428 protein-coding genes, 5 tRNA genes and 3 pseudogenes (1 of these 436 running past the window's edge) are annotated in these 461373 nt (G+C 61.4%); 259 read left to right on the top strand and 177 right to left on the bottom strand.

Annotated elements, in window-relative coordinates; translation table 11 throughout:
• The 5 genes from M9924_02470 to glyS form a co-directional block, all read left to right on the top strand.
• Nucleotides 1-758: the 3' portion of a glycosyltransferase family 2 protein gene (locus M9924_02470; protein ID MCO5063259.1), read on the top strand. It extends 172 nt beyond the left edge of the window; 758 of the gene's 930 nt are visible here — the last part of the coding sequence; its start codon lies off the left edge, out of view; the stop codon is at nucleotides 756-758.
• A 170-nt stretch (nucleotides 759-928) separates the two neighbouring features.
• Nucleotides 929-2917: a tetratricopeptide repeat protein gene (locus M9924_02465; protein MCO5063258.1), complete on the top strand. Its 1989-nt coding sequence runs from the start codon at nucleotides 929-931 to the stop codon at nucleotides 2915-2917.
• A 63-nt stretch (nucleotides 2918-2980) separates the two neighbouring features.
• Nucleotides 2981-3793, top strand: coding sequence for a hypothetical protein (locus tag M9924_02460; protein ID MCO5063257.1), 813 nt, complete (start codon nucleotides 2981-2983; stop codon nucleotides 3791-3793).
• Between the two features lie 71 nt (nucleotides 3794-3864).
• The gene (locus M9924_02455; protein MCO5063256.1) at nucleotides 3865-4788 is read left to right on the top strand and encodes a glycine--tRNA ligase subunit alpha; all 924 of its coding nucleotides are present in this window, start codon (nucleotides 3865-3867) and stop codon (nucleotides 4786-4788) included.
• Nucleotides 4789-4815: 27 nt separating this feature from the next.
• Nucleotides 4816-7044 (top strand): glycine--tRNA ligase subunit beta, encoded by a 2229-nt coding sequence (gene glyS, locus M9924_02450; GenBank protein ID MCO5063255.1) that lies wholly within the window; start codon nucleotides 4816-4818, stop codon nucleotides 7042-7044.
• Here glyS and M9924_02445 read toward each other — a convergent pair.
• Nucleotides 7041-7505: a hypothetical protein gene (locus M9924_02445; GenBank protein MCO5063254.1), complete on the bottom strand. Its 465-nt coding sequence runs from the start codon at nucleotides 7503-7505 to the stop codon at nucleotides 7041-7043. The genes glyS and M9924_02445 overlap by 4 nt on opposite strands.
• Before the next feature lie 119 nt (nucleotides 7506-7624).
• Between M9924_02445 and M9924_02440 the strand changes: the two genes are divergently transcribed.
• From M9924_02440 to M9924_02430, 3 genes are all read left to right on the top strand, one after another.
• Nucleotides 7625-8590, top strand: coding sequence for an L-threonylcarbamoyladenylate synthase (locus M9924_02440; GenBank protein MCO5063253.1), 966 nt, complete (start codon nucleotides 7625-7627; stop codon nucleotides 8588-8590).
• A gap of 3 nt (nucleotides 8591-8593) precedes the next feature.
• Nucleotides 8594-10003, top strand: a complete 1410-nt coding sequence (locus M9924_02435) for an FAD-binding oxidoreductase (protein ID MCO5063252.1) — start codon at nucleotides 8594-8596, stop codon at nucleotides 10001-10003.
• A gap of 198 nt (nucleotides 10004-10201) precedes the next feature.
• Complete coding sequence (locus M9924_02430; GenBank protein MCO5063251.1) at nucleotides 10202-10771, top strand: DUF6101 family protein; 570 nt, start codon at nucleotides 10202-10204, stop codon at nucleotides 10769-10771.
• 46 nt (nucleotides 10772-10817) lie between these two features.
• Here the strand turns inward: M9924_02430 and ubiA are convergent, their stop codons facing one another.
• Nucleotides 10818-11801 (bottom strand): 4-hydroxybenzoate octaprenyltransferase, encoded by a 984-nt coding sequence (gene ubiA / locus M9924_02425; GenBank protein ID MCO5063250.1) that lies wholly within the window; start codon nucleotides 11799-11801, stop codon nucleotides 10818-10820.
• Between the two features lie 98 nt (nucleotides 11802-11899).
• Between ubiA and purD the strand changes: the two genes are divergently transcribed.
• Nucleotides 11900-13174: a phosphoribosylamine--glycine ligase gene (gene purD, locus M9924_02420; GenBank protein ID MCO5063249.1), complete on the top strand. Its 1275-nt coding sequence runs from the start codon at nucleotides 11900-11902 to the stop codon at nucleotides 13172-13174.
• Here the strand turns inward: purD and M9924_02415 are convergent.
• On the bottom strand, nucleotides 13171-14379 hold the full coding sequence (locus M9924_02415) for a muramidase (GenBank protein MCO5063248.1): 1209 nt from the start codon (nucleotides 14377-14379) through the stop codon (nucleotides 13171-13173). The two genes, purD and M9924_02415, sit on opposite strands and share 4 nt — an antisense overlap.
• Before the next feature lie 169 nt (nucleotides 14380-14548).
• Here M9924_02415 and M9924_02410 point away from each other — a divergent pair, with 169 nt between their 5' ends.
• Both M9924_02410 and M9924_02405 read left to right on the top strand, forming a co-directional pair.
• Complete coding sequence (locus M9924_02410; GenBank protein ID MCO5063247.1) at nucleotides 14549-16327, top strand: acyl-CoA dehydrogenase; 1779 nt, start codon at nucleotides 14549-14551, stop codon at nucleotides 16325-16327.
• Between the two features lie 8 nt (nucleotides 16328-16335).
• Entirely contained in the window at nucleotides 16336-17085 is a 750-nt protein-coding gene (locus M9924_02405) for a crotonase/enoyl-CoA hydratase family protein (GenBank protein MCO5063246.1), read from the top strand.
• 45 nt (nucleotides 17086-17130) lie between these two features.
• Here the strand turns inward: M9924_02405 and M9924_02400 are convergent, their stop codons facing one another.
• Complete coding sequence (locus tag M9924_02400; GenBank protein ID MCO5063245.1) at nucleotides 17131-17631, bottom strand: BA14K family protein; 501 nt, start codon at nucleotides 17629-17631, stop codon at nucleotides 17131-17133.
• Between the two features lie 258 nt (nucleotides 17632-17889).
• On the bottom strand, nucleotides 17890-18507 hold the full coding sequence (pdxH, locus tag M9924_02395) for a pyridoxamine 5'-phosphate oxidase (GenBank protein MCO5063244.1): 618 nt from the start codon (nucleotides 18505-18507) through the stop codon (nucleotides 17890-17892).
• Between the two features lie 80 nt (nucleotides 18508-18587).
• Between pdxH and M9924_02390 the strand changes: the two genes are divergently transcribed.
• The 4 genes from M9924_02390 (at nucleotide 18588) to M9924_02375 (ending at nucleotide 21554) form a co-directional block, all read left to right on the top strand.
• Nucleotides 18588-19013, top strand: a complete 426-nt coding sequence (locus M9924_02390; protein MCO5063243.1) for an RT0821/Lpp0805 family surface protein — start codon at nucleotides 18588-18590, stop codon at nucleotides 19011-19013.
• Nucleotides 19014-19100: 87 nt separating this feature from the next.
• Nucleotides 19101-20045: a DnaJ domain-containing protein gene (locus tag M9924_02385; protein ID MCO5063242.1), complete on the top strand. Its 945-nt coding sequence runs from the start codon at nucleotides 19101-19103 to the stop codon at nucleotides 20043-20045.
• Nucleotides 20046-20117: 72 nt separating this feature from the next.
• Nucleotides 20118-20936, top strand: coding sequence for an enoyl-ACP reductase FabI (gene fabI / locus M9924_02380; GenBank protein MCO5063241.1), 819 nt, complete (start codon nucleotides 20118-20120; stop codon nucleotides 20934-20936).
• Between the two features lie 18 nt (nucleotides 20937-20954).
• A complete protein-coding gene (locus M9924_02375) occupies nucleotides 20955-21554 on the top strand; it encodes a histidine phosphatase family protein (GenBank protein ID MCO5063240.1) in 600 nt (199 codons plus the stop codon).
• A 3-nt stretch (nucleotides 21555-21557) separates the two neighbouring features.
• On the opposite strand, the gene M9924_02370 is transcribed toward M9924_02375, so the two are convergent.
• On the bottom strand, nucleotides 21558-21803 hold the full coding sequence (locus M9924_02370; GenBank protein MCO5063239.1) for a DUF1344 domain-containing protein: 246 nt from the start codon (nucleotides 21801-21803) through the stop codon (nucleotides 21558-21560).
• Nucleotides 21804-21974: 171 nt separating this feature from the next.
• Between M9924_02370 and aroC the strand changes: the two genes are divergently transcribed.
• The 8 genes from aroC to M9924_02330 all read left to right on the top strand — a co-directional run bounded on the left by aroC (nucleotide 21975) and on the right by M9924_02330 (nucleotide 30417).
• A complete protein-coding gene (gene aroC, locus M9924_02365; protein ID MCO5063238.1) occupies nucleotides 21975-23075 on the top strand; it encodes a chorismate synthase in 1101 nt (366 codons plus the stop codon).
• Nucleotides 23076-23104: 29 nt separating this feature from the next.
• Nucleotides 23105-24202, top strand: a complete 1098-nt coding sequence (gene ribB / locus M9924_02360) for a 3,4-dihydroxy-2-butanone-4-phosphate synthase (GenBank protein ID MCO5063237.1) — start codon at nucleotides 23105-23107, stop codon at nucleotides 24200-24202.
• A 48-nt stretch (nucleotides 24203-24250) separates the two neighbouring features.
• Nucleotides 24251-25180: a histone deacetylase family protein gene (locus M9924_02355; GenBank protein MCO5063236.1), complete on the top strand. Its 930-nt coding sequence runs from the start codon at nucleotides 24251-24253 to the stop codon at nucleotides 25178-25180.
• Nucleotides 25181-25183: 3 nt separating this feature from the next.
• Entirely contained in the window at nucleotides 25184-25435 is a 252-nt protein-coding gene (locus M9924_02350; protein MCO5063235.1) for an exodeoxyribonuclease VII small subunit, read from the top strand.
• Between the two features lie 21 nt (nucleotides 25436-25456).
• Entirely contained in the window at nucleotides 25457-26377 is a 921-nt protein-coding gene (locus M9924_02345) for a pirin family protein (GenBank protein ID MCO5063234.1), read from the top strand.
• 79 nt (nucleotides 26378-26456) lie between these two features.
• Complete coding sequence (gene dxs, locus M9924_02340) at nucleotides 26457-28370, top strand: 1-deoxy-D-xylulose-5-phosphate synthase (protein ID MCO5063233.1); 1914 nt, start codon at nucleotides 26457-26459, stop codon at nucleotides 28368-28370.
• Between the two features lie 50 nt (nucleotides 28371-28420).
• Complete coding sequence (locus M9924_02335; protein ID MCO5063232.1) at nucleotides 28421-29179, top strand: TlyA family RNA methyltransferase; 759 nt, start codon at nucleotides 28421-28423, stop codon at nucleotides 29177-29179.
• Nucleotides 29176-30417, top strand: a complete 1242-nt coding sequence (locus M9924_02330) for a class I SAM-dependent RNA methyltransferase (GenBank protein MCO5063231.1) — start codon at nucleotides 29176-29178, stop codon at nucleotides 30415-30417. The genes M9924_02335 and M9924_02330 overlap by 4 nt, the downstream gene beginning before the upstream one ends.
• Here M9924_02330 and M9924_02325 read toward each other — a convergent pair.
• The 3 genes from M9924_02325 to M9924_02315 all read right to left on the bottom strand — a co-directional run bounded on the left by M9924_02325 (nucleotide 30414) and on the right by M9924_02315 (nucleotide 33190).
• Nucleotides 30414-31121 carry an NAD-dependent deacylase gene (locus tag M9924_02325; GenBank protein ID MCO5063230.1) on the bottom strand — a complete coding sequence of 236 codons (708 nt, stop codon included), beginning with the start codon at nucleotides 31119-31121 and terminating at the stop codon, nucleotides 30414-30416. The genes M9924_02330 and M9924_02325 overlap by 4 nt on opposite strands.
• On the bottom strand, nucleotides 31121-32536 hold the full coding sequence (tldD, locus tag M9924_02320; protein ID MCO5063229.1) for a metalloprotease TldD: 1416 nt from the start codon (nucleotides 32534-32536) through the stop codon (nucleotides 31121-31123). The genes M9924_02325 and tldD overlap by 1 nt, the downstream gene beginning before the upstream one ends.
• Before the next feature lie 123 nt (nucleotides 32537-32659).
• Nucleotides 32660-33190, bottom strand: coding sequence for an invasion associated locus B family protein (locus tag M9924_02315; protein ID MCO5063228.1), 531 nt, complete (start codon nucleotides 33188-33190; stop codon nucleotides 32660-32662).
• A 339-nt stretch (nucleotides 33191-33529) separates the two neighbouring features.
• Here M9924_02315 and coxB point away from each other — a divergent pair, with 339 nt between their 5' ends.
• The 11 genes from coxB to rnhA all read left to right on the top strand — a co-directional run bounded on the left by coxB (nucleotide 33530) and on the right by rnhA (nucleotide 42486).
• Nucleotides 33530-34393 carry a cytochrome c oxidase subunit II gene (gene coxB / locus M9924_02310; GenBank protein MCO5063227.1) on the top strand — a complete coding sequence of 288 codons (864 nt, stop codon included), beginning with the start codon at nucleotides 33530-33532 and terminating at the stop codon, nucleotides 34391-34393.
• A 35-nt stretch (nucleotides 34394-34428) separates the two neighbouring features.
• The gene (gene ctaD, locus M9924_02305; protein MCO5063226.1) at nucleotides 34429-36078 is read left to right on the top strand and encodes a cytochrome c oxidase subunit I; all 1650 of its coding nucleotides are present in this window, start codon (nucleotides 34429-34431) and stop codon (nucleotides 36076-36078) included.
• 67 nt (nucleotides 36079-36145) lie between these two features.
• Entirely contained in the window at nucleotides 36146-37090 is a 945-nt protein-coding gene (locus M9924_02300; protein ID MCO5063225.1) for a heme o synthase, read from the top strand.
• Nucleotides 37091-37092: 2 nt separating this feature from the next.
• Entirely contained in the window at nucleotides 37093-37254 is a 162-nt protein-coding gene (locus M9924_02295) for a hypothetical protein (GenBank protein ID MCO5063224.1), read from the top strand.
• A gap of 8 nt (nucleotides 37255-37262) precedes the next feature.
• On the top strand, nucleotides 37263-37874 hold the full coding sequence (locus M9924_02290; GenBank protein MCO5063223.1) for a cytochrome c oxidase assembly protein: 612 nt from the start codon (nucleotides 37263-37265) through the stop codon (nucleotides 37872-37874).
• Nucleotide 37875: 1 nt separating this feature from the next.
• Nucleotides 37876-38757, top strand: coding sequence for a cytochrome c oxidase subunit 3 (locus M9924_02285; GenBank protein ID MCO5063222.1), 882 nt, complete (start codon nucleotides 37876-37878; stop codon nucleotides 38755-38757).
• Nucleotides 38758-38847: 90 nt separating this feature from the next.
• The gene (locus M9924_02280; GenBank protein MCO5063221.1) at nucleotides 38848-39234 is read left to right on the top strand and encodes a DUF983 domain-containing protein; all 387 of its coding nucleotides are present in this window, start codon (nucleotides 38848-38850) and stop codon (nucleotides 39232-39234) included.
• Complete coding sequence (locus M9924_02275) at nucleotides 39231-39974, top strand: SURF1 family protein (protein MCO5063220.1); 744 nt, start codon at nucleotides 39231-39233, stop codon at nucleotides 39972-39974. Before M9924_02280 ends, M9924_02275 begins: the two co-directional genes overlap by 4 nt.
• 45 nt (nucleotides 39975-40019) lie before the next feature.
• On the top strand, nucleotides 40020-41042 hold the full coding sequence (gene ispH / locus M9924_02270) for a 4-hydroxy-3-methylbut-2-enyl diphosphate reductase (protein MCO5063219.1): 1023 nt from the start codon (nucleotides 40020-40022) through the stop codon (nucleotides 41040-41042).
• A 29-nt stretch (nucleotides 41043-41071) separates the two neighbouring features.
• The gene (locus M9924_02265) at nucleotides 41072-42037 is read left to right on the top strand and encodes a homoserine kinase (GenBank protein ID MCO5063218.1); all 966 of its coding nucleotides are present in this window, start codon (nucleotides 41072-41074) and stop codon (nucleotides 42035-42037) included.
• On the top strand, nucleotides 42034-42486 hold the full coding sequence (rnhA, locus tag M9924_02260; protein ID MCO5063217.1) for a ribonuclease HI: 453 nt from the start codon (nucleotides 42034-42036) through the stop codon (nucleotides 42484-42486). Before M9924_02265 ends, rnhA begins: the two co-directional genes overlap by 4 nt.
• Before the next feature lie 181 nt (nucleotides 42487-42667).
• On the opposite strand, the gene M9924_02255 is transcribed toward rnhA, so the two are convergent.
• On the bottom strand, nucleotides 42668-43159 hold the full coding sequence (locus M9924_02255; protein ID MCO5063216.1) for a peroxiredoxin: 492 nt from the start codon (nucleotides 43157-43159) through the stop codon (nucleotides 42668-42670).
• Between the two features lie 64 nt (nucleotides 43160-43223).
• Nucleotides 43224-44015, bottom strand: a complete 792-nt coding sequence (locus M9924_02250; GenBank protein MCO5063215.1) for a hypothetical protein — start codon at nucleotides 44013-44015, stop codon at nucleotides 43224-43226.
• Between the two features lie 122 nt (nucleotides 44016-44137).
• Here M9924_02250 and M9924_02245 point away from each other — a divergent pair, with 122 nt between their 5' ends.
• Complete coding sequence (locus M9924_02245) at nucleotides 44138-44740, top strand: YqgE/AlgH family protein (protein MCO5063214.1); 603 nt, start codon at nucleotides 44138-44140, stop codon at nucleotides 44738-44740.
• Here the strand turns inward: M9924_02245 and M9924_02240 are convergent.
• Genes M9924_02240 through thrC form a run of 4 tightly spaced genes read right to left on the bottom strand, consistent with a single transcriptional unit; the run spans nucleotide 44731 to nucleotide 50929 of the window.
• On the bottom strand, nucleotides 44731-47628 hold the full coding sequence (locus M9924_02240; GenBank protein MCO5063213.1) for an EAL domain-containing protein: 2898 nt from the start codon (nucleotides 47626-47628) through the stop codon (nucleotides 44731-44733). The genes M9924_02245 and M9924_02240 overlap by 10 nt on opposite strands.
• The gene (locus M9924_02235) at nucleotides 47625-48221 is read right to left on the bottom strand and encodes a GNAT family N-acetyltransferase (GenBank protein MCO5063212.1); all 597 of its coding nucleotides are present in this window, start codon (nucleotides 48219-48221) and stop codon (nucleotides 47625-47627) included. The genes M9924_02240 and M9924_02235 overlap by 4 nt, the downstream gene beginning before the upstream one ends.
• A gap of 3 nt (nucleotides 48222-48224) precedes the next feature.
• On the bottom strand, nucleotides 48225-49517 hold the full coding sequence (locus tag M9924_02230; GenBank protein ID MCO5063211.1) for an insulinase family protein: 1293 nt from the start codon (nucleotides 49515-49517) through the stop codon (nucleotides 48225-48227).
• 14 nt (nucleotides 49518-49531) lie between these two features.
• A complete protein-coding gene (thrC, locus tag M9924_02225; GenBank protein ID MCO5063210.1) occupies nucleotides 49532-50929 on the bottom strand; it encodes a threonine synthase in 1398 nt (465 codons plus the stop codon).
• 152 nt (nucleotides 50930-51081) lie between these two features.
• Between thrC and M9924_02220 the strand changes: the two genes are divergently transcribed.
• Nucleotides 51082-51618 (top strand): hypothetical protein, encoded by a 537-nt coding sequence (locus M9924_02220; GenBank protein ID MCO5063209.1) that lies wholly within the window; start codon nucleotides 51082-51084, stop codon nucleotides 51616-51618.
• A gap of 4 nt (nucleotides 51619-51622) precedes the next feature.
• Here M9924_02220 and M9924_02215 read toward each other — a convergent pair whose 3' ends face one another.
• Nucleotides 51623-52306: an HAD family hydrolase gene (locus M9924_02215; protein ID MCO5063208.1), complete on the bottom strand. Its 684-nt coding sequence runs from the start codon at nucleotides 52304-52306 to the stop codon at nucleotides 51623-51625.
• A 143-nt stretch (nucleotides 52307-52449) separates the two neighbouring features.
• On the opposite strand from M9924_02215, the gene M9924_02210 reads away from it, so the two are divergent.
• A complete protein-coding gene (locus tag M9924_02210) occupies nucleotides 52450-53580 on the top strand; it encodes a site-specific DNA-methyltransferase (protein ID MCO5063207.1) in 1131 nt (376 codons plus the stop codon).
• 4 nt (nucleotides 53581-53584) lie between these two features.
• On the opposite strand, the gene mutY is transcribed toward M9924_02210, so the two are convergent.
• The gene (mutY, locus tag M9924_02205; protein MCO5063206.1) at nucleotides 53585-54679 is read right to left on the bottom strand and encodes an A/G-specific adenine glycosylase; all 1095 of its coding nucleotides are present in this window, start codon (nucleotides 54677-54679) and stop codon (nucleotides 53585-53587) included.
• A 32-nt stretch (nucleotides 54680-54711) separates the two neighbouring features.
• Here mutY and M9924_02200 point away from each other — a divergent pair, with 32 nt between their 5' ends.
• On the top strand, nucleotides 54712-55209 hold the full coding sequence (locus M9924_02200) for a DciA family protein (GenBank protein MCO5063205.1): 498 nt from the start codon (nucleotides 54712-54714) through the stop codon (nucleotides 55207-55209).
• A gap of 18 nt (nucleotides 55210-55227) precedes the next feature.
• Here M9924_02200 and M9924_02195 read toward each other — a convergent pair whose 3' ends face one another.
• Complete coding sequence (locus tag M9924_02195) at nucleotides 55228-55515, bottom strand: type II toxin-antitoxin system RelE/ParE family toxin (GenBank protein MCO5063204.1); 288 nt, start codon at nucleotides 55513-55515, stop codon at nucleotides 55228-55230.
• Complete coding sequence (locus tag M9924_02190) at nucleotides 55515-55757, bottom strand: type II toxin-antitoxin system ParD family antitoxin (GenBank protein ID MCO5063203.1); 243 nt, start codon at nucleotides 55755-55757, stop codon at nucleotides 55515-55517. The genes M9924_02195 and M9924_02190 overlap by 1 nt, the downstream gene beginning before the upstream one ends.
• Nucleotides 55758-55966: 209 nt before the next feature.
• On the opposite strand from M9924_02190, the gene M9924_02185 reads away from it, so the two are divergent.
• Both M9924_02185 and M9924_02180 read left to right on the top strand, forming a co-directional pair.
• A complete protein-coding gene (locus M9924_02185; protein ID MCO5063202.1) occupies nucleotides 55967-56743 on the top strand; it encodes a DsbA family protein in 777 nt (258 codons plus the stop codon).
• A gap of 303 nt (nucleotides 56744-57046) precedes the next feature.
• Nucleotides 57047-60505, top strand: coding sequence for a chromosome segregation protein SMC (locus tag M9924_02180; GenBank protein ID MCO5063201.1), 3459 nt, complete (start codon nucleotides 57047-57049; stop codon nucleotides 60503-60505).
• 4 nt (nucleotides 60506-60509) lie between these two features.
• Here M9924_02180 and M9924_02175 read toward each other — a convergent pair whose 3' ends face one another.
• The 4 genes from M9924_02175 to M9924_02160 are packed head-to-tail and all read right to left on the bottom strand — an operon-like array spanning nucleotide 60510 to nucleotide 65285.
• Nucleotides 60510-60857, bottom strand: a complete 348-nt coding sequence (locus M9924_02175) for a carboxymuconolactone decarboxylase family protein (GenBank protein MCO5063200.1) — start codon at nucleotides 60855-60857, stop codon at nucleotides 60510-60512.
• Nucleotides 60850-64071, bottom strand: a complete 3222-nt coding sequence (locus M9924_02170; GenBank protein MCO5063199.1) for an efflux RND transporter permease subunit — start codon at nucleotides 64069-64071, stop codon at nucleotides 60850-60852. Before M9924_02170 ends, M9924_02175 begins: the two co-directional genes overlap by 8 nt.
• Complete coding sequence (locus M9924_02165) at nucleotides 64068-65066, bottom strand: efflux RND transporter periplasmic adaptor subunit (protein MCO5063198.1); 999 nt, start codon at nucleotides 65064-65066, stop codon at nucleotides 64068-64070. The genes M9924_02170 and M9924_02165 overlap by 4 nt, the downstream gene beginning before the upstream one ends.
• Before the next feature lie 30 nt (nucleotides 65067-65096).
• Nucleotides 65097-65285 (bottom strand): DUF2892 domain-containing protein, encoded by a 189-nt coding sequence (locus tag M9924_02160; GenBank protein MCO5063197.1) that lies wholly within the window; start codon nucleotides 65283-65285, stop codon nucleotides 65097-65099.
• Between the two features lie 123 nt (nucleotides 65286-65408).
• Here M9924_02160 and M9924_02155 point away from each other — a divergent pair, with 123 nt between their 5' ends.
• The gene (locus M9924_02155) at nucleotides 65409-65705 is read left to right on the top strand and encodes a metalloregulator ArsR/SmtB family transcription factor (protein ID MCO5063196.1); all 297 of its coding nucleotides are present in this window, start codon (nucleotides 65409-65411) and stop codon (nucleotides 65703-65705) included.
• Between the two features lie 7 nt (nucleotides 65706-65712).
• On the opposite strand, the gene M9924_02150 is transcribed toward M9924_02155, so the two are convergent.
• Nucleotides 65713-65787 (bottom strand) — tRNA-Gln (locus M9924_02150).
• Between the two features lie 114 nt (nucleotides 65788-65901).
• Complete coding sequence (locus tag M9924_02145; protein ID MCO5063195.1) at nucleotides 65902-66243, bottom strand: VOC family protein; 342 nt, start codon at nucleotides 66241-66243, stop codon at nucleotides 65902-65904.
• A gap of 220 nt (nucleotides 66244-66463) precedes the next feature.
• On the opposite strand from M9924_02145, the gene ppdK reads away from it, so the two are divergent.
• Both ppdK and M9924_02135 read left to right on the top strand, forming a co-directional pair.
• Nucleotides 66464-69127 (top strand): pyruvate, phosphate dikinase, encoded by a 2664-nt coding sequence (gene ppdK / locus M9924_02140; protein ID MCO5063194.1) that lies wholly within the window; start codon nucleotides 66464-66466, stop codon nucleotides 69125-69127.
• Nucleotides 69128-69266: 139 nt separating this feature from the next.
• Nucleotides 69267-70535 carry an O-antigen ligase family protein gene (locus tag M9924_02135; protein MCO5063193.1) on the top strand — a complete coding sequence of 423 codons (1269 nt, stop codon included), beginning with the start codon at nucleotides 69267-69269 and terminating at the stop codon, nucleotides 70533-70535.
• Here the strand turns inward: M9924_02135 and M9924_02130 are convergent.
• Nucleotides 70510-71907, bottom strand: coding sequence for an aminotransferase (locus tag M9924_02130; GenBank protein MCO5063192.1), 1398 nt, complete (start codon nucleotides 71905-71907; stop codon nucleotides 70510-70512). The two genes, M9924_02135 and M9924_02130, sit on opposite strands and share 26 nt — an antisense overlap.
• Before the next feature lie 197 nt (nucleotides 71908-72104).
• Between M9924_02130 and M9924_02125 the strand changes: the two genes are divergently transcribed.
• Together M9924_02125 and M9924_02120 are read left to right on the top strand one after the other, a co-directional pair.
• On the top strand, nucleotides 72105-73736 hold the full coding sequence (locus tag M9924_02125; GenBank protein MCO5063191.1) for a long-chain-fatty-acid--CoA ligase: 1632 nt from the start codon (nucleotides 72105-72107) through the stop codon (nucleotides 73734-73736).
• A 77-nt stretch (nucleotides 73737-73813) separates the two neighbouring features.
• Nucleotides 73814-74062, top strand: coding sequence for a type II toxin-antitoxin system ParD family antitoxin (locus M9924_02120; GenBank protein ID MCO5063190.1), 249 nt, complete (start codon nucleotides 73814-73816; stop codon nucleotides 74060-74062).
• A 59-nt stretch (nucleotides 74063-74121) separates the two neighbouring features.
• Here M9924_02120 and M9924_02115 read toward each other — a convergent pair whose 3' ends face one another.
• Nucleotides 74122-74349, bottom strand: coding sequence for a hypothetical protein (locus tag M9924_02115; protein ID MCO5063189.1), 228 nt, complete (start codon nucleotides 74347-74349; stop codon nucleotides 74122-74124).
• A 21-nt stretch (nucleotides 74350-74370) separates the two neighbouring features.
• Here M9924_02115 and M9924_02110 point away from each other — a divergent pair, with 21 nt between their 5' ends.
• Nucleotides 74371-75159 (top strand): DUF1499 domain-containing protein, encoded by a 789-nt coding sequence (locus tag M9924_02110; GenBank protein ID MCO5063188.1) that lies wholly within the window; start codon nucleotides 74371-74373, stop codon nucleotides 75157-75159.
• A 14-nt stretch (nucleotides 75160-75173) separates the two neighbouring features.
• Here M9924_02110 and M9924_02105 read toward each other — a convergent pair whose 3' ends face one another.
• Nucleotides 75174-76070, bottom strand: coding sequence for an MBL fold metallo-hydrolase (locus M9924_02105; GenBank protein ID MCO5063187.1), 897 nt, complete (start codon nucleotides 76068-76070; stop codon nucleotides 75174-75176).
• A gap of 96 nt (nucleotides 76071-76166) precedes the next feature.
• Here M9924_02105 and M9924_02100 point away from each other — a divergent pair, with 96 nt between their 5' ends.
• The 4 genes from M9924_02100 (at nucleotide 76167) to cysQ (ending at nucleotide 80686) form a co-directional block, all read left to right on the top strand.
• Entirely contained in the window at nucleotides 76167-76772 is a 606-nt protein-coding gene (locus tag M9924_02100; GenBank protein MCO5063186.1) for a biotin transporter BioY, read from the top strand.
• A gap of 285 nt (nucleotides 76773-77057) precedes the next feature.
• Complete coding sequence (cysD, locus tag M9924_02095) at nucleotides 77058-77963, top strand: sulfate adenylyltransferase subunit CysD (protein MCO5063185.1); 906 nt, start codon at nucleotides 77058-77060, stop codon at nucleotides 77961-77963.
• 1 nt (nucleotide 77964) lies between these two features.
• Entirely contained in the window at nucleotides 77965-79902 is a 1938-nt protein-coding gene (cysN, locus tag M9924_02090) for a sulfate adenylyltransferase subunit CysN (protein ID MCO5063184.1), read from the top strand.
• Entirely contained in the window at nucleotides 79880-80686 is an 807-nt protein-coding gene (gene cysQ / locus M9924_02085) for a 3'(2'),5'-bisphosphate nucleotidase CysQ (protein MCO5063183.1), read from the top strand. Before cysN ends, cysQ begins: the two co-directional genes overlap by 23 nt.
• A gap of 27 nt (nucleotides 80687-80713) precedes the next feature.
• Here the strand turns inward: cysQ and M9924_02080 are convergent, their stop codons facing one another.
• From M9924_02080 to M9924_02070, 3 genes are read right to left on the bottom strand one after another with little or no spacing between them, the layout of a single operon-like run.
• A complete protein-coding gene (locus tag M9924_02080; GenBank protein MCO5063182.1) occupies nucleotides 80714-81637 on the bottom strand; it encodes a carbohydrate kinase in 924 nt (307 codons plus the stop codon).
• Nucleotides 81638-81649: 12 nt separating this feature from the next.
• Nucleotides 81650-82078, bottom strand: coding sequence for a transporter (locus M9924_02075; GenBank protein ID MCO5063181.1), 429 nt, complete (start codon nucleotides 82076-82078; stop codon nucleotides 81650-81652).
• Nucleotides 82078-83262, bottom strand: a complete 1185-nt coding sequence (locus tag M9924_02070) for an ROK family transcriptional regulator (GenBank protein MCO5063180.1) — start codon at nucleotides 83260-83262, stop codon at nucleotides 82078-82080. Before M9924_02070 ends, M9924_02075 begins: the two co-directional genes overlap by 1 nt.
• A 235-nt stretch (nucleotides 83263-83497) precedes the next feature.
• Here M9924_02070 and M9924_02065 point away from each other — a divergent pair, with 235 nt between their 5' ends.
• The 14 genes and pseudogenes from M9924_02065 (at nucleotide 83498) to M9924_02000 (ending at nucleotide 106451) form a co-directional block, all read left to right on the top strand.
• Nucleotides 83498-84529 (top strand): sugar ABC transporter substrate-binding protein, encoded by a 1032-nt coding sequence (locus M9924_02065; GenBank protein ID MCO5063179.1) that lies wholly within the window; start codon nucleotides 83498-83500, stop codon nucleotides 84527-84529.
• 447 nt (nucleotides 84530-84976) lie between these two features.
• On the top strand, nucleotides 84977-86041 hold the full coding sequence (locus M9924_02060) for an ABC transporter permease (GenBank protein MCO5063178.1): 1065 nt from the start codon (nucleotides 84977-84979) through the stop codon (nucleotides 86039-86041).
• Nucleotides 86038-86826: an ATP-binding cassette domain-containing protein gene (locus tag M9924_02055; protein ID MCO5063177.1), complete on the top strand. Its 789-nt coding sequence runs from the start codon at nucleotides 86038-86040 to the stop codon at nucleotides 86824-86826. The genes M9924_02060 and M9924_02055 overlap by 4 nt, the downstream gene beginning before the upstream one ends.
• Before the next feature lie 169 nt (nucleotides 86827-86995).
• On the top strand, nucleotides 86996-89458 hold the full coding sequence (locus tag M9924_02050) for a glycogen/starch/alpha-glucan phosphorylase (GenBank protein ID MCO5063176.1): 2463 nt from the start codon (nucleotides 86996-86998) through the stop codon (nucleotides 89456-89458).
• Between the two features lie 275 nt (nucleotides 89459-89733).
• Nucleotides 89734-92025: a 1,4-alpha-glucan branching protein GlgB gene (gene glgB, locus M9924_02045; protein MCO5063175.1), complete on the top strand. Its 2292-nt coding sequence runs from the start codon at nucleotides 89734-89736 to the stop codon at nucleotides 92023-92025.
• A gap of 15 nt (nucleotides 92026-92040) precedes the next feature.
• Nucleotides 92041-93303 carry a glucose-1-phosphate adenylyltransferase gene (gene glgC / locus M9924_02040; protein MCO5063174.1) on the top strand — a complete coding sequence of 421 codons (1263 nt, stop codon included), beginning with the start codon at nucleotides 92041-92043 and terminating at the stop codon, nucleotides 93301-93303.
• A 207-nt stretch (nucleotides 93304-93510) separates the two neighbouring features.
• A pseudogene (glgA, locus tag M9924_02035) lies at nucleotides 93511-94947 on the top strand (glycogen synthase GlgA).
• A gap of 12 nt (nucleotides 94948-94959) precedes the next feature.
• Nucleotides 94960-96603 (top strand): alpha-D-glucose phosphate-specific phosphoglucomutase, encoded by a 1644-nt coding sequence (locus M9924_02030; protein MCO5063173.1) that lies wholly within the window; start codon nucleotides 94960-94962, stop codon nucleotides 96601-96603.
• A gap of 464 nt (nucleotides 96604-97067) precedes the next feature.
• The gene (gene glgX / locus M9924_02025) at nucleotides 97068-99002 is read left to right on the top strand and encodes a glycogen debranching protein GlgX (protein ID MCO5063172.1); all 1935 of its coding nucleotides are present in this window, start codon (nucleotides 97068-97070) and stop codon (nucleotides 99000-99002) included.
• A complete protein-coding gene (locus M9924_02020; GenBank protein ID MCO5063171.1) occupies nucleotides 98992-100608 on the top strand; it encodes an alpha-glucosidase family protein in 1617 nt (538 codons plus the stop codon). The genes glgX and M9924_02020 overlap by 11 nt, the downstream gene beginning before the upstream one ends.
• A 370-nt stretch (nucleotides 100609-100978) precedes the next feature.
• Complete coding sequence (locus tag M9924_02015) at nucleotides 100979-102574, top strand: peptide ABC transporter substrate-binding protein (protein MCO5063170.1); 1596 nt, start codon at nucleotides 100979-100981, stop codon at nucleotides 102572-102574.
• 203 nt (nucleotides 102575-102777) lie between these two features.
• On the top strand, nucleotides 102778-103701 hold the full coding sequence (locus M9924_02010; GenBank protein MCO5063169.1) for an ABC transporter permease subunit: 924 nt from the start codon (nucleotides 102778-102780) through the stop codon (nucleotides 103699-103701).
• Nucleotides 103694-104824: an ABC transporter permease subunit gene (locus tag M9924_02005; GenBank protein MCO5063168.1), complete on the top strand. Its 1131-nt coding sequence runs from the start codon at nucleotides 103694-103696 to the stop codon at nucleotides 104822-104824. The genes M9924_02010 and M9924_02005 overlap by 8 nt, the downstream gene beginning before the upstream one ends.
• A 1-nt stretch (nucleotide 104825) precedes the next feature.
• The gene (locus M9924_02000) at nucleotides 104826-106451 is read left to right on the top strand and encodes an ABC transporter ATP-binding protein (protein MCO5063167.1); all 1626 of its coding nucleotides are present in this window, start codon (nucleotides 104826-104828) and stop codon (nucleotides 106449-106451) included.
• Nucleotides 106452-106469: 18 nt separating this feature from the next.
• On the opposite strand, the gene M9924_01995 is transcribed toward M9924_02000, so the two are convergent.
• Together M9924_01995 and M9924_01990 are read right to left on the bottom strand one after the other, a co-directional pair.
• A complete protein-coding gene (locus M9924_01995) occupies nucleotides 106470-106961 on the bottom strand; it encodes a hypothetical protein (protein ID MCO5063166.1) in 492 nt (163 codons plus the stop codon).
• 167 nt (nucleotides 106962-107128) lie between these two features.
• Nucleotides 107129-107205: transfer RNA gene (locus M9924_01990), tRNA-Pro, on the bottom strand.
• A gap of 165 nt (nucleotides 107206-107370) precedes the next feature.
• Here M9924_01990 and M9924_01985 point away from each other — a divergent pair.
• Complete coding sequence (locus M9924_01985; protein ID MCO5063165.1) at nucleotides 107371-107673, top strand: alkylphosphonate utilization protein; 303 nt, start codon at nucleotides 107371-107373, stop codon at nucleotides 107671-107673.
• A 30-nt stretch (nucleotides 107674-107703) separates the two neighbouring features.
• Here the strand turns inward: M9924_01985 and betB are convergent, their stop codons facing one another.
• From betB to betI, 3 genes are read right to left on the bottom strand one after another with little or no spacing between them, the layout of a single operon-like run.
• Nucleotides 107704-109167, bottom strand: coding sequence for a betaine-aldehyde dehydrogenase (gene betB, locus M9924_01980; GenBank protein ID MCO5063164.1), 1464 nt, complete (start codon nucleotides 109165-109167; stop codon nucleotides 107704-107706).
• Between the two features lie 9 nt (nucleotides 109168-109176).
• Nucleotides 109177-110826: a choline dehydrogenase gene (gene betA / locus M9924_01975; protein MCO5063163.1), complete on the bottom strand. Its 1650-nt coding sequence runs from the start codon at nucleotides 110824-110826 to the stop codon at nucleotides 109177-109179.
• 11 nt (nucleotides 110827-110837) lie between these two features.
• Nucleotides 110838-111428, bottom strand: a complete 591-nt coding sequence (gene betI, locus M9924_01970) for a transcriptional regulator BetI (protein ID MCO5063162.1) — start codon at nucleotides 111426-111428, stop codon at nucleotides 110838-110840.
• Nucleotides 111429-111575: 147 nt separating this feature from the next.
• Between betI and M9924_01965 the strand changes: the two genes are divergently transcribed.
• Genes M9924_01965 through M9924_01955 form a run of 3 tightly spaced genes read left to right on the top strand, consistent with a single transcriptional unit; the run spans nucleotide 111576 to nucleotide 113852 of the window.
• Nucleotides 111576-112301, top strand: a complete 726-nt coding sequence (locus M9924_01965) for an SDR family oxidoreductase (GenBank protein MCO5063161.1) — start codon at nucleotides 111576-111578, stop codon at nucleotides 112299-112301.
• Nucleotides 112302-112325: 24 nt separating this feature from the next.
• Entirely contained in the window at nucleotides 112326-113342 is a 1017-nt protein-coding gene (locus M9924_01960) for an asparaginase (protein MCO5063160.1), read from the top strand.
• Between the two features lie 39 nt (nucleotides 113343-113381).
• Entirely contained in the window at nucleotides 113382-113852 is a 471-nt protein-coding gene (locus M9924_01955; GenBank protein MCO5063159.1) for a GreA/GreB family elongation factor, read from the top strand.
• A 172-nt stretch (nucleotides 113853-114024) separates the two neighbouring features.
• On the opposite strand, the gene M9924_01950 is transcribed toward M9924_01955, so the two are convergent.
• From M9924_01950 to M9924_01935, 4 genes are all read right to left on the bottom strand, one after another.
• Complete coding sequence (locus tag M9924_01950) at nucleotides 114025-114405, bottom strand: type II toxin-antitoxin system death-on-curing family toxin (protein MCO5063158.1); 381 nt, start codon at nucleotides 114403-114405, stop codon at nucleotides 114025-114027.
• On the bottom strand, nucleotides 114402-114632 hold the full coding sequence (locus M9924_01945; protein ID MCO5063157.1) for an AbrB/MazE/SpoVT family DNA-binding domain-containing protein: 231 nt from the start codon (nucleotides 114630-114632) through the stop codon (nucleotides 114402-114404). Before M9924_01945 ends, M9924_01950 begins: the two co-directional genes overlap by 4 nt.
• A gap of 69 nt (nucleotides 114633-114701) precedes the next feature.
• Nucleotides 114702-116819 carry a methylmalonyl-CoA mutase gene (scpA, locus tag M9924_01940; GenBank protein MCO5063156.1) on the bottom strand — a complete coding sequence of 706 codons (2118 nt, stop codon included), beginning with the start codon at nucleotides 116817-116819 and terminating at the stop codon, nucleotides 114702-114704.
• Nucleotides 116816-118267: a methylmalonyl-CoA mutase subunit beta gene (locus M9924_01935; protein ID MCO5063155.1), complete on the bottom strand. Its 1452-nt coding sequence runs from the start codon at nucleotides 118265-118267 to the stop codon at nucleotides 116816-116818. Before M9924_01935 ends, scpA begins: the two co-directional genes overlap by 4 nt.
• A gap of 147 nt (nucleotides 118268-118414) precedes the next feature.
• On the opposite strand from M9924_01935, the gene M9924_01930 reads away from it, so the two are divergent.
• Entirely contained in the window at nucleotides 118415-119947 is a 1533-nt protein-coding gene (locus M9924_01930) for a DUF853 domain-containing protein (protein ID MCO5063154.1), read from the top strand.
• Between the two features lie 20 nt (nucleotides 119948-119967).
• On the opposite strand, the gene M9924_01925 is transcribed toward M9924_01930, so the two are convergent.
• Nucleotides 119968-120771 (bottom strand): L,D-transpeptidase, encoded by an 804-nt coding sequence (locus M9924_01925; GenBank protein ID MCO5063153.1) that lies wholly within the window; start codon nucleotides 120769-120771, stop codon nucleotides 119968-119970.
• Nucleotides 120772-121014: 243 nt separating this feature from the next.
• Between M9924_01925 and M9924_01920 the strand changes: the two genes are divergently transcribed.
• The 4 genes from M9924_01920 to M9924_01905 all read left to right on the top strand — a co-directional run bounded on the left by M9924_01920 (nucleotide 121015) and on the right by M9924_01905 (nucleotide 124114).
• A complete protein-coding gene (locus M9924_01920; protein MCO5063152.1) occupies nucleotides 121015-121884 on the top strand; it encodes a branched-chain amino acid aminotransferase in 870 nt (289 codons plus the stop codon).
• Nucleotides 121885-121975: 91 nt separating this feature from the next.
• A complete protein-coding gene (locus M9924_01915) occupies nucleotides 121976-122572 on the top strand; it encodes a superoxide dismutase (GenBank protein ID MCO5063151.1) in 597 nt (198 codons plus the stop codon).
• Nucleotides 122573-122740: 168 nt separating this feature from the next.
• Complete coding sequence (locus tag M9924_01910) at nucleotides 122741-123175, top strand: cytochrome c (protein ID MCO5063150.1); 435 nt, start codon at nucleotides 122741-122743, stop codon at nucleotides 123173-123175.
• A gap of 12 nt (nucleotides 123176-123187) precedes the next feature.
• Nucleotides 123188-124114 (top strand): cytochrome c, encoded by a 927-nt coding sequence (locus tag M9924_01905; protein MCO5063149.1) that lies wholly within the window; start codon nucleotides 123188-123190, stop codon nucleotides 124112-124114.
• Between the two features lie 13 nt (nucleotides 124115-124127).
• Here M9924_01905 and M9924_01900 read toward each other — a convergent pair whose 3' ends face one another.
• The 4 genes from M9924_01900 to M9924_01885 are packed head-to-tail and all read right to left on the bottom strand — an operon-like array spanning nucleotide 124128 to nucleotide 131302.
• On the bottom strand, nucleotides 124128-126230 hold the full coding sequence (locus tag M9924_01900) for a S9 family peptidase (protein ID MCO5063148.1): 2103 nt from the start codon (nucleotides 126228-126230) through the stop codon (nucleotides 124128-124130).
• A 38-nt stretch (nucleotides 126231-126268) separates the two neighbouring features.
• Nucleotides 126269-127585 carry a virulence factor family protein gene (locus tag M9924_01895; protein MCO5063147.1) on the bottom strand — a complete coding sequence of 439 codons (1317 nt, stop codon included), beginning with the start codon at nucleotides 127583-127585 and terminating at the stop codon, nucleotides 126269-126271.
• Nucleotides 127582-130200: a bifunctional lysylphosphatidylglycerol flippase/synthetase MprF gene (gene mprF / locus M9924_01890; protein MCO5063146.1), complete on the bottom strand. Its 2619-nt coding sequence runs from the start codon at nucleotides 130198-130200 to the stop codon at nucleotides 127582-127584. Before mprF ends, M9924_01895 begins: the two co-directional genes overlap by 4 nt.
• Before the next feature lie 10 nt (nucleotides 130201-130210).
• A complete protein-coding gene (locus M9924_01885; protein ID MCO5063145.1) occupies nucleotides 130211-131302 on the bottom strand; it encodes a metallophosphoesterase in 1092 nt (363 codons plus the stop codon).
• A 103-nt stretch (nucleotides 131303-131405) separates the two neighbouring features.
• Here M9924_01885 and M9924_01880 point away from each other — a divergent pair, with 103 nt between their 5' ends.
• The 3 genes from M9924_01880 (at nucleotide 131406) to M9924_01870 (ending at nucleotide 133177) form a co-directional block, all read left to right on the top strand.
• A complete protein-coding gene (locus M9924_01880) occupies nucleotides 131406-131795 on the top strand; it encodes a hypothetical protein (protein MCO5063144.1) in 390 nt (129 codons plus the stop codon).
• A gap of 66 nt (nucleotides 131796-131861) precedes the next feature.
• Complete coding sequence (locus M9924_01875; GenBank protein ID MCO5063143.1) at nucleotides 131862-132380, top strand: copper chaperone PCu(A)C; 519 nt, start codon at nucleotides 131862-131864, stop codon at nucleotides 132378-132380.
• A 365-nt stretch (nucleotides 132381-132745) separates the two neighbouring features.
• Entirely contained in the window at nucleotides 132746-133177 is a 432-nt protein-coding gene (locus tag M9924_01870; protein ID MCO5063142.1) for a MucR family transcriptional regulator, read from the top strand.
• Nucleotides 133178-133271: 94 nt separating this feature from the next.
• Here M9924_01870 and M9924_01865 read toward each other — a convergent pair whose 3' ends face one another.
• A complete protein-coding gene (locus tag M9924_01865) occupies nucleotides 133272-133556 on the bottom strand; it encodes a cytoplasmic protein (GenBank protein ID MCO5063141.1) in 285 nt (94 codons plus the stop codon).
• Between the two features lie 199 nt (nucleotides 133557-133755).
• Here M9924_01865 and M9924_01860 point away from each other — a divergent pair, with 199 nt between their 5' ends.
• The gene (locus M9924_01860) at nucleotides 133756-134178 is read left to right on the top strand and encodes a chromosomal replication initiator DnaA (GenBank protein ID MCO5063140.1); all 423 of its coding nucleotides are present in this window, start codon (nucleotides 133756-133758) and stop codon (nucleotides 134176-134178) included.
• 2 nt (nucleotides 134179-134180) lie between these two features.
• Complete coding sequence (locus tag M9924_01855) at nucleotides 134181-134966, top strand: DUF6456 domain-containing protein (GenBank protein ID MCO5063139.1); 786 nt, start codon at nucleotides 134181-134183, stop codon at nucleotides 134964-134966.
• On the opposite strand, the gene M9924_01850 is transcribed toward M9924_01855, so the two are convergent.
• Entirely contained in the window at nucleotides 134942-135391 is a 450-nt protein-coding gene (locus tag M9924_01850) for a SufE family protein (GenBank protein ID MCO5063138.1), read from the bottom strand. The two genes, M9924_01855 and M9924_01850, sit on opposite strands and share 25 nt — an antisense overlap.
• A gap of 38 nt (nucleotides 135392-135429) precedes the next feature.
• Nucleotides 135430-135774, bottom strand: coding sequence for a DUF5330 domain-containing protein (locus M9924_01845; protein ID MCO5063137.1), 345 nt, complete (start codon nucleotides 135772-135774; stop codon nucleotides 135430-135432).
• Between the two features lie 285 nt (nucleotides 135775-136059).
• Between M9924_01845 and M9924_01840 the strand changes: the two genes are divergently transcribed.
• From M9924_01840 to M9924_01830, 3 genes are read left to right on the top strand one after another with little or no spacing between them, the layout of a single operon-like run.
• Nucleotides 136060-137820, top strand: a complete 1761-nt coding sequence (locus M9924_01840; GenBank protein MCO5063136.1) for a PAS domain-containing sensor histidine kinase — start codon at nucleotides 136060-136062, stop codon at nucleotides 137818-137820.
• Nucleotides 137795-138568 (top strand): peptidoglycan-binding protein, encoded by a 774-nt coding sequence (locus tag M9924_01835; GenBank protein ID MCO5063135.1) that lies wholly within the window; start codon nucleotides 137795-137797, stop codon nucleotides 138566-138568. Before M9924_01840 ends, M9924_01835 begins: the two co-directional genes overlap by 26 nt.
• A gap of 15 nt (nucleotides 138569-138583) precedes the next feature.
• Nucleotides 138584-138928 carry a DUF1491 family protein gene (locus tag M9924_01830; protein MCO5063134.1) on the top strand — a complete coding sequence of 115 codons (345 nt, stop codon included), beginning with the start codon at nucleotides 138584-138586 and terminating at the stop codon, nucleotides 138926-138928.
• Here M9924_01830 and M9924_01825 read toward each other — a convergent pair.
• Complete coding sequence (locus M9924_01825) at nucleotides 138906-139763, bottom strand: DUF2336 domain-containing protein (GenBank protein ID MCO5063133.1); 858 nt, start codon at nucleotides 139761-139763, stop codon at nucleotides 138906-138908. The genes M9924_01830 and M9924_01825 overlap by 23 nt on opposite strands.
• 211 nt (nucleotides 139764-139974) lie before the next feature.
• On the opposite strand from M9924_01825, the gene M9924_01820 reads away from it, so the two are divergent.
• Complete coding sequence (locus tag M9924_01820; GenBank protein ID MCO5063132.1) at nucleotides 139975-140148, top strand: hypothetical protein; 174 nt, start codon at nucleotides 139975-139977, stop codon at nucleotides 140146-140148.
• A gap of 4 nt (nucleotides 140149-140152) precedes the next feature.
• On the opposite strand, the gene M9924_01815 is transcribed toward M9924_01820, so the two are convergent.
• The 4 genes from M9924_01815 to M9924_01800 form a co-directional block, all read right to left on the bottom strand.
• Entirely contained in the window at nucleotides 140153-140710 is a 558-nt protein-coding gene (locus M9924_01815) for a DUF1254 domain-containing protein (protein ID MCO5063131.1), read from the bottom strand.
• Nucleotides 140703-141293: a DUF1214 domain-containing protein gene (locus M9924_01810; GenBank protein ID MCO5063130.1), complete on the bottom strand. Its 591-nt coding sequence runs from the start codon at nucleotides 141291-141293 to the stop codon at nucleotides 140703-140705. Before M9924_01810 ends, M9924_01815 begins: the two co-directional genes overlap by 8 nt.
• A 10-nt stretch (nucleotides 141294-141303) precedes the next feature.
• On the bottom strand, nucleotides 141304-143463 hold the full coding sequence (locus M9924_01805; GenBank protein MCO5063129.1) for a PBP1A family penicillin-binding protein: 2160 nt from the start codon (nucleotides 143461-143463) through the stop codon (nucleotides 141304-141306).
• Nucleotides 143464-143660: 197 nt separating this feature from the next.
• Entirely contained in the window at nucleotides 143661-143972 is a 312-nt protein-coding gene (locus M9924_01800; GenBank protein MCO5063128.1) for a HigA family addiction module antitoxin, read from the bottom strand.
• A 261-nt stretch (nucleotides 143973-144233) separates the two neighbouring features.
• Between M9924_01800 and M9924_01795 the strand changes: the two genes are divergently transcribed.
• The 32 genes from M9924_01795 (at nucleotide 144234) to M9924_01640 (ending at nucleotide 173648) form a co-directional block, all read left to right on the top strand.
• The gene (locus M9924_01795; GenBank protein MCO5063127.1) at nucleotides 144234-144686 is read left to right on the top strand and encodes a hypothetical protein; all 453 of its coding nucleotides are present in this window, start codon (nucleotides 144234-144236) and stop codon (nucleotides 144684-144686) included.
• A 31-nt stretch (nucleotides 144687-144717) separates the two neighbouring features.
• Nucleotides 144718-145935: a terminase family protein gene (locus M9924_01790; GenBank protein ID MCO5063126.1), complete on the top strand. Its 1218-nt coding sequence runs from the start codon at nucleotides 144718-144720 to the stop codon at nucleotides 145933-145935.
• Between the two features lie 25 nt (nucleotides 145936-145960).
• Nucleotides 145961-147121: a phage portal protein gene (locus M9924_01785; GenBank protein MCO5063125.1), complete on the top strand. Its 1161-nt coding sequence runs from the start codon at nucleotides 145961-145963 to the stop codon at nucleotides 147119-147121.
• A 30-nt stretch (nucleotides 147122-147151) separates the two neighbouring features.
• The gene (locus M9924_01780; protein MCO5063124.1) at nucleotides 147152-147481 is read left to right on the top strand and encodes a DUF6107 family protein; all 330 of its coding nucleotides are present in this window, start codon (nucleotides 147152-147154) and stop codon (nucleotides 147479-147481) included.
• Nucleotides 147474-148049, top strand: coding sequence for an HK97 family phage prohead protease (locus M9924_01775; GenBank protein MCO5063123.1), 576 nt, complete (start codon nucleotides 147474-147476; stop codon nucleotides 148047-148049). The genes M9924_01780 and M9924_01775 overlap by 8 nt, the downstream gene beginning before the upstream one ends.
• Nucleotides 148040-149281, top strand: a complete 1242-nt coding sequence (locus M9924_01770; protein MCO5063122.1) for a phage major capsid protein — start codon at nucleotides 148040-148042, stop codon at nucleotides 149279-149281. Before M9924_01775 ends, M9924_01770 begins: the two co-directional genes overlap by 10 nt.
• Nucleotides 149282-149363: 82 nt before the next feature.
• The gene (locus M9924_01765) at nucleotides 149364-149933 is read left to right on the top strand and encodes a head-tail connector protein (GenBank protein MCO5063121.1); all 570 of its coding nucleotides are present in this window, start codon (nucleotides 149364-149366) and stop codon (nucleotides 149931-149933) included.
• Complete coding sequence (locus M9924_01760) at nucleotides 149933-150268, top strand: phage head closure protein (protein MCO5063120.1); 336 nt, start codon at nucleotides 149933-149935, stop codon at nucleotides 150266-150268. The genes M9924_01765 and M9924_01760 overlap by 1 nt, the downstream gene beginning before the upstream one ends.
• Entirely contained in the window at nucleotides 150265-150441 is a 177-nt protein-coding gene (locus M9924_01755; GenBank protein ID MCO5063119.1) for a hypothetical protein, read from the top strand. The genes M9924_01760 and M9924_01755 overlap by 4 nt, the downstream gene beginning before the upstream one ends.
• Nucleotides 150422-150829, top strand: a complete 408-nt coding sequence (locus M9924_01750) for a DUF3168 domain-containing protein (GenBank protein ID MCO5063118.1) — start codon at nucleotides 150422-150424, stop codon at nucleotides 150827-150829. Before M9924_01755 ends, M9924_01750 begins: the two co-directional genes overlap by 20 nt.
• A gap of 79 nt (nucleotides 150830-150908) precedes the next feature.
• Nucleotides 150909-151325 (top strand): phage major tail protein, TP901-1 family, encoded by a 417-nt coding sequence (locus M9924_01745; GenBank protein MCO5063117.1) that lies wholly within the window; start codon nucleotides 150909-150911, stop codon nucleotides 151323-151325.
• The gene (locus M9924_01740; GenBank protein ID MCO5063116.1) at nucleotides 151322-151663 is read left to right on the top strand and encodes a gene transfer agent family protein; all 342 of its coding nucleotides are present in this window, start codon (nucleotides 151322-151324) and stop codon (nucleotides 151661-151663) included. Before M9924_01745 ends, M9924_01740 begins: the two co-directional genes overlap by 4 nt.
• Nucleotides 151660-151893 carry a phage tail assembly chaperone gene (locus tag M9924_01735; protein MCO5063115.1) on the top strand — a complete coding sequence of 78 codons (234 nt, stop codon included), beginning with the start codon at nucleotides 151660-151662 and terminating at the stop codon, nucleotides 151891-151893. Before M9924_01740 ends, M9924_01735 begins: the two co-directional genes overlap by 4 nt.
• Nucleotides 151875-152444, top strand: a complete 570-nt coding sequence (locus M9924_01730) for a phage tail tape measure protein (protein MCO5063114.1) — start codon at nucleotides 151875-151877, stop codon at nucleotides 152442-152444. Before M9924_01735 ends, M9924_01730 begins: the two co-directional genes overlap by 19 nt.
• Before the next feature lie 9 nt (nucleotides 152445-152453).
• Nucleotides 152454-153101: a DUF2460 domain-containing protein gene (locus tag M9924_01725; protein ID MCO5063113.1), complete on the top strand. Its 648-nt coding sequence runs from the start codon at nucleotides 152454-152456 to the stop codon at nucleotides 153099-153101.
• Nucleotides 153098-153970 (top strand): DUF2163 domain-containing protein, encoded by an 873-nt coding sequence (locus M9924_01720; GenBank protein MCO5063112.1) that lies wholly within the window; start codon nucleotides 153098-153100, stop codon nucleotides 153968-153970. Before M9924_01725 ends, M9924_01720 begins: the two co-directional genes overlap by 4 nt.
• Before the next feature lie 5 nt (nucleotides 153971-153975).
• Nucleotides 153976-154413, top strand: a complete 438-nt coding sequence (locus M9924_01715) for an NlpC/P60 family protein (GenBank protein ID MCO5063111.1) — start codon at nucleotides 153976-153978, stop codon at nucleotides 154411-154413.
• A 6-nt stretch (nucleotides 154414-154419) separates the two neighbouring features.
• A complete protein-coding gene (locus M9924_01710) occupies nucleotides 154420-158316 on the top strand; it encodes a glycoside hydrolase/phage tail family protein (GenBank protein MCO5063110.1) in 3897 nt (1298 codons plus the stop codon).
• A gap of 30 nt (nucleotides 158317-158346) precedes the next feature.
• Nucleotides 158347-158553: a hypothetical protein gene (locus M9924_01705; protein ID MCO5063109.1), complete on the top strand. Its 207-nt coding sequence runs from the start codon at nucleotides 158347-158349 to the stop codon at nucleotides 158551-158553.
• 69 nt (nucleotides 158554-158622) lie between these two features.
• The gene (locus M9924_01700; protein ID MCO5063108.1) at nucleotides 158623-158907 is read left to right on the top strand and encodes a hypothetical protein; all 285 of its coding nucleotides are present in this window, start codon (nucleotides 158623-158625) and stop codon (nucleotides 158905-158907) included.
• Between the two features lie 64 nt (nucleotides 158908-158971).
• Nucleotides 158972-159637: a response regulator transcription factor gene (locus M9924_01695; protein ID MCO5063107.1), complete on the top strand. Its 666-nt coding sequence runs from the start codon at nucleotides 158972-158974 to the stop codon at nucleotides 159635-159637.
• 8 nt (nucleotides 159638-159645) lie between these two features.
• Nucleotides 159646-161046, top strand: coding sequence for an ATP-binding protein (locus M9924_01690; protein MCO5063106.1), 1401 nt, complete (start codon nucleotides 159646-159648; stop codon nucleotides 161044-161046).
• Between the two features lie 30 nt (nucleotides 161047-161076).
• Complete coding sequence (locus tag M9924_01685) at nucleotides 161077-161490, top strand: RT0821/Lpp0805 family surface protein (GenBank protein ID MCO5063105.1); 414 nt, start codon at nucleotides 161077-161079, stop codon at nucleotides 161488-161490.
• 123 nt (nucleotides 161491-161613) lie between these two features.
• Nucleotides 161614-162729, top strand: coding sequence for a c-type cytochrome biogenesis protein CcmI (ccmI, locus tag M9924_01680; protein MCO5063104.1), 1116 nt, complete (start codon nucleotides 161614-161616; stop codon nucleotides 162727-162729).
• Nucleotides 162726-163184 (top strand): cytochrome c maturation protein CcmE, encoded by a 459-nt coding sequence (ccmE, locus tag M9924_01675; protein MCO5063103.1) that lies wholly within the window; start codon nucleotides 162726-162728, stop codon nucleotides 163182-163184. Before ccmI ends, ccmE begins: the two co-directional genes overlap by 4 nt.
• Nucleotides 163185-163186: 2 nt before the next feature.
• Nucleotides 163187-165160 (top strand): heme lyase CcmF/NrfE family subunit, encoded by a 1974-nt coding sequence (locus M9924_01670; protein MCO5063102.1) that lies wholly within the window; start codon nucleotides 163187-163189, stop codon nucleotides 165158-165160.
• The gene (locus M9924_01665; protein ID MCO5063101.1) at nucleotides 165157-165621 is read left to right on the top strand and encodes a cytochrome c-type biogenesis protein CcmH; all 465 of its coding nucleotides are present in this window, start codon (nucleotides 165157-165159) and stop codon (nucleotides 165619-165621) included. Before M9924_01670 ends, M9924_01665 begins: the two co-directional genes overlap by 4 nt.
• Nucleotides 165622-165751: 130 nt before the next feature.
• Complete coding sequence (locus M9924_01660) at nucleotides 165752-167293, top strand: DegQ family serine endoprotease (protein MCO5063100.1); 1542 nt, start codon at nucleotides 165752-165754, stop codon at nucleotides 167291-167293.
• 90 nt (nucleotides 167294-167383) lie between these two features.
• Nucleotides 167384-168058: a response regulator transcription factor gene (locus tag M9924_01655; GenBank protein MCO5063099.1), complete on the top strand. Its 675-nt coding sequence runs from the start codon at nucleotides 167384-167386 to the stop codon at nucleotides 168056-168058.
• A 3-nt stretch (nucleotides 168059-168061) separates the two neighbouring features.
• Complete coding sequence (locus tag M9924_01650) at nucleotides 168062-169516, top strand: HAMP domain-containing histidine kinase (GenBank protein ID MCO5063098.1); 1455 nt, start codon at nucleotides 168062-168064, stop codon at nucleotides 169514-169516.
• Nucleotides 169513-172479, top strand: a complete 2967-nt coding sequence (locus tag M9924_01645) for a bifunctional [glutamine synthetase] adenylyltransferase/[glutamine synthetase]-adenylyl-L-tyrosine phosphorylase (GenBank protein ID MCO5063097.1) — start codon at nucleotides 169513-169515, stop codon at nucleotides 172477-172479. The genes M9924_01650 and M9924_01645 overlap by 4 nt, the downstream gene beginning before the upstream one ends.
• Nucleotides 172480-172544: 65 nt before the next feature.
• A complete protein-coding gene (locus tag M9924_01640; protein ID MCO5063096.1) occupies nucleotides 172545-173648 on the top strand; it encodes an endonuclease/exonuclease/phosphatase family protein in 1104 nt (367 codons plus the stop codon).
• Here the strand turns inward: M9924_01640 and M9924_01635 are convergent.
• Both M9924_01635 and M9924_01630 read right to left on the bottom strand, forming a co-directional pair.
• Complete coding sequence (locus tag M9924_01635) at nucleotides 173558-174148, bottom strand: DUF922 domain-containing protein (GenBank protein MCO5063095.1); 591 nt, start codon at nucleotides 174146-174148, stop codon at nucleotides 173558-173560. The two genes, M9924_01640 and M9924_01635, sit on opposite strands and share 91 nt — an antisense overlap.
• 78 nt (nucleotides 174149-174226) lie before the next feature.
• Entirely contained in the window at nucleotides 174227-175906 is a 1680-nt protein-coding gene (locus M9924_01630) for an electron transfer flavoprotein-ubiquinone oxidoreductase (GenBank protein MCO5063094.1), read from the bottom strand.
• 221 nt (nucleotides 175907-176127) lie between these two features.
• Between M9924_01630 and M9924_01625 the strand changes: the two genes are divergently transcribed.
• Both M9924_01625 and M9924_01620 read left to right on the top strand, forming a co-directional pair.
• Entirely contained in the window at nucleotides 176128-176754 is a 627-nt protein-coding gene (locus M9924_01625) for a hypothetical protein (GenBank protein MCO5063093.1), read from the top strand.
• Between the two features lie 37 nt (nucleotides 176755-176791).
• Nucleotides 176792-177604 (top strand): uracil-DNA glycosylase, encoded by an 813-nt coding sequence (locus M9924_01620; GenBank protein ID MCO5063092.1) that lies wholly within the window; start codon nucleotides 176792-176794, stop codon nucleotides 177602-177604.
• Here M9924_01620 and M9924_01615 read toward each other — a convergent pair.
• The 3 genes from M9924_01615 to M9924_01605 all read right to left on the bottom strand — a co-directional run bounded on the left by M9924_01615 (nucleotide 177601) and on the right by M9924_01605 (nucleotide 182939).
• Nucleotides 177601-179463: an ABC transporter ATP-binding protein/permease gene (locus M9924_01615; protein ID MCO5063091.1), complete on the bottom strand. Its 1863-nt coding sequence runs from the start codon at nucleotides 179461-179463 to the stop codon at nucleotides 177601-177603. The two genes, M9924_01620 and M9924_01615, sit on opposite strands and share 4 nt — an antisense overlap.
• 213 nt (nucleotides 179464-179676) lie before the next feature.
• Nucleotides 179677-180630, bottom strand: coding sequence for a DMT family transporter (locus tag M9924_01610; GenBank protein MCO5063090.1), 954 nt, complete (start codon nucleotides 180628-180630; stop codon nucleotides 179677-179679).
• 5 nt (nucleotides 180631-180635) lie between these two features.
• Nucleotides 180636-182939, bottom strand: a complete 2304-nt coding sequence (locus M9924_01605) for a xanthine dehydrogenase family protein molybdopterin-binding subunit (protein ID MCO5063089.1) — start codon at nucleotides 182937-182939, stop codon at nucleotides 180636-180638.
• 142 nt (nucleotides 182940-183081) lie between these two features.
• Here M9924_01605 and pepN point away from each other — a divergent pair, with 142 nt between their 5' ends.
• The 3 genes from pepN to M9924_01590 all read left to right on the top strand — a co-directional run bounded on the left by pepN (nucleotide 183082) and on the right by M9924_01590 (nucleotide 188792).
• Nucleotides 183082-185718, top strand: a complete 2637-nt coding sequence (pepN, locus tag M9924_01600; GenBank protein ID MCO5063088.1) for an aminopeptidase N — start codon at nucleotides 183082-183084, stop codon at nucleotides 185716-185718.
• Between the two features lie 127 nt (nucleotides 185719-185845).
• Nucleotides 185846-188158 (top strand): ATP-binding protein, encoded by a 2313-nt coding sequence (locus M9924_01595; GenBank protein ID MCO5063087.1) that lies wholly within the window; start codon nucleotides 185846-185848, stop codon nucleotides 188156-188158.
• Between the two features lies 1 nt (nucleotide 188159).
• The gene (locus tag M9924_01590; GenBank protein ID MCO5063086.1) at nucleotides 188160-188792 is read left to right on the top strand and encodes a DUF922 domain-containing protein; all 633 of its coding nucleotides are present in this window, start codon (nucleotides 188160-188162) and stop codon (nucleotides 188790-188792) included.
• On the opposite strand, the gene M9924_01585 is transcribed toward M9924_01590, so the two are convergent.
• From M9924_01585 to M9924_01575, 3 genes are all read right to left on the bottom strand, one after another.
• Nucleotides 188770-190200 (bottom strand): AMP nucleosidase, encoded by a 1431-nt coding sequence (locus M9924_01585; protein MCO5063085.1) that lies wholly within the window; start codon nucleotides 190198-190200, stop codon nucleotides 188770-188772. The genes M9924_01590 and M9924_01585 overlap by 23 nt on opposite strands.
• A gap of 137 nt (nucleotides 190201-190337) precedes the next feature.
• Nucleotides 190338-190520, bottom strand: a complete 183-nt coding sequence (locus tag M9924_01580) for a hypothetical protein (protein MCO5063084.1) — start codon at nucleotides 190518-190520, stop codon at nucleotides 190338-190340.
• Between the two features lie 11 nt (nucleotides 190521-190531).
• On the bottom strand, nucleotides 190532-190678 hold the full coding sequence (locus M9924_01575; GenBank protein ID MCO5063083.1) for a hypothetical protein: 147 nt from the start codon (nucleotides 190676-190678) through the stop codon (nucleotides 190532-190534).
• Between the two features lie 169 nt (nucleotides 190679-190847).
• On the opposite strand from M9924_01575, the gene M9924_01570 reads away from it, so the two are divergent.
• Entirely contained in the window at nucleotides 190848-191549 is a 702-nt protein-coding gene (locus tag M9924_01570; GenBank protein MCO5063082.1) for a glutathione S-transferase N-terminal domain-containing protein, read from the top strand.
• A gap of 42 nt (nucleotides 191550-191591) precedes the next feature.
• On the opposite strand, the gene M9924_01565 is transcribed toward M9924_01570, so the two are convergent.
• A complete protein-coding gene (locus M9924_01565; protein MCO5063081.1) occupies nucleotides 191592-191933 on the bottom strand; it encodes a DUF2147 domain-containing protein in 342 nt (113 codons plus the stop codon).
• Between the two features lie 408 nt (nucleotides 191934-192341).
• Here M9924_01565 and M9924_01560 point away from each other — a divergent pair, with 408 nt between their 5' ends.
• The 3 genes from M9924_01560 to M9924_01550 all read left to right on the top strand — a co-directional run bounded on the left by M9924_01560 (nucleotide 192342) and on the right by M9924_01550 (nucleotide 195261).
• Nucleotides 192342-192608 (top strand): sel1 repeat family protein, encoded by a 267-nt coding sequence (locus M9924_01560; GenBank protein MCO5063080.1) that lies wholly within the window; start codon nucleotides 192342-192344, stop codon nucleotides 192606-192608.
• A gap of 285 nt (nucleotides 192609-192893) precedes the next feature.
• Complete coding sequence (locus M9924_01555; protein ID MCO5063079.1) at nucleotides 192894-194015, top strand: ABC transporter substrate-binding protein; 1122 nt, start codon at nucleotides 192894-192896, stop codon at nucleotides 194013-194015.
• Nucleotides 194016-194121: 106 nt separating this feature from the next.
• Nucleotides 194122-195261 carry a DUF1353 domain-containing protein gene (locus M9924_01550; GenBank protein ID MCO5063078.1) on the top strand — a complete coding sequence of 380 codons (1140 nt, stop codon included), beginning with the start codon at nucleotides 194122-194124 and terminating at the stop codon, nucleotides 195259-195261.
• A gap of 2 nt (nucleotides 195262-195263) precedes the next feature.
• Here the strand turns inward: M9924_01550 and M9924_01545 are convergent, their stop codons facing one another.
• The 4 genes from M9924_01545 to M9924_01530 all read right to left on the bottom strand — a co-directional run bounded on the left by M9924_01545 (nucleotide 195264) and on the right by M9924_01530 (nucleotide 200719).
• Complete coding sequence (locus M9924_01545) at nucleotides 195264-197237, bottom strand: acetyl/propionyl/methylcrotonyl-CoA carboxylase subunit alpha (protein ID MCO5063077.1); 1974 nt, start codon at nucleotides 197235-197237, stop codon at nucleotides 195264-195266.
• A 92-nt stretch (nucleotides 197238-197329) separates the two neighbouring features.
• Nucleotides 197330-198091, bottom strand: coding sequence for a VOC family protein (locus tag M9924_01540; protein MCO5063076.1), 762 nt, complete (start codon nucleotides 198089-198091; stop codon nucleotides 197330-197332).
• A 138-nt stretch (nucleotides 198092-198229) separates the two neighbouring features.
• On the bottom strand, nucleotides 198230-198736 hold the full coding sequence (locus tag M9924_01535; protein ID MCO5063075.1) for a DUF1993 domain-containing protein: 507 nt from the start codon (nucleotides 198734-198736) through the stop codon (nucleotides 198230-198232).
• 90 nt (nucleotides 198737-198826) lie between these two features.
• Complete coding sequence (locus M9924_01530; protein ID MCO5063074.1) at nucleotides 198827-200719, bottom strand: AI-2E family transporter; 1893 nt, start codon at nucleotides 200717-200719, stop codon at nucleotides 198827-198829.
• A 171-nt stretch (nucleotides 200720-200890) separates the two neighbouring features.
• Between M9924_01530 and M9924_01525 the strand changes: the two genes are divergently transcribed.
• Nucleotides 200891-201268 carry a hypothetical protein gene (locus M9924_01525; protein ID MCO5063073.1) on the top strand — a complete coding sequence of 126 codons (378 nt, stop codon included), beginning with the start codon at nucleotides 200891-200893 and terminating at the stop codon, nucleotides 201266-201268.
• Here the strand turns inward: M9924_01525 and M9924_01520 are convergent.
• The 6 genes from M9924_01520 to M9924_01495 form a co-directional block, all read right to left on the bottom strand.
• Nucleotides 201265-202557 carry a sorbosone dehydrogenase family protein gene (locus M9924_01520; protein ID MCO5063072.1) on the bottom strand — a complete coding sequence of 431 codons (1293 nt, stop codon included), beginning with the start codon at nucleotides 202555-202557 and terminating at the stop codon, nucleotides 201265-201267. The genes M9924_01525 and M9924_01520 overlap by 4 nt on opposite strands.
• An 82-nt stretch (nucleotides 202558-202639) precedes the next feature.
• Nucleotides 202640-202870, bottom strand: a complete 231-nt coding sequence (locus M9924_01515) for a hypothetical protein (GenBank protein MCO5063071.1) — start codon at nucleotides 202868-202870, stop codon at nucleotides 202640-202642.
• A gap of 196 nt (nucleotides 202871-203066) precedes the next feature.
• Nucleotides 203067-204674, bottom strand: a complete 1608-nt coding sequence (locus tag M9924_01510; GenBank protein MCO5063070.1) for a methylcrotonoyl-CoA carboxylase — start codon at nucleotides 204672-204674, stop codon at nucleotides 203067-203069.
• A gap of 45 nt (nucleotides 204675-204719) precedes the next feature.
• Nucleotides 204720-205880, bottom strand: a complete 1161-nt coding sequence (locus M9924_01505) for an isovaleryl-CoA dehydrogenase (GenBank protein MCO5063069.1) — start codon at nucleotides 205878-205880, stop codon at nucleotides 204720-204722.
• Nucleotides 205881-205891: 11 nt separating this feature from the next.
• A complete protein-coding gene (locus tag M9924_01500) occupies nucleotides 205892-206521 on the bottom strand; it encodes a TetR/AcrR family transcriptional regulator (protein MCO5063068.1) in 630 nt (209 codons plus the stop codon).
• A gap of 51 nt (nucleotides 206522-206572) precedes the next feature.
• Nucleotides 206573-207511: a flippase-like domain-containing protein gene (locus tag M9924_01495; protein MCO5063067.1), complete on the bottom strand. Its 939-nt coding sequence runs from the start codon at nucleotides 207509-207511 to the stop codon at nucleotides 206573-206575.
• A gap of 104 nt (nucleotides 207512-207615) precedes the next feature.
• On the opposite strand from M9924_01495, the gene M9924_01490 reads away from it, so the two are divergent.
• The 4 genes from M9924_01490 to M9924_01475 all read left to right on the top strand — a co-directional run bounded on the left by M9924_01490 (nucleotide 207616) and on the right by M9924_01475 (nucleotide 212807).
• Nucleotides 207616-208626 (top strand): glycosyltransferase family 2 protein, encoded by a 1011-nt coding sequence (locus tag M9924_01490; protein MCO5063066.1) that lies wholly within the window; start codon nucleotides 207616-207618, stop codon nucleotides 208624-208626.
• Entirely contained in the window at nucleotides 208610-210127 is a 1518-nt protein-coding gene (locus M9924_01485) for a glycosyltransferase family 39 protein (protein MCO5063065.1), read from the top strand. Before M9924_01490 ends, M9924_01485 begins: the two co-directional genes overlap by 17 nt.
• 19 nt (nucleotides 210128-210146) lie before the next feature.
• Entirely contained in the window at nucleotides 210147-211427 is a 1281-nt protein-coding gene (locus M9924_01480; GenBank protein ID MCO5063064.1) for an iron-containing alcohol dehydrogenase, read from the top strand.
• A gap of 96 nt (nucleotides 211428-211523) precedes the next feature.
• Nucleotides 211524-212807, top strand: coding sequence for an amidohydrolase family protein (locus M9924_01475; protein ID MCO5063063.1), 1284 nt, complete (start codon nucleotides 211524-211526; stop codon nucleotides 212805-212807).
• Here the strand turns inward: M9924_01475 and M9924_01470 are convergent, their stop codons facing one another.
• The 4 genes from M9924_01470 to M9924_01455 form a co-directional block, all read right to left on the bottom strand.
• Nucleotides 212808-213920: a pyridoxal phosphate-dependent aminotransferase gene (locus M9924_01470; protein MCO5063062.1), complete on the bottom strand. Its 1113-nt coding sequence runs from the start codon at nucleotides 213918-213920 to the stop codon at nucleotides 212808-212810.
• Between the two features lie 119 nt (nucleotides 213921-214039).
• Nucleotides 214040-215008: a site-specific integrase gene (locus M9924_01465; GenBank protein ID MCO5063061.1), complete on the bottom strand. Its 969-nt coding sequence runs from the start codon at nucleotides 215006-215008 to the stop codon at nucleotides 214040-214042.
• Nucleotides 215009-215213: 205 nt separating this feature from the next.
• Nucleotides 215214-216338 (bottom strand): porin, encoded by a 1125-nt coding sequence (locus M9924_01460; GenBank protein MCO5063060.1) that lies wholly within the window; start codon nucleotides 216336-216338, stop codon nucleotides 215214-215216.
• A gap of 162 nt (nucleotides 216339-216500) precedes the next feature.
• Nucleotides 216501-216591 (bottom strand) — tRNA-Ser (locus M9924_01455).
• A gap of 452 nt (nucleotides 216592-217043) precedes the next feature.
• On the opposite strand from M9924_01455, the gene M9924_01450 reads away from it, so the two are divergent.
• On the top strand, nucleotides 217044-218219 hold the full coding sequence (locus M9924_01450) for a porin (protein MCO5063059.1): 1176 nt from the start codon (nucleotides 217044-217046) through the stop codon (nucleotides 218217-218219).
• Between the two features lie 89 nt (nucleotides 218220-218308).
• Here the strand turns inward: M9924_01450 and M9924_01445 are convergent, their stop codons facing one another.
• Both M9924_01445 and M9924_01440 read right to left on the bottom strand, forming a co-directional pair.
• Complete coding sequence (locus tag M9924_01445) at nucleotides 218309-219193, bottom strand: alpha/beta hydrolase (protein ID MCO5063058.1); 885 nt, start codon at nucleotides 219191-219193, stop codon at nucleotides 218309-218311.
• A gap of 49 nt (nucleotides 219194-219242) precedes the next feature.
• Complete coding sequence (locus M9924_01440) at nucleotides 219243-221330, bottom strand: lytic transglycosylase domain-containing protein (protein MCO5063057.1); 2088 nt, start codon at nucleotides 221328-221330, stop codon at nucleotides 219243-219245.
• 143 nt (nucleotides 221331-221473) lie between these two features.
• On the opposite strand from M9924_01440, the gene dapA reads away from it, so the two are divergent.
• Both dapA and smpB read left to right on the top strand, forming a co-directional pair.
• Nucleotides 221474-222355 carry a 4-hydroxy-tetrahydrodipicolinate synthase gene (gene dapA, locus M9924_01435; GenBank protein ID MCO5063056.1) on the top strand — a complete coding sequence of 294 codons (882 nt, stop codon included), beginning with the start codon at nucleotides 221474-221476 and terminating at the stop codon, nucleotides 222353-222355.
• 22 nt (nucleotides 222356-222377) lie between these two features.
• Nucleotides 222378-222857, top strand: coding sequence for an SsrA-binding protein SmpB (smpB, locus tag M9924_01430; GenBank protein MCO5063055.1), 480 nt, complete (start codon nucleotides 222378-222380; stop codon nucleotides 222855-222857).
• A 403-nt stretch (nucleotides 222858-223260) separates the two neighbouring features.
• Here smpB and M9924_01425 read toward each other — a convergent pair whose 3' ends face one another.
• On the bottom strand, nucleotides 223261-223917 hold the full coding sequence (locus M9924_01425; protein ID MCO5063054.1) for a uracil-DNA glycosylase: 657 nt from the start codon (nucleotides 223915-223917) through the stop codon (nucleotides 223261-223263).
• 7 nt (nucleotides 223918-223924) lie between these two features.
• Entirely contained in the window at nucleotides 223925-224503 is a 579-nt protein-coding gene (locus M9924_01420) for an NYN domain-containing protein (protein MCO5063053.1), read from the bottom strand.
• Nucleotides 224504-224709: 206 nt separating this feature from the next.
• Between M9924_01420 and rpoZ the strand changes: the two genes are divergently transcribed.
• The 7 genes from rpoZ (at nucleotide 224710) to era (ending at nucleotide 230902) form a co-directional block, all read left to right on the top strand.
• Complete coding sequence (gene rpoZ / locus M9924_01415; GenBank protein MCO5063052.1) at nucleotides 224710-225105, top strand: DNA-directed RNA polymerase subunit omega; 396 nt, start codon at nucleotides 224710-224712, stop codon at nucleotides 225103-225105.
• 111 nt (nucleotides 225106-225216) lie between these two features.
• Nucleotides 225217-227439, top strand: a complete 2223-nt coding sequence (locus M9924_01410; GenBank protein ID MCO5063051.1) for a bifunctional (p)ppGpp synthetase/guanosine-3',5'-bis(diphosphate) 3'-pyrophosphohydrolase — start codon at nucleotides 225217-225219, stop codon at nucleotides 227437-227439.
• 7 nt (nucleotides 227440-227446) lie between these two features.
• The gene (pyrE, locus tag M9924_01405; protein MCO5063050.1) at nucleotides 227447-228025 is read left to right on the top strand and encodes an orotate phosphoribosyltransferase; all 579 of its coding nucleotides are present in this window, start codon (nucleotides 227447-227449) and stop codon (nucleotides 228023-228025) included.
• A gap of 9 nt (nucleotides 228026-228034) precedes the next feature.
• Nucleotides 228035-228448, top strand: coding sequence for a holo-ACP synthase (gene acpS, locus M9924_01400; protein ID MCO5063049.1), 414 nt, complete (start codon nucleotides 228035-228037; stop codon nucleotides 228446-228448).
• Between the two features lie 68 nt (nucleotides 228449-228516).
• Nucleotides 228517-229266 (top strand): signal peptidase I, encoded by a 750-nt coding sequence (lepB, locus tag M9924_01395; GenBank protein ID MCO5063048.1) that lies wholly within the window; start codon nucleotides 228517-228519, stop codon nucleotides 229264-229266.
• 5 nt (nucleotides 229267-229271) lie between these two features.
• Complete coding sequence (gene rnc / locus M9924_01390; protein MCO5063047.1) at nucleotides 229272-230003, top strand: ribonuclease III; 732 nt, start codon at nucleotides 229272-229274, stop codon at nucleotides 230001-230003.
• A complete protein-coding gene (gene era, locus M9924_01385; protein MCO5063046.1) occupies nucleotides 230000-230902 on the top strand; it encodes a GTPase Era in 903 nt (300 codons plus the stop codon). The genes rnc and era overlap by 4 nt, the downstream gene beginning before the upstream one ends.
• A 1-nt stretch (nucleotide 230903) precedes the next feature.
• On the opposite strand, the gene M9924_01380 is transcribed toward era, so the two are convergent.
• From M9924_01380 to uxaC, 9 genes are all read right to left on the bottom strand, one after another.
• Nucleotides 230904-232415 carry an altronate dehydratase family protein gene (locus tag M9924_01380; GenBank protein ID MCO5063045.1) on the bottom strand — a complete coding sequence of 504 codons (1512 nt, stop codon included), beginning with the start codon at nucleotides 232413-232415 and terminating at the stop codon, nucleotides 230904-230906.
• 24 nt (nucleotides 232416-232439) lie between these two features.
• Nucleotides 232440-232790, bottom strand: coding sequence for a cupin domain-containing protein (locus M9924_01375; GenBank protein MCO5063044.1), 351 nt, complete (start codon nucleotides 232788-232790; stop codon nucleotides 232440-232442).
• 2 nt (nucleotides 232791-232792) lie between these two features.
• The gene (gene kduD, locus M9924_01370; GenBank protein MCO5063043.1) at nucleotides 232793-233554 is read right to left on the bottom strand and encodes a 2-dehydro-3-deoxy-D-gluconate 5-dehydrogenase KduD; all 762 of its coding nucleotides are present in this window, start codon (nucleotides 233552-233554) and stop codon (nucleotides 232793-232795) included.
• The gene (gene kduI, locus M9924_01365) at nucleotides 233551-234387 is read right to left on the bottom strand and encodes a 5-dehydro-4-deoxy-D-glucuronate isomerase (protein ID MCO5063042.1); all 837 of its coding nucleotides are present in this window, start codon (nucleotides 234385-234387) and stop codon (nucleotides 233551-233553) included. Before kduI ends, kduD begins: the two co-directional genes overlap by 4 nt.
• Nucleotides 234388-234403: 16 nt before the next feature.
• On the bottom strand, nucleotides 234404-235186 hold the full coding sequence (locus M9924_01360; protein MCO5063041.1) for a FadR family transcriptional regulator: 783 nt from the start codon (nucleotides 235184-235186) through the stop codon (nucleotides 234404-234406).
• Between the two features lie 9 nt (nucleotides 235187-235195).
• Complete coding sequence (locus M9924_01355; protein ID MCO5063040.1) at nucleotides 235196-236476, bottom strand: TRAP transporter large permease; 1281 nt, start codon at nucleotides 236474-236476, stop codon at nucleotides 235196-235198.
• 5 nt (nucleotides 236477-236481) lie between these two features.
• Nucleotides 236482-237072 (bottom strand): TRAP transporter small permease, encoded by a 591-nt coding sequence (locus tag M9924_01350; GenBank protein MCO5063039.1) that lies wholly within the window; start codon nucleotides 237070-237072, stop codon nucleotides 236482-236484.
• Between the two features lie 63 nt (nucleotides 237073-237135).
• Entirely contained in the window at nucleotides 237136-238113 is a 978-nt protein-coding gene (locus tag M9924_01345; GenBank protein ID MCO5063038.1) for a TRAP transporter substrate-binding protein, read from the bottom strand.
• A 54-nt stretch (nucleotides 238114-238167) separates the two neighbouring features.
• Nucleotides 238168-239574, bottom strand: a complete 1407-nt coding sequence (gene uxaC, locus M9924_01340; protein MCO5063037.1) for a glucuronate isomerase — start codon at nucleotides 239572-239574, stop codon at nucleotides 238168-238170.
• 173 nt (nucleotides 239575-239747) lie between these two features.
• Between uxaC and M9924_01335 the strand changes: the two genes are divergently transcribed.
• Genes M9924_01335 through recO form a run of 4 tightly spaced genes read left to right on the top strand, consistent with a single transcriptional unit; the run spans nucleotide 239748 to nucleotide 244215 of the window.
• Nucleotides 239748-241214, top strand: coding sequence for a mannitol dehydrogenase family protein (locus tag M9924_01335; protein ID MCO5063036.1), 1467 nt, complete (start codon nucleotides 239748-239750; stop codon nucleotides 241212-241214).
• On the top strand, nucleotides 241211-242401 hold the full coding sequence (gene uxuA, locus M9924_01330) for a mannonate dehydratase (GenBank protein MCO5063035.1): 1191 nt from the start codon (nucleotides 241211-241213) through the stop codon (nucleotides 242399-242401). Before M9924_01335 ends, uxuA begins: the two co-directional genes overlap by 4 nt.
• A complete protein-coding gene (locus M9924_01325) occupies nucleotides 242392-243414 on the top strand; it encodes a Gfo/Idh/MocA family oxidoreductase (GenBank protein MCO5063034.1) in 1023 nt (340 codons plus the stop codon). Before uxuA ends, M9924_01325 begins: the two co-directional genes overlap by 10 nt.
• Nucleotides 243415-243450: 36 nt before the next feature.
• Entirely contained in the window at nucleotides 243451-244215 is a 765-nt protein-coding gene (gene recO, locus M9924_01320) for a DNA repair protein RecO (protein ID MCO5063033.1), read from the top strand.
• On the opposite strand, the gene M9924_01315 is transcribed toward recO, so the two are convergent.
• Nucleotides 244169-245404, bottom strand: coding sequence for an MFS transporter (locus M9924_01315; GenBank protein ID MCO5063032.1), 1236 nt, complete (start codon nucleotides 245402-245404; stop codon nucleotides 244169-244171). The two genes, recO and M9924_01315, sit on opposite strands and share 47 nt — an antisense overlap.
• 171 nt (nucleotides 245405-245575) lie before the next feature.
• Here M9924_01315 and M9924_01310 point away from each other — a divergent pair, with 171 nt between their 5' ends.
• Nucleotides 245576-246094, top strand: a complete 519-nt coding sequence (locus M9924_01310; protein MCO5063031.1) for an RNA polymerase sigma factor — start codon at nucleotides 245576-245578, stop codon at nucleotides 246092-246094.
• Nucleotides 246091-246882, top strand: a complete 792-nt coding sequence (locus M9924_01305) for an anti-sigma factor (GenBank protein MCO5063030.1) — start codon at nucleotides 246091-246093, stop codon at nucleotides 246880-246882. Before M9924_01310 ends, M9924_01305 begins: the two co-directional genes overlap by 4 nt.
• On the opposite strand, the gene M9924_01300 is transcribed toward M9924_01305, so the two are convergent.
• Both M9924_01300 and M9924_01295 read right to left on the bottom strand, forming a co-directional pair.
• Nucleotides 246874-247473, bottom strand: a complete 600-nt coding sequence (locus M9924_01300) for an HD family hydrolase (protein MCO5063029.1) — start codon at nucleotides 247471-247473, stop codon at nucleotides 246874-246876. The genes M9924_01305 and M9924_01300 overlap by 9 nt on opposite strands.
• Entirely contained in the window at nucleotides 247470-248324 is an 855-nt protein-coding gene (locus M9924_01295; GenBank protein MCO5063028.1) for a folate-binding protein YgfZ, read from the bottom strand. The genes M9924_01300 and M9924_01295 overlap by 4 nt, the downstream gene beginning before the upstream one ends.
• Nucleotides 248325-248398: 74 nt before the next feature.
• On the opposite strand from M9924_01295, the gene M9924_01290 reads away from it, so the two are divergent.
• Nucleotides 248399-249730 carry a dihydroorotase gene (locus M9924_01290; protein MCO5063027.1) on the top strand — a complete coding sequence of 444 codons (1332 nt, stop codon included), beginning with the start codon at nucleotides 248399-248401 and terminating at the stop codon, nucleotides 249728-249730.
• Nucleotide 249731: 1 nt separating this feature from the next.
• On the opposite strand, the gene M9924_01285 is transcribed toward M9924_01290, so the two are convergent.
• The 4 genes from M9924_01285 to M9924_01270 form a co-directional block, all read right to left on the bottom strand.
• Nucleotides 249732-250463: an alanine and proline-rich secreted protein Apa gene (locus tag M9924_01285; protein MCO5063026.1), complete on the bottom strand. Its 732-nt coding sequence runs from the start codon at nucleotides 250461-250463 to the stop codon at nucleotides 249732-249734.
• A 117-nt stretch (nucleotides 250464-250580) separates the two neighbouring features.
• Nucleotides 250581-250838 carry a hypothetical protein gene (locus tag M9924_01280; GenBank protein MCO5063025.1) on the bottom strand — a complete coding sequence of 86 codons (258 nt, stop codon included), beginning with the start codon at nucleotides 250836-250838 and terminating at the stop codon, nucleotides 250581-250583.
• A gap of 150 nt (nucleotides 250839-250988) precedes the next feature.
• On the bottom strand, nucleotides 250989-251360 hold the full coding sequence (locus M9924_01275; GenBank protein ID MCO5063024.1) for a TIGR02301 family protein: 372 nt from the start codon (nucleotides 251358-251360) through the stop codon (nucleotides 250989-250991).
• Nucleotides 251361-251368: 8 nt separating this feature from the next.
• Nucleotides 251369-251797 (bottom strand): NUDIX domain-containing protein, encoded by a 429-nt coding sequence (locus M9924_01270; GenBank protein MCO5063023.1) that lies wholly within the window; start codon nucleotides 251795-251797, stop codon nucleotides 251369-251371.
• 77 nt (nucleotides 251798-251874) lie between these two features.
• On the opposite strand from M9924_01270, the gene M9924_01265 reads away from it, so the two are divergent.
• From M9924_01265 to M9924_01220, 10 genes are all read left to right on the top strand, one after another.
• Nucleotides 251875-252642: an SOS response-associated peptidase gene (locus tag M9924_01265; protein ID MCO5063022.1), complete on the top strand. Its 768-nt coding sequence runs from the start codon at nucleotides 251875-251877 to the stop codon at nucleotides 252640-252642.
• Nucleotides 252643-253982: 1340 nt separating this feature from the next.
• Nucleotides 253983-254870, top strand: coding sequence for a LysR family transcriptional regulator (locus tag M9924_01260; protein MCO5063021.1), 888 nt, complete (start codon nucleotides 253983-253985; stop codon nucleotides 254868-254870).
• A gap of 195 nt (nucleotides 254871-255065) precedes the next feature.
• Nucleotides 255066-256532 (top strand): cysteine--tRNA ligase, encoded by a 1467-nt coding sequence (gene cysS, locus M9924_01255; GenBank protein MCO5063020.1) that lies wholly within the window; start codon nucleotides 255066-255068, stop codon nucleotides 256530-256532.
• A 53-nt stretch (nucleotides 256533-256585) separates the two neighbouring features.
• Nucleotides 256586-256969, top strand: a complete 384-nt coding sequence (locus M9924_01250; protein ID MCO5063019.1) for a VOC family protein — start codon at nucleotides 256586-256588, stop codon at nucleotides 256967-256969.
• Nucleotides 256970-256978: 9 nt separating this feature from the next.
• On the top strand, nucleotides 256979-257470 hold the full coding sequence (locus M9924_01245) for a GFA family protein (GenBank protein ID MCO5063018.1): 492 nt from the start codon (nucleotides 256979-256981) through the stop codon (nucleotides 257468-257470).
• The gene (locus M9924_01240) at nucleotides 257467-257943 is read left to right on the top strand and encodes a GFA family protein (GenBank protein MCO5063017.1); all 477 of its coding nucleotides are present in this window, start codon (nucleotides 257467-257469) and stop codon (nucleotides 257941-257943) included. Before M9924_01245 ends, M9924_01240 begins: the two co-directional genes overlap by 4 nt.
• Entirely contained in the window at nucleotides 257940-258899 is a 960-nt protein-coding gene (gene pip, locus M9924_01235) for a prolyl aminopeptidase (protein MCO5063016.1), read from the top strand. Before M9924_01240 ends, pip begins: the two co-directional genes overlap by 4 nt.
• On the top strand, nucleotides 258896-260512 hold the full coding sequence (cimA, locus tag M9924_01230) for a citramalate synthase (protein ID MCO5063015.1): 1617 nt from the start codon (nucleotides 258896-258898) through the stop codon (nucleotides 260510-260512). Before pip ends, cimA begins: the two co-directional genes overlap by 4 nt.
• Nucleotides 260513-260602: 90 nt before the next feature.
• Nucleotides 260603-261517, top strand: a complete 915-nt coding sequence (gene rarD / locus M9924_01225; protein MCO5063014.1) for an EamA family transporter RarD — start codon at nucleotides 260603-260605, stop codon at nucleotides 261515-261517.
• Entirely contained in the window at nucleotides 261517-262203 is a 687-nt protein-coding gene (locus M9924_01220; protein MCO5063013.1) for a glutathione S-transferase family protein, read from the top strand. The genes rarD and M9924_01220 overlap by 1 nt, the downstream gene beginning before the upstream one ends.
• On the opposite strand, the gene M9924_01215 is transcribed toward M9924_01220, so the two are convergent.
• Nucleotides 262204-262815 (bottom strand): TIGR00730 family Rossman fold protein, encoded by a 612-nt coding sequence (locus tag M9924_01215; protein ID MCO5063012.1) that lies wholly within the window; start codon nucleotides 262813-262815, stop codon nucleotides 262204-262206.
• Between the two features lie 124 nt (nucleotides 262816-262939).
• Here M9924_01215 and M9924_01210 point away from each other — a divergent pair, with 124 nt between their 5' ends.
• From M9924_01210 to M9924_01135, 16 genes are all read left to right on the top strand, one after another.
• Nucleotides 262940-264478, top strand: coding sequence for a LysM peptidoglycan-binding domain-containing protein (locus M9924_01210; GenBank protein MCO5063011.1), 1539 nt, complete (start codon nucleotides 262940-262942; stop codon nucleotides 264476-264478).
• 117 nt (nucleotides 264479-264595) lie between these two features.
• A complete protein-coding gene (locus M9924_01205; protein ID MCO5063010.1) occupies nucleotides 264596-266479 on the top strand; it encodes an ABC transporter ATP-binding protein/permease in 1884 nt (627 codons plus the stop codon).
• 79 nt (nucleotides 266480-266558) lie between these two features.
• Nucleotides 266559-267257 (top strand): phosphatidylserine decarboxylase, encoded by a 699-nt coding sequence (locus tag M9924_01200; protein ID MCO5063009.1) that lies wholly within the window; start codon nucleotides 266559-266561, stop codon nucleotides 267255-267257.
• Nucleotides 267257-268075 carry a phosphatidylcholine/phosphatidylserine synthase gene (locus M9924_01195; GenBank protein ID MCO5063008.1) on the top strand — a complete coding sequence of 273 codons (819 nt, stop codon included), beginning with the start codon at nucleotides 267257-267259 and terminating at the stop codon, nucleotides 268073-268075. Before M9924_01200 ends, M9924_01195 begins: the two co-directional genes overlap by 1 nt.
• Nucleotides 268076-268314: 239 nt before the next feature.
• A complete protein-coding gene (rpsF, locus tag M9924_01190; GenBank protein ID MCO5063007.1) occupies nucleotides 268315-268755 on the top strand; it encodes a 30S ribosomal protein S6 in 441 nt (146 codons plus the stop codon).
• Nucleotides 268755-269003, top strand: a complete 249-nt coding sequence (gene rpsR / locus M9924_01185; GenBank protein ID MCO5063006.1) for a 30S ribosomal protein S18 — start codon at nucleotides 268755-268757, stop codon at nucleotides 269001-269003. The genes rpsF and rpsR overlap by 1 nt, the downstream gene beginning before the upstream one ends.
• A gap of 191 nt (nucleotides 269004-269194) precedes the next feature.
• Nucleotides 269195-269770: a 50S ribosomal protein L9 gene (gene rplI, locus M9924_01180; protein ID MCO5063005.1), complete on the top strand. Its 576-nt coding sequence runs from the start codon at nucleotides 269195-269197 to the stop codon at nucleotides 269768-269770.
• Nucleotides 269771-269901: 131 nt separating this feature from the next.
• Nucleotides 269902-271179: a cyclopropane-fatty-acyl-phospholipid synthase family protein gene (locus M9924_01175; protein ID MCO5063004.1), complete on the top strand. Its 1278-nt coding sequence runs from the start codon at nucleotides 269902-269904 to the stop codon at nucleotides 271177-271179.
• Nucleotides 271180-271280: 101 nt separating this feature from the next.
• Nucleotides 271281-271604, top strand: a complete 324-nt coding sequence (locus M9924_01170; protein MCO5063003.1) for a YnfA family protein — start codon at nucleotides 271281-271283, stop codon at nucleotides 271602-271604.
• Nucleotide 271605: 1 nt separating this feature from the next.
• Entirely contained in the window at nucleotides 271606-272577 is a 972-nt protein-coding gene (locus tag M9924_01165; GenBank protein MCO5063002.1) for a methyltransferase type 11, read from the top strand.
• A 195-nt stretch (nucleotides 272578-272772) separates the two neighbouring features.
• The gene (locus tag M9924_01160; protein MCO5063001.1) at nucleotides 272773-274263 is read left to right on the top strand and encodes a replicative DNA helicase; all 1491 of its coding nucleotides are present in this window, start codon (nucleotides 272773-272775) and stop codon (nucleotides 274261-274263) included.
• 18 nt (nucleotides 274264-274281) lie between these two features.
• On the top strand, nucleotides 274282-275688 hold the full coding sequence (gene radA / locus M9924_01155; GenBank protein ID MCO5063000.1) for a DNA repair protein RadA: 1407 nt from the start codon (nucleotides 274282-274284) through the stop codon (nucleotides 275686-275688).
• A gap of 23 nt (nucleotides 275689-275711) precedes the next feature.
• On the top strand, nucleotides 275712-276362 hold the full coding sequence (locus M9924_01150; GenBank protein ID MCO5062999.1) for a CvpA family protein: 651 nt from the start codon (nucleotides 275712-275714) through the stop codon (nucleotides 276360-276362).
• 60 nt (nucleotides 276363-276422) lie between these two features.
• The gene (gene purF, locus M9924_01145; GenBank protein MCO5062998.1) at nucleotides 276423-277892 is read left to right on the top strand and encodes an amidophosphoribosyltransferase; all 1470 of its coding nucleotides are present in this window, start codon (nucleotides 276423-276425) and stop codon (nucleotides 277890-277892) included.
• Nucleotides 277893-277901: 9 nt separating this feature from the next.
• The gene (locus M9924_01140) at nucleotides 277902-278660 is read left to right on the top strand and encodes an SDR family NAD(P)-dependent oxidoreductase (GenBank protein ID MCO5062997.1); all 759 of its coding nucleotides are present in this window, start codon (nucleotides 277902-277904) and stop codon (nucleotides 278658-278660) included.
• Between the two features lie 73 nt (nucleotides 278661-278733).
• Nucleotides 278734-279432: a 2-acyl-glycerophospho-ethanolamine acyltransferase gene (locus tag M9924_01135; protein MCO5062996.1), complete on the top strand. Its 699-nt coding sequence runs from the start codon at nucleotides 278734-278736 to the stop codon at nucleotides 279430-279432.
• A 33-nt stretch (nucleotides 279433-279465) separates the two neighbouring features.
• On the opposite strand, the gene M9924_01130 is transcribed toward M9924_01135, so the two are convergent.
• Complete coding sequence (locus M9924_01130; protein ID MCO5062995.1) at nucleotides 279466-281301, bottom strand: LTA synthase family protein; 1836 nt, start codon at nucleotides 281299-281301, stop codon at nucleotides 279466-279468.
• Nucleotides 281302-281593: 292 nt separating this feature from the next.
• Between M9924_01130 and fabD the strand changes: the two genes are divergently transcribed.
• The 7 genes from fabD to gmk all read left to right on the top strand — a co-directional run bounded on the left by fabD (nucleotide 281594) and on the right by gmk (nucleotide 287855).
• Nucleotides 281594-282529 carry an ACP S-malonyltransferase gene (gene fabD / locus M9924_01125; protein MCO5062994.1) on the top strand — a complete coding sequence of 312 codons (936 nt, stop codon included), beginning with the start codon at nucleotides 281594-281596 and terminating at the stop codon, nucleotides 282527-282529.
• A 24-nt stretch (nucleotides 282530-282553) separates the two neighbouring features.
• On the top strand, nucleotides 282554-283291 hold the full coding sequence (gene fabG, locus M9924_01120) for a 3-oxoacyl-[acyl-carrier-protein] reductase (GenBank protein MCO5062993.1): 738 nt from the start codon (nucleotides 282554-282556) through the stop codon (nucleotides 283289-283291).
• Nucleotides 283292-283510: 219 nt separating this feature from the next.
• Nucleotides 283511-283747, top strand: coding sequence for an acyl carrier protein (locus tag M9924_01115; GenBank protein MCO5062992.1), 237 nt, complete (start codon nucleotides 283511-283513; stop codon nucleotides 283745-283747).
• 25 nt (nucleotides 283748-283772) lie between these two features.
• On the top strand, nucleotides 283773-285035 hold the full coding sequence (gene fabF / locus M9924_01110; protein ID MCO5062991.1) for a beta-ketoacyl-ACP synthase II: 1263 nt from the start codon (nucleotides 283773-283775) through the stop codon (nucleotides 285033-285035).
• A gap of 82 nt (nucleotides 285036-285117) precedes the next feature.
• Nucleotides 285118-286272, top strand: coding sequence for an endolytic transglycosylase MltG (mltG, locus tag M9924_01105; protein MCO5062990.1), 1155 nt, complete (start codon nucleotides 285118-285120; stop codon nucleotides 286270-286272).
• A gap of 44 nt (nucleotides 286273-286316) precedes the next feature.
• Complete coding sequence (locus M9924_01100) at nucleotides 286317-287195, top strand: YicC family protein (protein ID MCO5062989.1); 879 nt, start codon at nucleotides 286317-286319, stop codon at nucleotides 287193-287195.
• A 12-nt stretch (nucleotides 287196-287207) separates the two neighbouring features.
• Entirely contained in the window at nucleotides 287208-287855 is a 648-nt protein-coding gene (gene gmk, locus M9924_01095) for a guanylate kinase (GenBank protein MCO5062988.1), read from the top strand.
• A 9-nt stretch (nucleotides 287856-287864) separates the two neighbouring features.
• Here gmk and purN read toward each other — a convergent pair whose 3' ends face one another.
• A complete protein-coding gene (gene purN / locus M9924_01090) occupies nucleotides 287865-288569 on the bottom strand; it encodes a phosphoribosylglycinamide formyltransferase (GenBank protein MCO5062987.1) in 705 nt (234 codons plus the stop codon).
• On the bottom strand, nucleotides 288566-289630 hold the full coding sequence (gene purM, locus M9924_01085) for a phosphoribosylformylglycinamidine cyclo-ligase (protein ID MCO5062986.1): 1065 nt from the start codon (nucleotides 289628-289630) through the stop codon (nucleotides 288566-288568). Before purM ends, purN begins: the two co-directional genes overlap by 4 nt.
• 175 nt (nucleotides 289631-289805) lie before the next feature.
• Here purM and M9924_01080 point away from each other — a divergent pair, with 175 nt between their 5' ends.
• The 4 genes from M9924_01080 to M9924_01065 all read left to right on the top strand — a co-directional run bounded on the left by M9924_01080 (nucleotide 289806) and on the right by M9924_01065 (nucleotide 292896).
• Nucleotides 289806-290363, top strand: a complete 558-nt coding sequence (locus M9924_01080) for a CDP-alcohol phosphatidyltransferase family protein (protein ID MCO5062985.1) — start codon at nucleotides 289806-289808, stop codon at nucleotides 290361-290363.
• Complete coding sequence (locus tag M9924_01075; GenBank protein MCO5062984.1) at nucleotides 290335-291543, top strand: AI-2E family transporter; 1209 nt, start codon at nucleotides 290335-290337, stop codon at nucleotides 291541-291543. Before M9924_01080 ends, M9924_01075 begins: the two co-directional genes overlap by 29 nt.
• The gene (gene hdaA / locus M9924_01070; protein ID MCO5062983.1) at nucleotides 291540-292241 is read left to right on the top strand and encodes a DnaA regulatory inactivator HdaA; all 702 of its coding nucleotides are present in this window, start codon (nucleotides 291540-291542) and stop codon (nucleotides 292239-292241) included. Before M9924_01075 ends, hdaA begins: the two co-directional genes overlap by 4 nt.
• 67 nt (nucleotides 292242-292308) lie before the next feature.
• Nucleotides 292309-292896 carry an NAD(P)H-dependent oxidoreductase gene (locus tag M9924_01065; GenBank protein ID MCO5062982.1) on the top strand — a complete coding sequence of 196 codons (588 nt, stop codon included), beginning with the start codon at nucleotides 292309-292311 and terminating at the stop codon, nucleotides 292894-292896.
• Between the two features lie 36 nt (nucleotides 292897-292932).
• Here M9924_01065 and M9924_01060 read toward each other — a convergent pair whose 3' ends face one another.
• The 6 genes from M9924_01060 to M9924_01035 form a co-directional block, all read right to left on the bottom strand.
• The gene (locus tag M9924_01060) at nucleotides 292933-293769 is read right to left on the bottom strand and encodes a GNAT family N-acetyltransferase (GenBank protein MCO5062981.1); all 837 of its coding nucleotides are present in this window, start codon (nucleotides 293767-293769) and stop codon (nucleotides 292933-292935) included.
• 5 nt (nucleotides 293770-293774) lie between these two features.
• Entirely contained in the window at nucleotides 293775-294503 is a 729-nt protein-coding gene (locus tag M9924_01055; GenBank protein MCO5062980.1) for an aspartate/glutamate racemase family protein, read from the bottom strand.
• A 12-nt stretch (nucleotides 294504-294515) separates the two neighbouring features.
• A complete protein-coding gene (locus M9924_01050; protein ID MCO5062979.1) occupies nucleotides 294516-295334 on the bottom strand; it encodes an ABC transporter permease in 819 nt (272 codons plus the stop codon).
• Nucleotides 295335-295336: 2 nt separating this feature from the next.
• Entirely contained in the window at nucleotides 295337-296239 is a 903-nt protein-coding gene (locus tag M9924_01045) for an ABC transporter permease (protein ID MCO5062978.1), read from the bottom strand.
• Between the two features lie 79 nt (nucleotides 296240-296318).
• Nucleotides 296319-297599 carry a PotD/PotF family extracellular solute-binding protein gene (locus M9924_01040; protein MCO5062977.1) on the bottom strand — a complete coding sequence of 427 codons (1281 nt, stop codon included), beginning with the start codon at nucleotides 297597-297599 and terminating at the stop codon, nucleotides 296319-296321.
• A 30-nt stretch (nucleotides 297600-297629) separates the two neighbouring features.
• Nucleotides 297630-298718 carry an ABC transporter ATP-binding protein gene (locus M9924_01035; protein ID MCO5062976.1) on the bottom strand — a complete coding sequence of 363 codons (1089 nt, stop codon included), beginning with the start codon at nucleotides 298716-298718 and terminating at the stop codon, nucleotides 297630-297632.
• 254 nt (nucleotides 298719-298972) lie between these two features.
• On the opposite strand from M9924_01035, the gene M9924_01030 reads away from it, so the two are divergent.
• The 3 genes and pseudogenes from M9924_01030 (at nucleotide 298973) to M9924_01020 (ending at nucleotide 300807) form a co-directional block, all read left to right on the top strand.
• Entirely contained in the window at nucleotides 298973-299686 is a 714-nt protein-coding gene (locus M9924_01030; GenBank protein MCO5062975.1) for a GntR family transcriptional regulator, read from the top strand.
• A gap of 99 nt (nucleotides 299687-299785) precedes the next feature.
• Nucleotides 299786-299866: pseudogene (locus tag M9924_01025) on the top strand (tRNA (N6-threonylcarbamoyladenosine(37)-N6)-methyltransferase TrmO).
• Between the two features lie 167 nt (nucleotides 299867-300033).
• Complete coding sequence (locus M9924_01020) at nucleotides 300034-300807, top strand: SDR family oxidoreductase (GenBank protein ID MCO5062974.1); 774 nt, start codon at nucleotides 300034-300036, stop codon at nucleotides 300805-300807.
• 52 nt (nucleotides 300808-300859) lie between these two features.
• Here the strand turns inward: M9924_01020 and M9924_01015 are convergent, their stop codons facing one another.
• Both M9924_01015 and M9924_01010 read right to left on the bottom strand, forming a co-directional pair.
• Entirely contained in the window at nucleotides 300860-301303 is a 444-nt protein-coding gene (locus M9924_01015; protein ID MCO5062973.1) for an SRPBCC family protein, read from the bottom strand.
• Nucleotides 301304-301448: 145 nt separating this feature from the next.
• Nucleotides 301449-301525, bottom strand: a tRNA-Pro gene (locus tag M9924_01010).
• Between the two features lie 272 nt (nucleotides 301526-301797).
• Here M9924_01010 and M9924_01005 point away from each other — a divergent pair.
• From M9924_01005 to M9924_00995, 3 genes are all read left to right on the top strand, one after another.
• Nucleotides 301798-302103, top strand: coding sequence for an ETC complex I subunit (locus tag M9924_01005; protein MCO5062972.1), 306 nt, complete (start codon nucleotides 301798-301800; stop codon nucleotides 302101-302103).
• Between the two features lie 38 nt (nucleotides 302104-302141).
• Nucleotides 302142-302218 (top strand) — tRNA-Arg (locus M9924_01000).
• Nucleotides 302219-302406: 188 nt separating this feature from the next.
• The gene (locus M9924_00995; GenBank protein MCO5062971.1) at nucleotides 302407-302862 is read left to right on the top strand and encodes an NUDIX hydrolase; all 456 of its coding nucleotides are present in this window, start codon (nucleotides 302407-302409) and stop codon (nucleotides 302860-302862) included.
• Between the two features lie 9 nt (nucleotides 302863-302871).
• Here M9924_00995 and M9924_00990 read toward each other — a convergent pair whose 3' ends face one another.
• Nucleotides 302872-304044 (bottom strand): cystathionine beta-lyase, encoded by a 1173-nt coding sequence (locus M9924_00990; GenBank protein ID MCO5062970.1) that lies wholly within the window; start codon nucleotides 304042-304044, stop codon nucleotides 302872-302874.
• Between the two features lie 291 nt (nucleotides 304045-304335).
• On the opposite strand from M9924_00990, the gene M9924_00985 reads away from it, so the two are divergent.
• The 4 genes from M9924_00985 to M9924_00970 all read left to right on the top strand — a co-directional run bounded on the left by M9924_00985 (nucleotide 304336) and on the right by M9924_00970 (nucleotide 308646).
• Nucleotides 304336-305361 (top strand): amino acid ABC transporter substrate-binding protein, encoded by a 1026-nt coding sequence (locus M9924_00985; GenBank protein MCO5062969.1) that lies wholly within the window; start codon nucleotides 304336-304338, stop codon nucleotides 305359-305361.
• Between the two features lie 86 nt (nucleotides 305362-305447).
• The gene (locus tag M9924_00980) at nucleotides 305448-306638 is read left to right on the top strand and encodes an amino acid ABC transporter permease (protein ID MCO5062968.1); all 1191 of its coding nucleotides are present in this window, start codon (nucleotides 305448-305450) and stop codon (nucleotides 306636-306638) included.
• Nucleotides 306639-306641: 3 nt separating this feature from the next.
• A complete protein-coding gene (locus M9924_00975) occupies nucleotides 306642-307802 on the top strand; it encodes an amino acid ABC transporter permease (protein ID MCO5062967.1) in 1161 nt (386 codons plus the stop codon).
• 94 nt (nucleotides 307803-307896) lie between these two features.
• On the top strand, nucleotides 307897-308646 hold the full coding sequence (locus M9924_00970) for an amino acid ABC transporter ATP-binding protein (protein ID MCO5062966.1): 750 nt from the start codon (nucleotides 307897-307899) through the stop codon (nucleotides 308644-308646).
• Between the two features lie 85 nt (nucleotides 308647-308731).
• Here the strand turns inward: M9924_00970 and M9924_00965 are convergent, their stop codons facing one another.
• Nucleotides 308732-309934: an FAD-dependent monooxygenase gene (locus M9924_00965; protein ID MCO5062965.1), complete on the bottom strand. Its 1203-nt coding sequence runs from the start codon at nucleotides 309932-309934 to the stop codon at nucleotides 308732-308734.
• Nucleotides 309935-309957: 23 nt separating this feature from the next.
• Nucleotides 309958-310203 carry a zinc-finger domain-containing protein gene (locus M9924_00960; GenBank protein MCO5062964.1) on the bottom strand — a complete coding sequence of 82 codons (246 nt, stop codon included), beginning with the start codon at nucleotides 310201-310203 and terminating at the stop codon, nucleotides 309958-309960.
• A gap of 186 nt (nucleotides 310204-310389) precedes the next feature.
• Between M9924_00960 and M9924_00955 the strand changes: the two genes are divergently transcribed.
• Nucleotides 310390-312579: an RNA degradosome polyphosphate kinase gene (locus M9924_00955; GenBank protein ID MCO5062963.1), complete on the top strand. Its 2190-nt coding sequence runs from the start codon at nucleotides 310390-310392 to the stop codon at nucleotides 312577-312579.
• 4 nt (nucleotides 312580-312583) lie between these two features.
• Nucleotides 312584-314122 (top strand): exopolyphosphatase, encoded by a 1539-nt coding sequence (gene ppx / locus M9924_00950; protein ID MCO5062962.1) that lies wholly within the window; start codon nucleotides 312584-312586, stop codon nucleotides 314120-314122.
• Nucleotides 314123-314175: 53 nt separating this feature from the next.
• On the opposite strand, the gene M9924_00945 is transcribed toward ppx, so the two are convergent.
• Nucleotides 314176-314559 (bottom strand): DoxX family protein, encoded by a 384-nt coding sequence (locus tag M9924_00945; protein MCO5062961.1) that lies wholly within the window; start codon nucleotides 314557-314559, stop codon nucleotides 314176-314178.
• A 197-nt stretch (nucleotides 314560-314756) separates the two neighbouring features.
• Nucleotides 314757-316151 carry a class II fumarate hydratase gene (gene fumC, locus M9924_00940; protein ID MCO5062960.1) on the bottom strand — a complete coding sequence of 465 codons (1395 nt, stop codon included), beginning with the start codon at nucleotides 316149-316151 and terminating at the stop codon, nucleotides 314757-314759.
• A 206-nt stretch (nucleotides 316152-316357) separates the two neighbouring features.
• On the opposite strand from fumC, the gene M9924_00935 reads away from it, so the two are divergent.
• Entirely contained in the window at nucleotides 316358-316747 is a 390-nt protein-coding gene (locus M9924_00935; protein MCO5062959.1) for a DoxX family protein, read from the top strand.
• A 102-nt stretch (nucleotides 316748-316849) separates the two neighbouring features.
• On the opposite strand, the gene groL is transcribed toward M9924_00935, so the two are convergent.
• Nucleotides 316850-318493: a chaperonin GroEL gene (groL, locus tag M9924_00930; GenBank protein ID MCO5062958.1), complete on the bottom strand. Its 1644-nt coding sequence runs from the start codon at nucleotides 318491-318493 to the stop codon at nucleotides 316850-316852.
• A 52-nt stretch (nucleotides 318494-318545) separates the two neighbouring features.
• Entirely contained in the window at nucleotides 318546-318842 is a 297-nt protein-coding gene (gene groES, locus M9924_00925) for a co-chaperone GroES (GenBank protein MCO5062957.1), read from the bottom strand.
• Nucleotides 318843-319065: 223 nt separating this feature from the next.
• Between groES and M9924_00920 the strand changes: the two are divergent.
• From M9924_00920 to M9924_00900, 5 genes and pseudogenes are all read left to right on the top strand, one after another.
• Nucleotides 319066-320157: pseudogene (locus tag M9924_00920) on the top strand (lipase).
• Nucleotides 320158-320213: 56 nt separating this feature from the next.
• Nucleotides 320214-320798, top strand: coding sequence for a protein-S-isoprenylcysteine O-methyltransferase (locus M9924_00915; GenBank protein MCO5062956.1), 585 nt, complete (start codon nucleotides 320214-320216; stop codon nucleotides 320796-320798).
• A gap of 23 nt (nucleotides 320799-320821) precedes the next feature.
• Nucleotides 320822-321412 carry an alpha/beta hydrolase gene (locus tag M9924_00910; GenBank protein ID MCO5062955.1) on the top strand — a complete coding sequence of 197 codons (591 nt, stop codon included), beginning with the start codon at nucleotides 320822-320824 and terminating at the stop codon, nucleotides 321410-321412.
• 82 nt (nucleotides 321413-321494) lie between these two features.
• Entirely contained in the window at nucleotides 321495-322340 is an 846-nt protein-coding gene (locus M9924_00905; GenBank protein MCO5062954.1) for a TIGR01459 family HAD-type hydrolase, read from the top strand.
• A 3-nt stretch (nucleotides 322341-322343) separates the two neighbouring features.
• The gene (locus tag M9924_00900) at nucleotides 322344-323330 is read left to right on the top strand and encodes a bifunctional riboflavin kinase/FAD synthetase (protein ID MCO5062953.1); all 987 of its coding nucleotides are present in this window, start codon (nucleotides 322344-322346) and stop codon (nucleotides 323328-323330) included.
• Here the strand turns inward: M9924_00900 and M9924_00895 are convergent.
• The gene (locus M9924_00895; protein ID MCO5062952.1) at nucleotides 323327-323893 is read right to left on the bottom strand and encodes an HdeD family acid-resistance protein; all 567 of its coding nucleotides are present in this window, start codon (nucleotides 323891-323893) and stop codon (nucleotides 323327-323329) included. The two genes, M9924_00900 and M9924_00895, sit on opposite strands and share 4 nt — an antisense overlap.
• A 283-nt stretch (nucleotides 323894-324176) precedes the next feature.
• On the opposite strand from M9924_00895, the gene ileS reads away from it, so the two are divergent.
• Together ileS and M9924_00885 are read left to right on the top strand one after the other, a co-directional pair.
• Complete coding sequence (gene ileS / locus M9924_00890; GenBank protein MCO5062951.1) at nucleotides 324177-327116, top strand: isoleucine--tRNA ligase; 2940 nt, start codon at nucleotides 324177-324179, stop codon at nucleotides 327114-327116.
• A 164-nt stretch (nucleotides 327117-327280) separates the two neighbouring features.
• Entirely contained in the window at nucleotides 327281-327988 is a 708-nt protein-coding gene (locus tag M9924_00885) for a hypothetical protein (GenBank protein MCO5062950.1), read from the top strand.
• Here the strand turns inward: M9924_00885 and M9924_00880 are convergent.
• Nucleotides 327970-328443, bottom strand: a complete 474-nt coding sequence (locus tag M9924_00880) for a nucleoside deaminase (protein ID MCO5062949.1) — start codon at nucleotides 328441-328443, stop codon at nucleotides 327970-327972. The two genes, M9924_00885 and M9924_00880, sit on opposite strands and share 19 nt — an antisense overlap.
• Before the next feature lie 65 nt (nucleotides 328444-328508).
• Between M9924_00880 and M9924_00875 the strand changes: the two genes are divergently transcribed.
• The 11 genes from M9924_00875 to lpxK all read left to right on the top strand — a co-directional run bounded on the left by M9924_00875 (nucleotide 328509) and on the right by lpxK (nucleotide 340183).
• Nucleotides 328509-330296, top strand: coding sequence for an rRNA pseudouridine synthase (locus M9924_00875; GenBank protein MCO5062948.1), 1788 nt, complete (start codon nucleotides 328509-328511; stop codon nucleotides 330294-330296).
• Between the two features lie 3 nt (nucleotides 330297-330299).
• Nucleotides 330300-330854, top strand: a complete 555-nt coding sequence (gene rsmD, locus M9924_00870; protein ID MCO5062947.1) for a 16S rRNA (guanine(966)-N(2))-methyltransferase RsmD — start codon at nucleotides 330300-330302, stop codon at nucleotides 330852-330854.
• A gap of 143 nt (nucleotides 330855-330997) precedes the next feature.
• On the top strand, nucleotides 330998-332263 hold the full coding sequence (locus tag M9924_00865; protein MCO5062946.1) for an insulinase family protein: 1266 nt from the start codon (nucleotides 330998-331000) through the stop codon (nucleotides 332261-332263).
• On the top strand, nucleotides 332260-333585 hold the full coding sequence (locus M9924_00860; GenBank protein ID MCO5062945.1) for an insulinase family protein: 1326 nt from the start codon (nucleotides 332260-332262) through the stop codon (nucleotides 333583-333585). The genes M9924_00865 and M9924_00860 overlap by 4 nt, the downstream gene beginning before the upstream one ends.
• Before the next feature lie 26 nt (nucleotides 333586-333611).
• Nucleotides 333612-334448 carry a patatin-like phospholipase family protein gene (locus tag M9924_00855; GenBank protein MCO5062944.1) on the top strand — a complete coding sequence of 279 codons (837 nt, stop codon included), beginning with the start codon at nucleotides 333612-333614 and terminating at the stop codon, nucleotides 334446-334448.
• 161 nt (nucleotides 334449-334609) lie between these two features.
• Nucleotides 334610-335953 (top strand): TldD/PmbA family protein, encoded by a 1344-nt coding sequence (locus M9924_00850; protein MCO5062943.1) that lies wholly within the window; start codon nucleotides 334610-334612, stop codon nucleotides 335951-335953.
• Nucleotides 335940-336734: an inositol monophosphatase gene (locus M9924_00845; GenBank protein MCO5062942.1), complete on the top strand. Its 795-nt coding sequence runs from the start codon at nucleotides 335940-335942 to the stop codon at nucleotides 336732-336734. The genes M9924_00850 and M9924_00845 overlap by 14 nt, the downstream gene beginning before the upstream one ends.
• Before the next feature lie 76 nt (nucleotides 336735-336810).
• On the top strand, nucleotides 336811-337062 hold the full coding sequence (locus M9924_00840; GenBank protein MCO5062941.1) for a DUF4170 domain-containing protein: 252 nt from the start codon (nucleotides 336811-336813) through the stop codon (nucleotides 337060-337062).
• 15 nt (nucleotides 337063-337077) lie between these two features.
• Nucleotides 337078-337857 carry a lysophospholipid acyltransferase family protein gene (locus M9924_00835; protein ID MCO5062940.1) on the top strand — a complete coding sequence of 260 codons (780 nt, stop codon included), beginning with the start codon at nucleotides 337078-337080 and terminating at the stop codon, nucleotides 337855-337857.
• A complete protein-coding gene (waaA, locus tag M9924_00830; protein ID MCO5062939.1) occupies nucleotides 337854-339164 on the top strand; it encodes a lipid IV(A) 3-deoxy-D-manno-octulosonic acid transferase in 1311 nt (436 codons plus the stop codon). Before M9924_00835 ends, waaA begins: the two co-directional genes overlap by 4 nt.
• Nucleotides 339161-340183, top strand: coding sequence for a tetraacyldisaccharide 4'-kinase (gene lpxK / locus M9924_00825; protein ID MCO5062938.1), 1023 nt, complete (start codon nucleotides 339161-339163; stop codon nucleotides 340181-340183). The genes waaA and lpxK overlap by 4 nt, the downstream gene beginning before the upstream one ends.
• 14 nt (nucleotides 340184-340197) lie before the next feature.
• On the opposite strand, the gene M9924_00820 is transcribed toward lpxK, so the two are convergent.
• Entirely contained in the window at nucleotides 340198-340428 is a 231-nt protein-coding gene (locus M9924_00820; protein ID MCO5062937.1) for a DUF2093 domain-containing protein, read from the bottom strand.
• 68 nt (nucleotides 340429-340496) lie between these two features.
• Nucleotides 340497-342341 carry a DNA mismatch repair endonuclease MutL gene (gene mutL, locus M9924_00815; protein MCO5062936.1) on the bottom strand — a complete coding sequence of 615 codons (1845 nt, stop codon included), beginning with the start codon at nucleotides 342339-342341 and terminating at the stop codon, nucleotides 340497-340499.
• 187 nt (nucleotides 342342-342528) lie between these two features.
• On the opposite strand from mutL, the gene M9924_00810 reads away from it, so the two are divergent.
• The 5 genes from M9924_00810 (at nucleotide 342529) to M9924_00790 (ending at nucleotide 347640) form a co-directional block, all read left to right on the top strand.
• Complete coding sequence (locus M9924_00810; protein ID MCO5062935.1) at nucleotides 342529-343734, top strand: acyl-CoA dehydrogenase; 1206 nt, start codon at nucleotides 342529-342531, stop codon at nucleotides 343732-343734.
• Nucleotides 343735-343751: 17 nt separating this feature from the next.
• On the top strand, nucleotides 343752-344681 hold the full coding sequence (prmB, locus tag M9924_00805; GenBank protein ID MCO5062934.1) for a 50S ribosomal protein L3 N(5)-glutamine methyltransferase: 930 nt from the start codon (nucleotides 343752-343754) through the stop codon (nucleotides 344679-344681).
• 70 nt (nucleotides 344682-344751) lie between these two features.
• Entirely contained in the window at nucleotides 344752-345939 is a 1188-nt protein-coding gene (locus tag M9924_00800; protein MCO5062933.1) for a glycine C-acetyltransferase, read from the top strand.
• A 15-nt stretch (nucleotides 345940-345954) separates the two neighbouring features.
• Nucleotides 345955-346989 carry an L-threonine 3-dehydrogenase gene (gene tdh / locus M9924_00795; protein MCO5062932.1) on the top strand — a complete coding sequence of 345 codons (1035 nt, stop codon included), beginning with the start codon at nucleotides 345955-345957 and terminating at the stop codon, nucleotides 346987-346989.
• A 21-nt stretch (nucleotides 346990-347010) separates the two neighbouring features.
• Nucleotides 347011-347640, top strand: coding sequence for a hypothetical protein (locus M9924_00790; GenBank protein ID MCO5062931.1), 630 nt, complete (start codon nucleotides 347011-347013; stop codon nucleotides 347638-347640).
• Nucleotides 347641-347659: 19 nt separating this feature from the next.
• On the opposite strand, the gene M9924_00785 is transcribed toward M9924_00790, so the two are convergent.
• On the bottom strand, nucleotides 347660-349171 hold the full coding sequence (locus M9924_00785) for an aldehyde dehydrogenase family protein (GenBank protein MCO5062930.1): 1512 nt from the start codon (nucleotides 349169-349171) through the stop codon (nucleotides 347660-347662).
• 202 nt (nucleotides 349172-349373) lie between these two features.
• On the opposite strand from M9924_00785, the gene M9924_00780 reads away from it, so the two are divergent.
• Nucleotides 349374-349727: a DUF1428 family protein gene (locus M9924_00780; GenBank protein MCO5062929.1), complete on the top strand. Its 354-nt coding sequence runs from the start codon at nucleotides 349374-349376 to the stop codon at nucleotides 349725-349727.
• Between the two features lie 18 nt (nucleotides 349728-349745).
• On the opposite strand, the gene M9924_00775 is transcribed toward M9924_00780, so the two are convergent.
• A complete protein-coding gene (locus tag M9924_00775) occupies nucleotides 349746-350084 on the bottom strand; it encodes a TIGR01244 family sulfur transferase (GenBank protein MCO5062928.1) in 339 nt (112 codons plus the stop codon).
• A 162-nt stretch (nucleotides 350085-350246) separates the two neighbouring features.
• Between M9924_00775 and M9924_00770 the strand changes: the two genes are divergently transcribed.
• Both M9924_00770 and M9924_00765 read left to right on the top strand, forming a co-directional pair.
• On the top strand, nucleotides 350247-350456 hold the full coding sequence (locus M9924_00770) for a hypothetical protein (protein MCO5062927.1): 210 nt from the start codon (nucleotides 350247-350249) through the stop codon (nucleotides 350454-350456).
• Nucleotides 350449-351624, top strand: a complete 1176-nt coding sequence (locus M9924_00765) for a hypothetical protein (protein MCO5062926.1) — start codon at nucleotides 350449-350451, stop codon at nucleotides 351622-351624. Before M9924_00770 ends, M9924_00765 begins: the two co-directional genes overlap by 8 nt.
• A 109-nt stretch (nucleotides 351625-351733) precedes the next feature.
• Here M9924_00765 and aztC read toward each other — a convergent pair whose 3' ends face one another.
• Genes aztC through M9924_00750 form a run of 3 tightly spaced genes read right to left on the bottom strand, consistent with a single transcriptional unit; the run spans nucleotide 351734 to nucleotide 354354 of the window.
• Nucleotides 351734-352666, bottom strand: a complete 933-nt coding sequence (gene aztC, locus M9924_00760; GenBank protein MCO5062925.1) for a zinc ABC transporter substrate-binding protein AztC — start codon at nucleotides 352664-352666, stop codon at nucleotides 351734-351736.
• A gap of 9 nt (nucleotides 352667-352675) precedes the next feature.
• Nucleotides 352676-353542, bottom strand: coding sequence for a zinc ABC transporter permease AztB (gene aztB, locus M9924_00755; GenBank protein ID MCO5062924.1), 867 nt, complete (start codon nucleotides 353540-353542; stop codon nucleotides 352676-352678).
• Between the two features lie 8 nt (nucleotides 353543-353550).
• A complete protein-coding gene (locus M9924_00750; GenBank protein MCO5062923.1) occupies nucleotides 353551-354354 on the bottom strand; it encodes a metal ABC transporter ATP-binding protein in 804 nt (267 codons plus the stop codon).
• Between the two features lie 108 nt (nucleotides 354355-354462).
• Here M9924_00750 and M9924_00745 point away from each other — a divergent pair, with 108 nt between their 5' ends.
• The gene (locus tag M9924_00745; protein ID MCO5062922.1) at nucleotides 354463-354858 is read left to right on the top strand and encodes a transcriptional repressor; all 396 of its coding nucleotides are present in this window, start codon (nucleotides 354463-354465) and stop codon (nucleotides 354856-354858) included.
• Nucleotides 354859-354937: 79 nt separating this feature from the next.
• Nucleotides 354938-355282 carry a RidA family protein gene (locus M9924_00740; protein MCO5062921.1) on the top strand — a complete coding sequence of 115 codons (345 nt, stop codon included), beginning with the start codon at nucleotides 354938-354940 and terminating at the stop codon, nucleotides 355280-355282.
• Nucleotides 355283-355315: 33 nt separating this feature from the next.
• Here the strand turns inward: M9924_00740 and hutC are convergent, their stop codons facing one another.
• Together hutC and M9924_00730 are read right to left on the bottom strand one after the other, a co-directional pair.
• Nucleotides 355316-356059, bottom strand: coding sequence for a histidine utilization repressor (gene hutC, locus M9924_00735; GenBank protein ID MCO5062920.1), 744 nt, complete (start codon nucleotides 356057-356059; stop codon nucleotides 355316-355318).
• A 16-nt stretch (nucleotides 356060-356075) separates the two neighbouring features.
• Nucleotides 356076-357428 carry a formimidoylglutamate deiminase gene (locus M9924_00730; protein MCO5062919.1) on the bottom strand — a complete coding sequence of 451 codons (1353 nt, stop codon included), beginning with the start codon at nucleotides 357426-357428 and terminating at the stop codon, nucleotides 356076-356078.
• 99 nt (nucleotides 357429-357527) lie between these two features.
• Between M9924_00730 and hutI the strand changes: the two genes are divergently transcribed.
• From hutI to M9924_00705, 5 genes are read left to right on the top strand one after another with little or no spacing between them, the layout of a single operon-like run.
• Nucleotides 357528-358757 (top strand): imidazolonepropionase, encoded by a 1230-nt coding sequence (gene hutI, locus M9924_00725; GenBank protein ID MCO5062918.1) that lies wholly within the window; start codon nucleotides 357528-357530, stop codon nucleotides 358755-358757.
• Complete coding sequence (hutH, locus tag M9924_00720) at nucleotides 358754-360289, top strand: histidine ammonia-lyase (GenBank protein ID MCO5062917.1); 1536 nt, start codon at nucleotides 358754-358756, stop codon at nucleotides 360287-360289. Before hutI ends, hutH begins: the two co-directional genes overlap by 4 nt.
• Nucleotides 360286-361101, top strand: a complete 816-nt coding sequence (gene hutG / locus M9924_00715; GenBank protein MCO5062916.1) for an N-formylglutamate deformylase — start codon at nucleotides 360286-360288, stop codon at nucleotides 361099-361101. Before hutH ends, hutG begins: the two co-directional genes overlap by 4 nt.
• A gap of 28 nt (nucleotides 361102-361129) precedes the next feature.
• Complete coding sequence (locus tag M9924_00710; GenBank protein ID MCO5062915.1) at nucleotides 361130-362806, top strand: urocanate hydratase; 1677 nt, start codon at nucleotides 361130-361132, stop codon at nucleotides 362804-362806.
• A 10-nt stretch (nucleotides 362807-362816) separates the two neighbouring features.
• A complete protein-coding gene (locus M9924_00705) occupies nucleotides 362817-363401 on the top strand; it encodes a HutD family protein (protein ID MCO5062914.1) in 585 nt (194 codons plus the stop codon).
• Between the two features lie 15 nt (nucleotides 363402-363416).
• Here the strand turns inward: M9924_00705 and M9924_00700 are convergent, their stop codons facing one another.
• Complete coding sequence (locus M9924_00700) at nucleotides 363417-364304, bottom strand: UTP--glucose-1-phosphate uridylyltransferase (GenBank protein ID MCO5062913.1); 888 nt, start codon at nucleotides 364302-364304, stop codon at nucleotides 363417-363419.
• Nucleotides 364305-364488: 184 nt separating this feature from the next.
• Here M9924_00700 and M9924_00695 point away from each other — a divergent pair, with 184 nt between their 5' ends.
• Both M9924_00695 and M9924_00690 read left to right on the top strand, forming a co-directional pair.
• Nucleotides 364489-373062 (top strand): protein ndvB, encoded by an 8574-nt coding sequence (locus tag M9924_00695; protein ID MCO5062912.1) that lies wholly within the window; start codon nucleotides 364489-364491, stop codon nucleotides 373060-373062.
• Nucleotides 373063-373269: 207 nt separating this feature from the next.
• On the top strand, nucleotides 373270-375036 hold the full coding sequence (locus M9924_00690) for a glucan ABC transporter ATP-binding protein/ permease (protein ID MCO5062911.1): 1767 nt from the start codon (nucleotides 373270-373272) through the stop codon (nucleotides 375034-375036).
• Between the two features lie 7 nt (nucleotides 375037-375043).
• On the opposite strand, the gene M9924_00685 is transcribed toward M9924_00690, so the two are convergent.
• The 7 genes from M9924_00685 to M9924_00655 all read right to left on the bottom strand — a co-directional run bounded on the left by M9924_00685 (nucleotide 375044) and on the right by M9924_00655 (nucleotide 381122).
• Nucleotides 375044-375385, bottom strand: a complete 342-nt coding sequence (locus M9924_00685; protein MCO5062910.1) for a winged helix-turn-helix domain-containing protein — start codon at nucleotides 375383-375385, stop codon at nucleotides 375044-375046.
• A gap of 1 nt (nucleotide 375386) precedes the next feature.
• On the bottom strand, nucleotides 375387-376499 hold the full coding sequence (gene modC, locus M9924_00680; GenBank protein MCO5062909.1) for a molybdenum ABC transporter ATP-binding protein: 1113 nt from the start codon (nucleotides 376497-376499) through the stop codon (nucleotides 375387-375389).
• Complete coding sequence (gene modB / locus M9924_00675) at nucleotides 376496-377188, bottom strand: molybdate ABC transporter permease subunit (protein ID MCO5062908.1); 693 nt, start codon at nucleotides 377186-377188, stop codon at nucleotides 376496-376498. Before modB ends, modC begins: the two co-directional genes overlap by 4 nt.
• Nucleotides 377189-377257: 69 nt before the next feature.
• Complete coding sequence (locus M9924_00670) at nucleotides 377258-377800, bottom strand: DNA-3-methyladenine glycosylase (protein ID MCO5062907.1); 543 nt, start codon at nucleotides 377798-377800, stop codon at nucleotides 377258-377260.
• Between the two features lie 62 nt (nucleotides 377801-377862).
• Nucleotides 377863-378099 (bottom strand): hypothetical protein, encoded by a 237-nt coding sequence (locus M9924_00665; protein MCO5062906.1) that lies wholly within the window; start codon nucleotides 378097-378099, stop codon nucleotides 377863-377865.
• 82 nt (nucleotides 378100-378181) lie between these two features.
• Nucleotides 378182-380440, bottom strand: coding sequence for a PAS domain-containing protein (locus M9924_00660; protein MCO5062905.1), 2259 nt, complete (start codon nucleotides 380438-380440; stop codon nucleotides 378182-378184).
• Nucleotides 380433-381122 (bottom strand): Crp/Fnr family transcriptional regulator, encoded by a 690-nt coding sequence (locus M9924_00655; protein ID MCO5062904.1) that lies wholly within the window; start codon nucleotides 381120-381122, stop codon nucleotides 380433-380435. The genes M9924_00660 and M9924_00655 overlap by 8 nt, the downstream gene beginning before the upstream one ends.
• 174 nt (nucleotides 381123-381296) lie before the next feature.
• Here M9924_00655 and M9924_00650 point away from each other — a divergent pair, with 174 nt between their 5' ends.
• Together M9924_00650 and M9924_00645 are read left to right on the top strand one after the other, a co-directional pair.
• Nucleotides 381297-381683: a response regulator gene (locus M9924_00650; GenBank protein ID MCO5062903.1), complete on the top strand. Its 387-nt coding sequence runs from the start codon at nucleotides 381297-381299 to the stop codon at nucleotides 381681-381683.
• 572 nt (nucleotides 381684-382255) lie between these two features.
• Nucleotides 382256-382969, top strand: a complete 714-nt coding sequence (locus M9924_00645; GenBank protein ID MCO5062902.1) for a response regulator transcription factor — start codon at nucleotides 382256-382258, stop codon at nucleotides 382967-382969.
• Between the two features lie 87 nt (nucleotides 382970-383056).
• Here the strand turns inward: M9924_00645 and M9924_00640 are convergent, their stop codons facing one another.
• Nucleotides 383057-385795, bottom strand: a complete 2739-nt coding sequence (locus M9924_00640) for an amino acid adenylation domain-containing protein (protein MCO5062901.1) — start codon at nucleotides 385793-385795, stop codon at nucleotides 383057-383059.
• Between the two features lie 226 nt (nucleotides 385796-386021).
• Between M9924_00640 and M9924_00635 the strand changes: the two genes are divergently transcribed.
• Nucleotides 386022-386705, top strand: coding sequence for a 4'-phosphopantetheinyl transferase superfamily protein (locus M9924_00635; GenBank protein ID MCO5062900.1), 684 nt, complete (start codon nucleotides 386022-386024; stop codon nucleotides 386703-386705).
• Nucleotides 386706-386817: 112 nt separating this feature from the next.
• On the opposite strand, the gene M9924_00630 is transcribed toward M9924_00635, so the two are convergent.
• A complete protein-coding gene (locus tag M9924_00630; protein ID MCO5062899.1) occupies nucleotides 386818-387498 on the bottom strand; it encodes a sugar transferase in 681 nt (226 codons plus the stop codon).
• 588 nt (nucleotides 387499-388086) lie between these two features.
• On the opposite strand from M9924_00630, the gene M9924_00625 reads away from it, so the two are divergent.
• From M9924_00625 to M9924_00615, 3 genes are read left to right on the top strand one after another with little or no spacing between them, the layout of a single operon-like run.
• Nucleotides 388087-389631 (top strand): Wzz/FepE/Etk N-terminal domain-containing protein, encoded by a 1545-nt coding sequence (locus tag M9924_00625; GenBank protein ID MCO5062898.1) that lies wholly within the window; start codon nucleotides 388087-388089, stop codon nucleotides 389629-389631.
• A 9-nt stretch (nucleotides 389632-389640) separates the two neighbouring features.
• Nucleotides 389641-390504 (top strand): P-loop NTPase, encoded by an 864-nt coding sequence (locus M9924_00620; protein ID MCO5062897.1) that lies wholly within the window; start codon nucleotides 389641-389643, stop codon nucleotides 390502-390504.
• 3 nt (nucleotides 390505-390507) lie between these two features.
• Nucleotides 390508-391419 (top strand): AAA family ATPase, encoded by a 912-nt coding sequence (locus tag M9924_00615; GenBank protein MCO5062896.1) that lies wholly within the window; start codon nucleotides 390508-390510, stop codon nucleotides 391417-391419.
• Nucleotides 391420-391548: 129 nt separating this feature from the next.
• On the opposite strand, the gene M9924_00610 is transcribed toward M9924_00615, so the two are convergent.
• The 5 genes from M9924_00610 to M9924_00590 all read right to left on the bottom strand — a co-directional run bounded on the left by M9924_00610 (nucleotide 391549) and on the right by M9924_00590 (nucleotide 395947).
• A complete protein-coding gene (locus tag M9924_00610; protein ID MCO5062895.1) occupies nucleotides 391549-392409 on the bottom strand; it encodes a hypothetical protein in 861 nt (286 codons plus the stop codon).
• A 12-nt stretch (nucleotides 392410-392421) separates the two neighbouring features.
• Nucleotides 392422-393504, bottom strand: a complete 1083-nt coding sequence (locus M9924_00605; GenBank protein ID MCO5062894.1) for a Gfo/Idh/MocA family oxidoreductase — start codon at nucleotides 393502-393504, stop codon at nucleotides 392422-392424.
• Between the two features lie 17 nt (nucleotides 393505-393521).
• Entirely contained in the window at nucleotides 393522-394010 is a 489-nt protein-coding gene (locus tag M9924_00600) for a hypothetical protein (protein ID MCO5062893.1), read from the bottom strand.
• Nucleotides 394007-394444, bottom strand: coding sequence for a UDP-N-acetylglucosamine--LPS N-acetylglucosamine transferase (locus M9924_00595; protein MCO5062892.1), 438 nt, complete (start codon nucleotides 394442-394444; stop codon nucleotides 394007-394009). The genes M9924_00600 and M9924_00595 overlap by 4 nt, the downstream gene beginning before the upstream one ends.
• A gap of 90 nt (nucleotides 394445-394534) precedes the next feature.
• On the bottom strand, nucleotides 394535-395947 hold the full coding sequence (locus M9924_00590; GenBank protein ID MCO5062891.1) for an O-antigen ligase family protein: 1413 nt from the start codon (nucleotides 395945-395947) through the stop codon (nucleotides 394535-394537).
• Nucleotides 395948-396227: 280 nt separating this feature from the next.
• Here M9924_00590 and M9924_00585 point away from each other — a divergent pair, with 280 nt between their 5' ends.
• Complete coding sequence (locus tag M9924_00585; protein ID MCO5062890.1) at nucleotides 396228-397478, top strand: glycosyltransferase family 1 protein; 1251 nt, start codon at nucleotides 396228-396230, stop codon at nucleotides 397476-397478.
• Between the two features lie 71 nt (nucleotides 397479-397549).
• Here the strand turns inward: M9924_00585 and M9924_00580 are convergent, their stop codons facing one another.
• Both M9924_00580 and M9924_00575 read right to left on the bottom strand, forming a co-directional pair.
• Nucleotides 397550-399172 carry a hypothetical protein gene (locus tag M9924_00580; GenBank protein ID MCO5062889.1) on the bottom strand — a complete coding sequence of 541 codons (1623 nt, stop codon included), beginning with the start codon at nucleotides 399170-399172 and terminating at the stop codon, nucleotides 397550-397552.
• 661 nt (nucleotides 399173-399833) lie between these two features.
• Nucleotides 399834-400748: a glycosyltransferase family 2 protein gene (locus M9924_00575; protein MCO5062888.1), complete on the bottom strand. Its 915-nt coding sequence runs from the start codon at nucleotides 400746-400748 to the stop codon at nucleotides 399834-399836.
• Between the two features lie 339 nt (nucleotides 400749-401087).
• Between M9924_00575 and M9924_00570 the strand changes: the two genes are divergently transcribed.
• From M9924_00570 to M9924_00540, 7 genes are all read left to right on the top strand, one after another.
• Nucleotides 401088-401990, top strand: coding sequence for a glycosyltransferase (locus M9924_00570; protein MCO5062887.1), 903 nt, complete (start codon nucleotides 401088-401090; stop codon nucleotides 401988-401990).
• Nucleotides 401991-402382: 392 nt separating this feature from the next.
• Complete coding sequence (locus M9924_00565; protein MCO5062886.1) at nucleotides 402383-402889, top strand: N-acetyltransferase; 507 nt, start codon at nucleotides 402383-402385, stop codon at nucleotides 402887-402889.
• Entirely contained in the window at nucleotides 402886-403923 is a 1038-nt protein-coding gene (locus tag M9924_00560) for a Gfo/Idh/MocA family oxidoreductase (protein ID MCO5062885.1), read from the top strand. The genes M9924_00565 and M9924_00560 overlap by 4 nt, the downstream gene beginning before the upstream one ends.
• Complete coding sequence (locus M9924_00555; GenBank protein ID MCO5062884.1) at nucleotides 403920-405032, top strand: DegT/DnrJ/EryC1/StrS family aminotransferase; 1113 nt, start codon at nucleotides 403920-403922, stop codon at nucleotides 405030-405032. The genes M9924_00560 and M9924_00555 overlap by 4 nt, the downstream gene beginning before the upstream one ends.
• Before the next feature lie 65 nt (nucleotides 405033-405097).
• A complete protein-coding gene (locus tag M9924_00550) occupies nucleotides 405098-406072 on the top strand; it encodes an NAD-dependent epimerase/dehydratase family protein (protein MCO5062883.1) in 975 nt (324 codons plus the stop codon).
• Nucleotides 406069-407256, top strand: a complete 1188-nt coding sequence (locus tag M9924_00545) for a DegT/DnrJ/EryC1/StrS family aminotransferase (GenBank protein ID MCO5062882.1) — start codon at nucleotides 406069-406071, stop codon at nucleotides 407254-407256. The genes M9924_00550 and M9924_00545 overlap by 4 nt, the downstream gene beginning before the upstream one ends.
• Before the next feature lie 226 nt (nucleotides 407257-407482).
• Nucleotides 407483-407935: an aspartate 1-decarboxylase gene (locus M9924_00540; GenBank protein ID MCO5062881.1), complete on the top strand. Its 453-nt coding sequence runs from the start codon at nucleotides 407483-407485 to the stop codon at nucleotides 407933-407935.
• A 242-nt stretch (nucleotides 407936-408177) separates the two neighbouring features.
• Here M9924_00540 and M9924_00535 read toward each other — a convergent pair whose 3' ends face one another.
• The 5 genes from M9924_00535 to M9924_00515 all read right to left on the bottom strand — a co-directional run bounded on the left by M9924_00535 (nucleotide 408178) and on the right by M9924_00515 (nucleotide 412912).
• Complete coding sequence (locus M9924_00535) at nucleotides 408178-409503, bottom strand: polysaccharide biosynthesis/export family protein (GenBank protein ID MCO5062880.1); 1326 nt, start codon at nucleotides 409501-409503, stop codon at nucleotides 408178-408180.
• A gap of 153 nt (nucleotides 409504-409656) precedes the next feature.
• Nucleotides 409657-410550, bottom strand: coding sequence for a dTDP-4-dehydrorhamnose reductase (gene rfbD, locus M9924_00530; protein ID MCO5062879.1), 894 nt, complete (start codon nucleotides 410548-410550; stop codon nucleotides 409657-409659).
• On the bottom strand, nucleotides 410547-411587 hold the full coding sequence (rfbB, locus tag M9924_00525) for a dTDP-glucose 4,6-dehydratase (protein ID MCO5062878.1): 1041 nt from the start codon (nucleotides 411585-411587) through the stop codon (nucleotides 410547-410549). The genes rfbD and rfbB overlap by 4 nt, the downstream gene beginning before the upstream one ends.
• Nucleotides 411584-412144 carry a dTDP-4-dehydrorhamnose 3,5-epimerase gene (rfbC, locus tag M9924_00520; protein MCO5062877.1) on the bottom strand — a complete coding sequence of 187 codons (561 nt, stop codon included), beginning with the start codon at nucleotides 412142-412144 and terminating at the stop codon, nucleotides 411584-411586. The genes rfbB and rfbC overlap by 4 nt, the downstream gene beginning before the upstream one ends.
• Before the next feature lie 6 nt (nucleotides 412145-412150).
• On the bottom strand, nucleotides 412151-412912 hold the full coding sequence (locus tag M9924_00515) for a response regulator transcription factor (protein ID MCO5062876.1): 762 nt from the start codon (nucleotides 412910-412912) through the stop codon (nucleotides 412151-412153).
• Nucleotides 412913-413626: 714 nt separating this feature from the next.
• Here M9924_00515 and M9924_00510 point away from each other — a divergent pair.
• A complete protein-coding gene (locus M9924_00510; protein ID MCO5062875.1) occupies nucleotides 413627-414697 on the top strand; it encodes a glycosyltransferase in 1071 nt (356 codons plus the stop codon).
• 55 nt (nucleotides 414698-414752) lie between these two features.
• Here the strand turns inward: M9924_00510 and M9924_00505 are convergent, their stop codons facing one another.
• Nucleotides 414753-415655, bottom strand: coding sequence for a glycosyltransferase family 8 protein (locus tag M9924_00505; protein MCO5062874.1), 903 nt, complete (start codon nucleotides 415653-415655; stop codon nucleotides 414753-414755).
• A 17-nt stretch (nucleotides 415656-415672) separates the two neighbouring features.
• Nucleotides 415673-417184, bottom strand: a complete 1512-nt coding sequence (locus M9924_00500) for an O-antigen translocase (GenBank protein ID MCO5062873.1) — start codon at nucleotides 417182-417184, stop codon at nucleotides 415673-415675.
• 461 nt (nucleotides 417185-417645) lie between these two features.
• Between M9924_00500 and M9924_00495 the strand changes: the two genes are divergently transcribed.
• Entirely contained in the window at nucleotides 417646-418704 is a 1059-nt protein-coding gene (locus M9924_00495; protein MCO5062872.1) for a glycosyltransferase, read from the top strand.
• A 170-nt stretch (nucleotides 418705-418874) separates the two neighbouring features.
• Nucleotides 418875-419753 carry a glucose-1-phosphate thymidylyltransferase RfbA gene (gene rfbA, locus M9924_00490; protein MCO5062871.1) on the top strand — a complete coding sequence of 293 codons (879 nt, stop codon included), beginning with the start codon at nucleotides 418875-418877 and terminating at the stop codon, nucleotides 419751-419753.
• A gap of 7 nt (nucleotides 419754-419760) precedes the next feature.
• Here the strand turns inward: rfbA and M9924_00485 are convergent, their stop codons facing one another.
• Genes M9924_00485 through M9924_00475 form a run of 3 tightly spaced genes read right to left on the bottom strand, consistent with a single transcriptional unit; the run spans nucleotide 419761 to nucleotide 422586 of the window.
• Nucleotides 419761-420183 (bottom strand): response regulator, encoded by a 423-nt coding sequence (locus M9924_00485; GenBank protein ID MCO5062870.1) that lies wholly within the window; start codon nucleotides 420181-420183, stop codon nucleotides 419761-419763.
• 9 nt (nucleotides 420184-420192) lie between these two features.
• A complete protein-coding gene (locus tag M9924_00480) occupies nucleotides 420193-421692 on the bottom strand; it encodes a carnitine 3-dehydrogenase (protein MCO5062869.1) in 1500 nt (499 codons plus the stop codon).
• A complete protein-coding gene (locus M9924_00475; GenBank protein ID MCO5062868.1) occupies nucleotides 421693-422586 on the bottom strand; it encodes a 3-keto-5-aminohexanoate cleavage protein in 894 nt (297 codons plus the stop codon). It lies immediately after the preceding gene.
• Between the two features lie 100 nt (nucleotides 422587-422686).
• Between M9924_00475 and M9924_00470 the strand changes: the two genes are divergently transcribed.
• Together M9924_00470 and M9924_00465 are read left to right on the top strand one after the other, a co-directional pair.
• Nucleotides 422687-423652, top strand: a complete 966-nt coding sequence (locus M9924_00470) for a GlxA family transcriptional regulator (protein MCO5062867.1) — start codon at nucleotides 422687-422689, stop codon at nucleotides 423650-423652.
• 92 nt (nucleotides 423653-423744) lie between these two features.
• Nucleotides 423745-425127, top strand: coding sequence for a UDP-glucose/GDP-mannose dehydrogenase family protein (locus M9924_00465; protein ID MCO5062866.1), 1383 nt, complete (start codon nucleotides 423745-423747; stop codon nucleotides 425125-425127).
• A 189-nt stretch (nucleotides 425128-425316) separates the two neighbouring features.
• Here M9924_00465 and M9924_00460 read toward each other — a convergent pair whose 3' ends face one another.
• Nucleotides 425317-426300 (bottom strand): SDR family NAD(P)-dependent oxidoreductase, encoded by a 984-nt coding sequence (locus M9924_00460; protein MCO5062865.1) that lies wholly within the window; start codon nucleotides 426298-426300, stop codon nucleotides 425317-425319.
• Between the two features lie 101 nt (nucleotides 426301-426401).
• On the opposite strand from M9924_00460, the gene M9924_00455 reads away from it, so the two are divergent.
• Entirely contained in the window at nucleotides 426402-426899 is a 498-nt protein-coding gene (locus tag M9924_00455) for a class I SAM-dependent methyltransferase (GenBank protein ID MCO5062864.1), read from the top strand.
• On the opposite strand, the gene M9924_00450 is transcribed toward M9924_00455, so the two are convergent.
• From M9924_00450 to M9924_00420, 7 genes are all read right to left on the bottom strand, one after another.
• Nucleotides 426890-428068, bottom strand: a complete 1179-nt coding sequence (locus M9924_00450) for an ABC transporter permease (protein MCO5062863.1) — start codon at nucleotides 428066-428068, stop codon at nucleotides 426890-426892. The two genes, M9924_00455 and M9924_00450, sit on opposite strands and share 10 nt — an antisense overlap.
• Nucleotides 428065-429063, bottom strand: coding sequence for an ABC transporter permease (locus M9924_00445; GenBank protein ID MCO5062862.1), 999 nt, complete (start codon nucleotides 429061-429063; stop codon nucleotides 428065-428067). Before M9924_00445 ends, M9924_00450 begins: the two co-directional genes overlap by 4 nt.
• 8 nt (nucleotides 429064-429071) lie before the next feature.
• Nucleotides 429072-430976 carry an ABC transporter substrate-binding protein gene (locus tag M9924_00440; GenBank protein MCO5062861.1) on the bottom strand — a complete coding sequence of 635 codons (1905 nt, stop codon included), beginning with the start codon at nucleotides 430974-430976 and terminating at the stop codon, nucleotides 429072-429074.
• Nucleotides 430973-432856, bottom strand: a complete 1884-nt coding sequence (locus tag M9924_00435) for an ABC transporter ATP-binding protein (GenBank protein ID MCO5062860.1) — start codon at nucleotides 432854-432856, stop codon at nucleotides 430973-430975. The genes M9924_00440 and M9924_00435 overlap by 4 nt, the downstream gene beginning before the upstream one ends.
• Before the next feature lie 100 nt (nucleotides 432857-432956).
• Entirely contained in the window at nucleotides 432957-433913 is a 957-nt protein-coding gene (locus M9924_00430) for a polysaccharide lyase (GenBank protein MCO5062859.1), read from the bottom strand.
• A gap of 10 nt (nucleotides 433914-433923) precedes the next feature.
• Entirely contained in the window at nucleotides 433924-435240 is a 1317-nt protein-coding gene (locus M9924_00425; protein ID MCO5062858.1) for an adenylate/guanylate cyclase domain-containing protein, read from the bottom strand.
• Nucleotides 435241-435297: 57 nt separating this feature from the next.
• A complete protein-coding gene (locus M9924_00420; GenBank protein MCO5062857.1) occupies nucleotides 435298-436455 on the bottom strand; it encodes a DUF3095 domain-containing protein in 1158 nt (385 codons plus the stop codon).
• A gap of 85 nt (nucleotides 436456-436540) precedes the next feature.
• On the opposite strand from M9924_00420, the gene M9924_00415 reads away from it, so the two are divergent.
• Both M9924_00415 and M9924_00410 read left to right on the top strand, forming a co-directional pair.
• On the top strand, nucleotides 436541-437626 hold the full coding sequence (locus M9924_00415) for a glycosyltransferase family 4 protein (protein MCO5062856.1): 1086 nt from the start codon (nucleotides 436541-436543) through the stop codon (nucleotides 437624-437626).
• The gene (locus M9924_00410) at nucleotides 437619-438350 is read left to right on the top strand and encodes a polysaccharide deacetylase family protein (protein MCO5062855.1); all 732 of its coding nucleotides are present in this window, start codon (nucleotides 437619-437621) and stop codon (nucleotides 438348-438350) included. Before M9924_00415 ends, M9924_00410 begins: the two co-directional genes overlap by 8 nt.
• Here the strand turns inward: M9924_00410 and M9924_00405 are convergent.
• The 4 genes from M9924_00405 to M9924_00390 all read right to left on the bottom strand — a co-directional run bounded on the left by M9924_00405 (nucleotide 438334) and on the right by M9924_00390 (nucleotide 442999).
• The gene (locus M9924_00405; protein MCO5062854.1) at nucleotides 438334-439164 is read right to left on the bottom strand and encodes an MBL fold metallo-hydrolase; all 831 of its coding nucleotides are present in this window, start codon (nucleotides 439162-439164) and stop codon (nucleotides 438334-438336) included. The genes M9924_00410 and M9924_00405 overlap by 17 nt on opposite strands.
• An 80-nt stretch (nucleotides 439165-439244) precedes the next feature.
• Complete coding sequence (locus M9924_00400) at nucleotides 439245-439697, bottom strand: cyclic nucleotide-binding domain-containing protein (GenBank protein ID MCO5062853.1); 453 nt, start codon at nucleotides 439695-439697, stop codon at nucleotides 439245-439247.
• 8 nt (nucleotides 439698-439705) lie between these two features.
• Nucleotides 439706-442420: an ABC transporter ATP-binding protein/permease gene (locus M9924_00395; protein ID MCO5062852.1), complete on the bottom strand. Its 2715-nt coding sequence runs from the start codon at nucleotides 442418-442420 to the stop codon at nucleotides 439706-439708.
• Between the two features lie 6 nt (nucleotides 442421-442426).
• Nucleotides 442427-442999: a hypothetical protein gene (locus M9924_00390; protein ID MCO5062851.1), complete on the bottom strand. Its 573-nt coding sequence runs from the start codon at nucleotides 442997-442999 to the stop codon at nucleotides 442427-442429.
• A gap of 71 nt (nucleotides 443000-443070) precedes the next feature.
• On the opposite strand from M9924_00390, the gene M9924_00385 reads away from it, so the two are divergent.
• On the top strand, nucleotides 443071-443739 hold the full coding sequence (locus M9924_00385; protein ID MCO5062850.1) for a class I SAM-dependent methyltransferase: 669 nt from the start codon (nucleotides 443071-443073) through the stop codon (nucleotides 443737-443739).
• 53 nt (nucleotides 443740-443792) lie between these two features.
• On the opposite strand, the gene M9924_00380 is transcribed toward M9924_00385, so the two are convergent.
• The 3 genes from M9924_00380 to M9924_00370 are packed head-to-tail and all read right to left on the bottom strand — an operon-like array spanning nucleotide 443793 to nucleotide 447415.
• A complete protein-coding gene (locus M9924_00380; GenBank protein ID MCO5062849.1) occupies nucleotides 443793-444956 on the bottom strand; it encodes a glycosyl transferase in 1164 nt (387 codons plus the stop codon).
• Nucleotides 444941-446182 (bottom strand): glycosyltransferase family 4 protein, encoded by a 1242-nt coding sequence (locus tag M9924_00375; GenBank protein ID MCO5062848.1) that lies wholly within the window; start codon nucleotides 446180-446182, stop codon nucleotides 444941-444943. Before M9924_00375 ends, M9924_00380 begins: the two co-directional genes overlap by 16 nt.
• An 18-nt stretch (nucleotides 446183-446200) precedes the next feature.
• Nucleotides 446201-447415 carry a glycosyltransferase family protein gene (locus M9924_00370; protein MCO5062847.1) on the bottom strand — a complete coding sequence of 405 codons (1215 nt, stop codon included), beginning with the start codon at nucleotides 447413-447415 and terminating at the stop codon, nucleotides 446201-446203.
• A 328-nt stretch (nucleotides 447416-447743) separates the two neighbouring features.
• On the opposite strand from M9924_00370, the gene M9924_00365 reads away from it, so the two are divergent.
• A complete protein-coding gene (locus M9924_00365; GenBank protein MCO5062846.1) occupies nucleotides 447744-449522 on the top strand; it encodes a hypothetical protein in 1779 nt (592 codons plus the stop codon).
• Here M9924_00365 and M9924_00360 read toward each other — a convergent pair.
• Nucleotides 449509-450036 carry a DUF992 domain-containing protein gene (locus M9924_00360; GenBank protein ID MCO5062845.1) on the bottom strand — a complete coding sequence of 176 codons (528 nt, stop codon included), beginning with the start codon at nucleotides 450034-450036 and terminating at the stop codon, nucleotides 449509-449511. The two genes, M9924_00365 and M9924_00360, sit on opposite strands and share 14 nt — an antisense overlap.
• 300 nt (nucleotides 450037-450336) lie before the next feature.
• On the opposite strand from M9924_00360, the gene M9924_00355 reads away from it, so the two are divergent.
• The 5 genes from M9924_00355 (at nucleotide 450337) to M9924_00335 (ending at nucleotide 452797) form a co-directional block, all read left to right on the top strand.
• Entirely contained in the window at nucleotides 450337-450669 is a 333-nt protein-coding gene (locus tag M9924_00355; protein MCO5062844.1) for a helix-turn-helix domain-containing protein, read from the top strand.
• 82 nt (nucleotides 450670-450751) lie between these two features.
• A complete protein-coding gene (locus M9924_00350) occupies nucleotides 450752-451186 on the top strand; it encodes a helix-turn-helix transcriptional regulator (protein ID MCO5062843.1) in 435 nt (144 codons plus the stop codon).
• 112 nt (nucleotides 451187-451298) lie between these two features.
• The gene (locus tag M9924_00345) at nucleotides 451299-452048 is read left to right on the top strand and encodes an SDR family NAD(P)-dependent oxidoreductase (GenBank protein MCO5062842.1); all 750 of its coding nucleotides are present in this window, start codon (nucleotides 451299-451301) and stop codon (nucleotides 452046-452048) included.
• 75 nt (nucleotides 452049-452123) lie between these two features.
• Nucleotides 452124-452378 carry a plasmid stabilization protein gene (locus M9924_00340; GenBank protein MCO5062841.1) on the top strand — a complete coding sequence of 85 codons (255 nt, stop codon included), beginning with the start codon at nucleotides 452124-452126 and terminating at the stop codon, nucleotides 452376-452378.
• Nucleotides 452375-452797, top strand: a complete 423-nt coding sequence (locus M9924_00335; protein MCO5062840.1) for a type II toxin-antitoxin system VapC family toxin — start codon at nucleotides 452375-452377, stop codon at nucleotides 452795-452797. The genes M9924_00340 and M9924_00335 overlap by 4 nt, the downstream gene beginning before the upstream one ends.
• 80 nt (nucleotides 452798-452877) lie before the next feature.
• Here the strand turns inward: M9924_00335 and M9924_00330 are convergent, their stop codons facing one another.
• From M9924_00330 to M9924_00295, 8 genes are all read right to left on the bottom strand, one after another.
• A complete protein-coding gene (locus M9924_00330; GenBank protein MCO5062839.1) occupies nucleotides 452878-456678 on the bottom strand; it encodes a vitamin B12-dependent ribonucleotide reductase in 3801 nt (1266 codons plus the stop codon).
• Nucleotides 456679-457269: 591 nt separating this feature from the next.
• The gene (locus M9924_00325) at nucleotides 457270-457746 is read right to left on the bottom strand and encodes an NUDIX hydrolase (GenBank protein MCO5062838.1); all 477 of its coding nucleotides are present in this window, start codon (nucleotides 457744-457746) and stop codon (nucleotides 457270-457272) included.
• Nucleotides 457747-457954: 208 nt separating this feature from the next.
• Nucleotides 457955-458452 carry a xanthine phosphoribosyltransferase gene (gene gpt / locus M9924_00320; protein ID MCO5062837.1) on the bottom strand — a complete coding sequence of 166 codons (498 nt, stop codon included), beginning with the start codon at nucleotides 458450-458452 and terminating at the stop codon, nucleotides 457955-457957.
• A gap of 84 nt (nucleotides 458453-458536) precedes the next feature.
• Nucleotides 458537-459358 (bottom strand): universal stress protein, encoded by an 822-nt coding sequence (locus tag M9924_00315; GenBank protein ID MCO5062836.1) that lies wholly within the window; start codon nucleotides 459356-459358, stop codon nucleotides 458537-458539.
• 86 nt (nucleotides 459359-459444) lie between these two features.
• Nucleotides 459445-460191 carry a competence/damage-inducible protein A gene (locus M9924_00310; protein MCO5062835.1) on the bottom strand — a complete coding sequence of 249 codons (747 nt, stop codon included), beginning with the start codon at nucleotides 460189-460191 and terminating at the stop codon, nucleotides 459445-459447.
• 74 nt (nucleotides 460192-460265) lie between these two features.
• The gene (locus M9924_00305) at nucleotides 460266-460664 is read right to left on the bottom strand and encodes a hypothetical protein (GenBank protein ID MCO5062834.1); all 399 of its coding nucleotides are present in this window, start codon (nucleotides 460662-460664) and stop codon (nucleotides 460266-460268) included.
• An 81-nt stretch (nucleotides 460665-460745) separates the two neighbouring features.
• A complete protein-coding gene (locus M9924_00300; protein ID MCO5062833.1) occupies nucleotides 460746-460940 on the bottom strand; it encodes a hypothetical protein in 195 nt (64 codons plus the stop codon).
• A gap of 81 nt (nucleotides 460941-461021) precedes the next feature.
• Entirely contained in the window at nucleotides 461022-461165 is a 144-nt protein-coding gene (locus M9924_00295) for a hypothetical protein (protein ID MCO5062832.1), read from the bottom strand.
• Nucleotides 461166-461373: the final 208 nt, after the last annotated feature.

The raw sequence follows: 461373 nt of genomic DNA, 5'->3' as shown, positions 1-461373 counted from the left end.
ATAGCGGCACAGCGACTGCCTTCAACCTTGGCTACAGCCAGGGCAGCGGCGAATATGTCGCGAATATGGATGCCGACGATATGGCGTTTCCGGACCGGCTTGCGCGCCAGTGCGAATTCATGAACGAGCACAAGCATATCGCGGTTTTGGGCAGCGCGCTGGAATACATAGGCAATTTGAAGGCGTTCGGTCCTGCTCCTTTGCATGACGCGTACATCAAGGCCCAGTTACTGCCCGGTCGCGAAAATGTGTACAATCCCACGGTTATGTTCCGCAGGTCGTTCCTCGATGCGCGCGGGCTGGTCTGCGATCCGGAACTGAAAAGCGCATTCGACTGGGGCTTTTTTGCCGAGATCATGCGGCGGGGCGGCAATTTCGCCAATCTCGAGAACCGGTTGGTCAAATACAGGGTCCACCCGCAGCAGCAGTCGCAGCACGTTGATGGAATGCGGCTTCAACTGGCGCGGGTTCGATGCCGCATCATCGATCTATACTATCCGCAATTCTCTCCAATGGAGCAGGCGTTGCTCGAGCCCCTGTTGCAGCCAACTGTGCCCCCTGCGATCCCCGTCAGGATGCTGAAGGCGGGTTTGGAACTGCTGGAAAAGGCGCTGACCTACAACAAACAGTCCCCTGCGGGCGAGGATCGGGAACGGCTCAATGCCATCGTCTCGGAGCGTGGAAAACTGTGGCGGGATGCGCTGAACCAGTTAGACGACCCGAAATCAGGCCCGGGCGCCGCCTTGCAATCGCCATAACCGCACCGACCAAAGACATTTTCCGAAACAGCGGCTATAATGGCTTTCTCCACTCGGCAGATAATTTGAGCCGGATTGAATTCGCCTCTTAAAAAGGCCATGCTTTCCTGAAACACCCCTGCGCGAATCTGGCCGGATGGGCGTTTCCGACCTCTGTTGAAAGGACGACGATGCAGCACAGACGAGCCAGCTGGCTGATTGGCCTGGCGGCGATTGCGGCACTCGTGCCGGCAGCCTCGCCGGTCTTTGCAAAACAATCCGAGCCCCCGGTGCAGGTGCGGTCTTTCTCCGGCTCCTATCTGGCCGCACGGGTTGCGGAGTCGGATGACGATCTGGACGATGCCGTTGCCTACTACAAGAGGGCGCTGAGCTTCGACCCGGGCGATACGGAAATCCAGCAAAGCCTGCTGCTTGCGCTGATTTCGACGGGCCGCTTCGATGAATCGCTGTCCTATGCCAATGCCCTGAAGACCGTGCCGGAAGCGGAGCGATTTTCCCGGCTCGCACTCGCAATCGACGACATACGCAAGAAGGACTATGCCGGCGCGCAGAACATGATGAAGCTGTCGCTTCAGTCGGACGTGGATGCGCTGATCGCGGGTCTCGTCACCGCCTGGGCGAAATTCGGCGCGGGCGATTCGAAAGGCGCTGTCAGCTATCTGGAAAATCTCCAGGGGCCGGACTGGTATGCGATCTTCACGACCTATCACCAGGCGCTGATCGAAGAAGCGGCGGGCATGAAGGACAAGGCGGACGAGTCCTACAGCCTGACGCTCGACAATGTGGAGCAGGGGCCGATCGCGCCGGGCACCTATCTGCGGGCAGCGGAGGCCTATGCGGGCTTCCTGGCCCGCGAGGGCAAGAAGGATGAAGCACTCGCCGCACTCGACAAGGTCGAGGAATTTGCGCCCGGACGCCTGCCGATTGCCGCGCTGCGCACGCAGATCGAGGAGGGCAAGCCGATCAGGGTGATCGCGCCGGGTGCCGCCGGCGGCATTTCGGAAGCACTGCTCAATATCGGGACCGCGCTGGAGCGCGACGGCGGAGAGCCGCTGGTGCGGCTTTACCTGCACTATGCGTTGGCACTTTCCCCCGACAATGATCTGGTCCTGATGCAATTGGCCGAAGGGGCCGAGCAGAAGGAGGACAGCCAGGCGGCAATCGAGCTTTACAACCGCGTGCCTGCGAATTCGCCCTTCAAGAAGCTCGCAGAGATGCAACTTGCTCTCAACCTTGCCGACCTTGACAAGCAGGATGAGGCGGTTTCCCACCTCAAGGATCTGCTTGCCCAAGACCCGAATGACATGCGCACTTATCTTGCGCTCGGCAGCGTCTATGCGGCCAAGGAAAACTTCAGCGCAGCCGCCGAACTCTATGACGAGGCGGTCGCGCATCTGAAGAACCCCGCGCGCGACGACTGGAACGTTTTTTACCAGCGCGGCATCGCCTATGAACGGATCAAGGAGTGGCCGAAGGCCGAGCCGAACTTCCGCAAGGCGCTGGAGCTTTACCCGAACCAGCCGCAGGTGCTGAACTATCTCGGCTATTCGTGGATCGACATGGACATGAACCTCGAGGAGGGGCTGGACCTCATCCGCAAGGCGGTTGATCTGCGCCCGAGCGACGGTTACATCGTGGATTCGCTCGGCTGGGCTTACTACAAGCTGGGCCGCTTCGAGGAAGCCGTCAACGAACTTGAACGCGCCGTTTCGCTGAAACCCGAGGATCCGGTGCTGAACGACCACCTGGGCGACGCCTATTGGCGCGCTGGCCGCCAGCTCGAAGCGACGTTCCAATGGCGCCATGCCCGCGACATGAAGCCGGAGCCGGACATTCTTGCGTCCGTCGAGAAGAAACTGCGCGAGGGCCTTGCGCCGATAGAGAAGAAGGCCGCGGCCAAGGACGCGCCGCCGCCCGTCGAGCAGCCCGCACCGCCACCATCAGCCGACAAAAAGACCGAAGCGCCCGTCGAGCAGCCGACGCTGCCCGCAACCAATGCGCAATATGTGGTCAAGCCCGGCCAGTCGCTGTGGTCCATCGCCGTCGACCAACTCGGCAATGGCGAGCGCTATCGCGAGATACTCGACCTCAACCCGCAGCTTCGCAATCCGGGCCAGCTTGTGCCCGGGCAGCAGCTCATCCTGCCGGTGGCGGACTGACAAGCGACAGGCCCGCCGCCCTGTGGTAGGGTAGGGAATTGCTCGAAATCGGATAGCTGCGTCGTGACGCGCAACGAAAATCCCGGCCTGCATCCATCCTTGCGGATATTTTCCGCGGGCGTGATCGTCGTCCTGCTGGTCGGGGCGGGCCTGTTTTTCGCTCCCTCGCTGGTGCGGCCCCGCTGGCCGTGGGATGTCGCGCCGTTCAACGCGCGCTTCCTCGGAGGGTTCTACACCGCGGAAATCGCGGTCATGGCCTTCCTGCTCGTGTGGAATCGCTGGTCGCCGGGACGGCTGATCCTCGTCATGGCGCTGGTTTTCACACTTGTGGTGACCGCAACCTCGCTGGTGCATCACGGCATGTTCAACTTTGCCCGCAAGGCTCCGTGGGTCTGGTATGCGGTCTACATCGTGTCCGTGCTGGTTTCCGGCGCGGCACTCTGGGCGACCCGCACCCGGCAGCCTGCGCAGGGGCCGAACCTGCCGCCCGCATTCAAGGCATGGCTTTCTGCGGAATGGGTGCTGCTGGCGCTCTATGGGGCGGCTTTGCTCGCCGTGCCGTTGCAGGCGCCTGCCTTCTGGCCGTGGCACATCGACATCTTCCATGCCCAGACCTACAGCGCGGTTTTCCTGAGCGGCGCAGCAGGCGTGCTGCTGGCCTCGCGCAACGGCACCGGCGAGGATTTCACCGTCGTCGGCGTTGCGGAAATCATGGTTGGTACGCTGGCGATCATCGGGCTCGTTCTGACGGACGCGGCGGTGCACCGCGTGACGTGGAGCGCGCCGGGGACGATCGCTTGGCTGGCGATGTTCGCGCTGATCGCGGTGAGCGGGGTCCAGAAGCTTCTCTATGCGCGCACCGCCGCCATCGCTTGACGCGTGGGGGGAGGCTCACTAGGACAGGCGCCACGATTGCGACCTTGCACGAGGCTTCCGTGTCCGACGCCATGAACCCGGCCCGCTCCTTCCAGGGCCTTATCCTGACCCTGCATGCCTATTGGGCCGAGCGCGGCTGCGCGATCCTCCAGCCCTACGACATGGAAGTGGGCGCTGGCACCTTTCACCCGGCGACGACGCTGCGGGCGCTCGGGCCGAAGCCGTGGAACGCCGCCTATGTGCAGCCGTCGCGCCGCCCGAAGGACGGCCGGTATGGCGAAAACCCGAACCGGCTCCAGCACTATTATCAGTATCAGGTGATCCTCAAGCCGAACCCGCCGAACCTGCAGGAACTCTATCTGGGTTCGCTGGCGGCCATCGGCATCGACCCCTTGCTGCATGACATACGTTTTGTCGAGGATGATTGGGAAAGCCCGACGCTCGGCGCATGGGGGCTGGGCTGGGAGTGCTGGTGCGACGGCATGGAAGTCTCGCAATTCACCTATTTCCAGCAGGTGTGCGGCATCGAATGCGCGCCGGTTTCAGGCGAACTGACCTACGGGCTTGAACGTCTCGCAATGTATGTGCAGGGCGTCGACAATGTTTACGACCTCAATTTCAACGGCCTCGAAGGCGAGGGCAGGATCACCTATGGCGAGGTGTTCCTGCAGGCCGAACAGGAATATTCGCGGCACAATTTCGAGTTTGCCAACACCGCGACCCTGCTGCGCCATTTCGAGGACGCCGAAAAGGAATGCCGGGACCTGTTGAAGGCGGGTGCGCCGGTTTCGGACGGCGAGCGCCATCGCATGGTGTTTCCCGCCTATGACCAGTGCATCAAGGCCAGCCACATCTTCAACCTGCTCGACGCGCGCGGCGTGATCTCCGTCACCGAGCGGCAGAGCTATATTCTAAGGGTCCGCGAGCTGGCGAAAGCCTGCGGCGAAGCCTTCCTGCTTACCGAAGCAGGAGGTGCAGCGCTTCGCGCCGCCTGATCCGAGCCAACGACCCAAGAGCCAGCCATGCCTGATCTTCTTCTTGAACTCCGCTCCGAGGAAATCCCCGCCCGCATGCAGCGCAAGGCGGCGGGCGACCTGCGCAAGATGGTGACGGATGGACTCGTGGAAGCCGGGCTGACCTATGAGGCCGCGCGCGAATACTGGACGCCTCGCCGCCTCGTGCTGGACGTTCGCGGCGTGACGGCGCGCTCGCGCGACGTACATGAGGAGATCAAGGGACCCTCCACCAGCGCGCCGGAACAGGCCGTGCAGGGTTTCCTGCGCAAGGCCGGCCTGTCGGATATTTCGCAGGCGCATGTCCACAGCGATCCGAAGAAGGGCGATTTCTACGTCGCGCATCTGTCGAAGCCGGGTCGCGCCGCCGAGGACATCATAGCCGAACTCATCCCGGCGATCGTGCGCGGCTTTCCGTGGCCCAAATCCATGCGGTGGGGCAAGGCGTCCGCCAAACCCGGCGCGCTGCGCTGGGTGCGCCCGCTGCAATCCATCGTCTGCACCTTCGGCCCGGAAACCGGCGAGCCGGTCGTCGTGGATTTCGACGTGGACGGCATCCGCTCCGGCAACATCACCTACGGCCATCGATTCCATGCGCCGGAAGGTTTCGTGGTGCGCCGCTTCGAGGACTACGCCGCGAAGCTGGAAGCGGCCAAAGTCGTGCTCGACGCGGAACGCCGCAAGGAGATCATCCGCACCGACGCGGCAAATCTCGCCTTCGCCAATGGTCTCGAACTGGTCGAGGACGAGGGGCTGCTGGAAGAGGTGTCAGGGCTCGTCGAATGGCCGGTGGTGCTGATTGGCACGTTCGAGAAGGAATTTCTCACCATCCCCGCTGAAGTGATCCGACTCACCATCCGTGCCAACCAGAAATGCTTCGTCACGCGACCGAGCGGCGAGGCCGAGGGTCTGTCCAACCATTTCATCCTCACCTCGAACATCGAGGCGAAGGACGGCGGCGTCGAAATCGCGCATGGCAACGGCAAGGTGGTCCGCGCGCGGCTGTCCGATGCGCTCTATTTCTGGCAGACGGACCAGCACGACCTGCCCGACCTCGAGACGTTGAAAGACTCGGCGGCGAAGTTCGATCTCGACCTGTCGAAGCCGCTCGACCAGCGCATGGCGCGGCTGGACAGGCTGGGCGTCACCTTCCACGCGAAGATCGGCACGCAGGGCGAGCGCGTGCAGCGCATCGCGACACTGGCCGAAGAGTTGGCTCCGCTTGTCGGGGCCGATCCGAAACTGGCGCGCCGCGCTGCCGTTCTTGCCAAGGCAGATCTGCAAACGGAAGTCGTCGGCGAGTTTCCCGAATTGCAAGGCGCGATGGGTCGCAAATACGCGCTGCTGCAAGGTGAGAGCGAATCCGTCGCCGCCGCTCTTGAGGACCACTACAAGCCACAAGGCCCATCTGACCGCATTCCGTCCGACCCCGTGGCTGTCGCCGTCGCGCTGGCCGACAAGCTGGATACGCTTGTGGGCTTCTGGGCCATCGACGAAAAGCCGACCGGCTCAAAGGACCCCTATGCGCTGCGCCGCGCCGCGCTCGGCGTCATTCGCATCGCGCTTGAAAACGGCGTTCGCCTGCCGCTTATCACTTTCCTGCGTGCAACAACCTCCAACCTCGAAGACCAGATTCACGCACGTCGCCAGCCGGATAGCAGTTCAGTCAACATCTTTTTTCCGGCTCGGGTTGTAGGTGGCGCCGCGCCACGCTTTGAGCGAGACCTCCTCGCCTTCTTCCATGACCGGCTGAAAGTCTATCTGCGCGACCAGGGCGCGCGGCATGACCTCATCGACGCGGTGATCACGCGGGAGGCGGACGACCTCCTCGCAATCGTTCGTCGTGTCGAGGCGCTGGGCGCGTTCCTCGACAGCGAGGACGGCAAGAACCTGCTCGCCGGAACGAAGCGCGCGGCCAACATTCTTGCCGCCGAGGAGAAGAAGGGCACGCGCATTGCCGAGGCCGTCGATGCTTCGCTGCTGCGCGACGATGCCGAGAAAAAACTGGCCGGCGCGGTGAATCAGGCTGAGAAGGAAGCGGCGCAAGCGATTCAGAATGAAGACTATTCCGCCGCCATGCGCGCGCTTAGCGCACTACGTGAACCAGTTGATTCATTCTTTGAAGCCGTACTCGTAAACGATCCCGACGAGAATGTGCGCGCCAACCGGCTGGCGCTGTTGTCTCGCATACGCGCCGCAACGGGACAGGTTGCAGACTTTTCGAAGATCGCGGGTTAGCCGCCTGACTGTTGCTCTGCGGGAGCTTGCGTCTCTGCCTTCTGCGGCAGGGGTTCGCCAAAGCGAATGGCCTCGCGAACCGCGCGGCGCTCGTCGCGTTCCTGCTTGCGCTGCGCCGGACGGCTGAGCTTCTTCTCGGGCTCCGGCTCTGCGACCGGCGCGGGCAGGGCCTCTCCATAGACGCCGCCGCGCAGCACCACGGGTGCGGTTCCCGCGCTTATGGCGGCGACGTGCTCGTCACTCACCTCGGAAGGTTCGCCGACCGCGATGACCGACCGGCTGACCCGCGCCATGCCTTCGCCTTCCAGCACATCGATAGAGTCCGGCATCGAGGGCTGCGGGGCGACAATGATGGAGCGCGATGAAGGCGCACCGTTGCCTTCGATATGCAGGATCGACGAGGCCGTCGCCTGTCCCGTCACGAGACTGGCTGAAATCGCTAACGCAACTCGAAAACGCATGGGTCCGCTCCGCTTCTGCCGCTCTATTAACCAATGGCTCTTTCGTCCCGATTTAAGAAATAGACGGCAATTGAGCGATCGGCTTGCGACATCGCTCGCGCGGCGATAGCAAGCGAAGCATGAAGACGCGCATCCTGAAAGCCGAGGCGGCGACGGACGAGGCGCTCGACGTGCTTTCGCGCGGCGGGCTGGTCGCGCTGCCGACGGAAACGGTCTACGGGCTGGCGGCGGATGCAGGCAACGGAGCCGCCGTCGCGCGCATATTCGAGGCGAAGGGCAGGCCAAGGTTCAACCCGCTGATCGCCCATGTCGCGGACCTCGGCATGGCGCGCCGCATCGCCCGGTTCGACCCGCTCTCCGAAAGCCTGGCCGCCGCGTTCTGGCCGGGGCCGCTGACGCTCGTTCTGCCGCTGAATGAGGGCGCTCCGGTGCATGACCTCGTCACGGCGGGCCTCGACACGGTTGCTGTGCGGATGCCGAAGGGATTTGCAGCGGGCCTGATCGCAAGGCTCGGAAGGCCGCTCGCCGCGCCAAGCGCCAACAGTTCGGGTCGCATCAGCGCCACGACCGCAGAGGCGGTGGCGGACGACCTTGGCAAAAAGGTCGAGCTTATCGTGGATGGAGGCCAGACGCCGGTCGGCGTGGAATCGACCATCGTCAAAGTCGATGCAGGGCAGGTTTATCTGCTGCGGCCGGGTGGGGTTTCCGCCGAGGACATCGAGCGTGTGGCGGGCAGGCCGCTCAGCCGCGAAAATTCCGGCAAGGTGGAAGCGCCGGGCATGCTCCTGTCGCACTATGCCCCCAATGCCCGCATGCGGCTCGGCGTCGGCGTGGTGAACCGGGGCGAGGCGCTTCTGGCGTTCGGGCCGAAGCGCGCCGAGGGGGCGGAAAAGGCACGCGCCATGCTCAACCTGTCGCCTTCCGGCGACCTTCGCGAGGCGGCGGCGAACCTTTTCGAGCATGTGCGCAAGCTGGATTCATCGGGCGCGGCGGTCATTGCCGTCGAGCCAGTTCCGATGCAGGGGCTTGGCGAAGCGATCAATGACCGGTTGCGGCGGGCCGCTGCGCCCCGCCATGGAGATTGAGCAATGGATGATGCGCTGATTGCCCGGTTTGCCGCGATTGTCGGTGAGCGCTACGCGGTGCGTTCGACCGACGACATCGCGCCCTATGTGTCGGAGCCGCGCGGGCTCTTCGGGGGCGTGGCGCCGCTGGTGCTGCGTCCCGGCAGTGTCGATGAAGTCAGCCGCATCATGGCGCTGGCGACGCAGACGCGCACCCCCATCGTGCCGCAGGGCGGCAATACCGGGTTGGTGGGTGGCCAGATGCCGGACAGGACGGGCAGCCAGATCGTGCTGTCGGTCTCCCGGCTGAACCGCATCCGCGAGATCGACACCCATTCCAACACAGCGACCGTCGATGCGGGCGTGATCCTCGAAACGCTCCAGCAGGCCGCCGCCGAGGCGGACCGGCTCTATCCGCTGGCCCTTGCCTCTCAAGGCTCGTGCGAGATCGGCGGCAATCTTTCCTCGAATGCGGGCGGGGTCGGCGCGCTGGCCTATGGCGTGGCGCGCGACCTGTGCCTTGGCCTTGAGGTCGTGCTGCCGACGGGCGAGGTGCTGGACGATCTGCGCAAGCTCAAGAAGGACAATACGGGCTACGACCTGAAAGACCTCTTCGTCGGGGCGGAGGGCACGCTCGGGATCATCACCGCCGCGGTGCTGAAGCTGTTTCCCAAGCCGAAAGGCCGCGAGATGGCGTGGATCGGCCTGCCGTCGTCCGAAGCCGCGCTTACCCTGTTCGGCAGGGCAAACGATGCCGCGGGTACGGGGCTCACCATGTTCGAGCTTGCGCATCGCTTGCCGATGGAATGTGTCGCCCGGCATTTTCCCTCGCCGCCATGCCCCATCCCGCTCGAACATGAGTGGTATGTGCTGATGGAAATTTCATCCGGGCGTTCGTCACAGGACGCGCGCGATTTGATCGAAGCCATTCTCGGATCGGCGCTGGAAGAGGGCGTGATCGAGAACGCCGCGATTGCGGCGAGCCTGACCCAGGCGCGCGACTTCTGGCAATTGCGGGAAAACATGCCTGAGGCACAGAAGCCGGAAGGCGCGTCGATCAAGCATGATATTTCCGTGCCCGTCGCGGCGATACCCGAGTTCATCGCGCGCGCCGGAGAGGCGGTGCATGGCGTCAGCCCCGATGGGCGCGTCATTTGCTTCGGCCATATGGGCGACGGCAACCTGCACTACAATGTCAGCCAGCCGGTCGGCGCGGATGAGGCCGCCTTCTTTGCGCTCTACAAGCCTGTGAACCACGTGGTGCACGAGGTCGTGCGCTCCTTTGGAGGTTCCATTTCGGCGGAACATGGCATTGGCGTGCTGAAACGTGACGAACTGATCGCGACCGCGCCGCCGGTTGCTATCGACCTGATGCGGCGCATCAAGACGGCATTCGATCCTGCGGGCATCATGAACCCCGGCAAAGTCATATAAGATTATGCTAATTAAAAGATACGCAATATTTTGGTGGGGTTTCGCTAACCATCGAGCCCGATCAGACAAATTTAACCGAACTTGTTAAGCGGTCTGATAAGGCCCGCGAGATAGCCTTCCTGACATAAGAGGCCGGGAAAACACCGGCTCGGGAGAAGACCGGAAAACCGGCTCTCAGGACAAACAGGATGGCATCACATGAACTCCAGACTGAAGCCGGTCTGGGCGGGGCGAACCATGCGCCTCGACCCCTTCCGCCTCGCGCAAACCGTCAGCTTTGAAACCGACGACGGGGCGGGCGGCACGACCTATTCCATCAACCGGAAGGGCGCGGTCATTCGCCGTCTGCTGGAAAACAGCGGCCTGCCGATGACGATTGCGCTTCCGCCGCGCGCCTTCCTCGGCGTCGCTGCGCGAGCGCTGGAGGATGGTGAGGGCAACCTCACCGTCACGCTCGAACTGATGCATGATGACCCGGAGCTTTCGGTGCCGCTGCTGGTGGCGCGCGACCTCGACGATGTTGCCGCCGACTGGCGCGCCTGGGCGGTGGAATACAGGCTGCCCATGCTGCTGGTCGAAGCCGACGGCACGCCGCGTACGCTGGAGGAATCGCTCGGGGGTGGCATCGCCCTGCGCAAGCCCATCGAGCGCCGCAAGCGCCGCAGCCGCGTCGCAAACCGCCGCCCGCGCTTTCTCATGCGCCGCAAGACCGGCACGCTCGGCGTGCGGCTTGTGGTGAGCGGGCAGGAAATCATCGCCCGCGCCTGATCCGTGAAGATTGTCACAATGTGATGAGGGGCCGCGCGAGCGCCCCTCAGAACAGCGGCTTGACCACCACCCACACCCCGCCGCCGACAAGACCGAGGAAAATCAGCCAGCCGACGATGCGGTTCGACTTGAACAGCAGCAGGCACTGGTCCGCGTCATCGATGTCGAGCGTGCGGATCTGGCGGTGCATATGGGCGCCCGCCGCCAGCAGCCCGGCAAGCGCGGGCATGGGCACCACCGCGCTGGCGAATGCGCCGGCGAAGCAAGCAAGCGCACCGCCATAAAGGCCATAGAGCCAGAGCCTTGTATGCTCGCCGAACAGGCGCGCGGTGGAGCGCACGCCGACGATGGCGTCGTCCTCCTTGTCCTGATGCGCGTAGATCGTGTCGTAGCCGATCACCCACAGGACCGACCCGGCGTAGAGCAGCAACGCAGGCGTATCGAGCGCGCCGAAAGCCGCTGCCCAGCCCATGAGCGCGCCCCAGGAAAAGGCAAGCCCCAGAACGAATTGCGGCCAATCGGTGAATCGCTTCATGAAGGGATAGATTGCCACCACCGCAAGCGAGGCGACGCCGAGCAGGACGGTGAAGCTGTTGAACTGGAGCAGCACGGCGAGGCCGACCAGCGCCTGCGCGACAAGGAACGCCCACGCCTGCTTGCGTGTGACCTGCCCGGAGGGCAGCGGGCGCGAGCGTGTGCGCTCCACCTGTGCGTCGATCCCTTCATCGACGATGTCGTTGTAGGTGCAGCCCGCGCCGCGCATGGCGACGGACCCGATGAGGAACAGCAGCAGGTGCCATGGATTGGGCATCAGTTCCGAAATCGCCTCGCCGGCATGCGCATGGGCGGTCGCAGCCATTGCCGCCGACCACCAGCAGGGCCACAGCAGCAGTATCCAGCCGATGGGCCGGTCCCAGCGCGCGAGTTGCGCATATGGCCACAGCCCGCGCGGCAGGGCGCGATAGACCCAATGGCCGCTCGGCGCGTCCGCGACACGGCCCTGTCCGGCACGGGATTGAATTGTTTCCATGTGCAGGGGAGTGACAGGGCGCATTCGGCCCGTCAAGACCTTGACCGGGCGCGGCGCGCACAATACCGGACCATGACAAACCGATTCAGGGATCAGCCATGAACGTCCTTCTGCTCGGCTCCGGCGGTCGTGAACATGCGCTTGCGTGGAAGCTCGCGGCCTCGCCGCTCCTTGGCACGCTCTACGCCGCGCCTGGAAATCCGGGGATTGCCGCGGAGGCCGAACTGGTTGGCCTCGACATGGACGACCACGCCGCCATCGCGGCGTTCTGCAAGGAAAAGAACATCGGCCTCGTCGTCGTCGGTCCCGAAGCGCCGCTGGTCGCGGGGCTTGCCGATGCGCTGCGGGCAGCCGGGACCCGGGTTTTCGGACCGTCGAAGGACGCCGCGCGCCTTGAGGGTTCGAAGGGCTTCACAAAGGAACTGTGCGCCCGCTTCAACATCCCGACCGGCGCGTTCGGCAGGTTCGACAATGCCGCCGCCGCGAAAGCCTATGTCGGTCAGCACGGCGCGCCGATTGTGGTGAAGGCCGACGGGCTGGCGGCAGGCAAGGGCGTCACCGTCGCCATGACGGAGGCCGAGGCCCTGTTCGCAATCGACGCCTGCTTCGCGGGCGCTTTTGGCGGGGCAGGGGCCGAAGTCGTGGTCGAGGAATACCTCGAAGGCGAGGAGGCGAGCTTCTTCTGTCTGTGCGACGGCAAAACGGCGTTGCCCTTCGGCACTGCCCAGGACCACAAGCGCGTCGGCGACGGCGACACCGGCCCGAACACGGGCGGCATGGGCGCATATTCGCCCGCTCCCGTCATGGTTGCGTCGATGATAGAGCGTACCATGCGCGAAATCGTTGAGCCGACCATGCGCGGCATGGCCGAGATCGGCTCACCATTTTCGGGCATCCTGTTCGTCGGGCTGATGATCACCGGCGATGGCCCGAAGCTCATCGAATACAATGTCCGTTTCGGCGATCCCGAATGCCAGGTGCTGATGATGCGGCTCAAGGATGACCTTCTGGTGCTGCTCAACGCGGCGACCGACGGCCAACTCGAGCATATGAGCGTGCGCTGGCGCGATGAAACGGCGCTGACCGTTGTCATGGCCGCCAACGGCTATCCGGGCACGCCGGAAAAGGGCAGCGCCATTCATGGGCTGGAGGCCGCAGCGGATACCGGCGCGACCATTTTTCACGCGGGAACCGCGCTGAACGGCGACGGTATCGTCGCGAATGGAGGCCGCGTGCTCAATGTCACCGCGACCGGCAAGACCGTGCGCGAGGCGCAAGCCGCCGCCTACCGCGCCGTGGATGCCCTCGACTGGCCGGGCGGCTTCTGCCGCCGCGACATCGGCTGGCGGGCGGTCGAGCGGGAAAATTCCTAGAAGATAGAGGGCGCGGCGCCCGGCGCGAGCAGGGCGTCAAAACCTTCATCCTGCGTCAGCAGGAACACGGGCATCTCGTATCGCCTCGGCGCGGAAGGTTTGGTCGAGGCCGTCATCGTCGGGTCGACGGCAGGTTCCCGCCCGGCCAGCAGCCGCTGGATCGCTGCCTGCCCGGCGTCGATCGCGGAGCCGATATAGGCCGAGGCGAGACCGAGCATCGTGTCGCCGGGCGGGCTGATCGCTGCCACCGCAACGTCCTGCGGCCAGTTTTCGCTCGCCTTCGGCAGGTTTGCGACAGCCGCGAAGATGATCTCCACTTCTCCGGCGAGTGCCTTCTCGCGGGGGAAAGGAACCGGCACGCTGGCCACAAGCTCCATGCGCTGGTTCACCAGGCCGCCGAAGGGCCATGCCTTGCGCAGCGCGTCGGGCGCGAGCGTGGAGACATTCACGTCGATGTCATTGCCCGCGCCCTTCACGCGATAGGGGCAGGCGCGTTTGCTGCAATTCGTCTGGGAGGCAAACTGCCACAGCGTGTAGCTTTCCCAGTTGCCTTTCGGAAAATGCATGCCGATCTCAGGCTTGTAGCGCGCATACCAGAGCGGCAGGCGCGACAGCAGGCGGTAACGTCCGGCATTGTCGGCAATGTGCTTGGCAGTGACGCCGTTGGTGTAGAGCACGGGGAACCGGCCCGTGCGCCGGTTGATCTCGCGGACGAAGATTTCCGCATCATCGAGCGACATCCATTGCGTGGGGTCGTTTTCCTCGATGTCCAGCGCCATCACGTCGTCCGGCTCCGGCTCCGCGAAATCGAGGAAATTGCGCGCCTGCTCGAGTGGATTGCCGGGTCTTGCGAGATGATACGCGCCCCATTTCAGGCCGAGCGCCTTGGCCAGCGTGCGCCGCGTGTGGAAAAGTTCGCGCGCCACGGCATGGCGCTTCCACAGCGCCTTGCAAAGCTTGTATTCGGTTTCCTGGCCTGCGCAGAAATAGGGCGGCGGCAGACCGTCGGATGCCTTGTTGATGAAGCCGACGATGCGCTTGTCGGTGGTCAACTCGCGCCAGTCGAGTTCGTTATATTCATAGGCGTCGAGGACGAGCGCGCGGTCGGGCCTCGTCCAGGGTTTCGAAAAATCGGATGCGCCGACCGGAAACCCGCAGCAAATCGCCGCCAGTGCGCAAATAAGCCCGCTAATGATCCGCGTCATGCCCGCCATGCACCGCTTCCTTCGCCGCTTATGTTGAAACATCGTGGTTAACGAATTGACTCCGGCCCCGTCCGACGCTCTGCATGATACGCTCTCGCATCAGACGAATGTCCATTTGACGTTTACGTAAGTGCGATGTAGGCCGATCCCGACAACAGGAGGAATCCGCATGCCATACCGTGCGCCGGTCGAAGAAATCGCATTCACGCTCAAGCACGTCGCGGGACTGGACGCCGCCATCGATGCGGGGCGGCTTGGCGACCTCTCCGGCGATCTTGTTGATGCGATCCTCGAAGAGGCAGGGCGTTTCGCGACCGAGGAAGTGGCTCCGCTTGCCGTCAATGGCGACCGGCAGGGTGCGGTTTACAAGGACGCGGCGGTCACCATGCCGGACGGTTGGCGCGACCTCTACACGCGGTGGCGCGAGGGCGGCTGGAACGCGCTGTCCGGCCCCGAGGAATTTGGCGGGCAGGCATTGCCCACGATGCTCGGCGTGGCGGCGCTCGAAATGTGGAATTCGGCTTCGATGGCGTTCGGTCTCGGGCCGACTCTGACCATGGGCGCGGTCGAGGCCATCGAGAAGCATGCGTCGGAAGAGCTGAAGCGGGTCTATCTGGAAAAGCTGGTCAGCGGTGAATGGATGGGCACCATGAACCTGACCGAGCCGCAGGCAGGCTCGGATCTTGCCGCGCTGCGCACCCGCGCCGAGCGCGCCGGCGACGGCAGCTACCGCATCTTCGGCCAGAAGATTTTCATCACCTATGGCGAGCACGATTTCACCGACAACATCGTGCACCTCGTCCTGGCGCGGCTGCCAGACGCGCCGGCCGGCACGCGCGGGATCTCGCTGTTCCTCGTGCCGAAATTCCTCGTCAACCCGGACGGCACCCTCGGCGCGCGCAATGACGCGTTCTGCGCCTCCATCGAACACAAGCTTGGCATCCACGGATCGCCGACCTGCACCATGATCTTCGGCGACGGCTTTGCGAAAGACCGCGAGCCGGGAGCGGTGGGCTGGCTGATCGGAGAGGAGAACCGGGGACTGGCCTGCATGTTCACCATGATGAACAATGCTCGCCTTGCCGTGGGCATGCAGGGTGTCGCGGTTGCCGAAGCCGCGTTCCAGAAGGCGTTGGGCTATGCCAACGAGCGCAGGCAGGGCAAGGCGGCAGCCTATGCGGGGGAGGGCATGGCCCCCATCGTCTACCACCCGGACGTGCAGCGCAACCTGCTCACCATGCAGGCGCTGACCCGCGTCGCGCGGTCGATAAGCTATTGCTGCGCGCATGCGGCGGACCTGTCGCGGGCGGGCGGCGAGGACGCCGCGCACTGGCAGGAGCGCGTCAACCTGCTGACGCCCGTGGCGAAGGCATTTTCGACGGACATTGGCTGCGACGTCGCCTCGCTCGGCGTGCAGGTGCATGGCGGCATGGGGTTCATCGAGGAAACGGGCGCGGCAGCCTATTATCGCGATGCCCGCATCGCCCCGATCTACGAAGGTACGAACGGCATTCAGGCCATCGACCTCGTGACCCGCAAGCTGCCGCAGGGCGGTGGCGCACATGTGCGCGCATATATCGATGAACTGCGGGTCGAAGTTAAGCGGCTAAGGGATTCCAATCGCGAGGGTTTCGGCGGCAGCGCCGATGCGGTCGAGGCGGCGCTGGACGATCTCGCCGCATCGACGGAGTATCTGCTTTCCGCGCAGGGCAACGGGAAACTGGAGGACGCTCTTTCAGGCGCGACACCCTATCTGCGCCTGTTCGCGCTTGCGGCGGGCGGGGCCTATCTCGCGCGCGCGGCACTTGCGGGCGAGGACGCGGCGCGGACCGCGCTCTGCCGGTTCTTTGCCGAAAACCTCGTCGGCGAATCGGCGGCGCTCAGGTCGCGGGTTGTTGCGGGCGCGGCCAGCCTCAGGGCCGCTGCGCAATCATTGACCATCGGTTGAGGCGGAACATGAGCGAGCACATCGAGGTCACGCGCGAGAGCGCGATACAGGTCATCCGCATCAATCGCCCTGAAAAGAAGAACGCTTTGACCCGCGCCATGTATGCGGCAATGGTCGAAGCGCTGCGCAGCGGCGATGCCGACCCCGCTGTGCGGTGCCACGTTTTCCTTGGCGTTCCGGGTGCGTTTTCGGCGGGCAACGATCTCGCGGATTTTCTGGCCATCGCGACGGGCGGCGAGGGCGGCGGGGAAGTGTGGGACTTCCTCATGGCGCTGGCAAATTCGCAAAAGCCGATGATTTCCGGGGCAGACGGCATTGCGGTCGGCATCGGCACCACGCTGCACCTGCATTGCGACCTGACTTTCGCCACGCCCCGCACGATGTTTCACACGCCTTTCGTCGATCTTGGCCTCGTGCCGGAAGCCGGTTCGAGCCTGATCGCTCCGCTTCTTCTCGGGCGGCAGGCAGCTTTTGCATTGCTCGCGCTCGGCCAGCTGTTCCCGGCGGAGCGGGCGCGTGAGACCGGCATGATACACGCAGTGGTGGGCGAAGCCGCGCTTGAAGATTCTGTGCTCGCCGCCGCGCGAATGGTGGCGTCAAAGCCCCCGCAGGCATTGAAGATCGCCCGCGACCTGATGCGCGCGCCGCGCGCTTCGCTGATCGAGCGGATTCAGGAGGAAGGCGCCCATTTCCGCGAGAGGCTTTCGTCCGATGAGGCGAGGGCAGCCCTTATGGCGTTCATGTCCCGCAAAAAGTAAGGCCGGCTCGTCTGAGCCGGCCTGCCAGGTCCGCCAACCTTGGACTTAGCTGTAAGGCGAATAGCACTGCTGGCGCGGCCCGTTATAGGGCTGGAACGTGTTGTCATAAGCCCTGTAGGACCGATAACGATTGTAGCACCAGCGCACATGCGCGTCGGAATACATGCCGCGCGGCGGCTCACGATAGACGGGCGCAGGCGCCGCAAGCGCTCCGCCCAGCAGCGCGCCTGCCACGAAGGCACCCGCCGGGAACCAGAAGTCGTTGTACCGGCGATACCCCGGTCGATAGTAGCTGTAGCCGCGATGCCCGTTGTAATACGGGTTGCCGCGATACTGATAATAGCCGCGCCGAGGCTGAGGCGGCCGCACGGGCTGTGCACGCCACAGATCATACTGACGCCTGCGATCCTGAATCTGGATCACATCGCCACCCGGCGTTGCTTTCACGAGGGGAATGATTGGTGCAGCCGCTACCGGACCGGCGGTCGATACCGCCGTGCCGACCGTGAAAGCGGCAGCACAGAGGGAAAGAAGAAGCTTTCGCATGTCGATTCCTTTCAGGTCAAAAACCATGATGGCCTTTTGCCAAAACGCTCCTGAACGGAAGCTGAACGCGGCGGGGGCCGATTGGTTGCGGTGTTTGACTAGGTCGTAGTGACGATTTAACGATTTGCTGCGCCGCGCCGAAATCGGCCATTTCTTCGTCACGCGTCGTCGAATATGCGCTGCATATCCTTCCTCCTTCTTCCTCGAACTGACCAATTTCATCTGCGGCGCAGCAAATCGTTAAATCGTCACTACGACCTAAGGATAAAGGCGTGTTTTTGACCATGTCTGGCCGTCGGAGCGCTTGTACGTAACCCGATCGTGCAGCCTGAAAGGCCGGTCGTGCCAGAATTCGATGCTTGAGGGCAGCACCCTGAAGCCCGACCAATACGGGGGGCGCGGAATTTCGCCGACAAGGTGCTTCGCGGTGAATTCGGCCACCGCCTTTTCGAGCGCGAACCGGCTTTCCAGCGGTCTCGACTGCTTCGATGCCCAGGCACCGATGCGGCTGTTGCGGGGGCGGGACTGAAAATAGCTGTCCGCCTCCTCGTCGCTGACCACCTCGACGCTGCCGCGCACGCGGACCTGCCGCCTCAGCGATTTCCAGTGAAAGCACAGCGCCGCCTTGTGCGAGGCAAGTATTTCCCTGCCCTTGGCGCTTTCGAAATTGGTGAAAAAGACGAAGCCGCGCTCGTCCAGCCCCTTGAGCAGCACCATGCGCACATCCGGCAGACCCTCCGGATCGACCGTTGCGAGGGCCATGGCGTTGGGGTCGTTGATTTCGCTGGCCGTTGCCTCTTCCAGCCATGCCCGGAAAAGGCTAAACGGATCTGTCTCTTCGGTGAAGTCACCAGATGTTAAGGTTAGCTCACTCATAAATCACCTCGGGGGCCGTTGGTTTGGGAGATTGCCGATTGAAGCGGCTCGCGCAAGCACCACGTTTCAAGAGCAGCGTAATGCCAGGGGCGCGGCCTTTCGGTGCGGCATTGCTTCTCCTTTCAGGTCTCCTGTCAGCCGGCTGCACGACGTCGATGATCGGCCTCGGATCCGACAAGGGCGTCGACTCGTCGACCCTGACCTCGACCGTTGCGCCCGCCGACCCGAATACCGACCCTGAAACCCAGTCCGACGCGCTTACCGTGCGCAATGCCATTTCATCCGCCGACCTCACTTCGCTTGAGGGTTCGCCGCTGGCTTGGGCCAATGCGGATACGGGTTCGCGCGGCGCGATCAGCGCGGTGACAGAGGACAATGAGCAGGGCGTAGTCTGCCGAAAGTTCAAGACGACACGGGAACGCTTCGACGGAATCGCGCTCTATCAGGGGCGCGCGTGCATGATCGCGCCCGGCATGTGGCAAATGACAGCTTTTGCACCGACCTGACGCTTGTTGCCACTGGAATTTTTGTCCTTCCGACAGCATATTAGAGGGCGAGAATTCACACTTCCGTGAAAGGTTGAAAAACTGACAGTGCGCGACCCCTATGAGGTGCTGGGTGTGCCGAAAGCGGCTTCTGCGAAGGACATCAAATCGGCCTATCGCAAGCTGGCCAAGCAGTATCACCCGGACCAGAACCCGAACGACCCGAAGGCGAAGGATCAATTCGCCGCCGCCAATCAGGCCTATGAGATACTGGGCGATGAAAAGCAGCGCGCGGCATTCGACCGTGGCGAGATCGGCCCGGACGGCAAGCCTTTGTACCAGGGCTTTGAAAGCGCCGGGGGCGGCGACCCGTTTGCCGCTTTCAGGCAGCGCGGCGGCGATCCGCATTTCGAATTTCGTTCGACCGGGGGAAACCCGTTCGGCGACGCCGGGCCGCAATTCGGCGGGGGCGGCGATGCCGACGACATTTTCAGCCAGATCTTCGGAGACGCTTTCGCCGGAGGCAGCGGGCGGGCGAATGCGCGCCAACGCAAGCCGCCGCGTGGCGAGGACCTTTCGGCCACGCTCGAGATTTCGGTGGAGGAAATGGCGACCTCGGCCCGCGTCAGCGCCATTTTCCCGGATGGCCGCAAGCTTGCGGTGAAGCTGCCCGCCTTTGTGGAAGATGGCCAGACCATCCGCCTCAAGGGTCAGGGCCTGCAAGGTCCGGGCGGTTCGGGCGACGCGCTGGTGAAGATCAGGCTGCGCACCCATCCGCGATATCGCATCGAGGGGCGCGACCTGCATGTCGACCTGCCCGTGCCGCTGCGCGACGCGGTTCTGGGTGCGACCGTCCCGGTCGAAACGCCCACCGGGCGGCTCGGCGTCAAGGTGCCGGCCTGGTCCAGCTCGGACAAGATCATGCGCCTGAAAGGCAAGGGACTTCCGCTGAAAGGCGGCGGCCATGGGGATCTCTATGCCCATGTCCGCGTTATGCTGCCGTCGGGAGGCGATCCCGAAATCGAGGCGCTGATGCGCAAGAAGGCCGTGTAAGCGCAGCTTGATGGCCGCTTGTGCCTGTGCAATAGGCACGCGAACTGAAAACCTAGTCTGGAGTCTCTCGATATGGCAGCAGGACAGGGCCTGATGGCAGGCAAGCGCGGCCTGATACTCGGCGTCGCCAACAATCGGTCTATCGCCTATGGCATCGCCAAGGCCTGCGTCGGCCAGGGCGCGGAAATTGCGCTGACCTATCAGGGCGACCAGTTCAGGAAGCGCGTCGAGCCGCTGGCGGAAGAACTCGGCGCCGAGCTTGCCGGCCACTGCGACGTCACCGACGAATCAAGTCTCGACGCGGTGTTCGACGGCATCCGCGCGAAATGGGGCAAGCTGGACTTCCTCGTTCACGCCATCGCCTTTTCCAACAAGGAAGAGCTCGACGGCCGCTATGTCGACACGACGCGCGACAACTTCTTGATGACGATGGACATTTCGGTCTTTTCCTTCACCACAATCGCAAGGCGCGCCGAGGAACTCTTGACGGATGGCGGCTCGCTGCTGACGCTCACCTATTACGGCGCGGAAAAGGTCATGCCGCACTACAACGTCATGGGCGTCGCCAAGGCCGCGTTGGAAGCCAGCGTGCGTTATCTCGCCGTCGATCTTGGCTCGAAGAACATCCGGGTGAACGCTATTTCCGCCGGTCCGATCAAGACGCTCGCCGCCTCGGGCATCGGGGATTTCCGCTATATTCTCAAGTGGAACGAATACAACGCGCCGCTCAAGCGCACGGTCTCGGTGGAAGAAGTCGGCGATGCCGGCCTTTATCTTCTCTCGGACCTGTCGCGCGGCGTGACGGGAGAAGTGCATCACGTCGATTCCGGCTATCACGTCGTCGGCATGAAGGCCGTCGACGCGCCGGACATCTCGGTCGTCAAGGAGTAACGGAAGGCAGCCTGCACATTGCCGGAACACCCAACGCCGCTGGTCTATTTCATTCGCCACGGCCAGACAGACTGGAACGCGGAAGGGCGCTTTCAGGGCCAGAACGAGGTCGACCTGAACGCCGTCGGGCGCACGCAGGCGGACCGCAACGGACACCTGCTCGGCAAGTTGATTCGGGATCCCTCAGACTTCGATTTCATCGCAAGTCCGATGCGGCGCACGGTCGAGACCATGCAGCGCATTCGCGCTGCGATGGGGCTGGCGGCAGACGATTTCCGCACTGATGCCCGCCTTGTGGAGGTGCATTTCGGCGACTGGCAGGGCCAACGCCTGTCCGACCTGAAGCGGCTTGCGCCGGACCTGTTCCGGCAGCGCAGGCGCGACAAATGGAACATGGTTCCCCCGGGCGCCGGGGGCGAGAGTTACCAGATGCTGCTGGCGCGCGTGCGCCCGTGGTTCGAAGCGCTCGACCGGCCAACCGTCTGCGTTGCCCATGGCGGCACGATACGGGCCGTGTTCCGGCTTGTCGGCGATTTCGCGGACAATGCCGCGGCAGACCTCGCCATTCCGCAGGATCGCATCCTGCGGCTGCAACAGGGCAGGCTGGAGTGGCTTTAGGCTTTACTCCGGCAACTGCATGTCGGCGATGAGGTTTTCTCCGTCCACCTTGTCGTAGGAGATGACTATATCCATGCCTTCCTTGAGGGAGGCGACGTCGAATTCGCCGGGTAATTTGTAAGTCTTGCCGTCGCTCAGCGTAATCGTGCTGTTATCCGCATCGATCTTTTTGATTTCGCCCTCGGCGTCGGCCGCCATTGCTGCGGATATGGACAGGAGGAGGGCGGCAATAGTCGGCACAAAGCGCATTTGCTTCTCTTTATTTTTTATTGTCGGCATGAATGACAGGCGGGAATGAATATTATGAATGTGTCAGAAATTGCACCTCAAGCCAATGCGAAGCCGCTCCGCATCGTTTGACCACAGTGGAAAACCTCAATAGAAGGCCGGAAACGTCGCTCATTCGGCCAAGATCATTCCATGTCGCACAACACGTTCGGTCATCTGTTTCGCGTGACCACCTGGGGCGAGAGCCACGGTCCGGCGCTTGGCTGCGTGGTCGATGGCTGCCCGCCCGGCATCCGCTTCAAACTGGCTGAAATCCAGGCCGATCTCGACCGCCGCCGCCCCGGCCAGTCGCGATTCGTGACCCAGCGCCGCGAGCCGGACGAGGTGAAGGTGCTCTCCGGCTTTGTCATGGACGAGGACGGCGAGACCATGATCACCACCGGCACGCCGGTTTCCATGCTGATCGAAAATGTCGACCAGCGCTCCAAGGATTATGGCGAGATTGCCCGGCAGTACCGTCCCGGCCATGCCGATTATGCCTATGACGTCAAATACGGTCTGCGCGACTATCGGGGCGGCGGCCGATCCTCGGCCCGCGAAACGGCGGCGCGCGTGGCGGCAGGCGCACTGGCGCGCAAGGTCGTGCCGGGGCTGGTGGTTCGCGGCGCGCTCATCGCGATGGGCGAAAAGGCTATCGACCGCTCGAAATGGGACTGGGACTTCGTGCACGACGCGGAAAACCCGTTCTTCACGCCCGATCGCGATTCGGTCGATGTTTTTGCCGCCTATCTCGACGGCATCCGCAAGGAAGGGTCTTCCGTCGGCGCGGTGGTCGAGGTGGTCGCCGACGGCGTTCCCGCCGGGCTCGGCGCGCCGATCTATGCCAAGCTCGACCAGGACATCGCCTCCAACCTCATGTCGATCAATGCGGTGAAGGGCGTCGAGATCGGGGCAGGCTTCGAGGCCGCCCGCATCACCGGCGAGCAGAATGCGGATGAGATGCGCATGGGCAATGATGGTCGTCCGGTATTCCTGTCGAACAATGCGGGCGGCATTCTGGGCGGCATTTCGACCGGCCAGCCGGTGGTCGCGCGGTTTGCGGTCAAGCCCACCTCCTCGATCCTGACGCCGCGCCGGTCCGTCGACCGGGACGGAAAGGAGGTCGAAGTGGTGACAAAGGGGCGGCACGACCCCTGCGTCGGCATCCGGGCGGTGCCCATAGGCGAGGCAATGATGGCTTGCACCATAGCAGACCATTTTCTGCGCCATCGCGGCCAGACGGGCCGCGTGTAGAATTGAACATCGGAACAGCCGGAACGCCAATGCCTTACGACCAGAAGAAAATCGTTGAAGCCCTGCGCGCCTTCGAGCGCGGCGAGATCGTCGTGGTGATGGACGATGACGGGCGCGAGAACGAGGGTGACCTGATCGTCGCGGCGGTGCATTGCACGCCGGAAAAGATGGCTTTCATCGTGCGCCACACCTCCGGCATCGTGTGCACGCCGATGACGCGGGAGGACGCGCGCCGCCTGAACCTCGCGCCAATGGTCGCCGAAAACGATTCGGCTCACAGCACCGCCTTTACGGTTAGCGTCGATTTCAAGCACGGCACGACGACGGGCATCTCCGCCGACGACCGCACGCTCACGGTGCGCAACCTTGCCAACGGCAATGTGGGGGCCAGCGATTTCGTTCGGCCGGGCCACATATTCCCTTTGGTGGCGCGCGAGGGCGGCGTGTTGATGCGCTCCGGCCATACGGAAGCCGCCGTCGATCTCTGCAAGCTCGCCGGCCTGCCGCCCGTCGGCGTGATCTGCGAATTGGTCAATGATGACGGCACGGTAACGCGCGGGCCGCAGGTGGTGGATTTTGCGGAGAAGCACGGTCTGAAGCTGGTGTCGGTGGCGGACCTGATCGCCTATCGGCAGCGGCAGGAAACGCTGGTCGAGCGGGTCGAGAGCTTCGACATCGAGACGGCTGCGGGCAAGGCCAGGGCCTATGCTTATCGGTTGCCATGGGACCCGATGCAGCATCTGGCGATTGTGTTTGGCGATATACGCGACGGGGAAAACGTTCCGGTGCGCCTGCACCCGGAAAATGTCGTCGCGGACGTGTTCGGAACCGGCCAGCGTCTCGACGCGATCATGGCAGGATTTGCGCAAGCGGGCCGGGGCGTCATCGTCTATCTGCGCGAAGGTTCGGTCGGCGTCGGAAAGGGCGGACGCCCGAGGCAGTCCTCGGAAGGCGAGAGCCACGAGGAGGCACTGCGCCGGGAGAGCGAATGGCGCGAAATCGGCCTTGGCGCGCAAATCCTGAAGGATCTGGGTATCGGCTCCATCGAACTGATCGCCTCGCGGGAGCGGCACTATGTCGGCCTCGAAGGCTTCGGCATCCGAATCCTTAGGACAGAAATCCGCTGAGCCGCGTTTTGCGTGGCGACAACGACGTTTGCCGCCTATGTTAGCGGCATGACGACCCGCCTTTACACGCATCCGATCTATCTGGAACACCTCACGCCCGCCGGACACCCGGAGCGGCCCGACCGGATTCGCGCGATCGAGGCGCAACTTGAGGAATCCGGCTTCGAATATCTCGACCGCAAGCGCGCGCCGAAAGGCGACGAGGCGTCGATCCTGCTGGTGCATCCGGAATCCTACATGGAGGATCTGCGCAAAAAGATCCCGGAGGAAGGAATAGCGCGCATCGAATCAGACACATCCGTCAGCCCGAAAAGCTGGGAGGCGGCGCTCACCGCCATCGGCGCGGCGACGGCCGCGGTGGACGATGTGTTCAAGGGCAAGGCGGACAATGTGTTTGTCGCCGCGCGCCCGCCGGGACACCATGCGGAAAAAACCACCGCCATGGGCTTCTGCATGTTCAACAACGCGGCCATTGCCGCGCGCCATGCACAGAAGAAGCATGGGGCGACGCGCGTGGCAATCATGGATTGGGACGTGCACCACGGCAACGGCACGCAGGACATTTTCTGGGACGATCCCTCGGTCCTCTATGTCTCCACGCACCAGATGCCGCTCTATCCGGGCACTGGCGCGAAGGACGAAACCGGGCTCAACGGCAACATCGTCAACGCCCCGCTTTCGCCCGACAGCGGCGGCGACCTCTTTCGCGAGGCGATGCGGTCGCGCGTGCTGCCTGCCATCCGCAATTTCGCCCCGGACCTGTTGATAATCTCCGCCGGTTTCGATGCTCACCATCGCGACCCGCTTGCGCAGATCAACCTGACCGAGGACGATTTCGACTGGGCCACGGGCCAGTTGATGGACCTGGCCGAGCGCTATTGCGACAACCGGCTGGTGAGCCTGCTGGAGGGCGGCTACGACCTGCAGGGACTGGCGTTTTCCGTGGGCGCTCATGTGAAGCGACTGATGAAGGGATAGGCAATGGCGGAAGAGAGCAATCAGGACATCGCGGCCATGAGCTTCGAGCAGGCGCTCGATGCGCTGGAAAAGATCGTGGACGATCTCGAACGCGGCGAGGTTCCGCTCGACCAGTCGATCCGCATCTACGAACGCGGCGAGATGCTGAAAGCTCACTGCGCGCGCCTTCTCAAGGCCGCCGAGGACAAGGTCGAAAAGATAAGGCTGTCGCGCGACGGCAAGCCGGCAGGCACGGAACCGCTCGACGCCGAATAAAGGCAGCAAGGGAGAAATCGCATGAGTTTCTTTCCCGGAAGCGACCCGGACCCCGGCGATGCGTTCGCCTGCGACCAGATCGAGCTGATGCTCATTCCGAACTCGCGCGACATCGGCGGCTTCGAGGTGCGGCGCGCATTGCCGACCGCAAAGCGCCGTATGGTCGGCCCGTTCATCTTCTTCGACCGCATGGGTCCCGCGATCCTGCGCGGCGATCAGGCGCTGGATGTCAGGCCGCATCCGCATATCGGGCTTTCGACGGTCACCTATCTCTTTGACGGCAAGATACGGCACCGCGATTCGCTCGGCACGGAAATGGTGATCGAGCCGGGCGACGTGAACCTGATGACCGCCGGGCGCGGGATCGTACATTCGGAACGCTCGCCTGAAGAGCTGCGCGGCAATCCGATGGCGATTTCCGGCCTCCAGACATGGCTGGCGCTGCCCGACGCGAAGGAAGAAATCGCCCCCCTGTTCGAGCACACGACGCAGGACCGATTGCCGGTGTTCAGCACGGACGGCGCCCATGGCCGCCTCGTAATCGGTGAACTCGAAGGGCTGAGCGCGCCCGTCTCCACCTACCATGACACGCTCTATGCGGATGTGAGGCTGGATGCGGGCGGGTCATTCCGCATCCCGGCCATCGCGGAGGAGCGCGCCATCTACACACTCGACGGCGAAGTCTCGATTGCCGGCGATGTCTTTCCCGCAGACCGCCTGCTCGTGTTCAGGCCGGGCGACGAAATCGTCGTGTCATCGGGGCAGGGCGCGCATTTCATGCTCTTCGGCGGTGCCAAGATGGGCTCGCCGCGCTATATCTGGTGGAACTTCGTTTCCTCCTCGAAGGAGCGGATCGAGCAGGCGAAGAACGAGTGGAAAACGGGCCGTTTCGATATCGTTCCGGGCGATGAGGAAGAATTCATACCGCTGCCGGACGGCTGATATGGCAATGCGGCGCATTTACTTTGGTCGAAACCGCGACTATTTCCATAGCGTTTTGCACTGAAAAGACACCATTTACGTGAAATCACCGCCCCACACGCCGCTGCTGGACAAAGTCCGGACACCGGCTGACCTTCGCAAGCTGAACGAAAGCGAGCTGCCGCAACTCGCCGAGGAGTTGCGCGCCGAGCTGGTGGACGTCGTTTCGCACACGGGCGGCCATCTTGGCGCGGGCCTTGGCGTCGTCGAACTCACGGTGGCGATCCACCACGTCTTCAACACGCCGCAGGACCGGCTGATCTGGGATGTCGGCCATCAGGCCTATCCGCACAAGATCCTCACCGGGCGGCGCGACCGGATGCGCACCTTGCGGCAGGAGGACGGCCTATCCGGGTTCACCAAGCGCGCCGAAAGCGAATACGATCCGTTCGGCGCGGCACATTCCTCGACCTCGATTTCCGCAGGGTTGGGCATGGCCGTGGCCCGCGACCTGCATGACGGCAAGAACAATGTCATCGCCGTCATCGGCGACGGAGCGATGTCGGCGGGCATGGCCTTCGAGGCGCTTAACAACGCGGGTGCGCTCGGTTCGCGCCTGATCGTCATTCTCAACGACAACGACATGTCGATCGCACCCCCGACCGGGGCCCTGAGCGGCTATCTCGCGCGGCTGGCGGTCGGCAAGACCTATCTGAGCATCCGCGATTTCGGCAAGAAGCTGACCGCCTATCTCGGTCGCCGCGTGGACCGAGCCATCACCCGCGCTGTCGAGCATGCGCGCGGCTACGTGACTGGCGGCACGATGTTCGAGGAGCTTGGCTTCTACCATGTCGGTCCCATCGACGGGCACAATCTGGAACACCTCATTCCGGTGTTGAAGAATGTCCGCGACAATCATGATGGCCCGGTGCTGGTCCATGTCGTGACGCAGAAGGGCAAGGGCTACGGTCCCGCCGAGGCGTCCGCCGACAAATATCACGGCGTCAACAAGTTCGACGTGGTGACTGGCACGCAGGCGAAGGCGCCCGCGAACGCGCCCGCCTATACCAAGGTGTTCGCCGAAAGCCTGATCGAGGAAGCGCGCCACGACGACAGGATCGTCGCCATCACCGCCGCCATGCCGTCCGGCACAGGGCTCGACTTGTTCGGCGAGGTTTTCCCACAGCGCACATTCGATGTCGGCATTGCCGAGCAGCACGCGATCACCTTCGCGGCGGGGCTTGCAACGGAAGGCTACAAACCCTTCGCAGCGATCTATTCAACATTCCTCCAGCGCGCCTACGATCAGGTGGTGCATGATGTGGCAATCCAGAAACTGCCGGTCCGCTTCCCGATAGACCGCGCGGGGTTTGTCGGCGCGGACGGCCCAACTCATTGCGGCGCCTTCGATACGACCTACCTCGCCTCGCTGCCGGGCTTCGTCGTGATGGCTGCTGCCGACGAGGCGGAACTGCGGCATATGGTGCGCACCGCCGCCGACTATGACGAAGGCCCGATCTCCTTCCGCTATCCGCGCGGCAACGGCGTCGGGGTCGAAATGCCGGAGCGCGGCTCCTTCCTCGAAATCGGTAAAGGCCGGATCGTCAAGGAAGGCAGCAAGGTGGCACTTCTGAGCCTCGGAACGCGGCTTGCCGATTGCCTCGCCGCCGCCGAAGAACTGGACGCGGCGGGGCTTTCCACGACCGTCGCCGATGCCCGCTTCGCCAAGCCGCTCGACGTGGATCTGGTCCGCCGTCTGGCACGCGAGCACGAGGTGCTGATTACCGTGGAGGAAGGCTCCATCGGCGGTTTCGCGAGCCATGTGCTGCATTTCCTTGCGACCAACGGCATGCTCGAAAACGGCCTCAAGGTGCGCCCACTGATCCTGCCCGACGAATTTACCGACCAGGCCAAGCCCGAGAAGATGTACGCCAATGCGGGGCTGGATTCGGCGGGAATCGTGCGTGCGGTCTTTGGCGCTCTTGGCCAGTTGGACCAGGCCGCCCGCGCCTGAATCAGGATGTCAGGCACAGACCGTAACTCTCTGTTCTGCAAGGCGTGTCAGTGGCTGAACAATCGGGAAATCGCTTGCGCCTCGACGAACTTCTGGTTCGGCGCGGCCTGTTCGGCAGCCGTTCGCGTGCGGCGGATGCGATAAGGCGTGGCGCGGTGAGCGTCGAGGGCGGCGCAGCGCGCAAGGCCGGGCAGGTCGTTCTGCCCGATGCGCAGATCGACATCGCCGATCCGGCGCTGGCCTATGTGTCGCGCGCCGCGCTCAAGCTGGTCGCGGGCCTCGACGCATTCGGCTTCGATCCGTCCGGCACGACGGCCCTCGATATCGGCGCATCGACCGGCGGCTTTACGCAGGTTCTGCTTCAGCGCGACGCGCGCCGCGTGTTCGCGCTCGATGTCGGACATGGCCAACTGGCCGACAGCATCCGTAACGATGCGCGCGTGACCGTCCGGGAAGGGCTGAACGCGCGCGACCTCACATTGGGCGACCTCGACGGTATTCGGCCTGATTTTCTCGTCAGCGATGTCAGTTTCATCTCGCTGAAGCTTGCCTTGCCGCCCGCGCTGGAACTGGCGGTTCCGGGCGCGCGAGGTGTTTTTCTGGTCAAGCCGCAATTCGAGGCAGGACGCGAAGCCATCGGCAAAGGCGGGCTGCTGAAGGACGAGGCTGATGGTCCGCGTGTCGCCGAAGCGCTGCGCCAGTGGCTGGACGCCGCGCCCGGCTGGCGCGCGGTCGGGCTGGTGGCGTCGCCCATCGAGGGCGGTGACGGCAATCGCGAATTTCTGCTGGGCGGTGTGAAGGACAGATGAGCGCGCGCTTCTCAATCGAGCGGCTCGGCGCTCAGGGCGACGGTGTCGCACAGACGGAGACCGGCCCGGTGTTCATCCCGTTTTCGCTGCCCGGCGAGACCGTCACGGCAGCGCGCGAGAAGGACCGCGCGACTCTGATGGCCGTGCTCGATGCCTCGCCCCTGCGGGTCGATCCGGCATGCAGGCATTTTGGAGAATGCGGCGGCTGCGCCCTGCAACATCTCGAACCCGCCGCCTATCTCGAATGGAAGCGGCTGAAAGTCGTCGATGCGTTGCGCGCGAAGGGCATCGCCACACCGGTCGCCGATCTCGCGCCATGCCCGCCCCGCTCGCGCCGCAGGGCGGTCTTTTCGGCGCGCCGCACCATCAACGGGGCTGTGCTCGGCTACAACCGCGCGCAATCGCACCACATCATCGACATTGAGGAGTGCCCGGTCGTGTTGCCGGAGATCGAGGCGGCGCTGCCCGTGCTGCGCGATCTTGGCGCGGAGTTCGCGGAGGCAGTCGACGCGTTCCACCTCACCGTTACGGCCACCGCCAGCGGACTGGATGTCGCGGCCTCCGGCGTCGGCAAGTTGAGCGACAAGCGGAGGCAGGCGCTCAGCGGTTTTGCGCTCAGGCAGAGGCTCGCCCGCCTTTCCGTCGATGACGAGATCATCGTCGAGCCGAGCAAGCCGGTGATCCATTTCGGCGCGGCAAGCGTGACGCCGCCGCCCGGCGGGTTCCTGCAGGCGGTTGCCGAAGCCGAGATGGCGATGGCCGCGCTCGTCGTGCCGCACATGAGGCGCGCGAAAAAGGTGGCCGATCTCTTTGCCGGGGCAGGGGCCTTTTCGCTTCGGCTGGCTGAAGGGTCGGAGGTGCATGCGGTGGAAAGCGATGCCGCGGCCCTTGCCGCGCTCGACAGAGGCTTTCGCCACACGGCGGGGTTGAAGCGCGTGACTGTCGAGCGGCGCGACCTCTTCCGCCGCCCGCTGACATTCAAGGAACTCACCAGTTTCGACGGCTTGGTGTTCGACCCGCCGCGCGCGGGCGCGGAGGACCAGTCGAAGCAGATTGCCCGCAGCGATGTGCCGTTCGTGGCGGCGGTGTCGTGCAATCCGCTCAGTTTGGCGCGCGACCTCCGTATTCTGCTCGATGGCGGCTACAGGCTCGTCTCGGTCACGCCCATCGACCAGTTTCTCTGGTCGCCGCATGTTGAGGCTGTGGCGCTGCTCGAAAAGCCGAGACGAAGACGCTAGTCACCCATAAGGATGCGGTCCACATAGTCCGGGACGATCTTCGTTGCCTTGCCCTGGATGGCGTCGTGAAAGGCGCTGTGGCCTTCGGACGGCTCAAGGTTCAGTTCGACCGTATGCGCGCCATGCGCGCGTGCGAGGTCCACGAATCCAGCCGCCGGATAGACATTGCCGCTGGTGCCGATGGACAGGAAAAGATCGCATTTTGCCAACGCCTGATGGACGTGGTCCATGTGGTAGGGCATTTCCCCGAACCACACGACATCTGGCCTCAGATAGCCCACGGTCCCGCAGGCAGGGCAAGCGGAATCCTGCTTCATATCGTCTGGCCAGTAGCTGCGGCTTTCGCACACGGTGCAAAGCGCGCGCTCCAGTTCGCCATGCATGTGGATCAGGTTCTTCGTGCCCGCCCGTTCGTGCAAATCATCGATGTTCTGCGTGACGACCAGAACGTCGCCGGGAAACGCTTCTTCGAGCCGCGCCAACGCTTCATGGGCCGCATTCGGCTTGACCTTCGCCAACCCGCGCCGCCGCATATTGTAGAAATCGAACACCAGCTTCGGGTTGCGCACGAAGCCCTCGGGGGTCGCGACGTCCCGATAATCATATTTCGACCAGATGCCGTCCTTCGCGCGAAACGTGTCCACGCCCGATTCGGCGGAAATGCCCGCGCCGGTCAGGATCACGATGGACCGCACGCGGGCCATCAGGTGCGGGTGCCGCCGACCGTGACCTGGTTCATGCGCAGGTGCGGCTGGCCGACGCCCACCGGCACGCCCTGTCCGGCCTTGCCGCATGTTCCGATGCCGGTGTCGAGCTTGAGATCGTTGCCGACCATGCTGACGCGGTGCATCGCGTCGGGACCGTTGCCGATCAGCATGGCGCCCTTGATCGGCTGCGTGACCTTGCCGTCCTCGATCATGTAGGCCTCGGTGCAGCCGAACACGAACTTGCCGCTGGTGATGTCCACCTGTCCGCCGCCGAAGGAGACGGCATAGATGCCGTGTTTTACCGAGGAGATGATCTCTTCGGGTGTGTGGCTGCCGGCAGTCATATAGGTGTTGGTCATGCGCGGCATTGGCTGGTGTGCATAGGATTCGCGCCTTCCGTTGCCGGTCGGCCTCATGCCCATCAGCCGGGCGTTCTGGCGATCCTGCATATAGCCGACCAGCCTGCCGTCATCGATCAGTACATTGTAAGCGGAGGGCGTGCCCTCGTCGTCGATGGTGAGCGAGCCCCGGCGTTCGGCAATCGTACCGTCGTCGACGACCGTCACACCCTTCGCCGCGACCTGCTGGCCGAGCAGCCCCGCGAAGGCGGATGTTTTCTTGCGGTTGAAGTCGCCTTCGAGTCCGTGGCCGACCGCCTCATGCAGCATGATGCCCGGCCAGCCGCTCGAAAGCACGATGTCGAACGTTCCCGCCGGGGCAGGTACGGCGTCGAGATTGACCAGTGCCTGCCGCAGGGCTTCGTCTGCAGCCGACTTCCAGCTCTGCTCGGCAAGGAACTCGCCGAACGCCTTGCGTCCACCCATGCCGTGCGAGCCGGTTTCCTGCCGGTCGCCGTCGCCCACGACGACGCCGACATTCACCCGCACGAGGGGGCGGATGTCGCGCACGAGCTGGCCGTCCCCGCGCAGGATTTCGACATGCTGCCATGAGGCGGCAAGCGATGCCGTGACCTGCCTGACACGCGGATCGCGACCACGCACATAGGCGTCGATCTCGTGAAGAAGCTTCGCCTTATCCCCGAAACCGGGTTCGGCAATCGGGTTTTCCTCACCGTAAAGATGGGTATTGGTGCGCTGCGGCGCGTCAGCAAGCGTTCCGGCATAGCCAGCCTTGACGGCGGAAACCGCATCAGCGGCGCGCAAAAGCGCTGCCTCGGACAGTTCGCCGGAATGCGCATAGCCGCTCGCTTCTCCCGCGATCGCGCGCAGCCCGAAGCCCTCCGCCGTGCTGAAATTCGCGGTTTTCAAGCGGCCATTGTCAAAGACCAGCGCCTCCCCCTGCGACTGTTCGAGAAACAGCTCCCCGTCGTCCGCACCCTGGAGCGTATCGGCCACGACCTGCTTGAGCCGGCTTTCGGATACATCGAATTTTTGCAGGAGGGATTCGGACATGACGCGCCTCGCGGAAACAAACTCACCGCCTCATTTATGCTGGCGGGGCTCGACAATCCAGTGCGCAATGCGCCGATGGGCGAGCGCGCAATAAACCAAGGGGTGGGCGTCAAGGCGCAGTTATCAGGGAAGCTGGGCGAACCCTTCGCCGAATCCTTTCAGGTCGACCGGGATGCCGATGCCTTCCTCCGGTGTCTGAAAGACGATGAAGGTCGCCGACTTGCCGTTCCTCAGCGTGTCGAGCAGGGGCTTCTCAAGGATCACCTCCGCATAGCAGCCGTCCTGGAAGCAGCGGACGAAATAGGCCCTGCCGATGTCCTTGCCGTCCACGTTCAGGCCAAGCCCGTTCGGCAGCAGCACGCCGAGCGGGGCAAGCACGCGCAGGATTTCCGCCTTGTTGTCGGCGGTGCGCAGCACCACGACCGAAAGACCGACCTCAGGCCGGTCCTCCGCGACCACATTCTGCATCATCGCGCATTGTTCCGCCGTCGCGCCCGCAGGAGTGTCGCAGACAATCGACCACGAGCCATGCGTGGACTTCACCGTGCCCTTGGGCGACTGCTGCGCCTGCGCATCCGTGAAAGCGAGCGCCGGCAGCAGCAGGGCGAACGTCATGGCGGCCTGCGTCAGGAGTTTGGGAAGCCTGAATTTCATGACAGCTCCGTTGCCGAATCACTGCAAGCTGGTTGCTGGGAGAGCCCAATAGCGGACGGATCGCCGTCGTCAACCGCAGCATGACCGATCGCGATGTTTTATAGTGAAATTCGCCGGAATTAGGGCCCACTTTTCAAATGCTTCGCGCATCCCTCGCTCCTCCGGCGCGGATTTGCCGCCTGCCAGCGCGCAAAAATGCCGCACAGGGTGCGTGGCGTCTTTCTTGCGGATGGGATCGGAGTATGGTTTGAACCGCGAATGAGGGTCGAGGATTCCGGCCGCGGGATTTATTGCTCGCGATGCGGGAGAGAGGCCTGGAGAATGGGAGACGCGTAAACGATGAGACGGTTTCTGGCGGGCCTTGCGGCCAGCAGCGCATTGCTCTTCGCTGGCCTTGCTCATGCGGACCAGCCGCATCCATGGCAGATTCGCATGCAGGAGCCGGCCACGGGCATCATGCGGCAGATCGAATGGTTCGAGGCCTATACGCTCTGGTTCATCATCCCGATCACGCTGCTCGTCCTCCTGCTGCTCGCCTATTGCATCGTGAAGTTTCGCAGCAGCGTTAATCCCAATCCCTCGCGCACCAGCCACAACACGCTGATTGAAGTGATCTGGACCATCGGGCCGGTCATCGTGCTGCTCTTCATCGCGGTGCCTTCGTTCCAGTTGCTGACGGCGCAATACACGCCCGAGGAAGAACCAACGCTGACCGTAAAGGCGACCGGCAACCAGTGGAACTGGGACTATGAATATCAGGTGGACGACCCGCTTTCGTTCAACTCCGCGCTGCTTCAGGACGGCGACCGCGATGCGGCAGGCAAGGCCGACATGGCCCGCTATCCGCGCTTGCTGGCCGTGGACAATGAACTCGTGGTTCCGGTCAACGTCACGACGCGCGTCCTAGTGACGGCAGCCGACGTCATCCATGCATTCGCCATGCCGGCTTTCGGCGTGAAGGTGGATGCGGTGCCGGGCCGCCTCAACGAGACCTGGTTCAAGGCGGAAAGGGAAGGCCTCTACTACGGCCAGTGCTCCGAGCTGTGCGGCAAGGATCACGCCTTCATGCCCATCGCGATCCGCGTGGTTTCACAACAGCAATACGATACGTGGCTTTCAGCGGCCCGGACCGACCTCGGCGGCGCGAACAAGGCGCTCATGGCTTCGGTAGACGCCGCGAACAGGCTCGCTTCGGCCGACTGACCGGCTGCGGCAAAGAATAAGGTAAGGAGCGGAACATGGCAGGCGCTGCAGCTCACGACCACCACGCCGATCACAAGCCGCAGGGCTGGGTGCGCTGGGTCTATTCCACAAACCACAAGGATATCGGTACGCTGTACCTGATCTTCGCGATCATATCCGGCTGTATCGGCGGCTTCCTGTCGGTCATGATGCGGTGGGAGCTTGCCGAACCCGGCATCCAGATATTCACCGGCCTTGCGCAGATGGTCTACGGCCTTGAGGGTGATGCCGCCATCGACGGCGGCAAGCAGATGTTCAACGTCTTCACGACCGCACACGCGCTGGTCATGATCTTCTTCATGGTCATGCCGGCACTCATCGGTGGCTTCGCCAACTGGATGGTGCCGATCATGATCGGCGCGCCGGACATGGCGTTTCCGCGCATGAACAACATCTCGTTCTGGCTGCTGCCGCCCGCATTGTCCTTGCTGCTTCTGTCGATCTTCATGCCTGGCCCGACCGGTAGCTACGGTGTCGGCGGCGGCTGGACCATGTATCCGCCATTGTCGACGCAATCGCCCGGACCGGCGGTCGACCTTGCGATCCTTTCCCTGCACATCGCCGGTGCCTCGTCGATCCTCGGTGCGATCAATTTCATCACCACCATCTTCAACATGCGCGCGCCCGGCATGACATTGCACAAGATGCCTCTTTTTGCGTGGTCCGTACTTGTGACTGCCTTCCTGCTGCTGCTGTCTTTGCCGGTTCTCGCTGGCGGCATCACCATGCTGCTCACCGACCGCAACTTTGGCACGACCTTCTTCCAGCCTGACGGCGGCGGCGATCCGATCCTGTTCCAGCACCTGTTCTGGTTCTTCGGACATCCGGAAGTCTACATCCTGATCCTGCCGGGCTTCGGCATCGTCAGCCACATCGTGTCCACCTTCTCGCGCAAGCCGGTGTTCGGCTATCTCGGCATGGCCTATGCCATGGTGGCCATCGGTGCGGTCGGCTTCATCGTCTGGGCGCACCATATGTATACGACCGGCCTTTCGCTCGACACGCAGCGCTACTTCGTGTTCGCCACGATGGTCATCGCGGTGCCGACCGGTGTGAAGATCTTCTCGTGGATCGCCACCATGTGGGGCGGTTCGATCTCGATGCGCACGCCCATGCTCTGGGCGATCGGCTTCATCTTCCTGTTCACCGTGGGCGGCGTCACGGGTGTCCAGCTCGCCAATGCAGGTCTCGACCGTTCACTCCACGACACCTACTACGTGGTCGCGCACTTCCACTATGTGTTGTCGCTCGGTGCGGTCTTCGCCATCTTCGCTGCCTGGTACTACTGGTTCCCGAAGATGACCGGATACATGTACTCGCCGGTCATCGCGCGCACCCATTTCTGGGTGACGTTCGTGGGCGTCAACCTGATTTTCTTCCCGCAGCATTTCCTCGGCCTCGCCGGCATGCCGCGCCGCTACATCGACTATCCGGATGCGTTCGCCGGCTGGAACCTGGTGTCGTCCTACGGCTCCTACATTTCCTTCATCGGCGTGTTCATCTTCCTCTACGGCATCTTCGAGGCGTTCTCGAAGAAGCGCATTGCCGGAGCAAATCCGTGGGGCGAGGGCGCCACGACGCTGGAATGGCAGCTGCCTTCGCCGCCGCCTTATCACCAGTGGGAACAGCTTCCGCGCATTAAATAAGCGCGGGCTGAAACGAAGCCGCCGGGCAACCCGGCGGCTTTCGCCAAACGGAGCAGGTCCAGTACGCATGGCATTGATCGAGAAAGACAGTTTTGAAGTGGTCGGCTTCCAGCTTTCGGAAGCGACTGCTTCGGACTATCTGGCGCTGCTCAAGCCTCGCGTCATGTCGCTCGTCGTTTTCACGGCCTTTGTCGGCATGATCGCGGCTCCCGTTCCGCTCAACCCGATGATCGCCATCACCTCCATCATCTGCATTGCCATCGGCGCGGGTGCGTCGGGGGCGCTGAACATGTGGTACGACGCCGACATCGATGCGCTGATGACGCGCACGCGGTCGCGCCCGATACCGGCCGGCAAGGTGCTTCCCGGGGAAGCGCTTGCCTTCGGGCTGGTGCTGGCAGCGATGTCGGTGCTGACGCTCGGCGTATTCGTCAACTGGATCGCAGGCGGGCTGCTCGCATTCACGATCTTCTTCTACGCGGTCATCTACACGATGTGGCTGAAGCGCTGGACGCCGCAGAACATCGTGATCGGTGGCGCGGCGGGCTCGTTTCCGCCGATGATCGGCTGGGCGGCGGCGACCGGCACGGTGAGCCCCGAAAGCGTGATCCTGTTCCTGATCATCTTCCTGTGGACTCCGCCGCATTTCTGGGCGCTGGCGCTGTTCAAGTCCGGTGACTACGAACGCGCAGGCATTCCCATGATGCCGAACGTTGCCGGCGAGGAATCGACCCGCAAGCAGATCTTCGCCTATGCGCTGCTTGTCGCGGCGTTCGGCGTCCTGCCGTGGTATCTGGGCTTTGCCAGTGCGGCCTACGGGCTGGTGGCGGTGTTCCTTGGCGCAGGCTTCGTCTGGTACGCCTGGAAGGTATTGCGCATGGATCCGCAGGACCGCGCCATGCGCGCGGCGAAGGCGCTTTTCGGCTTCTCACTTCTCTATCTCTTCGGCGTTTTCGCAGCCTATCTCGCCGACAGCATTGTCGGGCGATTGATCGCCGTGGCGGGAGCGTGACCGTGGCGGACAAGCTCGAAACCATCAAGCCGACCGAGGCTCAGCTTAAAGCGCGCCGCAACCGCAACATCGCGATTGCCATCGCGCTGGCGCTGTTCGTGGTCCTCGTCTATGTGACGTCGATCGTCCGGCTCGGCCCGGCGCTCCTCAACAGGCCGATGTGAGCAGGCGGATGACGGCCGATCACCCCAACACCGCACAGACCAGCCGCAGGAACGGCCTGACGGCGCTTGTCTGCGGCGGCGTGTTCGTCGGCATGGTGGGCCTCGCATTCGCTTCCGTGCCGCTTTACAGGATGTTCTGCCAGGTGACCGGCTATGGCGGCACCACGCAGCGCGTCGAGCAATATTCGGATCGCGTGCTGGACCGTGAGATCACCGTGCGCTTCGATGCCAACAAGATGGGTGGCCTTCCCTGGAATTTCGGACCCGAGCAGCGGTCGATGACCATGCGCATCGGGGAAACGGTACAGGCGCAATTCAAAGCCGAAAACTGGTCGTCGCATCCCACGTCCGGTCGCGCCACCTTCAACGTGACGCCGGAACTGGCGGGCGCCTACTTCAACAAGGTCGAGTGCTTCTGCTTCACCGACACGACATTGAAGCCGGGCGAGGCCATCGACATGCCGGTTGTTTTCTACGTAGATCCGGCCATTGTCGATGTGCCGGAACTCAAGGACATCAGGACGATCACGCTTTCCTACACTTTCTTCCCCATTGACGCTGAGCCGCTTGCGGCCGCGCCTGCGGTGGAAGACGAAACGACGACGAAGCTCGGGGGTTGAAATGGCTGAAGCACACGCCAAGCATCATGACTATCACATCATAGACCCGAGCCCCTGGCCGGCGCTCGCATCGCTCGGCGCTTTGATCATGGCGCTCGGCGCGGTGATGTGGATGCAGTATATCCGCGCGGGCAATGTCCCCTTCTTCGGCGTGAACCTTGCCAATCCCTGGCTGTTCTTCATCGGCCTGCTTGTGGTCCTCTACACCATGTTCGCCTGGTGGTCGGACACCATCAAGGAAGGCAAGGAAGGGCATCACACGCGCGTGGTTTCGCTCCATCTGCGCTACGGCATGATCATGTTCATCGCCTCGGAGGTCATGTTCTTCGTGGCATGGTTCTGGGCGTTCTTCGACGTCAGCCTGTTTCCCGGCGAGGCCATTCAGGTCGCGCGCACCGAATTCACCGGCGGCGTCTGGCCGCCCAAGGGCATCGAAGTGCTCGATCCCTTTCATCTGCCGCTCTACAACACGGTGATCCTGCTTCTGTCCGGCACCACGGTGACGTGGGCGCACCACGCTCTGCTGGAAAATGATCGCAAGGGCCTCGTCTGGGGCCTCGCCATCACCGTCGCGCTCGGCGTGCTATTCAGCTTCGTTCAGGCCTACGAGTACATTCATGCCCCGTTCGCCTTCAAGGACTCGATCTACGGCGCGACGTTCTTCATGGCCACGGGGTTCCATGGTTTCCACGTCATCATCGGCACCATCTTCCTGCTCGTCTGTCTCATCCGGGCAATGAAAGGCGACTTCACGCCGAAGCAGCATTTCGGCTTCGAGGCCGCCGCCTGGTATTGGCACTTCGTTGACGTGGTCTGGCTGTTCCTGTTCGCCTGCATCTATGTGTGGGCATCCCACGGCGCGGTGATTGCCCACGGCCATTGAGTGCGGCAGCGTTTCGGAATTGGGGGCGGCTGTATCGCGCAGCCGCCCTTTTGCTTTTTTATGATCGCATGACGGGAGCAACGTATGAGCATGAATGAGGACAAAGCCCACTGGCCGCCGGTCGAGCCGATTCCCGCCGGTTTGCAAGGGCGCTGCCCGCGTTGCGGCGAAGGGCGGTTGTTTTCCGGCCTGCTCTCGGTTCGCCCCAGTTGCGGCGTGTGCGGGCTGGACTATTCCTTCGCCGATGCGGGCGACGGCCCCGCGGTGTTCGTGATCCTCATCATCGGCTTCATCGTTGTCGGCTTGGCGCTTTGGCTCGAAACCTCGTTCGGCCCGCCGCTCTGGGTGCATTTCCTGCTGTGGATTCCGCTGACGCTGATCCTGAGCCTCACCGCGCTGCGGCTCATCAAGGGCGTCCTCATCACGCTGCAATATGCGAACAAGGCTGCCGAAGGGCGCATCGACCAGAACAAATGACCGTGCACGCGCATTCATCGCCGCCGCGCCGCCTGCCGGTGCTTCTGGCCGCCGCGGTTGCTTTTGCGATCCTTGTCGGCCTCGGAACATGGCAGGTGCAGCGCCTGCATTGGAAAGAGGCGCTGATCTCGGACATCGAGAGCCGCATTGCTGCTGCGCCCAAGCCTTTGGCCGAAATCGAGCGTCAGCTTTCCGAAACGGGCAACGTGGATTACCAGCCTGTCCGGTTGAGCGGTACTTTCGTCCATGAGGGCGAGCGCCATTTCTTCACGACATGGCAAGGCGAGACCGGATTCAACGTCTACACGCCGCTGAAGCTCAGCGATGACCGCATCATCTTCGTCAATCGCGGCTTTGTCCCCTATGATTTGAAGGATGCGACCAAGAGGCAGCAGGGCGAGGTGGGCGGCACCGTCGAGATCACCGGCCTTGCGCGCAACAGGCTGGACGCAAAGCCCGGAATGTTCCTGCCGGAAAACGATCCGGCGAAGAACATCTTCTATTGGAAGGACCTCGACGCGATGGCGGCGACGTCGGGACTACCGCCGGACAGCCGGCTCCTTCCCTTCTTCGTCGATGCGGACGACGCGCCCGTACCGGGCGGCTGGCCGCATGGCGGGGCAACGATCATCGACCTGCCGAACAGCCATCTGCAATATGCCATCACTTGGTATGGGCTGGCCGCCGCGCTCGCTGCCGTCGTGGCCGCGTGGCTCTATCGCCGGCGCAGCGAACCGTGATGCACTTGACAGGGTGGGGGCATAGCCTCCATGTCGCGCCTTGACATGAGCGACACCAACCTCAGCCATGGGCGGAAAAAGCCGCTGACGATACGCCTGTGTGGGCCGCGCGGCTTTTGCGCGGGCGTGGACAGGGCGATTCAGATTGTCGTGCTGGCCCTGAAGAAATATGGCGCGCCGGTCTATGTCCGCCATGAGATCGTGCACAATCGCTATGTGGTCGAAGGGCTGCAAAATCTCGGCGCGGTGTTCATCGAGGAGCTTCACGAGATACCGCCGGAGCATCGGTCCTCCCCGGTTGTCTTTTCCGCGCATGGCGTGCCGAAATCGGTGCCAGCCGATGCGGAATCCCGCAATCTGTTCTATCTCGACGCGACCTGTCCGCTGGTGTCGAAGGTCCATAAGCAGGCGCTGCGCCACCAGCGGCTTGGCCGCCATGTGCTGCTGATCGGCCATGCGGGCCACCCCGAAGTCATCGGCACGATGGGCCAGTTGCCGGAAGGCGCGGTCACGCTCATCGAAACCGAGGAGGACGTTCGCCGGTTCCAGCCGCTGGACGCCGCCGCCCTCGGGTTTGTATCGCAGACGACGCTTTCGGTCGAGGACACGGCGCATCTGATCGAGGCGTTGCAGGAGCGCTTTCCGCAGCTTCACGCCCCTGCGGCGGAGTCGATCTGCTACGCCACGACCAACCGGCAGGAAGCGGTCAAGGCCGCCGCACCCGGCGCCGACCTGTTCCTCATCGTCGGAGCGCCGAACTCGTCCAATTCGCGCCGACTGGTCGAAGTCGCCGAGCGCGCGGGCGCGCGCATGTCGCTGCTGGTGCAGCGCGCGGCGGACATTCCGTGGGAGGAGGTGGGTGATATTTCCCTGCTGGGCCTCTCCGCCGGGGCTTCCGCTCCCGAAATCCTGGTCGACGAGATCATCGGCGGGTTCCGCGAACGTTTCGACGTGCGGCTCGAACTGGCGATAACGGTCGAGGAAACGGAGGATTTTCCCGTCATGCGCGTGTTGCGTGACGTGGAACTCACCGCGCAGGATATGGCATTCGTCAACGGCGCCGCATAGGCACTCCCTTCATCCCGGAACAGGTCCCGATGGCCGTCTACACCGACATTTCGGAAATCGAGCTTGCGGATTTCCTGAGAGATTATGAGATCGGTGAATTGCTCTCCTACAAGGGCATTGCCGAAGGGGTCGAGAACTCGAATTTCCTCGTTCACGCCAGTTCGGGGGCATACATCCTGACGCTTTATGAAAAGCGGGTGAACCGCGACGACCTGCCGTTCTTCCTCGGTCTTATGCAGCATCTGAGTGACAAGGGAATCCGCTGCCCGTTGCCGGTCAGGCAGCGCAGCGGCGAGATGATCGGCGAACTGGCGGGGCGGCCCGCTGCCCTCGTCACCTTCCTCGAAGGCATGTGGATGCGCCGCCCCACTGCCGACCATTGCAGGGAGGTGGGCGCGGCCCTAGCCGCGATGCATCTGGCGGGGGCGGATTTTCCCATGCGCCGCGTCAATGCGCTGACTGTGGATGGCTGGCGGCCTCTCTGGAACCGGGCATCGGCGCGCGCCGACGAGGTCGAGCCCGGCCTTGCCAGCGAAGTCGAGGCGGAGCTCGGCTTTCTCGAAGCGCAATGGCCGGCGGGTCTTCCTCTTGGCGTCATCCATGCCGACCTCTTTCCGGACAATGTGTTCTTCCTCGGCAAACGCCTGTCCGGCCTGATCGATTTCTATTTTGCCTGCACCGACATCCTGGCTTACGACGTTGCCACATGCCTCAACGCATGGTGCTTCGAGAAGGACAATTCCTACAATCTCACCAAGGGCATGGCCTTGCTCAATGCCTACAGCGCGGTTCGTCCGCTTTCGGAGCACGAGGCGGAGGCGCTGCCCCTGTTGGCGCGCGGGTCCGCGCTGCGCTTCATGCTCACGCGGCTCTACGACTGGCTGAACACGCCCGCCGGCAGCCTCGTGGTCAAGAAGGACCCGATGGAATATTTGCGCAAGATGCGCTTCCACCGCGCGGTCGGTTCCGCCGCCGAATACGGATTGACGCTGTGAAGCGCGTGGAGATTTTCACCGATGGCGCGTGTTCGGGCAATCCCGGCCCGGGAGGTTGGGGCGCAATCCTGCGCTTCAACGGCGCGGTGAAGGAAATGAAGGGCGGCGAGGCCGATACCACCAACAATCGCATGGAGCTTCTGGGAGCGATATCAGCGCTGAACGCGCTCCGGGAACCGTGTGTCGTCGAGCTTTACACCGACAGCGAATATGTGCGGAACGGCATTTCCGGCTGGATCGAGGGCTGGAAGCGCAATGGATGGAAAACCGCCGCAAAGAAGCCGGTCAAGAACACCGAACTTTGGCAGGCGCTGGACGAGGCGCGAAAGCGCCATCAGGTCACGTGGCACTGGGTCAAGGGGCATGCCGGGCACCCTGAAAACGAACGCGCTGACGAATTGGCGCGCGAGGGCATGGCGCCGTTCAAAGGACCCCGCCGCGCCGGATAGGGCTGAAAGGCACCCCTCATCCGCCTGCCGGCACCTTCTCCCACAAGGGGAGAAGGCGAATTACGCTGGCGGTGGCTCCAATTGTCATCGTCGCAAAATGAGCGGGGCGCCGGCGCAATCCACCTTCTCCCCTTGTGGGAGAAGGTGCCGGCAGGCGGATGAGGGGTTCTCTTACCCCGCTCTATTTGCTGAGTTGGTCCAGGATTTTGGCAGCGCCGGATTCGACAGCCTTCCCGGGCGCATCCTCGATGTTCAGCGTCGTAACCACGCCATCATCCACGATCATGGAAAAGCGCTTGAAACGCTGTCCCAGACCGCCAGCGGACAAATCGAGGTCGAGACCTGTTGCCTTGGCAAAGGCCGCGTTTCCATCCGCGAGAAAGAGCAGCTTGCCCTCGCCGCCGGTGAAATTCGCCCATGCACGCATGACGTGGTGATCATTGGCGGCAACGACGGCGATCTGGTCGACGCCGCGCGAAAGGATTGCGTCGTGATTTTCGAGATAGCCGGGCAGGTGGTTGTTGCTGCATGTCGGGGTGAAGGCTCCGGGAACGCCGAACAGCACGACCTTCCTGCCGTCAAAAATCTCGGCGGTCGTCATGTCCTTCGCGCCGTCTTCGGTCATGACCTTGAAGGTGGCCGGGGGCAGCTTATCTCCAACAGAAATCGTCATGCAAACCTCGCATTTTTGGTCGTTGCTTGATAGCTGCGCGGGGAGCCGGAGACAATCGCCAAAATCAGAAGGACAACGATCCGGCCACCGATTTCTCCGCCGACTTCAGCGTGTATTCGACCGTCGCGCGTTTGCGCCCGCCTTTCGCATAGCTGGTCATTTTCGAGGTGAATATCAGCCTGCCGTTTTCCATCGCGGGGTGAGGGCGCGAAAAGGCGAGGTTCTCGCCGCCCGCCACGAACAGTTCCGCCGCCGCATCGGTGATGCCGTTCACCTCGAAGGTCACGGTCTCGCCATCGACCCGCACATTCGCCACGCCGAAATCCGTCGAGGCTGGTTCGGGCAGCCTTGCCTCCGCCGCCGCGACGGCAAGAGAATCGCCGGGATTGTCGGGGTCGGCGGCGAGGTCGATGACGAAATCGGCCTTGAGCGGGATGCAGATGGTCTTGCAGATACCCAGAAAGGCAGTCGCGGTGATCGGCCCGGAATAGTCGGGCGCGGACAGGTTGATCCGCACGGGAAGCGCAACCGATGAAGAATAGCCCGCCCAGTCATAGGTGCCGTCGTGGTGCCATTCGGGCGCGGGAAACAGCAATTGCGCGCTCCCCGCCGCGCCGAGATCGAGCGTTGGCGGAACGCCTGCATCGCCGGGGTCCCGCCAGTAGGTTTTCCAGCCGGGCGCGAGCCGGATGTCCAGAACACCCCTGATGCGGCCATCGGCATCGGGCGCGCCGGTCGTGACAAGCCGCACGCGCCCGCCTTCCGCCTCATGCCACGCGCTCGATGAAGCGCGTGCCATGGGCGCCGTCGCCGTCAGGGCGCAAAGCAGGATGGCAAGGAATTTCAGCAGCTTCATATTGTCCCTTTGACCGAACCTTGCCTCCGCCACAACTCCCTGTTGCCGCGAGCGCGCGCATTTTTGCGTGAAGCGTGCTTTTAAGAATGCCGGAAACGCGTTACCCTTCAATTATGGACCTCTTGAGGAACAAGAAGCGGCCGATCCGCCGCAACGGATTTCTGGACGATCAGTTTCTGATTGCCATGCCCGGCATGAAGGACGACCGTTTCGCGCGTTCTGTCATCTATCTGTGCGCTCATAGCGAAGAGGGCGCGATGGGGCTGATCGTGAACCAGGTCCAGCAGATGATGTTCCCAGACCTTCTGGTGCAGCTTGGCCTGCTGAAGGACGAGGACGCCATCCGCCTGCCGCCTGCGGCGCGCGACTTCGTGATCCGCAATGGCGGTCCGGTCGATCGAAGCCGCGGTTTCGTGCTGCATTCCGACGATTTCGTCGTCGAATCCTCTCTGCCGATCTCGGACCAGATATGCCTGACGGCGACGGTGGATATATTGCGCGCAATATCGGTCGGGCGCGGCCCGCGCAGGGCGCTCATGGCGCTCGGTTATTCGAGCTGGGCGCCGGGCCAGCTCGAATCGGAAATCGCCGACAATGGCTGGCTGACATGTCCCGCCGATGCCGACATGCTGTTCGATACGGACATCGAGCGCAAATACGACCGGCTGATGGCCGCAATCGGCATCGACCCGATCCGCCTCAGCCAGGTGGCGGGTCACGCCTGAGTCGTTGCTGCGGTGTATTGCTCCTTCAGGCTCCTGAAGGCCGCATCCGGCTTCATCGGCGCGCCGGTCATGAAGCTCTGCACGAACTCGCATCCCATCTGACGTAGCTGGAGCAGGTCGCTCTCGTCCGAAACGCCTTCTGCGACCACGGACATGCCCATGTCGTGCGCCATGCTGACCATCGACTTGAGCAGCACGGAGCGCTTCGGCGCATTGTCGTCCACAAAGCTCTTGTCGATCTTGATCGTGTCGAAGGGAAAGCGCGTCAGGTAGGCCAGGGACGAATAGCCGGTCCCGAAATCGTCGAGCGAAAGGCCGATGCCGAGTTGCTTGAGCCTGTTCAGCACATGGGCGCTCTGCTCGGGATTGTCCATGACCAGCGATTCCGTCAGTTCAAGGCGGAAGCAGCGTGGCTTGATGTTCGCGCGCGCCACGACCGACCGCACGTCGCTGACCAGATCGCGCCGCAGAAGCTGGCGGCTGGACAGGTTGACCGACATGGACAACGGAATATCGCCAAGCTGCGCCTGCCACTCAGCAAGGTCTTCCGCCGCCTTCTGCATCGCGAAAAGGCCGAGCTGGACGATCAGCCCGCAGCTTTCCGCAACCGGCACGAAATCGGACGGCGGGATCATGCCGCGTCGCGGATGGTCCCAGCGCAACAGCGCCTCGAAACCGGCAATGGTGCGGTCCTCCAGCCGGACGATCGGCTGATAGGCGAGCGTGAATTCCTTGCGCTCGATGGCCCTTCGCATGTCCGACTCGATTTGCAGCTTGTCGGTGCCGACCGCGCGGAAGGCGGGGCGGAAAGGCTCGATGCGGTCGCCGCCGAAGCGCTTGGCCTGGTACATCGCCAGTTCGGCGTCCTTCACCATGTCCTCGGCATTGCCGTGATTGTTGTTCCACGTAATCAGCCCGATGGAGGCAGTCAGCACGATCTCGCGCTTGGCGAAGGAGATCGGCGCCTGTATCGCGCGCTTGATCGCCTCCGCGACGCTGGCGATGCGCGTCGGGTCTTCCTCGGAAAGCAGCATCAGCGCGAACTGGTCGCCCGCGAAGCGCGAGAGCGAATCCTTCGGCTTGAGCAGCCGGTGCAACCGCCGCGCCACCGTGAGCAGGATCGTGTCGCCCGCCGAAATGCCCAGCCCGTCATTGACCTTCTTGAAGCGGTCGATATCGATCAGGAACACGGTCGGCCTGACATTTTCGTCCGTCTTGGCGATGGAAATGATCGCTTCGAGACGGTTCATGAACAGTTCGCGGTTCGAAAGGCCGGTGAGATTGTCGTGCACGGCGTCGTGCAGCAGCCGTTCTTCCGATTTCTTCTGGTCGGTCACGTCCACCATGGTACCCACGCAGCGCAGCACCTCGCCGTCCGATCCGACGAGGGGCCGGGCGCGCAGCGAGAACCAGTGGTAATGCCCGTCCGCACCGCGCAGGCGGAAGTCGTGCGAGATGCGCCCGCGCCGGTGTTCGAGGATGACGTCCAGCAATGTGCGGAAAGTGTCGCGGTCGTCGGAATGAAGGATCGGCAGCCAGGTGCGGGCCGCGCCGCCGAGGCTGCCCGGTTCGAGCCCGAGCTGTATCGACACATCGGGCCGCGTCGTCACCTTGTCGCGCATCACGTCCCAGTCCCAGACCGTGTCGCCGGAAGCTGCCAGCGCAAGCGCCCGGCGCTCCATGTCGCTGAACAGGCCCTGATGCAGCGCGCCGCCGGAAAATGCGTGTTGCATGACCGTGAAACCTATCAGCAGCACGACAAGGATCAGGCCGCCGCAAAGTGCGGGCTGGATGATGTCGTTGTCCAGCCTGCCGTCGATCGTCATCCAGCAGGCGGCGGTCCACAGCAGCAGCATCACCCAGCTTGGCACGAGCATGATCGCGCGGTCATAGCCGCGGATGCACAGGAAGACGATCAGCACCGCGCCGGATGCCGCCGTGGTGGCGAAGGAGATGCGGGCGATGCCGGAGGCCATCGCCGGATTGTAGATCGCAAGCGCCGCAATCGCGCCGAGGCCGAGCACCCACGCAATGGCGCCGTAGCTGAAATGGCCGTGCCAGCGGTTGAGGTTGAGATAGGCGAACAGGAATACCACCAGCGTTGCGGCAAGGGCGATTTCGGTGCCAGCCCGCCACATCTGCTCATTGCCGGGCGTGATCGCGATGACCTTGTTCAGGAAGCCAAAATCGACGCAGATATAGGCCAGCACCGCCCAGGCGAGCGCTGCCGTTGCCGGAAACATGGCCGTGCCCTTGACCACGAACAGGATGGTCAGGAACAGCGCCATCAGTCCCGCAATGCCGATCACGATGCCGCGAAACAGCGTGTAGGCGTTGACCGTGTCCTTGTAGGTTTCGGGGTTCCACAGATAGACCTGCGGCAGGTTTTGCGCCGTCATTTCCGCTACGAAGGTGACCACAGCGCCGGGATCGAGCGTGATGCTGAACACGTCGGCGTCGGGGCTTTGCTCCCTGTCGAGCGCGAAGCCTTCGCTCGGCGTGATCGCCGCAATGCGTGACGAGCCGAGGTCCGGCCAGATCAGGCCGGATCGCGCCAGCCGGTAGTGCGGCACGACGATGAGGCGGTCGATCTGCTGGTCGCTCGTGTTGGCGAGCGCGAAAACCGCCCAGTTGGACGATTTGCCCGGCTCCTTCGATTCAACCTGGATCCTGCGCACCACGCCGTCCTGCGTCGGGGCGGTCGAAACCTGGAAATTTTCGCCCTGGTTGAGCGAAATCTCCACGGCCGCGGTCAGGTCTAGCGCATTGTCGTCGCGCGTGATCTTGATCGCCTCGACCGCGAATGCGGCTGAAACGGCGCCGAGCAGCACCGTCACGGTCAGCAGGATTGCCGCGAGCGCGGCGCCGATACGTCTCACAAGGCTCAGCCTTTGTCGTCCATGGGGGTCAGGTCGCTTGCGACTATCGCGTAGAGACAATGATCCTGCCAGGCCCCGTTGATCTTCAGATAGGATCGCGCCATCCCCTCGCGCCTGAATCGGGCTTTTTCAAGCACGCGCACGGAGCGCGCATTGGTTGGAATACAGGCCGCCTCGATGCGGTGCAACCGCATGGCCTCGAATGCGTGGTTGACAACGAGCCGAACCGCCTCCTGCATATAACCGCGACCGGCAAACCGTTCGCCGATCCAGTAGCCGATGCTGCCGGTCTGGGCCACGCCGCGCCGGATGTTGCTGAGCGTGATTCCTCCGTAGAGGCTGCTGCCCGCGCGGTCGAACACGAAAAACGGCATGCCGCTGCCTTGCGCGATGTCTTCGCGATAGCGGCCTATGCGAAGCCGCCAGGCGCCGTAGTCGAGTTCATCCGGCGCCCATGAAGGCTCCCACGGCTCCAGAAAGGCGCGGCTCTCACCACGCAGGTTTGCCCATTGCGCATAGTCGCCCGTCACCGGGGCGCGCAGGCGGACCCGTTCGCCAATCAGGACCGGCAGGTCCCGCCTGAAGAACGGCAGCGCAAACATGGGTTATGATGCGGCCCGCCGCAGGCCGGGCTGCGCGCCGGGCAGGGCGTCGTTGACGAGATCGTAGGCGGGCAGCGAGCCGACCGGGCCGACGGCGGCAAGCGTCGGTCGCGTCGAGAACAGCCGCCCCGACAGGTCGGTCAGCCGTTCGACGGTGAGCGCCGACAGCCGCTCCATAAGCTCCTCGCGCATTACCGGCCTGCCGAAAAGCAGGAGTTGCCGTGCGATCTGCGAGGCGCGCGAGGCGGGGCTTTCAGCCGACATGATGAGGCCGGCGCGGTATTGCGCGCGCGCCCGGTCCAACTCGTCCTGGCCGATTGTCTCGGCAGCGCGGTGGAGTTCATCGGAGATCACCGGCAGCAGCTTCCTGATATCGTCCTCGCCGGTCGCCGCATGCACGCCGAAAATGCCGGTATCTGAAAAGCCCCAGTGGAAGGCGTAGATCGAATAGCACAGGCCGCGCTTCTCGCGGACCTCCTGAAACAGGCGCGAGGACATGCCGCCGCCGAGGATCATGGAGAGTACCTGAGAGGCGTAGAAGTCGCGCACATGATAGGCGCGACCTTCGAAGCCGAGCACGATCTGCGCATCCATCAGTTCGCGGCTCTCGCGAAAATCGCCGCCGACATATTGCGCATATTGCGGAATGCTGGCGTCGGATTTCGCGCGGAAGCGCCCGAGCCGGTTTTCCACCTCGCGAAGGAATTTTTCATGGGTCACGTCGCCCGCCGCCACGACGACCATGCGGTCGGCGCCGTACTGGCGCTCCATGAAGGCGTGCAATTGCTTTGACGTAAAGGATTTCACCGTTTCGGGCGTGCCGAGGATCGAGCGGCCAAGCGCCTGATGACGAAAGGCGGTCTCGGTGAAGCGGTCGAACACCACGTCGTCCGGCGTGTCGTGGGCGGCGCCGATCTCCTGCAGGATCACGTGCTGCTCGCGCGCCAGTTCGTCGGCGTCGAAGCTCGAATCCTGGAGGATGTCGGCCAGAATGTCGACCGCCAGCGGCACATCGGCTGCCAGCACGCGCGCATAGAACGAGGTCGTCTCGACGCTGGTTGCCGCATTGATCTCGCCGCCGACATTTTCGATCTGCGAGGCGATCTCAAAAGCGTTGCGCGAGGATGTTCCCTTGAACGCCATGTGTTCGAGCAGATGGGCTATGCCGTGCTCGTCGTCGTGCTCGTTTCGGGCGCCCGACTTTACCCAAACTCCCAATGCCACAGACTCAACACCGGGCAATGTTTCCGTGGCGACAGTCAATCCGTTCGCCAGCCGGCTCACCTCAACGGCCATACAGGTACTTCTCCCTAAGAAACCGCGCGGGCGCGGCTTATCACATGATCTTCCACCATTTTCAGGTCCGATGGAAGCACCGTGAAATGTTCTTTCCTGTTCATTAGTCCACCAAGCCAGTCCGGCAGCGCCGGTGTCCTGCCGCACGCCTCGCCGACCGCATCGGGAAACTTTGCCGGATGAGCGGTGGAAAGGATCACCATGGGCGCGCTCGAAGCCGCCTGCTGATGCGCCACATGCACGGCCGACGCCGTGTGCGGATCGAGCAGATAGCCGCTCGCCTCAAGCATGTCCGCAATCGACCGTGCGGCTTCGGCGCTCGAAGCGCGGCCCGCGTCGAATTCGGCGCGGATGCGCGCCAGTGGCGCGTCATCGATTGTGAACGCGCCAGATTGCCGGAGGCTCGCCATATAGCGCCGAACCGCTGAGGCATCACGCTCCGCCGCCTCGAAAAGCAGCCGCTCGAAATTCGACGAGACCTGGATGTCCATCGAAGGGGAGGTGGTCGCAACGACGCCGGTCATGCGGTATTCGCTGGACGCCAGCGTGCGCGCCAGAATGTCGTTGTCGTTGGTCGCGATCACCAGCCGCTCGATCGGAAGGCCCATGCGCTTTGCGGCGTAACCTGCGAAAATATCTCCGAAATTTCCGGTCGGAACGGTGAACGAAACGGGCCGGTCAGGCGCACCCAACGAGAGTGCCGAGGAAAAATAATAGACGATCTGGGCCATGATGCGTGCCCAGTTGATCGAGTTCACGCCCGACAGCTTCACGCGGTCGCGGAAGGCGTGGTCGTTGAACATGTCTTTGAGCATGCCCTGGCAATCGTCGAAATTTCCTTCGATTGCGAGCGCATGGACATTGGCCGCGTCGGCGGTGGTCATCTGCCGCTGCTGGACGGGCGAGACGCGACCGTGTGGAAACAGAATGAACACATCCGTGCGCTCGCGGCCCGCAAAGGCTTCGATGGCCGCGCCTCCGGTATCGCCGGACGTCGCGCCCACGATGGTCGCCCGCTCGCCGCGCTCTGCCAGCACATGGTCCATCAGACGCGCCAGCATCTGCATCGCCACGTCCTTGAAAGCGAGCGTCGGGCCGTGAAAAAGTTCGAGGATGAACTCGTTCGGCCCCGTCTGGACGAGCGGGCAGACAGCGGGATGGCGAAAGGTAGCGTAGGCTTCGCGGACGATCCGCTCGAAGTCCGCGTTCTTCATTTCGCCGTTCAGGAAGGGCGTCAGCAATTCCACGGCGAGTTCGGCGTAGGGTTTGCCGCGCATCCTGCGGATCGCCTCGGTGGAAAAATGCGGCCACGCTTCCGGCACATACAGACCGCCATCGCGGGCCAGCCCGGCCATCATCGTATCGGCGAAGCCGAGGGCCGGGGCTTCGCCCCTTGTGCTTACATAGCGCATGTGTGGATCATTCCGCGAAGGCAGGTAACGAACTGATAATTCATGGTTTGGAAAAAGCTGTGGATCGGTCGCATTTTCGTCGGCCCATTGGTATAGACCGCCTTGGTCGAGAGAGGAAAGCAGATTCCATGCCGCCTAAAATGTCGAGTCGATTGAAACCGGCTATCGCTGTGCTGTGCCTGCTCGCGCTGGCCGGCTGCCAGTCAAACAGCGAAGGGCAGACCGGCGAAACCATGAGCCGGAACGATCTGGCAGGCAGCAAACCCAAGGTCACCCAGGGCGAGCTTGAGGCGTTCTGCCCCCCGGTTCGGGTCCGGCAGGGCACGGCGGCGCTCAATCGCTATGCGCGCGGCGGTGACGGCGATCCCTCGAAGCTGGCCTTCCAGGCGTCCATCGGCGAAAGCACGCGCGCCTGCACGCGCGCCGACGGCAATCTGACCATCGATGTTGCGGCAGCCGGGCGCGTGGTTCCCGGACCGGCAGCGCCTGCTTCCGTTACCCTGCCGATTCGCGTCGTGGTGACGCGCGGCGATGACGTGCTCTATTCGGAACTGCACAGGCAGGAAGTCACGCTGACGGACAGGTCGGCAGCCACGCAGTATCTTTTCCGCAATTCCAACGTCGTCATTCCCATACCGTCGGAGCGCAATGTGATGGTGCAACTGGGTTTCGACGACGGCGCGAAATAATCGCTCAGGCATCGGCCCATTCGGACAACGCGTCAAGCACAGGCGCGAGGTCGCGCCAGCGATGGATCACAGTTTCCGCGCCGGCTTCCGTCAATATATCGGCATGGGACGGGTAGCTGTGCGCGCCGCCCGTAAAGCCGATGACGCGCATGCCCGCGGCCTTTGCGCCGTGGATGCCGTGCACTGAATCCTCGATCACGAATGTGTTTGCCGGGTTGGCCCGCATCTGGCCCGCCGCGTAGAGGAACACGTCGGGCGCGGGCTTTGGCTTGCCGTCCGGGACGGAAACCGAGGAGAACACGCGGTCCACGAAAAAGCGGTCCAGACCGGTTGCCGCAAGCGTCATTTTCAAGCGCTCCGGCGTGGAATTTGAACAGATGCAGCGCGGGACAGTCACGCCCGCCACCGCCTGCGCGGCCCCCTCGATGATGCGCACATCCGCAAGACGTTTGTCCGTCAGCGATTCAGCCTGTTCGATCAGCGAGGCTTGAAACGGCACCTGTGCGACCTTCTCGATACGCATCAATATTTCGCTGAACGTCAGCCCCGAATAAAGCGCGGCGATCTCTTCGGGCGAGATTTCATATCCGGCATCGGTCAGCAGTTCTGACTCGACGCGGGCCGCGATGATTTCGGAGTCAATCAGGACGCCGTCGCAATCGAAAATGACAAGATCAGGCTGAGGCATGGAGCTTCCACAATCGGACAAGAACGGCGCGCGCTTTACAGTATTGGGCCTTCCGGCGCAAATCCGCAGGTTATTTCATTAAATCTTTACCCAGTCCGGTAACCATAACGTGCAGTAAACAGTTCAGCGTATCCGGGTAGATCATGTCGGCAGTGCGTCCTCTGCAACTCATCCGTTCGAGCGAACAGGCTCCCTGGCTCGACACCATCCTCAAAGGCGATTGCGTCGCGGCGCTCAACAGGCTGCCAGACAAATGCATCGACCTCATTTTCGCGGACCCTCCGTACAATCTCCAGCTCGAAGGCGAGTTGCACCGGCCCGACCAGTCGAGGGTCGATGCCGTGGACGATCACTGGGACCAGTTCGACAGCTTCGAGGCCTATGACGCCTTCACCCGTGCCTGGCTGCTGGCGGCGCGCCGGGTGCTCAAGCCGGGCGGCACCATCTGGGTCATCGGCTCCTATCACAACATTTTCCGCGTCGGCGCGAAGATGCAGGACCTCGGCTTCTGGATCCTGAACGATGTGATCTGGCGCAAGACCAACCCGATGCCGAACTTTCGCGGTCGCCGTTTCCAGAATGCGCATGAAACGCTGATCTGGGCCGTGAAAGACCAGAAGGACAAGGGATACACCTTCAATTACGAGGCCATGAAGGCGGCGAACGACGATGTTCAGATGCGCTCGGACTGGCTTTTCCCGATCTGCACGGGGGCCGAGCGCCTGAAGGACGAGAACGGCGACAAGGTGCATCCGACGCAGAAGCCGGAAGCGCTGCTTGCCCGCATCATGACGGCGACGACGAAGCCCGGCGACATCGTACTCGACCCCTTCTTCGGCTCCGGCACCACGGGAGCCGTGGCCAAGCGCCTCGGACGTCATTTCGTGGGCGTCGAACGCGAGGACAGCTATATAGAGGCCGCGACGGCGCGAATTGCGGCCGTGGAACCACTGGAGCAAAGCGAGCTTTCGACGCTGGCGGGCAAGCGCGCCGAACCGCGCGTCGCCTTCGTCAGCTTGATCGACAGCGGGCTGATCGCGCCCGGCGCCACGCTCTATGATTCGAGGCGGCGCTGGATCGCCAAGGTTCGCGCCGATGGCACCATTGCAACGGCGGAAACCGCCGGTTCGATTCACAAGGTCGGTGCGACCGTGCAGGGGCTGGACGCCTGCAACGGCTGGACCTTCTGGCACTACGAGCGGGCGGGCGGGCTGACGGCGATCGACGAGCTGCGGCGCATCGCGCGCCTTGGCATCGAGCGTGCAGGCGGCTGACGGTTCAGGATGGAAGTTGCCGTCTGGATAGGTCAGGAAGGGCGGCCTCGATGACTTTTTTCATGACCGTGGGCAAAGCCTCGGCCATGACCTCGCGTGACCAGAAATTCGGCGGCGACGGATCGAAGCCGTCGGTCTCCGCGCAGTAAACTTCGAGTTCCAGCGCAAAATGCGTGAAAACATGCGAAATGCGCCCGCAAAATCGCCAGTTTGCGGAAAAAGGCGCGGATTGCGCGCCGGTTTCGCCGTCGTTGCGCGCTGTCCAGCCGGTTGTCGGCGGCTCGACCATGCCGCCGAGCAAACCCCGGTCGGGACGCCTGCGCAGGAGCACGGCACGATCATGTTTGCGAATGGCGACGAAGGCCGCACCTCGGCGTAGAGGCTTTTCGGATTTGGGAGGGCGCAGCGGAAAACGCTCCGGGTCACCACTCGCCAGCGCCTCGCAATCCTCATTGACGGGGCACAGCATGCAGCGGGGACGTTTGGGCGAACAGATGGTCGCTCCGAGATCCATCATGGCTTGAGCGAAATCGCCGGGTCGGTCATGTGGGAGGATCGTTTCGACTCGTTGGCGGATTTCTGATTTCGCGGCGGGCAAGGGGGTTTCGATGGCGAACAGCCGGGACATGACGCGCTCGACATTTCCGTCGACCACGGCAGCGGGTTGGTCGAAGGCAATCGAAGCAATGGCGCCGGCGGTATAGGGGCCGACCCCCGGCAGGGCGAGCAACCCCGCTTCCGTCTCCGGAAAAGCGCCGCCCCCCGCCGCGACGGCATCGGCGCAGGCCTTGAGGTTGCGGGCGCGCGAATAATAGCCGAGCCCGGCCCATGCCTTCATCACCTCGTCGGCATGTGCATCGGCGAGATCGGTGACGCGGGGCCATCGCTCCCTGAACTTCAGGAAATAAGGCTTCACCGCCTCGACCGTGGTCTGCTGGAGCATGATTTCCGAGAGCCACACATGGTAAGGATCGGGACGCACTCCGGCACGTCGCTCAGCCGGGGAAACGCGCCACGGCAACTCACGGTGGTGCCGGTCGTACCAGTCCAGCAGGCGGGAGGCGAGTGAAGCCTTGCCCGCGCGACCTGCCGGTGTCATTGGTTGGGATGAAGCGTTCATCGGACAAGCACATGGCAGGGAAAAGGACCTCGGGCAATCCCGTTCCCGTCGCCGACCTGGCGGGGGAGATATTGGATCCGGTGCTGCGCAAGCGGGCCGGGCTGTCGGTGGCGCTTGTCCAGAGCTGGGACGAAATCGTCGGCCCGCGTATCGCGCAATCCTCGCGCCCGGAAAAGATCCAGTGGGGCCGCCGCCGCGACGAAAGCGACCCGTATGAACCGGCGGTCCTGGTGATCGCCTGCGAGGGTCTGGCGGCGCTGCATATCCAGCACGAGGCGGGCGAAATCGTGAACCGGGTCAATGCCTTCATGGGCTATATGGCGATCGGACGGCTACGCATTGTCCAGAAGCCGGTGCGCCAGCCGAAGCCGGAACGCCCGAGGTTGCGGGAGCTTGGTGCGGACGAGCGCGAAAGGCTGAAAGGCATTGTTTCGGGGATCGAGGACGAGGGCCTGCGCCAGTCGCTCGAACGGCTCGGCGCTTCGGTCAGGGCCAGCCGGAAGCGCTGATCCGTCGCAGTGGTATCTTCATATATGGCGATCCGCATCCATCCTTCCATGGAGGATGCGAATGACATCAAGCCGAACCTTCGTTTCCCGGTAGTAGATCACATGGGACCCCACGCCGTATCTCTTATATCCCTGCCGTATCTCAACTGCACGGCCAGCTTTTCGGTTCGCGGCCAGATCATGGCAGGCGTTCACCATCTCATCGATGTATCGATCGGCCTGATCGATACTCCATCTGTCGGCGGAAAAGTCCCAAATGCTGTCCAGATCCGCCAGCGCGGCGGGCGAAAATGCCAGTGTTTTCATCAGCTTCGTTCGGCGCGCTTCCGGGCTTTGAAAGCCTCAAGGTCGAGCGGCTGCGGCTCGCCGGATTGCTCGCCCGCGATCAGCGCCGCCTCCAGCGCCTTTCGGTTCGTCTCCCGTTCCTCAAGCAGGCGCAGACCCGCGCGAACGACGTCGCTGGCAGAACCGTAGCGCCCGGACGCGACCTGATCGTCTATGAAACCGACAAAATGATCCCCGAGCGAAATGGACGTGTTGCGCGGCATCATACCCTCCATGGTCGATTCTATCGGGATGTACCAAGAGTTGGTACACTGCGGATCGCATCCGGTCAATTTTTTGAGAACTCAGGCAAAGAGCGCACGAGACCGCGCAAAAGCGCTTTGTGTTGGGGATGGTTTTGCCTTAATTCGCGCGAACTCTCGCTTTTGTTGGGTGTTCCAACGCACAATCCCTCTCAACTCAGGTGATTCGCATGAAGAGTATCGTCCAGCGCAGGACCATCCTAGCCGCGTTTGCCGCCGTTTCCGGAGCGGCGATGCTGGCGGCGTGTTCGGATTCCGGCGACAAGGCCAAGCAGGCTGAAAGCACCCCGGCTCCCGCCGAGCCCGCCGCAACCCCTGCGGCCCCCGCCGAACAGGCCGCGCCGGCTGCTCCTGCCGAACAGGCCGCGCCTGCAAAGGCTGTGGAAGCGCCGAAGGCGTCCGGCACCGTCGACATGGCCAAGCTGCTCGAACCGGGTCCGCTGCCTGAAATGGTGCTCGGCAAGGCCGATGCTCCGGTCACCATCGTCGAATATGCATCGATGACCTGCCCGCATTGCGCGCATTTCCATGAGACGACCCTTCCGGCGCTCACCAGCAAATATATCGACACCGGCAAGGTGAGGATGATCTTCCGCGAGTTCCCGTTCGACCCGCGCGCGGAAGGTGCATTCATGCTGGCGCGCTGTTCCAAGGACAAATATTTCCAGATGGTCAGCGTGCTTTTCCAGCAGCAGAGCAATTGGGCGGCTGTGGAAAACGCGAAAGACGCGCTTCTTCAGCTTGCGAAACTGGCCGGTTTCTCGCAGCAGACATTCGAGGCCTGCCTGACCGATCAGAAGTTGCTCGACGACATCAGGGCGGTGCGTGAGCGGGCCGCCAATGATTTCAGCGTGGATTCCACGCCCACCTTTTTCATCAACGGATCGAAATATCCGGGGGCACTGTCGATTGAGGAAATGTCGGCAATCATCGACCCGCTGCTCTAGGGCGGTGATGTTTGCGGGGGCGCAAGGCTTTACAGGGCTTGCGCTCGCAGCGGTTTCGCGCGGCTCGCGTCGGCGCTACCCCTCATCCGCCTGCCGGCACCTTCTCCCACAAGGGGAGAAGGACGATCTCTTCAACCTTGCGTTCATCCCGCAACGCTGGAAATTTGAGCCGGCAAATATGACATCTCCCTTCTCCCCTTGTGGGAGAAGGTGCCGGCAGGCGGATGAGGGGCCGACCCTCGCGCATCGCAAATCACGCGCGGCAGGGAGGGGCGCGCCTGTGATGCGCGCCTTGGCCTGCGCGTGAAATTCACCAAGCTGCGCCTTCTGGGCTTCAAGTCCTTCGTCGAGCCGTCCGATTTCGTGATCGAGCGCGGACTGACCGGCGTGGTGGGGCCGAACGGCTGCGGCAAGTCCAATCTGGTCGAAGCGCTGCGCTGGGTGATGGGCGAAAGCTCCTACAAGAACATGCGCGCGTCCGGCATGGACGATGTGATCTTTTCGGGCTCCTCGACGCGCCCGTCGCGCAACACAGCCGAGGTGACGCTGTTCCTCGACAATGCAGACCGGAGCGCGCCGCCGAGCTTCAACGATGCGGATGAATTGCAGGTGTCGCGCCGCATCGAGCGTGAGGCGGGGTCGGTCTATCGCATCAACGGCAAGGAGGCGCGCGCCAAGGACGTGCAGCTTCTGTTCGCAGACCAGTCCACCGGCGCGCGCTCGCCTTCCATGGTGGGGCAGGGGCGCATCGGCGAACTGATACAGGCCAAGCCGCAAGCCCGTCGGCAGCTTCTGGAAGAGGCGGCGGGCGTTTCGGGCCTGCACACACGCCGCCACGAGGCCGAGTTGCGGCTGCGCGCGGCGGAGCAGAACCTTGAGCGCCTCGACGATGTGACCGGCGAACTCGGCGGCCAGATTGAAAGTCTGAAGCGACAGGCGCGGCAGGCGACCCGGTTCAAGAACCTGTCCGCCGACATCCGCAAGGCGGAAGCCGTCCTGCTGCACCTGCGCTGGACCGCCGCGAAGGCGCAGGAGGCGGAGGCGAAATCGGCGCTGGCGCAGGCAACCGCGCTGGTCGGCGACCGCGCCGCGCAACAGATGGAAGCCGCCAAGCAACAGGCGGTCGGCGCGCATCACCTGCCGGAACTGCGCGACGCGGCGGCAGCAGCGGCGGCGGCCTTGCAGCGCCTGACCATCGCGAAGGCGCAGATCGAGGAAGAAGAGCAGCGCATCAGAAACCGTCAGGCCGAGCTTGACCGCCGCGTGGAGCAGCTTGCCGCCGATATCGAGCGCGAAAACCAGATGGTGCTCGACAACGCTGCCATTTTGCAAAGGCTGGCCGAGGAAGAGGCGGGCCTGCGCGCCGAGGAAGCCGGATCGGCGGAGCGCGAAGTGACGACCCGCGCCGCATTCGAGCAGGCGAATGCGACCCTGACATTGAGCGAAGGCGCGCTGGCGAAGCTGACCGCCGAGCGCGCGGAAGCCGCGGCGCAGCGCAACCAGAGCGAACGCGCCTTGCGTGACGCGACCGAGCGGCGCGAACGCGTTTCGCGCCAGCTTGCCGAGGTTGACCGCGATCTTGCGGCGATCGTGGCGCAGATTTCGGCGCTGCCCGACCCGACGGAAAAGCGCGGCCTTGTGGAAGAAGCGCAGCGGCGCATGGAAGAGGCGGAGGCTGCATCGCTTTCCGCCGAAAAGGCCGTGACAGAGGCGCGGCAGGCGGAAGGCGCGGCGCGCTCGCCCGTGCAGGAAGCGCGCGCGGCCTTGCAGCGCGTCGAGACGGAAGCGCGGACGCTGGCCAAGGTGCTGAATGCGGGATCGAGCGACCTTTTTCCGGCGGTTCTGGAACAGATCGGCGTGGACCGGGGCTTCGAGACGGCGCTTGGTGCGGCGCTTGGCGAGGACCTCGACCTGCCGCTCGACAGGGCGGCTGCCGCGCATTGGGGCGAGATGGAACCACGGCCCGGCGACGCTCCCTTGCCGGAAGGCGCGCGCAGCCTTGCCGGTTTCGTGCGCGCGCCGAAGCAATTGGCGCGGCGACTGGCGCAGGTCGGCGTGGTCGATTCGGCGGACGGCCCGCGCCTGCAAAAATTGCTGTCGCCCGGCCAAAGGCTGGTGAGCCGCGACGGCGCGCTGTGGCGCTGGGACGGCGTAACGGCGAGCGCCGAGGCGCCGACGCCCGCGGCGATGCGCCTTGCGCAGAAGAACAGGCTCAAGGAACTGGATGCCGAGGCGGTCGAGGCGACGCGTGTCGTGCGCGCTGCCGAGGAAAAGCTCGCGGCGACGGAGCAGGCCGTGCGCACGCTGACCGAGGCGGAAAAGACCGCGCGGCAGAACTGGCGCGACGCGCAGCACGCCGTCAGCCAGGCGCGGGACGCGCTCGAAAAGGCCGAGAAGGCTTCTGGCGAACTGGTCAAGCGCCGCGCCGCGCTGGATGAGGCGCGCGCACGGCTGGCCGAAACGGTGCAGGAAGCCGAGACCAGTCACGGACAGGCCGAGGCGCAGCTTGCGGCAGCGCCAGATCTCGGCGAACTGCAATTGCAGTTTGAGCGGTTGTCGGCGGATGTCTCGCGCGACCGCGCAACGCTCGCGGACGCACGCGCTGTGCATGAAGGCTTGCGGCGCGAGGCGGAGGCGCGGCAGCGGCGGCTGTCGGCGATCGAGGGCGAGCGCGCAAGCTGGACCGGTCGCGCGGAAAATGCCGACAAGCAGATCGCGCTTCTGACAGAGCGGCGCGCCGAGGCAGATGCCGAACGCATGCGGCTGGCGGATGCGCCGGACGACATCGACCAGCGGCGGCGCGGCCTCCTCTCGCAACTTTCGCTGTCCGAGGCCGCGAGCAGGGAAGCCGGCGACAGGCTTCAGGAAGCGGAAAATCGGCAGGCCGAACTCGACAAGGCGGCGACCTCTTCGATCACCGCGCTGGCCGAGGCCCGCGAGGGGCGCGTGCGCGCCGAGGAAAGGCTGACCGCCGCTGACGAGCGCCGCGCCGAGGTCGAGGCGCGCATTCAGGAGGCACTCAACGTGCCGCCGCACATCGTCATCCAGCACACGGGCCTAGAAGCCGACCAGCCGCTGCCCGACATGGGCGAGACGGAGCGGACGCTTGAGCGGCTCAAGATCGAGCGCGAGCGGCTGGGTGCGGTAAACCTGCGCGCGGAGGAAGAGCAGCGCGAACTGTCCGAGCGGCTGGAAACCATCGTTTCCGAGCGTGAAGATGTGGTGGAGGCGATCCGCAAGCTGCGACAGGCGATCCAGAACCTCAACAAGGAAGGACGCGAGCGGCTGCTGGCGGCCTTCGATGTGGTGAACGGGCATTTTCAGCGGCTGTTCACGCATCTGTTCGGCGGCGGCACGGCGGAACTGCAACTGATCGAATCAGAGGATCCGCTGGATGCGGGGCTTGAAATCCTGGCCCGCCCGCCGGGCAAGAAGCCGCAGACCATGACGCTGCTTTCCGGTGGCGAGCAGGCGCTGACCGCCATGGCGCTGATCTTCGCCGTGTTCCTGACCAATCCCGCGCCGATCTGCGTGCTGGACGAGGTCGATGCGCCGCTCGACGATCACAATGTCGAGCGCTTCTGCAACCTCATGGAGGAAATGGCGCGCACCACGGAAACCCGCTTCGTCATCATCACGCATAACCCCATCACCATGGCGCGCGTGAACCGCCTGTTCGGCGTGACCATGGCGGAGCAGGGCGTCAGCCAGCTTGTCTCGGTCGATCTCGAAACCGCCGAAAAGATACGCGAAGCGGTCTGACCGTTCAGCCCGCGTTCGCGAACTGGTCGAAGGCTTCCAGCGCGTGGTTCGCATACATGGCCGACGGGCCGCCACCCATGTAGACGGCCATGCCCAGCGTTTCCAGCACTTCCTCGCGACTTGCACGCTGATCGACGGCTGCCTTTGCGTGGAAAGCGATGCAATCGTCGCAGCGCACCGCGACACTGATGGCGAGTGCAATCAGTTCCTTGGTCTTTACGTCGAGTGCATTGGCCTTGAGCGCTGCCTGCGCCATGGCGGAGAAGCCTTTCATCACATCCGGCGCGCCGCCGCGCAATTCGCGCAGCCCGCCCGAAAGCTCTCCGGCAAACGCCTTCCAGTCCTTAATCATGCGTCGTCTCCAATGAAATGTCCTGAGCGCGCTCGCCTCGCAGCGCGACATAGATTGCCGGAATGACCAGCACTGTGAGCAACGTCGAGGAGGCAAGCCCGAACAGAAGCGAGATGGCCAACCCCTGAAAGATCGGGTCCGTCAGGATGACGGCGGCGCCGATCATTGCCGCGATGGCGGTGAGCAGGATCGGCTTGAAGCGGATTTCGCCGGCCTCCAGCAGCACGTCGAGCAACGGGCGTCCCGGCCTGCGCGCATGACGGATGAAGTCCACCAGCAGGATCGAATTGCGTACGATGATGCCGGCGAGCGCGATGAAACCGATCATCGAAGTTGCCGAGAAGGGCGCGCCGAAAGCCCAATGGCCGAGCATGATGCCGATCAGCGTCAGCGGAATGGGCGTGAGGATGACCAGCGGCAGCTTGAAGGAGCCGAACTGCGCCACGACCAGAATGTAGATGCCGATGATGGCGACCATGAAGGCCGCGCCCATGTCGCGGAAGGTTACCCATGTGACTTCCCACTCGCCGTCCCACAAGAGGGTGGGCGCGGATTCGTCGTCCGGCTGGCCGTGCAGCGAGATGACCGGCTTTGGCAGGTCGCCCCAATCCGCTTTTTCAATCGCATCGTTGACGGCCAGCATGCCGTAGACCGGCGCTTCGAACTCGCCGGCAAGTTCGGCCAGCACCATCTCCGTGGCGCGGCCATTGTGCCGGAATATGGGGAAGGAAGAGGGTTCTCGGGCAAGCGTCACGACATCGCCAAGCTCGACGACGTCGCGTGCACCGGGCACGGCATTCGCCGCAACGGGCGTGGTCAGCGCGCGCTGGTCCACGACGCCGTTTTCCTTCGAGAGCGCGATGCGGATCGGGATCGGCTGGCGTCCGCCGCCGCGATGGGAATACCCGACGGTTGTGCCGCCATAGAGATAGCCCAGCGTGTCGTAGACGTCGGCCTGCTCGACCTTATGATATTCGATCTTGTCCTGATCGATGGACAGCCGCAGCCGGTCGGTCTGGTTGTGAAAGCTGTCGTCCACATCCACGATGAAGGGAATGCTGGCAAAAGTCTCGCGCACCCTGGTGGCGACCGCGCGCCGCGTCTCGGCATCCGGGCCGTAGATTTCGGCAAGCAGCGTGCCCATGACCGGCGGTCCCGGCGGCGGCTCCACCACCTTGACGATGGTGCTGGCGGGCATATCGAGTCCGGCGAGGCGCTCGCGCATGTCGAGCGCGATTGCGTGGCTCGCCCTGTCGCGCTCGCCCTTGGGAAGCAGGTTCACCGTGATGTCGCCCTGTTCGGGGCCTGAACGCAGATAATAGTGCCGCACCAGCCCGTTGAAGTTGAACGGTGAGGCCGTGCCCGCAAAGGTCTGGAACGAAACGATTTCCGGCACATCCGCCAGTCGCTCGACCATGGATTGCAGCACGCGGTTGGTCTCTTCCACGGAGGCCGATTTCGGCAGGTCGACGACCACCTGCAATTCGGTCTTGTTGTCGAACGGCAGCAGCTTCACCGTGACGTGCTTCGTGTAGATCAGGGCCATGGAGGCGAGCGTCGCAAGGCCGACAACGGCAAGGAATGTCCATGCCCGCGCACGCGATTTGAGGATCGGGCGCGCGACTGCGGAGTAAGCCCGCCCAAGCGCGCCTCCGCGAGCCGTCGAGGCGTGTGCGTGGTGTGCCGATCCGCCGAACTTCATCATCAGCCATGGTGTGAGCATCACTGCGACGAAGAAGGAAAACAGCATCGCCGCCGACGCATTGGTCGGGATCGGGCTCATATAGGGGCCCATCATGCCCGACACGAACAGCATGGGCAGAAGTGCCGCCACGACCGTCAGCGTCGCCACGATGGTGGGATTGCCCACCTCCGCGACCGCCTCGATGGCCGCCTGCTTGCGGGAGCGCCCGTCGCCCATCGCCCAGTGGCGCGCGATGTTCTCAATGACGACGATGGCGTCGTCCACCAGGATGCCGATGGAAAAGATCAGCGCGAACAGGCTGACGCGGTTCAGCGTGTAGCCCATGACGCGCGAGGCAAAGAGCGTGAGCAGGATCGTCGTCGGGATGACCACCGCCACCACCAGCGCCTCGCGCCAGCCAATGGCGAGCGCCACCAGCACGACGATGGAAACGGTCGCCAGCCCGAGATGGAACAGCAACTCGTTCGCCTTTTCGTTGGCCGTCTCGCCATAATCGCGCGTGACGGTCATCTCCACATCCTTCGGGAAGATGTCGCCGCGCACCTGCTCCAGCCGCTCGACAATATTTTCCGCGATGACGACGGCATTGGTGCCGGGGCGCTTTGCGATTGCGAGCGAGATGGCTGGCGCGCGCCCCAACCCGTTTTCGGTGCGCGAGATGTTGAACACGCGGTTTTCGGCGGGGGAGGTGGCGAGGATCGTGTCCGCCACGTCGCGCACATAGACGGGCCGTCCGTCTCGCGCGGTGAGAAGCAGGTTGCCGATGTCGGTCGCCGATTGCAGCGTCTGTCCGGCAACCAGAGCGCGCTGGCTGCCTTCGTCGCGCACCGTGCCGATCTGGAAGGACCGGTTCGCGCCGGAAACCTTCGCCGCAAGCTGCTGCAGGGTGATGCCATAAAGGGAGAGCTTTTCCGGGTCGGGTTCGACGCGGATTTCGTCCGGTTGTTCACCGACGATATAGGTCAGCCCGATGTCCGGCAGCTTGGAAACCTCGGTTTGCAACTCGCGCGCAAGCCGCGTGAGATCGGCGGGCGAATAGCGATCCGCCGCGCCGGGAGATGGCGTCAGCGTCACAACGACGATGGCGACATCGTCAATGCCGCGCCCGACGATCAGCGGTTCCGGCACGCCGACAGGAATTCGGTCCATGTTGGCGCGCACTTTGTCATGCACGCGCAACACAGCGGCGTCCGAACTGGTGCCGACCTCGAAACGCGCCGTGACCAGCGCGCCGTCGTCCGCCGTTTGTGAATAGACATGCTCGACGCCCGCAATGCTCTTGACGATCGTTTCCAGCGGCTCGGTCACCAGCTTCACGGCATCGTCGGCCTTCATTCCGTTGGCCGAGACGTGAATGTCGACCATAGGCACAGAAATCTGCGGTTCTTCCTCGCGCGGCAGCGTCACCAGGGCGACAAGCCCGAGCGCCAGCGCAGCCAGCAGGAAAAGGGGTGTGAGCGGGGACGCGATAAATGCGCGCGTCAGCCCTCCGGCAACGCCGTCCTTCATGGAACAATGGCCTCGTCGCCGGAGGAAAGCCCGGTCAGCACTTCGACCATCTGCTTGCCGTCCACCTCGACCTGCTCGCCCAGCACGACGGCGACATCCTGCTCTCCGCCAGCGGTGTTCAGCGAAACATAGTCGATGCCGTGAACGGTGCGCACGGCCTCGGGCGGCACCGCAAGGACGCTGCGCCGCGCAACCGGAATGGAAACGAGCATGCGCTCATTGATAAAAAAATCGCCGATATCGGCGACTTCCACATCGGCGATGACGCGGCCATTCTCGATTTCAGGATAGACCTTGGCAATGCGTCCCTGCTGCCCGGCGGTGAAATTGCGGCCCGACGTGCCACGCGCGCCGATGGCGACGGTTGCGCCTTCGACGATCTCGGCAGCATGCCGCTCGGGCAGCGAAAGGCGCAGGTAATATTGGCCGGAGGCGATGCGCGCGATGGTTTCGCCGGCCATGATGACCGAACCGGCAGTGACCGGCACTGTCAGCACGCGACCGGCGGCGGGCGAAAGCACCTCGCCCTCGAGCACGCTCTGGTCGATGACGGCCTTTTCGGCAATCGCCGCGGCAAGCTGGTTGGTCGTCACGTCGAGCTGGACTTTCGCCGAATCGACGCGCGACTGTGCCGCAGCGCCTCGGCCCAGCAGGTCCTGCGCGCGCTCAAGCTCGGTGCGCGCATTTTCCATCTGCGACTGGAGTGCGGCGATACGCGCCTCCGCCGCACGCAATTGAAGGGCAAGCTTTTCGTCCACCACCGTGGCGGTGACGTCGCCCTTCTTCACCTCCTGTCCCTCGGTGACGCGAACGTCGGCAATGGTGCCGGAAATGCGGGCGCGAGCCGGAACGACGGTGCGGCTCTCGACTTCCGCAAACACGGCCTTCCACTCGGTGACCGTGGCCGGCTCCACCTTGAAATTTTCCGCCCAGGCCGTGGTTGCGGTCAGCGCAAGCAAAAGCGCTGCGCCGCAGGCGAGGCTATTCCCCGTCATGGCATTTCCTCCATTCGACCGGCCGAGCGATCAGGCTTTGCAGCCCATCCGGCGGAAGATCATCGCAGCCGGGCAAAAGCCGGTGATGGACGACTGGATGAGGTTGAAGCCCACGAAGCCTGTCAGGAAAAACCAGTAGGGCGAAACATAGAGGCCAAGTGCCAGCGAAATCAGCACCATGAAACCGGCGAACATCCGCACCGCATTTTCCACTTTCATTTTTCTCTCCTGTCGTGCCGCTCTGCCAAAAAAACTGCTTGCCGTCCGGCGAAATTTCGCGACTTTCACTGTTGCCGATCGACGGGCTTGCATCTAACATTCAAGAAGCTTAAATTCAAGAGTATGAATGTAAAAGAAATGATCCCGGCATCGGGAAGGGCGGCTGAACTGTTGCGCAGCCTTTCGCATCCGCAGCGCCTGCTGGTGCTTTGCGCGCTGGTCAACGAGGAGCGGTCGGTGGCCGAGCTTCGCGACCTCCTCGGCATCGAACAGGTGCCGATGTCCCAGCAATTGATGCGGCTGAGGGCCGACGGCCTCGTTGAATCGCGCCGCGAGGGCACGACGGTCTATTATCGTATCACACGGCCCGAGGTGCAGACCGTTGTCCAGGCGCTGCACGACGCATTCTGTCCGCAGTGAAGGGCAGTGGCTGGGGCGCCAGGATTCGAACCTGGGAATGTCGGTACCAAAAACCGATGCCTTACCGCTTGGCGACGCCCCAAGAGCCGACGCGTGGTCGGTTCGAGTGTGCCGCCTTATAGGGATCGAATACCGATAAGGCAATCGCGCAAAATGCCCAAAAGCGACCGCGCGGCAAGCTAGGGAAAAAGCGTGCTCACGGGCTCCAGATCGCCATTTCGTTACCGGCGGGATCGGTGAAATGGAAGCGTCGCCCACCGGGGAAGGCGAAAACGGGAACCGTCACCACGCCGCCGCCCTCTTCCACTGCCTTCAATGTCGCCTCGATGTCGGTTGCGTAGAGAACAGGCAGGGGCGGGCGCGGCACGGACCCTTCGGCCTGAAATCCACCATCCAGCCCCTCGTCGAATGCCGCATAGGTGACGCCGTAATCGGTAAAAGACCAGCCGAAAACAGAGGCATAAAACGCCTTCACGCCGTCCAGAATCCCGCCCGTTGCCGATAATTCCAGATAGTCGAGTTTTCCGTCCTGCTTCATTAGCAATTTTCCATATTGCAATAATGTTCCGGTTATGTTCTAAGGCTTCTGCGGCGAATGTGCAAGGGATTTACCATGCAAAATAGTCTAACCGATTGTAATTGCGGGGCAGCGCCACCGGGGCGTTGCCTTTCGCAGCGCAGCATCATATCGGTCGGGCAACCATGTTGGCGAAGCGGCATGTGCCTATCCACGAGGCTGGCAACGAGGAATGCGAGACATGACCAAGTGGGTCTACACTTTCGGTGACGGGGCTGCCGAAGGCAGTGCGAAAGAGCGAAATCTGCTCGGCGGCAAGGGGGCGAACCTTGCCGAAATGTGCAATCTCGGACTGCCCGTGCCGCCCGGCTTCACCATCACCACCGAGGCCTGCAACTGGTATTATGCCAACGGGAAATCCTATCCGGCGGAACTGGAGGCCGAGGTCGACCAGGCGTTGAAGCACGTCGCGGCGCTGACCGGGCGCGCATTCGGCGATCCGAAGAAACTGCTGCTGGTGTCGGTGCGTTCGGGCGCGCGCGCCTCCATGCCGGGAATGATGGATACGGTGCTTAATCTCGGCCTCAACGACGATACGGTTGAGGCGCTTGCCGCCGACGCGGGCGATGCGCGCTTCGCCTATGACAGTTACCGGCGCTTCATCCAGATGTATTCCGACGTTGTGCTCGGGCTGGACCATGAAGTCTTCGACGAGATTCTGGAGGACGAGAAGGCAAGGCGTGGCGTCGATCTCGATACCGAGCTTTCCGCGACCGACTGGCAGGCGATCATCATTCTCTACAAGGCCAGGATCGAGGAGGAGCTCGGCAAGTCCTTTCCGCAGGACCCGCGCGAGCAGCTCTGGGGCGCCATCGGCGCGGTTTTCTCAAGCTGGATGAACCATCGCGCCATGACCTACCGGCGTTTGCACGACATTCCCGAAAGCTGGGGCACCGCCGTCAATGTACAGGCAATGGTGTTCGGCAATATGGGCGATACGTCCGCCACCGGCGTCGCTTTCACGCGCAACCCCTCAACGGGCGAGAAGAAGCTCTATGGCGAGTTTCTTGTGAATGCGCAGGGCGAGGACGTGGTGGCCGGCATCCGCACGCCGCAGAACATCACGGAAGCCGCGCGCATCGCGGCGGGATCGGACAAGCCGTCGCTGGAAAAGGTGATGCCGGATGCGTTCGCCGCGTTCGTGGATATTTCCGGGCGGCTGGAAAAGCACTATCGCGATATGCAGGATCTCGAATTCACCATCGAGCGCGGCAAATTGTGGATGCTCCAGACCCGGTCCGGCAAGCGCACCGCCAAGGCCGCGCTCAGGATCGCGGTCGAAATGGCCGGGGAAGGTCTGATCAGCGAGGAGGAGGCGGTGCTGCGCATCGATCCGGCGTCGCTCGACCAGTTGCTGCATCCGACCATCGATCCCAGGGCCGCGCGTGATGTGATCGGCGTCGGGCTTCCCGCCTCTCCGGGGGCGGCGACGGGCGAAATCGTGTTCTCCTCCGACGAGGCGGAGGAAATGAAGTCCGCCGGTCGCAAGGTCATTCTCGTACGCGTCGAGACGAGCCCGGAAGATATTCATGGCATGCACGCGGCGGAGGGCATACTGACGACGCGCGGCGGCATGACGAGCCATGCCGCAGTGGTGGCGCGGGGCATGGGCAAGCCATGCGTTTCCGGCGCCGGGTCGCTGCGTGTGGATGCCAAGACGGGTACGTTGATGGCGCTTGGCCAAAGCTTCAGGAAGGGCGACGTCATCACCATAGACGGGTCCAACGGACAGGTGCTGAAGGGCGCGGTCGCCATGCTGCAGCCGGAATTGTCCGGCGATTTCGCCGCGGTCATGAAATGGGCAGACGCCGCGCGACGCATGAAGGTGCGCACCAACGCGGAAACGCCTGCCGATGCGCGCATGGCGCGTTCCTTTGGCGCGGAAGGCATCGGCCTGTGCCGCACCGAGCACATGTTCTTCGAGGGCCAGCGCATCATCGCCATGCGCGAGATGATCCTCGCCGACTCCGAAAAGGACCGCCGCACCGCGCTTGCCAAGCTTTTGCCGATGCAGCGGTCCGATTTCCTCGAACTGTTCGAGATCATGGCGGGCCTGCCGGTCACCATCCGCCTGCTCGATCCGCCGCTGCACGAATTCCTGCCGAAGACCGAGGAGGAAATCGCGGAAGTCGCCGAGGCGATGAACGTTTCGGCAGAGAAGCTGCGGCTGCGTACCGAAGCGCTGCATGAGTTCAATCCGATGCTTGGCCATCGCGGTTGCCGCCTGGCGGTTTCCTATCCGGAGATCGCCGAAATGCAGGCGCGGGCGATCTTCGAGGCGGCGGTGCAGGCAGGCGCGAAGACCGGAAAGCCCGTGGTCCCGGAGATCATGGTGCCGCTGGTGGGCATGATGAAGGAACTCGGCTATGTGAAGCAGCGCATTGACGAGGTCGCGGCGGCGGTGATGAAGGAGAGCGGCGCAACGATCGACTACCTCACCGGCACGATGATCGAACTGCCGCGCGCGGCGATCCGCGCCAACATCATCGCGGAGGCGGCGGAGTTCTTCTCCTTCGGCACCAATGACCTCACGCAGACGACCTATGGAATCTCGCGCGATGACGCGTCCAGCTTCCTCGAAACCTACAGGCAAAAGGGCATCATCGAGCAGGACCCCTTCGTTTCGCTGGATGTCGAGGGCGTGGGCGAGCTCGTGCGCATCGCCGCCGAAAAAGGCCGCAAGGCCCGCCCGGGCATCAAGCTCGGCATTTGCGGCGAGCATGGCGGCGACCCCGCATCCATCAGCTTCTGCGAGGAGGTCGGACTTGACTATGTTTCATGTTCGCCGTTCCGGGTGCCCATTGCCCGGCTCGCGGCGGCGCAGGCCTCCATCCGCACCCGCTGACGAATAGGGGAGTCCGGCGCCGCCTTGTTGCGTCGTGCCCGGCCTTGTGCAACAAGCCGACCCCTAATCTTGAGGCGCAACCGTTGCCGGTATGTTGCCCGCATGCAATTGTTCCGGCTCAGGCAGCGAAACCACCCATATGAAGCTACCGACAGGGCTGTTGGCTGATATCCCGAAAGTCAACCGGGTATTCACCTTGCTTTGCTTTGCGTCGCCGCCGATCATCGGCAGCGCGGTCAGCTTTCTTTTCAACGGCGGCGGAGCCGTCTGCGCCTATAATGTGGCGCGGGGTCGGGTGAAGCTCTCCGATATTCGCGAAATACGCCTCATCTCTTTCCTGTTCCTGGCATTCGTGGCGGTTTCCGTGCTTGCGGCATTCGCCAATGGCAGCGCGCTGCGCAAGCCGACGGAACTGCTGGCGCTGGTGACGTTCGCGCTGTTTCCGGTCTCGTATGCGTATTGGTCCGTATCGCGCAAGGAAGAGATCATGTGGTCGGTCGTCTGGGGCGCTGCCATCGGCTGCATGGGCGGCCTGGCGATTGCTGTCGTGCAGATGATCCTCGTTCCGGACGAGCGACCGGCAGGCGGCGCGGGCAATCCGCTTGTGTTCGCCACTGTCACCGTGGTCGCGGTCTCCATCGTGGTGGTGGGGATCCTGCTGAGCGAGCAGCGCAAACGCGGCTTGCTCGCCGCCGCCGCGCTGTGCGGCGTGGTCGCGCTCATCCTGTCGCAGTCGCGCGTGCCGCTGATGATGCTTGCCGTGAACGCGCTTCTGCTGTTCGTGCTGTTTGCCCCGAGGGGATGGCTGCGCCGGTTGTGGGTGCCCGCGCTGGCGCTGGCCGCGCTCGTCGGCGCGATGATCGCGACGGGCGCGGAAGTGCCGCTTCTGTCGGCGCGTTTCGAGGAGGCCGCAAGTGACTGGGCGCTGATCCGGGAGAAGGGCGACTATCTGAGCTCCGGCGGCATCCGCCTTGCGATCTGGGAAATCGGATTCGAGATGTGGAAAGAGGCCCCCTGGCTCGGGCACGGCAGGGGATATGCCGCGGAGGAGCTGGGCAGGCGTCTTGTCGAGCAGTACGACATCAGCCGGTCCTTCACGCATTTCCACAATTTCATGCTTCAGGCGCTGGTCCAGAACGGCATTATCGGCTTCGTCAGCCTGCTGGCGCTGCTCGGCTACGGTTTCTGGCTCGCAATCAGGACGATCCGCAGCGCGGATGACAAGACACGTCTGTTCGGGGCCATGATGATGCTGATCGTGCTCGTCACCTATACAGGCTCGGGCATGACCAACATCATGTTCGGCCACGACATACTGGATGCCGTGTTCATGGTCTGCATGGTTCCCGGCGTATACCTTGCGGTGGGCCGCGAGCCGCGCCTCACGCCGCCCGCAGCTGCTCCTTAGAGACCCACGCTTCGCCCTCGGCCAGCGCCTTTTCGAAGCGGTCGAAGAGTTCGTTCAACTCTGCTTCCGTGATGATCATGGGCGGGCAGAAGGCGATGGAATCGCCGATGGCGCGCAGGATCGCGCCGTTGGCTTCGCTAAAGCGCGCAAGCTGCGGGCCGACGCCCTGCTTCGGATCGAAGGAGCGCTTGCTCGCCTTGTCGGCCACCAGTTCGACGGCGCCCATCAGGCCGCAGGCACGCGTTTCGCCAACCAGCGGATGCTCCGACAGCGCGGCCATGCGGCGGGCAAAGACGGGCGCCAGGGCGCGGACATGGCTGAGAATATCGCGCTTCTGGTAGATTTCGATGGCCTTTACGCCGAGCGCGCAGCCGAGCGGATGCCCGCCATAGGTGAAGCCGTGGCCGAACGTGCCGATCTTCGCGGAATGATCGACATAGGCCTGGTAGACGTCTTCCGGCACCATGACCGCGCCGAGCGGTGCATAGGCGGCGGTCAGCTGCTTGGCGCAGGAAATGGTGTTCGGCGTCATTCCGAGCGTCTGGCAGCCCCACCAGTTGCCGGTGCGCCCGAAGCCGTTGATGACCTCGTCGTCGATGAACAGGATGTCGTTTTCGGCGAGCAGCTTGCCGATCGCCTCGTAATATCCCTTCGGCGGCACGATGACGCCGCCCGCGCCCAGAACCGGCTCCGCGATGAAGGCGGCGATCGTGTCCGCGCCCTCGCGCTCGATCAGGTCGGCCAGCGACTGCACGATGCGCGCGACGAATTCCTGTTCGCTCTCGCCGTCCTGACCGAAGCGATAATAGTGCGGGCAGTCGGTATGCAGCACGCGGTCCACGGGCAGGTCCCAGCCGATATGGTTGTAGGGCAGGCCGGTCAGCGAAGCAGCCATTACGGTCACGCCGTGATAGGCTTTGACGCGCGAGATGATCTTTTTCTTGTTCGGGCGGCCAAGCGCATTGTTCATGTACCAGGCGAGCTTGACCTGCGTGTCGTTGGCTTCCGAGCCGGAGGAGGTGAAGAACACTTTCGAAATCGGCACCGGCGCGATTTCCTTGAGCTTTTCGGCAAGCTCGATGGCCGGTTCGGTGCCTTTCGCGCCGAACAGATGGTAGTAGGGCAGGGTCCGCAACTGCTCGGTCGCGGCGTCGATCATCTCCTCGTCGCCGAAGCCGAGCCCGGCGCACCACAGGCCCGACATGCCCTCGATATAGTCGCGTCCCTGCGTGTCGTAGACATAGACGCCCTTGCCGCTGCCGATGACGGTCGGCCCGATCTCGCGCAGCTTGTGGATCGGCGTGTAGGGATGGAGCAGCGACTCCACGTCGCGGGTTTGCAGGTTGGTAAGCGGCAGTGGGTTGACCAAGATTGCGGCCTCCTGAACGGGTTTCGTGCTTCTGGTGCTACCGCCGTTCAGGCCGAAAAACCACCCCCGCCCATTGGACGGGCTGGTGCATTGCATTGGACCACGGCTTGCCGCTGCGTCATCATGGGACTGAACTTTGGCAGTCTGGACATTCGCCTGCGGATTTCTGAAAACTGCCCCGATTCGAGGAGGAACCCGACATGCTTGGTTTGATGCAGAAATGGCCGCTCTTGTGCCACAAGGTTCTCGACCATGCAGCGTTGCAGCACGGCGGGCGCGAAATCGTGTCCCGCTCGGTCGAAGGGCCGATCCTGCGCACGACCTATGCACAATTGCGGGAGCGGGCGCTGAAGGTGGCGGAGCTGCTCGACCGCGAGGGCTATCGCGAAGGTGAGCGCATCGCCACGCTGGCGTGGAACTCGGCGCGCCATCTCGAAGTCTGGTATGGCGCAATGGGCATCGGCGCGATCTACCACACGCTCAATCCCCGGCTGTTCCCCGACCAGATCGCATGGATCATGAACGACGCGGAGGATCGCGCCCTGTTCGTTGACCTGACATTCATGCCGATTGTCGAGAAGATCGCGGCTTCGGTGAAATCGCTCCGGAAGATCGTCGTGCTGACCGGCAGGGAGCACATGCCCGAAACGAAGCTGGACGGCGTGGTGGCCTATGAGGACTGGCTGGCGCAGGCGGGAGGCGGATTCAAGTGGAATACGCTGGACGAGGATGCGGCGGCTGGCATGTGCTATACATCCGGCACCACCGGCCACCCCAAGGGCGTGGTCTACAGCCATCGCTCAAACGTGCTGCACGGAATGATTGCGGCGATGCCGGATTCCATGGGCATCGCCTCGCGCGACGTGGTGCTGCCGGTCGTGCCCATGTTCCACGCCAATGCCTGGGGCCTCGGCCAGTCCGCTCCTATGGTCGGCGCCAAGCTGGTGATGCCCGGCGGCAAGATGGATGGCGCGTCAATCTACGAATTGCTCGACACGGAGAAGGTTTCGTTCACCGCGGCGGTGCCGACGGTCTGGCTGATGCTGCTCCAGCATCTCGAAGAAACCGGCAAGCAATTGCCCTATCTCAAGAAGGTCGTGATCGGCGGCGCTGCCTGCCCGCGCGCCGTTACCAGCAAGTTCGAGAAGGTCTATGGCGTGGAGGTGATCCATGCCTGGGGCATGACGGAGATGTCGCCGCTGGGGACGCTGTGCACCATCAAGCCGGAATATGCCGCGCTGGAAGGAGACGAGCTGCTCGCCGTCAAGGAAAAGCAGGGCCACCCGCCCTTCGGCGTCGAGATGAAGGTCACCGACGATGAAAACAACGAGCGCCCGCGCGACGGAAAGACATTCGGGCGGCTGAAGGTGCGTGGACCGGCGGTCGCGGGGGCCTATTTCGGCGGGGCAGGCAAGGAACAGTTCGATGCGGATGGCTGGTTCGATACGGGCGATGTCGCCCACATCGACCAGTTCGGCTACATGCAGATCACCGACCGCGCGAAAGACGTCATCAAGTCGGGCGGCGAGTGGATTTCGACCATCGACCTCGAAAACCTGGCGGTCGGCCATCCAGATGTCGCCGAGGCGGCGGTCATCGGCATCCGCCATTCGCGCTGGGACGAGAGGCCGCTGCTGGTCGTGGTGAGCAAGCCCGGCAAGCAGCCGACGAAGGAAGAGTTGCTGTCCTTCATGGACGGCAAGGTCGCCAAATGGTGGCTGCCCGACGATGTCGCCTTTGTCGAAGAAATACCCCACACCGCCACCGGCAAGATCCAGAAGATGACGCTGCGCGAGCAGTTTCGCGACTTCCGTTTCGCGGGCGACGCATAGCGAAGGAAATTTACAAGGATTGACAATCTTTGTATAAAGGCTGGACTCATGTTGAGGCCGGTCCAAGGGGTTATGCCATGCACGTCTCGCTTACTGAAAAGCTCGACGAATATGTTCGCGAGAAGGTAGCCTCCGGGCTCTACAACAACGCATCCGAGGTGATCCGCGAGGCGCTGAGGCTCAAGATCGCTACCGAGGAGAGTGAGGACGCAAAGCTGCAAAGGCTGCGCGAGGCCGTCGACCTTGGCTGGCAGCAGGCCGAGCGGGGGGAATTTGCTGACTACTCGCTTGAAAAGTCTCTATCGAGACTCGGCCTGAACCGGTGACGCTCCGGTTTCGCCTGACGGTGCTGGCGGAAGCGGATTTTGATGCAATTGGCGAATACTCAATCGAAAATTGGGGAGAGAACAAAGCGGCGCGCTATCTGACTGAACTTGACGATATGTTTGCCACGCTCGCCCGGAGGCGTCGCCTGGGCAGCGATCGCGGCGACCTCGGCCCTGGGCTGAAATCGCATCCTTGCAATCGCCATGTCATCTTCTTTCGCCGTGATACGCAGGGAAATGTGGAAATCCTTCGCATATTGCATGAACGGATGGATTTCGGCCGTCATCTCTGAACAATCTGGAGCAGCATGCGGATCATCGAGGAAAGCCGCTGGTCGTGGAGCGCGCCCTGGGCGCGGCGATGCGCCGTGCTTTCACTGGCGGTCGCGGTGGTGGCGATTGCCGCGCACTGGCTGCTGCTTCTCGAAACGCCCGCTTTCTTCTGGAGTCTTGTAACGGCGTCCACGCTCGCGGTGCTCGCGGTCCTGCTGGCAGGGCTGGCAATGCCGCGCATCTGGTACTACGGCTATCGTGGCGGGCGCGACGTCGTGAAGGCGTTCCTCGTTTCCGCCGTGGTGCTCGTGCCCGCCTGTTTCGCTCTTTTTCTGGCGCTCACCACGCCCAGGCTGGCGGACATTTCGACCGATCTCGATGAGCCGCCGGCTTTTGTCGAGGCGTTGGCCGCGCGCGGACCGGGCACGAATGCCGTTGGCGGACCGAGCGACCGCTGGAGGGACCTGCAGGGCGCGGAATATCCGGAAGTTGCAGGGCGGCGCTACGAAATGCCGATCGAGAACGTTCGCGCGGCGGTCGAGGCGACGATGCAGGAATATGGCTGGCCCGTGCTGGGGCCGAGCATCATCGGCACCGGCAGCCGGTTTAACATCGAGACGCTGGTCTATTCGCCTGTGCTCGCGCTTCCGTCCGATGTTGTCGTGCGGCTGGTCGAGGACGGCGATTCGACCTTTGTCGACATGCGCTCGACATCGCGCTACGGCGACCGCGATTTCGGCCTCAATGCCGGGCTGGTGACGGGTTTCCTGAAGGAACTCGACGCGCAGGTGGCAACGCTGACCCCTGCCGCGCCGCAGGAATAAGGGTGAGGGGCGTGCTACGGCCGAAACACGCCGTCGATCGCGACGTCGCCGTCGGTTTGCACCTGGCTTCGGGCGACAAGGTCCTCCAGATGCGCCAGCACGGACAGGCCGGCCGCGCCATGCAGGCGCGGGTCTGTGTCGCGATAGATGGCGGCGACGATCTCGGGAATGGTGCGGTCACCTGCCGCGATTCGTTCGAGCACCGCGCGCTCCCGCATTTTGCGGTGCGCCTTGAGCCCTCGCACGAAACTCGCGGGCGACGTGACAGGCCCGCCATGCCCCGGCAGGTAGCGCGTGTCGTCGCGCGCCAGCAGCTTGTCCAGCGAGGCCATGTAATCGGTCATCGCGCCGTCCGGCGGCGCGACGATGGTGGTTGCCCAGGCCATGACATGGTCGGCGGAAAAGAGGATGCCGGTGCCGTCGAGTGCAAATGCGGCGTGGTTTGCGGCGTGGCCGGGGGTCAGAACGGTTTCCAGCGTCCAGCCATCGCCGTCGATGCGCTGGCCGTCGGCGAGCGCGATGTCCGGCGCGAAGTCATGGTCGGCGCTGGCGTCGAGCGCATTGAGCTCCCCGATCCGCAGCGGACGCGATGGCCGGTGCGGCCCTTCGGCGAGCAGCGGCGCGCCGGTCGCTGCCTTAAGCCGCGCGGCGAGCGGGGAATGGTCGCGGTGGGTGTGGCTGACGAAAATATGGCTGACGGGCCGCCCGTCTATCGCCTGCATCAATGCCGCGAAATGGGCATCGTCCTCGGGACCGGGGTCGATGACGGCGAGCGAATCCGTGCCGACGATATAGGAGTTGGTGCCGTGAAAGGTGAAGGGGCTGGGATTGCGTACTGTCAGCCGCCGCACGCCGGGGGCGATCTGCACGGCCTCGCCGTATCTTGGCTCGAAACTGGTGTCGAATTCCATTGCCGCAAAATTTCCGATGGATCAAAAGCAATTGCCGCGTAGCATGGAAACGCTCTATAGGAAAATCGAACAGCATCTGGCTCCAGGAGGGAATTGATGTCCGCAGCCGCCACCAACTCCAGCGCACTCGTGTCGCTGGTGCTTCCAAAAAACAATGTCACGCGCATTGCCTCGCAATTGCTTCTGGCGGTCGCGGGCAGCGTGCTGCTGGCAATTTCCGCGAAGGCGAAAGTCGTGCTCGGGCCGGTCGACCTGTCCCTCCAGACGCTGGTGGTGCTGCTGATCGGTGCGGCCTATGGCTGGCGGCTCGGCGTTGCCACCGTGCTGCTCTATCTCGCGCAGGGTGCGTACGGCCTGCCGGTGTTCCAGAGCACGCCTGAAAAAGGCATTGGCCTGGCCTATATGATGGGGCCGACAGGCGGCTATCTGCTCGGCTTCGTCGTGATGGCGGCAGTCGCCGGATGGGCGGCGGATCGCGGGCTCGACCGCAATCCGTTCAAGCTGTTCGGAGCCATGCTGACGGGCGAAGCGATCATGCTGGCGCTGGGCTTCGCCTGGCTCGCCTACCTGATCGGCGCGGACAAGGCGTGGACCTTCGGCGTCGCACCGTTCATCGTGCCTGACCTGATCAAGGTCGCACTTGCGGCGAGCCTCGTCCCGGCGCTCTGGCAGGTGATCGCGCGCCTTCGCGCCATCCTCTAGAAGTAGGAATTTCCTCACGAAAAGCCGGTGCGGCAACGCGCCGGCTTTTTCTTTTTTGAAGCGGTCGCGGACGCTGTGAATGCGTCGGCTTCGCCCGCTCCATGGCCCCGCGAAACGCCATTCCAACAGCATGCGCCTGCGCGCAATGTGCGCCCATCATTCGGCCTGCCTTTGGTATGGGCATTCTTGGGTGAACGGGAAGCCTGCATTAAACACGGTCAATAACAGGCTATCTGACCGACATGCCGGCATTGCCGACGGGTCATGCCCGGAAAGGCATCGGCAATGCTCGCGCGATTCTCACATCTCGACCGCCTCGAAGCGGAAGCGATTCATATTTTTCGTGAGGTTGCGGCGACCTTCGCCAAGCCGGTCATGCTTTATTCGGTCGGCAAGGATTCGTCGGTGCTGCTGCATCTGGCGATGAAGGCGTTCTATCCCGCCAAGCCGCCCTTTCCCTTCCTGCATGTCGATACGACATGGAAATTCCACGAGATGATCGAGTTTCGCGACCGCATGGCGCGCGAGCACGGGTTCGACCTGCTCGTGCACATCAACGAAGATGGCGTGCGCGACGGCATCAACCCGTTCGACCACGGCTCCAACACGCACACCCACATCATGAAGACCGTGGCGCTGAGGCAGGCGCTGGACAAATACGGCTTCGACGCGGCCTTCGGCGGCGCGCGGCGCGACGAGGAGAAATCGCGCGCCAAGGAGAGGATCTTTTCCTTCCGCGATGCACAGCACGCATGGGACCCGAAGCACCAGCGCCCGGAAATGTGGAAGATATTCAACACCCGCGTTTCGCCGGGCGAATCGATCCGCGTCTTTCCGCTGTCCAACTGGACCGAACTCGACATCTGGCAGTACATCCTGCGCGAGGACATCCCGATCGTTCCGCTCTATTTCGCGGCGCGCCGCCCTGTGGTGGAGCGCGAGGGCATGCTCATCATGCGCGACGACGAACGCATGAAGCTGCGTGACGGCGAATTGCTGGAAAACCGGCTGGTGCGCTTCCGCACGCTCGGCTGCTATCCGCTGACCGCCGCGATCGAGTCCGACGCGGAGACGCTGGAGGACATCGTCAGCGAGATGCTGGTTGCGCGCACCTCCGAACGCCAGGGCCGCCTGATCGACACGGACGAGGCCGGATCGATGGAAAAGAAGAAGCGCGAAGGGTATTTCTGAAATGCGCCACAATACGGCATTGGCCATCGAGCCGGAATATGACGTTCGCGGCTGGCTTGCGGAGCAGGAGCACAAATCCCTGCTGCGCTTCCTGACCTGCGGCTCGGTGGACGACGGCAAGTCGACGCTTATCGGGCGGCTGCTCTACGACACCAAGCTGATCTTCGAGGACCAGCTTGCCGCGCTGGAGCGCGACTCGCGCAAGCACGGCACCACCGGCGAAGACATCGACCTCGCGCTTCTGGTGGACGGGCTGGAGGCCGAGCGCGAGCAGGGCATCACCATTGACGTGGCCTACCGCTTCTTCGCCACGGCCAAACGCAAGTTCATCGTGGCGGACACGCCGGGGCACGAGCAATATACACGCAACATGGCCACGGGCGCCTCGACGGCGGACCTCGCCGTGGTGCTGGTCGATGCGCGGCAGGGCGTGCTGACGCAGACGCGCCGTCATTCGATCATCGCCTCGCTGCTCGGCATCCGGCGCATCGTGCTCGCCATCAACAAGATCGATCTCGTCGCCTTCGAGCAGTCCGCCTACGACCGGATTGTCGAGGATTATCGGACATTTGCCGACGAACTCGGATTCAGTTCCGTAGAAGCGATCCCGATGTCCGCGCGCTACGGCGACAACGTCACCCGACGCTCGGAACGCATGGAGTGGTATCGGGGGCCGACGCTGCTCGAATATCTGGAAACCGTGCCGCTGGACGAGGCGGCGGACGCAAGGCCATTCCGCTTCCCGGTGCAATATGTGAACCGCCCGAATCTCGATTTCAGGGGCTTTGCGGGCACCGTCGCAGCCGGTTCGGTATCGCCGGGCGATGCCGTGGTTGTGGCGAAGTCTGGCCGAGCCAGCACGGTCAGGCGCATCGTCACGCAGGACGGCGACCTGCCCGTCGCGGTGGCGGGGCAGGCGGTCACGCTGGTGCTTGAAGACGAGATCGAGGTGTCGCGCGGCAACATGCTGGTTGCGCCCGCAGGCCGCCCGCATGTCGCGGATCAGTTTGCCGCCAAGCTGGTCTGGTTCGACGAGCAGGCGCTGCGCCCGGGCCGCTCCTACATCCTGCGCACGGAGACCGACCAGTCGCCCGCGACGGTGACGGACCTGCGGCATCGCATCAACGTCAACAATCTGGCGCAGGAAGAGGCGGCCTCGCTGGCGATGAACGAGGTCGCGCTGGTCAATGTCTCTACGCAGACGCCGATCGCGTTCGACAGCTTTGCCGAAAACCGCGCCACGGGTTCGTTCATCCTGATCGACCGCATTTCCAACGCCACGGTCGGCGCCGGCATGATCGTCAACCCGCTGCGCCGCGCCGCCAACATCCACTGGCAGGCGCTGGAGGTGGACGCGAAGGCGCGCGCCGAACAGAAGCACCAGAAGCCGGCAGTGATCTGGTTCACCGGGCTGTCGGGTTCGGGCAAGTCGACCATCGCCGGGCTGTTGGATAAGAAGCTGCATCTCGCCGGACGGCACACCTATGTGCTCGACGGTGACAATGTGCGGCACGGCCTGAACCGCGATCTCGGCTTCACCGAGGAGGATCGCGTGGAGAATATAAGGCGCGTCGCCGAGGTGGCAAAGCTGATGGCGGATGCCGGGTTGATCGTGCTCGTGTCGTTCATCTCGCCGTTCCGCGCCGAACGCCAGATGGCGCGCGAACTGATGCCGGAGGGCGAGTTCGTCGAAGTGTTTGTCGATACGCCGCTCTCCGAATGCGCGCGACGCGATCCCAAGGGCCTCTACGCGCGCGCCGCCGCTGGCGAAATCCGGAACTTCACCGGCATCGATTCGCCCTATGAAGCGCCGGATGCGCCCGAGATTCATCTTGAAACTGCCGGCAAATCGCCTGAAGAGATGGTGGACGCCATCGAGAAATGGCTGACCGAGCGCGAGACGGCCGAGCAGGAATATGAAGAAGGCGGCGGAATCTGAAGACGCCCGACTGCAATCGCTATTCGAAGAATTGGCGATTGCGGCTGGCCTGCGGATCATGGAGGTGTTTCACGCGGGCTTCTCGGTGAATGAGAAGGCCGATTGCTCGCCCGTCACGGAAGCCGACCACGCAGCGGAAAAGATCATTCTTGCCGGGCTGCGGCGTGAATTTCCCGACATCGCCTGTGTCGCGGAAGAAGAATGCGCCGCAGGGCATGCGGTGCCGGCGCTGGGTCGTGCCTTCTTTCTCATCGATCCGCTCGACGGCACCAAGGAATTCGTCAACCGGCACCAGGACTTCACGGTCAATATCGCGCTGGTGCGCGATGGTGCGCCGGTCGTTGGTGTGGTGTTCGCGCCGTGCAGCAACAGGCTGTTTTCCGGCAGGCCAGGACATGCCGATGCGATTGACGTTTCGCAGGGCGGGCAGATCGCCGGTCGGCATCGCGTGACGGTGCGCCCCGTGCGATCGCCGCTCACCGTGGTCGCCAGCCGTTCGCATTCGTCACCGGAAACGGAAGCGTTTATTCGCAGTGTCGGTGCGGTCGAACTGGTGTCGGTGGGATCCTCCCTGAAGTTCTGCCTTCTTGCCTGCGGGGAGGCGGACCTCTATCCGCGATTCACGCGCACCATGGAATGGGACACGGCGGCAGGCGATGCCGTGCTGCGCGCAGCGGGCGGCATGACGCGCGCGCTTGACGGTGCGCCGCTCACCTATGGCAAGCGCAACCAGCCGCATGACAGCGATTTCGCAAATCCGGGATTTATTGCGAGCACGAATTAGCGGCGCGCGACCGCTCTAGGTCATGACCTAACGCATTTCCGCGCGTGTCGGCGGGTTTGCGCCCGCACGGGAGACGGTGACGGCGGCGGCTTTGGCGCTGAAGCGCAGCACGGCCTTGATCTGGCCTGACGTGAGCGCTGCAATATCCGCCTTGGTCAGCAGCGACTGGTCGCGCAACGAGCACAAGATGCCCGCATTGATCGTATCGCCCGCGCCGACCGTATCCACCACCGTGACGGGTTCGGCGGGCACGGCGACATGGTGGTTGCGTGAATAGGCAACCAGACCTTCGGCACCTTTCGTGACGACGATCAGTTTCGGACCCAGCGCCAGCCAGTGCGCGGCGGTGTCTTCCGTAGCGCCGCCTTCGCCGAACCAGTCGAGGTCCTCGTCGGACAGTTTCACGATGTCGGCCATGGCCAGCATCCGCTTCATGCGGGCGAGATGAGATGCCTTGTCCTTGATGAAGTTCTTGCGGATGTTGGGGTCGAACATCATGACGCGCTTGCCGTGCTCGCGGCGCATCAGCGCTTCATAGGTGCCGCCGCACGGTTCCGGGATCAGGCTGATGCAGCTGAAATGCATCGCTTCGACATGGTCGGCGATGGCGGGAAGGTCCGATTCGAAGAGCATCCGCCCGGCGGTCTGCTCGTCGTAGAACAGGTAGGAGGCGTGGCCGCCCGTCAGGCGCACGAAGGCCATGGTGGTCGGCAGGTCTGAAAACTTGACGAAGCCGAGATCGACATTGCTGGCGGCAAGCCCGTCACGCAGCATGCCGCCGAAAAAGTCCGTCGAAATGCCACTGAAAAATCCGGTCGGAACGCCGAGGCGGCCAAGCGCGACGGCCGTGTTGAACACGGCTCCGCCGACATAGGGGGCGAAGGCATCCTCGCCCGAAATGGTGGTCCGGGGCAGCATGTCGATGAGCGCTTCACCGCAGCATAGAATCACAACGGCACTCCGTCAGGGATAGATGACGCCCTTGCGGACAATGACGTTCGCATAGAGCCGGGGCTCGCCGGTTGCAACAACGGTGTGCGCCGATTTCACACGCGCGTAGAAGGCCGCGCCCTCCAGCGCCGTCACGCTGCGCCCCGGCGCACGGCGCGCGCAGACCGCCTCGATTTCCGCGTGGACGGGATCGAACAGGGCCGGGTCGCCCTTCACGGAGGATCGGAAGATCGCGTGTTCCACGAAATCATCTACCGGCAGGAGCTGGAGAATGGCGTCGAGCACGACGGGCAGGTCGTGGCCGTCGGCGCGGATCAGGCGGCGGGCATGCTCGAGCGCGGGATAGTTGCCGTCCACAATGGCGATTTCGTCGGTGTGGCCCATGGCGCGCAGTGTGGCCAGAAGGTCAGGGCCGAGAATCGGCGGAATGCCGATCAGCATCACGAGGCCCCCGCCGAAAGCGCGCTTGAGCCGACGAGGAAACGTTCGGACAAGGGCAGGCTTGCCGCGCCGATGGCGCGCGCGTGGTGACCCACGGAGCCTTCGCGGATTTCGGGGACCTGCAACCCTTCGGCGTCGATGCGCGCGAGCGCGGCGCGGACGCCATCGGTGAGCCGTCCGCGGATTTCGGGCGGCATCCAGCCTTCGACAATCGCCGCCTCGAAATCGATGACCGAAGCGGACGACACGATGGCATAGGCCAGCGCATGCGCGGCATCGGCAATCCAGCGATCGGCAATCGCGCCCGCCTGCCGCCAGGATTCGAGGTTTGTCCAGCGAAGCCCTATGTCCACGCCTTCCGCCTTCAGCCGCTTCTCCAGGACGCTCAGCGAGGCGATGTCGATGAGCTGTGCAGGGCGTCCGCCGGGGCCGGGAACCGGCATGGACCCGAGCGCGCCCGCATTGCCGGTGGGGCCGGAATAGAGCCGTCCGTTCAGCACCACCCCGCCGCCCGCAAATGCTCCTATGAAGAAATAGACGAAATCGCGCAGGTCGCTCACCTTGCCGAAGGCAAGCTCGGCGCCGCAGGCGGCCGTCGCGTCATTCTGGAGAAACACGGGGAAGGGCACCTCGTTCTGGATTTCGGCGCGGATGTCGCGGTCACGCCACTGATCCATCAGCTCGCGCGGTGCGCCCGCCATTTCGACCCAGTTCCAAAGCTCGAACGGTATGGCGATGCCGAGGCCAGCCATGCGTGCGTTCTGCTCGGGCGGCAGGGCAGCGCGCATCTCGCCCATGGCGGCAAGCAGGAAGCGTTTCGTCTCATCCGGAGTCGGATAGGTATAGGGCTGCTCCTGCCGGGCGCGCACGCGTCCCAGAAAATCCGTCATCACCAGATCGGCGCTTCGCCGCCCGATCTTCATTCCGAGGAAAAAAGCTCCGTCCGGATTGAGCGACATGGGCACCGAGGGCTGGCCGATGCGGCCCCGCTGAGGCTCGCCCCGCAGCAGCAGCCCGTCCGCTTCGAGCGCGCGCATGATGACCGAAACGGTCTGCGCGGACAGGCCGGTGAGCCGGGCGATGTCGCTCTTGGCGAGGCTGCCGTGGAGACGCACGAGCGACAGCACGACGCGCTCGTTGGAATCGCGCATGCCCGACTGGTTCGTTCCCCGATGCAACGGCATCAATGCAGGCTCGGACGTGCCGACCCTCGCTGGTGCGTCCGCCAAGATAACCTCCCTCGCGCCGCATGAACGGCACAGGTGGAGAATGGCTCCGGGTCTCGGACCTGTCAATAATAAATAAGAGTGATTTAATTATTGACAGGGCGATCGGAACGCATCATTCTTGCACGTGCAGGCTGGGAGACCTGCACACGCCTTGGCGTGTTCTCATCGGATTTTACTGGGAGGTTCATCCATGAAGACCACAATCCTGAAATCGACTCTGTTTGCCGCAATGGCTTCGGCTGCCGTCGGCTTTGCCGCGCCCGCTTCTGCCGAGGGCGTCAGCGCCTGCCTGATAACCAAGACCGACACCAACCCGTTCTTCGTGAAGATGAAAGAGGGCGCGACTGCGAAGGCCAACGAGCTTGGCGTGACGCTCAAGAGCTATGCGGGCAAGATCGACGGCGACAGCGAAAGCCAGGTTGCGGCGATTGAGTCCTGCATCGCGGACGGAGCCAAGGGCATCCTGATCACCGCATCCGACACCAAGGGCATCGTGCCGACCGTGAAGAAGGCGCGCGACGCCGGGCTGCTGGTGATTGCGCTCGACACGCCGCTCGATCCGATCGACGCCGCCGACGCGACATTCGCCACGGACAATCTCGAAGCGGGCAAGCTGATCGGCGCATGGGCCGCCGCAACGCTGGGCGACAGCGCCAAGGACGCGAAGATCGGCTTCCTCGACCTGACGCCGTCGCAGCCGTCCGTGGATGTGCTGCGCGATCAAGGCTTTATGATCGGTTTCGGAATCGATCCGAAAGATCCGAACAAGATCGGCGACGAGGATGATCCGCGCATCGTCGGCCACGACGTGACCAACGGAAACGAGGAAGGCGGCCGCAAGGCGATGGAAAACCTTCTCCAGAAGGACAACACCATCAACGTCATCCACACGATCAACGAACCGGCTGCGGTCGGCGCCTATCAGGCGTTGAAGGCCGTTGGCCTCGAAGGCCAGGTGCTGATCGTTTCGGTCGACGGCGGATGCCCGGGCGTCAAGTCGGTGGCCGAAGGCGTGATCGGTGCGACCTCGCAGCAATATCCGTTGCAGATGGCCGCGCTCGGCATCGAAGCGATTGCCAATTTCGCCAAGGATGGCTCCAAGCCGCAGCCCACCGAAGGCAAGACGTTCTTCGACACGGGCGTGAACCTCGTGACCGACAAGCCCGCCGAAGGTGTCAAGTCGATCGACACCAAGGAAGGCACGGACAAGTGCTGGGGGTGAAATGACGGTTCGCTGAAAGCGAATTGGAAGGTCCGATGGACCTTCCAAAGTCATTGAACGCCGGGGAGCTGCCGGAGGCAGCGGGGACCCGGCCGGTAGGCGCGGGCGAGAGGTACTTCGCGATGGTGCGACTTTGTCGAGTTTGCGCTGCACCCCTCATCCGCCTGCCGGCACCTTCTCCCACAAGGGGAGAAGGGGATTTCCGCAACGTCTCGCGCATTCTGCTGCGTTGATAATTGAAGCCGGCGCTCATCTCATCTTCCTTCTCCCCTTGTGGGAGAAGGTGCCGGCAGGCGGATGAGGGGGCATCCATCGTCGGGACTTGATCGGAATGCGATTTGGGCGGACTCTGCCGGTCTCATTCCGGTTTGACGGACGCCACGAGCAGAAAAGTCCGCAGCCAGTGACCAACCGCGAAATCGCCACGTCGCGGGGAAGGGAGGAAACATGGCGCAGGCACAGGAATTCGAGAAGGTTCTCGACCAGAGCGACCGCAATGTCGCGGCCTTCGATCATCAGGGCGTGCCGCTGCTGAAGCGCGCGCAGCATTTCCTGCACTCCACGCCGGCGGCGGTGCCGCTGATCGTGCTGGTGCTTTCGATCATCATCTTCGGCATCACGATAGGCGGGCGGTTCTTCTCGTCCTACACGCTGACGCTGATCCTGCAACAGATTGCTATTGTCGGCATTCTGGGCGCGGCGCAGACGCTGGTGATCCTGACGGCGGGCATCGACCTGTCCATCGGCGTCATCATGGTGATTTCGGCGGTGGTGATGGGCAATTGCGCCGTGACCTACGGTCTGCCCACCATACTTGCCATCCTGATCGGCCTTGGCGTCGGCACGTTGTGCGGCCTGCTCAACGGGTTTCTCGTGGCGGTCATGAGGCTCCCGCCTTTCATCGTTACGCTCGGTACCTGGAACATCGTCATGGCGACGAATTTCATCTACTCGGCCAATGAAACGATCCGTGACGCGGATGTGGCCGCGCAGGCTCCGATGCTGCATCTGTTCGGCACGAGTTTCAGGGTCGGCAGCGCGGTGCTGACTCTGGGCGTGCTCGCCATGGTCGTGCTCGTGCTGGTGCTCTGGTACGTGCTGAACCACACCGCCTGGGGCAGGCATGTCTATGCGGTCGGCGACGATCCGGAAGCGGCGAAGCTTTCCGGTATCCAGACGCGGCGCGTGCTGTTTTCGGTCTATGGCCTTGCGGGGTTGATCGCTGCGTTCGCGGCATGGGTTTCCATTGGCCGCAACGGTTCGGTGTCTCCCTCGGCGGCGGTCACCGACTACAACCTGCAAGCAATCACGGCGGCGGTGATCGGCGGTATCTCGCTGTTTGGCGGACGGGGCTCGATCCTCGGCACGCTGTTCGGCGCGATGATCGTCGGCGTGGTGTCGATGGGTCTCAACATGCTTGGCGCCGACCCGCAATGGAAAGTCCTGCTCACCGGCGTACTCATCATCGGCGCCGTCGCAATCGACCAGTGGATCAGAAAGGTTTCGGTATGAACACTTCAGTCCAACCCATCCTTTCAGCGCGTGGCCTCGTCAAGCGCTATGGCCGCGTGACCGCCCTCGACAGCGCGGATTTCGACCTCTACCCGGGCGAAATCCTCGCCGTGATCGGTGACAACGGCGCGGGAAAATCTTCGCTCATCAAGGCGATTTCCGGCGCGGTGACGCCGGACGAAGGCGAAATCAGGCTGGAGGGCCAGCAGGTCCAGTTCAAGTCGCCGATGGAGGCGCGGGAGGCCGGCATCGAAACGGTATACCAGAACCTTGCGCTGTCGCCGGCGCTGTCCATCGCGGACAACATGTTCCTTGGACGCGAACTGAGGAAGCCGGGGGTCCTCGGCGACTGGTTCCGCATGCTCGACCGGCCCGCCATGGAAAAGCGGGCGCGCGAGAAGCTGAACGAGCTCGGCCTCATGACCATCCAGAACATCAGCCAGGCGGTGGAAACGCTGTCCGGCGGCCAACGGCAAGGCGTGGCGGTGGCGCGGGCGGCGGCCTTCGGCTCCAAGGTGGTGATCATGGACGAGCCGACGGCGGCGCTCGGCGTGAAAGAGTCGCGGCGCGTGCTGGAACTGATCCTCGACGTGAAAAAGCGCGGCCTGCCGATCGTGCTCATTTCGCACAACATGCCGCATGTGTTCGAGGTCGCCGACCGCATCCATATCCATCGGCTGGGACGACGCCTGTGCGTGGTCGATCCGCAGCAGATTTCCATGTCGGATGCCGTGGCGCTGATGACGGGCGCGAAAAAGCCTCCGGAAGAAGCGCTGGCGGCGTAAGGGGCGGCGCAAATGGCCGTTGCGCAACCGGCCCGATCAATTCTGCTTGACGCTGCGATTGCGGCTTGTTGAAATCGCCCGAACAAAGCCGCCACGACGGATCGAACCGACGGGAGCGAGATGGGGAGGTAGAGGTTCAATTGCCAATGGAGCAACCATGCCTTCCGCCATGACGACCAAATCCAAAACCGTCGCACCCCTGCCGCTGGATATCGGTCCAAGGGAGCTTGCCGATGAAATCCTGAAAGCGCTGCGCTATCGCGTGGGCAAGGATGCGTCCGTCGCAACCTCCCATGACTGGCTGGCGGCCTCGATCAAGGCCGTGCGCGACCGCATCATCGACCGCTGGATCGCCTCGACCAAGGAGGCATACGACCAGCGTTCGAAGCGCGCCTATTACCTGTCGCTCGAGTTCCTGATCGGCCGCCTCATGCGCGACGCGTTTTCCAATCTCGGCCTGATGGAGACGATGCGCGATGCGCTGACCATGCTGGACGTCGATCTGGACGTGGTGTCGAAGCTGGAGCCGGACGCGGCGCTCGGCAATGGCGGCCTCGGGCGGCTGGCCGCCTGCTTCATGGAAAGCATGGCGACAGTCGGCGTGCCCGCCCATGGCTATGGCATCCGCTATGTCAACGGCATGTTCCGGCAGGAGATTTCCGACGGCAAGCAGGTGGAACTGCCCGAGACGTGGCTGGACCATGGCAATCCGTGGGAATTCGAGCGTCGGGAGCGGTCGTTCACCATCGGCTTCGGCGGGTCGGTTGAGGCTGCGGATGTGCAGGACGGCCCCGTGGAGCGGCATGTGTGGAAGCCGTCCGAGCACGTGCTGGCCGTGGCCTACGACACGCCGGTCGTGGGTTGGCGCGACAGCCGGGTGAACACGCTGAGGCTCTGGTCGTCGATGCCGCTCGATCCCATCCTGCTCGACAAGTTCAATGCAGGCGACCATGTTGGTGCGCTGGAGGAGAGCAACAAGGCGGAAGCGCTGTCGCGCGTGCTCTATCCGGCGGATTCGCACAAGGCAGGGCAGGAACTGCGGCTGCGGCAGGAATACTTCTTCTCTTCGGCCTCCTTGCAGGACATCCTGCAACGGCACCTGTCGCAATATGGCGAATTGCGCTCGCTGCCGGACAAGGCGGCGATCCATCTCAACGACACCCATCCGGCGGTGGCTGTTGCCGAACTGATGCGGCTGTTGATCGACGTTCACGGCATGGACTTCGACGAGGCGTGGTACGCGACCAAACGGACGTTTGCCTATACCAACCACACGCTCCTGCCGGAGGCGCTGGAAAGCTGGCCGGTGCCGCTGTTCGAGCGCCTGCTGCCGCGCCACATGCAACTGGTCTACGAGATCAATGCGCAACTTTTGCTGGAGGCGCGGGCGACGGGCAAGTTCGACGGCGGCCAGATCAGCCGCATCTCGCTGATCCAGGAAGATGGCGACCGTCGCGTGCGCATGGGCAATCTGGCGTTTGCCGGTTCGCATTCCGTCAATGGCGTGTCGGCGCTGCACACAGAACTGATGAAGGAAACCGTGTTTGCGGACCTGCACAGGCTTTATCCCGACCGCATCAACAACAAGACCAACGGCATCACGCCGCGCCGCTGGCTGTTCCAGTGCAATGACGGCCTGACCGCGCTGATCCGCGAGGCGATCGGCGACAGGTTCCTCGACGATTTCGAGGCGCTGGTGGAACTCGACAAGTTTGCCGGAGACAAGGCGTTCGTCGAGAAATTCGCCTCGGCCAAGCGCCACAACAAGGAGCGGCTGGCGCAGGAAGCGGCGCAGCGCGTCGGCGTCAAGGTCGATCCGTCGGCGTTGTTCGATATCCAGATCAAGCGCATTCATGAATACAAGCGCCAGCTCCTGAACATCATCGAGGCCGTGGCGCTCTATGACCAGATCCGCTCGCATCCCGAGAAGGACTGGGTGCCGCGCGTCAAGTTCTTCGGCGGCAAGGCTGCGCCCAGCTACTACAACGCGAAGCTCATCATACGGCTCATCAACGACGTGGCGAAGGTGGTGAACCGCGACCCTTCGGTGCGCGGACTGCTGAAGATCGCCTTCATGCCGAACTACAATGTCAGCCTTGCCGAGATCATGATGCCTGCGGCGGATTTGTCGGAGCAGATTTCGACGGCGGGCATGGAAGCGTCGGGCACCGGCAACATGAAGTTCGCGCTGAACGGCGCGCTGACCATCGGGACGCTGGACGGCGCGAATGTCGAGATGCAGGAGCACGTCGGCGAGGACAACATCCTGATTTTCGGGCTCACCGCGCAGGAAGTCGCCGAGCGGCGCGCCAATGGCTACAATCCGCGCGCCATCATCGAGAGCTCGCCGGAATTGTCGCAGGCGCTGTCGGCAATCTCGTCGGGCGTGTTCTCACCGCGCGAGCCGGACCGCTATCGGGGCCTGATCGACGGGCTGTACAACTCCGACTGGTTTATGGTCGCCGCCGATTTCGATTCCTATGCGGCCACGCAGCGCAGGGTCGATGCGCTGTGGGCGGATAGCCCGGTCTGGTACACCAAGGCGATACACAATGTGGCGCGCATGGCCTGGTTCTCTTCCGACCGCACCATTCGCCAATATGCAACGGAGATATGGGATATAAAGGTGTGAAGCCGGCAGCGCGTGGGAGGAGTTTCGAGTTATGGGTCCAGTGCCGCAAGACGAACCGGGTGCGCGCGGTCTGACACTACCCCTCATCCGCCTGCCGGCACCTTCTCCCACAAGGGGAGAAGGGAGATGTTATATTTGCCGGCTCAAATTTCCAGCGTTGCGGGATGAATGCGAGGTTGAAGAGATCGTCCTTCTCCCCTTGTGGGAGAAGGTGCCGGCAGGCGGATGAGGGGTCAACTCGCAAGCATTGGCCTTCGTCAGGGAGGGTTCGGAGTATGAAAAAGGCCGGTCGCGCGGCGAAATCGACCCCCGCGAAAAAGAAGCTGCCGGCGGCGCGGGCCGGAGACGGCGCGGTGAAGGCCATTGTGGCAGGCACGCATGGCGATCCGTTCAGCGTGCTCGGCGTTCAGGAAACCGATGCTGGGTTCGTGGCCCGCTGCTTCATTCCCAATGCCGAGTTCGTGACCGTGTTCGATCTCGACGACAATGAGATCGGTACGCTGGAGCGGCGTGACGAGGCCGGGTTTTTCGAGGGTCCGCTGACGGTCGACCGACGCCAGCCGGTGCGCTACCTGGCGCGCAACGAGGGCGGCGAATGGTCGGAGATCGACCCCTATTCGTTCGGTCCCGTGCTCGGGCCGATGGACGATTACTACATTGCCGAAGGTTCGCATCTGCGGCTGTTCGACAAGCTGGGCGCACACCTGATCCATCACGAGGGTGCGGACGGCGTGCATTTCGCGGTGTGGGCGCCGAATGCGAAGCGCGTGTCGGTGGTTGGCGATTTCAACGACTGGGACGGGCGCAGGCTGCCGATGCGGATACGGCGCGACACCGGCATATGGGAGATTTTCGTTCCGGGCATCGGGGCAGGGCACACCTACAAGTTCGAGATCATCGGCGCGCAAGGATTGGTGCTGCCGCTGAAGGCCGATCCCTTCGCCTTCCAGTCGGAATTGCGCCCCGAGACGGCCTCGGTGACGGCGGCGCCCATGGTGCACGAATGGGGCGACGAGGCGCATCGCGACTATTGGCGCAACACGCAGGCGCGCCGCGACCCTATTTCCATCTACGAGGTGCACGCCGGATCGTGGCAGCGTCGCGAGGACGGCTCGTTCCTGTCATGGGACGAACTGGCGGAGCGGCTGGTCCCCTATGTGGTGGATGCGGGCTTCACGCATATCGAGTTCCTGCCGATCTCGGAACATCCGTTCGACCCGTCATGGGGCTACCAGACCACGGGGCTTTTCGCCCCGAGCGCGCGTTTCGGTGATCCCGCAGGCTTCGCGCGCTTTGTGGACGGCGCGCATCGCGCCGGCATCGGCGTCATCATCGACTGGGTGCCAGCGCATTTTCCGACCGACCAGTTCGGGCTGGCGCGCTTCGACGGCACCGCGCTTTATGAGCACGAGGACCCTCGCAAGGGCTACCACCCAGACTGGAACACGCTGATCTACAATTTCGGACGGCGTGAGGTGTTGTCCTTCCTCATCAACAACGCGCTCTACTGGGCGGAGAAATTCCATGTCGACGGGCTGCGCGTCGATGCGGTCGCCTCGATGCTCTACCTCGACTACTCGCGCAAGCAGGGCGAGTGGATACCGAACGAGAAGGGCGGGCGCGAAAACCTTGAAGCCGTGCGCTTCCTGCAGGAGATGAACGCGCGGCTCTATGGCACGCATCCCGGCATCATGACGATTGCCGAGGAATCCACTTCGTGGCCGAAAGTTTCGCAGCCGACCGACCAGGGCGGGCTGGGATTCGGCTTCAAGTGGAACATGGGCTTCATGCACGACACGCTGAAATACATGGCGCGCGAGCCGGTGCACAGGAAGTTCCATCACAGCGACCTCACATTCGGCCTGCTCTACGCGTTCTCCGAGAATTTCGTTCTGCCGCTCAGCCATGACGAGGTGGTGCACGGCAAGGGCACGCTGCTGCACAAGATGTCCGGCGACGACTGGCAGAAATTCGCGAACCTGCGCGCCTACTACGCCTTCATGTGGGGCTATCCCGGCAAGAAGCTGCTGTTCATGGGGCAGGAATTCGCGCAGCGCCGCGAATGGAGCGAGGCGCGCGCGCTCGATTGGGACTTGCTTGCCCATCCGCCGCATCAGGGCGTGCGCAAGCTGGTGCGCGACCTGAACGGCATCTACCGCTCGCGGCCCGCGCTGCATGCGCGCGATTGCGAGCCGGACGGCTTCACATGGCTGGTGGTGGACGATCAGGAGAACTCTGTCTTTGCCTGGCTGCGCACGGCGCCGGGCGAAAATCCGGTGGCGGTGATCTCGAACTTCACCCCGGTGGTGCGCAAGGGATATGGCCTGCCGCTGCCGAGGCCGGGTAAATGGCGCGAGATCGTCAACACCGACGCCGCCGACTATGGCGGCTCGGGCGTGGGGAACGACGGCGCGGTCGAGGCCTATCCCACGTCGGACGGTAAGGCGCATGCCGTGCTGCGCCTGCCGCCGCTGGCGACCGTGATGCTGGAATTCGTCGAGGAAGGGCCGGTGGCCGAAACGCTGCCGGAAGATACCGCCGAAAAGGCGGAGGTTGTGCCATCATGAGAGTGGGAGGAGTCAATGGCTGATCTGAACCGGACACAGCCGCTCGCGCGCGACGCAATGGCCTATGTGCTGGCGGGCGGCAGGGGCAGTCGCCTCAAGGAACTGACCGACCGGCGCGCCAAGCCCGCCGTGCATTTCGGCGGCAAGACGCGCATCATCGATTTCGCGCTCTCGAACGCCATCAATTCCGGCATCCGGCGCATCGGCGTCGCGACACAGTACAAGGCGCATTCGCTGATCCGCCATTTGCAGCGCGGCTGGAATTTCATGCGGCCCGAGCGCAATGAAAGCTTCGACATCCTGCCCGCCTCGCAGCGCGTTTCGGAGACGCAATGGTATGAGGGCACGGCGGACGCGGTATACCAGAACACCGACATCATCGAGGGCTACGGCCCGGAGTTCATGGTCATCCTGGCGGGCGACCACATCTACAAGATGGACTACGAGCTGATGCTGCGCCAGCATGTCGAGCAGAACGCCGACGTGACGGTGGGCTGCCTCGAAGTGCCTCGCATGGAGGCCACAGGCTTCGGCGTCATGCATGTCGACACGCAGGACAAGATCGTCGCCTTCGTGGAAAAGCCGGCCGATCCGCCCGCGATCCCCGACAAGCCGGATTTCGCGCTCGCCTCCATGGGCATCTACGTGTTCCACACCAAGTTCCTGATGGACCTTTTGCGCAAGGACGCGTCAGACCCGGATTCAAGCCGCGATTTCGGCAAGGACATCATCCCTTACATCGTCGATCACGGTAAGGCGGTGGCGCACCGCTTCGCGCGGTCCTGCGTGCGTTCTTCCATGGAAGCGGAAGCCTACTGGCGTGACGTCGGGACCATCGACGCCTATTGGGAGGCCAATATCGACCTGACGGACGTGACGCCCGAACTCGACATTTACGACCGCGACTGGCCGATCTGGACCTATGCCGAATTGAAGCCGCCCGCGAAATTCGTGCATGACGAGGCGGCGCGGCGCGGCATGGCGGTTTCGTCCGTGATCGCGGGCGACTGCATCGTGTCCGGCGCGTCGCTCAAGCGCAGCCTGATCTTCACAGGCGCGCGGATCAACTCCTATTCGACGCTGAACGAGGTGGTGATGCTGCCCGACTGCACGGTCGGGCGCAACTCGCGCCTGTCGCGCTGCGTGATCGATTCCGGCGTGCACATTCCCGAAAAACTCATCGTCGGCGAGGACGCGAAGGCGGACGCCAAGCGCTTTCGCGTGAGTGAAAAGGGCATCGTGCTCATCACGCAGGAAATGATCGCGCGGTTGGGGTGAGTTCATTGATGGGTTAAGAAGCACCCCTCATCCGCCTGCCGGCACCTTCTCCCACAAGGGCAGAAGGACGATGCCGGGACGCCCTGCTTGTTCGGCAGCGCCGGCGTTTGCGAAGTTCGCCTTCTCCCCTTGTGGGAGAAGGTGCCGGCAGGCGGATGAGGGGTATTACTGGATGCAATCGCTGAATCCGTTAAATCGAAAGACCGCATGAAAGTCCTTTCCGTAACTTCCGAACTCTATCCGCTGATCAAGACCGGCGGGCTGGCCGATGTGACCGGGGCGCTGCCGCTGGCGCTGGCACATCATGGCGTGGAGATGCGCTCGCTGCTGCCGGGCTATCCGCAGGTGCTGAAGGCGCTGGACCACACCGAGACGGTTTACCACTACGACGCGCTGTTCGGCGGCCCGGCAACGCTGCTGGCGGCGCGGGTCGCGGGCCTCGACCTCTATGTGATCGACGCGCCGCACCTCTATGACCGGAACGGCGGGGCCTATGGCGATCCGAACGGCAATGACTGGCCGGACAACTGGCAGCGCTTCGCGGCGCTGAGCCGTGTCGGCGCCGACATCGCCGAAGGCAAGCTCGCCGTTTTCAAGCCCGATCTCGTGCATGCGCATGACTGGCAGGGCGCGCTGACCATCGCCTATATGCGCTTCGGCCCCGCACGTGACATGCCGAGCGTGATGACGGTGCACAATCTCGCCTTCCAGGGGCGGTTCCCTGCGGGCATCTTCGGAAGCCTCGGTCTGGCGAGCGAGGCGATGACCGTGGACGGCGTCGAATATTACGGCGGCGTCGGCTACCTGAAGGCCGGGCTGCAATCGGCCTGGGCGGTGACCACCGTCAGCCCGACCTATGCGCAGGAAATCCGCACGCCGGAATTCGGCATGGGGCTGGACGGCCTCATCAACCGGCGCGCCGCCGATCTCTTCGGCATCGTCAACGGCATCGACGACGAGGTGTGGAACCCGGCGACCGACAGGCATCTCGCGGCCACTTTTGACGCTGCGACGCTTGATAAACGGGCGGTGAACCGCGCGGCGCTGGAGGAACGCTTCGGCCTGCAAAGCGACGGCTCGCCGATTTTCTGCGTCGTCAGCCGCCTGACATGGCAGAAGGGCATGGACCTTCTTGCGGAAATCGCCGACGATCTCGTCGCGTCCGGCGCGCGGCTGGTGGTGCTGGGATCGGGCGACAGCGGACTTGAAGGCCGGCTTCTCGCCGCCGCCTCGCGCCATCGCGGACGGACCGGCGTCGTGATCGGCTATGACGAGGCGCTGTCACACCTGATACAGGGCGGCGCGGACGCAATCCTCATTCCCTCCCGTTTCGAGCCCTGCGGACTGACGCAGCTCTATGGCCTGCGCTATGGCTGCGTGCCCGTGGTGGCGCGCACGGGCGGGCTGGCGGATACGGTGATCGACGCCAACGAGGCGGCGGTGACGGCGGGCGTCGCCACCGGCCTGCTGCACGACCCGGCTAGCGCTGCGGCGCTGCTCAACGCGGTTTACCGGACAATCGGACTGCATGGCGACCGCGAGGTCTGGGCAGCGCTGCAAAAGCAGGGCATGAAGAGCGATGTTTCCTGGACGCGCAGCGCGGGGAAATACGCCGATCTCTACCGCAACCTACTTTCCAGAAGGCCGGGCCACGACATGAGCGCACAAGCCGATTTCAGGACCGTTCCCACCAGGCCCTATATGGACCAGAAGCCGGGAACATCCGGCCTTCGCAAGAAGGTGCCGGTGTTCCGGCAGGAAAACTATGCCGAGAATTTCATCCAGTCAGTGTTCAACTCGCTGGAAGGGTTCGAGGGCGAGACGCTGGTGATCGGCGGCGACGGTCGCTACCTCAACCGCGAGGTGATCCAGAAGGCAATCGCGATGGCGGCGGCCAACGGCTTCGGCAAGGTCATGGTGGGGCAGGGCGGCATCCTGTCGACGCCCGCCGCATCCAACATCATCCGCAAATACAAGGCGTTCGGCGGGCTTGTGCTGTCGGCCAGCCACAATCCCGGCGGTCCGCACGAGGATTTCGGCATCAAGTACAATATCGGCAATGGCGGTCCCGCGCCGGAGAAGGTGACGGACGCGATCTTCGCCCACACCAAGGCGATCACCGAATACCGCATCGCGAATATCGGCGAGGTCGATCTCGACACGGTCGGAAGCTTCGAGGTCGCTGGCATGACCGTGGAGGTCATCGATCCGGTGGCGGATTATGCCGAACTGATGGAAAGCCTGTTCGACTTCGCCGCCATCCGCGCCATGTTCAAGGGCGGCTTCCGCATGGCGATGGATTCCATGCATGCCGTGACCGGCCCCTATGCCAAGGAGATACTGGAAGGGCGGCTCGGCGCGCCGAAGGGCACGGCGCGCAACTTCCACCCGCTGCCGGATTTTGGCGGGCATCATCCCGACCCCAATCTCGTTCATGCCAAGGAACTCTATGACGACGTAATGAGCGCCGCCGGACCGGATTTCGGGGCCGCGTCGGACGGCGACGGCGACCGCAACATGATCGTCGGCAAGGGCATGTTCGTGACGCCTTCCGACAGCCTCGCACTGATCGCGGCGAACGCCACCTGCGCGCCGGGCTACAAGCGCGGTCTGGCGGGCATCGCGCGCTCCATGCCGACAAGTGCGGCCGCCGACCGCGTGGCCGAAAAGCTCGGCATCGGCATTTATGAAACGCCGACCGGCTGGAAGTTCTTCGGCAATCTGCTGGATGCGGGCAAGGCGACCGTGTGCGGCGAGGAAAGCTTCGGCACCGGCTCCGACCATGTGCGCGAAAAGGACGGGCTGTGGGCGGTGCTGTTCTGGCTCAATATCCTTGCCGCCCGCAAGCAGAGCGTGAAGCAGATCGTCGAGGCGCACTGGAAGGAATTTGGCCGCAACTATTATTCGCGGCATGACTACGAGGAAGTCGAGAGCGAAAAGGCCAATGCGCTGATCGAGGAATTGCGGGCGGGACTGGCGAAGCTGCCCGGCAGGAAAGTGCAGGGCATGGTGGTCGAGGCGGCGGACGATTTTGCCTATCACGATCCGGTGGATGGCTCGGTGTCGGAACATCAGGGCGTGCGCGTGCTGTTCAAGGGCGGCTCGCGCGTCGTGTTCCGGCTGTCGGGCACGGGCACCTCGGGCGCGACGCTGCGCGTCTATTTCGAGCGCTACGAGCCGGATGCGAAGAAGCAGAATGTCGAGACGCAGAAGGCGCTCGGCGATCTCATCAAGGCCGCGGACGAAATCGCCGGGATCGTCAGGCACACAGGCAGGAAGAAGCCGACGGTGATTACGTGAGGGCGGGGCGGGTGGAACTACCCCCGCTCCGTCATGCTTTGCATGACACCTCTCCCCCGCAAAGCAGGGGAGAGGAAGGGCGCGCTTCACCTCTGTGCCCGCAAGCCTTGCTATGCTTGACGCCCTTCCTCTCCCTTACGAAGTGGGGGAGAGGTGGCTCCGCGAAGCGGGGACGGAGTGGGGGTGGTGCAATCGTGGCAATGCTCGCACTGCCCCTCATCCGCCTGCCGGCACCTTCTCCCCGTTTTGACGGGGAGAAGGAGGAAGGCTGTAAGGTCCCGCTCCTTCGGTGGTGGGGGCTTTTGCCGGCGTTCGTGAAATCTCCCTTCTCACCGTTCCAACGTGGAGAAGGACGATGGTTGCAAGGTCCCGCTCCTTCGGCGGCGGGGGTGTTTGCCGACGTTCGTGAAATCTGCCTTCTCCCCGCGCGCGGGGAGAAGGTGCCGGCAGGCGGATGAGGGGCAGTGAACGTGGCTGCTCCTCTCGGCGTATCCCCGACCACAGGCGGAACGCGCTTTGCCGTCTGGTCCGGCACGGCGAGGACGATCTGGCTCTGCCTGTTCGACCGCGCCGGAAAGGAAGCGCGCATCGAAATGCAGCGCGACGGCGACGGCGTGTTTTCGACGGTCGCGGCTGTGGGCGATGGCCAGCGCTACGGTTTCCGCGCGGATGGCGAATACCATCCGGAACGGGGCCTGTGGTTCGACCCGGACAAGCTGCTGATGGACCCCTACGCGGTCGAGATCGACGGCGCATATCACTATGACGCGCGGCTGGCATCGCCGCGCGGCAGCGGTGTCGATACAGCGCCGCTGATGCCGAAGGCAATTGTGAGGCAATCGCCGGAAGCGATTCAAACGACTCCGCTTTTCCGCCCTGGCGGGCTGATCTACGAATTGCAGGTCAAGGCCTTCACGAAGCTGCATCCCGATGTGCCGAAAAAGCTTCGCGGGACGGTGGCGGCGCTGGCGCATCCGGCCATCATCGAGCATCTGAAGAAACTGCGCGTTTCGGCGGTGGAACTCATGCCCATTACGGCTTGGATGGACGAGCGCCACCTGCCGCCGCTCGGCCTCTCCAACGCATGGGGTTATAACCCGGTCTCGTTCATGGCGCTCGATCCGCGATTGTGTCCGGGCGGCATGGCGGAGCTTCGCGAAACGGTCGCCGCGTTGCGCGATGCGGGCATCGGCGTGATCCTCGATCTGGTGTTCAACCACACCGCCGAGAGCGACGTGCACGGCCCGACGCTCTCGCTGCGCGGCCTCGACGCCACGGCCTATTATCGCAGCCGCAACGGACGGCTGGTCAACGACACCGGCACCGGCAATACGGTCGCCTGCGATCATCCGGTCGCGCGACGACTGGTGCTGGATTCGCTGCGGCATTTCGTGCGCCATGCGGGCGTGGACGGCTTCCGCTTCGATCTCGCGCCGATCCTCGGACGCGACGGGCACGGCTTCGATCCGAACGCGGCGCTGCTGCGCGAGATGCGCGAGGACCCGCTGCTGCGGGACCGGGTGCTGATCGCCGAGCCGTGGGACATCGGGCATGGCGGCTACCAGCTCGGCAATTTCGGGCCGGCCTTTCTGGAATGGAACGATCGCGTGCGTGATGATTTCCGTCGCTTCTGGCGCGGGGACCGGGAAATGGTGGGGACGCTGGCAACCGCGCTGGCGGGTTCTTCGGAAGTATTCCAGCGCGACGGCCACAACGACACGCGCACGGTGAATTTCATCGCCGCGCATGACGGGCTGACGCTGACCGATCTCGTCAGCGTCGAGCGCAAGCACAATGAGGCCAATGGCGAGCAGAACCGCGACGGGCACAATGAAAACCTGTCGTGGAACAATGGCGTCGAGGGCGGCACCGACGACCCGGCGATCATTGCGGGCAGGGCGCGCGACCTGAGGGCCTTGCTGGGGACGCTGTTCGCCTCGCGCGGTGCGATCATGCTGACGGCGGGCGACGAATTCGGGCGCACGCAGCACGGCAACAACAACGCCTATTGCCAGGACAATGAGCTGACATGGCTCGACTGGGCGGACCGTGACCGTGAGCTTGAGGCATATGCTTTCGCGCTGGCGGATATCCGGGCGGGCTTCCCGGCGTTCGCGCAGACCCGTTTCCTCACCGGCGAGGATGTGGAATGGCTGACCGAAACCGGAGCGACGATGACCACGGCGGACTGGGAAGACCCGGAGCGCCGCAGGCTCAGCATGGTGCTGTCGTCGGGAAGTGGTCGGCTCGCGGTCCTGTTCAACGGCGACCGCCGCAAGCGGGCATTTTCGCTGCCGGCGCGCGAAGGGTATGAATGGGCCGTAGTCTCCGGCAGTGCCAACGGCGTTGTCGAGGGAAGGTCGGTTGCGTTCTGGCGAGAGGTAGCGGATGACGAATAGCGACTGGTGGCGCGGCTGCGCCATTTATCAGGTGTATCCACGTTCCTTTCAGGACAGCAATGGCGACGGCATCGGCGACCTGCCGGGCATCATTGAACGCCTTCCCTATATCGCCTCGCTCGGTGTGGACGCCATCTGGCTCTCGCCATTCTTCAAATCGCCACAGGCCGACATGGGCTACGACGTGTCCGACTACTGCGCGGTCGATCCGATGTTCGGCACGATGGAGGATTTTGACCGGCTGGTAAAAAGCGCGCATGAGCTTGGGCTGAAAATCATCATCGATCAGGTTCTGGCGCACACTTCGGACCGGCATCCGTGGTTTGTCGAAAGCCGCGCCAGCCGCGACAACGACAAGGCCGACTGGTTCGTCTGGGCCGATCCGAAGCCGGACGGCACCGCGCCCAACAACTGGCTCTCCGTGTTCGGCGGTTCGGCATGGGAGTGGGAATCCACGCGCAAGCAATATTACCTGCACAATTTTCTCGCCTCGCAGCCCGCCCTGAATTTCCACAATCCGGCGGTGCAGGACGCGTTGCTGGACACGGTGCGGTTCTGGCTGGAAAAGGGCGTGGACGGTTTCCGGCTGGACACGGTGAACTACTACTTTCAGGACGCGGCGTTGCACAGCAATCCTCCGCTTCCCCGTCGCAGGCGGGAGGCACTGGACGCCAATAACCCGTATCTGTTCCAGCACCATCTCTACGACAAGTCCCGACCGGAAAACCTGAGCTTTCTCAAGCGGTTTCGGGCGCTTCTGGATTCATTCGGCGAGCGCGCCTCCGTGGGCGAGGTGGGCGACGAGGACAGATCCCTCGACACGGTCGCCGCCTATACCGGCGACGGCGACAAGCTGCATATGTGCTACACATTCGATATGCTTGGGGACGCGTTTTCGCCCGCGCATTTTCGCGGATGCGTCGAGCGCTTCTTCGACAAGGTGCGCGACGGCTGGGTGTGCTGGGCGTTCTCCAACCACGATGTGATGCGGCATGTCACCCGCTGGGCGAGACCGGGGCAGGACAGCGACGATGTCGCCCGTTTTGCCATCTCGCTGCTCGCCTGCCTGCCAGGTTCGATCTGCCTCTATCAGGGCGAGGAACTCGGCATGCAGGAAGCCGAACTCACCTTCGAGCAATTGCGCGACCCCTACGGCATCCGGTTCTGGCCGGGTTTCAAGGGACGCGACGGGTGCCGCACGCCGATGGTGTGGGACGCCGGCAAGGCGAATGCCGGGTTCACGGACGGCACGCCCTGGCTGCCGGTCTCGGCGGAATCGGCGGCCCGCGCCGTGGATGTGCAGGAGAGCGGCCCGGGCTCGGTGCTGCACCATTATCGCGCCGTGCTGGCGGCCCGCAGGCGCACTCCCGCGCTGGTTTCCGGCGGGTTCCGGTTTCTGGACAGCAAGCGTGACGTGCTTGCACTCATTCGCGAAAGCGGGAGCCAGCGTGTGCTGTGCGCGTTCAATTTTTCGAGCCTACCGGTGAAGTGGAAACTGCCCGAGGGGATGGACATCGGCGATGTGCTGTTTTCCGGCGCAATCGTCTCGCGCGGCAGGGTCGAACTGCCGCCGCTCGGGTTCTTCGTCGCGGAATTGTTGGGGTAGGGGCGTCCTTGGCGCGCTCGCCCCGCCCCTCATCCCGCTGCCGCGACCTTCTCCCACAAGGGGAGAAGGAGGATTTCTTGGTCGCCAGCTTCAATCGCCGATGTCGCAGAATGATTGCGTCGCTGCGGAAATCGTCCTTCTCCCCTTGTGGGAGAAGGTGCCGGCAGGCGGATGAGGGGTCGGTCCAATTCACGCCAACAAGCCTCTTTCCACATGACCCAGCGTCATCTGCAACCCGGTGTTGTGTTGGTTATATGCTCTGATAGTCTCGCCCACAGAGCGGCGGGCCATCGCCCTCCGCATGGGAACAGGCACGGCAATATCCGCGCCTCGACCGCCGAAAAACCGGCGGCAAACAGGGAGTAGTTCCATGATCCACACTCTTCTCCGTTCGACCATATTCGCGACCTCGCTGGTGCTGGCGGGTGGCGCGCTCATGACACCGGCCTTCGCCGAGGTCATTTACAATCGCGGCAGCGCCGCCGAGCCGGAAACGGTCGATCCGCACAAGACATCGACTGTCTATGAGGCGCATGTGCTGCGCGACCTGTTCGAGGGGCTCGTGATGCAGGACGCCAAGGCGGGGCTGATCCCCGGCGCGGCGGAAAGCTGGACCGTTTCCGACGACGGCAAGACCTACACGTTCAAGCTGCGCGCGGATGCCGTGTGGTCGGACGGCAGTCCGGTTACGGCGGATGATTTCGTCTATTCCTTCCGCCGTTTGGAAGATCCGGCGACGGGCGCGGAATATGCCTCCATGCTATATCCCATCGTGAACGCAGAGGAGGTGAACACGGGTAAGGCGAAACCGGAGGAAATCGGCGTCAAGGCAATCGATGCCACCACGCTGGAAATCTCGCTGAAAGCGCCGACGCCCTATTTCCTTGAGATGCTGACCCATCAGGCGGCCTATCCCGTCAACAAGGCCTCCATCGAGAAGGATGGCGCGGACTGGATCAAGCCCGGCAAGCTGGTGTCGAACGGGGCCTTCACGCTGGTGGAGTGGGTGCCGAACGACCATCTGAAGATGGTGAAGAACTCGAAATTCCACGACGCGGACAGCGTGAAGATCGATGTGATCAACTTCATTCCGACCGAGGACCGCTCGTCGGCCATGAAGCGCTACGAAGCCGGCGAGCTGGACAGCTATGACGATCTGCCGACCGAGCAACTGACCGAATTGAAGGCGAAGTTCGGCGACCAGATCCGCGTCGCGCCCTATCTCGGCACCTATTATTACGCGATCAAGACCGACAAGGCCCCATGGGACAATGTCGAGCTTCGCAATGCGGTCTCCGAGGCCATCGACCGGGACTTCCTTGCCGAGAAAGTCTGGAACAACTCCATGTTTCCCGGCTATTCCATGGTGCCGCCCGGCATCGAGGGTTACAAATCCTCGATGGCGAAATTCGCGGATAAATCGCAGATCGACCGCGAGGACGAAGCCAAGGCGGTTCTGGAAAAGCTCGGTTATACGCCGGAAAAGCCGCTGAAAATGGAAATCCGCTACAACACCTCCGAGAACCACAAGAACACGGCGGTGGCCATTCAGGAGCAGTTGAAGCCGCTCGGCATCGAGGTGACGCTGCTCAACACCGACACCAAGACCCACTACGCGCATCTTGAGCAGAAGGGCGATTTCGACGTGGCCCGCGCCGGATGGATCGCCGACTATCAGGATCCGGAAACGTTCCTCGGCATTTCGCGCAAGGCCAGCGGCAACAATTATTCGAACTATGACAGTCCTAAATTCGAGGAATTGATGGACAAGGCCGCCGCAGCGGGCGGCAATCCGCCGGAGCGCTTCAAGCTCCTGAGCGAAGCCGAACAGGTGTTGATCGACGATGTCGGGCAAATCCCGCTGCTCTACTACAGCTTCCACAACATCGTGTCGCCGAAGCTCACCGGCTTCGAAGACAATGTGATGGACGTGCACCCCACAAGGTTCATCAGCAAGGCCGAGTGATTGTTGTCGTGCCCCCACTCCGGTTTGCTTCGCAAACCACCTCTCCCCCGCTCCGCAGGTGAGAGGAAGGACGCGGTTGAGATGTCAGGCTCCCTTCCTCGCCCCCACTTTGTGGGGGAGAGGTGGTTTGCGAAGCAAACCGGAGTGGGGGCCGTGCGCTCGATCGATTGTCATGTTGCACCCATGACCGAAGGGCAGGTGGAATGCTCTTATACCTGATCCGTAGGTTGCTGACGGCCATACCGACGCTGTTCGTGATCGTGACGATCGCGTTTTTCCTGATCCGCGTCGCGCCGGGCGGGCCGTTCAACCAGGAGCGCGGCCTGAGCCCTGAAATCCGGGCCAACCTCGAAGCGCAGTTTGGCCTGAACGATCCGCTGTGGCTGCAATACTGGAACTACCTGAAGAACCTGCTGCACGGAAATTTCGGGCCGAGCTACAATTTGCCCGACTTCACCGTGACGGAGCTTTTCCGGGCCGGCCTGCCGATCTCGATACAGCTTGGCGCGTCGGCATTGATACTGGCGCTGCTGGTGGGCAGCACGCTTGGCATCATCGCGGCGCTGAACCAGAACCGTGCGGCGGATTATGCCGTGATCGCGACCGCCACGGCGGGCAGCACGATCCCGACCTTCGTGATCGCGCCGATCATCCAGCTCGTCTTTGCGCTGTCGTGGAAGCTGTTACCGGTCGGCGGCTGGGGCGACGGCGCGCTGGTCAACAAGATCGGCCCGGTGCTGACGCTGGCGCTGCCGCAAATGGCCATCGTGGCGCGTCTGATGCGCGGCTCGATGATCGAATCGCTGCGCTCGCACCATATCCGCACCGCACGCGCGATGGGCCTGTCCGACTGGTCGGTGGTGGTCAAGCACGCGCTGCGCGGGGCGCTGCTGCCGATCATTTCCTATGCGGGACCGGCGGCGGCGGCGCTGCTGACGGGCTCGATCATTGTCGAGACGATCTTCGCCATTCCCGGCGTCGGGCGTTATTTCGTGCAGGCCGCGCTCAATCGAGACTACACGCTTGTGATGGGTACGGTGGTGGTGATCGCGATTTTCACCATCGTTTTCAACCTCATCGTCGACCTGCTCTATGCGGTGGTCGATCCGAGGGTGCGCTATGACTGAGCTTGCCGCCGAGATCGCGCCCGATCCTGAACGGCTGGGCCGGTCGCTGTGGGGCGATGCGTGGCTGCGCCTCAAGGCGAACAGGGCGGCGATGGTCAGCCTGTTCTACCTGGCGCTGATGACGCTGGTCTGCGTGTTCGGGCCTTTCTTTTCCCCGCATCTCTACACGACGATCTACCCGGACTATGTGCGCACGCCCCCGAGCCTTTCGCCCTATCCGAAGGAGGAGATGATCGAAACGGCGATGAACGATGCGGTGCGGCGCATGCGCGTCGACGTGAAGGACATCAGGCAGGAGGACGGGCGCGTGCTGGTGACGGTGACTTCCGCCAAGCCGTTCGACGAGCGGAACCTGCGCTATATCGACCGCTCCGACACGTTCGACGATGCGCGCATCGAAAGCAGTTCGCCCGACGGGTTGGAAACGGTCATCAGCGCCTCGACCTTGCAGCAATATTTCCTGTTCGGCACCGACAATGTGGGCCGCGACCTGTTCACGCGCACGCTGGTGGCGGGGCGCATCTCGCTTTCCATCGGCCTGCTGGCCGGGTTGGTGGCGGTGACGATCGGCGTGGTCTACGGCGCGACGGCGGGCTTCCTCGGCGGCAGGACGGACGAGGTGATGATGCGCATCGTGGACGTGCTCTACTCGCTGCCGTTCATCTTCTTCGTCATCATGCTGGTCGTGTTTTTCGGGCGCAATTTCGTGCTGATGTTCCTTGCCGTGGGGGCGGTGCTTTGGCTCGACATGGCGCGCATCGTGCGCGGGCAGGCACTCTCGATCCGCAGGCAGGAATATGTGCAGGCGGCCGAGGCGCTGGGCGTTTCGCAGGCGGGCATATTGATGCGCCACGTCATTCCGAACCTGCTCGGGCCGGTGGTGATCTACATGACGCTGCTGGTGCCGCAGGTGATCTTGCTGGAGAGCTTCCTGTCCTTCCTGGGGCTTGGCGTGCAGGAGCCGATGACGAGCTGGGGCGTGCTGATTTCAGCGGGCGCGGCGAACATCGGCAGCGCCAACTGGATGCTGCTCTATCCGGCCTTTTTCCTTGTCTCGACGCTGTTTGCCCTGAACTTCATCGGCGACGGGCTGCGCGACGCGCTCGACCCGAAGGATCGCTGAGATGGAGCAGGCGGTTCTCGAAGTGAAGAAGCTGCGGGTGACGTTCCGTACGCTGGACGGCACGGTGGAGGCCGTGAAGGGCATCGACCTCGTGGTGAATGCGGGGGAGACGGTGGCGATCGTCGGCGAATCCGGGTCCGGCAAGAGCCAGACCATGATGGCCGCGATGCGGCTGCTGGCCTCCAATGGCGAGGCGAGCGGCGCGGTCGAATATCGCGGGCGCAACCTGCTGGAGCTTCCGAAGCAGGAACTGAACAAGGTGCGCGGCGCAAGGATCAGCATGATCTTCCAGGAGCCGATGACCTCGCTCGATCCGCTCTACACCATCGGCAACCAGCTCATGGAGCCGATCATGCGCCATCGCAGGCTTGGCCATGGGAAAGCGAAGGAGGAAGCGCTGCGGCTGCTGAAGCTCGTGCAGATTCCCGACCCGGAGCGGCGCATGGGTTCTTATCCGCACGAAATGTCGGGCGGGCAGCGCCAGCGCGTGATGATCGCCATGGCTCTCGCCAACGACCCCGACGTGCTGATTGCCGACGAGCCGACGACGGCGCTCGACGTGACCATTCAGGCGCAGATACTGGGCCTGCTCGCGGAGCTTCAGAAGGAGCTTGGCACGGCCATCGTGTTCATCACCCACGACCTCGGGATCGTGCGCAGGCTGGCCGACCGGGTCTATGTCATGCGTCGCGGAGAGGTGGTGGAGAGCGGCGCGACGGAGCGCATCTTTTCAAGCCCGCAACATGACTACACGAGAATGCTGCTGGCGGCGGAGCCGACCGGGCACAAGGAGCCGCCCGAACGCGATGCGCCGATCCTGCTCGATGGCCGCAATGTCGAGGTCACGTTCCGCATCGGTGGCGGATTTCTGGCCGGGCCGCCCATGCTGCTGCGGGCGGTGGACCGGATCAACGTCATTCTCAGGAAGCGCCAGACGATCGGCATTGTGGGCGAATCCGGTTCGGGCAAGTCGACGCTGGGGCGCGCTCTGCTCAGGCTTCTGCCGAGTGAGGGGCGCATACGTTTCGACGGCCGCGACATTTCCACGGCGACGCGCGACCAGATGCGCCCCTTGCGGCACGACATGCAGCTTGTGTTCCAGGACCCGTTCGGCTCGCTGTCGCCGCGCATGACGGTGGGGCAGATCATCACCGAGGGGCTGCGGGTGCATGAGCCGGCATTGTCGCGCAGGCAGCGCGACCATCGCGCGGTCGAGGCGCTGCGCGAGGTCGGGCTGGACCCCGTGATGCGCAATCGCTATCCGCACGAATTTTCTGGCGGCCAGCGCCAGCGCATCGCCATTGCGCGGGCGATCATCCTGAAACCGAAACTGGTCGTGCTGGACGAGCCGACTTCGGCGCTGGATCGTTCGGTGCAGAAGCAGATCGTGGAACTGCTGCGCAAATTGCAGGCCGACAACGATCTGTCCTACCTGTTCATCAGCCACGACCTGGCGGTGGTGCGAGCGATGGCCGACTACATAATCGTTATGAGGCAGGGCAAGATCGTCGAAGAGGGGCCGACCGACGAGATTTTCGACGACCCACGCGCCGCCTACACGCAGACGCTGATGGCGGCAGCACTCGATTCGACGCGGTTCAGAGCGGAAGCCCGTGGACAAGGCTGACGAACCTAGTGGTGGTCCCTATGACGTCGCCCGGGCTTCCCGCTGCGATTTCCAGAGCCAGTAGGGCAGAGCAACCATCTGTATCAGCGTGATGACAAGCAACACACCGAAATTATTGGCCGCATAGTCCTGCGTTGCTGCCGCTTGATAAAAATGCCCGACAGCAACACCGAAGCAAAACAGCGCGATGTAAATCACAACCGCAGATTTGAACTCCAGACCGCGCCAGAAGGAGAGAATCGCCGCGATTCCAATCGCTATGTCGGCCACTCCGATCTCGAACTGAAAAGGGCTGTTTGCCCAGCCGATCGAACTGGCCGCAACGTTTGGGAAAAAGACGTGGAAGACACCGCTCCATACATATGAGACGCCGATGCCGAGCAATAGCATCCAGTCCAGAAAACGCCTGTCGAGCGAATGGTTCTTACGGGACAGAAACGCCAGAAGAATCGCGGCTACGAACAGAATTTCCGGGATATGCGACAGGATGGACCCGATTATTCTTGCCACAGACATCCCCTCAGATGCGCCGCTCAGCTATCGCGATTTGTAGCACGCGCAACAGAGTTTACCAGTGCGTCTCAACCACATTCGACACTATCGGTAACACGTTGGCGGGTTTTTGATTTCCTGGGTACAAACTGTTGCCCAAGCTTCAGGTCCATACGGATTTCAACTGGTCGGAGTGGCAGGATTTGAACCTGCGACCCCCTCGTCCCGAACGAGGTGCGCTACCAGACTGCGCTACACTCCGCGACCAGACGGCGGGCTTATAGCCGCCGCGTTCTGCCCCGGCAAGGGAGAACATTGTTCTGTTTGAGGAAAAATCCCGCGCTGGGTGAAGGCGATGTTCCCGGTTGCAATATGGGCCGCCCTGTTCCATCACGCTGCCCGACAATGCAAGGCATCAAGAGCAGACATGAGCGACCGGGACGACGACTATATCTATGACGAAGCGACCGGCGAATGGCGTCCGGCATCGGAACTGGCCGCCGAGGCGGCCAAGGCTTCGGAGGTTCGGGATGCATCCGGCAATGTTCTTGCCGACGGCGACTCCGTTGTGCTGGTCAAGGACCTCAAGGTGAAGGGCGCGGGCCAGACGCTCAAGCAGGGCACCGTCATTCGCTCGATCCGGCTGACTGACAATCCCGAGGAGATCGATTGCCGTCACGATGCGATCAAGGGGCTGGTGCTGCGCACCGAATTCGTGCGCAAGCGGTGACGGATCGGAGCCTGCGGCGTCGCCCGGTGTTCAGAACGGGCTTTGAACGTCGCCGGTTTCCACATAGACCGACTTGATCTGGGAATAATGCGCCAGCGCGGCGATGCCGTTTTCGCGCCCGATGCCGGATTGCTTATAGCCGCCAAAGGGCATTTCCACAGGCGTCAGATTGTAGTTGTTGATCCAGCAGGTGCCCGCCTGCAACTGGCCGATCACGCGGTGCGCGCGGGGCAGGTCGCTGGTGAAGACTCCTGCCGAAAGTCCGTAGGGTGTGTCGTTGGCGCGCGCCACGACTTCGTCCTCATAGTGGAACGTCAGCACGCTCATGACCGGGCCGAAAATCTCCTCGCGCGAGATGCGCATGTCGTCCTTCACGCCGGTGAAGATTGTCGGTTCGACGAAATAGCCGTTCTCGAAACCCTGAAGGTTGGGTGTGCCGCCGCCGTGTTGCAGGGTTGCGCCTTCCGCCTTGCCGATCTCGATATAGCCCAGCACCTTGTCGTATTGCATCCGGTTGATGAGCGGCCCCATCTGCGTCTCCGGGTCGAGCGGGTCGCCGATGCGGATCGCCTTCGTCCGTTCGGTGAGACGGTGGATAAAACGCTCCTGAATGGCCTCGTGCACAAACACGCGCGTACCGTTCGAGCAAACCTGTCCCGTCGAATAGAAATTCGCCATCATCGCGCCGCCGACCGCGTTCTCGATGTCTGCGTCCTCGAAGATGATGAGCGGCGACTTGCCTCCCAACTCCATCGTCGCATGCTTCATGCGGGACCCCGCCAGCGCCAGCACCTTCTTGCCGGTGGGCACCGAGCCGGTGAAGGACACTTTCGCAACGATGTCATGACCGGCGAGCGCCGCGCCGACATCCCCGCGTCCCTGAATCACGTTGAACAGCCCGTCCGGTAGGCCAGCCTCGGTGTAAAGTTCGGCAAGCGCCAGTGCCGAGAGTGGTGCCGCCTCGGACGGCTTGAACACCATCGCATTGCCCATGGCGAGCGCGGGGCCGGATTTCCAGCCCGCGCCCTGTATCGGATAGTTCCACGCGCCTATGCCGGCGCACACGCCGAGCGCCTCGCGGCGGGTGTAGCCGAAGGGGCCGCCGAGGTCGAAATAGTCGCCGTTGAAGGTGGCCACCGCCCCGGCGAAAAACTCCAGCGCGTCGGCAACCGAAGCGGCATCGGCCACCAGCGTTTCCTGAATGGCGCGGCCCGTGTTCAGCGTCTCGATGCGGGCGAGCGCGTCGTTCCGTTCGCGTAAAAGGTCGGCGGCGCGGCGCAGGATGCGCCCGCGCTCGACGGGCTTCAGTCGCGCCCACTCGATCTGCGCCGCTTGCGCGCTTTCAAGCGCCTGCTGGACAATCGCGGGCGTGGCCGCGTGCAGCCGTGCGACGGTTTCGCCGGTCGCCGCATAGATCAGGTCGATGGGTTCGCCGGCGGCGTCCTCGACATAGCGGCCATCGATGTAGTGTGAACCTTTGGGCTGTGCTTTCATCGTCTCATCCTATCGGTCGGATTCGCGCCAGCGCGGGTTGATCCATGGTTCCTGGTTGGAAGGCGCAAGCATGCCGCGCCCCAGAATATGGTCCGCCGCCTTCTCGCCCGTCATGATGGACGGTGCGTTGAGGTTGCCGTTCGTGACGCGCGGGAAGATGGACGAATCCGCCACCCGCAGGCCTTCCACGCCGATGACGCGGCATTCGGGATCGACAACCGCCATCGGATCGGAGGCGCGGCCCATCTTGCATGTGCCGCAGGGATGGTAGGCGCTTTCGGCGTGATCGCGGATGAAGGCGTCCAGTTCGGCATCGCTCTGCACATGAGAGCCGGGCGAAATCTCGCGCCCGCGATAGGGCGCGAAGGCCGGCTGGCCGAATATCTCGCGCGTCAGCCGGATGCAATGACGGAAATCGGTCCAGTCGTCGGGATGCGACATGTAGTTGAAGCGGATGACGGGCTTGTCCCACGGATCTGGCGAGCGCAGCGTGACCGAACCGCGCGACTTCGACCGCATCGGCCCGACATGCGCCTGAAACCCGTGCGACTTGGCCGCCGCCTTGCCGTCATAGCGGATCGCGGCGGGCAGGAAGTGGTACTGGATGTCCGGGTATTCGACGCCCGGCGCGGAGCGCACGAATGCCGCTGCCTCGAAATGATTGGTCGCGCCAAGGCCCGTCTTGAACAACAGCCATTGCGCGCCGATCAAGGCTTTCGAGAAGGGGTTCAGTACCGAATAGAGCGTGATCGGCTGGGTCGATTCCTGCTGGATGTACAGCTCCATATGATCTTGCAGGTTCTGGCCGACGCCGGGCCTGTCGGCAATGATTTCTATGCCGTGCGCCTTGAGATGCGCGGCGGGACCGACGCCCGACAGGAGCAGCAGCTTGGGCGAGTTTATCGAGGATGCCGCGAGGATTACTTCACGTTTTGCGCGAACAAGTTGAATCTGTTTGCGAACTTCGATCTCCACGCCGGTCGCGCGTTGATTCTGTATGACGACGCGCCGCGCGAAGCCACTGACGAGACTCACATTTTTTCGCTTGAGGGCAGGGCGCAGATAGGCGCTGGCGACCGACCAGCGACGGCCTCCGTGGATGGTCTGCTCCATCGGGCCGAAGCCTTCCTGCTTCGAGCCGTTATAATCCTCGGTCAGTTCGAACCCTGCCTGGCCGCCCGCCTCGATGAAGGCCCGGTAGAGCGGGTTGCGCCGCTGGCCCCGCTGGACGTGCAGCGGGCCGTCGGTGCCGCGCCATCCCTGCTCGCCGCCTTGCGCATCTTCCATGCGCTTGAAATAGGGGAGGACGTCGGCAAAGCTCCAGCCGGTCGCGCCTTCCTCGGCCCAATGGTCGAAATCGCGGGCATGGCCGCGCACATAGACCATGCCGTTGATCGAGGATGAGCCGCCGATCACCTTGCCGCGCGGCGTGACCAGCACGCGCCCGCCAAGGTTCGGTTCCGGCTCGGTCCTGAAGCCCCAGTCGTAGCGGCTCATGTTCATCGGGAAGGAAAGCGCCGACGGCATCTGGATGAACGGGCCGTAGTCGCTGCCGCCATATTCGATCACGATGACGGAGAAACGCCCGTCCTCGGACAGGCGATACGCCATCGCGGACCCGGCGGACCCGGAGCCGACGATCACATAATCGGCTTCGATATCCGGCAGGCTCATTCGCCGGCGCTCTTGGCCAGTCCGGCATCGATATATTGCTCGATGACTGCAATGGCGCCGCGCGGATTCGGCAGGCCGTCCTTCAGCGCGCGGCGGATATAGAACCCGTCGATCAGCGCGGCGATGCCTTCGCTCATCATGTCGGCATGGGCGCGCGGCGCAAGAGGCGCAAGGCCGCTCATCAGGTTGGATTTCAGCCGTCGCACATAGATGCGCAACAGGCGGCGCAACGCCGGGGAGCGCTGCGCCTCGACATAAAAGGCCAGCCACGCGGCCACCACTTCGGGGCGGAACTGGCTGACGGAAAAGTTCACGCTGACGATAGCCGACAGGCGTTCGCGCGGCGAGGCGGCGCGCGCCAGCGCCTCGCGGGTTTCAGCGGTGAGGTCCGATAGGAGTTGCCGCATGGTCGCCTGCAACAATTCGTCCTTCGCGCCGAAATAGTGATGGGCAAGCGCCGACGAAACTCCCGCACGACCGGCGATGTCGGTCATGGTGACGTCGAGCGTCCCGCGCTCGCCAATCGTCAGGATCGCGGCGTCGATCAGTTCCTTGCGCCGCAAGGGCGGCATTCCAAGCTTGGGCATCGTGGACCTCCACCGCGGATTTGTAGTTTTTGTTGACTGGTCAATCAATAAAAAACATCTGCGGTCATTGCGAATGGGTCCCGCGCCGGTTTGCGCAGTAAACCTCAGTGGGGGTATCGTGCGGTTTGGGGAAACAGGAATACGGGCTTGAAGCAGTCGGCTGTTGTCACCGGAGGTGCATCCGGAATCGGTTTCGCGGCAGTCGAGCGGCTGTTGCAGGATGGCTGGCCCGTCGCGGTGCTGGACGCCGACGACAATCTGCTCGCGGAGGCAGAAGATGCGCTGGTCGATGAGGAGGTGGTGTTCGTCAGAGCCGATGTCACCGACGAAGAGGAGGTCGCCGAGGCATTCGACCAGGTGGTCGACAGGTTCGGGCTGATCGGCGGGTTGGTCAACGCCGCGTCCGTCAGGCGGGAGGCGATTTTCGAGGAGACCACCGCAGAGATGTTGCGCGAGGCGCTGGAGATCAATGTCGTGGGGACCTTCATTCCCTGCAAGGCGGCGCTGGAGCGCATGGGCCAGTCGCTGTCCATCGTCAACGTAGGTTCGGTTGCGGGTCTGCGCGCCAGTCCGGGCCATGCCGCGCTCGGCGCTTCGGTCGCCGGCCTGCGGCTGTTGACGGAAGCGCTCGCGGTGGAATTCGGCCGGCGCTCCGTGCGGGCCAACCTCGTTGCGCCCGGACTTGTGGATGACGTGTTCGGCGCGTCGATTGATCCCAAGACCTGGCTGGACCGCGTGCCGCAAGGGCGCTACGGCACCGTTCCTGAAGTGGCTGCGGCGATTGCATTCCTGCTTTCCCCGGAAGCCGCCTATATCAACGGCCAGACCATCGCGGTGGATGGAGGGCTGTCAGCGTCGGGCCTGCGTGCCTGAACGTTGGAATGCGCAGGGTGGGGAATGAGTGATCCGGTTCTGATCGAGGTGATGCGCGGCGATTTCGTCGAAAGCCGGCATCGCGGCGCAATTGCGATTTTCGACTTCGATGGCAAGCCCATGGTGGAGCTGGGCGATGTCGGGTATCCGCTGTTCCCGCGCTCGTCGGTGAAGTCGATGCAGGCGCTGCCGCTGATCGAAAGCGGCGCGGCGGATGCGCTGGGCTTTGACGACGCGGACCTCGCGCTCGCCTGCGCCTCGCATATCGGGGAGCCGGCCCATGTGGAGCGTGCGGCGTCGATGCTGGCCAAAGCGGGGCTGGACGAAAGCGCACTCGAATGCGGCGCGCACTGGCCTTTCGACCATGCGTCCGAAATCGCGCTCGCCGGACGCGGCGGCAGGCCAAGCCAGTTGCACAACAACTGCTCGGGAAAGCATTCCGCCTTCCTGGGGGTGTGCGTGCATTGCGGGCTGGACCACAAGGGCTATGTCGGTTTCGGCCATCCATTCCAGTCGATGATCCGCGAAACGATGCAGGAGGTGACCGGGGCGGCGCACGACGATGGCAATGCCGCAATCGACGGCTGCGCGATCCCGACCTATGCGGTGCCGCTTACGACCCTTGCGCTCGGCTTTTCCCGCATGGGCGGCGGCAGGGGGTTGTCCAGCACGCGCGCGGCTGCCGCCCGAAGGCTGATGGAAGCCGCGATGCGCAATCCGTTTTTCATCTCGGGAACGGGCAAGCCGGACACGGTGCTGATGGAAGCGGCACCCGGCCGCATTTTCGTCAAGGGTGGCGCCGAAGGCGTGTTCTGCGGGGTGGTGCCGGAACGCGGTCTTGCCTTTGCGGTCAAGTGCAATGATGGCGCGGGCCGAGGCGCGGACGCCATCGGCGCGGCAATTCTGGAGCGGATTTTTCGCGACGAGCCGGAGGTTGCCGCGCGCATCGCACCGGAGGCCCGTCCGGTGATCCTGAACCGAAACGGCGCAATCGTCGGCGGATTGCGGCCAACCGGCTTGCTTGCGGAATTGCCGATCTGAGCGCTTGCCGAGCCGGGTTTTCACGCCTACCTTGGGATCATGAGCAGAGCATTTACAAAAGAAGACGACGACGAATTCGCACTGGCCGACATCGGCGAAAGGCCCGTCAGCCAGGAGCGAAATCTGGTGACGGAAGAAGGGCTTGCGCAGATCGACAAGCAGCTTTCGCACCTGCGCGACGAGCTTGGGCTGGCCGAAAAGGCAGGCGAGCGCGAGCGCATGGCGCTGATTTCACGCGACCTTCGCTACTGGGCCGCGCGCCGCGAAAATGCCGAGCTATCCATTCCTGAGCCGGATGAAAAGCTGGTTCGCTTCGGCATGACGGTAAAGATCGTCAACGAGGACGGCAAGGAAGCGACTTGGAAGATCGTCGGCGAGGACGAGGTCGATGCCGCCCGGGGCAAGATTTCGCATGTCTCGCCGATGGCGAAAGCGCTGTTCGGCAAGGGCGTCGGCGATATCGCCACCGTCAATGACAGCGAATGGGAAATCATTGACTTGAAAGTGTGAGCGGGAGCGATACCCCTCATCCGCCTGCCGGCACCTTCTCCCACAGGGGGAGAAGGGGACGTCGTCATTGCCGGCTTCAATCGCAAGCGTTGCGGAATGAGCGCGGCGCTTGATAAATCGTCCTTCTCCCCGTGTGGGAGAAGGTGCCGGCAGGCGGATGAGGGGTGCTCGGCTAGAGCGAAACCGTATGGTCCCGAAAGAATGCTGCGGCGCCTTCTTCGTCGATTTCCCCTGCAGCAATCATCAGAACGAACTGGATCAGGTCCTCATCCTCAGCCTCAAGTTCCAATCCGTTGAAGTAGAGAAATGTGTCGGCGGCGGCGAGCGCGGTGCGCTTGTTTCCATCCACAAAAGGATGGTTCTTTGCGATGCCAAACAGATACGCTGCCGCAAGCTCGCATAGATCCGGCTCGCCATAGGTTGCCTTTTGCAAGGGACGGTTCAACGCGGATTCGAGCATGCCTTCATCGCGTATGCCGGCGGCTCCGCCATGCAGGCGCAATTGCTCTTCATGCATCGCCAAGATGAAGTCGAAGGAATGAAATTCAGTCATTTCGACAGCGCGCGATAGACTCTCTCATACTTTTTCATTCGGTCGCGCGCGACCGTCATCTTGCGCTCGAATTCATCTGCCGAATCCTCGACGCGGCGTAACCGCAATTCTTCGCCGTCCTGTACGATCAGGATATTGTCTCCGGCTTTCAGGTTCATCTTGGCAAGCAATTCCTTCGGCAGGATCACGCCTTCGGAATTGCCGATCTTGCGGATGACGGTGTTCATTGGAGACCTCCATGTTATAACACGATGTATAACATGGTCTCGTTCATGTTGCAACAGATGTAATAACGCCTAGAGCAGGCGTTCGATCAGCCGTTCCGCCGCTTCGGGGATGACGGTGCCGGGTGGGAAGATTTCCGATGCGCCGGCGGCGCGGACGGCTTCGTAATCCTGCGGAGGGATGACGCCGCCCGCCACGATGAGGATGTCGTCGCGCCCGAGTTTCTTCAACGCGGCCTTGAGTTCGGGCACCAGCGTGAGGTGACCGGCGGCAAGCGAGGATGCGCCGACGATGTGCACGTCGCGCTCCGCGGCGATCTTGGCGATTTCCTCCGGCGTTTGGAACATCGCGCCGACCGTGACGTCGAAGCCGAGGTCGGCGAATGCGGTGGCGATGACCTTCTGGCCGCGATCATGGCCGTCCTGCCCCATCTTTGCCACGAGGATGCGGGGTCTGGAGCCGTGGCGCTTCTCGAAGGCGGTCACCTTCTCGTGCACGCGATCGACCGTTTCGTTTTCGCCCAGCGCCTTGCGATAGACGCCCGAGATGGTGCGCACTTCCGCGACGTGCCGCCCGAACGCGCGTTCGAGTGCGGTCGAGATTTCGCCCACGGTCGCCTTGGCGCGGGCGGCCTTGACTGCGAACTCCAGCAGGTTGCCGTTGCCTTTTGCGGCTTCGGTCAGCGACGTGAGCGCGCTCTCGACCGCGCCCACGTCGCGGGTGCCCTTAAGCTGTTGCAGCTTGGCAAGCTGACGTGCGCGCACCTCGGCATTGTCCACCTTGAGCACATCGACTTCGATGTCCTGCTCCGGCGGAAAGACGTTGACGCCGACCAGCGCCTGTTCGCCGGAATCGATGCGCGCCTGCGTGCGGGCCGCCGCTTCCTCGATGCGCAGCTTCGGAATGCCCTGTTCGGTCGCAGCCGCCATGCCGCCCAACTGCTCGACTTCCTCGATATGGGTCAGCGCACGCGCCGCGAGGCTGTGCGTCAGCCGCTCGACATAGGCCGAACCGCCCCACGGATCGATGATGCGGGTGGTGCCCGATTCCTTTTGCAGGATGATCTGCGTGTTGCGCGCGATGCGGGCGGAATGGTCGGTCGGAAGCGCCAGTGCCTCGTCGAACGAATTGGTGTGCAACGATTGGGTGTGGCCCTGCGTCGCCGCCATCGCCTCGATCATGGTGCGCGCGATGTTGTTGTAGGGGTCCTGCGCGGTGAGCGACCAGCCGGAGGTCTGCGAATGCGTGCGCAGCGAAAGCGAGCGTGCATCCTTCGGCGAAAAATTCTTCTGCATCAACGCCGCCCAGAGCAGGCGCGCGGCGCGCAGCTTGGCGACCTCCATGAAGAAATTCATGCCGATGGCCCAGAAGAAGGATAGGCGCGGCGCGAACCTGTCGATGTCGAGGCCAGCCGCCACGCCTGCGCGCGCATATTCGATGCCGTCGGCGATGGTGTAGGCAAGCTCGAGGTCGGCGGTCGCGCCCGCTTCCTGCATGTGATAGCCGGAAATCGAGATCGAATTGAACTTAGGCATGCGCTGCGAGGTGTAGCTGAAAATGTCCGAAATGATCCGCATCGAGGGCTTCGGCGGGTAGATATAGGTGTTGCGGACCATGAACTCCTTGAGAATGTCGTTCTGGATGGTGCCGGCGAGGTCCTTTTCCGCGACGCCCTGTTCTTCCGCCGCCACGATGTAGAGCGCCATGATCGGCAGCACCGCGCCGTTCATGGTCATCGAAACCGTCATCTGGTCGAGCGGGATGCCGTCGAAAAGCTGGCGCATGTCGAGGATGGAGTCGATGGCGACGCCCGCCATGCCGACATCGCCCGCGACGCGCGGATGGTCGCTGTCATAGCCGCGATGGGTGGCAAGGTCGAAGGCGATGGAAAGCCCTTTCTGCCCCGCCGCGAGATTGCGGCGGTAGAAGGCGTTCGATTCCTCGGCGGTGGAAAAGCCCGCATATTGGCGGATCGTCCACGGCTGCTGCACATACATTGTGGGGTAGGGGCCGCGAATGAAGGGCGCTGCACCCGGCCACGTGTCGAGGAAGCGCAGACCCTCAAGGTCCCCTTCGCCGTAGAGATGCTTGACGGGGATGCCCTCCGGCGTGTGCCAGAGTTCGGCGACGCGCTCCTTGCGGTCGCGCGTGCCCTCGCGCCATTCGAGCTTGGTGAAATCGGGGATCATGATGCCACGTCCAGCGTTTCGTCGATGCGCACCGGGTTGATGCGGTCGCATATGGCTTTTGCGTGATTTGGAGTGGGTTCGGCGAGGGCCCGCGGCTCGGACGGCAGCGTATCCACCGCGCGTTCCTTGTGCGCCGGAAAGATCGTGGTGCCGACGATTGCCCGCCCGCTGCGATAGGCTTCCGCGCGGTTCTCGCGCGATGCCAGCACGCGCTGCTGTATCCTGCCGGCGGCGAGGCTGTTGAGCGCGCCGCCCTCGCTTTCGATCTGCTGGAATTCCTTCCACGCGGCCTCGCACAATTCGTCGGTCAGCGCCTCGATGCCGCCCGCGCCACGCGCCGGGTCGGCCACGAAATCGAGATGGCTTTCGCCAATGAGGATGAGCTGCTGGTTGCGCGCGACACGTCGGGCGAAGGCTTCCGGCAGGCCGTGCGCCACGGTGTGGGGCAGGATGGAGATGGAATCCGCGCCGCCGACGGCAGCGGAAAAGGCGGCGATGGTGCTGCGCAGGATGTTCGTCTCGGGGTCCTTCGCCGTCATCATCCGGTATGAGGTTTCGGCATGAACGGTCGCCCAGGCGGGCGGGATCGAGCACATTTCCGCAACGCGCGCCCAGAGCTTGCGCAGCGCCCTGATCTTGGCGATGGACATGAACTGGTCCTGGTCGACGCTGAGCGCGAAGCCGATATGCGGGGCCGCATAGACCAGCGCCTGCCGCGCCTCCTCGAACATGCGCAGATAGGATGTCGCGTTGGACAAGACGATGCCGAGTTCCTGCGCTTCCGTGGCCCCCGCATTGTGAAAGACGCGGCCATCGGCCTCCAGCAACGCGCCGGGCAGGCCGAGCGAGAAGAAATGCGCAAGCGATTGCGGCATCGACGCCTTCAGCGCCTCGATGGACATGCGCAGATAGCCGGTGCTGGCGAAAATCGCCGCCGCGTCTATACCAAACGACAGGCTGAGCTTGCTCGGGTCGACGCGCCGCTTCGACAACAGGGCCAGCATCCATTCCGCCATGCCCCGGCTGCCGGGGTGAACATCGACCCGCACATGGGTGCGGTTGAGCTGGACGCCCTCCAACACCTGTTCGAGCGCCTCGCGGGTGTTCGGCAGGCCATGGCCGAATGAATTCGGGGCGCCCTCGAACACCAGTGAAATGCCGGTCGCGCCGTTTTCGATATCCTCCAGCGCCTGCCGGTTGGCGCGCACCGGATCGGTGTCGTCGACCCGCTGAACGATGAGCCACGGCATGTCCGGGCGCTTGCGGGGCAGCGCCTGCGCATCGACGGCGCGTTCGTAGATCGGTTCGATCCGCAGGCCGTCATCGGTGTGGGAGACCAGCGCATCCTCGAAGGAAGAGCCCGCAAGCGCCTTTTCCGCGAGCTTCAGCCAGCGGTCCCGGTCACACGGTGGAAACTCGGCGTCCTTGAGCAAAGACTGAACGTTCATGTGCTGATCCTTTGGCGGGTAGGGGATGCCAAAGCGCACCGCTTCATGCAAGCTAAAATGCTGATCTCGCATCTAGTCCAAAAGCATTGTTCCCTTCGGCGAGCCTGAGTATAGCTGGCAGGCGCATTTCTTGAGGCGGAGAGCACTATGGCGGACGAAGGCAGCATTTTCCTCGGGGCAAGCCGCAAGCCGGACGACAGCTATCAGCGGCCTGAAAACCTGCTGCTGCGCTATGGCAACCGTCACGGCATCGTGACCGGCGCGACGGGCACCGGCAAGACGGTCACGCTGCAGATCCTCGCGGAAGGTTTTTCCAATGCCGGCGTGCCAGTGTTCTGCGCCGACATCAAGGGCGACCTGTCCGGCATCGCCATGATGGGCGAGGCGAAAGACTTCCTGCTCAAGCGCGCCGAGCAGGTGAAGCTCGACCCTTACGAATTCCAGGAATTTCCGGTGATCTTCTGGGACCTGTTCGGGCAGCAGGGCCATCCGATCCGGGCCACCGTGTCAGAGATGGGGCCGCTCTTGCTGTCACGGCTGATGAACCTCACCGATGCGCAGGAAGGCGTGATGAACATCGCCTTTCGCATCGCCGACGAGGAAGGCCTGCTCCTGCTCGACATGAAGGATCTGCAGGCGCTGCTCGCCAACATGGCGGAACGCGCGCAGGAGATCGGCGCGCGCTACGGCAATGTCACCAAGCCCTCGGTCGGCGCGATCCAGCGCTCGCTGCTGGTGCTGGAGCAGCAGGGCGGCAATAATTTCTTCGGCGAGCCGGCCTTGCAGATTTCCGACCTCATGCGCACGACCCGCGACGGGCGCGGCGCGATCAGCGTGCTGGCCGCCGACAAGCTCATGATGAACCCGCGCCTCTACGCGACATTCCTGCTGTGGCTTATGTCGGAACTGTTCGAGCAGCTTCCCGAGATCGGCGATCCCGACAAGCCGAAGCTGGTGTTCTTTTTCGACGAAGCGCATCTCCTGTTCGACGAAGCGCCCAAGGCGCTCGTGGATCGTGTGGAGCAGGTGGTTCGCCTCATCCGGTCCAAGGGCGTCGGCGTGTATTTCGTGACGCAGAACCCGCTCGACGTGCCGGAAACGGTGCTGGCCCAGCTCGGCAACCGGCTTCAGCATGCGCTGCGCGCCTATTCGCCGCGCGAGCAGAAGGCAGTGAAGGTCGCCGCCGACACATTCCGCCCGAACCCGGATTTCGATTGCTTCAAGGCGATCACCGAACTCGGCACCGGCGAGGCGCTGGTGTCCACGCTGGAGGAAAAGGGCGTGCCGGGCATGGTCCAGCGAACCCTCATTCGTCCGCCCGCGTCGCGGCTCGGCGCCATCTCGCCGCAGGAGCGGCAGTCGGTCATCAACCAGAGCCCCGTGGCGGGCCAGTACGATCGCACCATCGATCGTGAATCGGCGTTTGAAATGCTTCAGAAGCGCGGCGCGAAGAAACAGGCCGAAACGCCCGAGCAGGCCGATGCCGGCGGCGGCTCCGGCTGGACGATTCCCGGTTTCGGCAATGACGACCGCCCCGCGCCGAAGGGCGCTCGCGCGCCGCGGGCGTCCAACCGCCAGACGGTGACGGAAGCAGCGATAAAGTCCGTGGTGCGGTCTGTCGGCACCTCCGTCGGCCGCGCGATCGTGCGCGGGATTCTGGGGAGCTTGACGAAGCGATAGGTCGGGCGTTTGCGAGGCGCCTACACCGGCCCCACAAGAACCGAACCGGCGGGAACGCCGCTGTCGATGGGCATGGAACTGGGGAACCGGTCTTCGACGATGGGCGAGGCGAGGCCGTTGACCACAACGATGGGCGTCGCGTTGGGCACGCGGTCGTAGAGATCCATGACGTCCTGATTCAGCATTCGCACGCAGCCGGAAGATACCGATTTGCCGATGGATTCCCACTCTGGCGTGCCGTGGACGCGGAAGAGCGTGTCCTGCCCGTTCTGGAAAATATAGAGAGCACGCGCGCCGAGCGGATTGGTGAGGCCGCCGGGCTGGCCGCCATTGCGCACGCTGTACATCTCAAGCCGGGGATCGCGCGCGATCATTTCGTCCGGCGGTGTCCATTTCGGCCATTTCTGCTTCCACTGGATGACGCCCGTTCCCGACCATTCGAAGCCGGCGCGCCCCAGCCCGACGCCGTAGCGGATGGCCTCGCCATTGATCAGCGTGAAATAGAGATGATGGCCGAGCGTATCCACCACGATGGTTCTCGGCCCCTGGCCGGTGGTGTTGCGCACCACCTGCCGCAGGAACTGGGGCGCTATTCCGGTATAGGGAACCGGCGGCACTTCTATCCCTTCGTCATAGACAGGCCCGTACATGGACTCATAATCGACAAATGTCGGCGATGGCGGCATTTGTGTCGGCGCAGGTCCCTGCGGATAGGACGAAACCGTCGTGCAGGCCGGAAGCGCAAGACCCGATATGCCAAGAGCGGAGAGGGATAGAAATCGTCGCCTGTCAACATGGGCGGCCAGAACTTCGGACATTGGCATTCCAGTCAATTTTTCATCTGCAAACAGCAAACGGTCGCGTTTGCCACTGGTTGCATAAGCAATCGTGAAAAAGCAGTGTATATTAGGACAAAAGCAAGAAATGAATAACCACACGACCTCGACTGTGACAACGGAGCAACAAAACTTCGTTGGGCCAGTTCCGGGAAATGCGGCATTCGTCCTTGCACATACGGGCTGAACTGCGGCAAAGGTATTGGCCCGACGAATACCGCAGGAACGACCATGAGCCTCGTCACCCCCGCCCAAACAAAGACCTGGACTTATGTGGACGGCGACTGGCATGAGGGCAATGTCGCCATTCTCGGTCCCCGCAGCCACGCGATGTGGCTGGGCACCAGCGTGTTCGATGGCGGCAGGTGGTTCGAAGGCGTGTCGCCGGACCTTGACCTGCATGCGGCGCGCACCAACGCATCGGCAATCGCGCTCGGCCTGCGCCCGACGATAAGCCGCGATGAAATCACGGGGCTCGCCTGGGACGGCTTCAAGAAATTCGACGGCAAGACGGCGGTCTATGTGCGTCCGATGTACTGGGCCGAACATGGCGGATACATGGGCGTGCCCGCCGATCCGGCTTCGACGCGTTTCTGCCTTTGCCTCTATGAAGCGCCCATGATCCCGCCGTCGGGGTTTTCGGTCAGCGTGTCGCCGTTCCGCCGTCCGACGCTTGAAACCATGCCGACCAATGCGAAGGCGGGCTGCCTCTATCCGAACAATGCCCGCGCAATGCTGGAAGCCAGGATGCGCGGCTTCGACAATGCGCTGGTGCTGGACATGCTCGGAAATGTCGCGGAAACAGGCACGTCGAACATCTTCATGGTCAAGGACGGTGTTGCCTACACGCCGGCGCCGAACGGCTGCTTCCTGTCGGGGATCACCCGCAGCCGGGTCATCGGCCTGCTTGGCGATGCGGGCGTAAAGACGGTTGAAAAGACGCTCTCGGTGCGCGAATTCATGGAGGCCGATGAGATATTCTCGACCGGCAACCATTCGAAGGTTGTCCCGGTGACGCGAATCGAGGACCGCGAATTGCAGCCGGGGCCGGTGGCGAAGAAAGCGCGGGAACTCTATTGGGAGTGGGCGCATTCTGCATGAAGCGGAGGCGCGCCGGCCGGGACACAGGATTTTGGTAAGCCGGAACAGGTCTGCGACCACACCCGGCAAAACGAAAAGAGGAGTAAAAACCATGGCTTTCGAACTGCCGGAACTTCCATACGCCTATGACGCGCTTCAGCCCTACATGTCGAAGGAGACGCTGGAGTATCATCACGACAAACACCACAAGGCCTATGTCGACAACGGCAACAAGCTGGCCGCCGAAGCAGGCATGGGCGACCTGTCCGTCGAAGAGGTGGTGAAACAGAGCTTCGGGAAGAATGCCGGCCTGTTCAACAATGCCGCGCAGCACTACAACCACATTCATTTCTGGAAATGGATGAAAAAGGGTGGCGGCGGCAGCAAGCTTCCCGCCAAGTTGCAGAAGGCCGTGGACAGCGATCTCGGGGGCTACGACAAGTTCAAGGCCGATTTCATTGCAGCCGGCACCACGCAGTTCGGCTCGGGCTGGGCATGGCTTTCCGTGAAGGACGGCAAGCTCGCCATCTCCAAGACGCCGAACGGCGAGAACCCGCTGGTGCACGGCGGAACGCCGATCCTCGGCGTCGATGTGTGGGAGCATTCCTACTATATCGACTACCGCAACGCGCGCCCGAAATATCTCGAAGCGTTTGTGGACGATCTCATCAACTGGGATTACGTGCTCGAACTCTACGAGAAAGCGTAAGCGGCCCAATGGCATGCGACAGCCCCGCTTCGGCGGGGCTTTTTTTCGCAGTAACTCAAGATTGCCACGATCCGCGGGATAAATTTCGCCGGACGGGGCGTTAATCATATGCGCGCAGTCGCGCAGTCCGTTCAGACCCATGGCAGCCAGAAGCAACCGGAGGTAGTAATGCGCAAATTCCTTCTCGCACTTTCAGCACTCGCCCTGACGGCAGGCGCCGTTCATGCCGATCCCGAGGATGATCGCGAGGCGCTGATGAAGGAGCGCGGCAGGATTGCCGGCGGACTGGTCAAGGTGATGAAGGGCGAAACGCCGTTCGATGCGGCGGCGACGCTGACCGCCTTGCAGGCGCTGGCCGCCAATGCCGAGAAGGGCGTCGATGTCGATGCGCTCTGGCCGGCAGGGTCGCAGGGCAACAGTGAATCCTCTCCGAAGATCTGGGAAGACCCCGCTGCTTTCAAGGCCGAAGCGGAGAAATACAAGGCTGCCGTGGATGCATCGGTTGCCACACCGCCGACGGACGTGGCGTCCCTGCAGGCTGCCGTGGGTGCGATAGGCAAGGAGTGCTCGGCGTGTCATGAGGTGTTCCGCGTCGAGAAATAGGAAAAAGCGCGAATGGGTGGCGCAAGGACGCTCGGCCTGGGTGTGCTCGCCGCGCTTGCGGCGGGTGCGCTGGCGTTCTGGTTTCTGACTGCGCCGCAGCGCCTGGATGCCGCAATGGTGTCGCAGCTCGAGGGCGGTGATGCCGGACGCGGGGCGCGCATCTTCTGGGCGGGCGGCTGCGCCTCCTGCCACGCCCGCCCGAAATCCGAAGGCGATGCCCGGCTCGAACTGGCAGGCGGACTGGAACTCAAGACGCCGTTTGGCACCTTCATCCCGCCCAACATCTCGTCCGACCCGCAGGATGGCATCGGAAGCTGGACGGCGGAGGATTTCGGCAACGCCATGCTGCGCGGTGTTTCGCCCGACGGGCGGCACTACTATCCGGCGTTCCCCTACGCATCCTATATCCGCATGAAGCCATCCGATGTGGCCGACCTGTTTGCATTCGTGAAAACCCTGCCAGCCGTGCAGGGCAAGGCGGCGAACAATCAACTTTCATTCCCGTTCAACGTGCGGAGGGGATTGGGGCTGTGGAAACTTGTGTTTCTCAGCCCCGATCCCGTCGTTGCGCTGGCTTCGGACGCGCCGGAACCTGCCCATGCCGGCCAGTATCTGGTCGAGGGACCCGGTCATTGCGGCGAATGCCACACGCCGCGCAATCTCGCGGGCGGCACGGAGAAAAGCCGCTGGCTGGCCGGAGCCAAAGCCGCCGAGGGCGGCGGCAACGTGCCCAACATCACGCCCGGCGATGACGGCATCGGCTCGTGGTCGGCGGGCGAAATCGTGACCTATCTCGAAACAGGATTCACGCCGGATTTCGATTCGGTCGGAGGCGCGATGGTCGAGGTCCAGAAGAACATGGCGCAGTTGCCGCCTGGCGATCGCGAGGCGATCGCCGCCTATCTCAAGGCCATCCCTGCGCAGCCAAAGGGATATTAAACGCGCGCCGCGATCAACCGGCCTTGCCGGTCGCCTTGAGCGCGAAGGCGTAGTTGAATGCGACTTCCTCAAGCCGCGAAAAGCGGCCCGATGCGCCCGCATGCCCGGCGTCCATGTTGATCTTGAGCAGCACCGGATTGTCGCTCATCTTGCGTGCCCGCAGGCGGGCGACCCATTTCGCCGGTTCCCAATAGGTAACGCGCGGATCGGTGAGACCGGCAACCGCGAGGATCGGCGGATAGGGCAGGCCGGCGACGTTGTCGTAGGGCGAATAGGCGGCGATGGTTTTGTAGTCCTTTTTCGACCTGATCGGATTGCCCCATTCCGGCCATTCGGGCGGCGTGAGCGGCAGCGTGTCGTCCAGCATGGTGGTGAGCACGTCCACGAAGGGCACTTCGGCGATGATCGCGCCGAACGCATCAGGGGCCATGTTGGCGATGGCTCCCATCAGCATGCCGCCCGCCGATCCGCCCTGCGCCACGATGCGGTCGGGCGAGGTGAAATGCTCTGAAACCAGATGTTTCGCAACGGCGATGAAGTCGTGGAAGGTGTTCTCCTTCTTGTCGCGCTTGCCGTCCTCGTACCAGCGATAGCCGCGATCCTTGCCGCCGCGCACATGGGCGATGGCATAGACGAAGCCGCGATCCACCAGCGACAGCGCATTGGTGTTGAAGGAAGCGGGAATGCTCATGCCGTAGGCGCCGTAGCCATAGAGCAGGCAGGGGGCCGAGCCGTCGAGCTTGAGGCCGCGCCGGTGCAGGATCGAGACCGGCACCTGCTCGCCATCGGGTGCGGTCGCCATCAGGCGGCGGGTCACATAGTCGCGGATGCGATGGCCGGAGGGCACCTCCTGTGTCTTGCGCAGCTTCCGCTTGCGGGTGCGCATGTCGTAGTCGAACACCTGCGTGGGCGTCGTCATGGACGAATAGGTGAAGCGCAGCAGGTCGGTATCGTATTCGTAGGACCCGCCGAGACCAAGCGAATAGGCTTCCTCGTCGAAGGCGATGGTGTGCTCCTCCCCGCTTTTGCGGTCGCGGATGACGATGCGCGGCAGGCCGTCCTTGCGTTCGAGACGCACCATGAAGTTTGCAAAGCCGACGACCGAGAGGATCAGCCGCCCCGGCTCGTGCGGGATCAGGTCCTTCCAATTGTCCTGAATCGGATTCTCAACCGGCGCGGTCATGATCTTGAAATCCTTGGCCCCGTCGGCATTGGTCAGGATGAAGAATACGTCGCCGCCTTCCTCGAGATCGTATTGCACGCCCTTCTTGCGGCGAACCACGAGCTTCGGCTTCGAAGCGGGTTTGCGCGCGTCCAGCAGGCGATATTCGGTGGTCTCGTGGTCGTTGACGGAAATCATGATCCAGTCGTTGCGGCGCGTGCCGCCGACGCCCGCGAAATAGCCGGGGTCCTTCTCCTCATAGACCAGGCGGTCGTCGGATTCCGGCGTGCCGAGCGCGTGGTAGAAGATTTTCGACGGGCGATGATTGGCGTCGACGCGGGTATAGAAAAAGCCCTCGTCATTGGCGTCCCATGTCCCGCCGCCGCCCGTGTCGCTGACGGTTTCGGACCTGTCCTTGCCGGTCGCGAGGTCGCGGACCTTCAGCGTGAAAAACTCCGAACCCTTGTCGTCATAGGCCCAGAGAAGGCTCTTGTGGTCGCTGGAATGATCCACCCCGCCGATGCGGAAATAGGGCTTCTTGCGCGCTTCCTTGTCCCCGTCGAGGATGATCTCTTCCTTGCCACCCCTGCGCGGCTTGCGGAAATAGCGCGGCTGCTGCCCGCCGGTGACAAAGGAGGTGCCGTAGGCGTAGGGACCGTCCTCCATCGGCACGGAGGAATCGTCTTCCTTGATGCGCCCTTTCATCTCAGCGAACAAGGCTTTCTGGAGCGGCCGCGTGTCGCGCATGAGCTTGGCCTGATAGGCGTTTTCCGCTTCGAGATGGGCGCGGATTTCCGGGTCGAGTACGGAAGGGTCGCGAAACACCTCCTGCCAGTTGTCTGCGCGCATCCATGCGAACTCGTCGACACGCTCGATGCCGTGACGCGTGTCGGTGACGCGGCGCTCTATGGCAAGCGGGGGCTTGGCTTTGGAGAAGATCGATTTCTTGGACATCATATCTCGCTGAATAGGGCCGAAACCGGGATACACCGTCAGAGCCGGTCAAGGAAGCGTTGCGCGATTGCGTTGTAGTCGCCGTCGAAATGATGGCCGCCATCGGTCTCGATGACTGTGGATGCGGGGATGGCGGGATCGGTGCATGCCGTTTCATCGGCGTCGTCCTTGCCATAGATGCACAGCAGCCTGTCGGCAGGAAGCGCGGCAATGGCCGGCGCAATCTTGTAGCCGCTGTCGTCGATGCCGAGCCAGCCGGAAATCGTCACTTGAAAAGAGGTCGAAAGGCTGGGCGCAAGCAGTGCGAGGACTTTTGTGCGCGCTTGCAGTGCGGTCGGGAGGAGCGGCCAGGCAAAAGGAATGGTGTCTGCGCCGAAGGAATAGCCGATGAGCAGGACCGGCAGCTTCTGCTGCGGGTCGGCGTCCTTGACGAGGGCGGCAAGGTCGGTGGCGAGTTCCTGCGGCGTGCGCCTCGACCAGAAATAGTGCAGCGAATCGAGGCCGACGACATGCACGCCCTGCGTGGAAAGCCACTCGCCCATGGTCTTGTCGAGATCGCGCCAGCCGCCATCGCCGGAAATGAGGATCGCGACCGCTTTTGGCGTGCCGGTGGCGGGAAGGTCGACAGCGGGGAGCCTGCCGAACGGCTCGATACCGTCCGCAAGGTCGGCCACCGTGCCGACGATCTGCTGCTCAGGTGTATCGACGTCGAGCGTATCGACGCTGATCTGGTCCTGCGCGGCGGTTGCCGCCTGCATGGCCTCGGCCTGGTCATCCGGGACATAGAGCGTTGCCGGTTCCGGCAGGGGAACGTCGAAGCCATAGGAAAATGCGTGTCCGTCCGCCGTCGGCGTGGCGGTGGAACCGGGACAGAAGGGCAGGCGGGTGGAAAGCCGGTTGGCAAAGCCGGAGGCAACCGCGCCGCCAAGTGTGTTGGGCGGCGCGTCGGCAAGCGCCGCAAAGGCGAAGGTCGCGCCCTCGCCGGTTCCGGCAAGGATCGGCGGCAGATAGGTCTGGATGTAGAGCGTGCGCTGTGCAACCTGCGCGAGGTCGGTCAACTCGCCGACGACATAGAGGCATTCGCCGTCCGAACTGTCGAGCCGGGACGCGTAGGAATTGAGATCGACGCCGAGTACGACGTCGCCGTCATCCCGAAGCGCCGACGCGATGGCGTCGTCCTTCGCCGTCCAGCCCGGGCGGTCGGAGAAATAGATGACCATGGCCTTCGGATCATCGTCCGGCGCGAGCAGGCGCACATTTTCAAGCCGCCCGCTGGACACCTTGGTATCTCGCGCTTGCGCGGCAGCAGGCCCGAGTGCCGCCACGAGCCAGATCAAAGCCAATGCCGCCTTCATCTCTTGAAAATTCCCATCGGGCCGCCGGAAATCAGCGTCGTGACGTCGAGCAGCACCTGCGGCATGGCGAGGCCGCGCGGGCAGGCCATGTATTGCGGCGTCCAGACGGGGTCGAATTTCTGCTTGAAGGCGCGCAGTCCCTCGAAATTGTAGAACTCGTCGCCGCGGCGATAGATGAAGGTGCCGACGCGGTTCCATGTGGAGGCGAGCGGGTGATCGGACAGGCCCGCCAGCGGCGCCGCGCCAAGGTTGAACCATTTGTAGCCTTCCTCCTTTCCGTAGAGCAGGAGGTGCGCGAAGAAGGCTTCCATCAGGACCTTCGAGATGCCCGCCTTGTAGCGCATGAGATCGATCGAGAATTCATCGTGGTCGCCGCTGCGCCACAGATTAGCGAAGGCGACAATAGCGCCTTCCTTTTTCAATACCGCGCAATCGAACTCGCTCATATAGGCGTCGTCGAAATAGCCGAGCGAGAAGCCCTTTTCCTTGCCGTGCTTGTGGGCGAGCCACTCGTCGGACACGGCGCGCAGGTCAGGCAAGGCGGCGGGAACATCCGCCTTCGGGATGACCGAATAGACAAGCCCCTCGCGCGTTGCGCGGCCTTCGGCATAGCGAAGCGGCTGGCGCGAGGCCCCCGCCAGCGCAAAATCGGTCAGCGGTACGCGGGCGTTCTCGCCGATTTTCAGGATGGCGAGGTTCATGTCCAGATAGCTGGTCAGGTAGTCCGGTTGGATCGAATAAAACACGGGCCGCGCGCCTGCCCGGTCCGCCGCCTCGACGAAGCGCCACAAAAGGGCACGGCTTGGGCCGGGTTCGCCGACCGGGTCGCCCATGGTGATCCAGCTTCGGCCCGATACGGCATACATGAGGAAGGCTTTTTTGTTCTCCGAGACCATGAAGGATTTGTCGCCCAGAAGCGCCACGCAGCCATTGGTGCCCGCCGACGTTTCGAGAATGGTGCGCACCGCGTCGGGGATCGGCTGCCGCACGGTCTTGGGCGCGGGCACGGGCCGATGCAACAGCGCGTCGATGGCGATCGCCGCAGCAACAATGGCCATGGCGACCGTGGCGCGCAGGAAGCGGGGCGCGTCCGCGTCCCAGGCGAAATCCCACCACATATCGGACTGGTATTCGACATGGCGATAGGCAAGCAGGCCGACCAGCGTGAACGCCCCGACGATGATCGCCATCAGCGCGATCCAGGTGATGTCCGGGCGGAATGAGCGCCAGTCGCCCTTGCGGTAGAAGGCGCTCCTGTAGACGTAGAGAACGGCGGCGACCGCGCACAGGATGAGCGCTTCCTCCCAGTCGAGACCCTTGAGCAGGGAGAAGGCCGCGCCGGACAGCAGCAGCGCGATTGCCGCGATACGGGCCAGCGCCAGCCTGCGGAACAGGCCGCGCGCGATGACGATGAGCAGCACGCCCGTTATGCTGGCAAGCAGATGTGACGCCTCGGCGAAAGGCAGCGGCAGGATGTCGCTCAATATGTCGGTGCGGTCGCCGTTGGCAGGCGTGCTGCCCGAGAACAGCAGGACCATGCCGCCGCCGAGCACAAGCGTCGTGGCGATGGGCGGCACGATGAGGCGCGTGAGCCGGAAGGTGCGTCCCGCGATGCTGGAGACGGCGGTGCGGGCGCGGTAGATTTCAAGCGCCAGCAACGATGCCGCCGCAATCGCCAGCGGCAGCAGGTAATAGATGACGCGATAGACGACCAGTGCGGCCACCACGTCGGGACGCGTGCCCGCGCCGAGGCCGAGCAGGATCGTCGCTTCCATGACGCCGAGGCCGCCGGGCGCGTGGCTGATGATCGTGGCGAGCATGGCCGCCACGAACAGCACGAGAAAGACCACGAAGCTCGGCACGACATCCTGCGGCAGCAACACGTAGAGCGCGCCCGCCGCCGCCGCGATGTCGAGCGCGCCGATCAATATCTGTGCAAGCGCATTGCCTGCCGTCGGCAAGGGGAAGCGCCAGCCGAGCAATGAGACATTGCGCACCCTTCGCGAGAGCCAGAACAGCGAGGCGGCGATGAACAGCAGGATTGCCCCGCCCAGCGCCCTGTCCGCGGCGGGAGACAGCATCTGGAGCGCCGGCACGCCGAAGGGGTCGAGCACCAGCGCGATGCCGAGCACGGCGAGCAGGCCGCCGGTGAAGGTGATGAGCGAGGTTCCGACGACGCGGCCCACGTCGGACGCGTCCAGACCCGCCGACTGATAGATGCGGTAGCGGACGGGGCCGCCGACGAAGACATGGAAGCCGATGGCGTTTGAAAAGCCGTAGCCGATCATGCCCGCCATGACGGCGATCCGCGTGGGGACGCGGCCCGGCGCAACGCGCCGGATGGCGAGTACGTCATAGAGCGCGAGCGCGCAAAACGAGATCGCAGTCAGGAAGAGCGAGGAGATGACGGTTTCGGGAGGCGTCGCCGCAATCGCCGCGCCGATCTGGTGGAGATGGACCTTGTCGCTGATCTCGTGGATGACGAAAAGCGCAAGCCCTACGGCCAGAGTGCCGAAAACAGGCCCGAGTATGTGCGGTTCCAGTATCCGGTCGACGGCGCGGGCGAACGCATTGCCGACCGGCTGATGCTCGACATCGATCTCGGTTTCGCTCATGTCAGTCGTATCAGCTAATGGTCTTTTGGAAGGCGTTCGTGAAGCGCACATTGCCCTGCTCGTCCGACGCTTCGCCAAGAACAACCGAGAAGCGCTGTCCTTCGAGTTGCGCGAGCGCGAAGCCTCCCTTGAATGCGGCGATCGGCTTGAAGAGGTCGATATTGCCTTGCCGGTAGATCATCGGCGTGTCGTGCTCGTGGCCGTGGAAGATGCCTATGACGTTCGCATCCGCGACGGCGTCGAGGAGAGCCTGGCGCTCTTCTTCGGTCCACCAGTGCGGCGCACCATGCCCTGCATCGTCAAATGTGGTCTTTTCAGGGTCCCAGCGCTCAGTCGAGAACGGATCCCACCCATAGTGCTGAAAAAGTACCACCGGCCTGCCTTCAGCGCCATGGGTCGCGAGGTCCTGCTTCAGCCAGGGCAGCGCGCTGACCGCGCCCTTGCGGGTGTCGCCGCCGAATCGATGCAACTGCACCAGATGCAGCGGTCCCCAGTCCCAGGAATAGCAATCGCTCAGTGGATCGAAATTGGTCGCCGGGACCGGCGGCTTGAAGAAAACGCTTGGTTCGTGGTTGAAGCGCACATAGTCGCGCAGTTCCTGCCTGTACCAATCGGGATCGGGCGGCCGCCCGTCCTGGTCGAGGTCGTGGTTGCCGAGCCCCGCATAGACGGGCATGTGCAGCATGTCTGGCCCCGGTCCCTGCCGGTAGCGGTGGCTGAACTGGAGGATTTGCGTGCCTTCCTGGAGTTCGGCCGTCTGCCCGCCGCCGTCGTCGGTCATATCCCCGCCGATGACCACGCCTTTCGGCTCGCCAATGCGTCGGCCCGCATTGGCGAGGCCGGTCGGCGCGCCGTTTATGGTTTCAGGCCAGTGCTTGTATTCCAGATCGTTCAGCGCACGGATATGCCGCAGCAGGTTTGCGTCGGTCTTTCCCTCCGTCTGGCAGTTAGGGCTGAGCCCCGGACCCATCCGGCAGGCGTGGACATCGGCAATGAACAGGAAAGTGACGGAAGGCAGCGCGGCGCGGGCGTGTCCGGCACACAGGGCGGCGGCGCCCGAGGCGAGAAAGAACCGGCGGGTGATCATGAAATTGCGGGCCAATCCATGTTTCGTCGCTGTTGCCGACCCGGACTATCCAGCCTTGGGCGATTTTTGACAATCGCGGAACCTTCCATCAGCAGGGGAAAGGCACTAGAAGCACCGCATGGGAAGGCTGAACTGGATAGCGCGAGCAGATGGAAGGCGCGCCGCGATTTCGATCGTGGCGGCGCTGATGTTCATGCTCCATGCATTGGGCGGTGCATGGGCCAGTGCGACGCCAATGCCGGTCGACGCCTTCGGCAATCCGCTTTGTATCAGCGATCAGGCCGGCCAGGGGAACACCGCACCCGACCGGCACAGCGGGTTTCCGGACTGCTGCACGCTGGCCTGCCACGCTTCGGCAAACCTGCTGCTGCCGCCGCGGGACGCTTCGGTTCCGGCGGCCGCCTTCAGAACGATTTCAGAGCCGCTCGGCGTCAGTTCCGGCGACCGGCTGGTGCTTCGTTCCGATGCGAAACAGGGCAATCCGCGCGCTCCGCCATCGATGATGTGACTCTGCGGCGCACAGACGCCGGAACGACATTTCTCCGCACCAGCGGACACACATCAGGAGCAAATCATGCGAAATTTCTTTCACGGCGCTCTCAGCGCCAAATCCTCATTGGGTATTTCGGCTTTCGCCGCGTTGTCTCTGTTAGCATGGACACAAGGCCTTTCGGCGCACGAGTACAAGGCGGGGGCAATCGAGATCGGCCATCCATGGTCGCGCGCCACGCCTGCCGGGGCAAAGGTGGCAGCCGGATACCTGACATTGAAGAATGAAGGCGGCGAGGCCGACCGCCTTGTCGCGGTGACAGGCGAGATTTCCCCCAAAGCCCAGATCCATGAAATGGCTGTCGATGCGAAGGGCGTCATGACCATGCGCGAACTTGCCGCCGGAATTGAAATCCCGGCGGGAGGAACGGTCGAACTCAAGCCGGGTTCGTTCCACCTCATGTTCATGGGAATCGAGCGGCCTTTGAAGGAAGGGGAACGATTCAAGGGGAGCCTTACCTTCGAAAAAGCCGGTGAAGTGGACGTGGAATTTGCTGTGGAGTCGATGGGCGGCAGCATGGACCACAACGCCCACGGCGGCTAACGAATCGGCCGCGTTTTTGAGGGGACAGCGTCTCGCGATGCTGTCCCCTTTTGCTTGCGCGCATCGTATACCCAAAATTAACTTTTTCTCGGAGAGGGCGGCACGAATACTTCGGAAACGCCGATAATACGGCGATTTCCCGCGACCGTTCACTCGCAATATTCAATTAGTGTCTTTGAATAATAGTAGTAATCAACACGAAGCTGCGACTATTCGAAGTAGATCATTGATCTCCCAGATAATTTAGCGTAACGGACAATTACGAGGTCGAAGATGCGATTCGACAAATCTCGGGCAAATCTCCGGTAGCCCCAGCTGGCGGATAAACTGAAACGTATCTCGGGAATTAACAGGAAATCTGAACCATGGAACATTCAGATGCTTCGTCTCGTGGCGGCGAGATGTTGATTGGACTGACTGCCGACGTTGTTTCGGCTTATGTAAGCAATAATTCGGTGCCTGCTTCGGAACTCCCCGGCCTGATTGCCGAGGTGCATGCGGCGCTGGGCCGGGTTGGCGCTGATCCTGAGCCGCAGGCTCCGGTCGATAAACAGAAGCCGGCTATCAACCCCAAGCGGTCGGTGCATGACGAATATATTATCTGCCTTGAGGACGGAAAAAAGTTCAAGTCACTCAAGCGCCACATCATGACACACTACAATCTGACCCCGGAACAGTATCGTGAGAAGTGGGGTCTCGACTCCAGCTATCCGATGGTTGCGCCCAACTATGCGGCTGCCCGTTCGCAGCTCGCAAAGAAGATGGGGCTTGGCCGCAAGCGCAAGACGCGCAAGTAGGCGGCATGCCGTAAGCCGCGTCGTGCCCCGAACGCGGTGTCGCATCATTTACCCGTCTGGAAGATCAAGTGCATCGCCCTGCGCGGTGCACTTTTCATTTTGGTCCTTGCCTGGCGCGCAATCGGTCGATCGCCTGTTTCAGGGCGATATGCCGATTGAGGTCATAGCTCCAGTGCCGGCGCAGGCCCTTGATGCGTTCCGTTCGCAGCGCGCGCTCCGCACGCTGGATGGCGGCTGAAAGGCCCTGCACAGACGCACGCAGCACCGCGTCAAGGTCCAGCCCGCACAGAATTTGCAGCGCGGCCCGCTCCGCCGCTTCCTGTGCCGCTTCGGCACGCCCCGCGCCGAACGAGCAAGCTTCCCTGATCAAGTGATGCATTTCCTGTCTCCTTTTGGAGCAACAGCCTGGATCGATTGTGCCGGGCTGTGGAAAAGCGGCCGGGAAAAAATTGAGTGGCATTAAAAAAATGAGGGGAAATCAGTCGGTTAAATGAATCTTCGGCATAGCTGCCGTCGCATTTCTCCACACATGAAGATTCTCTAATATAAGAAGTAATTCCTATTTCGAGAGGGTGTTCATGAAGAGCTTTGCCATCAAGGATTCGCGGTTTCAGCCGGGCGAGAGATTTGAACGAGATCCCTTCCTGAACGACATCGGGCGGCAGCGCCTCCAACGTTCTCAGGAGCGGGCAATCGAAATCTGCGGCAACGTCGTCGAGATCATCTCCGCGCTCTTCAATGTGCCGAGCAAGGAGCTGAAAGCCTCGCACCGCACCAGCCATTCCATCGCGCAGGTCAGGCAGATCGCAATGTACGTCGCCCATGTGGTGATGCGGCTGACGATGAAGGAGGTCGGGCTGGGTTTCGACCGCGACCGCACCACGGTCCTCTATGCGTGCCATCAGGTCGAGGACATGCGCGACGACATCGAGTTCGACCAGATGGTGGCCCGCGCCGAGCGCATCACGGCCGCCGCGCTCGGCGACAAGGTGGAGGGCTGACGATGGAAGCCATGGAGGCGCGGTTGCTGAAATTCCTCCTGCACGGGCCTGCGACGGCCGCCGCGCTCGTGCGCGACGGAAAGGCGCTGGTCGATCAGGGCAACGGCAGGTGCATCGCGGTGTCCGTCGCGCTGTTGCAGGCGCTCGCCCGGCGTGGCGTCGTTCGCGAGACGGGCGGGAAGCTGCATCTGACCGCTGAAGGCATGGCGAAGGCGCGGCGCGATGCGGCGGGGCGGGAGGCTGGGTTCCAGGCGCAGCATTGCGAGATCGAACTGCGGGAGGGCGAGGGCGGCAGAACTGTCCTTGCCGTCAATCTCGACGAATCGCCGCTCGGCCAGATCGCGCGGCGCAAGGACAAGGAGGGTAAGCTTTTTCTGAGCGAAGCGGAGGTGCGGGCGGGTGAGAGGCTGCGCAGCGACTACACGCGAGGGCAGATGATGCCGCGCCTCGGCGCGAACTGGGAGCCGCGCATTTCTTCGGGCACCGGGCACGCGGCGGGCGGCATCGCGGAATTGACGGACGCAGCACTTTCCGCGCGGCTGCGCGTCGAAAAGGCAATCGTGGAGGTGGGGCCGGAACTGGCGGGCGTGTTGCTCGACGTCTGCTGCTTCCTGAAAGGGCTTGAGACGGTGGAGGCCGAGCGGCGCTGGCCCGCGAGGTCGGCAAAGATCGTGCTCAAGGCAGCACTCGGCGCTCTTGCGCGCCACTACGAGCCGCCGCGCATCCAGTCACGCGAGCGGATGCTGCATTGGGGTGCGGAGGACTACCGGCCTTCGATCGGCTGTTGAGCGGCGCTCGCCAGCGCCGCCTCCGCATCGCGCTTGATGCGGCGGACCATGGAACGCAGGCCGTTCGAGCGCTGCGGCGTCAGATGCTCGTCCAGTCCAAGCTGGCGCAGCACCGCTTCCGCGTCGGTGGCGACGATCTCGCTCGCCCGCCTCCCGGAAAACAGCGCGAGCAGGATGGCGACAAGGCCCCGCACGATGTGCGCATCGGAGGTGCCGGTGAAGCTTATCACGGGATCGTCGCCGGAACCTGTTTCGGTCAGCAGCCAGACCTGGCTCACGCAGCCCGGCACCTTGTTTCGGTCGGTCTGGGCGGCGGTGGGAAAGTCCGGCAGCGATTCGCCGAGGTCGATCACATAGCGATAGCGGTCTTCCCAATCGTCGAGGAAGGCAAAATCGTCGCGGATTTCGTCGATGCTGGTCGTCATGCCCACCATATAGGTCCGGGACGCGCCTGCGTCACCGCTTATTTCTGCGGGCGGGCGGTCGGAACCGGGATGACGGGGGTATCCGGCCTCGGCGCATCGCCGTTGACCGCTTGCTGCCCGAGCTGCTCGTCCAGCGTATCGATGGCGGCGCGTGCGCGGTCGCGTGCACGCTCGCCGACCATCTGGAGCGCTGCCTTGCCGGTCACGCAGACGTCCGGGCTGCGGTCGCACATGCCGGCGATGTCCTCGACGGCCTGCTGCGCGGCGGAGACCGCTTCGAGGGCGTCCACCTGTTTCCCGCCGTCTCCGGTGGGCCCCGCCCCCAGCGGCAGGAAATAGAGCACGATCGCAAACCAGAACATCAGGCGCAACAGGAAGGACATTTTTGTCTCCATCAGGCCGCGTGTTTTTCGCGACGCGATAAATTCCCATTTTCCTCAAATTTTCTTAAGAGAATCAAAAGTCGCCGATGCAAGCGCATGCGAGGTGCGCGCGGCGGAGACGCATCGTTTACCATGTTGGGCAAAGCAGCGCCGAACGACAGGCCCGCGCCCCAATGCTGCATCACAAGGCGGAAAACCGCGCCTGTTTTTATCCTTTCCTTAAACCGGGAATGCGAGTGTCGCGGCAAACAAACGATCCGGAAATTCGGACGAGGCTGCGTTGCGTTGAATAGCGTATCGGTAAAAATCAGGGCGTTGTGCGCCTCTGCCGCGGAAGGCTGCCGCAGGCTGGTCGACACGACAGGCCTGTCCGCAGAGCGGGCGGGCGTGCGCCTGCGGCTGGCCGGCGCGCTGTTCGCAGCACCCGCGATTGCCGCAACGGCATCCTCCCTGACGCTTTCGCAAAGCCATGGCCCCGCCACGCTGGCGGCGGCGAATTTCATGATCCTCGGCGCCTGCTGGCTCGCAGGTCTATTCGTCGCGGCGCATGGCAGGGAAGGGCTGGTCGGCGCGCTGTCGCTTGGCGCGGGCGCGATCCTCGCGGCCGTGCTCGTCGCGCTCGGCGGGGGGCTCGGCTCGCCGTCGGCAATGTTGTTGCCGATGCTGGTCTTCGAAGCCTGGTGGGTTTGGCGCAGCGACCGTGCGCTTCTGTTCGGCCTTCTGGCAGCGGCAGCGGCAGCTGTCGGGTCGGCCTTCCTGCCGCAGGCAGGCTGGGGGTCGCCCGTGCTTTGGCTGCCTGTGCTGCTCTACGGCTTCACCGTGGTTGCAAGACTGACAAGGTCGGATTCGAGTCCGGCCAATGCCTCGACCAGCGATGAACTGGCCGACGCGCTCGACGCGGTAGTGGTGCGCATCGGGAGCAATGGCGAGGTTGCAGATGTCACCGCAAAGGCGCGCGACATGATGCGCCTGCCCCCGGAAATGCTGTTGCAGCAGGGCCTTTTCGACCGCATCCATATCGCCGACCGCGTCGCCTATATGTGCGCGCTTTCGGACCTGAGGAACGGCGCGACAAACCGCAAGCTTGACCTTCGGCTGCGCCTGCCTGCCCATGATGGCGAGGTCACGGCGGGGGTCCATGAATGGTTCAGCGCGGAGATCGTCAGGCTGCCGAGCAACGATGCGAGCCTTGTGGCGATTTTCCGCACGGCGCAGGAAATGGGCGAACTCAGCGCGCGCCTTGCTGTAAGCGAGGAACGCGCCGCGCAGGCCGAACTTTCCAAATCGAGCTTTCTCGCCTCGGTCAGCCACGAATTGCGCACGCCGCTGAACGCGATCATCGGCTTTTCCGACATGCTGACGCACGAGCTTTACGGGCGCTTCGCCGACCCGCGCCAGAAGGAGCATGTCGCCCTCATCAGCGAGGCGGGGCATCACCTGCTCGGCGTCGTCAACGCCATTCTCGATGTGTCGAAGATAGAACTCGGCGCGTACACGATCATTCGCGAACCTTTCGAACTGGAGGCGGCAGTCAGCACCTCCGTCTCGATGATCTCCGTGCAGGCGGAGCGCAAGAACATCGAGGTGGCGACGGAGATCGACCCTGCCGTCGGCATAATCGATGCCGACAGGCGCGCTGTCCGCCAGATCCTGATAAACCTCTTGTCGAATGCCGTGAAATTCACGCCGGAAGGCGGAACCGTTACGGTGGGCGCCACGCAGGACGACAATGTCGTCAGGCTGTGGGTCAAGGATACGGGTGTCGGCATCGCGCAGGAGGACATTGCGCGGCTCGGCCAGCCCTTCGTGCAGGCCGGCAACGATTACACGCATCGGCGCGACGGCACCGGCCTGGGTCTGGCGCTGGTCAAGGGGTTGGCGGCCTTGCATGGCGGTTCGTTCGCGCTGGAGAGCCAGATCGGCGCGGGGACCACGGCGATTGTGACGTTGCCCCGAGAATCAGCGACGCATGGACAGGGCGAAGCGACGGAAGTGCAGATATTGAGCAGTGGGTTGGATCATGGCGCGTTCCGCAAAACAGCGTAAGAAGCGAGCGGCGGCGGTCGAGCATGATGGCGTCATGCTTCAAGGCATGCAGGCAGTCGGCGGCTTCATGTCCCAGAACCCGGCGCTGGTCGGCGGCACCACTGCTTTCCTGATCGCGCTTTCCTTCGTTTCCGCGAACGCGCTGTGGTATCAGCCACATGCGCATACGGCTCCGCTGTTCTCCACGCGTCCGTTCGATACGCTCGCGGCGGACGATCGCGAACCCGCATTGCCGGAAACGACCATAAGGCTCGAACGCTCACAGACGCCGGTGCCGCAGGCCCGCCCCGCCGCTTCGCAGCAAAGCCTTCAGTTGGGCGACAGGCAGTTGCAGGCCGTGCAGGCGGTGCTCAAGCAACTCGGCTATTATCAGGGCGAGGTGGACGGCCTCGCCGGGCCGAACACCTCCGCTGCGATTTCAGCCTATCAGCGCAGGATGGGCTTGTCGGTTTCGGGCAGTGTCGATGAGAGCCTGTTGAAGGAACTGGGCATTGCCGACGTCACCGGATCAATTGGACAGGCCGAGCCGATTGTCCGGCAGACGACGCCCGGATCGACCGAATTGCTGGCAAGGATACAGGCGGGCCTGAAGGCCTTCGGCAATGATGGTATCGAGGCCGATGGCCGCATGGGCGCAAAGACGCGCGCGGGAATCAAGGAATTCCAGGCGCTCTTCGGCCTGCCGCAGACCGGGGAGCCCGACGAGGTGGTCTACAGGAAGATGAAAGCCGAAGGCCTGATCGACTGAACGCCGGGACTGTCCATGAGAATCACATCGGACCTTTGGGTTTCGGCTGTCGTGCGGCGGGTGTTCGCAACGGGCGGCTTTGCCGCCGTGCTGCGGCGCGGGGCAACGGAGGCGGGCGCGATTTTCGTCGTCACGCGCGACCGGATGGGCGGAGCGGCGCTGTACGGACCGGCTCCGCAGGCCAGTTATGACAGCGGCAGGCCGCAGGACCGCCGCTTCCAGCTTCTGATGCAGGAAGGGGCGGACAGGATCGAGGACCGGCTGGCAAGGGAAGAGCGCTTCGACCCCGACCTTTGGGTGATCGAGCTTGAAACCGGCGACAAGGAAGTCGGGGATTTCATCCAGATCGAGCAGGCCTGAGCGCAGCGCCGGCCTGCCATGCATCGAGTTGCCTGCCGGCATCGTCAAGGCTCAATTCGCGAAAGCACTCCAGGAACGAGACGATGGATTCGGCGTTCGGGAAGCGCAGCGGGAACAAAGCCGACGCAATCAGGTAGGCCTGTTCCTCGGTCAGGCCGATCGCGCGCGCGGCGAGCACGAATTTTGCGCTCGAACCATCGCTGGCGATAATCCATGCGGTGGCGCGGTCGATGCCGAGGCTGCCGGCAAGTGCAGCGACGAATGGTGCGCCGCCGCCGCTGAGCGCCGTATCGCGCAGCCTTTCATAGGCGCGGCGGATGTCTTCCTGCGTGGCGGTGGGGCGCGTGCGCGCCGCAAGCATGATCGCACGCAGCTTTTCGCGGGCGCGCTCCAGCCGTTCCGCGCTCGAAAGCTCGGGAGGAGCGGGCGGTTCTGCGGGTTGCAGCCTTTGGGTTGCGGGCCGGCGCAGTTCGATATTGCGGATGAGCTGGGCAATGGACGGGTGCAGGTTCTGCCGTCGCGCAATGGCCTGGGCGTGGCCGAGGCCATGCGCGGCAATCAGGTTGATGAGGTCGGCATCGGTCAGGGTGCGGGCGCGCGAAAGCAGCGGGGCGGCGATGTCGATGGACATGCCCGCAAGCTCGCGCACAAGCTCGGGCGGTTCGGTTTCGCATTTTGAAAGCGCCGCCGCCACATAGCGCAGCGTGTCACGGGAGGCGCTGCCGACCAGCGGCATGGCGAGATCCTGAAGTTGCTGGGCATCGAAACGGCGCTGCCGGGTCAGCGCGCAATAGCCGGATACGGCGGCGCGCAGCAGACGGTCGGCGCGCGACATTTCCGCCTGCGTAAACGGTCTCATATCGGATGACGAAGGTTGCACGCGGATACGCCCGAACAGGAACTCGAAACTCGCCGATCCGACCGTGGAGCGACAAACATAAATTTAGGCGTAATTTGTTAGCACTGTATTAACCGAGTTTCGTACTCAATACGTCAAGGAGGCGTTGCGTAAAGTGCTCCGTATCAAACGAGACGGATAACGCATCATGGGCATGGTACTCTCATTCGTGCCGAAGAGTTCGGCATCCGGCGACAGGCCGGCGAGATCGGGCGAGCTGGCCCCGGTCATCCTCTTCCCCGGTGTGCGCTACGAGCGCATCGAAGCCAGGGAGCAAACCGGTCCGCAAGGTCCGGGCGCGGTTCAGAAGCCCGCTCACTGAGGGGTTACTGCGGCTGGCAACGCAGCGAAGCCAGAAATTCCTCGACGGCGGGACCCCAGCTTTCATCCTGCACGAAGGCGCGCACGAGCGCGATGCCTTCCTCCGACTGCGTTTCGACGAACACGGATTGCCCGAGTTCTTCCGGCACCTCCTTGCGCACGTCCAGCATCTGGGCGGGCGTCAGCACCACGATGTCCAGCGCCCTGTCGTGGGCGCTGCGGTCGTTGAAGCTGTGGATGACATTGCCCGCGCGGTCGTAGATCGAGGCAGACCAGAACGGCACCGCGCCGGACGCCTGCATCCTGAGCAGCCCGTCCGTCAGGTCGAACCGGCAGACGATCGATTTGAACAGCGGATCGCGATTGCCGTCGTGAACGACATCGGGCAGGCCGTTGCGCACCTGCATCGGCTGGTAGAGGTCGGCCGCATCTGCCATGCGCGACCAGGCATTGCGGCTGGAGATTTCCGGCAGCAGCAAAAGGATGACGATGTGGAGGATCGCCGCGCCAAGCAGCCCCATCAGCAGCGCATAGCCGATGCGCGAATAGGCGGCCCTATCCATCGCACGCCACCTGCCGCACAGTCGGCATCTTCATCGTTTCCGACATCGGTCCGCCCTGCACGAGCGCGTCGTAGAGCGTAAGCACAAGACGCATGCGGCCAGTGCCTTCGGTGCGCAGCCAGTTGCCGGGGGCAGGGGCCGCGCCTGCGGTGATGGTGATGCTGTTGTCGGCATTGCGCAGGACGGCGCGCGAATGCAGCGTGCCGTGCGCGGGCGCGCCTGTCAGGCGATTGCTGACCGCGCGGTCGTAGGGTTCGCTGCGCAGCGTCCAAAGGCGGGCCAGCGGCGTCTCGCCGGTCAGGCGGTATGTGCATTCGGCAAGCAGATCGGAGCCCGCCTCGTCGTGCTCGGCGAAGAAGGACAGGCCCTCCGAGCGCCCGAGCGCCAGCGTGCCCTCGACGGCGGCCTCGGCGCGCGCATAGGGATCGGCCGAGCCTGCGCCGCTTTCGGGATAGGCCATCCACGGGCCGACACGGATGCCGCCCAGACGGACGTCGCGTTCGATCACCAGCGCCACGCTTGCCGCGCCGACGCAGATTGCGACCGACAGGGTGAGCAGAAAAAGGAGCGCCGTGCGGACCATGCAGGCTTCGTCAAAGCGCGGTGAGTGCTGCGGGCGCGGGCGCTTCCAGATGCTCGGCCCTGGAGAAGCGGTCCGTCATCTGGCGCAGCACGCGCGTCGTGTCGCTCGACAGTACGCGCGGCGCATCGAGTTCCGGCTCGGATGGCGCATCGGCGGTCTTGCTTTCAGCCGCCTCGCGCTTCGCCTTGGCGATGATCTCGGGATCGACAAACGGCTTTTCGAGACCGGGTATCGGCTTCAGGTCGATGTTCTGATGGATGTGCGTCATCAGCCGGTTCCACACCATGGCGGGAAGCGAGCCGCCCGTCATTTCCCGCGATGGCGTGAAGTCGTCATTGCCCAGCCAGACGGCGGCCGTGTAGTTGCCGGTGAAGCCCACATACCAGGCATCGCGATAGGATTGCGTCGTGCCGGTCTTGCCTGCGCTGCGGATCAACGGCATTGCCGCGCGGCGGCCCGTTCCCGCCTCGTTGACGCCCGCAAGCATGGTGTTCATATAGGCGACCGACTGGTCGGTCAGCACGCGGTGCGGCGGCGGCGCGTCCCTCGAATGATCGTAGAACACCTCTCCCGAGCGTGTGCGCAACTGCGTGATGCCGTAGCGCACGCCCGCGAAGCCGCCATCGGCCATGGTGTTGTAGCCCGTCGCCTGATCCATCACGGTCATGCCGGAGGTGCCCAGCACCATCGTCTTGTGCTCGTTGAGCTTGGATTCCACGCCCATCGCATAGGTGAGCTTCACGATCGGATCGATGCCGAGCTTTTCCTTGGCGAGCCGCACCGGCACCGTATTGATCGAACGCGCCAGCGCGCTGGCCAGCGTGACGCGCCCGGAAAAGGAGCGCCCGTAGTTCTTCGGCGACCAGTTGCCCCAACTGATGGGGCCGTCCGAAATCACGGTCTCGGGCGTCATGCCCGCTTCCATTGCCGTGGCATAGACATAGGGCTTGAAGGACGAGCCGACCTGGCGCTCCGCCTTTGTGGCGCGGTTGAACTGGCTCGCGCCATAGTCGCGGCCCCCTACGATGGCCCGTACGGCCCCGTTCGTCTCCATGACGACCACTGCGCCCTCGGTCACGCGGTAATCCTTGCCGAACTGTCGCAGATGATATTCGATGGCCTCTTCCGAGGCGCGCTGGATGTTGATGTCGGCGGTGGTGCGGGCGACCATCGAGTGGATGCCGTATTTCGAGGCGATGCGCTTGGCCTCCTCGAAGGCCCAGTCGAGGAAATAGTCCGGCGCCTTGAGGTCGCCGCGGTCGATGATGTCGGCGGGATGAAGGCGGGCCGAAAGCACCTGACCCTCGGTCAGGAAATTGCCCTGCACCATGTTGGTCAGCACCTCGTTGGCGCGGGCGCGCGCAGCGGGCAGGTTGATGTGCGGCGCATATTTGGTGGGCGCCTTGAACAGGCCGGCCAGCATCGCCGCCTCGGCGAGCGTGAGGTCCTTCACCTGCTTGCCGAAATAGAAATCGGCGGCGGCGGTGATGCCGAACGTGCCGCCGCCCATATAGGCGCGGTCGAGATAGAGCTGGAGGATTTCCTTCTTGGTGAGGTTCATTTCCAGCCACAGCGACAGGAACGCTTCCTTCACCTTGCGCTCGACCGTGCGCTCGTTGCTGAGGAACAGGTTCTTCGCAAGCTGCTGGGTGAGCGTGGAGCCGCCCTGCACGACCGAATTGGCGCGCATGTTCTCGTTCATGGCGCGGGCGAGGCCGATGAAATCGATGCCGTAGTGCTCGAAGAACCGGCGATCCTCGGTCGCCAGCACCGCGTTGACCACGAAATCCGGCATCTGGTCCACGGGAATGGAATCGCGCTGGATGAGGCCGCGCTGGCCGATCTCGTTGCCGTAGCGGTCGGTGAAGGTGACGGCGAAATCGCCGTGGTTGCGCCAGTCGCCCTCCGTTTCCTCGAAGGCGGGCATGGCCAGCGCCAGCATGACCACCGCGCCGCCTGCGCCCATGGTCATGGCCTCGGAGCCAAGCTCGACCAGCGCGCGACGCCAGCCGCGCACGCGAAAGCGACGGAAGAAGATGGTGAGGCTTTCCCAGCCGGCCCGCAGGCGGAAGCCGAGCGAATAGACCGTGGAATCGAGCCAGGCATCGATGGCCATGGCGCGTCCAGCGCGCGGCGCTTTAGGTCTGGACCTGGAGTCCCGTCTCAGCATCACTCCGCAATCCCCCCGCCAAGGGTTCCGCCCGGATATATGCCGAACGGTCGCACAAACCAAACCAAAAAAGCCCAGGAGGCTTTAATAAAGCGTGTGCGCGGCCCCGATGCGGGCGGGGCTCATGCCAAAGCAGACATGCCGGGCCTGTTTTGAGATTGTCGAAAGCTCAGCCGTCCGCGCAAGGCTGCGGAAGATCATGCAGCCAGAAGGTTGCTTCCATCGATTGCGTCAAGCTCCGCGCGGATTTCAGGCTCCGTGGTCTCCATCTCATAGCGGTTCTGGAGGTTCAGCCAGAACTGCGCGGTGGTTCCGAAAAATTTTGCCAACCGTAGCGCCGTGTCGGTGGTTATACCGGACTCCTCTCGCGCGATGCGTTCTATCCTCGTGCGAGGAATGCGGCACGCCTTCGCCAGCGCATATGCCGTCAGCCTGTTCGGCTCCATGAATTCCTCACGGAGAACTTCTCCGGGATGCATCGGAGAAAGCTGCGTTGTCTCATTGGTCATTTGCTCCTCCTTGCTTTTGCTAGTGGTAGCCGTCCATTATGCCCTGCGCCAGCCAGATTTGCGCCAATGTGCCAAGACTTATTATATTCCTAATATTTAATTAGGAAAAAAGTCCTTGACACCGTGACGGTGGTTTGGTAGCTTTTGTCTATCGTCGAAAAAGTGTGAGCGGCGCGGGCCGGAACGGTAATCCAAGCGATCTTGTGAGCGCGGGGATGGATTTCCTGCGCCTTCCGCAATCCCCAAAATTCGGAGGTGTCCTTGCCAATCTGGAACCCGGCGCGGGTGCGGGCGCAGCGCCTGCTCGTGGAAGTTCATGGTGCGCCGCTGAAATTGCTGGCCGATGCGACGGGCCGCTCGCTCAACTCGATCCGCAAGCAGGCGGAAGTCAACGACTGGAAGCTGCCGGAGGGCGACGACCGCACCGTCGAAAAGCTGCGCCACGCATCGCTGGCGATTGCGCGGCGCATGGAGGTCGTCCTGCACGAATCCGGGCAGGGCGAAATGCTGGACAAGGCGGAAATGGACGCACTCAACTCGGCGGTGCGCGTGACCGAGAAACTGATCGAGATATTGAGCCCAGATGAATTCGTCCAGGAGAACGCCGCGCGCCAGAACGAAGAACTCGCCGACGTGCTCGACCGCATCAACAGGCGGATCATCGACCTTGCAGGGGAGATCGCAGCAGACATGGCTGCGCGCGACCATCGGTGAGCAGGCGCGCGCCATTGAGCATGAGTGGCTGATGACCTGCCTGCCGGGGCGTTATCGCGCGCTCGGCGTGCCCGACAACTGGCTGGTGCTCGGCGGGCGCGGGTCCGGCAAGACGCGGCTCGGCGCGGAATGGACGATCGCGCATGCCTGCGGCCTGCCGCCCATCGCCGAAAAGGGGCGTTCCAGCGGGCGCATCGCGCTGGTGGGCGAGACGCTGGGCGACGTGCGTGAGGTGATGATCGACGGGCCGTCGGGCATCCGCACGGTCGCGCGGCGCGACCGGCCCCGCTATGAGCCGACGCGGCGCAGGCTTTTGTGGCCTTCCGGCGCGGTGGCCTATGTGTTTTCGTCGGAGGACCCGGAAAGCCTGCGCGGGCCGCAATTCATGGCCGCATGGTGCGACGAGGCCGCGAAGTGGAAGAATGCGGTCGATTGCTTCGACATGCTCCAGTTCGGCCTGCGGCTGGGTGAGCGGCCACGGCAACTCGTGACCACGACGCCGAGGCCGACGAAACTGGTCAAGCGCCTTATGGGCGATCCGGCGTTTCATGTGGACCGCTATGCCACGCGCGACAACATCGCCAATCTGGCCGATGGTTTCATCGCCGCGCTCGAAAGCCGCTATGCCGGGACGCGGCTCGGCAGGCAGGAGCTTGAGGGCGAACTGATCGAGGACCGCGAGGACGCGCTGTGGACGCGCGCCGCGCTGGAGGCGGCGTTCATCGCGCAGGCGCCGCAGTTGCAGCGCATCGTCGTGGCGGTGGATCCGCCGGCAAGCTCGCGCCGCACCTCGGATGCATGCGGCATCGTGGCCGCCGGGCTGACGGAGGGCGGCGGCGTGATCGTGCTTGCCGACGAAAGCGTGCGCGGCGCGAAGCCGACCGAATGGGCGGCGCGCGTCGTCGCGCTCTACCATCGCGTGCAGGCGGATTGCGTGGTCGCCGAGGTCAACCAGGGCGGCGACATGGTTGCCGCCGTGATCCGCACCGTCGATCCGTCGGTGGCGGTCAAGGATGTGCGCGCGCGGCGGGGCAAATGGCTGCGCGCCGAGCCGGTCGCCGCACTCTATGCGCAGGGGCTGGTGCGGCATGCGGGGCGCTTTCCGGACCTCGAGGACGAGATGTGCGATTTCGGCCCGACCGGGCTTTCCGACGGGCGCTCGCCCGACCGGCTCGATGCGCTGGTGTGGGCGGTGACCGACCTTCAGCCGCGCTCGACCGGCGAACCGCGCATCCGCGATTTCGGCTGAGCGGACCAATTCAAGGGGATTGCTGATGAAATGGACATGGCCCTGGCAACGGGGGGACCGCGCACGCCTCGAGCGCAAGGATGGCTACGGATTCGTGACCTTGCAGACGCAGGGCGAAGCGCGATGGACACGGCGGGACTACGTCTCGCTGGCGCGTGTCGGCTTCATGGGCAACCCCGTCGCCCATCGCGCCGTGCGCATGATCTGCGAGGCGGTGGCGGCGGTGCCGCTGCTTCTGTTCGAGGAGGAGACGGAGCTTGCGCGCCATCCCATGCTCGACCTTTTGGCGCGGCCCAATCCGCGACAGGCGGGCGGCACGTTTTTCGAGGCGCTTTACGGCCATCTGCTGATTTCCGGCAATGCCTATGTCGAACTGATCGAGGCCGGGCCGAATGCGCGCGAAATGCATCTACTGCGCCCCGACCGCGTGAGCGTGGTTTCCGACGCGGGAGGCTGGCCGACCGGACTGGAACATTGCGAGGGAACGAAGCGGCGCAAGGTGCCGCTCGGATTGCTGCCGGGCGGCGGGGCCGTGCATCTTTCCCTGTTTCATCCGCTCGACGATCTCTACGGCTTTGCACCGCTTGAGGCCGCGCTCGTCGCGCTCGACACGCATCATGCCGCGGCGCGCTGGAACAAGGGCCTGCTCGACAATTCCGCGCGGCCTTCAGGCGCGCTTGTCTATGCGCCAAAGGACGGTGGCAATCTGTCTGGAGACCAGTTTGACCGGCTGAAATCGGAGCTTGAGGAGGGCTATTCAGGCCCGGCGCGCGCGGGCAGGCCGCTTCTTCTGGAAGGTGGGCTGGACTGGAAGCCGATGGCGCTGACGCCGAAGGATATGGATTTCGTCGAGGCGAAACATTCCGCCAGCCGCGACATCGCTCTGGCGTTCGGCGTGCCGCCCATGCTGCTCGGCATTCCCGGCGACAGCACCTATTCGAACTATCAGGAGGCCAACCGGGCATTCTATCGGCTTACCGTTTTGCCATTGCTGTCGCGGACGGTACGCGACCTTTCCGCCTGGCTCGCGCCGCTCTTTGGCGAGCGCGTGCGGCTGTGGTTCGATGCCGATGCCATCGAGGGGCTGGCGGCGGAGCGCGACGCGCTCTGGGCGCGGGTCAGTGCAGCAGGTTTTCTCACCGACGATGAGAAGCGCGCTGCCGTCGGATATGGCGAGCGGGCGTAGCGCCGCGCATTTTCAAGGAAAGATGACGTCATGCAGCATGTGCCTGACGCGGCTCTGGAATGGGCCGTGAAGGGAGCCGGCGCGGTTGCCGGTTCCGCGATATCGCTTGCCTATGTGTTGCCGCGCGGGCGTCGCGAGGCGGCGCTGCGGTTTTTCGTGGGCGTGGCCTGCGGGCTGGTGTTCGGCGGCACGGTCGGCGTCAAGCTCGCCGACGAGCTGGGCGTGCGAACTCTGCTCGGGCCGAATGAAACGGTGCTGACCGGGGCTGCCGTCGCCAGCCTGTGTGCATGGTGGGCGCTGGGGCTGACCCTGCGCTTCTTCCAGTCGGAAATCGGCAAGAAGGAATTGAAGCATGGATAGTGGGGCTTTGGCGCGCCTGCTCGACACGAAGCGCGTGGATCTGGCGCTGGCGCGCGTCGATGAGAGCGGCGTTTTCAGCGGTTATGCGAGCCTGTTCGGCGAGACGGACCTGGCGCAGGACGTGGTGGAGCGCGGCGCGTTCGCCCGTTCGCTGGCACGGCGCGGGGCGGGCGCGATCCGCATGTTGTTCCAGCACGATCCGAACCAACCGATCGGCGTGTGGACCGAAATTCGGGAAGATGCGCTCGGCCTGTTCGTGAAGGGCAGGCTGACGGAGGGCGTCGGTCGCGCGGCGGAGGTGCTGAACCTGATGCGTGCGGGCGCGCTCGACGGTCTTTCCATCGGCTTTCGCACGGTGCGCGCCAGCGCGGACAAGGCAAAGGGGCTTCGCCGCATTCTGGAGGCCGATCTCTGGGAAATCTCGGTGGTGACATTCCCGATGCTGCCGGGCGCACGCGTCGCCGTGGTGAAGGGCGGCTGTGAAGCGCCGCGAGAAAGGCAACTGGCCGCGCGGTTTCGCGCGGCTTCCCGCATGTTCAACGAAAGGAACGGCAACACATGGCAATGAACCAAGAGCAACGCGCACCGGAAAGCAAGGGCGGCGACCTCTCCGACGCATTCGGCGCATTCATGTCCTCGTTCGAGAGCTTCAGGCACGCCAATGACGAACGGCTCGCCCAGCTCGAAACGCGCCTCGGCGCCGATGTGGTGACCACCGAGAAGGTGGACCGCATCTCGCATGCGCTTGACGAGCAGAAGAAGGCGCTCGATGCGCTGGCGATGAAGGGGCTTCGGCCGGGCCTCGGCGGGTCGGGAACCGTGCAGCCCGACGAGCACAAGGACGCCTTCGACGCCTACATGCGCTCCGGCGACGATCGCCAGCTTCGCGCGCTGGACGCGAAGGCGATGTCCTACGGGTCCGGGCAGGACGGCGGCTATCTGGTGCCGGCGCAGACCGAGGCGGAGGTGGGCAAGCGCCTCGCGGCGCTGTCGCCGGTTCGCTCGATCGCGTCCGTCCGGCAGGTGTCGTCGGCGGTGCTGAAGAAGCCGTTCGCGGTCGGCGGCCCGGCGGTGGGCTGGGTTTCGGAAACGGCGGCGCGTCCGCAGACGGCTTCGCCGACGCTCGCCGAATTGCAGTTTCCGACCATGGAGCTTTACGCCATGCCCGCGGCGACATCGGCGCTGCTGGAGGACTCCGTGGTCGATCTCGACCAGTGGATCGCAAGCGAGGTCGATGCCGCCTTTGCCGCGCAGGAAGGGTCAGCCTTCATCACCGGCGACGGCGTTAGCAAGCCGAGCGGCCTGCTGAACTACGACCAGGTGGCTGAAAGCGCCTGGGAATGGGGCAAGATCGGCTATCTGGCAACGGGCGTCTCAGGCGCGCTTCCGGCAAGCAATCCGTCCGACAAGCTGATCGATCTCGTCTATGCGCTGAAGGCGGGATACCGGCAGAATTCAAGCTGGGTGATGAACCGCAAGACGCAGGCGGCGATCCGCAAGCTGAAGGACGCCGACGGCAATTATCTGTGGGCGCCGCCCGCCGTCGCCGGTCAGCGGGCAACGCTGCTGGGCTTCCCGCTGGTCGAGGCGGAGGACATGCCCGACATCGCCGCCAATTCGGCGTCGATTGCCTTCGGCGATTTTGGCCGGGGCTATCTGGTGGTGGATCGCACCGGGGTCCGGGTGCTGCGCGATCCCTATTCGGCCAAGCCCTATGTGCTGTTCTACACGACCAAGCGGGTCGGCGGCGGCGTGCAGGATTTCGACGCGGTGAAGCTGATGAAGTTTGCCGCCGCCTGACCCCTCCCGGTCAGGTGCGGCGCGGCTCCGGCTTTCCCTCCGGCCGGAGCCGCATTTTTCTCTCCATATGAGGCGCTGATCCGTGACGCTTATCCGAATGACAGGGCCGGAGGTCGAACCCGTGACCCTGGCCGAACTGAAACAATATTTGCGGCTGAGCCATTCCAGCGAGGACGAGCTTCTCGCCGGTCTGCTCCGCGCCGCGCGCGAGGATGTCGAGCGGGTTACCGGCCTTGCCTTGATCGAACAGGGCTGGCGGCTGGTCATGGACCGGCCGATGACGGGCGGCATGATTTTGCTGCCGCGCCATCCAGTCCGCGAGGTGGTGTCGGTAACGCTCTACGCGCAAGACGGCACCCCGCAAATCCTCGACGCGGGCGCATACCAGACCGACACCTTGTCGCGTCCCGCACGCATCCTGCTGGCCGAACAGGCAGGTGGCCTGCGCGCGATGAATGGCGTCGAGGTCGAGTTCACCTGCGGCTTCGGCGAGGCCGGGCCGGATGTGCCCGACCTTCTGCGCCGGGCGATCACCCACCTTGCGGCGCACTGGTACGAATTTCGCACGAGCTTCGGCCCGTCCGACCAGCCGGTGTCCTATCCGGCTGGCTATGAGCGCATGATTTCCGGCTATATCGAAAGGCGGCTTTGATGAGCACTTTGCAGATCGATCCGGGAGAGTTCCGCACGGAGCTTTCCCTCCAGGAATGCCAGACCGTCTATGACGCGCTGGGCGGCTATTCCGAAAACTGGGTGGAGACGGCGGTTCTTTTCGCGAAGATCGAACCGCTCGATGCCGCCAGCAATTTTGCGGCGGACCAGACCACGGAGACCGTAACGCATCGCGTCTACGTCAGGTGGCAGCCGGGGTTGGCGAGCGGCATGCGCTTCGCGCTCGGCGAGCGCGTGCTGGAGGTTGTCACCGTGCACGATCCCGATGAGACCGGGCGCTACCTGATGTGCATGGCGACGGAGAAGGGCGCATGAAGCTCGCGGCAAAGCTGACGGTGCAGGGACTGATCCGGGCGCTGCGGGCGCGCGTGCACGGTCTTGCGGAAGACGTGGAACGCGGGCAGGTTCGCGCGGGAGCAAAAAAGGCCGTGCGGCCTGGCAATCCGCGCACCGGCAAGGGAGAGAATGATGGCGTCCGCCGCGGCTGAATTGCAAATGGCGATCTTTGCCGCGTTGAAAGGCGATGACACGCTGGTGGACGCGCTCGGCGGCCCGAAGATCTACGACCATACGAGGTCGGATGCAGCCTTTCCCTATGTCACCTTCGGTCGGACCAGCGTCTACGACTGGAGCACCGGCACCGAGATCGGCACCGAGCACCTTTTCACGGTGCATGTTTGGTCGAAGGCCAAGGGCAAGAAGGAAACGCTGGACATCATGGGGATCATCGAAGCGCGCCTGAACGACCAGCCGCTTGCGATGACCGGCTTTCGCCTCGTGAACCTCCGTCAGGAATTCGCGGAAACCCGCTTCGACGAGGACCAGTCCGTGACCCACGGGCTGCTCCGCTTCCGGGCGATCATCGAAGCGGGCTGATCCACATTTCATCCGAAGAAACGCGCAGCGTCGGGCGCCTGCCCGGCGTTCGCGCCCATTTGTCCGAAAGGAAAACGCATTGGGTGCTCAGAAAGGAAAGGACCTTCTCTTGAAGGTCGATACGGGTGAGCCGGACGGCTATGTCACCGTGGCGGGGCTGCGTTCGCGAAAGCTCGCCTTCAACAGCCAGACCGTGGACATCACCGACCAGGATTCGGCGGGCCGCTGGCGGGAATTGCTGGCGGGCGCAGGTGTCCAGCGCGCCTCGGTCAGCGGTTCCGGCATTTTCAAGGATGCGCAATCCGACGCGAAGATTCGCGAGGCGTTCTTTGCGGGCGAAATTTCGGGCTGGCAGGTGATCGTTCCCGATTTCGGCACGGTGCAAGGCCCGTTCCAGATCACGGCGCTCGAATATTCCGGCAGCCATGACGGCGAGGTGAGTTTCGAGATCGCGCTGGAATCAGCGGGCGAGGTCAGCTTCGCGGAGGCGATATGAGCGCGAACCGCAGGCGTGGCGAGATCGAGGCGGTGCTGGACGGCAAGCCGCGCCGCCTGTGCCTGACGCTGGGCGCTCTGGCCGAACTGGAGGATGCCTTTGCAGCCGACGATCTCGGCGCGCTCGTCGAGCGCTTCACCAGCGGCAGGCTTTCGGCGCGCGACATGATCCGTGTCATCGCGGCTGGGCTGCGCGGCGCGGGCGAGGCGATCGAGGACGCGGCGGTCGCCGCCCTACGAGTCGAGGGCGGGGCGGCGGGCTATGCCCGCATCGTCTCGCAACTGTTGACCGAGACCTTCGGCGGAACCGACGCGCAGGGCATTCCGCAAAACCCTTGAAAGCCGCAGCGGGCCGCCCCCGGCCTTTTCCCTGGGCCGACGCGATGGCGGTCGGGCTTGGCCTGCTGCGGCTTTCGCCAGCCGACTTCTGGTCGATGACACCGCGCGAGTTCGAGCGTGCGTGGAGTGTGCTGCGACCGCAAAGCGGCAGCGCGCCGTCGCGCGGCGAGCTTGAAGCATTGATGAACCTGTTTCCCGACAAGGAGGCGCAATGGAAAACGAAACGGTGAGCGTGTCGATCGAGGCGGACACAAGCGCGTTCCAGACGCAGATGGAGCGGCTGCAAACGATTGCAGGCAGCTTCGGCTCGATCCTGACCTCCGGCCTGCGCAGCGCGGCGGTCAGCGGAAAGGAACTGGACGATGTGCTGCGCCAGATCGGGCTGAACATTGCGGGCATGGCGCTGAACAGGGGCCTCGCCCCGCTCGGCAACATGTTCAATTCGATGTTCTCCGGCCTGTTCGGAGGGATCACCGGGTTCGCCAAGGGCGGCGTGCCCGGGAAGGTGGTCCCGTTTGCGAGCGGCGGCGTGGTGTCATCGCCGAGCTATTTTCCCATGGGTGGCGGGCTCGGCCTGATGGGCGAGGCGGGCTCAGAGGCGATCATGCCCTTGCAGCGGACCGCTGACGGCAGGCTGGGTGTTGCATCGAATGGCGGCGCGGCCCCCATGAACGTGGTGTTCAACGTCAACGCGCAGGATGCCTCGTCCTTCCGCAAATCCGAATCCCAGATCACCGGAATGCTGGCGCGCGCCGTCAGGCGCGGCGCGCGATCGCTATAGGGGCAAGCCATGACGGAGCTTTCCGAATTTCACGATGTACGCTTTCCGCTTGCGGTCGCCTTCGGGGCAACGGGCGGACCGGAGCGGCGAAACGAAATCGTGTCGCTGACCTCGGGCCGCGAGAAGCGCAACCAGCGCTTCGCCCATTCGAGGCGGCGCTACGATGCGGGAACCGGCGTCAGGTCGCTGGCCGATCTCCATGAGGTGATGGCCTTCTTCGAGGCGCGGCGCGGCTCGCTGCATGCCTTCCGGTTTCGCGATCCGTTCGACATGAGGTCCTGCCCGCCTGACCGCGCGCCGGGATGGCTGGACCAGCCGCTTGGATCGGGCGACGGAACGAATGCCCGCTTCGCGCTTCTCAAGACCTATGGCACGGGAGCTGATGCCTATCGGCGTCCGATCCGGAAGCCGGTGGAGGATGCGATCCTCGTGGCCATCGACGGTGTCGAAAAAGCCTCGCCGGCGTTTTCGTTCGACCAGGCAACCGGCGATATCGTTTTTGCGGCGGAGGAAATCCCCGCGCCCGGCCAGCTTGTGACGGCGGGATATGAGTTCGACGTGCCGGTGCGTTTCGACACCGACAGTCTTTCGGCAAGCCTGACCGCGTTCAAGGCGGGCCAGTTTCCGGCCATTCCGTTGATCGAGGTGCTGCTGTGACCACATTGAACGAGCACCTCGCGGGTGCGCTCACCACCGTTTGCCGTTGCTGGCGGTTGACCCGCAAGGACGGAACTGTGCTGGGCTTCACGGACCACGACATGCCGATCACGGTCGACGGTACTCCGTGCGAACCGCAAAGCGGATTCGGCGCGAGCGAGGCGAAGCAGAGCCTCGGCATGCAGGCCGAGGCGCTCGACGTCGAAGGCGCATTGTCCTCTGCAAGCATTTCGGATGAGGACATTGCCGCGGGCCTGCTCGACGGCGCGGCCGTCGAAACGTTCCTCGTGAATTGGCGGCAGCCCGGCGACTTCGCGCTGATTGGCCAGTCCATCGTCGGCAAGATCACCCGCAGCGACGGGCGGTTCGTGGCGGAACTGGAAAGCCGGATGCGGGCGCTCGACCAGCCCAATGGCCGCTACATCCTGCGCAGGTGCGATGCCGAACTGGGCGACGCCCGTTGCAGGTTTGCCCTCGGCGGCGCCCATCTGGGCAGTGGCGCCGTGGTGGCAGCGACAGGCCGGACTGGCGCGACCGTATCGGGACTTGGCTTATTCGCAGCCGGATTGTTCACCAACGGGTTGCTGACATGGACGAGCGGAAGCTGGGCAGGCAACAGCATCCGTGTCGTGCGGCATTGGAAGGACGGCGCGACCGTCTCGGTCAGCCTGATGGTGGGCAATGGAATCCCGCAGGCGGGTGATACGTTTTCAATCGTCGCCGGATGCGACAAAACCTTTGCCACCTGTCGAGCGAAATTCTCCAACGGGTTGAATTTCAGGGGATTTCCGCATTTGCCCGGCAACGACCAGGCCTATGCCTATGCCACCGACGAGGGCAATTTCGACGGTGGGGCAATCGTCCCGTGACGAAGATGGCGCAGGAGATCGTTGCGGAAGCGCTGGGCTGGCTCGGCACACCCTATCGTCATCAGGCGTCATCGAAGCATGTCGGCTGCGATTGCCTCGGGCTGGTGAGGGGCGTGTGGCGCGCGGTGTACGGCGTCGAGGCGGAAAGACCGGGACCATATGCGCCGGATTGGGCGGAGGCGGGTGGATCGGAAACGCTGCTCGACGCCGCGCGACGCTATTGCTTCGAGCGCGTCGATGGTGCGGCGCGGGCCGGGGACCTGCTCCTGTTCAGATGGCGACCGCACCTGCCGGCAAAGCATGTCGGCATCCTCGTTTCGGACGACAGCTTCGTCCACGCCTATGAGGGCCATTGCGTGACCGTCTCCGCGCTGGTGCCGCAGTGGCGTCGCCGCGTCGCCGGGGCGTTCATTTTTCCAGAAGCAGTTCAAGTGGAGCGCTGACCGCGCATGGCAACAATAGTCCTGCAGGCCGCCGGTGCGTTCATCGGCGGATATTTCGGCGTTGCCGGTGCGGCAATCGCAACGGCGGCGGGCGCCGTCGGCGGATATCTGATAGATCGCGCGCTACTCGGCGGATCGTCCACGATAGAAGGCCCACGGCTGGAGGGCGCGCGGCCATTCACGGCGGAGGAGGGGGCCTCCTTGCCGCGCGTCTATGGCGCGGCTCGGCTCGGAGGGACGCTGATCTGGGCGACGCGCTTCGTGGAGGTAAAGCAGACCACGCGGCAGGGCGGCAAGGGAGGCGGCCAGAAGGTCTCTGAATACAGCTACTACGGCAATGCCGCCTTCGCGCTGTGCGAGGGGCCGATTGCGGGCGTGCGTCGGGTCTGGGCGGACGGGCAGGAAATCGATCTCACCAGGATCGAGATGCGCGTTTATCACGGCACCGAGACGCAGCCGGCCGATCCGCTCATTGCCGTGAAGCAGGGCGCGAACAACACGCCCGCCTATCGAGGCACGGCCTATGTGGTTTTCGAGCGCCTGCCGCTCGATACCTTCGGCAACCGCCTGCCGCAGTTCAATTTCGAGGTCCTGCGTCCCATTGGCGGGCCGGAACGCGACATCCGCGCGATGACACTCATTCCGGGTTCGACGGAATATGGGCTGGCTACGAAGCAGGTGAAGCGCGAACACAGGCCGGGCGAAACGGAGGTCGTGAACCGCCATGTGCTGCATGCGGGGACCGATCTCGAAGCCTCGCTGGACGAACTCGCGGCCCTTTGCCCGAACCTTGAGCACATCGCGCTGGTCGTCACCTGGTACGGCAGCGATTTGCGCGCCGGAAACTGCCTGATCCGCCCTGCCGTCGTTGACAACGGCGCGGCCGACTATTCGCAGCTTTGGAGTGTATCCGGCGTGGAGCGCGAATATGCCGTTGAGGTGTCTCGCCACGCGGGACACGCGGCCTTCGGCGGTTCTCCCTCGGACCAGAGCGTCGTGCAGGCCATACAGGCCATCAAGGCGCGAGGGTTCAAGGTCACGCTCTACCCATTCGTCATGATGGACGTTCCGGCGGAGAACACTTCCCCCGACCCATATGGCGGAGGCTATCAACCGGCATATCCGTGGCGGGGGCGCATTACCTCCCATCCCGCGCCCGGACTGGCCGGATCGGCTGACAGGACGAGCGCGGCGCGCACTCAGGTGGCGGCCTTCTGCGGCACGGTCGCACGCACGGCTTTCAGCGTGTCTGGCACGAGCGTGACATATGGCGGGCCGGTGGGCGAATGGCGCTATCGAAGGCTGGTGCTCCACTATGCCCATCTCGCCAAGGCGGCAGGCGGCGTCGATGCGTTCCTGATCGGATCGGAGTTGCGCGGGCTGACCCGGCTGCGCGACGCAGCGGGCGCGTTCCCGTTCGTGGAGCAGCTTTGCGCGATGGCGGCGGATGTGCGCGCAGTCCTCGGCAGTGCGACGAAAATCAGCTATGGCGCGGACTGGAGCGAATATTTCGGCTACCAGCCCGAGGACGGCAGCGGCGACGTTCTCTACAATCTCGATGCGCTGTGGTCGCATCCGGCCATCGATGCAATCGGCATCGACAATTACATGCCGCTGTCGGACTGGCGCGACGGCGACGAATATGGCGGCCACCCCGACGAGGTCACGGGACCTTACGATCCCGCCGGAATGCGGGCCGCGATTGCGGGAGGGGAAGGGTTCGACTGGTACTATGCCAGCACCGCCGACCGGGCTGCACGCACGCGCAGCCCGATCACCGACGGCGCATATGGCAAGCCCTGGGTCTACCGCTACAAGGACATCGTTTCGTGGTGGTCCAACGCGCATCATGACCGGCACGCAGGCGTGGAGTCCGCCGGGGCGACGGCGTGGGTTCCTCGCTCCAAACCGATCTGGTTCACGGAAATCGGCTGTCCCGCCATCGACAAGGGACCGAACCAGCCCAATGTGTTTTACGATCCCAAATCGACGGAAAGCGCGCTTCCCTATTTCTCGAATGGCGGGCGCAGCGATTTCGCGCAAAAGCAGTTCATCAAGACGCATTTGGACTATTGGAACCCGGCGGCGGAAGGCTTTGAAAACGCTGCGAATCCGGTTTCCGATATCTATGGCGGGCGCATGCTCGATCCGGGCAGGCTCTACATCTGGGCCTGGGACGCGCGGCCCTTTCCGGCCTTTCCGCTGCGCTCCGATGTGTGGGCCGATGGCGGCCTGTGGCAACTCGGGCACTGGCTGAACGGACGGGCCGAAGCCGTCGCCATCGGCGAACTGATCAACGCGATCCTCACCGATCACGGGCTGCCGCCGGCTGACGTGTCGGCAGTCAGCGGCACCGCGCAGGGCTATCTCGTCGCGGACCCGACGACCGCGCGTTCTTCGCTGGAGTCGCTGGTCGACATATTCGGGCTGGACGTATGGGAAGGCGCGGACGGCCTCGTGTTCGCCGATGCGAGCGCGGTGCGTCCGGTCACAATCATCGAGGAACTTGCGGCGGAAGAGGGCAGCCCGGTTGTGGAGGCCACGCGGATGCCGGACTTCGACCTGCCGGCAGAATTGTTGATCGCCTATCGCGATCCTTTGCTGGCCTATCAATCCGCGACTGCGCGGCAGGCGCGGCCCGGTGCGAAGGGCAGCCGGCAGGATTTCCTGAGCTTTCAGGGCAGTCTCGATGCCGCGCAGGCGGCCAGCCTGCTCGAACGGCGCATCAGCGATGGCTGGTCGGACCGGCAGACCATTTCCTTTGCGGTGGCCGCATCCACGCCGGGCACGCAGCCGGGTGCGCATGTCAGGCTGGCGCCGCTCGGGGCGGACGCCGACTATGTGGTGCAGCAGGTCGAAGAAGGGTTGACGCGCCGCATCGTTGCACGACCGGCACGGCCCTATGCGCCGTCTGGGTGGGTGCCCGACCTGCCTGTTGCGCCCGCGCTGCCTACCGTCGCCGGAACGCCGCTCGCGCTGCTGCTGGACCTGCCAATGATGCCGGGCGTCACAAGTGCGACCGACCAGTTCCGTATTGCCTTGTGGCAGAAGCCGTGGACCTTGCAGGCCATGTATGTGTCGCCCGAAACGACCGGCTACGTATTCCGTGGATCGGTCCGGCAGGCAGCCAATGCGGGCAGGCTGGTGGCCGCGCTCGGCAGCGGATTTGAAGGGCGGTTTGACCGCGCGGCAACGATCGAGGTCGAACTGTTCGACAGCGAGGCGGCAAGTGCCAGCCGCTTGCAGGTGCTGAACGGCGCGAACGCGGTCGCGATCAGGGCGCTGAACGGGCAATGGGAAATCGCGCAGTTCGAGACGGCGGAGGAAATCGAGCCCAACAAATGGCGCTTCTCCAGCTTGCTGCGCGGGCAACTCGGCACCGGGGATGCCGCCGTCGCAGGCGCGGCCATCGGCGCGGATGTGGTGCTGCTGGACGCAGCGGTCGGTCCCGCCGGGCTGAAGGCGGGCGAGGTCGGCCTTGCCCTCAACTGGCGTACGGGACCGGCCACGGGCGACTTCTCGAACGAAAACATGGCGACTGTCACTGCCGTGGGCGGGGTCCGCGCGCTGCTGCCGCTGTCGCCCGTGCACCTGACGTGCCGGCGCGCCGCTTCAGGCGATTTCCAACTAAGCTGGACAAGGCGCAGCCGCATCGACGCCGATGACTGGGACATGGCCGATGTGCCGCTCGGCGAAGAAAGCGAGCGCTACCGGGTCGAGATACTCAATCCCGGCGGCAGCATCGTGCGAAGCGCCGAGGTCGCCGGTCCCGCCTGGAGCTATGGCGGCGCGCTCGCGGCGGCGGACCTGCCGACAGCCGCGTCGTTTGCCCTTCGCGTCACGCAGATCGGCACTGGTGGCCGCGCTGGGCTGCCCGCGACCCGGACTTTTTCCCTGAATTGACAATCCACTCTACAACATCGGAGTTCTGAGATGATCGAGACAAAGCCTTGGTATCTTTCCCGCACCGTCTGGGCCTCGCTGGTGACGATTGCGCTCGCCGTTGCGAACTATTCCGGGATGGCGGCAGGTGGGCTTCAGCAGGACGCACTGGTCGATGCCGCGCTTGAGCTGGCGACCACCGTTTCGGGGTTGATAGCTCTCTTCGGGCGGTTGCAAGCGACGACCCGAATTGGTTAGACTGACTGACCTGAACGCACAGGGGGACCGTTCATTTCGCGTTCAGCCCATATGAATTAGAAAGCCAGCATGAGCTATGTTTTTTCCATCATGCGGCGGTTGATCGTGGCGCACGTCGCCGCGGTCCTTCTCTCTGCGCCTGCATTGGCGGGGGCAGACGATGCGCCGGTTCGGGTCGCGCAGGCCGATTGCTATGCAATCGGGCAGAGGGTCGCGGCGCAGAACGGCGGGACGCTGGCGCGCGCCACGCTTTCCAACCAGGGCGGTCAGCCGGTCTGCGTAATCGTGGTGCTGGTGCCGGGCAAGGACGGGCAGCGTCCGAGGCGGGCGGAATTCGTCGTTCCGGCGAATTAAAGTTTCCCAACAGAAGGGAATTTCCACAAAATCCCATGAACATTTGATCGATCGGGTTGATTCCATGCGCATTCTGGTTGTCGAGGACGACAAGAACCTGAACAGGCAGATCTGTGACGCGCTGACCGACGCGGGCTACGCCGTGGACCGCGCCTTCGATGGCGAGGAGGGGCACTTTCTCGGCGATACTGAACCCTATGATGCCGTGATACTGGATATCGGCCTGCCGCAGATGGACGGGATCAGCGTGGTCGAGCGGTGGCGGCGGGACGGGCGCAAGATGCCTGTCCTGATGCTGACCGCCCGCGACAGATGGAGCGACAAGGTGGCGGGCATCGATGCGGGCGCCGACGATTATGTCGCAAAGCCCTTTCATATCGAGGAAGTGCTGGCCCGCCTGCGGGCGCTGATACGGCGCGCGGCGGGACATGCCTCGTCGGAATTGTCCTGCGGGCCGCTCAGGCTCGACACCAAGGCGTCGAAGGCCGACATAGACGGCGTGCCGCTCAAGCTGACCTCGCACGAGTTCCGCCTGCTCGCCTACCTCATGCACCACATGGGCGAGGTGGTGTCGAGGACCGAACTGGTGGAGCATCTGTATGATCAGGATTTCGATCGCGATTCCAATACGATAGAAGTGTTTGTGGGACGCCTTCGCAAGAAGATGGGCATCGACATGATCGAAACGGTGCGCGGCATGGGCTACCGTATGCGCGAGCCCGGAAACTGACGGCGGCCTTGGCGCGCAAGCTGGACATATCGCTTCAGTCGGCGCTCCGTTCGCTTGCCTTCCGCGTCGTTGCGTTCTCGACGCTGTGGGCCATATTGGCGCTGATCGTCATTACCACCGTGATTGCCGCGCTCTACCGGCAGGCCAGCGAGCGCGGCTTCGAGAGCCTTCTCACCGCGCACCTGTTCAACCTGATCGGCTCGGTCGGCGTTTCAGACGCGGGCCAGTTGACCGGCAGTCCCGACCTCGGGGACCTGCGCTTCTCCATCCCCAATTCCGGCTGGTACTATTCGGTCGAACCGGTATCGACCGAGCTTAAGGGCGAGATTCGCTCCTCCTCGATGCTGGAGCAGGTGGCTTCGCCGCCCTTGTCACAGATTCCGTTCAATGAATCGTTCCAGCGCAGCTATGGCGCCGTGGGGGCCGGTGGGCAGAAGCTCCAGGTGCTGGAGAGCGAATTTGTGCTCGACACGCACAATCGCGTGGCGCGCTTCCGCGTCATGGGAAACCGCAGCGAACTTGACGCGGAAATCAACGGTTTCGAGCGGCGGCTTCTGGGCTATCTGGCCGTGTTCGGGCTGGGCATGATCGCCATCAACGCCATTGCCATCCTGTTCGGCCTGCGTCCGCTCGGTCGGGTTCGCGCTGCGCTGGCGCAGGTGCGTGAGGGAACGGCGAAGCGCCTCGGCGGCAGCTTCCCGACCGAAATCGCGCCGCTCGCCAACGAGACGAATGCGCTCATCGAGAACAACCGTCGCATCCTCGAACGCTCGCGCACGCAGGTCGGCAATCTGGCGCATTCGCTCAAGACGCCGCTTGCCGTGATGCTGAACGAAGGCCGCGCGATGGGCGGGGACCGTGGCAGGATCATCGAGGAGCAGGCGGCCTCGATGCAGCACCAGGTCGAGCATTATCTCCAGCGCGCCCGCGTGGCGGCGCAGCGCGACAGCGTTGTGTTCCGCACTCCGGTCAATCCGTTGCTGGAGCGCATGGTCCGTGTGATGGGCAAGGTCAATCCCGACCGGCGGCTTGCGCTTGATGTGGGCGACGAGCCGCTCGTGTTCGCAGGTGAGCGCGAGGACCTTGAGGAGGTCATGGGAAACCTGCTCGAAAACGCCATGAAATGGTCGCGCAAGCAGGTCTCGGTGTCGGCAAGCATGCTGCCGCCCGTCGGCGACGAGCCGCGATGGTTCGAGATCGCCATTGAGGACGACGGTCCGGGGATTCCCGAGGAGAGCAGGCGCGAAGCGTTGCAACGCGGCAAGCGTCTGGATGAAACGAAGCCGGGCAGCGGCTTGGGGCTTGCCATCGTCGCCGATCTCGTCAAGGAGTACGCTGGCGTTCTTCGGCTAGAACATTCGCCGCTGGGAGGATTGAGGGCGGTCGTTCAGCTCAAATGCGCGGAATAGTGTCGGCGGTGCCCAAGGGCGTTGAGTTTGATGAACAGGTTTCCTGGAATAGCCTGCGTGGTGTTCGCGGCGCTCCTGCAAGGGTGCGCATCCACGGGCAACGTATCGGACGGTGGCGAGCGGTTTCCATCGGAGTCGGTGATCACCGCGCTCGGCGGCGGCCTGATAGGCGGGTCCATCGGGCGCGACCTGTCGTCCCGCGATCGCCGCAAGGCGCTGGAGGCCGAATACAAGGCGCTGGAATATGGCCAGGGCGGCCAGGTCATTACATGGCAAAGCAGCCTTGGTTCCAGTCGCGGCGAAGTGGTCGCCGCCCAGCCTTACCGGGTGGGATCGCAGGATTGCCGCCAGTATGTGCACACGCTCTACACCGGCGACGCCAGCCAGACCGCTCGCGGCACCGCATGCCGCAACCCCGATGGAAGCTGGTCGCTGCTGAATTAGGGTTGGTAGGACGTTCTGTCGCGCGGTTTTGCCGCCGAATTGACGCGGTTTTGACCGCAAACGCCAAATCGCCGCACTATCCGCTCATTGTAGCAAGCTTGGCTCATCGCTATTGAGTTGCCGATGTTTTTCTGGGTCGCAGCCGCACTTCTGACCTTTGCCGCCAGCATGGCGGTGTTGTTGCCGCTGTCGCGCCGCGCAGGAGCCGAAGCCGGCGCGAGCGAACTGAACGTCTACCGCGACCAACTCTCCGAAATCGAAAAGGATGTGAGCCGTGGCCTGCTCGCTTCCGGCGAGGCCGAGCAGGCGCGTGCCGAAATCGCGCGGCGCATCCTGAAGGCAGGCGCGGCGGAAGGTTCGGCGCAAGTACGCAAGACGCAGGGCGGCCTGTTCCGCGTGTTGGGCGCTGCGGCGGTCGTTTCGATCCCGCTGGTCAGTTGGGGGCTCTATGCCACGCTCGGCTCCCCCGGATTGCCGGAACAGCCGCTCGCGGCGCGAATGACCAAGGACCCGGCAAGCAGCACGCCCATCGAACTGGTGGCGCGCGCCGAAGCGCAACTGGCCGCGAACCCGGACGATCTGCGCGGCTGGGACGTTCTTGCGCCGATCTACGTCAAGATGCAGCGCTTCGACGATGCCGCGACGGCCTATCGCAATGCGTTGCGGCTCGGCGGCTCCTCGGCGGTGCGGCAGGCGGGCCTTGGCGAGGCGCTGGTCTATGCAGCCGGCGGAACGGTCACGGTGGAGGCCCAGCGCGCGTTCGAGGCCGCGCTTTCCGACCGGCCTGGCGACCCGAAGGCGCGCTTTTTCCTGGCAATGGCCAAGGCGCAGGAAGGCGACACTGCAGCGGCAGTGAACGATTGGAAGGCTCTGGCGGGCTCGCTGGAGCCGGACAGTCCTTGGCGCGGCGCAGCCCTTGCCATGCTGGCGCGCGCAGGCGAGGCGGAGGCCGCGCCCGGTCCCGACCGGCAGCAGATTGACGAAGCGCAGCAGATGAAGCCTGAGGATCAGGCGGCGATGATCGAGGGTATGGTCTCGGGCCTCGACCAGAAGCTGCGCGAGAACCCGAATGACATTCCAGGATGGCAAAGGTTGATCCGTTCCTATCTTGTGCTTGGAAAACAAGATGAGGCCGCCGACGCACTGTCGCGCGCGGTCGAGGCGCTGGGACCCGGCAGCGCGGGTGCAAGCGAGTTGACCGGATTCGCGAAGGGGCTCGGCATGAAGGTGGCACCATGACGCGCAAGCAGAAACGCCTGACGGTGATCCTTGGCGGCCTCGGTTTCCTTGCGCTGGCGGGGGGGCTGACCCTGTTCGCGCTCGGCCAGAGGGCGTCATATTTTTACATGCCCGCCGACCTCAAGACGGCTGAGGTCGCGCCGGGCCAGCGCATCAGGCTTGGCGGGCTGGTCGAGGGCGGCAGCATTGTGCGCGGCGAGGGGACGACCGTGCGCTTCGGCGTGACCGACCACGAAAACTCGGTCAAAGTGGTCTATACCGGCATTCTGCCTGACCTGTTCCGCGAGGAGCAGGGTGTCATCGCGGAAGGCACGTTCGGCAGCGACGGGGTGTTCGTCGCCGACAGCGTGCTGGCGAAGCATGACGAGAACTACATGCCCAAGGAAGTGGCCGACAGCCTCAAGGAAAAAGGGCTGTTCGTGCCGGACGAAGCCAAACCGGCGCCGGGAAGCTGAAGATGGTCGAGGTTGGACATTTCGCGCTCGTTCTGGCCTTCGCCCTGACGCTCGTCCAGTCCGTGGTGCCGCTTGTCGGGGCGCGGCGCGGCGACACGCGCATGATGGCGGTCGCAGCGCCCGTCGCGATCACCGGCTTTGCGCTGACGGCGTTGGCCTTCGTCGCATTGCTGACGGCTTTTGCGCAGTCCGACTTCTCGGTCGCCAATGTCTGGGAAAATTCCCATTCGCTGAAGCCGATGCTGTTCAAGGTGACGGGGGCCTGGGGCAGCCACGAGGGCTCGATGCTGTTGTGGGTGCTGATCCTCGGCTTCTTCGGCGCGCTGGTCGCGGCGTTTGGCGGCAATCTGCCGGACACGTTGAAGGCCAATGTCCTGGCGGTGCAGGGATGGGTGGGCGCGACGTTCCTGCTGTTCATCCTCACCACGTCGAATCCCTTCGCGCGCCTCGATCCCGCACCGATCGAAGGGCGCGACCTCAACCCGATCCTGCAGGATATCGGGCTGGCCGTGCATCCCCCGCTGCTCTATCTCGGCTATGTCGGGTTTTCCATCTGCTTCTCCTTCGCGGTCGCGGCACTCATCGAAGGGCGCATCGATGCCGCATGGGCGCGCTGGGTCCGGCCATGGACGCTGGCGGCGTGGATGTTCCTGACCGGCGGTATCGCGATGGGGTCCTACTGGGCCTATTACGAGCTTGGCTGGGGCGGCTTCTGGTTCTGGGACCCGGTGGAAAACGCGTCGTTCATGCCGTGGCTTGCGGGAACCGCGCTGTTGCATTCCGCGGTCGTGATGGAGAAGCGCTCGGCGCTCAAGATCTGGACGCTCCTGCTGGCCATCCTCACCTTTTCGCTGTCGCTGCTGGGAACCTTCCTCGTGCGTTCCGGCGTCCTGACCTCGGTGCATGCCTTCGCCACCGATCCGGCGCGCGGCGTCTTTATCCTTGCGATCCTGACGGTCTTTATCGGCGGCTCGCTGTTTCTGTTTGCGTTGCGCGCTCCTTCGCTGGCGGCGGGCGGCCTGTTCCATCCGATCTCGCGGGAAGGCGCGCTGGTGCTGAACAATTTGTTCCTGACGACGGCGACGGCGACCGTGCTGATCGGCACGCTCTACCCGCTTCTGCTGGAGGCGGTGGCGGGAGCGAAGATTTCGGTCGGCGCGCCGTTCTTCAACCTGACCTTCATTCCGCTTGTGACGCCGCTGCTGTTCATGGTTCCGTTCGGGCCGCTGCTGGCCTGGAAGCGCGGCGATCTCTACGCGGCGACGCAAAGGCTTGCACTCGCCTTCGGGGCCGCGCTGCTTGCAGCGCTGCTGGTGCTGCTGCTGAACGACAGGAAATCCGCGCTCGCCGCACTCGGTGTCGGACTCGCGGTCTGGATGATGCTTGGCGCGCTGACCGATCTCGCGGTCAAGGCCGGCGCCGGCAGGGCCGGATGGTCTACCGCGTTTCGCAGGCTGGCGGGGCTGCCGCGATCGATGTTCGGCACCGCGCTCGCGCATTTCGGCCTTGGCATGACGGTGCTCGGCATCGTCTGTGTCTTTGCGTTCGGAACCGAGTCCATCGCGACGGTGAAAAAGGGCGACACGATCGACGTCGGGGGCAGGACGCTGCGGTTCGACGGCCTGCTGCCGCAAAGCGGCCCCAACTACACGTCGCGGGTCGGCACATTCACCTTGCCGGACGGCAGGGTGATCGAATCGTCGAAGCGCTTTTATCCGGTGCGGCAGATGCCGACGACCGAAGCCGGGATCAAGACGCTTGTTTTCAGCCAGATCTATGTGCAGCTCGGCGACGAAACCGCCGATGGCGGCGTGGTCGTGCACGCGTGGTGGAAGCCGATGGTAACGCTGATCTGGCTGGGCGGTCTCGTAATGATGGCGGGCGCGGCCGTCTCGCTGTCGGACCGCAGGCTGCGTGTCGGCGCCCCTGCCGCGCGGCGCAGGAGCGTGCCCGAAATGGGGAGCGCCGGCGCATGATCCGGCGCACCTTCGCCCTGTTGCTGCTGGCGCTGGCGCTTGCGCAGCCCGTTTTTGCGGTACAGCCCGACGAGGTTCTGAAGGACCCGGCGCTTGAAGCGCGCGCCCGCGCCATTTCGTCCGGGTTGCGCTGCATGGTTTGCCAGAACCAGTCTATCGACGATTCCAATGCCGACCTCGCCCGCGACCTGCGCATGCTGGTCCGCGAAAGGCTGGTTGCCGGCGACAGCGACCCGCAGGTGATCGACTTCGTGGTCGCCCGCTATGGAGAATTCGTACTGTTGCAGCCGAAATTCTCCTGGCACAACGCGCTTCTCTGGCTCGGGCCTGCCGCGCTCCTGCTGTTCGGCATCGGCTATGTGTTCCTTCGCGCGCGCTCCCGCCCCGCCCGTCCGGAGGAGGGCCTGACCGCGGGCGAGGAAGCCGCGCTGCAAGAAATTCTGCACCGCGAAAAGAGCTGACGGGCAACTCTCCGTAGACCTGACAACATTACGAAAGTTTCATGCACAGGTCATGGCGGCGTAATGCGCCGTTACCTAACTTCTCGGCTACAGGGTGCTTGTTTCCGCCCCTCGAGAAGGATCAACAGAGATGGAAAAGCAGAACAAATCCAAGACCCGCAACCGCCTGCTCGCGGCAGGTGCGTCGCTGGCAATCGCCGCAGCCGTGGGATTCGGCGCGGTCACCACCGGAACGGCTCCGGTTTTCGCCGAAGCGGTTTCCGTTCAGTCGCCTCAGGTTCCGAGTTTCGCGGATGTCGTCCAGAAAGTCTCCCCGGCTGTGGTGAGCGTTCAGGTCAAGTCCGCCATCCAGCCCGCCAATGACGATGGCGGGTTCAGCGGCCCCGACGGTTTCGACAACCTGCCCGACGACCATCCGCTGAAGCGCTTCTTCCGCGAGTTCCGCGGCGACGGCGACGGCCAGGGCAAGTGGCGCGATTTCCGCCGCGACGACCACAAGTCCGGTCCGAAGCGTCCTCGCGGTCCGCGTCCGGTTTCGCAGGGCTCCGGCTTCTTCATTTCCGAGGACGGCTATCTCGTCACCAACAACCACGTGGTTCAGGACGGCCAGAATTTCACCGTCGTCATGGATGACGGCAAGGAGCTGGACGCCAAGCTGATCGGCACCGATCCACGCACCGACCTTGCCGTGCTGAAGGTCGACGGCGGCAGCCAGAAGTTCACCTATGTCGATTTCGCTGACGACTCGCAGGTGAGGGTCGGCGACTGGGTCGTTGCCGTCGGCAACCCGTTCGGCCTCGGCGGTACGGTGACGGCGGGCATCGTCTCGGCGCGTGGCCGTGACATCGGCGCAGGCCCCTATGACGACTTCATCCAGATCGACGCCGCGGTCAATCGCGGCAATTCCGGCGGCCCCGCCTTCAACCTGAACGGCAAGGTGGTCGGCATCAACACCGCGATCTTCTCGCCGTCTGGCGGCAATGTCGGCATCGCCTTCGCAATCCCGGCCTCCACCGCAAAGCAGGTGGTCGGCGAGTTGATGAAGGATGGATCGATCGAGCGCGGCTGGCTTGGCGTGCAGATCCAGCCGGTCAACGACGAGGTGGCCGAATCGCTCGGCCTGCAGAAGGCGCAGGGCGCGCTGGTTTCAGAGCCGCAGGCCGATGGACCGGGCGTGAAGGCCGGCATCAAGTCGGGTGATGTCATCACATCCGTCGACGGCAAGGACGTCGCAGGTCCCCGCGAGCTTGCGCGGATGATCGGCGCCATGGCGCCGGGCGAGACGGTGGACGTCGCGCTGTGGCGCAACGGCAAGAGCGAGACCGTGAAGGTGACGCTCGGCGAACTTCCCGGCGAGCAGAAGCAGGCTTCCGTCGAACAGCCGGGACCGATCGAGCCGGGTACCCTGAGCGACCTCGGCCTGACCGTGACCCGCGCCGATGACGGCAACGGTCTGGTGGTGACCGACGTCGATCCCGACAGCGATGCCGCCGATCGCGGCATCCAGCCGGGCGACATCATCCGCTCCATCAACTCCGTCGAGATCAAGGATACGAAGGACGTGACGGATGCGATGAAGGCTGCTTCGGACGCGGGCCGCAAGTCTGTGCTCGTCCAGGTCACGCGTGACGACAACAGCCGCTTCGTACCGCTGCCGATCGCAAAGGGCTGACGCCATAGGGCTTGGCTCAGCGGCGGGCTCGACAAGGGCCCGCCGCTTTGCGTATGACCCTCTGGCGAAAGCCGATATATTGAGCATCCCATGAAGATTCTGGTCATCGAGGACGACAGGGAAGCCGCCGACTACCTCAAGAAGGCGCTCGGCGAGGCAGGCCACAACGCCCATGTGGCCGGTGACGGCGACACCGGCTTCGCCATGGCCGACGGCGGCGATTATGATGTGCTGGTCGTCGACCGGATGCTTCCGCATCGCAACGGGCTCGCCGTCATCGCTGACCTGCGCGCCAAGGGCAACGCGACGCCTGTGCTTATCCTGTCGGCGCTGGGCGAGGTGGACGACCGGGTCACAGGCCTCAGGGCAGGGGGCGACGACTACCTGACCAAGCCGTATGCCTTCACCGAGCTTCTGGCGCGCATCGAGGTGTTGAGCCGCCGGTCGTCGGCAAAGGAAGTCGAAACCGTGTACCGGGTGGGCGACCTCGAACTTGACCGGCTTTCGCACAGCGCCAAGCGCGCGGGCAAGGAGATCGTTCTCCAGCCGCGCGAGTTTCGCCTGCTGGAATATCTGATGCGCCACAGCGGACAGGTCGTCACGCGCACCATGCTCCTGGAAAATGTCTGGGACTATCATTTCGATCCACAGACCAACGTCATCGACGTGCATGTTTCGCGACTTCGCAGCAAGATCGAAAAAGGCTACGACAAGCCGCTGCTGCACACCGTGCGCGGGTCCGGCTACATGTTGAAGGCCGGTTGAGGCGTGGCCTGGAATATTCCAGCAGCGTTGAAGACGACGGCGGTCAGGCTTTCGGCCCTTTACCTGCTGCTCTTTGCGGCCTGCGCCGTAATCCTCGTCCTCTACATGACGGCGATGTCTGCCCGCCTGCTGAGCGACCAGACGCAGGACACCATCACCAGCGAAGCAACCGACCTTGGCCGTGCCTATGCAAGGGGTGGGTTGCCCCTGCTGGTTCGCATGGTCGCCAGCCGCTCGCGACAGCCGGGAGCCAATCTGTACCTGATCGCGGACACGCAGGGGCGCATCCTGTCCGGCAATGTCGAAAGCCTGGAGCCGGGTGTCTTCGATACGGAAGGATGGACGCGGCGGCCCTTTTCATACAAGCGCTTCGGCGAGGATGAGGCGCATTCGGAAGGCGAGCGCGAGGGCACGCTGACCGAAGTGGAAGACGCGGAAGACGGGCACCGCGCGCTTGCCCTTGTGCTGCGCTTGCCGAACCAGATGATCTTGCTGGTGGGACGCGACCTCGGGGAACCGGAGCGCTTCCGCTCGGCAATCAGGCAGGCGCTTGTCATTTCGCTTGGCACGATGGCGTTTGGCGGCCTGATGATCTGGTATTTCGTGGGTCGCAGGGCGCTCAAGCGAATCGACAATGTTTCTGTCGCAAGCAGGCGCATCATGGGCGGTGACCTCACAGGCCGCCTGCCCGTGTCGGGCGCGGGCGACGAATTCGACCGTCTCTCCGAGAATCTCAATGTGATGCTGGGGCGCATCGCGGCGCTGAACGACGGTTTGAAGGAAGTGTCCGACAACATCGCGCACGACCTCAAGACACCCTTGACGCGCCTGAGAAATCGCGCGGAAGCCGCCCTTTCCGGCAAGCCAAAGGCCGCCGAATACAGGCAGGCGCTGGAAGCGACCATTGCGGAGTCGGACCAGTTGATCCGCACCTTTAATGCGATCCTCATGATTTCACGCCTTGAGGCGGGCTATTCGGCGGAGCAGTTCGAGCAGGTGGATCTGGCAGAAGTCGTGGCGGATGTGGCCGATCTTTATGAACCGGCCGCTGAGGAAGCGGGCGTGACACTGACCAGCCGTGCCGACGGGGACTGTTTGATCAAGGGTAACCGCGAGCTTGTCGCACAGGCGCTCTCGAACATCGTGGACAACGCGATAAAATATTCGGCGGGCACCGCGGATGCCCCGAACGTGGAGATTTCGCTTATCCGGGAAAACGGAGATTGCGTTATCCGCGTGCGCGACAATGGGGCGGGCATTCCCGAAGAGGCCGACCGCCACCGCGTGACGGAGCGCTTCGTGCGATTGGAAAAAAGCCGCTCGCAACCCGGTTCCGGCCTCGGCCTGAGCCTCGCGAAGGCGGTGATGAAGTTTCATGGCGGCGCGCTCGATGTTCTTCCGGCCAATCCCGGTCTATTGGTGGTGATGACCTTTCACGACCGGCGAGATTCGGAATGAGCAAAGCGCGGCCTGCGGACAGGCCAGAACTGCATCTGGAGATAGTGCGGCGGATCGCTCCGCTGGATCGCGCCGAAGCGGACATTGCGGCAAGGGATATTGCCTTGAATGCACGCGAAAGCGGTGCCGTGCGCATCGCGTCGCTACTGGAGAACAGCGGTCCGCAAAGCGATTTCCTCGCAGGCGTTTTTGACCTGTCGGAGTTTCTACGCAGCACGGCGCGTCGCGATCCCGCTTTTCTGGAAGGGTTGTTCGACTGGAATACGGCGGAGCGCGTGTCGAACATCGTGTCGCAGATGCGCGCGCTGCCCCTCGGCGACGGTCAAACCGAAGCGGGCCTTATGGCCGCCTTGCGTGATTTGAAATCGGAGGCGCATTTCCTGATCGCGCTCGCCGATCTTGCCGGCGAATGGGAAACGGCGCGGACGGTCCGCGCGCTAAGCGAACTGGCCGATGCGGCCGCTTCGGCTGCGGTGGATTTCCTGCTGGCTGACGCCCACAGGCAGGGAAAGCTGAAGCTGCCCGATCCGGCAAGGCCCTCCGAAGGCTCAGGCTACATCGTGCTCGGTATGGGCAAGCTTGGTGCCTTTGAGCTGAATTTTTCCTCCGATATCGATCTCGTCGTCTTTTTCGATCCCGAAGCGGAGGCCGTGATCGATCCGCTCGACGCCACAGAACTTTTCTCGCGGCTTACGCGGCGCCTGGTGCGCATCCTGCAAGACCGCACGGAGCATGGATATGTGTTCCGCACCGATCTGCGCCTGCGTCCCGATCCCGGTTCGACGCCGCTGGCCATCCCGGTGCAGGCGGCGCTGCACTATTATGAAAGCCGGGGACAGAACTGGGAGCGCGCCGCCATGATAAAGGCGCGGCCCATCGCCGGCGATGCGCGGGCGGGCGCGGCATTCCTCAAGGAACTGACGCCCTATGTGTGGCGCAAATACATGGACTACGCCGCCATTGCCGATGTGCATTCCATCAAGCGCCAGATCCACGCACACAAGGGGCTGGGCGAGATCGCGGTGCGCGGGCACAACGTCAAGCTCGGGCGAGGGGGCATACGCGAGATCGAATTTTTCGTGCAGACGCAGCAGTTGATCGCAGGCGGGCGCTTTCCCGACCTGCGCGGTCGCGCCACCGTGCCGATGCTCACACAGCTTGAAAAGCATGGCTGGATCACGCGGGAAGCCAGCGAGGCGCTTGCCGCCCGCTACTGGTATCTGCGCAGGGTCGAGCATGCCGTGCAGGTGATTGCCGACGAGCAGACGCACACGCTGCCCGAGGACGATGCGGGGCTGGAGCGTGTCGCGCACCTGCTCGGCTATGGCTCGGCGGCAGAGTTTTCGGCTGAGTTTCGCGCGGCGCTGCACGATGTGGAAAGCCACTACGCGGCCTTGTTCGAGACCGCGCCGGAGCTTTCGTCGGGCGTAGGAAATCTCGTTTTCACAGGCGATGTGGACGATCCCGATACTCTCCAGACGCTCTCCAGCCTCGGGTTCCAGAGGCCGAGCGACATTTGCAGGGTTATCAGGAACTGGCACAGGGGCCGCTATAGGGCGACGCAATCGGCGGAGGCGCGCGAGCGGCTGACCGAACTGACGCCCGCCTTGCTGGAAGCCTTCGGCGAAACACGCCGGGCCGACGAGGCGCTGCTGCGCTTCGACGAGTTCCTGGCCGGCTTGCCCGCCGGTATCCAGTTGTTTTCGCTTCTGCAATCCAATCCGAGGCTGCTTCAATTGCTCGCCACGATCATGGGCGCGGCGCCTCGTCTTGCGGCGATCATCACGCGGCGCGCGCATGTGTTCGACGGTTTGCTCGATCCCGCCTTGATGACCGACCTGCCCGACCGGCCCTATCTTTCGGCGCGGCTTGACGCTTTCCTCAACGGCATTTCGAACTATGAGGCGGTGCTGGACCGGCTGCGCATCTTTGCCGACGAGCAGAAATTCCTGATCGGCGTGCGGCTGCTGGCCGGTTCCATCGAGCCGGCCCGCGCAGGCAAGGCTTTTTCCGACCTCGCCGACCTTACCATAGGCGCAGCGCTGCGGACCGTGCAGGACGAGTTCGCTGTGCGCCACGGACGCGTCAAGGGCGGCCGTGTGTGCATCCTCGGCATGGGCAAGCTGGGCAGTCGCGAATTGACGGCGGGTTCCGACATCGACCTCATCCTGCTTTATGACCACGATGCGGATGCCGAGGAATCGGACGGCGAAAAGCCGCTCGCACCTTCCCATTATTTCGCGCGCATGACACAGCGGCTGATCGCTGCCGTTTCCGCACCCACCGCCGAAGGCGTGCTTTACGAACTCGATCTCAGGTTGAGGCCCTCCGGCAACAAGGGCCCCGTGGCCACCCATATCGACGCGTTCAGGAAATACCAGGAAACCGAAGCATGGACCTGGGAGCACATGGCGCTGACGCGGGGGCGTCCGGCGGCGGGCGACCAATCCCTGTCCGAGGGAGTCGCGAGCATCGTTGCCGAAATACTGGCGCGCCCCCGCGACGCGGCAAAGGTTTTCGCCGACGCGGTGGAGATGCGCAAGGCCATCGAGACGGAAAAGCCGCCGCGCGACCTGTGGGACATCAAGCTCATTCCCGGCGGATTGATTGACCTCGAATTCATCGCCCAGTGCGCGGCGCTGACCGGGAACATAGAGGGCGAAAGCCGCCATACGGGGAGGGGGGCGGTGCTTGCCCGGCTGAAGCCGGATTTCGCCGACCCGCAGGTAAAAGACGAGCTAAGCGCGGCCTATGCTTTCTATTCGGGCCTGACGCAGGTCATCCGCCTGTGCCTGACCGGGCCGCTGGATCGCGCCGACCTGCCGCCCAGCATGGCGGACCTCCTGCTCGCGGTGGCGGACGCGCCCGATTTCAGCGTTCTGGAGGCGACGCTCAAGGAAACATCCACGAAAGTGCGCAAGCATTTCAACACATTGCTGGCGCGCGCAAGGAGGCCGTCCTAGGTGTCCGAGCGTGAAGATTCCCGTATGTTCATGATCTGGATGCAATTTTGTGGCTATGAACGGCGATGGCACGAACACGGCTTCCGATCTTCCGTTTCGCGGCGCTGCTTGCGGCGCTTGGCGTCAGCATCGCGCTGACGCTCGGGTTCCTGGGAAGACTTCATCCCGCATTCGATTCATTTTCGCATTTTCGGCTGCATTTCGCCCTTTTGCTTTTTCTCTGCGGCATCGCGCTGTTCGGCATGAACTATCGGGCGCACGGGCTCGCAGCGCTTCTGCTGTCGCTCGGATCGATGGCGACGATTGCGACCTATTCCGACTTCCCCTTCCTGTCCCCGGTTGCCGCTGAATCGGCGGCGCCGCCCGACCAGCCTGTCTACAAGCTCCTGCAACTCAACGCCTACTATGGAAACAGGGACCCGAAGGCCGTGATCGCGCTCATTGCGCGCGAATACCCCGATGTCATCACCCTCGAGGAGGTCACCGACCGCTGGAGGGGTGAACTCGACCACATCAGCGCAGCCTATCCGTACAGGCTCGATTGCCGCGTGGAAAAATTCAGCACGCTCATTCTCTCGAGGCGTCCCATGGACAAGGGCCACAATCCCTATTGCGCCCCCAATGGCCGGATCGGGCTGGCGCAGATCGACTTCAACGGCAGAGTGATCGATGTCATGGCCCTGCATCTGCCGTGGCCCTGGCCGTCCGACCAGACGGAAATGATCGAGGAGCACGCGCCGCTTCTGCAATTGCTGGGCGAGACCGCGATTGCGGCGGGCGATTTCAACGCCGCCCCGTGGAGCGCAGCCGTCCGCAAGGTCGTGGAATTCGGCGGCTTCACGCGGCTCGAACATGTCGGGCCGACATGGATCGGCCATCACATCCTGCCTGCCGGATTGAAGTTTCTCGGCTTGCCCATCGATCAGGTGATGACCAAGGGGCGGATCGTCGTGCATTCCGCGCGCACGCTGGAACCCGTCGGCTCAGACCACCTGCCCGTGCTGGTCGAGTTTTCTATTGCAGCGGAAGAGGAGGAACAGGGCACGCAAACCGTACGGCAAGGGCTGGGCGATGACGATCAGTCGCCGACGAATGCCTTGATGAGGCGGTCGATATTGGCGCCATCCTTGTGCTCGCGCTCGTCGAAGGCGACTTGCTTCGCCTCGTAGAGGTCGTGGATGCGGTTGACCCGCTTTTTCATCTCTGCGCGCGTGCGGCGGCAGCTTTCGTCATTTTCCGTTTTCATGCCGAGAATGGACTTCCTGGCCTCCGCGAGCATCTCGCGCACATAGCGCCCGTGCTGACGTTCATGGCGCGTGATTCCGGCCATGAAGCGGTTCCACCGAGCAGTGGTTGACTTGTTCATTCCCGATGGCTGCTTCGGATAAATATAGGTGATGATTGCGCGCGGCTCGGCGCGGGTGACGCGACAAACGCCGTTCGATGAACTCAGCGTCGTGTTCCATTCCGTATGGTACTGGGTTTGGGCGATCGCCCGGCTGCGGAAGCCGTCCTTCGGGCCGCGCTTCACCATGGACACGAACATATCGCGGGGCGTGTCGCCCGTGATATCGTAGTATGTCACCTTGACGGTAATGCCCTCGCGTTCCTGGGCGCAAACGCCGCCCGCGAGACACACGATCAATGACGCCAGAATTGCCGTTCGCAAGCGTCGTTCTCCAGCATGATCGAAGCAGAAAAACACACTGACGCCGGGCGGGCAACGCAGTCGTTTCGCATTCGGGCGTCACATGTTCGAGTAAACTGGTCCTTCGCCGCCCTGCGGCGGCACCCAGTTGATGTTCTGGTTGGGATCCTTGATGTCGCAGGTCTTGCAGTGCACGCAGTTCTGCGCGTTGATGACGAACCGCACATCCTTCGCCGATGGATCGGCAGCGGCATTGCCGTCCTTGTCCACCCATTCGTATACGCCCGCCGGACAATAGCGCGTCGAAGGTCCCGCAAACACGTCGTGTTCGGAACGCACCTGCAAATCCATGTCTTTGACCTGGAGATGCACAGGCTGGTCTTCCTCATGGTTCGTGCCCGACAGGAACACGGATGACAGGCGGTCGAAGGTCAGCACGCCGTCCGGCTTGGGATAGGCGATCTTGTTGAAGTTGGAGGCGGGTTGCAGGGTCGCATAGTCCGCCTTGCCGTGGGAGAGTGTGCCGAAGGGCGAAACGCCGAACAGCGTGTTGCACCACATGTCCAGCCCACCCAGCGCAACGCCGCCCAACGTGCCGAGCCGCGACCATAGCGGCTTGACGTTGCGAACCCTCTTCAGATCCTTGCCGATGTCGCTGCCGCGCCACGCCTGTTCATACGAAACAGGTTCGTCGTTTGCGCGGCCATCCGCAATCGCCTGAGCGATGTGTTCGGCGGCCAGCATGCCCGACAGCACCGCATTGTGCGAACCCTTGATGCGCGGCACATTGACGAGGCCCGCCGAGCAGCCGATGAGCGCGCCGCCCGGGAAGGAGAGTTTCGGCACCGATTGCCAGCCGCCTTCCGTAATCGCGCGCGCGCCGTAGCTGAGGCGCTTGCCACCCTCGAAGGTCTCGCGGATGCGCGGATGCGTCTTGAAACGCTGGAACTCTTCGAAGGGCGAGAGATAGGGGTTCCGGTAGTTCAGGTGCACGACGAAGCCGACAGCAACCAGATTGTCGTCGAAATGATAGAGGAACGAGCCGCCGCCGGTCTTCATGTCGAGCGGCCAGCCGAACGAGTGCTGGACGAGGCCGGGCCGGTGCTTGTTTGGCTCGACCTGCCACAGTTCCTTGAGGCCGATGCCGAACTTGCCGGGGTCGCGACCGTCCGAGAGGTTGTATTTCGCGATGAGCTGCTTTGCGAGCGAGCCGCGTGCGCCTTCGCCGATCAGCACATATTTGCCCATCAGCGCCATTCCGGGCGCGTAGTTCGGTCCGGGCGTGCCGTCCTTCTCGAGGCCCATGTCGCCTGTATAGACGCCGGTAACAGCGCCTGCTTCGTTGTAGAGCAGGCCGGCAGCGGCGAACCCCGGATAGATTTCCACACCGAGCGCCTCGGCCTTCATTGCCAGCCATTTGCAGACATTGCCCAGCGAAACGATGTAGTTGCCGTGGTTGTTCATCAGCGGCGGCATCGCAAAATTGGGAAGCGTCACGCTGCCCGCAGGCCCGAGCACCAGAAAATGATCGGCAGTGACCGGCGTCCTGAACGGGTGCTCCGCATCTTCGCGCCAGTCGGGAAGCAGCCTGTCGACGCCGATCGGGTCCACGACCGCGCCGGAAAGGATGTGCGCGCCAACCTCGCCGCCCTTTTCGAGGACCACCACGGAAAGCTCGGGATTGACCTGCTTCAGCCGGATCGCCGCCGCCAGACCGGCGGGGCCTGCGCCGACGACCACGACGTCGAACTCCATGCTTTCGCGTTCGATCTCACTCATCCCGATAGCCTCCCGCTGGCTTTGTGGCTGGCAGCATGCCCAGTTGATTGCGCATGGTGCTGATGCATCAAACAGAAGGTCAGCGCAACAACGCTGTCATCTTTCGAGCCACGCACGACGCCGAAGATGTCACAATTAAATACCTCTTACGTAAACGTCAACAAGAAGCGCCGCGATTGAATAGGCATTTCAATCGGCGGGAGATGCGGCATACTGGACGAATGGAGGAGACGGACCAACAGGCCGGACCGAATGGCGCTTGCTGGGTGGCCGCGATTGCCGCGATCGCAGCCCTTGCCGCCGCAGTTATCCCCGCGCGATCGGACCAGCAGGTCTGGCGGGCGGGCAATTTCACGTTTTCCGATGAAATGGGCGGTTTCACGATCAGGGGCATCAGCGGAGCAGGGACGCGCGAGGACCCGATTGTCGTCGACGAGGAACTGCAATCCTCAAGTCCGGTCACGATGGTCATACGATCTTCGGGCGCATCGCTTCCGGACTCGGTGGCAGGGAACCTCGCGACGTCGGCTTTGCATTTGAGACTGTCGATCCGCAACACGAGCGGCCAGCCTTGGATCGAGTTCGAGTTCGAGCTTCAGGAAATATTGCACCGGCCTTCGATCTTCAGCGACGGCCTGTCGTTCGACCAGAGGCAGGACAATACGGACTTTATCGGCTCAACCGGATTTGTCCGGTTCAGCCGGGATTTCGAGCCTTATGACCGGCTGCGCTTCACCGAGGGAAAGGTCGATCCGAATGCGAGCGCGGCATTTTCCTTTGCGCTGACCGATTTCACGCCGCGCTGGACGTTTTACCTCGTGCAGGACCCGCGCATACCCTCCTCATGACTTGCATTTCAGCGTTGGCGCGCCAATGGTGTGCGTTATGACTCCCTCAACCGACAAGCCGTCCAGTCTCGCGGACCTGCTCGCCTTCTATGCCGAGGCGGGCGTAGACGAGCCGCTTTCCGAAGAACCGGTGGACCGGTTCGCCGCAAGCACGGCGCGCCGGGCAAAGCCGCCGCAGCAAGGGCCGACTGCGCAGTCGGCTCCACCTGAGCCCGCGCGCGCCGCGCAATCCGCCCCGGCAGTGCCGGACGAGGGACAGGCAAAGCTCGCGCGTGAGCTGGCGTCGGCAGCAACCACGCTGGACGAACTGCGCGCGGCGATGGCCTCATTCGAGGGCTGCAACCTGCGCCTGACCGCGAAGAACCTCGTATTCGCCGACGGCAACCCGGATGCAGACCTGATGCTGGTCGGCGAAGCGCCGGGCAGGGATGAGGACATTGAGGGCCTGCCGTTCGTGGGCCGCTCGGGGCAATTGCTAAACCGGATGCTTGCCGCCATCGGGCGCGACCGCACGAGCGCCTATATCGCCAATGTCATACCCTGGCGACCGCCGGGCAACCGCACGCCGACGCCCATCGAAACTGAAATCTGCCGCCCGTTCATCGAACGCCAGATCGAGCTTGCCGCCCCGAAGGTGCTTGTCACCCTCGGCGCGCCGTCTTCGCGGACATTGCTGCGCACAACCGAAGCGATCACGCGGCTGCGTGGGAACTGGCGGGTGTTCACCACTCCGTCGGGCGTCGAAATCCCGGCCATGCCAAGTTTGCACCCGGCCTATCTGCTGCGCACACCCGCGCACAAGAAGCTCGCATGGCGCGATTTCCTGGAGGTCAAGGCGAAGCTTGGCTAAACGGCCAGCGGCTTCGTTTGCGAGGAAACCAGCCTGAGTTCTGCGCCGGTGCGCTGGCCAAGCGCTTCCTTGACCGCGATGCCGTCGATGAAGCGGACCACACTGTCGTAGAAGGGTGAGCCGGTTCCCGAACGCGGCGGATGAGCTTCATGCATGACGCTCACCACCGTTGCGCCGGGACATCCGTCCTTGATCGCCTGATGGTAGGCGATCTTGGCGGAAGGATCGAGCGCGCCTGTGGCCTCGTCAAGGAAGAGCAGCCCCGGGCGATGCAGCAGGATTCGCGCCAGCACAAGCTTCTGCTTCTGGCCACCTGAGAGCGTGTCGTCCCAGGATTTACCCTCACGGGCGAAACTGCCCAGATATTCGATGAACTCGCCAAGGCCCGCGCGGTGCAGGGCCGCCGCGACACGCGCATCGGTATGCGGTTCCTCGGTCTCCGGCAGGCAAACCAGTTCCTTCAAGGTCAGCTTGGGAAGCTTGACGTCCTGCGCCGCGTAGAACACACGCAGGCCCTCCTTGACGGTAACTTCGCCCACGCCGTGCGGCCACAGGCCGTTGATCGCCTTCATGAAACTGGTCTTGCCGCAACCGGATTCGCCCTGCACGAAGGTCCACTCACCCGGCAGGAAGCGAAGTTCCTGCGCGGTCACGAACGGCTCGGCGCTTGCACCCTCGTGCAGCAGTTCCAGCTTGCGGACGGTGAGGGCGAACACATCTTCCTGCCTGTTGAAGCGGAAGTCGCTACGGCCCGTATTGCGGTAGAACTCGGTCGGCTGCTGCACGGTCTCAATGGCTTCGGCAAGGTCCGTGATGCGCCGCACATTTGCCCTGAGATTGGCGATCTCCGGCATGACGCGGATGAACCACGAGAACTGGCCGATCAGCGAATTTATCAGTTCAGCCCCGGTGATGTAGGACTTCAGCCCGATGCTGCCCTGCATGTAGGGTAGCAGCAGCGGCGCATAGGCCACCACACGCGCGCCGAGGAAATTGTAGATGCGTTCGAACGATTCGTAGCTGGAATTGAAGATGTTCAACTTCGACCAGGTGCGATCGATGTCGTCGTACAGCCGGGCATGCATCTGCCTTTGCACCGTTTCGCCGCCCGATGCCGCCACCTGAAACGATCGCCGCAGGAAAGTCGTCAGTTCGCCGCGATAGGTAGCTTCCGCCTGCTGGATCGCAATGGTCAGTCGTTCGAGGATGCGTCCCAGCCTGAGCGCGATCCAGGTGTTGAGCGGCACGTAAACGACAATGGCTGCGAATGCGAGGATCGCGCTGCCATAGACGCCCAGAAATTCGAAGCCGATGACGACCGTCGAGGTTTCGATCAGCTTCATGCCGACGAAGTAGAGCGAGGTGACGACGCCCAGTATGCCCATGGCCAGCCCGATGGCCCCGCCCGTCATCTGCTTGATGGAGTCCTGCACGCGTTGGTCGATATTGTCGGGGGCAGGGCTGGCAAGGCCGGCTTCCTTGCCCTCATGCTGCAAATGGAAGTGCGTGTGATTGTCGTCCAGCAGCGCTTCGTTGAACCGGCTGTTTAGCCAGCCGCGCCATTTGCGGTGCAGCGTCGAGGAAAACAGGTGGCGAATGCCGATCACGCCGACATCCTTGGCGAAGGTGACCAGCACCAGCATTCCCGCAGCCGTCAGCAGGTTGTCGAGGGGCGCCGCATTGTGCGGGCTGTGGAAATAAGCGATTGAGTTGACGAGTTCGGCGGAATATTCGGCCCACCACACGCCCATCTTGCTGGAGACAGCCGTCAGCACGGCAATGGCCAGGGTCATGCCCCAGGCTTCTTTCCAACGATCCGAGAGCCAGTAGGCTCTCATCAATCCCCAAAAGCCTCGCATCGATGAGACCGGGGTAAGCTGCGAATTGTTTTTCTTGTTGTTGCGCTGCCTGCCGGTCTTACCGAGCATCGGCCCCGCTGCCGCTGCCCGAATCATAAGATTCCACCCTCTCCCCATATTCCATGGGTACCGTAACACATGCGACCAAGTTGGGAACCTTTAAGGTTAACGATTGGTTACACGTACGATCCCAGCGGGCTCCGGCTCCTGCCTTTATTGGGGTGGTGTGACTTTTCGCGCACGCCCTCTTTGTAGCCCCAACTGCCGTTCCCGCCAGATGATGAAAATACCGGAACCGATAACGATCAAGCCGCCAATGATCATGTGAACGGTTGGCACTTCGGCGAAAACGGCGTAGCCGATGGCTAGGCCAAGGATGAGGGAGGTGTATTCGAAGGGCGCAATTGTGGAAGCCTGGGCGTACCTGTACCCCTCCGTCATGAAGATCTGGGCGACACCGCCGCAAACCCCAGCAAGCACGAGGAAGACGATCTGCTGACCGCTGAGGGAAGCCCAGCCGAAGGGAATCGTGAACAAGGCGATAAGGCTCGCCGAAGTGGAGAACCAGAGCACTATGGTCGCACTCGTCTCCGTAGTGACAAGGTTCCGGATCTGAAGCATGGCTACTGCGGAAAAGGCGGCAGCAAGGAGTGCGGCGGCCACGCCCGTGATTTCCCGGTTTCCGAGGCCGCTTCCGCCCAGCACGGACAGTTTCGGCCAGGACACGATCACCACGCCGATCAATCCCAAGACAACAGCACCCCAACGGTAGGCGCGAACAGGCTCTCCCAGAAATATTGCGCTGAACGCGACGACCAGCAGAGGTTGCGCATAGTTGAGTGCGATAGCCTCGGGCAGGGGGAGGCGGGTCAACGCGAAGAACCCCAGACCCATTGCCACGACGCCGATGACGCCGCGATAGATGTGGCCGATCGGTCGGTCGGTCTTGAAACCGTTGCGCAGTTCCCCTTGATAGCCAAGAAACAGCAGGATCGGGAAGATCGCGAAGAAGGAACGAAAGAAGACGATCTGGCCGGCCGGCACGTCGCCGGACGCCTTGATGAAAGACTGCATGGAGACGAAAATAGCGACCGATGCGACCTTGAACAAAATTCCGGTCAACGGCCTGTCGCCGACCCGCGAGGCCGAGGCCGGGACATCATCCATATTCTCTATCCTTTGACCGTCTGAATGGTCTCCCAGACGCGGAGCGGCGTGGTCGGCATTTCAATGTGGCGTATTCCATAGGCGCGATAGAGCGCGTCGGTAACCGCGTTGAGCACGGCAGGCGTGGCGCCGATGGTTCCTGCTTCGCCCGCCCCCTTGATACCGAGCGCATTGGTCGTGGACGGCACATTTCGCGTCTTGAAGGCAATGGTTGGCAGGTCGCTTGCGCGTGGCATCGCATAGTCCATGAAACTCGCTGTCAGAAGCTGACCGTCTTCCGCATAAACCGCGCTTTCCGTCAATGCCTGACCGAGCCCCTGCGCCACGCCGCCATGCACCTGCCCGGCCAGCAGGATCGGGTTCACCGTCGCGCCAAAATCGTCGACGATGGTGTAGGCAACGACGTGCGTTTCGCCGGTTTCCGGGTCGATCTCGACCTCGCACACATGCGTGCCGTTGGGGTAGGTTGCCTCGTCCTGAACGAACTCGCCGAACCCTTTCAGGTCTTCCGGCTTCTTCGCGGCCTTGGCAAGACCGGCGAAGTCGATGCTGCGGTCGGTGCCGACGATACGCGCCGTGCCGTCCACCAACTCGATGTCGGCGGGCGAAGCCTCAAGCTCGTCCGCAGCGATTGCCTTGAGCTTTTCCGCAAGGTCCTCTCCGGCCCGCGCCGCCGAAACGCCGCCCAGCGGGATCGAGCGCGAGCCGCCGGTTCCGCCCCCCGTCGGTAGATCGTCCGTATCGCCTTGCCGCACCTTGATGCGGTCGATGTCGATGTTCAACTTCTCGGCGATGAACTGGGCATAGGCGGTTGCATGTCCCTGTCCGTTGGACTGGGTACCGATCAGCATCGTCACCGTGCCGTCGCCGTTGAGTTCGACATGTGCGGCCTCCGATCCGGCAAACGCGCACGCCTCCACATAGGTGGCGAGGCCGATCCCGCGGATCTTGCCCTCGGCCTTCGATGCTTCGAGCCGCGCCTGGAAGCTTTTCCAGTCGGAGCTTTCGAGCGCGGCATCGAGATGCCCCTCGAATTCACCCACGTCGTAGAGCCTGCCGGTCGCGGTCCGGTAGGGGAATTGCTCTGGCCGGATGAAGTTGCGGCGGCGGATTTCGTCGGCCGGCAGTCCCATGTCGCGCGCGCAGGCATCCACCAGTTTTTCAAGCAGGAAGGCCGCCTCCGGGCGTCCCGCGCCCCGATAGGCGTCCACCGGGCAGGTGTTGGTGTAGACGGCGGTGATGTCCACGTCGATTGCCTGAATGTCGTAGACGCCAGTGGTCATCGACACCCCGATCGTCGGGATGTAGGGCCCGTACTGGTGTATATACGCGCCCATATTGGCGATCAGGTCGATATCGAGACCGAGGAAGCGCCCGGTCTCGTCCATGGCCATCGCGGCCTTCACGACATTGTCGCGCCCTTGCGCATCCGTCAGGAAGTGCTCGGTGCGATCGCCGGTCCACTTGACCGGTCTGCCGAGTCGCTTAGCGGCCTCCATGACGAGCGGATATTCGCGATAGACGAAGCTCTTCGGGCCGAAGCCGCCGCCGACATCGGGCGTAATGACGCGAAGCTGCTTGGCATCTATGCCGAATATGCCTGTGAGAATCTTCTGCATGCCGTGCACGCCCTGCGAGCCGGTGGTCAGCACGAAGCGGTTTTCCTCGGGCTTCCACTCGGCGATTGCCGCGCGCGGTTCCATGTAGTTGCAGATGAGGCGATTGTTGGTGAAGGCGATCGTCGTCACGCGGGCGGCTTTTTCAAATGCCGCCTTCGTCTTTTGCCTGTCGCCGATGTGGTATGTGAACGCCTCGTTGGTGCCCAGTTCGGGCCAGACCAGCGGGGTACCCGCGTCCAGCGCCGTTGCGGTGACTGCGCCCGCGTCCTCACTGTCGAAGTCGATCTCTATCAGTTCGGCGGCGTCCTGTGCGATCTCGCGGCTGTCGGCAACCACCAGTGCCACGGCGTCGCCGACATAGTGCACTTTGTCGATGCAGAGGATCGGGATGTCGCGGGTGGGTCGTCGCGTGCCGTCGGCCTGTTTCGGCATGCCGCCCGAGCGCAGCGGCTTGAGGTGTTTCAGGTCCTCGCCCGTCAGGACGAGGTGCACGCCCGGGGTCTCTCGCGCGGCATCGGTGGCGGTGATCCGGAACGACCCATTCGCGACCGGCGAGCGCAGGATATAGCAATGCAGCACGTCCTCGGGCTGGATGTCGTCGGTGTAGCGTCCGGCTCCCCTGATGAAAGTCGGGTCCTCGACGCGGAGGACAGAGGCCCCCATTCCGAACTTCGGCGTGGCGATTGTCATGTGAATTGTCCCTTGCAGCGGCTCGGGTGATTTGTGGAAGGATTGATCGCAGTTTTGCCAAGCCGGCGTTTTGTGTAAAGGGCACTGTCTCGATTTTGTTGGGCCAACCGCATCTGAGTCGCCGGTTGGAGACGGGAGTGGAATGCGAACCGACAGTGGCCAGATCGTGCGCCTCGAAGATTATGCGCCGAGCGACTACCTGATTCCACAGACTCATTTGACGTTCAGGCTGGGCAGCGAGCGCACCATTGTCATCGCCGAAATGAGCATCGAGCGTCGCGACGGCGCGGGGCCTGGAACGCCCCTGGTACTGGACGGCGACGAGCTTGAACTGCTCTCGCTGGAGATCGACGGGCGGGAACCCGCACGCACTTCCTTCAAGGCGACGCCGCAAAGGCTCACATTGCTCGAACCGCCCGCATCTGGGCAGTTCACGATCAGAATCGAGACCGCGATTGCGCCCTCGACCAATGAAAATCTCATGGGTCTGTATCGCTCCAACGGCGTGTACTGCACGCAGTGCGAGGCGGAAGGATTTCGCCGCATCACCTATTTCCTCGACAGGCCGGATATCCTGTCGATCTATACGGTGCGCATTGAGGCGTTGAAGTCGCAGGCGCCGGTTCTCCTTGCAAACGGTAATCCGGTTGAGCAGGGGAACCTGGACGGCGACCGCCACTATGCGGTCTGGCACGATCCATTTCCGAAACCGTCCTATCTGTTCGCGCTCGTTGCCGGCGATCTCGCTCGCGTGGGCGACAATTTCGTCACCGCCTCGGGACGCAGGGTCGACCTCGGCATCTATGTTGAGCACGGGAAGGAAAAGCGCGCGGCCTATGCCATGGACGCACTGAAGCGCTCGATGCGGTGGGATGAGGAGGTGTTCGGTCGCGAATACGATCTCGACATCTTCAACATCGTGGCCGTGTCCGACTTCAATTTCGGCGCGATGGAAAACAAGGGCCTCAATATCTTCAACGACAAATATGTGCTGGCCGACAGGATGACCGCGACGGATACGGATTTCGCGAATATCGAGGCAATCGTCGCGCATGAGTATTTCCACAACTGGACCGGCAATCGCATCACCTGCCGGGACTGGTTCCAGCTCTGCCTCAAGGAAGGCCTCACGGTCTTTCGCGACCGCGAATTTTCCGCCGACCAGCGTGAACGTACCGTGCGGCGCATCGCCGACGTTAAGGGCCTCAAGGCACAGCAGTTTCCCGAGGATCAGGGGCCTCTCGCGCATCCGGTCCGGCCCCGGCGCTACCGCGAGATCAACAATTTCTACACGGCGACCGTCTACCAGAAAGGGGCGGAAATCGTGCGGATGCTGAAAACGATCATCGGTCCGGACCACTTCCGCGCGGGCATGGAGCTCTATTTCGAACGTCATGACGGGCAGGCCGTCACAATCGAGGATTTCCTGCAGGTCTTCGCGGACGTGTCGGGGTTCGACCTGAGCCAGTTCGCGCTGTGGTATCATCAGGCCGGGACGCCACACGTCGAGGTAAGGTACGCCTATGACGCCCGGCGCAGGACCTTCACCGTCGAGCTTGAGCAATCGGTTCAGCCGACGCCTTCGGAACAGCGCAAGCGGCTGATGCACATACCGCTTTCCTTTGGTCTGGTGGGGCCGGATGGCCGGGATGTCTCCTATGCGTCGGTTGATGGCGGCCTAGTGTCGGGCGGCACGATGCATCTCAAGCGTCGCCGCCAGACATTTCGGTTCACGGATGTCGCGCAGCCGCCGGTGCTTTCGATCAATCGCGGGTTTTCCGCTCCGGTTACGCTCTCCGGCGGCCACGGGCAGAAGGACCTGATATTTCTCGCCCGGCATGACAGCGACCGTTTCGGGCGCTGGCAGGCGCTGAACGATGTGCTGATGGCGAAGCTCGCCACTGCCTCGCGCCGCAAGCGCAGCGAGGAAGCAGCCGCAGAGATCACGCAATTGCTTGGCGAACTGGCTGCCGATGAAAGCCTTGCCCCCGCCTATCGCGCGCAGATGCTCACGCTGCCGTCAGAGTCGGATGTCGCTCGCGAGCTTGGAGCCCGCGTTGACCCGGATGCAATTCTGGCGGCGCGCGAGGAACTCGTGCAGGCGATTGCTGCAACGAATGCGGCCGCCTTCGCATCGCTCTACGACGCAATCGAACCGAAGGGTCGCTTCGTGCCCGATGCAACGGGCGCCGGAAACAGGGCGCTGCGCAACATATTGCTCGACTACCTCGCGACGCATGAAGGCGCACCCGAAAGGGCGAGCGCGCATTTGGAACAAGCGACCAACATGACGGACCGCTTCGCCGCGCTCAATGTGCTGCTCCACCGCCATGGAACGACCGATGCCGCACGCGACGCGCTTGCGTCCTATGAGCGGCAATTCGGAGACGATCCGCTGGCGATGGACAAATGGTTCATGGCGCAGGCGACGGTTCCGGGTAAAGCAACCGTCGAAACGGTGCGCAAGCTGATGCGGCATCCACATTTCGCCATCACCAACCCGAACCGCGTGCGTGCGCTGGTCTTCACGTTCGCCAGCGCGAACCAGACCGCGTTCCACGCACTGAACGGCGCGGGATACGAACTGCTCGCCGAAACGGTGCTGGAGGTTGATCCGCGCAATCCGCAGCTCTCGGCCAAGCTGGCGACGAGCTTCCGCTCCTGGCGTTCCGTCGATGCGCCGCGTCAGGCCCGTGCGCGAAAGGTGCTCCTTGCAATCGCGGCGCGCAAGTCGCTCTCCCCCGATCTTCGCGATATTATCGACCGTACGCTCGCCTGAGCGCGCCAATCCGAAAAAAGAACAGGAACGGGCTGGACAAGCCGAATCGCGAGTGATTCTTTATGGATGATTCGGGCGTATCGCGTTGCCGGGTCACTCAACGATAAAACCGCATGGGGAGCCGAATATGGCATTCGCGGACGCGTGGAGCGCGGCCGGCAGGAGTTTTTTTGCCCGCAAGCCCCGCAGAGGCCGTATCGAAGAGATACACGGCTATGAGCAGCCGGGCTATCAACGCCTGATTACCGCTGAACCTTTGCTTCGCCGCGCCATTCCCGCGCTTATCGTGGTGTTCCTCTGCGCGGTTGCCGCCGCGCGTTTCATGGCGCTGATGGACCTGCGCAACGAGATCGAACTTGCGGCAAGCTCCGCGCTGACGCAGACGACTGCGCAGATGGCCGCCGACCTGAACGCCGCGCCGAATGCGGATCAGCAACGGCGCGTTGCCATCATAGATGCGGCCTCGCAGCATGGGGCAATCGGCCAGCATCATGTGCTGGCGATCACCGATCGCAGCAATCGCATCCTCGCAGCCAGCCAAACGGCGGGGAGCTGGATCGGCGCGGAATTCAACCGCCTCGCTTCTGGCGCGGATGCACTGCTGGTGCTCGGCGAACATGCAGGTGTGAGGCCGGTCACCGTCGACGGAACGATATGGCTCGCGGCGGCGCGGCGTACCGCCGACGGCAAGGCCGCCGTGGTAACCATGGCGCCTCGCGATGCGCTGCTTGCGACCTGGCACCGCGAACTGTCGCTGAACGTCACGCTTTTTCTGCTGACGACCGGCGTCATGCTCGTCATGCTCTATGCCTATTTCAGCCAGGCCGCGCGTGCGCAGGCGGCTGACCGCATCTTTGTCGAAGCCCACCAGCGCATCGACCTTGCGCTGGTCCGCGGGCGCTGCGGCCTTTGGGACTGGGACATGGCGCGAGGCCGGATGTACTGGTCACGCTCCATGTACGACATGCTCGGATACAGGCCGCGCGACGGCATGCTCTCCTTCGGTGATGTAGACGCAATCATCCATCCCGAGGACGCCGATCTCTTCAGCCAGGCGGACGCCATCGTTTCCGGCGAGACGAACCAGATCGATCAGGTCTTTCGGATGCGTCATGCCGAGGGACGCTGGGTCTGGATGCGCGCTCGTGCACAGGTGGTGGACCCCGGCGCGCCGGAACTGCATCTGATCGGCATCGCCGTGGATGTCACCGAGCAACGCCATCTCGCGCTGCGTTCGCAGGCGGTGGAGGAACGTCTGCACACGGCGGTCGAGCGCATTTCCGAATCCTTCGTGCTGTGGGATGCGCAGGGCCGGCTCGTCATGTGCAATGAGAAGTTCAAGCTCGACCATTGCCTGTCGGAGGATGATGTGCGTCCCGGCACGCCGCGAACCACCATCGAGGGTCGCCGCAGCGCCTATCTGTCGGAGCGGCGGCTGGCCAATGCGAACGGAGCGCGCGGCGCGGCCTCATTCGAACGGCAGCTTGCCGACGGGCGCTGGGTTCAGGTGAACGAACTGAAGACCGACGACGGCGGCGTCGTCTCCATTGGCGCCGACATCACGCAGTTGAAGCAGCAGCAGGCCAAGCTGACCGAAAGCGAGCGTCGCCAGATGGCGACCATTCACGACCTTTCCATCGCGCGCCGGGCGGCGAACGAGCATATGCATCAGCTTGAAGAGCTTAACCGCATCTGCATGCGCGAAACCGAGCGCGCGGAAGCCGCCAGCCGGGCGAAATCCGAGTTTCTCGCCAACATGTCGCATGAGTTGCGCACGCCGCTCAACGCGATCATCGGCTTTTCCGAAGTCATGAGCGCCGGGCATTTCGGCCCGCTCGGCAATGAGCGCTATGTCGAATACGCCACCGACATCAGGCTTTCGGGCGAGTACCTGCTCGGCGTCATCAACGACATTCTCGATATGTCGAAGATCGAGGCGGGACAGTTCGCGGTCGAACCGGAGGAAATCGACCTCTGCCCGCTCATCAAGGAGACAGTCCGCGTCATCGCAATTCAGGCCGCGGCGAAGTCGATCACCGTCAAGACCGAGATTGCCCCGGCAATGACCATTTTCGCCGACAAGCGCGCCATGAAGCAGATCATCATCAATCTCCTGTCGAACGCGGTGAAGTTCACCGGGCAGGGCGGGGAGATTGTCGTCAAGGCGCGCAAGACGGACCGGGCGCTTCTCTTGGCCATCGAGGACAATGGATGCGGCATCCCGAAATCGGCGCTGCGAAAGCTCGGTCGCCCGTTCGAGCAGGTGCAGAACCAGTTTTCGAAGAACCACACAGGTTCAGGTCTCGGATTGGCGATCTCGCGCTCGCTGGCCGAACTGCATGGCGGGGCGCTCAAGATTCGCTCCACGGAAGGCCAGGGCACCATCGTTTCCGTCCGCATCCCTGCCAAGGAGCAATCCGCCATGGCCGAGGCGGCGTAGCTTGCCGCTCGTCAATATCTTGTGCCGGCTGATTTCGGCCGGAATCTGCCTTGTACTTGTCTCCCTTCCCGTGCGGGCGGAGGAATCCGCCATCGGCAAGGTTCTGGAAAAGACCTATGCCATCAAGGGCGGCACGGCCTATGATTTGTATGTCTCCATCGGCGAAAAGGGGCCGAGCGGTGCAATTGCCCATACCGACTACAACCTGACCTGGAAGCGCCTTTTTGATGAGGAGGGTGGAGCATGCAGCCTGGTGTCGGCCCGCCCGGTATTCACCACGACCTACATCCTCCCCAAGCCCACCGGCAAGCTGAAGCCTTCGCTTGATGCGCTTTGGAAGGAATTCATCGCGGGAATTCGCGCGCATGAAAAACGCCACGGTGCTATGCTTCAGGACATGGTGCGAACCACGCAGCAGCGCATCGCCGGGGCGCGCGTCGAAAACGACAGGAGCTGCGCCAAGGTCAAGCGCGTTGTTTCCGACATCATCGAGCAGGAACGGCAGAACTACAAAGCGCGCAGCCGCGATTTTGACCGGGAAGAATTGCGGGAGGGCGGCAATCTGCACCGCCTCATCCTGAATTTCGTAAACGGCGACAGGCAGGCTCCGGCTACTGGAACGCCGTCTCCGTGAAGCTGCGAAGCTTGCGCGAATGGAGGCGATCCGCCGGCATTTCAGCAAGCTTTTCCATTGCGCGAATGCCGATCTTGAGATGTTGGGCAACCTGCCGCTTGTAGAAGGCACTGGCCATGCCGGGCAGTTTCAACTCGCCGTGCAACGGCTTGTCCGACACGCAAAGCAAGGTGCCGTAGGGCACGCGGAAGCGGAAGCCGTTTGCGGCAATGGTGGCCGACTCCATATCCAGCGCGATGGCGCGCGATTGGGACAGGCGCTGCACGGGTCCGCGCTGGTCGCGCAATTCCCAATTGCGATTGTCGATGGTCGCGACCGTGCCGGTGCGCATGATGCGCTTGAGGTCGTATCCGGACAGCCCCGTCACCTCCGCGACGGCCTCCTGCAAGGCAACCTGCACCTCCGCCAGCGGCGGAATGGGCACCCAGACCGGCAGGTCGTCGTCCAGCACGTGGTCCTCGCGCACATAGGCGTGCGCAAGAACATAGTCGCCCAGTGCTTGTGTGTTGCGCAAGCCGGCGCAGTGGCCGAGCATCAGCCAGGCATGGGGCCTTAGCACGGCCACATGGTCGGTGATGGTCTTGGCGTTGGACGGGCCGACGCCGATATTGATCATCGTGATGCCGCCATGACCTTCTTTCTTGAGATGATAGGTCGGCATCTGCGGCATGCGCGGCGGGGTGGCGCCGCTTTCCGGTGCGTTCTCGCCCGCCCGGGTAATCAGATTTCCTGGCTCGACGAACGCCGAATAGCCGTGCCCGCCGTCCGCCATGAGATCGCGCGCATAGACGCAGAACTCATCGATATAGAACTGGTAGTTCGTGAAGAGCACGAAGTTCTGGAAGTGGTGAGGCTCGGTCGCGGTGTAGTGCGACAGCCTGTGCAGCGAATAATCGACGCGCTGCGCCGTGAACGGAGCCAGCGGCCTCGATTCGCCCGGCATGACCTCGAACGTGCCGTTGGCAATGTGATCGTCCGTACCGTCGAGGTCGGGCACGTCGAACAGGTCGCGGATCGGGTATTTCAGCTTTTCCGCGATGGTCCCGTCGACATGGGTGCCTTCATAGAACGCGAAATGAATGGGAATCGGCGTTTCCGATTCTCCGACCACGACCGGGACGCCATGATTGCGGATGATGAGCCGCAATTGCTCGATGAGATAGGTCTGGAAAAGATCGGGCCGGGTGATGGTCGTCGCGAAATAGCCGGGGGTCGGCATGTGGCCGTAAGCCTGCCGCGAGTCGATCTGCGCATAGGAGGACGTTTGCACGCCGACTTCCGGGTAGAAGGCCCGGTAGCGCCGGTCGGTTGCTCCGCCTTGCGCCAGGCTCGCAAAGGAATCACGCAGGAATTTCGTATTCCGCTCATAGAGCTTGCGCAACGCCGCGACGGCTTGGGCGGGGTCCATGAAGCTTTGCCGGGGAAAAGGCTCCGGGCTTGATATTATGTCGATTGGTTCGGGGTAGATTCTGTTTTCCATGACCCACTATAGAGGTTCGCCGGGCTGCTTGGGAGAGGGCTTGCCTAAAGTTCGGGCACAATAGCTCAGCCCCGTTGCAATATTATGAGCAGCGCGAAGCCGATGCCCTTGGCCTTCGGCGCGGGGGCCTCGATGATGTTTTCGCCGAAGGACTGGCTCACGGGAACAGCAAGCACAGGAGCCGCAAGCATGAGCATGACGAGCATGGACCGCAGCAGCGTCGCGGAGATGGCGTAAAGATTGGACATCCGGCTCTCCCTTAGCGGCAATCGTTGTGCTGGCCGAAGGGGCAGATCGGTTGGACCTGCGCGCGGCGGCTTTCGTGGTGGTTCGCGACAAGGCTTGCCATCCCCATGCCGAACAGCGCGGTGACAATGCAGACAAGTGAAAATCGGCGAGCAAGCATCGGTCTTTTCCTCTTCGATGCCTGCCTTTATGGTCCTCAGCGGCTGAACTGCCTCTGATGGCCGTATTCATCCGGCGTTCAAAATTATTGACGCTCGATTTCGAACAGGAAGATTGCCTTTGCAGCTTCGAGGCTTATCTCCAACAGATCGGATTGAAGGAGCGACACAATGGCCCAGACCAAACCAATCGAACTCTATTACTGGCCGACGCCGAATGGCTGGAAGATCACGATCCTGCTTGAGGAACTGGGCGTTCCTTACGAAGTGAAATACGTCAATATCGGCAAGGGCGAGCAGTTCGAGCCGTCGTTCCTGAAAATCTCCCCGAACAACCGGATGCCCGCCATCGTCGATCCGGAGGGGCCGGACGGCAAGCCGATCTCCGTGTTCGAGTCGGGCGCGATCCTGCAATATCTGGGCCGCAAATTCGGGAAGTTCTACCCCACCGACGAGCGCAAGCGCGTGGCGGTCGAGGAATGGCTTTTCTGGCAGATCGGCGGGCTTGGACCGATGGCCGGGCAGGCGCATCATTTCCGGCAATATGCGCCCGAAAAAATCCAGTATGGCATCGACCGCTACACCAATGAGGTCAATCGGCTCTACGGGGTGATGAACAAGCGCCTCGCTGAAAGCGACTACCTCGGAGGCGACTATTCCATCGCGGACATGGCGGCGATCGGCTGGATTCGTCCCTACAAGAACCAGGGACAGGACCTCGACGACTTCCCGCATCTCAAGCGCTGGTTTGAAGCCATCATGGCGCGCCCGGCCGTGCAGCGCGCGCTGGAGGTCGGGCAGGAGCGCCGCTCCAATCTCGCCGACGACAAGGAGGCGCAGAAAGTGCTGTTCGGCCAGAAGGCCCGCGCCTGAATCCGGTGCGCGCGGCGGCGGCGTTACGGCCGCCGCGCTTCGCTACATGCGTTGCCAGTTCTGGCTCTTGCAGATCAGGCCGCCCAGCACGCAACCGCTCATCTTGAGATTGTCGCCGGAAAGTGCCGCCTTGCCCGAATAGGTCTTGTCGGTCGCTGGATCAGTAATCTCGCCCGTATATTTGCCGTCGCCTGCCGTGCTCAATGTGCCGATGCGCTTGCCGGCGTGCTTTCCGGTCTTGACGGTCACCAAAAACGGTCCGCCGCCCGTGATCGCCGCCGTCTCGCCCGAATCCGTCTTCCAGTTGCCGACAATATCGTCGGCGCACGCGACGCCCGTCATGAAGAGGAGTGCGGCCGCCGTATGGCTGAACCTGCGAAACATTGAAATCCTCCCTTTGTCCTCTCACGGAACGCGATGCGATCCGCTCTCTCCGTCGAGGGCAAGACTAGAGGAATTGAAAAGCGCGCGGAAGCCGGTGTCGCAGCGGAAGGCCGTATTTTCAGCTTCGGATTCAACCTTACCCAAAAGTGAATCTCGGACATGGTTAGCAAAGGGTTTTCCGCCGGGTCCGGGCAAAAAGACCGATCCCGTTCAAAACCGCGCAATCGCAGGATCCGTTTGGTTAATCGGGTGCTTCGTTTACAAAGTTTTCCGAATTTGTTGGGGCGGCGTTAAGCACGCCGCTTAACCGCTGATTCAAGCGCCGCGTTCATCCTCCAGACCATCGAAAGCAAGCCCGCACACAAGACCAAAAGGGCAGCTCTCAGGGGTTATAAAGGGACGACGAACATGGCACATTTCGACACTCACGAAGGCGGTTTCGGGACGATGGGCGAGCGTTCGCAGGCCGATATGCTCTGCGAATTGGGACTCATGTATGCAACCGGCCGCGACTGCGAAGCCGACCTCGTGGCGGCGCACAAATGGTTCAATATCGCGGCAATCCGCGGCTCGGCGGAAGCTGCGCGCCTGCGCACCGAGCTTGCCCAGACGCTCACGAAGCAACAGCTCGTGCGTGCGCTTCGAGAAGCGCGCGAATGGATGACTATGCATTGAATTAAGCGGCCTGCCGGCAAGAACGAGGCATCCCTAACGGGACAGCCGAGCTGCCGGCGAGAAGAAGGCCGAACACACAGGGAAGCGACCTCCAGTCGGGCCGCAGCGGGAAACCGCTGCGGCCTATTCGTTTTCAGAATGTCCCATTGCCGATGATTTGATGGGATCGTCGCGGCTGGCTCGCTAAAATGGCGCGGCTGGCCCGCTGACGCTTAAGGGCTGTGCGGGCTACCTACGGACCTCGTTCCTAAACAGACAACAAAATCAGGGAGAACGCCCATGATACTGAAACGATTGAGTCGAGCTGCGCTGCTTGGGCTGATGCTCGGAGCGCCCGGAGCCTTTGCCGCCGAGGACATCAGCATTGCGGTCGCCACGCCCGTTACCGGCCCGCTCGCCAATATCGGCGACCAGTACAAGCGCGGGGCCGAAGCCGCCGCTGCCGAGATCAACGCCAAGGGCGGTGTGCTGGGTGGTCGCCAGATCAAGATCGTGATGGAAGACGACGCATGCGATCCGAAGCAGGCGGTCTCCGTCGCCAATCGGGTCATCGCCGAAGGCATCAAGTTCGTTGACGGTCACACCTGCTCGGGCGCCACGATCCCGGCTTCTGCGGTCTATGCCGAGGGTGGCGTGCTGATGATGACGGCTTCCGCTTCCAGCCCCGTGCTGACTGACGAGGCCGCGAAAAACGGCTGGCCGACCATCATGCGGCTTTACACGCGTGACGACGCGCAAGGCCTGTTCATCGGCCCGTGGATCGCCGAGAAATATAAGGACAAGCCGGTCGCCATCCTTCACGACAAGAGCGCCTACGGGCAGGGTATTGCCGAGAAGGTCAAGGAATCCATCAACGCCAACGGCATGCAGGAAGTGCTTTTCGAGGGCATCAATGCCGGGGAGAAGGACTATTCGGCGGTGGTCACCAAGCTCAAGGAACTCAATCCCGCGCTTGTCTATTTCGGCGGCTATCACCCCGAGGCCGGCCTGATGCTGCGCCAGGCGGCAGATGCAGGTTTCAAGCTCACGCTGATGATGCCGGATTCCATCGCCTCGCCGGAATTCTGGCAGATTTCCGGCCCGGCAGGCGAGGGGACCATGTTCGTGTTCCCGGCTGACCCGCAGGCGCGCCCCGAAGCCAAGGCGGCGGTTGAGAAGTTCAAGAACGAAGGCTATTCGCCGGAAGGCTTCACGCTGTTCTCCTATGCCGTCATCCAGGCCATTGCCCAAGGCATCGAGCGGGCCGGAAGCGACGACCCGATGGCCGTGGCTGAGGCGCTGAAGAACGGCCAGCCGGTCGAAACGGTCGTCGGCTCCGTGGTCTTCGACGAGAAGGGTGACATGAAGGACCCGAAATACGACATCAATCTCTGGAGCAATGGCAAGTACGCCCCGATCCAGCAGTAACCACTTCTGCTAATTGTGCAGGCGGCCGGGCATTGCCCGGCCGCTTGTTGTTTTCAAGCGCGCCATACAACTGTATATTGCAGCCTCCCGCGAGACGGAGGGGCGAATGGGCAAGATGCGAACCGCGCTGACATTGGTGGCCGTGCTGTGCCCGGCGCTTGCAGTCGCGCAGGAGAATTACGGTCAGTTCTTCGACCTTCCGATAGCGCTGGAAAACGTGCCGAACGGGCAGGGAAAGCCGTTTCGACTGACGAAAGAGCTGAAGTTCGAGGATCCGAACGGGACTTTCTGGGATGTGCCGTCCGGCGGCTATACCGATGGCGCGAGCATCCCGTGGCTGTTCCAGATCATCGTGGGCGACAATTACAGCGGGCCGTATTTCCCGGCCGCCGTCATCCACGATTACTACTGCTGCGTGCAGACGCATCTCGCCATAGATACGCATCGCAACTTTTATTACGGGATGCTCGCCAACGGCACACCGCAATGGCAAGCGTGGCTGATGTATACGGCGGTGCGCGTCGGCGGCCCCGACTGGTCGGAAGCACAGGTCGCTGCCGCAGGCGACGGCAGCCAGTGCCTCGACGATGTGGCGCCGGTTCCCCAGGCAATGGTGCTGGCGGCCCCACCCGCACCCCCGAACCCGGCCATGACGATGCGCAGGAGCGCGCCGAACCCCATGGACGAATTCGTGGTCGCGGCCAATCGCGCGCAGGAGGAGCGTGACACCTTCGTGCTGTCGAAGCTGATGGCGGTGGCCAAGACGCTCAAGGAGAGCGACGGCAAGGTGATCGACGTGACCGAACTCGGCCAGATCCCCGCGACGTTCGAAGGTGTCGAGCAATTGCGCTCCATCGTCACACGCGCCACGAACTTTTCGGATTTCAGCACGGATGTGAACCGGACGCAGTTCAACGATTTCGGGCTGCTGGTGCCCATCGAAGGCACCCTGGAGCAGGAAACGGAACGGCTGCGCGAGCAGGGCGGCCTCTCGAACGTCAGCCAGCCGTGGAACGCAACGGAGCTGAACCAGCTTGGTGTCGCGACCGCAGCGCTGCCGGAGCGCCTGCCGGACACCTATTTGCAGGATGTCGCGCGCACGACCTCGCTGAACGGAACCGGGCTGGAATGGTCGGTGGCGCGTACGCCGCAGGTGCGGCAGCAATGGAACCGGATCATCGACGCCGACCGCAGCTTCCGCAACTGGAACAATCTGCGGATCAGCCCCGGCAATCTCCCGCAGTAATCCTACTCTTCGACGAACCGCACGAGGATCGTGCCGTCAGTCACCTGCGCGCCCTGCGAAACGATGTCCTCGATCACGCCGTCATGCGCGGCGGAGATCGTGTGCTCCATCTTCATGGCCTCCAGAATGAGCAGGGCCTGACCCTTTGACACCGCATCGCCCTTGGCGGCCATGACCATCTTGGCCAGTCCCGGCATCGGCGCGCGCATGGAGGAAGCTCCAGCCTCGCCGTCGCCTGCCGCCGCAAAGGGATCGGGGACCGAAAAACTGTAGGCGTTACCACCTTCGAAGATCGTCACATGGCCGGGCCAGACGGCAAACTTTCCGCCGAACCCTTGTTCGCCCGGCTGCGCGTGCTCGTAAATCTGGTCACCCTTGTCGAGCCTCACGGCAAAGTGGCCGTTTTCAAGCGGAGTGATCCGGGCGTCGATGCTCACATCGCCCATGCAGATCGTCGTGGTGCGCGACAGCGGGTGGAAATGCGAATAGCCGACGAGGCTGTCCCACGGATCGTCCGACCGCTCCGACTGGCCGACGCCCGATGCAATGAGAGCCGCCAGGCTGATCGTGTCGGCGGAGGCGGGAGGCTGCGCGGTCAACTGCTCCTGTTTGCGCGCAATCAGCCCGGTATCGACATCGCCCGCCGCAAAATCGGGGTCGCGCGCAAGTGCCGCAAGGAATGCCGAGTTGGTGACGGACCCGGCGATTTCGGTGTCGTCAACCGCCTGCGCCAGCGCATTCAGCGCCGACGCGCGGTTGGCGGAATGGACGACGATCTTGGCGATCATCGGATCGTAGTAGGGCGAAATGGAATCGCCTGAACGCACGCCGGTTTCGATGCGCAGCGTGGCCCCGGCGGGCGGCTTTGCGGGGAAGGCGAGATGGTGCAGCGTGCCGATTGCCGGAAGAAAGCCCTTCGAAGCGTCCTCGGCATAGAGCCGGGCCTCGAAGGCATGACCGTTCAGGCGTATATCGTCCTGCGATAGCGGCAGTTTTTCGCCTGCGGCCACGCGCAATTGCCACTCCACGAGATCGATGCCGGTGATCATCTCCGTCACCGGATGTTCGACCTGCAGGCGCGTGTTCATCTCCATGAACCAGAAGCGATCCGCGCGCAGCCCTTGCGAGGCATCGACAATGAACTCGATGGTGCCTGCGCCGGAATAGCCGATCGCCTTTGCTGCCTTGACGGCGGCGTCTGTCATGGCGGCGCGCATTTCTTCGGTCATGCCCGGAGCAGGGGCTTCCTCGATTACTTTCTGGTGGCGGCGTTGCGCAGAACAATCGCGCTCGAAAAGGTGGACGGCGGCGCCGTGGTTGTCGCCGAAGACCTGAACTTCGATATGGCGCGGCTTCTCGACATATTTCTCGATCAGCACGGCGTCGTCGCCGAAAGCGGCCTTGGCTTCGCGTTTCGCACCGGCAAGCGCTTCCGCGAAGTCGTCCGGGCTTTCGACCCGACGCATGCCCTTGCCGCCGCCTCCGGCGCGCGCCTTGATGAGAACGGGATAGCCGATCTCGCGCGCCTTGCCGGCCAGCAGAACCAGTTCCTGCGCTTCGCCGTGATAACCCGGCACGACGGGGACGCCGGCCTTTTCCATCAGCCGCTTTGCGGCATCCTTCAGACCCATGGCACGGATTGCCGCTGCCGAGGGACCGACAAAAACGAGTCCCGCATCAACAACTTGATCGACGAAGTTCGGGTTCTCCGAGAGGAAGCCGTAGCCCGGATGAATAGCCTGTGCGCCGGTCGATTTCGCGGCATCGACAATGCGGTCGCCACGTAGATAGCTTTCGCCGACCGGCGAAGGGCCGATATGCACGGCTTCGTCCGCCATGGCGACATGGAGGGCGTTCGCGTCCGCATCCGAATAGACCGCCACCGTCCTGATGCCGAGCAGCCGCGCCGTGCGGATAATGCGGCAGGCAATCTCGCCGCGATTGGCTATCAAGATCTTGGCGAATGGCGGCTTCATGCGGTTTCCTCCCGATGCGCAAAAAAAAGAGCGGCCAGAGGTGCATAGCTTCCCTCCGGCCACCGCAAAAGGCAAAAGATTTGGGTGCGCGACTATTTCGTGTTGCTGACCATGCCGAAATGCGCGCCCTGCGCATCGGTGCAATTGGCGACCCATTGGCCTCCCGGCACTTCCATCGGCTCCATGGTGATTTTGCCGCCATTGTCGGTGACACGCTTCACAGCGGCATCCAGTCCGTCGACGATGAAATAGAAGCCCCACGAAACGGGGATTTGCGGCGGGCGGTTCATCATCGCCCCCATGTCGGTTCCATCGACGGCAACCAGTTGGTAGACGCCCATGTCCTGCATGTCGATGGCACGACTCTTCGTCCACCCATAGAGGCCCGAATAGTAGTCGAACGCTTCTTCCCAATTGTCCGTGAGAAGTTCGTTCCAGCCGACATGGCCGGGCGTCATGGGTGCAGCGGGAGGCTGGTCCGGTCCTTCCGGTTCCAGCATCATGTACATTGCGCCTTGCGGGTCGGAGACGACGGCAAAACTGCCTACGCCTTCGCCTATCTCCTGTGGGCCGCGGTGGATATTGCCACCCGCCTTCTTCAAGGCCGCGACATCGGCATCGATATCGTGCGAGCGGATATAGCCGAGCCATGCGGGCGGCATTCCGTTTGCAGCGGCCGCTTCGGGAATGGGCATTATACCGCCAACCCCGCGTTCGCCGGCCTTCACCACGGTATAGTCCATCCCGGTTCCGGGGAAAGGCTCCGGCGTCCAGCCGAGAACGGCGGCATAGAACGCCTTCGCTGCTGCCGGGTCGCTCGTCATCAGTTCGTGCCAAATAAAGCCTGCGGACATCTTCATCTCCCTTCGCGAGGTTTGCCGGAGGTCGAGTGAAATACCTCGACGCTCCAGCATGGAAGACGATCTTGTGCGCGGGAATCCGACAAACGGAAGACAGCAGGTAAAGCCTGATGCCGGAAACTGTCAGGAGACTTATCGACCGCCCAGGAAATCGACCTTGCCGATCGGGACGCCCTTGTGGCGCAAAATGTCGTAGGCCGTCACGGCATGGAAATAGAAATTCGGGATTGCGAAGCCCAGCACATAGCTCGTTCCGGTGAATTCCAATGCGCGCTGGCCTGCGTTGAACTTCACTTCGCTGTTCTCGCGGCCATCGAAGGCATCAGATGGCACCTTGGAAAGATAGTCGATTGTCGCCTGTATGCGCGACTGGAGCTGCTCAATGGTCGTCTCATCGTCCTGCATCGGCTGCGGTTGTATCTGCCCCACCCGAACGGCGACAAAGCGCGCAGTATCGGACATGCGCTGCACTTGCCCGGCCAGCGGCAGCATGTCGGGGTACAGACGCGCTTGAATCAGTTCCTCCGGCGCTATCTTGTTTTCGCTTGCGAACGCCTGCCCTTTCTCGATGTTTCGGGAGAGATTCTTGAGCGCGCGAATGAAAGGAGGAATGGTGATCTCAAATAGGGATAGCGGCATGGTTGGCTCCTGAGTCGATTTCGACAGAGCTAGTCACGGCCGGGTTTCAACGCAAGCGGTGCAGGGAGGGCTCTGTCTTTGATCCAGCCGCTATTTCTTTGCTGCGCGCCTTGGCTTCAACCGCGTTGCGCGGGCAAGCGGCACCGCGTCTGCCTCGACAAGACTGAGCCGAACCGTTTCCGCAACGCTCGCCGCGACAAAGTCCGCACTTATCGCCTTGGCATCAAAAGCTGCATTGGCCGCGAGGTTCGGCGCGAATATGCCCACGCGCAGGCCGCGCTTTGCGCGCTTGAGGCGTCGTATCGCCTGCCTGGCGTAAGGTAGCGGCGCCGAACTCAAATAGGATATCACGGCGGTGTCAGCCTCTGCGAGCCCATCGACCATCTGACGGGAGCCTTGCAACCTGCGAAACGACAGGGCTGATGTTTCTGCACCCTGCCCGTTGAGGACCTGGGACAGCACTGCGGCGGCAACGTCGTCCAACTCCGAGCGTCCGCCAACCGCCAGCAGGCTGAATCCCTCGCCGTCAGGCAATTCCAGCCGCTCTCCGTCTTCATCGACGGGCTTTTCATCCGCCTGTTCGTCTTCGCGCAATTCGTCCGCGGCGTCTTCAAGGTCATCGACGAATGTCATGGCGGTCGAAGCGAAGCGATGCAACTGCACATCCTGAAGCGCGCCACGGTCGCGGTCGTGCTCACCCATCAACAGGGCCGGAATGCCGATCTCGTCATAATATTCCACGAGGTATTTTTCTTCGAGCATGATCTCGGCATGATCCGCCGCCTCGTCCGGGTCACCGGCCAGCAGACGTTGATAGAGGCGGGCGTGGGGTTCGAGTACAGGTTCGTTTCCGAAAAGCACGTCGAGAAATTCGAACTGCGGCACATGGCGCCCAAGCACGACAAGGCAGACGGTCAGCGGAGTTGAGAGCACCAGTCCGACAGGTCCCCAGAGCCATGTCCAGAAGATCGCGGCAACGATGATCGCCAGCGGCGACAAGCCGGTGCGAGAGCCGTAGAGCCACGGCTCCATGACATTGTTGATGAACAGTTCCATGACGAGGAAAAGGCCGGCTGTCCATAGAACGGTAGTCCAGCCGGGAGTGACGGCTATGGCGAGAAAGAGCGGCAGGATCATGCCGATAGCCGGGCCGATATAGGGCACAAAGCGCAGCACCAGCGACAGAAGGCCCCAAAGCATGGCGTTTGGAATACCAAGCAGCCACAGGCCGATCCCGATCGGCACTGCGTAGGTTGTATTGATGATCAATTGCATCAGGAGGTACTGACCGACGCGCTTGCCTGCATCCTGCAGGGCCTCCGTGGTGCGGTGAAGATCGCCGGAGCCGACCAGCCGTATGAACCGGTCCCGCAGGTCCTCACGCTCCAGCAGCATGAAGATCACGACGACGATAACAAGGCCCGCAGTCGCGAACGGGCTGAGCAGCGGAACCACTACGTTGACCAGCACATGGATCGCGCTTTGGCGGTCGACGATCTCGACAGGCAAGGGTTCCTTCTGGTCTGCGGCAGACTGGTCGGCGGTTGCGCTCAGTTCCGCGCCGACACGCTCGACGGCCTGAGTCACCCGCTCGAAAATGCCGCCGGAATCGGCGGAATCCCGCAGCGCGCGCACTTTCTGGATGATGTTGTATTGGTAGGCGGGCAGGTTCTGCGCGAGCGAACTCACCTGGCTTGCGACAAGGAAACTGAACAGAGCGATGAATATGAATGCGACGAAGACGGTGATGACGACGGCGATCGTGCGAGGAATGGACATTCTGCGCAGGGCCGACACAATTGGCGCAAGAGCGAACGTCAGCAGGATGGCGACTGCGAGCGGCAGGAATACGTCCTGTCCCAGATAGAGAATTGCGGTTATGCCGACCAACGAAATGACGGGTGGAATGACTATTCTATGGAGACGGCTTCCCTCATCCTGGAACTGGTCGCTCGCGCCATTCCCCACCTTGCCGTTTGCCATGAACGCTCCTCCGCAGCGCAATTAACATCCTTCATATCGCAATGGTTGCAAGGGGCAGGCCCGGCAATTCAAACTTTGTGACAGAAATGGTTGGGTCGGAGGGAAAAAATCCGGCCTTGCCGTCGTTCTTCCATTCATACGGCATGAAGCCTCACGAAAGGGAGAAGTGCAATGAAGCCTGTTTTGATCGCGTTGGCGGCTCTCGCCTTGGGTGTATCCGCGGCGAACGCCGCCGAGCCCGCCATGGTCACCGAGATCGGCGGTGCCAAGGCATACACCGATGCAAAAGGCATGACGCTCTATACCTTCGACAAGGACAGCGCGGGTATGACCAATTGCTACGACAAATGCGCCGCGAACTGGCCGCCTTTCGCAGCCGCTTCGGACGCCAAGGCCGAAGGCGAGTGGTCGCTTGTCGAACGCAAGGACGGCTCGAAGATGTGGGCGTATGACGGCAAGCCGCTCTACACCTTCGTCGGCGACAAAATGCCGGGTGATATGGCCGGCGACGGCAAGTCGGACGTCTGGCACATCGCCCGGCCGAACTAAGCGCCTGTCACGCGCCAGATAACGTCGCCGACATCGTCGGCGACGAGCAGCGCGCGATCCGGCCCGATGGCGACGCCGACGGGCCGCCCATAGGATGCGCGCTCATCGGGCGACAGGAAGCCGCTCAGAATTTCGCGCGAGGGACCGGACGGCTTTCCGTTCTCGAATGGCACGAAGATCACCTTGTAGCCGGAGAGTTTCGAGCGGTTCCATGAACCGTGCTGGCCGATCACCATGCCGTCCGGGAATCCGGGCAGGGTGCCCGCGGGCATCCAGCACAGGCCGAGCGAGGCAGTATGTCCGCCGAGTGCGAAATCGGGCTGGATGGCGCTCGCCACCAGCGCCGCGTCCTGAGGAACCCGGTCATCTACGGTCTTGCCCCAATAGCAATAGGGCCATCCGTAAAATCCGCCTTTCTTGACCGAAGTGAGATAGTCCGGGGGCGTTTCGTCGCCCAGTCCGTCGCGTTCATTGACGACGGTCCACAGCGTGTTCGTGGTTGGCTCCCAGGCCAATCCCACGGGATTGCGCAGCCCGGCGGCGAAGATGCGGCACTTGCCGCTCGCAATGTCATATTCATAGATGCAGGCGCGGCCTTCCTCCGCCTCCATCCCTTCGTCGCCGATATTGCTCACCGAACCGACCCCGATATAGAGCTTCTTGTTGTTGGCGCTCGGCAGGATAGAGCGCGTCCAGTGCCCTGCGGGCTTGAAACTCGCCAAGCGCTTGGCCGGTCCGGTGGCGCGCCCGTCCTTGTAGGTATAGGCCATCAGGCCGTCCGTATTGCCAACATAAAACGTGCCGCCGATTTCGGCCATGCCGAAAGGCTGGTTCAGGCCATCAAGGAAAATCTCCTGCGTTTCGGCAATGCCGTCGCCATCGCTGTCGCGAAGGCGTGTGATCCGGTTCGGACTCTCGCCGATCGCCGCCGCGCGCGCCATGGTCGACACCATGGCATAGTCGAAGATGGAACGGATGCCGCCCGACACGGAAAGCGCCTCGGCGACAAGCACGTCGCGATTCGACAGGACCTGTATCCATCGCGGATGTTTCAGGCCGGTGGCGAAGGCATTCACCTTGAGCCCCGGCGCGGCTTTCGGCGTCTGTCCCTTTGCCCAGCCCTTCGCCGTGGGCATTTTGAGGGTGGGAATTCCTTGCGGCCTGGCCGTCGGGATGTCCGGCTTCGCGCCAAACGCCTGCGGCAGCACGCCGTCATTTCTGTGGCGAAAGAAGATCGCGCCGGCGCCGACGAAGGCGACCAGATGGGCGAATAGTTTCGATGGCTGCATTGAGCGGCTCCGGCAAAAAGGGAATCGCCTATCTGATTACACCGCGCGGGGCCGGCCCGCCACCCGGCCCCGCGCGTGACGCTCAGCGCTGCGTAATTTTTACACCCGCGCGCCCGGCGTCGTTGACCAATTTGCACCTGCGCATCGCCAGGTCGGAGGTCGTCCGGCAAATCGCCCGCTGCCCGAAATCGTCGTTGGCCCGCGCATTGAGAATCCGCGCAATGCGCACAGCGCTGTCCTGGCGCACGAAGGCGAGGACGTCGTCACCCATCATCGCCGGCTCCAACAAGCCTTCGTCCCAGATGAAAAACAAACCGCATGGGTCTTCCACGACCGTATAACGTGCATTCACGACAGCCTCCCGCCAAGACTGAGAATTGATTTTGAACGATGTTCAATTACGACCATAGCACGTTTTGAACATTGTTCAATGTTAAAAATGAACAAAGTTCAAAAATAATGCGCTATATGGACATTTTATTGCGGGAAGTGGAAACGGAGCGGGACACTTACATGCGGAAAACGCCGAACCTCGTTTCCAGAATATCGGCGTTGAGCGCCGCGCCAAGGCTGAGGCCAAGCACTTCGCGGCTGCGGGCGGGATCGATGATCCCGTCGTCCCACAAACGCGCAGACGAATACAACGGATGGCCTTCGCGCTCGTATTTTTCAAGGGTAGGGCGCTTGAATTCGATTTCCTCATCCGCCGACCAGGAGCCGCCCTTGCGCTCGATGCCCTCGCGTTTGACCTGCGCCAGCACCATTGCCGCCTGTTCGCCGCCCATGACGGAAATGCGCGCATTGGGCCACATCCACAGGAAGCGCGGAGAATAGGCGCGTCCGCACATTCCGTAATTGCCTGCCCCGAACGAGCCGCCGATAACCATCGTCAATTTCGGCACCTGTGCGGTCGCGACTGCGGTCACCAGCTTGGCGCCGTCCTTGGCGATGCCGCCCGCCTCATATTTGCGACCTACCATGAAGCCGGTAATGTTTTGCAGGAAGATCAGCGGAATGCGCCGCTGGCAGCACAGTTCGATGAAATGCGCGCCCTTGACCGCGCTTTCGGAGAACAGCACGCCGTTGTTGGCGAGGATGCCGACCGGCATGCCGAAGAGGTGGGCAAAGCCCGTCACCAGCGTCGTGCCGTAGTTCTGCTTGAACTCGTCGAGTTCCGAACCATCGACGATGCGCGCAATGACCTCGCGGACGTCGTAGGGGTGGCGCAGGTCGGTCGGCACGATGCCGTAGATTTCATCCGGTGCATGAAGCGGCGGAATCGGTTTGCGAAGGTCGAGTCCTATCCTCTTCGTCCGATTCAGGTTTCTGACGATGCGCCGTGTTATGGCGAGCGCGTGCTCATCGTTCATCGCGTAGTGATCGGCCACGCCGGATTCGCGCGTGTGGACTTCCGCGCCGCCCAGATCTTCCGCCGAGACTTCCTCGCCCGTCGCGGCTTTCACCAGCGGCGGACCACCGAGGAAGATGGTCGCCTGCTTGCGCACCATGATCGATTCGTCGGACATCGCCGGCACATAGGCTCCGCCCGCCGTGCATGAACCCATGACGCAGGCGATCTGCGGAATGCCCGAAGCAGACATGTTCGCCTGGTTGAAGAAAATCCGGCCAAAATGGTCGCGGTCAGGAAAGACCTCGTCCTGATTGGGCAGGTTCGCGCCGCCTGAATCCACGAGATAGACGCAGGGCAAATTGTTCTGCATGGCGATTTCCTGCGCGCGCAGGTGCTTCTTGACTGTCAGCGGATAATAGGTCCCGCCCTTTACGGTGGCGTCGTTGACCACCACCATCACTTCCCGCCCTTCAACGCGCCCCACGCCCGCGATCATCCCGGCGGACGCAATGTCGCCCGAATACATGCCGTAGGCGGCGAACTGGCCGATTTCGAGGAAGGGCGAGCCTGGATCGAGCAGCTTCGCCAGCCTGTCGCGCGGCAACAGCTTACCCCGGCTGACATGTCGCTCGCGCGCTTCCTCACTTCCGCCTCTCTCAATAAGTTCGGCCTTATCGGCGATGTCCTTCACAAGCGCCTTCATGCGCTGCGCATTCGCCTTGAAACTCTCCGATGCCGGAGAAACCTGCGACTTTATGAGGGGCATTGCGAGGCATTTCCTCCCTGCTGCGCGGTTGCCGCTTGTCTTGTATCAGCCTTCCGCCATCATTTCGCGGCCTATCAGCCAACGGCGGATTTCACTGGTGCCCGCGCCGATCTCGTAGAGCTTCGCGTCGCGCAGCAGGCGGCCTGTCGGGTAATCGTTGATATAGCCGTTTCCGCCGAGAAGCTGGATCGCATCCAGCGCCATCAATGTCGCCTTTTCAGCGGCGTAAAGGATGCAGCCCGCAGCGTCCTTGCGGGCCGTCTCGCCGCGGTCGCACGCCGCCGCAACCGCATAGACATAGGCGCGGCATGCGTTCATCGTCGAGTACATATCGGCAAGCTTGCCTTGCACGAGCTGGAACTCGCCGATGGCTTTTCCGAACTGCTTGCGCTCGTGCACATAGGGCATCACCACGTCCAGGCATGCCGCCATGATCCCGAGCGGTCCCCCGGCAAGCACCGTGCGCTCATAGTCCAGGCCGGACATCAGAACTTCGACGCCGCGACCTTCTTCGTGAAGCATGTTCTCGAAGGGCACCTCGACATTCTCGAAGACGAGTTCACCGGTATTGGACCCCCGCATTCCGAGCTTGTCCAGTTTCTGCGCGACCGAGAATCCGGGCATGCTGCGCTCGACTACAAACGCGGTTATGCCGCGCGAATGCCGTTCCGGGTCCGTCTTGGCGTAGACGACCAACGTCTGAGCATCCGGACCGTTGGTGATCCACATCTTGGTGCCGTTCAGCACGAAGCGATCGTTTTTCTTCGCGGCCGTCAGCCGCAGCGAAACTACGTCGGAACCCGCACCCGGTTCCGACATGGCAAGCGCGCCGACATGTTCCCCGCTGCACAGAGCCGGGAGGTAGCGCTCCTTTTGCGCGGATGTGCCCCAGCGGTTGATCTGGTTCACGCAGAGGTTGGAATGTGCGCCGTATGAAAGCCCTACCGACGCCGAAGCACGAGAAATCTCTTCCATGGCGACGACATGGGCGAGATACCCCATGCCCGAACCGCCGAAATCCGGGTCTGCTGTGATTCCGAGCAGCCCGAGCGCGCCCATCTCGGTCCAGAGATGGGATGGAAACTCATTCAACCTGTCGGTTTCGGCGGCAAGCGGTGCAATCTGCTCCTGCGCGAAGCGGCGCACCATGTCGCGCAGCGCCTCCACCTCGTCGCCGAGCGCGAAGTTCAGCCCGTTGTTATACATTGCTCCTCCCTTCAGCCTGCCCGGCGGAGCGCGCGCGTCGAGACACTCTGCTCCGCGCCGACCAGGCGCATTGTCATTTGCAGATAATTGTTCGTGACCTCCTCGACGGAAAGGCGCTCGTCGGGGCGGAACCAGACGATAACGCCCGTCAGCATCTGGATAATCGCCATTGCCGTCAGCCCTGCGTCCTCGATCTCGAATGCACCGTTCTCCGCGCCGCTCCGCAGGATCTGGCGCAACTCCTTTTCATAGGCGTTGCGCATTTTCAGGACCTGCGTAAGCCGTTCGGGCGACAGGCTGCGCAGCTCCATGTTGGAGACATGGGTGGAGTGCCTTCGCGCGATATGAAATCCGATATGATGCGTGACGAACGCCGCGAGTTGCTCGCGCGACCCCGCATGCGCAGGCCTTGCCGCTTCCCACGCCTCGCCGAGCTTTTGCATGTGCTCGCTCAGCAGTGAGAAAAGCAGGTCCTCCTTGGTCGCATAGTAGCGGTAAAGCGCTGCGGCCTGCACGCCCACCTCTTCCGCAAGCCGCCGCATGGAGACGGCCTCGTACCCATAGCGCGCAATCAGCGACAGTGCAGCTTCACGCACCGCCGCGTCCGTCTTTTCGCCATGTGAGCCTGCGGTCCGAGCCAAAGATGTTCCTCCCCATCGGCCCGGCATTAATAAAACGAACGTTCAATTAATTCAAGAGGGATGTTGCCGGGAAGAGGTGACCGACAGGACCAGCGACAGGGTCGTTCCGATCAAAGCCGAGACGACGATAAGCAGATGCGTGTTGATCGCCGCGCGCGCAAGCCGGTCCATGCCTTGCGCTCCGCCATCCGCGCCAAATGCCAACGCGCCTGCGACGATGCTTGCGGGATAGGTTCCGACACCGCCGGGTGCGTGAACCGGCAGCACCGAGGACAATTCGCCGCCGAGGGCCGCGCCGAATGTCGCCGCGAAGGGCGACACGCCCATGATTGCCAGCACCCAGGCGAGCACCGCCATTTTCACCCCCCAGTTGATGATTGTGAGCGTCCAGACCCGCAGGAATGTCGGCCAATCCTGCGGGACGCCTTCTGCCAGCCTGTCGACGATGCTTGAAAGCCGCGTGGGCAAGAAACGGTCTGCCGCCCGCATGACCGGCGCACGTAGAGGAAAAGCCAGCAAGGGTAAGAGCAGGAACGCAAGCCAAAGACCCCACGCCCAAACGCGGTAGCCCGCATGCGCAACAAGACCGATCCCGGCGGCGGCCAACAGCGCATGCATGTCGAGCGCGCGCATGACCAGCAGCGAAGCAGCACCCCTGGCCATGGGCAGGCCGAATTCGCTGCGCATCAGCAGCGGAAAGCTCGTTTCACCGAGCCGGAAGGGCAACATCGTATTGAGCAGGTTATGCACCTGCGTGACGCGAAACAGCCAGAAGAACCGGCCTTTTGTTTCGCGCGGAAAATAGTCATGTATCCGGTGCGCGCGCACAAAATATGTGGCGACGAGAAGCCCGATTGCGGCAGCGATGGCCCTTGCGCCGACGGCGCGCCATTGCTCCAGAATGCTTGTCCAACCCCACGCCCATTCGACAAAAATCGCATAGGCGAGGATGACGGCGAGCGTCAGGAGCGTGATCGCATTCTTGTTCAATCCTATACCCGCAAGATGCTCGCGGCGCGGTCGATGCCATGGTTGCGCCGCGTCCATGGCTGGATTAACACGAAACCCGGAATGTCAAATATGGTGGAATAAGATTGCAGGTTCATCCACTTCCGGTCGCGCCCGACGGTGAAGCCGTTGGGGCGATTGAGCTTTCAGTGCTCGTCCCGGTGCACAATGAAGAGGACAACATTGTGCCCCTGGTCGATAGCATTTGCGATGCGCTGAAGGATTTCGGCAAGCCGTGGGAGTTGATTCTCGTCGATGACGGGTCGTCGGACGCCACGCTCGACCGCGCGTTTTCGCAACTGGATCGCCCTGGACTGTCGCTGAGGGTCATCGAATTGCAGCGCAATTTCGGACAGGCTGCGGGATTGCAGGCTGGTATCGATGCCGCACGCGGCCGCCTCGTCGCGACGCTCGACGGGGACCTCCAGAACGACCCGCGCGACATTCCGAGGATGATCGAGATGCTGGAGACGCAGGACCTCGACATGGTTTGCGGCTGGCGCAAAGACAGGCAGGACGGCCTGATGCTGCGCCTGATTCCCTCGTGGATCGCAAACAGGCTTATCCGCAAGGTCACGGGCGTGCGAATACACGACTATGGCTGCGGGCTGAAGCTTTACAGGACCAGCGTGCTGCAACAAATCCGCATTATGGGCGGGATGCACAGGTTCATTCCGGCATGGATCGCAAGCGTCACACCAACGAGGCGCATCGGCGAAATGGTGGTGAACCATCAGGCTCGCCAGTTCGGGCAGTCCAAATACGGAATCTCGCGTACGTCGCGGGTGATCCTGGACCTCTTCTCGGTGCTGTTTTTCATGAGCTTCCGGCAGCGTCCGGGCCACTTCTTCGGCACGATCGGTCTTGTGTTCGGCGCGATCAGCGCCCTGATGTTTCTCTATCTTTTCGTGGTTCGCTTCGTTCTTGGCGAGGATATCGGCACGCGTCCGATGTTGCTTGTGGCGATCATGCTGTTCCTCGGCGCCGTGCAGATGATTACGACCGGCATTGTTGCGGAGATGCTCGTTCGTACCGGCGGAGGCGGGGACGGCTATACGGTGCGCGCGGTGCATGAGCGCAATGCCGGGAATGCTTGACCGGCTTGGCAGGAGCCAGGCCGCGGTCCTGATCGTGCTCGCGATGTATTTCGCGGCCAATGTCGTCGTGCGACTGAACCAGCCGGCGTCGCTCGAATATGACGAGGCGCATCAGCTTTTTCTGGCGCAATGGCTGTTTGCGGGCATCGACTCGCAACCTCCATTCTACAACTGGCTGCAGTATGCGGTGGTGCACCTGTTCGGGAGTTCGCTCGCATCGCTTTCGGTGCTCAAAAACGCGATGCTGTTCTGCTGCTACGTCCTCTATGCGCTTGCGGCGGGCAGGCTGCTGAAAGACAAGGCGCTTGCGGCAATCGCTACACTCGGGCTGTTGACGATTCCCCAGATAAGCTATGAGACGCAGCGCGATCTGACGCACACGGTGGCTGCGCTTTTTGCCTCGTGCCTGTTCTTCTACTGTCTTGTTCGGACGCTCGAACGGCCGAGCCTGTGGAACTATATTCTCACTGGCATTGCTGTCGGTATCGGCGCGATCTCCAAGTACAATTTCGTGCTGTTCCCGATTGTCGCGCTGCTTGCCATGCTGCCCGAACGGGAATTTCGAAGCCGCCTTTTGGATTGGAAGATTGTTGTCGCCCTGCTGGCCGCAGCCGTCGTGGCCGCGCCGCATGCATACTGGTTTCTCACCAATTGGGACCTCGCGACAACCCGCACCGTCGGAAAGCTGACGCAAGACGCCGCCTCAAGTTGGCCAATGCAAGTGGGACAAGGGCTGGTTTCGCTTGTCGAGGCGCTGGTCAGCATGGCGGCGCCTTCGTGGCTTCTGTTCTTCGTGGCGTTCGGGCGGAGCCTGATTGATGCGCGATCCGCGCACAGCCCCTGGACACGGCTTATCGAACGCATGTTCCTGATGCTGGTTGCTGCGCTGTTGGTCATGGTTCTGTTCGGGGGTGTGAGCAACGTCAAGAGCCGTTGGCTGATCCCGTTTTTCTTCCTGCTCCCGCTCTATTTCTGCCTGAAGATCGATGCATCCGGCGTGACGCTCCGGCAGGCGTCGCAACGCATGGCCGCGGTTGCGATCCTCATCATGGTCACGATTCCGGCGGTACTCTACGCGCGCAGCACGTCCATTGGCGCGCTTGAGCACTATGGCAAGCAGCATGTCCCTTATGGGCCGGCCGTTGCCGAAATCCTCGCCACAAGCCCCGTCACGCCTGCGTTGATCGTCACCGGCGAAGCCTATCTACCCGGCAATATCCGGCTGCACGCACCTGACATTCCCGTTGTGTCCCGGACCTATCCGCCAAGCCGCGAAAACTATCCGTTCGACGCGGATCATCCCTGGCTCTTGGTCTGGCGGAACATGGACGGCACGCCCTCGCCGGAGGTTCCTCCGAGGTTGAAGGAATGGCTGGAAACGGATCAGCGCCTGAAAGGCGCTGTATGGACCGCCGGCATGGTCGCTCCGCGCTATAATTACGGCAAGCCGGGCGACATATACAGTTTCAGTTACGCCTGGATTTATCCCTCGACAAACTGAGATGAAAAGGAGGAGCAGGGTGGCCGAAAAAAGCTCCAACGAAACGGTGTTTTCCATCGACAATGCGAGCCTCAAATTCGGCAACGGCGCTGTCGAGGAGCTTGGCTGGGAGTTGGGCCGCCTTGGGCTGAAGAGGCCGCTGCTGGTGGCCGATCCTCGGCTCAAGACCCTCGGCCAGGTGGAGAGGGTGCTCGCCGTTCTCAAGCGTTCCGGCATCGCTGCGGAGGTTTTCGACCGGATCGATATTGAGCCAACAATCGATTCTTTCGAAGAGGCGGCGCGCTACGCCAGAACGCACAAGCCTGATTGCTTCATCGCATTGGGCGGCGGCTCGACAATCGACACCGCGAAGGTCGTCAATCTGATCTCGACCCAAGGCGGCGTGATCATCGACTACGTAAACCCACCGGTGGGCGGCGGGCGAAAGCCGCAGTCTCCGCTTGCGCCATTGATCGCGATTCCGACGACATCGGGTTCCGGGTCCGAAGCGACGACGGTCGCGATTCTGGACATTCCCGAACTGGGAATAAAGACCGGCATTTCCCACCGTTATCTTCGTCCCACGCTGGCAATCGTGGACCCGGAACTGGCGCGTTCGACACCTGCGGCGGTCACGGCCTCGTGCGGACTCGACGTGGTTTGCCACGCGGTCGAGTCCTACATTTCGAGACCGTTCGATGAGCGCCCAAAACCCGATTCGCCCGATGATCGCCCGCCCTATCAGGGCAGCAATCCGATTGCAGACATTTGGTCGCTAAAGGCCATAGAATTCGGTGGCCGGTTCCTGAAGCGGGCAGTTGCCGATGGCGACGACCTCGAAGCCCGGGGTACGATGATGCTGGGCGCAACCATGGCCGGTATCGGTTTCGGAACGGCGGGTGTTCATATTTCGCATGCCTGCGCGTATCCGTTGGCAGGCCTCAAGCATCTCTATCGCTGCGCCGGTTACGACACCAACCACAATTTCGTTCCGCATGGCTTTTCCGTGATCGTCACGGCGCCTGCGGCGTTTCGCTATACATTCGATGCCGCGCCGCAAAAGCACATCAGGGCGGCGGAACTTCTGACCGGCGCGGCTGTTGTCGATCCCGGGCCGGATTCCCTGCCGCAAGCGCTGATTTCATTGATGCGGGCGGTGGGCGCGCCTTCGGGAATCTCGGAACTGGGCTATGGGGAGGCCGACATTCCCGCGCTGGTTGCAGGTGCGCTCAAGCAGCAAAGGTTGCTGGTGGGTGCCCCGAAACCCATCGACGCGGCGGGCATAGAGTCGATCCTGAGATCCTCCTTCTCGAACTGGTAAGCGACAAAACGTCCCTGTCTCACGTCCGAATATTGCTCTAGGCTGAAATAACTGCAGCCTATTGCCGAAGGTCGGGCAAGGAGTCGGGGAACACAAATGGCGCTGGATATTCTGCTGAAGGGCGGAACATTGCCCGATGGACGCATCGCGGACATAGGAATATCGGCAGGAAAGATCGTTGCGATCGAGCAGCGGATCGATGGAGAGGCCGCCCGCACTGTTGACGCAACCGGCAACCTCGTTTGCCCGCCTTTCGTCGATCCGCATTTTCACATGGACGCGACGCTTTCCTATGGCATTCCCCGCATCAACGCGTCCGGCACTTTGCTGGAAGGCATTGCGCTTTGGGGCGAGTTGAAGCCGCTGCTGACGCACGAGGCGGTGAAATCGCGGGCGCTTGCCTATTGCGACTGGGCGGTGTCCACGGGACTGCTTGCGATCCGCACCCACGTCGACACATGTGACGACCGGCTGCTGGCTGTCGAAGCGCTGCTTGAGGTGCGGCGCGAGGTTGCTTCTTACATCGACCTTCAACTCGTGGCGTTTCCGCAGGACGGGCTCTATCGCTCGCCGACGGCGCGGGCGAACACCATTCGCGCTCTGGACATGGGGGTGGATGTTGTCGGAGGCATCCCGCATTTCGAACGCACCATGGCGGAAGGAAAGCGCTCGGTTACAGACCTTTGCGAGATTGCCGCCGACCGCGGGTTGCTGGTGGACCTGCACTGCGACGAAACCGACGATCCCCTGTCTCGACATGTCGAACAGCTTGCCTTTGAAACACAAAGGCTCGGCTTGCAGGGCAGGGTGGCAGGATCACACCTGACCTCGATGCATTCGATGGACAACTACTACGTGTCGAAATTGCTGCCGCTGATAGCGGAGGCCGGCGTTTCGGCGATTCCAAATCCGCTCATCAACATCATGTTGCAGGGACGTCATGACACTTACCCGAAGCGGCGGGGACTGACGCGTGTACCCGAAATGCTGAAATACGGCATCCGAGTCGGTTGGGGTCAGGATTGCGTGCTCGACCCCTGGTATTCACTTGGCACCGCCGACATGCTCGATGTTGCGTTCATGGGGCTTCATGTTGTGCAAATGTCGTCGCCGGACGACATGCGGCGCTGCTTCGACATGGTGACGAATGTCAACGCAGCCATCATGGGGCTTGACCATCTGGGCCTTGAAGTTGGCAAGGCCGCGAGCCTCGTCGTCCTCGACGCCGGGGATCCGATCGAAGCAATCCGCCTCCGCCCAGATCGGCTCTGCGTGATCGCAAAAGGCAGGATCGTCGCGGAGAAGGAGCGGCGCGATACGCGGCTGTCTATTCCAGGGCGCGCCGAAACGATCAACAGGCGTCACCGCCTGACCGGCTGATCAACTGCGCGCGGCTTCAAGTGCCTTGGGCAATTCCTCGGCGAATATGTCGAGTTCGTGATCGAGGCCGACACTTATACGAATGCAGCGGTCGAGCCCCGGGGCCATCGGTTTGCGGACGAAAACACCCCGGGTAAGCAATTCATCCAGCACTTTCCTGGCGAAAGCACCATCGGAGCCGCAATCGATGGTCACGAAATTGGTAGCCGAGGGCAGTGGCGCTAGCCCGTTCTGACTGGCGATGCCGGCTATGCGCTGACGACCCGCGCCAATGCGGGCGACGACCTCGGCTAGGTAGGTCTGGTCCTTCAGCGCGGCCAATCCGGCAATCTGGGCCATCTTGTTGACACCATAGTGATTCCGCACCTTTTCAAAGCTGGCGATGATGGATGGCTCACCGAACGCGTAGCCGCAACGCAGCCCTGCAAGACCATAGGCTTTCGAGAAGGTTCTGAGCCGCAGTACGTTTGGCCATATCCGGTCGTTCGGCAGCAATGCCCCAACCGGCGCGGTTTCGCCATATGCCTCATCCAGCAGCAGCACCGTGGATGGCGGAAGCGCGCTTATGAAAGCTTCCATGTCGGCAGCGTTCCACCAGCTGCCCATGGGGTTGTCGGGGTTAGAGACATAGAGAAGCGGCGCATTTTCCCGCCGCACCATCTCAAGCAGCGCCCCGAGACTTTCCCTGTCGTGTTCAAACATCACCGGCGCCAAGCGTCCGCCCGACGCGGCAACGTGAAAGTTGAACGTCGGATAGGCTCCGAGCGAAGTGACGACCGGCGCACCCTCTTCGACGAAGAGGCGCGTCGCGACGCCGAGCAACCCATCAATGCCCTCGCCGACAACGACATTTTCCGCACGAAGCCGGAGATGCGCCGCAAGGGCGTGCTTCAATTCGTAGTTGTCGGGATCGCAATATTTCCACATGTCCCCGGCGTTGGACTGCATTGAAGCAACGACGGAAGGGGCGGGGCCGAAAGCGCTCTCATTCGCGCCGAGCCTGGCCCGAAACAAAGCCCCTCGGGTGCGCTCCTGCGCTTCCGGTCCGACAAATGGGACTGTGGAGGGAAGCATTTCCACGAGTTTGGTGAAACGCGGCATATCGGCAGACATCGAACCATCGCAGTGCGGGAAACTTTGTGTGCCGTTACACCAAGTTAGCCGTGCAAGAAAGCTTCGACGCCGACATATGCCGGTACAGCCACGGGTCGCTTGAGCGAATCGTCCATAGTTCACGCTGCCGGGGCGAGATGCGGCCCGAGATTCTGGCGCTCGAGCACCGCGACGCAACGATCCAGATCTGTGGTGGCAAGGTGTGCGTAGCGCATTGTCATCTGGAGTGTCTGATGACCGAGCCACATCTGGACACGACGTATGTCGATGCCACCTTGCACGAGACGTGATGCACAAGTATGGCGCAGGACATGAGGCACCACCTGGTCGTCGCTGCCGAGGCCTACTTCCAGTTTGGCGTCATTCCAGAGGGCGCGAAAGCGCGCTTGGTCCAGCATGGCGAAGGGGCCGCGAGGGCGGCGATGACTTGGATCAGCCGGTGCCGGCAGCACGATGGACTGAACGGCGCGCTCGGTGAGCGGCACGGTACGGCTTCGACCGGACTTGGTAATCCAGAACGTCACACGATGGTCCTGAATGTCGTTCCAGATCAGGCCGATGGCCTCGCCCAGGCGGCAGCCCGAATCAACGAGGAAAATGGAAAGCCGGTAAGCATCCTCGCTGCGGGCGCGAATTGCCGAGAAGAGACGGTCCTCTTCCTCGAAATCGAGGAACCGAATGCGGCCCGCACCTTCTTTCTGGCGCCGGAATTCCGGGAGATTGTGGATATTGCCCATTTTACTGGCCTTACGGAGCAACTTGCTCAAGGCGGCCATCTTTCGATTGATGGTCGCGTTGCTGTTGCCGCGTTGGCGCAAAGCAATGATTAGACTGTCCACCGTCTCTTGATCGAAAGTACTGAAGCGTTTGCCCAGCAATATCTCGTTTATCTCGCCAATAAAGGAGGAGACATTGTATTTGTGCCTGCCGTCAGACCAAAGCAGGTCCTTGTAGCGGTCGAACAACTCGGCGACCGAAAACTGCTCCACTTCGCGGATCTGACCATGGGCGTAGCGCAGCTTGTACGCCACCTTTTCGGCGGCGGTTGCGCCTATCCAATAGTCATGCTGGGAAACGGATTGCTTCATGTAAGGACGGATTAAGTCCCGCTCCGTGCAGTTTCTATGACCTGTGGTTTCAAATGCGGCAGTTGGACAAGCGCAGGTACGGTTCGATATTTCCTGCTCCGACACTCTCCTTTGCGTCCTAGCGGATGTGAAAACGACAGAAGGCCCGACGCAATCGCCGGGCCTTCCGTTGGATCAGCTATTCGAGAGAACAGCCATTTTCAGCTTAGAAATTGCGCTGGAAACGGACCATGCCGCCGAAGCCTTCGTCGCCGGGGCCCTTCGCATCAATCGCGCCGTAGTCGGTGTAGGTGAGTTCCGGAATGATGTGGAAGCCCTTCACCAGCTCGTAGTCGACATTGGCTGCAACGCCGAGATCACCGTCTTTCGAATAGCCTTCCGCGTAGGAAGCCTGAACGTTGATCTTCGCTTTTTCGTTCAGCTTGTAGGTGCCGCCACCCCAGATGGCCCATTTGCCACCCCAAGGCTTGTAGTTGTTGTAGCCATAGGCTTCGCCATCGGCGTCGACGCCTGCAACAGCCGTGCCCTTGACGTCGTCCGAACCATAACCACCCATGATGAAGAGTGAGAGCTGTTCGTTTACGTCGACATCGGCGCGAACTTTGCCAGCCCAATTCTCATAAACGCTGTCGTAGGCGGCGACTGCAGAAACCGAACCCCAGCCACCGGAATATTTTGCACCGCCCACAATGTGCGGAACATAGCTGTCGATTTCATATTCGGTGCCGGCTTCACCCGTTTCAAATGCCAGGATGGCAGAAATGCCATTGCCTGCTTCGAAGGTGTAGCTGACGAGGTTGGTGTCGAAAGGACCATAGGGCACCAAATCGTCAGCGATGACGGCACCGGCATAGTCATCAAACGTAATGAACGCCGATTCGTCCTTGCCAACGCGGAAGCCGCCGAGCTGGGCCCAGGCGAAGTTCAAGGTTAGGCCGTCTTCGTTGCCCTTGCCGGCTTTGTAGTTGAAACGGGTTTCGGTGAAAGTCGACAGAGTGCCAAGCTCGGTTTCGGTGCCGGTCCAAGTCCGGAGCGAAAGACGTGCATTGTGGGAATACACGTCGCTCGAGCTTCCGTCTGTCTTGTCGGTGGTGGAGATGGCGCCGTAAGGGCCGTCACCGCCACGTACGTCGAAGCGCACATAGCCGCCGATGCGCAGGCAGGTCTCGGTGCCCGGAACGTAAAAATAGCCGGAACCATAGGTGTCGCAGACGCGGACATATTCAGCGGGTTCAGGTTCGGCGGCGACGCTCACAGCGTCTGCGGCGCGAGCGCCGGAAACTGCGACCAGTGCCGCAGCGGAGCCGAGAAGAAGGCTCTTGATGTTCATTTTCTGACCTCCAGTCAGAATCGAAAGGAGGTCCCGGCATTCACGGCACGACGAATCGGCGCGCAATGCGCGATACGGTGTGAGTCGTGTCGCTCAAACCCGCGAGTTCTTGAAGATTTCTGCTGATTCGATGGATTTCGGCGTTGGGCAAAGACAAATGCCTGGCGGAGAGGATGGGATTCGAACCCACGAGAAGCTTTTGACCTCTACTCCCTTAGCAGGGGAGCGCCTTCGACCACTCGGCCACCTCTCCGGTGCGGGGCTGGATAAAGAAATCGGATGCGACAATCAACATGCTAATGCTCGGGATACGTCGAATCACCGGAATTTCGGTACTGAGTCCGCCAGCAAGCCAGTCCCAGCGGGCGCATATCCTTGGTTTGCTGGCCGAAATCCCGCATTTTTCCTGATTGTAAAGGCGGATAGACCGGATTTACGACGATTGCGAAGGTGAATTGGTTACCCGATTATGAATGCACCTCTCGAAAACGTGTCCTTTGTGCAACAGCACCCAGTGAAGGATGGAGAAGCCTGCTGATAAACGTATGACGGCTGTTGAACTGCCTGCCCGGTTCGGTAAATCTCAACAACGAAGAAGGGGCGTTCACGCGTCTTTTTCAAAAGTGGGGATGGGGCAGGGAACGCTGTCCTTCAGCCAAGATAAGACCCAGACCCGATATTTAACTTTTGACTGGAGGTCAGAAAATGAACATCAAGAGCCTTCTTCTCGGCTCAGCTGCGGCTCTGGTCGCAGTTTCCGGTGCTCGTGCTGCCGACGCTGTTGAAGTCGTCGCCGAGCCGGAACCGATGGAATATGTCCGCGTCTGCGATACGTACGGCACGGGCTACTTCTATATTCCGGGAACCGAAACCTGCCTGCGCATCGGCGGTTACCTGCGTTACGACATCGGCATCGGCGACGGCCCTTACGGCGGTCACACGGTGATCGATCACCAAGACGGCACTGAGAACGACACCTATCACAAACGTGCTCGTTTCTCGCTGCGCACCTGGACCGGCACAGAGACCGAACTCGGCACTCTGTCGACCTACACTGAAACCCGCTGGAACTTCACGGATGGCGAAGGTACCTCTACCTCGCTGAACTTCGCCTGGATCCAGCTCGGCGGTTTCCGCGTTGGTAAGGATGAATCGGCGTTCACGACGTTCGATGCCTACGCTGGCTCGACCATCGCCGACGACCTCGTGCCTTACGGCCCGTTCGATACGAACCTCATCAGCTACACCTTTGATGCTGGTAATGGTTTCTCGGCCATCCTGTCGCTCGAATATGGCAATGACGAATCCGGCTCCGCTTGGGGTGGTTCTTATGCCTATCAGGACGACTACCAGATCGACAGCTACGTTCCGCACATTGTTGGCGGCGTGAAGTATGCCGGTGGCTGGGGTGGCATCGCGGCTGTTGTCGGTTACGACAGCATCCACGAAGAGTTCGCTGCCAAGCTGCGTGCAGACGTCAACGTAAACGATCAGCTCTCGCTCTTCGCGATGGTCGGCTACGGTTCTTATGACGACGACACCACGCCGTTCGGAACGGACTTCTCCGGTTCGGCAATCGGCGGCACCACCTTCGGCAAGAACTACTACAAGCCCTGGAACGGCAACTGGGCCGTGTGGGCCGGTGGCGCTTTCAAGTTCTCTGAGAAGGCAACCTTCAACCTTTCCGGCTTCTGGGCTGAAGGCTATGACGAGCTCGATGTGGACGGCGATTGGGGCCTTGCTGCCAACGTCGACTACGAAATCGTCAAGGGCCTGCACATCATCCCGGAACTCACCTATACGGACTATGGTCTGTATGACGATGATGGCCCGGGCACGGAAGGCTTCGGTGGCTTCCTGCGCTTCCAGCGCAACTTCTAATCGGCTGACAAGCTGATCTGAAAAACCCGGCGGGCAACCGCCGGGTTTTTTGTTTTCGCGTCGAGACGGCGCGATCGGAAAGTGCGGCGCTATTGAGCCGCGTCGATGAATGCGGAAATGCGTTCGGCAAGCCCGTCAGTATGGAGAAACGGAGCGTGACCCTGTCCCGCAACCGTCACGGCTTCCAGCATCGGGTGCCGCTGCCGCATTTCTTCAACCGTTTGCGGCGACAGCAACAGCGAGTTCTCTCCACGGATCACCATGACAGGGATTGCCGACATAGCGTCGAATTGCGGCCAGAGCGTCGGAATTGGCTGCGACAGGTCGAATGAATCCAGCCCATGCAGGAGTGCCGGGTCGAAATCAGGCCGGATCTCACCGTCCACCTCGCGATAGACAGCGTGCGCCATATCCAGCCAGTCGCGGTCACCCAGTGCTGGAAAGGCCAGTCCATGAACAGATTTCTGGATGCGGGCGGCTTCTTCAAATGAAGCCGGTTTTGCCGCGGGGGCATCCAGATAGGATTTGATGAGGGCGAGGCCTGCGACCTCCAGAACCGGACCGATGTCATTGAGAACGACGGCTTTCAGCATGTCGGGACGCAGCATGGTCAGAATATGGAGGATCAAACCCCCGCGTGAGGTGCCGATGAACGCTGCCGATGGAATGCCCAGTGCGTCGAGGCCGGTCAATATGTCTCCGGCCTCGATGCCAACGTCATATTTCTTCCAGTCGGGGTCGTAGTCGGACAGCCCGCGACCGCGATAGTCGAAGCTGATGACTCTGTGACGCGTTGCGGCGAACTCTGAGAGATACATCGCAAGTTGATGGAAATCCTTGGCATTTCGGGTCAGGCCCGGCAGGCACACAACCGGCATCGCCTGTGGATCGGCTTTTCCATAGATCCGTGCATGGAGCCGCAGGCCGTCTGCCGAGGAATAATGGAAGTCTGAAAAGCCGGAATCGTCGATCATAGGTTCCACCGTGAGCGCTCCAGAACGCTATTTCGCGCTCGGCGAAGGGTCAATTGGCCGGCATCGGCTCCATCCTGCCTTTTGTAAGATCCGAAACGATGTCGAATCGGCCATACAGGCGCATCTTGTAGACTTCGTAGTTCTCCATCACGCGCTGGACATATGCGCGGGTCTCAGTGAACGGGATGCTTTCGATCCAGTCGATGACCTTGTCCACCGGTTGGCCGCGTGGATCGCCGTAGCGCGCGATCCATGGCGCCACCCGGCGCGGCCCCGCATTATACGCCGCGAATGTGAGAATGTAGGAGCCGTCAAACCGCCCGAGTTGCTCGTTCAGCATCGCCGCGCCGAGCGTTGCATTATATGCAGGGTCGATAGTCAGGCGCTGCGGCGAATAGGCAAGCCCGATCTTGTTCGCAGTCTCCTGAGCCGTGCCCGGCATAAGCTGGAGCAGGCCGAGCGCACCTGCACCCGACACGGCTCCGACATTGAACTCGCTCTCCTGCCGCGCAATGGCATAGGCCAGCGCCTTACCCGCGCCCGCTATGTCGGCGTCGTCTGGAATCACGCCAAGCGGGTGCGACAGCGACCCAACGTCAAGACCACGCTGCGCAGCCGCCTTTGCCACCTTCAAGGCGATGAAATGGTTGCCGCTGTTCTCGGCCATTCCGGCCAGAAGCGCGATTTCGCCCGCGCTTTCCATCTGCCTTGCCAGCGCGAGATACAATCGCGACGCATATTGTGGCTGGCCCGCCGAGATCAGCCGGTCGATTGCTTTTGCCTCTTCACGCGCCGCAAAGCGCCGTCGGTCCTGCTCGGTGGGTTCGGGGGAGGGCAGGTTCAATGCGGGACGGCCGATTCGCGCGGCGGCAAGCTGGCCATAGAAGGTGGTGCCGAAGCCTGCGGCAGCTGCATAATGCTGCATCGAAGCGGGATCGCCGGCGTCTTCTGCTGCGCGGCCAAGCCAATAATAGGCACGGGCACGCGAAATCGCGCCTTCGGCAAATGCATTGATCCGGGCGAAATGGCGTTCGGCGGTCGAAGGGTCCTTCAGGCCGCGCAGCGCATACCAGCCCGCTGTAAATTCCGCATCCGCGCGATCGGTCGGCGTTTCAGCGGCGTGATTTGACACGAGCCGGTACGCAAGCCGAATTTTGCCCGATTCATACAAGTTTCGCGCAAGCAGACGCCGCTCGATCCACCACGCGTGAGGATCCACGAGTACATCCGCAACGGTAGGCGCCTTCATCATTAAATCCGCCGCTTCGGCGAGTCGCCCTGATTTGCGCAACCCCTTGATTCTGGCGAAGGAATAGCCCGGCGAGCGCAACTCGCCCGGCACCGCATCGAGAAGCGCACGGGAACTACGCGCGTTGTCGAGCACCGCGCTCCATGCGTCGAAAAGCGGCTCGCTATGAGCCAGTGGCGCTACCCGCCGGGCCGCTGGCACATCTTCCGAATAGAGCATTCGTTCCATGCGAACGCGGTGGTCCACCACGGTGAGAATGTCTGAAAACTCGTTCAGAATGATGGTTTCGACCTGGGGATCCATCTTCTCGGACCGCCACATTGCCGCTAGCGCATCGTGCACGCCCGCACGGTCGCCGTCGGCAAGCCGCGACCTCGCCAGCGCGATGGCACCCTCCGGCGTGATCGGCGTCCGGCCATCCAGCAGTTCGCGGACCACTTCAGGCGGGGCGGATTGCGCCATCAGCGAGCGTTCGAGCCTGCGATGCAAATCCTCCGCGCCGGGCCAGCGCGAAAGCTCGCGCGCCGTCCGGGCAATTTCCGCGCTTGCAATGCCGTCGCCACCATAAAGCGCGATTGCCCATGAAAGCACGTGCCGGTCGAGCGAGTTTGCGGGCAGGCCGTCGCGGATCGAAAGCGCCTCGGTGCTACGTTTGAAACGTAGCGCCGCAAGACCCCTCCTTAAATCTTCCAGATGGTCGGGCTTTATCGGTTGAAGTCTCGGCTGGCGATCCTGAACCGGCGTTGCCGGCGCAATAACGCCTGTGGTCGAGGGATCGATGACGCCGGACACGACCTTCTCGGGCGCGATGCTAAGCGTGGTGAAAACGCCTGCTGCGACTGCAGCGGCGGCAATCAGACCGAAATATCCAAGCCAGCGAGCAGCCACCCGCTTCCTTTCCCAATAAAAAGCCGCCAAACAATCGCCGAGCGCTATGTCAAAGCTGTGGCGTATGCGGCTTGTTTCCGCTAGAAGGCCAGCGCGGCGCTTCCAGCACCGTTTTCGCTGATTTTGAGGAGCTTGGACCACAGATGTTCAGAGGATCGCTTACCGCGCTTGTGACGCCCTTCGAAAAGGATGGCGGATTCGACGCGAAAGCGTTTCGCGCTTTTGTCGATTGGCAGATCAGCGAGGGAACAGCCGGTCTGGTTCCGGTCGGCACGACGGGAGAATCGCCGACGCTCACCCATGCCGAGCACCGCGAGGTCGTAAGGACCTGCGTGGAGGTAGCAAAGGGCCGGGTTCCGGTCATCGCAGGCGCAGGGTCGAACAATACAGCAGAAGCGGTGGGGCTCGCGCAGTTCGCGGAAGAGGTCGGGGCGGATGCGGCGCTCGTCGTCACGCCTTATTACAACAAGCCGACGCAGCGCGGGCTCTACGAGCATTTCGCGACCGTCGCGAAGGCAACGAAGCTGCCGATCATCATCTACAATATTCCGCCGCGTTCGGTAATCGACATGACGCCGGAGACAATGGGAAGATTGGCGAGCGATTTCAAGAACATCGTCGGGGTCAAGGACGCCACCGGCAAGGTCGAGCGCGTTTCCGAGCAGCGCATGACATGCGGCAAGGATTTCATCCAGCTTTCGGGAGAGGACGCCTCCGCGCTCGGGTTTAATGCGCATGGCGGCGTCGGCTGCATCTCGGTCACGTCCAATGTCGCGCCCCGGCTATGCGCCGAATTTCAGGAAGCCACGTTGAACGGCGACGGCAGGAAGGCGATCGAACTTCAGGACCGTCTCATGCCCTTGCACAAGGCCATCTTTATCGAAGCGGGGGTGACGGGTGCGAAATACGCGCTGTCCCGGCTCGGCAAGGTCGAAAATGTCGTGCGCTCGCCGCTTGTCACTATTGAAGCCTCGACGGCTGAAAAGATCGACGCGGCGATGAAGCATGCCGGGTTGATCAACTAGGCCGAAAGCCTATCTGAGCTGCATGGCACCGGGCAAGAAATCAGACCCCAACAACAAGATCGCCGCGGAAAACCGCAAGGCGCGCTTTTCATATGAAATACTCGATACAGTTGAGGCCGGATTGGTCCTGACCGGAACCGAGGTCAAATCGCTGCGCGGCGGCCACGCGAATATCCAGGAATCCTACGCCTCGCTTGAGAACGGCGAAATCTGGCTTATCAACTCTTACCTGCCTGAATACCTTCAGGGAAACCGCTTCAACCATGAGCCGCGCCGGCATCGCAAGCTCCTGCTCAGTAAGCGGGAAATCGCGCGGCTGGCGCAGTCGGTCGAGCGCGAAGGCATGACCATGGTGCCGCTGAAAATCTATTTCAACGACAGGGGCAGGGCCAAATTGCTGCTTGCGATCGCTCGGGGCAAGAAGCTGCACGACAAGCGGGAAACCGAAAAACAGCGTGATTGGTCGCGCGAACGCGGTCGTTTGCTGAAAGAACGCGGCTGAAGCCCGGACCTTGAGACGGACGCCATCGTTTCACCGCAATGTGATGGCGGTAGAAAGGGTCTGTATCAAACTCTATGGCGCATAGCCTTATGGAGGCGTATTATACGCCTTTCAGAGGATGCATCGGGAGCGTCTATCGGGAGGATAGGTCGATGTCGGTCGCAGATCGTTTTGTCGCTGAATACATGCCTGCTTGGCTGCGGCGCCACAGGAAAGAAGAAACAGCCGTTTCGTCACCTGCAATCAGGAAAACAAACCGTCGTCCGGCGCTTGCGCCGCGGCCAACGGTGGCGTTCAAGCCTAAGCCCCTAAATCCTGAACAGTACAGCACGCACCTCTAAGGCGCGGCTGAGCGCAAACAAAAGCGGCGGCTTCAAGCCGCCGCTTTGCATTTGTGACTGCATCAAGCGTCAAGGAAACTACGCACGTTCCGAAACACGTTAGTGAACATTTCGGCAGTCAGGACACCTGTATTCGTATTGTATCGGGAGCAATGGTAGCTCGGAAATATTGCAATGCACTTCGCCTCGAACCGAGCGCCATGTTTGAAGGGATATGCCGCGACCCGTTCGCCGAGCGCCCGCACCGTCGATTGATGCGCAATCGCCCCGAGCGTCACGATGGCTTGAAGTCGGGGGAGCGCAGAAATGGTGGGCGCGAGAAACTGGCGGCACGCCGAAATCTCCGCCCCGACCGGCTTGTTTTCCGGGGGAACGCACCGCACCGCATTGGTGATCGCGGTTTCAATGAGTTCAAGCCCGTCGTCGACCCTCGCCTTGAACACACCTTGCGCAAAACCCATCCCGATCAAGGTGGAATAGAGCAGGTCGCCGGCGAAATCCCCGGTGAAGGGCCGTCCGGTGCGGTTGGCGCCGCGCAGGCCGGGTGCAAGCCCGACAATCAGAAGACGCACATTTTCGATTCCGCCTCGAGGCAGCCATGTCGGCACAGGCGCATTGTGCCAGTCAGGCTCCCGCTGGCGCCAGCCGGCAATGAAATCGTGCAGGCGCGGGCAAACGGCGCAATTGCGATCCGGCTCAGGCAGGGCGCTGGGCGCCATCGCGGCGTCAGAAATCTTCTGCGGCTTCCGCGTGCTCTATGCGCCGGGGAGGGCGTTCATTAGGATCGCGCCCGATCTCGGTCTTCAGGCTCGTCAGATCTATGAAATGGTCGGCCTGTCGCCGCAGATCGTCCGAGATCATAGGCGGCTGGGACGCCATCGTGGACACCACGCTGACCTTCTTGCCCTTGCGCTGCAAAGCCTCGACCAGCGTGCGGAAATCGCCGTCGCCGGAGAATATGACATAGTGATCGAGCACTTCCGTCAGTTCGAGCGCGTCGATTGCAAGCTCAATGTCCATGTTGCCCTTGATCTTGCGCCGACCCGCCGCATCCGTGAACTCCTTGGCCGGCTTGGTCACCACGCGATAGCCATTGTAGTCGAGCCAGTCGATCAACGGCCGGATCGAAGAATACTCCTGATCTTCGATCAACGCGGTGTAGTAATAAGCCCGCAGCAGGTAGCCGCGCTTCTGAAAGTAGGAAAGCAGCTTGCGGTAGTCGAGATCGAAGCCGAGAGAGCGGGAGGTCGCGTAAAGATTTGCACCGTCAATGAACAATGCGATGCGTTCACGGGAATCGAACATAAGTATAGTTTCCTCTAAAAACTTGAACAAACGCTGCAACGTTACGTCGCTGCACCCACCAGAATTCGGCGCGGTTCTTGGCAAAAACATGGCGGGTGCGCCAGCGGTTTTTCTTCGTGATGCGAGGTTGCGCACTTGAAATTCGAGCGCGCCCAAGCTATGTGCCCGTTTTCTCCGCAAGAACACGATGATGAAAGGGGCGCTCAATGGCCCGCGTGACTGTTGAAGATTGCATCGACAAGGTGGACAATCGCTTCGAGTTGGTCCTGCTCGCCAGCCATCGCGCCCGTCTGATTTCGCAAGGCGCGGCAATCACTGTTCCGCGCGACAACGACAAGAATCCGGTCGTGGCGCTCCGTGAAATCGCAGATGAGATGCTTGCGCCGGAGGATTTGAAGGAAGACCTCATTCACTCCCTGCAGAAGCATGTTGAGGTGGACGAACCGGAAGCTGAAGCTCCGGAGCTTCCCGACCAGGCCGCATCCGAAACCACCGAAGCAGTCGTCGATGACGACAATGTCGCGTTCGACCGCATGAGCGAAGAGGAACTACTTGCCGGCATCGAAGGTCTTGTCGCTCCTGAGAAAAGCGACGATTTCTGATTGCCCGGCTCGAGCGGCTCTTTCGCGCGCGTCATTGTATAGATACATCTGTCATGCGCCGCATTACCCTATGCGGCGCATGATGTTTATTCGACTGCCGAGACTACTGCCATGATGCGCCAATACGAGCTTGTGGAGCGTGTCCAGCGCTACAAGCCCGAAGTGAACGAAGCGCTGCTGAACAAGGCCTACGTCTATGCGATGCAAAAGCATGGACATCAAAAGCGCGCTTCCGGCGATCCCTATTTCTCGCATCCGCTCGAAGTTGCGGCCATTCTCACCGACATGCATCTGGACGAGGCGACCATCGCGGTCGCGCTGCTGCATGACACGATCGAGGACACCAGCGCCACGCGCCAGGAGATTGACGAGCTTTTCGGTCCCGAACTCGGCAAACTGGTCGAAGGGCTGACGAAGCTCAAGAAACTCGATCTCGTTTCCAAGAAGGCGGAGCAGGCGGAGAACCTGCGCAAGCTACTGCTGGCGATTTCCGACGACATCCGCGTTCTTCTCGTCAAGCTCGCCGACCGCATACACAATATGCGCACCCTCGACCACATGCCTGTCGAGAAGCGGTCTCGCATCGCGGAAGAAACAATGGACATTTATGCGCCTCTGGCCGGGCGCATGGGCATGCAGGGCGTGCGCGAGGAACTGGAAGACCTCGCTTTCCGAACCATCAATCCCGACGCCTACCGGACCGTCACCGAGCGCCTCGCGGACCTTACCCAGCGCAGCAAAGCCGTTATCGATGAGATCGAGACGTCCCTCTCGGAGCTTTTTGCCGAGCATGATCTCAAGGCCAATGTGAAAAGCCGCCAGAAAAAGCCGTGGTCAGTCTTCAGGAAGATGGAGGCAAAAGCGCTGTCCTTCGAACAGCTTTCAGACATTTTCGGCTTTCGTGTCATCGTCGAGAGCGTCGATGACTGCTATCGGGCGCTTGGCTTCATCCACACGACATGGTCGATGGTTCCCGGTCGCTTCAAGGACTATATTTCGACGCCGAAGCAGAACGACTACAGATCTATCCATACGACGATTGTCGGCCCTTCGCGCCAGCGCATCGAACTGCAAATCCGCACGCGCGAGATGAACGAGATCGCCGAGTACGGCGTTGCGGCACACGCGATCTATAAGGACAAGGTTATCGGGACCGCGCCCACCATCTCAAAGGATACAAATGCCTATGGATGGCTGCGGCGCACCATTGAGCAGCTTTCCGAAGGCGACAATCCCGAGGATTTCCTCGAAAACACCAAGCTTGAACTCTTCCAGGACCAGGTTTTCTGTTTCACGCCGAAGGGCATGCTGATTGCCCTGCCGCGCGGGGCCACGCCGATCGATTTCGCCTATGCGGTGCACACAAATGTCGGCAACACCTGCGTGGGTGCCAAGGTCAACGGCCGCATCATGCCGCTGATGACCGAGCTCAAGAACGGCGACGAAGTCGAGATCATCCGGTCCGAGGCGCAGGTGCCGCCAGCGGCATGGGAGCACATGGTGGTAACGGGCAAGGCCCGGGCGGCCATTCGCAGGGCGACCAAGAATGCCGTGCGCAAGCAATATTCGGGCCTCGGCGCGCGCATCCTTGAACGCGCCTTTGCGCGGGCGGGACGAAGCTTTGACAAGGATCGGATCAAGGCGGTCCTGCACCGCCTCGCTCGCAAGGACATAGACGACGTTCTCGCTGCTGTCGGGCGAGGAGAATTGTCCTCGACGGATGTGCTGCGGGCGGTTTTCCCCGATTACAAGGAAGAGCGGATCGGTCCGCAAGCACCGAAGCAGCGCGAGGAAGGATGGTTCAATCTCCGGAACGCCGCCGGCATGCTGTTCAAGATGCCGGGCCGGTCCTCGAAAAAGGGCAAGGCGGACGAGCAGGCAAGCGGGGCCGTGCCGATACGCGGCGTGCGCGGCGACCTTCCCGTGCGCTTCGCGCCGGAAGGGGCGGTGCCGGGCGACCGCATCGTGGGCATCATTCAGCCGGGGCTCGGCATAACCATCTATCCGATCCAGTCGCCATCGCTGACTGCCTTTGACGACCAGCCGGACCGCTGGATCGACGTGCGATGGGACATTGACGAGGCCATGAAGGAGCGGTTTCCTGCGCGCATCGTCGTGACCGCGATCAATGCGCCGGGATCGCTCGCCGAGATCGCCCAGGTTATTGCCAATAACGACGCCAACATCCATACGCTTTCCATGGGGCGCACTGCGCCGGATTTCACGGAAATGACGCTCGATCTGGAAGTCTGGCACCTGAAGCACCTCAACCAGCTGCTATCTGAACTCAAGAACTCGCCGGCGGTCAGCGATGCACGGCGCGTCAATGGCTAGGACGAAGATGGAAACCAGCGAAGTACTTGATGTCTTCCGTGAAGCGGGCGCGGTTCTCGAAGGCCATTTCATCCTGACATCAGGCCTGCGCAGTCCCGTCTTCCTGCAAAAAGCGCGCGTTTTTATGCATGCGGACAAGACGGAAAAGCTGTGCAGAGCGCTGGCCGACAAAATTCGCGAGGCGGTCAACGGTCCTATCGACTATGTGGTCGGACCGGCGATTGGCGGACTGATCCCGGCCTATGAAACTTCGCGCCATCTGCATGTCCCGGCCATCTGGGTCGAACGGGAGCAGGGCAAGTTCCGGCTGCGCCGCTTCGAGATGGAAAAAGGCGCGCGGGTGGTCATCGTCGAGGACATCGTTACGACCGGCCTGTCTATCCGTGAAACGATCGAGTGCCTGCGCGAGCTTGGCGCGGAAGTCGTCGCGGCGGCGTGCATCATCGACCGCTCGGCGGGGAAGACCGATGTTGGTGTGCCGCTGATCGCGCTCGCCGAATATGAGGTTCCGGCCTATCCGGCCGATGCGTTGCCGCCCGAGCTGGCGGCTATTCCGCCGGTGAAGCCCGGCAGCCGCAATCTGTAGGCGACGCGATTGATTATCGGGATCGGCAGCGACCTGATAGACATTCGCCGCATTGAGCGAACGATCGAACGCCATGGCGAACGCTTTCTGGCCCGCGTATTTACCGATGTCGAGCGAGCGCGCTCCGAACGCCGGTCGCAGCGCGCAGCTTCCTATGCCAAGCGCTTCGCCGCCAAGGAAGCTTGTTCCAAGGCGCTCGGAACGGGTCTTTCGGATGGGGTATTCTGGAAAGACATGGGCGTCGTCAACCTGCCTGGGGGCAAGCCCACCATGAAGCTGACGGGTGGCGCGGCCATTCACCTGGAACAAATGCTTCCCCCCGGCCACCGCGCTCTTGTGCATCTGACCATCACCGACGATTATCCGCTCGCTCAGGCATTCGTGATCATTGAAGCCATTCCTGTCGAAATGCCGCCACACTGATGCGGTCTGCGACGTTGCCCTGAAAAGGTTGAGCAACTATACCGGGCGAAATCGGATTTGAGGAAAGCATGAGCGTGGCTGACAAGGCTGGAAAGAAATCGGGCGGACTTGGCGAAACCGTTTCCGTCATCGTCCAGGCGCTGCTTCTGGCGCTCGTCATTCGCACGCTCTTCTTCCAGCCCTTCTCGATCCCATCGGGTTCGATGCGTCCAACGCTGCTGGAAGGCGACTATCTGTTTGTGACCAAATGGGCCTACGGCTATTCGCGCTATTCGCTGCCATTTTCGCCCAACCTGTTTGAGGGGCGTATCTGGGGCAGCGAACCCAAGCGCGGCGACGTGGTGGTCTTCAAATATCCGCCCAACCCGCAGGTGGACTATATCAAGCGGGTAATCGGCCTGCCGGGCGACCGCATCCAGATGCGCAACGGCCAACTCTTCATCAATGATGTTGCTGTGCCTCGCGAAAAGGTCGGCCAGATCGACAATCCCGACATCACGGCGGAGAGCCGGCCCATCGACGTCTATCGCGAGACCTTGCCGAACGGCGTCGCCTACAACACGCTCGACATCTATCCTGACAGCGAGACCGACAATACGCGCGAGTTCCTCGTTCCGGCAGGACATTATTTCATGATGGGCGACAACCGCGACAACTCCGCCGACAGCCGCCTTTCGGTGGGGTATGTGCCTGCGGAGAACCTTGTCGGGCGCGCAAACATCATTTTCTTCTCGATTGCCGGCAAGGCAAGCCCGCTTGAGATCTGGCGTTGGCCCACCGAGTTGCGACCGACCCGGTTCTTCAACGTCATACGGTAAATCCTGTGAGCCAGAAGCGCCCCTCCAAGGCGGTCAGTGGTGCTGAACTGGCATTGGCGCTGGAGAAGTCGACCGGGCATCGTTTTGCCGACCCGCAGCGCCTCCGGCGCGCCCTGACCCACGCCAGCGCCCGCCATTCAGACGGCATCGACTATGAGCGCTTTGAATTTCTCGGCGACCGTGTGCTCGGCCTGGTCATCGCGGACCTGCTGTTCAATGCCTTCCCCGACGCGCCGGAAGGTGAATTGTCGGTGCGGCTGAACGCGCTCGTCAATGCCGAAATACTGGCGGAGATCGCGGAGGAGATCGGGTTGCCGGATCTGGTCAAGGTCGGCAGCGAGATGCGCGGCGTAACCGGGCGCCGCAGGATCAATCTCCGCGCCGATGCGCTGGAAGCGCTGATCGCGGCGCTCTATCTCGATGGCGGCATGGAGGTGGCGCGCGCATTTGTGCATCGCCACTGGCTCGCGCGCTCCCAGGTTTTTGATCCGGGCCGCAGGGATGCCAAGACCGAATTGCAGGAATGGGCGCACCAATTCGTCCAGGCGACGCCGACCTACAAGGTTTTGAGCCGCGAAGGGCCGGACCATGACCCGGTATTCACCGTCGAGGTCCACATCGCGGGCCTGACGGAAGCGACCGGAACAGGGCGCTCGAAGCGCGAAGCCGAACAGGCTGCCGCTGCTTCTGTCCTGCTGAGGGAAAGCGTCTGGAAGGCGCAGGTGGAGCCACAATGAACGAACAAGAAACGCGCTCCGGGTTCGTCGCGATCATCGGCGCGCCCAATGCCGGAAAATCCACGCTTATAAACCAGCTTGTCGGCGCGAAGGTCTCGATCGTCACCCACAAGGTGCAGACCACCCGTGCCATCGTGCGCGGCATTGCCACGCATGGCGCTGCACAGATCGTGTTCGTCGATACGCCGGGAATATTCAAGCCGCGCCGCCGTCTCGACCGCGCCATGGTCACGACTGCCTGGGGCGGTGCGAAGGACGCGGACATCGTACTCGTTCTGATCGATGCGGAGCGGGGTCTGAAGGATGACGCCGAGCGTATGCTGGAAGGGCTCGCAGAGGTGCGGCAGCCCAAGGTGCTGGTGCTGAACAAGGTCGATCGCGCCAAACGCGAGAACCTGCTGGCATTGGCGGCATCGGCGAACGAGAAAGTGGCTTTCGAGCGCACATTCATGATTTCGGCGCTCAACGGCTCTGGCTGCGCCGATCTTCTGGACTATCTCGCAGGCGCCGTTCCTGCCGGACCTTGGTATTATCCCGAAGACCAGATTTCAGACCTCCCGATGCGGCAGCTTGCGGCCGAGATCACGCGCGAGAAGCTCTATCTCCGTTTGCATCAGGAATTGCCTTACTCCTCGCATGTCGAAACCGAAAAATGGGAGGAGAAAAGCGACGGCTCGGTCCGCATCGAGCAGGTGATCTATGTCGAGCGCGACAGCCAGAAGAAGATCGTGCTCGGCGAGAAGGGCGCGACGATCAAGGCGATCGGCGCATCGGCGCGCAAGGAAATTGGCGAAATCCTCGAACAGAAAGTGCATCTGTTCCTGTTCGTGAAAGTCCGTGAAAACTGGGGCGACGATCCCGAGCGCTATCGCGAGATGGGACTGGATTTCAAAGACTGACCTACATGGTTGCGCCGACCATCCACGGCACGAATTCATTGTCGCCGTATCCGAGATCCTCGGATTTTGTGCGTCCGCCTGAGGCCACCCGGATGATTTCCTCGAATATCTCGGCTCCCTTTGTTTCGAGCGTAACCCCGTCGAGAACATCGCCGCAATTGATGTCCATGTCCTCGCGCATATGTTCGAAAATGTAGTTGTTCGTTGCGAGCTTAATGGAAGGGGTGGGCTTGCAGCCGAAGGCCGATCCGCGCCCGGTCGTGAAGCATAATATGTTCGCTCCGCCTGCGACCTGCCCGGTGGCGGCCACGGGATCGTATCCGGGCGTATCCATGAACACGAGGCCGCGCGTCGTGACCGGTTCGGCATAGTTGAACACGTCCATGAGATTGGTGGAGCCGCCCTTGGCCGCCGCGCCGAGCGACTTTTCGAGGATCGTGGTCAAACCGCCTGCCTTGTTGCCGGGCGAAGGATTGTTGTTCATCTGCATATTGTTGCGCGCGGTGTAGCCTTCCCACCAGCGAATGCGCTCAACCAGCTTTTCGCCGGCTTCCCGCGTTTGCGCACGGCGGGTCAGAAGATGCTCCGCGCCATAGATTTCCGGGGTCTCGGAAAGGATCGCCGTCCCGCCCTGCCGCACGAGCATGTCCACGGCAACGCCCAGCGCCGGGTTCGCCGTGATGCCGGAATAGCCGTCCGATCCTCCGCATTGCAGCGCAAGCACAAGCTCGGAAACGGGAGCGGCTTCCCGCCGCACCTGGTTGACGGTGGGCAGCATATCAATGATCGCCTGAACGCCCTTTTCGACAGTGGCGCGCGTGCCGCCGACTTCCTGAATGGTGAGCGTGCGAAAAGTCGTGTTCTCCTCGATGCCATATGTCTCCTTCCAGCGCGGAATCTGGAAGGCTTCGCAGCCAAGCCCCACCATCAGCACCCCACCGACATTCGGATTCGTCGCGTAGCCCCACTGCGTGCGCTTGAGAAGGTTGTAGTCCTCGCCATTCGTATCGATGGCGCAGCCGGTGCCGTGCACCAGCGAAATCACACCGTCTATGTTTGGATAGTCCTTGAGAACGCCGCTGCGTTCGACTTCCGCCGCAATGTGCCGGGCGGCGGTCGCGGAGCAGTTCACCGATGTCAGGACGGCGATATAGTTGCGGGTGCCCCATTTCCCGTTCGTCCGACGGTAGCCCAGAAAGGTGCGCCGTTCGTCGTCGGGCACGCACTCGATTTCTGCGCGCGCGGTTGCAAACTGGTAGTCCCGTTCGAAATCGTGCAGAACGACATTCTGCTCATGCACCCATTCTCCCGGCTGGATCGGCGAACTGGCAAAGCCGATGACTTGTCCGTATTTCACGACCTCGCCGCCCGTTTCGATGCGCGCCAGCGCCATCTTGTGCCCGCGAGGCACGCGGGTTGCTGCCTGAATACCGAGGACTTCATCCCCCGGCGCGAATGCTTCGACTGCGACCACGACATTGTCGTCGGCATGAAGTTTGATTGAACGGGGCATGGGTCGCGGCCTTTGCTTGTCGTTCTATTCCGCAGGCTGGAGAAAATCGGCCCGGTGGGGCGCGAAGCAGTCGATGAGCCGGCCTTTTTCCAGCGCCTTCACGCCGTGCTCTTCTCCAGAAGGCACGATGAAACAGTCGCCGGCGCTCAGGGTCTCCGTCCGGCCAGCGATTGTTACGTCGAATGTGCCTTCGGCCACATAGCTCGATTGAACATGCGGATGCGAGTGGACCCAGCCTTCGCCACCCTTTTCGAATGCGAATTCGACCATCATCAGCTCGTCCGTGTAAAGCACGATACGCCGCTTGTTGCCGTCCGGCGTCGGCTCCCATGTGCCTTCATCGAAACGCGCGAAAATATCCCGGCTTCGCACCATTCTTACCTCGCCAACCAGCCGCCATCGACGGGAACGACCGCACCGTGCATGTAGGTCGAGGCGGGCGCGAGAAGGAACACAGCCGCATCGCCGATCTCGCCCGGCTTACCCCAGCGTCCGGCAGGAATTCGGGCGAGGATCGCCTCGCTGCGGTCCGGGTCCTTGCGCAACACCTCGGTATTGTTCGTTTCGATATAGCCCGGCGCGATTGCGTTCACATTGATGCCGCTTGATGCCCACTCATTTGCAAGGAGCCGGGTGACGCCCAATACGCCGTGCTTCGCAACTGTGTAGGAGGCGACGCGAATCCCGCCTTGAAAAGACAGCATCGAGGCGATGTTGACGATGCGGCCACTGCGCCCGGAGGCAAGCACGTTCTTCGCATAGGTCTGGCAGAGAAAGAACAGGGACTTCAGATTGACGTCCATCACGTCATCCCAGTCCTCTTCGCTGAAATCGAGGGCCGCGCCGCGCCGGATGATCCCTGCATTGTTGACGAGTCCGTCGAGCGGCGCGTCCGCCATGATTTTATCGAGCATGAGGACCGACGCTTTCATATTGCCGATATCGCATTTGACCCCCTGAAAGGGCATGCCGAGCGCTTCGACCTGCTTCGCGGTCTCAGCCATCGAAGAGCGCCCGATTCCCACCACCGCACCGCCCGCCCGCGCCACGGCGAGCGCGATGCCCTGTCCGATGCCGGTGTTTGCGCCGGTTACGGCGATGCGCTTTCCCTCCAGGCTGAAGGCCGAGAGATCGGTCATCGCATATCTCCGATCGCGATCGGATCGACATCCGTATAGTCCACATTGTCACCGGCCATCGCCCAGATAAAAGCATAGTTCGATGTGCCGCAGCCGGAATGCATGGACCAGGCGGGGGAAAGCACGGCCTGCTCGTTCGACATCACGATGTGGCGTGTTTCGTCGGGTTGTCCCATGAAGTGAAACACTCGCGCGGTGTCGGCGAGGTCGAAATAGAGATACGCCTCCATGCGACGATCATGCACATGGGCGGGCATGGTGTTCCATACCGAACCCTTCGCGAGTTGGGTCATTCCGACGACGATCTGGCAGGTTTCGACCGATGCGGTGAACTGGAAAATGGAGCGTTCATTCGACGTCTCCGCGCTCCCGAGATCAAGACGCTTGGCCTTGTCGATGGTGATCAGCTGTGTAGGGCAGGGGCGGTGCGCGGGCGCAGACAGGAGATAGAACTTCGCCGGGTCCGCCGCATCTTGCGAGGTGAACGAGACTTCCACGCCCATCCCGACATAGATCATGTCGCGCGTGCCGAGCAAATGCGCCTTGCCCGATACGGTCACGGTTCCCCTTCCGCCGATATTCACGGCCACCAGCTCGCGACGCTCCAGGAACGATTTGGTGCCGGTCGGCTTGATCGCGTCCAGCGTTAGTTCGGCGTCGAGCGGCACGGCGCCGCCAACGATCATGCGGTCGTAGTGGGTATAGGTGAGGTGGATGCGTCCCGGCTGAAACAGGCTCGACAGGAGAAAATTGTGACGCAATTCGTCCGTGCCCATTGCGGCGGCGGCGATGGGGTCGATGGCGAAGCGGGAATCGAACTCGATGGACATCATGCTCCTCTCGTCGGCCTCAGAAGCTGCCAACCTTGCCGCGCGGAGCGACGGTCGACACATAGTCGGCCTGCTGGCCGTTCAATCTCTTGCGATAGCGTTCCTGGCTGGCGGTGAGGTGCGCGCGCATGGCCGCGCGCGCGGCATCGGCATCGCCCGCCGAGATAGCCTGCAATATGGAATAGTGCTCGCGCTGGAGCCCCATCTGGTAGGCGTCCGACAGAACGCTGTCTGTGCCCCAGGGGGAGGCGACATCGCAGGGAATGGCGCGCGTGCCGAGCGCGTCCAGAACGTCGACATAGTAGGGATTGTTCGTCGCCGCCGCGATTGCCCGGTGAAACGCGAAATCTGTCTTGCCGGTTGCTTCGCCCCGCGCCAGCAACCGGTCGAACTCGAAAAACGCTTCCTGGATCTGCGCCTCCTGCGCACTGTTGCGACGCATCGCGGCAAGACCGGCGCTTTCGACCTCGATCCCGAGTCGAACCTCGAGCACATTCAGCGCGTGTGAAATCTTGTTGCCGACTTCCAGCCCGATCGTGCCGAAGGCAGCGACGGCGGGGCGACGAACAAAGACGCCTGCGCCGTGCCGTGCCTCGACAAGGCCATCAGCGGCGAGCGCGGCGATCGCCTCCCGAACCACTGTTCGGCTGACCCCGAAAAGCTCGGTCATCCGCGTTTCGGTGGGCAGACGCTCGCCTTCGGCAAACTGGCCGCCGACGATCTGCGCCCGCAGCGTCTGCGCGACATTTTCCGAGAGTTTGGGTTTGCGTTCGATCCTGAGATCGGCCTGCTCAATCGCCATGTCGATCTCCTATTTGAAAACGCCCGGCAGCCACAGTGACAGACCGGGTATATACGTCACCAGCAGCAACACAACGAGTCCGGCCCCATAGAACGGCCAGATCGAGCGCATGGCCTCCCACACGCTGATCTTGCCCACGGCACAGGCGACGAATTGCACCCCTCCCACCGGCGGCGTGTTGAGGCCAATACCGTAGTTGAGGATCATGATGACCCCGAAATGAACCGGGTCGACACCGAAGGCCGTGGCGATGGGCAGGAATATAGGTGTGGTGATGATGATCGTCGGCCCCATGTCCATGAAGGTGCCGAGGATCAGCATGATGACATTCAGGAGGAGCAGGATGACGATGGGGTTGTCGGAGATGCTCTGCATCCACATGACCAGCGTTGCGGGCACCCGCATGAAGGCCATCAGCCAGGAAAAAGAGGCCGCGCAGCCGATGATGAGGAGAACCATGGCGGTGGTCCTGACCGCACCCATCGTGGCATGGACGAAGTCCTCCCAGTTGAGCTGGCGATAGATGAAGATTGTTACCAACAACGCGTAGATCACGGCGACGCAGGAGCTTTCCGTCGCGGTGAAGATGCCCGAGCGAACGCCGCCGAAGATGATCGCGATAAGCAACAGGCCGGGCAGGGCCGCGACCAGAAGATGCGCGGCGGCCGCAAACCCCTGGAACGGTTCTGTCGGGTATCCGCGCTTGCGGGCGACAATATAGGCGGTAACCATCAGCGCGCCCGCCAGCAGCAGGCCGGGAATGATGCCCGCAGTGAACAGGTCGGCGATGGAAATCTTGCCGCCCGCGGAGATGGAATAGATGATCATGTTGTGGGATGGCGGCAAAAGCAGCGCGATCAATGCGGCCATGGAGGTCACGTTGACGGCGTAGTCCGCCCCGTAACCTCGCGCCTTCATCTGGGGGATCATGATGCCGCCGACCGCAGCGGCTTCTGCCACCGCCGAGCCTGAAATGCCGCCGAACAGCGTTGATGTCAGGATATTCACCTGTCCGAGCCCGCCGCGCAGGTGACCGACGAGCGACGCTGCGAATGCGACGATCCTGGCGGCGATTCCGCCGCGAACCATCAGGTCGCCGGAATAGATGAAGAAGGGGATGGCGAGCATTGAGAATATGCTCATGCCTGAGTTCATGCGCTGGAATACGACCAGCGGAGGCAGGCCCATATAGGCGACGGTCGCGAGGCTGGCCGCTCCAAGGCAGAAGGCAATCGGAGTCCCGATCAGCATCAGCAGCGTGAAGCAACCGAACAGAATCCATAGTTCCATTGCGCTCAGGCCTTCCTCGCAAATTCGGCGGCATCCGTGCGGACATCTTCGATGTTTTCAAGTTCGACGGCGATTTCCGTCGCCGCAAGCTCATCGAGCGCCGCGTCGACCGGCGAGCCGGAGAGACGCAGCGCGATTCTCTCAAGGGAAAAGAGCGTCACAAGAACGCCGCCGCCAAACAACGGAACGTAGTCCCACCCGCCCGAAATTCCGAGCGCAGGGAGGCTCGTATTCCACGTAAGCCCGATCAGTTGAATGCCGTACCAGACCATGCCGATGCCAAAGGCGAAAATCACGATGTCGGAGATCATGCGCAGCCACTTCTTGGCCGAAGGCGGCAGCACATAGAGCAACACGTCGAACCCGAGATGGTTGTTCTCCCGAACGCCCACGGCAGCGCCAAGAAAAATAAACCAGCTCATCAGCATGACAGCGCCGGGCTCGGTCCAGCTCGGTGAATCGTTCAGCACGTAGCGGCAGAAGACCTGCCAGGCCACCATGACCGTCATCACCACGAGCCCAAGGCCCGCAAGATAGAGCGCCAGCGTGTTGAGGCGCGACAGTACCGGGATACCTGTTCTCAATTCGGCGGTCATGGGCTCCTCCCCACGAACGAGGCCCTCGCCTGTCCAGCCAGGCGAGGGTATTGATCGCGCTGGCTATTGGACAGCCTTGACGTCCTCGACCATCTTTTTCAGGACGGGATCCGTGATGTGCTTGTCGTAGACGGGCTTCATAGCGTCGATGAATCCCTGCTTGTCCACCTCATTGATCTGAGAGCCGATTTTCTCGACATTGGACTTGGATTCGACGGTCTTGGCGGCCCACAATTCCCGTTGTTTGGCGATGCTGTCCTTGCCTGCCTGCTTGAAGATTGCCTGATCTTCAGGTGTCAGCTTGTCGAACGCAGCTTTGTTCATGACGAACACTTCGGGCAGGATCGTGTGCTCATCCAGAGAATAGTATTTGGCCACTTCGGCATGTTTGGCGGTATCGTAACTCGGATAGTTGTTTTCCGCGCCGTCGATCACGCCCGTTTCGATTGAGGAATAGACCTCGCCATAGGGCATCGGCGTTGCGTTTGCGCCAAGCGCATTCGTCATATCGACGAAGATATCCGACTGGATGACGCGGAACTTCAGGCCCTTCATGTCCTCGACCGTTTTGATCGGCTTCTTGGAGTTATAGAAGGAGCGAGCGCCCGCATCGTAGTATGCCAGTACGACAAGGCCGGCGCTTTCAAAGGCCTTGGCGATCTGCTCGCCGATGGCGCCGTCCATCACCTTGTGCATATGATCTTCGGAACGGAAGATATAGGGCAGGGCAGGGACGATGGATTCCTTCACCGTGCCATTGAAAGGCGCCATCGAAACGCGGTTCAGCTCGATCACGCCTGACCGCACCTGTTCGATCGTGTCCTTTTCCTCGCCGAGCTGGGCGGAGTGATAGACCTCGACCGCATAGCGCCCTCCGGTGCGCTCCTTGATAAGCTCACCGAAATATTTGACCCCTTCAACCGTGGGGTAGCCGTCGGGGTGCGTATCCGAAGATTTCAGCACGGTTTGCGCCGAGACCGCACCGATCATGAGCGAGGTGGCAAGGGCAACGCCTGCCATCAGTTTCGATATATGCATCATCAGTCTTCCTCCCGTTTGGTGGGCGATGCCGCCCGTTTTTGAACATTCACGCCGTCAAAGCCGATATGCCTTCTTCGCCAGTCGATAGGTCAGGTCGTGTGCAACCTCGAGAGCTTCGTCCTCCCGCAGGCGATGCTCGGCGACGAGCTGGGCAAGAAAAGCGCAGTCCACTCGCCTTGCCACATCGTGGCGGGCCGGAATCGAAGGGAAGGCCCGAGTGTCGTCGTTGAAGCCGACAGTGTTGTAGAAGCCCGCGGTCTCGGTAGTCATTTCGCGGAATCTCCGCATGCCTTCGGGGCTGTCATGGAACCACCAGGCCGGACCGAGCTTCAGCGCGGGATAGACCCCCGCAAGCGGCGCAAGCTCGCGCGCATAGCTTGTCTCATCCAGGGTGAAAACAATGACGGATACGCGCGGGTCGGTGCCGACGGCGTCAAGCAAGGGCTTGAGCGCCCGCACATAGTCTGTGCGCGTGGGAATGTCGAAGCCCTTGTCTCGACCGAAACGCGCAAACATGCCGGGTGCGTGGTTGCGGAACGAGCCGGGATGGATTTGCATGACGAGGTCGTCATCGGCGCTCATGCGCGCCAACTCGGTCAACATCTGCGCGCGGAAGAGCTGGCGCTGTGCGCCGTCCGTCTTGCCCGCGCGAATGGCATCGAACAATTTCTCAGCTTCCGCAGGTTCCAGATTCGCGGTGTCCGCCGTCGCGTGACCGTGGTCGGTCGACGTTGCGCCGAATGATTTGAAGTAGTCGCGCCGTGCGCGGTGTGCGTCGAGATATCCTTTCCAGCTTGCCGTGTCGCAGCCGGTGATTTCGGCCAGCCGGTCGAGATTTCCCGCAAACCCCTCAAAATCCGGGTCGACCACCGAGTCCGGGCGGTAGGCAGGAATGACGCGACCCTTCCATCCGCTTTCGCGGATCATACGGTGCCATTTGAGATCGTCCAGCGCGCCGTCCGTCGTCGAAATCGCCTCGATATTGAAGCGTTCAAAGAGTGCGCGCGGCTTGAAATCGTCACGCTTGAGCGCATCGGCAATCGCATCGTAGTGCGCATCGGCATTGCCCGCCGTCAACGGCTCGCAAAGTCCGAACAGGTTCTCAAACGTATAGTCCAGCCAGGCACGCGTAGGTGTGCCCCGGAAAAGGAAGTAATGTTCCGCAAAACGCCGCCAGATGGCGCGACTGTCCTTTTCAACGACTGCGCCGTCCAGCGTCGGCACACCTAGGTCTTCCAGCCGGATGCCCTGACTGAAGAGCATGCGGAAAATATAGTGGTCCGGCACGATCAGAAGCTGCGACGGGTCCGGGAAGTTCTGATTCTCCGCATACCAGCGCGGCTCGGTGTGACCATGCGGGCTGATGATCGGCAGGTTCTTGATCTCGGCATAGAGATTCCGCGCGATCGATCGTGACCGATCATCGGGCGCAAACAGAAGGTCGGCTGCCACCAGTGTCAAATTCACCGCTCCTCCCACGGGGAACCAATGGCTATTCGCCACGAATAATAATGTCAACAGACAAGTTTGATTTAGTCATATGATGACTTTTCGCTTGACGCTCAGCGTCGATTTCGGGCAGGACACATCGAGGGAGGAACCATGCCGGCATGCGAAGCCACCGGGGCGCGTGAATGAGCGTCCGCCTTTCTGATGCAACGATAGCGGGCATCCCGGCTGTCGTTGAGCGACCCGTCTATGATCGCGCCGGATGCAGGGCCGGCATCGTTCATCTTGGAATCGGGGCATTTCATCGTGCCCATCAGGCAGTTTATCTCGATGACTGCCTGAATGGTGGTGAGGAGGGGTGGGACATCGTGGGTGTGTCACTTCGCAGTCCCGATACGCGCGACGCGCTTGATCCACAAAACGGGCTTTATACCCTTTCGGTCGTCGATGGCTCGGGAGAGAAGCTGCGGGTAGTGGGTTCGGTGCAGCGGGTCCTCGTTGCCCCGGAAAACCCGCAAGCCGTGTTTGACGAATTGTGCGATCCCTTGGTTCGGATCGTAACGCTTACGGTCACGGAAAAGGCCTATCTTCGAAATGCAGCGGGAGCGCTGGACACAAGCCATCGGGACATCGTGTGGGACCTTGAAAATCCACGGAATCCCAGAAGCATATATGGATTCCTTGCGGAAGCGATCGAGCGTCGAGTATCGGCGGGCGCAGAGCAATTCACCGTGCTTTCCTGCGATAATCTCCCGGCAAACGGCGCGACGTTGCGACGGCTGATGATCGAATATGCCGCGTTGCGGGATCGGGGATTAAAGCAGCTTGTCGAGCATGAAATCGCGTTCCCCTCAAGCATGGTGGACCGCATCGTTCCCGCGACCACCGATGAGGACCGGGCGCGCATATCAGCGGCGCTCGGTGTCGCCGATGCGTGGCCTGTGACCACCGAGCCGTTCATGCAATGGGTGGTTGAGGACCGCTTTCCGTCGGGACGACCGAAATGGGAACGGTACGGCGTAGAAATGGTCGAGGACGTTGCGCCGTTCGAGGACATGAAGCTACGCCTGCTCAATGGGTCACACTCCGCAATCGCCTATCTGGGATTGCTGTCCGGCCACGCGACGGTCTCGGAGGCGTTTTCCAATCCCGCCATCCGCGCGTTCGTCGTGCGATTATGGGATGAGGCAAAGCCGTCGCTGCCTTCCGGACAAGGCCTCAGGCCGGATGCGTATACGAGCGAACTCGTCAAACGATATGACAACCCCGCGCTCAAGCACCGCACCGCCCAGATTGCCAATGACGGCAGCCAGAAACTACCTCAGCGCATTGTCGCCACCGCACTCGACCGCGCGGCGAACGGCGGCAGTTTCGATGCGCTCATGCTGACGCCTGCCGCATGGATAGCTGCCTGTGAAGCGCGCGGGGTGACGTCGCCGCCCGCACATTTCACCGATCCGCTCGATGAAACGCTTGCGGCGATTGTCGCCCGAAAGCTCGACGCCAGCGACATGGTGGAAGCCGTGTTCGATGCCGCGGGCTTTGCTTCTGGTGCGCCCGAAAGACCGGCGCTTTTTGCTATCACGGCGCGTCACCTGCATTCCATACGCACACGGGGCATTGCTGCGACCTTGAAGGAAGTTCTTCGATGAAAGAGACGTGGCGCTGGTTCGGGCCCGACGATCCGGTTCAGCTTTCGCATGTCCTGCAGGCGGGCGCGAGCGGCGTCGTCACGGCGTTGCATCATCTGAACGACGGTCGCGCCTGGCCTGCCGAGGAGGTTGCGCGGCGCAAGGCCGAAATCGCGGCGGCCGGACTGAACTGGGACGTGGTCGAGAGCATCATCGTTCACGAGGATGTCAAAACACGCACGGGTCGATTCGCGGAACTGATCGACAACTACAAGCAATCCATTCGCGCAGTTGCTGCGGCAGGCATAAAGACCGTCTGCTATAATTTCATGGCGATCACCGACTGGACGCGCACCGACCTTGATGCTCCGATGCCGCATGGCGGAACCGCGCTGCGCTTCGATATCGTGGATTTCTGCGTCTATGACGCGCTGGTGCTGAGGCGCAAAGGGGCCGAGGGGGATCATCCCCCGGAACGCATCGAAGCCGCCCGCAAGCGCCTCGCAAGAATGAGCGAGAGCGATCTCGCGGGGCTGGAGCAGAATCTTATCGGCTGGGTTCCTGCTCGTGAGTTCATTTTCGACCGGGATACATTCAGGGCGGCGCTGGATCTTTATGCGGAACTCAGCACCGAAGGGTTGCGCGACAATCTGATCGCTTTCCTGCGCGAAATCGTTCCTGTTGCCGAGGAGCACGGCGTGCGCATGGCGATCCACCCGGACGACCCGGCATTCCCGATCTTCGGGTTGCCACGTGTCGTCTCCCGCGCCGAGGACGCTCGCGCCATCATCGAAGGCGTCCCGTCAATGATGAACGGCCTTACGCTGTGCACCGGCTCCTACGGTTCGAACGCGGCGAACGACCTGCCGCGCATGGCGCGTGAGTTCGGCCCTCATGTGCATTTCGCCCATCTGCGCAACGTGACGAAGGAGCCTGACGGCTCGTTCCATGAAGCAGAGCATCTGGGCGGCGACACGAATATGGTTCGCGTCATCGCCGCTTTGCTGGCGGAGGAAGGCAGACGGCGCGGGGAAGGTCGCGACGACTGGGAAATCCCCATGCGACCGGATCATGGGCATGCCATCGTTGATGACATCGGCAAGAAGGTGAACCCCGGCTATTCCTGCATCGGACGATTGAAGGGGCTGGCGGAACTGCGCGGCATATCCGCCGCGCTCAAGGCAACGGGGATACCGGATTGGCTGTAACTCGCGTGGGTTTGATCGGGCTCGGCATGGCCGTCGAGCCGCATGCGCGCAGCCTTCTCGATCTGAAGGATGAGGTTGAGGTTGCCGCTGCCTACAGCCCGACTCCGCAGAGGCGCGATGCTTTTCATTTGCGCACCGGTTGGCCTGTGGCGGACAGCGCCGAATTTATCTTCGGGGACCCGTCGATTGACATGGTCATGATCCTGACGCCTCCGAACACCCACCTCGAACTGGTGGAGCGCGCGGCGGGTGCGGGCAAACATATCCTGCTGGAAAAGCCACTGGAAATCACGCTGGAGCGTGCAAAGCGCCTTGTCGAAACCGCCGAACGCGCGAAGGTGAAGCTTGGTGTGGTTTTGCAGCACCGCTTTCGTCCGGTGTCGCTCGCCCTTCGCGGTATCATCGAGGAAGGCAGATTGGGCGCGCTGGTCAGCGGCTCAGCTCGGCTGTCCAACTGGCGGCCCCAAAGCTATTATGACGAGCCGGGACGAGGCACTTATGCCCGTGACGGCGGCGGCGTCCTGCTCACCCAGGGCATCCACACGCTCGACCTGCTTGTTTCTCTGGCCGGATTGCCAGTTGAAGTGAGCGGCTATGCGACGACAAGCCCTGTTCATGCCATGGAAGCGGAGGATCTAGCTTTCGCCGCCGTTCGCTTTGAGAACGGCGCGCTGGGCGCCATCGGCGCAACGACTTCGGCCTATCCGGGTTTTCCGGACTTTCTGGAGATCATCGGCACGAATGGAACCGCGCGCATCGAAAGCGGCAGGCTTGCGGTGCAATTCAATGACGGAGAATCCGCTGAAGCCACGGACGGCAGCGAATCCATCGGCGCAGGCAGCGATCCGATGGCGTTTCCGCACCAGCACCACCGGGCCGTGCTTCAGGATTTTGTCTCCGCGATCCGCGAGGGGCGTGAGCCGAAAGTGTCCGGGCGCGAGGCGCTGAAGGTGCACAGGCTGATCGACGCCATCCTGCGCGCTGCGCGCAGTGGCAGGAGAGAAAGCGTATAGCTTGCGCGCCGATACGGAGCATGATCCAATTTCGCGATGGAATGGCGGGATGAAGGAATCATACTCGGGGCGCGAAGGCATGGCGAAACCAGCGTCATCCTTGAGGTGATGACGCGCGCCCACGGGCGGCACATGGGCATTGTACGCGGTGGCCGCTCTCGAAAGCAGCAGCCACTCCTGCAATCGGGAAACCTCGTGGATCTTATCTGGCGTGCACGGCTCGACGAGCATCTGGGCATGTTTCAGGTCGAACCTCTCTCGCTGAATGCCGCGCGGCTGATGGACAGCGCGGTCGCTATTTTTGGATTGCAGACACTGGCGGCACATTTGCGCCTGCTCCCGGAGCGCGATCCGCATTCCGGCCTGTTTGAAACGCTTGCCGTCGTGCTCGATCATCTCGACCAGCCGGAGATCGCGGCTGTGCTTGTCGTGCGCTTCGAACTTCTGGTGCTTGAGGAACTGGGGCTTGGGCTGGACCTCAACGAATGCGCGGCGACCGGACAGCGCACCGGGCTGGCCTATGTTTCGCCAAAAACCGGGCGCGCTGTTTCGCAAGAGGCGGGCGATCCGTGGCGCGACAAATTGCTTGCGCTGCCCGCCTTCCTCCACTCGCAGGCGCGATCGTCGACCGATGTCGCCTCACTTGAGGCAGCGTTTCGACTTACCTCGCACTTCTTCGCGCGCCATGTCTACGAACCACGTGGAATAAATGTCCCGGAAGCACGCGCAGCCTTTATTGGCGCAGTACGGCGCGTCATTCAGCGGGAGCCAGCGCAAGACGGGGCGCGGGCGCTTCCCTGATCGGCCAATGCACGAGCGCGGCGAATACGCCGAGCGCTACACCCAGCCACCACACCGGATCGTAGGTGCCGAAACGGTCATAGAGATAACCGCCCAGCCAGACGCCCAGGAACGAGCCGATCTGGTGTGAGAGGAATACCACGCCGCCGAGCATTCCGAGATGACGTGTGCCGAACATGATGGCGACAAGGCCGTTGGTCGGCGGCACCGTGGAGAGCCAAAGCAGGCCCATCAGGATAGCGAACACGATCACTGTGAAAGGCGTCTGCGGCAGGAGCAGGAATGCGCTGACCACGACTGAGCGCGCGAGATAGATGAAAACGAGGAAATGCGGCTTCGAGCGGCGCTGACCGATAAACCCCGCGGCAAGCGACCCGATGATGTTGAAGAAACCGATTAGCGCCATCGCGATGACCGCATATTTTGCGTCGATGCCAATGTCGCGAAGGTAGGGCGGGAAATGCACCGTGATGAACGCTACCTGGAACCCGCATACGAAGAAGCCGGTTGTCAGCAGCATATAGCTGCGGTGGCCGAACGCCTCCTTGAGGGCTTCCGGAACCGTCTGCTCAACTTCGGCGCGAATCGCAGCGCCCGAACGGGCATTGCCTGCGAGCGGAATGGCGAGCACCGGAACGACCAGCATCAAAGCGCTCATGATGACGAGCGAGTCGGCCCAGCCGTACTCATTAATGAGTGATTGACTGATCGGCGCGAACAGGAACATACCCGCCGACCCTGCTGCGGTGCCGAGGCCGAACACGAAGCTACGGTTTTCCGGCGCGACATTTCGCGCAAAGGCTGACAATACGATGCTGAACGAACCGGCAGCCACACCAAGACCGACGAGAACACCGCCGCTCAGATTAAGCAGGGTAGGGCTTTCGGCGACAGACATCAGATAGAGTCCGATCGAATAGAGAAGACCGCTCAAAAGCAGAATGCGCCAGGTGCCGAACTTGTCGGCCAACGCACCGAAAACCGGCTGCCCCAGGCCCCAGAACAGGTTCTGTATGGCCATGGCGAGCCCAAATGTCGTCCGGTCCCAACCGCGTTCGGCCAACATGGGCAATTGGAAGAAACCCATCGCGGAGCGCGGCCCGAAGGTGAGCGCAGCGATCAGGCAACCGCAAGCAATGATGAGCCATGGCAAATGCTTCTGGCGTACGGCTGCGGTTGACGTGCTCATGAAGGGCATCTCCGTTTCATGATGGGTATAATGCAAATTGGATCGCAATGAAAATCAATAGGACGAACGCATCCTTCAATTGCGTTGATGGAATAATCGGCTTGCCCAAAGCGTTCAATCAGGCAGGAATGGAAATATCACGGGCTGTGCAGGGAGAGGATTGACCGGTTCATGGACGATAGGAGAACCGCGATCCTTGGGGAAATACCGCGTTTGCGACGCTATGCAAGGGCATTGCTGCGAGGCCGGGAAAGCTCCGACGACCTTGTGCAGGACACCTTGGAGCGTGCGCTCGGCAGAATGGAAAACTGGCAGACGGGCGAAAGCCCGCGTCGATGGCTTTTTACGATCATGCACCATCTTTTTATCGACCAGACGCGCCGCAGGATTCGTCGCGGCGAGGATACGATGCTTCCGCTGGACGGCCGCGAGGCGCTTGCTGAACTCTCTCTCCAACATGATGTGATTGAGTCGCGGGAGATAACGGACGTGCTCGCGGCTCTTTCCCCCGAGCGGCGGGCGGCAATCCTGCTGGTTGGTGTCGAAGGCTTCTCCTACGCGGAAGCTGCAGCAATGCTCAACGTGCCCGCTGGCACTGTCATGTCGCGCGTTGCCCGTGGGCGCGAAGAGATGCGGCGGCTTCTGGACGACAACACACGGCGGCGCATGTTGAAGGTGGTGGAGAAATGAGCCGCGCCTTCACGGAAACCGACATTCACCTCGCACTGGACGGCGAACTCCCCGCCGACGAGCGCGCCGCGTTCGAGCTTTGGGTTGAAGCCAACGCCGACATGAAGGCGCTGTTCGAGCGCTATATGCAGGACCGCGACCGCTTGCGCAGCGCTCTGGAAGGCGTCACGCATGAACCGATCCCCGAAAGGCTCAGATCGGTAGTTGTCGGCGACGCGCGCAAAACCGCGAGGGCCGGAACTTTCAGCCGCTATGCCGCGGCGGCGGCTTTGCTCGTGTTCGGAGGGTTGGGCGGCTATTTCGCCGGTCAACGGACGCAAACAGTGCAGCAGCCCGCGATGTTGAAGCCGATTGCAGAAAATGCGATGGCCGCTCATCTCATCTACGCAAATGAAAAGCGCCACGTTGTTGAAGTCGGGGCGGATCAGACCGATCATCTGAACGCCTGGCTGTCCAACCGCGTCGGGGTCAAGATCGTCGCTCCCGATCTCAAATCCGGTGGGTTTGATCTTGTCGGCGGGCGGCTCTTGCCCTTTGACGGAAAAACCGCCGCGCAATTCATGTATCAGGACCCCACCGGCAACAGGCTCTCGCTTTATGTTACCAAGGACGAGACCCGGCAGGACAGCGGATACAAATATTTGAGCGTCAAGGGGACGGACACTTTGTTCTGGCTGGACGGCGGCTATGGATGTGCGCTGACCGGCAATCTGCCCGAGAAGGCCCTGACCCAGCTCGCGGACATAACTTATGACCAACTGGTCAAGTCCGCCGGTGTGTCAGACTAGTTGTCCGTGACGCTTGAGGAATGCACTTTCTACGGATTTGGTGGATCGCGGCACGAGATCGAGGTCGCCGGGGTCGAAATTGCGCGGACGCCCGAAATACTGAGCTGCCTCGGTCGTTGAAAATCCTGCGAGAACTGTGGCTTCGAAATAGGCAGCGACCTGATCGGCGCGCTTTATGGCTGCCTTCAAAGCGGCAGAACATTGGGCGGGCAGGCCGAACCGAACATGGACAGCCTCCTGAAGGCCGGACTCGATCCGCTTGTATCCGCCGCCCACAACTGCCTTGAATGGCGAGATCATGTCCCCGATCACATATTCGGGCGCGTCGTGCAGAAGCGCGGCCAGGCGCCAGCTTTGCGTCGCCTTCGGGTTGAGCGTGCCGAAAATATCCTCGACGAGCAGCGAGTGTTGGGCGACGGAATAGGCATGGTCACCGATCGTCTGGCCGTTCCACCGCGCCACGCGTGCAAGACCGTGCGCGATGTCGGAAATCTCGATGTCGAGTGGGGATGGGTCGAGCAGGTCCAGCCGCCGTCCGGACAGCATGCGTTGCCATGCGCGGGGTGGCGCGCCCGACCTGTCGGCCATCAGCCTTCCTCTACCGCATTCTGTGGGAAGGTGAAATTGGCCCGGGCGGGTATCGCAAGGCGCACGCCGATGCCGCCGGCCTCTATCGCCTTGCCTTCGTCCACCGCCGCTTTCACCCGGTCGATGCGGGCAATGGCGAGGGCCTGATGTCCAACTGTCGAGCCAAGCTGCCCCACGGGGCGACCATCAACTTTGATCTCTGATTTCTGGATGAGTGGCGCGTCACTTTCTGCGATCAGGACGCGACGCCGCGCCGTGCCACGGTGCTGCATGCGCGAAACGACTTCCTGTCCGATGTAGCAGCCCTTGCGGAAGCCAACGCCTTCCATCTGGTCGAGCAGCACGTCATGGGGAAACGCGTCGCCCAATTCATAGTCCGTTCCGCTCTCGGCAATGCCGTTTCCGATCCGCAGCGAAGTCCATGCTTCCAGCGCGTGGTCCGCATCCGGTCCGGTCCCGTAGAACCGGACAACCTCACAATCCACGAACCGGCTATCCCTGACTCGCGTTGAATCAGTTTCTGAAGCAGGTGAATCATTTTGTGTCCACGCAACTGTAACATCTTGATTTTTAGTCTCTATCGTCGCTTTGGCGCGCAGCCGGTAAAATGTCAGGCGCTTTGCGAAGTCGGCTGCGATGTCAGCCCGGCAGTCGAGCAGGAAGCGATCTTCGCCAAGGCGGAAGATGAGAAAATCGAACAATATCTTGCCCTGCGGGGTCAGGAGCGCACCGGGCCGCGCGATGCCCGCCGGCAGCGAATCGAGATCGGTCGTCAGCACACTCTGGAGGAAATGTCCGGCGTCCGGTCCGCTTACCTCTATGACCGCGCGGTCTTTCAGTTTCACAACAGGCATCGCAGGCTTCTTGCAATTGACTCGGACCTTACGTAAGCCGCAGCGACCTGACGAGCAAGGGCAGGAGTTTGGGCATGGCCGCGACCTATGATTTGATCTTGAAAGGCGCGACCGTCGTGAATCACGACGGCGTGGGTCAGCGCGACATTGCCGTCGCCGGAGGCAGGATCGCACAGCTGGGCGATCTTTCCCGCGCCTCCGCCGCGCAGACGCTCGACTGCACCGGATTGCACATTCTGCCGGGTGTCGTGGACAGCCAGGTTCATTTTCGCGAGCCCGGCCTCGAACACAAGGAAGATCTGGAAACAGGTTCGCGCGCGGCGGTGCTTGGCGGTGTGACCTCGGTGTTTGAGATGCCGAATACCAAGCCGCTGACCACCAGCGAGGGGGCGCTTGCGGACAAGGTGCGCCGCGCAACCGGTCGCATGCATTGTGACTTTGCATTCTGGGTCGGTGGCACAAGGGACAATGCGGCGCAGGTGGCGGAACTGGAACGCCTGCCGGGCGCCGCAGGCATCAAGGTATTCATGGGGTCGTCCACTGGCGATCTCTTGGTTGAAGACGATGATGGGGTCTATTCGATCCTGAAGAATGTGCGCAGGCGCGCCGCCTTTCATTCGGAGGACGAGTTTCGCTTGCGCGAGAGGTTGGGCGAGCGCGTGCCGGGCGATCCGTCGTCGCATCCGGTCTGGCGTGACGAGATTGCAGCCCTGCAATGCACGCAACGGCTGATCGAGATTGCGAAGCGTGCTCGCGCGCGCATTCACGTACTGCACATCTCGACTGCTGAGGAAATCGATTTCCTCACCGGGCACAAGGACATTGCGACCTGTGAAGCCACGCCGCATCATCTCACTTTGACCACGGACGACTATGCGCGGCTTGGAACGCTAATCCAGATGAATCCGCCCGTTCGCGCGGCCCATCATCGCGACGGGATTTGGAAAGGCATCGCGCAGGGCGTGGTGGACGTGCTCGGTTCCGACCATGCCCCGCATACGCTGGAGGAAAAGGCGAAGCCCTATCCTGACTCACCCTCCGGCATGACAGGCGTGCAGACGCTGGTTCCCATCATGCTCGATCATGTGAACGCGGGCAGGCTTTCGCTCGAGCGGCTGGTGGACCTCACGAGCCATGGCCCTAACCGTATTTTCTGCATGGCGCGCAAGGGGCGGATCGCCGTTGGATATGACGCCGACCTGACTGTTGTCGATCTCAAGCGCAGCGAAACCATTTCGAACGCTCAGGCGGGATCGCGCGCGGGCTGGACGCCCTATGACGGGCGCAAGGTGACGGGCTGGCCGGTCGGGACGTTCGTTCGCGGCCTGCGCGTCATGTGGGAAGGCGAGATCGTTGCAGCGGGGCAGGGCAGGCCCGTCGAGTTTTCCGAAGCGCCGTTGCCCTGACTTATTCGCCTGCCACGAAGAAGGCGAAATTTCCGTCGGGCGAGATGCCCAGACGATAGAAGATGTAGTTGCCGAAGTTCTGCATCTCCTCGAAGTCGCTCGCGGTGACGATTTTGTAAATCTCCACCTTTTGCGGCGGCGTCAGCTTGTCGAGCGGATAGGCAAAGAAATAGGGCCAGACATAGAGTTCTTCGGGCGTGCCCGCATCCAGATGCACATAGCCGGCCGAGAGCACTTCTTCCATGATTGCGAGGATTTCCTCGCCCTCCGGGTCGCCAGACTGGCTCTTGAGGAAAGCGATGGGATCGTCGTTGATGTCGGCCAGCGAAAGCTGCGTCGCATTTTCGCCCGTCCCCAGCAGCGGCCTCAATTTCTCGATGTCGCCGGTCTTTGCGGCCTCGATGAGCAATTTGCGCATGCGCTGCACCGGCTCAGGCAGCTTCTCGACATCGTATAATATCTCGGGCAAGGGCGCATTCGGATCGACATCGGGCCGCGCGACGCTGCTGCGCGCAGGGTCTTCGTCATCGCTTTCGGTTCCACTTTCCGGCGAGGCGGGCTGTCCGTCCTGAGGGGCAGTCGCATCGGGTGCAGCAGGTTCGGTCGCGCCGGGCGGCAGCGGCCGCTGTTCGTCGCCGGCGGGAGGCAAATCTTCGCGCTGGATTTCACTGAGTGCCCACGCGGGAGCCGGAGCGGCGACAAAGCCGGCGAGGAGCGCTGTTGCAGAAAGCATCAACAACATCCGGACGTTCCGGCCGACTGAAATGAATCCAGATTCCACAGCCCAACTCTTCAGTACGAAATTCAACCGGATGCCAAACCTGGTTGGCAGGTCAGCGCGCCGGTTAGGTCAATGTCGCGTACTATGCGATTCGAACTCGCCCGCAACCACCTTGTCGCGCATTTTGTCGAGCAAGGCCAGTGTCACATCCTCGCCATTGGTGCGCAATAGTTCACCCAGCGCCTTCTCAAGCGCAGCTTCCGCCATGATTTCCGTTTCGATGCCCGCCGACACGCATTCTGCCCACGCTTCCGCATGTGTTTCTGCTGCGGTCAGCCGCATTTCCTCGCGCACCAGTGCGTCGATGTCGTTTGCGCTCTGTGCCATTGCTTACCCACCCTTCTTCAAGCTGTCAGTTTCCATACAAATCAAAACTGATTCAACTTGAACAGTCGACTTAATGTCCCATTAAGAAACGACCCTAGCACGTCAAACCGTGGCAAGTCTGTGACGCTTGCGGAAAAAGTTAATGGCCAATTAATTGCCGTAGCGAACCGCAATTTCGCGCGACAATTGCTCGCCTTCCTTCGTGTAGCGCTCGATTGCCGCCGCCGCTGCGGGCGTGCAGGTCGTGTAGGTCGTCTGGAAGGTGCGGTAGCCATGGTTGAAGCTTGCGATGAAGCGCGCTTTCCTTGCGGGGTCGGGCTTTTCGGCCGCGATCAGCGCTTCCATCTGCTCGCGCCAGGCAACTCCCTTTTCGCCACAGAGATTGCGCAGGAAATGCAGTGATCCGAGAATTTCGGACAAGCGGATAAGCCCCGGTTCAAACGGTCCGTCGGTTGCGTGTGCTTGCCGGGCCGGCAGACCTGCCAGCAGCAGCGCAACAAGCAAGGCGATCGCTGTGCGCATAGGTGCTGCTAGCCGGTCCATTCTTCCCCGTCTCTCAACAGGTCGCGGGCAATTTCGTATACCTTGCCGGCGAGTGGCAGCCGTTCCAGTTCCTCCAGCGAATAGAACCCCGCCTCTTCTGCGTCATCCGCCGCTATCGGCGTGCCGCCCGCATCGCGCCCCGCAAAGACGCGAAGCCTGAAGGAAGGCATCGAGCTTGAGCGCTCAGGATCGGTCAAGACCTCTTCGACAAATCGAAGTTCGTCCACGAACAGACCCGTTTCCTCGTGCAATTCGCGCCGCGCCGCACTTTCCCAGTCCTCGCCCGGTTCGACCCTGCCGCCAGGAAACGCATAGACTCCCTTCACGGGCGGGCGTCCGCGCTTGACGAGAAGCACCTTGCCTGCACGCACGAGTGCCACAGAAACCGCTGGCAGAATGGGCAATTCATCAGCCATGCTTGATCCACAAAGGCAACATATTCCATGATCCCAACCTACCGGTTAAGCCGATTCCGTTTTCGGAGAAAGCTCGAATGTGCGGACGATTTGGACTGATACCGACGCCCGATGAACTGGCCGAGTTGTTTGCACTCATTGATCTGGAGCCTTTCCCTCCGCGCTACAACATTGCCCCGACACAGCCGATCCTGATGGTGATTGCCGCGGAACCCGGGGGACCCGGCTCGAATCGTCCTGCGCGCCGCTCGGTGCTCGTAAGATGGGGCCTGTTGCCGCGATGGTTGAAGGAGCTGAAGGGTTTCCCCTTGCTGTTCAACGCCCGGTCCGAAGATGCGGCGGACAAGGCGGCGTTTCGCGCCGCCATGCGTCACCGTCGCACCCTGGTGCCTGCTTCGGGTTTTTTTGAATGGCGCAAGGACGGTCCGAAGGAACGGCAACCCTTCTGGGTGCGCCCGAAGAAGGGCGGCATCATTGCTTTCGGAGGCTTGATGGAAACCTGGTCCGAGCCCGGTGGATCGGAGATCGATACCGGCACGATACTGACGACGGAGGCGAATGCGGACCTCGCCCCGATTCACGATCGCATGCCGGTTGTCATTCATCCGCAGGACTTTGACCGCTGGCTCGACTGTCGCAACAACGAACCGCGCGACGTCGCAGAACTTATGAGACCCGTCCAGCCGGATTTCTTTGAAGCAATCCCGGTTTCAGAACGCGTCAACAAGGTATCAAATGCCGGACCTGACAATATGGAGCCGATCGCCCTTGCGCCGGATCGCGCGCACCGGCCACAGCGACAAAACCCAGAGCCGCCTGCAAACAATCAACTCAAACTGTTCTAGGCTGCTGTCGATCAGGCAGGTTTTGGCGAAGGTTTCTTTGCCAGCTTGTGCACGCAGATCAGTGCAGCCGCGACAGAGGCGGGGCCGATCGGGCGATAGTGCCTGGTCAACGTGGCATTCTTCGCGCGAGCGCGTTCAGCTTCGCTCTTGATAATGGATTGCATTGTTTCGTCCGGTACGTGTTGCCGTTTCATGATGCGATGCGCCAATCTTCAACGATTGAGACCAAATCTTGACGTTACGGGACGTTAGCCGCCAAATTGGGCTATTTCATGTATATACATGTTTAATAGAATGTTAATGAAATCAACTATTTGGCCTCGCGATTGAGCTTCATTGCTTTGAACACACTCCAATTGTCATGTGTTTTTAAGGGGTTATGCGTCAAGGCGGCGTGCCACAGCACATTCCGTTTCATTGGGAAATAGAGATTTGATCTGAAAAACCTGCGAGGCGGCAACCGGCAGAACCGCCTCCCGGGAGTCTGGTTTCAAAAAGCTCGGTGCGGCTTTCGCAGTCTCTATCGTGTTTTTCGCGCAAAGCGGAGTTCTGATAGTTGAGCTGAATTCATGAATTGCGAGATTAACTAATTGGAATTTTTTACAGCATTTGAATATTTTTCCTTAAAGTTGGAAATGAAAGGTCGGGTAGAGATAATCTATCAGCCGGGCATGTGAAGTTAAGTATTTGTCAGAAATAAATTGGGAGAGGTGGAATAATATGAATATTAATCTGAGAATAATTTGTATCTTGGTTCCCGTATTCGCTGCGGCTTGCTCGGAAACGACGTCGGAAGCGCAGCCTCCGGCTGCTGCTTCAAGGACAGGAAGCGCGCAAGACGAACAGGCTTGCGAATTGGCTGTGACACGTCAGTCAAACAACCCTGATGTTATGACGATGAGTTCGGAATTCTCTCAGGCAAATACCGAAGTTATCGTTGGCGTCGGCCCCCAGCGGGCACGCTGGCGCTGCCTCGTATCGGCGGGGAGGGTTGCCGAGGTCACTTCGCTGACCAACGAAGGGGCGATGTAAGAATAACTTGCTCTATGCCGGGATATGCCATCGCGGAGGTCCTGCAGGTTTTCGCTCGCAGCCATAGCTTTGATCGTTTCAGACGAACCACATTACGGTCAGCCGAAGGCGACAGACGTTCGCTTTCAACGCATCGGCTGTTGAAGGGTTCGGAACCTGATAGGGCATTGGTTGCTTCCGAATATGCATCCTGATGCCGGATTTCCCGCAAGCCATTGGTGAGGTATTGTGGCGCGTTCTTCGATTGGAGGACGCATTCAGGATGATCGGCTCTCCGCACCGAGTGATGGAGCGTTCGACGTCAAAGAGTGAGCAACACGATGCCCAATGGGCGAAGTCGAAACCTGAGGGCGCTCCAGACCTTTGAAGCTGTTGCGCGGCATCGGTCAGTCACCCGGGCGTCCCATGAACTTGGCGTTACGCAAAGCGCCATAAGCCATCAGTTGCGCAATCTGGCAGAAGACATCGGCGAGAAGCTTTTCACGCGCTCGGGACGTAACATTGTATTGACCGAGGCCGGGGAAAGACTTGGCCATGCATTGCATGCAGCCTTCCATCAGATCGATCGGTCGGTAGACGACGCGGTAGGCTCAAATCGGAAAATCCTGAGGCTGGCAGTATGTTCCAGCTTCGCGCCGGGATGGTTGATAGGCAGGTTGTCGACATTTGTTCACGCGCATCCCGATATTGACCTTCAGCTGAGAATGTACGCCAAGGACCCTGAATTGACGGATCAGGTCGCGGACGCGTTCGTCACCACCCTACCCAAAGAAAACGGGTTTTGGTCTCTGCCTCTCCGGACCGAATTGCTGGTTGCGGTTGTTTCGCCCGAATTGCTGCCCTTCAAAGAGGGAAGGCCGGCCCTTATCACTACCAATCTGGAGCCTGAACGCGTCGGGAAGGACTGGTCGAAGTTTTGTGATTTCGCCAATATAGCTCTGGACAGGTTCGGGCCGTCTCGCTGGCTCCAGACATCACACTACGTACTTGCACTTGAAATGGCGCGGGCAAGGCTCGGTGCCGCGCTCGTTCCGGATTTCCTCGTGGAGAAGGATCTCAATGCCGGAACTCTCGTGCTCCTTTCATCCAAGGCATACCCCACATCGGAAGACTATTACCTGTGCATGAAATCGTCGCGGCGCACTGAACCCGGATTGAACAAAGTGGCGAAGTGGTTCTCCAGGCAAATAGCTTGAGTTCCTGCCACGCATGGAGCGATCACGTGCGGCTTGACGAGAACAGCAAGCAGCGCGATAAGGCGGCAATGAAAACGTCGTTCGGCATTTGCAGCATTTGCATTATTGGCTAGCGCAATCGCTGGTCCGGACGTTTTCGCCTTTTCTCTTCCCAGACAGGACAAACGACCCGGCCAGCAGGCCCAGGGGAAATTCATGCCTGATGGTTCGGTGAGCCTTCGATTTTACAACACGCTGACGCGGACGAAGGAGGATTTTGCGCCGATTGACCGCGCCAATGTGCGGCTCTACGTGTGCGGTCCGACCGTTTACGACTACGCTCATATCGGCAATGCGCGCCCGGTTATCGTTTTCGACGTGCTGTTCCGGCTGCTGAGGCATATCTACGGCGAGAGCCACGTCAATTATGTGCGCAACATCACGGACGTGGATGACAAGATCAACGCGCGCGCCGCACGGGACTTTCCCGATCTGCCCCTGAATGAGGCCATCCGGCTGGTCACCGTAAAAACCAACGCTCAGTTCCAGTCCGATGTGAAGGCGCTCGGATGTCTCGAACCCACAAGCCAGCCCCGCGCGACAGAATACATCGAAGAGATGAAGGCGCTGATCGAACGGCTCGTGAAGGAAGGCGTGGCCTATGTGGCGGAGGACCATGTGCTGTTCTCGCCCTCCCAGATGAACAAGCGCAAAGACGGTCCGCGCTACGGTGCGCTGTCGCGGCGGCCCCTCGACGAAATGCTGGCCGGCGCGCGTGTCGATGTTGCTTCCTACAAACGGGACGAAATGGATTTCGTGCTGTGGAAGCCGTCGAAGCCCGGCGAGCCGGGCTGGCCGTCGCCTGCGGGCATCGCTGTTGCGGGTCGGCCCGGCTGGCACATCGAGTGCTCCGCGATGTCGATGGCAAAGCTGCTGGTGCCGTTTGGCGGCGGGTTGCAGTGCGAGGACCCGCTCAGGAACACCTTCGACATCCATGCGGGCGGCATCGATCTGGTGTTCCCGCATCACGAGAACGAAATCGCCCAATCCTGCTGCGCTTTCGGCGGCCGTCGCATGGCGAATATGTGGATGCACAACGGCTTTCTTCAGGTGGAAGGCAAGAAGATGGCAAAGAGCGAAGGCAACTTCGTTACCATCCATGAACTGCTGGAGACCGATCGCTTCGGCGGCAGAAAATGGCCGGGGGAGGTACTGCGCCTCGCCATGCTGTTGACGCACTATCGCGAGCCGATCGATTTCAACCAGCGTCGACTGGAGGAAGCCGAAAACATCCTGCGCAAGCTGAAGCGCGTTTCCGACACGGCCCCTGGAACTGGTACGGATGTCCCGGCGACTATCGTGGAGGCGTTGGCGGACGATTTGGCGACGCCAACGGTCATTCAGGCGCTTTCAAATCTCGCGAGCGACGGGGTGACGGACCCTTCGGCGGCTGCGGCGCTGAAATCGGCATTGGCCCTGCTCGGCTTTGATGTAAGCGCCATCGCAGTCGATCAATCCTTGATCGACCGGGCGATTGCCGAACGGCTCGCCTTCTTTCGCGACAGGAACTATCCAGAGGCGGATCGCATCCGCGACGAGTTGCTGGAAAAGGGTATCCAGCTCAAGGACGGCAAGGACCCGGCAACGGGCGAGCGCATAACGACGTGGGAGCTTCGGCGCTAGAACGTCGCGAACGGCGCTTGTATGCTGGGCTGGCAGGTTGAGGAGGTTCGAGGATGATTGATCATACAGGCATTGCGGTGGCCGATTTCGAGAAGTCCAGAATGTTCTACGATGCCGCGCTTGCGCCGCTCGGGGCGTCGCTTCTCTACATGGTGCCGCCGGAGTTTACCGGCGGCGTCAAGGCAGGAGGATACGGGAGCGAACGTCCGCAATTCTGGCTGCACGAAAAAGCCGACGGTTCGCCGGGCAGGCACTACGCGTTCGGCGCAGCCAACCGTGCCGAGGTCGATGCCTTCTATGCTGCCGCCATCGGCGCGGGAGGCAAGGACAATGGCGGGCCGGGTTTGCGACCGCACTATCACGCGAACTACTACGGCGCATTCGTGTTCGATCCCGACGGCAACAATATAGAGGCCGTCTGTCACAAGCCAGAATAGGAGTGAATCGTGAGCCTCGACAATCAGCCAGTATATACAGGTGGCTGCCAGTGCGGCGCGGTTCGCTTTCGTGTTGAAGGCGCACTCGGCGAGGCTTCCATCTGCCATTGCCGCATGTGCCAGAAGGCGAGCGGCAATTTCTATATGCCCCTCGTTTCCGTACGGCAGGCGCGAACGATCTGGACGCGAGGCGAGCCGCAGCATTTTCGATCCTCGAACTATGCGCGGCGCGGATTTTGCCGCGAATGCGGCACGCCCCTGACCTATGAAGCCCCGGACGGCATGGCGCTTTCAATCGGCGCGTTCGATCATCCCGAGGAAGTTGCGCCTGTGGTGCAATGGGGTTTGGAAGCGAAGCTGCCTTATATGGACGATGTGGCAGGTCTTCCGGGCCATGGGACGCTGGACGACGCGGAGGCTGCAGATTTCATCAGTCAGATCGTATCGCACCAGCACCCGGATCACGATACGGAAACCTGGCCGCCGGAGCAAAGAACATGAGCGACGATGTAAGAACAGGCGGCTGCCAATGCGGCGCGGTGCGCTTCCGCATAAGGGGCAAGCTCGGGCGTCCATCAATCTGCCACTGCCGGATGTGCCAGAAGCAGTTTGGCTCATTCTTCTCGGCTCTGGTCACCGCTCCGGCAGACGGTGTCGAATGGGTGCGCGAGGAGCCATCCTATTTCCAGTCATCGGTCAATATCGATCGCGGCTTTTGCTCAAGATGCGGAACGCCGCTGACCTATCGGCATCCGGGCGGTCTGGAAATAGCAATCGGTTCTTTCGATGATCGCTCCGACCTGGCGCCCCAGATTCAGGTGAACTTCGCGTCGCGGCTGCCCTGGGTCGAAACCATATTTGACGCTCCTGTGCATCAGGACGCGGATTTCTACGCGCGTCAGGAGCAGGTTATTTCGTTCCAGCATCCGGACCACGAGACTGAAAACTGGCCGGCGCAGGGTTTGAGACTATGAGTGGTTTGCGCGGTCTCTATCCGGAAATCGAACCCTTCGATTCCGGATTGCTGGATGTCGGCGACGGGCACCGCATCTATTGGGAGCGCGTCGGCACCAAAGGCGCGAAACCTGCCGTCTTTCTGCATGGCGGGCCGGGTGGAACGATCTCTCCGCGCCATCGGCGGCTGTTCGATCCAGCACTCTATGACGTGATCCTGTTCGATCAGCGCGGCTGCGGAAATTCGACGCCCAATGCTTCGCTCGACGCAAACACGACATGGCATTTGGTCGCCGACATAGAGCGTTTGCGGACGATGGCGGGCTTCGGGAAATGGCTGGTGTTCGGCGGCTCCTGGGGGTCGACACTGGCGCTGGCCTATTCCGAGACGCATCCCGAACGGGTGAGCGAACTCGTCGTTCGAGGGATCTACACACTCACCCGGGCCGAACTGAAATGGTACTATCAGTTCGGCGTCTCCGAGATGTTCCCGGAAAAGTGGGAGCGCTTCCTTGCGCCCATTCCGGAGGCAGAGCGGGGCGACATGATGGCGGCCTACCGCAAGCGCCTGATCGGAACCGATCGGCAGGCGCAGATCGAGGCCGCGCGCGCCTGGAGCCTTTGGGAAGGGGAGACGATCACGCTCCTCCCCGAGCCTGAGACCAGCAGGCAATTCGAAGCGGATGAGTACGCGCTGGCTTTTGCTCGCATCGAGAACCACTATTTCGTTCATGCAGGGTGGCTTGAGGAAGGCCAGTTGCTGCGCGATGCGCACAGGCTGCACGGCATTCCGGGCGTCATCGTGCACGGGCGCTATGACATGCCTTGTCCGGCCAAATATGCATGGCTGCTGCACAGGGCTTGGCCGGACGCCGAATTTCATCTGATCGAGGGTGCAGGCCACGCCTATTCGGAACCGGGCATTCTGGATCGTCTCATCCGCGCCACGGACAAGTTTGCAGGAAAGATCGCGTGAACAAGGAACGCATATATCTGTTCGATACGACGCTGCGCGACGGCCAGCAGACACCGGGGGTCGACTTCTCGGTCGAGGACAAGATCGCCGTCGCACGTTTGCTGGACGAATTCGGCGTCGACTATGTCGAGGGCGGTTATCCGGGCGCGAATCCCACAGACACCGCATTTTTCGACAAGAAGCGCACCAGCAACGCCGTCTTTGTTGCCTTCGGAATGACCAAGCGGGCAGGGGTGTCTGCGTCCAATGACCCCGGCCTTGCGGCGCTTCTGGCGGCGAGCAGCGATGCCGTCTGCTTCGTCGCCAAGAGCTGGGACTACCACGTGAAGGTCGCGCTCGGCTGCACCAATGAGGAAAACCTTGAATCCATCCGCGCGTCAGTGAAGGCCGCCGTCGCCGCCGGCAAGGAGGCAATGATCGATTGCGAACACTTTTTCGACGGCTTCAAGGCAAATCCGGACTACGCCATCGCCTGTGCCCGCGCGGCGTTTGATTCGGGCGCGCGCTGGGTGGTGCTGTGCGACACGAACGGCGGGACCCTTCCACATGAAGTCGGTGAGATCGTCAGGCAGGTGATCTCGGCGGGAATCCCGGGTGATCGGCTCGGCATTCACGCGCATGACGACACCGGGCAGGCCGTCGCTAATTCGCTGGCCGCCATCGAGGCGGGCGTGCGTCAGGTTCAGGGCACATTGAACGGCATCGGCGAGCGCTGCGGCAACGCCAACCTGATTTCCATCGTGCCCACGCTCGCTTTGAAGCCTGCTTATGCGGATCGTTTCGCAATCGGCGTTTCGCAGGGTCAACTTGCGGGAATTTCTCGCCTTTCGCGCGCCTTCGATGAATTGCTCAATCGCGCGCCGGATGCGCAATCCCCCTATGTCGGCACATCGGCCTTCGCCACGAAGGCAGGAATCCACGCTTCTGCGATTGCGAAGGAGCCGCAGACTTACGAACACGTTCCGCCCGAGACAGTCGGCAATCGCCGCCGCGTGATGGTTTCGGACCAGGGCGGCAAGGCCAACTTCATTGCCGAACTGAAGCGGCGTGGCATCGACGTCCCGCGTGACGACAATCGTCTCGATGCGCTTATCGCGGTCGTGAAGGAGCGCGAGGCATCCGGCTATGCCTATGAAGGCGCGGATGCGAGCTTCGAACTTCTGGCACGGCGAATGCTGCACACGGTCCCGCATTTCTTCGACGTCATAAGCTTTCGCTGCATCGTCGAACGTCGCTTCGACGCCAACGGCAACCTCAAGACCGTGTCGGAAGCCATTGTAAAGGTTTCGATAGATGGCGAGGAGCATATGTCGGTGGCGGAAGGCCACGGACCCGTCAACGCGCTCGATCTCGCGCTGCGCAAGGACCTCGGCCGATACCAGCACGAGCTTCGCGACCTGGAACTCGCGGACTACAAGGTCCGTATTCTCAACGGTGGCACGGAAGCGGTCACGCGCGTTCTGATCGAATCTCGCGATACGACCGGAGCGCGCTGGTGGACGGTCGGCGTTTCGGACAACATCATCGATGCATCGTTTCAGGCCCTGATGGATTCGATCATCTACAAGCTGATGAAAAATCGGGAACTCGCCGGCCTCGTCGCCGCAGAATGACGAGATTCATCACCGAAACCATACGCAACCATCAGAAATTTGCGATGGTTTCAGGGGCGACTCTGCCGCATAGCCAATCGCATGACCGTCATGACCACACGAATTGACCCCGCCGTTGAGGCCGACCGCGCGGCAAGGCGCGGGTTCGTTCTGGCGTTCTGCGCCTATCTGCTGTGGGGCCTCATACCGTTCTACATGAAGGCTGTTCAGCATCTGCCGCTGATGGAAGTCATTGCACATCGCATCATCTGGTCCGTTCCTGTCGCCGGTGCGGTGCTTGTGTGGGCGGGTCGCACTGCGGATTTCAAAGTTGCGCTCGCAAATCCGAGAATGTTGGCCATGGCGGCTCTGACCGCGGTGCTCATCACCGCCAACTGGAGCATCTATGTCTGGGCTATCGCGGTCGACAGAACCATCGAGACCGCGCTTGGATATTACATCAATCCTCTCGTCAATGTCGTAGTCGGCGCAGTGCTGTTGAAGGAAAGGCTGGGCAGGCTCCAGATCGTTGCGGTCGTGCTCGCCGCGATCGCGGTTACGATCCTGACATTCGAGCAGGGCAACCTGCCGTGGATTTCGCTGGCTCTCGCTTTCTCGTTTGCCGCATACGGCTTTTTCAGAAAGACGCTGCCAATCGGGCCGAGCCAGGGCTTCCTGCTCGAAGTCCTGATCCTCTCCGTTCCTGCGCTCATTTATGTTGGCTGGCTCCAGATCGCGGGTCAGGGACATTTCAACAGCGGCTCAATCGACAACACGCTTCTGCTGATCGGCTGTGGGCCGATCACTGCGGTGCCCTTGCTGCTGTTTGCCTTCGGCGCGCGTGTGCTCAGGCTGTCCACCATCGGTATCATGCAGTACATTGCGCCGACGATCGTCTTCCTGATCGCGGTCTTTGTGTTCCACGAACCTTTCGGTACGACGCAGGCATTGGCCTTTGCGCTGATCTGGGTAGCGCTGGCGCTCTACACATTCGCAATGTTTCAGAACCGCGCGCGGAAAGACTGATGTACACGCTGCACATCGCAAACAAGAACTATTCGTCATGGTCGTTGCGGCCGTGGGTGTTGATGCGGACCCTCCGGATTGAATTTGAGGAACATCAGGTTCCGTTCCCAACCGGTTCGAGCTTTGATCTGTACCGTCCCTTTTCTCCCAGCGGACGCGTGCCCTGTCTGACCGACGATGGTCGCGCCATCTGGGATTCGCTTGCGATTGTCGAGTATCTCGCTGAAAGGCACGCGAGTGTCTGGCCGCAGGATGCAGGTGCGCGGGCGTGGGCACGCTGTGCCGCCGCCGAAATGCATTCGAGTTTCAGCGCATTGCGCAACGACTGCCCGATGAATTGCGGCCTGCGCATTACGCCGCATCCATTTTCAGAATCCCTCCGCCATGACCTGTTTCGGCTCAATGATCTTTGGAACGATGGCCTGACGCGTTTTGGCGGCCCGTACCTTGTCGGGAGCGATTTCACGGCTGTGGATGCGTTTTTTGCACCGGTCGCATTCCGCGCGCAGACCTATGGCCTCGTTTTCGATGGCGAGGCGGCAAGCTATCCGCAACGCCTGCTGGACCTGCCCGCCATGAGGGAATGGTATGCTGCGGGCCTCGCCGAACGCTGGCGCGAGCCCAACCATGAGAAGGAGTCGGCGCAAGCCGGCACGATCACAGCCGACCTTCGAACCGCCGTCTGACTACATCTTCTCGATCACGGAATCGACGCCCTCAGCCGGTGTGGCGTCCTCCGCCGCCGCCGTGAGCATAGCGGGCACGATGGCGCTCGGGTCATCGACCACCAGCGGCGCGACGAGATGGCCTGTATGTACGAAACCCTCCTCGCGCATGTGATCGAGCAGCGCCAGCATCGGGTTCCAGAATCCGTTCACATTGGCGAACACGATGGGCTTCCGGTGGTGGCCGAGCTGCGACCACGTCATGATCTCAACAATCTCCTCCAACGTGCCGATGCCGCCGGGAAGTGCGACGAAGGCGTCGGAACGTTCGAACATGATGTGCTTTCTCTGGTGCATCGTATCGACAATGATTGTCTCGTCGAGCTTTTCCAGCGCGCTTTCGCTTGCTTCCCTGTTCATGAGAAAGCGGGGAATGATGCCCGTAACGGAGCCCCCGGCGCGCCGCGTCGATTCAGACACCGCACCCATGATGCCCTTCGTGCCGCCCCCATAGATAAGGCGCAGGTCAGACGCGGCGAGCGCCGCTCCAAGTGTTTTGCCGGCGTTCAGATAGGCATCGTTGCGCCCCGCCGAGGAACCACAATAAACGCAGACGGATCGAATCGAGTTCATGGCGGTGATTGGCAACGCCAATCCCCTTTTGGTCAAGCTCCTTTGATGTGACCAATCGAATGGCTTTGTTGAAGCGCCCCGAAAAAGCGTCTAGACAAAGCAATGTATTAGGGGACTCGGGACAATGGCGGTCACTCCGCTTCGATTGCTGCTTTTCCTGGGCGGAGCGACCGCTGCCGCCTTGGGTGTCGCATACTATACTGGCGCGCTCGACCCGGTCCTTGGCACGCGTGAGGCCGCTGCGCCATCTGCGTCGATCACCGCTCCCGCGTCGCAGCCGGAAGCACCTGCACCTGATCTGCCGAAAGCGGATGAGCCGAAGCCTGAGCAGCAGGCGGCACTGCCGTCCGCCGCTGAATCGCCGCCAAAGCAGGAAGAGCCGCCCGCTGCCGCACAATCGGAGCCTCTGCCGCCAAGCTTCGACGTGCTGCGCGTCGAGCCGGACGGCTCGATCGTGATCGCAGGACGGGCGGCGCCGAATGCGGAGGTGGAAATCCTGTCCGGCTCGAAGGTGCTCGGCAAGGTTACGGCCACCGGCGATGGCGAATTTGCGGCCGCGCTGGACGATCCGTTGAAGCCGGGCGACTATCAGATCGTGTTGCGCTCCACGACGCCTTCCCGCGTGGTGGCCAATTCCAAGGAAACGGCAATCGTTTCGATTCCCGAGACGAAGGACGGGCAGGTTCTTGCACTGGTGGAACAGCCCGGTGCGCCAAGCCGCCTGATCACCAAGCCGGAAGCAACAACTCCGCCGGAACCCAAGCCGCCCGTGGAAACCCCGGCCGAGCCCGCGACGCCGCCTGTCGCGCAGGGTACGGCGCCCACCGGGCAGGCCGCGAATGCTGAGCCAACTGCTCCCGCACCGAAGGCGGGACGTCCGGCAGCCGGGGTCAAGGTGGCGGTCGATGCGGTCGAGATCGAAGGCAGGAAAATATTCGTGGCAGGTTCAAGCGAACCGGGAAAAACCGTTCGCATCTATGCAAACGACATTTTGCTTGGCGACGCAAAGACATCTCCGGAGGGACGATTCCTGATAGAGGCGGAGCGCGACCTGCCGGTTGGTGACTACGTGGTCCGCGCTGACGTGCTCGGACCGGACGGCGCCAAGGTCATTGCGCGTGCAGCCGTGCCATTCTCCCGCGAGCCGGGTGAGAATATCGCAGCGGTCGCGCCGCAGGAACCCGCCGCGCCCGGACCGGCTGCGCCCATGCCCCAGCCGGAGCGATCGCCGCCAAGTGACACCTCCACGGCTGAAGTTGCTCCTGCGACTGACGCGGGCGCGCAGCCTTCGGCAGGGGTCGTTGCGCCGGCATCCGGTTCGACCAAACCGCAAACGGGGACGGATGTTACGGCACCGGAGCAGGCTGAGCCCCAGACACCACAGCAAGCGCCTTCATCCGAAGAAGCTGGACTCGCGCCCAAGCTCAAGCCGGTTGACGGCTCGGTCATCATCCGTCGGGGAGATTCGCTCTGGCGCATTTCCAAGCGGGTCTACGGTCGCGGCGTGCGCTATTCGACGATTTATCTGGCCAATCAGCAGCAGATCAAGGACCCGGACATGATCTGGCCCGGACAGATCTTTCGCGTCCCCGAAAAGACGGATGAAGGCGAAAAGGCCGACATGAAAGCAATCGAACCACCGCCGCCGTCGACAGTCCAATAAACATCATTTCATGTGCCATATGGGTTCGTGGGGTTCAAAACCCGTGCCCAAGCGCATAGATGTGTGCGCGGATGAGGACACGCCAGCTATTCGCCAGCACGCCTGAAAGCACGCAAATTGGCCACGAAGACAGTATCCGCCGATAGCGGTTCGACATTTCAGACGTTGCGCAACCTGTGGCCCTACATGTGGCCGGCGGATCGCGCGGACCTGAAAGCAAGAGTGGTCTGGGCGTCAGTCCTGCTTGTGTTGTCCAAGCTCGTGCTGGTCGTCGCACCCTATTTCTTCAAATGGGCGACCGATGCGCTGGCGGGAGATGCCCGCACGACACCGCCGCTCCCGGCGTTCCTGCTCGCACCCGTCGTGCTGGTGATTGCCTACAACGTCGTTCGGATCGTTCAGAACGGCCTGAACCAGTTGCGCGACGCCTTGTTTGCACGCGTCGGTCAGCACGCCGTGCGCCAGCTCGCCTTTCGCACGTTCGTGCATATGCACGAGTTGTCGCTGCGTTTTCATCTGGAGCGACGCACCGGCGGACTGTCTCGAATCATTGAGCGCGGCACGAAGGGCATAGAGACCATCGTCCGTTTCACCATCCTGAACACGGTTCCCACGATTCTCGAATTCGCATTGACGGCAATCATCTTTGCAGTCACCTACGGATGGGTCTATGTGGCTGTCGTTGCAGTCACGGTGTGGCTTTACACATGGTTCACAGTGCGGGCCAGCGATTGGCGCATCTCCATTCGCCGCGAGATGAACGACAGCGACACCGACGCCAACACCAAGGCCATCGATTCACTCCTCAATTTCGAAACCGTCAAATATTTCGGCAATGAGCGCATGGAAGCCGAGCGCTTCGACCGTTCGATGGCGCGCTACGAAAGCGCGGCGACCAAGACCTGGACCTCATTGGGTTGGCTGAACTTCGGGCAGGGGGTCATATTCGGCATCGGGCAGGCAGTCGTCATGGTGCTTTCCGCCCGCGAAGTTGTCGCCGGAACCCAGACGGTCGGTGATTTCGTGTTCATCAATGCCATGCTGATGCAGCTTTCCGTACCGCTCAACTTCATCGGCTTCATCTATCGCGAAATACGGCAAGGCCTGACGGACATAGAGCAGATGTTCGATCTGCTGGACGTACCGCAGGAAGTCACCGACAAACCCGAAGCGGCGGCGCTCGCGATCGGGGAGGGCAGGGTTGAATTTCGCGACGTGCATTTTGCCTATGATGCATCCCGCCCGATCCTCAAGGGAATTTCCTTCACGGTTCCAGCCGGCAAGACGGTCGCAATCGTCGGTCCCTCAGGGGCCGGCAAGTCCACCATCTCGCGGCTGCTGTATCGCTTCTATGATATCCAGCAGGGTGCCATCCTCGTGGACGGCCAGGATGTCCGCGACGTCACGCAGGAAAGCCTCCGCGCTGTCATCGGCATGGTCCCGCAAGACACTGTGCTTTTCAACGATACCATTGCCTACAATATCCGCTATGGGCGCATGGGCGCGACGGATGCCGAAGTGCGCGAAGCTGCCGAACTCGCGCAGATAGGTGATTTCATCGAGGGCCTTCCGGAAGGGTTCGAAACGATGGTCGGCGAGCGCGGCCTCAAGCTCTCAGGGGGCGAGAAGCAGCGAGTGGCGATTGCCCGAACGATCCTCAAGGCGCCGCCGATCCTCATACTCGACGAGGCGACCTCCGCGCTCGACACGCATACCGAGCAGGAGATACAGGCATCGCTCGATCTCGTCAGTCGCGGGCGGACGACGATCGTTATCGCGCATCGTCTTTCGACGATCATCCGCGCCGACGAGATCATCGTCTTGCGCGACGGCGTGATTGCCGAGCGCGGCACCCACGCACAATTGCTGAAAGAGAATGCGCTTTATGCGAGAATGTGGGATCGCCAGCGCGAGGCAATCGAGGCGGAAGAAAAGCTGCGGATTGCGCGGGAAACCGACGAGTTAGGGGTCGTCGTCCGCAAGCGCCTGTCGGATATGTAGCTTCATGGCTTTGTGCGTTGCGGCACGACAGCGTTTCGGGTAAGCAGCCCCGCAATCAAATCGGAGCATCGATGGTTCCATGACCCTATCAGACACCATCAGGAATGCTTTCGTTCCGATCCACCGCGAAGGCTATATGTTCATCGGCATCTTTGCCGCTGTAACTCTCTTCCTCGGGCTGTTTTCGACCAGCCTGTTCTGGATCGGCGTCATTCTGACCGCGTGGTGCGCCTATTTCTTCCGGGATCCGCAGCGTGTCACGCCGCTAGACGACCGCATGGTCATCAGTCCCGCCGATGGCGTCGTTTCCTCCGTCACGACAGCCATTCCGCCGCGCGAACTGGCGCTCGGCCAGTCGGAAATGACCCGCATATCGGTGTTCATGAACGTTTTTTCCTGCCACGTTAACCGCGCGCCGGTTCGTGGCCGCATCCAACGGATCGAACACAAGCCGGGCGCGTTCCTGAATGCCGAGCTCGACAAGGCCAGCACCGAAAACGAGCGCAATTGCATGGTGATCGAAAGCCCTAACGGGACGATCGGCGTGGTGCAGATTGCAGGTCTTGTCGCCCGCCGCATTCTTTGCTGGGCTGAGACGGGTCAGACGATCGCAGTCGGGGAGCGCTTCGGGCTGATCCGATTCGGATCGCGGGTCGACGTTTACCTCCCAACTGACGCGACGCCGCGCGTTGCCGCCGGTCAGACCGCCATCGCCGGGGAAACCATACTCGCAGAGTTTGGCGGCGGGGCGATCACGCCGCTCGTTCGGGTCTCCTGATGGCGCGCCCGTTTCAGCCGTTTGAACCGCACGGACGCGGCGGCCCGCGCATCGGCGAGATTCCCTTGCGGCTGCTGGTCCCGAATCTGGTCACCGTGCTCGCAATCTGTGCGGGCCTGTCCGGCATCAGGCTCGCCTTCGAAGCCCGCTTCGAAACTGCGGTGGTCATGGTGCTTATCGCGGCGTTCCTCGACGGCATTGATGGTCGCCTTGCCCGCATGTTGAAGGCGAGTTCGAACTTTGGCGCGCAAATGGATTCGCTGGCAGACATCGTGAATTTCGGCGTCGCCCCCGCATTCGTGCTCTATCTCTACCTGCTCAAAATGGCGGCGCCCTTCGGCTGGATCGCGGTCCTGGTTTTTACCATCGCATCGGGCCTGCGCCTTGCGCGGTTCAATGTTCTGATCGACGACCATTCGCGTCCCGCCTGGCAGGGGGAGTATTTCGTGGGCGTTCCGGCTCCGGCGGGCGCCGTTCTGGTCATGCTGCCGATCTATCTGGGTTTCCTTGGCATCGACCGTGGACGTGAATTTGCCTATGTCGGCAGCGCTTTCGCCTTTTTCGTCGCGTTCCTGCTTGTCAGTCGGTTGCCGGTTTATTCGGGCAAGAAGATCAGGATCGGGCGCGACAAGGCCGTGCCGCTGATCTTCGCGGTCGTTCTCTTCGTGCTCCTGCTGGTGAACTATACTTGGCAGACCATCTCGGTTGCCGCGATCTGCTACCTGGCCTTCCTGCCGCTGAGCGCGCGCGCCTATTCGCGCCGCGCCCGGCTGGAGGAAGCCGCGCAGGCGACCGCAGCGGGCGAAGGCGCCCAATAATTTCCCAGCGCTCTTGCGTTGCCGCGATATTCCTGTATAGAGCCGCGCATTCCGCCGGTTCCGAATGGGGGCTGAACGGAGGGCCGAAGGTTTCCTTCGTCGTGATCGCAAAAGCGCTCCGCCTCCCGTGTCTCCGCTCTCGACCGTCTCGAACGCGCCTTTCTTCCCCACATGGGTCAATGAAGTCGCAGGGGCTTAGCCTTCGGGGTCCGGCTGATTGAGAGAAGAAAGGCAAGACAATGGCTCTTTATGAACATGTGTTCCTTGCCCGGCAGGACCTGTCGCAGCAGCAGGTGGATGAACTCGTTGAACGTTTCAAGGGCGTCATCACCGAAGGCGGCGGAAAGATTGGCCGGGTAGAGAACTGGGGACTGAAGTCCCTGACCTACCGCATCAACAAGAATCGTAAGGCGTACTACACGCTGATGGACATCGACACGCCTCCGGCGGCGCTCAACGAAATGGAGCGCCAGATGGGTCTGTCGGAAGACGTCCTGCGCTTTTTGACCATCAAGGTCGACGCGCATGAGGAAGGTCCGTCCGCGATGCTGCAGAAGCGCGACCGCGACGATCGTCCCGAGCGTGACGGCGGTGGCCGCGGGTTCGGCGATCGCGACCGTCCGCGTTCGACCAGCGACCGCGCTCCGCGCCGCCGCGACAATGAAGGGGATAGCGAATAATGGTCGACATCAACCAGATCCCGACCCGCCGGCCCTTTCATCGCCGTCGCAAGACCTGTCCGTTCTCCGGTGCGAACGCTCCGAAGATCGACTACAAGGACGTGCGTCTGTTGCAGCGCTACATTTCCGAGCGCGGCAAGATCGTGCCGTCCCGCATCACCGCGGTCAGCCAGAAGAAGCAGCGCGAACTCGCCAAGGCGATCAAGCGCGCCCGTTTCCTCGGCCTTCTGCCCTATGTGGTGAAGTGAGCAATTCTTTCGCGGGCGGCCTGCCGCCCGCTGCAACCGCTTCGGGCGCGGCTTTGCCCGAGTTGGACCCGCGATACGCGGGCCCTAACTGCCAGACAGGCAGGACAGCGAACCGGGTGCCATGCGCCCTTTCTCTTCCTTGCCTGTTTCCAATTTTCGCAGCTTGAGCTGCAAAGAAAAGGAACATGACGATGGAAGTTATCCTGCTTGAACGCATCGCCCGGCTTGGCCAGATGGGTGACACCGTAAAGGTGAAAGACGGCTATGCGCGCAATTTCCTCCTGCCGAGGGGCAAGGCGCTGCGCGCCAACGACAACAATAAGAAGAAGTTCGAAGGCCAGCGCGCGCAGCTCGAAGCCCGCAATCTCGAGCGCAAGACCGAAGCTTCGGCAGTTGCCGAGAAGCTTGACGGAAAGGCTTTTGTGGTCGTTCGCTCCGCGGGCGAAACGGGGCAGCTCTATGGTTCGGTTTCCACGCGCGATATCGCCGATCTGCTGACCGCCGAAGGGTTCACTGTCGCCCGCAACCAGGTCGAATTGAACCACCCGATCAAGACCATCGGTCTCACCAATGTCGCGATCTCGCTGCATCCCGAGGTCGAAGTGACCGTGACGCTGAACATCGCACGCTCTTCGGAAGAGGCGGAGCGCCAGGCGAAGGGTGAAACGCTGACCACCGCGGAAGCGATCTATGGCGACGACATCAATGAGAATGCCCGCCCGGAGAACTTCTTCGACCCCAACAGCGAGGAAGCCGAAGAGGCCTGATCCACCGCAATTCGCGATGAACAAGAAAGGCCCGGGCCAAACGGCCGGGCTTTTTTGTGCCAGGAGACCCGATGAGTTGACGAGTTCGTGATCGTATATGTACGATTTGCGGAGGTGGCAAAGGTCTTGTGATGAACATTTTCCTCCGTCGCGTTCTCGACCGCCTTGTGAAGACCGGAAACCTGACTGTTTCCGGCCCAGGTGGCACCTCGCACAAATTCGGTGACGGCAGCGGTGACCCGGTTCACGTTGCAATTCATTCGGCGCGTGCGCAGCGCGCGATTGCCTTCGATCCGATGCTCGCCATGCCCGAGGCATATATGGACGGTGAGCTCGATTTCATCGAAGGTGATGTGCTTTCGATGCTGCACCTTGCCTATCGCAATATGGGACCGAACGGCAGCATCGAGGCAAGCTGGACGCGTGCCGTCGAGGGTGTGCGCATTGCCTTCAGGCGGTTGCAGCAACTGAACTCGCCCCGGCGCTCGCGGCGCAACGTTGCCCGGCACTACGATCTTTCGGCGGACCTCTACCGGCTCTTTCTGGACGAGGACATGCAATATTCCTGCGCCTATTTCGAAAGCCCCGAAATGACGCTCGAACAGGCTCAACTCGCCAAGAAGCGGCACCTCGCCGCGAAGCTCGCGATCAGGCCGGGCCAAAATGTGCTGGACATTGGTTGCGGCTGGGGCGGGCTGGGCCTCTATCTCGCGCGTACTTTCGACGTCGATGTGCTCGGCGTTACTCTTTCAACCGAGCAGCATTCGATTGCTGTGCAGCGAGCGCAGGCCGAACATCTCGATGGCCGCGTTCATTTCGAGATGAAGGACTACCGCGAGATAAACGAACGCTTTGACCGCATCATCTCAGTCGGAATGTTCGAGCATGTGGGCGTAAATCACTACCGGACTTTCTTCGATCAGGCCGCGAAGCTTCTTAAGCCGGATGGCGTCATGGTGCTGCACTCCATTGGCCGTTTCGGGCCGCCGGTGGCCACCAATGCATTCATCCGCAAGCATATTTTTCCCGGCGGTTATATTCCGGCGCTCTCTGAAGTGCTGCCCGCAATCGAAAAAGCCGGCCTCATGACGACAGATGTCGAAATCCTGAGGCTGCACTATGCCGAAACACTGAAGCACTGGCGCGACCGGTTCCTGGCGAACCGCGAGAAGGCCAAGGCGATTTATGACGAGCGTTTCTGCCGCATGTGGGATTTCTATCTGGCCGGGTCGGAAGCTGCTTTTCGGTGGCAGGATCTCATGGTGTTTCAAATCCAGCTCACGCGTCGCAACGATACTTTGCCGATTGCGCGCAATTACATGGAAAAGTGCGAGAAGGCACTCGCGCTCCGCGACGCTGCAGAACCCGCGCCGCAATCGCGAAAGACGCGCAAGGCACGCAGCAAATAGCGGCTTTGCAGTTTTCGTTGACCCCGCTCGGACCCGACCGCTTAATTCTTGCATCCATGATTGCTCCCACCTATTCAGGCTGGGAGCAACAAAGGCGAAAAATGAGCTTCCTGATCTATGCTGCGGCGGCGTTGGCGGAAATTGCCGGATGTTTCGCGGTCTGGAAATGGTGGAAGCTCGGGCATTCCGCGCTTTGGCTCATACCCGGAGCGGCATCGCTCATCGCCTTTGCGTGGTTGCTGGCGTTGGTTGACAGCAACGCGGCGGGGCGCGCCTATGCGGCCTATGGCGGCGTCTACATCGCCGCATCGCTTGCATGGCTCTGGTTCGTTGAAGGTGTCCGCCCGGATCGCTGGGATGTGACCGGCGCAGCCATCTGCCTGATGGGTGCGGGCGTCATCCTGCTTGGGCCTCGTGGAGTTTGACGTGGAGCTTCCACCACGATTGCGCGCCGCAATTGATGGAATGCTGGAAGGCGTACCGCTTTCGGCATTGCAGGCGGCGAGCGCAAATCTTTCCCAACGGTACCGCTCCGAGGTTCGCGACGGACGGCTACACCTTTCCGACGCGCTGGCCATAAAGGCGTATCTTGCGGCGCGCATGCCTGCGACCTACGCGGCAATCCGGACGAGCTTTGCGATGCTCGACGACGCGCTGCCGGGTTTCTCGCCGTTGAGCTTGCTCGATGCGGGCGCTGGCCCGGGGACGGTGCTTTGGGCCGCGACCGACTGCTGGCCCTCGCTGGAACGGGCCGAGATGCTTGATGCCAGTTCCGAAGCCGCGAATATGGGGCGCACGCTGTCGCGGGATTTGCCCGGTATCGAAAGCCGCTGGTCGGAGGGTGACGCAACGCTTGCCCTTGAGACGGCACCGGCGGTGGATCTGGTGACACTTGCCTATGTGCTGGACGAATTGCCGCCGCAAGCGATTCCTGGCCTAGTCGTGCGGCTTTGGCGTGCAGCAAAGCAAGTCCTGGTCATTGTCGAACCGGGGACGCCCGCGGGCTGGCATCGCATCCTTCAGTCGCGCGATATTCTTCTCGGCGAGGGCGCGCACATTGCCGCGCCCTGCGCGCATGAAAAACCATGTCCGCTCAAAGCGCCTGACTGGTGCCATTTTTCCCGACGCGTGGCGCGGGCGCGCATGCATCGACTGGCGAAAGGCGGCGAAGCGCCGTGGGAGGACGAGAAGTTCATATTTCTCGCTGCGACGCGGACTGCGACCGCACCGCGCAGCGCGCGCGTCATCGCCCCTCCGCGACAGGGGAAAGGCCGCATCGACCTCAAGCTCTGCGCGCCGGATGGCCAGACGGACTACCGCACCGTTTCCAAACGGCAGAACGAAACATTCCGCATTGCGCGCCGCGTTGAATGGGGAGATGCTGTGGACGAGTTCTGAGCGCCTGAGATATTCCTGTTTTGTTCTGGTTTATTGCGCTATTCTCCCAATTCGATTCGCGTCAATCACCTGTTTCAGTTCGCCTGTGAATCAGTGTGAATCGCGGGCACCGCGCTATCACCGGTAAACTTTGGTGCAACATTGGGGCATTGCGTCTGATACCGCCATTTGGAGCGCGGGGACCGAAAGAGAAAAATGGCCGAGGCAGCACGCAAATTCCAGGTGGCGGAAACGCCACTTTATCGTGAGGCTCCCAATAATGTGGAGGCGGAACAGGCGTTGTTGGGCGCAATTCTGGTCAACAACGACGCCTATTACCGCGTTTCGGATTTCTTGAGGGCGGAGCACTTTTTCGAGCCGCTCCACCGGAAGATTTTCGAGGTTGGCGCTGAGCTCATCCGCATGGGCAAGATGGCCAATCCGGTGACGATGAAGAACTTCGTTCCCGCGGAAGAAAAGGTTGGCGACATGACGGTGTCGCACTATCTGGCGCGCCTTGCCGCCGAAGCCGTCACTGTGATTAACGCCGGCGACTATGGCCGCGCCATCTATGAGCTTGCCACGCGCCGCGCGCTGATTTCGGTGGGCGAGGACATGGTGAACGTCGCTTATGACGCGCCCGTGGATATGTCGCCGCGCGAGCAGATCGAAACGGCAGAGCGCCGCCTGTTCGAACTGGCCGAAACAGGCCGCTACGACGGCGGATTCGAGAGCTTCACCGATGCGGTCAAGACCGCCGTGGACATGGCCAATGCCGCCTATATGCGCGACGGCGGTCTGTCCGGCATATCGACCGGCATCCGGGACCTGGACAGGCGAATGGGAGGGCTGCAGCCCTCGGATCTCATCGTGCTCGCGGGACGCCCCGGCATGGGAAAGACATCGCTTGCGACGAACATCGCCTTCAATATCGCCCACGCATACGAGCCCGCGCAGCAGGCTGACGGATCGTTCAAGGCAAGCAATGGCGGCGTGATCGGCTTCTTTTCGCTCGAAATGTCGTCCGAGCAATTGGCCACCCGTATCATCTCCGAGCAGACGGAGATTCCCTCGTCCAAGATCAGGCGAGGCGAAATCACCGAATCCGATTTCGAAAAGCTGGTGGCTTGTTCGCAGACCATGCAGAAAATTCCGCTCTTCATCGACCAGACCGGCGGCATTTCCATTGCGCAGCTTGCGGCGCGCGCCCGACGCCTCAAGCGCCAGCGCGGGCTGGATGTGATCGTCATCGACTATATCCAGCTCATGACCGGCTCATCGAAGCGGGCGGGCGAAAACCGGGTGCAGGAAATCACCGAAATCACCACCGGCCTCAAGGCGTTGGCGAAGGAACTTGGCGTGCCGATTGTGGCGTTGTCACAATTGTCGCGTCAGGTGGAAAGCCGCGACGACAAGCGGCCGCAACTGTCAGACCTTCGCGAATCCGGCTCCATCGAGCAGGACGCCGATGTCGTCTTATTCGTCTATCGCGATGAATATTACCTCAAGAACCGCGAGCCCAAGCCCGGAACAGAGGACTATCTGAAGTGGGAAAATGAGATGAACGAGGCGCGTGGGAAGGCCGAGGTCATTATCGCGAAGCAGCGTCATGGCCCGACAGGAACGGTCCAGATGGGCTTTCAGGGCGAATTTACCCGCTTTTTCGACCTTGCCGACGACAGCCACCTTCCGGAACGGATGGAATAGGGCGGTCCGGCCTGAACCATGGCAAAAACGCGCGTTCAGTTTGTGTGCCAGGCATGCGGCAATGTCTCTTCGCGCTGGGCGGGCAAGTGCGAGGCCTGCGGCGAGTGGAACACGCTCGTCGAGGAAGGGACGGCAGGCGGCATCGGTTCCGGTCCCGCAAGCCTGCGCAGTCCGCGCAAGGGCAGGGCGGTGGCGCTTGCCACGCTTTCGGGCGACATTGAAGACGCGCCACGCATCGTCAGCGGCATCGGCGAGCTTGACCGCGCGACGGGCGGCGGCTTCGTTCGAGGATCTGCTTTGCTGGTGGGCGGCGATCCCGGTATCGGCAAGTCAACGCTTCTGATGCAGGCCGCCGCCGCGCTCGCGCGTCAGGGTCACCGGATCGTGTATGTTTCTGGCGAAGAAGCGGTTGCGCAGGTTCGATTGCGCGCACGAAGGCTGGGCGCGGCTGACGCCCCGGTAGAACTTGCCGCCGAAACCAATGTGGAGGATATCCTGACAACCATCGGGGAGGGCAAGCGCCCCGATCTCGTCATTCTCGATTCCATCCAGACACTTTGGACGGACCTTGCTGATTCGGCTCCGGGAACCGTCACACAGGTGCGCGCGGCGGCTCAGGCGATAATTCGCTACGCGAAATCCACAGGTGCCGCGGTGGTGCTGGTCGGCCACGTCACGAAGGAAGGGCAGATCGCCGGACCGCGCGTCGTGGAGCACATGGTGGACGGGGTCCTCTATTTCGAGGGCGAGGGCGGGCACCACTATCGCATCCTGCGCACAGTGAAGAACCGCTTCGGCCCGACCGACGAAATCGGCGTTTTCGAAATGTCGGACAAGGGCCTGCGCGAGGTCGCCAATCCGTCCGAACTGTTCCTCGGCGAGCGCCACGCGGCCGCGCCCGGCGCGGCGGTTTTCGCCGGAATGGAAGGCACGCGTCCGGTCCTCGTCGAGATTCAGGCGCTGGTTGCTCCATCACCGCTCGGGACGCCGCGCCGCGCCGTTGTCGGCTGGGACAATTCCCGCCTTTCGATGGTCCTCGCGGTGTTGGAAGCGCATTGCGGCGTGCGCTTCTCGACCAATGATGTCTATCTCAATGTGGCCGGCGGATATCGCATTGCGGAGCCCGCTGCCGACCTTGCCGTCGCGGCGGCGCTCGTGTCGTCGCTCACCGGTCTTGCCCTGCCCGCCGATTGCGTCTATTTCGGCGAAATCAGCCTCTCGGGCGCCATAAGGCCGGTTGCGCATGCGCAGCAGCGACTTAAGGAAGCCAGGAAGCTGGGTTTTGTTCAGGCTGTGTCGCCGGTTGCAGGCTCGCGGGACGACGAGCAGACGCAGTCGGCAGGTGTCGCCGAGTTCCAGCCGACGACCTTGGCGGATCTGGTGGCGCGCATTGCCGGGTCGAAACGGGGACGGGCGGACGGTTGACCGCATCACGAGGGTGATTATTCATGCCAATCACGCTGCTTGACGGAATTGTCGTCGGCTTCACGCTGGTATCAGCAATGCTTGCGATGGTGCGGGGCTTTTCGCGCGAGGTGCTTTCGATAGCCTCTTGGGCGGCTGCCGCTGCCGCAGCCTATTTCTTCTACAAGCCCGTCATTCCCTACGTGCAGCCCTATATCGACAATGAGCAGCTCGCGATGATCGCGGCGGCCGGCATTGTCTTTCTCGTCGCGCTGATCATCGTGACCCTCATCACCATGAAGATTGCCGACTTCATCATCGATTCGCGCATTGGCGCGCTCGATCGTACCCTCGGTTTCCTCTATGGCGCGGCGCGGGGCGTACTCGTCGTCGCCGTGGCGCTGCTGTTCTTCAACTGGCTCGTCGGCACAAATCCGCCTGCTTGGGTCGCGAACGCGAAATCCCGTCCTTTGCTCGACAGCGTGGGGGCGTGGATCGAAGGTCTGATGCCTGATGATCCTGAGAACTCGATCCTCAAGCGTCTGAAGCCCGGCGCGCAGACACCCGCCGAGGGCGAGCAGGGTGCGGCCCCGGAAGGGGCCAATGAAGCGCCAGCGGCTGACGGTTCGACCGAGCCCGCGCCGGATGCCGATGCGCCTGCGGATGATGCGGTTCCGCCTGCGACAAACAATTAGCTCGAACAATGATCGAATGCGCACTATATAGGCGCTTTCCGCAACTGGGACTCGATCATCATGGCTGATGCAGGCTTGGGCCAATCCGCCGAAGCGGACGATCATTTTCACGATGAATGCGGAGTGTTCGGCATCTTCGGTCGACAGGATGCCGCGGCAATTGTCACGCTTGGCCTGCATGCGCTCCAGCACCGGGGTCAGGAGGCGGCAGGTATCGTCTCGTTTGACGGTGCCCAGTTTCACATCGAGCGCCATGTTGGCCTGATCGGCGATACCTTCACCAAACAGGCTGTGCTGGACCGTCTGCCGGGCAGCCGCGCCATTGGCCACACGCGATATGCAACGACCGGCGGCGCGGGCATGCGAAACATCCAGCCCTTTTTTGCCGAACTGTCGGAAGGTGGCTTTGCGGTCGCGCACAATGGCAACCTCACCAACGCGCTCACCATCCAGCGCACGTTGCAAAAACAAGGGTCGATCTTTTCATCGACTTCCGACACCGAGACCATCCTGCATCTCGTTGCGACCAGCAAGGAACGCGGGCTGAATGCACGGTTCATCGATGCCGTGCGGCAGGTCGAGGGCGCATTTTCTCTCGTCGCCCTATCCTCGAAGAAAATGATCGGCTGTCGCGACCCGCTGGGCATCCGCCCGCTGGTGCTGGGTGATCTGGACGGCGCTTGGATCCTGGCATCCGAAACCTGCGCTCTCGATATTATCGGCGCGCGCTTCGTGCGCGACATCAAGCCGGGGGAAATGGTCACAATCACATCCAAGGGTGTCGAGAGCGAATTTCCGTTCGAGCCTGTCAAATCGCGCTTCTGCATCTTCGAATATGTCTACTTCGCACGCCCCGATTCCATGGTGGAAGGCCGCAACGTCTACGACGTGCGCAAGCGGATCGGCGCGGAACTTGCCGTCGAGAGCCCGGTGGAAGCCGACATCGTCGTTCCCGTACCCGATTCGGGCACGCCGGCGGCGATCGGCTTTTCACAAGAGGCCGGGATCCCATTCGAACTAGGCATTATCCGGAATCACTATGTGGGGCGCACCTTTATTCAGCCGGGAGATGCAATCCGCCATATGGGCGTCAGGCTGAAGCACAATGCCAACCGGCGCATGATCGAGGGCAAGCGCGTGGTTCTGGTCGATGATTCGATCGTGCGCGGCACCACCAGCCAGAAGATCGTTCAGATGGTGCGCGACGCCGGAGCGAAGGAAGTGCACATGCGGATCGCTTCGCCGCCCACGCGCTCCTCGTGCTATTATGGTGTCGATACGCCGGAGAAGGCCAAACTGCTCGCCTCGCGCATGTCGATTGAGGAGATGGCGGAGTTCATTCGTGTCGATTCGCTCGGTTTCCTTTCCCTGGAAGGACTATACCGGGCCGTAGGCGAGGCGGGTCGTCACAACGAGCAGCCCCAATTCTGCGACGCGTGTTTCTCTACGGAATATCCGACGCGGCTGACGGACATAGAAGGTTCCGACAATGTCCGTACCCTTTCCCTGCTTGCCGCCGGGAGCCAGTAAGAGTGCTGCATGAGCACGCCTGACCTTACCGGCCGCATCGCGCTCGTCACCGGCGCGTCGCGTGGCATTGGCTATCACATCGCAAGGCAGATGGCGGCGGCAGGCGCCCATGTCATAGCCGTCGCGCGCACCGTCGGTGGGCTGGAAGACCTTGATGATGAGATCAAGCAGGAGCACGCTCGCACCGGCAAGGGCGAAGCGACGCTGGTTCCGCTCGACCTTTCGGACATGCAGGGTATCGACCGCCTCGGCGCTGCGATAAATGACCGCTGGGGCAGGCTCGATGTCCTCGTAGCAAATGCGGGTGTTCTCGGTACGATTTCGCCAATCGGACATGTCGAGGCCAAGGTGTTTGAGAAGGTGATGAACATCAACGTCACCTCTACGTGGCGGCTGATTCGGTCTGTCGATCCGCTTCTTCGCAAGTCGGACGCTGGCCGCGCTATCCTTCTGTCGTCGGGCGCGGCGCATTCGGCACGCGCCTTCTGGGCTCCCTACGCTGCTTCCAAGGCGGCAATCGAGGCGATGGCGCGCTCCTGGGCCGACGAGGCCAGGACATTTGCACTCAGGGTGAATTGCGTCGATCCGGGCCGCACACGCACCGCGATGCGGGCGCAGGCTGCTCCCGGCGAAGACCCCATGACCCTGCCGCATCCATCTGAAATCGCTACGCGTATCCTGTTTCTGGCCGACCCGTCCCTTGAGCGCGCCGGGGAAATCTATCAGGCGCAGCCTGACCGCTGGGTGCGTCACCAAATGCCTTCCTGAATTTCGTCGAGCCAGTTGACCGCGACCAGCCAGCCGCTAGTTTACGTTCGGCGGGTGCGGTTGGGAGGTCCGAATGATCCTGACGGGAAAGATCCTGCTGCTATTGTTCGCAGCCTACACCGCGTATTGCGGCTGGCTGACCTACCGGCTCGGATTATCGTTCCGCCAGGCGCTGTTCTACGCACCGCTGAAACTGGCCTATCGCATAGATGACAGTAGCGTGGGCGGGATACGATCCGTGCCGCCTGCGGTGATCTATGTCATCAGCCACCGTTCGCGTCTGGAGCCGGCGCTTGCCCTGTCTCTTCTACCGGAAGAGACCTTGCACATTCTGGACGCCCGTTCGGCTAAGTCCGCACGGCTGGAGCCCTATCGCGAATTGGCGCGGACGATAGCGTTCAACACCGAGCATCTTTTCATCAACCGCAGGCTGGTGCGCCATCTGCGCAGGGGCGGCAGGCTGGCGGTCTATCTTCCGGAAGGAATACAACCCGACACCAAGGAATTCAGGCTGTATCGCGCCGTCAGCCGAATTGCCGAAAGTGGGCGTGCCGCAATCGTGCCCCTCCATTTCGAAGGAACGTGGCTCACGCCCTTTGCATTCAGGAAGCAGGAACGGAGGAAGCTGCTGCCGCGCATTCGCGTTGCGGCGCTGCCTGCAAAAACAGTCCTCGAACTTGCATCGACAAATGGACAGCGCGGATCATCGCACGCGCTCTATGCGCGACTGAGCGAGGTGTGCAAGCCTGAGGAAAACGCGAAAGCAGCCTGAATCAGATAGAATGATTCAGGCTGCATCGGCAGCCTATACCCCGTCAGGTCGCGGGGTCTTGGGGAAGAAGGCTTCCGTTCGGTAGGCATTGCCAAACATGGCGTCATACTGAAGTAGCCGAAAATCATTGATGCTCGGGTCGACATCCTTGGCCCTTGACCAATCCGGTGTCGGCTCTCCATTGGCCCCCAACAGCAGATGTCGCTCCACGACATGATACTTGCTGTTCAGTTCTCCGAGAAAGCCGGTGTAGTAGGGGTGGCTGATGCCGGCGGTCTTCAGCACATAGAAAGGCAGGAATGCGGGGCTGATGGTCCCGATATCCCGTATCGGTCCATCCTTGTTTGACCACACCACGAGTGGCGTTTCGCGGTGGAGGGCGAGCGCGTCCGGCGGTTCACGGCGATCCGGCACCGGCTCCTTGAGGAATTTCGTTTCCACATAGCCGAGATTCAGCGGCGGCAGGTGATCGCCGAAAAAGGCGATGACGGTGGGCCGGTCACGGTTCTGCGCCCAATCCATCAGCCGCTTCAATTCCTTATCGGCATCATGCGCGCCTTCGGCGTAGGAGAGTATCGATTGGCGGGTGGTTTCGGTCGTGGATGCCTCAACTTTGATGACTGGATCGGGATACCGATACGGCTCGTAGGGTCCGTGACTTTGCAGGCTGACGGCGAAATAGAAGAAAGGTCGATCCGCCTGGTCCGCATGCCGAATGATCTCGTCAGTCAAGGATTCGTCGGATATGAGCGGTCCTCGCGCCTTCATGGGCGGCAGATTTTCTATTGAATAGAAGCGATCGAAGCCGAAGGCATCGTAGACGGCCTTTCGGTTCCAGAACCACCCCTCAAAGGGGTGCATGGCCATTGTTTCATAGCCCTCTGACCGGAAGAAGCTGGCGAGCGAGGGGACGGCTTTGCGCACATATTGCTGGTAGGGAATGCTTCCATAGGGCAGGAACGCGTTTGAAAAGCCGGTCAGCGCCTCAAACTCGACATTGGCGGTCATGCCGCCGAACTCAGGCGAAAAGACATGGCCCGAATGTGCATTGCGAACATTCGGAATGGGATCGGGGCTGAAGGACACTCCGGGCAGCCGCGTGGGGTCCCAGAACGATTCGCTCATGACTATGATGATGTCCGGCCTCTGCTGCGGCAGCGCGACAGGCGCGTTCGCCGGAGGATTGATCGCCGCCATCGCTTTCTGACTGTAGCCGTGCGGTGCGTTGACCTTCGCCATCGGCACGTTCATTGCAAAAGCCAGCGCAAATCCGTTCGATGCGTAGTTTTCCTTCTGGTCCCACATGATGGGAATGATCTGCAGCCGGTCGCGCGTCCAGGAGAAGGTCGCGTAGTCCATAATGGATACGAAAAATGCAAGTGCGGGCACGGCAACCGCCACGCGCCACACGCGGCTCTTGTGGCTTATCCGGGGACCGTTGCGATGCCAGTGTCGCCATACAGAAAAGAGGGCGGCGATTGCGGCGATGCCAACAACCACCATGCCAACGGCCAGCCATGGCCGTTCCCTGACCAGGAGAGGCATAAGCTCCATGATCTGCCGGGCATAGAGGAAGTCAGTCGGATAGAGCGGGTCGCCCAGATAATGCGCCTTCTGGTGACCGATGAAGGCAAGGAGGAGCGTGAAAGGCGCAAGGATAAGGATGCCAATGTGCCGCCGCCCGAAGATTGCGTCAAGCAGCGTGAGCACAAGGGTAAAGACGATGATCGTCGTCCAGCCGGGCTTGAAGGGCTGAAAGAAGAACTGCACGGTCGATGCGACATCGCCGCGGGCGACGAGTTCGATCAGGAAAACCAACGCCGCTGACAGCAATATCGACGCGCCCAGCGAACGCAGGGAATCGCGCACATCGCGCTGGCGCAGCTTTGCCACCGCCGCCCTAAAGATGCCCGCGCCAGCGGCCCTTCTGATTTCGCTTTCTCTACGCTCCACTCCGAACTCCCGAGACAGCCGGCAAATGTAATCAAACTGTCATGTCTATGTCACAAATGCAGCTTTTTGGCGGAATTGAGAAGTGCCTCTTTTGTTCCATCCAAAAACCAATTCGGCTGAAATTCGGCATGCCCGGAATGTTGGCCGGTCTTGACTTGCCATGACGCTTGGCGTCAGACGTTTTCGAAAGACTTCAGGGCAGGAAAAAATGTCGATAGCTTTCACATTTCCGGGGCAGGGCAGCCAGGCGGTCGGCATGGGCAGGGACCTGGCGGAGCGGTTTCCTGCGGCAAGGGCGGTTTTTCAGGAAGTCGATGAAGCGCTGTCGCAGGAGCTTTCGAAAATCATCTGGGAAGGGCCGGACGAGACGCTGACGTTGACCGCCAATGCGCAGCCGGCACTGATGACTGTTTCCCTCGCCGCGATCAGGGCGCTGGAATCCCAAGGCTTTATTCTGGCGGACAAGGTTGCTTACGTCGCAGGGCATTCCCTTGGCGAATATTCGGCGCTCGCAGCAGCAGGAACCTTTTCCATCGCTGACACGGCCCGGCTGCTCCGCATTCGCGGCAACGCCATGCAAGCCGCGGTGCCCGTGGGCGAAGGAGCAATGGCCGCTATCATCGGGCTGGAGCAGACGGATGTCGAAGCGGCTTGCGCGGCGGCAGGCCCGGCGGTGCAGATCGCAAACGACAATGGTGGTGGTCAGCTTGTCATTTCCGGTGCGAAGGCCAATGTGGAGCATGCCGCGCGAATCTGCACCGAGAAAGGTGCCAAACGCGCGATCATGTTGCCGGTTTCCGCGCCATTCCATTCCCAATTGATGGCCCCGGCAGCCGACGCCATGCGCGAAGCCCTTGCGGATGTTGCGCGAAACGCACCTGTGGTTCCGGTCATCCCCAACGTGTCGGTCGCGCCCGTCACCGATCCTGACGAGATCGTGGCGCGCCTTGTCGCGCAGGTAACGGGCCGCGTGCGTTGGCGCGAAACCGTGGACTGGTTCGGCGCAAACGATGTGACCACGCTCTATGAAATCGGCGCAGGCAAGGTCTTGTCCGGCCTCGCGCGGCGCATAAATCGCGAGCTTACGACTGCAAATATCGGTACGGCGCCCGAAGTCGAGGACGCCTTGGCGGCTTTCGCCTGAACACCAACCGGATTGGATTTGAGCATGTTCGACCTGACAGGACGCAAGGCGCTGGTGACGGGGGCGACTGGCGGCATAGGCGAGGCAATCGCCCGCACGCTGCACGCGCAAGGCGCGACGATCGGCCTTCACGGAACTCGGGCAGGGAAGCTGGATTCACTGGCCGCCGAACTCGGCGAAAGGGTGAAGGTGTTCCCCGCAAATCTCTCCGACCGCGATGCGGTCAAGACATTGGGACAGAAGGCGGAGTCTGAACTCGAAGGAGTCGATATTCTCGTCAACAATGCCGGAATTACCAAGGACGGCCTGTTTGTGCGCATGCCCGACGACGATTGGGACGCGGTCATCGAGGTCAATCTCACGGCGGTATTTCGCCTGACGCGAGAACTGACCCACCCGATGATGCGCAGGCGGTTCGGGCGGATCATCAACATCACTTCGGTCGTGGGTGTCACAGGAAACCCCGGGCAGGCTAATTATTGCGCGTCCAAGGCGGGCATGATCGGCTTTTCCAAGTCGCTGGCTCAGGAAATCGCGACGCGCAACGTGACCGTGAATTGCGTCGCTCCCGGTTTCATCGAATCCGCCATGACCGACAAGCTGAATGAAAAGCAGAAGGAAGCGATCATGTCCGCCATCCCGGCGCGGCGCATGGGAACGGGTGAAGAGGTTGCGTCGGCGGTCGCCTACCTTGCGTCGAACGAGGCGGGATACGTCACCGGGCAGACATTGCACGTTAACGGCGGAATGGCCATGATTTGAAGGAAATGCGCCAGCGTTGCCTCAAACTCGGCTGTGCGCAAGTTGGAACGGACCTCTCACGGGCTTTTACAGGCTGAAAATTTCGTGTAATCGGCGTGGCGAGGAAATGCGCGGGCCGGTTTCTCCGGCCTGAAAGTCAAAAAATGTTTAGCGCTTGATTAGCGGCAATGGGGCCGCTAACGAAGGACATACAACATCACTGGAATAAGGATTGCCCACATGAGCGATACCGCAGAACGCGTCAAAAAGATCGTCGTCGAGCATCTTGGCGTTGATGCCGACAAGGTCACCGAAGGCGCGAGCTTCATCGACGATCTGGGCGCAGACAGCCTCGATACCGTCGAACTGGTGATGGCGTTCGAAGAGGAATTCGGCGTCGAAATACCGGACGATGCCGCCGAGACGATCCTCACCGTGGGCGATGCGGTGAAGTTCATCGACAAGGCTTCCGCCTGATCGACAACGTTCCGGCTGGCGCTGAATGAGACGTGTCGTCGTAACCGGCATGGGCCTGCTCTCACCCTACGGGGTGGGAGTGGATCATAGCTGGAAAGAGCTATTGTCGGCACGCAGCGCCGCACGCAGGGTGACCGAATTCGAGGTCGAAGACCTGCCTTGCAAGATCGCTCACGTGATCCCACGCGGCGACGGTTCGAACAATACGTTCAGTCCCGAAGCCGTGCTGGAACCCAAGGAGCTTCGCAAGATCGGCGATTTCATCCTCTATGGAATCGCTGCTGCGGATGAAGCGTTGAAAGACGCTGGCTGGAAGCCGGAATCCGAGGACGACAAATGCGCCACCGGCGTGATGATCGGCTCCGGCATCGGCGGCATCGAAGGCATAGCCGAACAGGCTTTGGTGCTGCATGAGCGCGGCCCCCGCCGTGTTACGCCTTTCTTCATTCCTGGCAACATCATCAACCTCGTATCCGGTCAGGTCTCCATCCGCCACGGTCTCAAGGGACCGAACCATGCGGTGGTCACCGCCTGCTCCACGGGTGCGCACGCCATCGGCGATGCTGCCAGGCTCATCGCGCTTGGCGATGCGGACGTGATGGTGGCAGGCGGCACGGAATCGCCCGTTACCCGCCTTTCACTGGCAGGCTTTGCCGCCTGCCGCGCACTTTCCACCGAGCGCAACGATACGCCGCAAAAGGCATCGCGGCCCTATGATAAGGACCGTGACGGCTTTGTGATGGGCGAAGGTGCGGGGGTGGTCGTTCTGGAAGAGCTGGAACACGCGAAGGCGCGGGGCGCAAAGATCTATGCCGAAATCACCGGATATGGCATGTCCGGCGACGCCTATCACATCACCGCCCCGGCGGAAGATGGCGACGGTGCGTTCCGGTGCATGACGATGGCGCTAAAACGTGCGAAGCTCTCGCCTGCCGACGTAGACTACATCAACGCACATGGGACCTCGACCATGGCCGACACGATCGAGCTTGGCGCGGTCGAGCGACTGGTCGGCAATGCCGCATCCAAGATTTCCATGTCGTCGACCAAGTCCTGCATCGGCCACCTTCTGGGGGCGGCAGGTGCGGCGGAGGCGATCTTCTCGATCCTTGCCATTCGGGACAATATCGCGCCGGCAACCATCAATCTGGACAATCCGGAGCGGGAAACGGCAATCGATCTCGTACCCAACAAGCCTCGCAAGCGCCAGATCGATGTTGCCTTGTCGAACTCATTCGGTTTCGGCGGAACCAATGCTTCGCTGATCTTCCAGCGCTATAACGGTTGAGATCGCCGCACACGCGCCAATTTTGGCGGCAATGAATTTATGTGCATTCCGGCATAGCCGATTCGAACTTGCGGATAGCGAGATGAGCACCAACTCACCGAACGAAGTTGAATTTGGGCGTCGCGCGACGGTACCGCCGACCGCGACTGCAAAGCCCGCCAGCGAAGCCTTGAGGCAGGAGGCGGCCTCCAAGACGGCGAAGCGCTCGCGTCATTCACGCAACCGCTTCGTCGTATTCTTCAACCTGTTGATTTCATTTGCAGTTCTTGCTGCGATTGCGGCCTTTGCGGCGCTCTGGTTTGGCAAGTACGAATTCAACGCACCGGGACCGACGACGGAAACACGAACGTTTCTGGTGAAGCCAAACACCGGTTTGAACCAGATATCCAACGGCCTTGAGGAAGAAGGCATCATCAGCAATGCAAAGGTGTTCCAACTCGGCGTCCGCGCCAGCGGCCATATGAGCGCTCTGAAAGCAGGGGAATACGAGATCAAGCCCGGCTCATCGATGCGCGAGATCATGGATCTCATGCAGAGCGGCAAATCCGTCCTCTATTCCATAACCATACCCGAGGGCCTGACCGTGGAGCAGGCATTGCAGAAGATCGCGGATACACCGGAGCTCTCTGGCGATCTGCCGTCCGAAACGCCGGCTGAGGGGACGCTCGCGGCTGATACGCAGCGGTTCACGCGCGGCACTGAACGCAAGGTCATTGTCGCCAAGATGCTTTCCGACCAGAAGGCGCTTGTCGAGGAGATCTGGGCGAAGCGAACCGATGGCCTGCCGATCAGCAATATCAACGACTTCGTCACGCTCGCTTCAATCGTGGAAAAGGAAACGGGGATTGCGGAAGAACGCCCCCTCGTCGCTGCGGTTTTCGTCAACCGGCTCAAGAAGGGAATGCGGCTGCAGTCCGATCCCACGATCCTCTATGGCCTGTTCGGCGGACAAGGGCGACCGGCGGATCGCCCGATCTACCAGTCGGACATCCAGAAGCCCACGCCCTACAATACCTATGTCATAGAAGGCCTGCCGCCGACCCCGATTGCAAATCCGGGCCGGGCCGCGCTTGAAGCCGTCGCCAATCCCGCAAGGACAAACGATCTCTATTTTGTCGCGTCGGGCGATGGCGGGCATGTATTTGCGGAGACGCTGGAAGAGCACAACAAAAATGTCGCTCGCTGGCGTGCCATCCAGAAGCAGCAGGGTGCGCCTGCGGACGAGCCGCAGCAGTAGGCTCGCGGGCAATTCCGGAGACCAATTTGGCAAACTTGCAGAGTATGACCGGCTTTTCTCGTGCGGCGGGTGATGTCCGCGGGACGACCGTCACATGGGAAGTGAAGTCGGTGAATGGCAAGTCGCTGGAAATGCGGCTGCGTCTGCCGCCCGGACAGGAGCGGCTGGAAGCCGCCGTGCGGCAAGCTCTCCAGAAGCGGTTTTCTCGCGGCACGTTTCAGGCATTGCTTACGCTGGTGCGCCCCGCGCAACTGCAAGTGCAGCCGATCGTCAACGAAACCTTCCTTCGGGACGTGGCCGAACTTGCACAGCGATTGGAAAATCAGTTCGGCGCTGCACCGGCGCGCGCCGACGGCCTGCTCGGCCTGCGTGGCGTGCTGGACATACCCGAACCGCTTGAATCCGACGAGGACCGCGCAATCGCCGATGCGGGGGCGCTTGCCGTCCTTGAAACCTCCTTGGAAGGACTGGAGGCTGCGCGCCGCGATGAAGGCAAATCCCTGGCCGTAGTCCTGAATAGCCATCTCGATGCGATAGCGCTGTTGGCCGACAGGGCGGAAGCCGATCCGGCGCGCGAGCCATCGGCGATCCGGGAAAGGCTGGCGGAGCAGGTGAGATTGCTGATGGACACGTCCGGCGGCAGTTTCGACGAACAGCGGCTTCACGCGGAAGCCATGCTGCTGGCGACGAAGGCAGATATTCGAGAAGAGCTTGATCGCCTCAAAACGCACGTTGCGGCTGCGCGCACGCTTCTTGATGCGGGCGGCGTGGTGGGCCGACGTCTCGACTTTCTGGCGCAGGAACTCAATCGCGAAGCGAACACGCTGTGTTCGAAGTCAAATGCGGCATCGCTCACTGCAATCGGGCTTGACCTGAAGGCCTTGGTGGATCAATTCCGCGAGCAGGTCCAGAATCTGGAGTAGTGGATGCCGCAAATGCCCCAAATGCTGCCCATTGCAAGGCGCGGCCTGATGCTCGTCATCTCGTCGCCTTCGGGGGCTGGTAAGTCGACAATTGCGCGAAATCTTCTCGAGGACAAAACGCTTGGCATGTCGCTTTCGATCAGCGTTACGACGCGTGAGCGCCGCCCCAGCGAAATTGACGGCGTGCACTACCATTTCATCACCAAGCGTCAGTTCGATCAGATGCGCGATAGCGACCAGTTGCTGGAATGGGCGGAGGTTCACGGCAATTTTTACGCCACACCGCGCGAGCCGGTCGAATACGCTATGTCGAAAGGGCAGGACATGCTTTTCGACATAGACTGGCAGGGTGCGGCCCAGATGCGTGACAAAATTCCTGCCGACGTGGTGTCGGTCTTCGTGTTGCCGCCGCGCATGGCGGAACTCGTTCAGCGCCTCAAGCGCCGCGCCGAAAACACGGAAGATGATATAACCCGGCGGTTGAAGAATGCCCGGTCGGAAATCCAGCAATGGACCGAATACGACTACATCATCATCAATGACGATCTTGACCGTGCCTATAGTGAGGTGCGTGCCATCGTGATCGCCGAGCGCCTGCGCCGGGACAGGCGTCCCGGCCTGTTCGATTTCGTCAACGGCCTGCTGGACGAGACAATCTAGAAAGCCGCCTCAGGGCGTCACACGCGCGAGCTGTTCGAGGTCAGGCAGGTCGGGCAGGGGATCGGGTGCGGAAACGGCCGCGTCGGCTCCGTACTCGTCAAAACCCTCGAACACGGTGCGACCCTGTTCCATTCGCGCCTTTCCCTCGGCGACAAGTCGCAACGCGGTCGGATAGATGCGGTGTTCCATCCGGAGCACTCGCGCGGACAGGGCGGTTTCGGTGTCATCGTGGAGAACGGGCACAGCCGCCTGTGCGATGATCGGGCCATCGTCCATGTCGGCGGTGACGAAATGCACCGTGCAGCCATGAACGCGCATGCCGGCATCCAATGCGCGGCGATGCGTGTTGAGGCCCTTGAACAAAGGCAGCAGAGCAGGGTGGATATTGATCATGCGACCCTGCCACTTCTGCACGAATTCCGCTGTAAGCAGGCGCATATAGCCTGCAAGCGCAACAATGTCGGTCCTGAAGGCGGCAAGGTGCGAATCGATGGCGGCATCGTGCGCTTCCTTGGATGCGAAATCCCTGCGCGCCACCACCAGCGTGGGAATGCCGCGCGAGGAAGCGAAATGCAGCCCTGCCGCATCCGCCTGGTCGGAAATGACGCAAACGATCTCAGCCGGATAGTCCTGCTCGGAGGCGGCCTCAACGAGGGCCCCCATGTTCGACCCACGTCCCGAAATAAGCACCGCAATGCGTTTACGCTCGGTCATAGCCCGATCGCTCCGCGATAGATGACGCCAGTTTCCCGGCGCGGGACAATGCGCCCGATCGGCGTAACCGTTTCGCCTGTTTCCTGGAGTACGGCGGCGACCTGGGCCGCCTGTCCGCTGGCAACTGCTATGACCATGCCGATGCCACAGTTGAAGGTCCGCATCATCTCCTCCGGCGCTACCCCTCCCGTCTTTGCCAGCCACGAAAATACCGGAGGAACCTCGATGGTTTCGAGATCGATCTCGGCGGAAAAGTCCTTGGGCAGGACGCGGGGTATATTATCGGGAAATCCGCCACCTGTGATGTGCGCAAGGGCCTTGATGCCATGCGTCGACCGGATCGCCTTGAGGATCGAACGCACATAGATGCGCGTCGGCTCCAGCAGCGCCTCGCCCAGCGTTTCGCCGGCAGCGAAAGGAGCCTTGTCGCCCCAGTCGAGGCCACTTGTGGACACGATTCGGCGGACAAGGGAAAAGCCGTTGGAATGCACCCCCGAGGACGCAAGGCCGAGCAGCACGTCGCCTTCGACGATATCGTCGGTCGGCAGCAATTGCCCGCGCTCTGCAGCGCCGACTGCAAATCCCGCGAGGTCGTAGTCACCTTCGCGGTACATGCCCGGCATCTCCGCCGTTTCGCCGCCGATCAGCGCGCAACCTGCCTGTCGGCAGCCTTCTGCAATGCCTTCAACGATGGCGACGCCCTGGTCGGGGTCGAGCTTGCCGGTCGCGAAATAGTCGAGGAAAAACAACGGCTCCGCGCCTTGCACCACGAGGTCGTTGACGCACATTGCAACGAGATCGATGCCGATCGTGTCGTGCTTGCCTGCGTCGATGGCGATCTTGAGTTTGGTGCCGACGCCGTCATTCGCGGCAACGAGGACCGGATCGGTGAAACCCGCAGCCTTCAGGTCGAACAAGCCACCAAATCCGCCAATCTCACCGTCTGCGCCGGGACGCCGGGTCGCCCGCACCAGCGGCTTGATCTTTTCCACCATAAGGTTGCCGGCATCGATGTCGACGCCTGCATCGGCATAGGTCAGTCCATTCTTTGTCTTCTGCATGGTGCCTCGCCGCCCGGTTCCTGTTTCCTGCCGCGCTATTTGCACGAACCGGCGCGAGCTTCAACAAAACACGAGCCATGGGCAATGGATAAATGTCTTCGGGCTGGTGGACCACTTGCCTCGCCGCATGCGCTCGACCATATCGGTCACAAACGGAGAATTGCGGGGAGCGTCGTTGACCATACCCAACTTCATCACCATCCTCAGATTTCTGCTTGTGCCGGTTGTGGTCTATGCCCTGCTCATCGAACAATGGGGGTGGGCGTTTGCAGGTTTCGTCGTTGCAGGCCTTTCGGACGCCGTGGACGGCTTCATTGCACGCCATTTCGGGCAGATTTCCAAGCTCGGCAGTTACCTTGATCCAGTAGCCGACAAGGTGCTGCTCGTTAGCGTGTTCATCGTGCTGGGCTACCTGAACGAATTGCCGCTGTGGCTTGTGATCGCCGCCGTTTCGCGGGATGCGCTCATCGTTTGCGCCGTGCTTTTGTCGTCGGTCATGGGCAATCCGGTCGAGATGAAGCCGCTCATGGTCTCCAAGGCCAACACCACGGTTCAAATCGTCCTCGCCGCATTCATACTGGGCGAGCAGGCTTTCAGCGCGGACACCGGCATTATGCGGACGATGCTGATTGCTGCGAGCGGCCTCTTGACCATCGCATCCGCCGCTGCCTATCTCGTGGCTTGGTTGAGGCATATGACAACAAATGGCGAAAACGCGCCCTCCAGCCGATGATGCCCTTGCCGAGGCTGCACTAAGCCTCGCATTCCGCCGCCAGATACGATTCTGGCTGTTGGCAGCGGCGCTTTTTGCGCTGTTTCTCTACGTGTTCAGCGATGTGCTCCTGCCGTTTATCGCGGGGCTCGCGCTGGCCTACTTCCTTGATCCGGTAGCGGATCGGTTGGAACGGCTCGGCCTCTCGCGACTCATGGCTACCGTCATCATACTGTTTGCGTTCCTGATCCTTGTGGTGCTCGGACTGGTCATTCTGATACCGCTTCTGTCTTCACAGCTCGCGGACTTTGCGGTCCGCGTGCCGCAATATCTCACGCAGCTTCAGGAGCTTGTGACCAATTTCAATCCGGAGTGGCTGAAACGCAATTTTGGTGTCGATCCATCGACGCTGAGTGAAGGGCTGAATTCCCTCTTGACGTCGAGTGTCGGCATTGTCTCGACTGTGTTCCAGTCGATCTGGAGTTCGAGCGTCAGGCTCTTTTCCATCGCCAGCCTGTTCGTCGTGACCCCTGTTGTGGCCTTTTACATGCTGCTCGACTGGGATCGCATGATTTCGGTGGTGGACAGTTGGGTGCCGCGGGATCATGTGCAGACAGTCCGACAGATCGCGCGTGACATCAACAGCGCGACGGCTGGGTTCGTGCGCGGTCAGGGTACGCTTTGCCTCATCCTCGGTGCCATCTATGCAATCGGACTGACGGTGGTCGGACTGAACTTTGCCATTCTGATAGGCCTTTTCGCGGGCCTCATCTCCTTTATTCCCTATGTTGGATCGCTGACCGGGCTTGCGCTTTCGCTCGGCATTGCTTTCGTGCAGTTCTGGCCTGACTGGTACATGGTTGTCGCAGTCGCCTGCGTGTTCTTTGCCGGGCAGTTCATCGAGGGCAATATCCTGCAACCGCGCCTTGTCGGCAAAAGCGTCGGACTCCATCCGGTCTGGCTTATGTTCGCACTGTTTGCGTTCAGCGCTCTTTTCGGGTTCGTCGGCCTGCTCGTCGCGGTCCCGGCGGCTGCGGCGATTGCCGTGCTGATCCGGTTTGGGATCTCCCGTTACCTTGAATCTCCGCTTTACACGGGTCACGCGGCCCGGGATCAAATCGAAGTGGTACGCGTCGAGGTACTCGAAGCAGAGACAGCGAAGAAAAGATCCGTCAGGACAACGAAGCCCGAACGGCGATGAGCAGTTCATCCGAGCCGCAGCAACTGCCGCTGGACCTTGCGGCGAAACCGGCATTTTCGCGCGACGATCTGGTCGTTACCCAGGCCAATTCCGAAGCCGTCAGGCTGGTTGACGGCTGGCCGGACTGGCCGGGACCGGTGGTCGTGCTTGCCGGTCCTGCCGGCAGCGGAAAATCCCACCTTGCGGAAATCTGGAGGTCGCGAAGCGGCGCATCGCCGCTCGACGCTTCGGCAATCGAAACGCGGCTTCCTCAATTGCGCGAGGCAGGCCCGTGGCTGGTGGATGATGTCGACTCCGGTAGCCTCGACCAGACCGGGCTCTTTCACCTGATCAACCTAGCTCGACAACAGCATTCGCACATTCTGCTGACGGCAAGGCGCTTTCCCGGCGCTTGGGGTGTGGAATTGCCGGACCTCGCATCGCGCCTGAAGGCGGCAACGGTGGTGGAGATACATGAACCGGACGACGCATTGCTTGCTGGCGTGATCTCGAAGCTGTTTGCCGACCGGCAGATCGAAGTGGAGCCGCATACGGTCGCGTATATTGTAAGGCGAATCGAGCGGTCGCTGGCTGCGGCAATCAATGTGGTGAACCGGCTCGACTATGCTGCCTTGTCGCAGAACACGCGCATAACACGAGCGTTGGCTGCGGACGTGATCACTTCACTTGACGAAGGGCAGGCCGAATTGCCTTTATAGGCACTTCGGCCGCTCCTCCCTGCGGTCCTCGTCTGCAATCCTCCCAAGGAAAGAACTGGAGCCAGCAATGTCCAAGCCCAAGATTGCCATCATTATCGGTTCGACCCGTGCCACGCGCTTTGCCGACAAGCCTGCGCAATGGGCGCTGGAGCATGCAAAGAAGCGCGCCGACCTTGACTTTGAACTGGTGGACTTGCGGGATTTCGACCTGCCCTTTTTCAACGAAGCGGCGTCAAACCTCTGGATGCCTTCCAAGGATGAGCGCGCGGTGAAATGGCAGCAGAAGGTTGGCGAATTCGACGGCTATCTGTTCATCACCGCCGAATATAATCGTTCCATCACGGGGGCGCTGAAGAATGCGCTGGATCAATGCTACAAGGAGTGGAACCACAAGCCGATGGGAGCGGTCGCCTACGGTAGCATGGGCGGCGCGCGCGCACTCGAACATCTGCGAACGATATCGATCGAGTTGCAGATGGTGCCTGTGCGAAATGCTGTCCATATAGGCGGGCGCGATTTCGTGACGGTCTCGCCGCTCGGTAAGAACGAGCCGATGTCGGCGATTGAAGACGTGCTGCTGCCGTCGCTCAAGAATACCTTCGACGATCTTGCCTGGTGGGGAAAGGCGACCATGGCTGCGCGAGCGGATGGCTAGGGTCAAAGACCTGCAACTGGTGATGCTTCGGTAGGCTTATCCGAGTTCCAGCGTCGTCACCCCAAAAACCCGACTGTTGGGGGCGAATAGCCCCCCCAGGTACATTCGAGTGGTCTGGAAAATGGAACGCAATCCATGCGCGCCCAGCAAGTCGATGAATTCCGACTGATATTCCGGGACGTCGATATAGACGCACCCGTCTGTCGCCTTGCACAAGGCGAAGAAGATTTCGGCGGCAATTGCTGGCCGGCACGCAAATAGAGGGCCGATCTTGTATCCTTCGAGGCACTGTCTCACCGTGCCGTAGCCGACGATACTTCCTTCGCTGAGGGCCGCAATTGAATGATGTGGTCGCGATATCCATTTGCGGAGGAATGTTTCGCGGTCCGCACCGAAAGCTTCGAGATCGAATGACGCCAATTCGGCGAAGTCGGATGAATTGCAGTTTTCGAGCTGGACTTGCGCGGGTCGGTCGCGAAGTTGAAAAGTGCCTGCAAATCGCAATGTTCGATAGACTTCCTGAAATGCGCTGGCCCGGTAGTTTTCGACCTGGGCCTCAACAGCGTCGAGGCCTATAGTTCGTCCCGACAACCGTCCAATCCCGGCGTTCCACAAACGCTTGCCGTAGCCCCTTCCGCGCAAATCTGCGCGAGTGATGTAGAGACCGATGAAGCCATACGATTCGCCATAGGCTATCGCCGCGATTCCGGCTGCCAGCTCGCCGCCGACATAGGTTCCTATGAACCCGTCGGGATCGGCGGATCGGAACATGGCTCCGTCCGATTTCCCGGGATTCCAGCCTTCACCACCGGCCCAGCCGACGAGCGTTTCAACATCGGCGGGCGACATCACCCGAACGTCCACGGTGGACATGGATCCTAGCTCCGCGCGAAATATTCCGGCATCCCGATCACGGGCTTGCGGATTGGCGTCGCGTAGGCCCCGCGCTTCGATGTGTTCAGGCCAAGCGAAACCAGCGCTTCCGCCTGTTTTACCGCTGCTGCCACTCCGTCGACAACGGGCAGACCAAATTCCTGACGCAGCGAACGCACCAGATCGGCCATGCCCGCGCAGCCCAGCACAATTGCCTCGGCTCTATCCTCGGCAATCGCGGTGCCGATTTCCCGGCGCAACTTGTCACGCGCACCGGAGGCGGGGTCCTCCAGCGAAAGCACGGCAATGTCCGCCGAACGGACCTTTGCACGTCCGGAGAATCCATAGCGGTGAACAAGATTCTCGATTGGCACCCTCGAGCGGTCCATCGTCGTGACAACCGACATTCTCGCGGCGATGAATCCTGCCAGAGACAATGCCGCCTCGCAGATTCCCAGCACCGGCACATCGGCAAGCGCGCGCGCCGCATCAAGGCCCGTATCGTCGAAACACGCAATAACGACGGCATCTATGGCATCGCCGGCTGCTACGACTTCCGCCAGCATGCCAGGCACGGCGAGGGCTTCGTCATAATATCCTTCAATGGAGGCTGGTCCCATGCGTGAGGTTACGGCGACGATCTCCGTACCGGCGGACGCCGCTTCGCGCGCTGCTTCCGAAATCGTTGCGGTCATCGAGGCGGTCGTATTCGGATTGACGACAAGGATGCGCATTGGGTTCCCGTTTCAGGCGCGCGCGCGGCGACGTCCCAGATAAAAGATCGTCCCGAGCGTGCCCGCGATGACAAGAAACGAGAACAGCGTCGTCACCGTGCCGAGCGCATAGAGCACGGGCGTCGTGACGTTGGTGGTCATCCCGTAGATTTCGAGCGGAAGCGTGTTGTAGGTGCCCGACGTCATCAGTGTGCGGGCGAATTCATCGTAGGACAATGTGAAGCCGAACAGGCCGACTCCGATCAGCGAAGGTGCAATCATCGGCAACAGGACGTGACAGAAGGTTTGCCAAGGCGTGGCACCAAGGTCGCGCGCAGCCTCCTCGTAAGAGGGCGAAAAGCGGTTGAAGACCGCAAACATGATGAGCACGCCGAAGGGAAGCGTCCATGTCAGATGTGCGCCAAATGCAGAGCTGTACCAGGCAGGCTGGACGCCGATCTGCTGGAACAGCACGCCTATGCCGAGCGAAATGATGATCGAGGGCACCACGAGGCTCGCGATGGCCAGATAGAATAGCGGGGTTGCCCCACGATATTTGCGCCTGAATGACAGGCCGGCCAGCAGGGATACCAGCACGGTCACTACCATCACCATCAGCCCAAGAATGAAAGAACGTCGGAAGCTGCCTCCGAAATCGCCGACGGCCTGCGTTTCAAAGAGGTTGGCAAACCAGTGCAGCGAAACACCATTCAGTGGGAAGGTCAGGCCCCCATCCGGCCCTTGAAACGACAGGATCAGGATCGCCGAAAGCGGGCCGTAGAGGAACAGCACGAAAAGCGCGAAGAACATCGCCAGGATGTAGAATTCGAGGCTACGGCCTTCATCGCGCATGTCTAGAGTTCCTTGCGTATATCAACGATCCGCAGGATGCCCGCGACCATCAGCAGAACCAGAACGAGCAGCACAACGGCGTTGGCCGCAGCAGCGGGGTATTGCAGCAACGACATCTGGTTCTTCATCATCAGCGCGACCGATGCGCTCTGTCCGCCGGACATGACCTGAACGGTTGAGAAATCCGCCATGACGAGGGTAACGACGAAGATCGTGCCGATCGCCATGCCGGGTTTGGCGAGCGGGATGATGACGTTCCAGAGTATTTGCCAGCCTGACGCTCCCGCATCCCGTGCGGCTTCAACCAGCGACCTGTCAATGCGCATCAGCGTGTTGAAGATCGGCGTGACCATGAACAGCGTATAGAGATGCACCATCGCCAGCACGACCGCGAAATCCGAATAGAGCAGCCACTCGATGGGTTGGGGAACGATCCCTGCCTTGACCAGCGCCGTGTTGACCAGACCGTTGCGGCCCAGCACTGGAATCCAGGAGATCATGCGAATGATGTTCGATGTCAGGAACGGCACCGTGCACACAAGGAACAGCACCATCTGCATGGCCGTCGAGCGTATATGAAACGCAAGAAAATAGGCCACCCAGAAACCGATGAACAAGGTTATGGCCCACACGATCAGCGCATATCTCAGCGTATTGAGATAGGTCTTCCACGTGACCCACGATCCAAGCGTATCCGAATAGTTCATGAGCGTGAAATCGGGATACATGCGCGCGAAATCGTAGTCCCAGAAGGATACGACGGCGATCATCAGGATCGGCAAGAGCAGAAAGAAGCCGAGGATGAGAGTCAACGGCAGCGCCTGCAGATAGGAAGCCATGCCGCTGAGTTTCAGCCACGAGCGCGCGGGCTTCACGACATTCGTATCTGGAATGACAATCGTCATGGACGGATCGGTTCCCGCGAGGTGTTGGAGCGTGCCGGCACCCCAGAAACGAGCGCCGGCACAGTAACTCGAATGCGCGTCAGGCGGCGATAAATTCGTTCCAGCGTTTGACCATGTAGCGATCCTCGTCCATGACCGAATTCCAGCACGCTACCTTGCCCATGCGCTCGTTGAAGGAGCCGCCGTCGCGTACAGCACCGGCCTTCTCCATGACCTTGCCTTCCGGCGAGAGAATATCGCCCTGTGCTGGTTTGCCCTCGATCCAGTAGCCCCATTCGTCTTCGCTCATGAAGCCTTTCGCGGTTTCCATGCAGGCCGAATAGTAGCCCTGACGGTTGAGATAGCCGCCAACCCAGCCGGAGGTGTACCAGTTGATATATTCATAGGCGGCATCGAGCTGTGCGCCGGACAGATGCGATGCGAGGCCGAGACCGCCGCCCCATGCGCGATAGCCTTCCTTGAGCGGCTGATATTTGCATGCAATGCCCTTGGCGCGGACCGCAGCGACCGCAGGTGACCACATCGACTGAATGACCACTTCGCCCGACGCCATGAGATTGACACTCTCGTCGAACGATTTCCAGAACGCGCGGAACTGGCCGTCCTGCTTGGCCTTGATCAGGAACTCGATCGTCTTGTCGATCTCGTCCGTGGTCATGTTGCCCTTGTCGGCATATTTGATGTTGCCCATCGCTTCCATGATCATTGCGGCGTCCATGATGCCGATGGACGGAATATTGAGGATGGAGGTCTTGCCCTTGAACGCCGGGTCCATGATATCGGCCCATGTCGTGATTTCTCGGCCCACGAGATCCGGGCGAATACCGAGCGTGTCGGCATTGTAGATCGTCGGCATCATCGTGAACCACTGAGTCGGCTCTTTTGCGAAGGTCTTGGAATCCTGTGCCTCGACAAATCCGACCGTGTGCGGCGCCGTGCCCTGCGCGATGACTGAGTCCGGCGTCAGCTTGCCGTTGATGAACAGCGGAACCACCTTGTCGAAATATTTGAGCTTCGAGGTGTCCATCGGCTGTAGAACGCCGCTTGGGAACACTTTCTTGCAGATCCAGTATTCGATATCGGCAACGTCATAGCTGTCGGGCTGTGTGACGGCGCGCTGCGCGGCTGCGTCGGAGTCCGTCGCGGTCATTTCAAGCGTGATGCCGAGGTCCTTCTTGCACTGTTCGGCGATCGCATTGATGTTCGACACGCCCGTTCCGAACTGGCGCAGCATTATGTTCGACTGCGCCCATATTGTCGGAAATCCTGTAATCATGCCGGAACCAGCGGCCAGACCGGCAGTTGCAGCGCCCGCTTTCAACAGTGAGCGCCGGGAAAGTCCCTTTGTTTCAGTTTTCATGGCTTTGTTCCCTGTTCTTGTGGTTTCTGTTCAAGCGTCGAGGCGTGCGAGCACGATTGCGTCCTGCGGGTCCCAGGCAAGCGGCAGGGCGTCTCCCGTTTTTATTGACCGGTCGAAGAAGTCCTTGTCGTCAGCGATAACGGTGAAGTCGTCGAAACCGGCCCCGGCCACGATCATTTTGACGGAGGAGCCGCGATACTCGATGTTCGACACGACGCCGTTGAAGCCGAGCCCTGCCTTTATGTTTTCGCCGATGCGAACATGATCGGTGCGGATGGCGACATCGATCTCTGAGCCGACTGGCCGCTCCTCGCCCGTGGCGAGGAACTTGCCACCTCCGGGGACTTCGAACTGCACCGAGCCTTTCCTGTTGGCGGTGACCCTGCCGGAAACAACGTTGTGATCGCCCATGAAGCGCGCGACGAATGCCGTTGCCGGCGTCTCGAATACAGTGCGGGGAGGTGCAGCCTGTTCGATGCGCCCGTCATTCATCACGACGATGAGGTCAGCCAGCGCCATCGCCTCTTCCTGGCTGTGCGTGACATGGACGAAGGTGATGCCGAGGTTCTGCTGGAGCTTTTTCAGCTCGGCCCGCATGCGGATCTTGAGAAACGGGTCGAGCGCGGACAGCGGTTCGTCGAGCAGCAATGCCTCGGGATCGGTGATCAATGCGCGGGCCAGCGCCACCCTTTGCTGCTGGCCGCCGGAAAGCTGCGCGGGCCGTCGCATCGCGTAGGGTTCCATTTGCATCAGCTTCAGCATTTCCAGCGCTTTCGCGCGGCGATCGGCCTTCTCGACACCCTTCATTTTCATCGAGAAGGCAACATTGTCGACCAGATCGAGGTGAGGGAACAGCGCGTAGGACTGGAACATCATCGCGGTGCCGCGCTTTGCCGGCGGCAGGTCCGTGATGATGGTGTTTCCGAGGCGTATGTCTCCGGAGGAAATGCTTTCGTGTCCGGCAATCATGCGCAGCGTCGAGGTCTTGCCGCAGCCCGACGGGCCAAGAAGGCAGCAATAGGTGCCCGCAGGTATCTTGAGGCTGATGTCGTGAACAGCCGTGAAGTTGCCGTAGACCTTGGAAACGGAAGCGATGTCGATCTCGGCAGCCTTTGTCATCCAGCACTCCTTGGTGCTTTCCACCATGCATCACGCGTGCCAGTTGTGCGTTTCCCGTCCAAGTTGTTGAAATATTGAAAGAAGATCATTCACGCCGCTTGTGCCTCCAATGAGAGCAAAGCGTCATGTTGCACAAAAAATGTGCGATTGTTGCCAATCACTTGCGCGATTGTATGCAATCTGGATGGCTTCCTGTTTTGGCACTCGCCAGACCGGGTGCTTGTCGGCTATGCAGGCAAAAAAGGTAAAACATCTTGGATTTGGCGCAGGCATCGACCCGAGCGGGTGAGCAGAAAGCGGATGATCGGGCAAGTTCCATTCGGGACCAGCTCAGGCTCGCGATCATAGACCGTCGTCTCGCGCCCGGCACCAAGCTGTCCGAGCAGGAAGTCGGGTCGATTTTCGACGTGAGCCGCACCGTCGCGCGCGCCGCTCTTCAAATGCTGACTTTCGAAGGCCTGGTACACACCGAGCGCAACCGGGGGGCCTTTGTCGCCAACCCGTCTCCAGAAGAAGCCCGTCAGGTCTTCGCTTCGCGCCGTCTCATCGAACCTGGAATCGTTGTCGAAGTCTGCAAGCGGCTGGAACTGCATCATCTCGCCGCCTTCCAGCTTCAGTTACAGTCGGAGGGAAGCCTCGTCGCGGCGCACGGCCCGGAAGCGCGGCGCGCGGAAATCAAGGCATCGGGAGACTTTCATCTGCTGCTCGCCTCCGTTGCCGGAAACGCGATCCTGCAAAAATTCATGGAGGAGCTTGTCGCGCGATCTTCGCTCGTCATCGCACTTTATGGCCGTTCGGGTGCCTCGGCGTGTGGCCACAACGAGCATGCTGAGATCGTAGCCGCGATCGAAGCGTCAGATACCGACAAGGCGAGCAGCCTGATCGTGGCGCATATCAACCATATTGAAGCCGACCTGGACCTGCGGTTCCGGGAAGGACCGAAGCTGCGCGACGTTCTGCTGCCATAGACGAACAAGCGGGGCAAGTCCCGAGCGTCTCAGCAAATGTGATTTCGAGATATCAGGATGAATATAGCGACTGAGCGCTGCCGCACGCCTGCCGTGCCGCCCTTGCTGGACATCAAGCCGGACCGCACATTGTTTGTGCCGGTCGCGCCGCCGCAAAGAGGTGATTTCGAAACCGGCTAGCGTATGAACCTTGCCGACCGCGAAGAATGCCAAGCAGGCGGACGAGAAGCTTTCGTTATGTCTACGTTGTTATAACGGCTGGAGTTGCTGACTTTCGATTGCGGCAAGGCTCAAAATCCGCGTGCAGATGGGATATGGAGGATGGTCAGCGCAATGCGAGGTGACGTGTGTCGGTCAAAGAGAAGCTCGGTCTAGAAAACAGGGTCGCCCTTATAACTGGTGGCGGGCGCGGACTTGGCTATGAGATTGCCAAGGTGTTCGCCGAGTTCGGTGCGCAAGTTATCATTACAGGCCGGGACGCTTCGACATTGGAGCGGGCGGCCCGTGAACTGGGTCGCGATGCGAAGGCGCCACCGCAGTTTCTCGCATTCGATGTGAGCGATGCCGAGAGCAGAAAAGCGGCGCTCGCCCAGATCCAGAAACAGCATGGCCGATTGGACATCCTCGTCAACAATGTCGGGGCGAGGGATCGACGTCCGCTTGCTGCCTTTACCGACGATGATGTGTTGAAACTCATCCAGACCGACCTGCTTGCGGCAATTTCGCTGTCCCGTGACGCCGCGGAGATGATGAAGCGGCGCGGCTATGGCCGGTTGATCGCAGTGACTTCCATACTTGGACACCAGACGATGCCCGACGACGCGGTTTATCCGGTGGCCAAGCAAGGCCTGACCGGCCTCATGAGGGCGTTAGCGGTCGAGTATGGCCCCTTTGGCATAACCAGCAACGCCATCGCGCCCGGCATGTTTGCCACGGAAACGAATGCTGAACTCGCCGGTAGCGCCGAAATGGTTGAATTTGCGCGCAGGCGCGTTGCGCTACAGCGGTGGGGCAGGCCGGAGGAAATTGCCCCTGCCGCGCTCTTCCTCGCAAGCGAAGCAGGGTCGTTTGTGACGGGGCACGTCCTCGTTGTGGACGGCGGAATGACAGTGAAATTCTAGGGTTCGGCCCACCCCATATGCCGATGGCCGGACACTCAGTATGTCTGATGGTTCACTGATTGATTTCAGGCTCAACCAGCGTTGCAAGGTTGCGAAGCGACTCTTGCCATCCGAGATAGCACGCTTCCGGGGGAATGGCATCGGGAATGCCCGCCTGCGTGATGTTGAGTTCCGTGCCGACGGAAATCTGCTTCAAGCTGACTGTCACCTCCATTTCGCCCGGCATATTCGGATCGTCGAATGAGTCCGTGTATTGGAGGCGCTCGTTTTCGATCAGATCAACATATCTGCCGCCAAACGAGTGGCTTTGGCCTGTTGTGAAGTTTCGAAACGACATTCTGAAGGTGCCGCCGGCTTTGGGCTCGAAATGATGCACGGTGCACAGGAAGCCGTTTGGCGGGAGCCATTTCGCAAGCGCGTCAGCCTCAAGAAACGCACGGTAGACCTTGTCCGGGCGCGTGGCCAGAACGCGGTGGAGTTTGATGGTGCTCGGCATCTTGTTCGATCCTTCATTTGCATGACTGTCCCAAGGACGTGCAGGAAGGAGGAATGCCGACATAGGGTCAAACAAAAACCAGTCCTTCGTTGGGCAAAAGCCCATAGAAAGTTTCACGGATTCCGCTAACCAATTGATTTGACTATGGTCGGAGTGGCAGGATTCGAACCTGCGACCCCCTGATCCCAAATCAGGTGCGCTACCAGGCTGCGCTACACTCCGAGGCAGCCCGACCCCCTAAAGAAACAGGGACCTTGGTGCAAGGGGCATTCTAGAAAAAGACAATCCGAGAGTGTGTGAATTGCGCTAGAACCTGTTTGGTATGTTTGAACTCGACCAGAAAAAGGGCTCGACCATCCCCGAAATTGGGCAAGAATCGTCCGAGGTATGTGCTCGCCCACCCAGGGCAGGCATGCGATCGCTTGCAGGGATGGCTCACTCGCAGTATGCAGCTTTGCATCGCGCGTTTCTTGGAATCGACAGAAGGTATCGAAATGTCCGCCCGCATTTTCAGCCCGGCCAAGACCGCCATGCAGTCCGGCAAAGCCAAGACCGGCTATTGGATTCTCGAATTTGATCCGGAACAGCCTTTGAAGATCGATCCGCTGATGGGATACACGTCCTCCGGCGACATGAAACGGCAGGTCAAACTTACCTTCGATACGTTGGAGGAAGCGGTCGCGTATGCCAAAAAACAGAACATAGCCTATCGGGTTGAAGAACCGAAGGTCGCCACGCGCCGTCCAATTTCCTACTCTGACAATTTCCGCTATGACCGCAAGGTTCCTTGGACCCATTGAATTCGGAGCAGGGAATTCTGACTGTCCAGACACCACATGGTCCCGTAGCTCAGCTGGATAGAGCAACAGCCTTCTAAGCTGTGGGTCGCAGGTTCGAGCCCTGCCGGGATCGCCACTTTCTAGCCACTGCTCGTTCCGGGAGCGCCGCGTGCCGCCTCGGGCCCGGAATTTCGATGATTTTCATGGTATCATGCGTCATAGCGATTCCGGCAGCCGTGTTTCCAATATATCTGCCGAAGCACTTCCGAAATTGGGAGATGAAAGGGGCTTGAATTAATTAGCCGGTTCATTAATTCTCATTGAATGAAACAGAAGAAAGCGACCAGCCTTATAAAAAAGGGCAAGGACATAAGGCAGATCGCGGCCTTGCCCTATCGCATTTCCGATAGGGGTGAACTCAAGGTGCTGCTGATCACTTCGCGAGGCACGCGAAGGTTCGTGATTCCCAAGGGCTGGCAGATGGACGGCCTCAAGGATTGGGAAGCGGCGGCGCAGGAGGCAAGAGAAGAAGCAGGCATCAAGGGCGAAATACATAAACAGCCCATCGGCGAATATCAGTACTGGAAGCGCCTCAAGAGTGCCTTTGTTCCGATTACCGTGGCCGTATATCCACTCAAGGTCACAGGCAGCATGCCACGTTGGCGCGAGGCGAAACAGCGCCGCCGCGGCTGGGTCGATTGGGAGCACGCCAAGGTGCTGGTCGACGAGCCGGAGTTGGTGACGCTCATCGATGCATTCGCGTTGGCCCACATCGTCTGACGAAGGAACTCACGCGTTTCGGGCTGCCGCCAACCCCCGCTCCAGGTCGGCCTTCAGGTCCGCCACGTCTTCCAGTCCGATTTGCAGGCGCAGGAGCGGGCCAGGGTAGCTTCCCCTGGCGATCATTCGATCCCCCAGAAATACGTTCACCGCGAGGCTTTCATAGCCGCCCCACGAATAGCCGAGGCCGAAGATTTCGAGCGCGTCCAGAAAGGCATGCGCCTGCTTCTGGCCACCGCCGTCCAGAACAATCGAGAAGATGCCGCTTGCCCCGCCGAAATCGCGTTTCCAGATGGCGTGTCCTTGATGGGACGCAAGCCCGGGGTGCAGCACTTGCGCGACACCTGGTTGCTTTTCGAGCCAACCAGCAATTTCGAATGCGCTTCTCTGGTGATGCTCGAGGCGCACGCCCATGGTGCGCAGCCCGCGCAGCACCTGATAAACATCGTCCGGCGCCGCGCAGCAGCCCATCGTCGTGAATGTTTCTTGCAGTGTCTTCCAGCAGGCTTCATTGGCCGAGACTGTGCCGAGGAGCACGTCGGAATGCCCGGCGGGATATTTAGTCGCCGCATGGATCGAAATATCGACTCCATGGTCCAGCGGGCGGAAGAAGAGAGGCGTTGCCCAGGTGTTGTCCATCATCACCACCGCGCCTACTGCCTTGGCCGCTTTCGCAATGGCGGGAATATCCTGGATTTCGAACGTGTTGGAGCCCGGTGATTCTGTAAACACCACACGTGTATTCGGCTTGAGAAGCGCGCTGATGCCGGCCCCGATCAACGGGTCGTAGTACTCCACATCGATCCCGAGACGCTTTAACATGGTGTCGGCGAAATTGCGCGTCGGATGGTAGACCGAATCGACGATCAGCACATGGTCGCCCGAAGACAGGAACGCCAGCAGCGGGATCGTCACTGCCGCCAATCCTGAGGGCACGACGATTGTGCCGACTGACCCTTCCAGCGAATCGATTGCCGCTGATAATGCGTCCGTGGTCGGAGTTCCACGCGTTCCATAGGTGTATTTCTGTGCACGGCGCGAGAGCGTGTCGGCGTTCGGGAAAAGCACGGTCGACGCGTGCACGACTGGAGGATTGACGAAGCCGAAGAATGCGTGCGGATCATTTCCCGCGTGCGCAAGCCGGGTGTTGATACCGTGCTTGTCTTTGTCGACCTTTGCCATGAGACGCCCCGAATGAATGGTGACGAAGGCTTTAGATCGGTCTGCTTGCGTTCGCAACACCACCTGGTTGAGACAGCAAAACTATAGATTGCATTCCAACAATTTGTTCGGAATTACCGTAGCTTGAGGGCAAATCAGCTTGACCTGACTTAAATTATGTCCTTGGTTATTTTTGTGACCGAAGCGCGAAACGCCGAGCAGGACAATGTTGCCTACGGGGTGCAGGGCCGGCAGGAACGTTCGCCTTCCAACGCAACGGTACATCTGAAAAACAACAAGGGTCAGAGGGTTATGAACAAAGCAAAAGTCATTCTCGGCGCAGCCGTGCTAGGCTTGATGGCCGGGGCCGCTTCGGCGGACACGCTGGATGACGTCAAGGCGAAAGGTTTTCTTCAGTGCGGCGTAAACACCGGTTTGGCTGGTTTTTCTTCGCCGAACGATAAGGGTGAATGGACAGGGCTGGACGTAGATTTCTGCCGCGCTGTGGCCGCTGCGGTGTTTGGTGACGCAACGAAGGTCAAGTTCACTCCGCTGAGCGCAAAGGATCGTTTTACTGCTCTCCAGTCAGGCGAAGTGGATATCCTGTCGCGCAATACGACCTGGACCATCAATCGTGACACGGCCCTCGGCCTGAACTTTGCCGGCGTAACATATTATGACGGCCAGGGCTTCATGGTGAACTCCAAGAAGCTGCCGGGAATCACCTCCGCGCTCCAGCTTTCTGGCGCTGCAATCTGCGTTCAGTCAGGTACCACGACGGAGTTGAACCTCGCCGACTACTTCAAGGCGAACAAGATGGAATACACGCCCGTCGTGTTCGAGAAGTTCGAAGAGGCCAATGCTGCCTATGATGCGGGCCGCTGCGACGCCTATACGACCGACCAGTCGGGTCTCTATGCCGTTCGCCTCCAGATGAGCGCTCCGGACGACCACGTCGTTCTTCCCGAGATCATCTCCAAGGAGCCTCTCGGCCCGTCGGTTCGCCAGGGCGACGACAAGTGGTTCGATATTGTGAAGTGGACCTATTTCGCGCTGCTCAACACCGAGGAAGCCGGCATCACGCAGGCGAATGTCGAGGAGATGAAGTCGACTGAGAATCCGGATCTGCGTCGTCTGCTTGGCGTCGAGGCTGACACCAAGATTGGCACCGATCTCGGCCTGACCAATGACTGGGTTGTCAACATCGTGAAGGGCGTCGGCAACTACGGCGAAATCTTCGAGCGCAATGTGGGCACGGGTAGCCCGCTCAAGATTGCACGCGGCGCCAATGCCCTTTGGACAAAGGGCGGACTGCAATACGGCATGCCGATCCGCTAAGCGGATCAGGGCCGGGGATGCGCTGAGCACCCCGGCCATCTACCGACGAGGCAAATATGTCCGTCGGGCAATGGAAGGGGAACGATATGGCAACACAGGATGTGTTACCAGCGGGGCGGACCGAAAAGGTATCCCTGCTCTATGATCCGCGAGCACGCAGCATATTTTTCCAGCTGCTGATTGTCGCGCTATTGGTGTTGGGTGGCTGGTGGATCGTGGACAACACGATCGAGAACCTTCGCCGTTCCAACATTCAGACTGGTTTCGCATTCCTGCGTGGACGCGCCGGTTTCGATATCCTCACCTCGCTTATTCCCTATTCGTCGGACTCCACGTTCGGGCGCGCAATTGTGGTCGGGGTGCTGAACACCGCGCTGGTGGCCGTTACGGGCATCATCGCCGCGACCATCATCGGCTTTCTGGTCGGAATCGGGCGCTTGTCCCAAAACTGGCTGATCCGGAAGCTCGCAACGGTCTATGTGGAACTCTTCCGCAATATCCCGCCGCTGTTGGTCATCCTCTTCTGGTATCAGGGCGTGCTCGCACTCTTGCCCAATGTGCGCGACAGCTACTCGCTTCCATTCAGTTCCTACCTCAACAATCGTGGCTTCTATCTCCCGATGCCGATCTGGGGCGAAGGGTCCTGGCTCGTCCTCGCCGGGTTGGTGCTGGGGGTCGTCTTCAGCTGGTTCGTCGCAAGATGGGCGCGGGCGCGGCAGATGGAAACAGGTCAGCAATTCCCCGTGATGTGGACAAGCGTTGCACTGGTCGTGGGCATGCCGTTGTTGGGCTTCGTGTTGGCCGGATTTCCGCTCACTTTCGATATTCCCCAAAAAGGCACCTTCAACCTGACCGGTGGTACGAACATCAAACCTGAATTTCTGTCGCTGCTTCTCGCTCTTTCATTCTATACGGCGGCGTTCATAGCCGAGATCGTGCGAGCAGGGATCATGGGCGTGCCGCGGGGGCAGACAGAAGCCTACTCCGCTCTGGGATTGCGCTCGTCCCAGGGACTGCGGCTGGTGATCATTCCGCAGGCAATGCGCATCATCATTCCGCCGCTGACCAGCCAATACCTCAACCTGACGAAGAATTCGTCCCTGGCGGTGGCGATTGGCTATCCCGATCTCTACGCGATCGGGGGCACGATCTTGAACCAGACGGGTCAGGCCATCGAGGTCGTGGTCATCTTCATGTGTGTCTATCTCAGCTTGAGCATCCTCACCTCGCTGTTCATGAACTGGTTTAACGGCAAGATGGCGCTGAAGGAGAGATGAGCCATGCAGGAACATGATCTTTCCTGGGTACGCACAGAAATGGCCTTGGCGCAGGCTGCTCCGAGGTCTGCCGTCGGGCCGGTGGCGTGGCTTCGCAAGAACCTTTTCGCCTCGCCGGTCGATTCCGTACTCACGCTTATTGCGGCAATCGCTGTTGTCTGGTTCCTGCCGCAGATCCTCAACTGGCTGTTCGTCAATGCGGTGTGGTCCGGCGCGGATCGGACGGCTTGCCTGACGACGGAGCAAGGCGGTCAACTTCCTGCGGGATGGTCGGGCGCTTGCTGGCCGTTCATCGAGGCGCGCTTCGGGCAATTCATGTTCGGACGCTATCCCATCGACGAACGGTGGCGGGTCATTCTGACCGGAGTGATCTTCCTGGCGCTCCTTGTGCCTCTGTTGACCCCCGCCGCGCCCTTCAAGAAGCTCAACGCGATCCTGTTCTTCGCCGTCTTTCCATTCCTCGCCTTTCTCCTTCTGGTCGGCGGCTATTTCGGGCTGCCCTACGTCGAAACGCCCCTTTGGGGCGGGCTGATGGTCACTTTGGTCATCTCCTATGTGGGCATTGTGGTGTCGCTGCCGCTGGGAATATTGCTCGCGCTTGGTCGCCGTTCCACCATGCCGATCATCAAGATGCTGAGCGTGATCTTCATCGAGGCAATCCGCGGCGTGCCACTGGTCACGGTCCTTTTCATGGCCAGTTTCATGCTCCCGCTTTTTGTGCCGCCCGGCATGACCTTCGACAAGCTCTTGCGTGCTCTCATCGGCGTGGCGCTGTTCTCCTCCGCCTATATGGCAGAAGTGGTGCGCGGCGGTTTGCAGGCGATTCCGAAGGGCCAGTATGAAGGCGCGGATTCCCTCGGCCTTGGCTATTGGCAGAAGATGGGCTTCATCGTCATGCCTCAGGCGTTGAAACTGGTTATTCCTGGCATCGTGAACACCTTCATCGGTCTGTTCAAGGATACGACGCTGGTGTTGATCATTTCGATGTTCGACCTGCTCGGCGTGGTGAAACAGAGCATTTCGGGCGATCCGACCTGGGCGACACCACAGACCGCAAAGACGGGTTATGTCTTTGCGGCGGGGATATTCTGGTTATTCTGCTTCGGCATGTCGCGCTATTCCATGTTCATGGAACGTCGCCTCGATACGAGTCACCGGAAATAACTGATGGCTGCCAAAGACAACAAATAAGGGAACACGCAATATGGCCACCGAAAATGCCGTCTCGGCGGAAGAAATCGCGGTCGATCCTTCAAGGATGCAGATATCATCCACCGATGTCGCGGTTGAAATCATCGGCATGCACAAATGGTACGGCGAATTTCATGTCCTGAAGGACATCAACCTCAAGGTAATGCGCGGCGAACGCATCGTTATCTGCGGGCCATCAGGTTCCGGTAAATCCACAATGATCCGCTGCATCAACCGCCTGGAAGAACACCAGAAAGGCAAGATTATCGTCGACGGAAAAGAACTCACCAACGATCTGAAGAAGATCGATGAGGTGCGCCGCGAGGTTGGGATGGTGTTCCAGCACTTCAACTTGTTTCCGCATCTGACGATTCTCGAAAACTGCACGCTGGCGCCGATCTGGGTGCGCAAGATTCCGAAGAAGCAGGCCGAGGAAACGGCCATGCACTTCCTGCGTCGCGTGAAGATCCCGGAACAGGCAAACAAATATCCGGGTCAGCTATCAGGCGGCCAGCAGCAGCGTGTTGCGATTGCCCGGTCGCTGTGCATGAATCCACGTATCATGTTGTTCGATGAGCCGACCTCAGCGCTCGATCCCGAAATGATCAAGGAAGTTCTCGAAACGATGGTGGGCCTTGCCGAGGAAGGCATGACCATGCTTTGCGTCACCCACGAAATGGGCTTCGCACGCAAAGTCGCCAATCGGGTTATCTTCATGGACGCGGGCCAGATCGTCGAGCAGAATACGCCGAAGGAATTCTTCGACCATCCGCGCCACGAGCGGACTAAACTGTTCTTGAGCCAGATTCTGCATTAAGCGGCTTTTCTTTGAGCCGATGCCACCGCATTGCTGGCCGCTTTGCGCATTGGCCACGGGGAATCGGTAGGGTCGAAAATCGACTCTATCCGTCCCAACCATAGAGCCAGTCCAGATCGCCCATCAGCGCTTGCTGGTTGCGCATCTTCAGCACTGCGTCGCGTGCGAACGCCACTGGGCCGCGCGCATGCCAGGCGAACTGGTTGAACGCACCACGACGGGCCACGCGCAGAACCCGCCGTCTGCGCTCCACGGTCCAGGCCTGCAGCGCGGTGGCAAGGTCACCTGCATGCGCTGTGCGCTCCGCGAGCGTTTCGGCATCTTCAATGGCCATAGCCGCGCCTTGCGCCGCAAAGGGCGTCATTGCGTGCGCGGCGTCTCCGATCAACGCCAGTCCAGCCGGTGCGGACCACGGGGCGTCCAGGTCCGCGACATGGAGTGGCCAAGCCATCCAATCCGGGTCGTCCGCCAGTGCGGCAAGGGCAGGGGCGGTCCCGCGCATTGCCTCGGCCAGCGCCCGATCCACGCCCTTTTCGCCCCAGCCTGGGGATATTTCGACACGTGTCGGCGTGAAAGCGGCGAGGTTGATCGCCATACCGCGCTTTACCGGATATGCGATCATATGGAACCGGGGATGCAGGAAGGCGGTGACGCAGCTTGCCGAGCGGCCTGCGAACAGGGCCTGCGCACGGGCAGTGTCGGCGTTGATCGTGCGGCGCCATGCGAGTTGGCCGACAAAGCGGCTTTCGCCCGTCTTGCCGGACAGTGCGCGGATCGTAGACCAGACACCGTCGGCGCCGACAATGAGACGTCCCGAAACTGCCTGCAATACACCTGATTTGTTGATCGAGAACGAAGGCGAGGTCACGTCAAGGTCGATATCCAGGACGGGTGTGCCTGTGTTCAGTTCGATCAGCGATTGCCGCCCAACTGCGTTCAGGAGCGCTTGTTGCAGGTTCGCGCGATGCGAAACGAGATAGGGCGCGCCCCAACGCTTGCGCGCCGTCGTGCCAAGCGGGATGCGTGTGATCTCGCTCAGGTCGGCGGCGCGTCGCAAGACAATGGCCTCCGGTTCGACCGCGGTCTCCATGAGTTCATCCAAAACGCCGAGCCTTTCCAGCAGGCGCGTTGCGTTTGGCGAGAGCTGCAAGCCCGCGCCGACTTCTTCGAGTTTCTCGGCACGTTCGAAGATGCGAACCCCAACGCCGCGCCGGGCAAAGGCGAGCCCGGCGGACAGGCCGGCGATACCAGCGCCGGCGATCAGGATTTGCTCAGTTTCGTCGCTCATATGCGGCCTTGCGGCCAACTGAATCAGGCCGCGTGGTCAAGATAGGCACAGCCTTCGGGCAGCGTCTGATCAGGCCGAAGCGAAGGATTGTAGCGATAGAGGGTCGAGCAATAGGGGCAAACCTTCTCCGTGTCATCGCCCAGGTCGAGAAACACATGCGGATGGTCAAACGGGGGATTTGCCCCCATGCACATGAATTCGGTCACGCCAATTTCTATGGTCGCATAGCCTCCGTCATTGTGAAAATGGGGAATCGCGCCCGCAGCCATGACCATGCTCCTTGCCCGTTTGATTGTACCAAGCGTTTGGAACAATTCAGCGCGCTTTGCAAGAAGCTGGCGCGTGCCGGAACCGGTTCCGACTGTCACATCTTTGAAACGAAACTGTCGCAAAACCCTGTCAATTGGATAGACTGCGCACAGTGCGGTTCGGTGCGACGCACTGGGAAGGTTCTCATGAATGAATTGAAGCCGTTGAAGGTGGATATCTCCGGCAATTTGGGCCCGGACGGCGAGCCTGCAGGCAATCCGGACCGCTTCGTCAATCGCGAATTTTCGTGGCTGCAGTTCAATCGCCGTGTGCTGGAAGAGTCTCAGAACATTTCGCATCCGCTGCTGGAGCGAGTCCGGTTCCTCTCCATTTCGGCGACAAATCTCGATGAATTTTTCATGGTTCGCGTGGCCGGTCTCGCTGGGCAAGTGAGGCAGGGCATAGCGATCCGCAGCCCGGATGGCCGCACGCCGCAGGAGCAGCTCGACTACCTTCTGGATGAAGTTGGACGCCTTCAGGAAGATCAGCACAAGAGCTTCGACAATCTGACCGGACTGCTGAAGAAAGAAAACATCGAGATCATCAATCCCGGCGCCTTGTCGAAGGAAGAGCACGCATGGCTTCAGGAACATTTCCGGGACCAGATTTTCCCGGTACTGACCCCGCTTTCGATCGATCCGGCGCATCCTTTCCCATTCATTCCGAATCTCGGCTTTTCGATTGCGCTGCAATTGCGCCATCTGCGCAACGGCGAGGAAATGTCCGCGCTCCTGCGCCTGCCGGTGGCGCTCAGACGATTCATCCGCCTTCCCGACAAGAAGAAGCATGTGCGTTTCATGTCGCTCGAGGCGGTCGTCAGCCTTTTCGTTGGCAAGCTCTTCCCGGGGTATGAGGTGACGGGCTCGGGGACATTCCGGATCATCCGCGACAGCGATATCGAGGTGGCGGAGGAGTCCGAGGACCTCGTGCAGCTTTTCGAGACGGCATTGAAGCGACGCCGCCGCGGCTCAGTGATCCGCATCGAATTTGACAGCCAGATGCCTGAGGAGCTTCGCGATTTCGTGTCGCAAGAGCTCGGCGTTTCGGGTAGCCGCGTCAGCGTTCTGAACGGCATTCTTGCAATCAACCAGATCTCCGAACTCGTTGCCGTGGCGCGGGACGACCTGAAATTCACTCCATACAATCCGCGCTTTCCCGAGCGCATCCGGGATCATGGTGGGGACTGTTTCGCGGCGATACGCGAGAAGGACATCATCGTCCACCATCCCTATGAGTCTTTCGACGTGGTGGTTCAGTTCCTGCGGCAGGCTGCAGCCGACCCGGAGGTCGTGGCCATCAAGCAGACGCTCTATCGCACCTCGAACGACAGCCCGATCGTACGGGCGCTGGTCGATGCAGCGGAGGCTGGGAAATCTGTAACGGCGCTTGTCGAACTGAAGGCGCGCTTCGATGAGGAAGCCAACATTCGCTGGGCACGCGACCTGGAGCGCGCAGGCGTGCAGGTCGTGTTCGGCTTCATGGAGTTGAAAACCCACGCGAAAATGTCGTTGATCGTGCGTCGTGAGGACGGCAAGCTACGCAACTACGTTCACCTGGGCACCGGCAATTACCATCCCATAACAGCGCGCATCTACACAGATCTGTCGTTTTTCACGACGGACAACCAGATCGCGCGGGATGTTGCGCTGATCTTCAACTTTATTACCGGCTATGCCGAGCCCACGCAGGAAATGTGCATCGCCGTCTCACCGTTCACGCTGCGCAGCCGCATCATCGGACATATAGAGCAGGAAATCTTGCACGCCCAGGAAGGTCGCCCGGCGCGAATCTGGATGAAGATGAATTCGCTGGTGGACCCGGAGATCATCGATGCACTCTATGCGGCCAGTCGCGCAGGCGTGGAGATCGAACTGGTGGTGCGCGGCATATGCTGCCTGCGACCGCAGGTTCCCGGCCTGTCGGACAATATCCGGGTGAAGTCGATCGTCGGACGCTTCCTGGAACACAGCCGAATCTACTGCTTCGGCAATGGTCATGGCCTGCCCTCCGAACAGGCGATCATATACATCTCCTCAGCGGACCTTATGCCGCGCAATCTCGACAGGCGTGTCGAATGCATGGTGCCCATCACAAACAAGACTGTGCATGAGCAGGTGCTCAACCAGATCATGCTCGGCAATATTGTGGACAACCAGCAGAGCTTTGAGGTACTTGCGGACGGCACTTCGCGACGCGTGGTGCTGGAGGAAGGCGAGGAACCATTCAACGCGCAGGAGTATTTTATGACGAATCCGAGCCTTTCAGGCCGCGGTGACGCCCTGAAATCCCATGCGCCAAAGCGAATCGCGCAGTTTAAGCGACGCAAGAAGGCCTAGCAGCTTGATTGAACGTTCCCAGGGCAGGCTCCAGGATCGCCGCCCGGTGTCTGTCATCGATATCGGCTCGAATTCAATTCGCCTCGTTGTCTATGAAGGTCTGGCGCGCTCGCCCACCATCTTCTTTAACGAAAAGATGCTGGCGGGCCTTGGTCGCGGCATCGTCACGACCGGCAAACTGGACCCTGAAGCAGTGACACGTTCCATCGGGGAATTCCGCCGATTTCGTGCGCTCTCGGAGCAGGCGGGCGCGAGCGACCTGCATGTTGTCGCCACGGCCGCCGCACGTGAAGCGAAGAATGGTCCGGATTTCATCCACCGCGTCGAGGAGATACTGGGGACCGAGATCAAGATCCTGTCCGGACGCGAGGAAGCGCGATACTCCGCGCTCGGAATCATTTCCGGCTTTTACCGGCCCGATGGCATCGTCGGCGATCTCGGCGGAGGCAGTCTCGAACTGGTCGACGTCAAAGGCGACGAAATAGGAGAGGGCATCAGCCTGCCGCTCGGCGGCCTGCGGTTGCAGGAAATGTCGAAGGCTTCGCTGGTGCAGGCCGCAAAGATTGCACGGCAGGAGCTTTCCGGTGCGCGGCTGCTTAGAAATTGCGAGGGCAGGGCGTTCTATGCCGTCGGCGGTACGTGGCGCAATCTTGCCCGGTTGCACATGCACGCGACGGGCTATCCGCTGGGTGTCATGCATCAATATGAGATGGACGCCGCGCGTTCAGCAGATTTCCTGGCTCTCGTAGCAGCCGGGAATATCGAGCGCATGGCAGGAATTGAAGCTGTGTCCAAGAGCCGGCGCGCGCTCCTGGCCTATGGCGCAATCGTGCTGCGCGAGATTATTGAGCGCATGAACCCGTCGAAGATCGTGATGTCGGCGACAGGTGTTCGCGAAGGGTACCTTTACTCGCTTCTTTCCCAGGAGGAACAACGCGAGGATCCTTTAATTGCTTCTGCGGAGGAATTGGCAGTGCTGCGTGCGCGGTCTGTCGAACATGCGCATGAGCTTGTGGATTGGAGCGCGGAGGCATTCAGGCATTTCGGGCTCGACGAAACGTTGGACGAGGCCAGATATCGAGAGGCTGCTTGCCTGTTGGCCGATATCGGATGGCGTGCGCATCCTGAATATCGGGGCACCCAATCGCTCAACATTATTGCCCACGCTTCCTTCATGGGAGTCGATCACCCCGGCCGCGCCTATATCGCGCTGGCCAATCTGTTCCGGCACGAAGGCATATTCAACGATGCGGCGGTGAGCGGCGATCTCCTGCGCCTTGCGACCCCGCGCTATCTGGAGCGCGCGCGCATCCTGGCCGGTCTTTTCCGGGTGGTCTATCTGCTGTCAGCCTCAATGTCCGGGGTTATTCCCCGCCTGCGATGGCGACCACGTGAAAATGGCGCCTTGGCGCTCGTCATTCCTGCCGATCTTGCCGGGCTTTTTGGAGAGCGCCCGATTGGCCGTCTTGCTCAACTTGCGAAGCTCACCGGTCGCAAGCTGGAGCTTGCAGTGGAAGGCGGCATATCTGTGCCGGCGAAGTAGGCCGGCAACAAGAAAGACCCGCCGGAGCGGGCCTTCATTTGGGATTCGACTTGTCAGCTGCGTTTGGCATCAACGGAATAGATGCCTGCGCCCAATGCCGCGAGAGCGAGGAAACCACCTGCTATTGCGAGGTTTTTCTGAGCCATGAGGAGTTGCATGGGGTCTGCGAAATTGAGATGGGCGATTGCCGTCGCAGCCAAGGTGAACACGGCCAATACGAGCGCGACAATTCGCGTCTGAAAGCCGACGAGAATTGCTAGCCCGCCGAACAGTTCAAGCAGGCCGACCAGCACTGCAACGATGGTTGGCGCCGGGAGTCCCACTGCCGCAAAGAACTGCGCGGTCCCTGCAAGACCCGTGAGCTTGGCGAAGCCCGAGAGAATAAACAGGACCGACAGGAATATCCGGCCGATCAAAGCAAAAAGGTTGGAGGACATGTGTGCGTTTCCGGTTGAATGGAAGCCACACCTAGCCTTCACGGCAGGAGTCGGGAAGACGGCAGCTTTTGAACGGATCGTTCTCTAATAGTGAACGCCAATAAGGCTGACGTTCACTTTTGGAAATATGCTCTGATTCATCCGCATTTGTTGGAAAGAACGTGCTGCCAAATCAGAAAACCGGAAACGGCAATGACTTATCCCGGCTGTGTCATAAGCTCCGCGCGAACGATCCTGTCATAGTCGGCAGCCGTCACGAGGCCGGTCTTGAGCGCCTCCTCGCGCAGCGTGGTGCCGTTCTTGTGGGCGGTCTTGGCGATTTTCGCAGCCGCGTCGTAGCCGATGGTCGGTGCCAATGCGGTGACAAGCATTAATGAGCGCTCCAGCGCGGCTTTGATGTTGTCTGTCCGCGCTTCGATTCCAACCACGCAATTGTCGGTGAACGAAATGGCAGCGTCCGACATCAATTGCACGGATTGCAGGAAATTGTAGGCCATCACGGGATTGTAGACGTTCAGTTCAAAATGGCCCTGACTTCCCGCGAAAGTGATCGCCGCGTGGTTGCCGAACACCTGCACGCAGACTTGCGTCATCGCCTCGCATTGTGTCGGGTTGACCTTGCCGGGCATGATCGACGAGCCGGGTTCGTTTTCCGGCAGGGCAAGTTCGCCGAGGCCGGAGCGTGGTCCCGATCCAAGGAAACGGATGTCGTTGGCAATCTTGTAGAGCGCAGCCGCCGCTGCATTGATGGCTCCATGTGAAAACACCATCGCATCATGCGCCGCCAGAGCTTCGAACTTGTTTGGCGCGGTCACGAAAGGCAGTTTGGTGATCTTTGCTATGCGCTTGGCGACCTTCTCTGCAAAGCCGATCGGTGCATTGAGGCCCGTTCCGACCGCTGTGCCACCCTGAGCAAGCTCATACAGGCCGGGCAGCGTGCTTTCGATGCGTTTGATCGACGAAGCCACCTGCGCGGCATAGCCGCCGAACTCCTGCCCGAGCGTGAGCGGCGTGGCGTCCTGCGTGTGGGTCCGACCGATCTTCACGATCTTCGCAAAGGACTTCGCTTTCTTTTCCAATGCCTTGTTCAAATGTTTCAAGGCTGGAAGGAGATCGTGGACGATGCGCTCCGCACAGGCGACGTGCATTGCCGTCGGATATGTGTCGTTGGACGACTGGCTCATGTTCACATGATCGTTCGGATGAACGGGCTTCTTCGAGCCCATCTCCCCACCCAGCATTTCGATTGCGCGGTTTGAGATAACCTCATTGGCGTTCATGTTCGATTGCGTGCCGGAACCCGTCTGCCAAACGACGAGCGGGAAGTGATCGTTGAGCTTGCCGTCGATGACCTCCTGAGCGGAATTGATGATGGCTTGGCCGATGGTGGGGTCGAGCTTCTTCAACTCCAGGTTTGCTTCGGCGGCGGCGCGCTTCACGATGCCCAGCGCACGCACGATGGCCAGCGGTTGCTTTTCCCAGCCAATCTTGAAATTGCCCAGCGAGCGCTGCGCCTGGGCGCCCCAATATCGGTCGGCAGCGACCTCGATTGGGCCAAATGTGTCGGTTTCGATGCGCGTTTTATTGGCCACGGCTGGCTCCTGATTGGGAAATGCTGTCAGCGAACTAACCCTTCGCCGCGCCGCATTCAAGCAGGTCAAGCGCCTGATAGGACAACAAAATCGGTTAGATAGCTGTGCGGACACGAATGGCTCACGCTTTTGTCAGTTGCCGGGAGGCATGGACTGCGTTCTTGCGTGATGGAGTGGCAACAAACCTTCAACGAGAGATCATGTTTATGGATTTTGCTTTTCTTCGCCCCTTTGCACCGCATCTTCTCAGCATTCTTCGTATCTTGAGCGCGGCAACGTTTTTCACCCACGGATCGATGAAGCTTTTTGGCTGGCCCGCTGAATTTCCCTACCCGCTGAGCGGACTTACGACCACTGCGGGCGTGCTGGAAGTGGTCGGCGGCCTGTTGCTTGCGATCGGCCTGTTCTCGCGTCCAGCGGCCTTCGTGCTCTCAGGTATGATGGCGTTCGCCTATTTTCTTGGCCACGCGGGCGGTGGATTCTTTCCCGTCCTGAACGGTGGCGAAGCGGCCATGCTTTTCTGCTTTGTCTTCCTCTACATCGCTGCCGCAGGCCCGGGACCGATTAGCGTTGACCGCGCCATGGGTCGCGACTGATCGCATCTATGTGCGGGGGAGGCAATGTCTCCACGCGACAGCATGCCTGAAACGAAAAGGGCGGCCAAATGGCCGCCCTTTCCAAATTGAGCCCTGGGAGGCTTAGAAATCCATGCCACCCATGCCGCCCATGCCGCCGCCCGGCATTGCCGGCATCGGAGCGTCCTTCTTAGGAGCTTCGGCGATCATGGCCTCGGTCGTGACGAGCAGGCCGGCGACCGACGCGGCATCCTGAAGCGCAGTACGAACGACCTTGACCGGGTCGACGATGCCAAGGGCAATCATGTCGCCATATTCGCCCGTCTGTGCATTGAAGCCGTAGGTGTTCGACTTGTTCTCGAGGATCTTGCCGGCCACGATGGAAGCTTCCGCACCAGCGTTGGCAGCGATCTGGCGCGCCGGAGACTGGAGAGCGCGGCGAACGATGTTAATGCCGGCTTCCTGGTCCGCGTTTACGCCCTTGACTGTGATGGCAGCCCCGGCACGCAGCAGCGCTGTGCCGCCGCCCGGAACGATACCTTCCTCGACCGCAGCGCGGGTCGCGTTGAGCGCATCGTCGACGCGGTCCTTCTTTTCCTTTACTTCGACTTCCGTCGCGCCGCCGACGCGGATCACCGCGACGCCGCCTGCAAGCTTGGCGAGACGCTCCTGGAGCTTCTCACGGTCATAGTCGGAGGTGGTTTCCTCGATCTGCTGCTTGATCTGGGCGACGCGGCCCTGGATCTCGGCCTTCTTACCTGCGCCGTCGACGATCGTGGTGTTTTCCTTCTCGATGCGAACGCGCTTGGCACGGCCGAGCATGTTGAGGGAAACGTTCTCCAGCTTGATGCCGAGGTCTTCAGAGATGACCTGTCCGCCGGTGAGGATCGCGATGTCCTCGAGCATGGCCTTGCGGCGGTCGCCGAAGCCAGGAGCCTTGACCGCAGCGATCTTGAGGCCACCGCGCAGCTTGTTCACGACCAGCGTGGCAAGTGCCTCGCCTTCAACGTCTTCGGAGATGATAAGCAGCGGCTTGGAGGTCTGAACGACCGCTTCCAGAACCGGCAGCATCGCCTGGAGGTTGGAGAGCTTCTTCTCGTGCAGCAGGATGTAGGCGTCTTCGAGTTCGGCCACCATCTTGTCCGGGTTGGTGATGAAGTAGGGCGAGAGATAGCCGCGGTCGAACTGCATGCCTTCGACGACTTCGAGTTCGGTATCGGCGGTCTTGGCTTCTTCAACGGTGATGACGCCTTCGTTGCCGACCTTCTGCATCGCCTCGGCGATCATCTTGCCGACCGACTCTTCGCCATTGGCGGAAATCGTGCCAACCTGCGCGACTTCCTCGGAAGTCTTGATCTTCTTGGCCTTCTTGACCAGATCGGCGACAACTTCGGTCACCGCGAGGTCGATGCCGCGCTTGAGGTCCATCGGGTTCATGCCAGCGGCGACAGCCTTTGCGCCTTCCTGCACGATTGCCTGGGCGAGAACGGTCGCGGTGGTGGTGCCGTCACCCGCGATGTCGTTGGTCTTGGAAGCGACTTCGCGGACCATCTGCGCGCCCATGTTCTCGAACTTGTCTTCCAGTTCGATCTCCTTGGCGACGGTGACGCCGTCCTTCGTGATGCGCGGGGCGCCGAAGGACTTGTCGATGACCACGTTGCGGCCCTTGGGCCCAAGCGTGACCTTCACCGCGTCGGCGAGGATATTGACGCCGCGCAGCATGCGCTCGCGGGCGTCACGGGAGAATTTTACGTCTTTTGCAGCCATTGCTTAGCTCCTGGGCGAATGCCCGAATTCAGGTGATTGGTTGCGGGTGCGATCAGCCGATGATGCCCATGATGTCGGATTCCTTCATGATCAGAAGGTCTTCGCCATCAAGCTTCACTTCGGTGCCCGACCACTTGCCGAACAGCACGCGGTCGCCCTTCTTTACGTCCAGCGGAATGAGCTTGCCGCTTTCGTCACGGGCGCCGGAGCCAACGGCGATGATTTCGCCTTCCTGCGGCTTCTCCTTGGCGGTGTCCGGAATGATGATGCCGCCTTTGGTCTTCTCTTCGGAATCGACCCGGCGGACGACCACGCGGTCATGAAGCGGGCGGAACTTCGTTTTTGCCATTTGGAAATATCCCTAGTCGGATGTTCTGAAATGTCCTCCATCCGGCAGAACCGGATATGCGTTAGCACTCCCGATCAGTGAGTGCCAAAGCTTGCGCGGAGATAGTGGGAGGTCTGAAACCTGTCAAGGAGCAGCCCTGAAAATTTCGGAAATTTTCAAATCTTCAGGAGGCATTCCTATGTGCTGCGGTGCGGTATAAAAGCATTTGCGGATTCGAGGAGCGATGTCAGGGCGAATAGGGAAGCGTGCGGTCTTTTTCATCGGCGGCTACGATCCGAAGTCGCCGAAGGCATTTTTTGCGCGCATGGATAAGGAAATCGCGCGGTTCGAAAAGCTATGGTCCATCAGGACAAGTCGGTCCGCAATCGGCGGTGACCACGAAATCGGACGTGTCCTCATCGATGCGCGGATGGGTGAAAGTGCGGTTACGACAGAGTTCAATTTCTTCGTCCTGGACAGCCTTGTGCTGTCCGATTTCGCGCGTCCGCTGCCTTTGCGGCTGGGCAAATATCTCGTTGCCTTCGCGGACTTCGTGGTCACGGGAACGGCCTTTCGAATCTTCGCCCGCGCATGGCGTTTCGGACTTTATTTTCTGTTTCCATTCCTGATGATCTGCGCTTTTGCCTTGATGGGATGGGTCGCCGCACGGCTTGCAGAACCGTGGATGGGGCACTTTTCCGTAGTGCCGGGTCTGGGCGTGTTTGCACTGGCGCAATGGCTGCTCGGTGCACGGTGGCCCGTCAACCATCTCATGGACCTCTGGTCATTTTCGAGGAATTTCATTCGGGGCTGGCGCGGCGATGCCGACGCGCTGATGGGCCGTTTTGCCGATTGCATCGTGGAGCGCGCGAAAGCAGGGAGGTTCGACGAGATTGTGCTCGTCGGCCATTCGACGGGCGGGCTGCTCATTCTCGATATCGCCGCGCGCTGCCTCGCGCGCGATCCGGATTTTTCTGGCCACGCGCCGCACATCACACTTCTCACGCTAGGCTCCACAGCGCTGAAAGGCGGCCTGCATCCGGCAGCGAAGACGCTTCGGTCCGGGGTAGCGGAGCTTGAAGCGGATGGCGGCGTCCATTGGGTCGAAATCCAGTGCCTGACCGATGTGATCAACTTCTACAAGACCAATCCCGCATCCGAGATGGGCGTTGCCGTTCGCGCGGATTTTCCTCTGGTGCGCCGCATTCGGGTCAAGGATATGTTGGAAGCGGACACCTACAAACGCATCAGGAGAAGCTTTTTCCGCGTGCATTATCAGTACATTTTCGCCAACACCAAACCCTACTGGTATGATTTCTTTCAGGTTTGCTGCGGTTCCGTACCGCTTCTCGAACGAGCTGAAAAGATGATTGACGGGAAGGGCGATCAAATATGACGCCGATGCTGGCCGCCATTGTCTGGGCGCTCGGGCTGGTGGGATGGGTGGTTATCCGGCATCCCTACCAACGACGGGCGCGAAAACTCAGGACGGTCGCCGACGAGCGTTCGAAAGGGGACCGGCTGGCGCTGGGGGTCGCTTCCTTCTGCCTGACGATCGTGCCGCTGGTCCATGTTCTTACGGGTTTTCCGGCCTTCGCGGACTACGCGTTCCGTCCTTGGGTGGGATGGCTGGGCACCCTGACGGAAATCGCCTTCCTCGCGCTTTTTCTCGCCAGCCACAGGCAGCTCGGCAAGAACTGGTCTATCTCGCTGGAGATTCGAGACAGCCACGAACTGGTAACGGATGGCCTGTACCGTTTTGTGCGCCACCCGATGTATTCCTCGTTCTGGCTCTGGGCGATTGCCCAGGCGCTGCTCATACCGAACTGGATTGCGGGGCCGGCGGGGCTTGCAGGCGTGGGTATCCTCTATTTCACGAGGGTCGGAGCGGAAGAGGCGATGATGCGAAAGACATTCGGCGGCGCCTATGAAGAATATGCGGCCCGCACGGGCAGGGTCATCCCGCGCATTTATTGAGGCGAGAGCATGAGATTCAAAGCATGGGAATAAGCACGAGCCGACGCACCTTTCTCGCGGGCGGGATCGCAGTCGCGTTCGGTGGCGCGGGGCGAGCTGAAGCCGCCGCCTATCCGCAGGTTTACCTGCTGCGGGGCGGAGTGGTGGGCATTTTCTCGACCGGCATGAACCAGATGAGCGACGATCTGGCACAACGAGGCGTCAAAGCGGTCGTTCAGGGCCATACGAACTGGTCATCGGTAGCGCGCAGGATCATGATGGACCGGTCGCGGCTGGGACCTGGGCCGGTGGTGCTCGTGGGTCATTCTTTCGGCGCGGACGCCGTCGTCAAGATTTCGGAAACGATCCGACGTGAGAGTATTCCGGTTGATATGCTGGTCTCTATCGCCGCAACCAATCCAGATCCGGTTCCATCGAATGTGCGTCGTGCCGTGGGATATTACTTCTCCCGACATGGATGGGGGCTCCCCTTGGTCGCAGGGACGGGATTTCGCGGTAAGCTCTCGAACCGGGACTATTCGGACGTTTCCGAAGTCGGCCACTTCAACATCGACAAGCAGACATCCGTGCAGAACGAAATCCTGCAATTGGTGCTTTGGTCGCTCGGGAAGTGAAGCAAGTGCCAGTGACAGACCCGGACGGTTCGGTTAATCGCTCCATCTGCGGTTCGCACTTCAACAGATGTGAGACAATGCAATGCATATCGATGCGCTGAGCGAGATTTCGGGCCGCTATGCCGCGATCCTCTGCGACATCTGGGGGGTGGTCCACAACGGCGTCCGGCCGTTTCAACACTCAGTCGCCGCACTGCGGGAAGCCCGCGACAAAGGAATTGCGGTGGTGCTGATCACCAATGCGCCGCGTTCCAACAGCGCCATCGAGGGGCAGCTTGCCGGATTGGGCGTCGATCCGCAAAGTTGGGACCGTATCGTAACTTCCGGGGACGTCACGCGGGAGTTGATCCAGTCGGGACCACGCCGGATCTTCCATCTCGGTCCCGACCGCGACCTTGAGATCTACGACGAACTGGACATCGAACTCGTGGAGGAGTTCGAGGCGAACGGGGTGGTCTGCACGGGGCTGTTCGACGACGAGACCGAGACACCGGACGACTATGCGGATATGTTGCGGCGTCTGCGCTCGCGCAATCTGCCTTTCGTCTGCGCCAACCCCGACATTGTGGCCGAGCGTGGCCATAAGCTCATCTGGTGTGCCGGGGCGCTGGCGCGCGACTATGGGCAAATGGGCGGGAGGACGCTGATTGCCGGAAAGCCGTTTCGACCTATCTACGACCTTGCGATGCGGCGAGTCGCAGACGTGCGCGGCAAGCAAACGACCGTCGCCGAAACGCTCGCCATCGGCGACGGGATGCTTACGGATGTCAAGGGCGCCGCCGACTACGGCCTCGACTATATCTATGTCTCGGGCGGTATCCATGCGCGCGAATATGGCAATGCCGACTCCCCCGATCTCGAACGCCTCTCGCAATATCTCGCCGACCATGGGCGACAGCCCGTCGCGATCATGCACCGGCTGCGCTGAACCATGCCGCTCGCGAACATCTGCCGCATCGTGGATGCGAAGCCGCTGCCCGATGACCTTAGGGGAGGGGTGGTGGCGATCGGCAATTTCGATGGCGTGCATCGTGGCCATCAAGCAGTGCTGCAACGTGCGCTGGACGAGGCGGCCAGTCGCGACGTGCCCGCGCTTGTCCTGACCTTTGAGCCGCACCCTCGACGCGTGTTCCGACCGGAAACGCCCCATTTCGTGCTCACTGCGCCGCCACTGAAAGCTTGGATACTGGCCATTCTGGGTTTCAGGGCGGTGGTCGAATACCCCTTCACGCGCGACTTCGCGTCGATGTCGGCGGAAGCGTTCGTCACCGAAATTCTGGAGCGCTTGCTTGGCGTCAGCCATGTCGTCACGGGCTTCGATTTTCATTTCGGCAAGGACCGGCAGGGCGGTCCGGCGTTCCTTATGGAATCGGGAGCGCGTCACGGCTTTGGTGTGACGTTGGTCGACGCATTTCGTGATGAGGGCACGCACGTGATTTCATCGAGCCGGATCCGCGACCTGCTCGCAAAGGGCGATGTCGCGGAAGCGGCGGGCCTGTTGGGCTATCGGTATACTGTGCAGGCGCCCGTCATCGCAGGACAGCGGCTCGGTCGGACGCTGGGCTTTCCGACGGCCAATATGCAGCTCGACAAGGACACCTGGCTGCGCCACGGGATCTACGCGGTAAAGTTTCGCCGTGCCAACGGGGAAATGCACGACGGTGTTGCGAGTTTCGGTCGCCGCCCCACCGTAGCGGACAATGGCGCGCCGCTGCTTGAGACTTTTCTGTTCGACTTTGCTGGAAACCTCTATGACGAGGAATGTTCAGTGTCGTTCTTCGGATTTCTGCGCGGCGAAGAAAAGTTCAACGGGCTTGATGAGCTCGTCGCGCAGATGAATCGCGACGAGAGCGAAGCGCGGGCGCTAATCGCCGGTTGCAGGCCGCTCTCATCGCTGGATTCGAAAATAGCCTTCTAGGCCACTTTGCGCAGCGCAAATCCCGTTGCGATCAACGCCCATCCCTGGAAGGTCAGGTCGATTGCCAGAAACAGGCCCAAAATCCAAAGGCTGTTGACCGGCCAGCCGATGGCGATGATGAGACCCGCGAGGATCGTGACGATACCTGCCGCCAGCATCCATCCCCAGCTCTTGGTCGCCTTCTGGCCCAAGGCAAAGACGACGCGCAGCCCGCCAGACGCGATCAGCGAAATGGCCAGCATCAGCGTCAGCACTGCTGACGCGAGAAGCGGGTTGTAGAACGCAAAGAAGCCCGCCACGGTGTAGAGGATGCCGCTGAGCAGAAGCCAGAAAAAGTGGGACCACGTGCGCATATAGAATGCGTGCACGATTTCGGCGATGCCGGCGATGAGCATCATCGTGCCAACAACGAGCACCGAAGCCAGCGTTGCCGCAAGAACGTTGTAGAACGCGAAAAGCCCGAAAAGCACCAAAAGAACGCCGATGGCGACAAACCAGCCCCATTTGGAGCGGGCCTCGCCGATTTGTCCCTTCAATGCTTCAGGCAGATCGAGATTTGTCATGACTGTCCCTCCAGATGAGCTAAATCTCCATACCCCGCATCATGAGCAGCATTTTTGAGAGTCGGCAAGCCAAAGAAACGTCTTTATTCGTGGCCACGCATGCTCTAAAAGCGCCGCGCATGACGATCCGCTTCGCCATACGAATTATTGGCCCGGTGCTTCGGACGGCCTGATGCCGCCGCAGCCGCCGGGATTCGCTTTGAGCACCGCTTCTCGGTGCCTTCCCTACCAGAATTGAGTTTCAGCCCGTCGCGGCTGCGCGGGCGCAGCATATGGCCGGAAAATGACCGCTGAAAAGATCGACTATTCGAAGACCCTGTACCTGCCGCAGACGGATTTTCCGATGCGTGCCGGGCTGCCGGAGCGGGAGCCGCTGACTGTCCAGCGCTGGCAGGAAATGGACCTGTACAAGCGTCTTCGCGAGGACGCCAAGGGGCGGACCAAATATGTCCTGCATGACGGCCCACCCTATGCCAATGGCAACATCCACATCGGCCACGCGTTGAACAAGATACTCAAGGACATCATCGTCCGCTCGTTTCAGATGCGCGGCTATGATTCCAACTACGTGCCGGGCTGGGACTGCCACGGGCTGCCCATTGAGTGGAAAATCGAGGAGCAGTACCGCGCCAAGGGCAAGAACAAGGACGAGGTACCGATCAACGAATTCCGCAAGGAGTGCCGCGAATTCGCGCAACACTGGATCGCGATACAGTCGGCGGAGTTCCAAAGGCTCGGCGTGGTGGGCGATTTCAAGAACCCATATACAACCATGGCCTATCATTCAGAGGCGCGCATCGCAGGTGAACTGCTGAAATTCGCCATGTCCGGCCAGCTCTATCGCGGCTCCAAGCCTGTCATGTGGAGCGTGGTCGAGCGCACCGCGCTGGCCGAAGCCGAAGTGGAATATCATGACCACGAGAGCGACACGATCTGGGCGAAGTTTCCAGTTAGGTCGTGGCATGGTGACGCCAAGGAAGAACTTGATGATCTTCGAGGGGCGTTCGTTGTCATTTGGACAACTACCCCTTGGACAATTCCAGGAAATCGCGCAGTCGCTTATTCGCCCCGCGTTGAATACGGACTATATGAAATAGTATCTGCCGAGAATGATTTTGGCCCTCAAGCTGGCGAGAAGATGATACTCGCGAAAAGGCTTGCTGAAGAGTCATTTGCCAAAGCCAAGATTCAATCTAGGCTGGTCCGCAATCTTGATCCGAATGAAGTATTTCCTGCAACCCTTTTCCATCCGTTGAAAGGTCTTGCCGGCGGCTACGAATTCGCCGTGCCTATGCTCGCGGGCGATCACGTCACGGACGACGCGGGCACCGGCTTCGTGCATACAGCGCCGGGTCACGGGCGCGAAGACTTCGACGTCTGGATTGATGCGACCGCAGACCTTTCCAGTCGCGGGATCGTGACCGAAATCCCCTTCACCGTGGGGCCGGATGGCTTTTTCACCAAGGATGCGCCGGGCTTTGGGCCGGATCGCGAAGGCGGGGCGGCGCGTGTGATCGACGACAACGGCAAGAAGGGCGACGCCAATCAGGCGGTTATTTCCGCGCTGATCGAGCGGAATGCACTGTTTGCGCGCGGCAGGCTCAAGCATCAATATCCACATTCGTGGCGCTCGAAGAAGCCGATCATCTTCCGCAACACGCCGCAATGGTTCGTCTACATGGACAAGGAACTGGGAGACGGCACGACGCTGCGCAGCAGGGCGCTTTCGGCCATCGACGCCACGCGCTTCGTGCCGGCTGCGGGCCAGACGCGGTTGAGGGCGATGATCGAGGAGCGGCCCGACTGGGTTCTGTCGCGCCAGCGCGCCTGGGGCGTGCCCATTGCGGTTTTTGCAGATGAGAACGGAAACGTCCTCAAGGATGACGCGGTTAGTGCGCGCATCGTTGCCGCCTTCGAAGAGGAGGGAGCCGACGCCTGGTTTGCGGAGAACGCGAAGGAGCGTTTCCTTGGCAACGACCATGACCATACCAGATGGAACAAGGTTACCGATATTCTCGACGTCTGGTTCGATTCAGGCTCGACGCACACATTCACGCTTGAAGACCGCCCCGATCTGAAATGGCCGGCGGACGTCTACCTCGAAGGCTCAGATCAACATCGCGGCTGGTTCCACTCCTCCTTGCTGGAGAGCTGCGGCACCCGAGGCCGTGCACCATATGATGCCGTTGTCACCCACGGCTTCACCATGGACGAGGAAGGCCGGAAAATGTCGAAATCTCTCGGCAACACCGTCGTTCCGCAAGACGTAATCAAGCAGTCCGGCGCGGACATATTGCGGCTTTGGGTGGCGACGACCGACTATTGGGAAGACCAGCGGCTCGGCAAGAATGTGCTGCAAACCAATGTCGATGCCTATCGAAAGCTGCGTAACACGCTGCGCTGGATGCTCGGCACGCTCGCCCATGACGATGGCGAGGCGGTCGCGCCTGAAACCATGCCGGAACTGGAGCGGCTCATGCTCCACCGGCTGTCCGAACTGGATGAAGTGGTCCGCGCGGGCTACGATGCTTTCGAGTTCAAGCGGATTACGCGCACCCTTATCGATTTCATGGTCGTGGAGCTTTCGGCCTTTTATTTCGACATCCGCAAGGACGCGCTCTATTGCGACGCGCCGTCCAGCCACAAGCGCAAGGCGGCGCTTTTCGTCGTGCGGCAATTGTTCGAATGCCTGACCAAATGGCTCGCGCCGCTGCTGCCCTTTACCACCGAGGAGGCGTGGCTCGACCGGCATCCCGATGCGCAGTCGGTGCATCTTGAGCAATTCCCTGAGATTCCGGCTGCATGGCGCGATGAAGCGCTCGCGAGGAAATGGCGCGTGATCCGTCAGGTTCGCGGCGTCGTCACGGCGGCGCTCGAACTTGAGCGCGCAAAGAAATCGATAGGCTCTTCCCTTGAGGCTGTGCCGGTCGTCTATCTGGACGACGCGACTTTCAAGGACAGAATTTCCGCCACGGATTTTGCGGAAATCTGCATTACCAGCAATCTCGACTATGCAAGCGGACCTGTTCCGCAGGACGCATTCCGTGCCTCCGATGTACCGGGCGTCGCGGCGGTCATTGAGCTTTCGGAGACGCGCGGCCTGTCGAAATGTGCTCGTTCGTGGCGCTATACGGCTGATGTCGGGTCGGACCCCGAGTTTCCGGATGTGTCTGCGCGCGACGCGGCAGCGCTTCGCGAATTGAGGGCTCTCGGAAGGCTCTGAGACGCCATGCAATAGAGTGTGAGGGCGGCTTCCGTTGCCCTTCGGGGCCGATTCAGCTAAAAGCCAGCCATTCGGCGCGCCTAATTGTCGCCGGAATCCCAAGGATAAGCGGTGGGTAGTATGCCGGATTGTACGGCTGGCTCCCAGAACAAGGCGGAAAGTAAGTGTATTTTTCCAACGGAACGGCACTGAAGGCAATCCTTGCGGGATCGGCTGTGGCCTCGGCATTCCTCGTGTCCGGCTGCATGTCGTCTCCGACCTACGGCACCGACAAGACAGCTACCGAACAGTTAATCGACGATGTTTCGAACATCACAAAGCTGACGCCCGACGGCAAAACCTCGATAACTTATACGCCGCGCCCTGATCTTGTGAAGCCGACTGGCGCACGCGCCGCGCCCTTGCCGGCGCCGCAGGATTCGGTTGCCTCGACGTCTGGCGCGGCCTGGCCCGAGTCGCCGGAACAGCGCCGTGCGCGCCTGCGCGCCGAAGCCGACGAGCGCAATGATCCTGGAGCGTTTCGCAAAAATCCCGGCACCGTCGCCAGCGAAGAGATCGAAGGCGGGATCGAGACGACCTCAATCGATGAGTCTAGGGTCGGCCAATCGCCGCGTTACCGTCCCGGCACCGACATCGTAGGCCAGGAAGCGCGTCGCGCGGAATTCAAGCGCCGTTTGGCCGAAAATAATCAGGGCAGCCCCACTTCCCGCAAATATTTGAGCGAGCCGCCGCTTGAATATCGCCAGCCGGCGACTGATGCTCCCACTGATGAGTTGGGCGAGGATGAGTGGAAGAAGGAGCGCCGCTTGAAAGCCGAAGCTCGCAAGAAGGCGGGCAAGACGAGCTGGCGCGACTATATTCCGGGCTTCTGACGGCGGATCGCGAAGAACGATTTCAGCAATCCGGTCGATTCAGTTTCTGCCAGTCCGGAATAAACCTCCGGTGCATGGTGGCAGGTCGAAGAATTGAAAAAGCGCACGCCGCTCACCACCGCGCCACCCTTGTCATCCACTGCACCGAAATAAAGCCGCCTGATGCGGGCAAACGAAATCGCTCCAGCGCACATCGTGCACGGTTCCAGGGTGACGTACAGGTCCGCATCGAGCAGCCGCTCCGCCGAAAGATTGCGCGCCCCTTCGCGCAGCACCAGCATCTCGGCGTGCGCGGTCGGATCGTTCAGTTCGCGCGTCCGATTGCCTGCGCGCGCGATGACGGCGCCGCGCACAGTGAGCACTGCGCCGATCGGCACTTCGCCTCGCGCAGCCGCGGCCTTTGCCTCGTCAAGCGCCAACTCCATGAAATCGGGGCGTTTGGGCGCACCGCCCATGTGACATTCTCCTCGCGTGCATGATGCGAACTTGATATTTAACCGCCCAAACGAGCTAGGACCATATGGACGACAATCGAAAAAAGCCGAATCGTGGCAAGCCGCCGCGCGGAATCGGCAGCAACAGGCCGGCCAAGGGTGGTGACGGCGGCAAGCTCTTCAGGAAGTCCGATGGACCGCGACCCTTCCGCAAGAAGGAAGAGAGCGCGACCCGCTTCGACCGGCAGGAGCGCCCGCGTTTCAAGAAAGACGGCAGCGTGGGCGACAAGCCCTTCCGCAACCCTGACGGTGAGCGTCCTCGCTTCCGCAAGGATGGCGATCGCCCCGAACGGCGAGAGCGACCGCGCTTCAGGAAAGACGGCGATGAGGGCGTCAAACTGTTCCGCAAAGCTGATGGCGAGCGCCCCCGATTCCGTAAGGACGGCGATCGTCCTGAAAGACAGGACCGCCCGGGCGGCTTCGCCAAGCACAAATCGCCGCGCCCGGATCGAGATGGGCCGCGCCGCTTCGAACAGAAGTCCACTTTCAAGGACGCTCCGTTACGTGAGGAATCGTGGTCCGAAGGAGAGCGAATTGCAAAGCGACTGGCACGTGCAGGGATATCGTCCCGGCGAGATGCCGAAAGCCTGATTGAGGCCGGTCGCGTTCGTGTCAACGGCAAGCTCGTGGAAACACCTGCGCTGAACGTGTTCGCATCGGACCGCATCGAGCTGGACGGCAAGGAAATCCCGGCCATCGAGCGCACGCGTCTTTTCCTGTTCCACAAGCCGGCGGGAGTGGTGACCACCAACCGCGACCCCGAAGGCCGCAAGACCGTGTTCGAGGCGTTGCCGGAAAATTTGCCGCGATTGATGACGGTCGGGCGGTTGGACATCAACACCGAAGGGCTTCTGCTGCTGACCAATGATGGCGGGCTTGCCCGCGTGCTGGAGCTTCCGGCAACTGGCTGGCTGCGCCGCTACCGTGTGCGTGTGCATGGCGACGTTGATGAAGCGCGCCTTGCCGGGTTGAAGGAAGGTATTGCGGTTGAAGGCGTCTTCTATGGCGCGGTCGAGGCATCGCTTGAGCGGACGCAAGGCAGCAACGCCTGGCTGTCCATTGGCCTGCGCGAGGGCAAGAACCGCGAAGTGAAGAACATCCTCGGCGCGCTTGGCCTTGAGGTGACGCGGCTTATCCGCGTGTCATACGGCCCGTTCCAGCTTGGCGAACTGCCCGAAGGCCACGTGCTCGAAATAAAGGGACGCATGTTGCGCGAACAATTGGGCGAGCGTCTGATCGAGGAATCCGGGTCGAACTTCGAGGCGGAAATTGCGAAGCCGTTTCCGAACAAGCCCGTGCGGCGCGGTTCTGTCGACGATCGTCCGCGAGAGCCGGTCAGACGTTCGCGCGAACTGAATATTGGCGAGGGAGGTCTCGTGAAAGGCGGCTTCCGGCGCGACAGGGAACGCGAGCGCGAAGGCGCGCTGGACAGGTTGTCGACGCGCCCCGAACGGCCAGAACGTCGAGACGGCAAACCGCGCTTTGAAGGCAAGCCTTTCGGGGGCAAACCTGCACGCGGCGGTTTCGGCGGAAAGCGTGAACGGGAGGAGCAATCCTTCGAGCCGTCCAGTCCGCGCAAGGCGAACGTGTGGATGGCTCCGGGCGCGCGCCCGCAGGCAAAGCGCCCAAGCGAAAGGGCAGCCGAACGACGGGAACGCGAAGAGGGACAGGAAGCCGGCCCGCGTAAACCCTATCGTCAGGAGGGCAAGCGTTTCGAAAAGCGCGATGGCGCACCGCGCGGAGATCGTCCGGCAGGCCCGCGAAGCGGCAAACCGTCGGGAAAGCCCTACGGCAGGCCGCCTAGGAAGGGCTGATCCGTGCGCATTGTCGGCGGAGAGTTTCGGGGCAGGGCGCTGGCAACGCCACGTGACCAGTCCATCCGGCCCACGACAGACAGGACGCGGGAGGCGCTTTTCAACGTCTTGGCGCATCGCCATGCCGAACGGCTGGAAGGTGCGCGCGTGCTGGATCTGTTTGGGGGTACAGGTGCGCTAGGGCTTGAGGCCCTTTCGCGGGGCGCGGCGCATTGCTTGTTCATCGAAGAATCCGTCGAGGGGCGCGGGCTGATCCGAACCAATGTCGAGGCAATGGGGCTTCAGGGCCGAACCAAGATCTTCCGGCGTGATGCCACGCGGCTCGGCGAGGTCGGCACGATCCAGCCCTTCGACCTCCTTTTTGCGGACCCGCCTTATGGAAAGGGCATGGGCGAAGCAGCGCTGCAGTCCGCACGGCGCGGCGGTTGGCTCGTGCCGGGCGCACTTTGTATCGTCGAGGAAACGGCCATTGTGGAATTTAACCCCGGCGATGGATTCGAATTGCTGGACGAACGAACCTATGGGGATACGATCATCAGGATGTTCAACCTGACGTGAACGTCATCATCGCGCCACAGATCACGGACAATCAGGGGCGAAACAGGGTCGGTCTCTTGGCAACACGTTTTGGTATCGCGCTTTCGGCGCTCGCGCTCCTTGTATCGAATGGCTCGGCGTTTGCAGAGGACAGGCCGGACCATGTGAGCAGTTTCACGCTCGGCAACGGAATGGAAGTGGTGGTCATTCCCGACCATCGCGCGCCGGTCGTCACCCATATGGTATGGTACAAGATCGGAAGCGCCGACGAACCGCCGGGGAAATCCGGCATCGCGCATTTCTTTGAGCATCTGATGTTCAAGGCGACGAAGAACCATCCGACCGGAGAGTTCGACCGCAAGGTTTCGGAGATCGGCGGAGATGCAAACGCCTTCACCTCGGATGACTATACAGCCTATTTCCAGACGGTTTCACCGGAAGCGCTGCCGACCATGATGGCCTACGAATCCGACCGCATGCGCAACCTCATCCTGACCGACGACGTCATCGGCCCGGAACGCGATGTGATCCTTGAGGAGCGCGGCTCGCGCGTGGACAATGATCCCGGCGCGCTGCTTTCAGAGGAAGTGGACGCAACGCTCTACCAGAACCACCCGTACCGAATACCTGTGATCGGATGGAAACAGGAAATCGAGCAGTTGAATCGCACCGATGCGGTCACCTTCTATGACCGCTACTATGCGCCGAACAATGCCGTTCTCGTGGTTGCAGGCGACATCACCTTGGACAAGGTGAAGGAACTCGCAGAGCAAACCTATGGTTCGATTGCAAAAGGCCCCGATCTTCCGCCGCGGATTCGTCCGCAGGAGCCGGAGCAGAACGCAAGCCGCACCGTGACCTTGACCGACGCGCGGGTCAGCGTTCCGAGCTTTTCAAAGCGTTGGGTGGTTCCCTCATATCGTACGGCACAGCCGGGCGAGGCTGAAGCGCTCGATCTTCTGTCCGAGATTCTTGGCGGAGGCACGCGCAGCAGGCTCTACCAGAAACTGATCGTGCAGGATGGCTCGGCGTCGAGCGTCGGCGCCTTCTATCAGGGCACGATGTACGATTCGACTGCGTTCGGAGTCTATGGCGCGCCCCAGGGCGAAGACGATCTCAGCGGTATCGAAAAGTCAGTCGATGCGGAGATCGCACGCATCGTGCAGGATGGAGTGACAGAGGACGAACTGGCGCGCGCAAAGACGCGCTTCCGGCGCGGAGTAATCTTCGCGCGGGACAATTCGTCAGGCATGGCAAACCTCTATGGCAGCGCCCTCGCGACCGGCTTGACCCTCGAGGACATCGAAGCATGGCCGCAGCGCATCGAAGCCGTGACAGCAGATCAGGTGAAGGCAGTCGCCGCGAAATATCTCGTGCCGGGCAAGTCGGTTGCCGGTTATCTTCTGCCTTCGCCGGAGGCCGCGCAATGAACGCACATCCGACCCTGTTTTTCGTGCGTGTTGCGCTCGTCGCGCTGCTCCTTCTGTGCGGTGTGTCTGCCGCGTCCGCCGAAATGAAAATCCAGGAGGTCGTGTCTCCCAAGGGAGTGCGCGCCTGGCTGGTCGAAGACTATACCGTGCCGGTCATCGCCATGCGTTTTGCCTTTGAAGGCGGCAGCACGCAGGACCCGCCCGGCAAGGAAGGTCTCGCGAATCTTATGACTACCCTGTTCGACGAGGGAGCGGGGTCGCTTGATAGCGATGCGTTCCAGATCAAGCTCGACGACGCGGGCGCCGAGATGGGTTTTGATGCGGATCGTGATCGCTTCGAGGGCGGCATGCGTTTCCTTGCCGACCAGCGCGAGGAAGCGTTCGGCCTGCTGGCGCTTGCGGTCAACGAGCCGCGTTTCGATCAGAAGCCGGTAGATCGCATGCGCGCGCAGATCGTTTCAGGCATTGTCGCGCGTTCCCGCGATCCGGAATATGCGGCGGGCCTGAAATGGCGCGAGGCGCTTTATCCCGGCCACCCCTATTCGAGGGCTGCGCAAGGCACCCCCGAAACGCTGAAATCGATCACACCGGATGATCTGCGTGCGGCCCACAAAGCAATCTTTGCGCGCGAGAAGCTCTTCATAGGCGTGGTCGGTGCAATCGATGCCGAGACCTTGAAGGTCGAGCTGGATCGTGTGTTCGGCAACCTGCCCGCAAAGCCCGCGCTCGTTCCCGTTCCGGACGTTGCGCCGAAGCTCGGCCAGACACTATCCGTGGCCTACGACTTGCCGCAGACGACGATCGAGATGGCGTTTCCGGGAGTCGCGCGATCCGATCCGGACTTCTTCGCCGCCTTTTTGATGAACCACATTCTTGGCGGCGGTACTTTCACATCGCGTTTGTTTGAAGAGGTGCGTGAAAAGCGCGGGCTCGCCTACAGCGTCGATTCCTCGCTGTCATCAGCAGATCACGCGAACCTGCTTTCTATATCGACAGCGACGCGATCCGATCGTGCCGCCGAAACATTGGCAATCATTCGGCAGGTGATCGGCGAGGTTGCGGAAAACGGCGTTACAGAAGAAGAGCTGGCTGCCGCGAAAAAATATGTGGTCGGAGCATATGCGATCAACAATCTCGACAGTTCCGGTGCAATTGCCCGTACACTGGTCGAGTTGCAGGCAGAGAGCCTCGGGATCGACTATATGCAGCGGCGAGCCGCGCTGATCGACGCCGTGACGCGAGAGCAGGTAAATGCCATTGCCAGAAGGCTTTTGAAGGTCGATCCTGCGATTATGACCGTGGGGCCGGAGAAGCAGGGATGAAGGCCAGCAAAGCCAAGCCGAGCCCGGTGTCGCCGACTTTTGCGCTTGCGCTTGGCGGTGGCGGGGCGAGGGGCCTTGCACATATTCATGTCATCGAAGCGCTGGACGAATTGGGTATCCAGCCAACGGCGATTGCCGGTTCGTCCATCGGTGCGATCATGGCGGCGGGAATGGCCGCGGGCATGCGCGGAACGGAAATCCATGCCTATGCCCGGGAAATTCTCGGCCGCCGCGCCCAAGTCGCCAGTCGCATGTGGCGCGCGCGCCCCGGATCGTTTTCCGAGTTCTTCAGGGGCGGCATTTCCGTCAGCCAGTTTAACGTCGAGCGTGTGCTGTCCGCATTCCTGCCCGAGCAAATCCCTGCGACTTTCGAGGAACTGGCAATTCCTTTGCGGGTGACCGCAACGGACTATTTCGGTCACTGCCTGCACATCTGTGACAGCGGTGAACTCATTTCCGCGCTTGGCGCTTCCGCCGCCATACCTGCTGTGTTCAAGCCTGTGCGCCGTGACGGGCGGCTTCTGATCGATGGTGGCATCTATAACCCGGTCCCGTTCGACCTGGTGGCGGGCAGGGCGGATATCATCATTGCCGTCGATGTCGTAGGCGCGCCGACAGAAGGGCTGCGCAAGACACCCAGTTCCATCGACCTGATGTTCGGCGCAAGCCAGTTGATGATGCAATCGATCATCGCGAACAAACTTCAACAGTCGCGGCCCGATATATTGCTGCGCCCGCCGGTCTCGCGATTTCGCGTGCTCGACTTCCTCAAGATTGATTCGGTGATGGATGAGACGGCGTCAATCAAAGACGATCTCAAGAGGGCGGTCGATACAGCGCTCGCCTCCCGGAAGGCGGCGTAGGTCATGGACTCATAAATGCGATTGAAATGGTGTGAGGCCATCCGGCCCGCAACTTCGTCGCAAGGAACTTGAAAATGCTCATATTTCCTGCGTCCTTGCTCCTCGTATCGGACCGGATGGCCTCACACCATTTCGTCCAAACCAACAGGTCCTGACCCTAGATGTCTGACATGCTCGATACCAACCGGCTGACCGATCGGGTCTCCCAACTTGTCGACGCGGCAAAGCGCGCTGGGGCGGAAGCGGCCGATGCCGTTGCGGTCAGAAGCCGCTCCACCTCCGTCACTGTACGGCTTGGGAAGGTCGAAAGCACCGATTCTTCCGAAAATGACGACATGGCTTTGCGCGTGTTCATCGGCAAGAAAGTCGCAAGTGTTTCCGCTACTGCCGGTGCGGATGCCGCAGCTTTGGCCGAGCGGGCCGTTGCCATGGCCAAGGCTTCGCCGGAGGACCCGTTTCAGGGGCTCGCGGATGCGCAATTGCTGGCGCGTGCCACGCGAGATCTCGACCTATACGATCCGACCATCGTTTCCGCGTCGGAGTTGGCGGAACACGCCATCGCCGCGGAACAGGCCGCGCTTGCAGTCCAGGGTGTCACCAATTCCAGCGGCAGCAGTGCCAGTGCCGGATTTGGCGGACTTCTGCTGGTCACGTCGCATGGTTTCAGCGGACAGTACATCGCCTCGCGCTTCTCACGCTCTGTAAGTGTTATCGCGGGCGAGGGCACAGGCATGGAACGAGACTACGATTATTCGTCCCGGCTCCACTATGCCGAGCTTGAGGCCCCGGAAACGATTGGGAAAAATGCGGCCGAGCGTGCTGTTCGCAGGCTCAATGCGCGCCGGATGCCCACGGGGACTGTGGACGTGATTTTCGATCCCCGCGTTGCGCGCGGCATGGCGGGGCATCTGTCCGGCGCTATAAACGGCGCGGCAGTGGCCCGAAAGACAAGCTTTTGGCGCGACATGATGGGCAAGCGGATCGCCCATGCCGGAATCACCGTGACGGACGATCCGCTGAAATCGCGGGGCCAGTCGTCGAGGCCCTTTGATGGTGAGGGCGTGCAGGGTGAGCGACTGGTGATGGTGGAGAATGGCGTGCTGAACCACTGGTTCCTGTCGAGTTCCACCGCAAGCGAACTTGGGCTCAGGACGAATGGCCGGGGCGTGCGTGGCGGCACGTCGGTGACGCCGAGTTCAACCAATCTTGCCATCGAACCTGGCACGATTGCGCCCACGGACATGATTCGAAATCTCAAGACCGGCTTCTATGTTACTGAAGTCATTGGCCAGGGCGTGAACATGGTGACAGGCGAATACAGTCGCGGCGCGTCTGGATTCTGGATCGAGAACGGCGAACTTTCTTTTCCGGTCTCGGAAGTGACGATTGCCTCGAACCTCAAGGACATGTTTCTGCGCATGATTCCGGCGAGCGATATCGATCGCAATTTCGGGACCGCCGCGCCCACTCTCCTCGTCGAAGGCATGACCATTGCAGGCACCTGATTTCGGAGCGGTTGCCGACCTCGCTATCCTGCGCGAGGCGGCTGCGGAGGCAGGGCGCATCGCCATGCGCTATTTCGGCAAGAAGCCGGAAGTGTGGATGAAGGGTGGAACGTCGCCCGTCAGCGAGGCTGACTACGCCGCCGACCACTATCTTCGTGAAACTCTGCTCCTAGCTCGTCCCGGCTATGGCTGGCTCTCCGAGGAAACCCAGGAGCGCGTGTTTGGCACGACATCGCAGCGCAGTTTTATTGTCGATCCGATCGACGGCACGCGCGGGTTCCTCGAAGGCAATCCGCAATGGTGTGTCAGCGTTGCGATTGTTGAAAACGGAAGTCCGATGGCAGGCGTCCTCGAATGTCCCGCGACGGGCGAGACATTCGAAGCAGCGCGCGGGCTTGGAGCGAGGCGCAACGGCTCACCGATCAGCATCGGCGCACAGCGTGAATTCACCCGGAGCGTCGGTGGGCCGAGGGCCATGATCGACTTGCTGCCGCAGGCTTGGAAAGGTCGCGTGCGCCCGTTCCGCTATGTGCCGTCGCTCGCCTATCGGATTGCCATGATTGCGGACGGAAGGCTGGATGCGACTTTCGTCAAGCCGAACGCCCACGATTGGGATATTGCCGCCGCGCTGCTCATTCTGCAGGAGTCGGGTGGCCACATCTTGAATGCCAGGCACGCGCCTCCGTTGCTCGGCAATGAGGACAGCCGTCACCCGGCTCTGGCAGCTGGCAGCGGCCAATTGCTGGAAGCTATGGTCGATGTCCTCAGCGAATACCGGTGATTGAACCAAGAACGGCTTGAATTGCTGGCCAAATTGGCTCAAACCCGAGAAAAATTTGATCGAACGGATCCGCAGAATGAACAATGAAAAAAGCGGGAAGCAGCTGCTCCACCTGGTGTTTGGTGGCGAGTTGAAGAATCTGCGCGGCAACGAGTTCCGCAATCTCGACGAACTGGACATTGTCGGCATATACCCGGATTATCAATCCGCCCTTACGGTATGGAAGTCCAAGGCGCAATCAAGCGTAGACAACGCCCACATGCGTTATTTTGTGGTGCACCTCCATCGTCTTCTTGATCCGGACGCCTCCCCGGGAAAGCACACCTGAGGGGACGCTTCGACATTGAAGCAGCAATCCCTCAAGTCGTCGGAAAAGCGCGGCGCGCAGCGATCGCGTCCGTTGAAGAATGCGTGGCGCAAGATACGTAAGCCGCTCGCCGAATCGCGTGTCGTCAAGGCGGCGCTGACTGGATTGCTCGCGGGTGCCGTGCGCTTCGTGCGCTTCACCAATCCGCCGGTGAAGGGTTCCGTCTCAAAAATGACGCCTGAATGGGCGGCGCTGGAACCTGCCATCATGGCGCTCTGGCACGGACAGCATATTCTGGCGCCGGCGTTTTATCCGAGCAGCCGGAAGCTCGTGGCGATGGTATCTAAGAGCGCCGACGCCGAACTCAACGCCAAGGTGCTCGAGCGCTTCGGCGTTGCCACCGTGCGAGGCTCCGGCGGTCGTTTGGGCGCGAATAATTCCGACAAGGGAGGTGCGCGGGCGCTGATCCAGCTCAAGAAGGCGCTGGATACCGGTTCTAACGTTTGCATGATCGCGGACATCCCGCACGGCACGCCGCGCGACGCGGGCGAGGGGATCATCCTGCTGGCCCGAATATCGGGAAGGCCGATTATTCCTGCAGCGATTGCCACCAGCCGCCGCAAGGTTCTCCACAAGAGCTGGGACAAGACCACGATCAATCTGCCGTTCGGGCGCGGCATACTGCATTTCGGGAAGCCCATACATGTTCCGGCCGACGCGGACGCAAAGACGATGGAAGCCAGGCGGCGCGATCTCACGGACGCGCTGAACGAGACATTCGACACTGCATACAAGATGGTGGGAGGGAGGCCGTGAGCGAACGCTGGGCGCGCACCTTGCTGTCGATCTACAGGGTGGCCGGCGCTGCCGCTTATCCCGTGATTGGCGGGTACGTCGCCTATCGCGCGACCAAGGGCAAGGAGGACAGCTCGCGCCGCCGAGAGCGCTACGGCAAGACCAAGGTTCCCCGGCCTGCAGGTCCCTTGATCTGGATGCATGCGGCAAGTGTTGGCGAAACTCTTGCGATCACGGCCCTGATCGAGCACCTGCTCGGGCACGGTATCGCAATCGTGCTGACAACCGGCACGGTCACTTCCGCGAAAGTGGCGGATGAGCGCTTTCGCGGCAGAATCATCCACCAATATGTGCCGCTCGACCTGCAACCGGCAGTGCGACGGTTCCTCGATCATTGGAAGCCGGACCTGGCGATTTTCGCGGAGTCCGAAATCTGGCCGGTTATCATCACGCAACTGAGCGAGCGGCACATTCCGCAGGTTCTGGTCAACGGGCGGCTTTCGGATCGCTCTTTCAATTCGTGGAAAAAGCGCGCCTTTCTTGCCGAGGCGCTCTACGAGAACTTCGCGCATGTGGTCGCGCAATCGGACACCGACGGAGAACGCTTTTCCGAATTGGGTGCGCGCCCCGTGTCAGTGTCCGGCAATCTCAAGACCGATGCACAGATGCCGAAATTCGATGACGCGCAGGTCGACAGGCTGAAGGCGCAGATCGGTGACAGGCCGGTCTGGGTGGCCGTATCCACGCATGAAGGCGAGGAACTGATCATCTCGCAGGTGCACCGCGCACTCAAGAAGAGGTACCCGCACATCCTGACCGTGATTGTGCCGCGCCATCCCAATCGCGCGGGCGCATTGGTCGAGCGCTTCCAGCGCGAAAAGCTGAACGTCGTGCGCAGAAGCAGTGGCGAGCGGATTGCCTTAGCCACCGACATCTTTCTCGGCGATACGATTGGCGAAATGGGAACATATCTGAAGCTTGCCGAGATTGCATTTGTCGGGCGGTCGCTAACGGCGGAGGGTGGGCAAAATCCTCTTGAGCCTGCGATGCTTGGCCTGGCCGTGCTTTCCGGACAGAACGTCCAGAACTTCCGCGAAGCCTACCAGCGTCTGATTGACAATGGAGCGGCGAAGATCGTTCGCGACGGGCAGATGCTTGCCAAGGCGGTGAACCACCTGCTGAGAAACGACGAGGCGCGCCACAAGATGATGGTCGCAGGCATCGCCACAGTCGATGAAATGCGGGGCACGCTGGACCGGACGCTGAAGGTGCTTGACCCGTTCATTCAACCCTTGATCGTCCAGACGCGCCTGAAAGGCAGGCGGTGAGCAGCGCACCGCCGTTCTGGTGGGAAAGGCCCGGTTGGCAGGCGGTCATTCTGTGGCCTGCTTCGAAGCTGTATGGCTGGATCTCCGCGCGCCGCATGCGTCGCGCACTTCGTACGCCCGTCGATGCGCCGGTCATTTGCGTCGGCAACTTCACCGTTGGAGGTACCGGCAAAACACCGACGGTCATTGCGCTTGCCGGAGCGGCGGTCGAGCGGGGAATGAAACCCGGAATTGTCTCACGAGGCCACGGAGGTAGCACGACGCGTGCACGGTTGGTGGATGCCACGAACGACACCGCCACTTTGGTCGGTGACGAACCCCTTTTGCTTGCGCGCCACGCATCCGTTGCCGTTTCGCGCAACCGCGTCGAAGGCGCTGCACTTCTCCTGAAAGAGGGTTGCAATCTGATCCTGATGGACGATGGCTTCCAGAGTGCGCATCTGGAAATGGACCACGCCGTGTTGGCGATCGATGCGGGGACCGGTGTCGGCAATGGTCATATCATCCCCGGCGGCCCGCTGCGCGCGCCATTGGTTGAGCAGTTGCGCTATGCGGATTCGGTGCTGCGGATCGGCGAAGGCAAGGCTGCCGATGAGATTGTGCGCATGGCGGCGCGGGCGGGCCTGCCAGTCTATGACGCTCGCAACGAACCCGTCGATCCGCTGGCCGTAGCGGGCAAACGTGTTCTGGCGTTCGCGGGCATCGGCAATCCGCAGCGCTTTTACGACGCACTCTCCGTTGCCGGCGCGCATGTGGTCGAAACCCGCAGTTTCGACGACCATCATCCTTTCAAGCTCGGCGAATTGCAGCAATTGATGTCGGACGCGAAGCGCCAGGATCTGCAACTCGTCACGACGGAAAAAGACGTCGCGCGATTGCATGGGGGTATCAAGCCTGACGGATTTCTCGAGAAACTTCTCGTCTTTGCGGTGGCAACACAGTTCGATCCGCCCGACACGGCTGAACGCATCATCGAAGATGCGGTCGCAGCCTGGCGCAAACGAAGATTCTCTGCTTGATTCCGGGAAATTTCCTAATCGCGCTTGCGCAGGTCAGGATTGCATTCGAGTTCGCGCGCGAGTGAAACTTCTGCGTTCAAATACGGTTCCTGCCGTCCAACGTTCCAATAGCGAAGTTCATCGATCGGGATTGATTCGCCGGTAACCGCGCAACGAACGAAAGCTCCCGGACTGGTCACCTGAAAATCGCCGTCAAGATAGCGAATGCGGGCCTCGCGCGCTCCCGGACCTTCAAACCTGTTCATTGCCTGACTGTTCTCCTTGCCACGGCAAGATAGCGATGCGCCACCTGCATCGCAATGCGCGCAATTGTCTACCTCCGCCCGAACAGCCGCTCAATGTCCGTCAGCTTCAACTCGATATAGGTCGGACGGCCATGATTGCACGTACCCGATCCCGGCGTGGATTCCATCTGGCGAAGCAAGGCGTTCATTTCGTCGGGTTTCATCAGCCGCCCGGATCGAACCGAGCCGTGGCAGGCCATGGTCGAAGCGATCCGGTCCAGCCTGCCTTTGAGGGTCTCGACCGTATCATTGTCCGCGATCTCATCCGCAAGGTCGCGCAGCAAGGATTGGACATCGACCTCTCCAAGCATGGCGGGCGTTTCCCGCACCGCTACCGCACCGGGTCCGAAACGTTCAAGACGAAGCCCGAAGCGGGCCAGCGTGTCCACATGATTCGAGAGCCGTTCGACATCATCCAAAGACAGATCCACTATCTCCGGCAGGAGCAGCATCTGCGAGGGTATGGGGCGTGTGTGCATGGCCTCTTTCAGGGCCTCATACACAAGTCGCTCATGCGCCGCATGCTGGTCGACGATAATCAGCGAGTTTTCCGTCTGCGAGACGATGTAGTTTTCGTGAACCTGTGCGCGTGCGGCGCCGAGGGGATGCGCCGTGAGTTCAGGCGCTGCGGTTCCCGTTCCTGAGCGTGTGTCGGCGCTCAGCGCCGGTCCGGTGTCGAAATGCGCCTGAGAGCCGTTGGAAAAGCCGTAGGCATCGGCAGTTTCCAGCGGCCGCTGAAATGAACTGAGCGGATCGAAGCCCGGCGACCGAGGCCGCATCTGCTCGAAACCGTCGGCGGGAGACGGGCCCCATTGGGCTGCATTCGCGCCCGAGAACGCTCCGGGACGGAATGCATCGGCCATCTCCATGCCCGCGCCGGTCGCGGGGCGTATGCCCGCTTCCGCGAGCGCCTGTCGGATTGCTCCAACAATGAGGCCGCGCACGACGCCGGGATCGCGAAAGCGCACATCTGCCTTGGCCGGGTGAACATTGACGTCCACGTCCGCCGGATCGAGCGTGAGGAACAGCACGACGACAGGGTGGCGATCGCGCGCGAGCGTGTCGGCATAAGCGCCGCGAATTGCCCCCGCGATCAACTTGTCGCGGACCGGCCTGCCATTGACATAGGCGAACTGGTGCAACGCGTTGGCGCGGCTGAAAGAGGGTGTGGAAACAAAGCCCGACAACCGGATTCCCTCGCGTTCGGCCTCGACCTGCAGCGCGTTTTCAGGAAACTCCTTGCCAAGAACCTGAGCGATGCGTTCGAGGAGGTCGCCCGTCTCGGGAAGGTCGAGCGTTCCGCGGTCAGGACCCGAAACGGTGAAACGCACGCCGGGAAATGCAATTGCCACACGCTTTACCACATCGTTGACGGCGCTGGTCTCGGCTCGTTCGCCCTTCATGAATTTCAGGCGGGCAGGGGTTGCAAAGAAGAGGTCGCGCACCTCCACAAGTGTACCGCGATTGGCTGCTGCCGGGCGCGTGGCTGCTAGCCGCCCGCCATCCACGCTGATCTCATAGGCGCTGTCACTGTCCTGCGTTCGAGAGCGGATCGTCATGCGCGACACAGATCCGATCGAAGGCAAGGCCTCCCCACGGAAGCCAAGTGAGCGGATGTCGCCGATATCGTCGGAAAGCTTCGATGTGCAGTGACGCGCCACGGCCAGCGCAAGTTCGGAAGACGCGATGCCCGCGCCGTCATCCCCCACGCGGATCAGGTTCAACCCGCCGCCGACGGTGGCAACCTCTATGCGCCGCGCACCTGCATCGAGTGCATTTTCGACGAGTTCCTTCACAACGCTTGCCGGTCGTTCGATGACTTCGCCAGCGGCGATCTGGTTTATGATTGTTTCGGAAAGCTGGTGGATTGGCATGTTACAGCATAGTCGATTTTGGCGACCCGGTCATGTTTTGTTCGCGTTGTGAACAGGATATCGCGTAGCCGTGGCCCGGCTGCAAACGCCATCTGGCCCTTTTTGTCTTGACTGTCCCTGCATAGCGGACTTTGACGTTTCCACCGGCGGCGCAAGCGCCTAAAATGCGTAAAACTTCGAGGATGCGATGAACATCGAGCAGCAAGGGCTGAAGCCCGCAACCTTCGTCTGGGATGATCCCTTTCTTCTGGAGGATCAACTCACCGAGGACGAGCGGATGATGCGCGATGCGGCAGCCGCATTTGCCGTGGACAAGCTCGCGCCACGCATTGAGCAGGCCTATCTCGATGAAAAGACCGATCCTGCGATCTTTCGCGAGATGGGTGACAGCGGTCTGCTGGGGATCACCATCCCTGAAGAATATGGCGGGCTGGGCGCGGGTTACGTCACCTATGGTCTCGTCGCGCGCGAGGTCGAGCGTATCGATTCCGGGTACCGTTCGATGATGAGCGTTCAGTCCTCGCTCGTGATGTTTCCAATCCATGCCTATGGCAGCGAAGAACAGCGAAGGAAGTACCTGCCGAAATTGGCTTCGGGCGAGTGGATCGGCTGTTTTGGCCTGACCGAACCGGATGCGGGTTCCGACCCGAGCGGCATGAAGACCCGGGCTGACAAGACTGCGAACGGCTACCGCCTGTTCGGCTCGAAGATGTGGATTTCAAACGCGCCGATTGCCGATGTTTTCGTCGTCTGGGCGAAGTCGCCCGCGCATGACAACCAGATACGTGGCTTCGTGCTGGAAAAGGGCATGAGGGGACTTTCCGCGCCGAAGATCGACGGCAAGCTTTCGCTGCGCGCGTCGATTACCGGCGAGATCGTGATGGACGGCGTCGAAGTCGGCGAAGATGCGCTGCTGCCCAATGTGTCGGGCCTGAAAGGTCCGTTCGGCTGTCTCAACCGCGCGCGCTACGGCATTTCCTGGGGAGCGATGGGGGCGGCAGAGGATTGCTGGCATCGCGCGCGGCAATATGGACTTGATCGCAAGCAGTTTGGCAAGCCGCTGGCGGGCATGCAGCTTTATCAGAAGAAGCTGGCCGACATGCAAACTGAAATCGCGCTTGGTCTTCAGGGCTCGCTGCGCGTCGGACGCCTGATGGACGAGGGCAGGATGGCCCCCGAAATGATTTCCATCGTCAAGCGCAACAATTGCGGCAAGGCATTGGACATCGCCCGGATGGCGCGCGACATGCATGGCGGCAACGGCATTCAGATCGGCTATCATGTGATGCGTCACGCGCAGAACCTCGAAACCGTGAATACCTATGAAGGCGCCCACGATGTTCATGCGCTGATCCTTGGCCGTGCACAGACCGGGTTGCAGGCGTTTTTCTAAAAGTGCGGTGCTGAGCGATGGAAACCGCTGCCAATCCGCGTGCAGAAGTGCTCGAACTGGTCACATTGCGCGATGTGCTGCGCTATGCCGTGAGCTGTTTTTCAGCATCGGAACTCTACTACGGTCATGGCTCGGCTACTGCCGTGGACGAAGCGGTTTTCCTCATCCTCGAAAGCCTGAACCTGCCCGTTGGCGATTTTAATGCCTTCGCGGACGCAAGGCTGACGGAGCGCGAGAAGGCGTTGCTGGGCGAGCGCATTGCGTTGCGGGTCGAACAGCGATTGCCCGCCGCTTATCTGACGGGACGGACCTATCTGGCGGGCGTGCCGTTCAGGTCCGATGCACGGGCGCTTGTGCCGCGTTCCTATATCGCAGACCTGCTCGCATCGCCTTTTTTCAACGGCTCCGGCGATCCAATTGCGTTGATCGCAGATCCCAAGACCGTGACATCGGTCCTCGACCTATGCACGGGCGGTGGGTCGCTTGCAATTCTCGCAGCGTATGCTTTCCCGGAAGCGGAAATAGATGCGGTCGACCTTTCTCCGGATTCATTGATGCTTGCTGCCGAAAATGTGGAAGATCATGGTCTGGGCGACCGGATTTCGCTGTTGCAGGGCGACCTGTTCGGGCCGCTGGTTGGCCGCACCTATGACCTGATCATCACCAATCCTCCCTATGTGGGGCGCGATGTCATGGAATTGCTTCCCGGAGAGTTTCGGCACGAGCCGGCGATGGCGCTCTATGGCGGGGAGGATGGCTTCGACATCGTTCGCCGCATTCTTAGGCAGGCGCGCGAGCATCTCAAGCCCGGTGGTGGATTGCTTTGCGAGATCGGTACGGATCGGGAAGTCCTCGAACGCGCCTATCCCGAAACATCATTTCTCTGGCTGGATACTGAAAACAGCGATGGTGAAGTGTTTTGGCTGACGCGCGAGCAGCTACCCTAGGGACCCTCGTCGGCAGTTGCCCTGAGGGCCGCACAGTGTTAGCCAGCGCTCAATTAGGGAGGTCTGCCTCATGGCCGGAACTTTTGTCGATCATTTGAAGCAGGAACTGGAAGCGCTCAAGGCGGCCGGCCTTTACAAAAGCGAAAGAGTGATAACCTCGCCGCAGTCGGCGGAAATCACGGTCGCAGACGGCGGCAAGGTCCTGAATTTCTGCGCAAACAACTATCTCGGATTGGCGGACAACGAACAATTGCGCGACGCGGCCAAGACCGCGCTCGATCGCTACGGATACGGCATGGCGTCGGTGCGTTTCATCTGCGGGACGCAGGAAGAGCACAAACAGCTTGAGCAGCGCATTTCGTCGTTTCTGGGCATGGAGGACACGATCCTCTATTCGTCCTGTTTCGACGCCAATGGAGGTCTGTTCGAAACACTTCTCTCCGAGGAGGATGCCGTCATATCCGATGCGCTCAACCATGCCTCGATCATCGATGGTGTGCGGCTCTCCAAGGCAAAGCGATTCCGCTACGCAAACAACGACATGGCCGACCTTGAGGCAAGGCTGAAAGAAGCAGGCGATTGCCGGTTCCGGCTTATCGCCACGGACGGCGTGTTCTCGATGGACGGCATCATCGCCGACCTGCGCGGCGTGTGCGATCTTGCGGAAAAATACGACGCGATGGTGATGGTCGATGACAGTCATGCGGTTGGGTTCGTGGGCAGGCACGGGCGTGGCTCTGCGGAACATTGCGGCGTCGAGGGCCGTGTCGACATCATCACCGGCACCTTGGGAAAGGCTCTCGGCGGCGCTTCCGGAGGCTACACATCTGGAAAGCGAGAAGTGGTCGACTGGCTGAGGCAGCGCTCGCGCCCGTACCTTTTTTCGAACACACTGATGCCGGCAATCGCAGGGGCGTCGTTGAAAGTCTTTGACCTCGTCGACCGGGGCGATGCGTTGCGTGAAAAACTCTATCGGAATGCGGACAGGTTTCGGGCATCCATGACGAAGGCAGGCTTTACGCTGGCCGGAGCGGACCATCCGATCATCCCGGTGATGATCGGCGATGCGGCGCTCGCGCAGGCGATGGCGGCGAAGATGCTGGAGCGGGGTATCTATGTCATCGGCTTTTCGTTCCCTGTGGTGCAGCGCGGCCATGCCCGTATTCGCACGCAGATGTCGGCGGCGCATTCCGACGCCGATATCGACCGCGCGGTTCAGGCCTTTGCCGAGGTCGGCCGCGAACTCGGCGTGATTTGAGGAAGGACCGGACACATGTCCAACATGATGCGTGCGCTGGTGAAGGCGAAGGCCGAGCCGGGCATATGGATGGAGCGCGTACCTGTGCCGGAAATCGGTGCGAACGACGTGCTCATCAAGGTTCGCAAGTCTGCGATCTGCGGCACCGATGTTCATATCTATAATTGGGACGAATGGGCACAAAAAACCGTGCCTGTGCCCATGGTGACCGGCCACGAATTTGTCGGCACCGTCGCAGAAGTCGGCTCGGCGGTAACCGAATACAAGGTCGGCCAGCGTGTTTCCGGCGAGGGGCATATCGTGTGCGGCCATTGCCGCAACTGCCGCGCGGGGAGGGGGCACCTGTGCCGCAACACGAAGGGCGTGGGCGTCAATCGGCCCGGCTCGTTCGCGGAATATGTCGCGATACCCCAGCACAACGTCGTGCCGATTCCCGACGACGTCCCGGATGAAGTCGCGGCCATTTTCGATCCGCTCGGCAATGCGGTTCACACCGCACTGTCGTTCGATCTGGTTGGTGAGGACGTGCTGGTAACGGGCGCCGGGCCAATCGGCATCATGGGAGCGCTGGTGGCTCAATGCGTCGGCGCCCGCAAGGTCGTCATCACTGACATCAACCCTGTCAGGCTCGATCTGGCGCGCAAGCTTGGAATACAGCATGTGGTCGACGCTTCGAAGCAGAAATTGCGCGACTTTATGCCGGAAATCGGCATGACCGAGGGGTTTGACGTGGGGCTGGAAATGTCGGGTGCGGCTCCAGCTTTCCGCGATATGATCGATACAATGAACAACGGCGGCAAGATCGCCATTTTGGGTATCGCTCCGACCGGTTTCGAGATTGACTGGAACAAGGTCATCTTCAAGATGCTGCATCTCAAGGGCATTTATGGGCGCGAGATGTTTGAGACCTGGTACAAGATGATCGCGCTGGTTCAGGGACCTTTGGATGTGACGGGATTGATAACCCACGACATCGGTATCGACGATTACAAGGCCGGCTTCGAAGCCATGAAGAGCGGGAATTCGGGCAAGGTGGTGATGGACTGGTAGAGCCGCTAATTAGGATGACGCATGGCTGAAAATATTCAGGGAATCCTTGGCAAGGTTGGCGCGGTGGTGCTGACTGGAGCAGCGATACTCGGCGTTGCCTATTCTGGCGCGAAGTACATTGCTGCTTTCGAGGCCGCGCAAGCTGAAATCCAGAATCTGAGGGGGCAGGTGGCGCAGTTGCAGGACCTGCTCTCGAAAGCGCAGACGAGCTGGGACCCAGCGCGGCTGGAACGCTTGGAAAAGCAGGTCGCGGAACTTTCCGTGCGTGTTGACAGCGCATCGCAGATCGGCGGACATGCTGCAGAAACGCATGCGTCTATTGAAGATCACCTGAGGGCGGGTGGCTTCGGCGGCACCGCTACCGACACAAAGACGGTGTGGCCGTTCAGGGTGACGAACCTCACAATGACGCCGGATTTCCAGTTTGAAGGCGAAATCGAATGGGTGACGCTCAAAGCCACCCATCGCATCCGTGGAAATTTCTCCGACAAGAACCTCTATTTCAAGGAGGTCGAGATCATCAAGCAGGGCAACAATGTGATCGGCTGCGAGTACAGCCTGAACGAAATCCAGCAGGATGGAATGGCCGGCAGCTACCAGAATTGCGACGGCGGCGCCACGGGTGGCACCGTCAGTCTAAAATGGTGGTGAACTGCGGCCACAGGGCGCTTCATTCAATATCGAATGAAACGCCTTGCGCGAGTGGAAGCGCGCGCGAATAGTTCACCGTATTCGTTGCCCGGCGCATATAGCCCTTCCACGCATCGGAGCCGCTCTCACGACCGCCTCCGGTTTCCTTTTCGCCGCCAAACGCGCCGCCGATCTCTGCGCCCGAAGTGCCGATGTTCACGTTGGCAATGCCACAATCGGAGCCGTCCACAGACAGGAAGCGCTCGGCCTCCCGCAAATCGAGCGTGAAGATCGATGACGACAGCCCAGCTCCAACCGCATTGTGCAGCCGCAGCGCCTCGTCGAAATCGGAGTATTTCATCACATAGAGGATCGGGGCGAAGGTCTCCTCCAGAACCGGTCCGACCTGCTCCGGCATCTCCACCAGCGCGGGGCGCACATAATAGGCATCGGTAAGCCCGGCATCGTAGCGCTCGCCGCCTGTGACTTTGCCGCCATGCTGCTTTGCCGCAGCCAGTGCCTTCTGCATCCCGTCAAATGCCGCCTTGTCGATCAGGGGGCCAACGAGGGCAGATGTTTCGAGCGGATTGCCGATGGACACGCTTTCATACGCCTTGCGCAGACGCGGCAGCAACTTGTCATAGACGCTTTCATGTACGATGAGGCGGCGCAGCGTCGTGCACCGCTGGCCCGCCGTGCCCATGGCGCCGAACGCGATGGCGCGCAACGCCATGTCGAGGTCGGCGCTTGGGCAGACGATGCCAGCATTATTGCCGCCCAGTTCAAGAATGGCGCGCGCAAACCTCTTTGCTAGCCGCGGGCCGACATCACGGCCCATGCGCGTCGAACCCGTGGCGGAAACCAGCGGAACATTGGAGTGGTCTACAAGCACCTCTCCAATTGTCCGGTCGCCGATGAGAACCTGACTCAAATTCTTCGGAGCTTCGCCGAAGCGCTTGATTGCCTTATCGAAAATCGCCTGGCAGGCAAGCGCAGTAAGCGGCGTTTTTTCGGATGGCTTCCAGACAACCGAATTGCCGCAGACGAGCGCGAGGGCGGCATTCCACGACCAGACGGCGACCGGGAAGTTGAAGGCAGAAATGATTCCGACCACGCCGAGCGGATGCCAGGTTTCCATCATGCGATGGCCGGAGCGTTCGGTGGCGATGGTAAGTCCATAGAGTTGCCGGGAAAGCCCCACGGCGAAATCGCAAATGTCGATCATCTCCTGAACCTCACCAAGGCCTTCCGAGGTGATCTTGCCGGCTTCGATCGACACCAACCGCCCGAGGTCCGCCTTCGCGAGGCGCAGCTCCTCGCCGAGCAGACGCACAAGCTCGCCGCGCTTCGGACCTGGCACAAGCCTCCACTCGCGGAACGCGGCGTCTGCGCGTTCGACAATCTCGTTTGCCTCTTCGATGCTGGTGGTCACGAGGTCGGCAAGCTTCTCGCCGGTCACAGGCGTATGCGAAGCCATTGTACCACCGGAATGCGCGCTTTCGGCCACTCCAAGACGGGCGAGGAGTTCGCTTGTTTCTTTTGCAACGCTCATTTTTCGTTCCTGTTTATGCCGCTGAACGTCTGTTCGTGCGAATGGAATGGTTTGATTGCGGCTGCTTTATCGCATCGACACCATCCGCGTCGAGGATTGTCCTCTGTGCCAGATGCACGCGCTCCAGAACTTTACGCCTGAATGTCGGAACCTTCTGAGCTCAGACGTCCTTTGGCTTCGAGAGAAGCAGAGGAGAAAGACTATGACCTATGTTGACGGATTCGTTCTGCCGGTGCCTGCGGCGCAATTTTCAGACTACGTGAAGATGACCGAGATCGCCAAGACGGTCTGGATGGAGCATGGCGCACTATCGTATGTCGAAGCGCGCGCAGACGACGTTCCAGACGGGGAGATCACGTCCTTTCCGCTGGCCGTGAAAAAGGAAAAGGATGACATCATCATCTTTTCCTACGTCACCTACAGGTCTCGTGCCGATCGCGACGAAATCATGAAGAAGGTCATGGAGGATCAGCGCATCAAGGGCTCAATGCCGACGATACCTGCATATATGAAACGCATGATCTATGGCGGGTTTGAAGTTTTCACCCAGGCTTAACGGGATATCACGCCGGGGTCAGCCTTTGATCTGTTGAACGCCTGCGTACAGATTTGCGCTGCGCGTGCCGGAGCGGCAATAGGCAAAAACAGGCGAGGGAACCTGTTCGAGCGCGGCGGCCTGGTCCTCGACATTCTGGAGCGTCATTTGGCCGCTGACGATCGGCACCCAGCGAAAGGCGAGACCCGCCGCTTCCGCAGCCTTGCGAATGTCTTCCGAAGTCGGCTGGTCCGGTTCTTCTCCGTCCGGCCGGTTGCAGATGATGCTCTTGAATCCCGCTTCCTTGATCAGCTTGACTTCTTCAACGCTGATCTGGGGAGAGACGGCATAATCTTCGGCGATCGGGCGATATTGCATTACCAACTCCAAAAAAACAGAACCTTCGAGCGAAAGCGTTGTGCCACCTTGGCACCTTGCGCGCAACCGCCGGCCTTTCTTGGCTGTTGACTCAGCGCTATCGAACTTGCTTTATGGATAAGTAAGACCTAAATTATAAAAAACTGGAATCCAGAAGCGCTAATGTCAGGTGCTGGCTATGTTGAACGCTTTGCGTTCGGCATTGAGCCTGATTGCGGTGTGCTGCTTGTCGATAAGGAGGCGGTTTTGGCGGTTTACATTGACTTTGAAAAGTTGCTGGCGGCAACAGCCGAAATGGGCAGGCCCGTTATCAGCGACCTTTTGGAAGTTCGCGGCAGCTTGCCTGTGACGGGAGGATATTCACTTGTCTGAACACAAGACCTCGTCCTTTCTCGCGAAGTTCCTGGGTCGCGAAACCACCGCTGACCGCAAGGAAAGCACGGCAATGCCGTCAACCGGCGATCTTGCCGAGACTATCCTGCAGCTGCGCGACGATGCGCTGCAAATACACAATGACTATCGTGACAGCTCGCACGATCTGGAAAACCGGATTGCGCGGGTGTCTTCGCAGCTCTCCAAGCTCTACCCCGTCATCAACACGATCTACCGGTCGTTTGTGGACAAGTCCGCGGTTGCGACCGACCTTGAGCGCGAACTGGACCTTGCGAAGCAGAACTTGCACGCAGCCACCGAAGATCTTGACGATCACAAGGCACGGCTCTCCGAACGTACGAGCGAGATCGAGATGCTGGTGCAGGAGCGCCAGCAGATCAGGGGAGAGCTTGAGCGCTATGAGAAAGAGGCTGACGAGCATCGCCGGCTCCGGGAAGCTGCCGAGCTTGAGCTTCATGCGGGGGCGAGGCGAACCAAAGAACTCGAAAGGCGGATCGTTGAGTTCTCAGAGGAGAAGAACCTGCGGGACACTGCCTATTTCGAGGCAAAGAGGAACATCGCCCGACTGACGAGCGATCTCGGAGAAACGAGGCTGGCGCTTGAGGCGCGCACGACCTCGTTCGAAAAGCTGAAAGCGGAGATGGCGGACGAAGAGGCGAGCAAGGCGCGGATCAATTCCGAGCTGATCCGCACGACCAATGAGTGCCGGTCATTGCGGAGCCAACTCAGCCAGCTTGAAAAAGAGCAAATCGGAACGCGCAAGCGGTATGACGCGCAGGCAAAGCGGCTGACGCTGAAAGCCGCCGAGCTTGAACGGGAACAGGAAACGCTGCGCGCCCGGTTGGCAGCGAATGAACGGATCACACGTTCGCAGCATATGAAGCTTGAACGTGCGCATGACTATATCGGCTATCTGCAATCGACGCTGCGCCGGCTCACCGACTCCAAGCAGGTCGATGGTCCTTTGGGTATCGATTTCGACTATGACTTCGCGCTCGATGGAGGACATTCCGTCGGATCGTCAGCAAATCTACGTGCGGAGACCTATCCCAATCTCTCTGTCGAGGATGCCCAAGGGGCAGTCGACAATGAGATCCGGCATGGCCAATCCGAGGTCATCAAGCTTACGCCCCGGCCTCGCAAATAGACAGTTGGGCCAAATAGAGAGTTGGGCATCACAGGCTCGAAAAATAAATGCAGCCGGGCACCCCTGGGGCTGCCCGGCTGCAAGTCAGTTGCGAACTGTAGTCCTGACCCTAGCTGCCGAGTACAGCTCCCCTGATCGTGGTCACGTTGTGGCGCATCATATCGATGTACGTGGATGCCGGCTCATCGGGGCCCGACAGAGCGTCGGAATAGAGCGTGCCGCCGATCTTGAGGCCCGTTTCATCCGCAAGCTGTCTGGTAAGCCGGGGATCGGTGATGTTTTCCACGAAGATCGCGGCGGCCTTGTCTTCGCGCACCTGCTCGACCAGTCGCGCGATATCTGCGGCGGAAGCCTCGGATTCGGTTGAAAGTCCTTCCGGCGCGAGGAAATGAATGCCGTAGGCATTCTCGAAGTAGCCGAACGCATCGTGGGAAGTGATGATCGTTCGCTTGCCTTCGGGAATGGACGCAACGGCTGCTTTCACTTCGGCATCAAGCGCCACCAGCTTGCCGATATAGGACGCCGCGTTTTCCTTGTAGGTGCTGCAACCTGTAGCGTCGGCCGCGCAGAATGCATCCGCGATATTCTGAACATAGATTTCCGCATTTGCGATCGACTGGAAGGCATGCGGATCAACGCCACCCTCATGCCCATGCTCCTCCTCAGCAGAGGCTTCGTCATGGTGGTGATCCTCTTCTTTGGCCTCGATGGGTGAAATACCCTTGGTCAGTTCGACCACGTCGGCCTTTGTCGCGCTCGAATCGACGAGACGTTGCAGGAAGCCTTCGAAATGCAATCCGTTGACCAACACCACATCGGCGGCCTGCATGGCTACCGCGTCGGTCGGCTTCGGTTCGTAAACATGCGCGTCGCCGCCCGGACCCACGAGGGTCGTGAGATCAATGCGCTCGCCGCCGACTTCATGGGCAAAATCTCCAATGATCGAAAAGCTGGCGACGACGTGAAGCTTGTCTTGAGCGGTTGCTGGGAATGCCAATGCAAGCGCGGCAGCTGAAACGGAAATACGGAGCAGAGATTTCATATCGAGTTCCTATGCTGTTCGATGACGATGTCTTGCGAGATGCGTGCGGATGGCACCACGCGTTCCAAGCAGAACCGAGCCGATGTAGATCCCGCCTGCAAAGAGGATGATTGAGGGGCCAGAGGGCAGGGCGGCGTGATACGAAATCAGCAATCCGCCGACACAGGAGATCGCCCCGAAGAGCACGGCGAGCAGGCACAATGTTTCGACGCGGTTCAGCCAGAAGCGCGCCGCCGCCGCCGGCAGCATCATCAGTCCCACGGACAGAAGCGTGCCGAGCGCCTGAAATCCGCCGACGAGATTGAGCACCGTCAGCGCGAGGAACACAAAATGCACCGTCGTGCCCAACCGGCTGACAGACCTGAAAAAGAGCGGGTCCAAGCATTCGGCGACGAGGCCGCGCCAGAAAATCGAAAGTCCTGCAAGCGTCAATACGGTGATCGACGCGATGAGCATGAGGGCGGAATTATCCAGCGCCAGAACAGTTCCAAACAACACATGCATCAGGTCGACGCTCGATCCGCGCAGTGAAACGATCATCACGCCAAGCGCGAGAGAAATCAGGTAAAAGGCAGCGAGCGACGCGTCTTCCCTCTGGAGGGTGAGGCGTGAAACGACCCCGGCCCCGAAGGCGACCACCAACCCGGCAACCAGGCCGCCCACGGTCATTGGAATGATTTCCAGCCCGAACAACAGGAAACCCACAGCCGCACCGGGCAGAATCCCGTGTGAGATTGCGTCGCCGGTAAGGCTCATCCGCCGCAGCATCAGGAACACACCCACCGGGCAAGCGGAAACCGACAGCATCAACGATCCCGCCAGGGCTCGCTGCATGAAGCCGTACTCAACGAAGGGCGCGAGCAACAGTTCATACATGGCGCGACCTACACGTGCTCATGATGTGTATGATCGTGCTTGTGATCATGATGCGCGCCCGAAGGCGATGATTGCGCTGTCTCGTCGCCGCACCAGGGCGCATCTTCCTGCCATGCCTCCTCGAAATGACGGGCGGCAAGCATGCGTTCGGGAAGAAGCGCGTCGCGGGCAGGTCCCCACGCCACGGCCTGCCGCGCGAGAAGAAGGGCCTCCGGAAAGTTCTCGCGCACCATCTCAAGATCGTGCGCGACGACCATCACCGTTCGACCCTCTCCATGCCAGCGCCTGATGATGTCCAGAAGGTCCCTGACGGTCTTGGCATCGATAGCGTTGAATGGTTCATCGAGCAGGATCAGGTCTGCATTCTGAAGGAGCACACGCGCAAACAGCGAGCGCTGCATTTGCCCGCCTGACAATGTATCGAGGGCGCGGTTCTCAAACCCCTCAAGCCCGACGGCTAGAAGCGCTGCGGAGAGGTGTGCCCGGTCCTCCGAAGTGTACCGCCCGAACAGCCCGCGCTTCGGCCAGAGACCGAGCGCAATGAGGTCGGCAACACGTGCCGGAAAGCTGCGGTCGATTTCGGACTGTTGCGGTAGATACGCAATGCGCGTGCCGGGCCGCGCGGCAATCGAGCCGGACATTGGCTTGAGCATGCCGACAATCCCTTTGAGCAGTGTCGACTTGCCTGAACCGTTTGCCCCGACAACAGCGGTCAGAGAACCCTTGCGCAATGCGCCGTTCAAGTGGTGAATGGCTGCATGGCTGCCATAGCCCAATGTCAGATTGTTGAATGTGAGACAGGTTTCGGTCATGCGATATGCTTGCAACGAAGATGTAATGTTATTACATTGCTAAGTGATGTTATTACATACGTCAAGCTTGCGGCTGGCACTTGACCGAAAAAATGATGTAAATGAAGCATGGCCGAACTAACGAAGAACCAGTCCCTGGTGTTTGAAGCGCTGAGCCGGGCGCATGCGCCGCTCAGTGCCTATTCGCTGCTTGATCAGTTGCGCGAGCATGGGTTCCGTGCGCCGCTTCAGGTTTACCGCGCGCTCGACAAGTTGCAGGAAGCGGGACTCGTGCATCGCCTCGAAAGCCTGAATGCCTTCGTCGCCTGTGCGCACAAGCACAGCGACCATGATGCGCACTGCCACGGATTGGTGGCATTCGCGATTTGCGACAAGTGCGGGCAGGTGGCGGAGTTTGCGGATGACGAGATCGAAGCGCGTCTCGATGCCTGGGCCAATCGCTCCGGCTTTCGTGCCGAAAAGACAACCGTCGAAATTCGTGGTCTTTGCGCAAGCTGCGCATAGGAACCGCCAACCGAATTTGTAGCCTTAACAGCACCGGCACGTATTCTCTTTATTTCAGATCACCAGTGAGGACTATTGAATGACCATCCGTCGCATTGAGACCGGACCACGCATGAGCCAGGCCGTCATACACGGCAGTACCGTCTACCTTGCCGGGCAGGTCGGCAATCCGGGAGACAGTGTGGCGCAGCAGACGTCGGATGTGCTTGCCGCGATAGATCGGCTCCTGGCCGAGGCAGGCACCGACAAGACCCGGATCCTGCAAGCCATCATCTGGCTGTCCGACATCAAGAATTTCCCCGAGATGAATGCCGTCTGGGACAAGTGGGTGCCGCAGGGCCACGCTCCCGCCCGCGCAACAGGCGAGGCCAAACTCGTAGCCCCGGAATACCTTGTCGAAATCATCGTGACCGCGGCCATTTGAACCGCAACGCAGCCGGATTTTCCGGCGCTGCGCTCAGTTTGGCTCGAAACGGGCCACAAGGCTGTGGCTTTCGCCAGGGTAGATGAAACGGGCGAAAGTCACGGGCAGGTCCGCAGTCCATGTGCGCCGTTCGATGACAAGGCAAGACGCGCCTTCGTCGATGTCCAGCGCTAAGGCAGTCTCGGCGTCGGCGCTCGCGGCGCTGATGCGGTGTTCGGCGGTGCTCCAAGGCACGCGGTCAATGAGCCATGGCCCGGGCGCAATCTCATCGAACGGCTCGTCGGCGGCCTCCGGCACGGTGGAAAGGCTGATAAGGCGGTGCTCAAGACAAAACGGGCGTGAACCCGCGCGATGAAGGCAGGTCATCGCCAGCAGTCTGCGCGGTCGTTCCGGCCCAAGCAACTCCTTGTCTTCCGGCACGCTGCGGCGCAATTCCCGATCTGCGAGCTTGTAGCGATATGGCAGGCCGAGCGCCTCGACTTCCGATCGGATATCGGTGATCTCGAGCACGGCTGCCTGGCTGCGCGGGCTGCGTACGAAACTGCCCGACCTTCGCCTGCGCTCGATAAGTCCTGTCTTGGCAAGCTGTGACAGCGCTTTGTTCACCGTCATACGCGAGCAGCCGTATTGGACGGTCAACTCGTGCTCGAACGGAATGCGATGACCGGGCGGCCATGAGCCGGATACGATCTTTCCGCGGATGTCGTTCAGAATGCGTTGATAGAGAGAGGTGGCTTCCTCGCTCTCTGCTGTTGCGATGGGGGCGGATTCATTCATTGACCCAGCCATAGACCTATGCTGCAGCCAGTTCCATCATCGCGGCCCGGAATCTTTCGGCAATGCGCTCGCGGTGGAGGTGGCGCCCGCCTTCCACAACCTTGCTGCCGTGCACCCAGACGCAGTCGATGGATGTGCCATTGCCGAAAATCCACGCGTCCAGAATGGCGTCGCCGGATTTTCCGGCAAGGCTCGGGCGGTCGGCGTCGAGCGAGATAAAATCGGCATTTGCGCCTGCCACCAGCCCTCCGTGTGCGCCGAGCGCCTGGCCGCCACCCGACAAGGCCGAATCGAAGAGGTAGCGCCCATTTGACTGGCCGGGCGTAGCGAGCACGTTGCGCGCGCGATGCTGAAGGCGCTGGGAATATTCGAGCTGGCGCAGTTCGTCGGCGAGCCCGATCAACACGTTCGAATCGGACCCGACGCCGAATGCGCCGCCCATGTCTGTGAATGGCCGCGCAGGGAAAATGCCGTCGCCGAGATTTGCCTCGGTGATCGGACACAGACCCGCCACCGCACCGCTTCCTGCCATGTTGCCGGTTTCGGTGTCGGTCATATGAGTTGCGTGGATCAGACACCAGTTCCGGTCAACCCGCTGGTGGGCGAGCAGCCACTCAACGGGACGCATGCCGCTCCAGGCAACGCAATCCTCAACTTCCCTGATCTGCTCGGCGACGTGGATGTGGATCGGTGCACCGTTCGCAAGAGCGACGACTTCGGTGAGTTCTTCTGGCGTCGCCGCGCGCAGGCTGTGCGGCGCGACGCCGACAATTGCCTGATTCAACTTATCAACGGATTCGCGCGACTTCTCCACAAGACGAGCGAAGCGATTCACATCGTTGATGAATCGCCGTTGTCCGTCATTGGGGGCGGCCCCTCCGAAGCCGGAATGCGCATAGTAGACCGGCAGCAAGGTGAGGCCGATACCGGTTGCCGAAGCGGCGGCCGCGATGCGGTCGGCCATTTCCGAGATGTTTGCGTAGGGCTGTCCGTCCCTGTCGTGGTGAAGGTAGTGAAATTCGCCGACGCGAGTGAAACCCGCCTCCAGCATTTCCACGTAGAGCTGCGCTGCAGTCGCCTCGACCTGTTCCGGCGACATCGACAGGGCGAAGCGGTACATGACGTCACGCCATGACCAGAAACTGTCCGTGCCCGGACCTCGCGTCTCCGCAAGTCCGGCCATGGCGCGCTGGAAGGCGTGGCTATGAAGGTTAGGCATGCCGGGAAGAAGGATCGCATGGCGCTCGTCGCCGGGCTGTAATTGCTGATCCGGCTCCACGGAAATGACCTTCCCATCCTCCATGCCGATGCGGACATCGTTCCGCCAGCCCTTGGCCAACAAGGCTTGTGCCGCAAAAATGTTGGTCAACACATTCTCCCGTGCGACTTCATTGAATGAAACCAGCATGTGCCTCTTGCGCAACTCTGTCAATATGTATATACATAAATGACAATCTTGGGGAGAGGCATGCCCGATCAAGAGCACAATGGTTCCCGGACGACAGTCTGGCGTAATGCGCGGCTGGCGACCTTTGCGGAAGATCTGCCCGCATTGGGAATTGTAGAGCGGGGCGCCATCGCCGTTAATAGCGAGCGCATCGTCTATGCCGGACCTGAATCGGAACTCCCTACCGGCCTGCTCGGCGCGCAGACAGTGGATTGTTCTGGTCGCTGGATCACGCCGGGCCTGATCGATTGCCACACCCATCTGGTCTATGCCGGAAATCGCGCAAGCGAATTTGAAATGCGCCTTGCCGGGGCCAGCTATGAGGAAATCGCGCGGTCGGGCGGCGGCATTGTTTCCTCCGTGAAGTCCGTGCGCGCAGCGAGTGAGGACGAGCTTGTCAGAGAGAACACGCCGCGCTTGCAGGCGCTGATCGCCGAAGGGGTAACGACGGTCGAAATCAAGTCGGGCTACGGTCTCGACCTCGACAATGAGCGCAAGGCCCTGCGCGCCGCACGACGGCTCGGACGCGAAAATCCGGTATCGGTCAAGACCACGTTCCTTGGCGCGCATGCCCTTCCGCCGGAGGCACGCGGCGACAAGGACACCTATATCGGAAGTGTTGTCGATGTGATGCTTCCGGCGATTGCCGCCGAAGGGCTGGCTGACGCGGTGGACGGTTTTTGCGAAGGCATCGCGTTTTCGCCGGACCAGATCGCGCGGGTCTTCGAAAAGGCCCGGTCGCTCGGCCTGCCGGTCAAACTGCATGCCGATCAGCTTTCCGACCTCGGAGGCGCGGCGCTTGCCGCCCGCTATGGTGCACTCTCGGCTGACCACCTCGAATATACGAATCAGGAGAGTGTCCAAGCGATGGCGAGGGCTGGGACCGTCGCGGTGTTATTGCCCGGCGCATACTATTTCATTCGCGAGACGAAGAAGCCGCCGGTCGATCTGTTTCGCAAGCATGGCGTGCGTATGGCGCTGGCAACCGACAGCAATCCGGGCACATCGCCCCTGACCTCGCTCCTGCTCACGATGAATATGGGCGCGACGCTGTTTTCGATGACTGTCGAGGAATGCCTCGAAGGTGTGACGCGCGAGGCGGCGCGGGCGCTTGGGGTTCTTTCCGAAACTGGCACGTTGGAGGCCGGCAAGCGGGCCGACCTTGCGATCTGGGACATCGAGCAGCCTGCTGAACTGGTTTATCGCATGGGCTTCAATCCGCTGCATGCGCGCATATGGAGAGGGCAATGACCGAGATCGTCTTGAAGCCGGGCAAAGCGTCGCTGGCCGATTGGCGCGCCATCTATCGCGGCGCGAATCCGCGACTGGATCACTCCTGCAGGCCGGTCATCGAGGCTAGCGCAAAGGCCGTGGAACGCATTGTCGCAAAGGGTGATCCGGTCTACGGCATCAACACCGGCTTCGGTAAACTTGCCAGCGTTCGTATACCGACGCAAGACCTTGAAATATTGCAGAAAAACATCGTGCTGAGTCATGCTGCGGGGGTTGGCGAGCCCATGCCTCCCGCCGTTGTGCGTCTGATGATGGCGCTCAAGATGGCAAGTCTTGCGCAGGGTGCGTCGGGTGTCCGGGCGCAGACCGTTGCGCTGCTGGAGGCAATGCTTGCCGCAAATGTCATTCCGGTCGTGCCCTGCCAGGGTTCGGTCGGTGCGTCGGGGGATCTCGCGCCGCTTTCCCATATGACAGCCACCATGATCGGGGTTGGCGAGTGCTTCACGCCGCACGGTCGCTTTCCGGCCCACGTCGCCTTTGTGACCCATGGTCTGGAAACGCTGACGCTCGGCGCGAAGGAAGGGCTCGCCCTGCTCAACGGCACGCAGTTCTCGACCGCCTATGCACTCGCCGGCCTATTTGAAGCGGAAACATTGTTCCAGTCGGCGCTCGTCGCCGGAGCCCTGTCCACAGATGCTGCGCGCGGTTCGGATGCCCCGTTCGACCCGCGTATCCATCTCCTGCGCGGGCACGCGACCCAGATCGAAACGGCTGCGGCATTGCGAAACCTTATGGCCGGCAGCGCAATTCGCGAGTCCCATCGTGTCGGCGACGAGCGCGTGCAGGATCCTTATTGTCTTCGGTGCCAGCCACAGGTCATGGGTGCCGCGCTCGATGTGCTTCGCAAGGCTGCCGGGACGCTCGAAATCGAAGCCAATGGTGTGACCGACAATCCGCTGATCTTCGCGGAGGATGATACAGCGCTTTCCGGTGGCAATTTTCATGCTGAGCCGGTCGCGTTCGCGGCAGACATGATCGCCATGGCCGTGTGCGAGATTGGCTCTCTGTCGGAACGTCGGGTTGCGATGCTGGTCGACCCGGCGCTCTCGGGCATGCCCGCATTTCTCACGCCAAAGCCGGGACTCAACTCCGGCTTCATGATCCCGCAGGTAACCGCGGCGGCGCTCGTTTCGGAAAACAAGCAGAAGGCATTTCCCGCGAGCGTGGATTCGATCCCCACATCTGCCAATCAGGAAGATCACGTATCGATGGCTGCGCATGGCGCGCGGCGGCTTCTGGGGATGGTGGAAAACGCGGCAGGCGTTGTCGGCATCGAATTGCTGGCGGCGGCGCAAGGATGCGACTTCCATGCTCCGTTGACCACAAGTCCCGCGCTCGAGTCCGTGCGCGCGCTGGTCCGCAGCGAGGTCCCGCATCTTGACGAAGACCGGCATTTTCATCCCGACATGGAAAAGGCGATCGCAATGGTGCGCGACGGTCGATTGGTTGGGGCTGTTGGCAGCGTGGGGCTGCCGGGAGTGACGGCGTGAACGTGCAGTGGCTCACAGTCAGGCGCGGGGATGCGCCATTGGTGGTCAGCCTGCCGCATACGGGCACGGAACTGGCCGGGCTGGAATCGCGTGTCGTTTCGCCGTGGCTTGCCCGGCGTGATTGCGATTGGTGGATCGACCGGCTTTATGATTTCGCATCCGATCTCGGTGCAACGATCGTCCACACTTCCATCTCGCGTACGGTGATCGATGTGAACCGTGACCCATCGGGCGTATCGCTCTATCCGGGGCAGGCGACGACCACGCTTTGCCCGTTGGATACGTTCGACGGTGACCCTCTTTACAAAGCTGGCGAAGAGCCGGATGAGCGGGAAATAGCGGGGCGCCGCGCTGTATATTTCGAGCCCTATCATCAGGCGCTCGGCGGTGAGCTTGCACGGCTGCGCAGGAAGCACGAAAAGGTCGTGCTATACGATTGCCATTCGATACGATCCGTCCTGCCGCGCCTGTTCGACGGTGAGTTGCCTGTGTTCAACCTTGGCACCAATGACGGCAGGAGCGCCCACCCGGTCTTGCAAAGGGCCGTTACCAGCCTGATTTCAGACTCCGGCGAAAGCTGGGTGGTCAATGGCCGCTTCAAGGGCGGCTATATCACGCGGCATCACGGCCGGCCGGAAAACGGGGTCCATGCGCTCCAGATGGAACTCGCATGCCGTGGCTACATGCGCGAGCCGCAAGGCAAGAGCGACCCCGGCAACTGGCCGTCTCCCTATGACACCGAGTATGCCGCGCCGATCCGCGCGAAACTGGTCGAAATTCTTGAAACCGCCCTTGCGTGGGCGCGCGGCTGAGCCGCGTCAACCGATTGAGGACTGCGCAATGACAACACATACCCGCATCGACAATGAGCGCGTGATCCGCGCGCCGCATGGCACCGAGCTTTCCGCCAAGAGCTGGCTTACGGAAGCCCCGCTGCGCATGCTCATGAACAATCTCGACCCGATGGTGGCCGAACGTCCCGGCGAACTGGTGGTCTATGGCGGGATAGGCCGCGCCGCGCGCGATTGGGAAAGCTATGACCGCATCGTACGCGCGCTGAAATTGCTTGAGGCCGACGAGACATTGCTGGTCCAGTCCGGCAAGCCGGTGGGTGTGTTCAGGACGCACAAGGATGCGCCGCGCGTGCTGATCGCCAATTCGAACCTCGTGCCCCATTGGGCGAACTGGGATCATTTCAACGCCCTCGATCGGAAGGGCCTGATGATGTACGGCCAGATGACCGCTGGGTCGTGGATATATATCGGCAGCCAGGGCATCGTGCAGGGCACCTACGAGACTTTCGTCGAGATGGGCCGCCAGCATTATGACGGCGACCTTGCGGGCCGGTGGATCCTGACTGCCGGTCTGGGTGGCATGGGTGGCGCACAGCCGCTGGCGGCAACGATGGCCGGGGCATCATGCCTTGCGGTCGAGTGCCAGCCAAGCCGTATCGAGTTCCGGCTGAAGACCGGCTATGTCGACGTCGAGGCAAGAGGCCTCGACGACGCGCTTGCCATCATCGACAAGGCCAAAAAGGAAAAGAAGGCAATCTCGGTCGCCTTGTTGGGCAATGCCGCGGATGTTTTCCCCGAACTGGTGCGGCGCGGCGTGCGGCCCGATTGCGTGACGGACCAGACTTCGGCACACGATCCGGTGAACGGCTACCTCCCGCAGGGCTGGACCGTGGCAGAGTGGGAACAAAAGCGCGAGCGCGACCCCAAGGCCGTCGCGGCGGCTGCGAAGAAGTCGATGGCGGTCCACGTCCGGGCGATGCTGGACTTCCACAGGCAGGGCATCCCGACGGTCGATTACGGCAACAACATCCGTCAGATGGCGCTGGAAGAAGGCGTCAAGGACGCTTTCGATTTTCCCGGCTTCGTACCGGCCTATATTCGCCCGCTGTTCTGTCGCGGCATCGGCCCGTTCCGTTGGGCGGCGCTCTCGGGCGATCCGGAAGACATCTACAGGACCGATGCCAAGGTGAAGGAACTCCTGCCGGACAACAAGCATCTTCACAACTGGCTGGACATGGCCGCACGGCGCATCAAGTTCCAGGGGTTGCCCGCACGCATCTGCTGGGTGGGTCTGGGCGACCGCCACCGGCTCGGGCTGGCTTTCAACGAAATGGTCGCGCGGGGTGAGTTGAAGGCGCCCGTGGTGATCGGGCGAGATCATCTGGATTCCGGTTCGGTCGCTTCGCCCAATCGCGAGACCGAGGCCATGAAGGACGGCTCTGACGCGGTGTCCGACTGGCCGCTGCTGAATGCATTGCTGAACACCGCCAGCGGGGCGACATGGGTTTCCCTCCACCATGGCGGGGGCGTTGGAATGGGCTTTTCCCAACATTCCGGCGTCGTGATCTGCGCGGACGGCTCGGAGGATGCGGCGGCCCGCATCGGTCGCGTGCTGTGGAACGATCCGGCGACAGGCGTCATGCGTCATGCAGATGCGGGCTATGAGATCGCCATTGACTGCGCGCTGGAAAACGGGCTCAACCTGCCGGGGATTCTCGGATAGGAAAGCAGCAATGCGGCTCATCCGCGCCAAGGACTATCGACACATGCCGTGGAAAAACGGCGGCGGCGAAACCATTGAAATCGCGGTATTTCCAAGAAGCGCGGACATGCACGGTTTCGACTGGCGGGTGTCGATGGCGCGCGTGGACGGCGACGGGCCGTTCTCCTCTTTTCCGGGGGTCGACCGCACCCTTGCGGTTCTCGATGGACGAGGCATAGAGCTTGAGGTCGAGGGAGAAGGTGCGTGCAGTGTCGGGCGCACGCCGCACAGCTTTCCGGGCGATGCGCCGACAAGCGCGCGGCTGATCGACGGTCCTGTCACGGACCTGAACGTGATGACGCGGCGCGGGAAATACATGCACCGCGTCACACCGGTGGAGCTTTCGGCTGCGCGCGAGATCGTCGTGATGTCGCCGGTCGCTCTTGTCTACTGCCACGAGGGGCAGGTGACGATCGAGCAGGAATTCGTGTCGCCCATCAGTCTCGCGGCGGGCGATACGCTGTTTATCGAGGCCATGCCGAACGGGCTGGAATTGCGTCCCCAACGGCCTTCGCTTCTGTACCTGATCGAGGTGAGCCCAATTCGGGAAGGATGATGGACGCCCGTTCGATCAGAGCCGGTGTCCACGTTCAAAGAGCTTGATTTCCTCCATCACAGCTTCCCGCACGCCGTCGCGGCCAAGCGCCATATGCAGGTTCGCGCCGACGAAGCCCGCAGGCGAACCGCAATCGAACGTGCGTCCCGAGAACTCGAACGGACGTATCTCCTGACTGGCAAGCAACGAAATGATCGCATCGGTCAACTGGATCTCGCCGCCTGCGCCGGGCTTCTGGTTCTCCAGATAGGAAAACACCTCGGGCTGGAGGATGTAGCGCCCGGAAATGAAAAGGTTGGACGGAGCGGTTCCGGGCGCGGGCTTTTCAACCATTCCGGTAATCAACGGCCCGTCCTTCCCCTCGGTCAGGGACACGATGCCGAACTTGTGGGCCAATTCGGGGTCGACCTGTTCGACTGCAATGACGTTGCCGCCGTGTTGGTCGTAGATGTCGATCATTGATTTCAGGCAGGGTTCGGAATCGACCATGAGCATGTCCGGCAGCATGACGGCGAATGGCTCGTCTCCGACAATGTGGCGTGCGCTCCAGATAGCATGGCCAAGGCCCTTGGCCTCCTGCTGCCGCACAAACGACATTGCCCCGACAGTCGGAACCTTTTTTGCAAGCGATTCGGCGATGGCGTCCTTGCCGCTCCGTCGCAAGGATGTGTCCAGCTCGAATGCATGGTCGAAATGGTCTTCGATGGCGGCCTTCATGCGGCCCGTGACCATGATGATATGCTCTATTCCAGAAGCGTAAGCCTCGTCCACGATGTAGTCGAGAACGGGGCGGTCGACGATCGTAAGAAGCTCCTTCGGAACGCTCTTCGTCGCCGGCAACATTCTGGTGCCGAAACCGGCGACTGGGACAACTGCTTTTCGAATTTTCTTCTGCATACTCAAATCCCGTCTGAAATTAGCCCTGTTTGGGCGCAACCACGAACGTCCGCAAGCGTTTCTTGCCGCTAAGTCAAACTGATGTAGAAATTATGTCGATAGACGTTGCGATTGGATCAATCGCAGGTAAGACGGAAATTTCCCGCCAGCGTCCCCGGACGCAAGCCTGTTTCGGAACGGAAATGTTTTCATGAATGTTCATGCGCGTACAGATGCGACCGCCTCACCATCGGCGCCGCTTCTCCCCGTGGCTGAAGTCGCAATCCGGGCAAACTTCCTCGACGAAGAAAGATTGCGCAAGCTGGGCGAAAGCCTGGCTGCCGGTGAACTCGGTGACTATTTCGGTTTGACGGAAACGAACTACCTCGCCCGAAACAAGGAAAACGCACAGAAGATCCTCGACGTCTACCTTTCCACCAATGCCGCGCAGGCCAGGGGCGAATCCATCACGCCTGCCGCGCAATGGCTGCTCGACAACAATTATCTCGTCGAGGAAACCATTTTCCAGATCAAGCGCGACCTGCCCCCGCGCTTCCTGCGCGAATTGCCCAGGATGGACATCGGCAATGGCCAGCATGTGCCGCGCACGCTGGCGATTGCCTGGTTATATGTCGCGCATGTGGACAGCACGGTTTCGTCCAACAGCTTCAAGGCGATCGTTGACGGCTTTCAGTCGCGGCAACCCCTGCAAATCGGTGAACTCTGGGCGCTGCCTTCGCTGCTGCGCTATGTGCTGATCGAGAACCTGCGCCGCCTTGCGCAGAGGGTTGGTCGTGCCCGAAATATGCGCCATCAGGCGAACGATCTGGCGGACAAGCTGCTCGCGCTTGATGACGAGGGCGATGTCGAGCTTCTGCGCAATTACACCGCACACGCTCGCGACATCACCTTTGCCACCCAGCTTCTCTACAGGCTGCGCGACGGGTCCCAGAATGCGGGCCGGGCGCTGATGTGGCTTGAAGGTGAGCTGGAAGCGGCGGGCACCGACGCTGAGCAAACCATTATGAGCGAACATCGCCAGCTTTCCAGCGGCAATGTCACGACCGGCAACATCATCCGCGGCTTGCGCCTCATCAACGATGTCGACTGGACCGTCTGGTTCGAAGGGGTCAGCCGCATCGACGCGCTTCTTCGCGAGAAAACCAATTTCGAGCTGCTTGATTTCCAGTCCCGCGACCAGTATCGCGCGGTGATCGAGGAACTCGCACGGCGCGCGAGAAAATCCGAATATGAAGTGGCGAGCAAGGCGATCGAACTGGCAGGCCAGGCCGCCAATGCCGCGCTGGCGGAAGGGCAGGAAGACACGCCCGCCGCGCGGCGTTCGGATGTCGGTTTTTTCCTCGTTGGCTCCCGGCGCAGGGAACTGGAGCAGGCCATCGGCTTCAGGGTGCCTTTCTACCTTCGTTTCCGTCGCGCGTTCCAGCGGGCCGGCTGGATAGGCATCTTCCTCCCCGTCATGGCCATCACGATGCTGCTGCTTGGCATGACGACGGCAGCGCTTTTAGCGGCGGGCCTGCCGACGGCGACAATTGTCGTGCTGCTCCTGCTGTTCGCGCTTCCCGCCGGGGAGGGCGCGATGAGCATCTTCAATACGGTGGTGCTCCTTTTCCTCAAGCCGACGCGGCTCATCGGCTATGAATACAAGGGCGGCGTGCCCGATGACGCACGCACGCTGGTCGTGGTGCCTACGCTGATCGGATCGCGCGACGATGTGGACGAAGCGATCCGCACCATCGAGGTGCATCATCTTTCCAACATGCACGGCGACCTGTTCTTCGCCTTGCTATCCGACTGGCCGGATTCGCAGGTGGAAATAAGACCTATCGACAAGGAAATCCTCGAATATGCGCAAGGTGAAATCGCCAAGCTGAACGCGCGTTATGAAAGCGACGCGCCGCGCTTCCATCTGCTGCATCGCCGCCGCCTCTACAACAAGGCGGAAGGGTGCTGGATGGGCTGGGAGCGCAAGCGCGGCAAGCTGCACGAACTGAACCAGCTTCTCCGCGGAGACAGCGACACCACATTCCTGCCGACGGCAAATCCCGTCCCGACCGGCGTGGTGCACGTCATGACGCTCGACGCGGACACCAAATTGACCCGCGACACGGTTGCACGGCTCGTCGGCAAGATGATGCATCCGCTCAACAAGCCGATGATCGACGAGGTGCGAGGCAAGGTGAAGGCGGGCCATGCGATCATGCAGCCGCGCATCACGGCCTCGCTGACGACCGGCGACAATGCGTCGTTTTTCCAGCGGGTCTTTTCCGCCCATCGTGGGCTCGATCCATATGTATTTGCCGTCTCCGACCTCTATCAGGACGTGTTCGAAGAGGGCACTTTCACGGGCAAGGGCCTCTATCACGTCGATGCGATGGAAGCCGCGCTGCACGGAAAGATCCCTGAAAACGCCATTCTCAGCCACGATCTTCTGGAAGGTTCGCTGGCGCGCGCTGCATTGGTGACCGATATCGAGGTCGTTGAGGACTATCCGACGCGCTATGCGGTGGACGCCTCGCGCCAGCATCGCTGGGCGAGGGGTGACTGGCAGCTTCTGCCTTTCATATTCGACAGCAAGCTGGGCATTCCGGCAATGTCCCGCTGGAAGATGATCGACAATCTTCGCCGTTCCCTGACGCCGATTTTCTGGGTGCTGGCTTCGATCGCGGGCTGGAGCCTTCTTCCCTTCACTTTGGCCGCCCAATGGCAGGCGCTGTTGATCCTCAGCCAATTCATGGCCCCCACTTTCGATATTGTGAACTCGATCATTCCCAAGACGGGGGAAATGACTTTCCGAGGACATGTCTCGGCGCTCGCGCGGGATGCCCTCTATGGAACCGCCATGGTGGTGCTCAAGACCGTGCTGATGGCGCATACGGCGTGGATGATGGGAGACGCCATCGTCCGCACCTTCTACCGGCTGCATTTCAGCCACCAGCATCTGCTAGAATGGCGCCCGGCATCGCAGGCGCAAAGAAACGGCGGCAACACGCTGAAATTCTACTACAGCCTGATGTATGGGGCGGTCGCCATTGCGGTCGCCGGCCTCCTAATCCCGCTGGTCGCGCATTCTACCGGCGCTGTCGTCGCTGCGTTTTTCGCCGTGTTCTGGGCCGGATCGCCGGCATTTGCCTGGCTTATCAGCCGCTCGGCGGAGACGGAGGACCGGCTCATACTGGAGCCGGACGATCGCCGTCGGCTGCGCAATATCGCCAGGCGTACCTGGCACTATTACGAAACCCACGTGACCGCCGAGCATTCATTCCTGCCGCCCGACAACATGCAGGAAGTGCCGGTGCCCGTGGTTGCCAACCGAACCTCTCCGACCAATGTCGGTGTCTACCTTCTCTCCGTGGTTTCAGCGCGCGATTTCGGCTGGATTTCGATGCGCGACGCAGTGGAGCGCATGGAGGCCACGCTCGGAACGCTGGAACGCATGGAGCGCCATCGCGGGCACCTTTACAATTGGTACGACACAAAGACGCTGCTGCCGCTCCACCCGCTCTACATTTCGAGCGTCGATAGCGGCAATCTCGCCGGCCATCTCATCACCATGGCGGGCGCATGCGGCGAATGGGCGGAAGCGCCGTCGGTCTATCTGCAAGGCGACTTTGAGGGAATGCTCGACGTTGTGGACGTGCTGGAGGAAAGCCTGCGCGTGGTGCCCGATGATCGCCGGACGCTCCGTCCCCTGCGCCAACGGCTGAGCGACCGGATCGAGGGCATGCGCCGCGCGGTTCAGACGGTGCGCAGCGAGCCGGAAATGGCCTCCATCCGCACGATCAACCTCGCGGTTCTCGCAGGTGAAATACGCAAGCTCGCCGATGGCATACATCACGAGGCGGGCACAGTGCAGAGCGAGCAACTCGCCGACTGGTCCGCCATGCTTGAACGAACCGCAGAGGCGCATGTCGACGATTCACACGGCGACAAGGAGCGCGTGGACGATCTTCGCAAGCGGCTCGACGCTATTCGTCATCGGGCGCGAGCCTTCGCGCTCGAAATGGACTTTTCTTTCCTGCTGAGCCGCGACCGCAAGCTGCTGTCCATCGGCTATCGCGTCGAGGAGCATCAGCTCGATGAGAGCTGTTACGACCTTTTGGCGTCCGAATGCCGGATGACCAGCCTCTACGCCATTGCAAAGGGCGACATTCCCACCGACCACTGGTTCAAGCTCGGTCGCCCCATCGTCGAGATCGGGTTCTCCGGCGCCCTGATGTCCTGGTCGGGGTCGATGTTCGAATATCTGATGCCGCCGCTCGTGATGAAGGAGCCAAACGGCGGGCTGCTTAACCAGACCAGCCACCTCATCATCAAGCGCCAGATTCAGTATGGCGACTCCAAGGGCATTCCGTGGGGAATTTCCGAAGCCGCTTACAATGCGCGCGATCATGAGATGACCTATCAGTACACCAATTTTGGTGTGCCCGGACTTGGCCTCAAGCGCGGACTGGCGCAGAACACCGTCATTGCTCCCTATGCAACAATCCTCGCTTCGCAGTTTATGCCGCGCGAGGCCGTGCAGAACCTGGAGCGGCTGGCTTCCATCGGCGGGCTTGGCCGCTACGGATATTACGACGCCATCGATTTCACCCCGCAGCGCGTGCCTGAGGGTGCGGATTGCGCGGTCGTGTACAACTACTATGCGCACCATCAGGGCATGTCGATCGCAGCCATTTCGAACATCGTCTTTGAAGGGCGGTTGCGCGACCGCTTCCACAGCGATCCGATCATCGAGGCCGCGGAACTGCTGCTTCAGGAACGCGCGCCACGCGACATTCCGATCGCAACCGTCCGCACGGAGGCGGACGAACGCGTCAAGGTGGACGTGGTCGAGCATACGCCGGACACGCGCCTCGTCATCGAGCCGCTTTCCGCCATGCGCGCGACCGGCATCATGTCGAATGGCAGCTATCAGGTCATGGTCGCCGCAACGGGTTCGGGGTACAGCCGCTGGAACGACCTCGCCGTCACGCGCTGGCAACCGGACCCCACCGAGAACCGGATGGGAACGTTCATCTTCCTGCGCGACGTGGCGACAGGCGACTGGTGGTCGGCCACCGCCGAACCAAAGACCGCGCCGGAAGAGAAGGCGAATGTGCTGTTCAGTGATGACAAGGCAACGTTCAGCAAGCTCGTCGGGACGCTGCGGTCGGAGGTGGAGTGCATCGTCGTTTCCGAGGGAAATGGCGAGGCGCGCCGCGTGACCCTTTTCAACGAAGGCGACAGTGACCGCCACATCGAACTCACATCCTATGCCGAGTTGGCGCTCGCCTATGAGGCGAATGACAATGCGCATCCGGCGTTCTCGAAAATGTTCGTCAAGACCGAGATCGCGGAGAATGGCGGCGTGATCTACGCGGAGCGCCGCAAAAGGTCGGCAGGCGAGCCTGATGTCGCACTGGCGCATTTTGTGACGGAAACGTCGGGCGGCTCCCGCGAAACCGAAGCCGAAACCGACCGCCGCGCGTTCCTCGGGCGAGGGCGTACCATTGCGGACGCGGCTGCATTCGACGGTCCGGGACGGTTCGCGGGCAATCAGGGCTTCGTGCTCGACCCAGTGATGGCGCTGCGTTGCCGGGTACGGGTGCCCGCCAACAAGAAGGTCGTAGTCACCTTCTGGACAGTGGTCGGGAAGGACAAGGCCGAAGTTGAAGGCTACTATGCGCAACTCAACCACCCGGACAGCTTCCAGCGCCAGATGACGTTGTCGTGGACCAGATCGCAGGTCCAGACGCGCCATTGTGGCTTGAGCCTTTCGGACGCTGCCAATGTCCAGAAGATTGCGGGATACCTGCTCTATCCGGACCGCAACCTGCGCATGCCGCCCGAGACCATAGCCCAGGGCATGGGCAGCCAGTCGGCGCTCTGGCCAATGGCGATCTCCGGTGATTTCCCGATTTTCGCGCTGCGCATCGCGGATATTGCGGATATCGAAATCGTCGCGCAGGCGCTGCGGTATCAGGAATACATGCGCGCGCGTGGGCTGCTTGCCGATCTGGTGATCGTGAACGAGCAGGCGTCCTCCTATGTGCAGGATCTGCAGCAAGCAATTGAAAACCTATGCGAAAACAGCCGTTTGCGGGGCCACGAATTTGGTCCGCGCCAGCATATCTTCGCTGTTCGCCGCGACCTGATGGACCAGCATTCCTACAGGACTTTGCTCGCGGTCGCGCGCATTGTCCTGCACACGCGCAACGGCACGATCTTCGACCAGATCGAACGCGCGGAGGCCGCCATCATTCAGGAGCGTGAGACGCAAGCGGTCGAAGTCGTCAAGGTGACGAACAATGACGCCGTCAACCTGCCGATTGCGCGCCAGCCGCGCAGGGCGACGGGACAAGCGGCGCCCGCGGACGGTTCCGACCTGACCTACTGGAACGGCATAGGCGGCTTTGACAAGCACGGCTCGGAATATGTCGTGCGGCTCACCGGAGGACGCCACACGCCGCAGCCATGGATCAACGTCATGGCGAACGAGAACTTCGGCTTCCACACCTCGTCCGAAGGTGCGTCCTTCACATGGAGCCGCAACAGTCGCGATTTTCAGCTCACCCCGTGGTCGAACGACCCTGTTTCAAACCGCCCCGGGGAGGGCATCTACGTGGTCAACCGGGAAACGGGCACGGCCTTGTCGCCCTTTGCCGCGTTGCTGCGTGACCCGTCTGTCACCTATGAGGCGCGCCACGGACAGGGCTACAGCATCTTCACCGCTTCCCGCGGCGGGCTGACGGTTGAAGCGACGCAGATCGTGGATTCCGCCGATCCCGTGAAGATCACGCGGCTGCGGCTGGTCAATTCAGGCCGATCGACCCTGCGCTTGCGTGTCTACTCCTATGCGGAATGGGTGATGGGCAACAACCGCGCCCGTTCGGGACCGGCAATCGTGCCGTCGCTCGATGCGGCGACCGGCGCGGTGCTCGCGGCCAATCCCTACAGCCTCGATTTCGGCGACCGCGTTGCCTTCCTCGGTTCCGACCGGGATACACACTCGTTCACCGCCGATCGCGCGGAGTTTTTCGGCCGCGAGCGCAGCGTGCTTGCACCGGGCGCTGTGCTGAACTGCCGCGACCTGAGCGGGAAAGCAGAAGCGGGGGTCGACCCATGCGCCGCCATGGCCCACGACATCGAGGTGCCGACCGGCGGTGAAGCGTCGATCCTGCTGCTGCTTGGCGACGCCGGTTCGATTTCCGAAGCAAGCCGTCTTGTGGCCCACCATCGCGCGCGCGATTTTGGAGAAAGACTGGGCGAGATCGAAAAGAACTGGCGCTCATTCCTCGACACGCTGCAGGTGCACACGCCGGATCTGGCGTTCAACGCGATGGTCAACAACTGGCTGCCCTACCAAAGCCTGTCGTGCCGCATTCGCGCGCGATCCGCTTTCTACCAGTCCAGCGGCGCATTCGGGTTCCGCGACCAGTTGCAGGACACGCTTGCGCTGATGTTGCAGGACCCGTCGCTGGCCCGTGGCCAGATACTCAATGCGGCCCACCGGCAATTTGCAGAGGGCGATGTGCAGCACTGGTGGCTGCCGCGCACGGGTGCCGGCGTGCGGACAATCATATCGGATGATGTGGCATGGCTCGGCTACGCGGTCTCGCACTATATCGCGACCACAGGTGACGTCGACATATTGAAGGAACAGATACCTTTCATCGAGGGTCAGGAGCTTCAATCCGGCCAGCACGATGCGTTCTTCACACCTGAAATATCCAAGACGAAGGTCTCGCTCTACGAACATTGCGCCCGCGCAATCGATCTTGCGGTCAAGCGCACCGGCGAGGGCGGACTTCCGCTAATCCTGGGCGGCGATTGGAACGACGGCATGAACAATGTCGGCGCGCAAGGTCGGGGCGAGAGCGTCTGGCTTGGCTGGTTCCTGTTGAAAGTCCTGACGGAGTTTGCCTCGATCGCGCGCGAGCAGGGCGACGGAAAGCATGCGGATGCCTGGAAAAAGCACGCGGGCCGACTGAAGCGCGCGCTTGAAAATGTGGCTTGGGACGGCGAATGGTATCGGCGTGGCAGCTTTGATGACGGCACGCCGCTCGGATCGCGCGGTTCCGCCGAATGCCGCATCGATTCCATTGCGCAGTCATGGAGCGTGTTGTCCGGCGACGGCGACGAGACACGCTCGCGCACGGCAATGGAAGCAGTCATGCGCGAACTCGTCGACGACGATCTCAACATCATCAAGCTGTTCACGCCGCCATTCTCTGACGCCACGCAACTCGATCCCGGCTATATCAAGGCCTATCCGCCGGGCGTGCGCGAGAACGGGGGGCAATATACCCATGCCGCGACGTGGGTGGTCTGCGCGCTTGCAGAACTCGGACAGGCCGACGCGGCATACAGGTGCTTCTCCATGCTCAATCCGGTCAACCACGCTCTGGACGCGGAGAGTGCTGAGCGCTACCGCGTCGAACCCTATGTGGTCGCGGCGGATGTGTATTCGGAAGACGACAAGGGGGGCAGAGGCGGCTGGACCTGGTATACGGGTTCTGCGGGCTGGCTCTATCGGGCAGCGGTCGAATATATCCTCGGCATCCGAAGGGCAGGGGACAGGTTGACCATAGATCCTGTCATTCCGGGCGATTGGAAAGGGTTCTCGGCTACACTCCATATCGCAGGTGCGAAATTCCGCATTTCGGTGGAGCGGAAGAAGGGCGTAAAGGGCCGCAAGATCCTGGTTGGCGGTAAGGATGCCGGAACTTCAGTTCCGATTGCCGAGGGCAAATCGGTCGAGGTTGTCGTTCAAATTCCGGCGTAATTTCTGCTTTGGATAGGGCGATTGGCCCTATCCTTGCCATTTTGATCTGCTTTGAAGGCATTCCGACGGGCACGTGCTGAGGGTATTGCAAAAACTGCATAGGCCCAATGCAACGGTTGCTGATGTCGGACATTGATTTTTGCCAATGAAAACTGTATCTCAGCATCCGATGGTGCGGTGCACAATCCCCGGGAGAGGGAAGAGACGGTGACTTTGCTTCAGGTCTATTTCCGGGCTTTGCGCTATCTTGGCGCCGACAAGAAGCGCACCTTCTTCATTTGCGCCGCCAATGTGGTGCTTTCGCTCGTGGTCATCGCCGAACCAATCCTGTTTGGACAGGTTATCGATGCGATCACCGAAAAGCGCGACGTGGTCCCCACGCTTGCGCTTTGGGCGGGCCTCGGCGGCTTCAACATCATAGCATTCGTGCTGGTGGCACGCGGGGCCGACCGTCTGGCGCATTCATTGCGCGCCGATGTGATGACGCGCGCCTATGAACGCGTGATCTCGATGCCGCTGTCCTGGCATACGGGGCGGGGCACGTCGAACTCCCTGCACACCATGTTGCGGGCAGTGGATTCGCTCCAAACACTCTGGCTGGAATTTCTGCGTACCCAGCTTGGCACGGCGGTGACGCTTGTGCTGCTGGTTCCCACCGCCCTTGCGATGGATGTGCGCATGTCCTGCGTGCTGCTGGTGCTCGCGGTGGTCTATATCGCGATCGGACGGCTGGTTATGCGTAAGACCAAGCAGGGCCAGCAGCGTGTCGAGCAGCATCATCACAATGTGTTCTCCCATGTCACCGATACGGTCGGAAACGTTTCGGTGGTGCAGGGCTTCAATCGTGTCGCGATCGAGACCGAGTCACTGCGCAATCATTTTCGCAAGCTGCTCTCAGCACAGAATCCCGTGCTCGACTGGTGGGCGCTCGCCAGCGCGCTGAACCGGCTTTCCGCAACCATCTCCATGATGGTTGTCCTCGTCATTGGTTCCTATCTTGTGATGCGCGGCGAATTGCCGGTCGGCTCGATCATCGCATTCACCGGCTTTGCGAATCTTCTGATTGCCCGCCTCGACCAGATCACGACCTTTGTGAACCAGATTTTCGATGCGCGTGTGAAACTTGAAGACTTCTACGCGATGGAAGAGGCGGCGACGCTGTCGAAGGAACCGGCCGGGCTTCCCGAACTCGAAAACGTCAAGGGTCGCGTTGCGTTCGAGGACGTCACTTTCCACTTCGAGAAGTCGGGACAGGGCGTCGAGCATGTATCGTTTGCTGTAGAACCCGGCCAGACGGTTGCCATCGTAGGACCGACCGGCGCAGGGAAGACGACGCTGATCAACCTCTTGCAGCGCGTTCAGGAGCCGGATGAGGGCCGCATTCTCGTGGATGGTGTCGACATCTCCAAGGTGACGCGCCGGTCGCTCCGCCAGTCGATCGCCACCGTGTTTCAGGACGCAGGCCTGTTCAACCGCAGCATCGAAAGCAACATCCGCGTGGGTCGCGAGGATGCCTCGCGTGAAGATGTGCACGGCGCGGCATCCGCTGCTTCTGCCGCTGATTTCATCGGCGCCAAGAGCGACGGCTACGACACGATTGCGGGCGAGCGTGGTAGCCAGCTTTCCGGCGGTGAACGCCAGCGCATCGCAATCGCGCGCGCTATGCTGAAGGATGCGCCTATTCTCGTGCTGGATGAAGCGACCAGCGCGCTTGACGTCGAGACCGAGGAAAAGGTCAAAATGGCGATTGACGGCCTCCGTTCGAACCGCACGACCTTCGTAATCGCGCACCGACTTTCGACCGTCCGTGATGCCGATCTGGTGATTTTCATGGACAGCGGCAAGGTGGTCGAAATGGGCGGTTTCGATGAGCTTGCCGCACAGGGTGGCCGCTTTGCCGGTCTGCTTCGCGCTGGTGGCCTCCTCGCCGAGGAGCCTCTCGCAAAGCCGTTGCGAGCGTTGGAAAGCGCCTAAGGCGGCTTTAGGCGCTCTCGATTTCTTCCTGCAATGCGTTGAGGTGGGAGAGCGCCGCGCTTGTTGCGGCGCGTTCGATTGCACGGAAGCGTCCAACGACTGACAGCCCAAGCGGCGTGAGCTGCGCGCCGCCGCCGTGCTTCCCGCCGGTTTGCGCCGCAATCAGTGGCTTTCCGAACAGCTTGTTCATTTCCTCGACCAGATCCCAGGCGTGCTTGTAGGACATCTGCATTTCACGCGCGGCAGCGGAGATGGAACCGAAGGAGGCGATGTTTTCCAGAAGTTCCACTTTACCCGGGCCGATGCGTCCCTCCGGGTCGAGATTGATGCGCAAGCTGAGCGAGGGCATTTCAGGCATCTCCGTTCGTCGGTCCGCCGAGCGTCAGGCTGGACCTGTCGAAGCTTACTGTCTTTACGATCGCAAATACATCGCTGCCGACCCCGAGTTTGAGCGTCGCTTCCGACTGGCGCGTGATGCGCGAAAGCACCACGGTCCCACCGCAGTCGACCTCCACCTCAACCTGCGTGGGGCCGGTCGGAACAATCGAGCGGATGCGCCCGGGAAATACATTGAGCGCGCTTATTCCCTGCGGCTTCCTGGTCGCAATCATCACGTCGCGGGCACGGATCCGCACGCGCAGCTTCGTTCCCGGTGCGGCGTCGAATGCGGGGAGGGATAATTTACCTGCTGCGCTGTTCAGCACGGTCATGCCGAATGCATTGTCCTGCGCCAGCACCGTTGCCGCCAGCAGGGCGCCGCTCTCCCCCTGCTCTTCGATCGGCAGCAAATCTGGTCGCCGCATGATGTCGGCCGTGGTGCCGGCAATCACCACGCGTCCCTCAGACAGCACGACAATGTCGGTGGCGAGCCGCGCGACTTCCGCAATGGAGTGGCTCACATAGACCACGGGGATGTCCAGTTCGTCGCGCAGCCGCTCGATATAGGGCAGAATCTGCTCCTTGCGCGCGTCGTCCAGCGAAGCCAGCGGCTCATCCATCAGCAGCATCTTCGGGCTTGTGAGCAGGGCTCGCCCGATGGCCACGCGCTGCGTCTCTCCCCCGGAAAGCGTGGCGGGTTTGCGGGCCAGAAGGTGGGAAATGCCCAGCATCTCCGCTATCCGCTCGAATGTCGCGTAGCGGTCCGTTCTCGGGGCGAACCATCGTCCATATTTGAGGTTCTGTTCGACGCTCATGTGCGGAAACAGCCGCGCATCCTGGAATACGTAGCCGATCCGCCTCTTATGGGGAGCCACGTATATGCCCTTTTGCGTGTCGACAAGAACGCGGTCGTCGGTGGCGATGCGCCCCTTTGTCGGCCTCAGCAGGCCGCTGATCATGTTCGTGATCGAGGTTTTCCCGGAGCCCGACGAACCGAAAATCGCGGTAAGCCGACCAGCGCTCTCGAAGCGCGCTTCAATCTCGAAATCTCCCTGTCGGTGACGGACATCCACGGAAAGGGTCATTCGACGATAAGCCTGCGGCCCGCGCGCCTTGCGAGATATTCGGACACGATCAACGCGGCCATGGCAATGACGATGGAAATGAGGGTAAGCCGAAGCGCGCCGGTTTCACCGCCCGGCACCTGTGTGAACGTATAGATCGCGGAGGGCAGTGTCTGCGTTTCCCCGGGGATGTTCGAGACGAATGTGATGGTTGCGCCAAACTCGCCCATGGCCTTGGCGAAGGAAAGCACCATCCCCGCGATGATGCCGGGAAGGATCAGCGGCAGGGTTATGGTTGCGAACACCCAGGCGCGCGAAGCGCCGAGCGTCGATGCTGCGGCTTCGAGCCTCTGATCGACTGCTTCGATGGAAAGCCGCATTGCACGCACCATCAGCGGAAAGCCCATGACCGCGCACGCAAGCGCGGCGCCGGTCCAGCGAAAGGAAAACACGATGCCGAAATAGTCTGCGAGGAATGCGCCCACCGGGCCGCGCTTTCCGAAAGTGAGCAAAAGGAGGTAGCCGGTCACGACGGGCGGCAGGACCAGCGGCAGATGGACAACGCCGTTCAGGATCGACTTGCCCCAGAATTCGCGGCGCGCAAGCAGCATCGCGATGGCGAGACCGAGCGGCAGGCTGCCCGCCATTGCCCAGAAGGCGACTTTCAGCGACAGCCGCACCGCCGTCCATTCCTCCGGCGTCAGATGCATCGAGTGAATCCCCTATATCCATTTGAATATAGCCATCGCGAAGATCGCCCCGTCAAGCAAGGTGAGCGCTCAGATCTTGCGGCTTAGAAAGGGTGAACCCTCCAATCCGTAGCGCCAGGGCATTTCCACGGCGCGCGTGATGCCGATACGCTTGCCCGTCGCCACGGAAACGCGTGAGGGCGGTTTCATGAGCCGCATCGGTTCGGCATCGACAGGCAAGCCGTTCAGCGCAAGGTCGATTGCGAGCGCCTGGCACAAACGTCCGGGACCCGAACAGAGCAGGCGCAGTCCGTCGAGTCCGCGCCGGATGCGCATCGCCTCCACATGGTGCAGCGGTTCGAGCGCGCGCAGCAATACCGCGCTGCCGGGCCTGCACACGATATTGAAACACCAGTGGATGCCGTAGGAGCGGTAGACATAGGCGTGGCCGGGCGGTCCGAACATCGCGCCGTTGCGGGGCGTTTGGCCGCGATAGCTGTGCGAGGCAGGGTCGTCCGGCTCATAGGCCTCCGTTTCGACGATCATGCCGCCGACACCGTTCACCGTGAGCGTGTAGCCTATCAGGTCGCGAGCGACTTCGGTGCTGGATCGGTCAAAGAAATCAGGATTCATCGTCCGTAGATAGTTCTGCGGCGAAGTAATTTCGACTGCGTTGTGCGAGGTTCCTGAGGCGGCTATCCGATTGAGCTGCGCCGAAATCCGTGCTCCACCTCGATGTGGTGCTTGGCAGCCGCAGCTTCGAGCATTCGGATCAGCTTCGGATCGGAAAGATCGCAATTCGGCAAAACAGTGCGAATGGCGAGCAACGCCCGATCGATCGAAAGCGGCTGGCTGTAGGCGAGCCGTGAATGGACATAGTGGTTCACGACATCCGAAGGCAGCCGCTGATCGAACCCCAGCATTGTGCGCATGCGCCTTCACCCCCTTGAAGGACAATCTATGCGTCGGCTCTCAGCCGATTGCAGGGGCGATCATAGCATCGATGCGCACGTGTCAGGCCTTGATCGTTCGCTCGACCATCGGCAGCTTGATGAGGTATCGCACCCCCCAAGGGTTGAACTGCCGGTCGATTGTTGCATCGAGTTCGTAGGCCAGCGTGCGCTGGACAAGCTCGGTGCCGAATCCTGTGCGGCGCGGTGAGGTCGGCAAGCCGCTCAGCCCGCTTTCCTCCCATTCGAAAATCAACGTCCGGTCGTCGCCATCGTTCACGATCTTCCAACTGATCGCGATCTTGCCTTCCGGCACAGAAAGAGCGCCGTATTTCACCGCATTGGTGGCAAGCTCGTGAATGGCCAGTCCCATCGTCTCAGCCGCCTTCGGCTGCAACCCGAGTTGCGGGCCCTCGATGGACACCTGGTCGCTTTCGCGCGCGGTTGCGGCAAGCAGCGTGTCGGCAACAAGCAGGCCGAGATCGATGCCGGCGGTTGGATCGCGCGTCACTGCCGCCTGCACGCGCGCGAACGCCCCGATGCGGCCATCGAGATGCATCGCATAGTCCTCGACCGTTTCGCTGGTCTGGGCGGTACGCCGTGCGATGGAACGTATCACGGAGAGCGTGTTGCGCACGCGATGCTGCAATTCCGCCGTCAGAAGCTGCTGGTGCTCCTGCGCCTGCTTCAAGGCGGTCCAGTCATGGTTGATGCCGCCGATGCGCTGCACGTGCCCCTCATTGTCGAACATGGGAAAGGCAGTACTGCGAAGCCATCTGATCTGTCCGTCCGAAGGACGACGGATGCGATATTCGAACGCGACGCGTTCGCCGTTGCGCGCCCTTTCGTGATTGAGCCATGCGTCTTCCCGATCCTCCGGCACAATCAGGTCGGACCATGAGGCAACATGCGTTTCGCCAAGCATGGACTCGCGATCCACGCCATAGACCTTCTCAAAAGCCGGGCTGAGGAATTCGCACTCCATCGTCGCGGCATCCCTGATCCACAGCACATCGGAAGACGCGTTCGTAAACTGGCTGAGGCGTTCTTCGCTCTGGCGCTGGGCGGCCTCCGCGTTCGTGCGCTCCATTGCTGACCAGGTACGCTCGCCGACCTCTTCCGCGAGAATGATTTCGGCTGGCGTCCAGCGCCTCGGCGTGAGGCTGTGAACGCCAAGCGCTGCACCGCTTTGGCTATCCTTGGTCAGCATGACCGCGATGAATGCGCTGACGCCTGCATCACGATAGGCGCCGAGGTCCGCATCCGAAAGCTGCGGATCGTTTGCGACATCGTCGACCACGACCGTTTCTCCGCGTCGCCAGGCTTCGGCGAGCTTGCTCCCATACAGTTCCACAGGAAAACGCCCCGTGATCGAGGGTGCGTTGTGTGTGTAATCGTTCTGGATATAGGCCGCACCGTCGACAATCTCGGCATAGGCCACGCGATTGGCCGAAAGCCGCTCTCCGAGCAGCCTGGAAGCCACGCGCTGGATCTGGTCGGGTTCCGACACAGCGCGCAAGGCATCGCTCAGGCGCAGGAGAAAGGCGTGGCGCTCCTCGCTTTCCCGCAGCGCTGCCTCGATGCGCTTTCTGTGAGTGATGTCGAGCACCGCCCCAGTCATTCGCGCAGGTGTCTGGTCCTCGAATTCGACCTGCCCGGTAATGGCCAGCCAACGGACAGTACCGTCCGGCAGACGTATGCGGATATCCTCCTGAAGCACGCCGTCGCCATCGGGATGGCACGCGCGCGCCACCGCGGCGCTGTAGCGCTTTCGGTCCTCCATCACGATCTTGTCCATGCGTTTCGGATCGAGCGACAGCACCGCGTCCCAAGCAACACCGAACAGCGACCGCATCTGGCTGTCGGGCTCGGCGCGCTCCTCTCCTATGTTCCAGACGAATGTGCCCATCTGCGCCGCGTCGAGCGCCGAACGCAGGCGCTCCTCGCGGTCACGCAGGACAGCTTCGGCCTCGATGCGCTCCGAGATATCAATCAACACGGCGAGAAACGGCGCACTGGCTCCTTCGCCTGCAATGCGATGCAGGCGCACCTCGACGCGAACATTGCCGCCGGCGCGGTCGAAGTCGACCTCAAGCGATTGCTCCTTGCCGCCTCGCGCGATGGCCGCGAATGCATCGAGCAGCGTCGTGCGGTTTGACGGCGCGGCCAGATCGGCAAGCGGCCTGCCAATCAGGTCCTCGGCCTCGCGACCCAGTATTCGGGCGATGGCTCCGTCTGCGCTGGCAATGCGCCCATTGGCTGCAAGGCCCGCCAGGCCGACCGGCGTTCCTGCCGGGTAAATGCCCTTTTGAGGATCAGTCATTGGCATCGAGGTGCGCCCCGTCACGACCAAGGTGAAGATAGTTCGGATTAAACATAGCCTGCCGCATCAGCGCATCCAGATCGTGGATGACCAGACGCTTGTTGTGAAGCGTAATCAGTTCGGCCGAACGCATCTGCTGAAGCGTGCGGTTGACGTGAACGGTGGAAAGGCCGGTTGCGTCTCCCAGTTCCGCCTGCGTAACCGGAAACTCGCAACTGTTGCCCTGCGCGCGTCCCGCGCTCTGCTGGCGCAGGAATATCTCACAGAACAGGTGCGACATGCGTTCCACCGCATCGCGCTGGCCGAGGTTGATTGTCCATTCGCGCTGGATCGCCAACGAGACGAGATTATCCCACCACAGCGCCTGGGACAGGCGCTGCGAGGTATTCATGAGGCTTTCAATGCTCTCGCGCGAAATGTCGGCGATCAGGACTTCCGTCAACGAGCCGATCGAATGATCCATTTCCTTGAGAATGAACACGTTCAGGTCGCAAATGTCGCCGGGAACGAAAAATCCGACAATTTGCCGGCGTCCGTCTTCGAGGTATTTGTAGCGACATGCCCACCCGTCCACGATCAGCTGCACGCCGCCCGGCTTGTCACCTTCGCGAATGATGTCCTCGTGAGGTCCGATCCGCCTGACCCTCTCGCTACCCGCGCGCTCGAGCGCGCGCTGGTCCATTGCTGACAGCTTTACAAAGTTTTGTAATTTGCGAATGAGTGCCTGGGACACAGATCACCTGGTGGACTGTGGGCCTTCAAAATGAGTAGCCCGTCGTAAATCTTACTCTATTCACATAGGTTAGTTTCTCAAAATGGATGCATGCGTAGACTGCATCATACGGGGTTTGGGTTAATGGGCGCTGATCTTGTGACGGGCGTACTGCGCGGAAAATTCGTTCTCGTCATGGAAGACGAGTATTTCATCGCCGACGATATTGCGAGGGCGCTCACCGATTCCGGTGCGCAGGTCGTCGGACCGTTCGGGCATGTGCAGCAGGGAATTGCCCGGCTGAAGATTGATCCCAGGATCGATCTGGCCGTGCTCGACATTAACCTGAACGGTGCGAAGGTCTTTGATCTGGCTGCTGAGCTTCAAGAGAAGGACATTCCTTTCATCTTCGCGACCGGATACGGAAATGATTTCTTGCCCGAGCGCTTTGCCGATACGCCGCGTTGGGAAAAACCTTTCGACATCACATCTCTTGCCCGGACGCTTGCCAGGCTGTCGGGGGCGCGCTGACCGGCTGCATAGCCGGCAATATCGGTTGAGTACCGATCTACGCCGACGGGTGAAGATCGAAGGCGGACGATTTCGCAATATCCTTTGGACGTAAACGGACTGGCCATGTTTCCCCGGCGCGATCGTTCATGCCTGCTGCATGCATGGGCAGTTCTGCGCAAAAAAAATATCACAAAATATTAACTTGGGAGAATTTCGTTGCGTGTTTTGGTCCATCGGGGAAGCGTGTTGCGATTGGGAAATAAATCCGAAAACTCAAGGCGGATTGATGTGTGTTAATGCGGAGGTGATAGGAAGTAGTTAAATCAGCTTAAATCAAGGTGCATGGGGTTAGTTGCTGACTACGGAAATACGGGCGGGGCGGTAAGTCAAATACGGCGTTAAGCCGAACAATTCGCACATGGTATCCATACGGTTCTGGCGATGTTGCCTTGGGTTGGCGGCGGCGCACGTCAGAATGCTGCGCATTGTCATATCGCTTCTCCTTCTTTGTGCAAAACCAGCGATCAAAAGGGGTAAGGGCTATGGGCATCGCAAACACATCCACACTGAAGTCGGGCGACGTACTTTCGATGTCGTCCATGCAGGCAAAGCAATTCGCGCTTCATCATGACTATGACCGCATGCTGGCGCTGATCGATCCGCGTGCTCTGGATCGCGAGTGCTTCGCGCAGAGCCTTCGTTCGCATGATGCGACGACGGAGATCACGCCGTTTGCGTCGATCCAGGACTGGAAGCAGGCGCGTGATCGTCACGCGCAGTTTTCGGCGATCCTGTACAATATCGGCGGTCGGCGCGTGACCGACCCGGCTGTCGGCGAGGAACTGGCGAAGCTCGCGGCGGAGTTCAAGTCGATCCCGGTGATCGTGCTTGCCGACACGGACGATCTGGCGCAGATCCTGAAGGCGCTCGAATACGGCGCTCGCGGCTATATCCCGACCTCGGTCGGCATCAGCGTGTGCGTCGAGGCCATCAGCCTCGCCCTTGCAGGCGGCGTGTTCGTTCCCGCCAGCAGCGTGCTCGCGATCCGGCAGGTTCTGGAATCAGGCAGCGAAACGGCGCGCCACATGGCCGGCATGTTTACGGCGCGCCAGACGGAAGTCGTCGAGGCACTGCGCCGCGGCAAGGCGAACAAGATCATCGCGTACGAGCTCAACCTGCGCGAGAGCACGGTGAAGGTTCACATCCGCAACATCATGCGCAAGCTGAAGGCCACCAACCGCACGGAAGTCGCCTGCAAGATCAACGATCTGTTTCCGAGCGATCTCACGGCGGCCCGTCGCTGACTTTCGAATAGATTGGTCACAGAGAAATGGCCCGGATGTCCGGGCCATTTTTTTGAATTGCATAGTTTGGCCGAGAATGTTCGGCCTTCAGCCAACGGGGCGTTTGGCCGCCGCGATCATGGCTTCCATGCGCGTTGCCAGAACATCCGCCTGCGGACCGACGATAAAGTCGAAGTGGTTCCCGTTCAACGGCACGACGTTGAGCTTGCCATCGACGTAATTGCGCCAACCATATTCGGGATCGACTTCCAGCATCATCCGTGTGGTGACGCCCTGCGCCTGCGCAAGAAACAGCGTGAGATCACCCTTGTAAGGGCCCGGCCTGTAGCGTGCTTCGAGGTCCCACCATGCGCGCGACAATTTGCGCAGACGCGCATATTCAGGGCGTAGCTGGCCGTAAATGTTGAGCAGCCATCCGGATTCGAGCTTGTCGCGAAGCTTCAACTTCGCGCGAGAGAGAAAAACACCGATGCCGTCTTCGGCCAGCGACTGGATTTCGCGACGCAATCGGTCCGATGCGGGGACTTTGACCTTCTCCGCGAATTTCGGTGCATGCATGTCGAGAACGCCGATGAAGTCGACGCGCTCGCCTGCGACCTGAAGCTGTCGCGCCATCTCAAACGCGGCGTAGGAGCCTCCCGAATAGCCCGCGATAAGATACGGCCCCTCCGGCTGATGCCTGCGAATGTTGGCCAGATGGTCCGCCGCCGTTGCCTCGAAAGTTTCGTGAAGATTGTGACCCATCACGCCACGCGTCTGGAGGCCGATCAGCGGCCTGTATTTTCCGACGGCTTTTCCAAGCTCCAGCAGATTGTTCACATTGCCGCCAATGCCTCCGACAATGAATAGAGGGCGCTCGTCATTGCCGGGGCCTGGATGGATCACGGCCGTCGTGTCCCACGGCGAATCTTCAAGTTTGCCGGAATGAAAGGCGACGGGCGAAGGCGTGGCAATCCTCTCTGCCAGCATCTTTCCGAGACTGCGGATCGTCGGGTGAACAAGCAATGTTGCAATGGGAACGTCGACGCCAAGGCGCGATTTCACAGCGGCGAACATTTTCACCGCCATCAAGGAATGACCGCCGAGCGCAAAATAGTCTTCGTCCACGCCTATGGACGGGATGCCGAGCAGCCGCGACCAGATCTGGTGCAACTCGTTCTCGATCTCGGTTGCGGGCTTCTCGCGCGCCTCGCTGACCGGCTCCCAGGGCAGCGCTGCCAGCGCCGTACGGTCGGTCTTGCCGTTGGGGTTGAGCGGCATTGCCTTCAAGGCGTTGATCCGCGCCGGAACCATGTAGTCCGGCAGCCGCTTCCCTAGCTCGGCTCGCAGGGCGGATGCATCGAGCATCGCCCCGTCACGACCGGTCACGAACGCGACGAGACGTGTATCGCCCTCGGCATCCGGTTGCGCCACCACCACAGCCTCGGCAACGCCCGGCAGGGCCGCGAGATTTGCCTCTACCTCGCCCAGTTCGACGCGCGCGCCGCGAATCTTGACCTGATGGTCCATGCGACCCCGGAACATCAGCCGACCGTCCGCAAGCCAGTTTACCCTGTCGCCTGTCGCGAACATGAGCGCGCCCGGCGTCTCGCTGAACGGGTCGGAAATAAAGCGCTCCGCCGTGAGGTCGGGCCGATGCAGGTACCCGCCTGCGAGCACATCGCCTCCGACATAAAGCTCGCCGGCCTCACCATCGGGAACAGGCTTGCGGGATTCGTCGAGCACGTAGAGCCGCGAATTGTCGATGGGTTTCCCGATCGGCACTTCATCGGTGTCAAGTACCGAGACGATTTCGCAGGTCACGTCCGCCGCTACCTCGGAGGAGCCGTAGAGATTAACCAGAACCACGCCGGGCGCTGCATCCAGCACCTTTTGCGCAAGTGTTTTCGGCAGTCGTTCTCCCGAGGCGAACAAGAAGCGCAGGTGTGGTGCGCTGCCGGTGATATCGATGCCCGCTTCAAGAATAGTTTTGAGCAGCGAAGGCACCACCAGGAGCCGCGTGACCTTATAGGTGCCGAGCGTTGCAAGCAGCGCTGCCGGATCGCGCACGGTGGCGTTGCCGATGATGACCTGGGGAACACCTGCAAGAAGCGGCCCGAAAATCTCCCAGACGGAATCGACAAAGGAGATAGCGGTTTTCTGGCACATCACTTCGCCTGGCGCGAAAGGGAAGGTCCGCCACATCCAGACAAAACGATTGACGGTCGCAAGATGCGTTCCCATCACCCCTTTGGGCTGCCCGGTCGAGCCGGACGTGTATGCGATATAGGCGGGAGAAAGCGGGTTCGTTGAAACGACAGGGACAGGGGCCGCGGCCTCTATCTCAGCTTCGTCGAGGTCGTCCAGCGTCAGCGCGTTGGCATAACCCAGGCGTGTTGCGATGATCTCCGTCGTCAGGATTGTGGTCGCACGGCTGTTTTCGGCGATGTAGCGCAGGCGCTCGGCCGGATTTGATGGGTCAAGCGGCAGATAAGCCGCGCCAAGCCGCATCGCGGCCAGCATGGCGGCAACCATCAGCGTCGATCGCTCTAGCGACACGCCAACCACGTCGCCGGGCTGCACACGCTTCGAAATCAGGCGGCGCGCGATGGTGTCGACAAGCCGGTCGAGTGCGCTATAGCTGACGGCCTCGTCACCATCGATCAGGGCAACGGTATCGGGATTTGCGGAAACCTGTGCGGCAAACAGCGTCGCGAGCGTCGCGTCGCGCGGAAAGTCGACGACCGGGCCGATTCCGAATGCGTTCTGCTTCGCCGGAGCCTTGCTCCGTCGTTGAGGGCGCCGCGTCGCCGTCTTGGACAAATCGGTCAGTGGCATGGAATCCATCGTCACTCCGCGCTGATACCTTTTGTTCTTTGGCCATCGGCAAACATCCGTGCTGCCCGGCAAACCTAACCATCCAGCCTGCACACTATTCGAATTGGGTGCTCGCAAACAATTCTGTCGTCAGGCCAGCCGGACACCATTCTTTGCCACCCTCGGCCATCATTCGGGTGTATGCATTCGTCAATATGGGTACGCATTCTTCTATTCCTCCGCGAGAACAGGCCGCATGAGCGCCACAGTGCTGAGCCTTTTTGAGTTTGAACTCGGCGATCCACGTCCGCAGGATATCGAATGGCTGTCGCCGGATGAGAGGGAGCACGCCGCCCGTTTCAGCGCAAAGGAGGCGCGCGTCCTTTTCATTGCCGGACGGATCGGGCTGCGGCGCGGCCTTTCCATGGTGATGGATCGCCACCCCGCCGCAATCGAGATTACCCGAAATGCGTGGGGCAAGCCCGAGGTCTCAGGGGGGCCGCAGTTCAATCTTTCGCATTCGGGCAACTACGCGGTCCTTGTTGTTGGCGGTGCCGCACCATTGGGAATCGATGTCGAGGCGAAAGGTCGGTTGACCATGCCGGAACTGGAGATCGTCCTTTCCCCCGAAGAGATCGATGCGACACGGACGACCCCAATAGACGAACAAGGAAGGTTGCGGCTCTGGGTGCGAAAGGAAGCGGTTCTCAAGGCATGGGGGAAAGGTTTGTCCGTCGGTCCCCGCCTTGTGTCCATCGGCTTCGGCGACCCGGACTTTGAAACGGCGCAGGTGGTCCGCTGCGCTGATTCGGATGGGCAGAAGGTGTTCAGCCGGCTCGACCTCGAATTGGGTGAGGGACGGACATCAGCGCTGGCGCGTCTCGGCAGCGGCGAATTTCGATGTGAACGAATCGGCTTGCCGCGAGATCCGAAGCGGTGACCTTCGCTGCGCCCGTATTTCCCGTCGGACAAGCGGCCACGCACGCCCAAGCGTATAGGGAACGCTTCGGTGTGCGTGACCGCTCGATTGCGCGGGGCGAGGGCGCGTTATCTCAAAGGCCGGTGCCGCGAAGTACGACCAGGGGCGTCATGACCAGAATGCGCATGTCGGTGGCAAGGGAAAGTGCCCCCGCATAGCGATTGTCGTAGATCGCCCGCTCGGCAAACGTGGTCTGGTTCCGCTCGCTGATCTGCCAAAGGCCGGTCATGCCGGGCCGAAGCTCGAAATAGGCGGTTCCCGGATACTGCTGGCGCTGGTCCGGGCACATCGGTCGCGGACCGACCAGACTCATATCGCCGACAAAGACGTTGAAGAGCTGCGGAAACTCGTCGATTGAGTATTTGCGCAGGAAACGGCCGATACGCGTGATGCGCGGATCGTTCGCCAGCTTCTGGTGTGCATCCCACTCGGCCTTCGCCTCGGGGTTCTGTTCCAGATAGGAGGCCAGCACCTTGTCGGCATTCGGCACCATTGTACGGAGCTTCCAGATAAGGAACTCCTTGCCGTTCTTGCCGAGTCGCGGCTGCGAGTAAAATGGACTGGCTCCATCGCGACGCACCAGCATCGCACACAGACCAACCAGTGGTACAGCCGCCGGCGCCATGGCCAGCGTAACTGCAATATCGAATGCGCGCTTGACCGCAGGATAAATTGACCACCGGCGTCCCGTGCCCGAAAGCTGGGATACCGCATGCAACTCCAGCGGAAGTGTCCTGGATTCTGCCCCCGACATATAATGCCCCAAAATCAAATAAGCCCGACATGCAGTCTCAATATATTCGGGGCGTCGAGCAATAGACCGTCCATAGATAATAGTTACTAGTTGAGGACATGTCTTGCGTATTATTCAGGTTGCACTAGGTATATACAGAGAATAGCTGTAAGTATATTTTGGCAATACATTACTGCACGTTTGCATAATGGCAGATGGTTGTCGAATAGGTGAGCTAGCCGATAGAAGGGTAGCCATCATCCAATGGTGGAAGCAGTGCGATGCGGCTCTGGAAGATGCGAATAGACGCCGTCGAGCGCTCATAGAACGTCGCGCCGGTCCGTCCGTTCGACACATCCGCTTCGGGGACCTCTACGCGCAGGATGCGATTTCGCGCGACCTCTTGTGCTGCAACTGGATAATTGCGCGGAAATCTGGTTGCATATCCTCACGATGGCGGTCGGACGTGCAAGCGACGTGACACAGGCGGTACCTGGCGGACTTGCCAGGGTGAGGGTGGTTACCCAAACGGCTTAATCCGTTTGCTCCTAATCGCCCATATCAAGCCTATCAGCGATCTAGTCTCTCGCTGTCTGGCGTGAAAGATCGGTGCAGGGTTTCAAACGGGCAGATTGGGCAAACGGGCTTATGGGAGATATCGATCTCAAATTCTATGCATCATTGCTGTTGCGCAGGCTTCCGATTCTTGTCGGAGCGGCGGCAGTGTGCACTGTGCTGGCAGTGGCCGTCGCGCTTCTGATTCCAAAGACATATGAGGCAAGCGCGCGTCTGGTGGTCGAAGCGCCCCAGATCCCTGCGGAAATGGTTCGCACCACTGCCCCGACCAATGCGGTCGAGCAGTTGCAGATCATCGAGCAGGAAATCATGACCCGGGACACCTTGCTCGGGCTTGCGAAGCGCCACGGCGTCTACGACGCCTATCTCAAGGTCGACGAAAACGACATCGTCGATGACATGAGCAGCCGGCTTCGGTTCAAGCAGCTTGAACTCGATTCGGCCCGCGACAGCGCAGCGACCGTTTTCAGCATCTCCTTTCGTTCCAAGAGCCCGGTTCAGGCGGCAGACGTCGTCAACGATGTCGTTTCGTTGGTGCTGGAACGTAATGTTCGGCTGAGGACGGAACGCGCGGCGGACACGCAACGGTTCTTCAATCAGGAAGTGGACCGTCTCAGCCGTGAACTGGCGGGACTGGACAAGCAGATCCTGGAATTCAAGAACGCGAACAAGGACGCGCTTCCGGACAGCCTGGACTTTCGTCACAATCAGCAAAGCAGCCAGCAGGAACGTCTTGCGATGCTTGAACGGGAGGAAGCCAGCCTGCGCAGCCGTCGTGAAAATCTCGTGCAGATTTTCCAGCAGACAGGTCGCGTGGCAACTGGCCCTGTGTCGCCCGAGCAGCAATTGCTGGATGACCTGAACAGGGCTCTGTCCGAGCAGCTTTCGATCTTCTCGGAAGACAGCCCGAACGTGATGAGCCTGCGCAAGCGCATCGCCGATCTTCAGAAATCGCTCAAGGAAAAGAGCGAGAAGGGCGAGGGCAAGAAGGGCATGTCGGAACTCGACCTGCAGCTTGCCGATGTCGACGAGCGGCTCCAGTTCCTGACCAATGAGAAGGCGTCGATCCGCAAAAATCTGGAACACCTTGCGGAGACCATTGCCGCGACACCAACCAACGAGACGGCGTTGAACTCGTTGGTTCGGGCGCGCGACAACACCCAGTTGCAGTACAATACTGCTGTCGCCAAGCTGGCCGAAGCCTCAGCGGGCGAGCAGATCGAGCTTCACGCAAAGGGTGGGCGACTGGCAGTCGTTGAACGTGCCGTTCCCCCCGTCGATGCAGTCAGCCCGCGCCGGAAACTTATAACGGCGCTCGGTCTGGTGGGCGGTGGTGGCCTTGGCTTTGCCTTTATCGTGCTGATGGAATTGCTGAACAGAACCGTTAGACGCCCGAGCGAACTTGCGGCGATTATTCCTGGGCAGCCTTTTGTGACGCTGCCTTACATTCCTCAGCCTGGCGAGCAGGTCCTGAGCGACTTCTGGCAGGGCTGGCACAATGCACAGCAATTCTTGCGCACCCTGAGCGCGCGGCTTCCATGGCCTGCGACGGACAGCGCCGGTCTGGAAAGCAGGTAAGAGACAATCATGCTCAACATTCAACTTGCGCTTCAAAAGGCAAAGAGCAATGCCACCGATCGGTGGCGGCAGTCGGCATCACCCGTGCCGAGGCAGCCGACGCCTGTGCCGCCGACTGCGCCTTCATCTGCGCCGGCGCCGGTCCACCCGCTCCCCGTCGCGCGTCCTCTTGACGGCCAATGGACGAACCTGCCGAGCTGGGCACCGGACCAGCGCCTGCTCAAGCAGAATCGCGTGGTTACGCTTGACCATTCGGATCCGGCGCGCGGCTCCTTCGACATGCTTCGCACCAAGATACTTCAGGAAATGCGCCAGAACGGCTGGAAGACGATTGGCATCACCTCGCCGACGGCGGCGTGCGGCAAGTCGACCGTCAGCGCCAATCTCGCCTTTTCATTGTCGCACCAGACCGATTGCCGGTCGGTTCTGATCGACCTCGATCTCCGCAGGCCGTCCATCGGCAAGACCATGGGGATGACCCAAACTCCGTCGATCGAAGACTTCTTGACGGGAAACGCCGGTATCAACGACACCTTCGTGCGCTTCGGATCGAATCTCGCGATCGCGGCGAACAGTCGACCCGTGACGCATGCGTCGGAATTGTTGCAGGGCGCCGCTGCGAAATCGGCTCTGGCGTCGATGCAGAGCCGGCTTGCGCCGGATGTGGTGCTTTATGACCTGCCGCCGATGCTCGCCTTCGACGACGTGCTGGCGTTTGCACCGAGCGTGGATTGCGCTCTCATCATTACGGCGGCTGAAATGACCACCGGAGCGGAAGTCGATCTCTGCGAATATGAACTTTCGCAGCGAACCAAGGTGCTTGGAGTCGTGTTGAACAAGTGCCGCTACACTCCTGAAAAGTATGGGTATTGATAAATGTACGAGGCTCGTGTGACGCAGGCGCCGCAACGGGATGCCGGGCAAGATCCGGCTGCCGCTCTGAACTCCTATCTCATCTATGCGCAGTTTTTTGGCCTGCGGGAACGTCCGTTCAGCCTGCTGCCCAATCCCGACTATCTCTACTGGACCGAAGGCCACACGCTTGCCTTCGCCATGCTGGAATATGGCCTGGTGACCTTTGCACCGATCACCGTCATCACGGGTGAGGTCGGCGCTGGCAAGACGACGCTGATCCACCATCTGCTGCGATCGATCCCGCGCGATCTTCGCGTCGGCCTGATTTCCAACGCGCAGGCGGATCGCGGCAAGCTGATCGACTGGGCGCTGCATGCGCTCGGCGAGGAAACCGACACGCGCACGTCCTACGTGAAGCGCTTCAAGCTGCTCGAGGAAATCGTCCGCAACGAATATGACAGCGGGCGCGGCACGGTGCTGATCGTCGATGAGGCGCAGAACCTGTCGCGCGCCATGCTGGAAGAGCTGCGTTGCTTCTCGAACATGAACGGCTCAAATGAGGAAATCCTCCAGATCGTGCTGGTTGGACAGCCGGAACTGCGGCGCATGATCAGCGAGCAGCGCATGCCGCAGTTCGCGCAGCGTGTCTCGGCCCAATTCCACCTGACCGGCATGCCCGAAACGGCAATCGGTGCTTATGTGACCCATCGTCTCAAGGTTGCAGGCGCGGACCACGAGATATTCACGCCGGACACGTTTGAGCCCATCTACAGGGCAAGCCGGGGCCTGCCGCGCATCATCAACCAGATTTGCGACTATGCGCTGGTGTATGCCTTCGCGCAGGAGCGCCACACGATCGACGCCGCTCTGATCGAAAGCGTCATCGCGGATCGACGTGCGCAATCGCGGCCAAGCCAGGGTCCGGTCGGCTGAAACCGGTCTGAAATTCCGCAGCAAAGAACAATTAAAAGCGCGCCTCACTGAGGCGCGCTTTATTTTGGCTTGACGTCCAGGTCCTGAGCATCTGTGCAAGCGCCCTTCGTTGGCAGGGCGCGATGCATGTCAAGCATATGCAGCGTCGACGAACGTCTTCGTGTCGCGAATGTTCTTGCGGCTCGAAGCACCGAAAACGATCGCCTCGATGCCGTCCTGTTCCGCGACCCATTCTATCGCTTCCCGGGGCGCGATTGCGCCGGAAGCAAATACCGACATGGCGATTGCTCGGACCTTGCGCCTCTTCAGAGTCTCGAGGTAGCTGTCGATCCCGCCGCTGAGGCGGAAGCCGATCTTGTTGATGTTTGCACAGACGATCGGATTCTTGATCCCGACCTCGTCGAGCGTATCCAGCAGCATGGGCAGATTCATCGTGATGAATCCGGCTTCGGCATTGTACTTTTCGCGCACATAGTCGTGGAAAATGCGGAAGCTGTCCTTCATGCCCATGCCGAGCAGCAAATCGACCACCACGTTCTGAAGGAAAATGACCGGCGTCTCCAGACCCTTGAACATCTTCATTTCCATGTCGATAAGGATCGTTGCGAGACCTTCTATGTCCTTTTTCGCCAACGACAATCCGCCCTTCAACGCTGTTTTCACGAGACCTTCGTCGGGCATGAAATGGCTGATAGCACCCATCATGCCGTGATCCGTGACGGCGTTGGCGTATTTGTGAGCATAGGGCATGCAGGGATAGAACTTGAAACCCTCATAGCGCTTGGGGTTTGCGCGGATGTGGTCGCAGACCAGCGCGATGCGATCATGCGTGGTGCACATGAAGGTGCGGATGCCTTCATCATATGCGGCATCGAGAACCGCGATGATCTCGGACAGGTCCTGAAACTTCATCGCCTGGGCGCGGGCTTTCTCCTCGGACATATGGTTGATGCCGAAGAACTGGTTGTCGCCGAATAGCAGTCGATCCATTGCCGAAATTCCTTACCTGGCCAGCCCGAACCAGCGCTTGCGGGCCGGAGCCTGCCGCACGATTTCCGGAGCGTTTGTCTTTTCCCGTTCTGCGTCGTCAATCATCAGCGCGATGGTGCGGTCCGTCACGGCCGCAGACCAGAAGTCGTTGATCACGTCAGTGCGTCTGCCCTGAACTAGGTTGACGAAATCGTCGAGCTGGGCGGAGTATTCCTCACCGCGAAGGTAGAAGCGCACGGTTTCCGTGAGTTCAGTCGTGTATTTTACGTTCCAGCCTTCATGGTAGTCCGGCAGGGCCGCCACGGGCTCGCGCAGATACGCTTGAAGCTCCTGTCTGTCGGCCGTGATCCTGCCTTTGGTGCCAACCAATGTAATCTTGGTTGACATCTTGCGATAACTTTCATCGCTCCAGTTGACTGAAAGATGAACGCTTCGCCCGCCGGCATAGGCAAATGTCGAATAGACTTCGTCATCGGTGTCTGAAGAAAAGATGCTGTTCAAGATCGTGCCCGTCACCTGATCGGGCAGGCCGAAATACCAGTTGATTAGGTTGATGGGATGGGCGGCGTAGTCGTAAAGGCAGCCACCGCCCGCCTGCCTGTCGGTGCGCCATGTGGTGCCCTTGGGCTTCAGGACGACCGGCCCATAAGCTTCCGCCAAAACATGCGTGATCTCGCCGATGGCTTGCGCGTCCACCAGGCGCTTCATTTCCCGGAAGGCCCCGACATAGCGGTAGTGGTATCCGACCTGATTGACCAGTCCCTTGCGGTTGGCGAGCGCGGCCAACTCTTCAGACTCGCGCCAATCGAGACAGAACGGCTTTTCACAGAAGACATGCAGGCCGTGTTCGAGCGCGGTGCGGACCATCGGGGCATGCAGCTTCGAAGGCGTAGCGATGATAACTGCGTCAAGGCCGCCCTTCTTGAGCATCTCGTCGTAGTTGCGCCACGTCCGCGTGGACGTGTAGCGTCCAATCGTATCGACCACGAGGCCGGATGCGTCGCATACGTCCACCTTGGCGTCAGGGTTCGAATTGATGATGGCGAAATGGGAAATGCCCATCTTGCCGAGACCGACGAGGCCGACCTTTACCATGGAGATTCCTTACCTGTTCAGGATTGGCCGAATATGTAGCCGCGCAGGCGCGCAACGAATTCCGGCTGTGCATTGGGTGAAAAAATCGGCGATGCCGAAGTGTCCGTTTCGAGCGCGTCAGCTATCCTCGGCGCAAGCTCCGCATCCGTATCGGCTATGAATACGCCGGGCTTGGTCCTTAGCCAGTTCGCGGTCGCGATCTGATGGTCGGTCGTGTGCTCGCCCCATTCCTGAAGCCGGGGCAGCATCACGATGGGTTTTCCGTACTGGCTTGCGGTAATCACCGAGCCCATCCCGGCATGCGCCACGACGAGCTTCGCGCGCTCGACCGTGCTGGAAAATTCGGATTGGGTGAGCTTGCGCACATAGGGCATGTGGGCGGGCAGGTAAGAGCCGGTACCGATCTGCGCCAGCAGTTCAGTTCCGGGATTGGATTGTGCCCAGCCGTCCATGACCCGGATCAGCCGGTCGAATGGAAACATCGATCCGATGGTTACGAAAATCACAGCACAGCCCCCCAATATTTCGGGCCATCGGGCCGGGCGAGATGCTCCCATTGCGTGAGCCAGAGGTCCGCTACCCGACGGGCCTGTGACCCCGACGTCGAAAGACGCTCCGCATTGGCTATCGAGTCGATCCAGATCGTGCGCGCCCGCAGCAGGTGCTTGGCGAGGCCGAGCGCAATCAGGCAGGGCGCGGATCCGGTTGTAATCACGACATCGGGCCTTTCGCGCAGCAATATATGAAGAAGCTGCCCCGCCAGTATGACAAAGCCGATGCGGTCGCGCCGGCTGACGTCGCGGATCGAATAGTAGCGGTGACCGGGTACATCGGAAGCCGATGAAGGATCGACGCTGGCGAAGAACACCTCAGCGCCCTCGAACACCGGCATCAATCGCCGCATCTGCACCCAATGCCCGCCGCCCGAGGCGATTGCCATGATTTTTTTTGAAGCTTTGCCCATCTTTGAAATACCGTCAGACGCTTTGACTTTGAACACTTACAAGCGGTTGGAGTGGGGAAGGGGACATCATGCGGTCTCCCGCCGCGCAACCGATGCACGCGCGCGCTCCCGCCGAACCGTGCTCCGCTGATGACGCCGCCTCCCGGTTGCCAGGGCAGGGCTGTCATCTTGCGCAGCGCTTTTGCTCTCGGCGCCAGGTTCAAGCATCCATGGCCCGCTGCCGAGGAGGAAGAAGAACCACGCGAGCGCACCTGCCCAGAAATGCACGGTCGAGCCTGCGAATACATATCCGGCAATGACGATCAGGTAGCCGACCCGATAGTCGTTGAGTTCTTCATTCTCGCTTTTCCGCAGCCCGATGGCGATGCTCAGGGTGAGGATGGCAATGGCGAGTATGGCGAATGCCGGAATGCCATGGCGCATGGCCATCAGCAGCCAGAAATTGTCCACGCTGTCCGAATGGAGCCACCATGGCCTGACCCAATCGGCAAATCCGATCCCGAACCATGGATGGGCGGCAACCGATGCCGAGCCATAGTCCCAGATCCACAAACGATGCCATCCCGTTTGCATGTCGAAGGTGAAGTATCGAATGTAGAACTGGATCGGAGTCTGGTTGGAGCCGAATTCCACGACCAGATAGCAGCAGAACAGAATGCTGAAGAGAAGTATCCAGCGGTAGGGCATGCGCTTGAACACCCACTTCCACGACAGGAGCGCGGATTGCAGCGCAAGCACCGCCAGAGGCGCGGAAGAGAGCGAGAAGATCGCGGCGAGCGCGATCCCGCCGGTTATCACGGCCTTGCGCAGCTTGGTGTATGCGGAATGGCCGACCGCGAGAAAGGCGAGAGCGAATATGCTGACGCAGTTCACGCCAAAGATGATCGAGTGGTCGAACGGACCCTGCACGCGCCAAAGGCCCGACCTGAACATTTCCGTGCTTCGCACGGTTGGAAAGACGAGGCCGAAAATGGACAGCAGCGGCTTGGCGCCCGTGACCAATTCGATGAGCGCGAAGGGCAACAGCAGCAGCACACCGGCGGCAGCGACAAGGATCAACCTGCGGAAATCGTCCATCGTGCGGATGTAGACGCGCGCCAGGAAATAGGCGCCCAGGGTCTCGACCGCGAAAATGCCGGAAGGCTCGACGGAGGTGACCAGTCCTTCCGTGGCAATCAGGCTGATCGCAGACCAAACCCAGAATGCGATGACCAGGAAATCCACCGCCCGCTTCGGCCCGGCCTTTCCCGAAAGCCAGGCAATGAAGCAGGGAACGATCGTGATGAGCAGTACGATACGATAGACGGAGAGGTTCAGGATGCCCAGCGGGATGATCCATGGGATAATCAGCCCGACGAGAAACACCATGACAGGCGTGCGCAATCCATCGCTGGTTGCAGCGTCAGCCGCGCCTCGGCGGCCAGAACTGTATTCGCTTGCTCGCACCGGAACGGAGCGAGGATGTGCCATGGTTCGCACGAACGTCTTCCTGTTCTCGGCTGCGATTATCTTCAAGGGCATCGGCGCTCGCAACAGAGTAGACAAAGCCGTTAGTGGGCTCGGGGGTACCTGAAATAGCCTAATGGCTAATCCGTTTGATTTAGATTTTCCGCTCCGGCCCTCGGCATTTGCCTCCATTCGGCGGCGCTGCTACCCGATCCTAGCCACCATGAGGGAATAGCTCGCCTGGTTGTTTAGATTGATTTGCGAGCAGCCCGATCGTAATTCCTCACAACGACCATGCGGGGCGAGTTCTGGAATGCTCTCAGACTTTTTCACTGGCGCCATACATCAGACGGCGCGTAGGGGGCGGCAGATCAGCGCGATCCTCGCCTCCGAGGGCGGCCGGGGGCTGAAGAATCGCCTGCGTCGCTTTGCCTTCGAGAAGCTTCGGCCGAAATCGGTTGTCTGGGAGGTTTTTCCCGAGGATGTCATTGCCGCCGACCTTACATCGGGAATAGCTTCCAGCCCACGACCGCTGCGCGACAAGGAACCGATTTCGGTGAACTGGATCGCGACGCCAGCAGCCCCGGGATCGGGCGGGCACACGACCCTTTTCCGGATGGTCAACTACCTTGAGCGCAACGGGTTCCGGAACACCGTCTATCTCTACGACGTCTACAAGGGGGATCATCAATACTACACAGACATCCTTCGCAGTGCCTATGGCGTCACATGCGCCATCAGGAGCTACAAGGATGGCCTCGATAATGCGCATGCGGTCGTCGCGTCGAGCTGGCCAACCGCTTACGCAGCATATAACTCGAAGTCCGACGGCGCGCGGTTCTATTTCGTGCAGGACTATGAACCGTCCTTCTATCCCGCCAGCACAAACAACCTGCTGGCTGAAAACACCTACCGGATGGGATTTCACGGAATCACCGCCGGCAGATGGTTGTCGGAGAAGCTGGCGGCGGACTTCGGGATGGAGTGTCACCATTTCGATTTCGGGTGTGACACGAGCCGTTACCAGCGCACCAATGACGGGCCTCGCAACGGGATCGCATTCTATTCACGCTCGACAACGCCTCGCCGGGGAGTGGAACTGTGCCTTCTTGCGCTTGAGATTTTTGCCCAAAGGAATCCTGGCATCGAGCTTCATTTCTACGGCGACGAAATCGCAGAGATGCCGTTCAAATTCGTGAATCACGGCACCGTTTCGCCGGCCCGCTTGAACGAAATATACAACCAGTCTTTCGCCGGACTGAACCTCTCGCTCACCAATGTCTCTCTCGTGCCGCATGAAATGCTGGCGGCAGGGTGCATTCCGGTTGTCAACGAGGCCAGGCACAACAGGATCGTACTCAACAACGACCATGTTTGCTATGCGGAACCAACGCCGCACGCTCTCGCGCAGGCCCTCGAGCAGATCGTTCGCAATCCTGAATTTCAGTCGGTTTCGCGCGCGGCATCCGAGAGTGTGTCATCCGTCTCCTGGGATGCCGCGGGGGCTGCCGTCGCGAATGCGATCTCGGAGGTGGTCCGCCTCAGGGCCCCGCGTTCTGCCTGATTTTCCGGCGGTAAATGAAGTGAGGCCCGGCTCAGGGAGCCGGGCCTCACAACCTTTGTTATGTGAAGCTATCAGATGATCTGGAAGTGGTCGTGCGTCAGCGAGAGATTCGGCGAAACCTCTGCGAAGTCTACGCTACGGCTGTTCCCGGATCCGTCCGAGTCATAGCTCAGGCTGCCGGTCTTCGAGTTGTAGAAGATAGTTGCATGCGAATCATGTGCCGAAGAGCCGGTTTCAAATGAATTCGCAGGCAAAGTTCCCAAATCTCCAAGACCCTTGAAGATGTTGTGATCAAGCGCGATCTTGTCCGCAAGGGGATCGAAGTCTGTGATCGTGTCCTTGTTCCAACGTGCGTTGGGAAGGGTGTCGAAAACGAAAGTGTCCCGACCACCATTGCCCGTCAGCACGTCATTGCCACGGCCACCGGCGAGAACATTGTTCCCATCATTTCCGATAATCGTGTTGCTCAAGGAGTTTCCACGTCCATCAATGGAGGCGGAACCCGTCAGCACAAGCTTCTCAAGAAAGCCCTTCACGTTCGAACCGCCAAGGTCGAAGGAAACGCTCGCCTTGACCGTATCGAAGCCGCCAAATCCTCGCGACGATTCCACGATCTTGTCGCCGGAATTGTTCACCAGGAACATGTCGGCGCCGCTCTTTCCGAAGAAGGTATCTGCACCCTTGGTGCCCGTGTGCTCGGTAACCTTGATGCCGAACTTCGTGTCGGAAGAATGGTCGTCCCGCGAACTGGGCTTGGTCGAAGTGTCGGTCGGCGTCGTGGGGACGGTCGGCTTTGTGGGGGTGGTTGGCGTGGTCGGCGTCGTCGGGGTGCTGGGAGAAGTCACCACCGGCGTGTCATCGACCGGAGTGTCAACAACCGGCGGAGTGGTAGTGGTGTTGTCGAAGATCAGCGAAGCTGCCGCACCCTTCTTTGCACCGTCGATATATCGCGCAGCATCATAGTCGATATTGCCCGATACCGTCACGTTACCCTCGAGATTGTAGAATGCTCCAGGATAGCCTTTCTGGATCACGTTATCGATGATCTTCACATTGGTAGGAATTCCACCATTGTTCCCGGCAATCGAGTAGACGGGGTAGCCGGTTTCCTGGCTGGAAGACTGGTTGACCAGCAAGTTGTTCTTGATAGTGATGTCGTTGATCGGCCCGAAATCGGTTTTGATGATGATGTCGGACGTATGCCAGGACAAAATGGTGTTGTGCTCGATCAGGACACCGTTCTGTCCGCCCTGTACCGAAATTCCGTCCACGTGCCCACCTGGCGCACCCTGCAGGTCATGGATGTAGTTGTCCCTGACCACGCTGGATCCGCCTTTGAGAACAATCCCGTTCTCGGATCCGGAAATGTCCAGACGCTCAAACGTACCGCGTCCGAGAATAGCCGCGTTCGGCTCGCCTTTGGCGCCGGGTCCTATGAAGGTGGAGTCTGTGACGGTAAGTGTGTACTTCTCACTGTTGCTGTTGATCGCCCAATAGTCATTGTACTGGAACAGGCTGTTCTTGATGACAACGTTGTCGGCGAGAATCGTCAGCATACCATTGATGATCTTGCCGTCGATGACAGTACCCGCCTTCGTTATCGTCATAGGGCCGGTATACGCGGTAAGTTTTACTCCGTCCGGAACGCCGGTGTTGCTGCTATCGGGAAATCCGCTCGGTATCGTCGTAGCCACTACAAGCTCCTTTATGCTTGGGCCAACGAGCGTGTGTGAAGGCGCAAAACGTCCCACACCGCGCGCCGTAAGCCGCGTTTCAAGTGCGGGGAAATCCCCGCATCCCGCCTCGCCCCATTGAGTCAAGTGGTCGCTCGAATCCACGACCAAAGGATGTTGTCTGATCACCCGATGGAGGGATGAAACAAGTTCACCTTCCACCAGATGCGGTAGCCTAGAGACCTAAGACGTAAGCTACCTACGCGACCACTCCACACAGATCAATAATTTTGTTTGAAAAAGAAGTGTAAAATTCAAAGCATCTCAGCATTACGGCGAAAAAAGATGCCAAGAAGATCGACCTCCCAATATCGACAAATATAAAACACAATTTTGTCGCAATGCGGTCGCGAATTGTTATTGATCTCCTTGTGCGCTGATCCTCTGGAGATTCGCAGGACGTGCTTGCGAATCGCGCACATCTATTCATGTATATCGTTGTACATGTAGCTAGATCGAATGATTTATTCCCTAGGTTGATTCGTTACTGTGACCGCGGGGGAATAAGCCCGCCCGAATTCACGTGCGGGGAATCAATCTGTGTTGATTCTCAGGTGTCTTGTTGAATCAAACTCGGAGCGATCTTGCCCGGCAAGATCTTGAGCGCGCTGCTCCCGAACCTTCAGACAGGACGGTTAGCGAGGAAGTTGACGACTGTGCCTTCGGGATTGAGCACGCTCTTCAATCCCGCGCGATGCACTTCGCGCCTGCATCGAGCGATACCGCCCAGGCCGATCGCCGCGCGGAAAAGCAGCGTACTGACCGGACCGTGATGGCGCCTGAAATACCTGATCCGGTTTGCGGTCAGAAGGGCGAAGAGCTTGGGATTGACCCCGCTGTCACCGCCCTTGTGCATGACCTTGGCATTGGGTTCGTAGATGATCTTGAAGCCTGCCTCGCGGACGCGACGCTGATAGTCGACTTCCTCACTGTAGAGGAAAAAGGATTCGTCCCATTTGCCGGCCGCGGTGCGCGCTGCCGGTGAAACCATCAGGGCTGACCCCGTCGCCCAATCCACGGACTGTTCGGATTCATAGAGGGCAGGATTGCCCATGACCTCGCCGTAGCCAAGCCGTGCCGCACGATGACCGCCAAGGACGGCTTCGGCCCAGACACCACGCAGGGTCGGCTCCTGCCGAATTGTCTTCGCGGTCGAGCCGTCCTCCTTGTAGTTCCGAGGAACGGCAATGCCCACCGTCGGATCTTCGAGCCGTTTCAGCAACGCCTTCGCCGCGCCCGGATGCATGCGCAGGTCGGGGTTCAGGACGAGCAGGTAGGAGTTGCGATCCATCCGGTCCATTGCCGCATTGATCGCAGCGGCATATCCGGCGTTCGATCCCATCTCGATCACGATGGGTTTTTCCGGATGCTGGCGGGCAATTGATACCGAGGCGTCGCGCGAATTGTTGTCGACCACGATGACCTGATAGGGACCTGCGCCTTCCACGCCAGCCGAAATGGAGTCGAGCAGACCCGGCAGCATGGCCGAGCTGTTGAATGTCACGATGACGGCAGTGAGAGGCGCTTGCCCTGGCATATTTCACCTTTTGACCTTGGCGCGCGTCACAACTCCCGTTGGTGCGAACATCACGCCGGTTGGCGGCCAAATTCCACATTAATAGCTGGGAAACACACTTACCTTCAGTCCCGGCTGCGCTGTAGCACCCCAATGGTCGTATCGGATTACCCAGTTTGCGGATTGGAGTGTCAGGCCCACCGCTTTCCGGCAGAGCGAGGGCGCGACCTAAATCCAAAGGATAGGGCGTTGATCCCGACTGGTGCGACGCGCGCTTGCGAAGGGGCGTGTAGGATAGACTGGAGCTATATTATCGCATGCTCCTCGCGAGGGGACGGAGCGAAGGAAGGGAACGACGCATTGATCAGCATCATAGTCCCGCATCTTGAGCAGGAAGATCAACTGCGCCGCTGCCTCACATCGTTGGCGCAGCAGCAGGGCGTCAGCCAGCCTGTTGAGATATTCGTCGTCGACAACGGTTCCAAGAGGATGCCGGAAGGCGTCTGCAAGGAATTCGCAAATGTCACCCTGCTTCAGGAGAGGACACCCGGACCGGGGCCCGCTCGCAATCTCGGGATCAGCAAGGCGAAGGGCGAGATACTTGCCTTCATCGATGCGGATTGCATCGCCGACCCGCATTGGCTTTCCGTCATCGAACAACGCTTTGCGGAAGATCGCGACCTGAACATACTTGGCGGAGACGTCCGCATTGCGATGCAAGACCCCGAGCGACCAAGCCTCGCCGAGGCCTATGAGAGTGTCTATGCGTTTCGCATGAAGGAATATATCGCGAAGCAGGGGTTCACTGCCACGTGCAACCTTGCAATGCGAGCAGAGGTTTTCGCCAGGGTCGGCGAGTTCGGCGGCATCAACATCGCCGAGGATCGTGACTGGGGCCAGCGCGCGTTGGCGCTCGGCTTGCGGACGGTGTTCTGCCCGGAAATGCTGATCTACCACCCGGCCCGGAAAAACCTTACCGAACTGGGCGTGAAGTGGCAGCGGATCACGGCGCATGATTTCGCGAAAGCGCAATCGAAATCGTTCTGGCGTGCGCGCTGGATCCTGCGCGGGCTGGCGATCGCGGCATCGCCCGTGGCGGAGGTCCTCAAAATCGGCTTTACCGACAGGTTGACCGGCCTCCGTGCGCGGGTGAGAGCCTTCGCGGGATTGATCTACATCCGCCTCTATCGCGCCTCGCTCATCCTGTCCCTTGCATTCGGGGCTGACGCAGCGACCTATTATGGAAGATGGAACCGCGGCTGACCGAAGTCGGCCCCGGAGATTCCCATCCGTGTCGTAATTGCCTGGTGGCCGGACCGGCCTGTTTCTCAGAGATTGACGGCTTTCCCGCGTGCGTACCAACTTGTGCGCCAGGTGCTCCTTGCGCCGGCCGATGCCGCGATCATTCGATCGGGTGAGCGACGCCCAAACCGGCTACATCAGGCATAGACGCAGTACTAGAACTACCCCTTTAGGCGGCGATCTTACCGCGTTTTCGGCGGTTTACTCCGGGCACGAAAAACCGTCCTGTGGCGGCGTGAGGTTCTGCTCGGTCCTCACACTGTGAAGCTCAGGCAATGGGACCGGCGCCGAGCCTATGAATTCGGTATCGGGGTTGGGCGCCGGCTCATGGCGCCGGGGGCATTTGGGATCGAATGATTTCTTCAGACGTGGTTCTCGGACCTGACGTTGTCATCTTTCAACGCGATCAGGTCAATCTTTACGGCTGCACTGTCGGCAACGGCACGCGCATAGGGCCGTTCGTCGAGATACAGCGCAATGCCTCCGTCGGCCAGAACTGCAAGGTCTCCAGCCACAGCTTCATTTGCGAGGGAGTGACCATCGAGGACGGCGTGTTCATCGGGCACGGCGTGATGTTCACGAACGACCTGTTTCCGCGCGCCGTCAATGATGACGGGCGGTTGCAGGGCAGCGACGACTGGGCGGTGGTTCCGACGCGGGTGAAGGCCCGCGCCTCCATCGGCAGCAATGCAACAATTCTTGCAGGGGTGACAATCGGCGAAGGCGCGCTGGTGGGCGCGGGCGCTGTCGTCACGAAGGATGTCCCTGACCATGCGGTGGTCGCCGGCGTACCGGCGCGCATCGTGGCGAAGCACCCTTCGGCAGTAGCGAACAAGAAAAGTGCGGAGAACCATAGATGATCGGAATTGCTGTTGTAGGCTACGGCTATTGGGGGCCGAACCTGGTCCGCAACATCGCCGACTGTTCCAATGCGAAGCTGGTTGCGGTGTGCGACCTTCGCAAGGAGCGGCTGACGGCTGTGAGTGCGCGTTATCCCAGCGTACAGATTACCGATGATTTCGAGCAGATGCTCGCAAATCCGGAAGTCGATGCCGTGGCGATTGCCACGCCCGTTTCAAGCCATTTCCGTCTCGCCATGCGGGCGATGATGGCGGGCAAGCACGTCTTTATCGAAAAGCCGATCGCCTCTTCCGTCGAGGAAGCACAGAAGCTGGTCGATGAAGCCGCTCGCCGCAACCTCGTGCTGGCCGTGGATCACACCTTCATCCACACCGGCGCGGTAAGGAAAATGCACGAGCTGGTGCACAACGGACTGGGCGACATCTACTACTACGACTCGGTCCGCGTGAACCTGGGTCTGTTCCAGCACGATGTGAGCGTGATCTGGGACCTCGCCGTCCACGATCTGTCGATAATGGACTATGTCCTGAACGAGCGCCCGGTCGCGGTTTCGGCGGCAGGCATGTCGCATGTTCCGGGCCAGCCCGCGAACATTGCCTATCTGAACCTTTTCTTCCCGGGCAGCCTCATCGCTCATATCCACGTCAACTGGCTTGCACCTGTGAAGGTGCGCCGGACCCTGATCGGCGGTTCCAACAAGATGATCGTCTATGACGATCTTGAACCGTCCGAGAAGATCAAGGTCTACGACAAGGGCATCACCGTGAAGCAGAACGGCGAGGCCGAACGGCAGAGCGTATACCAGCAGCTCGTGGGCTATCGCAGCGGCGATATGTGGGCCCCGCAGCTCGATATGACCGAGGCTCTTTCAAGCGAGCTTGGTGAGTTTGCGGACTGCATCATGAACAAGAAGACGCCCACCGCCGATGGCCATGCAGGTCTGCGCGTCGTGCGTGTTCTTGAGGCCGCAAGTCAGTCTCTCGCCCAGCGCGGGCGAGTAATCGAACTCGATGAAGTTAGGCGTGTAGCATGATCCCGTTTCTTGACCTCAAGGCGCAGTACCAGTCCATAAAGCCAGAAGTCGACGCCGCCGTTCTCGGCGTTCTCGGCTCGGCTCAATACATCCTTGGCGATGAAGTCGCAGCGTTCGAGCGGGAATTTGCAGCCTTCTGCAACGCCAAGCACGCGATTGCCGTGAACACCGGCACCAGTGCGCTCCATCTTGCGCTTCTGGCGGCTGGCATCGGACCCGGCGATGAAGTCATCACCGTGCCGTTCACCTTCGTCGCAACGGTTTCGGCCATCTGCTACACCGGCGCCAAGCCGGTTTTCGTGGACGTCGATCCGGTAACGCTCTGCATGGACGCCACCAAGCTGGAAGCGGCAATCACGCCACGCACAAAGGCGATCATGCCGGTTCATCTCTACGGCCAGATGGCCGATATGGACCCAATCATGGAGATTGCGGCCCGTCACAGCATCCCCGTGATCGAGGACGCGTGCCAGGCGCACGGCGCGGAATACAAGGGGCGTCGCGCGGGCAGCATCGGCCTGTCAGCAGGCTTCAGCTTCTATCCGGGCAAGAATCTTGGCGCCTGTGGCGAAGGTGGCATTGTCGTTACCAATGACGACAAGCAGATGGAAACCATCCGCATGTTGCGCGACTGGGGCCAGAGCGAGCGCTACCATCACGTGATGAAGGGTTTCAACTACCGCATGGACGGCATCCAGGGCGCGATCCTCCGCGTCAAGCTCCGCCATCTGGAGAACTGGACCGAGGCACGCCGTTCGCGCGCCAAGCTTTATGACGCGGCGCTGGCCGGTTCGACACGCGTGACGCCGCCGGCGCAGGCCGCCGACCGCAGGCATGTCTATCATGTCTATGCCGTGCGCAGCGCCGAACGCGATCGCATCCGCGAGGAACTGACCAAGGCGAACATCCAGAGCGGCCTTCACTATCCGATCCCCGTTCACCTCCAGAAGGCGCACGAGGATCTCGGTCACAAGGCCGGGGACTTCCCGGTTTCGGAAAAGGCTGCGGCGGAAGTCCTGTCGCTCCCCCTGTTCCCGGAGATGACCGACGAGCAGGTCCGCACCGTGGCGGAAGCCATCGAAAACGGTGGCCAGCGCATCGCGGCCTGAGCAATCGGCGCGCGGTCGTGCCGCGCGCTTCCATATTATTCAAGCATTTATCTGGGGCAGGGCAAATGAAGGACAAGCGCATTCTCATCACTGGCGGTGCGGGGCTGATCGGCTCGCACATCGCCGATCTTGTCGCGCTGGAACAGCCGCGCGAAATCATCGTCGTCGACAATTTCACGCGCGGCAACCGCAACAATCTTCGGCAGGCGCTTGAAATCGCGCCGGTAACCATCGTCGAAGGCGACATCCGCGATCGCGAGCTTCTGGACAAGCTGTTCAAGCGTGCGGACATCGTGTTCCATCAGGCCGCAATCCGCATCACGCAATGTGCGGAAGATCCGCGCCTGGCGTTCGAGGTGCTTGCCGGCGGAACGTTCGACGTGCTGGAAGCAGCCGTCAACAATGGTGTCGAGAAGGTGGTGGCCGCGTCGTCGGCTTCCGTCCTGGGCCTTGCCGAGTCGTTCCCGACCACGGAAAAGCATCATCCCTACAACAACCGCACGATCTACGGCGCGGCGAAAGCCTTCAATGAAGGACTGCTCCGTTCCTTTGCCGAGATGTACGGCCTCAAATATGTGGCGCTGCGCTATTTCAACGTATACGGCCCGCGAATGGACGTGCATGGCGTCTATACCGAAGTCCTCATTCGCTGGATGGAGCGCATTGCAAACGGCCAGCCGCCGCTGATCTTCGGTGACGGCAAGCAGACGATGGATTTCGTTGATGCGCGCGATATCGCCCGCGCCAATATTCTTGCAGCCAAGGCCGATGTGACCGATGAGGTTTTCAACGTCGCAAGTGGTACCGAAACCAGCCTGCTGGAACTGGCGCAGATGCTCTCAAAGGTCATGGGTTCCGATATTCCACCGGAGCATGGGCCGGAGCGCAAGGTGAATGGTGTGACACGCAGGTTGGCCGATATTTCCCGGGCGCGCGACATGATCGGCTTCGAGGCGAAGATCAGCCTTGAAGAAGGCCTGCGCGATCTGGTCGAGTGGTGGCGTCGTGAGCGCACGGCAAGCATGGTGGCCGCCGAATGAGCCAGGAACGCAAGATGATCCCGATTGCCAGGCCGACGCTTGACGAACGCGAAACTGAAGCGGCCAGCAAGGTCATCCTCTCCGGCTGGCTGACACAGGGACCGCAGGTCGCCGCCTTCGAGAAGGAATTTGCCGAACTTGTCGGCGCGCCGCATGCGTGCGCCGTCTCCAATTGCACGACTGCGCTTCATCTCGCGCTCCTCGCCGTCGGCGTGGGGCAGGGCGACGAAGTTATCACCGTCAGCCATTCCTTCATCGCAACTGCCAGCGTCATCCGCTATTGCGGCGCGACGCCGGTGTTCGTGGACATCGAGCAGGCCGGGTTCAACATCGACGCGACGCAGGTCGAACAGGCGATCACGCCGAAAACCAAGGCGATCCTGTGCGTGCATCAGCTCGGCATGCCGTGTGACCTTCGCCGCATCGTCGATATCGGCAAGAAGCACAATATTCCGGTGGTCGAAGACGCCGCCTGCGCCATCGGTTCCGAAATCCAGTGGGGCGTCGAGTGGCACAAGATTGGCCGGCCGCATGGCGATATCGCCTGTTTCTCGTTCCATCCGCGTAAAATCCTGACGACCGGCGACGGCGGCATGATCACGACGGGCAGCAAGGAACTGGACGCGAAGGTTCGCCTTTGGCGGCAGCATTCGATGAACGTACCGGACACGGTGCGCCACGGATCCGCGCAAGTCATATTCGAGAACTATCCGGAAGTCGGCTTCAACTACCGCATGACCGATGTTCAGGCCGCAATCGGCCGTGAACAGCTCAAGCGGCTGCCTGAAATCGTTGAACACCGCCGGCGCATCGCGCGCTTGTACGCGCAGCGCCTGCGCGACATTCCCGGCCTTGGCATCCCAACCGAACCGGCTTGGGCACGCACAAACTGGCAAAGCTATTGCGTGCGCCTTCCTGCAGGCGCCGACCAGCGCGCCGTGATGCAGTCCATGCTCGACAATGGCGTTTCGACCCGTCGGGGCGTTATGTGTGCGCATCGTGAGGCGGCCTACCCGACCGGCACCTACCGCGCGGCGTCACAGCTGTCGCGCAGCGAAGCCGCACAGGACAACTGCATCATCCTCCCGCTCTATGGGCAGATGACGGAAGCCGACGTCAACACGGTCGCCGAGGCGCTTGAATACGCCCTGGCAAATGCGCGTCCGGCAGCACTCTCTGCCTGACGCGGAGTCTCCAATTGCATAGCCTCCGCGGGCATTCCCTGCGGAGGCTATTTCTTGTGCACCTGGGAGAATTGCCGGTTGAATTCGCATCCAGCGGTCCAAACGTTGTTAGTACCGCCCATACCTCCAAAGGAGACGGAAAAATACCATAGGATAACTAGTACTTAGGACCTATTTCTGTGACTATCTCCTCAACGAATTCAGCTCATTGGAAGCGAGGATAAGAATGCGCAAGATCGTCGCCGGCAAGCTACACGGCATCCACGTAACGTCTGCCAATATAGACTATCATGGTTCCATTACACTCGATCCAGATCATTGCGAAGAAGCTGGAATCGTCCCGATGGAATTCGTGGAGATTTGGAACAAGAATTCGGGCGCAAGAATTTCGACTTATGTCATTCTTGGCGAACGGGGTTCGCGCTGCTGCATTCTTAACGGCGCGGCTGCCCGCACCTGCCAGACCGGCGACCAGGTCATCATCTGCAATTCGGTCTACGTGAACGACAACGAGCTTACTGAAATCAAGCCGCGTGTGCTTACGTTCGACAAGGCCAACCGCATCCGTGACCGCCTGACATACTCGGTTGCCCGCGATGGAGCCGGAAACTTCACCTTCGCGATCCTCGACGAAGCAAACACCCGGTTGCCTATTCCTGCGCTGGTCGGTTGCGATTGACAGCAGCCTTTGGCGTCCAGTCAAAGCCGGTGGCGCAGTCACCGGCTTTTTTTATATCCTGCGATGGTTCGGACCAAAGGCTTGTCGATGCGCGCCGCAGGGACGGCCCGCATCGCCCGGCGGATCGTTGCCGGTTCAAGGTGCCATGATGTCGACGCGGTCAAATCAGACCGCTGTCAACTCTGGCTTCTCTATTGTGAAGGTTTGTGAGCGCCGGGCCGCGTACGGCAAGGCGCGCGGGCCTATTGGCTGACGTTGCCCTGGGCCTTGGCCTGCTTCTTTGGCGCAGGCGTTCCCTTGTCGGTCGCTGGGGTGGCGCTTGCCTGCTGGCCCGCTTTGATCACCTGCGTGACATTCAACACATCCCCGGGGCGAAGCATGGTAGAGCCGGTCGCGTCGACGCTCGACTGCTTCCCGTCGACCTCACGAGTGATGAGATAGGCGACAGTCTCGTCAAGCGACTGGCCGGGAACCGGCGCGTTGCCGAGCATCTGGAAGAGCAGGCGCTGCGCCACGTCGCGCTCGGTCTGCGCGCGCTCGAGGTTCGCCTTCCAATCCTGCAATTCGGCGGCTGCATCCGAGCGACGCCGGTCCTGCATGCTGTCGATGTTGCGGGTTGCTTCTGCAATGCCCTGGCGGGCGCGCATGATCGCCGTTGTCTGATCGAGCGTATCGCTCCGCATTCCAGCAACCACGCGCTCCATCTCCGATTTCCGACCCGCAACTGCGAAGCCCTTGTCGACCAGCGTTGCTACACCGGCCAATTCCTTCTCGGCATTCTTGACGGCCTGCTCATTCGCGGAACGCTTTTGTTCCAGCACCCCGATCTCTGCCGTAAACAGGTCGCGCAGCTCTTTCAGCGACTTGGTCTGACGGTCCAACTCCTCCATGCGCACCTCGAACAGGATGCGCTCGCGTTCGAACACGCCCGCTGCAGCCTCCGACATGCCGGCCTTTCCGGCATCGGGGAATTCGATATGGTCTGCCCCGTTCAACTCTGCGTCGAGGCGAGCGATGCGCGCAGTCGCGAGGAGAATCTCGTCGTTCTTCGACTTGATCTCGCTCAGCAGCTTGATGCTGTCGGCATCCTCAAGTTGATGCCTCGGGCCGCCGCTCAATGCCACTGCCTGCGTTACCGTGATGCCTTCCCGATATGGGAATTCGCCAGGTTTTGCGATGTTGCCCGTCACATAGATCGGAGGATACGAAATGATCTCGATGGTCACTTCCGGCTTGCTGACGAGTCCCGTCTTCTTCTGGAGACGGTCGGCGATTTCGGTCGCCAGCGCCTCGCTGTCGATGCCTGAAACCGTAATCGGCCCGACGACCGGCAGGGAAACCGATCCGCCGCTTGAAACGACGAACTCGCCGCCCAGCGCGTCCCATTGCTCATAGGCGCTCTTGACGGGCATCCACTGCACGATCTTCAGCCTGAACCGGGTTTGCGGCACCAGCTCGGCGGCATCCGCGAAAACTGTCCCGAATGAGCATGCGAGGCCGACCGCAAGCGCGGTTGCCGCCATCTTTCCGGTGCGGAATGATTTGAATATGCTGCCTTTGATAGCCATCTCGGTTACCTGTCCTGAAATGCGCAGGGGCGGCCTGTCGCCGCTTTCACACTGCAATTTGCGGGATCGGCCCGCTTTTTGTTAGTTGGCGCCTGGGTGGTCAGGCTAATCCTTTGTGCTAGTCTGAACGGATTAGCCTACTCCCGGAGCACGTTACGCGGCGCGCGTGCCTCCCTTTGCCGGGGAGGGCAAGCGGCCCAACTCATCGAGAACCTTTCGCAGGCTGACGCGCCAGTCGGGCCGGTCGATGCCGAATACCTTCGCCAGCGACGTACAATCAAGGCGCGAATTTTGCGGGCGCTTCGCAGGCGTTGGATAGTCTTCTGTTGCAATGTCCTCGACGTGGGTCGGCAAGCCCGCCTGCATGAAAATCTCGCGCGCGAACTGTGCCCAGTTCACATCTGGCGCGCCCGAAAAGTGAAAGATACCTCCGACCTTGGGGCCGGTGGTCATGCGCATCGCCATGCGATAGATCGCATCCGCGATGTCCGCGGCGGCAGTCGGGCCTCCAAACTGGTCGGCGACGACGCGAAGCCGGTCGCGCTCGCCGCCGAGCCGCAACATAGTCTTCACGAAATTCCCGCCATGCGCCGAAAAAACCCAGGACGTGCGCAGGATTGCCCATTGGCCGCCTGCGGCCAGAATGCCTTCTTCGCCGCGCCGCTTGGTGCGGCCATACGCGTTCAGGGGCGCCGTGCGATCGTCCGGCTTCCAGGGCGTGGAGCCGCTGCCGTCGAACACATAGTCGGTGGAAATATGGATCAGGGGGATACCGCGAAGCGCTGCCGCGTTTGCGATTGCGGCGGGCGCCTGTCCATTGATGATGTTCGACAGGACCTTGTCTTTTTCCGCCTGATCGACGGCGGTATAGGCGGCGGCGTTGACGATAATGTCGGCCTCCGCCTCCTGCACGATCCGTGCGCATCCGCGCGGGTCGACCAGATCTGCTCCCGGCCTTCCGAGCGCCGAAATCGTCACACCCTCCGGCGCGCGCCGGACCATCTCGGTCGCCACCTGACCGGAGCAACCGAACATGAGGACATTCATGCGACTCTACCCAAACGTTGGTTGACACCCGGGCGATTCTGCAAAGCCCGCAGCCACAGCTCGTTGCTCAAATACCAGTCGACGGTCTGCTCCAGTCCTTCGGCAAGTGTGAAAGATGGTCGCCAGCCAAGCTCGTCGCGCACGCGCGTCGGATCGATCGCGTAGCGGTGGTCGTGGCCGGGGCGGTCGGTAACGTAGGTGATGAGGCTTGAATGAGCATGCGCAGCCGGGCGCTGTCGGTCAAGGATCTCACACAGCATCCGCACGAGGTCGATGTTGCGCGCTTCACTGTCGCCGCCGATATTGTAGCTGCGGCCCGTTTCGCCCTTGGTCAGCACCGTGAGTAGCGCCTCCGCATGGTCTTCCACATGCAGCCAGTCGCGCACATTCTCGCCTTTGCCGTAAACAGGAATCGGCTGCCCCGCGAGCGCCTTCAGGATGACGACGGGGATCAGCTTTTCCGGGAACTGGTACGGCCCATAATTGTTCGAGCAATTGGTCAGGACCACAGGCAGGCCGTAGGTTTCATGCCACGCCCGCACGAGGTGGTCGGACGATGCCTTCGATGAGGAGTAGGGGCTACGCGGCGAATAGGGTGTTTCCTCGGTGAACGCGCCGGTTTCGCCAAGCGAGCCGAAAACTTCATCCGTCGAAACGTGGTGGAAGCGAAAGCCTGCCGGGCGACCGTTGGCTTCCCAGTATGAGCGGGCGGCTTCGAGCAGCGTGCCGGTGCCGATGACATTGGTCATCAGAAAGGCAAGTGGGCCGTCGATGGACCTGTCGACATGGCTTTCGGCGGCAAGGTGCAGCACGGCGTCAGGCTGATGCGTCTTGAAGATGCGGTCGAGCGCCGGGCGATCGCATATATCCGCGTGCTCGAAAGAGTAGCGCGGGGAGTTTGCGACCGAGGCGACATTGTCGAGACAGCCGGCATAGGTGAGCGCGTCGAGGTTCACGATGTCGAACCCGCGCGCAATTGCCCTACGGATGACCGCCGAGCCGATGAAACCGCAGCCGCCCGTGACAAGAATCTTCATTTGGAAACCTCGCGGGTTGAAAGGTTGCGCAACAGCGGTGCGTTCGCGTCCTTGTCGGAGAGGATTGCGTCCTTAGGGTCGATGCCCCAGTCGATGCCGATTTCGGGGTCGTCGAAGCGCACCGAGCGTTCATGCGTCGGGGCGTAGAAATCGCTGCACTTGTAAAAGACTTCCGTGTCGGGTTCCCGCGTCACGAAGCCGTGCAGGAAGCCCTCCGGAATGAACAACTGGTGCATGTTTTCCGCGCTCAGCAGCGCCCCGGTCCACTTTCCATAGGTGGGCGAGCCGGGCCTGATGTCGACGGCGACGTCGAACACCGCGCCGCGAACAACACGCACGAGCTTGGCCTGCGCATGCGGATCAAGCTGGCAATGCAGGCCGCGCACCGTTCCGACCTGGCGCGACAGCGATTGGTTCTCCTGAACGAAGTCCACGTCGATGCCGCCTTCGGCGAGCTTCTGGCGGTGCCATGTCTCGGCAAAGAAGCCACGCGCGTCCTCGAACTTTCTGGGTTCGAGGAGCGTCACCCCCGGCAGGTCGGTTGGGATGATCTTCACGTCCGTTCACCCGCGCGCCTGGTTCTGCCTGTCGTCTTCCGAACTGTTGGCAGGGGCCCGGTATTGCGCGAAATGGCTGCGGAAGCGCGCCGCGGCTTCCGTGCGATTGTGCGAACCGAGCTTGCTGATGATGTTGTGCAGGTGGATTTTGACCGTGTGCTCTGAAATCTGGCACTCGGCTGCAATCGCCTTGTTCTGCAAGCCCTGCGAGACAAGTGCGAGTATCTGGGTTTCGCGGTTCGTCAGGTTCGCGAGCTCTCCCGGCCTGTTGGCCGGTGATGCGAACGGGTCCGGTCCCGGAAAAGGTTCCGGCTTGCGCGCCTGCGATACATAAGACTGCATCAGCGCGGGCGGCAGATACTCGCCACCGCTCAGCAGCAAGCGCACCACTGACAGCCACACATCGAGGTGAAGGTTCATCGGTAGGATGGACTTCACCGCCCTGTGGCCGACCATCTCGCGGAGCGTAACGTTGGAATTGACCGGATCCGCCTGCATCAGCGCCATGATCGCATATGGATGGCGTCGCGCAATTGTTGGCGCGTTCGCTTCGGCTTCCGAAAGGAAAACCGGATCGACCAATATCAGTGAGACGGGATGCTGCGTAGCGCCCATCGCCTCCTGCAAGGTTGACGCCTTTTCAACCGTCACCCAGGAGAACTCGCGCTCCAGCGCTCCGACAATGCTGTCCGAGACATTCAGTGAGATGAACAACAAGGTTCGGCGTGACTCGGCACGTTCCGCGTTGTTCGATAGTATTCCTTCCATTCGATCACTCGTATCTGACGCTTCATGGTAACCGAGGCTCATTGCTTTCGGTCCCTCCCTACAATCTGGGGTCGAATAATAGAGAGAACGGCCCGCAAGTTCGACGGAGCCATTGGGATGAAAACCGCGCTTTTGGCCTAGGTCGTGGGGAGGTGTAGGGGGCCATACAGCTTAGTCCAAAGGGACTAGGTCATGGACTCATAAATGCGTTTGAAATGGCGCCTGAAACGGCAAGAAGCTGCGAGGAGAAGCGCGAAGGGCGATGGGGTTCCATCGTCCGAGCGGTTCGACGCGGCGGCTTGCAGCCGTTTCGGCGTCCTTCGGATGTGGTCCATCGGTCCGGCTGCTTTGTCGGAAAGACTTGAAAATGAACCACATTTCCTGCGTCTATCCTCCGCGCATCCGAACCGATGGCCTCACACCATTTCAATCGGATTTATGAGTTCATGACCTAGGATGGGCACATGATGCGACGTGCAGGATGGAGTCTGGAGACGGCGGGTTCGGTGCCGTTCGCTTCGGCACGGCCTACCTGTCCAATAGGCGCGCGCACGATACTACATCCTTCAATGTGTGTAGGAAGAGACGAGGATTTTCGCCTATTGGCAGCCTACTTTGAGGGAACGCCCGCAGCTATGTTGCAGGCGACCAAAATGGCTCGAAAAATGACCGCGTGCTTGCTGGTCGCATCGATTGTGGTTGAAGGAATCCTAGATGGCGACGGTCAATGTCCTTATACCTTGCTATAATTACGGACGTTATCTTGTCGATTGCGTGCAAAGCGTCCTTTCACAAGAAGGCGTCGAGGTAAGTGTGCTTATCATCGACGACTGTTCGAGCGACAACACGCCAGACGTGTGCATGGACCTTTCACGAAAGGACAGCCGCGTGAAATTCATTCGCCATGAGGTCAACAAAGGCCATATCGCGACTTACAATGAGGGCATAGCCCTCGCGCGTTCCAAATATTTCACCCTCCTGTCCGCCGATGATCTGCTGACGCCGGGCGCACTCGGCCGTGCGACGCGAATCATGGAAGAAAACCCTTCGGTCGGGCTGGTTTACGGTCACCCCATTCCGTTCAGCGACGATGTGCTTCCGCCCGCGCGAACCTCCAGCTCAAAGTCCACAATCTGGAGTGGGCGCGAGTGGGTGAGGATGGTCTGCAAATCGGGCAAGAATTTCATAACGTCGCCGGAGGCGGTCGTCCGCACCAGCGTCCAGCAGGCGGTCGGGGGCTATACGCCGGAACTTCCCCACTCCGGGGATATGGAGATGTGGCTGCGCATCGCGGCGATTTCCGATGTGGGCCATGTCAATGATGCCGATCAGGCCTACTACCGCAGGCACCCCAAGAGCATGCAGCGCACAATCCATGCTGGCTTCCTGTTCGATCTGGAGCATCGGTGGAAAGCCATCGACTCCGCGTTCCGCAAGGAAGCCGGCGGGCTGCCAGATGCTGACGAGCTCTTGTCCATTGCAAAACGGACGCTCGGATTGACCGCAATCAGAAATGCCTATCACATCCGCCAATGCTGGCGTGACAGGAAGCAGCCCATCGAGAAGTACCGGAGCCTTGCCTTGTCGCTGGACCCGACGCTCGCCGGGACGAGAGAACATCGGTGGCTGCTCAAGACCGACTCGAAGACCAAGAAGACGCTTTCCCGCTGGATCGGGCGGGGTCAGGCGTTGGTGCGCGAAGCGTTCATACGGGAAGTGCTTGATCGGATTGAGCGCTATCGCGCGCGCCAGACGGGCATCTTCTTTCCTCGCAGGGTCGAATAACAATCTTGTAGAGAGTTGGCGGCGGGGCGAAACTTTTGCCCTGCCTGCCCCGCGTTCAGCCGTGCGCCAGAACGCTCGCCGCACGCCCCAGCCTGCGGCCGATGCGTACGATTGCCGATGGCTGCTCGACTTCCCAGCCCGCCCAACGGGTTCTCGCAAGCGTCTGGAACCAACGGTCGGCATAGGGATGGCCCTGCTTGCCGTTCCATGGCTTGCGATAGCCGGTGTAATGAATGATCGCGGGCGCTTCTATCGCCGTCTCGACATCAGCACGCCACAGCGCCCATGACAGGCTCTTGCCTTCCGCGTCAGCGGTTTGAAGATTCCACTTTCTCGGAAGCTCGCTCCATTTTCCTCTCGCGGCTATGTTGAGCGCGTCCTGATCGCCCCACGGCATTTTTCGCGCGCGAAGAAGGTCGAGGGTCTTGTTCCCGAATCCCTGTTCGCGCCACTTGTCCAGCGCAAGCAGCATGACGCCCGAGTTGAAATAGGGCATGTCCGGTTCCAGCCCCAGCTCTTTCCAGTCAGTGCCCGCCGGTCCCGCGGGAAAAGGCGCGCCGGCGTCTCGCACGGCAGCCAGAAAATTGTCGCCCAGCCTTGTGTTCCACAGATCGCTCAAAGACCCGCAAACGACCGTATCCGCATCGATGTAGAGCGTTTTCGAAAGGCCGGGCAGGATCTCTGGAAGCAGGATGCGAAACAGGGCAGCGGAGGAAAGACCAAGCGTAAAATTCGCGCCTGTCAAGCGTGCAGGGTCCACTTCGATCCAGTCGATGGTTAACTTGCCTTCGGCGTCGCTTTCGATCTTGCGGCGGGTTTCCAGGTCCAGGCCGCTGCAAAGCACGGCAACACGGCAGTCGAGTCCAGCCTGTGTTTCCGCGATGCTTCTGATGCAGACGCCAAGCGGCACTTCGAAGCCATGATCGACTGCCAGGGAAATGTGAAGACTGTCACTCAAGCCAATCGCTCCTGACCCTATGCGCCCACGCGTCTCAATCGTTCCGCGAGAGGGATCAGGCGCCGAAGCGGCTTTGGCCAGTCCTCTGTCGGGACCCTTTGAATGATGGCGATCAGACTGACCACCGAGATCACACAGGTGAAGGCTACTCCAAACAATGTCGCGTACCAGAAGTCCATCAGATAAAAGCTGCCGAGCACCAATACGACCGACACTGACAGCGCTGATATCAAGCCCAGATTGACGGCCGTGTATCTGAAACCGCTCATGCGTCGCGCGACGATGTAGACGATGGCCGTATGCCAGATATACATGCCGAAAAAGGCACTGGCGGCGCCATCGACCCCGAAGCGCGGCACCAGAAAATAGGTCAGTCCAAGCTGAGCGACGGTTGCCGCAATCTCCAGCGAAACAAAAATGCGGCGAGCGCCGCGCGCAATAGGCAGGAAGCCCAATGGCCAAGACATGATACGCAGCGCCATCCCGAGGCATATCCACCGCAAGGCCGAGGCGGCGGGGCTGAATTCCGAGGAATAGAGCAGCGTCAAAATCGTCGGCGCGAGAACAAGTGTCGCGATCAATCCCGGGCCCCCGATCAGAAGGCCGATTTCGGTCTGTTCATTGATGAGCTGGTTGCTCCGCTCGTCGTCGCGGGCTTCGGTCAATCGCGGATAGAAATCCGCGCCCATAGCTTGCAGGATGAAGCCGATATAAATCCCTCCGAGCGTCCACGCAGCCTGATAGAGGCCTGCTCCCACAATTCCCTCATGCTGGATCAGCAACAGGCGAACCACGAAAGCCGTGGCCATGGTCAGCAACTCGCCAACCATGAACGCCACACCAAGCGCGAGCAGTGGCCGCGCCTCGGCCACCAGTTCGCCGCGGCCGAAAGGAACGTTCTGGATCTTCACCTTGCGCACATACCACCAGGACATGAGCAACATGGACGCGGTGCCCACGACAATGGACGCAACTATTCCGTCCTCGCGCCAGAAATAGATGATGGCGATGGTCAAAGGCGTTCCGATCGCCGTTCCGAGAATGCCCAGCATGGCGACATCCGAAATGCGCCGCAGACCAAGAATGAGCGCGGTTTGGCCCGCTGCCGTGAGGCGGAAAAAGACCGCCAGGCCGAGGCATGCGATGCCGAGTGCAAAAGCGCCATCCGAAAAAGTCAGGTGAGACAGCGGCAGTGCAAGGAGCGCCAGGGCTAGGCCGCCCAGGCAGCCAAGCGCAAACGTGGTCCATTTCAGTGCAATGGCCGTGCGCGCGACCTGCGTTTCGTCGTGCGTCGAATTGGCCTCCGCGATCTGGCGCACGCCACTGTTGTTCACACCAAGGCCCGCAAGGCACACGCTGAGGTCGACGATGAGCGTATAGACGCCCAGATACCCGATGCCCGCCGGCCCGATCAGCAGCGCCATGGCCTTGCTGCGAATGATGCCGAAGGCAATATTGATCAGCGACGACCCGCCGATGAGTATGCTCGAGCGCAGAACCTGTCCGTAGCTTGTATCCTTCGCACTCATATTCAGTCTTGCTCGGTTTTCCTGTGTGCAACGCAGGCGCGCTCGTTCACATCCCGTGCCGGAATGTCATCGCCGCCCGGTCAAACATACCTTGTAAATGCCGTTCTTCCGCAACCCGGCCTATCGAAGGCTGCTTTCATCTGTTGTGGGAGCAGATACCAAAAAAGTCGAATTTGCGCGGACCGGAGGCAAATCGAAACGGTGTGCAAGCACAGCTTCGTTGCAAACAGCTCCGAGCCCGTTCCCGTATTGGCCAATATGGGTAAGGTGTGCTTACGAGAATATCCTATTGGCAAACTGTGTATCGGCGCGGTCTTCGAATATGCTGGCGTCTGAACAAACCGCAGTGGAAACAATAGGCAGTGATCGGCGTGAGCGAAACCTTGGACCTTGGGACAGGATTTGCGAGGGAGCTTTTTTCGGCCGATCCGCAATCGGCCAGAACGCGCAGAAAAGTCCGCGTGACCCCGATCGGGGGAACGACCGCTGCGACCGTGACGGTCGTCATTCCCTGCTACAACTACGCGCGGTACCTGCCTGATGCGGTGGATAGCGCGCTTTCGCAGGAAGGCGCACTCGTCAACGTCATTGTGGTGGACGACAAATCCACCGACAACAGCCTTGAGGTTGCCGAACAGCTCGCCGCCTCCGACGAGCGCGTAACGGTTATCGCGCATCGCACCAACAAGGGGCCTGTCGAGACCTTCAACGACGGTCTTTCCGTTGCCGATGGCGAATATGTCGTTCGGCTGGACGCCGATGACCTGTTGACGCCCGGTTCGCTGAAACGCGCGATCGCCGTGATGCAGCGCTTTCCGAGTGTCGGCCTCGTATATGGCCATCCGGTTCATTTCAGTGGCGACCGGCTGCCGGGACATCGCGGCAGGGCGACCGCATGGACCATCTGGAGCGGCCGAAGCTGGCTGGCCGCAAGATGCCGCCATGGCTACAACGTCATAACCTCGCCTGAGGTGCTGATGCGGCGAACCGTGGTGGATCATGTCGGCGGACAAAAGCCTCTGGCGCACACGCACGACATGGAAATGTGGCTGCGAATGGCTGCCTTTTGCGATGTTGCCTACATCCACGGAGCGGACCAGGCCTGGCATAGGGACCATGCGCATAGCCTGTCCGCGCGGGAAATGAACGCGATGCGCGACCTTTCCGAACGCAGGGAGGCCTTTGAAACGCTCTTTTCGGGCGTGGCGGGAAATATACCCGAGGCGCAGGCGTTTCAGGATCTCGCTAAAACGGCGGTAGCCGAACAGGCAATCATACTCGCCATGGAAAAGTTCGACCGAGGCTCGCCGGAAAAGGCGGAAATCGATGCGCTGTGCGAATTTGTACGCTCGACGGTCGCAGACGCGGAGTCGGTTCGCGGCTGGTCGGGTCTCCAGCGTCGCATTGAGATCGGACCCGAGCGCACCCGGAGACATCCGCTGTTCATGGTCGAACGATTTCTGCGTGGGCTGGAAACGCGCTACGCCTTCTGGAAGTGGCATCGGACGGGCGAATTCTGACGCCGCTCAGCTATATCGGTCTATACGATTGGCTGCCGGATAGCGAATAGGGGTAGCACATCCCGGCATCGCTAAATCCAATGGATTAGTCCCCCTCGCCAAAGCTCCGGCTTACGCCTCGCGCCAAAGTGCAGCAAATTCGGGCTCGGGCGAAGGGAGCTAAGGTGGCAATGAAGGGTATAATACTGGCCGGCGGTAGCGGCACGCGCCTCTACCCGCTGACGATAGCGGTGTCGAAGCAGATCCTGCCGATCTATGACAAGCCGATGATCTATTATCCCCTCAGCGTGCTGATGCTGGCGGGCATCCGTGAAATCCTCATCATCTCGACCAGCCGCGACCTGCCGAGCTTCCAGGCGTTGCTCGGTGACGGCTCGGAGTTCGGCATCAAGTTGGAATATGCGGTGCAGGAACACCCGAACGGTCTGGCCGAGGCGTTCATCATCGGCAGGGATTTTATCGGCGACGGTTCGGTCGCCATGGTGCTCGGCGACAATCTGTTCTTCGGCCACGCGCTTCCGGACGCCTGCCGCGAAGCGGCGCAGCGCACGAGCGGCGCGACCGTCTTTGCCTATCAGGTCGACGAACCGGAGCGCTACGGCATCGTCACGTTCGACCCGAAAACCGGCGTGGCCCTCGACATCGAGGAGAAGCCGGAAAAGCCGAAATCCAACTGGGCGGTCACGGGCCTCTATTTCTACGACAACGACATCGTCGACATTGCTGCGACGATCAAGCCGTCGGCGCGCGGCGAACTTGAGATAACGTCGGTCAATAACATCTATCTCGAACGGGGCGACCTGAACGTGGCCCGGCTTGGTCGCGGCTATGCGTGGCTCGACACCGGCACCTGCGAGAGCCTGTTCGACGCGGCGTCCTTCGTGCGCTCCATCGAACGCCGGCAGGGCTTCCAGATTGCCTGTCCCGAAGAGATTGCGCTTGGCCAGAACTGGCTTGAACCGCAGCAGGTGCTGCGCCGCGCAGACCAGTTGGGCAAGACCGCCTACGCGACCTATCTGCGCAACATCGCCACGGCGACGCAGGCGTAGTCCGTTCCTAGCTCTTGACCTTGGCCCACTGCACGCCTTCCAGCCATTTGCGAAGCGCGGCGGCCAGTTCATCGACTGAAAACGGCTTGTGGATGATCGGGTAGTCCGCCCATTCAGGGTCGAGATGCACCTGGTCGTATCCCGTGCAGAAGATGAAGGGCAGGGCGCGTTCCCTGAGTATTTCGGCTGCGGGGTAGACTTTCTCGCCCTTCACATTGACGTCGACCACAGCGAAATCGGCATCGACCTTGCCGGCCCATTCGACGGCTTCGGCGAGCGATCCGGCGGCGTGGCAAACTTCATGACCGAGTCGTGCCAACGCATCCCGGATGTCGAGAAGGACGAAATACTCGTCCTCGACCACAAAGGCCTTGCGGTGCTGCGCCTGCATGATGCGGCCCTCAAATCCGCGAGGGCCGAGATGTATCACTTTCGCGTGCTAAGCGCCATCGGTGACAACGGCGCGGATCGCTTTTCCGGCGTATTCTGGGGCCGTGAATGCCTTGTGATGCGCCCAGATGCGGGCAAGCGCCGGCTTCAATTCGGCGCCGATCTCGGAGGTGGTCGATTTCCTTGTATCGACGTGCAGCAGCATATGCTCGGCTGTGGCCAGTAGCTCATCCTGAGGGCCGCCGTACATCTCATGCACGATGCGGATTCGCTTGGCATCGTATCCGAGCAGCCGAGTTTCAACGCGCAGCGGCTCCCCCATCCTCACCTCGCGAAGGTGCCGGATGTGGGTTTCCACCGTGTAGATGGAGCGGCCGCTGTCGAGATAGGCCTGATCCATTCCGATGTGCTGGAAGAATGCATCCGTGGCATCGCCGAACACCTGCAGATAGCGGCTTTCGGTCATGTGGCCGTTGTAGTCGACAAAATCCTCCCTCACACGGTCCGTGTGGAGCGAAAGCGGGCGGGAAGGATCGGCGGTACCGGACGCCGCCCCTGCATGGGCCTTGGCGTAAAGGCTGTCCTCATAGGATTTCAGCGTCTGGCCCGCACCCCAAGGCTTTGCCTTGAGCGCCTGCATGATGGCGACGAGGTTGTCGTCGCGGATTTGCTCAAGCTCGCGGATGGAATACATGCCCGACTGCGCGTCGGACTGGCTCGCAATCGTCGCGATCAGTTCATCCGTCATTTCGGGAACGTCCATCAGCTTCGTCCACGGCCACTTCAGCGCCGGTCCAAACTGGGCGATGAAATGCGCCATCCCCGCCTCGCCGCCTGCGATGCGATAGGTCTCGAACAGGCCCATCTGCGCCCAGCGCAGGCCGAAACCGAAACGGATCACGTCATCGATTTCCTGTGTGGTGGCAATGCCGTCATTGACGAGCCACAGGCCCTCGCGCCAGAGCGCCTCCAGCAGGCGATCTGCGATGTGCGCATCGATCTCCTTGCGCACCACCAGCGGCTTCATGCCGAGCGTGGTCAGGAATACGCTTGCGCGTTCCACCACGGCGGGCGAAGTCTTGCCGCTCGGAACCAGTTCCACGACCGGCAGGAGGTAGACCGGATTGAACGGGTGCGCGACGAACAGCCGTTCGGGCGTTCTCAATCCTTCCGCGAGTTGGGAAGGGCGAAAGCCGGAGGTCGATGACCCGATCATCGCATCCGGCCTGGCATATTTTTCGACCTCTCCAAGAATCTTGAGCTTCAGGTCCAGCCGTTCGGGTACGCTTTCCTGAATGTAGTCGGCGTCCCTCACTGCGTCCTCGATGGTGGAGACGAAGGTCAATCTGCCCTTTGCTGGAAGCGGCGCCAGCGTCAGTCGGCGCAACGCGCGTTCGGCATTGGCGAGAACTACGCCAACGAGGCGCTGCGCATCGGGATGCGGGTCGTAGACATTCACGTCATGCCCGTTCAGCAGGAAACGGGCGATCCAGCCGCCGCCGATGACACCACCACCGAGGGCGGCGGTAACCGCAACTTTTTCAGTCATTTATGGCCGCTTCTTCAGTTTGAGTTTCTTGCGGACGTCCTCCGGGCCGAGGATATTGACGTTCATCGCCGACAAGATCGTCGCGGCGCGCTCGACCAGCTGGCCGTTGGTCGCCAGCTTGCCGCGCGACAGCATCAGATTGTCCTCCAGCCCAACCCGCACATTGCCGCCGGCCAGCGCCGCCATCGCGACATAAGGCAATTGTATGCGCCCGATCGAGAAAGCGGAAAATGTCCACCCATCCGGTATGGATTTCGCAAGCGCCATCAGCGTCAGCGGGTCATCCGGCGCGCCATAGGGAATACCCATGCAGAGCTGGACCATCACCGGATCCTCGATCAGCCCCTCCTTCACCAATTGCTTCGCAAGCACGAGATGGCCCGTGTCGAAAACCTCGATTTCCGGCTTCACGCCGCATTCCTGAATGCGCCGGGCCATTGCCCGCAGCATTCCGGGCGTGTTGGTCATCACGTAGTCCGCTTCGGCAAAGTTCATTGTGCCGCAATCGAGCGTGCAGATTTCGGGTAGCAGTTCCTCAACATGCACGAGGCGCTCCGTCGCGCCGACCATGTCCGTCTGGGCTGGATTGAGGGGCAGGGGCTTTTCAGGGGGACCAAGCACCAGGTCTCCGCCCATTCCGGCGGTGAGGTTGAGCACGACATCGACGCCGCTGTCGCGGACACGCGCAACGACTTCGCGATAAAGCGCAGGATCCCGCGAAGGCCCGCCATTCTCGGGGTTGCGCACATGAACATGGGCGATTGCGGCGCCTTCCTTCGCAGCCTCCACGCAAGCCTCTGCGATCTGCTTAGGTGTGACAGGCACCTTGTCGCTCTTGTCGGCGGTCCCGCCGGACCCGGTCACCGCGCAGGTGATGAAAACATCAAAGTTCAAGGCATTGCTCCTCGCTTGTCCGGAGCTGACTATCGCGCTGGCATATTCGCGTAATATTGCGTAATCTGCCAATAAGTTTGCATCTTTGGCCAATCGACGGATGGATCACACCACTTCCTTGCGCTGCGGTTTCCTTGCGCTGGACGGCTTTTCCAACATGGTGCTGGCAAGCGCCATCGAGCCGCTGCGCGCCGCGCGCGATTATGGCGGCGAGGACCGTTTTGCGTGGCAATTGCTGTCGGCCACCGGACAGGACGTGACAAGTTCGAGCGGCATCGTCATGCGCTGCGATGCGAGCCTGTCACAGGCGCGACATCTGGACATTCTATTCGTTGTCGCCGGTTATGGGGCCCGCGCGCACGCCAACCCGGCGCTGGTCAAGGCACTGCAACTGGCGGAACGGCGCATCGCGATCATGGGCGCACTGGATTCTGGTTCCTGGCTACTGGCCGCGGCGGGATTGCTGGACGGCTACAGGGCGACCATACATTGGCAGGACCTCGGACAATTCGCCGAAACGCATCTCGCCACCGAGGTCGTGACCGACCGCTACGCAATCGACCGTGACCGCGTGACGGCGGGCGGTGCGGGCACGGTAACCGACCTCATGCTCAAATTGATCAGCGACAGGGGCGGCGGCGCGCTGGCCTTCGATGTTTCGAACATGTTCGTCTATGACAGCCGGCAACGCCCGACGGAGCAGGGGGTCGGCGTGGACACATCTTCCCCGCGCGCACCGCAGATCGCCCGCGCGGTCGCGGCCATGCGCACCAATGTCGAGCGACCTGTCGGCCTCGCCGCGATTGCAGCGCAGGCAGCCGTCTCCGAGCGCACGCTTGCGCGGCTTTTCGCGCGCGAGTTCGGAATGGGGCCGGGGCGCTACTATCAGAGCATCAGGCTTGATGCCGCCCGCTCCCTCGTGCAGGAGACGTCATTGAGCGCAAGCGAGATTGCGGCGCGCACCGGCTTTGCCTCCAGTTCGTGCCTGTCACGAGCCTACAAGGCACAGTTCCGGCACAGTCTGCGGGATGCTCGCCGTAGCCGTAGGGTGATGAGCCGGGCATAATTGGGTAGTGTTCACTCAAAAGTGGACATTGCAAACATATATGAGTTTGTGATGATAAGATTGGTGACCATTGGCGGATCAGGGATGCAGCTGTGCAACTGACGATTTTCGGAACCGGATATGTCGGGCTGGTAACCGCGGCCTGCCTCGCGGACGTCGGACACAACGTCGCGTGCATCGACATCGATGCAAAGCGCATCGCCGCGCTGAATGACGGCTATATCCCGATTTATGAACCGGGCCTCAAGGAGCTGGTCATTCGCAATGCCGAGGCCGGACGCCTGAGCTTCTCGACAGATTCAGCCCGTGGCGTGCGTCACGGCGAGATCATTTTCGTGGCCGTCGGGACGCCAGCCATGGAAGACGGTTCGGCGGATGTCCGGGCTGTCCAGGCCGTGGCCGATACGATCGGCAAGCATATCGAGAGCTACAAGGTCGTCGTGAACAAATCGACCGTGCCGGTCGGTTCCGCCGAAATGGTCGAGGCACGCATTCGCGACGCCCAGCGCGCGCGCGGCGCAAATGTCGAGTTCGACGTTTGCTCCAACCCGGAATTCCTGAAGGAAGGCAGCGCGGTCGAGGATTTCATGCGGCCTGCCCGCATCATTGTCGGCACGTCGTCGCAGCGGGTCCGCGATGCGATGCAGGAGTGCTATGCGCCCTATAACCGCAATCACGACAAGCTGATGACCATGGATGTGCGCGCCGCGGAGCTGACGAAATATGCAGCTAATGCGATGCTTGCGACCAAGATCAGCTTCATGAACGAAATCGCCAACATTGCCGAACGCCTCGGCGCCGACATCGAGCAGGTGCGGCGCGGCATTGGCTCCGATCCTCGCATCGGCTACCAGTTCATCTATCCCGGCTGCGGCTATGGCGGATCGTGCTTCCCGAAAGACGTGCGCGCTTTGGCAAAGGTGGCTCACGACAACGGCCATCGCCCCGAACTGCTGGATGCGGTGGAATCCGTCAACGAACGGCAGAAGAGCCAATTGTTTGACAAGCTTTCGCTCGCGTTGGATGGCGAGATCAAGGGTCGCCGGATCGCGGTGTGGGGGCTGGCGTTCAAGCCCAATACGGACGATATGCGCGAGGCGCCGAGCAGGGCGCTGATCGAATCGATCTTTGCGGCGGGCGGCTCCGTGAGCGCCTTCGATCCTGAATCGATGGACGAAACCCGGAAGATCTACGGCGAGCGCCCCGACCTGCAACTGGCAAAGAATGCCGAGGACGCAGCGAAGGGCGCGGACGCGCTGGTCATCTGCACCGAGTGGAAGCAGTTCCGCATCGCCGATTTCGAATGGCTCAAGAAGAACCTTCGCAATCCTGTCATCATCGACGGACGCAACCTGTACGACCCCGAACGGGTACGCCAGCATGGCCTGCTCTATCTCGCGGTCGGTCGCGGCGATTCCCTGCGTCTGGGGGAAGTCAAATCATTGCAGGACCAGCGCAAGCGCAATGTCGCCTGACTCGATCTGATTTTAACCCCTCATCCGCCTGCCGGCACCTTCTCCCACAAGGGGAGAAGGCGGATATCACGAACGCCGGCACGAATCGCTGACGTTGCAGAACGAGCAAGACGTCGCGGCAGTTTTCCTTCTCGCCTTGCGGGAGAAGGTGGCGGTAGCCGGATGAGGGGTAGTCCCGCCGGAATATTCCTAGCCTGTCTCACCCTTTTCATACGACCTGAACCATTCGACGAAGTCGGCCATCCCGGCTTCGATGGAGGTTTTCGGCGAGAACCCCAAGTCCCGTTCGGCTAGCGAAATATCCGCATAGGTCACCGTCACGTCGCCCGGCGGCTTCGGCTTGAACTCGACCACCGCCTTGCGTCGCGCCGCACTCTCGATGGCGGCGATGAAGTCAGCCAGCTTGACCGGCTTGTTGTTGCCGAGATTATAGACGGGTTCGAGGGCAAGCGTGGCATCCGCTGCCCGGTCTGTCGCGCCAACCACGCCAGCGACGATATCGCTGACATGGGTGAAATCGCGCAGCATGTCGCCGTTGTTGAACACCGATATCGGTTCGCCCTTCAGGATGGCGTCGGTGAACAGCCACGGCGCCATGTCGGGCCGCCCGTACCGTCCGTAGACAGTGAAAAAGCGCAGGCCCGTGGATCGGATTCCGTAAAGCTCCTCATAGGCATGGGCCAGCATCTCGCCCGCGCGCTTGGTTGCAGCATAGACCGATATCGGCTTGTCCGCACGCGCACTCTCGGAAAAGGGCGTGCTCTCGCCCAGCCCATACACCGAAGACGAACTGGCATAGACGACAGTCGGGCGCTTGGGCAGCCTCGCCGCCAGTTCCATGATCGCCACCTGCCCAAGAACGTTGGAATGGACATAGGCGTAAGGGTTCTGCATCGAATAGCGGACACCCGCCTGTGCCGCGAGGTGCACGATAATGTCGACATCGTCGACATTTGCGCCGATGGCGTCGAACAGGTTGGGGGTTCCAATGTCGAGCCGAAGGAAACGGAAGCGTGGGTGCCGCTCGGCTATGGTCAGCCGGTCCTGCTTGAGGCTGACGGCATAATAGTCGTTAAGATTGTCGATCCCGACGACGGCATCACCGCGCTCCAGCAGGCGGATCGCGGTGTGATGACCAATGAAGCCGGCGGCTCCGGTGAGCAGGATCTTCATGCGCGTTCATTGGCACAGGCACGGCGCGCTGTCCAACATTTGCCTTGACGCCTGTGCGGCGCTGCGGCAGGTCGGGCACAATGCTATCGGGGATGCAAATATTGAAACTGACGCGTCTCGACAAATTGCGGCTGCGCCTCGTCGCACAGGATGCCTGCCTTGGCTGGGCATTCAGGGAAATCGAAGCCATGCCCGGCGTGGTATTCGAGTTGGGGCTGGGGCATGGTCGCACATATGACCATCTGCGCACCCACTTGCCCGACCGTGACATTTATGTGTTCGACCGGGAATTGGACTGCTTCGAAGATTGCACTCCTCCGGAAAACAGGATGATCGTCGGCGACATGCGCGACACGGTGCCCGCCGCGGCCGAACGTTTCGCGGGGCAGGTTGCGCTGCTGCACGCCGATACCGGGTCTTATGGCGACGAGCACAATAGCGCCATGCAGCAATTGCTGAGCGCTGCGGTCGCCCCGGCGCTGGCGCCCGGCGGGCTGCTGGTATCGGACTTGAATCTCGACGTTCCGGGAACACAGCCGGTTCCCCTGCCGCCAGGGGCGACAGAGGGAAGATATTTCATCTACCGCGCTCAGCGGTAGGGGTCGGCCGCGTCGCGCAACCCGTCGCCGAGGAAGTTGAAGGCGAGGATGACGAAGATCACCGGTATCATCGGGAAGAGCAGCCACGGATAAAAGGCAATGGTGCTGACGCTGCGCGCTTCGGTCAGCAGGATGCCCCAACTGGTGATTGGGGGCCGCAAACCGAGTCCGAGGAAGCTCAACGCCGTTTCGCCGAGGATCATGCCCGGAATTGAGATGGTCGCTGTGGCGATCAGGTGAGACATGAAGCCGGGAATGAGGTGTTTGCCGATGATCCGGCTTGTCTTCGCCCCCATCAACTGGGCGGCAAGCACATAGTCCTCCTCGCGCAGCGCGAGCAGCTTCGAGCGCACGGCGCGTGCAAGTCCGGTCCAATCCAGCAGGCCGAGAATGAGGGTAATGCCGAAATAGATCAGGATCGGGCTCCAGGTGACCGGCATGATGGCCGCAAGCGCCATCCAGAGCGGAATGCTGGGGATGGATTGAAGGACCTCGATGATGCGTTGGACGATCAGGTCGAAAATGCCGCCCTTGTAACCGGCCAGCCCACCGATGACGATGCCGAGCAGGAAGCTGAAGGCAATGCCGACAAGGCCGATCGTCAGCGATATGCGCGCTCCGTAGATGATGCGCGAGAGCACGTCTCGTCCCAGGCGGTCGGTCCCCAGCAGGAACATATTGCCGTTTTCCGCCGGGCAGACGAGATGGAGGTCACCCGGAATCAAGCCCCAGAAATAATACGGATCGCCGCGGCAGAAAAAGCGAATGGGCTGCACGTCGCTGGGATCGTCGCGATAGATGCGACGCAGGTTCTCTATGTCGAGCGTCATCTGCCGCCCGTAGACGAAAGGCCCGATGAAATTGCCGTTGTCGAACAGCCGGATGCGTTGCGGCGGCGAATAGATGTAATCCACGTTGCGCGTGTGCAGATTGTAGGGCGCAAGAAACTCGCAAAACAGGATCATCGTATAGAGGCAGAGCAGGAAGATGCCCGACCAAAGCGCCAGCTTGTGGCGTCGGAACTTCCACCACATGAGTTTGATCTGCGATGCCTGATAGACGCGTTCCTGCTCCGCTGTCATTGCTTCGACCGACATCGGATCGAATGGCGCGGTAGAGACGTAGTGCTTGAGCGGTGCGCCCGGCGCGGGAAGGGATGAATCCGTCATTTCGTGCTTCCGCCCTGCAAGCGTATCCGGGGATCGAGCAATGCCAGGGCGAGGTCGGAGATCAACACGCCGATGACTGTAAGGAATGCGAGGAACATCAGGAAGGACCCTGCAAGGTACATGTCCTGGCTTTGCAGGGCCTTTATGAGCATGGGTCCGGTCGTTTCAAGGGAAAGCACGATCGCCGTGATTTCCGCACCCGAGATGATCGCGGGAAGGATCGAACCGATGTCCGAGATGAAGAAGTTCAGCGACATGCGCAGCGGATATTTGATGAGCGTCCGGAAGGGGGAAAGACCCTTGGAGCGCGCCGTCACCACATATTGCTTCTGCAATTCGTCCAGCAGGTTGGCGCGCAGCCTTCGGATCATGCCCGCAGTCCCCGCCGTGCCCACGATGATGACCGGAATCCATAAGTGATCCATGATGGACCTGGCCTTCGCCCAGCTCATTGGCTGGCCGAGATATTGCAGGTCCATCAGGTGCCCGATTGAAACGCCGAACCAGATGTTGGCGAAATACATCAGGATCAACGCGAGCATGAAGTTCGGGATCGCGATGCCGAGAAGGCCGAGAAACGTCAGGCCGTAGTCGCCCCAGCTATATTGGTGGGTGGCGGAATAAATGCCGATCGGAAAGGCGATCAGCCAGGTGAAAAGGATCGTGACGAACGACACCAGCACGGTGAGCCACATGCGGTCGCCGACGACCTCCGTCACCGGCAACTGATATTCGAAAGAATAACCGAAATCGCCTTGCAGCATGCCACCGAGCCAATAGAAATATCGGATCACGGGCGGTTTGTCGAAATTGTACTCCTTGCGCAGGGTATCGAGATATTCCGTGTCGACGTCTTCGCCCTGCGCCTTGAGTTCTGCCGCATAGCTTTCGAAATAGTCGCCGGGCGGCAGTTCGATGATTGTGAACACCAGCGCGGAAATGATCAGCAATGTGGGGACCATCATTGCGATGCGCCAGACGATATAACGCAGCATGAGGAGCCCTATGCCTCCTGGTCGGAAAGCCAGAACGTGTCGGGCGACAGCGTTCCGAAATAGGCCGTGGGGTCGAATCCGAAGAAGGCTTCCTTGGGAAAGTTCTGGAGGCGCGCCGAACGAAGCACCGGCTGCGGCGTGGTGTTGACAAAGCCGATGGAAAACACCTGATCGGCGTAGAGCGCCAGGATGGACGCCCAAAGCCGTGCGCGTTCCTCGGTCTCAGTGGTCCTGCGCCAGCGCACAGCCAGATCCAGCAGGGTTTTGGCGGCGGGAAGATCCGGCGCCGTGCCGCGTTGGCCGCGTGACAGATAGTGCGCGCCCCAGACCGGCCATTGAAGCTGGTCGTCGGTCATTGGCGCGAACTGCCGCGGATTCATGTCGGCGTTGGGGATTCCGTTGTCGACGCCGGACCACATGGACATCATGATCTGGCCCGCCATGCCCCGGCTGCGGAACACGTCGCGCTGGGACGTTCGAATGAACAGCGCGATGCCTATCTTGCGCCAGTGGTCGGTGATCAGTTCGAGCACATCGGTTTCCTGCGTGCCTTCACCCGCCGTTTCGACCACGATCTGTGCGGGACGGCCATCCGGCAGAATACGAATCCCGTCGTCGTCGAATTCCGTCAGCCCGGCCTGAACAAGCAGTTCGTTGGCGAGGTCGGGATCATGCTGGCTCCATGCCTGCGCAAACTCCGGTCGAAACAGGGGGCTTGCCTGCAGCACGGTGTCCGAACTGACGTGGCCGAGACCGTAGAAGACCACCTTGTTGATCTCGTCACGATTGACGGCAATCGACAATGCGCGGCGCACTCTTACGTCGCGCAGCAACGGACCCCAGGCCGGATCGGCGGAGTTCATATTGGGAAGCAAAGCGAAACGCGAGCCGATGGTACGCTTCCACAAATGTACCTTTACCGGAAAACGCTTCTCAGCCTCTTTCAGGTAGGTGTAGTCGGCGAAGTCAATGCCGGTTCCCTGTAAATCAGAATCGCCCGCGCCGACCTTGGCCGGCAGGATCGCTGATGACGAAACGTTGAGGATGAAGCGGTCTATATATGGGAGCTGCAACCCGTTGGGATCGACACGATGGAAATAAGGGTTGCGCTCGAACACGAATTGCTCGGCCGGCGGCTCGGTGGTGTTTCGCCAAGGGTCCAGCATTGGCAGTTCCGGGTTCTCGGGTCGGTATGAACGAGCCATCTTGATATGCAGCGATGACCACCGCTTGGCGCGATAGGTCTTGAGCAATTCCTTGAGCTTGTCTGGCGACTGGTGCTTCTCGTGGAATTGTTTGAGATAGGCAGAAGGCTGCACGATCACCAAGGCTTGCGCGGCGGCCAGCGAGGGAAGAAAATCCGGGTTTGGAGCGTCCCAGCTGTATCGCACCGTGAGCGGATCGAGGATCTCGAATCTTGGTGTCTTGTCGTCAACCACCAGCGAGGTTGGCGGGCCGACCGGCGACAAATCCTCGTTCAGCCAGACATCTTCCAGCGCGTACCGGAAGTCTTCCGGCGTCAGCGGGCTGCCGTCAGACCATTTGTGCCCGTCCCGCAGGCGAAACGTGAATATGCGATCTTCCTCTTGCTCGAAGCTCTCAAGAATATCGGCATGAAGATTGAGGTCATTGTCATAGCCGACCAGTCGCGAATATCCGTTAATGGTCATGTAACGGATGTCTTTCTGGCTGCCGATCAGCATCCTGACCTGTCCGCCATATTTGCCGGGAGTGCGATCCAACGCGGCAAAATCCATCACGCGCGGCACTTTGGGAAGGCGCTCGGCCATCGGCGGCAGGGCGCCGGACTTCAGCTCTTCCGCGAATATCTCCGGCTCGTTCTCCGCCGCCAGAACGCGATGCGGGACGAGAGAAGCGGCTAATATGCCAAGGGCTGTGCGGCGATCCATCATGGGCGTAGCTCCCGTGCATCGACATTGCGGCGCGCCAGCACGAAATGGCCGTCGCCGAGGTCCGCAGGTGAAAGTCCATCCGCTGCATCGGCGCGAAACTGCGGCGCCCAACCCTTTTCCATTGTGCTGGTCGCGCGGATCTCGCCGAAATCCAGCGGTCGGTCGAGGTCCGGAAAGGGCACCGCCGCGAGCAGCGCGCGGGTATAGGGATGAATTGGCCTGCGCATCAGGATTTCACGCGGGGCAAGTTCGACGATGCGGCCCGCATACATGACCGCGATGCGATCGGCCATGTAATCCACCACCGCAAGGTTATGCGATATAAACAGATATGTTAGTCCAAGAGTCTTCTGCAAATCCTTGAGAAGATTCAATATTTGCGCCTGCACGGAGACGTCGAGCGCGGAGACCGGTTCATCGCAGACGACCAGGTCCGGCCCAAGTGCAATCGCACGAGCGATGCCGATGCGTTGGCGTTGACCGCCTGAGAAGCTGTGCGGATATCGCTTGATGTATCGCCGGTCGAGGCCAATTGCCTCCATCAGGGATTTCACCTTTTCGAGCCGTTGGCGCGCATCGCCGCGATTGTGAATTTCAAGCGGCTCGCTCAGTATGTTTTCAATCGTCATGCGCGGCGAAAGCGATGATACGGGGTCCTGGAACACCATCTGGATTTTGGTGCGGACCGTCCGCAGGTCTTCGCCTTGGGCGTTGAGAACATCGATAGGACCGTTCACGCCATTATAGACGACCGATCCGGCGTCCGGCGTCAGCGCGCGCATTATGATCTTGCTGACCGTCGTCTTGCCGCAACCGCTTTCGCCGACGAGACCAAGGCACTCGCCGCGCCTGATGTCGAAGCTGACCCCGTCAACGGCCTTGACCGGCGGTTCGCTTCCTTTGCCGAACCAGCCGGAACTGCGGGAAACGAAGGATTTCGAGAGGTCCCGAACCTCCAGCAGCGTATCGCTCCTGGCGCCTTCCTCCTTCTTGCGCCCCAACAAATGTTCAACGTTTACAGGGATTTCACGCAGCGCCTTCAGACGTTCGCCGGGCTTCATGTCGAAGTGCGGTACAGCAGCCATGAGCCCCTTGAGATAGGGATGCGTCGGATGGCGAAAGATTTCTTCGACCGGACCCGCTTCCATGACCTTGCCATGGTAGAGCACGACCACCTCGTCGGCGACATTCGCGACCACGCCGAGGTCGTGCGTGATGAGCAGCATCGCCATGTTGAGCTTCTGCTGCAGTTCGCGCAGCAATTGGAGAATTTGCGCCTGAATGGTGACGTCCAGCGCGGTGGTCGGTTCGTCCGCCACCAGCAGGGCAGGCCGGCATATCAGCGCCATCGCAATCATGGCCCGCTGGCGCAAACCTCCCGACAGTTCGAACGAGTACATGTCGTGCGCGCGCTTGGGATTTTTGAAGCCGACATGGCCAAGCATTTCCTCAGTGCGGGCGCGCCGCTCTGCCTTTGGCAGGTCGGTGTGGATTGCCAGAACTTCTCCGATCTGGTTACCGATTGTATGGAGCGGCGACAGTGAGGTCATCGGCTCCTGGAAAATCTTGGCGATACGGCTGCCGCGGATCGCGCGTATCTCTTCACCGTCCACCGGCAATTGCAGGATATCCACCGTCGTGCCCGGCTTCTCCGGGTCGGAAAACAGGATGCGGCCGGTGGTGCTTGCCGTGTGGGGAAGGATGCCGAGCACGGCCTGACTCGTGACTGACTTGCCCGAACCGGATTCTCCCACCAGGGCGGTAACCTTGCCGGGCAATACGCGCAGACTCGCGCTGCGAACGGCGTGAATCGGCCCACCCATCGTGGCAAATGATATGCCAAGATCCTCGATCCTCAGAAGATCGGTCGCATCGGCCATTCAATACCCCAACATTCGTGCAAACGCCTGTGCTGCGGGGCAGACTAACGAAAGGAATCGGGGATTCCTAGGTCCTCAACTGAACGTTGAGCGAGAGTTTCTAAAATTGTGGGCAGGTTCCACCGACAAGCACGTCGGCGCAATCCGGTGAACGCCTGAACTCGTCATAATAGACTGTCCAGTCCCCGGAATGGCCCGCACGGTAGGGACCGAACTTGAAATACTGGTTCTTGCCGAGGTCTTTGTCGCTGTGTCCGATCATCCCGGTGACGGTTACGATCGGCTTGCCGTTGGCGAAAAGTTCGATGCGCCCGTCGCCTTGCGGTCCGGGGCGCGAATAGATCACGAAGTCGATCCAGCCTGAATCCGGCGTGGGCAGTGGATTGTGCTGTGCGACCGTCATCTTGTCGGTGCAACCGTCATAGAGAGCGCCATCCTCGAACTTCCAGTTCGGATCGGCAGCCACGAGCGCGCGCATCTGGTTGGTGCCGGGTCGGAGCCAGACCGGCACGCCGTTCGGCGAACATGTGCCGGGGCCGGTGGGTTTGGCTCCGTCCAGACCGGGACGATAGTTGGTTTCGACTGTGACGTGGAGTCTTCCGTTCAACAGGCGCAGCGCCAGAAAGGGGCTGAAATCGCCATCCGCACCCGGGTCGATCTCCCGTTTCCACTGCGCAATGAGGTAGCGATGGTCGTCCATCGGAATGGGATCGGCGAGTTTTACCGCAAAGCCACGCCAAACACCCTGGTCGTAGGGCACCCTGAGATCGGTCTGTTCCCATATCTCGGCGCGCTCGCTGCATCTTTCATCTTCAACCGGGCACAAGGCGCGCACGCTGAGCTTCAGCGCGCCTTTGCCCTTGAACACCACGTCGTTCTGGAACTCGACCTTTCCCGCCTGTTGCTCGGAGTTTTCGCGATAGTATAGGCCGCCCTCCGGGGCGAAATCCGTGCCTTCGAATCCGTCGGTCAGCTTGGTGCTCTGTGCAGCCGCCGGCAGGACTACCAAGGCAGCAAGAGCCAGTGCCGGAAGGCCGGCGCAGAGCCGATGGATCATTGAGCTTCCCCTATATTGCCGTCCCCACAGGGTTGCGATGCAAAAGGATCAGGCGTTCAGCGTCCGACATGCGTTCGATGGGCTCGTATCCGAAGCCGTCTTCCGCAAAGTCCTCGATGCTTGCCGTTTCGGGCGTGAGGACGGTGACCTTGTTCCGGATTCCCGCGAGCTTTTCCCTGCCGAGCGTGCGCCAATTCTCTCCGCTGCAATAATTGGCAAATTCCTCGCTTGCGATCAATCGGTTCGGGTATTTCTTTGTCAGGCTTTGCAGGCGGTCGGCTTCATTCACCGCCGATCCAAAGACTGAGAAGGTCAGCCGATCCGATAGCCCGACATTGCCGAACATGACATTGCCGACATTAAGACCAATGCCGAAACCGATTTCGTGCTGCCCCTGTTCGCGCCGCTTCAGGTTCAGCGTGTCCATTCGCGCAGCAGCCTGGCGAGCCGCCGTCAATGCAGCGAGACACGCGGCTGTCGAAGGCTCGGCGTGCCTCTCGCAGGGAAAGAGCGCAAGAAAGCCGTCGCCCATGAAACTCAATATCTGGCCGTTGGCGCGGTGGAAGGGCGCGGCAATGGCGTCGAAGAACTGGTTGAGCGTATCGATATAGACTTCTCGGCCTGCCGTTTCGGCAAGCATTGTCGAGCCGCGCATGTCGGCGATTACCAATGCAGCGCGGATCGTGTCGCCTTCTCCGCGCTTGATTTTTCCGTTCAGGACACGCCTGCCGGCTTCGCCGCCCAGATAGGTGGACAGCATGTTGTCGGCGAGCTTGCTCAACACCGCCATCTTGCTCGCCATCGCCAGATGGTTTTGCAAACGAAGCAGTTCCGCGATCATCTCGTCGCTGAAGCCGGTCGGATGATCCGTCGCCCACGATCCGATCATGCCGCGATCCTCATTGCGATCGAATGCGTGACGGAAGGCGAGGTAGTCCGTCGCGCCCATCTCCTTGAGTTCCTCGAAGATCGGAAATTCGGTCGGGATGCCTGGTTCGATCCTGCGTCGCAAATGTTCGAGGTCGTTTGCGAAGAGGTAGTAGTAAGGGCTGAGCAGAAAGCGATCCGACTTGCCGTCGGGGCCTTTGCGGTATCCTTCTATCTCAAGGGGCTTGCCGCGCACCCAGGTATAGCCCAGCGCGTCGTACAGCGGATGCAGCATAGAAAAGCTCATATGCGCGCGAAGCAGCGGCATGCCTGCCGCGGCGAGCCGGTCACAGAAACCTCGAACGATGCTGTCGAGGTTGTCGCCGCGAAGGGCGGCGCGTGTGAGCCAATCGGATACGCGGTCGAGCATGATGCGTGAAACTTCGTTGGAGGAGGACATGATTTTCCTGCCGGGGATTTGAACTTGTACCCTAGGTAGGCAGCGGTCCGGCCAAGCTCAAGCAGCAGCCTTCGATTTCAGATTCATTGCTGCCATCGCATAGCCTCCGGCCCCGCCATCCACGAAATGGATGTGGTCGGGGGCAAGCGGTGTCGCGACGATGCAGGTCATCAGCGCGGTCTTCTGCCTGTGGATGCCATAGCGGCAGACGCCTTCGGCCTCTGCGCGCATGAGGCGCTGCTCGATCTTCGAGAGTGCCGCAGCATCGACATCTATCGTCATCTTCAGCCCGTCGTCGAACTTGCGGAAATCGGAATTGCTTGCGACGTCGCGCTTGTAGCGCGCGGCATTGAAACGGCCCAACGACCTGCCGGTCTTGTCCGAATAGATGTTCAGGGCGAGCTGGAACAAAATCCATAGCTTGGGAATCAATCGTCTGCCCCTTGGCGCAAGCGCCCGCGCTTCGATGTCGAGCCCGGCGGGAGGAAAGCTGTGACCGGGTCCTGATACCGGAACCGGGTGGCCGGCCCGGTCTTCGCCTGTAAGCTCGATCAGGTCGGCGACGAGGGTGGCGAAGCCCGGCAGGCTGTCTTCCCCATTCGGGACGGCAATCACGGAGACGATTTCGCCGTGGCGCGATTCGATAGGGTCCCAGCGGCAGGATAGCCCTGTCAGGTCCGGGCGCGTGCCGGGCGAAGCAGGCTGCACGCGATAGCGTCCGGCCTTCATCTCCGCTTCTCCCCAACTGACGCCGCCACCGGCGAACATGGCATATGTCACGTGCTCCGACACGCGAACGCGCGAAACACGCACATCCAGACCCTTTGCGCGGATGTCCCGCACCGGAACAAGCGCACCGCGCAGTTCGAGGTCCAGCTCTTCCGCGACCCAGGTCTGCACGGCAGCGAGGGCTTTCCGCGCGCCTTCGATACCTGGTTGGGGCAGTGCGACGACGGCACCGTCTCCGCCAAACGCAAAGGGCAGATCGCGTGCGCCCGTTCTGTTCAAAAGTGCGGATATGACGCTTGCGCCTGCCGTATTGACCGACTTGTAGCGTCCGGCGGCAATGGCCTGCGTTGAATTTACTATATCCGCCGTGGCAAGCGTCCAGTCGTCGGGCAGGGGCCTGTAGCGGGCAAAATCCGTCACGTCCTCAAACGCGGCAAAGACCGGCAGAGTGTCCAGAAAAGCCTTGTCCGCACTCACTATGTCCATGCCCATCTGAGTACCACAAGTTGAAGGGGCAGTCCCTGCCAATCGAATTTGACATGGTTGCCGTTTCGGACAATGTGCGGTCGCAATGCGCATCGCCTTTTACGCTCCTCTCAAGAGTCCGGATCATCCGGTGCCGTCCGGCGACCGCCAGATGGCGCGGCAACTCATGGAAGTCCTGAAATTGTGCGGCCATGAGGTTGAACTGGCGTCCGACCTTCGAGCTTTCTCATCGATGCCGGATGCGGCGCATTACGCGGCGCTGGCCATCAAGGCCGACCGCGAGGCGAACCGTCTTCGGACGCTCTGGGCGCGACAGGGCGCGCCGAATTTGTGGTTCACCTATCATCCCTACTACAAGGCGCCCGACCTGCTGGGTCCCGGCCTTTCGCGGGAGTTCGGACTACCTTATTTGACTGCCGAAGCCTCCTATTCGGTGCGCCGCAATGAGGGCGTCTGGAAGGAGACGCAGGGTTTCGTGGTGGATGCGGTGCGGCTGGCCGCCGCCAATCTTTGCTTCACCGGGCGCGACCGAAGCGGGCTGGAAATCGCGGATGCAACTGTGCGCCTTGTGAATTTTCCGCCATTCATCAAGCCGGTTCTGCTTGAGAAGAAGCCGCACAACGATGCGCCGCATCTCATCTGCGTGGCCATGATGCGAACGGGCGAAAAGCTGCAAAGCTACAGGATGCTAGCCGCCGCGCTGGTGCGGCTGGCCGACCGGCCATGGTCGCTCACGGTCGTGGGCAACGGCGGCGCGGAACGCGAGGTGCGCGCGGCGTTCGCGGCTATCGCGCCGGAGCGCATCGAATGGCTGGGGCAGGTCGAGCCGGCTGACGTTCCGGCCTTGCTCGCGCGCGCGGACATATTTGTCTGGCCGGGATTTGGCGAAGCCTATGGGCTCGCTTATCTTGAAGCGGGCGCGGCGGCGCTGCCGGTCGTGGCGCAGCGCATCGCAGGCGTGCCCGCGGCAGTGCTGGACGGCGAGAGCGCCTTGCTGACCGCGCCCGACGATGTGGATGCTCTTGCGCAGGCAGTCGCCCGGCTTCTGGAGGATGAGGGTTTGCGCCGGGCGATGGGTGAACGGGGAAGGGCATTCGTCACCGCCGAGCGTTCCTTTGACATCGCGGTGCGTCGCATGAACGCCATTCTCGCGGAGATCGCAGGTGCCTGAAGCGAACGCCATATGGCGGCCGCTGGTCGATGAGTTGGAGCGCCGTGCCCGCCCGGCCCGGTTCTGGTTGCGCGACGACGACGCCATTGAGCCGACGCCCGCGCTGGAGCGCCTGCTGACGTTTTGCGAGCGCACACATGTGCCATTGGTCCTGGCGGTCATTCCGCAGCCGACCGGACAGGCGCTTGCCGACCGACTTGAAACGACAAGGAACGCCAGCGTTGCTGTTCACGGATGGGCGCACCGCAATCACGCTGGCGCGAGCGAAAAGAAGCAGGAACTTGGACCGCATCGACCGCGCGCGGAAGTGCTCGGCGAACTGCGCGAAGGTCTGCTCAAGCTTAAAACGCTACACGGGCCACGCGCGCTTCCCATGCTCGTTCCGCCGTGGAATCGCATTGACTCCAATCTTCTGCCGCACCTGGCTCACATCGGCTTTGAAGCGCTTTCCGCATTCGGCCCCGCAAAGCCGGCACCGATCCGCACCATCAACAGCAATGTGGACCTGATCGACTGGCATGGCACGCGCGGCTGCCGCGAATATTCACTGCTTGTCGACGCCATCGTGGCGCAACTGCGCTTGCAAGAGCCGGTCGGCATTCTCGGCCATCATCTCGTGCATGACGAAGCGACGTGGCAATTCCTTGAAAAGCTCTTCGAGGTGACGCGACCTTTCGGTGTCGAATGGTTGCGGGGCGAAGATTTGCTCAAATGTCCAGAATAAGCCCGTCACTTGCGGCAAAGGCACCCTGAAACGCGGCCTTGGCGGCGCGTTCCTGCTCTGCGAGTTCTTCGTCCGTGCGGGCGGGATCGTGATGAAACAGGGCAAGGCGTCGTGTGCCTGCGGCCCGGCAAAGCTTTACGCCATGTTCCCAGGTCGAATGACCGAACCCCACCCGGTGCGGCATCTCCGCTTCCGTATAGGTGCAGTCGTAAATCGCAAGGTCAGCATCCTTCATCAATCCGAGAACCGCCGGATCGAGCTTTTCGCCGACATGCTCCGTGTCGCTTACATAGGCGACCACCTTTCCATTCCACTCGACCCGGTATCCGATGCAGCCGCCGGGATGATAGAGGCTTGCCGTGCGGATCGTGACGCCTGGCTGTGGCGTCAGCACGTCGCCGGAGCGGAAGTCGTTCCATTGGAATTTCGCGCGGCAGATGCCGATCTTTCCGGGAAACCACGGGGGCGTCATGAAGCCCTCGACCATTTCCTGCGTGCTCATCTTGCCCGCGAGATGTCCGGACCATGTGGTCAGCATCGTCTGACGGTCGTAGATCGGCGCAAAGAACGGAAAGCCGAGTATGTGGTCGTAGTGGCAATGGGTGAAGAACAGGTCCAGCTTGCCGATGCCTTCGCGGTGCAGCGCCTCACCGAGCGGGCGAATGCCGGAACCTGCGTCAAAGATAAGGAGATGGTTTCCGCACCGCATTTCAATGCATGCGGTGTTGCCGCCATACTGAAGAAAATCCGGGCCGGAAACGGGTACTGAACCACGCACACCCCAGAACTTCACTCGAAATGCGTCGGCAACCATTCGACCTCGACTTTCGCTCACGAGATCACCATAGAACGGCAATTCGGGAATGGCGAGACTGAGGGCGGCTGGCCAAAGGGTCAGTGATGGCTCGACCGCTCCTCGGCAAGCTCTGCGGTCGTGCTGGACAGCCGCATGGCAAGCACGCGGACAATCTCTATGGTCATTTCCGGAAACTCGCGCAGCATGCGCAGGAAATGGTCTTTCCTGATGCGCAACGTCTCGACCGGCCCTTTTGCGCGCACGGTCGCCGTTCGCGATACGTCGCACAGGATCGCGATTTCACCGACGATGGAATTGGGCTCGACATGCGCGACCGTGATCGGGCCGGTGTCTGACTCGACAATCACATCGGCCTCGCCCGATAGGATCACATAGGCGGCATCGCCCTCGTCGCCTTGCTTGAAAAGATCTTGCCCGTCGCGATATGAAACGCGATCCGAGGTGAAGGCCAAAAGCTTCAGCTTCGCCGGTTCAATTCCGGAGAAGAGCGGCACCTGCCGCAACATTCCGACCTCTTCTTTCAGCATCATGGCAGGCCTCAACTTACCAGCGATTTGAAGATACCGTTATCGGCGCTCAGAGTCTCGCTTGTTCCGTCACCGGCAAGCTGGCTCCCGTCGAACACCAGCACGCGATCGAAATATTTCGCCATGGAGGGCGCGCCGACGACCCAGAGGACAGCCGGATTGCGCCCGCCGCGCCGCACTTCTTCCAGTACATTCTGCAATATTTGTTCCTGCGTCCGGCTGTCCAGAGCAAGGAGCGGCCTGTTGACGATCAGGAAATCGGCGCGCTTCAATACCGCGCGTGCAAGATCGAGCTTCTGACGTTGCGCACCGGAGAGCCTGCGTCCGCCCACGCCGACATTATAGCCCAGCCCGATGTCCAGCACCTCGTCATAGACATCGTATTCGTCGAGTATTTCACAGACCATCGTGCGTATCTTCTCGGCCCCATCAGCCTGATTGTGGCTGATACGACCGAAAAGTATATTGTCCATGACACTCGCGGCCGCCGTGTAGCGGGCCGGATCATAGCGCTCTATCGCGCCTTTCAGACTGACGGGAAGATTGCGGTAGAAGGTCTCCCGTACCTCCACGATCTTCTGCATGAGTTCATCGGTGAGAAGGCCGAAACGGTGGCGCGGCTCGATATAGGCAAAGCTGAGGGAGATGATCGCCGCGCGGTCTTCGGCGCTGACCGACGCAATTTTCTTGCCCTTCACTTTCTGCAGCAGCGCCTGAAAAGCAGGGATTTCTTCCGGCGTCATGAAGGTCAGTTGCTGGAAGAAGGGATGGTCGGGCGGCAGATCGGCAAACAGTTCGATCGCCTGCTCGGCGATGTCGATTCCCATCTCATAGAGCCGTTCGCCCAGGCCCGATTCCTTAAGCACGGAAACGAAGTACGGATTGTCCGCAAGTTCCTTGCCCCGCAGCCCAGGCCCGGTCGCTGCGCCGAACAACAGGTTTTCGCCAATGGTTGCTTCACGGTTGTAGGTGCCGGGCTCGAACGGAACGACCATGTCGCTCATGCCGGACCGATCGAGCTGCGACCGCAACGCGCCGCGCAGTTCGCCTATTCGCTCAACGAGCTTTGCATGATGCCCGGGGTCGGCAGGCGCGCGCAAGCCGAGATCGAGAACGTCGCGGGAAAGAAGCACCGTCTCAAGCACCGGCCTGATTGCCTGGTAAAGCTCCTCCGGACCGCCAACGCCGGCAGCCTCGTAGTCAATCCAGTCGCTCAGGATGTCATAATCGGGATTGCCCGCGCTGCGTGCTTCGGCAATCTCCCATTTTCTGTGCGCGGCGGCGTGTTCGTCATAAGTCTTGGGTCGCAATGGCGCGTGCTTCAGACCATAGAGAAGGTTATCGCGAAGCGTGCCCTGAAACATCGACACGTCGGAGGATGCATAGGCCATGCGTCGCCCGGTGACGGCCTCTGAAACGTCGAGCAGGTCGGCTTCGCCGGACGTTATGCGGCCCGAGGCCGGCTGGGTCAGGCGCGCAAAGGCTTCGGCGAGCGAGTCCACTCCGCCCGCAACCGTACCCACGAGCGCGACACGCTCTCCCGGATGCATCTCGAAGGACACGTGTTCCATCAGCGGTGCGCCGCTGTCGTCGTGAATGGTCAGGTTGACGGCTGCAAGCGCGCCGTTCATCGGCGCGATGGCGTCGAGCGTCACCTTCTGATGTTCGGCGTCCAGCACACGGTCAACCGTGAATTGCTCGACCACCTGCGCATATTTGACCTGCACATCCTGCCGCATCTGGTCCCAGTCGATCAGGTCCTTCATCGGCCCGGGAAGGTCCTTGTAGGCTGCTATGACGGCGACGAGCTGGCCGACATCGAGCCGCCCCTCCAGTGCCAGATAGCCGCCGATCATGTAGAAGAGGAACGGTGTGACCTGCGCCAGGAAGTTGTTGATGAACTTCACCATGAACTTCCACTGGTAGAGGTCGTAGCGGATCTTGAAGATGCGCCCGAGCCGCGCCGCGATATCCGCGCGCTCAAAGTTGGACGTGTCGTTGATGTGGATCGCACCTATCCCGTCCACGATCTCGCCGACGCGGCCCGAAAGCTCGCGGGCCGTCAGTTGGCGTTCGCGGCCAAGCACCAGCAGTCGGCGGCGCATCTTGGGAATGAGCACGATCTGCACCATCACAATGGCAAGCGCGATGAGCCCAAGCCAGAAACTCTGAACCATGATGAAGACGAGCGCCGTCAGCGCCTGTCCCCCCAGGAACACCGGCTGCACGAATGCGTCGCCGATGAAGCCGCCCATCGGTTCAACTTCGTCCTTGATCATGGTGGCGACTTCGGCGGATTTCACGCGTTTGAAGTGACTCGTCGGAAACCGCAGCACGAGGTCTACGAGCTGGTAGCGCACCCGGCGCAGCATGCGCTCGCCGAGCCTGCCCTTGTAGGTGTTGATGTAGAGCTTGAAGAGACCGTTGATGACCACGAGCAGGAGGAAGATCATGCTGAGCCCAAACAGCATCTCTTCCCGGTTGAGCTGGAACCCTGCGAACAATTCGACATGACCGACGAAGGGCAGGTCGTAGGCCAGATTCATGAATGGCTGGGTGGCGTCCGGCTCGCTGAAGCCATCACCCTGAATCGGGCCGTTGACGATCAGTTTCGGCAGGTCGAACGACATGTAGTAGGGGATCATCGACAGTACGACGATCGCCACTATCCACAATTGCTGGCGCCAGGTGTGCGTCCAGATATAGCGGAGTAACGACGGCTCCATTCTGCCTCAGCCGGCCGGATGCAGCACGTAGAACATGCGCCGTGTGTAAGGCGAACCCTCGATCGCATCGTCATGGAGATCGAGCGCGAACCGGCAAAACTGGGCGAGCGTGGGACGGGCGACAATCTCCGGGACCTGGGAGGTGGCGCGTTCCAGTTCCGGCGGATATTCTATGACGACGACTTTCGCATTGTCGATCAGAGAGAAAAGCAGCTCTCCCAGCGGCTCACGCTTGCCGAACGGCTTCAGAGAGTAGCCCAACAGGACCAGACCATAAGTATGAGGTGAATAATTATACTCAACCTCCTGGAATTTCTTGGAAATGTGCCGCACATGGCACGGCCTCCCGTTGAGTTCCGTAGCCTCATAGTCGGGCGTTTTGGGATCGACCGAGAGCACAGACCGGGGCGAATGGGTCAGATAGCCGGTTACTGGTCGTATATGACCGCCTATCTCGACAATATGTTCGCAATCGCGAACGAAATGTGCAGCGAGCACCTGACGTATTTCTGCGGCAGGGCCGGCCAGATGCGGCAGGCTGTCGAATGTGTCGGCGGGCAGGTAGTCGGCATGGAGCATGGATGTGCCAATTGATAGCCAGTTTAAGGGAATGCGTTGTATCGGTGCGTGACACACCATAGAACACCGGCATGGAACAGAACAACCGGCCAGATGCAATTCCCGATTGGCGGGAAAACGCCTTCGATCTGACGCGTGGGATCGCCGCCTATGCGAAGTCGGATCTTGTCGGGAGGCTTGCCCGGGTGATCGCGAAGCATCCCGAAGCCGATATCGCCAATGCGTTCAATCACAAGCAGGTGGCCTGCAAGATGTGGGCGCGCGACGAGCTGTACAAGTCCTTCGGAGGCAATTTTCGCCGCATCTGGGTTCTGGGCGGGTGGTATGGGGTGCTTGCGGCAATGCTGCTCGAGGACCGGCGGTTCGACATCGGGCTTGTCGAATCGATCGACATAGACCCGCATGTCGCGACGGTCGCGACGACACTGAATGGCGACACCTCGCATTTCCGCGCGCTGACGGCAGACATGTATGCGCTTGACTATGCTGGCGACGGTCCCGACCTGGTCGTGAATACAAGCTGCGAACACATTTCCGACATTCGCGGTTGGCTCAACCTTCTTCCAAAGGGCACAAAGGTCCTGCTGCAATCCAATGACTATTTCGCCGAGCCGACGCACATCAATTGTGTCGAGTCGCAGCAGGCCTTTGAGAAGCTGGCAGCACTTGCCCATGTTCGTTTTTCAGGCACACTGCCCCAGAAAAAATACAACCGCTTCATGCTGATCGGAACGGTCTAGCAACTTGATTGGATACATAAGATAATATTCATAAGGCATTGAATCCGAACGAATCAATGCTGCCTTTCACGTGAAAGTCCGAGACGTCCAAGCAGTATATCGGCCGTGTTGCGCGCTCCGTCCAGATCGAGCACATGCGCTGGCGGCAGCGGACGCGCCAACACCCGCTGCATGGATGCCATAAGCGTATCCGCATCAAGGCGGTCCTCCGGCACAACGGAGGCCAATCCCAATGCCTCAAGCTTCAGCGCACGCGTCGTCTGCTCCGTCTCGCCGCCTGCCGCGAAAGGCACCAGAAGCGCGCGGCAGCCGGCATGCAGCAGGTCGCAGACGGTGTTGTAACCCGCCTGCGAGATCGAGAGTTCGGCCCCGGTAAGCAGGCTCGGGAAGTCCTGTCGGAAGCGGATGATGGAAAGATGCGGAGGAGCGCTCCGTCGAGCAGCCTGAAAATCGTCTTCGGGCAAGTTCGGCCCCGTCAGCAGCGCCCACTTGCGTCCCATATCCGCTTTGCGGGAAGCAGCGACGGTCGCCTCGACCAGCGCCCTCCCGGCCGCACCTCCGCCTGCGGAAACCAGTATGTCGAACCGCTCGGCGGGAGGCGCCGGCTTGGGCGCTGCGACCAGACCAGTATAGACGATGCGATCGGCAATGGCGGACGCCAGTGGAAAGCTGTCGTCCAGCCGCGCGAAACGCTCGTCGCCATGTACCAGCACGAGATCGAAATGGTTTTTCACCAGACTGACCGTCTCTTCGTTTCGGCCCGGCTTGACGCGCTCCTGCACGATATCTCGAATGGAAGTTGCGAGCAGCGGTCGGTCGGCCCGTGCGGCTATGGCATCGAGCAGAGGCAGGAGTTCGAAACGCATTTGCCGCCTGCCGAAAGGGAACGCTTCGGTGATGACGATGTCTGGATGCAAATTCTCGAAAATGCCGAGTAACTGGCTGCGGCGTTGTACGAGGTAGGTCTCGTCGACCGGAAGTCCGTTCGGTAGCGCAAGGCCGGAGAACCCTTCAGCGGCGATGACCGGGGGCAGGGCGATGTGGCAAATGTCCGGCGCGGGGAAACCTGCAACGGTGGTTCCTCCCGTCACCAGCGTCAGGTCGAAGCCTGCGTCCCGCATGGCGGACGCAATCCGGCTCGCACGGGCAAGGTGGCCAATGCCGAGCAGATGCTGCACATAGAACAGGACGCGGGACCCGCTCACGGCTTTGCCCATTCCTGCTCGAACAGTTCCTTCAACTGGCCGATGCTCGAATGGTAGTCGAAATGCGCACGCACCCTTTGTTCGGCGGCTTTTCCAAACCGGGCGCGCAGCTTTGGATCGCCAGCAAGCCTTGCAAGGGCTGAGGCGAGCGCTTCGGGGTCGTCCGGGGGCACGACGAAGCCGTTTTCGCCGTCCTGCAGCAATTCGGGAACGCCCGAGACATTGGTTGACACACAAGCAAGGCCCTGGCTCGCGGCCTCGACCAGCACGTTGGGCAGACCGTCGCGGTCCCCGTCGGCGGCGATCCGGCAGGCCAGCGCGAAAATGTCGGACGAGCGATATCGCGCCAGCACATCCTCCTGCGCCAGCGCTCCCATCCAGTCGATTTTCTCCGAGATGCCAAGTCGTTCCGCCTGCTGCTTGAGCGCGGGAAGCTTTTCGCCCGCACCGATATGCGTCAGCCGCCAATGCAGTGTGTCCGGCAGAAGCGCCAGCGCGTCCAGCAGCGTGTCGAACCCTTTTTTCTCCACCGCCCTGCCGATGCTCACGATTCGCACGGCCTTTGAAGGACTGCTGCCGTCACGCCCCTGTTTTCGACCGGCCGAATGAGCGAAGCGGTCAAGGTCGAGGCCGTGATAGCTGAGATGCACAGAGGAGCGGCCTCCCACGAGATCGCGAAGATGCTCAAAGCCGGTCTTGGTACAGGTCACGGTCCAGCGCGCATCGGACAATTTCTCCGAAAGCTCCCAATCCGGCGAAGTCCAGATGTCTTTCGCGTGGGCGGAGCAGGTCCATGGCAGCCCGCGCATCAGCGCTGCGTAGCGCGCAACCGAGGCGGGGGTATGCGCGAAATGAGCGTGAATCCAGAAGCCGCCTTCGGGCCATTCATGTGCCAGAACCAGCGCCTGCCCAAATCGCCGAACGCGATTGCGCGAGATGTCGCGTGGCAAGTCCCGCGCAAAAACCCCGAGCGCGCGCCAGAATCCTCGTGTGGGCACCATGGCAATCAGGGCACGCATGACGCGCGCCGGTTCCTCATGCAGGTATTCCGGCAGATAGCGAACCTCGGCGCGGATTTCATCATGCACAGGATGGCGCTTCTTGTCCGTTGGCCGTCGTAGCGCAACGATGACAAGTTCGAACCCGGCCTGTTCAAGGCCCCGCAATTCCTGTGCGATGAAGGTTTCCGACAGGCGTGGATAGCCTTTCAGCACGATCACGAGTTTTCCGCCGGTCATGCGTGAGGCCGTCTGGGTTCAGTTCGTGCCGTCGATGACGGCGAACTGCGGCCGTTCGCCCTTTGCCAGCCAGTCGCCCACAAGGTCCGAAATCCGCGACAGGCCCTCAAGGCCAAGGTTTGGCGCGCTTTGCGAGGGGCGAGGGCGATGTGGCAGTTCCCGCAGTTTCGCGGCCAGCAGAGCAGGGTCTTCGGCCTGTTCCGGCAGCAGCATGTCCAGCAGCCCCAACTCGGATGCGCGCGTGGCGCGGATCAACTGCTCCTGACGCGGTGCGACACGCGGCACGATCAATGCGGGTTTGTCGAAGGACAGGATCTCGCAATAGGTGTTGTAGCCTCCCATGGCGACCACGGCGCTTGCGCCGGCAATAAGGTCTTCCATGCGGTTGTCGAACTCGATCATCTTGATCTGGCCGATCGACTCGCTCTTGCGCATCAGCTTGCGGCGCTTTCTTGCCGGCATGTAGGGGCCGAGCACAATGAGCGCGCGATGCGTCAGGCCCGGATCGCTCTGATAGGCATGGATGACGTCGTGGATGAGATCGGCGCCGTCGCCGCCGCCGCCGGTGGTGACGAGCAGGTACTCACCTTCCGGCCGGTGGTTGGCCGCTTGAGGTTCCGGCACCTTGCGCTGAAGGAAACCCACAAAATCCATCTTCGACCGGACGGCAGGCGTGACCTCGAGGCCGGTGAGCGGGTCATAGAAGTCAGGTGGCCCGTACACCCAGATGGAATCGTAGAACATGCCGATCTTGCGCATGACGTCCTTCTGCTTCCACTCCGCTTCGAGCAGATGTGGCGCGTCCATCACCTCGCGCAGCCCCAGGATCAGGGTCGTACCGCGTGTCTTGAGATAGGACAGCGTGTCCTCGACCTCGCCGCGCAGTCCAAGCGGCTCCTTGTCGACGATAAAAATGTCGGGGCGAAAGGTCTCGGCGGTGCTGCGGATGATCGACTGGCGCATCGTCATCGTGTCCTGAAGGTCGATGTGCTTTTCCAGCGAGGTGTATTCACCGTTCCGCAGCTTGATGACGCTCGGGATCTTCACGAAATCCACGCGTGCCCTGTATTCGAAGGCACCTGCAATGGGGGAGCCGGAAATGATGAGGACATTCAGTCCACGATAGTCCTCGACCAGTGCATGCGCGATGGTTCGGCAACGGCGCAGATGGCCGAGCCCGAACGTGTCATGACTGTACATGAGAATGCGCGCTTCATCGAACCGCCGCTTCATGACCTCAAATACCTTTCGTTCGGCCTGATCGGCGGTTCGAACGCTCCCTCTTTCAAATACACCACTGGGGAGCCGATTTTGCAACTGATGGAACCAATATTCGGCTTTTGCGGCGAAGGAAATTCGACTAGGTGCGAACGCCGACAGCACGACTCTTTCGCCGGCACAGTGTTCGTGACAAGGTGTCGTTGCGACTGGAACAGGGCAGGAGGACAAAGACTGAATGATCGCAGAGGCAGAGCCAACGCAAAGCGGAAGCGAAGTGCGGAGGCGTTGGGCTATTGGCAAGTTTCTTCCGGCAGTCCTTGCCCTGTTGATTCTGGCCGCGATGTTGCCTGTTGTCCTTGTCGGCGCAATCGCAGCGCGCGAGGTCACGGGCTGGCTTCTGCGCGATCGGGGCGACCTCCTGGTCGAATCCGTTGTTTCGCCCATCGAGCACTTGACGATCCCGGTTGCACAGCAGATTGACGCCGCAGCCACGACAATCGCCATGGGCACGATTTCACCGGATGAACCCGGTGAGTTCGGCGCTTTCGTCCGGGGCCTGCTCGCTTCGTCGCCGGGTATAAGCGGGATTGCGCTGATCGGCGTGGACGGCTCGATCAGGCGATGGAATCGCGGCGGCGAGGAGGCCGTGGCCGAAACAACGGGCACCGAATACCGGCAGAAGATCCTGCAGAAAATGCAGGACGGCGGAAAGGGAAGATGGCAGCCGCCCGTATTCTCCCACGCGACCGGTGAAATCATCTTCAACTACGCCGCGCCGATCCGGCGCAACGACGAACTGGTCGGCGTGTTGAGCGCCCTCATGCTCGCGCGCGCAATTTCGCAGGAATTGAGCGAGATCGGAAAGCAGTTTGATGTGACCCCGTTCGTCATAGCCGACCGGGACTATGTCGTCGCCCATCCGGCGATGGTCTCTACGGAACTGATGAAGAAGGCCGTCGCGGATGAACAGCTTCCGACCATTGCGACGATCGGCGATCCGGTTCTCGCCGGAATGTGGGGCGAAACCGGGCCTTTGGACAATATAGCGCCATTGCGGGAAGCAACCGGCCACTGGGCGTATGTCGACGGGACCTATTACACCTTCATCTATCGCAAGCTCATGTTGCCGGGACAGGCGGACATGATCGCCGGATTCTACCTTCCATCGTCCAAGACCCAGCAGGATCGATGGCTGAGCGCTGCGGTCATGGGCGTCGGCCTTTGCCTGATGCTGCTTGCCATACTTGCCGCCACGCGCCTCGCGCGCGGTCTCGCCCGCCCGATCACCGACTTTGGCGCGGCGTCTAGGGCCATTGGCGAGTTCGATTTCCGGGAGCGCGGCCTTCAGGAATGGGAACGCAGCCGCGTCGAGGAAGTGGCTCAAACCGCCGCCGCGATGCGACGCACGACCAAGGCCCTCACAGCCTTCGAGCGATATGTGCCGAAATCGCTGGTTCGTCAGCTCATGTCGCTCGGCAGTGACAGCAGCCGCCCGGTTCGTCGCGACATGAGCGTCATGTTTCTCGACCTGCAGGGCTACACGCGATATGCCCGCAACCGTCCCGCCGACGAGGTTGCGAACTATCTGGACACGATTTTCAGCAGGATCGGTCCGATCATCGAGCAGAATTCCGGTACGATCGACAAATATACCGGCGACGGACTGATGGCGTTCTGGGGCGCGCCTGCGCCGGATGAGGAACACGCGAAACACGCTGTTGCGGCCGCCCTCGAAATTTCAAGGGCGTTGACCCCCTATATCGAGGAACAGCGCGCGACCGGTACGGAAAATTGCCGAATCCGGATCGGAATTCACTCCGGCGACGCTGTTGTCGGGGATCTGGGATATGGTGACCGGATCAACTACACCGTTGTCGGCGACACCGTGAACATGGCCAAGCGCACGGAAGGCGCAGGGCGGGTCGTTCCTTTGGAAGTTGCGGTCGTCGTGGTCGTTACGCCTGCGGTGCTAACGAGAACCAGCGTGGACGATGTCCCGCGCGCACCTCTCGACGGGGGCGAGCCGCTCGGGCAGCTCTGGTTGCTGGGCAATGCGGCGCGGGCGATGCAATCACCGCCCGCTTCGCCTATTGCGGCAAAACCCATCAGGCAGGGTTGAGGGTCATTGACGTCCCGGTCGCCGCAAGGTTCAGCCCGGTCTGTCCGGTAAGGCTGAGAAGCTGAAGATGAACCGAGCCGGTTGTTCCGCCGACAAGCACATTCGCGCCCGCGCCAAGCCCAATCGTCGCTTCTGCCGTTGCGCCGCGATAGCGTCCGGCCAATGAACCATGATGGTAGCCTGCGGTCGGCGCAAACACCGCCCAGACCAGCCGGCCATGCGTGGTGAAGCCGAGGTCGACGCCCAGCTTGCGGACAACGCCCGAATAGCTGTCGGTGCCGCCATGAACCGACTGGAATGTGCAGTTGATCTGCTTGGCCGACCCGAACACATAGCCAACGCCGCCACTGATTTCGCAGCGGAGCGTGCCGATCTTGACGCCGCCGAAATCGTCAGCCGCCGGCGCCATGTCGCCCGCGCTGGCGTCAGCCGCCGAAGCGGTGGTGAAGGGCAGGGCTACGGCACTTGCTGCAAGGGCCAGCGCAGCGGTGAGTGCGGTTACGTTCTTCAACATGTCTGAATTCTCTCCGGTAGATGCCTGAGCCGCCTGTGGCGACAACCGCTACGTGCTGCGCTGCAAAAAAGGCGGAACCATGATGGATCAGCGCGCGGCTTTAACCGAGCCAGCCATGCCAGACGGAATACTGGCGCGGCAAACAATAATTTTGCTCAGGCGCAGCTTCATCGGAACAAGGTGCACACTCCGGCGTTGAATAAACTACTGATAAATGTCTACCTCGAGAAACAACCTCAAATGCATTGAGTGCTCGACAAGGTTTCATCAAATGAGCCATCCAGCAATGCAGTGGCCTGAATGACCAACCCCCGCAAGCCTAGTGAGTACGATCGTGAGCATGGGCGCCAGATTGCGCGCAGGCGCAAGGAACTGCGCCTGTCGCAAGCTGAGGTTGCAGCCGCGTTGGGCGTGTCCACCCAGCAATATGGAAAATATGAGCGCGGTGAGAACCGGCTGTCTGCGGGCCGTGACGAAATGCTGGAACGTTTCTTCTCGGGCAAGGCCGCCGGATTGTCTGAGGCACCGCAGGCCCGCTACCAGGCTCCGATCACCAAGTCGGCGCTCCAGAAAAGCCTCGACCAGATACGCGCGTCAGTGGAATTGCTGCAGCGTCATCTGGATCGCCTTTGATCCACGCCATTTCTTGAAGGTTGAGATACTCTCTTTTGGAGAGTAGGCTTCCTTTGTGATCCTGTGAGCCGTGGAGAGAGCAATGGAAAATCGCGCTGGAGACGCATTCACATCGGCAGAGATTGCACGTGCAGACACCTACAAGGCGCGTGACTATCCGGACAATGTCGATCCGGCGGTCGAAGAGCTGGTCAGGCAGATGATCTCGGGCTTCGCAGACAAGTGGACGGTGGTGATTCTGGACACTTTATGGGACGAGGGCACATTGCGGTTTTCCGAGATCGCGAAGCAGGTGAGTGGCATCAGTCAGAAGATGCTGACGCAGACGCTTAGGCGCATGGAGCGCGATGGTTTGCTTGTTCGACGCATCTACGCGACGGTGCCGCCAAAGGTTGAGTACAGCCTTTCGCCGCTGGGCCTGAGCCTTGGCGCTGCCTTCTGCAATGTCTGGATATGGGCTGTTGAAAATCACGACGCCGTGCAATCCGCGCGCGCCGCTTTTGACAGGGCAAAATAGGGCGCAAAACTCTTACGGAAAGGTGCATTAGTTACTTTTAAGTGCCTACTTCCTAAAAGAGAGTAATGGACATATCTACCCATCGACTGTTTCTCGAAGAAGGAAAAGATCGATGGATTTCTCAACAGCCACAATTCTCATCACCGGCGGAAATTCGGGCATAGGCCGAGGTTTTGCGGAGGCGCTTTCCGCGCGCGGCGCGAAGGTAATCGTCACTGGCCGCAACAGTACTTCGCTGAAGGCTACCTTGGACGCAAATCCCGGAATTGTCGGCTATGAGCTGGACGTTACGGATCCCGAAGCCGTTTTGAGCTTTGCGAATGCGGTGACCGACGCACATTCCGACCTCAATGCCGTGATTCACAATGCGGGGATCATGCTGGCGGAAGATGTTGCCCATGGAGGATTGGACCTCGGCATCGTGGAGCGCACCATTGCCACCAATCTGCTGGGTCCGATACGGCTGACCTCAGCGTTGCTCCCCCATCTCCGCTCAAAGCCGAAGGCGGCGATTGTAACCGTCTCTTCCGGGTTGGCATTCGTGCCGCTCGCACTGACACCGACCTACAGCGCAACCAAGGCGGCGATCCATTCCTGGAGCCAATCCATGCGCTATCAACTGCGTAGCACCAACATTGAAGTGGTGGAAATCGCGCCTCCGATGGTGGCAACGGAATTGATGGCCGGCCAATCCGCCAATCCTCGATCCATGCCGCTCGATGACTATATCAACGAAGCGACCGACCTGCTGTGCCAGCCCGACACGCCGGACGAGGTTCTTGTCGAGCGCGTCATGGTATTGCGCGGCGCCGAAAGGACCGGCAACTTCGACACCGTGTTCAGCCACCTCAACCCTGCGTGATCGAAGGGGGGAATTGCGCATGATATCGGATATGATACAATGCTATCATTGATAGCAGAAAATGAGATAGATATCATGCCTGCCGTGACAATTCGCAATCTCTCCGCAGAGGCGCACCGCGCTTTGAAAATCCGTGCTGCGCATCACGGACGCAGCACTGAGGCTGAAATTCGTGAGATTCTGGAATCGGCGGTGCGCCCGGTGGGTCGCGTCCGGCTTGGCAGCGCGTTGTCGCAATTGAGCAAAGACCTCGGGTTGAAAAATGCTGATTTCGAGGCGCTGGAAGAAGTGCGCGACACGAAGCCTGCCGAGCCGATGCGCTTCGAATGATCGTCCTGGATACGAACGTCATCTCCGAAGCGATGAAGCCGGAACCGGACCCTGCTGTGCGGAACTGGCTGGACGAGCAGGCAGTGGAAACGCTCTATCTTTCCAGCGTGACCATCGCCGAATTACTTTTTGGCATCGGCGTGCTGCCGGACGGCAGGCGCAAGGAAAAGCTGGTCGCGGCGTTCGAGGGCGTGCTGGCTTTGTTTGAAGGCAGAGTTCTTTCCTTCGACAGCAACGCCGCGCATCGCTACGCCGCTCTCGCGCTCAAGGCCCGAAAGGCCGGCAAAGGCTTTCCGACGCCGGACGGCTACATTGCAGCGATCGCCGTCTCGCACGAGTTTGCGGTGGCAACACGCGATGCCAGCGCCTTTGCGGCAGCGGGCGTGAATGTCATCGATCCTTGGGTTAATCTCTTGTGAGAGATACTGGCCGCGACGGGTTCGCGGCCAGTGCGGACTTCTTGTGCGAGTTTTGCTAGCTTCCAAGTGACTGCGGCACCTCAGCTACACCCGCTTGTGGCCCCACACGTATCGCACTTTTCGCAGGTGCCGTTACGGACCATGGTGAAGTTGGAGCATTCCGAGCACATGTTGCCCGTATACCCTTGAGCGATTGATCTGATCCGCCGTTCGGCCTCGACCTTCTTGGCTTCCGCCTTGGCGGCGGATGCGTCTGCCTGCGCCTTATCGGAGAACAGCGCGGTCGCCGCTGGTTCGCCTTCGTCGAAAAGGTCCGGCGGGCTGTCTTCTTCTATTTCCTCGGCGAACTCCGCTGCGCGTTCCTCGTACTCGCGTTTGAATGCCGAAACTTCCTCGGATTTGACCAGCGATAGCACGTTCGAGCCTGAGAAGGCTGTCGGCGCGACACGCGTGGGGGAGGGACTCGAACCCCCAACCGATCCGCCAAACCCCTTCGCCTCATTGCCCTTGCCGACCAGCGTCGGCTTGTGGCCTCGTGTCCAGCCGGTGGACACGAGGTTGGTCTTGCCGTCCTCGATGCCCTTGCCAAGCGAGGTGTTGGAGAAATCCGACATATCGACATGTGCGAGGTCGTGGCGCCCCAGATAAGACACGGCCAGTTCGCGGAACACATAGTCGAGGATCGAAGTCGCGTTCTTGATCGCGTCGTTACCAATGACCATGCCTGCAGGCTCGAACTTGGTGAAGGTAAAGGCCTCCACATATTCTTCCAGCGGCACGCCATATTGCAGGCCGAGCGAGATCGCGATGGCGAAATTGTTCATCATGGCGCGGAAGGCAGCGCCTTCCTTGTGCATGTCGATGAAGATCTCGCCGAGCCGTCCATCTCCGAACTCGCCGGTTCGCAGATAGACCTTGTGCCCGCCCACGACCGCCTTCTGGGTGTAGCCTTGGCGGCGGTTCGGCAGCTTCTCGCGGTCGCGATAGAGCTTTTCGACGATGCGCTCAACGATCTTTTCCGTGACCTGTGCGGCGCGCGCTGCGGCGGGCTGGGCCACCAGCGTCTCCACAGCATCATCCTCATCCTCGTCATCATCCGCGATCAATGCGGAATTCAGCGGCTGCGAGAGCTTGGAGCCGTCGCGATAGAGCGCGTTGGCTTTCAGCGCCAGCTTCCAGGACAGCATATAGGCTTCCTTGCAGTCCTCGACCGTCGCATCGTTCGGCATGTTGATGGTCTTGGAAATCGCGCCCGAAATGAAGGGCTGTGCCGCCGCCATCATGCGGATGTGCGATTCCACAGAGAGGTAGCGCTTGCCGATCTTGCCGCAGGGGTTCGCGCAATCGAACACCGGATAGTGCTCGGCCTTGAGGAAAGGCGCGCCTTCCAGCGTCATCGCCCCGCAAACATGGATGTTGGCTGCTTCGATCTCCTTTTTGGAGAAGCCCAGCGCGGGCAGCATTTCGAATGAGAAGTCGTTGAGCTGCTCTTCCGTGAAGCCGAGCGCGGTCTTGCAGAAATCCTCGCCCAGCGTCCACTTGTTGAACACGAACTTGACGTCGAAAGCCGATTTCAGCGCGGCATTGAGCGCCTCGATCTTCTCGTCCGTGAGGCCCTTGGCCCGCAGCGTCGAAGGGTTGATGCCGGGAGCCTGGTTGAGGTTGCCGTGACCGACCGCATAGGCCTCGATCTCGGCGATCTGGCTCTCGGAATATCCAAGCGTGCGCAGCGCTTCCGGCACGGCGCGGTTGATGATCTTGAAATAGCCGCCGCCAGCCAGCTTCTTGAACTTCACCAGCGCGAAGTCGGGTTCGATGCCGGTCGTGTCGCAATCCATGACGAGGCCGATCGTGCCGGTCGGCGCGATCACGGTTGCCTGAGCGTTGCGGTAGCCGTGTTCCTCGCCAAGCTCCAGCGCCCGGTCCCAGGCAGCCTTGGCGTGTACGCCAAGCTCGGCCTGCTTCAGATCGGCATGGTTGATCGGCACAGGGTTGACCGCCAGCTTCTCATAGCCGTCTCTTTCGCCATAGGCCGCGCGGCGATGGTTGCGCATCACCCGCAGCATATTGACGGCGTTGCGGTCATAGTCAGGGAATGCGCCAAGCTCCGACGCCATTTCCGCCGAGGTCGCATAGGCGATGCCGGTCATGATTGACGTCAGCGAGGCGCAGATGGCGCGCCCTTCCGCCGAGTCGTATGGAATGCCGGAGGTCATCAGCAGCCCGCCAATATTGGCATAGCCGAGGCCGAGCGTGCGGTACTCATAGGACAGCTTGGCGATTTCCTTCGAGGGGAACTGCGCCATCATCACCGAGATTTCCAGCACCATGGTCCACAGCCGCACCGAGTGCTCATAGGCCGCGATGTCGAAACTGCCGTCCGCATTGCGATAGGGCAGGAGGTTGATCGAGGCGAGATTGCACGCCGTGTCGTCGAGGAACATATATTCCGAGCACGGGTTCGACGCCCGGATCGGGCCGGCTGCCGGCGAGGTGTGCCAGTCGTTCATCGTCGTGTTGAAATGCAGGCCGGGATCAGCGGATGCCCATGCGGCATAGCCGATCTTTTCCCACAGATCGCGCGCTTTCAGCGTCTTGTAAACCTTGCCATTGATGCGTCCGACAAGGTTCCAGTCCGCATCGTTCTCGACTGCGCGCAGGAAATCGTCCTTGAGAGAGATCGAATTGTTCGAGTTCTGGCCGGAAACGGTGAGATAGGCTTCCGAATCCCAGTCCGTATCGTAGGTCTGGAAGTCGATCGACGTATAACCCTGTCGTGCGAACTGGATCACGCGCTTGACGTAGTTTTCCGGCACCGCGTTTTTCTTGGCGGCGCGGATTTCGCGCTTCAGCGCAGGATTCTTGGCCGGGTCGAAACAATCGCCATTGTTGCCCTCGCAGTTGACGCAGGCAGCCATGATCTTCGTCAGGTGCTGCTTGACGATCTTCGAGCCGGTGACAAGCGCGGCCACCTTCTGCTCTTCTTTTACCTTCCAGTCGATGAAGGCTTCGATATCGGGATGGTCGGCATCGACGATCACCATTTTCGCGGCGCGACGCGTCGTGCCGCCCGATTTGATGGCGCCCGCAGCGCGGTCGCCGATCTTGAGGAACGACATCAGACCGGAAGACTTGCCCCCGCCCGAAAGTCGCTCGCCTTCGCCGCGCAGCATTGAGAAATTCGACCCCGTGCCTGAACCATATTTGAACAGGCGCGCCTCGCGCACCCACAGGTCCATAATGCCGCCTTCATTCACCAGATCGTCCTGCACGGACTGGATGAAGCAGGCATGCGGTTGCGGATGCTCATAGGCCGATTTCGACTTGGTGAGCTTGCCGGTGAACGGATCGACGTAAAAATGGCCCTGGCCGGGGCCGTCTATGCCATATGCCCAGTGCAGCCCGGTGTTGAACCATTGGGGCGAATTGGGAGCGACGCGCTGCGCCGCCAGCATGAAGGCAAGCTCGTCGCGGAACGCCATCGCATCGGCCTCGGAAGCGAAATAGCCGCCCTTCCAGCCCCAATAGGTCCAGGTTCCCGACAGCCGGTCGAAAACCTGCCTTGCGTCTGTTTCCGAACCGTAGCGCTGGTCTTCGGGAAGTTTGGAAAGCGCAGCCTCATCCGCCACGGAGCGCCAAAGGAAGGAAGGAACGTCATTCTCCTCGATCTTCTTCAGCCGCGCGGGCACGCCTGCCTTGCGGAAATATTTCTGGGCCAGGACATCGGTCGCAACCTGACTGAACTGCGCGGGCACATCGATGTCCGCCAGGCGAAACACAATAGAGCCGTCGGGATTCTTGATCTCCGACACTGCTTTACGGAACTCGATTTCCGAATAGGCCGACTGACCTTCCTTGGTAAACCGCCGTTCAATGTGCATCTATCCGTCCCTCGTTCCATCTATATATAGCGCATCTCATCCAGGCCCGCAGGCCCGTTTCTTGCGCTCATGCCTATCCCGTCCGGGCGCGCTTTGCGTCCGGTTCTCCTACGCTTCGTGTTTCACTGTCTCACACGCGGAAAACGAACCGTCTCCTGAACCATTCTCCGACTTTTTGCGGCGACCCGACCAGTCCTGCCGCCTTGCTGGAGCGTGAGTCCCTTAGTGAAGGAATAACGCTCTATCTTGTGCTCACTCTGCATTCAAACACTAAATATAGTGTTAACAGAGAATTTTTCCACCCCCGACAATTTTCAACAAATGAGTTGCCGCCAGACAAAATGGCAGCCGGAACCACCCACCGGATTGCTCCGTCGGAAGGGTACAAATCCCTCAAAAACCGGAAAACAAGGCCGACGACCAACTTGTCGGCCACGCCCCTCGATAAGGGGTGCATAGCCCATAAAAAGCGACTCGTACCAAACCGTCAAGGTATCGAATTTGAAACTTTTACGACCGCTACATGTTGTGGGTGGCGGATGTGGATAGCGGGGATGCTTCGGAGCCGGCTATGAACCGGCTGTCGGGCGCCTAAGCTGCAAAGCGTGCGTGGTTTCGGCCAAATCCAACAAGAATCTGGGCGAGGTCGGGCTCCCGGACGAGCCTTGCGGCGTCAAGTGGCGAAAACCACGAGCGGCTGCGCTCGCTCTTTTCCTTCCATGTCGGGCAGACCTTTTCCACACGCAGCGGATAGACGACGACCTCGCACGGCACCGTGCCGGAAGGCTTGATTTTGCCATACACGAATCGTCCGGCTTCATCCCTGGCGACCACGCCCTTGAGTCCGGCTTCCTCGTGCGCTTCGCGCGCAGCCGCGTCCCATTTCGCTTCGCCTTTTTCGGCCCAGCCCTTGGGCAGCACCCAGCGTCCGGTTTCGCGGCTGGTGATAAGCATCACCTCGACTGCGCCGACGGAGCCGCGCCATGGCAACGCCGCCACCTGCAACCGGCAGGGCGCATCGCCGAAAAGGCTGCGGATCCTCTCCGCGATATCTGTCGCGTCACGCATATCGATTCGGGATTCTAGCCCGCCCAGAGTGACAGTTCCAACTGACAGTTCCAACAACGCCCGAAATGACGCGCACAAATCTGTTAACATATTGCACGCACAGGAAATCCTGCGCGCGCCCAGCCCTCAGCGCAAGTCCATAACTATGTTGCCGGCTAATCGAAATGGAGGAGTGGCCACATCCGCAGGTATATATTCGCGAGCGGCGTTACCCCGAATGCGCCTCGGAAATGGGCTTCTGATAGGCAAAGCCCATGTCCCATGGAAAATAGATCCATGTGTCCTGGCTGACCTCGGTCACAAATGTGTCGACCAGCGGCCGCCCTTTGGGCTTGGCGTAGACCGTCGCGAAATGCGCCTTGGGCATCATTGCGCGCACGATGGCGGCGGTTTTGCCGGTGTCGGTCAGATCGTCCACGATCAGCACGTCCTGCCCGTCATTTTCGAGCAGGGGTGGGGAAATCTCCTTGAGAACCTGCAATTCGCCCTGAGAGGTGTAGTCATGGTAGGACGCAACGCTCACCGTCTCAATGACGCGAATGCCCAGTTCGCGTGAGATGATAGCGGCGGGGACAAGCCCGCCTCGTGTTATGCAGACGATGGCTTTCCAGCCATTGCCACTGCCTGCCAGCCGCCACGCCAGCGCGCGTGCGTCGCGGTGAAACTGATCCCAGGAAACGGGAAAGGCCTTTTCGGGAAGGGACATGACGGCACTCCGGCGGGAATGCGGGCGCACTTAGCGGGAAAAGTGCTCGATTGGCAAGCGGGCAGGATCAAGAGCTGCCCAACTTCAGCGCGAGAGGAATGTCGCGACCGAGCATGACTGCAATATGTGGTGGGTCACGCCGCCGAACAGGAACTCGCGCAACCATGAGTGGCTGTAGGCGCCAAGCACGAGCAGGTCGGCGCCCGTCGCCGCAATCCTGTTGGCCAGAACTTCCTCGATGGATCGCTTCCCGGCAAGCTCCGTCACTCGCTGGACATGAACGCCGTGGCGTTTGAGCGTATCCGTTACGGTTCGCCCTATCGGGGCGTCTTCCTGAGATCGCTCCACCACAAGCAGTTCGACGGTGTCGGCTGCCTTGAGCAAGGGCAGGGCGTCGAAAACCGCCCTCGCGGCCTGTTTTGTGCCGTTCCAGCCGATCAGGATGCGGCGGAATCCGTCCGGGCAGGTGCGATCATGTGGCAGCACGAGCAGCGGGCGCCCGGAATCGTAGAGAAGGCTGTCGATCTCGCCAGATTCGCCTGAGGGTGCGGTCGGCTGCGCGGCGAGGATAAGGTCAACCGAATGCGCGAGCGAAATATCCCCGATGGCATGGTCGGGACCGGGCGCTTCCAGTGCGCCCCAGGCGGCGGAGATATTCTCGTCCGTGACGCGGGCTTTGAACGCCGCTTCGATCGCCTTCGTTCTGGCAATGCCGATTTCCGTCGTCTCTCGGATGTAGTCTGCGTCTGGAAATCCCGCGGCCGCCGCATAGGAAAGCTGAACCGGCTCCGAATGGAAGCCGATGAGGTGGGAATCGAAGTGCTTTGCAAGCCGCACCGCACCCTCAAGCAGGGCAGGGGCTTCCTCCTCGGTTTGAACGACCACGAAGATAGACTTGTAGGTCATGTGTGGCTCCTCCGTCGCCTGACCCGCACAGCGAACGCGCATCCTAACTCTACACGCAACGTGCCGTGGCGCAAAGAAAACGCTGTTCAGCCCGCCTGCGCGCGCTCAAGCGAGGCGACCATCTCCTTCACTGCCGCATGCGCCGCGTCGAGTGCGCTCTGGTTGCGCGCGCGCACCACGAGTTCGGTCCAGAAACTGCCATCCTGATATTTCGGATAGGAGCCGATGATCGTGTCGGGGTGTGCTTTCTGGATTTCGGCGAGCGGCGCACCGATAACACCCTCGCCGAAAGGGCAATGGACCGTCGCCGACAGCAGCTTGGTTCCGGTTTTCAGCGTTGGCACGACATTGTCCAGCATGGCCTGGAATATGGCCGGCACCCCGGCCATCACATGCACGTTCCCGATCTTGAAACCCGGCGCGGTCGAAACCGGATTCGCAATGTGCTCGGCACCGCGCGGCATGCGCGCCATGCGTTTGCGGGTGTCAGTGAATTCAATGTCGCGGCGCGCGTAGTTCTCGGCAAGCAGCTGGAGCGCCCGCTCGTCATATTCGCACGCAACGCCGAATGCAGCCGCGACCGCATCGGCTGTAATGTCGTCATGCGTGGGGCCGATGCCGCCCGTGGTGAACACATAGGTGTACCCGGCCCGCAAGGCATTGAGCGCGTCGACGATGGCTTGCTGATCGTCGGCCACGATGCGGACTTCCCGAAGGTCGATGCCGATTGCGGTCATGATATCCGCGAGGTGGCCAATATTGCGGTCTTTGGTCCGCCCCGAAAGGATTTCGTCGCCGATAACAAGCATTCCGGCAGTTACTATCGCATCCATCTGCAGCCCTCGGTGACGGGCTCCTGAATAGACGCGCGGCAGGACCTTGGCAACGATGCCGGCGACCGAGAGAGTTAGAAGGCTTTCTGTCTGGCGCGAGCCACCTTGAAACCGTGGCCCTGGCTATTGACGCATGTCATTCCGCTGCGCTCCGAGGTGCAGGTGAGGCCGCCCCTTCGAACCGAATGGCCATAGTTGAGTATGGCTGCTTTCGGATCCTTGACGGTATCGCCCGCGCAAAGCGGCGCGCCCGGGCCGGTCGCTCCAACCTCGAATGCGTAGCCCCAGTCCAGATCGCAGTCGGAAGGCCGCGTGTAGGAAGGGGTGAACTGACCGAGATCGCATCGCGCGCCTCGATAGGAGCCGTCAAAGATCATGCAGTGGATGTTGCCGGTGGGGCTACGGAAACTTATGTCCTGCGCCGTTGCCGGCTCACAGACCATGAGCATCAAAAGTGCAAGTGAAGCGCGCACACGAACCTCGCCAGCTGAGAAACGAACTGACAGGATATGTCCGCTTCAACCTGCGGTATAGGGTATTTGAGAAGGGCGAGCCTATCTGCCTATGGCGTCCAGCATCTGCTTGCCATCATGGGTCAACGCCCATCCCTTAGCGCACATCGTTACAAGTCCGCGGTCTTGAAGCTGGAGCAGGAGACGCAGGGTTTCGCGCGGTTCGATCCCGGAGAGATTGCCTTTTGAAACCTCGGTCAGGAGTGCGCTATCGGATTTCGTAATTGAGGCATGCATCGGACGGAACCTCCCAGATCGCCAGTAACGGCCTGAATGGGGACTGGTTCCGTCACGAAATGTTGCAACCGGGATGGTGCGTCATTCAATCGAAGAATACGTCACCGGAGCAATCATGTCTGATTGCATCGATAGTTGGCCGGGCCTTTCGGTGGCATGGCCAAGCGCAAGGGCAAGGACCACAGCGGCAGCGCAAAGGAATGCGAAAGATGCGTTCTTGTCCATGGCACTTCCCTTTCCGTGCATGGAGATTGAGAGGCAGCCCGATCTCGAAGTCGGTAGCTGCGCGACGAGAATTAGTACCCGGCCAGCTAGGGTTTATTGGGCGGGGGCTGCTGGCCGGGCAACGGTCAGATACGCAACGCGACCGCAATTCTCATGGTGAACGAACGTGGTTAGCAGGGGGTTAAGGAGGACCGTCCAGCCAGTCGTA

The organism is Rhizobiaceae bacterium (genome assembly GCA_023953835.1).
Classification (GTDB): domain Bacteria; phylum Pseudomonadota; class Alphaproteobacteria; order Rhizobiales; family Rhizobiaceae; genus Mesorhizobium_G.
Note: the sequence above shows the minus strand (reverse complement) of the source record. Positions and strands in the feature narration are given on the sequence as shown.

Excerpts from the sequence above, each read along its gene's own strand:
- M9924_02465 (MCO5063258.1), top strand. The coding sequence starts at position 929 with ATGCAGCACAGACGAGCCAGCTGGCTGATTGGCCTGGCGGCGATTGCG.
- M9924_02455 (MCO5063256.1), top strand. The coding sequence starts at position 3,865 with ATGAACCCGGCCCGCTCCTTCCAGGGCCTTATCCTGACCCTGCATGCC.
- glyS (MCO5063255.1), top strand. The coding sequence starts at position 4,816 with ATGCCTGATCTTCTTCTTGAACTCCGCTCCGAGGAAATCCCCGCCCGC.
- M9924_02445 (MCO5063254.1), bottom strand. The coding sequence starts at position 7,505 with ATGCGTTTTCGAGTTGCGTTAGCGATTTCAGCCAGTCTCGTGACGGGA.
- M9924_02440 (MCO5063253.1), top strand. The coding sequence starts at position 7,625 with ATGAAGACGCGCATCCTGAAAGCCGAGGCGGCGACGGACGAGGCGCTC.
- M9924_02435 (MCO5063252.1), top strand. The coding sequence starts at position 8,594 with ATGGATGATGCGCTGATTGCCCGGTTTGCCGCGATTGTCGGTGAGCGC.
- M9924_02430 (MCO5063251.1), top strand. The coding sequence starts at position 10,202 with ATGAACTCCAGACTGAAGCCGGTCTGGGCGGGGCGAACCATGCGCCTC.
- ubiA (MCO5063250.1), bottom strand. The coding sequence starts at position 11,801 with ATGGAAACAATTCAATCCCGTGCCGGACAGGGCCGTGTCGCGGACGCG.
- purD (MCO5063249.1), top strand. The coding sequence starts at position 11,900 with ATGAACGTCCTTCTGCTCGGCTCCGGCGGTCGTGAACATGCGCTTGCG.
- M9924_02415 (MCO5063248.1), bottom strand. The coding sequence starts at position 14,379 with ATGACGCGGATCATTAGCGGGCTTATTTGCGCACTGGCGGCGATTTGC.
- M9924_02410 (MCO5063247.1), top strand. The coding sequence starts at position 14,549 with ATGCCATACCGTGCGCCGGTCGAAGAAATCGCATTCACGCTCAAGCAC.
- M9924_02405 (MCO5063246.1), top strand. The coding sequence starts at position 16,336 with ATGAGCGAGCACATCGAGGTCACGCGCGAGAGCGCGATACAGGTCATC.
- M9924_02400 (MCO5063245.1), bottom strand. The coding sequence starts at position 17,631 with ATGCGAAAGCTTCTTCTTTCCCTCTGTGCTGCCGCTTTCACGGTCGGC.
- pdxH (MCO5063244.1), bottom strand. The coding sequence starts at position 18,507 with ATGAGTGAGCTAACCTTAACATCTGGTGACTTCACCGAAGAGACAGAT.
- M9924_02390 (MCO5063243.1), top strand. The coding sequence starts at position 18,588 with ATGCCAGGGGCGCGGCCTTTCGGTGCGGCATTGCTTCTCCTTTCAGGT.
- fabI (MCO5063241.1), top strand. The coding sequence starts at position 20,118 with ATGGCAGCAGGACAGGGCCTGATGGCAGGCAAGCGCGGCCTGATACTC.
- M9924_02370 (MCO5063239.1), bottom strand. The coding sequence starts at position 21,803 with ATGCGCTTTGTGCCGACTATTGCCGCCCTCCTCCTGTCCATATCCGCA.
- aroC (MCO5063238.1), top strand. The coding sequence starts at position 21,975 with ATGTCGCACAACACGTTCGGTCATCTGTTTCGCGTGACCACCTGGGGC.
- ribB (MCO5063237.1), top strand. The coding sequence starts at position 23,105 with ATGCCTTACGACCAGAAGAAAATCGTTGAAGCCCTGCGCGCCTTCGAG.
- M9924_02355 (MCO5063236.1), top strand. The coding sequence starts at position 24,251 with ATGACGACCCGCCTTTACACGCATCCGATCTATCTGGAACACCTCACG.
- M9924_02350 (MCO5063235.1), top strand. The coding sequence starts at position 25,184 with ATGGCGGAAGAGAGCAATCAGGACATCGCGGCCATGAGCTTCGAGCAG.
- M9924_02345 (MCO5063234.1), top strand. The coding sequence starts at position 25,457 with ATGAGTTTCTTTCCCGGAAGCGACCCGGACCCCGGCGATGCGTTCGCC.
- M9924_02330 (MCO5063231.1), top strand. The coding sequence starts at position 29,176 with ATGAGCGCGCGCTTCTCAATCGAGCGGCTCGGCGCTCAGGGCGACGGT.
- M9924_02325 (MCO5063230.1), bottom strand. The coding sequence starts at position 31,121 with ATGGCCCGCGTGCGGTCCATCGTGATCCTGACCGGCGCGGGCATTTCC.
- tldD (MCO5063229.1), bottom strand. The coding sequence starts at position 32,536 with ATGTCCGAATCCCTCCTGCAAAAATTCGATGTATCCGAAAGCCGGCTC.
- M9924_02315 (MCO5063228.1), bottom strand. The coding sequence starts at position 33,190 with ATGAAATTCAGGCTTCCCAAACTCCTGACGCAGGCCGCCATGACGTTC.
- coxB (MCO5063227.1), top strand. The coding sequence starts at position 33,530 with ATGAGACGGTTTCTGGCGGGCCTTGCGGCCAGCAGCGCATTGCTCTTC.
- ctaD (MCO5063226.1), top strand. The coding sequence starts at position 34,429 with ATGGCAGGCGCTGCAGCTCACGACCACCACGCCGATCACAAGCCGCAG.
- M9924_02300 (MCO5063225.1), top strand. The coding sequence starts at position 36,146 with ATGGCATTGATCGAGAAAGACAGTTTTGAAGTGGTCGGCTTCCAGCTT.
- M9924_02290 (MCO5063223.1), top strand. The coding sequence starts at position 37,263 with ATGACGGCCGATCACCCCAACACCGCACAGACCAGCCGCAGGAACGGC.
- M9924_02285 (MCO5063222.1), top strand. The coding sequence starts at position 37,876 with ATGGCTGAAGCACACGCCAAGCATCATGACTATCACATCATAGACCCG.
- M9924_02280 (MCO5063221.1), top strand. The coding sequence starts at position 38,848 with ATGAATGAGGACAAAGCCCACTGGCCGCCGGTCGAGCCGATTCCCGCC.
- M9924_02275 (MCO5063220.1), top strand. The coding sequence starts at position 39,231 with ATGACCGTGCACGCGCATTCATCGCCGCCGCGCCGCCTGCCGGTGCTT.
- ispH (MCO5063219.1), top strand. The coding sequence starts at position 40,020 with ATGAGCGACACCAACCTCAGCCATGGGCGGAAAAAGCCGCTGACGATA.
- M9924_02265 (MCO5063218.1), top strand. The coding sequence starts at position 41,072 with ATGGCCGTCTACACCGACATTTCGGAAATCGAGCTTGCGGATTTCCTG.
- M9924_02255 (MCO5063216.1), bottom strand. The coding sequence starts at position 43,159 with ATGACGATTTCTGTTGGAGATAAGCTGCCCCCGGCCACCTTCAAGGTC.
- M9924_02250 (MCO5063215.1), bottom strand. The coding sequence starts at position 44,015 with ATGAAGCTGCTGAAATTCCTTGCCATCCTGCTTTGCGCCCTGACGGCG.
- M9924_02235 (MCO5063212.1), bottom strand. The coding sequence starts at position 48,221 with ATGTTTGCGCTGCCGTTCTTCAGGCGGGACCTGCCGGTCCTGATTGGC.
- M9924_02230 (MCO5063211.1), bottom strand. The coding sequence starts at position 49,517 with ATGGCCGTTGAGGTGAGCCGGCTGGCGAACGGATTGACTGTCGCCACG.
- thrC (MCO5063210.1), bottom strand. The coding sequence starts at position 50,929 with ATGCGCTATGTAAGCACAAGGGGCGAAGCCCCGGCCCTCGGCTTCGCC.
- M9924_02215 (MCO5063208.1), bottom strand. The coding sequence starts at position 52,306 with ATGCCTCAGCCTGATCTTGTCATTTTCGATTGCGACGGCGTCCTGATT.
- M9924_02210 (MCO5063207.1), top strand. The coding sequence starts at position 52,450 with ATGTCGGCAGTGCGTCCTCTGCAACTCATCCGTTCGAGCGAACAGGCT.
- mutY (MCO5063206.1), bottom strand. The coding sequence starts at position 54,679 with ATGACACCGGCAGGTCGCGCGGGCAAGGCTTCACTCGCCTCCCGCCTG.
- M9924_02200 (MCO5063205.1), top strand. The coding sequence starts at position 54,712 with ATGGCAGGGAAAAGGACCTCGGGCAATCCCGTTCCCGTCGCCGACCTG.
- M9924_02195 (MCO5063204.1), bottom strand. The coding sequence starts at position 55,515 with ATGAAAACACTGGCATTTTCGCCCGCCGCGCTGGCGGATCTGGACAGC.
- M9924_02190 (MCO5063203.1), bottom strand. The coding sequence starts at position 55,757 with ATGCCGCGCAACACGTCCATTTCGCTCGGGGATCATTTTGTCGGTTTC.
- M9924_02185 (MCO5063202.1), top strand. The coding sequence starts at position 55,967 with ATGAAGAGTATCGTCCAGCGCAGGACCATCCTAGCCGCGTTTGCCGCC.
- M9924_02175 (MCO5063200.1), bottom strand. The coding sequence starts at position 60,857 with ATGATTAAGGACTGGAAGGCGTTTGCCGGAGAGCTTTCGGGCGGGCTG.
- M9924_02170 (MCO5063199.1), bottom strand. The coding sequence starts at position 64,071 with ATGAAGGACGGCGTTGCCGGAGGGCTGACGCGCGCATTTATCGCGTCC.
- M9924_02165 (MCO5063198.1), bottom strand. The coding sequence starts at position 65,066 with ATGACGGGGAATAGCCTCGCCTGCGGCGCAGCGCTTTTGCTTGCGCTG.
- M9924_02160 (MCO5063197.1), bottom strand. The coding sequence starts at position 65,285 with ATGAAAGTGGAAAATGCGGTGCGGATGTTCGCCGGTTTCATGGTGCTG.
- M9924_02155 (MCO5063196.1), top strand. The coding sequence starts at position 65,409 with ATGAATGTAAAAGAAATGATCCCGGCATCGGGAAGGGCGGCTGAACTG.
- M9924_02145 (MCO5063195.1), bottom strand. The coding sequence starts at position 66,243 with ATGAAGCAGGACGGAAAACTCGACTATCTGGAATTATCGGCAACGGGC.
- ppdK (MCO5063194.1), top strand. The coding sequence starts at position 66,464 with ATGACCAAGTGGGTCTACACTTTCGGTGACGGGGCTGCCGAAGGCAGT.
- M9924_02135 (MCO5063193.1), top strand. The coding sequence starts at position 69,267 with ATGAAGCTACCGACAGGGCTGTTGGCTGATATCCCGAAAGTCAACCGG.
- M9924_02125 (MCO5063191.1), top strand. The coding sequence starts at position 72,105 with ATGCTTGGTTTGATGCAGAAATGGCCGCTCTTGTGCCACAAGGTTCTC.
- M9924_02120 (MCO5063190.1), top strand. The coding sequence starts at position 73,814 with ATGCACGTCTCGCTTACTGAAAAGCTCGACGAATATGTTCGCGAGAAG.
- M9924_02115 (MCO5063189.1), bottom strand. The coding sequence starts at position 74,349 with ATGACGGCCGAAATCCATCCGTTCATGCAATATGCGAAGGATTTCCAC.
- M9924_02110 (MCO5063188.1), top strand. The coding sequence starts at position 74,371 with ATGCGGATCATCGAGGAAAGCCGCTGGTCGTGGAGCGCGCCCTGGGCG.
- M9924_02105 (MCO5063187.1), bottom strand. The coding sequence starts at position 76,070 with ATGGAATTCGACACCAGTTTCGAGCCAAGATACGGCGAGGCCGTGCAG.
- M9924_02100 (MCO5063186.1), top strand. The coding sequence starts at position 76,167 with ATGTCCGCAGCCGCCACCAACTCCAGCGCACTCGTGTCGCTGGTGCTT.
- cysD (MCO5063185.1), top strand. The coding sequence starts at position 77,058 with ATGCTCGCGCGATTCTCACATCTCGACCGCCTCGAAGCGGAAGCGATT.
- cysN (MCO5063184.1), top strand. The coding sequence starts at position 77,965 with ATGCGCCACAATACGGCATTGGCCATCGAGCCGGAATATGACGTTCGC.
- cysQ (MCO5063183.1), top strand. The coding sequence starts at position 79,880 with ATGAAGAAGGCGGCGGAATCTGAAGACGCCCGACTGCAATCGCTATTC.
- M9924_02075 (MCO5063181.1), bottom strand. The coding sequence starts at position 82,078 with ATGCTGATCGGCATTCCGCCGATTCTCGGCCCTGACCTTCTGGCCACA.
- M9924_02070 (MCO5063180.1), bottom strand. The coding sequence starts at position 83,262 with ATGCCGTTGCATCGGGGAACGAACCAGTCGGGCATGCGCGATTCCAAC.
- M9924_02065 (MCO5063179.1), top strand. The coding sequence starts at position 83,498 with ATGAAGACCACAATCCTGAAATCGACTCTGTTTGCCGCAATGGCTTCG.
- M9924_02060 (MCO5063178.1), top strand. The coding sequence starts at position 84,977 with ATGGCGCAGGCACAGGAATTCGAGAAGGTTCTCGACCAGAGCGACCGC.
- M9924_02055 (MCO5063177.1), top strand. The coding sequence starts at position 86,038 with ATGAACACTTCAGTCCAACCCATCCTTTCAGCGCGTGGCCTCGTCAAG.
- M9924_02050 (MCO5063176.1), top strand. The coding sequence starts at position 86,996 with ATGACGACCAAATCCAAAACCGTCGCACCCCTGCCGCTGGATATCGGT.
- glgB (MCO5063175.1), top strand. The coding sequence starts at position 89,734 with ATGAAAAAGGCCGGTCGCGCGGCGAAATCGACCCCCGCGAAAAAGAAG.
- glgC (MCO5063174.1), top strand. The coding sequence starts at position 92,041 with ATGGCTGATCTGAACCGGACACAGCCGCTCGCGCGCGACGCAATGGCC.
- M9924_02030 (MCO5063173.1), top strand. The coding sequence starts at position 94,960 with ATGAGCGCACAAGCCGATTTCAGGACCGTTCCCACCAGGCCCTATATG.
- M9924_02020 (MCO5063171.1), top strand. The coding sequence starts at position 98,992 with ATGACGAATAGCGACTGGTGGCGCGGCTGCGCCATTTATCAGGTGTAT.
- M9924_02015 (MCO5063170.1), top strand. The coding sequence starts at position 100,979 with ATGATCCACACTCTTCTCCGTTCGACCATATTCGCGACCTCGCTGGTG.
- M9924_02010 (MCO5063169.1), top strand. The coding sequence starts at position 102,778 with ATGCTCTTATACCTGATCCGTAGGTTGCTGACGGCCATACCGACGCTG.
- M9924_02005 (MCO5063168.1), top strand. The coding sequence starts at position 103,694 with ATGACTGAGCTTGCCGCCGAGATCGCGCCCGATCCTGAACGGCTGGGC.
- M9924_02000 (MCO5063167.1), top strand. The coding sequence starts at position 104,826 with ATGGAGCAGGCGGTTCTCGAAGTGAAGAAGCTGCGGGTGACGTTCCGT.
- M9924_01985 (MCO5063165.1), top strand. The coding sequence starts at position 107,371 with ATGAGCGACCGGGACGACGACTATATCTATGACGAAGCGACCGGCGAA.
- betB (MCO5063164.1), bottom strand. The coding sequence starts at position 109,167 with ATGAAAGCACAGCCCAAAGGTTCACACTACATCGATGGCCGCTATGTC.
- betI (MCO5063162.1), bottom strand. The coding sequence starts at position 111,428 with ATGCCCAAGCTTGGAATGCCGCCCTTGCGGCGCAAGGAACTGATCGAC.
- M9924_01960 (MCO5063160.1), top strand. The coding sequence starts at position 112,326 with ATGAGTGATCCGGTTCTGATCGAGGTGATGCGCGGCGATTTCGTCGAA.
- M9924_01955 (MCO5063159.1), top strand. The coding sequence starts at position 113,382 with ATGAGCAGAGCATTTACAAAAGAAGACGACGACGAATTCGCACTGGCC.
- M9924_01950 (MCO5063158.1), bottom strand. The coding sequence starts at position 114,405 with ATGACTGAATTTCATTCCTTCGACTTCATCTTGGCGATGCATGAAGAG.
- M9924_01945 (MCO5063157.1), bottom strand. The coding sequence starts at position 114,632 with ATGAACACCGTCATCCGCAAGATCGGCAATTCCGAAGGCGTGATCCTG.
- scpA (MCO5063156.1), bottom strand. The coding sequence starts at position 116,819 with ATGATCCCCGATTTCACCAAGCTCGAATGGCGCGAGGGCACGCGCGAC.
- M9924_01935 (MCO5063155.1), bottom strand. The coding sequence starts at position 118,267 with ATGAACGTTCAGTCTTTGCTCAAGGACGCCGAGTTTCCACCGTGTGAC.
- M9924_01930 (MCO5063154.1), top strand. The coding sequence starts at position 118,415 with ATGGCGGACGAAGGCAGCATTTTCCTCGGGGCAAGCCGCAAGCCGGAC.
- M9924_01925 (MCO5063153.1), bottom strand. The coding sequence starts at position 120,771 with ATGCCAATGTCCGAAGTTCTGGCCGCCCATGTTGACAGGCGACGATTT.
- M9924_01920 (MCO5063152.1), top strand. The coding sequence starts at position 121,015 with ATGAGCCTCGTCACCCCCGCCCAAACAAAGACCTGGACTTATGTGGAC.
- M9924_01915 (MCO5063151.1), top strand. The coding sequence starts at position 121,976 with ATGGCTTTCGAACTGCCGGAACTTCCATACGCCTATGACGCGCTTCAG.
- M9924_01910 (MCO5063150.1), top strand. The coding sequence starts at position 122,741 with ATGCGCAAATTCCTTCTCGCACTTTCAGCACTCGCCCTGACGGCAGGC.
- M9924_01905 (MCO5063149.1), top strand. The coding sequence starts at position 123,188 with ATGGGTGGCGCAAGGACGCTCGGCCTGGGTGTGCTCGCCGCGCTTGCG.
- M9924_01900 (MCO5063148.1), bottom strand. The coding sequence starts at position 126,230 with ATGTCCAAGAAATCGATCTTCTCCAAAGCCAAGCCCCCGCTTGCCATA.
- M9924_01895 (MCO5063147.1), bottom strand. The coding sequence starts at position 127,585 with ATGAAGGCGGCATTGGCTTTGATCTGGCTCGTGGCGGCACTCGGGCCT.
- mprF (MCO5063146.1), bottom strand. The coding sequence starts at position 130,200 with ATGAGCGAAACCGAGATCGATGTCGAGCATCAGCCGGTCGGCAATGCG.
- M9924_01880 (MCO5063144.1), top strand. The coding sequence starts at position 131,406 with ATGGGAAGGCTGAACTGGATAGCGCGAGCAGATGGAAGGCGCGCCGCG.
- M9924_01875 (MCO5063143.1), top strand. The coding sequence starts at position 131,862 with ATGCGAAATTTCTTTCACGGCGCTCTCAGCGCCAAATCCTCATTGGGT.
- M9924_01870 (MCO5063142.1), top strand. The coding sequence starts at position 132,746 with ATGGAACATTCAGATGCTTCGTCTCGTGGCGGCGAGATGTTGATTGGA.
- M9924_01865 (MCO5063141.1), bottom strand. The coding sequence starts at position 133,556 with ATGCATCACTTGATCAGGGAAGCTTGCTCGTTCGGCGCGGGGCGTGCC.
- M9924_01860 (MCO5063140.1), top strand. The coding sequence starts at position 133,756 with ATGAAGAGCTTTGCCATCAAGGATTCGCGGTTTCAGCCGGGCGAGAGA.
- M9924_01855 (MCO5063139.1), top strand. The coding sequence starts at position 134,181 with ATGGAAGCCATGGAGGCGCGGTTGCTGAAATTCCTCCTGCACGGGCCT.
- M9924_01850 (MCO5063138.1), bottom strand. The coding sequence starts at position 135,391 with ATGACGACCAGCATCGACGAAATCCGCGACGATTTTGCCTTCCTCGAC.
- M9924_01845 (MCO5063137.1), bottom strand. The coding sequence starts at position 135,774 with ATGTCCTTCCTGTTGCGCCTGATGTTCTGGTTTGCGATCGTGCTCTAT.
- M9924_01835 (MCO5063135.1), top strand. The coding sequence starts at position 137,795 with ATGGCGCGTTCCGCAAAACAGCGTAAGAAGCGAGCGGCGGCGGTCGAG.
- M9924_01830 (MCO5063134.1), top strand. The coding sequence starts at position 138,584 with ATGAGAATCACATCGGACCTTTGGGTTTCGGCTGTCGTGCGGCGGGTG.
- M9924_01825 (MCO5063133.1), bottom strand. The coding sequence starts at position 139,763 with ATGTCGCGCGCCGACCGTCTGCTGCGCGCCGCCGTATCCGGCTATTGC.
- M9924_01820 (MCO5063132.1), top strand. The coding sequence starts at position 139,975 with ATGGGCATGGTACTCTCATTCGTGCCGAAGAGTTCGGCATCCGGCGAC.
- M9924_01815 (MCO5063131.1), bottom strand. The coding sequence starts at position 140,710 with ATGGATAGGGCCGCCTATTCGCGCATCGGCTATGCGCTGCTGATGGGG.
- M9924_01810 (MCO5063130.1), bottom strand. The coding sequence starts at position 141,293 with ATGGTCCGCACGGCGCTCCTTTTTCTGCTCACCCTGTCGGTCGCAATC.
- M9924_01805 (MCO5063129.1), bottom strand. The coding sequence starts at position 143,463 with ATGCTGAGACGGGACTCCAGGTCCAGACCTAAAGCGCCGCGCGCTGGA.
- M9924_01800 (MCO5063128.1), bottom strand. The coding sequence starts at position 143,972 with ATGACCAATGAGACAACGCAGCTTTCTCCGATGCATCCCGGAGAAGTT.
- M9924_01790 (MCO5063126.1), top strand. The coding sequence starts at position 144,718 with ATGACCTGCCTGCCGGGGCGTTATCGCGCGCTCGGCGTGCCCGACAAC.
- M9924_01785 (MCO5063125.1), top strand. The coding sequence starts at position 145,961 with ATGAAATGGACATGGCCCTGGCAACGGGGGGACCGCGCACGCCTCGAG.
- M9924_01780 (MCO5063124.1), top strand. The coding sequence starts at position 147,152 with ATGCAGCATGTGCCTGACGCGGCTCTGGAATGGGCCGTGAAGGGAGCC.
- M9924_01775 (MCO5063123.1), top strand. The coding sequence starts at position 147,474 with ATGGATAGTGGGGCTTTGGCGCGCCTGCTCGACACGAAGCGCGTGGAT.
- M9924_01770 (MCO5063122.1), top strand. The coding sequence starts at position 148,040 with ATGGCAATGAACCAAGAGCAACGCGCACCGGAAAGCAAGGGCGGCGAC.
- M9924_01760 (MCO5063120.1), top strand. The coding sequence starts at position 149,933 with ATGAGCACTTTGCAGATCGATCCGGGAGAGTTCCGCACGGAGCTTTCC.
- M9924_01755 (MCO5063119.1), top strand. The coding sequence starts at position 150,265 with ATGAAGCTCGCGGCAAAGCTGACGGTGCAGGGACTGATCCGGGCGCTG.
- M9924_01750 (MCO5063118.1), top strand. The coding sequence starts at position 150,422 with ATGGCGTCCGCCGCGGCTGAATTGCAAATGGCGATCTTTGCCGCGTTG.
- M9924_01740 (MCO5063116.1), top strand. The coding sequence starts at position 151,322 with ATGAGCGCGAACCGCAGGCGTGGCGAGATCGAGGCGGTGCTGGACGGC.
- M9924_01730 (MCO5063114.1), top strand. The coding sequence starts at position 151,875 with ATGGAAAACGAAACGGTGAGCGTGTCGATCGAGGCGGACACAAGCGCG.
- M9924_01725 (MCO5063113.1), top strand. The coding sequence starts at position 152,454 with ATGACGGAGCTTTCCGAATTTCACGATGTACGCTTTCCGCTTGCGGTC.
- M9924_01715 (MCO5063111.1), top strand. The coding sequence starts at position 153,976 with ATGGCGCAGGAGATCGTTGCGGAAGCGCTGGGCTGGCTCGGCACACCC.
- M9924_01710 (MCO5063110.1), top strand. The coding sequence starts at position 154,420 with ATGGCAACAATAGTCCTGCAGGCCGCCGGTGCGTTCATCGGCGGATAT.
- M9924_01705 (MCO5063109.1), top strand. The coding sequence starts at position 158,347 with ATGATCGAGACAAAGCCTTGGTATCTTTCCCGCACCGTCTGGGCCTCG.
- M9924_01700 (MCO5063108.1), top strand. The coding sequence starts at position 158,623 with ATGAGCTATGTTTTTTCCATCATGCGGCGGTTGATCGTGGCGCACGTC.
- M9924_01695 (MCO5063107.1), top strand. The coding sequence starts at position 158,972 with ATGCGCATTCTGGTTGTCGAGGACGACAAGAACCTGAACAGGCAGATC.
- M9924_01685 (MCO5063105.1), top strand. The coding sequence starts at position 161,077 with ATGAACAGGTTTCCTGGAATAGCCTGCGTGGTGTTCGCGGCGCTCCTG.
- ccmI (MCO5063104.1), top strand. The coding sequence starts at position 161,614 with ATGTTTTTCTGGGTCGCAGCCGCACTTCTGACCTTTGCCGCCAGCATG.
- ccmE (MCO5063103.1), top strand. The coding sequence starts at position 162,726 with ATGACGCGCAAGCAGAAACGCCTGACGGTGATCCTTGGCGGCCTCGGT.
- M9924_01670 (MCO5063102.1), top strand. The coding sequence starts at position 163,187 with ATGGTCGAGGTTGGACATTTCGCGCTCGTTCTGGCCTTCGCCCTGACG.
- M9924_01665 (MCO5063101.1), top strand. The coding sequence starts at position 165,157 with ATGATCCGGCGCACCTTCGCCCTGTTGCTGCTGGCGCTGGCGCTTGCG.
- M9924_01660 (MCO5063100.1), top strand. The coding sequence starts at position 165,752 with ATGGAAAAGCAGAACAAATCCAAGACCCGCAACCGCCTGCTCGCGGCA.
- M9924_01655 (MCO5063099.1), top strand. The coding sequence starts at position 167,384 with ATGAAGATTCTGGTCATCGAGGACGACAGGGAAGCCGCCGACTACCTC.
- M9924_01645 (MCO5063097.1), top strand. The coding sequence starts at position 169,513 with ATGAGCAAAGCGCGGCCTGCGGACAGGCCAGAACTGCATCTGGAGATA.
- M9924_01640 (MCO5063096.1), top strand. The coding sequence starts at position 172,545 with ATGGCACGAACACGGCTTCCGATCTTCCGTTTCGCGGCGCTGCTTGCG.
- M9924_01630 (MCO5063094.1), bottom strand. The coding sequence starts at position 175,906 with ATGAGTGAGATCGAACGCGAAAGCATGGAGTTCGACGTCGTGGTCGTC.
- M9924_01625 (MCO5063093.1), top strand. The coding sequence starts at position 176,128 with ATGGAGGAGACGGACCAACAGGCCGGACCGAATGGCGCTTGCTGGGTG.
- M9924_01620 (MCO5063092.1), top strand. The coding sequence starts at position 176,792 with ATGACTCCCTCAACCGACAAGCCGTCCAGTCTCGCGGACCTGCTCGCC.
- M9924_01615 (MCO5063091.1), bottom strand. The coding sequence starts at position 179,463 with ATGCGAGGCTTTTGGGGATTGATGAGAGCCTACTGGCTCTCGGATCGT.
- M9924_01610 (MCO5063090.1), bottom strand. The coding sequence starts at position 180,630 with ATGGATGATGTCCCGGCCTCGGCCTCGCGGGTCGGCGACAGGCCGTTG.
- M9924_01605 (MCO5063089.1), bottom strand. The coding sequence starts at position 182,939 with ATGACAATCGCCACGCCGAAGTTCGGAATGGGGGCCTCTGTCCTCCGC.
- pepN (MCO5063088.1), top strand. The coding sequence starts at position 183,082 with ATGCGAACCGACAGTGGCCAGATCGTGCGCCTCGAAGATTATGCGCCG.
- M9924_01595 (MCO5063087.1), top strand. The coding sequence starts at position 185,846 with ATGGCATTCGCGGACGCGTGGAGCGCGGCCGGCAGGAGTTTTTTTGCC.
- M9924_01585 (MCO5063085.1), bottom strand. The coding sequence starts at position 190,200 with ATGGACCCCGCCCAAGCCGTCGCGGCGTTGCGCAAGCTCTATGAGCGG.
- M9924_01580 (MCO5063084.1), bottom strand. The coding sequence starts at position 190,520 with ATGTCCAATCTTTACGCCATCTCCGCGACGCTGCTGCGGTCCATGCTC.
- M9924_01575 (MCO5063083.1), bottom strand. The coding sequence starts at position 190,678 with ATGCTTGCTCGCCGATTTTCACTTGTCTGCATTGTCACCGCGCTGTTC.
- M9924_01570 (MCO5063082.1), top strand. The coding sequence starts at position 190,848 with ATGGCCCAGACCAAACCAATCGAACTCTATTACTGGCCGACGCCGAAT.
- M9924_01565 (MCO5063081.1), bottom strand. The coding sequence starts at position 191,933 with ATGTTTCGCAGGTTCAGCCATACGGCGGCCGCACTCCTCTTCATGACG.
- M9924_01560 (MCO5063080.1), top strand. The coding sequence starts at position 192,342 with ATGGCACATTTCGACACTCACGAAGGCGGTTTCGGGACGATGGGCGAG.
- M9924_01550 (MCO5063078.1), top strand. The coding sequence starts at position 194,122 with ATGGGCAAGATGCGAACCGCGCTGACATTGGTGGCCGTGCTGTGCCCG.
- M9924_01545 (MCO5063077.1), bottom strand. The coding sequence starts at position 197,237 with ATGAAGCCGCCATTCGCCAAGATCTTGATAGCCAATCGCGGCGAGATT.
- M9924_01540 (MCO5063076.1), bottom strand. The coding sequence starts at position 198,091 with ATGTCCGCAGGCTTTATTTGGCACGAACTGATGACGAGCGACCCGGCA.
- M9924_01535 (MCO5063075.1), bottom strand. The coding sequence starts at position 198,736 with ATGCCGCTATCCCTATTTGAGATCACCATTCCTCCTTTCATTCGCGCG.
- M9924_01530 (MCO5063074.1), bottom strand. The coding sequence starts at position 200,719 with ATGGCAAACGGCAAGGTGGGGAATGGCGCGAGCGACCAGTTCCAGGAT.
- M9924_01525 (MCO5063073.1), top strand. The coding sequence starts at position 200,891 with ATGAAGCCTGTTTTGATCGCGTTGGCGGCTCTCGCCTTGGGTGTATCC.
- M9924_01520 (MCO5063072.1), bottom strand. The coding sequence starts at position 202,557 with ATGCAGCCATCGAAACTATTCGCCCATCTGGTCGCCTTCGTCGGCGCC.
- M9924_01510 (MCO5063070.1), bottom strand. The coding sequence starts at position 204,674 with ATGCCCCTCATAAAGTCGCAGGTTTCTCCGGCATCGGAGAGTTTCAAG.
- M9924_01505 (MCO5063069.1), bottom strand. The coding sequence starts at position 205,880 with ATGTATAACAACGGGCTGAACTTCGCGCTCGGCGACGAGGTGGAGGCG.
- M9924_01485 (MCO5063065.1), top strand. The coding sequence starts at position 208,610 with ATGCCGGGAATGCTTGACCGGCTTGGCAGGAGCCAGGCCGCGGTCCTG.
- M9924_01475 (MCO5063063.1), top strand. The coding sequence starts at position 211,524 with ATGGCGCTGGATATTCTGCTGAAGGGCGGAACATTGCCCGATGGACGC.
- M9924_01470 (MCO5063062.1), bottom strand. The coding sequence starts at position 213,920 with ATGTCTGCCGATATGCCGCGTTTCACCAAACTCGTGGAAATGCTTCCC.
- M9924_01465 (MCO5063061.1), bottom strand. The coding sequence starts at position 215,008 with ATGAAGCAATCCGTTTCCCAGCATGACTATTGGATAGGCGCAACCGCC.
- M9924_01460 (MCO5063060.1), bottom strand. The coding sequence starts at position 216,338 with ATGAACATCAAGAGCCTTCTTCTCGGCTCCGCTGCGGCACTGGTCGCA.
- M9924_01450 (MCO5063059.1), top strand. The coding sequence starts at position 217,044 with ATGAACATCAAGAGCCTTCTTCTCGGCTCAGCTGCGGCTCTGGTCGCA.
- M9924_01445 (MCO5063058.1), bottom strand. The coding sequence starts at position 219,193 with ATGATCGACGATTCCGGCTTTTCAGACTTCCATTATTCCTCGGCAGAC.
- dapA (MCO5063056.1), top strand. The coding sequence starts at position 221,474 with ATGTTCAGAGGATCGCTTACCGCGCTTGTGACGCCCTTCGAAAAGGAT.
- smpB (MCO5063055.1), top strand. The coding sequence starts at position 222,378 with ATGGCACCGGGCAAGAAATCAGACCCCAACAACAAGATCGCCGCGGAA.
- M9924_01425 (MCO5063054.1), bottom strand. The coding sequence starts at position 223,917 with ATGGCGCCCAGCGCCCTGCCTGAGCCGGATCGCAATTGCGCCGTTTGC.
- M9924_01420 (MCO5063053.1), bottom strand. The coding sequence starts at position 224,503 with ATGTTCGATTCCCGTGAACGCATCGCATTGTTCATTGACGGTGCAAAT.
- rpoZ (MCO5063052.1), top strand. The coding sequence starts at position 224,710 with ATGGCCCGCGTGACTGTTGAAGATTGCATCGACAAGGTGGACAATCGC.
- M9924_01410 (MCO5063051.1), top strand. The coding sequence starts at position 225,217 with ATGATGCGCCAATACGAGCTTGTGGAGCGTGTCCAGCGCTACAAGCCC.
- pyrE (MCO5063050.1), top strand. The coding sequence starts at position 227,447 with ATGGAAACCAGCGAAGTACTTGATGTCTTCCGTGAAGCGGGCGCGGTT.
- lepB (MCO5063048.1), top strand. The coding sequence starts at position 228,517 with ATGAGCGTGGCTGACAAGGCTGGAAAGAAATCGGGCGGACTTGGCGAA.
- era (MCO5063046.1), top strand. The coding sequence starts at position 230,000 with ATGAACGAACAAGAAACGCGCTCCGGGTTCGTCGCGATCATCGGCGCG.
- M9924_01380 (MCO5063045.1), bottom strand. The coding sequence starts at position 232,415 with ATGCCCCGTTCAATCAAACTTCATGCCGACGACAATGTCGTGGTCGCA.
- M9924_01375 (MCO5063044.1), bottom strand. The coding sequence starts at position 232,790 with ATGGTGCGAAGCCGGGATATTTTCGCGCGTTTCGATGAAGGCACATGG.
- kduD (MCO5063043.1), bottom strand. The coding sequence starts at position 233,554 with ATGACCGATCTCTCGGCCTTCAGCCTGGAGGGAAAGCGCATCGCCGTA.
- kduI (MCO5063042.1), bottom strand. The coding sequence starts at position 234,387 with ATGATGTCCATCGAGTTCGATTCCCGCTTCGCCATCGACCCCATCGCC.
- M9924_01360 (MCO5063041.1), bottom strand. The coding sequence starts at position 235,186 with ATGGCGATTGAGCAGGCCGATCTCAGGATCGAACGCAAACCCAAACTC.
- M9924_01355 (MCO5063040.1), bottom strand. The coding sequence starts at position 236,476 with ATGGAACTATGGATTCTGTTCGGTTGCTTCACGCTGCTGATGCTGATC.
- M9924_01350 (MCO5063039.1), bottom strand. The coding sequence starts at position 237,072 with ATGACCGCCGAATTGAGAACAGGTATCCCGGTACTGTCGCGCCTCAAC.
- M9924_01345 (MCO5063038.1), bottom strand. The coding sequence starts at position 238,113 with ATGATGCATATATCGAAACTGATGGCAGGCGTTGCCCTTGCCACCTCG.
- M9924_01335 (MCO5063036.1), top strand. The coding sequence starts at position 239,748 with ATGAGCGTCCGCCTTTCTGATGCAACGATAGCGGGCATCCCGGCTGTC.
- uxuA (MCO5063035.1), top strand. The coding sequence starts at position 241,211 with ATGAAAGAGACGTGGCGCTGGTTCGGGCCCGACGATCCGGTTCAGCTT.
- recO (MCO5063033.1), top strand. The coding sequence starts at position 243,451 with ATGGAATGGCGGGATGAAGGAATCATACTCGGGGCGCGAAGGCATGGC.
- M9924_01315 (MCO5063032.1), bottom strand. The coding sequence starts at position 245,404 with ATGAGCACGTCAACCGCAGCCGTACGCCAGAAGCATTTGCCATGGCTC.
- M9924_01310 (MCO5063031.1), top strand. The coding sequence starts at position 245,576 with ATGGACGATAGGAGAACCGCGATCCTTGGGGAAATACCGCGTTTGCGA.
- M9924_01305 (MCO5063030.1), top strand. The coding sequence starts at position 246,091 with ATGAGCCGCGCCTTCACGGAAACCGACATTCACCTCGCACTGGACGGC.
- M9924_01295 (MCO5063028.1), bottom strand. The coding sequence starts at position 248,324 with ATGCCTGTTGTGAAACTGAAAGACCGCGCGGTCATAGAGGTAAGCGGA.
- M9924_01290 (MCO5063027.1), top strand. The coding sequence starts at position 248,399 with ATGGCCGCGACCTATGATTTGATCTTGAAAGGCGCGACCGTCGTGAAT.
- M9924_01285 (MCO5063026.1), bottom strand. The coding sequence starts at position 250,463 with ATGCTTTCTGCAACAGCGCTCCTCGCCGGCTTTGTCGCCGCTCCGGCT.
- M9924_01280 (MCO5063025.1), bottom strand. The coding sequence starts at position 250,838 with ATGGCACAGAGCGCAAACGACATCGACGCACTGGTGCGCGAGGAAATG.
- M9924_01275 (MCO5063024.1), bottom strand. The coding sequence starts at position 251,360 with ATGCGCACAGCGATCGCCTTGCTTGTTGCGCTGCTGCTGGCAGGTCTG.
- M9924_01270 (MCO5063023.1), bottom strand. The coding sequence starts at position 251,797 with ATGGCTGATGAATTGCCCATTCTGCCAGCGGTTTCTGTGGCACTCGTG.
- M9924_01265 (MCO5063022.1), top strand. The coding sequence starts at position 251,875 with ATGTGCGGACGATTTGGACTGATACCGACGCCCGATGAACTGGCCGAG.
- cysS (MCO5063020.1), top strand. The coding sequence starts at position 255,066 with ATGCCTGATGGTTCGGTGAGCCTTCGATTTTACAACACGCTGACGCGG.
- M9924_01250 (MCO5063019.1), top strand. The coding sequence starts at position 256,586 with ATGATTGATCATACAGGCATTGCGGTGGCCGATTTCGAGAAGTCCAGA.
- M9924_01240 (MCO5063017.1), top strand. The coding sequence starts at position 257,467 with ATGAGCGACGATGTAAGAACAGGCGGCTGCCAATGCGGCGCGGTGCGC.
- pip (MCO5063016.1), top strand. The coding sequence starts at position 257,940 with ATGAGTGGTTTGCGCGGTCTCTATCCGGAAATCGAACCCTTCGATTCC.
- rarD (MCO5063014.1), top strand. The coding sequence starts at position 260,603 with ATGACCACACGAATTGACCCCGCCGTTGAGGCCGACCGCGCGGCAAGG.
- M9924_01220 (MCO5063013.1), top strand. The coding sequence starts at position 261,517 with ATGTACACGCTGCACATCGCAAACAAGAACTATTCGTCATGGTCGTTG.
- M9924_01215 (MCO5063012.1), bottom strand. The coding sequence starts at position 262,815 with ATGAACTCGATTCGATCCGTCTGCGTTTATTGTGGTTCCTCGGCGGGG.
- M9924_01210 (MCO5063011.1), top strand. The coding sequence starts at position 262,940 with ATGGCGGTCACTCCGCTTCGATTGCTGCTTTTCCTGGGCGGAGCGACC.
- M9924_01200 (MCO5063009.1), top strand. The coding sequence starts at position 266,559 with ATGACCCTATCAGACACCATCAGGAATGCTTTCGTTCCGATCCACCGC.
- M9924_01195 (MCO5063008.1), top strand. The coding sequence starts at position 267,257 with ATGGCGCGCCCGTTTCAGCCGTTTGAACCGCACGGACGCGGCGGCCCG.
- rpsF (MCO5063007.1), top strand. The coding sequence starts at position 268,315 with ATGGCTCTTTATGAACATGTGTTCCTTGCCCGGCAGGACCTGTCGCAG.
- rpsR (MCO5063006.1), top strand. The coding sequence starts at position 268,755 with ATGGTCGACATCAACCAGATCCCGACCCGCCGGCCCTTTCATCGCCGT.
- rplI (MCO5063005.1), top strand. The coding sequence starts at position 269,195 with ATGGAAGTTATCCTGCTTGAACGCATCGCCCGGCTTGGCCAGATGGGT.
- M9924_01175 (MCO5063004.1), top strand. The coding sequence starts at position 269,902 with ATGAACATTTTCCTCCGTCGCGTTCTCGACCGCCTTGTGAAGACCGGA.
- M9924_01170 (MCO5063003.1), top strand. The coding sequence starts at position 271,281 with ATGAGCTTCCTGATCTATGCTGCGGCGGCGTTGGCGGAAATTGCCGGA.
- M9924_01160 (MCO5063001.1), top strand. The coding sequence starts at position 272,773 with ATGGCCGAGGCAGCACGCAAATTCCAGGTGGCGGAAACGCCACTTTAT.
- radA (MCO5063000.1), top strand. The coding sequence starts at position 274,282 with ATGGCAAAAACGCGCGTTCAGTTTGTGTGCCAGGCATGCGGCAATGTC.
- M9924_01150 (MCO5062999.1), top strand. The coding sequence starts at position 275,712 with ATGCCAATCACGCTGCTTGACGGAATTGTCGTCGGCTTCACGCTGGTA.
- purF (MCO5062998.1), top strand. The coding sequence starts at position 276,423 with ATGGCTGATGCAGGCTTGGGCCAATCCGCCGAAGCGGACGATCATTTT.
- M9924_01140 (MCO5062997.1), top strand. The coding sequence starts at position 277,902 with ATGAGCACGCCTGACCTTACCGGCCGCATCGCGCTCGTCACCGGCGCG.
- M9924_01135 (MCO5062996.1), top strand. The coding sequence starts at position 278,734 with ATGATCCTGACGGGAAAGATCCTGCTGCTATTGTTCGCAGCCTACACC.
- fabD (MCO5062994.1), top strand. The coding sequence starts at position 281,594 with ATGTCGATAGCTTTCACATTTCCGGGGCAGGGCAGCCAGGCGGTCGGC.
- fabG (MCO5062993.1), top strand. The coding sequence starts at position 282,554 with ATGTTCGACCTGACAGGACGCAAGGCGCTGGTGACGGGGGCGACTGGC.
- M9924_01115 (MCO5062992.1), top strand. The coding sequence starts at position 283,511 with ATGAGCGATACCGCAGAACGCGTCAAAAAGATCGTCGTCGAGCATCTT.
- fabF (MCO5062991.1), top strand. The coding sequence starts at position 283,773 with ATGAGACGTGTCGTCGTAACCGGCATGGGCCTGCTCTCACCCTACGGG.
- mltG (MCO5062990.1), top strand. The coding sequence starts at position 285,118 with ATGAGCACCAACTCACCGAACGAAGTTGAATTTGGGCGTCGCGCGACG.
- M9924_01100 (MCO5062989.1), top strand. The coding sequence starts at position 286,317 with ATGACCGGCTTTTCTCGTGCGGCGGGTGATGTCCGCGGGACGACCGTC.
- gmk (MCO5062988.1), top strand. The coding sequence starts at position 287,208 with ATGCCCCAAATGCTGCCCATTGCAAGGCGCGGCCTGATGCTCGTCATC.
- purN (MCO5062987.1), bottom strand. The coding sequence starts at position 288,569 with ATGACCGAGCGTAAACGCATTGCGGTGCTTATTTCGGGACGTGGGTCG.
- purM (MCO5062986.1), bottom strand. The coding sequence starts at position 289,630 with ATGCAGAAGACAAAGAATGGACTGACCTATGCCGATGCAGGCGTCGAC.
- M9924_01075 (MCO5062984.1), top strand. The coding sequence starts at position 290,335 with ATGGCGAAAACGCGCCCTCCAGCCGATGATGCCCTTGCCGAGGCTGCA.
- hdaA (MCO5062983.1), top strand. The coding sequence starts at position 291,540 with ATGAGCAGTTCATCCGAGCCGCAGCAACTGCCGCTGGACCTTGCGGCG.
- M9924_01065 (MCO5062982.1), top strand. The coding sequence starts at position 292,309 with ATGTCCAAGCCCAAGATTGCCATCATTATCGGTTCGACCCGTGCCACG.
- M9924_01060 (MCO5062981.1), bottom strand. The coding sequence starts at position 293,769 with ATGTCCACCGTGGACGTTCGGGTGATGTCGCCCGCCGATGTTGAAACG.
- M9924_01055 (MCO5062980.1), bottom strand. The coding sequence starts at position 294,503 with ATGCGCATCCTTGTCGTCAATCCGAATACGACCGCCTCGATGACCGCA.
- M9924_01050 (MCO5062979.1), bottom strand. The coding sequence starts at position 295,334 with ATGCGCGATGAAGGCCGTAGCCTCGAATTCTACATCCTGGCGATGTTC.
- M9924_01045 (MCO5062978.1), bottom strand. The coding sequence starts at position 296,239 with ATGACGATTGTCATTCCAGATACGAATGTCGTGAAGCCCGCGCGCTCG.
- M9924_01040 (MCO5062977.1), bottom strand. The coding sequence starts at position 297,599 with ATGAAAACTGAAACAAAGGGACTTTCCCGGCGCTCACTGTTGAAAGCG.
- M9924_01035 (MCO5062976.1), bottom strand. The coding sequence starts at position 298,718 with ATGACAAAGGCTGCCGAGATCGACATCGCTTCCGTTTCCAAGGTCTAC.
- M9924_01015 (MCO5062973.1), bottom strand. The coding sequence starts at position 301,303 with ATGCCGAGCACCATCAAACTCCACCGCGTTCTGGCCACGCGCCCGGAC.
- M9924_01005 (MCO5062972.1), top strand. The coding sequence starts at position 301,798 with ATGTCCGCCCGCATTTTCAGCCCGGCCAAGACCGCCATGCAGTCCGGC.
- M9924_00995 (MCO5062971.1), top strand. The coding sequence starts at position 302,407 with ATGAAACAGAAGAAAGCGACCAGCCTTATAAAAAAGGGCAAGGACATA.
- M9924_00990 (MCO5062970.1), bottom strand. The coding sequence starts at position 304,044 with ATGGCAAAGGTCGACAAAGACAAGCACGGTATCAACACCCGGCTTGCG.
- M9924_00985 (MCO5062969.1), top strand. The coding sequence starts at position 304,336 with ATGAACAAAGCAAAAGTCATTCTCGGCGCAGCCGTGCTAGGCTTGATG.
- M9924_00980 (MCO5062968.1), top strand. The coding sequence starts at position 305,448 with ATGGCAACACAGGATGTGTTACCAGCGGGGCGGACCGAAAAGGTATCC.
- M9924_00975 (MCO5062967.1), top strand. The coding sequence starts at position 306,642 with ATGCAGGAACATGATCTTTCCTGGGTACGCACAGAAATGGCCTTGGCG.
- M9924_00970 (MCO5062966.1), top strand. The coding sequence starts at position 307,897 with ATGCAGATATCATCCACCGATGTCGCGGTTGAAATCATCGGCATGCAC.
- M9924_00965 (MCO5062965.1), bottom strand. The coding sequence starts at position 309,934 with ATGAGCGACGAAACTGAGCAAATCCTGATCGCCGGCGCTGGTATCGCC.
- M9924_00960 (MCO5062964.1), bottom strand. The coding sequence starts at position 310,203 with ATGGCTGCGGGCGCGATTCCCCATTTTCACAATGACGGAGGCTATGCG.
- M9924_00955 (MCO5062963.1), top strand. The coding sequence starts at position 310,390 with ATGAATGAATTGAAGCCGTTGAAGGTGGATATCTCCGGCAATTTGGGC.
- M9924_00945 (MCO5062961.1), bottom strand. The coding sequence starts at position 314,559 with ATGTCCTCCAACCTTTTTGCTTTGATCGGCCGGATATTCCTGTCGGTC.
- M9924_00935 (MCO5062959.1), top strand. The coding sequence starts at position 316,358 with ATGGATTTTGCTTTTCTTCGCCCCTTTGCACCGCATCTTCTCAGCATT.
- groL (MCO5062958.1), bottom strand. The coding sequence starts at position 318,493 with ATGGCTGCAAAAGACGTAAAATTCTCCCGTGACGCCCGCGAGCGCATG.
- groES (MCO5062957.1), bottom strand. The coding sequence starts at position 318,842 with ATGGCAAAAACGAAGTTCCGCCCGCTTCATGACCGCGTGGTCGTCCGC.
- M9924_00915 (MCO5062956.1), top strand. The coding sequence starts at position 320,214 with ATGACGCCGATGCTGGCCGCCATTGTCTGGGCGCTCGGGCTGGTGGGA.
- M9924_00910 (MCO5062955.1), top strand. The coding sequence starts at position 320,822 with ATGGGAATAAGCACGAGCCGACGCACCTTTCTCGCGGGCGGGATCGCA.
- M9924_00905 (MCO5062954.1), top strand. The coding sequence starts at position 321,495 with ATGCATATCGATGCGCTGAGCGAGATTTCGGGCCGCTATGCCGCGATC.
- M9924_00900 (MCO5062953.1), top strand. The coding sequence starts at position 322,344 with ATGCCGCTCGCGAACATCTGCCGCATCGTGGATGCGAAGCCGCTGCCC.
- M9924_00895 (MCO5062952.1), bottom strand. The coding sequence starts at position 323,893 with ATGACAAATCTCGATCTGCCTGAAGCATTGAAGGGACAAATCGGCGAG.
- ileS (MCO5062951.1), top strand. The coding sequence starts at position 324,177 with ATGACCGCTGAAAAGATCGACTATTCGAAGACCCTGTACCTGCCGCAG.
- M9924_00880 (MCO5062949.1), bottom strand. The coding sequence starts at position 328,443 with ATGGGCGGTGCGCCCAAACGCCCCGATTTCATGGAGTTGGCGCTTGAC.
- M9924_00875 (MCO5062948.1), top strand. The coding sequence starts at position 328,509 with ATGGACGACAATCGAAAAAAGCCGAATCGTGGCAAGCCGCCGCGCGGA.
- M9924_00860 (MCO5062945.1), top strand. The coding sequence starts at position 332,260 with ATGAACGCACATCCGACCCTGTTTTTCGTGCGTGTTGCGCTCGTCGCG.
- M9924_00850 (MCO5062943.1), top strand. The coding sequence starts at position 334,610 with ATGTCTGACATGCTCGATACCAACCGGCTGACCGATCGGGTCTCCCAA.
- M9924_00840 (MCO5062941.1), top strand. The coding sequence starts at position 336,811 with ATGAACAATGAAAAAAGCGGGAAGCAGCTGCTCCACCTGGTGTTTGGT.
- M9924_00820 (MCO5062937.1), bottom strand. The coding sequence starts at position 340,428 with ATGAACAGGTTTGAAGGTCCGGGAGCGCGCGAGGCCCGCATTCGCTAT.
- mutL (MCO5062936.1), bottom strand. The coding sequence starts at position 342,341 with ATGCCAATCCACCAGCTTTCCGAAACAATCATAAACCAGATCGCCGCT.
- M9924_00810 (MCO5062935.1), top strand. The coding sequence starts at position 342,529 with ATGAACATCGAGCAGCAAGGGCTGAAGCCCGCAACCTTCGTCTGGGAT.
- prmB (MCO5062934.1), top strand. The coding sequence starts at position 343,752 with ATGGAAACCGCTGCCAATCCGCGTGCAGAAGTGCTCGAACTGGTCACA.
- M9924_00800 (MCO5062933.1), top strand. The coding sequence starts at position 344,752 with ATGGCCGGAACTTTTGTCGATCATTTGAAGCAGGAACTGGAAGCGCTC.
- tdh (MCO5062932.1), top strand. The coding sequence starts at position 345,955 with ATGTCCAACATGATGCGTGCGCTGGTGAAGGCGAAGGCCGAGCCGGGC.
- M9924_00790 (MCO5062931.1), top strand. The coding sequence starts at position 347,011 with ATGGCTGAAAATATTCAGGGAATCCTTGGCAAGGTTGGCGCGGTGGTG.
- M9924_00785 (MCO5062930.1), bottom strand. The coding sequence starts at position 349,171 with ATGAGCGTTGCAAAAGAAACAAGCGAACTCCTCGCCCGTCTTGGAGTG.
- M9924_00780 (MCO5062929.1), top strand. The coding sequence starts at position 349,374 with ATGACCTATGTTGACGGATTCGTTCTGCCGGTGCCTGCGGCGCAATTT.
- M9924_00775 (MCO5062928.1), bottom strand. The coding sequence starts at position 350,084 with ATGCAATATCGCCCGATCGCCGAAGATTATGCCGTCTCTCCCCAGATC.
- M9924_00770 (MCO5062927.1), top strand. The coding sequence starts at position 350,247 with ATGTCAGGTGCTGGCTATGTTGAACGCTTTGCGTTCGGCATTGAGCCT.
- aztC (MCO5062925.1), bottom strand. The coding sequence starts at position 352,666 with ATGAAATCTCTGCTCCGTATTTCCGTTTCAGCTGCCGCGCTTGCATTG.
- aztB (MCO5062924.1), bottom strand. The coding sequence starts at position 353,542 with ATGTATGAACTGTTGCTCGCGCCCTTCGTTGAGTACGGCTTCATGCAG.
- M9924_00750 (MCO5062923.1), bottom strand. The coding sequence starts at position 354,354 with ATGACCGAAACCTGTCTCACATTCAACAATCTGACATTGGGCTATGGC.
- M9924_00745 (MCO5062922.1), top strand. The coding sequence starts at position 354,463 with ATGGCCGAACTAACGAAGAACCAGTCCCTGGTGTTTGAAGCGCTGAGC.
- M9924_00740 (MCO5062921.1), top strand. The coding sequence starts at position 354,938 with ATGACCATCCGTCGCATTGAGACCGGACCACGCATGAGCCAGGCCGTC.
- hutC (MCO5062920.1), bottom strand. The coding sequence starts at position 356,059 with ATGAATGAATCCGCCCCCATCGCAACAGCAGAGAGCGAGGAAGCCACC.
- hutI (MCO5062918.1), top strand. The coding sequence starts at position 357,528 with ATGCCCGATCAAGAGCACAATGGTTCCCGGACGACAGTCTGGCGTAAT.
- hutH (MCO5062917.1), top strand. The coding sequence starts at position 358,754 with ATGACCGAGATCGTCTTGAAGCCGGGCAAAGCGTCGCTGGCCGATTGG.
- M9924_00710 (MCO5062915.1), top strand. The coding sequence starts at position 361,130 with ATGACAACACATACCCGCATCGACAATGAGCGCGTGATCCGCGCGCCG.
- M9924_00705 (MCO5062914.1), top strand. The coding sequence starts at position 362,817 with ATGCGGCTCATCCGCGCCAAGGACTATCGACACATGCCGTGGAAAAAC.
- M9924_00695 (MCO5062912.1), top strand. The coding sequence starts at position 364,489 with ATGAATGTTCATGCGCGTACAGATGCGACCGCCTCACCATCGGCGCCG.
- M9924_00685 (MCO5062910.1), bottom strand. The coding sequence starts at position 375,385 with ATGCCCTCGCTCAGCTTGCGCATCAATCTCGACCCGGAGGGACGCATC.
- modC (MCO5062909.1), bottom strand. The coding sequence starts at position 376,499 with ATGACCCTTTCCGTGGATGTCCGTCACCGACAGGGAGATTTCGAGATT.
- modB (MCO5062908.1), bottom strand. The coding sequence starts at position 377,188 with ATGCATCTGACGCCGGAGGAATGGACGGCGGTGCGGCTGTCGCTGAAA.
- M9924_00670 (MCO5062907.1), bottom strand. The coding sequence starts at position 377,800 with ATGAATCCTGATTTCTTTGACCGATCCAGCACCGAAGTCGCTCGCGAC.
- M9924_00665 (MCO5062906.1), bottom strand. The coding sequence starts at position 378,099 with ATGCGCACAATGCTGGGGTTCGATCAGCGGCTGCCTTCGGATGTCGTG.
- M9924_00660 (MCO5062905.1), bottom strand. The coding sequence starts at position 380,440 with ATGACTGATCCTCAAAAGGGCATTTACCCGGCAGGAACGCCGGTCGGC.
- M9924_00655 (MCO5062904.1), bottom strand. The coding sequence starts at position 381,122 with ATGGACCAGCGCGCGCTCGAGCGCGCGGGTAGCGAGAGGGTCAGGCGG.
- M9924_00650 (MCO5062903.1), top strand. The coding sequence starts at position 381,297 with ATGGGCGCTGATCTTGTGACGGGCGTACTGCGCGGAAAATTCGTTCTC.
- M9924_00645 (MCO5062902.1), top strand. The coding sequence starts at position 382,256 with ATGTCGTCCATGCAGGCAAAGCAATTCGCGCTTCATCATGACTATGAC.
- M9924_00640 (MCO5062901.1), bottom strand. The coding sequence starts at position 385,795 with ATGGATTCCATGCCACTGACCGATTTGTCCAAGACGGCGACGCGGCGC.
- M9924_00635 (MCO5062900.1), top strand. The coding sequence starts at position 386,022 with ATGAGCGCCACAGTGCTGAGCCTTTTTGAGTTTGAACTCGGCGATCCA.
- M9924_00630 (MCO5062899.1), bottom strand. The coding sequence starts at position 387,498 with ATGTCGGGGGCAGAATCCAGGACACTTCCGCTGGAGTTGCATGCGGTA.
- M9924_00620 (MCO5062897.1), top strand. The coding sequence starts at position 389,641 with ATGCTCAACATTCAACTTGCGCTTCAAAAGGCAAAGAGCAATGCCACC.
- M9924_00615 (MCO5062896.1), top strand. The coding sequence starts at position 390,508 with ATGTACGAGGCTCGTGTGACGCAGGCGCCGCAACGGGATGCCGGGCAA.
- M9924_00610 (MCO5062895.1), bottom strand. The coding sequence starts at position 392,409 with ATGGATCGACTGCTATTCGGCGACAACCAGTTCTTCGGCATCAACCAT.
- M9924_00605 (MCO5062894.1), bottom strand. The coding sequence starts at position 393,504 with ATGGTAAAGGTCGGCCTCGTCGGTCTCGGCAAGATGGGCATTTCCCAT.
- M9924_00595 (MCO5062892.1), bottom strand. The coding sequence starts at position 394,444 with ATGGCAATCGCCTCGGGCGGCGGGCATTGGGTGCAGATGCGGCGATTG.
- M9924_00585 (MCO5062890.1), top strand. The coding sequence starts at position 396,228 with ATGCTCTCAGACTTTTTCACTGGCGCCATACATCAGACGGCGCGTAGG.
- M9924_00575 (MCO5062888.1), bottom strand. The coding sequence starts at position 400,748 with ATGCCAGGGCAAGCGCCTCTCACTGCCGTCATCGTGACATTCAACAGC.
- M9924_00565 (MCO5062886.1), top strand. The coding sequence starts at position 402,383 with ATGATTTCTTCAGACGTGGTTCTCGGACCTGACGTTGTCATCTTTCAA.
- M9924_00560 (MCO5062885.1), top strand. The coding sequence starts at position 402,886 with ATGATCGGAATTGCTGTTGTAGGCTACGGCTATTGGGGGCCGAACCTG.
- M9924_00555 (MCO5062884.1), top strand. The coding sequence starts at position 403,920 with ATGATCCCGTTTCTTGACCTCAAGGCGCAGTACCAGTCCATAAAGCCA.
- M9924_00550 (MCO5062883.1), top strand. The coding sequence starts at position 405,098 with ATGAAGGACAAGCGCATTCTCATCACTGGCGGTGCGGGGCTGATCGGC.
- M9924_00545 (MCO5062882.1), top strand. The coding sequence starts at position 406,069 with ATGAGCCAGGAACGCAAGATGATCCCGATTGCCAGGCCGACGCTTGAC.
- M9924_00540 (MCO5062881.1), top strand. The coding sequence starts at position 407,483 with ATGCGCAAGATCGTCGCCGGCAAGCTACACGGCATCCACGTAACGTCT.
- M9924_00535 (MCO5062880.1), bottom strand. The coding sequence starts at position 409,503 with ATGGCTATCAAAGGCAGCATATTCAAATCATTCCGCACCGGAAAGATG.
- rfbD (MCO5062879.1), bottom strand. The coding sequence starts at position 410,550 with ATGAATGTCCTCATGTTCGGTTGCTCCGGTCAGGTGGCGACCGAGATG.
- rfbB (MCO5062878.1), bottom strand. The coding sequence starts at position 411,587 with ATGAAGATTCTTGTCACGGGCGGCTGCGGTTTCATCGGCTCGGCGGTC.
- M9924_00515 (MCO5062876.1), bottom strand. The coding sequence starts at position 412,912 with ATGGAAGGAATACTATCGAACAACGCGGAACGTGCCGAGTCACGCCGA.
- M9924_00510 (MCO5062875.1), top strand. The coding sequence starts at position 413,627 with ATGGCGACGGTCAATGTCCTTATACCTTGCTATAATTACGGACGTTAT.
- M9924_00500 (MCO5062873.1), bottom strand. The coding sequence starts at position 417,184 with ATGAGTGCGAAGGATACAAGCTACGGACAGGTTCTGCGCTCGAGCATA.
- rfbA (MCO5062871.1), top strand. The coding sequence starts at position 418,875 with ATGAAGGGTATAATACTGGCCGGCGGTAGCGGCACGCGCCTCTACCCG.
- M9924_00480 (MCO5062869.1), bottom strand. The coding sequence starts at position 421,692 with ATGACTGAAAAAGTTGCGGTTACCGCCGCCCTCGGTGGTGGTGTCATC.
- M9924_00470 (MCO5062867.1), top strand. The coding sequence starts at position 422,687 with ATGGATCACACCACTTCCTTGCGCTGCGGTTTCCTTGCGCTGGACGGC.
- M9924_00460 (MCO5062865.1), bottom strand. The coding sequence starts at position 426,300 with ATGAAGATCCTGCTCACCGGAGCCGCCGGCTTCATTGGTCATCACACC.
- M9924_00450 (MCO5062863.1), bottom strand. The coding sequence starts at position 428,068 with ATGACGGATTCATCCCTTCCCGCGCCGGGCGCACCGCTCAAGCACTAC.
- M9924_00445 (MCO5062862.1), bottom strand. The coding sequence starts at position 429,063 with ATGCTGCGTTATATCGTCTGGCGCATCGCAATGATGGTCCCCACATTG.
- M9924_00440 (MCO5062861.1), bottom strand. The coding sequence starts at position 430,976 with ATGATGGATCGCCGCACAGCCCTTGGCATATTAGCCGCTTCTCTCGTC.
- M9924_00435 (MCO5062860.1), bottom strand. The coding sequence starts at position 432,856 with ATGGCCGATGCGACCGATCTTCTGAGGATCGAGGATCTTGGCATATCA.
- M9924_00430 (MCO5062859.1), bottom strand. The coding sequence starts at position 433,913 with ATGATCCATCGGCTCTGCGCCGGCCTTCCGGCACTGGCTCTTGCTGCC.
- M9924_00425 (MCO5062858.1), bottom strand. The coding sequence starts at position 435,240 with ATGTCCTCCTCCAACGAAGTTTCACGCATCATGCTCGACCGCGTATCC.
- M9924_00420 (MCO5062857.1), bottom strand. The coding sequence starts at position 436,455 with ATGGACATAGTGAGTGCGGACAAGGCTTTTCTGGACACTCTGCCGGTC.
- M9924_00415 (MCO5062856.1), top strand. The coding sequence starts at position 436,541 with ATGCGCATCGCCTTTTACGCTCCTCTCAAGAGTCCGGATCATCCGGTG.
- M9924_00405 (MCO5062854.1), bottom strand. The coding sequence starts at position 439,164 with ATGGTTGCCGACGCATTTCGAGTGAAGTTCTGGGGTGTGCGTGGTTCA.
- M9924_00400 (MCO5062853.1), bottom strand. The coding sequence starts at position 439,697 with ATGATGCTGAAAGAAGAGGTCGGAATGTTGCGGCAGGTGCCGCTCTTC.
- M9924_00395 (MCO5062852.1), bottom strand. The coding sequence starts at position 442,420 with ATGGAGCCGTCGTTACTCCGCTATATCTGGACGCACACCTGGCGCCAG.
- M9924_00390 (MCO5062851.1), bottom strand. The coding sequence starts at position 442,999 with ATGCTCCATGCCGACTACCTGCCCGCCGACACATTCGACAGCCTGCCG.
- M9924_00385 (MCO5062850.1), top strand. The coding sequence starts at position 443,071 with ATGGAACAGAACAACCGGCCAGATGCAATTCCCGATTGGCGGGAAAAC.
- M9924_00380 (MCO5062849.1), bottom strand. The coding sequence starts at position 444,956 with ATGGGCAAAGCCGTGAGCGGGTCCCGCGTCCTGTTCTATGTGCAGCAT.
- M9924_00375 (MCO5062848.1), bottom strand. The coding sequence starts at position 446,182 with ATGACCGGCGGAAAACTCGTGATCGTGCTGAAAGGCTATCCACGCCTG.
- M9924_00370 (MCO5062847.1), bottom strand. The coding sequence starts at position 447,415 with ATGAAGCGGCGGTTCGATGAAGCGCGCATTCTCATGTACAGTCATGAC.
- M9924_00365 (MCO5062846.1), top strand. The coding sequence starts at position 447,744 with ATGTTGCCTGTTGTCCTTGTCGGCGCAATCGCAGCGCGCGAGGTCACG.
- M9924_00360 (MCO5062845.1), bottom strand. The coding sequence starts at position 450,036 with ATGTTGAAGAACGTAACCGCACTCACCGCTGCGCTGGCCCTTGCAGCA.
- M9924_00355 (MCO5062844.1), top strand. The coding sequence starts at position 450,337 with ATGACCAACCCCCGCAAGCCTAGTGAGTACGATCGTGAGCATGGGCGC.
- M9924_00350 (MCO5062843.1), top strand. The coding sequence starts at position 450,752 with ATGGAAAATCGCGCTGGAGACGCATTCACATCGGCAGAGATTGCACGT.
- M9924_00345 (MCO5062842.1), top strand. The coding sequence starts at position 451,299 with ATGGATTTCTCAACAGCCACAATTCTCATCACCGGCGGAAATTCGGGC.
- M9924_00340 (MCO5062841.1), top strand. The coding sequence starts at position 452,124 with ATGCCTGCCGTGACAATTCGCAATCTCTCCGCAGAGGCGCACCGCGCT.
- M9924_00335 (MCO5062840.1), top strand. The coding sequence starts at position 452,375 with ATGATCGTCCTGGATACGAACGTCATCTCCGAAGCGATGAAGCCGGAA.
- M9924_00330 (MCO5062839.1), bottom strand. The coding sequence starts at position 456,678 with ATGCACATTGAACGGCGGTTTACCAAGGAAGGTCAGTCGGCCTATTCG.
- M9924_00325 (MCO5062838.1), bottom strand. The coding sequence starts at position 457,746 with ATGCGTGACGCGACAGATATCGCGGAGAGGATCCGCAGCCTTTTCGGC.
- gpt (MCO5062837.1), bottom strand. The coding sequence starts at position 458,452 with ATGTCCCTTCCCGAAAAGGCCTTTCCCGTTTCCTGGGATCAGTTTCAC.
- M9924_00315 (MCO5062836.1), bottom strand. The coding sequence starts at position 459,358 with ATGACCTACAAGTCTATCTTCGTGGTCGTTCAAACCGAGGAGGAAGCC.
- M9924_00310 (MCO5062835.1), bottom strand. The coding sequence starts at position 460,191 with ATGGATGCGATAGTAACTGCCGGAATGCTTGTTATCGGCGACGAAATC.
- M9924_00300 (MCO5062833.1), bottom strand. The coding sequence starts at position 460,940 with ATGCATGCCTCAATTACGAAATCCGATAGCGCACTCCTGACCGAGGTT.
- M9924_00295 (MCO5062832.1), bottom strand. The coding sequence starts at position 461,165 with ATGGACAAGAACGCATCTTTCGCATTCCTTTGCGCTGCCGCTGTGGTC.